Source organism: Synechococcus sp. PCC 6716 (assembly GCF_022570815.1).
Lineage (GTDB): Bacteria > Cyanobacteriota > Cyanobacteriia > Thermosynechococcales > Thermosynechococcaceae > Thermosynechococcus > Thermosynechococcus lividus.
Genome location: NZ_JAKLTU010000001.1, coordinates 57,672 through 519,044 on the forward strand (window position 1 = coordinate 57,672; position 461,373 = coordinate 519,044).

Annotated in this window: 426 protein-coding genes, 8 tRNA genes and 11 pseudogenes (2 of these 445 running past the window's edge); 235 read left to right on the forward strand and 210 right to left on the reverse strand. The window is 54.0% G+C overall.

What is annotated here, in order from left to right; genetic code table 11:
- The 6 genes and pseudogenes from L5220_RS00285 to L5220_RS00310 form a co-directional block, all read right to left on the reverse strand.
- Positions 1-20: the 5' portion of a hypothetical protein gene (locus L5220_RS00285; protein WP_499497612.1), read on the reverse strand. Its footprint begins 457 nt before the window's first position; 20 of the gene's 477 nt are visible here — the first part of the coding sequence; the start codon lies at positions 18-20; its stop codon lies beyond the left edge, outside the window.
- Positions 21-27: 7 nt separating this feature from the next.
- Complete coding sequence (gene proC, locus L5220_RS00290; RefSeq protein ID WP_499570895.1) at positions 28-831, reverse strand: pyrroline-5-carboxylate reductase; 804 nt, start codon at positions 829-831, stop codon at positions 28-30.
- Positions 824-1,180, reverse strand: a pseudogene (locus L5220_RS00295) (cell division protein SepF); the annotation flags it as partial. The pseudogene L5220_RS00295 and the gene proC, both read right to left, overlap by 8 nt.
- A gap of 540 nt (positions 1,181-1,720) precedes the next feature.
- Positions 1,721-3,913 (reverse strand): PAS domain-containing sensor histidine kinase, encoded by a 2,193-nt coding sequence (locus L5220_RS00300; protein ID WP_499570897.1) that lies wholly within the window; start codon positions 3,911-3,913, stop codon positions 1,721-1,723.
- A gap of 30 nt (positions 3,914-3,943) precedes the next feature.
- A complete protein-coding gene (msrB, locus tag L5220_RS00305) occupies positions 3,944-4,354 on the reverse strand; it encodes a peptide-methionine (R)-S-oxide reductase MsrB (protein ID WP_099798371.1) in 411 nt (136 codons plus the stop codon).
- Between the two features lie 106 nt (positions 4,355-4,460).
- Positions 4,461-4,955 (reverse strand): annotated as a pseudogene (locus L5220_RS00310) (RNA-guided endonuclease InsQ/TnpB family protein); the annotation flags it as partial.
- Between L5220_RS00310 and L5220_RS00315 the strand changes: the two are divergent.
- Positions 4,939-5,295, forward strand: a complete 357-nt coding sequence (locus L5220_RS00315; protein ID WP_499570899.1) for a zinc ribbon domain-containing protein — start codon at positions 4,939-4,941, stop codon at positions 5,293-5,295. The pseudogene L5220_RS00310 and the gene L5220_RS00315 sit on opposite strands and share 17 nt — an antisense overlap.
- Here L5220_RS00315 and L5220_RS00320 read toward each other — a convergent pair.
- On the reverse strand, positions 5,272-6,696 hold the full coding sequence (locus L5220_RS00320) for an aminotransferase class I/II-fold pyridoxal phosphate-dependent enzyme (RefSeq protein ID WP_499570901.1): 1,425 nt from the start codon (positions 6,694-6,696) through the stop codon (positions 5,272-5,274). The genes L5220_RS00315 and L5220_RS00320 overlap by 24 nt on opposite strands.
- A gap of 58 nt (positions 6,697-6,754) precedes the next feature.
- Here L5220_RS00320 and L5220_RS00325 point away from each other — a divergent pair.
- The 4 genes from L5220_RS00325 to L5220_RS00340 all read left to right on the forward strand — a co-directional run bounded on the left by L5220_RS00325 (position 6,755) and on the right by L5220_RS00340 (position 11,249).
- Positions 6,755-6,828, forward strand: a tRNA-Pro gene (locus tag L5220_RS00325).
- 56 nt (positions 6,829-6,884) lie between these two features.
- The gene (locus tag L5220_RS00330) at positions 6,885-7,529 is read left to right on the forward strand and encodes a class I SAM-dependent methyltransferase (protein WP_499570903.1); all 645 of its coding nucleotides are present in this window, start codon (positions 6,885-6,887) and stop codon (positions 7,527-7,529) included.
- A gap of 36 nt (positions 7,530-7,565) precedes the next feature.
- Positions 7,566-10,433, forward strand: a complete 2,868-nt coding sequence (gcvP, locus tag L5220_RS00335; RefSeq protein WP_499570905.1) for an aminomethyl-transferring glycine dehydrogenase — start codon at positions 7,566-7,568, stop codon at positions 10,431-10,433.
- A gap of 9 nt (positions 10,434-10,442) precedes the next feature.
- Entirely contained in the window at positions 10,443-11,249 is an 807-nt protein-coding gene (locus tag L5220_RS00340) for a DUF8738 domain-containing protein (RefSeq protein WP_448515020.1), read from the forward strand.
- Here the strand turns inward: L5220_RS00340 and L5220_RS00345 are convergent.
- Positions 11,246-11,764, reverse strand: a complete 519-nt coding sequence (locus tag L5220_RS00345) for an alpha/beta hydrolase (RefSeq protein ID WP_499570907.1) — start codon at positions 11,762-11,764, stop codon at positions 11,246-11,248. The two genes, L5220_RS00340 and L5220_RS00345, sit on opposite strands and share 4 nt — an antisense overlap.
- A 131-nt stretch (positions 11,765-11,895) precedes the next feature.
- Between L5220_RS00345 and L5220_RS00350 the strand changes: the two genes are divergently transcribed.
- From L5220_RS00350 to L5220_RS00390, 9 genes and pseudogenes are all read left to right on the forward strand, one after another.
- Entirely contained in the window at positions 11,896-13,569 is a 1,674-nt protein-coding gene (locus L5220_RS00350) for a DNA polymerase III subunit gamma/tau (RefSeq protein ID WP_499570909.1), read from the forward strand.
- Between the two features lie 151 nt (positions 13,570-13,720).
- A pseudogene (locus L5220_RS00355) lies at positions 13,721-14,919 on the forward strand (ISL3 family transposase).
- Between the two features lie 51 nt (positions 14,920-14,970).
- A pseudogene (locus tag L5220_RS00360) lies at positions 14,971-15,161 on the forward strand (IS1 family transposase); the annotation flags it as partial.
- 18 nt (positions 15,162-15,179) lie between these two features.
- Positions 15,180-16,688, forward strand: coding sequence for a hypothetical protein (locus L5220_RS00365; protein ID WP_499570911.1), 1,509 nt, complete (start codon positions 15,180-15,182; stop codon positions 16,686-16,688).
- Positions 16,689-16,774: 86 nt separating this feature from the next.
- Positions 16,775-17,800, forward strand: coding sequence for a hypothetical protein (locus L5220_RS00370; protein WP_499570912.1), 1,026 nt, complete (start codon positions 16,775-16,777; stop codon positions 17,798-17,800).
- Positions 17,801-17,871: 71 nt separating this feature from the next.
- Entirely contained in the window at positions 17,872-20,019 is a 2,148-nt protein-coding gene (locus L5220_RS00375) for a polyribonucleotide nucleotidyltransferase (RefSeq protein WP_499570914.1), read from the forward strand.
- Positions 20,020-20,045: 26 nt separating this feature from the next.
- Positions 20,046-22,220, forward strand: coding sequence for a glycine--tRNA ligase subunit beta (gene glyS / locus L5220_RS00380; protein WP_499570916.1), 2,175 nt, complete (start codon positions 20,046-20,048; stop codon positions 22,218-22,220).
- A gap of 140 nt (positions 22,221-22,360) precedes the next feature.
- A complete protein-coding gene (gene patR / locus L5220_RS00385) occupies positions 22,361-23,287 on the forward strand; it encodes a heterocyst master regulator PatR (protein ID WP_499570917.1) in 927 nt (308 codons plus the stop codon).
- A gap of 112 nt (positions 23,288-23,399) precedes the next feature.
- Positions 23,400-24,563, forward strand: coding sequence for a GuaB3 family IMP dehydrogenase-related protein (locus L5220_RS00390; protein ID WP_499570918.1), 1,164 nt, complete (start codon positions 23,400-23,402; stop codon positions 24,561-24,563).
- Here the strand turns inward: L5220_RS00390 and L5220_RS00395 are convergent.
- Positions 24,530-25,267: a C40 family peptidase gene (locus L5220_RS00395; protein WP_499570920.1), complete on the reverse strand. Its 738-nt coding sequence runs from the start codon at positions 25,265-25,267 to the stop codon at positions 24,530-24,532. The two genes, L5220_RS00390 and L5220_RS00395, sit on opposite strands and share 34 nt — an antisense overlap.
- A 359-nt stretch (positions 25,268-25,626) precedes the next feature.
- Between L5220_RS00395 and L5220_RS00400 the strand changes: the two genes are divergently transcribed.
- Genes L5220_RS00400 through L5220_RS00410 form a run of 3 tightly spaced genes read left to right on the forward strand, consistent with a single transcriptional unit; the run spans position 25,627 to position 26,790 of the window.
- On the forward strand, positions 25,627-25,806 hold the full coding sequence (locus L5220_RS00400; protein ID WP_099798715.1) for a 50S ribosomal protein L32: 180 nt from the start codon (positions 25,627-25,629) through the stop codon (positions 25,804-25,806).
- 2 nt (positions 25,807-25,808) lie between these two features.
- Complete coding sequence (locus L5220_RS00405; protein WP_099798714.1) at positions 25,809-25,982, forward strand: CAB/ELIP/HLIP family chlorophyll-binding protein; 174 nt, start codon at positions 25,809-25,811, stop codon at positions 25,980-25,982.
- A gap of 25 nt (positions 25,983-26,007) precedes the next feature.
- The gene (locus L5220_RS00410; RefSeq protein WP_099798713.1) at positions 26,008-26,790 is read left to right on the forward strand and encodes a sterol desaturase family protein; all 783 of its coding nucleotides are present in this window, start codon (positions 26,008-26,010) and stop codon (positions 26,788-26,790) included.
- Here L5220_RS00410 and L5220_RS00415 read toward each other — a convergent pair.
- Positions 26,758-27,402, reverse strand: coding sequence for a DUF4033 domain-containing protein (locus tag L5220_RS00415; protein WP_499570922.1), 645 nt, complete (start codon positions 27,400-27,402; stop codon positions 26,758-26,760). The genes L5220_RS00410 and L5220_RS00415 overlap by 33 nt on opposite strands.
- Entirely contained in the window at positions 27,389-28,060 is a 672-nt protein-coding gene (locus L5220_RS00420) for a hypothetical protein (protein ID WP_448515133.1), read from the reverse strand. The genes L5220_RS00415 and L5220_RS00420 overlap by 14 nt, the downstream gene beginning before the upstream one ends.
- A 109-nt stretch (positions 28,061-28,169) precedes the next feature.
- On the opposite strand from L5220_RS00420, the gene L5220_RS00425 reads away from it, so the two are divergent.
- From L5220_RS00425 to L5220_RS00460, 8 genes are all read left to right on the forward strand, one after another.
- Complete coding sequence (locus L5220_RS00425) at positions 28,170-28,346, forward strand: Asl3888 family RNA-binding protein (protein ID WP_448515132.1); 177 nt, start codon at positions 28,170-28,172, stop codon at positions 28,344-28,346.
- A 22-nt stretch (positions 28,347-28,368) separates the two neighbouring features.
- Positions 28,369-28,668, forward strand: coding sequence for a TMEM165/GDT1 family protein (locus tag L5220_RS00430; RefSeq protein WP_499570924.1), 300 nt, complete (start codon positions 28,369-28,371; stop codon positions 28,666-28,668).
- 13 nt (positions 28,669-28,681) lie between these two features.
- Positions 28,682-28,981, forward strand: coding sequence for a TMEM165/GDT1 family protein (locus L5220_RS00435; protein ID WP_499570926.1), 300 nt, complete (start codon positions 28,682-28,684; stop codon positions 28,979-28,981).
- A 137-nt stretch (positions 28,982-29,118) separates the two neighbouring features.
- Positions 29,119-29,568, forward strand: a complete 450-nt coding sequence (locus L5220_RS00440) for a Fur family transcriptional regulator (protein ID WP_099798706.1) — start codon at positions 29,119-29,121, stop codon at positions 29,566-29,568.
- A gap of 12 nt (positions 29,569-29,580) precedes the next feature.
- Positions 29,581-30,231, forward strand: a complete 651-nt coding sequence (locus L5220_RS00445) for a pentapeptide repeat-containing protein (RefSeq protein WP_448515129.1) — start codon at positions 29,581-29,583, stop codon at positions 30,229-30,231.
- A 27-nt stretch (positions 30,232-30,258) separates the two neighbouring features.
- A complete protein-coding gene (locus tag L5220_RS00450; RefSeq protein ID WP_499570928.1) occupies positions 30,259-31,158 on the forward strand; it encodes a DUF975 family protein in 900 nt (299 codons plus the stop codon).
- Positions 31,155-32,495, forward strand: a complete 1,341-nt coding sequence (aptA, locus tag L5220_RS00455) for an omega-aminotransferase AptA (protein ID WP_499570930.1) — start codon at positions 31,155-31,157, stop codon at positions 32,493-32,495. The genes L5220_RS00450 and aptA overlap by 4 nt, the downstream gene beginning before the upstream one ends.
- 56 nt (positions 32,496-32,551) lie before the next feature.
- A complete protein-coding gene (locus tag L5220_RS00460; RefSeq protein ID WP_448515126.1) occupies positions 32,552-32,914 on the forward strand; it encodes a hypothetical protein in 363 nt (120 codons plus the stop codon).
- On the opposite strand, the gene L5220_RS00465 is transcribed toward L5220_RS00460, so the two are convergent.
- Together L5220_RS00465 and L5220_RS00470 are read right to left on the reverse strand one after the other, a co-directional pair.
- Complete coding sequence (locus L5220_RS00465) at positions 32,911-35,463, reverse strand: DUF3536 domain-containing protein (protein ID WP_499570931.1); 2,553 nt, start codon at positions 35,461-35,463, stop codon at positions 32,911-32,913. The two genes, L5220_RS00460 and L5220_RS00465, sit on opposite strands and share 4 nt — an antisense overlap.
- A gap of 107 nt (positions 35,464-35,570) precedes the next feature.
- Positions 35,571-35,960, reverse strand: coding sequence for a universal stress protein (locus L5220_RS00470; protein WP_448515124.1), 390 nt, complete (start codon positions 35,958-35,960; stop codon positions 35,571-35,573).
- Between the two features lie 152 nt (positions 35,961-36,112).
- Between L5220_RS00470 and L5220_RS00475 the strand changes: the two genes are divergently transcribed.
- The 3 genes from L5220_RS00475 (at position 36,113) to cobD (ending at position 39,077) form a co-directional block, all read left to right on the forward strand.
- Positions 36,113-37,315 (forward strand): phosphoglycerate kinase, encoded by a 1,203-nt coding sequence (locus tag L5220_RS00475; RefSeq protein ID WP_448515123.1) that lies wholly within the window; start codon positions 36,113-36,115, stop codon positions 37,313-37,315.
- Positions 37,316-37,650: 335 nt separating this feature from the next.
- On the forward strand, positions 37,651-37,971 hold the full coding sequence (locus L5220_RS00480) for an HU family DNA-binding protein (protein ID WP_099798699.1): 321 nt from the start codon (positions 37,651-37,653) through the stop codon (positions 37,969-37,971).
- 5 nt (positions 37,972-37,976) lie between these two features.
- The gene (gene cobD, locus L5220_RS00485) at positions 37,977-39,077 is read left to right on the forward strand and encodes a threonine-phosphate decarboxylase CobD (RefSeq protein WP_499570933.1); all 1,101 of its coding nucleotides are present in this window, start codon (positions 37,977-37,979) and stop codon (positions 39,075-39,077) included.
- On the opposite strand, the gene ychF is transcribed toward cobD, so the two are convergent.
- Both ychF and L5220_RS00495 read right to left on the reverse strand, forming a co-directional pair.
- Positions 39,057-40,148, reverse strand: a complete 1,092-nt coding sequence (gene ychF / locus L5220_RS00490) for a redox-regulated ATPase YchF (RefSeq protein WP_499570935.1) — start codon at positions 40,146-40,148, stop codon at positions 39,057-39,059. The genes cobD and ychF overlap by 21 nt on opposite strands.
- A gap of 136 nt (positions 40,149-40,284) precedes the next feature.
- Positions 40,285-41,268: an FkbM family methyltransferase gene (locus L5220_RS00495; protein WP_499570937.1), complete on the reverse strand. Its 984-nt coding sequence runs from the start codon at positions 41,266-41,268 to the stop codon at positions 40,285-40,287.
- A 413-nt stretch (positions 41,269-41,681) separates the two neighbouring features.
- On the opposite strand from L5220_RS00495, the gene L5220_RS00500 reads away from it, so the two are divergent.
- On the forward strand, positions 41,682-42,575 hold the full coding sequence (locus L5220_RS00500) for an alpha/beta fold hydrolase (protein WP_499570939.1): 894 nt from the start codon (positions 41,682-41,684) through the stop codon (positions 42,573-42,575).
- On the opposite strand, the gene L5220_RS00505 is transcribed toward L5220_RS00500, so the two are convergent.
- The gene (locus L5220_RS00505) at positions 42,550-43,083 is read right to left on the reverse strand and encodes a P-loop NTPase family protein (protein WP_448515118.1); all 534 of its coding nucleotides are present in this window, start codon (positions 43,081-43,083) and stop codon (positions 42,550-42,552) included. The genes L5220_RS00500 and L5220_RS00505 overlap by 26 nt on opposite strands.
- A 164-nt stretch (positions 43,084-43,247) precedes the next feature.
- Between L5220_RS00505 and L5220_RS00510 the strand changes: the two genes are divergently transcribed.
- The 8 genes and pseudogenes from L5220_RS00510 (at position 43,248) to L5220_RS00545 (ending at position 54,872) form a co-directional block, all read left to right on the forward strand.
- Entirely contained in the window at positions 43,248-43,898 is a 651-nt protein-coding gene (locus L5220_RS00510) for a DUF3386 domain-containing protein (protein WP_448515117.1), read from the forward strand.
- A pseudogene (locus L5220_RS00515) lies at positions 43,898-44,830 on the forward strand (ribonuclease Z); the annotation flags it as partial. The gene L5220_RS00510 and the pseudogene L5220_RS00515, both read left to right, overlap by 1 nt.
- 333 nt (positions 44,831-45,163) lie before the next feature.
- Positions 45,164-46,210 (forward strand): sulfate ABC transporter substrate-binding protein, encoded by a 1,047-nt coding sequence (locus tag L5220_RS00520; RefSeq protein WP_499570942.1) that lies wholly within the window; start codon positions 45,164-45,166, stop codon positions 46,208-46,210.
- Positions 46,211-46,306: 96 nt separating this feature from the next.
- Positions 46,307-47,101 carry a sulfate ABC transporter permease subunit CysT gene (gene cysT, locus L5220_RS00525; RefSeq protein ID WP_499570944.1) on the forward strand — a complete coding sequence of 265 codons (795 nt, stop codon included), beginning with the start codon at positions 46,307-46,309 and terminating at the stop codon, positions 47,099-47,101.
- A complete protein-coding gene (cysW, locus tag L5220_RS00530; protein ID WP_499570946.1) occupies positions 47,088-47,918 on the forward strand; it encodes a sulfate ABC transporter permease subunit CysW in 831 nt (276 codons plus the stop codon). Before cysT ends, cysW begins: the two co-directional genes overlap by 14 nt.
- Before the next feature lie 90 nt (positions 47,919-48,008).
- Entirely contained in the window at positions 48,009-49,214 is a 1,206-nt protein-coding gene (locus tag L5220_RS00535; protein ID WP_499570948.1) for an efflux RND transporter periplasmic adaptor subunit, read from the forward strand.
- A 6-nt stretch (positions 49,215-49,220) separates the two neighbouring features.
- The gene (locus L5220_RS00540) at positions 49,221-52,355 is read left to right on the forward strand and encodes an efflux RND transporter permease subunit (RefSeq protein WP_499570950.1); all 3,135 of its coding nucleotides are present in this window, start codon (positions 49,221-49,223) and stop codon (positions 52,353-52,355) included.
- An 81-nt stretch (positions 52,356-52,436) separates the two neighbouring features.
- Positions 52,437-54,872, forward strand: coding sequence for a DNA gyrase/topoisomerase IV subunit A (locus L5220_RS00545; protein ID WP_499570952.1), 2,436 nt, complete (start codon positions 52,437-52,439; stop codon positions 54,870-54,872).
- Here L5220_RS00545 and tilS read toward each other — a convergent pair.
- Together tilS and ccsB are read right to left on the reverse strand one after the other, a co-directional pair.
- Positions 54,820-55,824 (reverse strand): tRNA lysidine(34) synthetase TilS, encoded by a 1,005-nt coding sequence (gene tilS, locus L5220_RS00550; protein WP_499570954.1) that lies wholly within the window; start codon positions 55,822-55,824, stop codon positions 54,820-54,822. The genes L5220_RS00545 and tilS overlap by 53 nt on opposite strands.
- 9 nt (positions 55,825-55,833) lie before the next feature.
- A complete protein-coding gene (gene ccsB, locus L5220_RS00555; RefSeq protein WP_448514914.1) occupies positions 55,834-56,796 on the reverse strand; it encodes a c-type cytochrome biogenesis protein CcsB in 963 nt (320 codons plus the stop codon).
- Between the two features lie 197 nt (positions 56,797-56,993).
- On the opposite strand from ccsB, the gene L5220_RS00560 reads away from it, so the two are divergent.
- Positions 56,994-58,202 (forward strand): MlaD family protein, encoded by a 1,209-nt coding sequence (locus L5220_RS00560; protein ID WP_499570956.1) that lies wholly within the window; start codon positions 56,994-56,996, stop codon positions 58,200-58,202.
- Positions 58,203-58,299: 97 nt separating this feature from the next.
- Here the strand turns inward: L5220_RS00560 and L5220_RS00565 are convergent, their stop codons facing one another.
- Positions 58,300-59,181 carry a glycosyltransferase family 2 protein gene (locus tag L5220_RS00565; protein ID WP_499570958.1) on the reverse strand — a complete coding sequence of 294 codons (882 nt, stop codon included), beginning with the start codon at positions 59,179-59,181 and terminating at the stop codon, positions 58,300-58,302.
- Positions 59,182-59,302: 121 nt separating this feature from the next.
- On the opposite strand from L5220_RS00565, the gene L5220_RS00570 reads away from it, so the two are divergent.
- Positions 59,303-59,375: transfer RNA gene (locus tag L5220_RS00570), tRNA-Glu, on the forward strand.
- A gap of 275 nt (positions 59,376-59,650) precedes the next feature.
- A complete protein-coding gene (gene ccmP / locus L5220_RS00575) occupies positions 59,651-60,289 on the forward strand; it encodes a beta-carboxysome protein CcmP (protein WP_448514911.1) in 639 nt (212 codons plus the stop codon).
- Here the strand turns inward: ccmP and L5220_RS00580 are convergent.
- Positions 60,270-62,561, reverse strand: a complete 2,292-nt coding sequence (locus L5220_RS00580) for an ATP-dependent helicase (RefSeq protein ID WP_499570960.1) — start codon at positions 62,559-62,561, stop codon at positions 60,270-60,272. The two genes, ccmP and L5220_RS00580, sit on opposite strands and share 20 nt — an antisense overlap.
- Positions 62,562-62,776: 215 nt before the next feature.
- On the opposite strand from L5220_RS00580, the gene pirA reads away from it, so the two are divergent.
- From pirA to tpiA, 4 genes are all read left to right on the forward strand, one after another.
- Positions 62,777-63,148 (forward strand): arginine synthesis PII-interacting regulator PirA, encoded by a 372-nt coding sequence (gene pirA, locus L5220_RS00585; protein WP_099798684.1) that lies wholly within the window; start codon positions 62,777-62,779, stop codon positions 63,146-63,148.
- A 170-nt stretch (positions 63,149-63,318) separates the two neighbouring features.
- A complete protein-coding gene (locus tag L5220_RS00590; RefSeq protein WP_499570962.1) occupies positions 63,319-64,083 on the forward strand; it encodes a MinD/ParA family ATP-binding protein in 765 nt (254 codons plus the stop codon).
- Between the two features lie 77 nt (positions 64,084-64,160).
- Positions 64,161-64,484 carry a helix-turn-helix domain-containing protein gene (locus L5220_RS00595; protein ID WP_499570964.1) on the forward strand — a complete coding sequence of 108 codons (324 nt, stop codon included), beginning with the start codon at positions 64,161-64,163 and terminating at the stop codon, positions 64,482-64,484.
- Between the two features lie 148 nt (positions 64,485-64,632).
- Positions 64,633-65,355: a triose-phosphate isomerase gene (gene tpiA / locus L5220_RS00600; protein ID WP_099798681.1), complete on the forward strand. Its 723-nt coding sequence runs from the start codon at positions 64,633-64,635 to the stop codon at positions 65,353-65,355.
- Here the strand turns inward: tpiA and L5220_RS00605 are convergent.
- The gene (locus L5220_RS00605; protein ID WP_499570966.1) at positions 65,345-65,827 is read right to left on the reverse strand and encodes a hypothetical protein; all 483 of its coding nucleotides are present in this window, start codon (positions 65,825-65,827) and stop codon (positions 65,345-65,347) included. The genes tpiA and L5220_RS00605 overlap by 11 nt on opposite strands.
- A gap of 363 nt (positions 65,828-66,190) precedes the next feature.
- Here L5220_RS00605 and L5220_RS00610 point away from each other — a divergent pair, with 363 nt between their 5' ends.
- Positions 66,191-67,435, forward strand: a complete 1,245-nt coding sequence (locus L5220_RS00610) for a vWA domain-containing protein (RefSeq protein ID WP_499570968.1) — start codon at positions 66,191-66,193, stop codon at positions 67,433-67,435.
- Positions 67,436-67,474: 39 nt separating this feature from the next.
- Here the strand turns inward: L5220_RS00610 and L5220_RS00615 are convergent, their stop codons facing one another.
- Complete coding sequence (locus L5220_RS00615) at positions 67,475-68,254, reverse strand: SAM hydrolase/SAM-dependent halogenase family protein (protein ID WP_499499870.1); 780 nt, start codon at positions 68,252-68,254, stop codon at positions 67,475-67,477.
- Between the two features lie 91 nt (positions 68,255-68,345).
- Here L5220_RS00615 and hisH point away from each other — a divergent pair, with 91 nt between their 5' ends.
- Positions 68,346-69,029 (forward strand): imidazole glycerol phosphate synthase subunit HisH, encoded by a 684-nt coding sequence (gene hisH, locus L5220_RS00620; protein WP_499570970.1) that lies wholly within the window; start codon positions 68,346-68,348, stop codon positions 69,027-69,029.
- A 19-nt stretch (positions 69,030-69,048) separates the two neighbouring features.
- Here the strand turns inward: hisH and L5220_RS00625 are convergent, their stop codons facing one another.
- Entirely contained in the window at positions 69,049-70,713 is a 1,665-nt protein-coding gene (locus L5220_RS00625) for an iron uptake porin (RefSeq protein ID WP_499570972.1), read from the reverse strand.
- Between the two features lie 223 nt (positions 70,714-70,936).
- On the opposite strand from L5220_RS00625, the gene L5220_RS00630 reads away from it, so the two are divergent.
- Entirely contained in the window at positions 70,937-71,467 is a 531-nt protein-coding gene (locus L5220_RS00630) for a DciA family protein (protein WP_448514884.1), read from the forward strand.
- Here L5220_RS00630 and L5220_RS00635 read toward each other — a convergent pair whose 3' ends face one another.
- The 4 genes from L5220_RS00635 to L5220_RS00650 all read right to left on the reverse strand — a co-directional run bounded on the left by L5220_RS00635 (position 71,468) and on the right by L5220_RS00650 (position 72,536).
- A complete protein-coding gene (locus L5220_RS00635) occupies positions 71,468-71,848 on the reverse strand; it encodes a four helix bundle protein (RefSeq protein WP_499570974.1) in 381 nt (126 codons plus the stop codon).
- Positions 71,849-71,953: 105 nt separating this feature from the next.
- Entirely contained in the window at positions 71,954-72,169 is a 216-nt protein-coding gene (locus tag L5220_RS00640) for a type II toxin-antitoxin system HicB family antitoxin (RefSeq protein WP_448514801.1), read from the reverse strand.
- Positions 72,170-72,189: 20 nt separating this feature from the next.
- Complete coding sequence (locus L5220_RS00645) at positions 72,190-72,360, reverse strand: type II toxin-antitoxin system HicA family toxin (protein WP_499570976.1); 171 nt, start codon at positions 72,358-72,360, stop codon at positions 72,190-72,192.
- A complete protein-coding gene (locus L5220_RS00650; protein WP_499570978.1) occupies positions 72,360-72,536 on the reverse strand; it encodes a four helix bundle protein in 177 nt (58 codons plus the stop codon). The genes L5220_RS00645 and L5220_RS00650 overlap by 1 nt, the downstream gene beginning before the upstream one ends.
- Positions 72,537-72,669: 133 nt before the next feature.
- On the opposite strand from L5220_RS00650, the gene L5220_RS00655 reads away from it, so the two are divergent.
- Both L5220_RS00655 and L5220_RS00660 read left to right on the forward strand, forming a co-directional pair.
- Entirely contained in the window at positions 72,670-72,876 is a 207-nt protein-coding gene (locus L5220_RS00655) for a hypothetical protein (RefSeq protein ID WP_499570980.1), read from the forward strand.
- Between the two features lie 145 nt (positions 72,877-73,021).
- Positions 73,022-73,612 carry a chromophore lyase CpcT/CpeT gene (locus L5220_RS00660; RefSeq protein ID WP_448524456.1) on the forward strand — a complete coding sequence of 197 codons (591 nt, stop codon included), beginning with the start codon at positions 73,022-73,024 and terminating at the stop codon, positions 73,610-73,612.
- Here the strand turns inward: L5220_RS00660 and lgt are convergent.
- From lgt to rpmI, 3 genes are read right to left on the reverse strand one after another with little or no spacing between them, the layout of a single operon-like run.
- Positions 73,609-74,415 (reverse strand): prolipoprotein diacylglyceryl transferase, encoded by an 807-nt coding sequence (gene lgt, locus L5220_RS00665; protein WP_448514806.1) that lies wholly within the window; start codon positions 74,413-74,415, stop codon positions 73,609-73,611. The genes L5220_RS00660 and lgt overlap by 4 nt on opposite strands.
- Positions 74,416-74,434: 19 nt before the next feature.
- Positions 74,435-74,794 carry a 50S ribosomal protein L20 gene (rplT, locus tag L5220_RS00670; RefSeq protein ID WP_448514807.1) on the reverse strand — a complete coding sequence of 120 codons (360 nt, stop codon included), beginning with the start codon at positions 74,792-74,794 and terminating at the stop codon, positions 74,435-74,437.
- 35 nt (positions 74,795-74,829) lie between these two features.
- Positions 74,830-75,027 (reverse strand): 50S ribosomal protein L35, encoded by a 198-nt coding sequence (gene rpmI / locus L5220_RS00675; protein WP_099798670.1) that lies wholly within the window; start codon positions 75,025-75,027, stop codon positions 74,830-74,832.
- Between the two features lie 72 nt (positions 75,028-75,099).
- Between rpmI and L5220_RS00680 the strand changes: the two genes are divergently transcribed.
- The 3 genes from L5220_RS00680 to L5220_RS00690 all read left to right on the forward strand — a co-directional run bounded on the left by L5220_RS00680 (position 75,100) and on the right by L5220_RS00690 (position 78,407).
- Positions 75,100-75,498: a hypothetical protein gene (locus tag L5220_RS00680; protein WP_099798669.1), complete on the forward strand. Its 399-nt coding sequence runs from the start codon at positions 75,100-75,102 to the stop codon at positions 75,496-75,498.
- A gap of 11 nt (positions 75,499-75,509) precedes the next feature.
- Positions 75,510-76,241 carry a photosystem II electron transport protein, Sll1252 family gene (locus L5220_RS00685; RefSeq protein ID WP_499570982.1) on the forward strand — a complete coding sequence of 244 codons (732 nt, stop codon included), beginning with the start codon at positions 75,510-75,512 and terminating at the stop codon, positions 76,239-76,241.
- Positions 76,242-76,469: 228 nt separating this feature from the next.
- Complete coding sequence (locus L5220_RS00690) at positions 76,470-78,407, forward strand: protein kinase domain-containing protein (RefSeq protein ID WP_499570984.1); 1,938 nt, start codon at positions 76,470-76,472, stop codon at positions 78,405-78,407.
- 9 nt (positions 78,408-78,416) lie between these two features.
- Here the strand turns inward: L5220_RS00690 and L5220_RS00695 are convergent, their stop codons facing one another.
- A complete protein-coding gene (locus L5220_RS00695; RefSeq protein WP_448527367.1) occupies positions 78,417-79,751 on the reverse strand; it encodes a hemolysin family protein in 1,335 nt (444 codons plus the stop codon).
- A gap of 247 nt (positions 79,752-79,998) precedes the next feature.
- Positions 79,999-81,552 (reverse strand): glycoside hydrolase family 3 N-terminal domain-containing protein, encoded by a 1,554-nt coding sequence (locus L5220_RS00700; RefSeq protein WP_499570986.1) that lies wholly within the window; start codon positions 81,550-81,552, stop codon positions 79,999-80,001.
- A 211-nt stretch (positions 81,553-81,763) separates the two neighbouring features.
- Between L5220_RS00700 and L5220_RS00705 the strand changes: the two genes are divergently transcribed.
- Complete coding sequence (locus L5220_RS00705; protein WP_448514356.1) at positions 81,764-81,907, forward strand: nicotinate phosphoribosyltransferase; 144 nt, start codon at positions 81,764-81,766, stop codon at positions 81,905-81,907.
- A gap of 8 nt (positions 81,908-81,915) precedes the next feature.
- Here L5220_RS00705 and L5220_RS00710 read toward each other — a convergent pair whose 3' ends face one another.
- Positions 81,916-82,449, reverse strand: coding sequence for a TolB family protein (locus L5220_RS00710; protein ID WP_499570988.1), 534 nt, complete (start codon positions 82,447-82,449; stop codon positions 81,916-81,918).
- 616 nt (positions 82,450-83,065) lie between these two features.
- Positions 83,066-84,262: a sulfate adenylyltransferase gene (gene sat, locus L5220_RS00715; RefSeq protein ID WP_499570990.1), complete on the reverse strand. Its 1,197-nt coding sequence runs from the start codon at positions 84,260-84,262 to the stop codon at positions 83,066-83,068.
- A gap of 67 nt (positions 84,263-84,329) precedes the next feature.
- Between sat and L5220_RS00720 the strand changes: the two genes are divergently transcribed.
- Both L5220_RS00720 and L5220_RS00725 read left to right on the forward strand, forming a co-directional pair.
- A complete protein-coding gene (locus L5220_RS00720; RefSeq protein ID WP_499570992.1) occupies positions 84,330-85,268 on the forward strand; it encodes an alpha/beta fold hydrolase in 939 nt (312 codons plus the stop codon).
- Positions 85,246-86,277 carry a WD40 repeat domain-containing protein gene (locus L5220_RS00725; protein ID WP_448514352.1) on the forward strand — a complete coding sequence of 344 codons (1,032 nt, stop codon included), beginning with the start codon at positions 85,246-85,248 and terminating at the stop codon, positions 86,275-86,277. Before L5220_RS00720 ends, L5220_RS00725 begins: the two co-directional genes overlap by 23 nt.
- Here the strand turns inward: L5220_RS00725 and sufB are convergent.
- Positions 86,274-87,710, reverse strand: coding sequence for a Fe-S cluster assembly protein SufB (sufB, locus tag L5220_RS00730; protein WP_099798659.1), 1,437 nt, complete (start codon positions 87,708-87,710; stop codon positions 86,274-86,276). The genes L5220_RS00725 and sufB overlap by 4 nt on opposite strands.
- A 183-nt stretch (positions 87,711-87,893) precedes the next feature.
- Here sufB and sufR point away from each other — a divergent pair, with 183 nt between their 5' ends.
- The 5 genes and pseudogenes from sufR to L5220_RS00755 all read left to right on the forward strand — a co-directional run bounded on the left by sufR (position 87,894) and on the right by L5220_RS00755 (position 93,112).
- Positions 87,894-88,559 carry an iron-sulfur cluster biosynthesis transcriptional regulator SufR gene (sufR, locus tag L5220_RS00735; RefSeq protein WP_448514351.1) on the forward strand — a complete coding sequence of 222 codons (666 nt, stop codon included), beginning with the start codon at positions 87,894-87,896 and terminating at the stop codon, positions 88,557-88,559.
- A gap of 109 nt (positions 88,560-88,668) precedes the next feature.
- Positions 88,669-89,460: a precorrin-4 C(11)-methyltransferase gene (cobM, locus tag L5220_RS00740; protein ID WP_499571439.1), complete on the forward strand. Its 792-nt coding sequence runs from the start codon at positions 88,669-88,671 to the stop codon at positions 89,458-89,460.
- Between the two features lie 83 nt (positions 89,461-89,543).
- Positions 89,544-89,717, forward strand: a pseudogene (locus L5220_RS00745) (RNA-guided endonuclease TnpB family protein); the annotation flags it as partial.
- A 158-nt stretch (positions 89,718-89,875) separates the two neighbouring features.
- Complete coding sequence (gene gnd, locus L5220_RS00750) at positions 89,876-91,318, forward strand: NADP-dependent phosphogluconate dehydrogenase (protein WP_499570994.1); 1,443 nt, start codon at positions 89,876-89,878, stop codon at positions 91,316-91,318.
- 30 nt (positions 91,319-91,348) lie between these two features.
- The gene (locus L5220_RS00755) at positions 91,349-93,112 is read left to right on the forward strand and encodes an ABC transporter ATP-binding protein (protein ID WP_499570996.1); all 1,764 of its coding nucleotides are present in this window, start codon (positions 91,349-91,351) and stop codon (positions 93,110-93,112) included.
- A gap of 8 nt (positions 93,113-93,120) precedes the next feature.
- Here the strand turns inward: L5220_RS00755 and L5220_RS00760 are convergent, their stop codons facing one another.
- A complete protein-coding gene (locus tag L5220_RS00760) occupies positions 93,121-93,252 on the reverse strand; it encodes a hypothetical protein (RefSeq protein ID WP_257790497.1) in 132 nt (43 codons plus the stop codon).
- 136 nt (positions 93,253-93,388) lie between these two features.
- Here L5220_RS00760 and nrdR point away from each other — a divergent pair, with 136 nt between their 5' ends.
- Complete coding sequence (nrdR, locus tag L5220_RS00765; protein ID WP_099798657.1) at positions 93,389-93,871, forward strand: transcriptional regulator NrdR; 483 nt, start codon at positions 93,389-93,391, stop codon at positions 93,869-93,871.
- Positions 93,872-93,963: 92 nt separating this feature from the next.
- Here the strand turns inward: nrdR and L5220_RS00770 are convergent.
- From L5220_RS00770 to L5220_RS00815, 10 genes are all read right to left on the reverse strand, one after another.
- A tRNA-Val gene (locus tag L5220_RS00770) sits at positions 93,964-94,036 on the reverse strand.
- A gap of 78 nt (positions 94,037-94,114) precedes the next feature.
- Positions 94,115-95,380, reverse strand: a complete 1,266-nt coding sequence (locus tag L5220_RS00775) for an ATP phosphoribosyltransferase regulatory subunit (protein WP_499570998.1) — start codon at positions 95,378-95,380, stop codon at positions 94,115-94,117.
- A 6-nt stretch (positions 95,381-95,386) separates the two neighbouring features.
- Entirely contained in the window at positions 95,387-96,331 is a 945-nt protein-coding gene (locus tag L5220_RS00780; protein ID WP_499571000.1) for a J domain-containing protein, read from the reverse strand.
- Positions 96,332-96,441: 110 nt separating this feature from the next.
- Positions 96,442-97,605: a UDP-4-amino-4,6-dideoxy-N-acetyl-beta-L-altrosamine transaminase gene (gene pseC / locus L5220_RS00785; RefSeq protein ID WP_499571002.1), complete on the reverse strand. Its 1,164-nt coding sequence runs from the start codon at positions 97,603-97,605 to the stop codon at positions 96,442-96,444.
- Positions 97,606-97,608: 3 nt separating this feature from the next.
- Positions 97,609-98,667 (reverse strand): UDP-N-acetylglucosamine 4,6-dehydratase (inverting), encoded by a 1,059-nt coding sequence (pseB, locus tag L5220_RS00790; protein ID WP_499571004.1) that lies wholly within the window; start codon positions 98,665-98,667, stop codon positions 97,609-97,611.
- A 227-nt stretch (positions 98,668-98,894) separates the two neighbouring features.
- Complete coding sequence (locus tag L5220_RS00795) at positions 98,895-100,262, reverse strand: DUF58 domain-containing protein (RefSeq protein ID WP_499571006.1); 1,368 nt, start codon at positions 100,260-100,262, stop codon at positions 98,895-98,897.
- A gap of 83 nt (positions 100,263-100,345) precedes the next feature.
- Complete coding sequence (locus L5220_RS00800) at positions 100,346-101,287, reverse strand: AAA family ATPase (protein ID WP_099798653.1); 942 nt, start codon at positions 101,285-101,287, stop codon at positions 100,346-100,348.
- 93 nt (positions 101,288-101,380) lie between these two features.
- Positions 101,381-101,671, reverse strand: coding sequence for a membrane protein insertion efficiency factor YidD (yidD, locus tag L5220_RS00805; protein ID WP_499571008.1), 291 nt, complete (start codon positions 101,669-101,671; stop codon positions 101,381-101,383).
- Positions 101,672-101,750: 79 nt separating this feature from the next.
- Positions 101,751-101,984: a hypothetical protein gene (locus tag L5220_RS00810; RefSeq protein WP_499571010.1), complete on the reverse strand. Its 234-nt coding sequence runs from the start codon at positions 101,982-101,984 to the stop codon at positions 101,751-101,753.
- A 48-nt stretch (positions 101,985-102,032) separates the two neighbouring features.
- A complete protein-coding gene (locus L5220_RS00815) occupies positions 102,033-103,058 on the reverse strand; it encodes an RNA-guided endonuclease InsQ/TnpB family protein (RefSeq protein ID WP_499571012.1) in 1,026 nt (341 codons plus the stop codon).
- 333 nt (positions 103,059-103,391) lie between these two features.
- Between L5220_RS00815 and L5220_RS00820 the strand changes: the two genes are divergently transcribed.
- The 5 genes from L5220_RS00820 (at position 103,392) to hisA (ending at position 107,103) form a co-directional block, all read left to right on the forward strand.
- A complete protein-coding gene (locus L5220_RS00820) occupies positions 103,392-105,005 on the forward strand; it encodes a cation:proton antiporter (protein ID WP_499571014.1) in 1,614 nt (537 codons plus the stop codon).
- Positions 105,002-105,433: a fluoride efflux transporter CrcB gene (crcB, locus tag L5220_RS00825; protein ID WP_448524440.1), complete on the forward strand. Its 432-nt coding sequence runs from the start codon at positions 105,002-105,004 to the stop codon at positions 105,431-105,433. Before L5220_RS00820 ends, crcB begins: the two co-directional genes overlap by 4 nt.
- Positions 105,420-105,806, forward strand: a complete 387-nt coding sequence (locus L5220_RS00830; RefSeq protein WP_448527626.1) for a fluoride efflux transporter FluC — start codon at positions 105,420-105,422, stop codon at positions 105,804-105,806. Before crcB ends, L5220_RS00830 begins: the two co-directional genes overlap by 14 nt.
- Before the next feature lie 123 nt (positions 105,807-105,929).
- Positions 105,930-106,301: a DUF6464 family protein gene (locus L5220_RS00835; protein WP_448527627.1), complete on the forward strand. Its 372-nt coding sequence runs from the start codon at positions 105,930-105,932 to the stop codon at positions 106,299-106,301.
- A 28-nt stretch (positions 106,302-106,329) separates the two neighbouring features.
- Positions 106,330-107,103 carry a 1-(5-phosphoribosyl)-5-[(5-phosphoribosylamino)methylideneamino]imidazole-4-carboxamide isomerase gene (gene hisA, locus L5220_RS00840; protein ID WP_499571017.1) on the forward strand — a complete coding sequence of 258 codons (774 nt, stop codon included), beginning with the start codon at positions 106,330-106,332 and terminating at the stop codon, positions 107,101-107,103.
- An 18-nt stretch (positions 107,104-107,121) separates the two neighbouring features.
- On the opposite strand, the gene L5220_RS00845 is transcribed toward hisA, so the two are convergent.
- The 4 genes from L5220_RS00845 to L5220_RS00860 form a co-directional block, all read right to left on the reverse strand.
- Complete coding sequence (locus L5220_RS00845) at positions 107,122-109,857, reverse strand: MGH1-like glycoside hydrolase domain-containing protein (RefSeq protein ID WP_499571019.1); 2,736 nt, start codon at positions 109,855-109,857, stop codon at positions 107,122-107,124.
- A 153-nt stretch (positions 109,858-110,010) separates the two neighbouring features.
- Positions 110,011-114,717, reverse strand: a complete 4,707-nt coding sequence (locus L5220_RS00850) for a translocation/assembly module TamB domain-containing protein (RefSeq protein ID WP_499571021.1) — start codon at positions 114,715-114,717, stop codon at positions 110,011-110,013.
- Positions 114,718-114,810: 93 nt separating this feature from the next.
- A complete protein-coding gene (mraY, locus tag L5220_RS00855) occupies positions 114,811-115,920 on the reverse strand; it encodes a phospho-N-acetylmuramoyl-pentapeptide-transferase (RefSeq protein ID WP_499571023.1) in 1,110 nt (369 codons plus the stop codon).
- Positions 115,921-115,984: 64 nt separating this feature from the next.
- Positions 115,985-116,230: a DUF3134 family protein gene (locus tag L5220_RS00860; protein WP_099799152.1), complete on the reverse strand. Its 246-nt coding sequence runs from the start codon at positions 116,228-116,230 to the stop codon at positions 115,985-115,987.
- A 207-nt stretch (positions 116,231-116,437) separates the two neighbouring features.
- On the opposite strand from L5220_RS00860, the gene L5220_RS00865 reads away from it, so the two are divergent.
- Positions 116,438-116,758, forward strand: a complete 321-nt coding sequence (locus L5220_RS00865; RefSeq protein ID WP_198405976.1) for a hypothetical protein — start codon at positions 116,438-116,440, stop codon at positions 116,756-116,758.
- Positions 116,759-116,829: 71 nt separating this feature from the next.
- On the opposite strand, the gene L5220_RS00870 is transcribed toward L5220_RS00865, so the two are convergent.
- From L5220_RS00870 to rbp, 4 genes are all read right to left on the reverse strand, one after another.
- Positions 116,830-119,331: a sigma 54-interacting transcriptional regulator gene (locus L5220_RS00870; protein WP_499571024.1), complete on the reverse strand. Its 2,502-nt coding sequence runs from the start codon at positions 119,329-119,331 to the stop codon at positions 116,830-116,832.
- A complete protein-coding gene (gene ruvB / locus L5220_RS00875; protein ID WP_499571026.1) occupies positions 119,328-120,398 on the reverse strand; it encodes a Holliday junction branch migration DNA helicase RuvB in 1,071 nt (356 codons plus the stop codon). Before ruvB ends, L5220_RS00870 begins: the two co-directional genes overlap by 4 nt.
- Before the next feature lie 26 nt (positions 120,399-120,424).
- Positions 120,425-121,441 carry a ketol-acid reductoisomerase gene (ilvC, locus tag L5220_RS00880; protein WP_499571028.1) on the reverse strand — a complete coding sequence of 339 codons (1,017 nt, stop codon included), beginning with the start codon at positions 121,439-121,441 and terminating at the stop codon, positions 120,425-120,427.
- A gap of 77 nt (positions 121,442-121,518) precedes the next feature.
- Positions 121,519-121,806: an RNA-binding regulator gene (gene rbp / locus L5220_RS00885; protein WP_099799148.1), complete on the reverse strand. Its 288-nt coding sequence runs from the start codon at positions 121,804-121,806 to the stop codon at positions 121,519-121,521.
- A 234-nt stretch (positions 121,807-122,040) separates the two neighbouring features.
- On the opposite strand from rbp, the gene mnmA reads away from it, so the two are divergent.
- From mnmA to L5220_RS00905, 4 genes are read left to right on the forward strand one after another with little or no spacing between them, the layout of a single operon-like run.
- The gene (mnmA, locus tag L5220_RS00890) at positions 122,041-123,144 is read left to right on the forward strand and encodes a tRNA 2-thiouridine(34) synthase MnmA (RefSeq protein ID WP_499571030.1); all 1,104 of its coding nucleotides are present in this window, start codon (positions 122,041-122,043) and stop codon (positions 123,142-123,144) included.
- Between the two features lie 25 nt (positions 123,145-123,169).
- On the forward strand, positions 123,170-123,400 hold the full coding sequence (locus L5220_RS00895) for a DNA-directed RNA polymerase subunit omega (RefSeq protein WP_448525124.1): 231 nt from the start codon (positions 123,170-123,172) through the stop codon (positions 123,398-123,400).
- A gap of 34 nt (positions 123,401-123,434) precedes the next feature.
- On the forward strand, positions 123,435-124,100 hold the full coding sequence (locus L5220_RS00900; protein ID WP_448527636.1) for a hypothetical protein: 666 nt from the start codon (positions 123,435-123,437) through the stop codon (positions 124,098-124,100).
- A 24-nt stretch (positions 124,101-124,124) separates the two neighbouring features.
- Positions 124,125-126,716, forward strand: coding sequence for a TIGR03960 family B12-binding radical SAM protein (locus tag L5220_RS00905; protein ID WP_499571032.1), 2,592 nt, complete (start codon positions 124,125-124,127; stop codon positions 126,714-126,716).
- Here the strand turns inward: L5220_RS00905 and L5220_RS00910 are convergent.
- Positions 126,713-127,852: a geranylgeranyl reductase family protein gene (locus tag L5220_RS00910; protein WP_499571034.1), complete on the reverse strand. Its 1,140-nt coding sequence runs from the start codon at positions 127,850-127,852 to the stop codon at positions 126,713-126,715. The genes L5220_RS00905 and L5220_RS00910 overlap by 4 nt on opposite strands.
- A 700-nt stretch (positions 127,853-128,552) precedes the next feature.
- Between L5220_RS00910 and L5220_RS00915 the strand changes: the two genes are divergently transcribed.
- The 3 genes from L5220_RS00915 (at position 128,553) to L5220_RS00925 (ending at position 131,899) form a co-directional block, all read left to right on the forward strand.
- Positions 128,553-129,860 (forward strand): RNA-guided endonuclease InsQ/TnpB family protein, encoded by a 1,308-nt coding sequence (locus L5220_RS00915; protein ID WP_499571036.1) that lies wholly within the window; start codon positions 128,553-128,555, stop codon positions 129,858-129,860.
- Between the two features lie 74 nt (positions 129,861-129,934).
- Positions 129,935-130,387: a Csu type fimbrial protein gene (locus L5220_RS00920; RefSeq protein ID WP_448527638.1), complete on the forward strand. Its 453-nt coding sequence runs from the start codon at positions 129,935-129,937 to the stop codon at positions 130,385-130,387.
- A gap of 138 nt (positions 130,388-130,525) precedes the next feature.
- Positions 130,526-131,899 (forward strand): ParA family protein, encoded by a 1,374-nt coding sequence (locus L5220_RS00925; protein WP_499571038.1) that lies wholly within the window; start codon positions 130,526-130,528, stop codon positions 131,897-131,899.
- Here L5220_RS00925 and recJ read toward each other — a convergent pair.
- A complete protein-coding gene (recJ, locus tag L5220_RS00930) occupies positions 131,884-134,109 on the reverse strand; it encodes a single-stranded-DNA-specific exonuclease RecJ (protein ID WP_499571040.1) in 2,226 nt (741 codons plus the stop codon). The two genes, L5220_RS00925 and recJ, sit on opposite strands and share 16 nt — an antisense overlap.
- A gap of 10 nt (positions 134,110-134,119) precedes the next feature.
- A complete protein-coding gene (locus L5220_RS00935) occupies positions 134,120-137,263 on the reverse strand; it encodes a response regulator (protein WP_499571042.1) in 3,144 nt (1,047 codons plus the stop codon).
- 200 nt (positions 137,264-137,463) lie between these two features.
- Here L5220_RS00935 and petG point away from each other — a divergent pair, with 200 nt between their 5' ends.
- The 3 genes from petG to L5220_RS00950 all read left to right on the forward strand — a co-directional run bounded on the left by petG (position 137,464) and on the right by L5220_RS00950 (position 140,123).
- On the forward strand, positions 137,464-137,577 hold the full coding sequence (gene petG / locus L5220_RS00940) for a cytochrome b6-f complex subunit V (protein WP_099799905.1): 114 nt from the start codon (positions 137,464-137,466) through the stop codon (positions 137,575-137,577).
- Between the two features lie 243 nt (positions 137,578-137,820).
- Entirely contained in the window at positions 137,821-139,158 is a 1,338-nt protein-coding gene (gene der / locus L5220_RS00945; RefSeq protein ID WP_499571044.1) for a ribosome biogenesis GTPase Der, read from the forward strand.
- Between the two features lie 62 nt (positions 139,159-139,220).
- The gene (locus L5220_RS00950) at positions 139,221-140,123 is read left to right on the forward strand and encodes a methylenetetrahydrofolate reductase (protein WP_448514676.1); all 903 of its coding nucleotides are present in this window, start codon (positions 139,221-139,223) and stop codon (positions 140,121-140,123) included.
- On the opposite strand, the gene L5220_RS00955 is transcribed toward L5220_RS00950, so the two are convergent.
- Positions 140,120-140,404: a DUF427 domain-containing protein gene (locus tag L5220_RS00955; RefSeq protein WP_099799140.1), complete on the reverse strand. Its 285-nt coding sequence runs from the start codon at positions 140,402-140,404 to the stop codon at positions 140,120-140,122. The genes L5220_RS00950 and L5220_RS00955 overlap by 4 nt on opposite strands.
- A 42-nt stretch (positions 140,405-140,446) precedes the next feature.
- Complete coding sequence (gene secG, locus L5220_RS00960; RefSeq protein WP_448514677.1) at positions 140,447-140,680, reverse strand: preprotein translocase subunit SecG; 234 nt, start codon at positions 140,678-140,680, stop codon at positions 140,447-140,449.
- Positions 140,681-141,109: 429 nt separating this feature from the next.
- On the opposite strand from secG, the gene fbp reads away from it, so the two are divergent.
- The 4 genes from fbp (at position 141,110) to L5220_RS00980 (ending at position 147,410) form a co-directional block, all read left to right on the forward strand.
- A complete protein-coding gene (gene fbp / locus L5220_RS00965; protein ID WP_448514678.1) occupies positions 141,110-142,162 on the forward strand; it encodes a class 1 fructose-bisphosphatase in 1,053 nt (350 codons plus the stop codon).
- A 3-nt stretch (positions 142,163-142,165) separates the two neighbouring features.
- A complete protein-coding gene (gene zwf, locus L5220_RS00970; protein WP_499571047.1) occupies positions 142,166-143,695 on the forward strand; it encodes a glucose-6-phosphate dehydrogenase in 1,530 nt (509 codons plus the stop codon).
- A gap of 108 nt (positions 143,696-143,803) precedes the next feature.
- The gene (gene opcA, locus L5220_RS00975; RefSeq protein WP_499571049.1) at positions 143,804-145,150 is read left to right on the forward strand and encodes a glucose-6-phosphate dehydrogenase assembly protein OpcA; all 1,347 of its coding nucleotides are present in this window, start codon (positions 143,804-143,806) and stop codon (positions 145,148-145,150) included.
- 10 nt (positions 145,151-145,160) lie between these two features.
- Positions 145,161-147,410 (forward strand): monovalent cation:proton antiporter family protein, encoded by a 2,250-nt coding sequence (locus tag L5220_RS00980; protein WP_448527480.1) that lies wholly within the window; start codon positions 145,161-145,163, stop codon positions 147,408-147,410.
- Between the two features lie 168 nt (positions 147,411-147,578).
- Here L5220_RS00980 and L5220_RS00985 read toward each other — a convergent pair whose 3' ends face one another.
- The 3 genes from L5220_RS00985 to L5220_RS00995 form a co-directional block, all read right to left on the reverse strand.
- Positions 147,579-147,758, reverse strand: a complete 180-nt coding sequence (locus L5220_RS00985; RefSeq protein WP_499571051.1) for a hypothetical protein — start codon at positions 147,756-147,758, stop codon at positions 147,579-147,581.
- A gap of 130 nt (positions 147,759-147,888) precedes the next feature.
- Positions 147,889-148,302 carry a putative iron-sulfur cluster-binding metallochaperone gene (locus tag L5220_RS00990; protein ID WP_499571053.1) on the reverse strand — a complete coding sequence of 138 codons (414 nt, stop codon included), beginning with the start codon at positions 148,300-148,302 and terminating at the stop codon, positions 147,889-147,891.
- Between the two features lie 53 nt (positions 148,303-148,355).
- Entirely contained in the window at positions 148,356-149,663 is a 1,308-nt protein-coding gene (locus L5220_RS00995) for an RNA-guided endonuclease InsQ/TnpB family protein (protein WP_499571055.1), read from the reverse strand.
- Between the two features lie 63 nt (positions 149,664-149,726).
- Between L5220_RS00995 and tnpA (L5220_RS01000) the strand changes: the two genes are divergently transcribed.
- Complete coding sequence (tnpA, locus tag L5220_RS01000) at positions 149,727-149,912, forward strand: IS200/IS605 family transposase (RefSeq protein WP_448514922.1); 186 nt, start codon at positions 149,727-149,729, stop codon at positions 149,910-149,912.
- 322 nt (positions 149,913-150,234) lie between these two features.
- A complete protein-coding gene (locus L5220_RS01005) occupies positions 150,235-151,623 on the forward strand; it encodes a serine/threonine protein kinase (protein ID WP_499571057.1) in 1,389 nt (462 codons plus the stop codon).
- 11 nt (positions 151,624-151,634) lie between these two features.
- Here L5220_RS01005 and L5220_RS01010 read toward each other — a convergent pair whose 3' ends face one another.
- Together L5220_RS01010 and topA are read right to left on the reverse strand one after the other, a co-directional pair.
- Entirely contained in the window at positions 151,635-153,239 is a 1,605-nt protein-coding gene (locus tag L5220_RS01010) for a B12-binding domain-containing radical SAM protein (RefSeq protein ID WP_099798897.1), read from the reverse strand.
- Between the two features lie 5 nt (positions 153,240-153,244).
- Complete coding sequence (topA, locus tag L5220_RS01015) at positions 153,245-155,908, reverse strand: type I DNA topoisomerase (protein ID WP_499571059.1); 2,664 nt, start codon at positions 155,906-155,908, stop codon at positions 153,245-153,247.
- Between the two features lie 143 nt (positions 155,909-156,051).
- On the opposite strand from topA, the gene L5220_RS01020 reads away from it, so the two are divergent.
- The gene (locus tag L5220_RS01020) at positions 156,052-156,252 is read left to right on the forward strand and encodes a hypothetical protein (protein ID WP_448515406.1); all 201 of its coding nucleotides are present in this window, start codon (positions 156,052-156,054) and stop codon (positions 156,250-156,252) included.
- Between the two features lie 171 nt (positions 156,253-156,423).
- Positions 156,424-156,738, forward strand: coding sequence for a thioredoxin (gene trxA / locus L5220_RS01025; protein WP_448515407.1), 315 nt, complete (start codon positions 156,424-156,426; stop codon positions 156,736-156,738).
- Positions 156,739-156,770: 32 nt separating this feature from the next.
- Here the strand turns inward: trxA and L5220_RS01030 are convergent, their stop codons facing one another.
- Positions 156,771-158,465: a DUF655 domain-containing protein gene (locus L5220_RS01030; RefSeq protein ID WP_499571062.1), complete on the reverse strand. Its 1,695-nt coding sequence runs from the start codon at positions 158,463-158,465 to the stop codon at positions 156,771-156,773.
- A gap of 99 nt (positions 158,466-158,564) precedes the next feature.
- Here L5220_RS01030 and L5220_RS01035 point away from each other — a divergent pair, with 99 nt between their 5' ends.
- The 5 genes from L5220_RS01035 (at position 158,565) to L5220_RS01055 (ending at position 163,845) form a co-directional block, all read left to right on the forward strand.
- A complete protein-coding gene (locus L5220_RS01035; RefSeq protein WP_099798900.1) occupies positions 158,565-158,912 on the forward strand; it encodes a YbaB/EbfC family nucleoid-associated protein in 348 nt (115 codons plus the stop codon).
- A gap of 41 nt (positions 158,913-158,953) precedes the next feature.
- Positions 158,954-159,574 carry a response regulator transcription factor gene (locus L5220_RS01040; RefSeq protein WP_227517299.1) on the forward strand — a complete coding sequence of 207 codons (621 nt, stop codon included), beginning with the start codon at positions 158,954-158,956 and terminating at the stop codon, positions 159,572-159,574.
- Between the two features lie 73 nt (positions 159,575-159,647).
- A complete protein-coding gene (locus tag L5220_RS01045; protein WP_499571064.1) occupies positions 159,648-162,260 on the forward strand; it encodes an FHA domain-containing protein in 2,613 nt (870 codons plus the stop codon).
- 12 nt (positions 162,261-162,272) lie between these two features.
- Positions 162,273-163,283 carry a WD40 repeat domain-containing protein gene (locus L5220_RS01050; protein WP_499571066.1) on the forward strand — a complete coding sequence of 337 codons (1,011 nt, stop codon included), beginning with the start codon at positions 162,273-162,275 and terminating at the stop codon, positions 163,281-163,283.
- Between the two features lie 13 nt (positions 163,284-163,296).
- Positions 163,297-163,845: a DUF4330 domain-containing protein gene (locus L5220_RS01055; RefSeq protein ID WP_227517300.1), complete on the forward strand. Its 549-nt coding sequence runs from the start codon at positions 163,297-163,299 to the stop codon at positions 163,843-163,845.
- On the opposite strand, the gene L5220_RS01060 is transcribed toward L5220_RS01055, so the two are convergent.
- Positions 163,832-164,230: a RidA family protein gene (locus L5220_RS01060; protein ID WP_448515505.1), complete on the reverse strand. Its 399-nt coding sequence runs from the start codon at positions 164,228-164,230 to the stop codon at positions 163,832-163,834. The genes L5220_RS01055 and L5220_RS01060 overlap by 14 nt on opposite strands.
- Positions 164,231-164,581: 351 nt before the next feature.
- On the opposite strand from L5220_RS01060, the gene psaA reads away from it, so the two are divergent.
- The 5 genes from psaA (at position 164,582) to L5220_RS01085 (ending at position 172,571) form a co-directional block, all read left to right on the forward strand.
- Entirely contained in the window at positions 164,582-166,849 is a 2,268-nt protein-coding gene (gene psaA / locus L5220_RS01065) for a photosystem I core protein PsaA (RefSeq protein WP_198405929.1), read from the forward strand.
- A 23-nt stretch (positions 166,850-166,872) separates the two neighbouring features.
- Positions 166,873-169,098 (forward strand): photosystem I core protein PsaB, encoded by a 2,226-nt coding sequence (psaB, locus tag L5220_RS01070; protein WP_099798907.1) that lies wholly within the window; start codon positions 166,873-166,875, stop codon positions 169,096-169,098.
- 298 nt (positions 169,099-169,396) lie between these two features.
- Positions 169,397-170,704 carry an RNA-guided endonuclease InsQ/TnpB family protein gene (locus tag L5220_RS01075; RefSeq protein WP_499571068.1) on the forward strand — a complete coding sequence of 436 codons (1,308 nt, stop codon included), beginning with the start codon at positions 169,397-169,399 and terminating at the stop codon, positions 170,702-170,704.
- Positions 170,705-170,920: 216 nt separating this feature from the next.
- On the forward strand, positions 170,921-172,090 hold the full coding sequence (locus L5220_RS01080; protein ID WP_099799003.1) for a cysteine desulfurase family protein: 1,170 nt from the start codon (positions 170,921-170,923) through the stop codon (positions 172,088-172,090).
- Positions 172,091-172,100: 10 nt separating this feature from the next.
- The gene (locus L5220_RS01085) at positions 172,101-172,571 is read left to right on the forward strand and encodes a hypothetical protein (RefSeq protein ID WP_499571070.1); all 471 of its coding nucleotides are present in this window, start codon (positions 172,101-172,103) and stop codon (positions 172,569-172,571) included.
- A 244-nt stretch (positions 172,572-172,815) separates the two neighbouring features.
- Here L5220_RS01085 and groL read toward each other — a convergent pair whose 3' ends face one another.
- From groL to L5220_RS01105, 4 genes are all read right to left on the reverse strand, one after another.
- Complete coding sequence (gene groL, locus L5220_RS01090) at positions 172,816-174,453, reverse strand: chaperonin GroEL (protein WP_099799000.1); 1,638 nt, start codon at positions 174,451-174,453, stop codon at positions 172,816-172,818.
- Positions 174,454-174,507: 54 nt separating this feature from the next.
- Positions 174,508-174,819: a co-chaperone GroES gene (gene groES / locus L5220_RS01095; protein WP_099798999.1), complete on the reverse strand. Its 312-nt coding sequence runs from the start codon at positions 174,817-174,819 to the stop codon at positions 174,508-174,510.
- A 183-nt stretch (positions 174,820-175,002) separates the two neighbouring features.
- Positions 175,003-175,818 carry a carbohydrate ABC transporter permease gene (locus L5220_RS01100; RefSeq protein WP_499571072.1) on the reverse strand — a complete coding sequence of 272 codons (816 nt, stop codon included), beginning with the start codon at positions 175,816-175,818 and terminating at the stop codon, positions 175,003-175,005.
- Positions 175,808-177,319 (reverse strand): ammonium transporter, encoded by a 1,512-nt coding sequence (locus L5220_RS01105; RefSeq protein ID WP_499571074.1) that lies wholly within the window; start codon positions 177,317-177,319, stop codon positions 175,808-175,810. Before L5220_RS01105 ends, L5220_RS01100 begins: the two co-directional genes overlap by 11 nt.
- A gap of 112 nt (positions 177,320-177,431) precedes the next feature.
- Between L5220_RS01105 and L5220_RS01110 the strand changes: the two genes are divergently transcribed.
- The 4 genes from L5220_RS01110 (at position 177,432) to moaA (ending at position 180,702) form a co-directional block, all read left to right on the forward strand.
- Positions 177,432-178,220 (forward strand): MORN repeat-containing protein, encoded by a 789-nt coding sequence (locus tag L5220_RS01110; RefSeq protein WP_499571076.1) that lies wholly within the window; start codon positions 177,432-177,434, stop codon positions 178,218-178,220.
- A gap of 27 nt (positions 178,221-178,247) precedes the next feature.
- Positions 178,248-179,513 carry a bifunctional folylpolyglutamate synthase/dihydrofolate synthase gene (locus L5220_RS01115; protein WP_499571078.1) on the forward strand — a complete coding sequence of 422 codons (1,266 nt, stop codon included), beginning with the start codon at positions 178,248-178,250 and terminating at the stop codon, positions 179,511-179,513.
- Positions 179,514-179,545: 32 nt separating this feature from the next.
- Positions 179,546-179,619, forward strand: a tRNA-Asp gene (locus L5220_RS01120).
- A gap of 123 nt (positions 179,620-179,742) precedes the next feature.
- Entirely contained in the window at positions 179,743-180,702 is a 960-nt protein-coding gene (gene moaA, locus L5220_RS01125; RefSeq protein ID WP_227517314.1) for a GTP 3',8-cyclase MoaA, read from the forward strand.
- Between the two features lie 181 nt (positions 180,703-180,883).
- Here the strand turns inward: moaA and tnpA (L5220_RS01130) are convergent, their stop codons facing one another.
- Positions 180,884-181,282 (reverse strand): IS200/IS605 family transposase, encoded by a 399-nt coding sequence (tnpA, locus tag L5220_RS01130; RefSeq protein ID WP_499571080.1) that lies wholly within the window; start codon positions 181,280-181,282, stop codon positions 180,884-180,886.
- A 22-nt stretch (positions 181,283-181,304) separates the two neighbouring features.
- Between tnpA (L5220_RS01130) and L5220_RS01135 the strand changes: the two genes are divergently transcribed.
- From L5220_RS01135 to L5220_RS01155, 5 genes are all read left to right on the forward strand, one after another.
- Positions 181,305-182,588: an IS200/IS605 family accessory protein TnpB-related protein gene (locus L5220_RS01135; RefSeq protein WP_499571082.1), complete on the forward strand. Its 1,284-nt coding sequence runs from the start codon at positions 181,305-181,307 to the stop codon at positions 182,586-182,588.
- Between the two features lie 53 nt (positions 182,589-182,641).
- A complete protein-coding gene (locus L5220_RS01140; protein WP_099798994.1) occupies positions 182,642-183,292 on the forward strand; it encodes a DUF3318 domain-containing protein in 651 nt (216 codons plus the stop codon).
- Between the two features lie 6 nt (positions 183,293-183,298).
- Complete coding sequence (locus tag L5220_RS01145; RefSeq protein ID WP_448514035.1) at positions 183,299-183,508, forward strand: hypothetical protein; 210 nt, start codon at positions 183,299-183,301, stop codon at positions 183,506-183,508.
- Between the two features lie 131 nt (positions 183,509-183,639).
- Positions 183,640-184,821 (forward strand): aldo/keto reductase, encoded by a 1,182-nt coding sequence (locus tag L5220_RS01150; RefSeq protein WP_448514034.1) that lies wholly within the window; start codon positions 183,640-183,642, stop codon positions 184,819-184,821.
- 112 nt (positions 184,822-184,933) lie between these two features.
- A complete protein-coding gene (locus L5220_RS01155) occupies positions 184,934-185,323 on the forward strand; it encodes a hypothetical protein (protein WP_099798991.1) in 390 nt (129 codons plus the stop codon).
- Here L5220_RS01155 and ispD read toward each other — a convergent pair.
- Positions 185,299-186,021, reverse strand: a complete 723-nt coding sequence (gene ispD, locus L5220_RS01160) for a 2-C-methyl-D-erythritol 4-phosphate cytidylyltransferase (protein ID WP_499571085.1) — start codon at positions 186,019-186,021, stop codon at positions 185,299-185,301. The genes L5220_RS01155 and ispD overlap by 25 nt on opposite strands.
- Positions 186,022-186,165: 144 nt before the next feature.
- On the opposite strand from ispD, the gene L5220_RS01165 reads away from it, so the two are divergent.
- Positions 186,166-187,653 (forward strand): hypothetical protein, encoded by a 1,488-nt coding sequence (locus L5220_RS01165; protein WP_499499298.1) that lies wholly within the window; start codon positions 186,166-186,168, stop codon positions 187,651-187,653.
- A 12-nt stretch (positions 187,654-187,665) separates the two neighbouring features.
- On the opposite strand, the gene L5220_RS01170 is transcribed toward L5220_RS01165, so the two are convergent.
- Together L5220_RS01170 and trxB are read right to left on the reverse strand one after the other, a co-directional pair.
- Positions 187,666-188,421, reverse strand: coding sequence for a sulfite exporter TauE/SafE family protein (locus tag L5220_RS01170; RefSeq protein ID WP_499571087.1), 756 nt, complete (start codon positions 188,419-188,421; stop codon positions 187,666-187,668).
- Positions 188,421-189,785 carry a thioredoxin-disulfide reductase gene (gene trxB / locus L5220_RS01175; RefSeq protein WP_499571089.1) on the reverse strand — a complete coding sequence of 455 codons (1,365 nt, stop codon included), beginning with the start codon at positions 189,783-189,785 and terminating at the stop codon, positions 188,421-188,423. The genes L5220_RS01170 and trxB overlap by 1 nt, the downstream gene beginning before the upstream one ends.
- A gap of 79 nt (positions 189,786-189,864) precedes the next feature.
- Between trxB and L5220_RS01180 the strand changes: the two genes are divergently transcribed.
- From L5220_RS01180 to L5220_RS01190, 3 genes are read left to right on the forward strand one after another with little or no spacing between them, the layout of a single operon-like run.
- A complete protein-coding gene (locus L5220_RS01180; RefSeq protein WP_099798987.1) occupies positions 189,865-190,242 on the forward strand; it encodes a YraN family protein in 378 nt (125 codons plus the stop codon).
- 5 nt (positions 190,243-190,247) lie between these two features.
- Entirely contained in the window at positions 190,248-191,966 is a 1,719-nt protein-coding gene (ureC, locus tag L5220_RS01185) for an urease subunit alpha (RefSeq protein ID WP_448526593.1), read from the forward strand.
- An 11-nt stretch (positions 191,967-191,977) separates the two neighbouring features.
- Complete coding sequence (locus L5220_RS01190) at positions 191,978-192,460, forward strand: hypothetical protein (protein ID WP_499571091.1); 483 nt, start codon at positions 191,978-191,980, stop codon at positions 192,458-192,460.
- A 9-nt stretch (positions 192,461-192,469) separates the two neighbouring features.
- On the opposite strand, the pseudogene L5220_RS01195 reads toward L5220_RS01190, so the two are convergent.
- Together L5220_RS01195 and L5220_RS01200 are read right to left on the reverse strand one after the other, a co-directional pair.
- Positions 192,470-194,326, reverse strand: a pseudogene (locus L5220_RS01195) (SPFH domain-containing protein); the annotation flags it as partial.
- Positions 194,327-194,361: 35 nt separating this feature from the next.
- On the reverse strand, positions 194,362-194,670 hold the full coding sequence (locus tag L5220_RS01200; RefSeq protein ID WP_099798983.1) for a hypothetical protein: 309 nt from the start codon (positions 194,668-194,670) through the stop codon (positions 194,362-194,364).
- Positions 194,671-194,893: 223 nt separating this feature from the next.
- Between L5220_RS01200 and purE the strand changes: the two genes are divergently transcribed.
- On the forward strand, positions 194,894-195,418 hold the full coding sequence (gene purE, locus L5220_RS01205) for a 5-(carboxyamino)imidazole ribonucleotide mutase (RefSeq protein WP_499571093.1): 525 nt from the start codon (positions 194,894-194,896) through the stop codon (positions 195,416-195,418).
- Here the strand turns inward: purE and ureA are convergent.
- On the reverse strand, positions 195,415-195,717 hold the full coding sequence (ureA, locus tag L5220_RS01210; protein ID WP_448514025.1) for an urease subunit gamma: 303 nt from the start codon (positions 195,715-195,717) through the stop codon (positions 195,415-195,417). The genes purE and ureA overlap by 4 nt on opposite strands.
- A gap of 117 nt (positions 195,718-195,834) precedes the next feature.
- Positions 195,835-196,068 (reverse strand): hypothetical protein, encoded by a 234-nt coding sequence (locus tag L5220_RS01215; RefSeq protein ID WP_448514024.1) that lies wholly within the window; start codon positions 196,066-196,068, stop codon positions 195,835-195,837.
- Positions 196,069-196,184: 116 nt separating this feature from the next.
- Here L5220_RS01215 and L5220_RS01220 point away from each other — a divergent pair, with 116 nt between their 5' ends.
- Together L5220_RS01220 and L5220_RS01225 are read left to right on the forward strand one after the other, a co-directional pair.
- Positions 196,185-198,242, forward strand: a complete 2,058-nt coding sequence (locus L5220_RS01220) for an NAD(P)/FAD-dependent oxidoreductase (protein ID WP_499571095.1) — start codon at positions 196,185-196,187, stop codon at positions 198,240-198,242.
- Positions 198,243-198,262: 20 nt separating this feature from the next.
- The gene (locus tag L5220_RS01225; RefSeq protein WP_448514022.1) at positions 198,263-198,697 is read left to right on the forward strand and encodes a Tery_1686 family protein; all 435 of its coding nucleotides are present in this window, start codon (positions 198,263-198,265) and stop codon (positions 198,695-198,697) included.
- Positions 198,698-198,722: 25 nt separating this feature from the next.
- On the opposite strand, the gene L5220_RS01230 is transcribed toward L5220_RS01225, so the two are convergent.
- From L5220_RS01230 to rsfS, 3 genes are all read right to left on the reverse strand, one after another.
- Positions 198,723-201,530 carry a cation-translocating P-type ATPase gene (locus L5220_RS01230; RefSeq protein ID WP_499571097.1) on the reverse strand — a complete coding sequence of 936 codons (2,808 nt, stop codon included), beginning with the start codon at positions 201,528-201,530 and terminating at the stop codon, positions 198,723-198,725.
- 73 nt (positions 201,531-201,603) lie between these two features.
- Positions 201,604-203,463, reverse strand: a complete 1,860-nt coding sequence (locus L5220_RS01235; protein ID WP_499571099.1) for a GTPase family protein — start codon at positions 203,461-203,463, stop codon at positions 201,604-201,606.
- An 11-nt stretch (positions 203,464-203,474) separates the two neighbouring features.
- Positions 203,475-203,849 (reverse strand): ribosome silencing factor, encoded by a 375-nt coding sequence (rsfS, locus tag L5220_RS01240; RefSeq protein ID WP_499571101.1) that lies wholly within the window; start codon positions 203,847-203,849, stop codon positions 203,475-203,477.
- A gap of 95 nt (positions 203,850-203,944) precedes the next feature.
- On the opposite strand from rsfS, the gene L5220_RS01245 reads away from it, so the two are divergent.
- On the forward strand, positions 203,945-205,261 hold the full coding sequence (locus L5220_RS01245) for an AMP-binding protein (RefSeq protein ID WP_198405942.1): 1,317 nt from the start codon (positions 203,945-203,947) through the stop codon (positions 205,259-205,261).
- Between the two features lie 119 nt (positions 205,262-205,380).
- On the opposite strand, the gene L5220_RS01250 is transcribed toward L5220_RS01245, so the two are convergent.
- The gene (locus L5220_RS01250) at positions 205,381-206,364 is read right to left on the reverse strand and encodes an IS110 family RNA-guided transposase (protein ID WP_499571103.1); all 984 of its coding nucleotides are present in this window, start codon (positions 206,362-206,364) and stop codon (positions 205,381-205,383) included.
- Positions 206,365-206,750: 386 nt separating this feature from the next.
- Between L5220_RS01250 and L5220_RS01255 the strand changes: the two genes are divergently transcribed.
- Complete coding sequence (locus L5220_RS01255) at positions 206,751-207,062, forward strand: DUF5132 domain-containing protein (RefSeq protein ID WP_198406024.1); 312 nt, start codon at positions 206,751-206,753, stop codon at positions 207,060-207,062.
- A 77-nt stretch (positions 207,063-207,139) separates the two neighbouring features.
- Here the strand turns inward: L5220_RS01255 and L5220_RS01260 are convergent.
- Positions 207,140-207,221 (reverse strand) — tRNA-Leu (locus L5220_RS01260).
- A gap of 180 nt (positions 207,222-207,401) precedes the next feature.
- Here L5220_RS01260 and L5220_RS01265 point away from each other — a divergent pair.
- The gene (locus tag L5220_RS01265) at positions 207,402-208,205 is read left to right on the forward strand and encodes a response regulator (protein WP_499571105.1); all 804 of its coding nucleotides are present in this window, start codon (positions 207,402-207,404) and stop codon (positions 208,203-208,205) included.
- 232 nt (positions 208,206-208,437) lie between these two features.
- Here L5220_RS01265 and murQ read toward each other — a convergent pair whose 3' ends face one another.
- Both murQ and L5220_RS01275 read right to left on the reverse strand, forming a co-directional pair.
- Positions 208,438-209,376 carry an N-acetylmuramic acid 6-phosphate etherase gene (gene murQ, locus L5220_RS01270; protein WP_499571107.1) on the reverse strand — a complete coding sequence of 313 codons (939 nt, stop codon included), beginning with the start codon at positions 209,374-209,376 and terminating at the stop codon, positions 208,438-208,440.
- Positions 209,373-209,945, reverse strand: a complete 573-nt coding sequence (locus L5220_RS01275; RefSeq protein ID WP_499571109.1) for a glyoxalase-like domain protein — start codon at positions 209,943-209,945, stop codon at positions 209,373-209,375. The genes murQ and L5220_RS01275 overlap by 4 nt, the downstream gene beginning before the upstream one ends.
- 144 nt (positions 209,946-210,089) lie before the next feature.
- Here L5220_RS01275 and L5220_RS01280 point away from each other — a divergent pair, with 144 nt between their 5' ends.
- Positions 210,090-212,666: an AAA-like domain-containing protein gene (locus L5220_RS01280; RefSeq protein ID WP_499571110.1), complete on the forward strand. Its 2,577-nt coding sequence runs from the start codon at positions 210,090-210,092 to the stop codon at positions 212,664-212,666.
- A 33-nt stretch (positions 212,667-212,699) separates the two neighbouring features.
- On the opposite strand, the gene L5220_RS01285 is transcribed toward L5220_RS01280, so the two are convergent.
- From L5220_RS01285 to L5220_RS01315, 7 genes and pseudogenes are all read right to left on the reverse strand, one after another.
- Positions 212,700-214,124, reverse strand: coding sequence for a protein kinase domain-containing protein (locus tag L5220_RS01285; protein WP_448527612.1), 1,425 nt, complete (start codon positions 214,122-214,124; stop codon positions 212,700-212,702).
- 42 nt (positions 214,125-214,166) lie between these two features.
- A complete protein-coding gene (locus tag L5220_RS01290) occupies positions 214,167-214,655 on the reverse strand; it encodes an FHA domain-containing protein (RefSeq protein WP_499500090.1) in 489 nt (162 codons plus the stop codon).
- 18 nt (positions 214,656-214,673) lie between these two features.
- Positions 214,674-214,829, reverse strand: a pseudogene (locus L5220_RS01295) (zinc ribbon domain-containing protein); the annotation flags it as partial.
- A gap of 349 nt (positions 214,830-215,178) precedes the next feature.
- Positions 215,179-215,991 (reverse strand): phosphate ABC transporter ATP-binding protein, encoded by an 813-nt coding sequence (locus L5220_RS01300; RefSeq protein WP_499571112.1) that lies wholly within the window; start codon positions 215,989-215,991, stop codon positions 215,179-215,181.
- A 282-nt stretch (positions 215,992-216,273) separates the two neighbouring features.
- On the reverse strand, positions 216,274-219,120 hold the full coding sequence (locus L5220_RS01305) for a spore coat protein U domain-containing protein (protein ID WP_499571113.1): 2,847 nt from the start codon (positions 219,118-219,120) through the stop codon (positions 216,274-216,276).
- Positions 219,029-219,799 (reverse strand): fimbrial biogenesis chaperone, encoded by a 771-nt coding sequence (locus L5220_RS01310; RefSeq protein WP_499571115.1) that lies wholly within the window; start codon positions 219,797-219,799, stop codon positions 219,029-219,031. Before L5220_RS01310 ends, L5220_RS01305 begins: the two co-directional genes overlap by 92 nt.
- Before the next feature lies 1 nt (position 219,800).
- A complete protein-coding gene (locus tag L5220_RS01315) occupies positions 219,801-220,379 on the reverse strand; it encodes a Csu type fimbrial protein (RefSeq protein ID WP_499571117.1) in 579 nt (192 codons plus the stop codon).
- 293 nt (positions 220,380-220,672) lie between these two features.
- Here L5220_RS01315 and L5220_RS01320 point away from each other — a divergent pair, with 293 nt between their 5' ends.
- Entirely contained in the window at positions 220,673-222,079 is a 1,407-nt protein-coding gene (locus L5220_RS01320) for a CPBP family glutamic-type intramembrane protease (RefSeq protein ID WP_499571119.1), read from the forward strand.
- Here L5220_RS01320 and L5220_RS01325 read toward each other — a convergent pair.
- Entirely contained in the window at positions 222,047-222,829 is a 783-nt protein-coding gene (locus L5220_RS01325; protein ID WP_499571121.1) for an SDR family NAD(P)-dependent oxidoreductase, read from the reverse strand. The genes L5220_RS01320 and L5220_RS01325 overlap by 33 nt on opposite strands.
- 69 nt (positions 222,830-222,898) lie before the next feature.
- Here L5220_RS01325 and L5220_RS01330 point away from each other — a divergent pair, with 69 nt between their 5' ends.
- Entirely contained in the window at positions 222,899-223,879 is a 981-nt protein-coding gene (locus L5220_RS01330; protein WP_499571123.1) for an alpha/beta fold hydrolase, read from the forward strand.
- Here L5220_RS01330 and L5220_RS01335 read toward each other — a convergent pair.
- Both L5220_RS01335 and L5220_RS01340 read right to left on the reverse strand, forming a co-directional pair.
- On the reverse strand, positions 223,788-224,045 hold the full coding sequence (locus L5220_RS01335) for a DUF3146 family protein (protein ID WP_099799421.1): 258 nt from the start codon (positions 224,043-224,045) through the stop codon (positions 223,788-223,790). The two genes, L5220_RS01330 and L5220_RS01335, sit on opposite strands and share 92 nt — an antisense overlap.
- A gap of 3 nt (positions 224,046-224,048) precedes the next feature.
- Positions 224,049-225,638, reverse strand: coding sequence for an Hsp70 family protein (locus tag L5220_RS01340; RefSeq protein ID WP_499571125.1), 1,590 nt, complete (start codon positions 225,636-225,638; stop codon positions 224,049-224,051).
- A 125-nt stretch (positions 225,639-225,763) separates the two neighbouring features.
- On the opposite strand from L5220_RS01340, the gene hemH reads away from it, so the two are divergent.
- Positions 225,764-226,927 carry a ferrochelatase gene (hemH, locus tag L5220_RS01345; protein WP_448525434.1) on the forward strand — a complete coding sequence of 388 codons (1,164 nt, stop codon included), beginning with the start codon at positions 225,764-225,766 and terminating at the stop codon, positions 226,925-226,927.
- A gap of 13 nt (positions 226,928-226,940) precedes the next feature.
- On the opposite strand, the gene L5220_RS01350 is transcribed toward hemH, so the two are convergent.
- Positions 226,941-227,549, reverse strand: coding sequence for a biotin transporter BioY (locus L5220_RS01350; RefSeq protein ID WP_499571127.1), 609 nt, complete (start codon positions 227,547-227,549; stop codon positions 226,941-226,943).
- Positions 227,550-227,556: 7 nt separating this feature from the next.
- On the reverse strand, positions 227,557-227,928 hold the full coding sequence (locus L5220_RS01355) for an FHA domain-containing protein (protein WP_448514778.1): 372 nt from the start codon (positions 227,926-227,928) through the stop codon (positions 227,557-227,559).
- A 238-nt stretch (positions 227,929-228,166) separates the two neighbouring features.
- Here L5220_RS01355 and L5220_RS01360 point away from each other — a divergent pair, with 238 nt between their 5' ends.
- On the forward strand, positions 228,167-229,474 hold the full coding sequence (locus L5220_RS01360) for an HlyD family secretion protein (protein WP_499571129.1): 1,308 nt from the start codon (positions 228,167-228,169) through the stop codon (positions 229,472-229,474).
- A 44-nt stretch (positions 229,475-229,518) separates the two neighbouring features.
- Here L5220_RS01360 and atpC read toward each other — a convergent pair whose 3' ends face one another.
- The 3 genes from atpC to petP form a co-directional block, all read right to left on the reverse strand.
- Positions 229,519-229,935, reverse strand: a complete 417-nt coding sequence (gene atpC, locus L5220_RS01365; RefSeq protein WP_448514776.1) for an ATP synthase F1 subunit epsilon — start codon at positions 229,933-229,935, stop codon at positions 229,519-229,521.
- 82 nt (positions 229,936-230,017) lie between these two features.
- Complete coding sequence (gene atpD, locus L5220_RS01370; protein ID WP_499571131.1) at positions 230,018-231,466, reverse strand: F0F1 ATP synthase subunit beta; 1,449 nt, start codon at positions 231,464-231,466, stop codon at positions 230,018-230,020.
- Positions 231,467-231,642: 176 nt separating this feature from the next.
- Entirely contained in the window at positions 231,643-231,837 is a 195-nt protein-coding gene (gene petP, locus L5220_RS01375) for a cytochrome b6f subunit PetP (RefSeq protein WP_099799415.1), read from the reverse strand.
- Between the two features lie 72 nt (positions 231,838-231,909).
- Here petP and L5220_RS01380 point away from each other — a divergent pair, with 72 nt between their 5' ends.
- Positions 231,910-232,968 carry a D-alanine--D-alanine ligase family protein gene (locus tag L5220_RS01380; RefSeq protein ID WP_448514774.1) on the forward strand — a complete coding sequence of 353 codons (1,059 nt, stop codon included), beginning with the start codon at positions 231,910-231,912 and terminating at the stop codon, positions 232,966-232,968.
- Here L5220_RS01380 and L5220_RS01385 read toward each other — a convergent pair.
- The 3 genes from L5220_RS01385 to L5220_RS01395 are packed head-to-tail and all read right to left on the reverse strand — an operon-like array spanning position 232,952 to position 237,272.
- Complete coding sequence (locus L5220_RS01385) at positions 232,952-235,159, reverse strand: glycosyltransferase (protein WP_499571133.1); 2,208 nt, start codon at positions 235,157-235,159, stop codon at positions 232,952-232,954. The genes L5220_RS01380 and L5220_RS01385 overlap by 17 nt on opposite strands.
- Positions 235,160-235,174: 15 nt before the next feature.
- Positions 235,175-236,254 carry a PIN/TRAM domain-containing protein gene (locus L5220_RS01390; protein WP_448514772.1) on the reverse strand — a complete coding sequence of 360 codons (1,080 nt, stop codon included), beginning with the start codon at positions 236,252-236,254 and terminating at the stop codon, positions 235,175-235,177.
- Positions 236,255-236,303: 49 nt separating this feature from the next.
- On the reverse strand, positions 236,304-237,272 hold the full coding sequence (locus tag L5220_RS01395; RefSeq protein WP_499571135.1) for an HMA2 domain-containing protein: 969 nt from the start codon (positions 237,270-237,272) through the stop codon (positions 236,304-236,306).
- A 104-nt stretch (positions 237,273-237,376) separates the two neighbouring features.
- Between L5220_RS01395 and L5220_RS01400 the strand changes: the two genes are divergently transcribed.
- Positions 237,377-238,399, forward strand: coding sequence for an ABC transporter ATP-binding protein (locus tag L5220_RS01400; RefSeq protein WP_099799410.1), 1,023 nt, complete (start codon positions 237,377-237,379; stop codon positions 238,397-238,399).
- Between the two features lie 7 nt (positions 238,400-238,406).
- On the opposite strand, the gene L5220_RS01405 is transcribed toward L5220_RS01400, so the two are convergent.
- From L5220_RS01405 to L5220_RS01450, 10 genes are all read right to left on the reverse strand, one after another.
- Positions 238,407-238,721, reverse strand: coding sequence for a hypothetical protein (locus L5220_RS01405; protein ID WP_499571137.1), 315 nt, complete (start codon positions 238,719-238,721; stop codon positions 238,407-238,409).
- A gap of 87 nt (positions 238,722-238,808) precedes the next feature.
- A complete protein-coding gene (ruvA, locus tag L5220_RS01410; RefSeq protein ID WP_499571139.1) occupies positions 238,809-239,429 on the reverse strand; it encodes a Holliday junction branch migration protein RuvA in 621 nt (206 codons plus the stop codon).
- Positions 239,430-239,748: 319 nt separating this feature from the next.
- Entirely contained in the window at positions 239,749-240,516 is a 768-nt protein-coding gene (hisF, locus tag L5220_RS01415) for an imidazole glycerol phosphate synthase subunit HisF (RefSeq protein ID WP_448526470.1), read from the reverse strand.
- Between the two features lie 76 nt (positions 240,517-240,592).
- Positions 240,593-241,252 carry a hypothetical protein gene (locus L5220_RS01420; RefSeq protein WP_099799406.1) on the reverse strand — a complete coding sequence of 220 codons (660 nt, stop codon included), beginning with the start codon at positions 241,250-241,252 and terminating at the stop codon, positions 240,593-240,595.
- On the reverse strand, positions 241,249-241,839 hold the full coding sequence (locus L5220_RS01425; protein WP_099799405.1) for a DUF3177 family protein: 591 nt from the start codon (positions 241,837-241,839) through the stop codon (positions 241,249-241,251). The genes L5220_RS01420 and L5220_RS01425 overlap by 4 nt, the downstream gene beginning before the upstream one ends.
- 194 nt (positions 241,840-242,033) lie before the next feature.
- Positions 242,034-243,383, reverse strand: coding sequence for a gluconeogenesis factor YvcK family protein (locus tag L5220_RS01430; RefSeq protein ID WP_499571142.1), 1,350 nt, complete (start codon positions 243,381-243,383; stop codon positions 242,034-242,036).
- Entirely contained in the window at positions 243,367-243,777 is a 411-nt protein-coding gene (locus L5220_RS01435; RefSeq protein ID WP_099799403.1) for a hypothetical protein, read from the reverse strand. The genes L5220_RS01430 and L5220_RS01435 overlap by 17 nt, the downstream gene beginning before the upstream one ends.
- An 84-nt stretch (positions 243,778-243,861) precedes the next feature.
- A complete protein-coding gene (ygfZ, locus tag L5220_RS01440) occupies positions 243,862-244,803 on the reverse strand; it encodes a CAF17-like 4Fe-4S cluster assembly/insertion protein YgfZ (RefSeq protein ID WP_448514444.1) in 942 nt (313 codons plus the stop codon).
- On the reverse strand, positions 244,788-245,996 hold the full coding sequence (locus tag L5220_RS01445; protein ID WP_499571144.1) for a class I SAM-dependent methyltransferase: 1,209 nt from the start codon (positions 245,994-245,996) through the stop codon (positions 244,788-244,790). Before L5220_RS01445 ends, ygfZ begins: the two co-directional genes overlap by 16 nt.
- Entirely contained in the window at positions 245,993-247,048 is a 1,056-nt protein-coding gene (locus L5220_RS01450; RefSeq protein WP_499571146.1) for a thiamine phosphate synthase, read from the reverse strand. Before L5220_RS01450 ends, L5220_RS01445 begins: the two co-directional genes overlap by 4 nt.
- Positions 247,049-247,112: 64 nt before the next feature.
- Here L5220_RS01450 and L5220_RS01455 point away from each other — a divergent pair, with 64 nt between their 5' ends.
- Positions 247,113-247,661 (forward strand): hypothetical protein, encoded by a 549-nt coding sequence (locus L5220_RS01455; RefSeq protein ID WP_499571148.1) that lies wholly within the window; start codon positions 247,113-247,115, stop codon positions 247,659-247,661.
- 397 nt (positions 247,662-248,058) lie between these two features.
- Here L5220_RS01455 and L5220_RS01460 read toward each other — a convergent pair whose 3' ends face one another.
- The gene (locus tag L5220_RS01460) at positions 248,059-248,619 is read right to left on the reverse strand and encodes an Npun_F5560 family protein (protein WP_499571150.1); all 561 of its coding nucleotides are present in this window, start codon (positions 248,617-248,619) and stop codon (positions 248,059-248,061) included.
- Between the two features lie 59 nt (positions 248,620-248,678).
- Between L5220_RS01460 and rsmH the strand changes: the two genes are divergently transcribed.
- From rsmH to L5220_RS01485, 5 genes are all read left to right on the forward strand, one after another.
- Complete coding sequence (rsmH, locus tag L5220_RS01465; RefSeq protein WP_499571152.1) at positions 248,679-249,551, forward strand: 16S rRNA (cytosine(1402)-N(4))-methyltransferase RsmH; 873 nt, start codon at positions 248,679-248,681, stop codon at positions 249,549-249,551.
- Between the two features lie 86 nt (positions 249,552-249,637).
- The gene (locus L5220_RS01470) at positions 249,638-250,093 is read left to right on the forward strand and encodes a hypothetical protein (RefSeq protein WP_198406016.1); all 456 of its coding nucleotides are present in this window, start codon (positions 249,638-249,640) and stop codon (positions 250,091-250,093) included.
- A 25-nt stretch (positions 250,094-250,118) separates the two neighbouring features.
- The gene (locus tag L5220_RS01475) at positions 250,119-251,891 is read left to right on the forward strand and encodes a peptidoglycan D,D-transpeptidase FtsI family protein (RefSeq protein ID WP_448514451.1); all 1,773 of its coding nucleotides are present in this window, start codon (positions 250,119-250,121) and stop codon (positions 251,889-251,891) included.
- 24 nt (positions 251,892-251,915) lie between these two features.
- Positions 251,916-252,467 (forward strand): photosystem II reaction center PsbP, encoded by a 552-nt coding sequence (psbP, locus tag L5220_RS01480; RefSeq protein ID WP_448514452.1) that lies wholly within the window; start codon positions 251,916-251,918, stop codon positions 252,465-252,467.
- Positions 252,468-252,477: 10 nt separating this feature from the next.
- Positions 252,478-252,550 (forward strand) — tRNA-Ala (locus L5220_RS01485).
- Between the two features lie 169 nt (positions 252,551-252,719).
- Here L5220_RS01485 and dmeF read toward each other — a convergent pair.
- Positions 252,720-253,712 (reverse strand): CDF family Co(II)/Ni(II) efflux transporter DmeF, encoded by a 993-nt coding sequence (gene dmeF, locus L5220_RS01490; RefSeq protein WP_499571155.1) that lies wholly within the window; start codon positions 253,710-253,712, stop codon positions 252,720-252,722.
- Between the two features lie 101 nt (positions 253,713-253,813).
- Here dmeF and L5220_RS01495 point away from each other — a divergent pair, with 101 nt between their 5' ends.
- Both L5220_RS01495 and L5220_RS01500 read left to right on the forward strand, forming a co-directional pair.
- Complete coding sequence (locus L5220_RS01495) at positions 253,814-254,668, forward strand: helix-turn-helix domain-containing protein (RefSeq protein ID WP_499571157.1); 855 nt, start codon at positions 253,814-253,816, stop codon at positions 254,666-254,668.
- 21 nt (positions 254,669-254,689) lie between these two features.
- Entirely contained in the window at positions 254,690-258,181 is a 3,492-nt protein-coding gene (locus L5220_RS01500) for an AAA-like domain-containing protein (RefSeq protein ID WP_499571159.1), read from the forward strand.
- Between the two features lie 2 nt (positions 258,182-258,183).
- Here the strand turns inward: L5220_RS01500 and L5220_RS01505 are convergent, their stop codons facing one another.
- The 3 genes and pseudogenes from L5220_RS01505 to L5220_RS01515 form a co-directional block, all read right to left on the reverse strand.
- Positions 258,184-258,504, reverse strand: coding sequence for an MgPME-cyclase complex family protein (locus L5220_RS01505; protein ID WP_448514456.1), 321 nt, complete (start codon positions 258,502-258,504; stop codon positions 258,184-258,186).
- 78 nt (positions 258,505-258,582) lie between these two features.
- Positions 258,583-260,037, reverse strand: coding sequence for an Asp-tRNA(Asn)/Glu-tRNA(Gln) amidotransferase subunit GatA (gene gatA / locus L5220_RS01510; RefSeq protein ID WP_499498507.1), 1,455 nt, complete (start codon positions 260,035-260,037; stop codon positions 258,583-258,585).
- Between the two features lie 86 nt (positions 260,038-260,123).
- A pseudogene (locus L5220_RS01515) lies at positions 260,124-260,401 on the reverse strand (zinc ribbon domain-containing protein); the annotation flags it as partial.
- Positions 260,402-260,612: 211 nt separating this feature from the next.
- Here L5220_RS01515 and L5220_RS01520 point away from each other — a divergent pair.
- On the forward strand, positions 260,613-261,671 hold the full coding sequence (locus L5220_RS01520) for a PstS family phosphate ABC transporter substrate-binding protein (RefSeq protein ID WP_499571161.1): 1,059 nt from the start codon (positions 260,613-260,615) through the stop codon (positions 261,669-261,671).
- Between the two features lie 96 nt (positions 261,672-261,767).
- Here the strand turns inward: L5220_RS01520 and L5220_RS01525 are convergent, their stop codons facing one another.
- Together L5220_RS01525 and L5220_RS01530 are read right to left on the reverse strand one after the other, a co-directional pair.
- Positions 261,768-264,029, reverse strand: coding sequence for a heavy metal translocating P-type ATPase (locus L5220_RS01525; protein ID WP_448526988.1), 2,262 nt, complete (start codon positions 264,027-264,029; stop codon positions 261,768-261,770).
- Positions 264,029-264,229: a heavy-metal-associated domain-containing protein gene (locus tag L5220_RS01530; protein ID WP_448514459.1), complete on the reverse strand. Its 201-nt coding sequence runs from the start codon at positions 264,227-264,229 to the stop codon at positions 264,029-264,031. Before L5220_RS01530 ends, L5220_RS01525 begins: the two co-directional genes overlap by 1 nt.
- 117 nt (positions 264,230-264,346) lie before the next feature.
- On the opposite strand from L5220_RS01530, the gene L5220_RS01535 reads away from it, so the two are divergent.
- The 3 genes from L5220_RS01535 to L5220_RS01545 are packed head-to-tail and all read left to right on the forward strand — an operon-like array spanning position 264,347 to position 267,704.
- Positions 264,347-265,774, forward strand: a complete 1,428-nt coding sequence (locus L5220_RS01535; RefSeq protein WP_499571164.1) for a protein adenylyltransferase SelO — start codon at positions 264,347-264,349, stop codon at positions 265,772-265,774.
- Complete coding sequence (locus L5220_RS01540) at positions 265,771-266,964, forward strand: lipid-A-disaccharide synthase-related protein (RefSeq protein ID WP_499571166.1); 1,194 nt, start codon at positions 265,771-265,773, stop codon at positions 266,962-266,964. Before L5220_RS01535 ends, L5220_RS01540 begins: the two co-directional genes overlap by 4 nt.
- 26 nt (positions 266,965-266,990) lie before the next feature.
- A complete protein-coding gene (locus L5220_RS01545) occupies positions 266,991-267,704 on the forward strand; it encodes a superoxide dismutase (RefSeq protein WP_448526991.1) in 714 nt (237 codons plus the stop codon).
- A gap of 46 nt (positions 267,705-267,750) precedes the next feature.
- On the opposite strand, the gene L5220_RS01550 is transcribed toward L5220_RS01545, so the two are convergent.
- Positions 267,751-268,227 carry a DUF2214 family protein gene (locus L5220_RS01550; protein ID WP_499571167.1) on the reverse strand — a complete coding sequence of 159 codons (477 nt, stop codon included), beginning with the start codon at positions 268,225-268,227 and terminating at the stop codon, positions 267,751-267,753.
- Positions 268,228-268,586: 359 nt separating this feature from the next.
- On the opposite strand from L5220_RS01550, the gene L5220_RS01555 reads away from it, so the two are divergent.
- On the forward strand, positions 268,587-268,967 hold the full coding sequence (locus L5220_RS01555; protein ID WP_448514463.1) for a hypothetical protein: 381 nt from the start codon (positions 268,587-268,589) through the stop codon (positions 268,965-268,967).
- A 36-nt stretch (positions 268,968-269,003) separates the two neighbouring features.
- Entirely contained in the window at positions 269,004-269,906 is a 903-nt protein-coding gene (gene menA, locus L5220_RS01560) for a 2-carboxy-1,4-naphthoquinone phytyltransferase (RefSeq protein ID WP_499571170.1), read from the forward strand.
- 27 nt (positions 269,907-269,933) lie between these two features.
- Here menA and L5220_RS01565 read toward each other — a convergent pair.
- The 5 genes and pseudogenes from L5220_RS01565 to L5220_RS01585 all read right to left on the reverse strand — a co-directional run bounded on the left by L5220_RS01565 (position 269,934) and on the right by L5220_RS01585 (position 276,423).
- A pseudogene (locus L5220_RS01565) lies at positions 269,934-271,089 on the reverse strand (RNA-guided endonuclease InsQ/TnpB family protein).
- A 115-nt stretch (positions 271,090-271,204) separates the two neighbouring features.
- Complete coding sequence (locus L5220_RS01570) at positions 271,205-271,471, reverse strand: DUF5340 domain-containing protein (RefSeq protein WP_499571172.1); 267 nt, start codon at positions 271,469-271,471, stop codon at positions 271,205-271,207.
- Positions 271,472-271,535: 64 nt separating this feature from the next.
- On the reverse strand, positions 271,536-272,153 hold the full coding sequence (locus L5220_RS01575; RefSeq protein WP_099799384.1) for a GNAT family N-acetyltransferase: 618 nt from the start codon (positions 272,151-272,153) through the stop codon (positions 271,536-271,538).
- Between the two features lie 35 nt (positions 272,154-272,188).
- Positions 272,189-273,931: a transglutaminase domain-containing protein gene (locus L5220_RS01580; protein ID WP_499571174.1), complete on the reverse strand. Its 1,743-nt coding sequence runs from the start codon at positions 273,929-273,931 to the stop codon at positions 272,189-272,191.
- 17 nt (positions 273,932-273,948) lie between these two features.
- Positions 273,949-276,423, reverse strand: a complete 2,475-nt coding sequence (locus tag L5220_RS01585) for an ATP-dependent Clp protease ATP-binding subunit (protein ID WP_448527459.1) — start codon at positions 276,421-276,423, stop codon at positions 273,949-273,951.
- Between the two features lie 195 nt (positions 276,424-276,618).
- Here L5220_RS01585 and L5220_RS01590 point away from each other — a divergent pair, with 195 nt between their 5' ends.
- Positions 276,619-277,344 (forward strand): HAD family hydrolase, encoded by a 726-nt coding sequence (locus L5220_RS01590; protein WP_499571176.1) that lies wholly within the window; start codon positions 276,619-276,621, stop codon positions 277,342-277,344.
- Here the strand turns inward: L5220_RS01590 and L5220_RS01595 are convergent.
- From L5220_RS01595 to glgA, 8 genes are all read right to left on the reverse strand, one after another.
- Positions 277,295-278,686, reverse strand: a complete 1,392-nt coding sequence (locus L5220_RS01595) for an NAD-dependent malic enzyme (RefSeq protein ID WP_448527461.1) — start codon at positions 278,684-278,686, stop codon at positions 277,295-277,297. The two genes, L5220_RS01590 and L5220_RS01595, sit on opposite strands and share 50 nt — an antisense overlap.
- Before the next feature lie 67 nt (positions 278,687-278,753).
- Positions 278,754-280,469: an NAD+ synthase gene (locus L5220_RS01600; RefSeq protein ID WP_499571178.1), complete on the reverse strand. Its 1,716-nt coding sequence runs from the start codon at positions 280,467-280,469 to the stop codon at positions 278,754-278,756.
- A 16-nt stretch (positions 280,470-280,485) separates the two neighbouring features.
- Entirely contained in the window at positions 280,486-281,193 is a 708-nt protein-coding gene (locus L5220_RS01605; RefSeq protein ID WP_499571179.1) for an NUDIX hydrolase, read from the reverse strand.
- Positions 281,194-281,196: 3 nt separating this feature from the next.
- Positions 281,197-281,751 (reverse strand): nicotinate-nucleotide adenylyltransferase, encoded by a 555-nt coding sequence (locus L5220_RS01610; RefSeq protein ID WP_499571181.1) that lies wholly within the window; start codon positions 281,749-281,751, stop codon positions 281,197-281,199.
- Positions 281,748-283,061 (reverse strand): nicotinate phosphoribosyltransferase, encoded by a 1,314-nt coding sequence (locus tag L5220_RS01615; RefSeq protein ID WP_448513899.1) that lies wholly within the window; start codon positions 283,059-283,061, stop codon positions 281,748-281,750. The genes L5220_RS01610 and L5220_RS01615 overlap by 4 nt, the downstream gene beginning before the upstream one ends.
- 24 nt (positions 283,062-283,085) lie before the next feature.
- On the reverse strand, positions 283,086-284,075 hold the full coding sequence (locus L5220_RS01620; protein WP_499571183.1) for an o-succinylbenzoate synthase: 990 nt from the start codon (positions 284,073-284,075) through the stop codon (positions 283,086-283,088).
- Between the two features lie 20 nt (positions 284,076-284,095).
- Positions 284,096-285,370 carry a recombinase family protein gene (locus L5220_RS01625; protein WP_499571440.1) on the reverse strand — a complete coding sequence of 425 codons (1,275 nt, stop codon included), beginning with the start codon at positions 285,368-285,370 and terminating at the stop codon, positions 284,096-284,098.
- Between the two features lie 12 nt (positions 285,371-285,382).
- Positions 285,383-286,813, reverse strand: coding sequence for a glycogen synthase GlgA (gene glgA, locus L5220_RS01630; protein WP_499571185.1), 1,431 nt, complete (start codon positions 286,811-286,813; stop codon positions 285,383-285,385).
- A 122-nt stretch (positions 286,814-286,935) separates the two neighbouring features.
- On the opposite strand from glgA, the gene L5220_RS01635 reads away from it, so the two are divergent.
- Positions 286,936-288,231: a glutamate-5-semialdehyde dehydrogenase gene (locus L5220_RS01635; RefSeq protein ID WP_499571187.1), complete on the forward strand. Its 1,296-nt coding sequence runs from the start codon at positions 286,936-286,938 to the stop codon at positions 288,229-288,231.
- Positions 288,232-288,300: 69 nt separating this feature from the next.
- Here L5220_RS01635 and L5220_RS01640 read toward each other — a convergent pair whose 3' ends face one another.
- Complete coding sequence (locus L5220_RS01640; protein ID WP_499571189.1) at positions 288,301-289,971, reverse strand: iron uptake porin; 1,671 nt, start codon at positions 289,969-289,971, stop codon at positions 288,301-288,303.
- A 482-nt stretch (positions 289,972-290,453) separates the two neighbouring features.
- Here L5220_RS01640 and radC point away from each other — a divergent pair, with 482 nt between their 5' ends.
- The 7 genes from radC (at position 290,454) to L5220_RS01675 (ending at position 296,576) form a co-directional block, all read left to right on the forward strand.
- Positions 290,454-291,200 (forward strand): RadC family protein, encoded by a 747-nt coding sequence (gene radC / locus L5220_RS01645; RefSeq protein WP_099799372.1) that lies wholly within the window; start codon positions 290,454-290,456, stop codon positions 291,198-291,200.
- 100 nt (positions 291,201-291,300) lie between these two features.
- A complete protein-coding gene (locus L5220_RS01650; RefSeq protein WP_499498639.1) occupies positions 291,301-292,308 on the forward strand; it encodes a phosphodiester glycosidase family protein in 1,008 nt (335 codons plus the stop codon).
- Positions 292,309-292,380: 72 nt separating this feature from the next.
- Positions 292,381-292,536: a photosystem II reaction center X protein gene (locus L5220_RS01655; RefSeq protein ID WP_227517371.1), complete on the forward strand. Its 156-nt coding sequence runs from the start codon at positions 292,381-292,383 to the stop codon at positions 292,534-292,536.
- 83 nt (positions 292,537-292,619) lie between these two features.
- The gene (locus L5220_RS01660) at positions 292,620-293,513 is read left to right on the forward strand and encodes a Ycf66 family protein (RefSeq protein ID WP_499571191.1); all 894 of its coding nucleotides are present in this window, start codon (positions 292,620-292,622) and stop codon (positions 293,511-293,513) included.
- Between the two features lie 70 nt (positions 293,514-293,583).
- Positions 293,584-294,366, forward strand: a complete 783-nt coding sequence (locus L5220_RS01665) for a nuclear transport factor 2 family protein (RefSeq protein WP_499571193.1) — start codon at positions 293,584-293,586, stop codon at positions 294,364-294,366.
- 42 nt (positions 294,367-294,408) lie between these two features.
- Entirely contained in the window at positions 294,409-295,221 is an 813-nt protein-coding gene (gene minC / locus L5220_RS01670) for a septum site-determining protein MinC (protein WP_099799369.1), read from the forward strand.
- Positions 295,222-295,379: 158 nt separating this feature from the next.
- The gene (locus L5220_RS01675) at positions 295,380-296,576 is read left to right on the forward strand and encodes an RNA-guided endonuclease InsQ/TnpB family protein (RefSeq protein WP_499571196.1); all 1,197 of its coding nucleotides are present in this window, start codon (positions 295,380-295,382) and stop codon (positions 296,574-296,576) included.
- A 17-nt stretch (positions 296,577-296,593) separates the two neighbouring features.
- On the opposite strand, the gene L5220_RS01680 is transcribed toward L5220_RS01675, so the two are convergent.
- Genes L5220_RS01680 through L5220_RS01690 form a run of 3 tightly spaced genes read right to left on the reverse strand, consistent with a single transcriptional unit; the run spans position 296,594 to position 299,504 of the window.
- The gene (locus tag L5220_RS01680) at positions 296,594-297,484 is read right to left on the reverse strand and encodes an alpha/beta fold hydrolase (protein WP_499571198.1); all 891 of its coding nucleotides are present in this window, start codon (positions 297,482-297,484) and stop codon (positions 296,594-296,596) included.
- Positions 297,485-297,494: 10 nt separating this feature from the next.
- Positions 297,495-298,244 carry a creatininase family protein gene (locus L5220_RS01685; RefSeq protein ID WP_499571200.1) on the reverse strand — a complete coding sequence of 250 codons (750 nt, stop codon included), beginning with the start codon at positions 298,242-298,244 and terminating at the stop codon, positions 297,495-297,497.
- Between the two features lie 9 nt (positions 298,245-298,253).
- Positions 298,254-299,504, reverse strand: coding sequence for an MFS transporter (locus tag L5220_RS01690; protein WP_499571202.1), 1,251 nt, complete (start codon positions 299,502-299,504; stop codon positions 298,254-298,256).
- A gap of 392 nt (positions 299,505-299,896) precedes the next feature.
- On the opposite strand from L5220_RS01690, the gene tatC reads away from it, so the two are divergent.
- Complete coding sequence (gene tatC / locus L5220_RS01695; RefSeq protein WP_499571442.1) at positions 299,897-300,607, forward strand: twin-arginine translocase subunit TatC; 711 nt, start codon at positions 299,897-299,899, stop codon at positions 300,605-300,607.
- Positions 300,608-300,634: 27 nt separating this feature from the next.
- Here tatC and L5220_RS01700 read toward each other — a convergent pair whose 3' ends face one another.
- Complete coding sequence (locus tag L5220_RS01700) at positions 300,635-301,786, reverse strand: M23 family metallopeptidase (protein WP_448527912.1); 1,152 nt, start codon at positions 301,784-301,786, stop codon at positions 300,635-300,637.
- A 159-nt stretch (positions 301,787-301,945) separates the two neighbouring features.
- Here L5220_RS01700 and L5220_RS01705 point away from each other — a divergent pair, with 159 nt between their 5' ends.
- A complete protein-coding gene (locus L5220_RS01705; RefSeq protein ID WP_448527436.1) occupies positions 301,946-302,500 on the forward strand; it encodes a YqeG family HAD IIIA-type phosphatase in 555 nt (184 codons plus the stop codon).
- Here L5220_RS01705 and aroQ read toward each other — a convergent pair.
- The 3 genes from aroQ to L5220_RS01720 form a co-directional block, all read right to left on the reverse strand.
- On the reverse strand, positions 302,497-302,955 hold the full coding sequence (aroQ, locus tag L5220_RS01710) for a type II 3-dehydroquinate dehydratase (RefSeq protein ID WP_499571445.1): 459 nt from the start codon (positions 302,953-302,955) through the stop codon (positions 302,497-302,499). The genes L5220_RS01705 and aroQ overlap by 4 nt on opposite strands.
- Before the next feature lie 22 nt (positions 302,956-302,977).
- Positions 302,978-303,106, reverse strand: coding sequence for a hypothetical protein (locus L5220_RS01715; protein ID WP_257790491.1), 129 nt, complete (start codon positions 303,104-303,106; stop codon positions 302,978-302,980).
- A gap of 347 nt (positions 303,107-303,453) precedes the next feature.
- A complete protein-coding gene (locus L5220_RS01720) occupies positions 303,454-303,966 on the reverse strand; it encodes a DUF1269 domain-containing protein (protein ID WP_448525563.1) in 513 nt (170 codons plus the stop codon).
- Between the two features lie 144 nt (positions 303,967-304,110).
- Here L5220_RS01720 and L5220_RS01725 point away from each other — a divergent pair, with 144 nt between their 5' ends.
- Positions 304,111-304,290: a hypothetical protein gene (locus tag L5220_RS01725; protein WP_448525564.1), complete on the forward strand. Its 180-nt coding sequence runs from the start codon at positions 304,111-304,113 to the stop codon at positions 304,288-304,290.
- Between the two features lie 9 nt (positions 304,291-304,299).
- On the opposite strand, the gene L5220_RS01730 is transcribed toward L5220_RS01725, so the two are convergent.
- The 4 genes from L5220_RS01730 to L5220_RS01745 are packed head-to-tail and all read right to left on the reverse strand — an operon-like array spanning position 304,300 to position 307,560.
- A complete protein-coding gene (locus L5220_RS01730) occupies positions 304,300-305,565 on the reverse strand; it encodes a DUF445 domain-containing protein (RefSeq protein ID WP_499571205.1) in 1,266 nt (421 codons plus the stop codon).
- 47 nt (positions 305,566-305,612) lie between these two features.
- Positions 305,613-306,452: a 16S rRNA (cytidine(1402)-2'-O)-methyltransferase gene (gene rsmI, locus L5220_RS01735; protein ID WP_499571447.1), complete on the reverse strand. Its 840-nt coding sequence runs from the start codon at positions 306,450-306,452 to the stop codon at positions 305,613-305,615.
- Between the two features lie 5 nt (positions 306,453-306,457).
- A complete protein-coding gene (gene cbiT / locus L5220_RS01740; RefSeq protein ID WP_499571207.1) occupies positions 306,458-307,060 on the reverse strand; it encodes a precorrin-6Y C5,15-methyltransferase subunit CbiT in 603 nt (200 codons plus the stop codon).
- 29 nt (positions 307,061-307,089) lie between these two features.
- On the reverse strand, positions 307,090-307,560 hold the full coding sequence (locus tag L5220_RS01745) for an RNA recognition motif domain-containing protein (RefSeq protein WP_198406080.1): 471 nt from the start codon (positions 307,558-307,560) through the stop codon (positions 307,090-307,092).
- Positions 307,561-308,014: 454 nt separating this feature from the next.
- On the opposite strand from L5220_RS01745, the gene L5220_RS01750 reads away from it, so the two are divergent.
- The 4 genes from L5220_RS01750 (at position 308,015) to hemL (ending at position 312,810) form a co-directional block, all read left to right on the forward strand.
- Complete coding sequence (locus L5220_RS01750) at positions 308,015-309,016, forward strand: cytochrome c oxidase subunit II (RefSeq protein WP_499571209.1); 1,002 nt, start codon at positions 308,015-308,017, stop codon at positions 309,014-309,016.
- A gap of 50 nt (positions 309,017-309,066) precedes the next feature.
- The gene (gene ctaD, locus L5220_RS01755; protein ID WP_499571211.1) at positions 309,067-310,725 is read left to right on the forward strand and encodes a cytochrome c oxidase subunit I; all 1,659 of its coding nucleotides are present in this window, start codon (positions 309,067-309,069) and stop codon (positions 310,723-310,725) included.
- A gap of 45 nt (positions 310,726-310,770) precedes the next feature.
- Positions 310,771-311,376, forward strand: a complete 606-nt coding sequence (locus L5220_RS01760) for a cytochrome c oxidase subunit 3 (RefSeq protein WP_099797682.1) — start codon at positions 310,771-310,773, stop codon at positions 311,374-311,376.
- 198 nt (positions 311,377-311,574) lie between these two features.
- Positions 311,575-312,810, forward strand: a complete 1,236-nt coding sequence (hemL, locus tag L5220_RS01765; RefSeq protein ID WP_499498872.1) for a glutamate-1-semialdehyde 2,1-aminomutase — start codon at positions 311,575-311,577, stop codon at positions 312,808-312,810.
- On the opposite strand, the gene L5220_RS01770 is transcribed toward hemL, so the two are convergent.
- Positions 312,801-314,951, reverse strand: a complete 2,151-nt coding sequence (locus tag L5220_RS01770; protein ID WP_499571213.1) for an ATP-binding response regulator — start codon at positions 314,949-314,951, stop codon at positions 312,801-312,803. The genes hemL and L5220_RS01770 overlap by 10 nt on opposite strands.
- Positions 314,952-315,448: 497 nt before the next feature.
- Between L5220_RS01770 and L5220_RS01775 the strand changes: the two genes are divergently transcribed.
- The 4 genes from L5220_RS01775 (at position 315,449) to L5220_RS01790 (ending at position 319,175) form a co-directional block, all read left to right on the forward strand.
- A complete protein-coding gene (locus tag L5220_RS01775; RefSeq protein WP_448513873.1) occupies positions 315,449-316,300 on the forward strand; it encodes a circadian clock protein KaiA in 852 nt (283 codons plus the stop codon).
- A gap of 5 nt (positions 316,301-316,305) precedes the next feature.
- A complete protein-coding gene (kaiB, locus tag L5220_RS01780) occupies positions 316,306-316,623 on the forward strand; it encodes a circadian clock protein KaiB (protein WP_448513874.1) in 318 nt (105 codons plus the stop codon).
- A 61-nt stretch (positions 316,624-316,684) separates the two neighbouring features.
- Positions 316,685-318,244 (forward strand): circadian clock protein KaiC, encoded by a 1,560-nt coding sequence (kaiC, locus tag L5220_RS01785; protein WP_099797677.1) that lies wholly within the window; start codon positions 316,685-316,687, stop codon positions 318,242-318,244.
- A 10-nt stretch (positions 318,245-318,254) separates the two neighbouring features.
- Complete coding sequence (locus L5220_RS01790; protein ID WP_099797676.1) at positions 318,255-319,175, forward strand: NAD(+) kinase; 921 nt, start codon at positions 318,255-318,257, stop codon at positions 319,173-319,175.
- 225 nt (positions 319,176-319,400) lie between these two features.
- Here the strand turns inward: L5220_RS01790 and L5220_RS01795 are convergent, their stop codons facing one another.
- A complete protein-coding gene (locus tag L5220_RS01795) occupies positions 319,401-321,380 on the reverse strand; it encodes a transglycosylase domain-containing protein (RefSeq protein WP_499571216.1) in 1,980 nt (659 codons plus the stop codon).
- Between the two features lie 114 nt (positions 321,381-321,494).
- On the opposite strand from L5220_RS01795, the gene tyrS reads away from it, so the two are divergent.
- From tyrS to L5220_RS01815, 4 genes are read left to right on the forward strand one after another with little or no spacing between them, the layout of a single operon-like run.
- Positions 321,495-322,718 carry a tyrosine--tRNA ligase gene (gene tyrS, locus L5220_RS01800; protein WP_099797672.1) on the forward strand — a complete coding sequence of 408 codons (1,224 nt, stop codon included), beginning with the start codon at positions 321,495-321,497 and terminating at the stop codon, positions 322,716-322,718.
- Between the two features lie 45 nt (positions 322,719-322,763).
- Positions 322,764-323,072 (forward strand): ssr2422 family thylakoid membrane protein, encoded by a 309-nt coding sequence (locus L5220_RS01805; RefSeq protein WP_499571218.1) that lies wholly within the window; start codon positions 322,764-322,766, stop codon positions 323,070-323,072.
- Between the two features lie 18 nt (positions 323,073-323,090).
- Entirely contained in the window at positions 323,091-325,835 is a 2,745-nt protein-coding gene (locus L5220_RS01810; protein WP_499571220.1) for a M16 family metallopeptidase, read from the forward strand.
- Between the two features lie 4 nt (positions 325,836-325,839).
- Complete coding sequence (locus L5220_RS01815) at positions 325,840-326,571, forward strand: cytochrome c biogenesis protein CcdA (RefSeq protein WP_499571223.1); 732 nt, start codon at positions 325,840-325,842, stop codon at positions 326,569-326,571.
- Here L5220_RS01815 and L5220_RS01820 read toward each other — a convergent pair.
- Complete coding sequence (locus L5220_RS01820) at positions 326,568-327,038, reverse strand: nucleoside deaminase (protein WP_499571225.1); 471 nt, start codon at positions 327,036-327,038, stop codon at positions 326,568-326,570. The genes L5220_RS01815 and L5220_RS01820 overlap by 4 nt on opposite strands.
- 74 nt (positions 327,039-327,112) lie before the next feature.
- Between L5220_RS01820 and rfbB the strand changes: the two genes are divergently transcribed.
- The 4 genes from rfbB to rfbD are packed head-to-tail and all read left to right on the forward strand — an operon-like array spanning position 327,113 to position 330,552.
- Positions 327,113-328,192 carry a dTDP-glucose 4,6-dehydratase gene (rfbB, locus tag L5220_RS01825; protein WP_499571228.1) on the forward strand — a complete coding sequence of 360 codons (1,080 nt, stop codon included), beginning with the start codon at positions 327,113-327,115 and terminating at the stop codon, positions 328,190-328,192.
- 41 nt (positions 328,193-328,233) lie between these two features.
- A complete protein-coding gene (rfbA, locus tag L5220_RS01830) occupies positions 328,234-329,121 on the forward strand; it encodes a glucose-1-phosphate thymidylyltransferase RfbA (RefSeq protein ID WP_499571230.1) in 888 nt (295 codons plus the stop codon).
- Positions 329,114-329,662, forward strand: coding sequence for a dTDP-4-dehydrorhamnose 3,5-epimerase (gene rfbC / locus L5220_RS01835; RefSeq protein WP_448527424.1), 549 nt, complete (start codon positions 329,114-329,116; stop codon positions 329,660-329,662). Before rfbA ends, rfbC begins: the two co-directional genes overlap by 8 nt.
- 8 nt (positions 329,663-329,670) lie before the next feature.
- On the forward strand, positions 329,671-330,552 hold the full coding sequence (rfbD, locus tag L5220_RS01840) for a dTDP-4-dehydrorhamnose reductase (protein ID WP_499571232.1): 882 nt from the start codon (positions 329,671-329,673) through the stop codon (positions 330,550-330,552).
- Positions 330,553-330,569: 17 nt separating this feature from the next.
- Here rfbD and L5220_RS01845 read toward each other — a convergent pair whose 3' ends face one another.
- The 8 genes from L5220_RS01845 to L5220_RS01880 all read right to left on the reverse strand — a co-directional run bounded on the left by L5220_RS01845 (position 330,570) and on the right by L5220_RS01880 (position 339,902).
- Positions 330,570-331,070 (reverse strand): chemotaxis protein CheW, encoded by a 501-nt coding sequence (locus L5220_RS01845; protein WP_099797664.1) that lies wholly within the window; start codon positions 331,068-331,070, stop codon positions 330,570-330,572.
- Positions 331,060-333,867 (reverse strand): hybrid sensor histidine kinase/response regulator, encoded by a 2,808-nt coding sequence (locus tag L5220_RS01850; RefSeq protein WP_499571234.1) that lies wholly within the window; start codon positions 333,865-333,867, stop codon positions 331,060-331,062. The genes L5220_RS01845 and L5220_RS01850 overlap by 11 nt, the downstream gene beginning before the upstream one ends.
- A gap of 2 nt (positions 333,868-333,869) precedes the next feature.
- Entirely contained in the window at positions 333,870-336,680 is a 2,811-nt protein-coding gene (locus tag L5220_RS01855; protein WP_499571236.1) for a methyl-accepting chemotaxis protein, read from the reverse strand.
- Positions 336,681-336,711: 31 nt separating this feature from the next.
- On the reverse strand, positions 336,712-337,218 hold the full coding sequence (locus tag L5220_RS01860) for a chemotaxis protein CheW (RefSeq protein WP_499571238.1): 507 nt from the start codon (positions 337,216-337,218) through the stop codon (positions 336,712-336,714).
- A gap of 2 nt (positions 337,219-337,220) precedes the next feature.
- Entirely contained in the window at positions 337,221-337,583 is a 363-nt protein-coding gene (locus tag L5220_RS01865; protein WP_448513887.1) for a response regulator, read from the reverse strand.
- Between the two features lie 64 nt (positions 337,584-337,647).
- Positions 337,648-338,883 carry a response regulator gene (locus L5220_RS01870; protein ID WP_499571240.1) on the reverse strand — a complete coding sequence of 412 codons (1,236 nt, stop codon included), beginning with the start codon at positions 338,881-338,883 and terminating at the stop codon, positions 337,648-337,650.
- Positions 338,884-339,187: 304 nt separating this feature from the next.
- A complete protein-coding gene (locus L5220_RS01875; protein WP_099797660.1) occupies positions 339,188-339,514 on the reverse strand; it encodes a 2Fe-2S iron-sulfur cluster-binding protein in 327 nt (108 codons plus the stop codon).
- 314 nt (positions 339,515-339,828) lie between these two features.
- Positions 339,829-339,902, reverse strand: a tRNA-Val gene (locus L5220_RS01880).
- Between the two features lie 139 nt (positions 339,903-340,041).
- Between L5220_RS01880 and L5220_RS01885 the strand changes: the two genes are divergently transcribed.
- Both L5220_RS01885 and L5220_RS01890 read left to right on the forward strand, forming a co-directional pair.
- Positions 340,042-341,334 (forward strand): efflux RND transporter periplasmic adaptor subunit, encoded by a 1,293-nt coding sequence (locus L5220_RS01885; protein WP_499571242.1) that lies wholly within the window; start codon positions 340,042-340,044, stop codon positions 341,332-341,334.
- A 248-nt stretch (positions 341,335-341,582) separates the two neighbouring features.
- Entirely contained in the window at positions 341,583-342,746 is a 1,164-nt protein-coding gene (locus L5220_RS01890; protein WP_499571244.1) for a glycosyltransferase family 4 protein, read from the forward strand.
- 132 nt (positions 342,747-342,878) lie between these two features.
- On the opposite strand, the gene L5220_RS01895 is transcribed toward L5220_RS01890, so the two are convergent.
- From L5220_RS01895 to murD, 6 genes are all read right to left on the reverse strand, one after another.
- Complete coding sequence (locus tag L5220_RS01895; protein WP_499571246.1) at positions 342,879-343,943, reverse strand: adenosine deaminase; 1,065 nt, start codon at positions 343,941-343,943, stop codon at positions 342,879-342,881.
- Between the two features lie 397 nt (positions 343,944-344,340).
- Positions 344,341-345,303: an Npun_F2552 family protein gene (locus L5220_RS01900; protein ID WP_499499028.1), complete on the reverse strand. Its 963-nt coding sequence runs from the start codon at positions 345,301-345,303 to the stop codon at positions 344,341-344,343.
- A 55-nt stretch (positions 345,304-345,358) separates the two neighbouring features.
- On the reverse strand, positions 345,359-346,165 hold the full coding sequence (locus L5220_RS01905; protein WP_499571248.1) for a DUF1838 domain-containing protein: 807 nt from the start codon (positions 346,163-346,165) through the stop codon (positions 345,359-345,361).
- Between the two features lie 2 nt (positions 346,166-346,167).
- Positions 346,168-346,839, reverse strand: coding sequence for a hypothetical protein (locus tag L5220_RS01910; protein ID WP_499571250.1), 672 nt, complete (start codon positions 346,837-346,839; stop codon positions 346,168-346,170).
- Between the two features lie 12 nt (positions 346,840-346,851).
- A complete protein-coding gene (locus L5220_RS01915) occupies positions 346,852-348,012 on the reverse strand; it encodes an AI-2E family transporter (RefSeq protein ID WP_448515490.1) in 1,161 nt (386 codons plus the stop codon).
- 4 nt (positions 348,013-348,016) lie between these two features.
- Complete coding sequence (gene murD, locus L5220_RS01920; protein ID WP_499571252.1) at positions 348,017-349,381, reverse strand: UDP-N-acetylmuramoyl-L-alanine--D-glutamate ligase; 1,365 nt, start codon at positions 349,379-349,381, stop codon at positions 348,017-348,019.
- Between the two features lie 173 nt (positions 349,382-349,554).
- On the opposite strand from murD, the gene L5220_RS01925 reads away from it, so the two are divergent.
- Complete coding sequence (locus L5220_RS01925) at positions 349,555-349,989, forward strand: hypothetical protein (protein WP_198406078.1); 435 nt, start codon at positions 349,555-349,557, stop codon at positions 349,987-349,989.
- Here L5220_RS01925 and L5220_RS01930 read toward each other — a convergent pair.
- From L5220_RS01930 to L5220_RS01940, 3 genes are all read right to left on the reverse strand, one after another.
- Positions 349,986-350,324, reverse strand: a complete 339-nt coding sequence (locus L5220_RS01930) for a hypothetical protein (RefSeq protein WP_448515487.1) — start codon at positions 350,322-350,324, stop codon at positions 349,986-349,988. The genes L5220_RS01925 and L5220_RS01930 overlap by 4 nt on opposite strands.
- Positions 350,325-350,356: 32 nt before the next feature.
- Positions 350,357-350,671, reverse strand: a complete 315-nt coding sequence (locus tag L5220_RS01935; RefSeq protein WP_198406077.1) for a hypothetical protein — start codon at positions 350,669-350,671, stop codon at positions 350,357-350,359.
- 70 nt (positions 350,672-350,741) lie between these two features.
- A complete protein-coding gene (locus L5220_RS01940; protein WP_448515485.1) occupies positions 350,742-350,966 on the reverse strand; it encodes a replication restart DNA helicase PriA in 225 nt (74 codons plus the stop codon).
- A gap of 485 nt (positions 350,967-351,451) precedes the next feature.
- Between L5220_RS01940 and L5220_RS01945 the strand changes: the two genes are divergently transcribed.
- Entirely contained in the window at positions 351,452-353,134 is a 1,683-nt protein-coding gene (locus tag L5220_RS01945; protein ID WP_499571255.1) for an N-acetylmuramoyl-L-alanine amidase, read from the forward strand.
- Between the two features lie 5 nt (positions 353,135-353,139).
- Here the strand turns inward: L5220_RS01945 and rfaE1 are convergent, their stop codons facing one another.
- The gene (gene rfaE1 / locus L5220_RS01950) at positions 353,140-354,165 is read right to left on the reverse strand and encodes a D-glycero-beta-D-manno-heptose-7-phosphate kinase (RefSeq protein WP_499571257.1); all 1,026 of its coding nucleotides are present in this window, start codon (positions 354,163-354,165) and stop codon (positions 353,140-353,142) included.
- A 37-nt stretch (positions 354,166-354,202) separates the two neighbouring features.
- Positions 354,203-354,790 carry a hypothetical protein gene (locus L5220_RS01955; protein WP_499571259.1) on the reverse strand — a complete coding sequence of 196 codons (588 nt, stop codon included), beginning with the start codon at positions 354,788-354,790 and terminating at the stop codon, positions 354,203-354,205.
- 150 nt (positions 354,791-354,940) lie between these two features.
- Between L5220_RS01955 and L5220_RS01960 the strand changes: the two genes are divergently transcribed.
- The 4 genes from L5220_RS01960 (at position 354,941) to aroC (ending at position 357,950) form a co-directional block, all read left to right on the forward strand.
- Complete coding sequence (locus L5220_RS01960) at positions 354,941-356,098, forward strand: RNA-guided endonuclease InsQ/TnpB family protein (protein ID WP_499571261.1); 1,158 nt, start codon at positions 354,941-354,943, stop codon at positions 356,096-356,098.
- 15 nt (positions 356,099-356,113) lie between these two features.
- Positions 356,114-356,362, forward strand: coding sequence for a transposase (locus L5220_RS01965; RefSeq protein ID WP_499571263.1), 249 nt, complete (start codon positions 356,114-356,116; stop codon positions 356,360-356,362).
- Positions 356,363-356,442: 80 nt separating this feature from the next.
- Entirely contained in the window at positions 356,443-356,784 is a 342-nt protein-coding gene (locus L5220_RS01970; protein WP_099797647.1) for a HesB/IscA family protein, read from the forward strand.
- A 38-nt stretch (positions 356,785-356,822) separates the two neighbouring features.
- A complete protein-coding gene (gene aroC / locus L5220_RS01975; RefSeq protein ID WP_448527323.1) occupies positions 356,823-357,950 on the forward strand; it encodes a chorismate synthase in 1,128 nt (375 codons plus the stop codon).
- On the opposite strand, the gene L5220_RS01980 is transcribed toward aroC, so the two are convergent.
- Entirely contained in the window at positions 357,924-358,643 is a 720-nt protein-coding gene (locus L5220_RS01980; RefSeq protein ID WP_448527324.1) for a Bax inhibitor-1/YccA family protein, read from the reverse strand. The genes aroC and L5220_RS01980 overlap by 27 nt on opposite strands.
- A 94-nt stretch (positions 358,644-358,737) precedes the next feature.
- A complete protein-coding gene (murI, locus tag L5220_RS01985) occupies positions 358,738-359,622 on the reverse strand; it encodes a glutamate racemase (RefSeq protein ID WP_499571266.1) in 885 nt (294 codons plus the stop codon).
- A 189-nt stretch (positions 359,623-359,811) separates the two neighbouring features.
- Here murI and sppA point away from each other — a divergent pair, with 189 nt between their 5' ends.
- The 4 genes from sppA to L5220_RS02005 all read left to right on the forward strand — a co-directional run bounded on the left by sppA (position 359,812) and on the right by L5220_RS02005 (position 363,208).
- Positions 359,812-360,636 (forward strand): signal peptide peptidase SppA, encoded by an 825-nt coding sequence (gene sppA, locus L5220_RS01990; RefSeq protein WP_448514630.1) that lies wholly within the window; start codon positions 359,812-359,814, stop codon positions 360,634-360,636.
- An 18-nt stretch (positions 360,637-360,654) separates the two neighbouring features.
- A complete protein-coding gene (aroH, locus tag L5220_RS01995) occupies positions 360,655-361,092 on the forward strand; it encodes a chorismate mutase (protein WP_448534183.1) in 438 nt (145 codons plus the stop codon).
- On the forward strand, positions 361,089-361,547 hold the full coding sequence (locus L5220_RS02000; protein WP_099797642.1) for a CBS domain-containing protein: 459 nt from the start codon (positions 361,089-361,091) through the stop codon (positions 361,545-361,547). The genes aroH and L5220_RS02000 overlap by 4 nt, the downstream gene beginning before the upstream one ends.
- Before the next feature lie 122 nt (positions 361,548-361,669).
- Positions 361,670-363,208, forward strand: a complete 1,539-nt coding sequence (locus L5220_RS02005) for a CapA family protein (RefSeq protein ID WP_499571269.1) — start codon at positions 361,670-361,672, stop codon at positions 363,206-363,208.
- Positions 363,209-363,473: 265 nt separating this feature from the next.
- Here the strand turns inward: L5220_RS02005 and L5220_RS02010 are convergent, their stop codons facing one another.
- On the reverse strand, positions 363,474-367,364 hold the full coding sequence (locus L5220_RS02010; protein ID WP_499571271.1) for a Tlr1612 family c-di-GMP phosphodiesterase: 3,891 nt from the start codon (positions 367,362-367,364) through the stop codon (positions 363,474-363,476).
- Between the two features lie 221 nt (positions 367,365-367,585).
- Between L5220_RS02010 and L5220_RS02015 the strand changes: the two genes are divergently transcribed.
- On the forward strand, positions 367,586-369,097 hold the full coding sequence (locus L5220_RS02015) for a M16 family metallopeptidase (RefSeq protein ID WP_499571273.1): 1,512 nt from the start codon (positions 367,586-367,588) through the stop codon (positions 369,095-369,097).
- The gene (cobS, locus tag L5220_RS02020; RefSeq protein ID WP_499571275.1) at positions 369,094-369,849 is read left to right on the forward strand and encodes an adenosylcobinamide-GDP ribazoletransferase; all 756 of its coding nucleotides are present in this window, start codon (positions 369,094-369,096) and stop codon (positions 369,847-369,849) included. Before L5220_RS02015 ends, cobS begins: the two co-directional genes overlap by 4 nt.
- Here the strand turns inward: cobS and L5220_RS02025 are convergent.
- The 8 genes from L5220_RS02025 to L5220_RS02060 all read right to left on the reverse strand — a co-directional run bounded on the left by L5220_RS02025 (position 369,815) and on the right by L5220_RS02060 (position 376,916).
- Positions 369,815-370,453 (reverse strand): ComF family protein, encoded by a 639-nt coding sequence (locus L5220_RS02025; RefSeq protein ID WP_499571277.1) that lies wholly within the window; start codon positions 370,451-370,453, stop codon positions 369,815-369,817. The genes cobS and L5220_RS02025 overlap by 35 nt on opposite strands.
- Positions 370,454-370,468: 15 nt before the next feature.
- Positions 370,469-370,765: a Mo-dependent nitrogenase C-terminal domain-containing protein gene (locus L5220_RS02030; RefSeq protein ID WP_499571279.1), complete on the reverse strand. Its 297-nt coding sequence runs from the start codon at positions 370,763-370,765 to the stop codon at positions 370,469-370,471.
- 382 nt (positions 370,766-371,147) lie between these two features.
- A complete protein-coding gene (locus L5220_RS02035) occupies positions 371,148-371,867 on the reverse strand; it encodes a DUF3120 domain-containing protein (protein ID WP_448524813.1) in 720 nt (239 codons plus the stop codon).
- A 46-nt stretch (positions 371,868-371,913) separates the two neighbouring features.
- Positions 371,914-372,672, reverse strand: a complete 759-nt coding sequence (locus tag L5220_RS02040; RefSeq protein ID WP_499571281.1) for a DUF8619 family protein — start codon at positions 372,670-372,672, stop codon at positions 371,914-371,916.
- A complete protein-coding gene (gene secF / locus L5220_RS02045; RefSeq protein WP_448514603.1) occupies positions 372,627-373,562 on the reverse strand; it encodes a protein translocase subunit SecF in 936 nt (311 codons plus the stop codon). The genes L5220_RS02040 and secF overlap by 46 nt, the downstream gene beginning before the upstream one ends.
- Positions 373,559-374,989, reverse strand: a complete 1,431-nt coding sequence (secD, locus tag L5220_RS02050; protein ID WP_499571283.1) for a protein translocase subunit SecD — start codon at positions 374,987-374,989, stop codon at positions 373,559-373,561. Before secD ends, secF begins: the two co-directional genes overlap by 4 nt.
- 2 nt (positions 374,990-374,991) lie before the next feature.
- Complete coding sequence (locus L5220_RS02055; RefSeq protein WP_499571285.1) at positions 374,992-375,975, reverse strand: alpha-ketoacid dehydrogenase subunit beta; 984 nt, start codon at positions 375,973-375,975, stop codon at positions 374,992-374,994.
- Between the two features lie 71 nt (positions 375,976-376,046).
- On the reverse strand, positions 376,047-376,916 hold the full coding sequence (locus L5220_RS02060) for a phosphatidate cytidylyltransferase (protein ID WP_448514606.1): 870 nt from the start codon (positions 376,914-376,916) through the stop codon (positions 376,047-376,049).
- Positions 376,917-377,214: 298 nt separating this feature from the next.
- Between L5220_RS02060 and L5220_RS02065 the strand changes: the two genes are divergently transcribed.
- Both L5220_RS02065 and L5220_RS02070 read left to right on the forward strand, forming a co-directional pair.
- Positions 377,215-377,880, forward strand: a complete 666-nt coding sequence (locus L5220_RS02065; RefSeq protein ID WP_099797630.1) for a sigma-70 family RNA polymerase sigma factor — start codon at positions 377,215-377,217, stop codon at positions 377,878-377,880.
- Between the two features lie 53 nt (positions 377,881-377,933).
- Positions 377,934-378,455, forward strand: a complete 522-nt coding sequence (locus L5220_RS02070) for an anti-sigma factor family protein (protein ID WP_448514607.1) — start codon at positions 377,934-377,936, stop codon at positions 378,453-378,455.
- A 45-nt stretch (positions 378,456-378,500) separates the two neighbouring features.
- Here the strand turns inward: L5220_RS02070 and ruvC are convergent, their stop codons facing one another.
- Positions 378,501-378,980 (reverse strand): crossover junction endodeoxyribonuclease RuvC, encoded by a 480-nt coding sequence (ruvC, locus tag L5220_RS02075; protein ID WP_099799769.1) that lies wholly within the window; start codon positions 378,978-378,980, stop codon positions 378,501-378,503.
- 80 nt (positions 378,981-379,060) lie between these two features.
- On the opposite strand from ruvC, the gene L5220_RS02080 reads away from it, so the two are divergent.
- Together L5220_RS02080 and L5220_RS02085 are read left to right on the forward strand one after the other, a co-directional pair.
- Complete coding sequence (locus L5220_RS02080) at positions 379,061-380,395, forward strand: histidine phosphatase family protein (RefSeq protein ID WP_499571450.1); 1,335 nt, start codon at positions 379,061-379,063, stop codon at positions 380,393-380,395.
- Between the two features lie 4 nt (positions 380,396-380,399).
- A complete protein-coding gene (locus L5220_RS02085) occupies positions 380,400-381,665 on the forward strand; it encodes a dihydroorotase (protein WP_099797628.1) in 1,266 nt (421 codons plus the stop codon).
- Here the strand turns inward: L5220_RS02085 and fumC are convergent.
- The 4 genes from fumC to L5220_RS02105 all read right to left on the reverse strand — a co-directional run bounded on the left by fumC (position 381,617) and on the right by L5220_RS02105 (position 388,125).
- Complete coding sequence (gene fumC / locus L5220_RS02090; RefSeq protein ID WP_499571288.1) at positions 381,617-383,020, reverse strand: class II fumarate hydratase; 1,404 nt, start codon at positions 383,018-383,020, stop codon at positions 381,617-381,619. The two genes, L5220_RS02085 and fumC, sit on opposite strands and share 49 nt — an antisense overlap.
- A gap of 27 nt (positions 383,021-383,047) precedes the next feature.
- On the reverse strand, positions 383,048-384,847 hold the full coding sequence (locus tag L5220_RS02095; protein WP_499571290.1) for a proline--tRNA ligase: 1,800 nt from the start codon (positions 384,845-384,847) through the stop codon (positions 383,048-383,050).
- A gap of 139 nt (positions 384,848-384,986) precedes the next feature.
- The gene (locus L5220_RS02100; protein WP_499571292.1) at positions 384,987-386,282 is read right to left on the reverse strand and encodes an FGGY-family carbohydrate kinase; all 1,296 of its coding nucleotides are present in this window, start codon (positions 386,280-386,282) and stop codon (positions 384,987-384,989) included.
- Positions 386,283-386,379: 97 nt separating this feature from the next.
- Complete coding sequence (locus tag L5220_RS02105) at positions 386,380-388,125, reverse strand: FAD-dependent oxidoreductase (RefSeq protein ID WP_499571294.1); 1,746 nt, start codon at positions 388,123-388,125, stop codon at positions 386,380-386,382.
- A gap of 100 nt (positions 388,126-388,225) precedes the next feature.
- Between L5220_RS02105 and L5220_RS02110 the strand changes: the two genes are divergently transcribed.
- Positions 388,226-389,719: a hypothetical protein gene (locus L5220_RS02110; protein WP_499571296.1), complete on the forward strand. Its 1,494-nt coding sequence runs from the start codon at positions 388,226-388,228 to the stop codon at positions 389,717-389,719.
- A 189-nt stretch (positions 389,720-389,908) separates the two neighbouring features.
- On the opposite strand, the gene L5220_RS02115 is transcribed toward L5220_RS02110, so the two are convergent.
- Together L5220_RS02115 and L5220_RS02120 are read right to left on the reverse strand one after the other, a co-directional pair.
- A tRNA-Tyr gene (locus L5220_RS02115) sits at positions 389,909-389,990 on the reverse strand.
- Positions 389,991-390,390: 400 nt separating this feature from the next.
- The gene (locus tag L5220_RS02120) at positions 390,391-391,140 is read right to left on the reverse strand and encodes a phycocyanobilin:ferredoxin oxidoreductase (protein WP_499571452.1); all 750 of its coding nucleotides are present in this window, start codon (positions 391,138-391,140) and stop codon (positions 390,391-390,393) included.
- A gap of 41 nt (positions 391,141-391,181) precedes the next feature.
- Here L5220_RS02120 and shc point away from each other — a divergent pair, with 41 nt between their 5' ends.
- On the forward strand, positions 391,182-393,104 hold the full coding sequence (gene shc, locus L5220_RS02125) for a squalene--hopene cyclase (RefSeq protein ID WP_499571298.1): 1,923 nt from the start codon (positions 391,182-391,184) through the stop codon (positions 393,102-393,104).
- Here the strand turns inward: shc and L5220_RS02130 are convergent.
- The 3 genes and pseudogenes from L5220_RS02130 to L5220_RS02140 all read right to left on the reverse strand — a co-directional run.
- A complete protein-coding gene (locus L5220_RS02130) occupies positions 393,101-393,946 on the reverse strand; it encodes a M48 family metallopeptidase (RefSeq protein WP_227517458.1) in 846 nt (281 codons plus the stop codon). The genes shc and L5220_RS02130 overlap by 4 nt on opposite strands.
- A 108-nt stretch (positions 393,947-394,054) precedes the next feature.
- Entirely contained in the window at positions 394,055-395,044 is a 990-nt protein-coding gene (locus L5220_RS02135; RefSeq protein ID WP_099797620.1) for a cysteine synthase A, read from the reverse strand.
- Between the two features lie 292 nt (positions 395,045-395,336).
- Positions 395,337-395,462, reverse strand: a pseudogene (locus L5220_RS02140) (transposase); the annotation flags it as partial.
- A gap of 38 nt (positions 395,463-395,500) precedes the next feature.
- Here L5220_RS02140 and L5220_RS02145 point away from each other — a divergent pair.
- From L5220_RS02145 to L5220_RS02165, 5 genes are read left to right on the forward strand one after another with little or no spacing between them, the layout of a single operon-like run.
- Positions 395,501-396,721 carry an RNA-guided endonuclease InsQ/TnpB family protein gene (locus L5220_RS02145; RefSeq protein ID WP_499571300.1) on the forward strand — a complete coding sequence of 407 codons (1,221 nt, stop codon included), beginning with the start codon at positions 395,501-395,503 and terminating at the stop codon, positions 396,719-396,721.
- Between the two features lie 45 nt (positions 396,722-396,766).
- Complete coding sequence (gene moeB / locus L5220_RS02150) at positions 396,767-397,939, forward strand: molybdopterin-synthase adenylyltransferase MoeB (protein ID WP_448515168.1); 1,173 nt, start codon at positions 396,767-396,769, stop codon at positions 397,937-397,939.
- 1 nt (position 397,940) lies between these two features.
- Positions 397,941-398,678 (forward strand): lipoate--protein ligase family protein, encoded by a 738-nt coding sequence (locus L5220_RS02155; RefSeq protein ID WP_499571302.1) that lies wholly within the window; start codon positions 397,941-397,943, stop codon positions 398,676-398,678.
- A gap of 33 nt (positions 398,679-398,711) precedes the next feature.
- Positions 398,712-399,218 carry a hypothetical protein gene (locus tag L5220_RS02160; RefSeq protein WP_499571304.1) on the forward strand — a complete coding sequence of 169 codons (507 nt, stop codon included), beginning with the start codon at positions 398,712-398,714 and terminating at the stop codon, positions 399,216-399,218.
- 27 nt (positions 399,219-399,245) lie between these two features.
- A complete protein-coding gene (locus L5220_RS02165) occupies positions 399,246-400,133 on the forward strand; it encodes a hypothetical protein (protein ID WP_448515165.1) in 888 nt (295 codons plus the stop codon).
- Here L5220_RS02165 and L5220_RS02170 read toward each other — a convergent pair.
- The 4 genes from L5220_RS02170 to rne all read right to left on the reverse strand — a co-directional run bounded on the left by L5220_RS02170 (position 400,130) and on the right by rne (position 406,160).
- Complete coding sequence (locus L5220_RS02170; RefSeq protein ID WP_198406074.1) at positions 400,130-400,894, reverse strand: hypothetical protein; 765 nt, start codon at positions 400,892-400,894, stop codon at positions 400,130-400,132. The two genes, L5220_RS02165 and L5220_RS02170, sit on opposite strands and share 4 nt — an antisense overlap.
- A 45-nt stretch (positions 400,895-400,939) precedes the next feature.
- The gene (locus L5220_RS02175; RefSeq protein WP_099797615.1) at positions 400,940-402,421 is read right to left on the reverse strand and encodes a hypothetical protein; all 1,482 of its coding nucleotides are present in this window, start codon (positions 402,419-402,421) and stop codon (positions 400,940-400,942) included.
- 800 nt (positions 402,422-403,221) lie between these two features.
- Complete coding sequence (locus tag L5220_RS02180; RefSeq protein WP_499571306.1) at positions 403,222-404,106, reverse strand: glutaminase; 885 nt, start codon at positions 404,104-404,106, stop codon at positions 403,222-403,224.
- Positions 404,107-404,117: 11 nt separating this feature from the next.
- On the reverse strand, positions 404,118-406,160 hold the full coding sequence (rne, locus tag L5220_RS02185) for a ribonuclease E (protein ID WP_499571308.1): 2,043 nt from the start codon (positions 406,158-406,160) through the stop codon (positions 404,118-404,120).
- A gap of 565 nt (positions 406,161-406,725) precedes the next feature.
- On the opposite strand from rne, the gene hpnH reads away from it, so the two are divergent.
- Positions 406,726-407,736, forward strand: coding sequence for an adenosyl-hopene transferase HpnH (hpnH, locus tag L5220_RS02190; protein WP_448515160.1), 1,011 nt, complete (start codon positions 406,726-406,728; stop codon positions 407,734-407,736).
- Positions 407,737-407,738: 2 nt separating this feature from the next.
- On the opposite strand, the gene L5220_RS02195 is transcribed toward hpnH, so the two are convergent.
- The 5 genes from L5220_RS02195 to rph all read right to left on the reverse strand — a co-directional run bounded on the left by L5220_RS02195 (position 407,739) and on the right by rph (position 412,868).
- Positions 407,739-408,995: an ABC transporter substrate-binding protein gene (locus L5220_RS02195; RefSeq protein ID WP_499571310.1), complete on the reverse strand. Its 1,257-nt coding sequence runs from the start codon at positions 408,993-408,995 to the stop codon at positions 407,739-407,741.
- Positions 408,979-410,502 carry a YifB family Mg chelatase-like AAA ATPase gene (locus L5220_RS02200; protein WP_099797610.1) on the reverse strand — a complete coding sequence of 508 codons (1,524 nt, stop codon included), beginning with the start codon at positions 410,500-410,502 and terminating at the stop codon, positions 408,979-408,981. The genes L5220_RS02195 and L5220_RS02200 overlap by 17 nt, the downstream gene beginning before the upstream one ends.
- Positions 410,503-410,510: 8 nt before the next feature.
- Complete coding sequence (locus L5220_RS02205; RefSeq protein WP_227517456.1) at positions 410,511-411,224, reverse strand: response regulator; 714 nt, start codon at positions 411,222-411,224, stop codon at positions 410,511-410,513.
- Positions 411,225-411,535: 311 nt separating this feature from the next.
- On the reverse strand, positions 411,536-412,147 hold the full coding sequence (locus L5220_RS02210) for a DUF8166 family protein (protein ID WP_448515158.1): 612 nt from the start codon (positions 412,145-412,147) through the stop codon (positions 411,536-411,538).
- Positions 412,140-412,868 carry a ribonuclease PH gene (gene rph / locus L5220_RS02215; protein WP_448515157.1) on the reverse strand — a complete coding sequence of 243 codons (729 nt, stop codon included), beginning with the start codon at positions 412,866-412,868 and terminating at the stop codon, positions 412,140-412,142. Before rph ends, L5220_RS02210 begins: the two co-directional genes overlap by 8 nt.
- 164 nt (positions 412,869-413,032) lie before the next feature.
- Between rph and L5220_RS02220 the strand changes: the two genes are divergently transcribed.
- Genes L5220_RS02220 through lpxB form a run of 4 tightly spaced genes read left to right on the forward strand, consistent with a single transcriptional unit; the run spans position 413,033 to position 416,600 of the window.
- Positions 413,033-413,371: a P-II family nitrogen regulator gene (locus L5220_RS02220; RefSeq protein ID WP_099797607.1), complete on the forward strand. Its 339-nt coding sequence runs from the start codon at positions 413,033-413,035 to the stop codon at positions 413,369-413,371.
- A gap of 6 nt (positions 413,372-413,377) precedes the next feature.
- Positions 413,378-414,253, forward strand: a complete 876-nt coding sequence (locus tag L5220_RS02225; RefSeq protein WP_448527442.1) for a shikimate dehydrogenase — start codon at positions 413,378-413,380, stop codon at positions 414,251-414,253.
- Between the two features lie 32 nt (positions 414,254-414,285).
- Positions 414,286-415,437 carry a glutamate--cysteine ligase gene (gshA, locus tag L5220_RS02230; RefSeq protein ID WP_099797606.1) on the forward strand — a complete coding sequence of 384 codons (1,152 nt, stop codon included), beginning with the start codon at positions 414,286-414,288 and terminating at the stop codon, positions 415,435-415,437.
- A 2-nt stretch (positions 415,438-415,439) separates the two neighbouring features.
- The gene (gene lpxB, locus L5220_RS02235) at positions 415,440-416,600 is read left to right on the forward strand and encodes a lipid-A-disaccharide synthase (protein WP_499571313.1); all 1,161 of its coding nucleotides are present in this window, start codon (positions 415,440-415,442) and stop codon (positions 416,598-416,600) included.
- Here the strand turns inward: lpxB and L5220_RS02240 are convergent.
- Positions 416,586-417,047 carry a DUF2752 domain-containing protein gene (locus L5220_RS02240; RefSeq protein WP_227517453.1) on the reverse strand — a complete coding sequence of 154 codons (462 nt, stop codon included), beginning with the start codon at positions 417,045-417,047 and terminating at the stop codon, positions 416,586-416,588. The genes lpxB and L5220_RS02240 overlap by 15 nt on opposite strands.
- Positions 417,040-418,161, reverse strand: coding sequence for a tRNA guanosine(34) transglycosylase Tgt (gene tgt / locus L5220_RS02245; protein WP_499571315.1), 1,122 nt, complete (start codon positions 418,159-418,161; stop codon positions 417,040-417,042). The genes L5220_RS02240 and tgt overlap by 8 nt, the downstream gene beginning before the upstream one ends.
- Before the next feature lie 385 nt (positions 418,162-418,546).
- On the opposite strand from tgt, the gene rplC reads away from it, so the two are divergent.
- The 32 genes from rplC (at position 418,547) to aguB (ending at position 435,609) form a co-directional block, all read left to right on the forward strand.
- Positions 418,547-419,188, forward strand: coding sequence for a 50S ribosomal protein L3 (rplC, locus tag L5220_RS02250; RefSeq protein ID WP_099797602.1), 642 nt, complete (start codon positions 418,547-418,549; stop codon positions 419,186-419,188).
- A gap of 19 nt (positions 419,189-419,207) precedes the next feature.
- The gene (rplD, locus tag L5220_RS02255; RefSeq protein ID WP_099797601.1) at positions 419,208-419,840 is read left to right on the forward strand and encodes a 50S ribosomal protein L4; all 633 of its coding nucleotides are present in this window, start codon (positions 419,208-419,210) and stop codon (positions 419,838-419,840) included.
- Positions 419,833-420,135, forward strand: a complete 303-nt coding sequence (locus L5220_RS02260; protein WP_099797600.1) for a 50S ribosomal protein L23 — start codon at positions 419,833-419,835, stop codon at positions 420,133-420,135. Before rplD ends, L5220_RS02260 begins: the two co-directional genes overlap by 8 nt.
- Positions 420,136-420,150: 15 nt before the next feature.
- Positions 420,151-421,017: a 50S ribosomal protein L2 gene (rplB, locus tag L5220_RS02265; RefSeq protein WP_499571317.1), complete on the forward strand. Its 867-nt coding sequence runs from the start codon at positions 420,151-420,153 to the stop codon at positions 421,015-421,017.
- A 22-nt stretch (positions 421,018-421,039) separates the two neighbouring features.
- Positions 421,040-421,318: a 30S ribosomal protein S19 gene (gene rpsS, locus L5220_RS02270; RefSeq protein WP_099797598.1), complete on the forward strand. Its 279-nt coding sequence runs from the start codon at positions 421,040-421,042 to the stop codon at positions 421,316-421,318.
- Between the two features lie 36 nt (positions 421,319-421,354).
- Positions 421,355-421,723, forward strand: coding sequence for a 50S ribosomal protein L22 (gene rplV, locus L5220_RS02275; RefSeq protein ID WP_099797597.1), 369 nt, complete (start codon positions 421,355-421,357; stop codon positions 421,721-421,723).
- A gap of 12 nt (positions 421,724-421,735) precedes the next feature.
- Positions 421,736-422,452 carry a 30S ribosomal protein S3 gene (gene rpsC, locus L5220_RS02280; protein WP_448514473.1) on the forward strand — a complete coding sequence of 239 codons (717 nt, stop codon included), beginning with the start codon at positions 421,736-421,738 and terminating at the stop codon, positions 422,450-422,452.
- Between the two features lie 14 nt (positions 422,453-422,466).
- Positions 422,467-422,898 carry a 50S ribosomal protein L16 gene (gene rplP / locus L5220_RS02285; RefSeq protein WP_099797595.1) on the forward strand — a complete coding sequence of 144 codons (432 nt, stop codon included), beginning with the start codon at positions 422,467-422,469 and terminating at the stop codon, positions 422,896-422,898.
- Positions 422,899-422,900: 2 nt separating this feature from the next.
- Positions 422,901-423,113 carry a 50S ribosomal protein L29 gene (gene rpmC / locus L5220_RS02290; RefSeq protein ID WP_099797594.1) on the forward strand — a complete coding sequence of 71 codons (213 nt, stop codon included), beginning with the start codon at positions 422,901-422,903 and terminating at the stop codon, positions 423,111-423,113.
- Entirely contained in the window at positions 423,113-423,361 is a 249-nt protein-coding gene (gene rpsQ / locus L5220_RS02295) for a 30S ribosomal protein S17 (protein ID WP_099797593.1), read from the forward strand. The genes rpmC and rpsQ overlap by 1 nt, the downstream gene beginning before the upstream one ends.
- 12 nt (positions 423,362-423,373) lie before the next feature.
- On the forward strand, positions 423,374-423,742 hold the full coding sequence (rplN, locus tag L5220_RS02300; RefSeq protein WP_099797592.1) for a 50S ribosomal protein L14: 369 nt from the start codon (positions 423,374-423,376) through the stop codon (positions 423,740-423,742).
- A complete protein-coding gene (gene rplX, locus L5220_RS02305) occupies positions 423,742-424,092 on the forward strand; it encodes a 50S ribosomal protein L24 (protein ID WP_448514475.1) in 351 nt (116 codons plus the stop codon). Before rplN ends, rplX begins: the two co-directional genes overlap by 1 nt.
- 50 nt (positions 424,093-424,142) lie before the next feature.
- The gene (gene rplE, locus L5220_RS02310; protein WP_099797590.1) at positions 424,143-424,688 is read left to right on the forward strand and encodes a 50S ribosomal protein L5; all 546 of its coding nucleotides are present in this window, start codon (positions 424,143-424,145) and stop codon (positions 424,686-424,688) included.
- Positions 424,689-424,718: 30 nt separating this feature from the next.
- On the forward strand, positions 424,719-425,120 hold the full coding sequence (gene rpsH, locus L5220_RS02315) for a 30S ribosomal protein S8 (RefSeq protein WP_448514476.1): 402 nt from the start codon (positions 424,719-424,721) through the stop codon (positions 425,118-425,120).
- Between the two features lie 18 nt (positions 425,121-425,138).
- Positions 425,139-425,702 (forward strand): 50S ribosomal protein L6, encoded by a 564-nt coding sequence (gene rplF, locus L5220_RS02320; RefSeq protein ID WP_099797588.1) that lies wholly within the window; start codon positions 425,139-425,141, stop codon positions 425,700-425,702.
- Positions 425,703-426,065, forward strand: a complete 363-nt coding sequence (gene rplR, locus L5220_RS02325) for a 50S ribosomal protein L18 (RefSeq protein ID WP_099797587.1) — start codon at positions 425,703-425,705, stop codon at positions 426,063-426,065.
- A gap of 11 nt (positions 426,066-426,076) precedes the next feature.
- Complete coding sequence (rpsE, locus tag L5220_RS02330) at positions 426,077-426,601, forward strand: 30S ribosomal protein S5 (RefSeq protein WP_099797586.1); 525 nt, start codon at positions 426,077-426,079, stop codon at positions 426,599-426,601.
- Between the two features lie 13 nt (positions 426,602-426,614).
- Positions 426,615-427,076, forward strand: a complete 462-nt coding sequence (gene rplO, locus L5220_RS02335; protein ID WP_499571320.1) for a 50S ribosomal protein L15 — start codon at positions 426,615-426,617, stop codon at positions 427,074-427,076.
- 12 nt (positions 427,077-427,088) lie between these two features.
- Positions 427,089-428,399 carry a preprotein translocase subunit SecY gene (gene secY / locus L5220_RS02340; protein ID WP_099797584.1) on the forward strand — a complete coding sequence of 437 codons (1,311 nt, stop codon included), beginning with the start codon at positions 427,089-427,091 and terminating at the stop codon, positions 428,397-428,399.
- Complete coding sequence (locus L5220_RS02345; protein WP_448524854.1) at positions 428,399-428,986, forward strand: adenylate kinase; 588 nt, start codon at positions 428,399-428,401, stop codon at positions 428,984-428,986. The genes secY and L5220_RS02345 overlap by 1 nt, the downstream gene beginning before the upstream one ends.
- Complete coding sequence (infA, locus tag L5220_RS02350) at positions 428,979-429,203, forward strand: translation initiation factor IF-1 (protein ID WP_011055956.1); 225 nt, start codon at positions 428,979-428,981, stop codon at positions 429,201-429,203. Before L5220_RS02345 ends, infA begins: the two co-directional genes overlap by 8 nt.
- Before the next feature lie 67 nt (positions 429,204-429,270).
- Positions 429,271-429,384, forward strand: coding sequence for a 50S ribosomal protein L36 (rpmJ, locus tag L5220_RS02355; protein WP_099797582.1), 114 nt, complete (start codon positions 429,271-429,273; stop codon positions 429,382-429,384).
- A 34-nt stretch (positions 429,385-429,418) separates the two neighbouring features.
- Positions 429,419-429,799, forward strand: coding sequence for a 30S ribosomal protein S13 (gene rpsM, locus L5220_RS02360; RefSeq protein WP_099797581.1), 381 nt, complete (start codon positions 429,419-429,421; stop codon positions 429,797-429,799).
- A gap of 47 nt (positions 429,800-429,846) precedes the next feature.
- Entirely contained in the window at positions 429,847-430,239 is a 393-nt protein-coding gene (rpsK, locus tag L5220_RS02365; protein WP_099797580.1) for a 30S ribosomal protein S11, read from the forward strand.
- Between the two features lie 38 nt (positions 430,240-430,277).
- Positions 430,278-431,246: a DNA-directed RNA polymerase subunit alpha gene (locus L5220_RS02370; RefSeq protein ID WP_499571323.1), complete on the forward strand. Its 969-nt coding sequence runs from the start codon at positions 430,278-430,280 to the stop codon at positions 431,244-431,246.
- Positions 431,247-431,274: 28 nt separating this feature from the next.
- Complete coding sequence (rplQ, locus tag L5220_RS02375) at positions 431,275-431,625, forward strand: 50S ribosomal protein L17 (protein WP_448514482.1); 351 nt, start codon at positions 431,275-431,277, stop codon at positions 431,623-431,625.
- An 8-nt stretch (positions 431,626-431,633) separates the two neighbouring features.
- Positions 431,634-432,482 (forward strand): tRNA pseudouridine(38-40) synthase TruA, encoded by an 849-nt coding sequence (truA, locus tag L5220_RS02380; protein WP_448524856.1) that lies wholly within the window; start codon positions 431,634-431,636, stop codon positions 432,480-432,482.
- An 18-nt stretch (positions 432,483-432,500) separates the two neighbouring features.
- Positions 432,501-432,959 (forward strand): 50S ribosomal protein L13, encoded by a 459-nt coding sequence (gene rplM / locus L5220_RS02385; protein ID WP_448524857.1) that lies wholly within the window; start codon positions 432,501-432,503, stop codon positions 432,957-432,959.
- A 3-nt stretch (positions 432,960-432,962) separates the two neighbouring features.
- Positions 432,963-433,376: a 30S ribosomal protein S9 gene (rpsI, locus tag L5220_RS02390; protein WP_099797577.1), complete on the forward strand. Its 414-nt coding sequence runs from the start codon at positions 432,963-432,965 to the stop codon at positions 433,374-433,376.
- A gap of 47 nt (positions 433,377-433,423) precedes the next feature.
- The gene (rpmE, locus tag L5220_RS02395) at positions 433,424-433,717 is read left to right on the forward strand and encodes a 50S ribosomal protein L31 (protein WP_499571326.1); all 294 of its coding nucleotides are present in this window, start codon (positions 433,424-433,426) and stop codon (positions 433,715-433,717) included.
- Positions 433,718-434,755 carry an agmatine deiminase family protein gene (locus L5220_RS02400; RefSeq protein ID WP_499571328.1) on the forward strand — a complete coding sequence of 346 codons (1,038 nt, stop codon included), beginning with the start codon at positions 433,718-433,720 and terminating at the stop codon, positions 434,753-434,755. It abuts the gene before it with no gap.
- On the forward strand, positions 434,752-435,609 hold the full coding sequence (aguB, locus tag L5220_RS02405) for an N-carbamoylputrescine amidase (RefSeq protein ID WP_499571330.1): 858 nt from the start codon (positions 434,752-434,754) through the stop codon (positions 435,607-435,609). Before L5220_RS02400 ends, aguB begins: the two co-directional genes overlap by 4 nt.
- On the opposite strand, the gene pyrR is transcribed toward aguB, so the two are convergent.
- Complete coding sequence (gene pyrR / locus L5220_RS02410; protein ID WP_099797573.1) at positions 435,606-436,151, reverse strand: bifunctional pyr operon transcriptional regulator/uracil phosphoribosyltransferase PyrR; 546 nt, start codon at positions 436,149-436,151, stop codon at positions 435,606-435,608. The genes aguB and pyrR overlap by 4 nt on opposite strands.
- 231 nt (positions 436,152-436,382) lie before the next feature.
- On the opposite strand from pyrR, the gene L5220_RS02415 reads away from it, so the two are divergent.
- The 3 genes from L5220_RS02415 (at position 436,383) to L5220_RS02425 (ending at position 440,258) form a co-directional block, all read left to right on the forward strand.
- Positions 436,383-438,806, forward strand: a complete 2,424-nt coding sequence (locus L5220_RS02415) for a sucrose synthase (RefSeq protein ID WP_448527455.1) — start codon at positions 436,383-436,385, stop codon at positions 438,804-438,806.
- A 69-nt stretch (positions 438,807-438,875) separates the two neighbouring features.
- On the forward strand, positions 438,876-439,373 hold the full coding sequence (locus L5220_RS02420; RefSeq protein ID WP_099797572.1) for an HNH endonuclease: 498 nt from the start codon (positions 438,876-438,878) through the stop codon (positions 439,371-439,373).
- A 537-nt stretch (positions 439,374-439,910) separates the two neighbouring features.
- Positions 439,911-440,258 (forward strand): DUF309 domain-containing protein, encoded by a 348-nt coding sequence (locus tag L5220_RS02425; protein WP_499571332.1) that lies wholly within the window; start codon positions 439,911-439,913, stop codon positions 440,256-440,258.
- A 10-nt stretch (positions 440,259-440,268) separates the two neighbouring features.
- On the opposite strand, the gene L5220_RS02430 is transcribed toward L5220_RS02425, so the two are convergent.
- On the reverse strand, positions 440,269-444,765 hold the full coding sequence (locus L5220_RS02430) for a CHAT domain-containing protein (protein ID WP_499571334.1): 4,497 nt from the start codon (positions 444,763-444,765) through the stop codon (positions 440,269-440,271).
- A 547-nt stretch (positions 444,766-445,312) separates the two neighbouring features.
- On the opposite strand from L5220_RS02430, the gene L5220_RS02435 reads away from it, so the two are divergent.
- Both L5220_RS02435 and L5220_RS02440 read left to right on the forward strand, forming a co-directional pair.
- A complete protein-coding gene (locus tag L5220_RS02435) occupies positions 445,313-445,498 on the forward strand; it encodes a hypothetical protein (RefSeq protein ID WP_099799738.1) in 186 nt (61 codons plus the stop codon).
- A 10-nt stretch (positions 445,499-445,508) separates the two neighbouring features.
- Complete coding sequence (locus L5220_RS02440) at positions 445,509-446,267, forward strand: dienelactone hydrolase family protein (protein ID WP_499571336.1); 759 nt, start codon at positions 445,509-445,511, stop codon at positions 446,265-446,267.
- On the opposite strand, the gene L5220_RS02445 is transcribed toward L5220_RS02440, so the two are convergent.
- The 4 genes from L5220_RS02445 to L5220_RS02460 form a co-directional block, all read right to left on the reverse strand.
- Entirely contained in the window at positions 446,264-447,760 is a 1,497-nt protein-coding gene (locus tag L5220_RS02445; RefSeq protein ID WP_499571338.1) for a pyruvate kinase, read from the reverse strand. The genes L5220_RS02440 and L5220_RS02445 overlap by 4 nt on opposite strands.
- A gap of 167 nt (positions 447,761-447,927) precedes the next feature.
- Complete coding sequence (locus tag L5220_RS02450; RefSeq protein ID WP_499571340.1) at positions 447,928-448,530, reverse strand: GIY-YIG nuclease family protein; 603 nt, start codon at positions 448,528-448,530, stop codon at positions 447,928-447,930.
- A gap of 10 nt (positions 448,531-448,540) precedes the next feature.
- Positions 448,541-449,053: an adenine phosphoribosyltransferase gene (locus L5220_RS02455; protein WP_099799965.1), complete on the reverse strand. Its 513-nt coding sequence runs from the start codon at positions 449,051-449,053 to the stop codon at positions 448,541-448,543.
- Between the two features lie 90 nt (positions 449,054-449,143).
- Positions 449,144-450,490: an NCS2 family permease gene (locus L5220_RS02460; protein WP_499571342.1), complete on the reverse strand. Its 1,347-nt coding sequence runs from the start codon at positions 450,488-450,490 to the stop codon at positions 449,144-449,146.
- 307 nt (positions 450,491-450,797) lie between these two features.
- Between L5220_RS02460 and L5220_RS02465 the strand changes: the two genes are divergently transcribed.
- The 4 genes from L5220_RS02465 to L5220_RS02480 are packed head-to-tail and all read left to right on the forward strand — an operon-like array spanning position 450,798 to position 454,268.
- On the forward strand, positions 450,798-452,441 hold the full coding sequence (locus tag L5220_RS02465; protein WP_499571344.1) for a hypothetical protein: 1,644 nt from the start codon (positions 450,798-450,800) through the stop codon (positions 452,439-452,441).
- Between the two features lie 17 nt (positions 452,442-452,458).
- Positions 452,459-453,238 (forward strand): prepilin-type N-terminal cleavage/methylation domain-containing protein, encoded by a 780-nt coding sequence (locus tag L5220_RS02470; protein ID WP_448514042.1) that lies wholly within the window; start codon positions 452,459-452,461, stop codon positions 453,236-453,238.
- Entirely contained in the window at positions 453,216-453,725 is a 510-nt protein-coding gene (locus L5220_RS02475; RefSeq protein WP_448524871.1) for a GspH/FimT family pseudopilin, read from the forward strand. The genes L5220_RS02470 and L5220_RS02475 overlap by 23 nt, the downstream gene beginning before the upstream one ends.
- A 33-nt stretch (positions 453,726-453,758) precedes the next feature.
- The gene (locus L5220_RS02480; protein ID WP_099799749.1) at positions 453,759-454,268 is read left to right on the forward strand and encodes a GspH/FimT family pseudopilin; all 510 of its coding nucleotides are present in this window, start codon (positions 453,759-453,761) and stop codon (positions 454,266-454,268) included.
- Positions 454,269-454,300: 32 nt separating this feature from the next.
- Here the strand turns inward: L5220_RS02480 and L5220_RS02485 are convergent, their stop codons facing one another.
- Entirely contained in the window at positions 454,301-455,467 is a 1,167-nt protein-coding gene (locus tag L5220_RS02485; protein ID WP_499571454.1) for an RNA-guided endonuclease InsQ/TnpB family protein, read from the reverse strand.
- Positions 455,468-455,597: 130 nt separating this feature from the next.
- On the opposite strand from L5220_RS02485, the gene L5220_RS02490 reads away from it, so the two are divergent.
- Positions 455,598-456,257, forward strand: coding sequence for a PulJ/GspJ family protein (locus tag L5220_RS02490; protein ID WP_448514039.1), 660 nt, complete (start codon positions 455,598-455,600; stop codon positions 456,255-456,257).
- Here the strand turns inward: L5220_RS02490 and alr are convergent.
- The 3 genes from alr to L5220_RS02505 form a co-directional block, all read right to left on the reverse strand.
- A complete protein-coding gene (gene alr, locus L5220_RS02495; protein WP_499571347.1) occupies positions 456,254-457,405 on the reverse strand; it encodes an alanine racemase in 1,152 nt (383 codons plus the stop codon). The two genes, L5220_RS02490 and alr, sit on opposite strands and share 4 nt — an antisense overlap.
- 194 nt (positions 457,406-457,599) lie before the next feature.
- On the reverse strand, positions 457,600-460,902 hold the full coding sequence (locus L5220_RS02500; RefSeq protein WP_499571349.1) for a tubulin-like doman-containing protein: 3,303 nt from the start codon (positions 460,900-460,902) through the stop codon (positions 457,600-457,602).
- Between the two features lie 141 nt (positions 460,903-461,043).
- Positions 461,044-461,373, reverse strand: the 3' portion of a protein-coding gene (locus tag L5220_RS02505) for a Jag family protein (RefSeq protein WP_499571351.1). The gene runs 192 nt beyond the window's last position; 330 of the gene's 522 nt are visible here — the last part of the coding sequence; the start codon falls outside the window, past its right edge; the stop codon is at positions 461,044-461,046.

The following is a 461,373-nucleotide window of genomic DNA, read 5'->3' on the forward strand; positions in this document are numbered from 1 at the left end:
CTCGCGTGGGGGTTGGTCATAGGCAAGTCAGTTGAGGGCTTGGGCACGCTGATAGGCTGCTTTTACGGTTTGGATTAGGGTTCCGCGCACGCCAGCCGTTTCTAGCACCTCAATCCCCGCAATGGTGGTACCCGCTGGGCTGGTCACTGCGTCTTTGAGTTGCGCCGGATGGATCTCGCGCTCGTCGAGTAATTTCACTGTGCCTGCTATTGTGCCATAAACTAGCGTTTGTGTCAGCGATCGCGACAGGCCAACCGCCACGCCAGCATCACAGAGTGCTTCAACAATGAGGGCAATGAACGCAGGCCCAGACCCCGAAAGGGCAGTGACCGCATCCATCTGGTTTTCTCTGAGCACCACCACCTCCCCAAGAACACTCAACAGCTCTTTAACAGCTACCACCTCTGCTTCGGTGGCGGCACTGTCGGTAGCAAGGGCAATGACGCCGGCCCCCACTTGGGCGGGGGTGTTTGGCATCGCTCGAAACGCGAGCCGCTGGGGAAACAGGCGACGAAGCCGCGCACTGGGAATCCCCGCCATGATCGAGAGGACTGTACCGGGATGCTGCACAACAGAGCTATCTGCCAGCTCTGATTCAATCTCGCTAAAGACCTGCGGCTTAACAGCTAAGATAACCGTGTGGGCGGCGGCAACGTCAGAATTACTGGCCACCGTCACGCCGTAGGTGCTATGGAGATAGGCTTGCCGCTCAGGCGATCGCGCCGACACAATGACCTGATTTGCCCCATAGCCGTTGGCAAGTAGCCGCGATAGCATGGCTTCTGCCATGCGACCACAACCAAGGATACCGAGGGAGTAGGAACTAGGCACTGCGGGGCTGTGACTGGAGATCCCAAGGGGAAGCGGCCACCGGTGCTGTAGCTGGGCGCACCCCTCCCACCTGCGTACTCACCTGGACACAGTTGGGGGTAAACAGAAAGATACTTTCACCAATGCGTTCTTGGTGACCATCAATCGTAAATGTGGCACCGGCAACAAAATCCACTGACCGCTGGGCTTGATCTGCTTCCATTAAGGTCAAGTTCAACACCACTGATTTGCGTTCTTTGAGGGCTTTGATCACCTCTGGCATTTCGCTAAAGCTGCGGGGCTGCATGACAATGACCTCTGCCACGGCGCCCCACCATCGTCCTGCATTCGGCATACCAATAACATTTGACCCGGTAGAGGCAGTCTCCATCCTAGGAGAAGGCGATGGCTCAGGATGGTGACCCAATGTTGGACGCGACATTGACCCTGACTCTGTGGGTGATTCCATCGTCAGTGTACTTGTGCCTGTAGCGACCGACGGGTCAGGATATTCCTCGTCATAGATTTCACCGTCTGGCGTGAGACCCATCAGGTCACGTAGTTTGCCCAACATAACGACTCACCATTGCTCCCAATAAATTTATGAGTTGATAAAATACAACCGACTTCTTTTGCCAAAAAGGATTAGCAAAAGAATAAACTAATGTCCAGATTCTATCTCGTGTTTCAACATCCTAATTTGCGCAGGAGGTTGCGACATTATGCACAAGTGTCCAAAGCAAATTGGGGACTAAAACAATGAGAGACCCTAGCTGGACATTTTACATCAAAGCCGTAGAAAAACATTGATTTGGCCTAAAGTTTCCCGTTTTTGCATGACTTTGTCAAGGGTGACGTTGCGTATAACCTGAGGCAAAGTCTATATAAGTTAAAGTCTATATAAAAAAATTTATATAAAGTCTGACGCGTCAGCCAGCGGTACGCTAAACCAGAAGCATGCCCCTTGAGGCGGGATACTCTCAACGCCAATATCGCCGCCATGGGCAGTGATAATTTGCCGACACAGGTAAAGCCCTAGGCCAATGCCTGTACGGTGGTGAGCCGCAGCACCCCGGTAGTACAGGTCAAAGAGATGGGGACGCTGTTCTGGCCGGATGCCGACCCCATTATCTGCAACGGTGCAGTAGAGCATCCCGTCCTTGGCGATCGCCCCGAAGCTGAGGGTCAGTCCCGGAGGATTATGCTTGAGGGCATTGGTAATCAGGTTTTCATAGACCCGGCGCAATTGCTCAGGATCCACCTTGGCAGGCGGTAGGGTGTCACTGACCTGCTGCTGAAGCTGGGTATTATTTTTTTCCAATAACGGTTTTAAGTCAATTAACACCTGCTCCAGCAGGGTGGCCACAGAGGTCGGGGTGCATTGCAGCGGCAGTGACTGGTTGTTGTCTAGGTGGATGTGTAAAAGGGTTTCTACAAGGTTGAGTTGCCGTTGTTGGCTCTGGTGAATGCGCTCAATCGTCGCGCGGGGCACAACCACACTATCGCCAGTTTGGGAGTGCAACAGGTGGTTCAGTAGCATCATCGTTCCCATGACGGGGGTGCGCAAATCGTGGGACACCGCGTGCAAAAACACGTCTTTGAGGTGGTTGAGTTCCTCCAGTTCCCGCATCTTTTGCTGTAACTGCTCTGTGCGCTCCGCCACTTGGTATTCCAAATTGGCATTCAGTGCCGCAAGCTGTTGGTACAGTTCTGCCTGTTGCAGGGCGATCGCCACTTGGGTAGCCAATTGCTCTAGAAACTGCTGTTCGTAGGGTTGCCATTGTCGGGGTGCACTGCACTGATGCACCCCCAAAAGCACGCGATCGCCCAAATAATCGTGTTGAATTGGAATTAATAGACAAGACTGAATATGATGCTGACGATGCAGCTCTCTTAGGGCGGGATCATCCTCGGGGAGGAGCTGGCAAGAAATCGATTGACTGGTGTGCAACAGCCACGTGCGGTAGTGACCATTGTGCAGCAGTAATTCTAAATGAGTCTCCCACTCCGGTGCCATGGCCGCAGCGACAATGCGAATTTGGCCGGAGCCAAGGTTGAGGCAGGCAATAAAGACGCGATCGCTTTGGAGGTAATTGCGGACTTCGAGCACCGTTGTCCGCAAAATATCTGGCAGGTCGAGGGTTTTGCGAATACGCAGGGCAATTTCCGCAAGGAGATGTTGGCGTTGTGCCGCCATTTGCACACTCTGCTCCGCCAGTTTCCGTTGGGTAATATCGCGCACCCCCACCACCCGCGCTCGGCGACCTTGGTAGGTAATCCATTTGCCCTGTACTTCCACAATCAGGGTTTCACCGCTTTTTGTGCGAGCCAATGCTTCAAAGGGCTGCTCACGGGGGGCGCGGATTCGATCTAAAATCAATTGCTGCGACGTGGGATGGGTGAGCACCAAGACCGACTGCCCCACCAACTCAGCACTGGTGTAGCCAAACAGTTGTTCCGCCGCCGTGTTGAGATCCACAATTTGCCCCTGCTCGTGGATAATCACCGCCTCAGAGGTGGCCTGAAAGAAACTTGCGAGGCGGGCTTCGCTTTGCTCTAGTGCCGCAAGGGTGCGATGACGCTCGCGGGTTTCAATGGCAAGGGACACCAAATCAGCAAGGGAGGCAGCAAACTGCTCTTCGGCCACTGTCCATTGGCGGGCAGTACCAATATGCTCATGGCAGAGAATACCCACCATTCTGCCTTCAACCCAAATGGGCACATCCAAGAGGGAGGTAATGCCCAAAGGGTCTAAGTACGCCGTGCAAAACTCCTGTGTACGGGGATCACTCCTTGCATCGTCTGCAGTAATGGTGCGCTCCTGCTGCAGTGCTGTGAAATACTGCGGATAGTCCGCTGCCGCCAGCGTCATGCCTGCTGTAAACACGTGGGCAGAGTGTTGAAATAACTGGACACACTCAATCTCTTGGCGATCGCCTGTATAAAACCACAGGCTCACCCGCTCCACATTTAGGCTACGGGCACTGGTACTCAGGACATCTTGGAGCAATTGCTCGAAGCTATCCTCTTGGAACTGCTGTCGCCGCGCCAGTTGCACTAAAATGCGGTTTAGACGTTGCAGTTGCTCCAGCCCCTTGCTCATCAGTGGAGAACTCCAGCAGCCAAGAACGGTCTAGCTAGAAGCACCGGCTGATTCAGCAACAAATTCTAGGGAGGCTGAATTAATGCAGTAACGCAACCCTGTAGGGGGCGGACCATCCTCAAACACATGGCCAAGGTGCGCATCACAGGTATTGCACAACACTTCAGTACGCACCATCCCATGGGACAGATCCTGCTCCAGACGAATTGACTGGGGATCAACAGGCTGCCAAAAGCTCGGCCAACCACTCCCAGAATCATACTTGGTATCAGAGCGAAATAGCGGGGTGCCACAACAGACGCAGCGGTAAAGACCGGGTTGTTTGTTGTTCCAATAGCAGCCCGTAAAGGCGCGCTCAGTCCCTTTTTTGCGGGTTACGTAAAACTGCTCAGGGGTTAACTGAGCCTGCCATTGCGCATCGGTTTTTATCACCTTAGCCATTATTTCCTCATGAGCGATAACGTTCGGCGAATGCTGATCTCAATCTCTAGGATAATCAGCAGACCGTTCTCCGTCTAGGAAAGCGATAGGAGTAAACTTCCCCGCCCTAGAAGGGCGAGGCTTTCTGTAGCCCTCCGGCTATCTCGCAAGCCAGCCAGGAGCCTCCAGGCAGCGTTACGGACTGCCCCAAAAGCGCAATATTGATTGCTCCATTTAGGTCTGCATCACCAATCCATCCGCAATGCCCACACTTGAACTTTTTTTCAGTCCTCAGCCCAATATGCAAGCAACAATGGCAGGTTTGACTGGTATAGGCAGGTGGTACAGCAACCACCTCAACTCCTTCCTTGATACCCTTGTATTCCAAGAATTGTCGCAACTGATAGAACGCCCAACTGTTCGACCGTCTCCGCTCGGTCGTGTTTCTCGGTTGCTGGTTGATTCTATCGCGAATGCCTGTCAAATCCTCGATAGCAACAATGGCATGGAGATGTTTTGCTTCACGAATGATGGATGCACTGATGGAATGATTGAGCCATCGCTGAAAACGTCTCTCCCTCCATGCCATTGTTGCTATCGAGGATTTGACCGGCATTCGCGATAGAATCAACCAGCAACCGAGAAACACGACCGAGCGGAGACGGTCTAACAGTTGGGCGTTCTATCAGTTGCGACAATTCTTGGAATACAAGGGTATCAAGGAAGGAGTTGAGGTGGTTGCTGTACCCCATGCCTATACCAGTCAAACCTGCCATTGTTGCTTGCATATTGGGTTGAGAACTGAAAAAAAGTTCAAGTGTGGGCATTGCGGATGGATTGGTGATGCAGACCTAAATGGCGCAATCAATATTGCGCTTTTGGGGCAGTCCGTAACGCTGCCTGGAGGCTCCTGGCTGGCTTGCGAGATAGCCGGAGGGCTACAGAAAGCCTCGCCCTTCTAGGGCGGGGAAGTTTACAATCGTGATCTGATTCAACTGCGGATCCGTCGCGCCGATAATGGTGCCCCCCATGGCCTGTACCTGTTGTAGTTCAGCGACGGTAGCAGCGGTAATGACTTCCCCGGCGATGATGGTGGGAATGCCGGGCGGGTAGGGGGCAATGGTTTCAGCGCTAATGTGATCAATGGCGGCTGCTAGGGGCACCACTTGGCGCTGGCTAAAGTACGTGGTACGCGGTGAAAGGGCTGGTGAAGAGACCGCAGGCAACGGCGGCACTGCTATAGGCGGTAGTGGCTGTACCGGCTGATGGGTCTGGTGGATGGCTCGCAAGCGCTCCGCCAAGGTTCTTAACATCTGCGCTGTGGTTCCCAAGCCTACGCAAAAGGTGAGCGATCGCCCACTGGGGAGTTCGGCAATGATGTCGGGTTGCAGTTGCGCCTCTAGATCAGCCCCCGTAAGACCCAACGGCCATGTGCCAAGGGTTAAACGCAGTGGGTCTTGGGGGATATCTAGCCGCTCTAGGCGGGGTAAGGGACTCTCAAACGCTGCAACCCATTGCAGCAGGCGATCGTAGATCTCGTAGCCTTGGTGAACCATTTGCCAGGCTGCCGCCTCTAAGGCACTCAAGAGCCAATAACTGGGGCTAGTGGTTTGGACAAGGGTCACGGCATGGCTGACGCGTTCTGGTGCAACTCGCGTGCCTTGCAGGTGGAGCACCGCGGTTTGGGTGAGGGTGCCCAAGGTTTTATGCCACGACTGGATCACCAGATCAGCACCGGCGGCCAAGGCCGTGCTGGGAAAGCGCGGATGAAAGGCAAAATGACTGCCGTGGGCTTCATCGACAATGAGGGTCAGTCCCCGCTCATGAACGTGTTGGGCAATGGCCGCTAACGGAGAACACAGACCCTCGTAGGTTGGGCTGACAAGGACGACGGCTTTTGCGGTGGGATAGGCGGCTACCGCATTAACGACCGTTGCCAACGACACAGGTTCGGGAATGCCCCACAGCGAGTCCACGGCTACTCCCAAATATACGGGCTGAGCACCCGTTAGGATCAACCCAGAAATTACAGAGTGGTGAACATTGCGACCCACCAGCACCACATCCTTAGGCTCTAGGGTTGCCAACAGGGCAGCTAAGACCCCGGCAGTGGCACCATTCACTAAGCACCATGCGCGATCGCTCCCTGCTGCTGCGGCAATGGCAGCTTGAAGGTCGGCAAGCACACCGGTGGGTGCAGCTAAATTGTCGAGACCCGGGATCTCGCTTAAATCCTGCGCTAGGGCAGTGCCCCACAGTGCCCGTAAAGGAGCCGCCATGCCGCGACCCCGCTGATGACCGGGGGTATGAAACGGGCAGGAGTGCTGTTGCTGCACTAGGATATCCAAGAGAGGATGAGTCATAGGGCGATCGCGATGGCTTTCAGAAGCGTCGCCTGCAATGGTATCTTAAGTAAGTTATCGGGATGTAGCGCAGCTTGGTAGCGCACTTCGTTCGGGACGAAGGGGTCGCAGGTTCAAATCCTGTCATCCCGATTGGCTAGGAAGCCACGCATTTCTAAGGGTTTCGAGGATTCTTAAACTGAGTATCTATGGCAACTATTCTCCGCACTTGGAGCTATCAGTTCCCGTGGCTCTACGACACCATTAGTAGCATTGCCGCTGTTGCTGTGGGGGGGCGCGATCGCCTCCATCGTTTGGCTTGGCAAGGCTTAGAGCTACCCCGCAGTGCGGTGGTGCTGGATTTGTGCTGCGCCCATGGCATTGTCACTGAGTCCTTAACGGCTGCCTTTGATCAGGTCACTGGCCTGGATGCCTCCCCGAACGCGATCGCCCGGGCACGACAGCGAGTGCCCCAAGCCACCTACGTTGAAGCCTTTGCGGAGGCCATGCCCTTTGCCGCCGCGACCTTTGATCTGGTGCACACCAGTATGGCCTTGCACGAAATGCAACCCCAACAACTGACCGCCATTGTGGCGGAGGTGTGGCGGGTACTGAAGCCCGGTGGCTGGTTTGCCCTGATTGACTTTCACCGACCCCAGATCCCGCTGTTTTGGCCAGGGCTGGCGCTATTTTTCTGGCTCTTTGAAACGGAAACCGCATGGCAACTCCTGCGCACCGACTTAGCAGAGGTACTGCACGCGCAAGGGTTTGAACTCGCACAGCAGGACTACCGCTTAGGGCGAAGCTTGCAAATTATCCACGCCCGCAAACCTGTTTTGGCCGTCAGCCATTAAGATATATGAACAATTGACAGACGCTGTGATGCTTGTATGGTAAGTTCGCCACCCCACCTGCAAACGCCTTTAGATACCTCTGCTGAGTTTGTGGCTCGGCATATTGGTATTACGCCAGAGGATCTACCCGCCATGCTCAGCACGATCGGGTACACCACCCTTGGGGAACTCATCGATGCCGTGATTCCGGCAGATATTCGTTTGGCGCGCCCCTTAGACCTGCCGGAAGGGTTGAGTGAATCGGCGGCACTGGCCAAACTACGGGCGATCGCCCAAGCTAACCAAGTTTGGCGCAGCTACATCGGCATGGGCTATACCAATTGCATCACACCGCCCGTCATTCAGCGCAATATTCTTGAAAACCCCGGCTGGTACACCCAGTACACCCCGTACCAAGCAGAAATTGCCCAAGGTCGCCTAGAAGCCCTCCTCAACTATCAAACCCTTGTTACGGATCTAACCGGCCTAGAGATTGCCAACGCCTCCCTTTTAGACGAAGCGACTGCGGCGGCTGAGGCCATGACCCTCAGTTTTAACGTCTGCCGCCAGCAGGCGGCACGCCGCTTCTTAGTGGCGCAAGACTGTCACCCCCAAACCCTTGCCGTCTTAGAAACCCGTGCTCAGCCCCTCAATATCGAGATTGTGCCCATTGATCCCGCAGCGAGCGATCTGCCTTGGCAAGGAGCGTTTGGCCTGCTGCTCCAGTATCCAGCCACCGATGGCGCGATTCGGGATCCCCGTGCCCTGATTGCGGCGGCCCATGCCCACGGCCTACTGGTGACGATGGCCACCGATCTAATGGCACTGACCCTGTTAACCCCACCGGGGGAACTGGGAGCTGACATTGCCGTAGGTAGCTCTCAACGCCTAGGGGTGCCCTTGGGCTACGGGGGACCCCACGCCGCCTTTTTTGCCACCCGCGATGCCTTCAAGCGGCAGTTACCTGGCCGGTTGGTAGGGGTCTCCCATGACGCCTTGGGGCAACGCGCCCTGCGGTTGGCATTGCAAACCCGCGAGCAACACATTCGCCGCGAAAAAGCCACCAGTAACATCTGTACGGCGCAGGTGCTGTTGGCAATTGTTGCCAGTATGTACGCCGTCTATCATGGGCCAAGGGGCTTACGCCAGATTGCCGAGGGAATTCATCAGTTGACTCGGCACTTAGCCCAAGGGCTGGAAGATGCAGGGTATCGACTGCGGCACCCTGCCTTTTTTGATACGCTGCGCATTGATCTAGGCAGCCGTTCTGTAGCCGAGTTGCAACAGCACGCCAAAGCCGCAAAGATTAACCTGCGCTATTTTGCGGATGACAGTGTGGGCATTACCCTAGATGAGACAACCACCGCAACCGATGTGGCGGATCTCTTAGCGCTCTTTGCAGCCGTTATGCCCACCACACCTACCCCATCGGCCTTGCCCAAGGATCTAGAGCGCCAAACCCCCTATCTTCAGCACCCTGTTTTTCATCAGTACCACAGTGAGCATGGGCTGCTGCGCTACCTCCACCGCCTCCAAGCCAAGGATCTCTCCCTGACAACCTCCATGATTCCCCTTGGCTCCTGCACCATGAAGCTGAACGCCACAGTGGAAATGGTACCCATTAGCTGGCCAGAGTTTAATCAGCTTCACCCCTTTGCCCCTGCCGAGCAAGCCCAAGGGTATCAGCGGCTGTTTGCGGATCTCTCGGCGATGCTGGCGGAGATTACTGGCTTTGCGGCTATTTCGCTGCAACCGAATGCGGGGTCTCAAGGGGAGTACGCGGGGTTGCTGGTGATTCGCCAGTACCACCATAGCCGAGGTGAGTGCCAACGGGATGTGTGTCTGATTCCCACCTCTGCCCATGGCACCAATCCTGCCAGTGCGGTGATGGCGGGGATGCAGGTGGTGGCGGTCAATTGTGATGCCCAGGGCAATATTGATGTGGCGGACTTAGCTCTCAAAGCGGCGCAATACCAAGAGCGGCTAGCAGCACTGATGATTACCTATCCCTCAACCCACGGGGTCTTTGAACCCGAGATTCGCCACATTTGCGAGATCATCCATCGCCATGGGGGTCAAGTGTATATGGATGGCGCCAATATGAATGCCCAAGTGGGGTTGTGCCGACCGGCAGATTTTGGTGCCGATGTTTGCCATCTGAATCTCCATAAAACCTTTTGCATTCCCCATGGTGGCGGCGGTCCCGGCGTGGGGCCGATCGGGGTTGCCGCTCACCTTGCGCCCTTTTTACCCACGACTCAACTCTATCCGCATGAGACGGAAATAGGACCGGTCACTGCAGCACCGTGGGGCAGTGCCAGCATTCTGCCCATCTCGTGGATGTACATTACCCTGATGGGGGGGGTGGGGCTGACCCGCGCCACGGCGATCGCCATTCTTAATGCCAACTATATTGCCAAGCGGCTCGAGCCGTACTATCCGGTGTTGTACAAAGGGGCGCAGGGGCTAGTGGCGCACGAGTGCATTCTGGATGTGCGGCCTCTAAAAAAATCAGCCGGTATTGAGGTCGAAGATATTGCCAAGCGCTTAATGGACTACGGCTTCCATGCGCCGACGGTTTCGTGGCCAGTGCCCGGAACCTTGATGATTGAACCAACAGAAAGTGAAACCAAAGCAGAGCTAGACCGCTTCTGTGAGGCGATGATTGCCATCCGTGCCGAAATTGCTGAAATTGAAGCGGGTTTAAGCGATCGCCAACATAACCCCCTCAAACAGGCTCCTCMCCCCGCCTTGATGGTCTGTAGCGATGAGTGGCCGTATCCCTACTCGCGACAGGTGGCCGCCTACCCAGCCCCGTGGCTCCGCGAGTATAAATTTTGGCCTGCGGTTGCGCGGATTGATAATGCCTACGGCGATCGCCATCTGGTGTGTAGTTGCTCAACCAATCTGTTCGATCAATCGTGAGGAGGCCACATGGGCAGGAGACGAGCCATGGGCTATTGGCTAGGGGCTTATGCACTGCTGGCAGGGGTGAGCCCCCTACAGGCGCAACCCTCCGTGCCGCCAGCAGAACTCGTCCAGCGGGCGATCGCCGCCGCCGCTACTCAGTTTGGGGAAGAACCCACTCAAATTACCGTAGCGAAAGTGCAGCCCCGAGTCTGGTCCGATGGCTGTTTAGGGCTGGGGGGTCTGCGCCCCAACTGCCCCGAACGCCTCACCCCAGGGTGGGAAATTACCCTCACCAACCCCAATGCGCCCTATCCCCAGCAATGGGTGTACCGCACTAATCAAAGTGGATCTCTGCTGCTGTGGGATGCGGCAGGAAGCCAGATGATAGGTACCCTCATTCAGCGCCCCCAGCGGCTTGCCCCAGACGACCAACCACCAGCCTTACCTGAGTCAGCGATCTTTCGAGTGATTCGCCAAACCACCTTAGATCGTCCCCCCCAAACCACCCTCCTGTTTAGGGATGGCCGCATTGTTCAAGAAACCCCTACCCAACGGGGAGACACCCTAACCCGCACCCTGCGCACCATCTCGCCAGCGCTAGTGACTGAGTTCACAACGTTGTTAGAGGAACGCCGATTTCAACGGTTTGACGGGATTGATTTTGTTGCCCCCAGTACAACGGTGCCCGTGGCCAGCAATATCATTTCCACCCCAACAGCAACCGTCCGGATTGCCGAAGCTAACGAATACCGCCTCGCATCTGACCTAGTCGCAGTGCTACGGGCATGGGAAATGCTCATCGAGCGGGGGCAGTTGCCTAAGAAGCCCTAGTTTGCTGGTTGTTGCTGACGGGACAAGTACTGCTCCATCAGGGGTTTGTTCGCCTCTAAAATGGCCTGCATCTGCATAATATCAATTGTCATGGTTGACTCAGGATAGGCGTCTAAAAACGCTAGCAACGTTAGGCCGCCTTCTGCCTCAAGACCTTTCATCATCGCTGTTTTCAAGGCGGCAATGCCTTCACTGTCCGGTCGCAGGGTTGCTGCTGCTACAGCTTTTAGGAGGTCTTCGCCCTGATCGTTGCTAGCAAGGGTTTGGAGTTGCTCGGCAGTAACCGGAAACGGTAAGCTTAAGAGCTGCCGAAACTCTGCCTGCTGTTCAGGTGTAGCCATCGACAGCATGAGCTTGAGGTTGCCGCTGGCTGTCCCTGTTTCAACGTAGGCACGTAGATCGGCCACCGGAATTTGAATTCCCTGTTGACTTTGGGCACCAAAGACGAGGTTTAGGGTCTCCGCTGCCAACCCCGGGGCGATCGCCCCCATGGTGAAAAGCACACTACTCAGCAAAACTGATGATATCCAATAGCGCATCCCACATTCACTCCAGCAAGCAACATCTAAAACGCCGACAATGGTACTGAGGCCATGTCAACCGTGGTTTACTCTTAAGACGATCTAACGCTGAAATAGTTGCCTGTGTGAGTTACGAGCCGCTACACCACAAGTATCGTCCCCAACGGTTTGCTGATCTCGTGGGGCAAGGGGCGATCGCCACTACCCTCAGCCAAGCCCTGACCCAAGAACGAATTGCCCCGGCCTACCTGTTTTGCGGGCCACGGGGGACGGGTAAAACTTCCAGTGCCCGTATTCTGGCGAAATCCCTTAACTGCCTGCGCCATCCTAAACCAACCCCCACTCCCTGCGGTGAGTGTGACGTGTGCCGCCAAGTAGCCAGCAGCAACAGCCTTGATGTCATTGAAATCGATGCTGCCAGCCATACGGGTGTGGATAATATCCGCGAACTCATTGAAAAAGCCCAATTTGCCCCCGTTCAGTGCCGCTACAAAGTGTATGTCATTGACGAGTGCCATATGCTCAGCAGTTCGGCGTTTAATGCTCTGCTGAAAACCCTTGAGGAACCGCCGCCCCACGTGGTCTTTGTCTTAGCCACCACCGACCCACAGCGGGTTCTGCCCACCATTATTTCCCGCTGTCAACGCTTCGACTTTCGGCGGATTCCCCTTGCTGAGATGGTGCAACACCTCAACTACATCGCTGCTCAAGAACATATTGATATTACGCCGCAAGCGGTCACCCTTGTTGCGCAGTTATCCCAAGGGGGGCTGCGGGATGCGGAAAGTATGCTGGATCAACTGAGCTTGTACCCAGAGCAAATTACGGTACAGCACGTGTGGCAACTTGCTGGAACTGTGCCTGAGCAGGATTTGTTGGCACTCTTGCAGGTCATTGCCCGCCAAGATGCGGTTGCCGTTGTGGAGCACACTCGCCAACTGCTAGAGCGTGGACGAGACCCACTCACGGTTTTGCAGAACTTAGCAGCAATGTATCGTGATTTATTGTTAGCGAAAACCGTGCCGGAACGCCATGATCTAGTGGCATTGACCGAAGAGACATGGCAAGCCTTGACTGTAATTGCCCAGCAGTGGAGCACCGCCAACATTTTGCAGGCACAGCAGCATTTGCGCACCTGCGAAGGGCAAGTGAAACAGAGCAATCAACCCCGCCTCTGGCTGGAAGTGAGTATTTTAGGACTGCTCTCCTTAGCCCCCCTGCCGGATGCGCCAGCGGTGGCGATCGCCCCTACAATGCCACCCTTGCCTGCCCCATCCGCCCCCTCAACGCCTGTGTCTCGGGCAGATGTCCCAACGGTGCCAGAACCATCCCCGCCAGAACCCGCTCAAGCGCCGATGGCTAAGGATGATCACCTGTGGGAAACCGCACTGCAACAGATCCCAGTGAGTACCCGTGCCCTCCTCTCACAGCACGGCCATCTCCGCCGCGTTACAGAAAAAGAGGTGCGGATTGGCATTGTCAGCCAGCCGCTGCTCAATATGACTCAAACGAATCACGCCAAAATTGAAGCGGCTTTTAGGCAAGTCCTCCATCAACCAGTGAAGGTGATTCTGGAAGTTGCTGCTCCGCCAACCACCACTGCCGTATCGGAGGTACCCCCACCTCAATCTCCCCGTTTAGAGAGCAGCCATCCCTCAGCACTTCAGCCTACCGTTAGCCCCCCTGCCACCCCTAACCCAACTGCGAGTGAACTGTTACACGAATCAGCACAAAAACTGGCTCGCTTTTTTAATGGGGTTGTGATCGATGCGCTAGATGAGGCGCCCACAGCAGATTAAATTAACGTCAATTAGATGAATAGATAAATAGGCTCTAATACCATTCTTGGGCGTTGCTGAATAGACGTATGACTCTCGGGTTTGAGTCCTTTGCCGCCCGGGTCTATCGGACTTGGTATGCTAATGTAACATGCTATACGAAATCTGAGATATGCAGCTACTTCTAACTGATCTACTAAACCTACCTGGAATTGAGGTTGAAGATTATACCGATGTTGCGGGAGAATTGATTCTTATAGTGGAAGCAAAGACAACCGAGGCGATTTGCCCACGTTGCCAACAAAAAAGTTGTCATTTACACCAGAATCATTGGTATCTAGTGCGAGATTTAAGCATCAGTGGACGAACCGTATTTCTTAAGATCAATCGTCGCCAGTTTAAGTGTCGAACTTGTGGTAAGCCATTCAGTGAAACGCTCGATTTCATCGGCAATCGTCGCAAGCAAACGGATCGATTTGCTCAGTCAATCGTGCAACAGGTTTTGCACAGCAACATTCATAATGTTGCAATTTCAAATGGTCTCACTGATGAAGAAGTATGGTCAATGGTACAGTATGTCAGTAAAAAAAACTCAACGTCGATGTGAGTTCAGTAAAACGATTAGGTATAGATGAGATTTCCTTAGGTAAAGGACAAGGAGATTACATAGTTGTTTTGGTCGATTTAGAGCGGCGAATTCCCCTTGCCCCTTCTCGCAAGCAGGAAGATGTGAGGCACGTGCTTGAGGCATGGGGAGCAGCAGTACTCAATCAAATTATTGAGGTGAGCATTGACCTATCTGGAAACTATAAAAGTTTGGTTCATAAACTTCTACCTAATGCTACGGTGGTTGCCGACCGATTTCATGTTATGAAGATTGTGAATCAGGAATTGGATAAGGCTCGACAAAGTATTTGTAAAGCGAAGACGGTAAATGAAGTCAAGAAAGCCCAGATTGCAGCCGCGCTCAAACAAAGTAAATATGCGTTACTCAAGCCGGAGGAAAATCTAACTCAGAAGCAAAAAGCAAAACTGGAAGACATTCGAGAAGTAGTGCCAAGTCTGGCTCGAATGCATCAGGAAAAGGAATCGTTTAGAGCCATCTTTGAGCAAGCAAAAGATTGGAAAGATGGAACCTTTCAATTGCTCGATTGGTGAGCTCAAGCTCAGGATTCTTTTCAAGAGAGCGTAAGAACAATTTGTCGGTGGTTTGGTGAAGTCACCGCCTATTTTGATAATCACACAAATAGTGGTGTTGTTGAAGGTATTAACAATAAATTGAAGCTGATCAAGCGGTCAGGTTATGGGTTCAGGAACTTTGACAATTTTCAGTTACGTTGCTTAATTTGCTGGCATTTAGCTATTGATTAAGCATAACTCGGACGATAGAGCCAAAGTACGGGGCTACCAAGCAACCCCAATGTGTTGCCGAGGAAGCGTCATCAAGCGGTTGGTAAGGATAGTGGTCAAGACTAGCTCCATTGAACAACACCCTGAGGCAACGGGTGTCTCGATTAGTCCGCCAAACCTTATCCTTCTCAAAATCCCTAGACAATCATATCGGTGCGATCTGGTATTTCATCCATGCTTACAATGCATCATTACCTGTGTAGGACTATTGAGGATTTGATTTGAAGATTGGGATTATCACGATTGGCAAGCGTCAGGTGGGCTGGCGCAGTCGGGATGGCATTGTCCGCAGTTTTGGTGCGGATGGCGGCAGTGACCCTCCCCACGTTGATGATCTCTACAGAGAGTTTGGTCAAAAGCGTGGTCAAGAGGATGCCGCCGAACCAAAATCCCAGCATGGTGTCCGCCACCTTGGGGAACTGGCCTATCGCCACTGCCTTGCCCAGCAAGACTTTTCTGCCGTAGTGTTATTGCTGGATCAGGTGGTTTTAGAGGAGTGTTTCAGTGACTCTTGTGAACCTGCCGACGTGATCCTTGTGGCCACGGACCAGCCGCAGACAGTTGCTTGGCAGTTTTACCGTGATGATACCTGCTGGCTGGCGGAACTGATGGCCGGTGCGATTCGGCAACGATTTCCTCATATTACCGTTAGGGTGTGGGTGTGTCATCAGCCCCTTAGCGAGACGGAAACTGTGCGTGCCTGGATTGCGCAACAGCTGCAACAGTACCTTAAGATCTGCCCAGAAGGCGGATCCCTTTACCTACAGCTCAAGGGATCTGCGCCGCAACTGGCCAGTGCTGTGGAAATGATAGCAGTGATTGCAATGCGGCAGTTCTCCATTAGTATTAGTCACCTCATTCCCGTAGAACCCACCCCCTTTTTTGCGGCTGACAGCCAATCTGCCCGCTTTGCCACCACCTTGAAAATAATTCACTTAGGGGAAGCATTTTGGCCTTTAGAGCAGCAACGGATTGAAATGGCATGGCAGCGGGGGCACTTTATGACTGCCAGCGTCCTTTTAGAACCTCATCGCGATCGCCACGAAGCCCTGTACCAACTGGCTAATCGCTTAGCCATGGCCACGAATTGGCAAATCAAGGAGATGCTCAAACAATTGCAAGGGCAGCATTGGCTGGATCAACGAGCCACCAAACAAGTAACCACTAAAGCGCAACGTCAGCAGTGGCAGCAGGCTATTAGCCAACGCTGTCCCGCCAAGGCAGAAACCCGAGAGAGTAAGTTCCTGAAAATTTGGGAGTCGGAATTACTGATTGAACTCAGCCTGCGGCAAACAAACTACACTTTTGCCTTCATGCAGTTTGCCCAAATGCTTGAGCGGCTTCTCTTTTTGCGGTACGACACCGAGAATTGGCGGGAACAGGGGKATTTGGAGCCACCGCCAACAATCGCTTGGCAAGGAGAACCAAGTTTGGGGTCTCTATGGCGCGGATGGGTCACCTGCCACGGGCGATCGGCGGAAGATCCGTTGGTTAAACGGCTTGAGATGATTAATCAGTACCGCAATAGCGTTGTCCATCGCAGCGCTCCTATGAGCCGCAGTCAACTCCAAGACATCGCGGCAACGTCGGGGGATACGCCTGAGCACATCCATGGGGGGCTGCTACAATTGCTAGAGGAGATTGCTGACCCTCGACCTAATCTCCTCGTGACGCGATCGCTCTATGGATGGGGGCTAGAGCAATTACGCCTGACTCTTCAGAACCGATGATAGTTATCTCATTCGTCTCATTTTTGACAAAACCTTGACCCAAAATCTAGACAAGTAACATAACCAATCAGCAGTATTCGTGTTCAATGGAACCTCTCCTTGACGGCACTATTCTTGTTCCCAATCCTCTGCCTCCATTCGCTGCCCGCCGCCGCTTACTGCATGTGAATGGCGTGAGTAGCGATCGCGCCAAGCAACAGCGGGATCTCAATCGCCTTGCTGAGTTAACGGCTGCCCATCCCCTTGAGATTCGCGGCATCCATAACCAAACCCACGGTCTCCAAGCCGACCTGTTGGAAAGTTTACTGGGCAAAGCAGAACTCTACCATTTTTGGCCAACAGTAGAAAACAACGACCGTACCGGCGATCGCCGGCGTGCCTATGCCAAACTCCTTGAACAACTCATCACCAAAGAACTGGGTGATGATGCAGATATGTTGGCGATCGCCCAGCCCAAGGAGGTGCAACACCGTCCCCTGACCCCTGAGACCCCCGCCGCCATCAGCAGCCTTTTAGCGTTACCCTTTTTACAGCGCCTTGGCTGGAGTGATTTTGCCCAATACCTCTACGGCGTATTCCCGGCAGGGGCACCCCGTCCCACCCTGCGCCTCGCCTATGAAATTGTCAAAGGGCTACAAGCCGGTGCTGAATTATACCTAGTGGCTCACAGTCAAGGGCTGATCATTACAGCCTTAGCCTGTCACATTGTGCGGGAGTTACTCCTGCCCCAAACCAAATGGATGGAGACCATCCATATCATTGGCTACGGCCCAGTGATTCTCTTTGCCGATTTACCTGTTGAACTGCAAGCGCGCACCATTTTTCTGCAACACCGCCAAGATGTTGTCGCTGAAACCCTGAGCAACCTCCGCAATTTGGATGTGTGGACAAATCTGCAAACCCAGTTCCAAAAAGCATTGCACTATGCCGATGACTTATTGCAAACCGTACATACCGATAGCCATCACACTGCTAGTTTTTACTTGGGTCTCAGCCCAGAAGCCGCCAGCCAGCGATCGGCGCAGTTGCTGCAAATACTGCTGACCCAGAATTGGACTGCCACCCCCAGCCTTGCTGCTCTTTGCGGCAGCCGCTTGATCCTCGAGCATTGAGCCAGCGGATTAGGAGCAGAAGCAGCTATCCTAGTAAAGAAGAAGAAATAGAAGGACAGAATAGAGCACAAATGAATGGTCTGGAAAAGATTATCCCCCTAGATGGCAGGGATATTAAGGTTGTACTGCAAAAGTTTGCACCCCAGGCAGCGGGTTCAATTCTCATCAGCTCCGGTGAAACAGCAGTTCTCGTGACAGCCAATCGGGCCGGTGCCCGCGAAGGTATCGATTTTCTCCCCCTTGTCGTGGACTACGAAGAGCGTCTTTATGCCGCTGGTCGCATTCCTGGCGGTTTTTTACGGCGTGAAGGTCGCCCCCCCGAAAAAGCAATTCTCATTGGTCGCCTCATCGACCGTCCCTTGCGACCCCTCTTTCCCCAGTGGTTACGGGATGATTTGCAAGTGGTTGCGACTACGGTGTCCCTCGATGAAAATGTGCCCCCTGATGTGTTGGCAGTCACCGGTGCCTCCATCGCCGTGTTGCTGGCGCAAATTCCCTTTCATGGCCCGATGGCGGCGGTTCGGGTGGGACTGGTCGGGGATGAATTTATTATTAACCCCACCTACCAAGAAATTGAACGCGGCGGCCTTGATTTAGTTGTGGCAGGKACGCCTGACGGKGTCGTGATGGTCGAAGCCGGCGCCAACCAACTCCCTGAAGCCGATATGGTCGAGGCCATTGATTTTGGCTATGAAGTCATCCAAGACCTCATTCAAGCCCAGCGGGATCTGCTGACGGAGCTAGGGCTAGAGATTATCCAAGCACCGCCGCCAGTGGTTGACCCCACCCTAGAAAACTTTATCTACGAACGCGCCACTGCTCCTGTGACGGCGATTCTCAAGCGCTTTGAGAAAGATAAAAATGTTCGGGATGCTGCCCTAGATGAGGTGCAAGGGGCGATCGCCCAAGAGATTGCCAATCTGCCCCCAGAGGATCCAGTGGCCGTTGCCGCCGCCGCCAACCCCAAAGCCCTAGCCACCCTCTTTAAGGCCGTCACCAAGAAACTGATGCGCCAGCAAATTATTACCGAGGGCGTGCGGGTGGATGGTCGCCGTTTAGACGAAGTACGACCCATTTGGTGCGAAGTTGGTGTGCTGCCAGATCGCGTCCATGGCAGTGCCCTGTTTAACCGTGGCCTAACCCAAGTCTTGTCGGTGACCACCCTTGGCTCCCCGGCAGATGCCCAAGCGCTCGACGATCTCCACCCCGAAGACACGAAGCGCTACCTCCACCACTACAACTTTCCCCCCTATTCTGTGGGGGAAGTCAGGCCGTTGCGCTCTCCCGGACGACGGGAGATTGGCCATGGTGCCCTTGCAGAGCGTGCCCTTGAGCCGGTGCTACCGCCTAAAGATCAGTTTCCCTACGTCATCCGTGTTGTGTCGGAAGTATTGTCCTCCGATGGCTCCACCTCCATGGCATCAGTCTGCGGCTCCACCCTCTCGCTGATGGATACCGGCGTGCCCATTAGCAAACCGGTGAGTGGCGCAGCGATGGGGCTGATTAAAGAAGGCGATGAAATTCGCATCCTCACCGATATTCAGGGTATTGAGGATTTCCTTGGAGATATGGACTTCAAAGTTGCGGGGACAGATAGTGGCATCACCGCCCTGCAAATGGACATGAAAATTACCGGCCTACCCGTGGCGGTGATCAAGCAGGCGATTGAGCAGGCACGACCCGCCCGACTGCATATTCTTGAAAAAATGTTGGCGGTTATTGGCACCCACCGCTTAGAATTGCGCGATAGTGTACCACGGTTGCTGACGTTGCAGATCCCCGCCGATACCATTGGCCTAGTCATTGGTCCTGGGGGGAAAACAGTGCGCGGCATTTCCGAGCAGTTTGGAGTCAAGATTGATATTGCCGAAGACGGAATCGTGACCATTAGTGCGCCCAATGCTGCAAATGCCAAGCAGGCTCGCAGTGCCATTGAAGCCTTAACCCGTAAACTCAATGCGGGGGATGTCTATTTGGGTAAAGTGACGCGGATTATCCCCATTGGCGCATTTGTTGAGTTTCTACCCGGAAAAGAGGGCATGATCCACATTTCCCAATTGGCCGAGTATCGGGTTGGCAAGGTCGAGGATGAAGTGAATGTTGGCGATGAAATCGTCGTCAAAATTCGCGAAGTTGATAACAAAGGACGCATTAACCTCACTCGCTTGGGAATTCATCCCGACGAAGCGCAAGCCGTTCATGCTCGCGCAAATCGCTAAGCTCATCCATCTCGTATTCAAGGTTCATGCCAAAGTCTGCTCAGCATACGTTCCTTTTAGAGGTGGGAACGGAAGATTTACCGGCTCGGTTTGTTGCGAGCGCGATCGCCCAGTGGCAAGCGATCGTTCCGGCAACGTTGCAGGAGCATGGTCTCAGTGGCACGGTTCAGGTGTTAGCCACCCCTCGTCGCCTAGCCGTGCTCATTGAGGATCTACCAGCCCAGCAGCCAGATCAGTCCCTCGAGATCAAAGGGCCAGCTGCCAGTGCTGCCTTTCGCGATGGCGAACCCACGCCTGCGTTGCTCGGCTTCTTGCGCTCTCGCCAAGGAGACCTGAAGGAGATTGAGGTGCGAGCCACCCCCAAGGGAGACGTGGTCTATCTGCGGCAAGTCCGCCCTGGTCAACCCACGCCTGATCTGTTGAGCCACCTGAGTCGGCAGTGGCTAGAGACCCTTGACGGGCCTCGTTTTATGCGCTGGGGAGATGGGGACCTACGATTTGCGCGCCCGATTCGTTGGTTAGTGCTGCTCTGGGATGATCAGGTGCTGCCCTTGACGTTGCACAGCCATTCAGTTTGCATTGTCAGCGATCGCCACACCCAAGGCCATCGCGTCCTAGCCTCAGAGACGATTGCCCTGTCCCATGGGAGGGACTACGCTAGAGCGCTAGAAACCGCAGGGGTGCTCGTGGATCCCCGCGCCCGTGAAGCAACAATCCGCAAGCAAATTCATGAGCTAGCCAAGGAGGTAGGGGGCTGGGTAGATCTGGAGGTTCCCCTGATGGAGGAGGTCACCCACTTGGTAGAGTGGCCAACAGCTGTTCTAGGCGCCTTTGAGCCACGATTTCTAGGGCTACCCCTAGAGGTGATCACCACGGTGTTGATCTCGCACCAGCGGTATTTTCCGGTTTATACCGATAACCAACGCCAAGCCCTGCTACCTGCCTTTATCACCATTAGTAATGGCGCTCCCACCGCCACCCCCCTCATTCGCGCAGGCAATGAGCGGGTGATCCGCGCTCGGCTTGCGGATGCAGAATTTTTCTATAACGCCGATACTGCCCAGCCCCTAGAGAGCTATGTGGCCAAACTGGCAGCGGTCACGTTCCAGGATGAGCTAGGGTCCATGGCCGCCAAAGGAGAGCGAATCACTGCCCTTGCCACCACCATTGCCAAGGCGCTCAATTGTTCAGCCGCCGATCGCGCCGCGATTGAGCGAACCGCCTATCTGTGCAAAGCCGATCTGGTCACCCAGATGGTGGGGGAGTTCCCGGAGCTACAGGGGTATATGGGGCAAGTTTATGCCACCGTATCTGGGGAATCGCCAGCGGTTGCCACCGGCATCCTTGAGCATTACTTACCACGTTTTGCGGGGGATAAACTCCCTCAGACCCTCACTGGTCAGGTGGTTGGTCTGGCCGATCGCCTAGATACCCTGATTGCGTTATTTGGGTTGGGATTATGCCCTACGGGGTCGTCGGATCCCTTTGCCCTGCGGCGAGCCGCCAACGCCATCATTACCATCCTGTGGCACGGACGGTTACGCCTTAATCTGCTGGAACTGTTGCAGGAGGGCAGCCAGCAATTCTGCCAGCAATTTCAGGCTAAACTCTCCCCCAACGATCTCTACGCCCAACTTAGCCAGTTTTTTAGTCAACGGTTGCGCACCCTCCTGCAGGACGAGCAGGGGATTGACTACGATCTGGTGAATGCCATTAGTCCTGACGATGTGCCCGATCTTCAGAACCGCGCCCTTGCCGATGTCCTTGACGCGGGCGATCGCGCGCGGTTTTTACAGCAGTTGCGTGATTCTGGCCAGTTGCAAACCATCTATCCTACGGTGAATCGCGCTGCTCGCTTGGCGCGGCAGGGAGACTTAGACCCACAGCGGTTGGACTTGCGAGCGGTCAAGGCTAAGTTTCTCGAAGCTCCTATTGAAAAAGAGTTTTATGCGGCTTTGAAAGCGGCACTGCCCACCGTGAAGCAAGCACAGCAAACTCGCACCTATAGCGATATTGTCACCACCCTACAAACCCTCACCCCCATCGTCAGTCGCTTTTTTGATGGTGATGAGAGCGTGCTGGTTATGGCAGACGAGAATCACCTGCGCGCCAATCGTTTAGCCTTACTGGGGCTATTGCGCAACTGTGCGGCTGTGATTGGTGACTTTGGGGCGATCGTTCACGCCGAAGCCCCCCATTAAAGACAGCAATCGCAATGATGTTGCTTAGCTCCCAAGTCGCATCGCATAATTGAGGGTACGCTCCTTTGCACTGCCGTGTCCCATTTCCCTGCTGAATATGGCTGAACTGTTCATGACCGGAAACGTTTGCGAGAACCGCTATGACTCCTGAACCCCGGGCCAAGCGCCCCCGTCCGCCCAAAAGCCAAGCCACGCCGCCCACCGCGACAGACCCAGAATTGACACCCCCAGCCAAAGCTCGCCCGGAAATTGTCAGTATCTCTTCAGGGAGTAAAAAACCAGCCCCCCCCAAGCCAGAGATGCCAGAGATGAGTGTGGCTGAACCAGCTGACACATCTGGGGCAGATATTCTCCGTCGCCCGCAACCCATCCCCCCCCCCAGCGATCGCATGCAGTACCGCGCCATCGGCGTTGTACGCGGTCGCTATGTCCCTGCTAGCGAAACCGAATTTAACCGTGGTGTATTAATTACGGAAGACGGCGCTGAAATTGAGACGGTTCTGTTGGGGCAGGTGATGAACCTGATTAAAAAATATCTTGATCTCAACGAATCCCATCTGTGGGTGGTCTATCCCCGTACCCGGGAGGTGGACCATGATGCTAGGTTGCATCTGCAGGTGGTTGGTGTGTGGGAACCTGAACGGTTACAGCAAGAGCAGGCGATCGATAGCGATCCCGGTGTTAGTGATGGCTATTTTTCGGTGCGCGGTGAAGTTATTTTTAATTCCCAAGACAAAAACTTTGTGGTTGTGAAAGTGCAGCAACTACCGCGCCGCCGTGGCGATAAAGTCAGAGCCTTTAAGATCAAACTTAAAGGGACGGTCTCTATGAAATCACCGGGCTATTTTTGGGATTTTCAAGTGCAGCGGGAAGGCACCACCCTAGTGGTCAATCATGCCACAGTGGTCGGTGTGTTGCCCCCCCGCAAGCTGAAGCCGAAGCGCAAACCCCGTCCCGCGACTGGTGGCAGTGCTCGCCCACAACGACCGCAGCGGCTGGGTGCGCCTCCACCGCGCCCCGCATCGTTTCAATCGATCCGGCGATCGCCCAAACCACCAGTGAACTAGTGGGTAGCGGTTACTGGTACATTAGTTGTAAATTTTTGTAAATTGTCACAGGCGCTGTGGCAATAGCTGCACCACTATGTTTTATCCACCTAATGCACCTACGAGGAACACCATGACCATTCAACTTGGGGGACACCGCACCGCCCGTCGCGCTTACGGTATTGATGAAATTGCGTTGGTTCCCGGCAGTCGTACCCTAGACCCCCAACTCGCAGATACTCGCTGGCGACTGGGCACCCTTGAGCGAGAGATTCCGATTATTGCCAGTGCCATGGATGGGGTTGTGGATGTCACAATGGCGGTCAAACTCAGCCAGATGGGGGCGTTGGGAGTGTTGAACCTCGAGGGGGTTCAAACGCGCTATGCCGATCCAGCCCCAATTCTCGAGCAGATTACCAGTGTCAGTGTGGACGAATTTGTCCCCCTGATGCAGCAACTTTATGCTCAACCCATTCAACCAGACCTCATTAGGCAGCGCATTCACGAAATTAAGTCGCAGGGGGGGATTGCTGCTGTGAGTTTAACCCCTGCGGGTGCCAGTCGCTTTGGGGATACAGTGGCAGAGGCAGGKGCCGATCTTKTATTTGTTCAGGCAACGGTAGTGTCACCATTTCATCTGGCATCCGACTCTGTGGCACCCCTAGATTTGGCGGCGTTTTGTCAGCGGATGCCTATGCCTGTGATTCTGGGTAACTGTGTCACCTACGAGGTGGCGCTCAGCCTCATGCGCTGCGGTGCTGCCGCTATTCTGGTGGGTATTGGGCCAGGAGCCGCGTGTACCTCCCGCGGAGTTTTGGGGGTAGGGGTACCGCAAGTGACGGCGATCGCTGAGTGTGCAGCCGCGCGAGATGCCTACTTCCAAGAAAGCCAACGCTATGTGGCAGTGATTGCCGATGGTGGCTTAGTGACGGGGGGCGATGTCTGTAAGTGTATTGCCTGTGGTGCCGATGCCGTGATGATGGGGTCGCCCTTTGCCCGCGCTAAGGAAGCCCCCGGTCGCGGCTATCACTGGGGGATGGCCACCCCAAGTCCGGTGCTACCTCGGGGAACCCGTATTCATGTGGGCACAACGGGCACCCTAGAGCAAATTTTGCGCGGTCCCGCCCAGCTTGATGATGGTACCCATAATTTCTTGGGGGCACTGCAAACGAGTATGGGTACTTTGGGGGCGAAAGACCTGCGGGAAATGCAGCAGGTGGAAATTGTGATTGCGCCGTCCCTCCTCACGGAAGGCAAAGTCTATCAAAAGGCGCAGAAGTTGGGCATGGGCAGGTAGCTCGACTCCACCCGCCCCGCCCCACGGAACTGTTGCCGATAGGCGGTACCCACCGGATCAGCACTGGGGAGCAAGGTATCAACACCAATGCCGTTGCGGCCACACTCTTTACCGGAGCTATGGAGGTAGTACCCCTCGCCTAGGTACAGGGCAACGTGAGTGGCCTTCTCCTTAGCACCAAAGAAGATCAGATCGCCCCGCTCCAATTTGGGTAAGACTTCGTCAATGGTTGCGCCTCTGGGGGCGATGGGGGTGGTAAAGGCCTCCTGCTGGTAGGCATCCCGCGGGAGCCAAATCCCTTGGCTGGCAAAGCTGGCCTGGATTAAGCCCGAACAATCGTAGTGAGGAGCCACTGTCCCGCCCCATAGGTATTCGTGGGGCACCCGGCGGGCTGCTTCGCAAAACTCAATAATGGCTTCAATGGCACTGACAACGGCGGCGCGATCGCAGGGGATGGGCCGATAGGGGGTGGTTGCCGGCTGTAACTTCGGGTAGTCAGATGGGTCAAGCCAGCCCCAGTACTCATCCTCCGCTAGTTGAACGTAGAGCCGAGCGGTGGGTTGTGCAGGTTGCGGAGCCGGTGCCCACAGAAAGCGTGCCGCCGCCCCTTGGGTGGCGAGGCGATCGCCTGTCGGGGCATCATAAAGATTGACGTTAGCCGCTAGGGTAAATAGTTGCAGAGACCTGTTCAGGGAATTCACCATACCAGCGCTCCGTGACATCCTCCTGACGCTGACCCCCTCAATCCCCCCGTATATGGGGGAAGGGGGCAGGTACAGCGCGGGCTTCCCAACCTCACAGTTAGGTATTCCTGCTCCACGCCACTGATCTAGGTCATAGACCCCCAACAGACCGACTTGACAGGCGGTTTCCGTTCCCCAGCGTCCTTGGGTACTACCTACACTGATTATGTCATACGGGGTATCCATGTATCCCGACGCTGACCTTTCAAGTACAGTGCGGGACTTATAGCCCCCCGCACCCCCATTAGTTAAACTTGCTGCGGATCAATATTTGCAGTATAGTTAGAGATTGCGAAAGTTGAACTCGGCGAGACACCATCATGGCCTGCCCCAAGAAAAAAACCTCGAAATCTAAGCGCAGTATGCGCCGCGCTGTTTGGAAACGTCAAGCCGCTCTTCAGGCACAACGCGCCTTGTCGATTGGTAAATCAATTTTGACTGAGCGTGCCAAAGGCTTTTACTTCCCAGAGGGTGAAGAAAATACCGACGACGAGGAGTAGGTATGGCATCGCAAACACAGCCTAGTCGATCGCCAAAGCTAGAAACCCCTAAGTATGGGTTTAATACCTTTGCTGAGCGGATGAACGGTCGAGCCGCAATGATTGGCTTAGTGGCACTGCTGGCGTGGGAATATTGGACGGGCGAAGGTTTTCTGCACTGGCTGGGCTGGCTCTAGGCGCTGAGCTGCATCACCTGCCACCATGATTCCCTATAACTTAAGTGACCCCACCCTCTTTGTGATCATGGTTGGGGTCATGTTTTTAATGATTGTCAGCCGTCTTATCCTCATTGCCGGTCTCTTTTCATTGTTTTATGGCCTAGCAGGTTACACCCCGCTCAGGAGGCGGCGCGTCAATTTGCGTCCCTATCGCCGCTGGCAATTTTGCCAGGAATTTGGTTGGTCGCTCCTCACCTCGGCTATTTTTGCACTGGCGGGGGCAGTGACGGCGGTGATTTGGCAGCAGGGCTGGACCGCTATCTACGTCGATCTCCAGTCTTGGCGGGATTACCTGTACGTGCCCGTTAGCCTCTTAGTGGTCTTACTGTTGCACGAAACCTACTACTATTGGTTGCACCGCTGGATGCACCATCCCCGTATTTATCGCCATGTGCATCGGGTACATCACCACAGCATTGTGGCTTCGCCGTGGACGGCCTTTGCCTTCCATCCGTGGGAATCGCTGCTGCAAGCCCTGTTTTTACCGGCAGTTATTTTGGTGGTGCCTCTGCATCCCTACACGATTGTGGCGCAGTTAACCGTGATGACCCTTTCCAGTGTGATTAATCATTTGAATCTAGAGATCTATCCCCGTTCCTTTGCTACCCACTGGCTGGGGCGGTGGTTCATTGGCGCGACGCACCACAGTTTGCACCACAGCCAATTTCACTGTAACTATGGCCTTTACTTTACGTTTTGGGATCGCTGGCTAGGCACCGAAAGCCAAGATTATTTAGCCCTCTTTGGCGATCGCACCCGACGTTGAACCAAGAACGTGGGGGCAGGGGTCAAGATGGGGCTGCTCAAAACAGCGCGGAATGGCAGGGGGTGGGATGGGGGTCAGCGGGGTGCCAAAGACCATTTCACAACTGTAATCGCTAAAGTTGGGGGTCATGGTGAGGGGAAGACCCAACTGGTTGCGAAAAAACTCCTCGGTGGGGTGCTTGCACAGATTGATGCACAATGCCGCGCACTCTGCTTGTGCGAGGTAGTAACACTTTTGAATCCGCACGCCGCTGAGTTGCCGTTGGGGAGTTTGCTTGGGGGAGAGCACCTCCACCCAGTAGCGATCGCTAGATCCGACTAACCAGCCCGTGAGGCGGGTGGCAAACCAAGCATTGGTTTCACACACCCAGCGCGTTGGCCGAAATAGGGTGCGGACAATGGTACTGATCCATGGGGGAATAACTTGGGCAAAAACAGCGGCAATGACCTGCTGCTGCGCTGCGGGCGATCGCCCCTGCTTCACCTGCTGGCTAATGGCAACAAAGCCCTCGTAATCTAGGCGCTGTGGCACGACGTCAATCACCCGAGCAATGGCGCGAGTGAGGTGGGCAATACACCACCGCTCTAGCCAGTTGGGGTTATGGGGTGTCATCAAGCTGGTCTAAAACGGACAATGCGGCTCGCCGCACGAGAGGCTCTGTTTCTTGGTTGAGGAGCAAGTAGAGGGCTTCCTGAGCACACTGGCGATCGCCGCGATCCACCAAGCGGCTCAACTGTCGAATGGCGATGAGACGGTGTAAGGGATTTGCATGACTCAGCTCTTGGAGCCAGCGCTGCAATTGCTGCTGTTGCTGCTGAGCCGCCACCCAGATCAACACCGTGAGTAACGCTAGTAAGAGGGCGCCTTGTAGGACAAGGGCAATGACCAACCAATGATCCGTTGCACCCTGCCAGAGATGGGTGAGGGTGTAGGTGCCCAAGCAGGCGATCGCCCCAGCAGCCACCGTAGCCCCTAGGGGGTGTTGGGCAGCCTGAGCTACTTGCGTTTTTAGGTGTTGAGCGTACTCGTAGAGCAGCCGCTGCCAGCGCGCTAACAGCCACACGGTTCCCACACCACTGAGGGTAGCCAGCAGGAGCTGACTATCCGTTTGCCACAGCAACAGTGCTCCCCCTAGCCCCACCAACGGATACAGGAATGTACGCCGCTGCCGCGCAGTGCGTGGTTGCCGCCGTGATCGTCGCAACGACGGCGTCACCCACAAGACCCACTGTTGCCAGTGAGGGGTGGAGCGATAGGTACGGGTTACCATAAACTTACTTGTTTCACTCTTGTTTCACTGTACCAATTCCGATAAGATAAAATTTCTGTCTTTATATTGCAAGTGTCTTGCCGACAGTATCCCCATCCTTGAGGTTAGCATGGCCAAACGCCGCAATCCTAAAAAAGAGAAAGCCCTTCGTAACCAAGCCTACGCCCGCAAATTTCGCAAACGCTCCACAGGTCGCTTTGGACGGCGGATGAATACCGATAACCGCACTGAAGCCAAAACAACGACTGATGGCAACACCTCCACTGACGAACTCACGGATGCCTAGCTAGAGACTCTCAAGGGTTCTCATGACCAGTCGTCCCCTACCATGGCGGGAATTTGCTGTTGCCTTTTTAACGGTTTTCTTAGCAGAGTTTGCCGATAAAACTCAGCTTGTCGTACTCGTGATGGCAGCGCGATCGCTCTCGCCATGGTTAGTCTTTCTGGGGGCGGCGCTGGCTCTCGTCAGTACCAGCCTCATTGGGGTCTTATTTGGGCGCTGGATAGCCCGCTACTTGTCACCGCAACGGCTACAAACCTTAACCGGCACTAGCTTACTGGCGATCGCTGTTTGGTTGTTGTGGGATATGCTTCATCCCTCTGGTTGAGGAAGACAGTTCTATGGATTGGCAATCCTTTGCTCTCAGTTTTACGGTGGTCTTTCTTTCAGAATTAGGAGATAAAAGCCAGCTTGTGGTCATTACCCTTGGCACCAACGCCCGCTCAACAACAGCAGTTTTTCTTGGAGTGGCCAGCGGCCTCGTTTGTACGACCTTTTTTGGCGTTCTGCTTGGCAGTAGCTTGGCAAGCGTCGTACCGTTCAAACTTATCAAGGCGATCGCAGCGATGATGTTTGCTTTTCTGGGGTTTTATCTGCTGTGGCAGTCTCCAGCAGCACCTATTGACAATGAATCCATTTGATAATACCAGCGGGATTGTTTATCATAATGACTACAGGTTAGACAGACCCAATGCCAAAAATTGATTATTTGTGTTGAGTTGGGTTCATTATCTGCAACATCTATTGACTCAATTTCCCTTAGGACATCACCGTGTTTATGACTTCCGATGCCAGTGCCCTACCGCCAATCCGCTCTCTTGAAGATGCCATTGATCGCTGTCAGCGGTTGGGGTTGCGCTTAAGTCGGCAGCGGCGAGCCATTCTGGATCTCCTCTGGGAGGTGCAAGACCATCTTTCGGCGCGGCAAATCTACGATCGCCTCAACCAAGCAGGCAAAGACATTGGTCACACCTCCGTGTATCAAAACCTAGAGGCACTCTCAGAGCACGGCATTATTGAGTGTGTTGAGCGCGCCGATGGTCGCCTCTACGGCAATATTAGCGACAGTCACAGCCATGTTAACTGCCTAGATACGCAAAAAATTCTGGATGTTCATGTTGAGCTGCCCACCGAACTGATCAGCGCCATCGAAGCCCAGACTGGCGTCAAAATCGTTGATTACCGCATTGATTTCTACGGTTATCAAAACAGCTCCACTACTGCTTAAGGACACACTGCCGTGGCTAACCCCGAACACTTGGCACTCCTACAGCAGGGTGTGACGACGTGGAATCAATGGCGTGAAAAAAATAGCAATCTCCACCCAGATCTGGGGAACGCAGACTTAACGGGTGCGAATCTAGAGCTTTACAACCTCACCAATGCCAATCTTGAGCAAGTGAATTTGGCCGGTGCAGATTTACGGAACGCCCTTCTCAAAGATGCTTACTTAGTTGGTGCCAACCTCTACATGAGCGATCTGATTGAGGCGGATTTACAAGGGGCTTGTTTACAGCGTGCCACTCTCGCGGGGGCTGACCTGTATAAATCGAATATTGCTATGGCGGATTTGCGGCAAGCCAACCTCGTGGGGGCATTGCTGCGGCGGGTGAATTTAGTCGAAGCAACCCTTGCCTACGCCAACCTCACGCGGGCAAATTTGTTTCAGGCCAATTTGCACCTTACAGATCTCAAGGGCGCTATTTTGCAAGAAGCCATTCTTGAGAGTGCCAGTTTAATTGAGGCGAATTTTGAGCACGCCATTCTCATTGCCGCCAAAATGAACAAGGCGAATGCTCGCCGCGCAAATTTTAAGGGCGCGAACCTCTACAAAGCGGAAATGGATGGTATGGACTTGCGCAACGCCCTCTTAGACGAAACCCATCGCTGAAACCTGCTCCTTTGGCCATCGGTATAAGTGACACCTCGGCCATTGAACGGCTCCACGGCGATCGCTAGGCTGGAGGAAAACCATTGTGGGGAGATGGGGATGTTTAGTGAATCAGAGCATACACCAGAGGCGATCGCCAACCGGCGCTATCGGGTGCGCATTAGTCAGTATATTGGCGATGGCTGGCAAWTTTTTACCGCCAATGCAGGGGGCTACATTGGCTTTCTGCTGCTGTCGGCTCTCATTAGTGGTGCCCTCAGTAATGTACCTGGGGTAGGTCCCATTGTCAACGGAATTATTTCTGGGTTGTTATTGGCTGGGTACTACTTTGTTGGCTTTAAGATTGCCCATGGCCAACGCCCAGAGTTTAGCAACTTCTTTGATGCCTTTAGGAACAACAATTTTCTGCCCATTTTCCTGACCAACGTGGTGATGGGGTTGATTATCAATATTTTTGTCGTGACCGCCTCATTGTTCTTTATTGCTGCCTCCCTGCCCTTTGTTCAACGCATCCTGGAACAGGCCAATGCCCAAGCTCCAGAACCAGATGCGGATATTGAGCAGTTGCTGCGCCTCCTTGAACAACTGCCACCTATCCCCGATGGTTGGCCGCCTGTTATCGCGCTCATGGGTCTAATTATTCTGCTGCCGGGGCTGTATTTAGGGGTGTGCTATACCCTAGCCATTCCCCTTGTGGTCGAGCACAAATTTGATTTTTGGCCTGCCCTTGAAACCAGCCGTCGCCTCATCGCTCGCGATTGGTTTGGCTTTTTTCTGCTCAACCTCACTATTGTTCTCATCAATGTGTTGGGGCTGTGCCTGTGCTGTGTGGGGCTACTGGTGAGCGCCCCCCTAAGTACCTGCGTCATTGTGGCCGCCTATCGCGATATTATTGGCCTGAACCCCACTGACACAACCCCACTATGACCATTCCCCTTGAGAGACTGCCGACGTTGCCGGATCTCTCCCTCGATGCCTTCTGGATGCCCTTTACCGCCAATCGGCAGTTTAAGCAAGCACCACGGCTGCTGATTGCGGCAGCGGGGATGTACTACACCAGTATTGACCAGCGGCAAATTTTGGATGGAACGGCGGGGCTGTGGTGTGTGAATGCGGGGCACTGTCGCCAAGAGATTGCCACGGCGATCGCCCAGCAAGCAGCCACCCTTGATTTTGCACCAACCTTTCAAATGGGTCACCCAGGACCGTTTCAGGTGGCAGAACGCCTCAAGGCCATCACCCCCGAGCCGCTCAACCATGTTTTTTTTGCCAACTCCGGCTCTGAAGCGGTGGACACTGCCCTCAAAATTGCCCTAGCTTACCATCGACTGCGGGGAGAAGGCAGCCGTCAGCGGCTGATTGGTCGGGAGCGGGGCTACCATGGCGTGGGGTTTGGCGGTATTTCGGTGGGGGGGATTGCTCCAAATCGCAAGTTTTTTGGCTCGCTCTTGCCAGGGGTGGATCATCTGCCCCACACCCACAACCTAGCGCACAACGCCTTTAGTCGAGGTCAACCGGCATGGGGGGCGCACCTTGCCGATGAACTCGAGCGGCTGGTAATGCTGCACGATGCTTCGACTATTGCGGCTGTCATCGTAGAGCCGGTGGCGGGTTCAACGGGGGTCTTGATTCCACCTCAGGGGTACTTGGAACGTCTGCGTACCATCTGCGATCGCCACGGGATTTTACTGATTTTTGACGAAGTGATTACCGGATTTGGTCGCCTAGGTACCCCTTTTGCCAGCCAGTATTTTGGAGTCACCCCAGATTTAATCACCGTGGCCAAGGGATTAACCAATGGTGCTGTGCCCATGGGAGCGGTGCTGGTGCGCGATGACATCTACAACACGTTTATGCAGGGAGCACCCGGCCAAATTGAATTTTTCCACGGCTATACCTACTCTGGTCATCCACTGGCCTGCGCGGCGGCGTTGGCTACCCTGACTCTGTACGAGCAGGAGAACCTCTTTGCGCGTGCGGCGGCTTTGGCTCCCTACTGGCAAGAGGCGGTGCATCGCTTACGCGGGCTGCCCCATGTCATTGATATTCGCAACTTAGGCTTAGTGGCGGGAATTGAACTGGCGCCACGAGATGGTCAAGTGGGGGTGCGCGGGTATGATGCCCTATGCCGCTGCTTTGACGCAGGCTTACTGATCCGCGTGACGGGGGATATCATTGCCCTCTCCCCTCCCTTAATCCTAGAGCGCACCCACATTGATCAAATGATCGACATATTGGGTCGAGTACTGCGGGAACTTTCTTAGGGGGGTGGTCGTCGCCCAGCTTAAGCTCTCTCACTCCTCAAGCTTTAGAGGTGTCTATGATTCGCTCCCTTTTCCTTGCCGTGGCTAGCCTTGCTGCTATTGTGGCGATCGCCCCTGCTAGTCGTGCCGCGTGGCCGCTGTTTCCCAATCAACCCGGAGTGGATGTGTTCTTTCCGGGGTTAGGCTCCTTTGGCCAGCCCAACCCAGCCCCAACGGCACCCATTATTTATCACCCGCCCGGTAGCCCACAGCCCTACATTATTGCGCCGTTGCCCGATTCTAACCAATCTGTGATCTATCAGCAGCGCACCTTTTTCCCGCGGGTTTACGTCCCCTCAGGCTTTGCCCAGCCGCTGGTCTATCCTTACCCGTATCCCTATCCCTACCCCTGCTACGGTCTGCCTCGCCCCTGTCGCTAAGCAGGAGGGGCAAGGAGTTGCGGATCAACTTTGAGCCGTGTTGCCAAGGCACGCAGCGATCGCAGATCTGCCTCCGTTAAATGGGGGTTGCTGTGGAGGTGGGGGAGTAATTCATAGAACTGCTCTTGGGCTGGATCAAGGTTTAGGGTAAAACCCAGCACGCCGCCAACGGTCACTAAGTCTTGCAGCAGAGGGCTCAGTTGACTGAGGGTTTCACTCTCGAGGTGATGGGCTAAGTGCCGCAGGCAGGCACAGATCTGCTGCTCTAGTAATCGCTGCTGTTCCCGAAGGCTGAGGGTACAGTTCAACAGCCGTGCTTCGCGGGCGATCGCTCCTAGCTCCGCCAAATGGCTGTGGATCTCTGCCATGGGCAAGGCACTCGGGTCACTGAGATCTTGCTCTAAAGCGTGCAGATGGCTAATGGCACGATGGGTTAAGGCAACGGCAGCAGCCACCTGTAACTCTTGGGGGACGGTCAGTCCATCCCGCTGAAACCCCATTAAAATGCCGTAGTTATCCCGATAAACTTGGGTATAGAGCTGATCTAAACGGGTCAGGGTTTCCCGCGCCAGTACCCCCATCAAGCGATGGCGCTCCTCCGCAAACAGATCGTCAAGGCCATAGGCCACCGCCCCAAACGCTTCGGTAATGGCCATCACCACCCGCGCCGCACTCCCTTGGCTTAAGGCATGCAGTAGTTCTGTCTTCAGTTGAGTGTAGGCTCGTCGCCCTTGAAAGGGTTGAATGGCACAGTGAAAATCCCAGCCGCCGAGGTGCAGCACAGCAAACACTAAGGGCTGGCTTTCGGTGGTAATGGTGGAGGTGAGCTGAATATGACCAATGGCTAAGGTTAAGCTGCCCATGCGCTGGAGGTGATAGTCGGCCTGCTCAATGTGGTAGCAGTAGAGGTGGTGTTGGCGCGCATAGGTACTAAACAGAGAACTCATCGCATAATGCGCCGCCACCTGATGCAGACTAATCTGAGCGGTTTTGACGAGCTGGTGATAGACTGTGGCACCATCCCCAAACTGGGGCACATTACTGGGGGCTGCGGCTAACTGGCGGATAAACTCTGTCTCTAGATGCACCCCCGCCACATCCCCAGCCAACTCCATGGCGCGTGCCGCATACCGCAGAATTTGCACCCCTTCTGGGCGAGAGAGTTCATCAAAAAACCAGCCACAACTAGTAAACATCAGTAGGGCATGGTGTTGCATCTCTAGTAGGCGCAACGCATCAATGCGCTCGCCGTTGCTCAAGGGGCGGCATTGGTGGTGTTGGAAAAAGGCGGCGATGGAGTCTGCAGAGCGATCCTGAATGAGATTAATATAGGCATCACGGGCTGCCCAGACATCTTGCAGAAGTTCGCTACCAAGGGTCTCATAGATCTCTATCAGTTCATCCCGTAACCAGTTCAAACTATCCCGGAGGGGGCGCCGCCAGTGTTGGTGCCAGCCGCCACCGCCGCCACAGCCACAGTTCTCTTGCCAGCGATCGACCCCATGGGCACAACTCCACGCTGTAACTGGCTTGAGTTCCACTTCCCAAGTGGGGGGAAACAGGCTCAGATAATGGGCAAAGTTGGTGACCGTCCACCCTCGCTGCGGAAACTCTACTTTGAAGGCATAGGCAAGCGCTTTTTCGCCACCGTATTTATGGTGGCCAAAGGTTTCGCCATCGGTGGCCACCCCAATAATTTGGCTGGGGCGATGGTCACCCCGTACCGCTTGCCCTAGGCGGCCAGCTAAAAATTGGGAGCTAGTGAGGAGGTCGCTAAACCCCAGATCCCGCGAAATTGGGCCATCATAAAAGAAAATATCTAAGTAGTCGCCAGTGCGCCCGGGTAAATAACAGCGATAGGGTCGGGTGGGATCAATTTGGCTACCGCTCACTTCTTGCCAGTCGGCCTCTCCCTCTGCCATGATGGGGCGGCAACGCTGGGCTTGGGAGGGTGCCAAAATTGTAAAGCGAATGCCTTCCTGAATCAGGGCGGCAACCGTCTCGTAGTCGATGGCGGTTTCCGCTAGCCACATGCCTTCGGGGTCGCGCCCAAACCGCCGCCGAAAGTCGGCCTTGCCCCAGCGAATTTGAGTTAATTTATCGCGATAGTTGGCAAGGGGCAAAATGATATGGTTATACACTTGGGCGATCGCGTTGCCGTGGCCATTCAACCGCTGGCAACTGAGGCGATCCGCTTCGATAATGCGCTGATAGACTTCAAGATCGTAGCGCTCTAGCCAACTAAACAACGTTGGACCAATATTAAAGCTGAGATACTCAAAATTATTCACAATATCAATGACTTCGCCGCGATCGTTCAAAATCCGGGCAAAGGCATTGGGGCGATAGCACTCGTAATAAATCCGCTCGTTCCAATCGTGAAACGGCTGGGCACTGGGCTGCTGCTCGATAGCATTTAGGTAGGGATTTTCGCGCGGGGGCTGGTAAAAATGGCCGTGGATGGTGATATATACGCCCAAGGCGGGCGATCGCTGCGGTGTGGGTACGGTATCGGCTGCCCCGAGGAGGCTATCTGGCACATTCAGCATTCAATCACCACAAAAAGCACTAACTCTGATCATCGGTGGCAACTCCCAGCCCTGACCAGCCTGTGATGAAAATTCAACTTCCGAAATATAGCGAAATACAAAGTTCCCTAGGGCACAATCAAGACAGGGCAAGGTGCGAGGTTAATCACGCGGTTACTGACACTTTCTTGAAACCCATCCGGTGTTAACCCAGTCCCCCGGCACCCCATCACAATCAGGTTAGCGTTAATCTCGTCGGCAACATCGCAGATAACAAAGGCGGGTTTCCCCCGTCGCAACAGCGTTTCTGCTGCAATCGCCTGCTGCGCAAAGGCATCCTTAGCCGATGCAAGGAAACTGCTAATCGCCGCCTCCAGTTCGGCATCTGGCTCAGGGGTTTCCTCCACTGAGAGTAACACTAACTGGCTTTGACAGAGCTTAACGATCTCCACAACCGTGGGGATGGCTTCTTGGGTATCACGGCTGCGGTCAATGGGGAAGAGAATCGTTTTGAACATGGGTATCACCTCTGAGAGTCGTTTCTGGGGCACACCCTTCGGTAGAATGAGGGCTAGGTGAGGGATTTGTAACGTTTCACTCCATCGCTGGCCGGGATTTTCATGCCCCTAGTACTATCATCCATGTTTTAACGCATTTAGGAGGCTTTAGCGTGTCTAAAAAATCGGTTGCTCAGTTATCTGCCGCAGACTTAGCTGGGAAACGAGTCTTGGTACGAGCTGATTTTAACGTTCCCCTCGATGGCAATGGTGCCATTACGGATGATACACGCATCCGTGCCGCCCTCCCCACCATCCAAGACTTAATTAGTAAAGGAGCCAAGGTCATTTTAACCAGCCACCTTGGTCGGCCTAAGGGGGTTGATGATAAACTGCGCCTGACCCCTGTGGCACAGCGGCTCTCACAACTGCTGAACCGACCTGTTACCAAGCTGGATGATTGTATCGGCGAGGCAGTGGTCGCACACACGCAAGCCATGGCCAACGGTGATGTGTGTCTGTTGGAAAATGTGCGCTTCCATCCCGAGGAAGAGAAAAACGATCCCGAATTTGCCAAGCAACTGGCGGCCTGTGCCGATGTGTATGTTAACGATGCCTTTGGAACGGCTCACCGCGCCCACGCTTCCACCGCTGGGGTCACGCAGTACCTTAGCCCGTCGGTGGCCGGATTTTTAATTGAAAAAGAACTGGAATATCTACAAAATGCCATTGAGCATCCCCGTCGTCCTTTAGCTGCCATTGTCGGTGGCTCAAAAGTGTCCTCTAAAATTGGGGTGATTGAATCGCTACTGGAAAAAGTGGATAAGCTGCTGATTGGTGGCGGCATGGTGTTTACGTTCTACAAAGCCCGCGGTCTCAGTGTGGGTAAGTCGCTGGTTGAAGAAGATAAGTTAGATCTCGCGAAGCACTTAGAAGCCAAGGCACGGGAGAAGGGGGTAGAGTTACTGCTGCCCACCGATGTGGTAGTGGCCGACAACTTTGCAGCGGATGCCAATAGCCAAGTGGTCAGCGTGGAGGCCATTCCCGATGGCTGGATGGGGCTAGACATTGGGCCTGCCTCGATTGAACTGTTCCAAGCGGCGCTAAAAGACTGCAAAACGGTAATTTGGAATGGCCCGATGGGGGTCTTTGAATTTGATCAGTTTGCCAAAGGAACTGAGGCGATCGCCCGCTACCTCGCAGAATTGACCGGTGAAGGGGTGTCCACCATTATTGGCGGGGGTGACTCTGTAGCGGCAGTCGAAAAAGTCGGTGTTGCCGATCGCATGAGCCACATTTCCACGGGTGGCGGTGCGAGCCTTGAACTTCTTGAGGGTAAGGAATTACCCGGCATTGCTGCCCTTGACGATGCCTAAGGTGTAGCGGTTTGAGTTCTTGAAGCCCCCTGCCTCTGTGGGGCTTTTTTGGTGCCAAGACACTGGATAGCACCATCAGTAATAATTCTTAACTTGCCATAAAAGGTTAAACCCAAGGCTGCTAATCTGGCCGAAATCCTGACGTTATAAGGGTTTTAGCTATTTCTAATACATAAAAGTGCCCCAAAGCTATATATCTTAAAGGTTTCACGGTTCCAGTTTTAGTCTTGCTGTTCTAGAATGAGGCTTGAAAGCAAGTATAGGCAAGGGTTTCATGCCTTTTACTCAACTGTCGCTGAAATCAGACAATCTTTAATGTTTTTTGGAGTCTTTGCATGAATAAAGCTGAGTTAGTGGATGCGGTGTTTGGTCGCGCCCACAGCACCAACAATGTGACCAAGAAACAAGTAGAAGCCATTATCTCCGCCACCGTGGAGGAAATCATGGAAGCGGTTTCCAAGGGCGATAAAGTGACGCTGGTGGGGTTTGGTGCCTTTGAACCCCGAGAGCGTAAAGCCCGGGAAGGGCGTAATCCCAAGACCAAGGAAAAAATGCAAATTCCGGCCACGACGGTACCGGCCTTCTCGGCAGGCAAACTGTTCAAAGAAAAAGTAGCACCGTCAGCCCCCCAGCCAGCTAAAGGGAAGAAAAAATAGGTGCCTTGCCTCCGCGTCATGGTGGCAATTTAGTTTGGGCGGCAGCGATCGCCCGGTGTGCCCCTGAAGAGCTACTGGACTTTTCTGCCAGTTTGAACCCTTTAGGGCCGCCCGCGTCGGTGGTCGCTGCGCTGCATCATGGCCTTGGCGCTATTCGCGATTATCCTGATCCCACCTGCACTGCCCTTGTTCAGGCACTGGCAGCAACCTACGCCCTAGACCCCGATACGCTGCTGGTGGGGAACGGGGCAGCGGAGCTACTGACGTGGATTGGGCGTGACTGTGCGGCCTGCTCGCGGGTATATCTGGTTACCCCTTACTTCCAAGACTATGGGCGGGCATTGAGGGCATTTGCCGCATCGGTGGATACCGTTCCTCTGGATGAGGTGCGCCACGATGTGCAAACTCTAGCGGCTAAGCTGCACCCAGAGGATGCTGTTATTCTCAATAACCCCCACAATCCGACGGGGCATTTGTGGTCGCGATCAGCGGTGCAGGCTCTAGTGGCGACGGGGGCAACGGTGGTTGTGGATGAAGCCTTTATGGACTTTTTGCCGCCAGCCACCAGTCAAACCGTGTTACCCTACGTTAAAGAGTATCCCAACTTAATTGTGTTGCGATCGCTCACTAAGTTCTATAGCTTAGCGGGTTTGCGCTTGGGCTATGTAGTTAGTCAGCCGGAGCGCTTGCGCCGCTGGCAGCAGTGGCGAGATCCGTGGAGTGTGAATGCCCTTGCCCTAGTGGCTGGAGTGGCTGCTCTAGGCGATCGCCCGTTTCAGGAGCAGACATGGCAATGGCTAGCGCCAGCGCGAGAGGCGCTGCAACGTGCCCTTGGTCAAATTCCCACCCTGAGAATCACCAGCCCCAGCCATGGCAACTTTCTTTTAGTGACTACTGAGGCATCAGTTCTGCCGTTACAACGCTACCTCCTAGAGCACCATCGATTGTTAATTCGAGACTGCCTCAGCTTTCCTGAACTGGGGGAACGATACTTTCGGGTTGCGGTGCGCCACCCCTTAGACCATGAACAGTTGCTGAGGGGATTGGGGCAGTACTTTGGGGTGTCTATATCGCCGTCCCAGCTGCTAAACGTTAAAGCGGAATAGCATCACATCCCCCTCTTGCACCACATAGTCCTTGCCCTCGCTGCGTATTAACCCTTTTTCCTTGGCGACACTCATCGACTGACACGCTACTAGGTCGTCGTAGCTAATCGTTTCGGCGCGAATAAACCCCCGCTCGAAGTCACTGTGAATGACCCCTGCCGCCTGTGGCGCTTTAGCCCCCATAGGCACTGTCCACGCTCGGGTTTCTTTAGGACCAGTGGTGAAAAAGGTTTGTAACCCCAGCAGCTTGTAGGTAGCACGGATGAGCGATCGCAACCCCCCTTCACTCACCCCTAAACTGTCTAGATAGTCTTGGCGATCCTCCTCTGGCAGATCCACCAATTCAGATTCAACCTGTGCCGAAACAATCACCACCTCTGCACCTTCTGCCTGAGCGACGGCTTGAACGGCGGCGCTCCAATCATTGCCTGTGGCTAGATCCTGCTCAGCAACATTGGCCGCATAAATCATCGGCTTGCGGGTCAGTAGCCCCAAAAAGCGAACTGCTGCATCTTCTTCTGGGGTTAGCACACACAAGCGAGCTGGCTTTCCCTCATTCAGAATCATCAATAGTTTCTCTAGGGCGGCTAACTCGATCTGCGCGTCTTTTTGCGATCGCGCCGCCTTGCGAGTGCGCTCAATCCGCTTCTCAATCTGGGCTAAATCCGCCAGCGCTAACTCTAAATTAATAACGGCCATATCCTGCACCGGATCAACCCGTCCAGCCACATGGACAATGTCATCATCCTCAAAGCAGCGCACCACATGGACGATGGCATCCACCTCGCGAATATTGGCCAAAAACTGATTCCCGAGACCTTCCCCCTTGCTCGCCCCTTTGACTAACCCAGCAATATCCACGAATTCAACACGAGTGGGCACCACTTGGGCGGATTGGGAAATCGCTGCCAATACTGCGAGGCGTTCATCCGGTACTGCCACCACCCCGACATTGGGTTCAATGGTACAAAAGGGGAAATTTGCTGCCTCTGCCTTTGCATTTGCCACGAGGGCATTGAACAATGTTGATTTGCCTACATTGGGTAATCCGACAATTCCGGCTCGCAGCATGGTAGTTAGTGCCTTTCTTGAACAGTCTAAACGGCAGTCTTTAGGACGGGTGATTGAATTTTCACAGCCCCTCAGTTTAGCATAGTTCTTCTCTTAGAACCGCCAAGCATCCTAACTTGGCAGCATTGAGGGGTTCCTAGGCGCAGGGCTGGCTGAGCATCTTAACAATCGGCAGGGTTTCGAAATCAGCCTCAATGACAGATTTGACATTTTCCAAGGCTGACAGAATCTCTTGGCGGCAGTTCCAGCGCTGATCCTGCCCATGGTTCAAGGTTAAATAGGTGAGTATTTCTAGGGCATAATCAGGAAATTCAAAGGCATCGGCGATCGCCCCCAGCTTCAGCAGCGACTCCGGCGAGTATAAATGCTGTACCTGAGCATTATCCTGCAGCAGATCTCTGAAGTAAATCGCATCGGCCCACAGCAACTGGCCAGCGCGCCGTTGCGATCGCACTGGCGACAGTTGTCGCGGCAGTCGGCACCATGCATCCTCGGTAACTAAATCAAAAAGCACAAACCCCTGCTGACGCAGATACTGATCAATATCACTAAACAACGGTTGACCCTTATAAACCTCGGAAAACTCTACTTCCACCACCACTGCTAACGTACTCTTGTGAATAATGTCTTTGCCCCCCCGCAGCACATCTAAGTCGGCCCCTTGCACATCCACCTTGAGCACATCAATTGCCTCAATAGCCTCACGTTTAGCAAATTCATCTAGGGTCGTGGTCTCAACTTCAATGCTGGCCTCTAGGCTCAAACCCGTACTAAACCCCTGAAAGCGAGACACATACTCAGCATTAGGGAGATAGAGCGAACTGCAATGCACCGCATGGGTAACGTAAAGTGTGGATTGCCCAACCTCTCCCCCAAAGGCAAGGGGGTAATGCTGCTCAAACCAATCGATCCTCTGTGCGGCTAGGGCTGCATTTGCCTGTTCGCAAGCCTCCGGATCCGCATCGATGCCATAGATTTTTAGATTGGGGGCAAAGATATGCCACGGGGATGCTCCAAAGTCGTCTGCAGTGTAAATTTTACGTGACCCAACTACACAGAGGGTCAAGCACAAGTTATTGAGTTTTCCAGTGGCTTTCAAAATAGGGTTAATAAAGCTCATACAGCAGATTCCTTAATAAGTGGGTACACTCTATTTTCATGGTGTTTCAGCAAGAGAGTGTGTTCATGGCTGCCTTAGCTCTCGATTGACGGACGCGCATTGTGACGTCTGATGAGTCAGGAACAACGTCTATCCGGAAACTAGCCGCCCAGTTTCAAGTGAGTAAAACAACCGTCCACACGCTGATGAAGTTGCAACGGGAAACCGCAGACGTGACTCCCAAACCAGCCCGAGGGGGCAAATCTAGTGCGCTGGTCGGGAAAACTGAGCTTGCTCTTGAGTCAACACAATTCACACATACAGTGTGGGGCTTGCCGCCGATTTAGCTAAAAACAGCATCATTGCTTTATCACTGTACTCCACCCCCTTTAGCAGGCTGTGTATAGTGTAAATGCCGACTGTGGAATTGATGTATGTCTCTCCTTGATGGGCCGTGGATTCACAAGTTCATCGTCTCGAATGGCATCCGCTTACACTATGTGACTCAGGGAGAGGGTGACCTCGTACTGTTGCTGCACGGTTTTCCTGAATTTTGGTACTCGTGGCGACAACAAATTCCGAAGCTTGCAGATCACCATAAGGTTGTGGCTCTCGATTTGCGCGGCTATAACCTCAGTGATAAGCCGCAGGATCCAACTAGCTATGTTCTTGATGAACTCATTCTCGATATTGTGGGTGTCATTGACGGGTTAGGCTATCGCCGCTGCCACTTGGTAGGTCACGATTGGGGCGGCATGGTGGCTTGGGGGGTGGCTTACGCAGTACCAGACCGGATTCAGACGTTGAGTGTGCTGGCGTGTCCGCACCCAAGTGTGCTCAAGCAGGTGCCCAGTGGTTGGGATCAGTGGTTACGCAGCAGTTATCTGCTGCTGTTTCAACTGCCGTGGCTGCCAGAACTCCTTTTGGAATGGGGGAACTACGGGGCGATCGCCCACCTGTTGCAGTGGGCAGCGGTAAACCAGAGTGCTATCCGTCCTGCGGATATTGCCCTTTACCAGGATGCAGCGGCACAGCGGGGCGCTCTGTCTGGCATGCTGAACTATTACCGCGGTACGTTACCCAGTATTTTGGCTCACGAGTGGGGGACCCTCAGCGTTCCTACCCAAATGCTGTGGGGGCGCCAAGACCCGGTTCTAGGGGTGGAACTCACCTATAATACCGAGGCCTACGTCAAAGCGCTTAATATTCACTACCTCGATCACTGTGGCCACTTTGTGCAGCAAGAGCAGCCGGATTTAGTAAACCAATACTTGCTAGAGTGGCTGGATGCCCGACCAACGGCTAAACCAGGCGGCGCAGTTGGGTAATCTGATCGGCGATCGCCAACACCGACTCCGGCATTGCAGATCCCGTTAGGATGACATCCAGCGTGCGGGGGCGGCGTTGCAAAAAGTCTAAGACCTCCGCTTCTTGGAGCAGCCCCATCTGAATTGCTAAACTCAGTTCATCCAGCACTAGCAAGCGATAGCTCCCTTCCTGAACCAGTGTTTGTACATGCTGCCACAGCGATCGCACCGCCGTGATGTCCTCCGCTGCAAGGTCATCCCCCACCCCGAGCGATCGCCCCAAGGCCGGACGGAACCACGTTAAATGCTGCCCCAACTGAACGGGGTGCTCCACCCCTGTTTGAATCCCTCCCTTGAGCAATTGGCAAATGATCACACCACTGCCTTGGCCAGCTACCCGCAACGCCTGTGCCATCACCGTGGTAAAAAAATGTCGCTGCGAACAGGTAAACACCTGCACCACCCCCTCAATTCCATAGCTAGAAGGTGTGGAGACATCAGACACTGGAACCGAGAGTTGTGCCACCATGACTGATTATTGCCCAACAACAACAGAGCATTCGCCACTAGAGGCATAAATCTAGTGTAGTATGCTGTGATTTAACCCCAGTGAACACTAGATATACTCAACCGTCAAGGGGGGAAGAATCAGCTATCCTAGATCAGTAGCGATCGTTATTTGAGGAACTCCCCATGCCAACGACATCGGCGCTGGATGCCCAAGCCCTTTTTCGTGCCGCTTACGAAAATCGTTATACATGGGACGAGCACTTTCCGGGGTTTACGGCCACAGTAAAGTTGATCGATGGTGAGCAGTGTTACGAGGGTCAGGTCAAAGTAACTGCCGACTACACCGTTGAAGTCACAGGCATTGACGATGAGCAGGTGCGGGAGTCGCTGTACAACCAACTGCGGGATGTGGTGGTTCACCGCAAGCGCAACAGCTTTGAGGCCGCCCACGGTAAAAATACCTTTAGCACTGGCGCAACCGATGCCAGCGGTGCGGTGGAAATCCTTGTCAGCGGCGACGCTATGGGGTCTAACTACAAAGTGCGGGACAACCAGATTGTGTATGTCAGCCGGGTGATGGGGCGGGTTGCCTTTGCCATTACTCACCGTCAGGCGCTGGATACTGGCGCTGGCTACATTTCCACCAACTATGTTGCCGTGTTCCGCAATCCTGAAACCAACGAGGTGGTACGGCAAATGGAATTTGAAGATACCTATGTGCCAGTCGGCAACTACTACCTCATGCGTCAGCAGGTCGTGACCACCCACGAAGGGGGCACCACCAGTACCGTAAAGATTTGCTTTGACGATCTGCAACTGCTGCCAGCAGCCTAATGGAGGTTACATTTCTCGGCACCAGCTCAGGCGTGCCAACGCGGTCGCGGAATGTGTCCAGTGTGGCTCTGCGCCTGCCCCAGCGCAAGGAAATTTGGCTGTTTGACTGTGGTGAGGCCACGCAGCATCAACTTCTGCGCAGTAATTTGCGTACTAGCCAGATCCGCCGCATTTTTATTACCCACATGCACGGCGATCACATCTTTGGCTTAATGGGATTGCTCGCCAGTTTGGGCTTGGGGGGCACCGTGACTCAGGTGGATGTCTATGGCCCAGCCACACTGGATCGCTATATCGAAAGCTGTTTGCGCTGGTCCGTGATGCGGCTGCCCTACAAGTTGCAGGTGCATACGGTTGAGCCGGGGGAAGTCTTTAGCGATAGTGAATTTACGGTTACCTGCCGACTACTGCACCACCGGGTACCCGCCTTTGGCTACCGAGTGACGGAGCGCGATCGCCCTGGGCGCTTCCATGTTGAAAAAGCTCAAGCCCTCGGGATTCCCTCAGGACCGTTGTACGGCCAACTGAAGCAGGGCAAAACCATCACCCTAGAGGATGGCCGCCAAGTGACTGGGCAAGACCTTTGTGATCCCCCCCAGCCCGGGCGCAGCTTGGTGTATTGTACCGACACAGTCTTCTGTGACAGCGCCGTAGAGCTAGCCCACAACGCCGATGTCCTCATCCATGAAGCCACATTCTCCCACCAGGAGGCAGCATTGGCCTTTGAACGGCTCCACTCCACCTCAACAATGGCGGCACAGGTGGCTTACCTAGCCCAGGTCAAACTTCTGTTTCTCACTCACTTTAGTGCCCGCTACGCTCCCGGTAACGCCCTACAGGTCGAGAACCTGCTAGCAGAAGCCCAGGCCATTTTTGCGAATAGCCGCCTTGCCCGAGATTTCCTGCACTATTACATTCCCCGCCACGGTGAGGACGCCCCCATCACTGATTCGCAAAACTCTGCTCAGACCGCTCAAGCAGCTGCAGCTCCCTTGGCAACTGTTGCGATCAACCGCGCTACTCGCGCCCAAATGCAGCGGCAGATCGGTGGCATGGATGAAGCCACTGCTGTGGCAATTCTTGAGCGTCGCCGCCGCCAGAAATTTACTAGCCTTGACGAGTTGCAAGGCCTCTATCCCCACGTGCAATGGCACACAGTCAAAATTACATTTTGAGTCAGCCTTGGCAACCCTCCCCCTCCCAAGTATAATTGTTCTACATTATTCCGAGCAATTTATCGTAGATTAGTGATCAATCTTAGCACCATGACTCAGTGGCGGCGCTTAGCGTCCTGGTTCATCCTGTTTTGGGCAGGGCTTGGCCTCAGTGGTCTCCTTGCGGCCTGCCAAGTGCAACAGAGGCTTCCCGACGGTAGGCCACAACGGGTCTATCTCACCCTTTCCTCCTTTGCGGTGACCCAAAAAGCCCATGAAGCCATTATTCCTTTGTTTGCAGAAAAATGGCAGAAAGACCACCAACAAACGGTGCGCTTCCGTACCAGTTATGGGCCTTCAGGGAGTCAATCGCGGGCGGTGATTGATGGCCTTGAGGCGGATATTGTGCATCTTTCCCTGGGGCTAGATATTGATCGCATTGCCAACGCGGGGCTGATCCGCAGCGACTGGGCCACTCAAGCCCCCAACAATAGCATTGTTACCACCTCGGTTTGTGCCTTAATCACCCGGCCAGGCAACCCCAAACACCTGCAAACATGGCAGGATTTAACGCGAGAGGGGGTGACCTTTGTCACCGCCGACCCTAAGACATCGGGTGCAGCCCGCTGGAATTTCTTGGCGCTTTGGGGGTCTGTTACGGCTGTAGGGGGCACCCCTGCCCAGGCACGGCAATTTGTGACTGAGGCATTTCGCCATGTGGTGGTTCTTCCCCGGGATGGCCGCGAAGCCACCGATGCGTTTTTGAAGCAAGGCCAAGGCGATGCACTGATTAACTATGAAAACGAGGTGATCTTGGCTGGACTCAAGGGGCAGGCCTTATCCTATACCATCCCCAAGGTGAATGTGCTCATTCAAAATCCGATCGCCCTTGTGGATCGCTATGTTGATAAGCATGGTACCCGCGAGGTCGCAAAGGCCTATATTGATTTTCTGTTTACGCCAGAAGCGCAGAAGATTTTTGCTCGGTATGGGTTTCGCCCCATCGATTCAGCGGTACTTGCTGCGCATCAGCAACAGTTTCCAGTGGTGCCCACACTCTTTACCGTGGCAGACTTGGGGGGCTGGGCAACGGTACAGAAGCAATTTTTTGCCAATGGTGCGCTCTTCGATCAAATCCAGCAAGAGAATCAGGCATAGTGACGAGGTGATTGATGGGAGGAGAACATTAAGGTGATGACCCCTGCTGCATCAGCCAAGACGGATCGAGCAATGCCTTGTGGTTGGCTGTGGCGTATGCCATGGGTCTGGAAAATTACATGGCTCTATTTGGCCGGGATGTTGTTTATTCCCATCGCAGCACTGTTCATCCGGGCTGGTGCGGGTGGGCCGCTAAAGTTTTGGCAGGTGGCCACACGGGCGATCGCCCTATCGGCTTACGAAGTGACGTTTGTGACCGCTTTAATCACAGCGGCGATCAATGGAATTTTTGGCACCCTCGTTGCTTGGGTACTGGTGCGCTACCGGTTCCCTGGCAAGCGTTTTTTTGATGCGGTAGTGGATTTGCCCTTTGCCTTACCCACGGCGGTTGCGGGGCTAACCCTAGCAACCGTCTATAGCGAGAATGGCTGGATTGGTGGGTTGCTTGCGCCTTTGGGAATTAAGATTGCCTTTACCCGCTGGGGGGTAGCGGTGGCCATGCTCTTTATTTCGCTGCCCTTTGTGATCCGCACCGTTCAACCAGTGCTTACTGAAATGGAAAAGGATGTGGAGGAGGCCGCTTGGTCATTGGGGGCAAGCCACTGGCAAACCTTTTGGCGGGTGATCTTGCCGCCGTTGTTGCCTGCTATTCTCACAGGGGTAGCCCTAGGGTTTTCGCGAGCCGTGGGTGAGTTTGGCTCCATTGTCATCATTTCCTCAAATACCCCATTTCGAGATCTCATTGCGCCGGTACTGGTGTTTCAAAGCCTAGAGCAGTACGACTACGAGGCGGCCACCACCATTGGCACCGTGATGCTGTTGGTATCGCTCTGTATTTTGTTTCTGATTAATTTCCTGCAAGCGTGGGGTCGCCGCTATGCACAGCGTTAAACACCGATCTTGGATTCAAGGGGGGTTGATCGCGATCGCCCTCACCTACCTGAGCCTTGTCCTGTTGATTCCATTTGCCAACGTGATCTTTCAAGCCTTTCGCAAGGGAGTGATGCCCTTCCTCGAGAACTTGACAGAGCCAGATTTCCTCCATGCCCTGTGGGTTACCTTTTCCTTGGCGCTAGTGGTGGTGCCCATCAATACCGTGTTTGGTCTATGTGCCGCGTGGGCGATCGCCCGCCATCGCTTTCGGGGGCGCACCCTGCTATTGAGCATCATTGACTTACCCTTTTCCATTTCACCCGTTGTGGCGGGTTTAATGCTGGTACTGGTCTATGGTCGCAACGGTTGGTTTGGCGGTTGGCTGCAAGCTGTGGATCTGCGGATTATCTTTGCCTTTCCGGGGATGGTTTTAGCGACTGCCTTTGTCAGCCTTCCCTTTGTTGCCCGCGAAGTCATTCCTGTCCTTGAAGAAATTGGCACGGAGCAAGACGAAGCCGCCAAAACCCTAGGAGCCAACGACTGGCAAACCTTTTGGCGCGTTACCCTGCCCAATATTCGCTGGGGGCTGCTCTATGGCGTCCTCCTGACCAATGCTCGGGCTATGGGGGAGTTTGGCGCAGTGGCGGTGGKTTCTGGTAACGTTGCCGGTTTAACCCAAAGCCTCCCCCTTTTTATCGAAGATGCCTACAAAAACTACAACACTGAGTCTGCCTACGCTGCCGCCATTATTTTGGGGCTACTGGCCTTGGTCACCCTCATCCTCAAAGAAATTCTTGAGCGCAAAACCGGCATCAAACCCGTGGGCGATCGCTAAGCGTGTACAAAGAGTGCTGTTGCACACCGCTCTAGGCTAGACTGAGGGTGACTCATTTCCATTTGTGATTGGGGTGTTTGGGGTTGGGGTATGGTGCAGCGGCAAATTCTCTCATCACTGATTCTTGGTAGTGCCTGCCTCATCGCCACCGCCTGTGGCAAACCAGAAGCAACCACCCCGCCAGCGACTCGGGTGCAACTGGCAGCCGTCAGATCCGAAAACCTGCCCCAGACAGCCGTCTATAACGCGTCCTTGCAGTCGCGTCAATCCGTAACAATGCTGCCGCAAGTCTCTGGACGTATTGTTCAGATCAACGTTCAAAACGGCCAGTTCGTGACTCAAGGACAGCCCCTCATTCTCATTGATCCCTCAGAGCAACAGGCAGTTGTTGCCAGCAATATTGCCGCCATCCAATCGGCCCAAGCCAATGTCGAAAATGCCCGCTCGACCTTGCGATCCCTTGAAGCTCAACGCCGTGCCAACCTTGCTACCGTTGAGTTTAACCGCATCCAAGCCGAGCGCTACACCGCCCTCTTTGAAGAAGGAGCCGTGTCTAAGGAGCAAGCACAATCCTTTATTACCAGTTTCCGCACCGCCCAAGCCGATCTCCAACAAACCGAAGCCGATATTCGTGCCCAGCAGGCTACCATTGCCCAGCTAGAAAAAGTCCTTCTCGAAGCCCAAGCTAACACCCAGCAACAGGCAGTTGTCCTCAATTGGTTTCAGGTGCGCGCGCCTTTTAGTGGGGTTGTCGGCAATATCCCCCCCAAAGTTGGCGACTTCGTGACCCCCCAAACCAATCTGCTGACCCTTACCTCCAACCAACCCCTTGAAGTCTATATTCAGGTGCCAATTGAGCAAATTCCCCGAATTCGCTTAGGTACTCCTGTTGAACTCATTGATATGGCTGGAAATGTTGTTGGCACCAGTTCCGTGTTTTTCATTGCCCCCAACACTACCAACAATACCCAGACCATTTTAGTTAAATCCCTTTACGAAAACGTCCAGAACAACCTCCGCGCCGACCAACAAATTCAAGCGCGGATTATTTTTGGCCAGCAGCCCGGAGTTTTGGTTCCCACCACTGCTGTATCTAACCTTGCCGGTCAAACCTTCGTGTTTGTGGCCGAAAAAGATAACGAGGGTAAAATGATTGCCAAGCAAAAACCCATTCAAGTTGGCTCCATTCAAGGCAATAGCTACCAAGTGTTTAAAGGTCTTCAGCCTGGCGAGCAAATCGTTGTTTCCGGCATTCAACGCTTGCGCGATGGTGCCCCCATTACCCCTGAGTCCTAAGGCACCATGATTAGCGATTTTTTTATTAAGCGTCCGGTCTTTGCCACCGTTTGTTCCCTGCTAATTATCCTTGTGGGGACGATCGCCCTACCAACCCTTCCCATCGAGTACTATCCGAACGTTACGCCCCCCACCATTCAGGTGTCGTCCAACTACGCGGGTGCCAATGCCGAAACCGTTGAAACCAACGTCACCACCATTCTGGAAACCCAAATCAACGGCGTGGAGGGGATGGACTACATTGACTCCACCAGCGACAGCTTTGGCAACAGCAACATCACCATCACCTTCACAGAAGGCTACGATGAGGATATTGCCGCCGTTGATGTCAACAACTTGATTTCATCGGTGACCTCCCAACTACCACCGGAGGTGATTAACACTGGCGTTAATGTCAGTAAATCTACGACGCAAATTGTGGTTGCCTTAGCCCTTTACCCCGACGAAGGCTTTGACTACGACTCTACCTTTATTAGTAACTATGCCACCCTCTACGTTGTTCAGCCGCTGCAGCGTCTAGAGGGCGTCGGTCAAGTCCAGATCTTTGGGCAGCGCACCTATGCCATGCGCCTTTGGCTCGATCCCAACCGTTTAGCCAGTCGCGGCTTAACTGCCCAAGATGTCGTGCGGGCACTCTCCGATCAAAACGTCCAGGTCGGCGCCGGGATTATTGGTGCCCCTCCCGCCCCCGAAGGGCAGCAATTCCAAATTTCGATTCAAGCCCAAAGCCGCCTCACTACCCCTGAAGAATTTGCCGATATTATTATTCAACGCGGCGAGGATGGATCAGTGATCCGGGTGCGGGATGTGGGTCGCACAGAATTGGGTGCCCAAAGCTACACCACCAACTTTAAGTTTGATGGTCGCGATGCCGTTGGTATTGGCATTTACCAACTCAGCGGGGCGAATGCCCTTGATATTACCCGTGCCGTAGAAGAGGAAATGACTACCCTAGCCGAGAAATTCCCTCCTGGCTTGAAGTGGGGCGTTGGCTTTAGTACCACCGATGCGGTGCAAGAGTCCATCAAGGAGGTGGTCATCACCCTGATTATTGCGATCATTTTGGTGATTGCCGTGATCTTTCTGTTTTTGCAAGATTGGCGCGCCACCATTATTCCCGCGATTACCATTCCTGTCTCCCTTGTTGGCACCTTTGCCTTTATGAAGGCCTTTGACTTTTCGATCAATAGTTTGACCATGTTTGGTCTGGTGCTGGCCACGGGTCTGGTGGTCGATGATGCCATTGTGGTGGTGGAAAACGTGACGCGACTGATGGAGGAAGAAGGGCTAGACCCCCCCGCCGCCGCGAGCCGTTCCATGCAGGAGGTAACGGGCGCGCTGATTGCCACCTCCCTGGTGATGATGGCAGTGTTTATTCCAGTGGCCTTTTTCCCAGGAGTCACGGGGCGGTTGTATCAACAGTTTGCGCTGACAATTGTTTTTTCGATTGCTCTTTCGACGTTTAACGCCATTACCCTTTCGCCACCGCTGTGTGCCCTTCTGCTGCGGCGAGAGCAATCAGCCATGGCAGATTTTATCCTCTTTCGTTGGATTAACCGCTTTCTGGACACAATGCGGCGAGGCTATGAAAGCAATCTGCATGTGGTTGTCCGCCTCAAGTACTGGGTGCTGGGCGGGTTTATGGTGTTGCTGGCCTTTACCTACTGGCTGTTTCAGATTGTTCCGGGCGGTTTTGTGCCCGAAGAAGATCAAGGCTACTTTGTCACGCTGGTGCAGTCGCCGCAGGGGGTTTCTCTGGAATATACCAGTAACATTGTGTTCAAGACCGCCGATATTATTGCTAAGAACCCAGCGGTTGATCACACCTTTGCCATTGGTGGGTTTAGCTTCTTTGGGAATGGTTCAGACAAGGGAATTATTTTTACCAGTTTGAAGCCATGGTCTAAGCGACCGCCTCTTGACGCACTGCTGCCGCAGTTTCAAAAGGCAGTGGGCGGTGAACTGGGTGCGGCTGTTTTCTCGGCTAATGTACCAACAATCAACCTCGGCGGCAGTGGCCTTGGCGGCTTTGATATGCAGATTATGGATCAGCAGGACCTAGGGCTAGAAACGCTCTATACGTCTGTCAGTGAACTGATTCGCCAAGCGAATGGCACGCCAGGTTTGGTGGCAGTGAACACGCCTTTTTCTATTAATGCGCCTCAGTTGAATGTCACTGTCGATCGCACCCGTGCCCTTGCTCTGGGGGTTGAGCTCAGCGATATTTTTAACGCCATGCAGATTTATTTAGGATCGGCGTACGTCAACCAGTTCACGATCTTTGCCCGCAGTTTCCAGGTAATTGTCCAAGCGGATAAGCAGTTTCGAGCCAATCCTGACGATATTAACCGCATTTATGTGCGCTCTAACCAAAATGCCTTAGTTCCTCTAAGCAATTTGCTGACGATTGAGCAAACCTCAGCGCCACCCATTATCTATCACCATAACTTGTTCCGCTCAGCGGAGGTGACGGGGCGAAATACGCCACCCCTCAGTGAAGGGCAGGCAATGAATACAATGATAGCCTTGGCTCAGCGGATACTCCCCAATGGACTAGGCTATAGCTGGACGGGGCTGTCCTTGGAGTCCACCCGCTCTGGTGGCCAGGCACCGCTGATTTTTGGTTTGGGTTTGGTGTTTGTATTTCTGGTGCTCTCGGCTCAGTACGAAAGCTATATTGACCCGCTGATCATTATTCTTTCGGTGCCCTTGGCGATTATGGGGGCACTGCTAGCTCAATGGTTACGGGGCTTAAACAATGATGTATTCTGCCAAATTGGGTTGGTGATGCTCATTGGCCTCTCGAGTAAAAATGCGATTTTGATTGTGGAGTTTGCTAACCAGATTCGCGACAGTAAGGGCACCTCGATTGTGAAATCAGTGATTAGCGCGGCAGAAGAGCGCCTCCGCCCGATTTTGATGACGGCGGTCTCGTTTATTTTGGGGATTTTCCCCTTGGTAATTGCCACCGGATCAGGGGCTAATTCCCGTCATTCCCTAGGCACAAGTGTGACAGGTGGTATGATCGCGGCCACCTTTTTAAGCTTTTTTGTGGTGCCCGTTATCTACATTTTGATTAAGGAGTTGGTGAGCCGTTTCATGAAGGATAAGGGGGAGGAATCAACCTCAGCAGAGACCTAGAGCCGTCTAAGGGTTAGTTTACAATTCGCAAAACTCCTGTATCGTGGGGAATGACCCTCTCGCGAGTGTTGGCGTGTAGGCATGGCGAAACAACTGGATTTACTGGCTCACGGACAGGTGATTCCCACAGCGCTCCATAGCGAAATGCAGCGCTCCTATTTGGAGTACGCCATGAGTGTGATTGTGGGGCGGGCATTACCGGATGTGCGGGATGGCCTCAAGCCAGTGCACCGCCGCATCCTCTATGCAATGTACGAATTGGGGTTGACGCCGGATCGTCCCTTTCGCAAGTGTGCGCGGGTGGTTGGGGATGTGTTGGGGAAATACCACCCCCACGGGGATCAGGCAGTGTATGACGCCCTTGTGCGCCTCGTGCAGCCCTTTAGTAGCCGCTACCCCCTGTTGGCGGGTCATGGGAATTTTGGCTCGATCGATAATGATCCGCCAGCAGCGATGCGCTATACGGAGACCCGTTTGGCAGCGATCGCCCACGAAACGCTATTAGCGGGTATTAGCGATGCCATTGTGGATTTTGTCCCTAACTTTGATAGCTCGCAACAGGAACCCCTGGTGTTGCCGGCTCAGTTACCCGTTCTGCTGCTGAATGGGGCAACGGGGATTGCTGTGGGGATGGCGACGAATATCCCTCCCCATAATCTCGGTGAAGTGGTGGATGCGCTCATTGCCCTGATCAACCAGCCGGAGATTGAGCTACCAGAGTTGTTGAGGCATCTACCGGGGCCCGATTTTCCCACGGGGGGGATCATTGTGGATGGTGCTGAACTGGAGCGCGCCTATGGCACCGGTCGAGGGACGATTACGCTGCGGGGGGTGGTGAGTCTTGAGGACACTCAACCCGGCCGTGGACGACACCGCCGCCACGTTATTATTGTGCGGGAGTTACCCTATCAGGTGAATAAGGCGGCCTGGATCGAAAAAATGGCGGAACTGGTGAATCAGGGTCGCCTAGAGGGGATTGCGGATTTGCGGGACGAAAGCGATCGCGACGGCATGCGGGTGGTCATTGAACTCAAGCGGGATATAGACCCAGACCAGGTTTTAGAGCAGCTCTATCGCCTGACGGCGTTGCAGGTCACCTATGGCATTAACCTGATGGCCTTGGTGGGCAATCAACCGCGCCAGCTCTCCCTCAAGGCGATGTTACGTGAGTTTCTGTCGTTTCGCGAGGCCACGCTGCTGCGACAATACCGCCATGACCTCGAGAGTGCCCAAGCACGCTTACACATTGTGACCGGTCTGCTGGTGGGGTTAAATGCAGTGGATGAGGTGATTGCGATTTTGCGATCGGCGGTGGATGGCACGACCGCACAGCGAGACCTCATCACGCAACTGGGACTGAGCGATCGCCAAGCCAGTGCGCTGATTGCCATGCCCCTGCGGCGCCTCACCCAGCAGGAACGCAGCCAACTGGAGGCGGAACAGGCGACCCTTAGGGAGCGCATCCAAACCCTAGAAATGCTAATTAGTCAGCGTCCTGAGCGCCTTAAAGCGCTGAAAAAAGACTTGCGACAGCTCAAAAAGCAGTTTGGGGATCCGCGCCGCACCCAAATTCTGCGGGAGGCTCCCCCCTCCTCTAGTGCCTTGAATGCGCTACCCTTGGCAAACGAACCGCTGTGTCTGGAAATTACTGCGCGCAGCTATGGTCGCTGCTTTCCCCAGCGCAGTCGCCCACAGTTAGAGGGCGAGACGTGGCTCCCTTGGTCGGATCCCCTGCCGCTGACGTTGTCGGTACAGCGAAGCGATCGCCTGTGGGTCTTTACGGCGGGGGGCAAAGTCTATCCGTTGGAGGTGGAGCGCTTCCCCCTGACCAGCCGCCGCGATCGCGGCCAACCCATTTTGACACTTTTGCCAGACGCCGCCCAATCGGACACTCTACTAACGGTGCTCCCTAGGGGCGAGGACGTGACTACCCTGATTGTGCTGACTCGTCACGGGCGCATCAAGGCGATGCCAGTAGCGGAACTTGACGATCTCAGTAGCCGCGGGTTGCAACTGACGAAGTTAAAAGCAGGCGATAGCCTTAGCTGGGTCTTGCCCCTTACGCCTGCCACAGGGCATTTAGTGCTGGCCACGTCTCGGGGACGGGTCTTTCATTTTTTGGCAGCCTCCATTCCTGCCCTTGGCCGACTCAACCAAGGCCAGCCTGCCCTGCGCCTGAGTATTCAAGAAACCCTTGTGGGGGCGATCGCCATGGGGGAATTGGATCATCTCTTCCTGGTCAGTGGGGCTGGCTTGGCCAAGCAGGTGCCGCTGCCGTTGATTGAGCCAGTCCCCCTAGGGCATTTAGGGCAGTTGACCATGCCACTGCGGCACAAACAGGATCGTCTCGCAGGCATTGGCTGCTGCGGAACGACGATGGCGGTGGTCACCAGCCAAGAGCGCGCTTGGATCACGACGGGGGAGGGCGTGCCAGTGCTCAACAAAGAAGATGTGGGAGTTCCCCTTACAACGCTGAATCCGCAGGAGCAGATTGTGGCTGTGGTGGCATTGCAGTAAGCTGGAGCCATTGTCCGTGCACCCGCAGGCAGTAGCCCCCCCGCAGGGTGCTGGTTTGTGAGCCGTTCCCCGCATTCAGGAGGTGACGCACTGCCTCTACCACCGTGAACGCGGGGGTGCCCGGTAAGTGCGCTTGTAAAAAGCGATGGATTAAACGGCGTTGCAAGGCTAACGGCAGTTGGCGGAGGCGATCGCGATCCAAGGCCGGTGGTGCCGTACGGATGACCTCTGGAGCAACACGAGCCACTTCAGCGGCAAAATAGGCTCGATCGGCTGCCAGCAGCTCTGCGGTTTGGGCAAGGGCAGTTTCAACCTTGGCATTAAAGTGCTCTCGTAGGTAGGGGATCACGTCCCGCCGCAGGCGATTGCGCCGGTAGCGACAGTCCAAGTTCGTCGTATCCTGCCAGATGGGTAACTGCTGTTGCTGACAAACCGCGGCAGTGTCGGTGCGGCTCAGGTCGAGGAGAGGGCGCACGAGCTGTACCTCCCCTAAGGGGCGAACAGGCTGGAGGGTTCCGATGCCCGTCACACTGGCTCCCCGCAACAGATTTAATAGGACGGTTTCGGCGCGATCGCTTTGGGTGTGACCGGTCACCACATGGCTACAGTCTAGGGTGCAAGCAACCTCCCTAAACACCTGATACCGCCACGTGCGTGCTGCTGCTTCCGTTGCCGGTGGCTCCAGAGCCGTCACAAGTTTATAGGGCAGTTGCCACTGTTGAGCTAACCCTTCAACAAAATGAGCATTGGCCGTACTATCTGGCCGCCACCTGTGATTGCAGTGGACAATCGCGAGGTGCCAGTGCCAATGGGGTTGCAAGTCACGCAGCAGCTTTGCCAAACAGACGGAATCCTGCCCCCCGGATACGGCGATGAGAATCCTTGCGTGCTGCGGTAGCCACTGCTCCTCTTTTAGGCGGCGCTGCAAACGGGCATGGTAGAGGCTCCACACCGTGCTGTCCTAGAAGAACCAACCGTAGGAGTGTAAGCCTTTTCCCAGAAGATTCACCCCCAAATAACAAACCCAGACCACGCCAAAGCCCACCGTAGCTAAAATCGCTGGCTTGCGCCCCTGCCAATCGCGGGTAATGCGCGCATGGAGATAGGCGGCAAACACCAACCAGACAATTAAGGCCCAAGTTTCTTTGGGATCCCAACTCCACGGTGCCCCCCACGCCTCGTTTGCCCAGACCGCACCGGAGATGATGCCAATGGTCAACAGCGGAAACCCCAAACCAATCATGCGGTAGCTCAGGTTATCTAGGGTTTCGGCTAGGGTGAGGCGCTGCAAGCTCAGTTGGGTTGTGGGGGGGGTGAGTACCGTTGTGCCACTGCCCGAACTAGAGCCTAGGGACTGTGTTGGCTCAAGCGGCAGGTGGCGAAAACTACCTGTGCCCACAGAACTCCCCTTGAGGCTGACGGGTTGCCCCCATGTGACGACTAGAAAGGCGATCGCCAGCAGCGACCCCACCATCAGCGTGGCATAGCTGAGCATCATTACACTGACATGCATCATCAGCCAATTCGACTTGAGTGCGGGCACAAGGGGAGCAGACTGTTGCATTTCTGGCGGCAGCGAGAGAGCCGCAAAGGCCGTAATTCCCATGGCCACCGGCGCAGTCACGACCCCCACCAAGCGTTGACCACTCATCGATTCGGCGACTAGGTGCATCGCGGTTAGCCCCCAGCACAGAAAAAAGAGGGACTCGTACAGGTTACTGATGGGGAAATAGCCCCCCTCAATCCAGCGGGCTGCCAGTAGCCCGGCAATACAGAGGTTGGCGATCGCCATGCCTGTCCGGCCAGCCGCCGATAATCCTGACCAGCGGGGAAACGCTGCCCCCAGCCAGTACAGCAACATGGTTATAAACAGCACTGCAAAGGCGGTGTTATCTAGCCAGCTTTCAAGCGTCAATAAATCCATAGATCTCTCAGGGGACGAAGGCAAGCAATCAGCAAAGCGCGATCGCAACCACAGTAACATTTTTGTATTGTACCGTTCCTCCTTTCCCTGCATGGTGCTGGATCAGCAGGAATCGCCATCGACTATAGTTGCATTAGGCTGTAGGATGCAGCACAGTGCTCTAGTTTTAGAACCAGTTCGGGCAGGAGTGACCCCCCATGATGCAGTCACGGCGTGTGCAAGAGAGTTTAGTCGGGCTACTCATTCTAGCGGGATTGGGGATTTTGGGGGTCTCGCTTCTGTGGCTGCGGGGAAATATTGCTGGTGCCAATAGTTATACCCTCGAAGTGGACTTGGAGTCGGCACCTGGGTTGGCAGTAGGCACACAAGTTAGGTTTCGCGGTGTTCAGGTGGGTCGCGTGACACGGATTGGCTTTAGCCCTAACGGCGTCACAGTTGGGTTACGGGTCAACAATGTCTTAATTCCACGGGGAGCGGTACCGGAAATTCGCCAATCCGGCTTCATTGGCCAAGCCTATCTGGACTTTACACCAACGGCAGAGGCAGCAGAGATTCCTGAAGGGATGACCGCATTTGCGCCAACGTGTCAGCCAGAGTTAATTTACTGCAATGGCGATCGCATTGCTGGGGTGCGCGGTACTAGCCTTGACGATCTGGTGCGGGCAGCCACTCACTTTACCGCTGCCCTTGAGCAGTCCGGCATCATTAATAACGCCAATACCCTCATTTTGGGCACCACACGGACAGTGAGTCGTGCCGATCAATCCTTAGCCAAAATTGACTCCGCCGTCGAGAACTTGAATACCCTCAGTAGCGAAGCGCGCTCTGAACTGCGGAACTTTAGCAATGCCTCCCAAGCAGTCACCCGCGCCGCCACCCAAATCAGTGAACTAGTCGAAGTTAACCGCAATACTATCACCTCGGCTCTGCGCAATATTGATGGTGCCGCAAAAGACCTAAGAACAACCCTGAATGCCTTGTCTCCGTTTATCAATCGCTTGGAGCAGGGAGAGCTACTCACCAATCTGGAAACCTTGGTCAAAAACGGCGCTGAAGCGGCTGCTAACCTCAACCGAGTATCGGGAACCTTGAGTAGCCCAATAATTATGCTCTCGATTGCCCAAACCTTGGATGCAGCCCGCGCCACCTTTGTGAATGCCCAAAAACTCACCAACGACTTACTCAAAATCACTGGCGATCAGTCCTTTCAGTCTGACTTACGCCGCCTGATTCAAGTCTTAAATCGGTTACTCTCCTCCAGTCAAGACCTCGAGCAGCAACTCCTTGCGCTCCACGCCACCACGTTGGAGCAAACTCTGCCCAGTCCAGAACCCCCGGCTCCCAGTTCAGCCGTTGTAGCCACGCCGCCAAAAAACGAAGAGGAGGCCATCACAAGCGATCCTTGATCCTTGTATCCTATTTAGCCACTCCTATCTAGCCACGACCCATCGCGCTGGCGGATCCCCGTTACTCCGTTCACAAAGTCGTGGTCAAGCATCCGCCCTATTGCCTATTGTTCTTTGGTTGGCGCTGATTCCGATCCTCATCGTACCTGCTGCTTAGCTGTTCCTGTAGTTGCCGCAGCCGTGTTGTCATAATCTCTGCAATCTGTTGTTGATGCTGCTGCTCAACAACGTCAACAGGGAGGGTTACCGTTCCTGGCGCGGCCTGAAATTTGGCCAATTGGCGATCAAAAAAGCTATTGGCAAAGCGGCGATACTCGACGGTTTTTTGTTCAAGGTGGGCAGTATGGCAAAACTGGCGCAGCCAATGGGCATAGGCGGCATCCTCCGCCCCAAAGCGAAATTGGCGGAATACGTCATCTTCAGGAAAGCCACCAATAAACTCATGAACTTCGCGACGGACAGCTAAGTTGAGGACAAGGGTTTGCTCTAGTGTCTTGTGCCAGTAGGGATGGAGGCGATCGCGACAGTAAATTCCCGTCCGCACTGCGCCAAAGTAGGTGGGGGCTGCTGAGGAACTGTAGGGTTCTGGCAGCGGCTGGTTGAGGATGGACAACGCCAAGAATAGGTGCTCTGGCCGGTAGAGATCATCGGCATCGCAAAAGAAAATGACCTCCCCCTTGGCAAAACAAACCCCAATATTACGCGCAGCAGCAATCCCCCTATTTGTAGGTAGCCCTATCAGTTGTAGCGGCACAACCTGCGGCCATGCAGCAGTAGCCACCGCACAGGTGGCATCGGTAGAACCGTCACTGACAATAACCAGCTCACCAGACAGCGGCTGGGGATAGGTGCGTTGCAGGTGGTAACAACTGGCGGCAATACTCTCAAGGGTTTCCCGAAAGATGACCTCTCCTCGCTGCTCAATAACATTAAAGGCAGGCATAACAATGGAGAAGGAACTGAGGCCAGCAAGAGTCATGGTTATGATGCCACCACAGGACTGCCTTGATTTTCCTAGCACTGTGGCCGTTCATGCAAAATCCGAGGGAAGTGTTGACAAGGCCGCTATGGATTGGTTAACGTAGTTAATGCTGCGCCTTGCCCCCATCGTCTAGAGGCCTAGGACACCTCCCTTTCACGGAGGCGACGGGGATTCGAATTCCCCTGGGGGTATCCCACAATGGCAAGTAAGTCTCCCTTAACCAAATCGGCGGGAAGACCCGCGCCGTATTTGTGACTTGTGTTTACTCAACGAAGATGAGTGTCGGGAGTTGTTCACTTTCAAGTGGGTTACAGCCAGCATTCCAACAACCCCAATGCAGCGGACGGACGAAAGCTACTGGTGCTGAGTTCAAGGTGATCTGCCGCCGTTCAACGAAAGGCTACCCTAGGAGACATTTACGCAGTGTGCAGTTAAGCTGATTTTGTTGTACTCAGGACATACTGCTTTGGGCGTTGATCTACGCAGCTACGTTTACCTTGATTCACTACAACCGCAGCATGCAGCCTATCTGGGCACCGTGGCACAGGGATTTTTGCCGTTGCCTGGGGACTGCTCCCTGTGGGTGGAGATTTCTCCAGGGATTGATGTGAACCGTCTGTTGGATATTGCGCTGAAGGCGGCGGTGGTACGCCCGGGAGTGCTCTTTATTGAGCGGCTCTACGGCTTATTGGAGGTGCACTCCGGTAACCAAGGGGAGGTGCGGGCTGCTGGCGATGCGATTTTGCAGGCGATGGGGGCGCGAATACAGGACTGTTTGCGGCCACGGGTGATTTCCAGTCAGGTGATCCGTAATATTGATGCCCACCACACCCAACTCATTAATCGATCGCGCCGAGGAAATATGATCTTGGCAGGGCAAACCCTCTATGTGTTTGAGGTGGAGCCTGCGGCCTATGCCGCCCTTGCTGCGAACGAAGCGGAAAAGGCGGCGCTGATTAACATTCTGCAAATTTCGGCGGTGGGAAGTTTTGGGCGCTTGTTTTTGGGGGGGGCAGAGCGGGATATTTTGGCGGCACAACGGGCAGTGCTGGCGGCCATGGAACGCTTACCGGGGCGCGATTCCTTTAGCGATCGCCGCGAATAGGAGATAACCATTTAGCCAACTGCTGTTGTAAAGCGGGTAAAAAAGGACAGGGAGCTTGAGGTTGTAGTTCGTAGTGGTGATGCCAGTCAAAGCTAGGCCAAAACGGCGCTTGCTGAGCTGCCGCAAGCCAAAGCAGCCGCTTCGCGCGGGTGATGGCAACATACAGCAGGCGATATTCTTCAGCGGTCTTTGCCGCCGCTGCGTTTCGCCATGCCTCTTGATAATTGGGAATCGGTTGACCATGGGAATGGGCACGAATTTGGGCGCGGGTCACAGCAATAAAGTCCACCTCCCCAAGAAAGCGAGCGTTAGCCGGAACCCATAGGTCTCCGGGCAGATTCTTTGCTTGCAAAAAGGGTACAAACACCGCATCCCAATCTAGGCCTTTGGCTTTGTGCATCGTCAAAATAGTCACTTGAGCGGGGCGAACGTAGCGACTGTGGAGGTCTTCCATATCCACCGGTTCAAAGGTGTTCTCCGCAACAATTCCCTGCCAAATGGGTGCCAACCGCTCCCAAAGCTGTGGTTCCTGCGATTGACTGAGGTAGTAAATGAGGCGATCGGTGGTTGCCAACTCCGCAGCATCATACCCAAGGCGCTGGGCACAGTAGGCAATCAACGGAAAAAGCGATAGCTGTAAGCGAGCCTGTAACAAACCATGGCAAAAATGTTGTGCCTGCACCGCCTCTGCGGTTGCCGGTGGATCCAAAGGCCCCGGGTACAGGAACACTTCCGGCTGGGCTGCTAAGCGATCTAGGTTTTGGGGTGGCACCACCCCCCGCTCCACCAGAACGGTCAGGGCATTTTTAACCCTATCGGGAGAATAGGGACAGTAGAGAAACTGGAGAATGTGAAATAGTTCTTCGGGGATATGGGAGCGCCGCTCAACACCAGCAACATCGAAGATAGTAATGCCAAGAGAGGGCAGATTGTGGTTCAGGCCAAAGTCAGCGGGCGATCGCAACAGGTCTGCTAAAAAGTGCCCTTGCTTGTTTTGGCGGACTAAAATCGCCACCGTGGCCTTGGGGTGTGCCTCAAAGACCCTAGCAATTCGCACCGCCAATTCGTGCGCCGTCTCAAAGATTGTTTTGGGGTAAACAAGTTCTACCCCCTGCCCCCATGCGGGCGGGTTGGCATCAGGCTGTGGATCCCCAGGGGGCACCGGTTGAATATCTTGAGGCCGGAACGGCGGCTCCGTCTGTGCATAGGTGTGGTTAGCCCATTCCACTAGGTAATTGGCTGCTTTGATCACCAAAGGGGTACAGCGCCCCGCCTGAGTCATCGTATAAAATGCGTTCTGCTGCGCACACTCATCGCAGAACGCGTTAAAAAAGAGCGGATCCGCAGCCGTAAAGGTGGAGTTAATGGCTTGGTTGGGGTCGCCCACCCGCACAACATTAACGATACGGTCATCCATAACATCAGTCGCCAATAACCGCAGCAAGCGGGACTGCAACGGTGTCGAGTCTTGGGCTTCGTCCTCAAAGACGGCATAGACTCGCTGCTGCCACTCCTGCCGGTAGCTGGCATTTGCGTCTAGGCATTGAACCGCCGCTAAGATCATTTCATCGTAGTCAATTTGCTCCCGTTCGTAGAGTTGGTGCTGGTATAGCTCTAAAAGGTCTGCGGCAATCTCTAAAAAGGGGTAAGGGTCAGCTGCAATAGCCGGATGGTGGCTCAACTGGCGTAGCTCTGCTGGCGGAAGAAAGGCACTGCGGGCACTAGTGACCACGGTTTTAGTAAAACTTGTCAGGATACTGCTGATCAACGCATGGCGGCGGGTCAGTTGCTCGCTGTGGATAGGCGGCTGTGTATCCATCCCCTGAATGAGGTGCTGCATCTGGTCAGGATGCGATCGCGCCCATTGATCCACGCAACGACGACACAAGCGCTGCTGTTCATACTCAGAAAGCAAGTTCTCGGCACTTCCGCGCCAGTTTGGTGCACCCATAGCAATCTTTAAGGCTAGGCTGTGCAGGGTTTGCACACTAAAGCCAGTGCGGGGTAAGCCCATCTGGTTCAAATAGTGGCGAATTCGCACCTTAATGCTGGCCGCTGCCGAACGGCTGTAGGTCACCACAACCAACTGTTGCTGCTGGTTTAACCGCTGTCGTGCAATGGCGATCGCCGCTCCAACCGCCATCCCATGGGACTTACCTGCCCCCGGCACCGCCGAAACTGCCAGCAACCCGCCTCGCCATTGGGCAATCTCTCGCTGCCCGGGACGCAACTGCCCAGACCAATCATCAACGAGAGACTCTACGGTATTCACAATGGCGCAGCTATCCTTTTATCCATATCAACATTCATATCAACGATCTGAAGATTTATTACAAAAGTCCAGCAACTGGCATGGGTTTTCAGAAAACCGTATAATAAGATACAGAAAGTCTGGACAAGGCTCTTCTCTAAAATTACAATCCTTTTGTAATGTCCGCTGTTGAGGCGACCCACCCTTTCCTTCACCTAGGAGCTTTGTTTTTAATTATGCAACTAACATATCGTGGTGTTAACTATCAAGTGAGTGATCATCGGGCTACTGTCGTTGAATCCGGAGCAACAGGCCGCTATCGTGGAGCGCAATGGGTCGGCTACAAAGCTGCGAGTGTAGTGCCCCAGCCCAATCACACCCTTTGCTGGCGTGGCGTGGTGTACCAAACGAATGGTGAACCAGTGGCCGCTGCCGCAGCGATGGAGGCTCCCATCCTGCCCGCTCGTCAGCGCGCTCGCGATCCCATTGCTGAAACTCACCGCCATGCAATTCTCAAGAGCTTAGAACACCGCCTGAATGTCGCTCGGACTCAGGGAAATCAAGACCTGATCAACCTGCTAGAAGACGAGTGGCAGCAGTTTGCCTAGCTCGCCATACCATCTTACCGAGGGTCTGAGCCGTTGTTTCACTAGGAGCAGCGGCTCAAAATTTTTATCTGAGCTTCCGCCGAGACACTGCCGCAACCACCCTAAAATAGACCAAATAGACCAAGAACAGCGATGGTACGCTGGACAAGAGTGCGTAGCAAGGTTAATCAATGGGTAATATCATTTCAGTGCATTCATTTCGCGGTGGTACCGGCAAATCGAACACCACGGCGAACATCGGCTGTTCCCTAGCCATCTTGGGCTATCGCGTTGGAATTGTAGATACAGATATTCAGTCTCCCGGCATTCACGTTCTCTTTGGCTTGGAATCAGAAGATACTGAGCACGCCCTCAACGATTACCTTTGGGGGCGTTGCGACATCACGGATGTTGCCCGGGATGTCAGTCATCTACTCACCTCCCACAACCAGCCCGATAAAGGCTCCATCTTCTTGATTCCCTCCAGCCTGAAAACAAGCGAAATTACGCGGGTGCTACGGGAAGGCTACGATGTAGGGTTACTCAATGATGGGTTCCAGCAGTTACTGCAAGGACTAGACCTAGACTTTCTCATGATTGACACTCACCCAGGCCTGAATGAAGAAACCCTGCTGTCCATTACGGTATCCGATGCACTGGTGCTCATTTTGCGCCCCGATCGCCAAGATTTTCAGGGCACAGCCGTAACCGTGGATGTTGCGCGGCAATTAGATGTGCCTAAAATGGTATTAGTGGCCAACAAAGTCCCTGCTGTCTTCAACAAAGACTCCCTGAAGCAACAAATTGAGAGCACTTACTCTGTTCCAGTGGCAGGGGKGCTCCCCGTCTGTGAAGAGATGTTTCAATTGGGCAGTAGCGACATCTTTTGTTTGCGTTACCCTGATCATCCCTATAGCTTGGTCATCAGGAGTATTGTGCAGCACTTGTTAGATTAGGATAGCCTAGACATTAGGCTGAGCAGGCAATCACAGAAATCTATTTTGGCGCCCTACGTCCGTTGAGGAACCTCCCCATGACCGACAGTCAAGACCTCAGCAATGGTTCCACCCAGGGAGTGGGGTTAAACCCCGCTGATTTGCTGATGCTGCCCGATGCCCAGCGTACGATTTTAACCATGATGATGCGGCGCCAAAGCGCACTAACCCTAACAGAGATTGCTGAGCAGCTTAACGTGCCCTCTGAAGAGGTTGCCCCCATCATGGCGGAGTTGTTGCAGTTGGGCTATGTCACTACCGAGAATGACACCTACCAAGTAAAGTTAGGTCGGCGGACTCCGCGTATTCAATCCAAGCGGCAGTCACCTCGGGTGGCGGCAGTGTGGGATAAGTTGGGCTAGTCATCCCTTGTTGGCAGTAAATAGAGTAAATAATGCAGCTTTTAGGGCATCTTCAACTCGCCGAGGCAACCTCAAGAAACACTGAGGGGGACAGTGGGTATGGTACGCTTAAATACGCCAACTGTTTCGCAGGGGAGATCAATTACGAGTGCGTCCGAAGGTTCTTGCTGGCAATTGGAAAATGCACAAAACTCAACAGGAAGCAATTGCATTTCTGGGAGAGTTTCTTGGCTATCTGGCGGACACCCCCGGCGATCGCGACGTGGTGTTGTGTGTTCCGTTTACAAGTTTAAGTGTACTTTCCAAAAGCCTGCACGGCACCCGGGTTAAACTAGGTGCCCAGAACGTTCACTGGGCAGAGCAGGGCGCCTTTACGGGTGAAATTTCCGCTCCGATGCTCGTTGAATTAGGAGTGCGCTATGTCATCATTGGCCATAGTGAGCGGCGGCAGTACTTTGGCGAAACCGATGCCACCGTTAACCAACGGCTCAAAGCGGCTCAAAAGCACGGTCTAACCCCTATTCTCTGCGTGGGTGAAACGAAAGCCCAGCGCGATGCTGGCGAAACCGAGGCGCATATTTTCAATCAGTTAGCCTTAGATTTGGTAGGGGTTGATCAAACTAACCTAGTGATTGCCTACGAACCCATTTGGGCGATCGGAACCGGAGAGACCTGTAACGAAAATGAAGCCAACCGCGTGATTGGCCTCATCCGTAGTAAACTAACCAACGCCGATGTTCCCATTCAGTACGGTGGTTCCGTCAATGTCAACAACATTGAGGCCATTATGGCGCAACCTGAAATTGATGGCGTTTTGGTGGGGGGAGCCAGCCTAGAAGCCGAGAGTTTTGGCCGCATTGTCAATGTATGACGGTCTCCTTAACCACGAAGTTAAAGCCTTGTACAACGCCCAACTCCTGCGGTATGGGCAGAGGGTTATTCCAGCCCACTGGCTGAACCGTGACCAGCGGTGAAGGATTTTTCAGGTTACCCCAGAGGTACACTTTTTCCCCCAGAAACCCTTTAGGAACTTGGATCTTGTAGGTACAACTGGTGCGAGTTGCATTGCTGAGAACGGCAGTGCTGCCCTCTTGTTGGGGGAAGTCTCCGGGCGTGTGTGGGTATTTCGTCATCCCAACTATTAAGTCGTTGCAGGATACAGAAGGGGGCTTATCAATTTTACCCATAATCGTAGGGTTAACTTGGATATTATTGGGAACATTGAATTGTGCTGGTGTTGAACCGGTCGGTGCAATGGTAGAGGGGGCAGGAACTGCCTTGCTTAAGGTTGGTACCACAACGGTTGCTAGGCAGGCAAGTAGTAAGCTAGTGTTCTTGAACATGGGTGTAACCTTAGTTGCTGGTGAGAGAGTGCTATCAACACTGCTGGCTCAAGCCTTTTGTGTTGATACTCCTTATCTTAGGAAGAGCCACAATACAGCGGAGTGGCAGTTCTCACTTGTCGGACATGATGTTTATCACATCTGCCCTGGTACGTCGAGGTAGGATTCTCCAAGAACGTACCATAGGATATGTAGCGCAGGTGAACTACCGCTATTGGGTGTTCCTGAATGTGGCTATGAATTGCCCTCATCCCCAACCCTTCTCCCTGGGGAGAAGGGAGCTAAGATTCTTGTTCCCTCTCCTTTGGGAGAGCGCTAGGTTAAAACTATGCTTGATGAAAAAAAATTGCACAAGGAATAGCTATGACGGTTGAACTGGTTGCCAGACTTAGCGATGCTGTTGTTTCGGCTCAGCAGGGCGCGCAACGCCAATTAGAGCTAACCTTGACGGCGCAGCGACAACAGCAGGAACGCGCCCCCCTCAATCTCTGCCTGATTTTGGATCACAGTGGCTCGATGGCGGGCGACCCCCTAGCAATGGTTAAACGCGCTGCTCAATCGTTGGTGGATCGCCTGGTGGCCGGCGATCGCCTTGCGGTGGTTGCCTTTGATCACCACGCTAAGGTGCTGGTGCCCAACCAAGTTGTGCGGGATAAAGAGACCATCAAAGCTAAAATTGCTACCCTCGAAGCCAATGGTGGTACGGCCATTGATCATGGAATGAAGTTGGGTTTAGAGCAACTGGCTCAGGGGAAACAGGGCACGATTTCCCAAGCATTTTTACTCACGGATGGCGAGAATGAGCACGGCGATAATAAGCGCTGTTTAGATTTAGCTAAACTGGCTGCAGAGTACAACATCACCCTGAACACCTTGGGGTTTGGGGTTCATTGGAATCAGGATGTTCTTGAGCAAATTGCCGATGCGGCTAGAGGTCGGCTGGTTTTTATTGAATACGCTGAACAGGCGATCGCCAGTTTCCAATCCCTCTTTCAGCACATTAGTACTGTGGACTTCACCAATGCCCATGTTGTACTAACCCTGAGCACCCTCACCCAACTGGCAGATTTCAAACCCGTGACCCAAGTCGCTCCCGACACGATTGAACTTAGCTACGAAACCCACGGTGCCGATCAGTACACGATTCGTGTGGGAGATTTATCGGCCACCATTAAGCGTACCCTCTTGATTACCCTCTATACCCAACCCCTACCGCTGGGTACCCACGTCATTGGGGCGGTTCAGGTACGCTACGACGATCCCGTGCGTCAGCAGTCTGGCCTACTATCTGAGCGGATTCCCCTTACCCTCGAGGCGGTAGCCGACCATACCCCAACGGTTGATCCCCAGGTGCAGCAAAGTATTTTTACGGTCGAGAAATACCGTAAAACCCAGATTGCAGAAACCAAATTACAGTCTGGTGACACCGCCGGTGCGGCCACCTTCTTGCAAAGTGCAGCTAAAACTGCCCTGCAAATGGGGGATACTGAAGCAGCAAAGGTGCTACAGGAATCGGCCACTGAACTACAGCAACAGTCCGCTCTGAGTGAGTCTGCTCGCAAGCGCACCCGTATGGCCTCGAAGACGGTTTTGAGCAAGTCCCCTTAACTGCGATTCCCCATCTGCGGTGGGGGAGTGCATCCATCGCTAGAGCAAGCAAACGGTGTCACCATTCCGACAACCCAGAACCTTTTCGGCACTGCCACCATTGACCGCCACTTCAATGAAACCGTGACTGCCTACCAATGCAAGGCAGGAACCGGGAGGGCGATCGCCGTAGGTATTAACCAAGGCAACCCGGTGTCCGGCAATTTCAACAACCCCTTGGCAGCCATGGAGTAGCGCTGCAGGTAGGGTGGTAATGACATTGCCAAAGTGGTCAATGGCCTGTACCCAGCCCCGCACTCCCTCTGGGGTCACTTGATAGTCAAGCTGGGGTAAGCGCATGAGACTGTTGGGGTCAAGGGGGGTACCTAGGGTCAGTAAAGGAACACCGGCTGCCAGATGTGCTGCCACGGGAGCAAAAATATCGCGGCCATGGAATGTGGCACTAGGGTTGGGATGACGCCAGAACTGGGGGCGATTCAGCTCCACCGCGATTTCAACAGGGTAGCGGTGCAAAACGTGGGTAAATACTCCATTATCGGGGCCGACGCAGTATCCTATCCCTAGCTTGAGGGCGATCGCCCGCCGCGACGTGCCCACCCCCGGATCAATAACAACCAGATGAACCGTTTGGGGTGGAAAATAGGGCAGTGCCTGCAACAGTTGAAACCCACCAGTGCGGCAGTCCTGAGGCGGCACCTGATGGCTGAGATCGACCCATCGTACCCGAGGATTCACTGCCAGCATTGTTCCCTTCATAACCCCAACATAGACATCCGTATTGCCGAAATCTGTTAGTAGCGTTACTAGTGCGTCATTCATGATCCATTCCTAGGCGCTCCAGTGTTTGGTGTGAGGTAATTTACACTAGAGAGGCGTATCCTAAGCTGACCTATTTTGAGAGAGAACGCTTGTGACTTCTGCCACGATCGCTATTATTGACTATGACATGGGGAATCTCCATTCCGTGGCTAAAGCCCTTGATGTGGTTGGCGCTACGCCCATTGTCAGCGATCGCGCCGCTGACATCTTGAGTGCGGATGCTGTCGTTTTACCGGGAGTGGGTGCCTTTGATCCCGCAATGGCTCGTTTACAGGAACGGGGGCTAGTAACCGTTATCCATGAAGTCATTGCTAAGGGGATGCCTTTTTTAGGTATTTGTTTGGGGCTGCAAGTTTTGTTTGAGTATAGCGAAGAAGGTACAGCCGCAGGATTAGGCGTGTTTGCGGGTGCGGTGAAGCGGTTGCAGTCGGAACCCAACCTGACGATTCCTCACATGGGCTGGAATCAACTCACTCTGAAGCAATCGGATGCCCCCCTGTGGCAGGGGTTACCCCCCCGGCCGTGGGTTTACTTTGTTCACTCCTACGTTGTTGTGCCGGCCGCTCCACAATTGGTGGCCGCGACTGTCCAGCACGGTCAGCAAACGGTGACAGCAGCGATCGCCCACAAGAATGTAGTTGCCTGTCAATTCCACCCCGAAAAATCGGGTGCCATCGGTCTAAAAATACTGGAAAATTTTGTTCGCTTTGTACAGCAGTCTCCCCCTGCGCCGGTGGCGATCGCGACCTCAGCCCCATCCTTAGAGGGAAAGTGAACCTCCCCCAAACAGAGGCTTAGAAACTGAACGTAGTACGAATTAACCCTTGCAAAATTGGGCTATTGGTTGAACTGTTGTTGGCATTCGTGATCGCCATGAACACTGGCGTGACAGCAATGTTATCACTGAGGGGGTAGCGGAAGAAAAGTTCGTAGTTCGTCTGGGTTGAGTCATTGATGCCCGGCACTGAGCCAAGCGAGTTAATAAAGGGTTGACCCACTGCCCCAGCCAATAAGGTACCTTCTGTGAATAGATCCCGATAGGCAAGCCCTGCCATCCAGGTTTGTGCGGTTGTATTTACCTGTCCACCTGCTGGGATGACAAAGACCCCCGGATCGACGGCAAAGGGGCCCAGTCCCAAAATCGTTGCCCCTGCGCCGTAGAGCTTGACCCCTGAGTAGCCATAGCGACCAAACAGGCCAAACCTGCCTAAGGTTAACTCGACGTTTAGCCCCCCTGCATTTTGGGAAATATTGAGGGTAGAAGAGTTCGTGTACTGTAACCGCACCGCAACATTATTTTGCTCATTTGCGCCAAAGGTGCGCGCGTACTCCAACTCAATGCTGCCTTGGTAAGGATCCCCAAACAGCCCACCGTTCACCGGCGCACCAGCAATTCCAGCGGCGATCGCATTCGTGGGTGCCCCAGCGGTTGCTGCAACGTAAACACCGCGCAATGTAAAGGAGCCTCCCCCAGGATTCCAGACAATGCTGCCGCCTGCACCACCCGGTCCATCCACAGGAAAAGGAACAATCAGACGGTTGTTGATAAAGAAACCGGAGCTAAAGTCACTGAACGAATCATTTGCATAACTATTGCCATCAATAATGTCACTGGGATAAAAGAGAGGGCCCGCCCCAATGGTTAAATGTTCCGTGGGCTGAAAACTATAGTAGAGACGGTAAAAATTGAGAGCAGGGCCAGCACCGAAATAGTCAACCGCACCAGCATTAACAAAGCCACCAACCCCCACACCACTGGCAGCAATCGCATCTAGACCGCCGTTACCAGTTTGTAGAGTCGTTGTCAATTGATCAGTGCCACGAAAACTGGTATTCAGGTTAATGTCAACCCGACTAATAACCGTGGGGTTATACCCTCCCCCCGTCAGTACGGTTCCAGTCACAGGATCAAAGACGCTACCGGTGTTCCCCCCTGCTTGGAAGGCCATGACCGCATCCACCGATAGTTTAGTGGTCGTAGAAAATTGGGTGGCTTCTAGGTTGGCAATGCGTCCCTCAACGTTATCTATGCGACCCCGCAGCGTGGCTAGCTCTGTGCTAAATTCTTCGGCGAGTCGCTGTAGCGTGGCTAGCTCTTCTTTGGTGGCAAGGCGATCGCTCACAACATCTAAACAGGCATTTAAGGCGGCAGCCATTTCAAAACGGGTCACGGCGCGGTTGCCGCGAAAGCTGCCATCGGGATAACCGGCAATACAGCCATATTTTTCCACTAATGATGCTAGTGCCTGATACGCCCAATCGGTGGGTCGCACATCGGACAGTTGCGACACTGAAGTAACTTGTCCCATGCGGTGGCTATTAGGGGCAAACTGCTCTAGCTCTGTAAGACCTTGACCACGGTTCAGGAACGATTGGGGTTGCGCAAGACTACCTGCCCCAGTAACCAGCAAACTGGCTGCGACAGTAGGCGCTAAGAAAATTGATGTCTTCCGACTCATAACTTACCTCACTTCCCCACACAGTTCCTTTTTTCAACCACACCCTGACTATACTCATGCTGTGGCTATTTCTTGATTATCATTATCACTGTCTTTTATCACCTGTCAAGCAAGGAATAGCCTCTAGAAACCGGCCTAGTCCTGCCAACGGCCATTGCCCCCTGATGGTGATCCCGCTGCCCACCGCCTAAAATTGTGGTGACCCCTATCTTGCTCCTCAACGATGGCTTACTCTTCTTTAGCCACTCTTCTCGATCGCCTAGGGCAGACAAGCGAATGGCAGCAGCCGCAGCATTTTTTGCGATTACTTGAGCAGTGGCCTCATATTGCTGGTGAAATGATTGCGCAACAGTCATTTCCGGTTAATCTGAACGCACAGGGAATCCTGACGGTGGCAGTAGCCAGCAGTACCTGGGCACACCACCTCACATTTTTGCGATCGCAACTCTTAGCCAAGATTCAGCACACCCTTGGCATTGAGCTTCAGGATATTCGCTTTTCCCATCGCTACTGGTCGGCGCCACGCCCTGCCCCCCCTGCAACCACTACTCCGTTGCAACGAGCCACTACCTTGCCAAAACTGCAGAATCCGGCCAAAACACCTCAAGAGGCGTTTCAGCGTTGGCAACAGCAAGTACAACAGCGATCGCGATCGCTCGGCACCTGCCCAGTGTGTCAGTGTCCCACCCCAGCCACTGAGTTACACTCTTGGGGAGTTTGCGGCCTGTGTTATGTTCGCCAGCGTCCGGTGTAACTAACTACCTTTGTGGGTATTAGGCGCGTCCAAGGGGCATTGCATAATATAGTTGCCGAATGCTAATGACCCTGAAGCAAGTCCTGAGGTAGCAAAACTCGATGAGTTGGAAACCTTTGTCGGCTCAAAAAAAAAGTCTGAGCCAGTAGTGAGTTTCACGGGCTTCTTTGAGGGCGATCGCATTTTTACTAATAAAATACTAATAAAATCGGCTCTACTTTGCCCTGCCTGTGCTTCTTCTAGGTTGGCACCAATCGAAGTACCAGACCGGATCAGTTGTTTACCCAACGTTCTACCCACCCCTAGCTGTTCATCCAAAAACTGACAGACCTTCACAATCCGCACTGCAAACTCAAACGCCCTTTCCCGTATATCCTTCATTTACTTTTACCTTTTGCGATCGCGACCCATGCGGTACTTGATGTCGTCGTTGATGAGGTCACCCTTGTGCTTCGTCGGTGAAACCGTAGGGTTTGGCAAAGGCACTCATGCAGCGACTGCAACTAAGCCAACTTTAGTCGTTGGTTCTGGAATAGTTTCCCCGCGTTCTTGCAAAACCTCAAGGTAAAGTTCAATTGCCTCTTTAATATTTTCCTGAACTTCTTCAAAGGTGTCTCCAATACTCACGCAACCTGGCAAGTCGGGAACCATTGCGCCCCAGTTTGTTTCGCCTTGTTCGTAAATGACTGCATACTCTTTCATGGTCGATCCTCCAATTGAGCTTATTTCCAAATCGATGCTAATGTGCCTTTCGGTATGTCGTCTCTAGGTTTGCCCGGAACAACCACGATCCCTGACTTTGTTTCATGGGCAAGAATTCGATGGCTACCGCGCATTCGGATTTGATACCAACCATCGGCTTCTAATCGTTTGAGTACATCACGGACTTTCATCAATCATCATCCCCGGAGTCTCTGCCCATGCGGTATTTGACTATGTAGTGGGTTTCACGGGCTTCTTTGAGGGCGATCGCATTTTTACTAATGAAATCTGCCCTACTTTGCCCTGCCTGTGCTTCTTCTAGGTTGACACCAATCGAAGTACCAGACCGGATCAGTTGTTTACCCAACGTTCTACCCCCCCTGGCTGTTCATCCAAAAACTGACAGACCTTTACAATCCGCACTGCAAGCTCAAACGCCCTTTCCCGTATATCCTTCATTTACTTTTTCCTTTTACCTTTTTCCTTTTAAGACGGTTTTGGTGGCGGCTGCAAGTCGCGGTATTGGACTTGCGGTTGCAGGCCATTTGGTGGATCAGTGCGATCGCCTATTGGCGGTGTCCCSCACTTCGGCTCCGGTAGGCGAATGGGTACAGGCAGATCTATCTAACTTGGCAGGCATAGAAACGGTGGTCGACGCGATCGTAGATGAAGTCTTAGATATGCTGTTGTATATGGACGGAATCTAGGAAACCCACGCACTGACTCCTCAGTATCGCTTTGAAGTAATTGCCGTCAACTTAGTGGCACCCATTCGGTTAGTACGGGATCGTTGAGCAAGAGTCCCAATTCGGCTACTGTGAATGAAGGACACCGTTACTTGATAGCTGCTGCATGAGCCACGCCACCGATGTGTTGACCCTTGGCCGTTGGATGGCCGCCGATTTTAGCAATCAAGCCCAAGCCTTTGAAAATCCGCCTTTTTATGCCCATATTCGCGTATGTATGCGACCGTTGCCTAGGGGCGTGCTAGAGGGAATTGGGCTGTACGTTGAGCAAGCCTACGACTATCTGCTGGGGGTACCCTACCGCACGCGAGTGTTGGAACTTCTGCCCGCTGAGGATCACATTGTCATTAAAAACTATGTGCTTAAGGACGAGAAGCGCTTTTTCGGCGCCGCCCGCGATCGCCAACGCTTAGCGCAATTAAGCGCCGATGACCTAGAGTTGCTGTGCGGTTGTAATATGCTCACCTACTGGACTGGGCATAGCTTCCGTGGGGAAGTAGAACCCGGTAAGGCCTGTAAAGTGGTGCGCAAAGGCCGCGATACCTATCTGGATAGTACATTTGAAATTGATGGCGATCGCTTTATCAGCCATGATCGCGGTCGGGATCCTAACACCGATGAACACGTTTGGGGGTCTGTAGCAGGTCCATTTCACTTTGTGCGTTGGCAAAGCTTTGCCGAGGAAGTAGTCGCCTAATGCGACTGCCAGTCCGGCAAGGTTTTTCCTTGGCTGTAGAGACGAAATAACCCCCACACACCTAGGGCGATCCATGCCAAACTGACCACTTGAGCAATGCGCAGCGGCCCCAGCATCAGGCTATCTAAGCGTAAGCCTTCAATCCAAAAGCGGCCAAGGCTGTAGGCAATAGCGTAGGTCAGCAGCAGCGTGCCTGGCTTTTGGTAGCGGGGCTGGCCAAACAACCACAGCAGCAGGGCAAATACCGCTAGGTTCCAGAGGGATTCGTAGAGAAACGTCGGATGGTAATAGGCCTCTGCCAGTAACCCCGGCGGGCGGTGGTGGGCAGGAATGTACAGTTTCCACGGTAAATCTGTGGGGGCACCAAAAGCTTCGGAGTTAAAAAAATTGCCCCAGCGGCCAATGGCTTGCCCCAAAATCAAAGAGGGGACAATGACATCCCCTATTTGCCAGAAGGAGAGCCGTCGCCAGTAAGTAAATAAGGCCATTGCTGCCATTCCCCCCAAGATGGCACCGTGAATGGCAATCCCACCGCGCCAAATCTGAACTACTTGATCAAGGTGTTCTTGGTAATAAGCCCAGTTAAACGCAACGTAGTAAAGGCGCGCCGCTGGAATAGCACCGATAACCAACCAAATGGCTAAATCGGCAATCACATCGGGATCCAGTTGCCGCTGCCGAGCGAGGCGCTGACTGAGCCAAATACCAATAAAAACAGCAACGGCAATTAGCAAGCCATACCAACGGAGGGAGATTACCCCCAGATTCAGCATGGCACCGGGGGACTGAAAAGCGGCAATCATGCCCCAACTACCTCGTGAGTCAAGGAGTTGAAGTGGAGCGGGCAGTGCTAATCACTGTTGCAAAGGCATCGGCATCGAGCACGGCAAGCTGTGCCAGCATTTTGCGGTTGAGTTGAATATCGGCCTTTTTGAGGGCGCCAATGAGTTGGCTATAGCTCATGCCGTGTTGCCGCGCCGCTGCATTAATGCGGGCGATCCACAGTCGCCGGAAGTCCCGTTTCCGCCGCCGGCGATCGCGATAGGCGTTGCACAGCGCCTTCATTACCACCTGATTAGCGGTGCGGAATAATTTGGAGTGGCCAGCTCGATAACCTTTGGCTAGCTTGAGAATTTTTTTACGCCGTTTGCGGGCAACGTTACCCCGTTTAACCCTTGCCATACGTTAATCCTTCATGATAGGGAGCCGAGTGTGTTTTAAGCGTAGGGCAACATCAACGAGACCCGCTCAAAGTCCCGTTCGTCCACCAGCGCTTTTTGGGAGAGGCGATTTTTGCGATCGCTCCCCTTGTGCTCAAGTAAATGATTTTTATTGGCCTTGCGGCGGATAAATTTKCCACTGCCGGTGGCTCGAAAACGCTTGGCGGCAGAACGACGAGTTTTCAGCTTTGGCATAGCCTTGCCCTATTTTAGACACAGCTTTCTAGTGTACTATTTTGAGAAGAGTTTTGGCAAGATTGCGCCCCCATGGAACTGCGGTTTATTCCCGTTGAAGAATTTTACTTTGCCTTGACATTAGCCGTGCGCACCCTCGAAGACATCGGTGATGCAGCCTTGGTCGAGCAGATGCGATCGCGCCTTCAGGAGCGGTTTGGCCAAGCTTCAACCGTAGCGGCAGGACGGCAAAACACCTTTAATTATGTGTTTCGAGTTGAGGGGGTCGATAACAGCCCGGCCTCCCAGCTTGTGATCTCCATTGCAGATTGGCAGGGCAAAATTCGCCTGAGCAGTGACTACGGCTGGAGTTTAGACCCCCAGCGCAAAACCATTCGCACCGAGAAGTTTAGCGATCGCCCCCGGTTTTGCCAGCAGCTGAAGCACTATCTAGCGCAGTGGCTGGATGTACCGCAGATCACAACTCTTTAGGTGGAAGAATTATGTCGGCGATCGCGGCACTGGTTGATACAGCGCTTAAAACGTGGTCAGTCCTCCATACCCCCTTTCTGCCGCCGGATGAGCTAGCAGCGGTGCTGACTGACATCGGGCAGCGGGTCGATGTCCATGCTCAGCCCTGGGGTGGGTATCCCCAAGCAGAGCGCTGCCGGTTGGCGATCGCCCCTGCGGAGCTATCCCTAGACAATCAGCGTCCTCCCCTAGCCTTGGTGCGCATTAGCGGTAACTTTCTGTTTGACCCCGCCACCTATATCGATTTTGAGTCAGCCCTAGAGGCAGCGGGTGTAGCTGCTGATGACTACGGTGATATTATTCTTTTAGGAGAGCGAGGTGCGCAAGCAATTGTCAACCCCGACAGCCTTCCCTTAATCACTACCGCACTCAAGCAGGTTCGCACAGTGCCTGTAACCGTTGACCCCTGTCCTTGGGATCAATTGGCCGTTGCGCCGCCGCAAACCAAGCATCTCACCACCGTCGAAGCTTCCCTGCGCCTCGATGCCGTTGCCTCAGCTGGATTTGGCCTCTCCCGCAGCAAAATGAGTGAATGGATTAGCAGTGGTATGGTGCGCGTCAACTGGCACGTTGTGCAGCACCCCCGGTATGCCGTCAAAGTGAACGACCTCATCACTATTCGAGGTAAAGGCAGACTCGTGATCCAAGGGATTCAAACCACAAAGAAAAATCGCTATCGTCTTGAAATGGAGCGCACCCGTTGATCCGGCTTCTGTTCTGAGGATGGGGATGTCCGGTGTCACCTACCCCCGACACTCATCTTCATTGAGTAAATACAATTCACACATACAGTGCGGCACTTCCCGCCGATTTAGCTCAGTCGTTAAAATCGTTTATGGATGCATCAGTGACGTAAAAATGCCGCAAGCATTGCCCTACCAAAACACACCGCAATCGAGTCAAGAGGTGCCCCAGCCTCACTTTTTGAAGGTATGGGTTGCCTATCTCCTGTGGTGCTTGAGTTTATTTGGTCTCTGAATCATGCCAGCATTTTACTGGCAGCGATTGGTCTGCTTTTATGTAATCTGTCGGCAGCGCCTGTGGCCTATTGCTTAAACCCAGAATGTCCGCGCCCCCAAAATCCGGATACAGGGCATTTCTGTCTTGCTTGCGGCACAACCTTAGCCTTAAGCGATCGCTACGTGGCACAGCGACTCCTAGGCCGCGGCGGCTTTGGGCGGACGTTTCTGGGGGTGGATCGTCAGAAGCCCTCTCACCCGCCCTGCGTCATTAAGCAATTGCATCCCGAAGGGGGGAACCTGTCGCCAAAAGCGGTGGAGTTATTTGCCCAAGAGGCACACCGCCTCGAAGAACTGGGTCCCCATCCCCAAATTCCGGATCTTTACGCCTACTGCCAACAGGAGCAGCGACAGTACATTGTGCAAGAGTTTATTGATGGTGAGGATCTGGCGGCTCGGTTAGCGCGGCAAGGGTGTTTTACCCCCCTAGAAATTCTTGAGTGCCTCAAGAGTTTGCTCCCGGTTCTAGCGTTTATCCACCAAGGCCAGGTCATTCACCGCGACATCAAACCAGAAAATATTCTACAACGGCGCTCCGATGGCTTGCTGCTGCTGGTGGACTTTGGTGCTGCGAAGCTGGCCGCCACTGGCACCGAGGGACTGCCGGGAACCCGCATCGGCAGCTTGGGCTTTACAGCACCGGAACAGTTGATGGGGAAGGCAGTGTTTGCCAGTGATCTCTACAGTTTGGGGGCGACGTGTCTGTACTTACTGACGGGAATTGCGCCCCATCTGCTCTACGATCCAACCACAGAGACCGTTGACTGGCGCAGCCACGGGAATGGGTTCCAAGTGCCTGCTGCCCTAGGGGAGGTCTTAGATCGGCTGGTAGCTCCCTCGCTAAAGCTGCGCTTTGACAGTGCTGTTACGGTATTGCAGCGGCTACAAGAGCTTGAACCAATGCTGCGGCCATGGTTCAACAAGCAGCCCCTACCCCTAAGGACGGGGGGATGGTGTTGCCGTTGGCGTGTTCAAGGGGTACCTAGTGCCGTGCGATCCTTAGGCTGGGCGCGAGGATGCCTAGTCGCCGGTAGCGATCGCGCCGATGTGGTGGCCTTTGCCGCCAACACAGGTGACGTGGTGTGGCAGAGTCGGCACGCCCCAGCATGGGTACCGCGTATGGCCATGGCAGAGCCAACGGTTGTCAAGCATCTCGCAACCCACCCTGAGAGCGGCTACCTGGCTAGTGCCGGGAGCGACCCACTGATTCACCTGTGGGAGGTGGCCACTGGCAAGCTGTTGCGAACCTTACGGGGGCACACCGCACCCGTTTTAGGGATACAGTTTACGCCGGATGGGCAAGGGCTACGCAGTTTTGGCAGCGATCGCCAACTCCTAGAGTGGGCTGTGCACAAAAATAGCCCCCAACGCTCGGTAGCGTTAGACGAATTAAGCCACATCCCGCAAGCGATAGGCTGGTCGGAGGATGCCGCACTTCTAGCGATCGCCACCCCCCAAAGCGTCCTCTTCGTTAACGCAGTGGCAGGGTGTTTTCTCGCGGGGTGGGAACTGCCTATTCCCAATGTACAAACCCTATGCTGGGCACCCCAGGGCACAGAAGTGCTCCTTGAATTAGGGGATGGCCGCTGGCAACACTGGCAAGTGAACCCGCCAACACAACTGGCCGAGTTGGAACCACTGGAGGATACCTTTAAGGGGGTGGGGGTGTGGTGCGATCGTGGGATATTGCGCGGCGATCGCCAAGGGGTGGTGTATCGCTATGCCGCTAACACACTACAGGAAGCTTGGGACACAGGCTGCACCGACATCACCTGTATGGCTGTTCAGGGAACTGCGATCGCGATCGCAACGGCGCAGGGAACTGTAGCTGTATGGGAGCAGTTGCGCTAACTTGCCGCCCTAATCCTGATGATCCTGTTCATCCTGTGGGTCGTCCTCCCCCAACAGTTCGCTCACCAACACCTTATCAACGCGGTTGCCGTCCATATCCACCACTTCAAACCGTAGTCCATCGGTTTCGATGTAATCCCCAGATTGGGGGATACGGCCAAAGAGGGTAATAATCAACCCCCCAAGGGTGTGGTAATTAGCACTCTCTTCTTCTGGCAACGTCTCTCGCCGCAGGAGTTCCTTCAGTTCATAGGCCGAGAGCAAGCCATCCAACAACCACGAGCCATCTTCGCGTTGAATAATCTGGGGTTCTTCCCCTTCCTCATGGCGGAGGCTGCCGACAATTGCTTCAATCAAGTCATTCAGGGTCACTAGTCCCTCAATGCCGCCGTACTCATCGGTGATCAGAGCCATGTGCTGACTGGACTGGCGAAATAACTCGAGGACATCAAGCGCGCGACGACTTTCAGGCACAAACAGGGCAGGCTGCAACAGTTCCTTCAGGTTCACCTCCTGCTGGGTGAGCCGTGCCGCTAGGAAATCCTTTGCAGAAATAATACCAAGGCACTGGTCAATCGTTTCCTCGGCCACTGGAAAGCGGGAGTGAAACGTCCCCAGAATCTCTGCTTCAATTTCCTCAATCGGGGACTCAATATCTAGCCAGACAATATCGGTGCGTGGGGTCATCATGGATTGAATAGGGCGATCGCCGAGGTTGAAAATGCGCGCCACCATATCCTGTTCCGCCACTTCAAACAACCCCGCCTGTGCGCCTTGCTCAATCAACACCTTAATTTCATCTTCGGTGACGGTTTGTTCTGCGGTTGTGGAAATTCCCAACACTTGCAGAATACCGTCGGTAGATACACTCAGGAGATGGACAATCGGGGCAGCCAATTTCGTGAGCCACATCATTGGCTTGGCAATGTTACAGGCAATCACTTCGGGATAGGTCATGGCAATGCGCTTGGGGACTAGCTCGCCAATCACCAACGAAAGATAGGTAATGCCCGTTACCACAATGGCAATGCTCAAGGGCTGACTGTACTGCCCCAGCCATGGCACCGGAGCCAGTGCCCCCTCTAACCGCTGGGCAAGGGTTGCCCCTCCCACTGCACCACTGAGAATGCCAATGAGGGTAATGCCAATTTGCACTGCCGAGAGAAAACTATTGGGCGCATTGGCCAGCTTCAGAGCAACTTTAGCTTTGCGTTTCCCGCGCTTTGCCAACTGTTCAAGACGGATTTTACGAGCGGAGACAACGGCAATTTCAGCCCCTGCAAACACGCCATTCGCAATGATGAGCAGCAGCACGAACAACACTTCAAGGCTAGCGGCAGACATCCCAGTTACTCTTCTAGAGATACCACCAGAGTAAACGTTCCTCTACAGCATTGTTGGTGCTCAGGAGGACTTGAGGCACTGCTACATCTGCTGCCGATGTCTATCTCCATGATGCTCTAAGGGGATCTCCTCTGCCAGATTTGCTATAGCAGTCAGGATACTGGAATCTTCGAGTCTCTACAAGGGGTACTTTCAAGCCAGTTCAGTGTGGCTGCGATGTAACATTCCAGTGCAGAAGGCTGCCCCACTAGCCTGCAAGAGCTTGCAGGGCGATGGCTTGGGCAGCGGGTGAGTGACCATAGCTAAACACCCTTGGCAGGTTGGCTGGCAATGCACCAGTGAGTTCTCTATAGACATAGGGGCTGCCATAGACTACTAACGCTGCCACTGCCCCTTGCTGTTGCAAATGCTGGAGAGTGGCGATCGCGCTCGTGCTGAGTCCAGCGTTGCCGCGAAAGGGATTGCCGCGACTAAATACTTGCACAAGGGTAGGTTTAGCCGCTACGGCGGTAATGGCATCCACGGGCGTGAATTGATCGATGACCAGTCGTTCTTGAAAGCCCCACTGGGGGGGAAGGGTGAGGGCAGGGCAGGTGCGGGGTAAAAAACTGCTTCGCAGGGCATCATCCACAATCAGGCAGTTCACCCCAAGGGGCACCGCTAAGAGTTCTTTGCCGGCGCGCTGTAAGCTTTCCTCTTGGATGGCGGTTGCAATGGCCACCGCAGGCGTGGTCTGGCAGTAGTCTAAATCAATCGCTAGGTTATGCAAACGAGCTTTTGCCTTTTGGATGCGCTGCAGCGAGGCCTGAATCCTGTCTGGGGAGATCCGCTCCGACTCCACTGCTGCTACCACCGCCGCAATGGCGGCAGGCGGATCTGGGGGCATCAGTAAAATATCGGCACCCGCTTCCACGGCTTTGACGGCGGCGGCGGCGGTGCCATAGGTATTGGCGATCGCCCCCATCACCAGCGCATCGGTGACAATTAACCCCTCAAACCCCATCTTTTGGCGCAGAATTCCCGTCAAGATGGCAGATGAGAGTGTGGCTGGATACTCTGCATCCAAGGCGGGTAAGAGTACATGGGCACTCATAACACTATCTACCCCGGCGGTAATGGCCGCTTCAAAGGGAGGCCATTCAATGACGTCAAGGCGATCGCGATCGTGGGGGAGGACTGGCAGTTCTAAGTGGGAATCGGTGGCGGTATCGCCATGCCCCGGAAAATGCTTCGCCGCCGTGAGAACTGGGAACTGACGGGCACCACGAATAAAGGCTTGGGCAAGGGCACTCACCAAGGCTGGGGTTTCCGCAAAGGCGCGGACATTAATGACCGGATTAGCCGGATTATTATTGACATCCACCACCGGCGCTAACACCCAGTTCAGCCCCAAGGCAAGGGCTTCCGCTGCGGTAGAGGCTCCCATGGCCGTTGCCAGTTCAATGGCGCGATTTAGATCTCGCTGCGCAATTGCCCCTAATGCCGCTGGGGGCGGGAATTCCGTGGCACCACTAAAGCGTTGACCCACGCCTTCTTCAATATCAGCCGCTAGCAACAGCGGTAGGTTGACCCATCCTTGCAGTTGACGACAGCGCTCGGCCACTTCAACTGCACTGCCCCCCAAAAGGATCACACCCCCTACCCCTAACTCTTGCACCCATGTCTGGAGGGTGGTGGCATCGGGTTCCCAAGCCGGATACTGAATCTGGCGATCGTAGCGATAACCACTGGCTCGCACCACCACCATTTGCGCAACCTGCTGGGCAAGGGAGAGATGATCCCATACGTTCAAATTTGTCATGTAGGATGGCACTCAATCAGTGTTGGACTCCTAGCGTACAACCGCTGTTTTATTCTACCGCCGAGCCGCACGAAACATAACACAATACTCTTTTACATATCAATACCTTCCTTAGGGAAGTTATCAACAATTATCTCAGCCCTTCTCAGCAACGGGGATCGATTTTCTATAGTAAAAGTAGAGCGTGAATTGCTTGCTTAGGAGTTGACCTATGTTGAAATCATTACGACAAAAACTACAGGGGATGATGGAGTTCTTGATGGAAGCCTTTGGGCGGATCTTTACCCCTCGCAATGACCATTATCCCTCCACTGGGGCGCAACCCTTTTCGGGAACTCGTCCCCGCAAAAGCTAGTTAATGTCTCAATTATCCGGTGCCACAGGTAGCGGAGAGCGTACACCGCGATCATAAATTTCAATGTTCCATTGACCATTACGGTCAGATTGGAAGCTCACAAAGCGGCCATCACCGCTAATTGCCGGCAATTGTACCTCTCCTTGCCAAGTGGCGGTAATAATGTCTTGCTGCCGCGTCAGGCGATCGTACACCACAATATCTGACCTGCCGCGGGCTTCTGAGCGAAACGCAATATAGCGACCATCACCACTAATACTTGGTTGATCTTGGACAATGCCCGGGCGGTTTAAGCCGGGCAAGGGGATCAGTTGCCGCTGCGCTACATCAAATAGAAAAATGGCACGATACCCGGGGCGATCGCTCACAAAGACGAGATAACGGCCATCATAGGAAAGCTGTGGTGATTCTTCGCGTGCCAAGGAATTCAAGCCACCACCCAAAGGTTCCGTGGGGAGTAATAGATAGCTACCGCCCCAACAGCCGCCTAATAATACCAGCAATAGCCCGTAAAAGAGCAGGTTAACACCATGTTGCAGCATAGGTTAAGGAATATAACAGATATTTAATTTCAACTTAACGTTTGGCAGATTCAAAACGGCTATGCTAACTTAAAAGTAGGCACAGTAAATAACAAGTTAACGACAAGAGTGAACTTAGAGCTTGTGCCGCCTCGCTCTTGGGTTCAGGATAAAGCAAGGCTACTGCAAGATAATTCAGCTCTATCTTGAGAGTTCTGTCTTGAGAGTAGTGTTCAACCCATGTAGTTCATGTCCACGATCACTGTTTCTTTTCATGCTTTGTCCAGCCTTGTCGTTTAGTGGTTGTTGCCGAAGTCCCCACATTGTTGCAAACAGGGAGGTTAAGGCAAGCTTAGCTAACTTTCAGTTAATAATAGTTGCTAGCACATTAAAGTACCGTCAACGTTGACACAGAGAGTACGCTGAAAGGCAGCCAAGAGTGCACGACTCCAAGCCTAATCGGTTAAGATGCGAAGAGGGGTCTGAGTTGTTACAAAAAGCCACATTTTGTCCACACTAGTTGTTGAGTAAAAACTATCGTTGCTAACAGCTGTAGGGGTCAGGTTGCCGTCAACTTGACCCCCTCGTTTTGCTAATGTCAGAGACGGAGGCAGTGTCCCCCACCCCCTGTGCTAGATCACAGAGCGCTCAGGTGCGGTTGTCGCATTGCCCGAGCCAGTTCAGCAGCCACCTCAGGGCGAGAAAATTCTGGAGGCGGCAGTTCACCCCGGCGTAACATTTCTCGCACTTTAGTGCCAGACAGATGGATCCGCTCCTCTGGTTTACTAGGGCTGGTTTTGCTTGTGGCCATAGACTGGGTGCGGGTGCAGTAGAAGGCGTGCTCAAATTTTAAGGGGACAATGCCAAGAGCTGCCGGATCAAATTCATCAAAGATGTGCTGGGCATCGTAGGTGCCATAGTAGTCCCCTACCCCCGCATGGTCGCGCCCCACAATAAAGTGAGTACAGCCGTAATTTTTACGAACAAGGGCATGGAAAATCGCTTCCCGCGGGCCAGCATAACGCATGGCAGCCGGGTTAATGGCTAAAATGACCCGATCCCGAGGATAGTAGTGCTCTAGCATAATTTCATAACAGCGCATCCGTACGTCCGCTGGGATGTCATCTTCCTTCGTTGCGCCGACAAGGGGATGCAGAAATAGGCCATCGACGATTTCTAGGGCGCATTTTTGGATGTATTCGTGGGCGCGGTGAATGGGGTTACGGGTTTGGAATCCCACAATGGTGCGCCAGCCTTTGCTGCGGAACAGGGCGCGGGACTCCACCGGATCGATACAGTAACTCGGAAATTGCGGGTGAGGGTGCCGCTCCAAGAGCCAAATTGGGCCGGCTAAATTCACCTCTCCCTGTTGATAGACAACGTTGACACCCGGATGTTTGTCGTCTTCTGTACGATAGACACAGCGGGCTTCGTGGCGTTTGTCGTAGGTATATTTTTCGGTCAGCTCGAGAATACCAAGAAACTCACCGGCGGCGTTGTCAAGGCGGATGGTCTGACCCAGCTCTAGGGGCGCGGCGACCTCAGCAGTAACAGAGAGGGTAATGGGAATTGACCACGGTAGGCCGTTCTCTAGGTACATCTCCGTAACCACCCGCTCGTAGTCCGCCTGTCCCATAAMCCCTGTCAAGGGGCTAAAGCCGCCAATGGCAATGAGTTCTAAGTCGGACACTGCCCGCTCGTCAAGGCGCACGCGCGGTAGCTGATCGGCGCGATCGCGCCAGTACTGCTTTTGTTCAGGGGACAGAATTCGATTCACCAAGATACCCCCATGGGGGGCGATCGCATCGTTTATTTCACTGACGTCGCTCAACATTAAACTCCTTGCGGTCGATCGTTGCAAAACTTCATAACATAGAAGTCATTATCGATGGGATAGGGGCATGAGACAACTAGCTGCGATCGCGTCCTACCGCTACGGCATTGAGCGCGACTGGTGCTGGCGGGGGTGGCAGAGCCGTTATAGCTTTTGGCAACCGCCGGTTCCATCTGACTATCCATTGTTGTTGCTGCACGGCTTTGGCGCTTCGCTACGGCATTGGCGACATAATTTACGAACCTTAGGCACGCATCACCCCACCTACGCCTTAGATTTAATGGGGCTAGGAGCCGCCGAAAAACCGATCGCCGCCTATAGTGCTGACTTTTGGGCAGCGCAGGTTCATGCCTTCTGGCAGCACCTCATCGGTAAACCCACCATTCTTATTGGCAATTCCATTGGCGCTCTCATTGCCTTGACCTGTGCCTACCGCTACCCCCAAATGGCGGCTGGGGTCGTGATGCTCAGCTTGCCGGATCCTGCCATCCGGGATGAGCTAATCCCGCGGGCGATCGCCCCTCTTGTGAACAGCATTGAGCGGCTCTTTACGGCTCAGTGGCTGCTGCGGGGGCTGTTTTATGCCGTCCGTCGCCCCGCTATTGTCAAACGGTGGGCACAACTGGCCTATGCCAACCCCACCTGTGTGGATGCCGAATTGCTCGAGATTTTACTCACCCCTGCCTACGATCGCCATGCCGATCGCGCCTTTGGCCAGATTATTCAGGCTATGACCCGCCCAAGCTTCGGCACCAGTGCTAAAATCATGCTGCAAGCCATACCACAGCCTTTACTATTAATTTGGGGGCAGCAGGATCGCTTCATTCCCCCCCAGCTTGCCACCCTATTCCAGCAGGTACATGCCAACCTACAATTAGTGAGACTAGCTGCGGCAGGGCATTGTCCCCACGATGAGCAGCCCACCGAAGTGAACCAGATCATTTTGGAGTGGCTGAGCACCTGCGTTTTGGAGGTTTCCCCCCATGACCAACAAACGAAGTTCTGAGATTGGTCTTCTCTTGGGCACCCTTGTGTTAAGTGCTGCGGTGGCTGGGGTGGCCTACTGGCAGTTAAGTACCCGCTGGACAGGGGATAACCCCGTCAGCCCCTCCACAGCACAGCCCTCACGATGGCAAAAAGTAGCACTGGCGATGACACTGCGGGGGCACGACGATGAAGTCAATGCCGTTGCCCTCAGCGGTGATTTACTCGTCAGTGGCGGCGACGATCGCGTCCTCCACTTTTGGAACCTAGCAACTGGGACAGAACTTGGGCAAGCCAGTGGCCATACTGACTGGATTTATGCCCTTGTCATCACACCCGATGGTCAAACGGTGATCAGTGGCAGTAAAGACAACTCCATTAAGCTTTGGAACACCGGCGATCGCCAACTGCGCCACACCCTCAGCGGTCACCGCGACTTTGTCAATGGCCTAGCCCTCACCCCCGATGGGCGTACCCTAGCCAGTGCCAGCTACGATCATACCGTCAAGCTCTGGAACCTGAGCACTCTCCAAGAAATTGCCACCCTAGGCGGCCACGACGGCATTATGCTCACCGTTGCCATTAGTAACGATGGCCGATTTTTAGCTACCGGTGGGGTCGATACCCAGATTCGCCTTTGGGATTTACAGGCGCAACGGCTGCTGCGCACCCTTGAAGGGCACACCAGTGACGTTAATAGCCTTGCCTTTACCCCCAACAACGCCCAACTTGTAAGCGGCAGCGATAAAGATGGCATTAAGGTATGGAACTTGACCACAGGCGAACTCGAACATCAGTTTTCCGCTGAAAGTGGTCAAGTCTTTAGCGTTGCGGTCAGCCCCGACGGCAGCACCATTGCCAGTGGCCATGGCGATCAAACCGTCAAGCTTTGGTCACTCTCCGGCGACCTGCTACGCACCCTCAAAGGTCACTCTGGATCCGTTTATAGCGTTGTGTTTGGCCAAGACCAACTGATCTCCGCCAGTGAGGATACCACCATTAAAGTGTGGCGAATTTTACCCGAAACCTAGCCCACACTGCCTTCGAGCTTCAAGCTGAGGAGGCGATCGGCTTCCACCGCAAACTCCATCGGCAATTGGTTAAAGACATCGCGGCAAAACCCACTAATCATCATTGAGACAGCATCCTCCGCCGAAATACCCCGCTGGGCAAAGTAGAATAGCTGATCCTCACCGATCTTGGATGTCGAGGCTTCGTGCTCCACTTGGGCGGTAGAGTTTTGTACTTGGATATAGGGAAACGTATTGGCACCAGAGTGATCACCGATCAGCATCGAGTCACACTGGGAATAGTTGCGCGCTCCCGCTGCTTTTGGGCCAATTTTCACCAAGCCACGGTAACTATTTGTAGAACGCCCCGCCGAAATGCCCTTAGACACAATGGTACTGCGGGTATTCTTGCCAATGTGAATCATTTTCGTACCAGTATCCGCCTGCTGACAGTGGTTGGTAAGAGCAACCGAGTAAAACTCACCCACAGAATTGTCCCCTACCAGAACACAACTGGGATACTTCCACGTAATGGCAGACCCTGTTTCCACCTGAGTCCAAGAGATCTTGGCGTTGCGCCCTAGGCATAGGCCGCGCTTCGTCACAAAGTTGTAGATGCCGCCTTTGCCATTTTCATCCCCAGCGTACCAGTTCTGAACCGTTGAGTATTTAATCTCAGCGTTATCGAGAGCGACCAACTCCACCACCGCCGCATGGAGTTGATTTGTGTCAAACATTGGTGCTGTGCAGCCTTCCAAGTAACTGACGTAACTTCCCTCCTCCGCAATAATGAGGGTGCGCTCAAACTGCCCTGACTCACCGTTGTTAATCCGAAAATAGGTGGACAGTTCCATCGGGCAGCGGGTGTGTTTGGGAATATACACAAACGACCCATCGGAAAATACCGCCGAATTAAGGGCGGCATAGAAGTTATCGCCAATGGGTACCACACTCCCCAAGTACTTCTGCACAAGGTCGGGGTACTCCTGTAGCGCTTCGGACATCGAACAGAAAATAACCCCCTGCTTGGCCAACTCTTCGCGAAAGGTGGTGGCCACCGAGACGCTATCAAAAATGGCATCCACGGCCACATTGGTCAGCCGCTTTTGCTCTGAGAGGGGAATACCCAGTTTTTCAAACGTCTCTAGCAGCACCGGGTCAACGTCCTCAAGGCTCTTGAGCTTCTCCTTTTGCTTTGGTGCCGAGTAATAGACAATATCTTGATAGTCAATGGGGGGATAGCTAACCCGCGGCCACGTTGGCTCAGTCATCTTGAGCCACTGCCGATAGGCTCGCAACCGGAACTCAAGCATAAACTCCGGCTCGTTCTTCTTGGCGGAAATGAGACGAATGACATCCTCGTTGAGACCACGAGGGATGCTATCTGTCTCAATCTGAGTCACAAAGCCGTATTTGTAAGGCTGGTTGACGAGGGATTGTACCGTTGCCGACATCGAGTGTTCTCTATGGGTGAAGAAGGGCAGAGTTTCGAGTATATTAAGCAACAAAAGGATTGCTTTATCTCTAGGACTAATTTAGCAATAAAATGGTTGTTTAAGTCAAGGGTTAGTTAGGGTTAGGGGTAATTCTCCTTGCGCAGACTTGGTCAACGGGTCGATCTGAGGATTGAAACAGCAGTGACTCTCACATCGGACACAAAACACGACATCTTACACTGTCTGCTCCGGGATGGGCACCTGAGCGCCCAAGAGTTAGCGGCGCAGTTGGCCATTAGCCCCCAAGCGGTGCGCCGTCATCTCAAGGAGATGGAAGCGGCGCAACTGGTGACCTACGACGTTTTGTCGGGGACAGTGGGTCGTCCTCAGTATCGCTATACCATTAGTGAAGCAGGGCGCGAGGAACTGCGGCAATTGCAGCGGCGGCAGCACACCAGTGGCTCTAAAGGCTTTGCCCTAGAGCTGTTAGAATCGGTGGCAGCCACGCTGGGGCCTGATCAGGTTCATGATGTTTTGCAGGTGGCATGGCGACGCAAGGCCATAGACTACCGCCAACAAATGGGGAATGGCTCCCTTTGCGAACGCCTCGCCCGATTGGTGGCACTGCGCCAACAGGAGGGGTACATGGCAGAATTTTACCCGGTGCATGAGGTCGGTCAGCCCCCCGCCTATCTCTTTACCGAATATAATTGCGCTATTTCAGCAGTGGCACAATCCTTTCCGGCAGTGTGCGATCACGAGTTGCAGATGTTTGCGATCGCCTTGGAAGACTGTGCCGTTGAGCGCACCCACTGGATTGTGGATGGCGAGCATCGCTGTGGTTACTTGATTCGTCCCCGCAGCTAGTTACTGGAGTTGCTCGAACCCAAGGATGAGATAGCCTGCACAAAACACATACCTCAGGCCATAAAATTCCTTAAGTTACAGAACGTCATTCAAGAGAGTATTTACGTTGATTGTTGAAAACGGTACTCAACCCAAGGCTGGTGTCTATTTTGTGGGGGCTGGGCCTGGAGATCCAGAATTATTAACCCTGAAGGGACAGCGCCTGATCCAGCAGGCAGATGTCATTCTCTATGCCGACTCCTTAGTGCCGAGTGGTATTTTGCAATTTGCAGCAGCAACAGCAACCTGTATCCCCACAGCAGCACTGACTCTCGAAGAGATCCTGCCACTGATGATTAGTGCCGTCGAAGCGGGCAAGGTGGTCGTGCGCTTACAATCGGGGGATCCCAGTCTGTACAGTGCGATTCACGAGCAAATTCAACGCTTAGCCGCTGCCGGTATTGAGGTGGAGGTGGTTCCCGGAATTAGTGCTTATCAGTTAGCTGCCGCTCGCCTGAAGGCAGAATTAACGCTGCCAGAGCTGGTGCAAACCATTATTCTTACCCGTGCTAGCGGTCGCACTCGCGTGCCTGCCGCTGAAGAGTTAGCGAGTTTAGCGGCTCATCAAGCTAGCCTGTGCCTTTATCTAAGTGCCAATTATGTCCAACGAGCACAACAACAGTTACTTGCTCACTACTCTCCTAACACCCTAGTGGCTATTGGTTATCGCTTAGGCTGGCCCGATGAGCAATTGTGGCTGGKGCCGTTGTCAGAGATGGCCAGCGTTAGCCAACAGCAACGGCTGACACGCACTACCCTATATTTGATTAGTCCTGCGTTAGCCGCCCAGCATGTCACACCGTTTCAAGGGCGATCCTGCCTTTACAGCCCTGAACATCATCACCTCTTTCGACCTGACTAAATGCTTTAGTACAGCATTAGGCATCAACACCGTCAGTAACATCTTCCCCGTTGCCAGCAAACAGGGCGTCCCAACCTCGTGCCATTGATGCTTCTGAGCGCTGGTTCCAACGTTGGGTGAACCACACTGTTTCCGAGCGCATCGTTGAAAGCGCAACGTCTCTTTCTGCCAGCATTGCACTAGAGGATTTAACAGGGATTCGAGAACGCACACACCAGCAACCTCGCACCAAAACTGAGCGGAGACGCAGTAACAGTGATGCGGACATGTGTCGATGCCTTCACCCTTTAAGGGGCATGGAAGTCCGCATCCTCTCAGTTCTGTGGGTAAAAGTTAACGTCTTCTTCCATTGCGTTCCCAGAGCTTCCGGCTATGGTGGAAATGATATTTGCCACTGCAAGCGCAGGACGAATTTATGTCACAGCAAGATTTTGGACTCATTGGCCTCGCTGTTATGGGGGAAAACCTTGCCCTCAACATCGAACGCAATGGTTTTTCAGTGGCCGTTTACAATCGTACCCCTGCCCGTACGGAGGCGTTTATGGCCGAACGCGCTGTTGGCCGTAAATTTAAGGCGACCTATACTCTCGAAGAATTTGTAGCCTCTCTCTCTCGGCCGCGGCGAATTCTGGCCATGGTGAAAGCAGGACAGCCGGTGGATGATCTCATTGCCCAACTCAAGCCCCTCCTTGAACCTGGAGACATTCTGATTGATGGGGGTAACTCGCTCTATACCGATACTGAGCGGCGAGGTGCTGAACTAGAGGCCGCAGGTCTGTGCTTTGTTGGTATGGGGGTTAGTGGCGGTGAAGCAGGGGCGCTCAATGGCCCTAGCCTCATGCCTGGCGGGAGTATCGATGCCTACAAGGCATTGGAGCCCATTTTGACGAAAATTGCGGCGCAAGTGGATGATGGCCCCTGCGTGACCTACATTGGGCCTGGGGGAGCAGGTCACTATGTGAAGATGGTGCACAATGGGATTGAGTATGGCGATATGCAACTTATTGCCGAAGCCTACGACCTCCTTAAGAATGTGCTGGGGCTGAATCATCAGCAACTCCACGAGGTGTTTAAGGAATGGAACGGCACTCCGGAACTCAATTCGTTTTTAATTGAAATTACTAGCCAGATTTTTACCTATATTGACCCTGAGACTCAACTGCCCTTGGTGGACGTGATTGTGGATGCGGCTGGTCAAAAGGGGACGGGTCGCTGGACGGTGGAAACGGCTCTTGATATGGGGGTGGCTATTCCAACGATCACTGCAGCGGTCAATGCCCGCATTATGTCGTCAATCAAGGCGGAGCGACTGGCCGCAGCACAACAGCTTCCAGGACCAAGTGCTAGCTTTAGTGGCGATGTGAATGCGTTTATTGATAAGATTCGCGATGCTCTCTACTGCTCAAAGATCTGCTCCTATGCCCAAGGGATGGCACTGATTGCCAAAGCCTCGCGGGAGTTGTTTGACAACCGCTTGAATTTGGGTGAAATTGCCCGCATCTGGAAAGGAGGCTGCATTATTCGCGCTGGTTTTCTGAACAAAATTAAGCAGGCCTATGATGAAAACCCTGATCTGCCAAACCTATTGCTGGCACCGGAGTTTAAGCAAACTATTCTGGATAAACAGGCAGCTTGGCGGGAGGTGATGCTGGAGGCTACTCGTTTAGGTATTGCTGCTCCAGCCTTTGGTGCGTCTTTAGAGTATTTTGATAGTTATCGGCGCGATCGCCTGCCGCAAAATTTGACCCAAGCGCAGCGCGACTTTTTTGGTGCCCACACCTATGAGCGCCTTGATAAGCCCGGCACATTCCACACCGAATGGGTGCCGATTCAAGAGTCTGCGCCGGTAACGAGCTAGGCTAAGATCATTGAGGGGAGTTGTTGGCCATTGCATCCGTTTGTTCGGCTACTACATCACACTCAACGCTATCAGCGACAGGTTGGGCTGGCCTCCCTGTATTCTATTCTTAACAAAATTTTTGATTTAGCTCCTCCGGTTCTCATTGGGATTGCGGTGGACTTGGTTGTGCAGCGGCAAGATTCCCTGTTTGCCCGCTGGGGTCTTGTGTCTCTTGAGCACCAACTCCTTGCTCTTGCCCTGATTTCCTTTATTATTTGGAGCCTTGAGTCGCTGTTTGAGTATGCCTATGCGCGGGCATGGCGCAATTTGGCACAGCAGATTCAGCACGATTTGCGCCTAGAAACCTACGCCCATGTCCAGGAGATGGATATGGCGTTTTTTGAGACCCACAGTAGTGGGCTACTCTTGGCGATTCTCAATGATGACATTAATCAGTTGGAACGCTTCCTTGATGGCGGGGCAAATGAAATCTTACAAGTGACGACCACTGTTATTGCCATTGGTGGGATTTTCGTTGTGCTGGCACCGACGGTGGCGTTTTGGGGGATGCTGCCGATGCCGTTTATCCTGTGGGGTTCGCTGGTATTTCAGCGGCGTTTAGCGCCGCGCTATGCGGATGTGCGCGAAAAGGCGGGGCGACTCAACGAACGCTTAGCAAATAATATTACCGGCATTCAAACCATTAAAAGTTTCACGGCTGAGCGCTATGAGCTGGAGCGACTGCGTATTGACAGTGATGCCTACCAGCAGAGTAACCGCCGTGCCATTCGCCTTAGTGCTGCCTATATTCCCCTGATTCGATTTGTGATTTTGTTTGGTTTTACGGGAACGCTAGTGCTGGGGGGCTTTGCGGCGTTTAACGGCCATCTTGATGTAGGGGCTTACAGTACGATGGTGTACCTGATTCAGCGCTTGCTGTGGCCTTTGACGCGTCTAGGGGAAACGCTGGATCAGTATCAGCGGGCGATGGCTTCTACGCAGCGGGTGTTGAATTTACTGGAGACCCCTATTGCCATTCGGACGGGCGATCGCCCCCTAGACCCATCTCGGGTGAAGGGAGAGGTGGCCTTTAGGGATGTGAGCTTTGCCTATGCTGGGCGCTCTGCTGTGCTCAAACATATTAACCTGACGATTCCCGCTGGGCAGACTGTGGCCATTGTTGGCTCCACTGGCTCTGGCAAAAGTACACTGGTGAAGTTGCTCCTGCGCTTTTACGAGGTGCAGCAGGGGTGTGTGTGTATTGATGGTATTGACATTCGCGAGTATCGCTTGCAGGWTTTACGAGCCGCTATTGGTTGGGTAAGTCAGGATGTGTTTTTGTTCCATGGCACTGTTTTTGAAAATATTGCCTACGGCACCTTTGATGCCACACTGACGGAGGTCATCCAAGCCGCCAAGATGGCGGAGGCGCACGAGTTTATTGAGCAATTGCCGCAAGGGTATGACACGGTGGTGGGGGAGCGGGGGCAAAAGCTCTCTGGGGGGCAACGTCAACGGTTGGCGATCGCCCGTGCCATTCTCAAGGATCCGCCTATTCTGGTGTTGGATGAGGCCACCTCAGCCGTGGATAACGAAACCGAAGCGGCGATTCAACGCTCCCTTGCCCACATTACTGAGCACCGCACGACGATCGCGATCGCCCATCGGCTCTCAACGATTCGCCATGCCAACTGTATTTACGTGATGGAACAGGGGAATATTGTCGAGCAGGGCACCCACGAAGCGCTACTTGCTCAGGAAGGACTGTACTACAGCCTTTGGCAATTGCAAACTGGGCAACTGATTTCGTAACTGATTGATTAGCGTGCAAAAAAGCCAACCACAATCAGGGGAATAAAAATTCCCAAGGCAACAATGAATAGAAGGGTTTCCGGTTCAATGTTAATGATGGCAGGTTGGCCGCTTTTTTTCGGAGGCTCAGAATTGGTCATGGTGTGATACCCGTGGTCTAGCTTCAGCGTAGCAAATCATGGTATTGCCCTATACCTTCTTAGGGCACCGAGAGAATCAGCTATGATACAAACAAGCCTTTGATGCGCTGCTCCTCCTCATTGTGGCTAAGTGCTTATGCAGTGTCCTTTTTGCAACCATACCGATAGTCGTGTGCTAGAGTCCCGTTCCGCAGAAAGTGGGCAAAGTATCCGGCGGCGACGGGAGTGTCTAGAATGTGGGCGACGCTTTACCACCTACGAGCGCATTGAATTTGTCCCTATTATTGTCATTAAGCGGGATGGCAATCGTGAATCGTTTGATCGCTCGAAGCTATTGCGGGGGATCATGACCGCCTGTGGTAAAACCAATGTCCCACAACAGCAAATTGAAGCCCTTGTGGACGATATTGAGGCGGAATTGCAATTGCGATCGCGGCGCGAAGTAAGCAGTAGCGAACTCGGAGAAGCAACTCTCCAGCGTCTGCGACAGATTAGTGAAGTCGCTTACGTACGGTTTGCCTCGGTCTATCGTCAATTTCAAGGCATTAGTGATTTTGTCGAAGAGTTAGCCCACTTGCAGCAAAGTTCTCCCGAGTTGCCAGCCCTTGTGCAGCGCTGAGTGCGCCTACCAAAAATCCGTCGCAGTGCTCTGCCTATACTGCGTTGGGCGAGCAGTACCTGATAGGAGCTTAACTTCAGATTGTTTGTGTATGGGCGGTGAGGGACTCGAACCCCCGACAGCCTCGGTGTAAACGAGATACTCTACCAACTGAGTTAACCGCCCACATTGCTGCGGCTTTTTATTCTAACAGAGGCGTTGACTGCAATGCTATAGCCGCCAATAACTTGTACTGGAGCGAAGCTATGAACGTGGTGGCAAAAGGGTCGCTGTTTCACGGCTTTGCGTCAGCGTGAGCGGGTCGATAAGAGATTCAATTTGCGGGGGGGTATCAACATCAATCCAAGCAATATAGGGAATTTGGCGATCGCGAGCGTAGGAACGGATTTGTTCTGGCGCAAGTTCCAAAAGAGCCAGCTCCACTCGGGTTGAGCCATCGAGTCGCAGGGTTTGGGCATGCTGAAGGGCAGCCCCTAAGGCAGCAGGATTCAGAGGGACTACTAGCCACTGACTGCGGGCCGCCAGTAAAGAGGCCGGAGGACTGGCGATCGCCTGTAGCAATTGTTCAACGTTAAAAACAAAGCCAATGCCAGGTAGAGCCGTCCCATCAGGATGATACACGCTGAGAAGTTGATCGTAGCGCCCTCCCTGACCCACCAAGCGCAGTTCTGTTTCGGTGGCAACTAAGACTTCAAAAACAATCCCCGTATAGTAGTTAAAGGATTGAATTAAACTGAGGTCAAGCGTGACCGTGAGGCGATCGCCCACCAGTTCCAAAAGTTGCCGGAGAGCTTGAAAACGCTGATGGATCTCTGCGGACACGCGCCACCTCTCTAATTCATCTTCAACGTCTCTGAGGGAACCCCGCAGATCAAAGAGTTGACAGGCACGCTCTGCCCAGGGTGACGGCAACTGTTGCAAACTAACACGGTCTAAACTAGCCAAACATTGCCGCACCACGTTTTGTAACTCAGTCGGAAATTCTGCCAATAATAGCTGTGTTAACTGAGCATCACCGACCATCAGATAAGCATTGTCAACCCCAAGCGCACTCAGGCACTCCTGCACCAACCAAAGAATTTCAGCATCCGCTGCTAGGCCGGTTGCCCCCAACAGTTCAACCCCAGCCTGAAAAAATTCTTGCTGACTGCCTAAGTCCCCTGCGGTGGACCCCCCCATAGCCGAGCGCCGAAAGACATTGGTTTTGTAGTACAAGCGTTGGGGCAGCTGCATTCCTGCCATCCGAGTCACTGCCGCCCGGGCGATGGAGGCGGTTAGCTCTGGACGCAAACCAAGGAGTTCATCACTCCCTGAGTGCACCTGAATGACGGTTTCCGGCTTGAGTGCGCCCCCGGCAGTTAAGGTCGCCAAGGTTTCAATCGTTGGGGTAATAATTTCTTGGTAACTCCAGCTTTGAAAAATGCGCTCTAGGCGGTGCTCCAACCAGCGCTGACGAGCAACATCCAACGGCAAAATATCACGGGCACCACAGGCCGGTTGATACACCATAGCAGGCTACTTCTTCCCAAAAAGACCACCAAAGAAGCCACCCTTTTTATCTCGCCCCTCCTTACCTTGTGGCGGCTGCGTATTTTTCTGCTGTGCCTTGCGCTCCTTTTTGGCAAGGATTTCCATGCCTTGAATGGCAACAATTTCTTGGGGGTTCAGCTTGAGGGCTTGGTTGAAATGTATCTTTGCCATACTATTTTGACCCTGCTGCAAGTACACCTTCCCCAGTAAAGCATTGCAACGGGCACTGCGGGGGTCAATTTTCAGAGCATCCTTAAGCTCCTTAATAGCCTCTAGATAAACGCCTTTATTGAGTAATTCCTCAGCACGGCGATAGTATTGCTCGGTATATTGGTCAGTCTTGGACGGCTCCGGCGTAGCAGCCACTACAGGCTCTGATGCTGGGCGAACCTGAGTATCAGCCATTGTTTGGCGGGTCGCCGGTGGGGCAGCACTAACTGGGGCGGCTGCTTTCCCCCCCGAGGATCGCCACAGATAAATCAGATTGAGTTCACTAATTTGTTCACTGACGGTCAGGACATTGGCCAGATCGCTGTATTGCTCCTTAGCCAATTTTTCCAGAGCTTGTTGGTAGGCTTCCTCAACATTGGTAGCCTTAAACAGGTCTTCAGCCAAACTGAAAGTTGGCTCGGGCACCATATTGGCAGATACTAGCTGCTTTTCAAGTAACCGCAGGATAACCTGATACTCTTCCCGTTCTTTATCTTGAGAGAGAATTTCGTAAGCTGGGTTGACGAATTTCGAGAGTAAGTCACTGGCTAATTTCTTCCCCGATTCTTCATCACGGCTGTCCGGGTGCAGGGCTTTGGCAATTTTGAGGTACCGCTTACGAATCTCTCCGGGCTGTGCCGATAAAGGAATGCCAAGGGCAGCGCGCAAATCACGTTTGGAGTTGAAGCGACCAAGACCGTGATTAATCTCAAAGGCCATATCCGTTGAAGACCGCGTAAAGGGCAAAATACTCTATGATTATATCCCCTTATATCCCTTGCCGTTGGCTGAGCCAGAAAACCCATTGAGAACGTCGTTTTCCTCTGGGTCTATGGAATCAGGGTGCGCAGTACTTGAATAATATAATCCTGCTGCTCAACCGTTAACCCATAGTACAGCGGTAAACTGATGGCTTCGCGGTAATAGGCTTCAGCGGCGGGGAACTCTCCCCAGCGAAAGCCAAGCTGCTGATAGTAGGGCTGGGTATGGACAGGGATGTAATGCAGGTTCACACCAATTCCGGCAGCGCGAAGTGCCTCAAACACCTCACGGTGAGAGCATCCTATCTGATCCAACTTGAGGCGAATAATGTACAGGTGCCAGCTAGAGGCGGTATCCCCATGCTGGGCAGGGAGCGTCAGGGGCAGATCCCCTAGGAATTGGTTGTAGCGCTGGGCAAGGAATTGGCGCTGGGCAACAAACTCCCCTAGCCGCTGAAGCTGGCTACAGCCAAGGGCAGCGTGGAGGTCGCTCAGGCGATAGTTGTAGCCTAGGTCTAGTTGCTGGTAGTACCATGGCCCATGGGAGTGGCCGATCATCTGTTGTGGCTCCCGAGTGATGCCGTGAGTCCGCAGGCGCAGCAAGCGTTGATATATCTCTGGCTCATTGGTGAGAATTGCCCCCCCTTCACCAGTGGTCATAATTTTAACGGGATGAAAACTAAAGACGGTCATGGTGGAATATTGGCAGTTACCGATGGGGTTGCCCTGGTACTGCCCGCCAATGCCATGGGAGGCGTCTTCAATCACGGTGATGCCATACCGTTGGGCAAGGGCTGCAATAGGTGCCATCTCACAGGATTGGCCTGCAAGGTGTACCGGAATCAGTACCTTGGGTAGGGTGCCCCGCTGGGCGGCGATCGCCAACTTTTGCTCGAGGGCGCTCACACTTAGGTTGTAGGTGTGGGGGTCAATATCCACAAAGTCAACCTTGGCACCACAGTATAAACCGCAATTTGCTGATGCCACAAAGGTAATGGGGGATGTCCACAGGGTATCACCGCAGCCGAGGCCAGCCGCTAAACAGGCCAAGTGCAGGGCTGCGGTGGCACTACTGACAGCAACAGCGTACTTGGCACCGCAATACTGCGCCAAGGCAGTTTCAAAGGCGTTAATCTGGGGGCCTTGGGTCAGCCAGTCGGACTTGAGCACCGCAATCACAGCCTCAATATCTGCGGGGGTGATGTCGTGGCGACCGTAGGGAATATAGTCCATGGGTTAAGGTTCAACCGCAAAGGTAGGGTCAATGTGCTCACGGATCAGCGATCGCAACTCCGCCACCGTCAGGAACCGATCATTTGTGCCTGAGTTGTAACTAAACCCGGGCTTGACCGGCACTGCCCCAGTTTTCGCGCAATAATCCTCTAGGGTATAGCGCCCTTGGGTTGGCAAAATAGCAAAGTACTGGCCAAGGTCAACGGTCGTGTAGGAATCTGAGGTGGTAATCATCTCTTCATGGATTTTTTCACCCGCACGGATGCCAACAATCTCATACCGGCACGTAGGACAGATGGCCTGAGCCACGTCCAGAATCCGGTAGGAGGGAATTTTAGGGACAAAGATTTCCCCGCCCCAAGCATGCGCTAATGCCCAGAGCACCATCTCTACCCCTTCCTGTAGGGAAATGTTAAAGCGCGTCATGGTGGGATCTGTAATCGGTAGGCACCCCTCTTGGGATTTTCTTAGGAAAAAGGGAATCACTGACCCGCGCGACCCCATGACATTGCCATAGCGAACCACACTAAAGGATAAATCCCGCCCAGCAAAGTTATTCGCAGCAATAAACAGCTTGTCGCTACAGAGCTTAGTCGCCCCATAAAGATTCACTGGTGCAGCAGCTTTATCGGTGGAAAGGGCAATGACTTGCTTGACATCAGTATCAAGACACCCTTGGATGACATTTTCAGCACCGATGACATTCGTGCGGACAAATTCAATGGGGTTATACTCCCCAGCAGGAACTTGTTTGAGGGCAGCAGCATGAACCACAACGTCTATCTTATTCAGAGCACGGCGGAGGCGATCGCGATCTCTCACATCGCCAAGGAAGTATCGCAGGCCGGGGTAGGTGTCTGGGGATACTTCCTGAGCCATCTCAAATTGCTTTAGCTCATCCCGGCTAAAAACCACAAGGCGACGAATGTTTGGGTAAAGCCGCAAAACCTCCTTGACAAAAGCACGACCAAACGAACCTGTTCCGCCGGTTACCAGAATGCCGCTCTGCTCATTTAAGCCTTTGCCGTTATCCGTTCTAGAGGTTTGATTAGATTGATTCATCGTTACTTTACTTTTATGTTCTAGTATGTTCTAGTTCACAACTGTTGCAGCCTGATGCCAATACGAAAAAATTATCTTGAAGGATCGACTTTGAATCTATCCGTGCTTGCAAGCTTTGGTATTTTTTACATTATGGAGTTCTAGCGTCTGATCCATAGATTGCAGTCAGCCCATAATGTGCTTGGCTTCAGTCGCCGATATTTGCTCACTCATGGTTATACCACCCCTTAGAGGCGGCCACGTGCCTTCAGGAGTAAATAGCGATCTACGAGCAGGGTACTGATCTGATCGGCGGGGGCATCTAATACCAGTACACCTTGTTGCTCTAGCCGCGCAAACGCTCGTTGGCGTTGATGAAGCAGATCCAGCGCGACCGCCTGTTCGTACAGGGCAGTAACTTGATCGGGCACATCGATTGTTTGGGGGGTCAGGGGCTGGTGGGCAATGGATTCAATGTGGCGATCGCGCAGCGCCACGCAAAAGGGTAAAAAGCGGGGGGTGAGCCGCGCCATTGCTCCGAGCAACTCTTGAGATGCTACCTCGTCAATAATTTCCGTGAGCACAACCACAAGGGCACGGCGGGTGTAGTGACCTAAAATGGCACTAACGGTACCCATGTAGTCAGACTCTTCAAAAACAGGTTCGCACTGATACACATGGCTAAGAATATGCCCCAAATGAGAATCACCACTTTGGGGGGCAAGCCATGTGTGCAGTTGCTTATCAAAGATCCCAAGTCCCACCTTGTCGCCGCGCCGCAGTCCGGTTAAGGCGAGTGCCAACGCAGCATTTAAGCCCCAGTCAAACCGTTTTAAGCCAGCGACGGTGGCGGTCATTAAGCGACCGCGATCCAACAAAATAATCAGCAGTTGATCTCGCTCTGGCTCCATAGCGCGCACGAGGGGTCGCCCGCGCCGCGCGGTGGCCTTCCAGTCTATCATCCGCAGATCATCTCCAAGGTGGTAGTCCCGCAGTTCAGCAAATTCTGTGCCCCCAAGGGCGTGCCGTCGTCGCCGTAGGCTGCCGCTGGACTCAAGACTGAGACGAATGGACAGGGATCGCAACCCAACTAGGTCGGGATACACGTCTACGTTGGTGTTGAGAGCTGCAAACCACTGCCGCCACGCTAAGCCCCACGGACTGCGCAGACGCACATCACAGCCAGACCACGTAAAGGTTCCCCGTCGTGGTGGGAACACATGGTAGAGCAGGGTTAGCTCACCGTTGGGCACTGCATTGAAAAGAAAATACGGAACCTCGCTCTGTATCTCGGCGGGGACGTGATCGTACAGTTCAACGCGAGTCGTGGCCGTCAAGGGAAGGCTGGCTCCTATCTGCACAATTAGGTGAATGGGATTTTGGCGACCAATGGAAAGCCGAGGGTCGCACTGTCGTTGCAGGGTTATTTGCCATTGACCCGATTGGCAATAGTCCCAGAGGGTCAGTGCCCCTACAAGGAGATCGTAGAGCGCCATCAGCACTAACCCTAACCCAACGGGCCAGTAACTGAGCAATTGCCGCAGTTCCCCCCGCGGCAGCGATGACAGGGGCAGTAGCTCTGGGGGCAGGAAACTGGTCAGTACCGGCCATATCATGCCTAGGAGCAACAGGCCATAAAATCGGGTTGTGGGAACAACCCGTGGTCGGTGAGCTCCAAAACGATAGCTAGCGGAGACACTCATCGGGGCACAGGTACTTTGGCAAGAATACCGTGAATCACTTGCTCAACGGTGGTGCCGTCCAGTTGCGCTTCGGGTTTGAGAATGAGGCGGTGCTGCAACAGGGGCACGGCGATCGCTTTTACGTCTTCGGGGGTCACATACTCCCGTCCCTCTAGCCATGCTTGGGCTTGGGTGGCGCGTAACCAACCAATGGCAGACCGCGGGGATGCCCCCAGCAACAGTTCTGGATGTTGCCGACTGGCCTGCACCAAGGCTAACAAGTAGTCCAACACGGGTGGCTCTACGTGGGTTTGCCGCACTTGCTGCCGTGCCGCTAGCACCTGATCCACCGTGACGAGGGGTACCAAATTGAGCTGGTCTAGATTCCGTGCCTCGAACCCCTCAAGGGCATTATCTAGCATTTGCCGCTCAGCGGCGGCGGCGGGGTAGGGCACCACCAACTTAAAAAGAAAGCGATCTAGCTGGGCTTCCGGCAGGGGGTAGGTGCCTTCAAACTCTAGGGGATTTTGGGTGGCGATCGCCCAAAACAGTCCTGACAATGGCAGGGTTGTGCCATCAAGCGTTACTTGCCGCTCTTCCATTGCCTCTAATAGGGCAGCTTGGGTTTTTGGCGGCGTGCGATTAATTTCGTCTGCCAGCAGCACTTGGGTAAAAATCGGGCCTTTACGCAGGCGGAAGGTGCGGCTATTAAAGTCAAAAATACTGGTGCCCAAAATATCGGCGGGCAAGACATCGGGCGTGAGTTGAATGCGGCGAAATTCGGCTTGAATTAACCGCGCGAGTAACTTTACTAAAAGCGTTTTGGCAGTGCCGGGAACGCCTTCAAGAATAACATGTCCCTCAGCTAGGAGTGCCACTAAAAGGCCGTTGGCGATCGCCGCTTGACCAATAACAATCTCACTGAGCCGCTGCTGTAGGGTCGTAAAAAGCTCTTTCACGCAATTAGAGCGAAAACAGACTTCTTCATCATAAACCTCAGCGCAACATCCCTCAGTAAGAGAAAATCTGGATCCGCAATCAGCAGTTCAGGGTCAGTGCGGTTCTGAGTGCTGATCGCAGGGTGTGGGGCGATCGCCTCGCGACTGCTGTGGGGACGATGCCTCAGGGACTGGATCATACCCACCGGCGGCAAAGGGATGGCAGCGCAAAATGCGTCTTACCGCTAAATAGGTGCCTTGCCACGGCCCAAAACGGGCGATCGCCTCAACAGCATAGCTAGAGCAGGTAGGTGTATAGCGACAGGTCGGTAAAAACAGCGGCGAAATCCACCGCTGATAAGCGCGGATCAACCCAATGAGAAGGTTACTAACCCAGTTGGCCATCGGCATTGGCGGCAACATTCAAACGGTATGTCCAAAGCATGTGACACTCCCTGCCGTGGAACGGCGAGGCTTCTCTAAGTTAGGCTAGAGCAAAGCCAATCTGCTCTAACTTGACCTTAGAAGGGGCTGCCACAGCCCCTCTACACACTCCACTCAACTCGATATTGAGCTTTGTGCTTACCTTTCTCATGATATTGCAGGCTCCATTACAGTCTGCATTGGTGAGCCATCCTTGCGCAGTTCGGTACAGCCCTCTAAGAATTCGTTTTCCTGATGCCTTCCACCCTTCAGGTTTTTCACCGAACGTAGGCAAGAAGTCATTATCAAAAAACGAGGCTTGAGACGTATACGATTCTTCGGTTTAGACTAATCGAATCCCGAAAATTAAACAAAGCTGCTTAATTCGTCCAAACAGCTTGTAGTGCGGAATTTGCACGAACTCCTGATTCGTTTTTGCACCCAAATTGATTTCATCTTTCTGCCCTTTGTTTCGACCGTAGATGATCGTATCGATGTCGTTTTCCAAGCAGAAGTTGACGACCCACCGTGCTGCTTTATTGATGTAATCTCGCACGTAGCAATTTCGCTTATGGGTATTAAGTTGGATTCGCTTCGAGGTCGCGCCCTTCATGGATGACTTGCCATGAGTCAGAATCGATTTGAATTTGGCAACCTGCTTATTGAACCATTGGTTTCGAGATTTCAACCCTCTACCATCCAGCACAAAGGCAAGTCCAGTATTTGTCACGCCGGTCAAGAGGTTATTCAGGCCTGGGTCAAGCGCTAAAACGTTCTCAGGATACAATTTGCAGCATTGAGCAGTCTTGTCCATCGTGAAGTGAACATACTCAACAACCCACTGCCCATTCGTCGGAATGAATCGCAGTTCTCGAATCTGCACATCCTTTAATCGTTCTGGTAACGGGATGTAGAACGCATCTCTTCCAAATGCAGTTTTTCCACCGTTGCCCAAAGGAACTCGAATCAAGCCTTTCTCTACTTTCAGGGATTGCCCCGTGAATACGACCTGATACAACCCGCCTTTGGTGCGGTATCGCGGCAATTTTGGTTCATGGTCGAACTGCCCCAGTTTGAACAGTTTTGAGAGTGATTTGAAGCTTTTGAACGCCTCATTCACAGATTTCAACACTTGCTGTGCAGCCTGAGAATGTAACAGCTTCCCGTTTTCACTCTCCTTGAGTTTTGCGTAGAGGTTGACATACTTCAGAACCTTGAACGGTTTCCGTCCTTGCTCAAAGAAGTATTGCCGAGACTCATACACGCCTTGGTTGTAGAGATTGTTGGCAAGACGCGCTAACTCAGTAAGCAACTGAGCAAGCTGCTTGTCAGGTTGAAAAACATCTTTTTGGACGGCTAAAAACATCATTGGGTTAAGACGGTACGCAGTTATTATAGATGCTGATTTAGCTGAATAGCAACCGTATGAGAGAAGATGGCATACAGCTAAAATCGACTCGCCATTGCAAGTATCAGTCAGGACATCACTTTGTCTGGAGAAGAATGTCAAGACTGATTCTGCCTACTGCCGTAGGCGCGGGAACCGTTCTGTATCCCCGTCGGGAACGAGCGAGGTTTTATCCGGTTCCCGAACCCTCCGGTTTCTATAAGGGATTGACGGTGAATGCTAGCGGCTCTTGGATTTGCCACCGTTCTGCTATCCAGTATGGTAGGAATTGCTGCTAAGACTAAGCTTGCTACTATGTCAACTCCCCTCGAAACCCTTGCCTTGATCTTGGTGTTGGGCTTTTTTAGTGGTCAATTGGTACGGCGGCTAGGCGCACCGGCTCTGATTGGCATGATTTTGGTTGGCATTCTCCTAGGCCCCGCGGTGATGAACCTATTGCACCCGGATGTGTTGACGGCAGCACCGGTGTTCCGTGCTGTTGCGGTGATGGTGATTTTGATGAAGGCGGGGTTGGGTCTCGACCGTCAGAAGTTGGCACAGCAGGGAACGGTGGCACTGCGCCTGGGAATTTTACCGGCATTGTGTGAAATGGGGGTAGTGGCTCTTGTGGCGATGGTGCTACTGGGTTTCGATCTGCGGCAGGGATTATTGTTGGGGGCGATCGTGGCACCGGAGTCTCCCGCTGTCATTGTGCCGGGGATGCTGCGGCTCAAAAGCTTGGGTTGGGGGGTAGATAAGGGAATTAGTGATGCCATCCTCTCTGGCAGTGCCTTGTCGGATGTGCTGGTGTTGCTGCTGTTTAGCTTACTTATGGGAACGGAACAGGGGGGGCTGCCTCTGAATGGGGTACCACCGGCGATCGCCCTAGGGGTGCAAGCCCTCTTGGAAATTGGCGGCGGGTTAATTGTGGGCTACGGGTTGGCACGGGCACTGGTGCTCTTGCTGGTGCGGCAACATTGGGCGCAGAACCGCGTGCAAACGACTCTAGTGAGCGCAGGGGTGGCCTTGGGAGCGGTGGGGCTAGCTCCTCGACTTCCCCTATTTTCGGGCTATTTGGCGGTGATGAGTGCAGGCTTTTTCCTCATCCAGATGGATGCTCCCCTAGCGCGGCAGTTGCGGGGGGGCTTTGATGTGCTGTGGCAGGTGGCAGAAATTTTTCTGTTTGTGCTCCTGGGCGCTAGTGTTCAGTTGGGGGTTTTGGAGCAGTCGCTGGGGGTAGGGTTACTGATTTTGCTGGCGGGAACGTTGATTGGCCGGGGTCTGGGCTGGTATCTCTCCACCTTGGGCAGTAATTGGACACCTGCGGAACGATTATTTTTACTTCCTGGTAATTCCGCAAAGGCAACGGTGCAAGCGGCGATTGGTGCGCTTCCCTTGAGTGCCGGTATCGCCGGGGGCGAGACAATGCTGGCGATCGCCGTTCTCTCCATCCTTGTGACTGCGCCTTTGGGGGCGTGGGCGATTCCCACCTTTGCCCCCAAACTACTGCAAAAGGGGGAGGTGGATCCGACAAAAGTGCTGCTGCAGCCGCGAATTGTCCTCCTCGCGCCAGTGGATACCTCCAGCGTTGCAGCGACAGTACTGCAAAAAACGGCGGAATTAGCGCGGCGCGCCGATGCGGAGGTGATTGTTCTGCATGTGCAGGATGTGCCTGACCCCAAGGGGATGGCCACCATTGAAACCTACGCCAACCAGTTCCTTGCGGATATTCGCCACCGGCTGATTGTTACTGCAGGACCAGTCACCGAAGCGATCCTAGCTACAGCCCAACTGTACAATGTGGCAGAAATTATCCTTGGTAAGCATGGCCAAGGTGCACTCAAGCGGGTATTGATGGGGTCAGTGTGTCAGAGTATTCTTGAAGCTTCAACCCGTCCGGTGCTCATTGTGGAGGAAGCGCGATTGTGATCACGATTCATCCCTTGCTGCGCCCAGCCTTGGCGGTGGCCTTGGGCGCAATTCCAGGGGCGTTAAGCCGGTTTCTTGTGGAAGCGTATTTAGAGCCTCTTTTCCCGTCTGGGTTACCGGTGCCCACCCTCATCGTCAATGTCACCGGCTGTTTTCTCATGGGGGCGATCGCCCCGCTGGGGTTTGCCCGTACCTTTACCCTGCACCCAGATCTGCGGCTGCTGTTGACCACCGGTTTTTTAGGGTCTTACACCACCTTCTCCTCCTACGAGCTAGACCAGACCCAGCTAGTGGCAGCACGGAACCTCAGCGGCGAGATGCTCTACTGGCTGGGCAGTACGGGGTTGGGGTTAGGGGCACTGCAGTTGGGCACTGGCCTAACCCTGTGGTGCTTAGATCGCTGGGAGAATCCCAATGCCACCCCTTGAGAGTGTCATTGCCATTAGCATCGGTGCTGTGCCGGGTGCCTTAGGCCGTTACTACATTGCTCTGTGGAGCGATCGCCGCTTTAATACCCCAATTTTTGGTACCCTCACGGTGAATCTCGGCGGCGCATTTTTGATGGGAGTCTTGAGCTATAGTTTGACACACCTTGGCATGGCGCGATGGTTTAGCCAAGGGGTGACCGTTGGTTTTCTCGGTGCCCTGACAACGTTTTCTACCTTTACCCTTGAGTCGGCTATCCTCTGGCGAGAGCGCAAAAAACTACAGGCATGGCTCTATTGGTTGGGCAGTCCGCTGCTGGGGTTGGGCTGCGTGGAATTGGGGCTTGCCCTTGCCCAGTGGTTAGTGCCCTCCTAGGAAACAGCCGCGCAACACTGATACAACAGATCGATGCAGCATTGATATAAAGAAAAGAGCAAGGTTAGCATAGGGGGAGTGTAGTCTAGAACACCCCACTGAGGGGATCCACGCCGTTGTGTCATGGCCTCGCCGACCGATTTACCCGCAGAATTGCATTTAATTCACCCCGAGCGATCGCTGGGGCAGGTGCAGCTAGACTGGGTGCCACAGCCCGGCTGTCGTGTGGATCACGACGGCGAAACCTACACCGTTCTCGAACGCCGTCACCGCTACCAGTTTCGCGGCGGGCGGTACCACCTGCACAAAGTTGCCCTCTACGTACAGCTCTGTAACAATGACGCAGGCGATCGCCACCTTGTGGCGGGGCAGTGGGTGATTGGGGATGTCTCCTGCCATTGGAATGCCCAGTCTCCCCTGCTGCGATGTGCAGTCAACCCCAAAGGGCCTTGTGAGACCTGCCAAGAGTATCACCCCCGCGACTGCTACGATTGATAGGCATTGATTTCAGCAATAGTGACCTATGGATGTCATTCCCGCCATTGATCTGCTGGGAGGGCAGTGCGTTCGCCTCTTTCAGGGAGACTACAACCAAGTAGAGGTTTTTGAGACCGATCCAGTGCGCATGGCACAGCACTGGCAAGCCCTGGGTGCCCCTCGCCTGCACGTCGTGGATCTCGATGGTGCAAAAACTGGCCAGCCTACCAACTACCCAATCATTACCGCCATCGTGGCAGCTCTAGAGATTCCGGTGCAAGTGGGGGGTGGGGTGCGATCGCGGCAAGCTGTTACAGACTTGCTCTCCCTTGGTGTCGATCGCGTCATTTTGGGCACCATTGCCCTTGAAGACCCCCATCTGGTGGCTGAGGTTGCCGCTGAATTTCCAGAGCGCATTTGGGTAGGTCTAGATGCTCGTCAAGGCTACGTAGCCACTCGCGGCTGGCTAGACACCTCCACCATTCTGGCGACAGATTTAGCGCAACAGATGGCTGCTGTGGGGGTGGCCGGCTTTATCTACACCGATATTCAGCGAGATGGCACCCTGCAAGGCCCAAACATCGATGCCCTGCGCCAGTTATTGGCCGCTAGCGATCGCCCAGTGATTGCCTCCGGTGGCGTTAGCTCCCTCACCGATATTTTGAGTTTGCTGGCTCTAGAACCGCAAGGCTTGACGGGAGCGATCGTCGGCAAAGCCCTCTATACAGGAGCCGTTGACCTCAAAGAGGCTCTCCGCGCCGTGGGTCAAGGTCGCTGGCAGGACGTACCACCCAATTTAGGAACGTCCACATGGGCATAATGATGCCTAGGCGCACGTCTATGGGGTGCGGGTTAAGGCTGCCAGCCCCTTAGAGGCAACAGACAAGTACCCCTGCTCCAGCACGGCATTGGCCTCGATAACCTTGGGTGCCATCAGAATCCGTGCAATCAGCCCCGTCCAGCCGGTTTGGTGACTTGCCCCCAACCCCGCACCATTATCGCCGTGGAAGTACTCATAAAAAAGAATTAAATCCCGCCAGTGGGGATTCTGTTGGAAGGTTTCAGTCGCCCCGTAAAGCGGACGACAGCCAGACTCATCCCGCAGGAAAATATTGGCCAGCCGCTGCGAAATTTCTGTAGCAACATCCCACAAGTTCAACCAGCGACCCGACCCCGTCGGGCACTCAATCGTAAAATCATTGCCATAATAGCCGTACATTTTCCGCAATGACTGCACGAGGAGGGCATTCACCGGCATCCAAATGGGGCCGCGCCAGTTGGAATTCCCGCCAAATAAACCAGTAGAGGATTCCCCCGGCTCGTAGGTCACGCGGTAGGCTTCACGCCCGAGTTGAAAGGTGTAGGGATGGTCATAATGATAGCGCGACAGCGCCCGAATGCCATAGTCGCTCAGAAACTCAGCTTCATCCAGTAGGCGCGTCAAAATCCGCCGTAGCTTGACCGCATTGACGGGGCACAAGAGCCGCCGCCCCTTCACTCCCGGTAGATCAATAGCATTGATATTGACCAGTAATTCAGGATGGCGGGCGTTAAAGGCCGCCACTCGTTCCTTAAACGTGGGCAGCGCATTAATCACCTCTTCGGAAAATACTGCCGTAGCACACAGGGGCAACAACCCAACCATGGAGCGCACCTTCAGCCGTTGGGCACGACCATCGGGCAGCCGCAGCAAATCGTAGTAAAAGCCATCCTTTTCGTCCCACAGCTCATCTTTGTGAACCCCCACCCGATCCATTGCACTGGCAATATAGATAAAATGCTCGTAGAACTTACAGGCCATCTCTTCATAGACTGGGTTCTCTTGCGCTAGCTCTAAGGCCATAGAGAGCATGTCTAGGGCAAACATGGCCACCCACGCTGTGCCATCTGCCTGCTCAAGGGTGCCGCCGGTGGGTAATGGGGCGCTGCGATCAAACACACCGATGTTATCTAACCCCAGAAAGCCTCCCTCCATCACATTGTTACCTAGGGAGTCTTTGCGGTTGACCCACCAGGTAAAGTTGAGCATTAATTTATGGAAAATGCTCTCCAGAAAGGCCAAGTCCCCTTTGCCGTGGTTCAGCGCCTTATCCAGTAGGTAGATTTGCCACGTTGCCGTACCGTGGACTGGTGGGTTCACATCCCCAAAGTTCCACTCGTAGGCTGGAATCTGACCGTTCGGATGCAAGTACAGTTCGCTGACTATGAGCTTAAGCTGCTCTTTGGTAAAGTCCATGTCCAAAATAGCCAGCGCAGCACAGTGAAAGGCCAAATCCCATGCCGCAAACCAAGGGTACTCCCACTTGTCTGGCATCGAAATAATATCGGCGCTTTCTAGGTGAAACCATGAGCCATTCCGGGAGATGACTCGCTCCTCAACATCGGGGGGCAGCACCTTATCCTCTAGCCACTGTTTCACGGGATAGTAGTAGTACTGCTTAGTCCACAGCATGCCAGCGCAGGCTTGGCGAATAATGTTGCGCTGATCCGCCGTGCACTCGTCAGGAATGAGGTGATGGTAAAAGGCGTCTGCCTCGGCAATGGCAGTTTGCAGTTGGTCGTTAAAGGCTTGGCCAAAAGCACCACTGGCGGAGCTACCGTCTTGAAATAGCCGTAGTTGAATGGTCTCGACCCCTTGGGCAGGAATGGTGAGTGTGTAGTGGGCGGCAACTTTGGTGCCTACCTTACCCGGGTTCACAGCGCCCTCTTCCCTGTGGATAACGTAGCGGTGAATACCATCTTTGACGTAGGGGGAGGGGTTTGGCTGGTTAAAGAGGCGCTCGACGTTGGTTTCGTTCTCAGTAAATAGGAAGGGGACGGGGCGATCGCTCACGAATGCATACTCGCCAAGCTCCTCATGGCGTGCTCGCACCTTAGTGGCATCCATCTGTTTTAGTTCCGGTTTGCGGGGGGTGTAATCGGGGTGCCAACTCCACGTGTTACGGAACCAGAGGGTGGGTAAGACGTGGAGCTCAGCCGCGTGATCGCCGCGGTTGTGAATACTCACTTGAATTAAAAGATCGTTAGGTGCAGCCTTGGCATATTCAATAAACACATCAAAGTAGCGATCGCCCTCAAAAATCCCCGTATCCAGAAGCTCATACTCTAGATCCATGCGGGTGCGGTGGCGATTAGTGATAACGAGGTCTTCGTAGGGATAAGCCTGCTGGGGGTATTTGTAGAGGTACTTCATATAGGAATGGGTAGGGGTGCTGTCGAGGTAGAAGTAGTACTCCTTGACATCTTCACCCCGGTTCCCCTCGTTATTCGTGAGGCCAAATAGCCGCTCTTTGAGGATGGGGTCTTGGCCATTCCAGAGCGCTAAGGCAAAGCACAATCGCTGTTGCTCATCACAAATCCCCCCAAGGCCATCTTCGCCCCAGCGGTATGCCCGCGATCGCGCCTGATCGTGGGAAAAATACTCCCAAGCATTGCCATCCCACGAGTAATCTTCTCGTACCGTTCCCCACTGCCGCTCACTCAGATAGGGACCCCAAAACTTCCATGGGTTGGCCTGCCCTCGCCCCTGCTGGAGCCGCTCTAACTCTGCTAAAAAAGAAATAGGTGTTACCATTATCGGCTCTCTTTGCGTCTTGAAATGAAGAAATTTAAGATGCTCTTGACACTCTTGCCATCTTGCTTGCAAACAGCAACATGACGATACTGCAAAGCTAACAAAGGTTTCTAGAGCCAACCTAGGGAAAAAATCTTAAGGTTTGCCTGCCGTCTAAAAGCGGCGGCGAAACTCAAGAAAACCTGTCCCCTCGCCATTGGTGCTAATTTGCGATCCCAAGCGGATGTGCTCGTTCACCTGAAAGCCTAGGTTAAATCGTGTGGGGTCTGATGGGGCTGTTAACAATTGCAGCAGCGACACAGAGGTAAAGTTATTGATCTGAAAGCCCACTTCTGCACCAACGGCCAAGGCAGGGGTAGAGGATTGCGCCTTGCGATCCGGTGGCACCACCGCCGGAAAAATCCGAAAGGAGGTACGGTTGCCGGTGGCGCGGTCAATGGCAGCTTGGAGGTTATTAAACAGGGCGGAGCCAGCAATATTGGCCACAAGAGCTTCGCCACTGACTTGATTTTGATCGCTACTTGCCCCTCCCCCCATCAAGGTCAGCAACTCCGCATTACTGCGGGGAGGGCTACTAGACAGTTCGAGCACTGCCGGTAGATTGGTTTGGAATTGGCTGGCACGACCATTGATACGAGCGGTAATGCGCACGGTGTTGAGGGTGCCAATACTCGTGGCGGTTGCGGTGCCAAAGTCTCCTAGCCGGGTGGTGCCGGGGGTAAAAACTTCGGTGGCGGTTGCGGCAAGGGTAAGGTTTAGGTCAGGGTCAAGACCGTTGGCAGGGGTAAAGCGAACATAATTATCCCGGCGTCGTTGCAATAAAAAGAGGGTAGTAAATAGGTTAAGCTGACCGCTGGTGAGGCGGATTTCCCCAGCGGGCTGAAGCGTGTCAAGGGCACCATTGAGGGTCAGGCTCCCCGTGGCGTTGAGATTGAGAAAGGGCGCACGGGTGACCTGTAGGGTATCGACCAGTTGAATTTGTAAGTTCTCAAAGACGGGTTGCTCAAAGAGGGGCGTGCGAGCAGTAGGAGCACCATTGCCATTGCCGAAGCCAGCGATCGCTCCTAGGTCGAGGCGGCCACGGCTGAGTTGAACGGTACCCCCAATATCGGGACTCAGCAGGGTATCAGTAATCACGAGGGTGCCGTTGACGGTGCCCTGATAAATCTCCTTAGCATTCACTTGGAGTTGGTTGAGACTAATGGTTAAGGGGGTTTCAGCATCGACATTATCCGCAGTGAGGGGCTGCTGAATCGGTAATACCCCGGCCATCGTAATTTGACCTTGGCTAAAGACTCCTTGAATGCCATCAACCCGTAGGCGATCGCGATCAAAGCGTACCCGCGCACTGACGTTGGTCAAGGGAGCCGTAAAGGTGGGCGTTTTCAGCACTGCGTCATCGACACTCAGCACGCCATTGATCAGAGGCTGCTGCCAGGTGCCCCGCAACTGAGCTTGCAAGGTGCCTTTCCCCTGCTGCCACTGCACCTGATCCGTAAAGGCGTTAATTAATGAGAGTCCTTCATCTTTGATGGCCACATCAAGGGCAAGTTGCTGGTCTGGGAGGGGATCGGGGTCGAGGGGGTACGGCAGGGGCACAGAGCCAGTAATGGTGAGAGGTTCAGGGGTATCAAAACGGGCGACTGCTTGCAGTGCCAAACGATTCTGGCCATAGCGGAAGGTGGCATTGGCCGCTTCAAGGGGACGCTGATTGAGGCGGGCATCGCCAAGGGAGGCTTCCCCCACAAAAATGGGTCGCTGCCACGTGCCTGTGATCACCGCATGGCCATTGACGGTTCCCTCAAGGTCAATGCCTGGAGGGAGGAGGCTGGCAAAGGTACTGATGGGAAACTGTTGCAGAGTGAGTTGAGCCTTTTGAGTGCTGCCACCGATGGTGCCGTTCAATTGCAGTTGGCCGCCATTGGCTACCACCTCCATGGTGGAGAGGACTAACTGCTGTTGGGCAAAACGCCCGCGACTAAGGATGCGATCAATGGCATAGTTCCCCCACTGCCAGTCTTGACCGCTGAGATCAAAGTTCGCCACTAGACCTGACTGGGGGGTTTGGCTGAGGCTGATCTGGCCGCTGAAGTCCCCCTGCAGCTTAGACAGGGGGGGGATGAGGTGCGGGCGACGCACAAGGGCAGCTTGGGCTTGCAGCATTTCAATTTCTGCTAAGCGACGAATTTGGGTGAGCAGCAGTGCATCTGGCCCTGCCCCAGCAGAGGGGGTTCCCAAGTCGGCGGCGCTGCCATAGGTCTTGGTGTTACCTAGCCCCAAAACGGTGGCCAAGCCTGTGAGGTCTTCCAGATTCCCCTGAGCAATCCTAAGCTGAGCAGCTAAGCGTTGGGGTTGCAGATCGGCACTAAACTGGTATTGACTCTCGCCTTTTTGGAACTCTCCTTGCCCGAGGCTGAGGCGATTGGGGGCAAGGGCAAACTGAAGATCGAGGCGATCGCCCCGCCATGCCCCTAGCCCCGGGCGCTCAATGCTGAGGCTGCCTTGGCCACTGCTCCACCCTTGTAGGCGCAGTTGCCCTGATGCGGTACCAGCAATGATGGCGGTTTCCGGTAATTGCGGTGGCACGATGCGCAGACGCTCAAGGGGAAACTGCTGCAGGCGAATGGCCAACGCCTCCTCTTGACGCTGGCCAACAAGCCGCGCTTGCTGCTGCTGAATCTCGAAGGACTGGGGTTGCCACGCACTGTCAAGGTGTAGCTCAAGGCGATCGCCCCCTCCCTGCAAGCGCAACGATCCCCCCTGCTGTTGACTCAAGGCCACGGTACCGCGCAGAAGTGGTGCAAAGCGCAGGTCGTTTACGGCCAACTGCCGAGTTTGCAGCGTTCCCTGAAACTGAAGAGAGCCTAACGTGCCGCTGAGGTGTCCTTGCAGGCTACTGGTGCCGGCGATCGCGACGGGGATAGGCACAGCCGGCGTAAACAGCCCACTTAAAGCCCCTAGGGAAAGGTTGTCTGCCTGTACCCCTAGGTTCACCTGCCCGAGGGCAAGGGCATCCACATCCACCGCAATCGTCCCTTGGGCACGCACTCCCCCCAAGGTAGCCTCTTGGAGGCGTAGCTGTTGGCCATCCCACCCTAAGCGCGCCAGCAGGGGATCACCGGTGGGGGTTGGGCTGACCCTCAGGTTAGCTTGAGCTGTTATGGCACCAAGGTTTAGCTCATCAATGCGCCCTTGGGCGATCGCCTCTCCGTTTAATTGCCCATGGACTTGGTCGCTAAACTGGCGCAGAGCCACGTTGTGCGCCGTTGCCTCCAGTTGCCATCGCCCGGCCACCGCTTGGGCGCGACCTTGCAGAACGCCGGGGCGCAATTGCACCTGAAAATTCGGCACCAAGAGTTGAGTTTGGTTGATCTGAGCCACGCCCCTGAGGGGATACTGAGCTGTCGGCAATTCAAACGCTGCCTTGGCCAACCAGGTTTCAGGGGCAGCCACATCACCGCCAAAATCTATTTGGGCAAAGCCACGCCCCAAGGGAATTGGGGATGCTACGTCATAGGCAGCGGCGATCGCATCCAGGGCAACGTGACGAACCTGGGCACGCCCTTGGAACGTCCCATTCGGCTGCAACATCAGGTCAGCATTCAGCGTGCCACCGCTTTGCAGCTCAGCCACAGCATTCGTAAGCTGTAGGCCCTCTAGGGAGGCAACAAAGGGAAGAGTGACCGATTGCAGACGGAATTGATCCACGTTTAGGGGGGTTTGGCTGCGGATTTCCCCTTGCACGTTGGGATTATCGAGAGCACCGCGAATTTGCAAGCGGGGAATGTGAACTCGACCGCCTAAGGGCACAGGAGGCTCTAGGTTGAACGCGCTCAAGGTCGGTGCTAAATCCAGCGTGCCAACTTCCGCATCAATCTGCCAGCCCGTCTGTAGTCCCACTGTCCCTTTGGCGTGCCATTTCACATTGGCTACTTCTCCCCGGAGGTAGTGCAGCCGGACGCGATCGCCCTGTAATTGCAGATGGGCATTCACGTTCTTGAGGCTCTGGGGTACGTCTGTGCTGCGCAGGTCTGCCCCCCGCAACCACACTTGGCCAGTAATGTCTGGAGTATCCGTAAGGGGGAATGCCACACTGATCTGGCCGTCAAGTTGTCCCCGCTCGACCACAAGGGTTTCCGGTAAAATGCCAAACTCATTAATAAGGGCAACGGCAATGGCTTTACCCTGGACGTGTAAGGCGCCTGTTGCAGTTGCTTGATCCCAGTCGCCTTCTAGCCGCCACTGCCCCCCCGTGGCCAAATTTCCCTCCAGTTGACCGCGTAGAGCCAAGTTTTTAGTGTCAGGGTTGAGGGTGACAGCACCGTGGATGTGCTCAAGACGGTAGGCTGGCTTGCCAAAGGGCTGAACCACCACAGAGCCGTTGCGTAATCGCAGGGATAGCTCACCAAGGTCAAAGGGGGTCTCCTGATCTTGGGGCAGCATCAATTCGGTACGCCACCACTGCCCACTACGATCTTGAACGACGGTAATTTGCGGCTGTTGTAAGGTAATGCCAATGGTCAACTTTTGACCCGTGAGAATTTGCCACAGGTTAAAGGAGACCTCAATCCCCTCAAGGGTGGCGCTGTCGGGTTCAATTTGTCCTGCCGCCGTGTAGCTGGGAATCTCTGAGGCTCCAAAGCGGATAAAATTTAGCCCAACCTGCTCAACATCGCCAATTTGTACCGGGCGATTTAGGCGTTTTTGCAGTTGCTGACTCAGTTGGGGAGCCAGCTCGTAGTTCACAAACCACCACGCTCGCACGCCGCCAGCGATCGCCGCTGCACCCACGAGGACAACAGCTGTGCCCCACAGGCGCTGCCGACGACCCCAGCGAGATGCTTGCGATTGCTGTGTCATGATTGATGAATCCCTCACACCATGCCAATCCACCTACCGGCTTCATCCTAATACGGGAGATTGGCGGTTGTCTTTCGGATGTGAGTGCGCAGATCAGGTGCGCTGAACCAACCAGCCCAGCAACCCTAAAACAGCGACCACGGCATAGAAGGTGCTCACCACCTGCAATTCCGACCATCCCCCCAACTCAAAATGGTGGTGCAAGGGTGCCATCCGCAACAGACGTTTACCAACCCCATCAGGTCCTTTGGTGGCTTTGTAGTAGAGGACTTGAGCAATCACCGAAAGGGATTCCACAAAAAATAGGCCACTGACAATAAAGAGTTCCCACAACTGCTGACTGGCTAACCCCAACCCCGCTAGCACTGCCCCTAGCGCTAACGAGCCGGTATCCCCCATAAAGACCCGCGCTGGATGGTGATTGTGCCAAACAAAGCCAAGACAAGCCCCACTCATGGTGGCTGCGAGAATTTGCAGATCGGGGTGAGTGCCCATGATTGTTCCAAGGGCAAGCAGGGCGATCGCCGCGGTGCCGCCCGCTAAACCATCGAGACCATCGGTAAGGTTGAGGGCATTCCCCTGCGCCATTGGCACAAAAACTGCTAGGGGAATAAACCCAACCCCCAGCGGCCACACCCAGCCCCAAGGTGCAGTAATGGTTGTTGCCGCCGGTTGAGTGCCCACTAGCCATGCACAAAAAAGCGCAGCCCCCACCGCTTCCAGAAGCAACCGCAGCCGCACAGACATCCCCCTATTGGATTTGCGTCGTAACACTTGCCAGTCATCCCACCAGCCAATGGCAGCGTACCAAACCGCCAGCAGGGCGATCGCCACCACCGACCCTGAGAGTTGCCCCACAGCCAGAGATGCCCAGAGGACAGCTAAGAGTAACCCTGTGGGTACAAAAAAAATCCCCCCCATTGTCGGCGTACCCGACTTTTTCAGGTGAGATTGGGGGCCATCTTCACGAATCACCTGTCCCGTTTTTAGCTGCCGCAGTAACGGCACAACCCCAACACCGATCAGCACCGTCAAGGCAAAACTCACCAGCAGTGGCAAGGTCAGGGTTTGCAGGGGTGCGTCCCAGCGATCGCCACCGACATCGTAGGCAACGGCAGCCATGAGTAAACCCGCACTCAGGAGGCCAAACAGCCACCGCCCAGTCAAGAACTGCGGTGCCACAGCCGTTTTTGTTGGGGGCATTGTTGCTTCACCAGCGCATCACTCTAGTAATTAGTAGTTAGCAATAATTAGGTGCGTTTACCCGTTATTCATCCAACCCCAGATCATCCTCTTCTTCATAGTCAGCGGCACTATCGCTGACAAACTCTTCAATTTCTCCCATATCGTCTAGGCTGCTCTCTAGGATGGGATCGGCTTCGTTACCATCGCGGGCAATGAACCGTCCTGTTTGCTGAAGCCATTCAAGAATCGAGCGATCAGAACGTCCCGCTGAGGTGAGATTCTTTTGCGAGATAGGCTCTTCGTACAAGGAAGGATTGTGTAGGGTCATAGAAGGCTATCGAAGACTACTGTGTTTTTAGGATTATGCACCATTGTTCATCCTAGCCTGTTCGGGGCTGATTTTGGAGCACCGCCCACAGGACGTGCAGTTTTGTGGGTGGCAACGTTGGCAGTGGCACATTCTAAGGAACCGATCTAGAGTGTAAGCGTCATTAAAGAAATCAATTCAATATTTTGTTACATGAGGGACGTTTTTATGCGGATGCAAGCCATTAGTTTTCTAAGTTTGAGTTATTTGTCCCTTGGTGTAGCAAGTACGGCGATCGCCGCACCCTACCCGCCGGAAGTGGTTTCACGGTTTACAACGGAGTGCGCAACCGCCTTAAAGGAACAGGTGCCACAAATGGCAAACTATGGCAATGCCTATTGCAGCTGTGTGATTAACGAGTTACAAACCTCGCTGTCGTTAGACGAATTTAATGCGATTGGCCAGAACGTCCAAGCCAATGCCAGCCCTGAAGTACGGCAAATGCTCACCAATACAGCACAAACCTGCTTGCAGCGGGTCACACAGTAACAGGTACTGGCTCTGCGGCTTGCCGCGCCAAGAGTGAGACGCCTTGGAGAGCAGGTCAACTCATCCTCCACCTACAAACTCACCAGAGTGCTGATCATGACGGCAGTGCCCACAATTCCTAGGCACTGTGGCCAAAGGGCGCTTAGGGGGAGCCGACTAATTTTTTGGGTCAACAGTAGGCTAGCAAGGGTACTCACTACCAATGCCGTGGTTTGCAAAAAAGCAACCACTGCTGGGTGGGCACTCCACTGAAAAGGTGTCCCTGCACTCAGGCCAAAGGTGGCCAAGGTGACCGGCCAAAGGTGACCGGCTTCGCCCAAACCAAGGGGCAAGTAGTAGGCAAGGTTAGCCCCCAGCACCAGCGGCAAGTAACCGTAGGCTAACCGGATAAAGGGTTGAGGGGAGCCCCAGAGTCGCTGCCCTTGGTGCAACACCCACGCAATAGCACCGGGCACCGCCAACGTCAGGGTGGCGATCGCCGCCTTTACCAGAAATGGCGCCTGAGGCTGATGGCACCACACCAGTACCTGTGGCAGGTGGTGCAGCACCACCGCTCCTAACAGGAGAAACAGCAGGCAGACTTCGTAGGCGGTAGGGGTATGACTCGTCCAAAGTTCAATAGCTGGCGGCCGCAGATTTAGCTCCACCGAGCGGTGGGGGCACGCCTTCAGGCAGGTCATACACAGGACACAGTTGCGGTTGTCCGTCAGTTGTGCCGGATGGGAATAGATGGGGCAGCCGCCAGTCTCTTGGCCTTCTCCAAGGGCTGGCCCGCCTTTATAGCACTGGTAGGTGGTGCAACTGGCGGCGCAGATCCCCCGCTGGGCACGCAGTTCAATGATAGAGAGCTTGGCAAACAAACCATTCATCCCACCAATGGGGCAAAGGTAGCGGCACCAAAAGCGGCGTTCGTAAAGCTGCGAGAAAATGACTGCCCCAGCAGTAATCAGGATCAAAAGCCAACTAGATAGATAGGCAGTATTGGGGAGATCCCATAGTTCCTCCCACAGCAGAATGGCCGTAAATAGGGCAAACAACATCCAGCCACCCCATTTTTCCGCCAGAGGGCGCGGCCAAGACCCTAAGCGACGCGGCCAAAGTTTCAGGGAGAGTGTTTGCAGCAGTTCACCATAGATCATGAAGGGGCAAACGGCACACCAGATACGACCTAAAAAGGGAAAGATCAACAGGGAGAGCGGCCACCACCATGCCCAAAATAGGTTCAAGGCAAGATTGTGCTCACGGTCTTGGGGCCCCCACAGGCCAATGGCCACAATGAGGGGAAACGCCCACAGCGTCAGGCCATAGTTGAGGCGATCGGGCCACCACGGACTGCGAAGGAGGTAACGCAACTGCGGGTAGGCATTGAGGAGATTCCAGCGGAAACGGCGCTGCTTGACCTGTTCTGGCCAAAAAACTTCCTCTGTCAGGAGGCTGGCACCATTGGCTTGGAGAATGGCGCGCTCCACGAGGCTGGCTAATTCCCGTAGGTTGCCCGGAAAGTCATAGCTTTGTAGTCGCCGCAGTGCTTCAGGGGTGATGCGGGGTTTGGGAATGCGTTTACTGCGGCAGCAGAGGGTGACGTAGTAGTTGACGAGGGCTTCAATATCCGCTTTGGTGACCCGGAGGGGCGGTACTCGGATGATGTGGTGAACGAGATCTTGGCAGTTGCAGTCTTTTTTCTCGGCAATGAGGATAATACGTCCCTGAAACAGTCGCGCTGTAGTGGTTGTGTCGCTAACGGGCAGGTACTCACGGCTCTGTAGCAACCGCCGTAGTTGGGGGTAGAGGGCGTTTGGCCACTCGTGAACGTTATTGAGAATGAGCGTCCCTTCGTTCAACCAATCTAATAGTCCTTGCTTGCCGCCTGCTTTGCCAAAGAGTTCGGCACCATTGGCTGAGAGGGTGCCGCAGTTCAATTGAATGAGGGGTTGGCGGCGATCGCGCGAGCCATAGTGAATCAGCGCAGCAATGTTGTCTTTCTCAAGCCCTGGCTCGCCAAAAATCAGTACGGAGTGGCGATCGCCTGCGGCCTCTTTAATCGCGTGGCGCAGCCGGATAGCATAGCGACTGCTGCCGACGATGCCCTGTTTGACCCGCGGTACCAGATAGGGGCGCAGAGCCATTTGACGCTGCTGTTCGTAGGCCAGTTGAGCCGTTACATCCGCTAGGGCACCGCTGAGGTGCTGGGAAATGCTTTGCCGCAGTTCGGGAAATTGATCAGCAAGGCGGTTAAACACGTCCCGCGAGAGGGTCCACACTTCACAATCGCTGAGGGTAATCACCGTGTGGGGTGTTGGCTGATCAAGCACTAACTCTGGCCAGTGCAACACTGTGCCGGGTGGCAGCGTCATCACTTGGGCAGGACTATCCGTAGTGGTGTGGTAGGCTTCGAGCTGCCCTGATTTCAAGATGTAAAGAGTGGTAACGGCTTGATCTTCGAGCACCAGCCGCCGATTCGCAGCAATCTGCTCTTGGCGACAGGCAGCGGCGATCGCCTCTAGAGCGGCCAACGATAGAGACCCAAAGGGGGTATGGCGCTGCAGCCACTCTAACCGATCTGAGAGGTTCACGGTTCAGGCTCCAATAATGGGAATTGGCGAGGGCGATACCCCAAGTGCTGCCATGCTTGAGGGGTGGCCATCCGCCCGCGGGGGGTGCGTTGCAGGTAGCCCATCTGCATCAGGTAGGGTTCGTACACTTCCTCAATCGTTTGTACATCCTCTCCCGTTGCAGCAGCTAAGGCATCAATCCCCACCGGTCCCCCTTGATAAGATTCAATTATCACACTCAGCAGGCGGCGATCGGTCCAGTCCAGCCCTGCTGGATCAACGTTAAACAATTCCAACGCCGCGATCGCCACGGCCAAGGTAATTTCACCACTATGTTTGACGGCCGCATAATCGCGCACCCGCTTCAGAAGCCGAATGGCAATGCGGGGGGTTCCCCGACTGCGGCGGCCAATTTCCAGCGCTGCCTCAGGGGTAATGGGGGTTTGCAAGATCACTGCTGTGCGCTCAACAATCTGCTGCAGCTCCGCGGGTTGGTAAAAGCGGAGTCGCTGGACTAACCCAAACCGATCCCGCAACGGCGAGGTCAGGGCACCGGCACGGGTGGTGGCCCCCACTAGGGTAAAGCGGTTAAGGGAAAGCCGCCGCGAGCGGGCACTTTGATGCTTGCCCACCGTTAGATCAAGGCAAAAGTCTTCCATCGCCGGATAGAGCAGCTCTTCAGTCATCCGCGAGAGGCGATGGATTTCATCAATAAATAAAATATCGCCGGGCTTGAGGTTAATTAACAGGCCAACAATGTCGCGGGGGCGCTCCAGCGCAGGGGCACTGGTAATCTTGCAATTCACTCCCATTTCCGCAGCCAAAATCAAGGCGATCGTGGTTTTCCCTAGCCCCGGCGGGCCATAGAGCAGCAGGTGATCTAGGCTTTCTTGGCGAGACTTAGCCGCTTGAATGGCAATTTCTAGAACATCTTTAAGTTCTTGCTGGCCGATGTAGTCAGCAAAGGATTGGGGGCGCAGCGAGTCTTCGCTGGTGGACTGCTGTTCCTCAGAATTCAGAGCCGCAGACAGCAAGGATGGGGAGGGCGATCGCTCCGGCGAGGGATTTTGGGAAGAAATTATCGCCATCCCGACCTCCTAGGCAGCTACCCTCCCTAGGTGCGTTTTAGCCAGCTAAACATTGACCGCAGTTCCTGACCCACCTGCTCAATGGGGTGCTCTGCTTCCCGGCGGCGCATGGCCGTAAAGCCCGGCTTMCCTGCCATATTTTCTAGGACAAATTCGCGGGCAAATTGCCCGGTTTGAATTTCATGAAGAATTTTGCGCATTTCGGCGCGGGTGTCATCGGTAATAATGCGCGGTCCACGGGTGAGGTCGCCATACTCAGCGGTGTTGGAGATGCTATCGCGCATCTTGGCCAAGCCCCCTTCCACAATAAGATCCACAATCAGCTTCACTTCGTGGAGGCACTCAAAATAGGCCAGTTCCGGTTGGTAGCCAGCACTGACAAGGGTTTCAAACCCTGCCTTGATTAGGGCGCTCAGGCCGCCGCACAGAACCACTTGTTCCCCAAAGAGATCGGTTTCTGTTTCTTCGCGGAAGGTGGTTTCCAAAATACCGGCGCGCGTGCCGCCAATGCCTTTGGCGTAGGCCATAGCCAAATCCCGTGCTTGACCACTGGCATTTTGATAGACCGCAAATAGACAGGGCACCCCTTCCCCTTGATCGTAGGTGCGCCGTACCAAATGGCCGGGGCCTTTGGGGGCAATCATGACCACATCGACATTGTCGGGGGGGACAATTTGGCCAAAGTGAATGTTGAAGCCATGGGCAAAGGAGAGGACATTGCCGGTTTGGAGATTGGGGGCAATCTCCTGTTCATAGACGACCCGCTGCACCTCATCAGGCAGGAGGATCATAATCCAGTCGGCTATTTTGGCAGCCTCGGCTACAGGGTGAACTGTCAGACCATCGGCGCGGGCACGCTCTGCAGAACGACTGCCAGCATAGAGCCCAACGACAACCTTCAGACCGCTATCCCGTAAGTTGAGGGCATGGGCATGACCTTGAGAGCCATAGCCAATGACTGCGATTGTTTTGTCCTTGAGAAGCTCAAGCTGGGCATCTGCGTCGTAATACATACGTGCCATAGTGACTGTTTTCCTTTCCAATTGCTTGCAGCAGGTCGTTACTGTGTCTCTACTACCTTAGTTCTGAGTAGAGTCGGTAAGGTGCAACGTTAGCGAGCTTAGCGGTTCCGCGAAAAACGATTGCCCCCACTGCCTGCCATGGCCTCGCGCGGGCGTGCCTTATTGACCTTCAGTTGCCGCCCCATCCACTCAGCACCATCGAGATCGGCGATCGCTGCATCTTCTTCAGCATCTGTGGACATTTCCACAAAGCCAAAGCCACGCTTGCGACCGGTTTCCCGATCCACTGGTAAATAGACTTGTTTGACGGCTCCGTATTCGGCAAATACGGCCTCTAAATCTTCCTGAGTGGCCGTGTAGGAAAGGTTGCCGACATAAATAGACATAATCTGATCTGCTCCAAAGCAAAAGTTGAACCATACGTTGACGCTGACTTCGGAGAGATGACTGTCACGTAACCAACCTTCCCTAAGACCGAACTCATGAATCGCTCTACCTAAATACTCAAGCGGCGATTACTCGCCAACCTTGCCTATTGATTATAGCTGATGGTGCGCCTCTGCCGCCGCTGAAAAGAGAATGCTAGGCTAAAAGAGGGGTATTTTTTGTGAATCTTAACAATGTCAGGATTAGCAGCGGTTGTGGTTGGTTTGTCGGGAGGGGTCGATAGCTCTGTGGCGATCGCCTCCTTGAAGCAACAGGGCTATCCGGTGGTGGGGTTAACCCTATGGCTGATGAAGGGTAAAGGACAGTGCTGCTCTGAGGGGCTGGTGGATGCGGCACGGCTGTGCGAGGAGTTGGGGGTAGCGCACCACATTGTTGACAGCCGCGAAATCTTTGAAAAATACATTGTGGACTATTTGGTTAGCGGCTATGCCAGTGGCATTACCCCTTTGCCCTGCTCCCAGTGCAACCGCATGGTCAAGTTTGGGCCGATGCTAGCTTACAGCCGTGCTGAATTAGGGATTGACACTATCGCCACCGGTCACTACGCCCAGGTGCGCTATAACCCCAATAGCGATCGCTACGAACTCTGGCGGGCGGTGGATCGCCACAAGGATCAGAGCTACTTTCTCTATGATCTGCCCCAAGAGATTCTTGCCCATGTCCTGTTTCCCTTGGGGAGCCAAACCAAAGATCAAACCCGTGCCCTTGCGGCGCAGTACGGCCTGCACACCGCCACCAAACCGGACAGCCAAGATCTATGTCTTATTGAGGCACACGGTTCGATGCGCCAATTTTTAGAGCAGTATCTGCCACCCACCCCTGGGGAGGTTGTGGACCTGAGCGGACGTGTCCTCGGGCATCATCAGGGTATCCATCATTACACCATTGGTCAGCGGAAGGGGTTGGGGATTGCGGCGGCGGAACCCCTGTACGTTGTGGCGCTGGATCGGGTGCATAACCGGGTGATTGTTGGCGATCGCGCCAGTGCTGTGCGCGGGGAATGTACCGTGGCGCGAGTGAACTGGGTATCCATTGCCCCCCCGTCTCATCCCCTCAAGGTAGAGGTGCAAATTCGCTATCGCACCCCAGCGGTGCCGGTGACGGTTCTGCCCACCGCTGACCCTGAACAAGTAAAATTAGTGTTTGCAGATCCCCAGTTTGGGGTGACCCCCGGCCAAGCGGCGGTCTGGTATGAGGGCGATCGCCTTTTGGGGGGTGGGATTATCCAACCCGTTGCCGAGGATGAAACCACGAGCAATGGCCTAGGATCCCTGTGAACCAAAACCATTAAGGAGTTACCCCATGCAAAAACGCTTGAACTATTCTGCCTCGGATATTATGCGCCGTGCCGAGCAATTGATTCAGCACTCGTCCAATCGCTACCGCATTACGGTGCAGATTGCCAACCGTGCCAAACAGCGGCGAGGGTTAGACGCCTCCGAGGACTTTGACGATCTGCCGCTGAAGCCAGTGACCCGTGCCATCATTGAAATGTCGGATGAAATTGCCCAGCCCGAGTTACTGGCAGATTAAGACCACCCTTGCGCAGGGATGTTGGAGGTATGGCATGAGCAGGCGGCGGTGGGGGCATTTTTTTGCGGGCCTGGGGCTGGGCTGGCTCTTGGTGGGTCTGTGGTTTGGCGCTATCTCGGTGCGATCGCAGCCTGCTCCACCGGCTACAGGTGCACAACTTCTGATCAATCCGCGCCAAGTGGCTGAAGCCCTCTACCCAGAACTGCCCGATTTTCCGAAAGCAAATCACTATATCCGCCAAGATAACCGCCGCCCGGCGCCGGAAAGTACCCTTTTAGAGCGGTTTATTGTCTATCACACTACCGTAAAAGGGCGATCGCCCCTGTCTCGCTTTGATTGGTTGATTTCCCTAGCGGACTACCTCGGGGTCAATGATTTCCTACGCCCGGAAACCTACCCGGGGCGAACCTACTTAACCACAAACCCGATGGAGCAGGATGTGGCGGCCATTCGCCAATTGAACCGCCAGCAGCGCCAAGCCTTGGTTAACACCCTAACGGCCTTCTATGCCCGACAGGCGGGGTTACCCACGACCACACCCCAACTCCCCCAAACGGAGGTGCTACCACAGCCGGTGCCTAGGAATCCCTCTGGTTCTGTGTTGCCCCCTATCCCCCAGCCGGGCGGAGCCACCCTGCTCACTCCAGCGGAGCCACCGCGCCCCCAGCCCACTGGCGATGCTCGTTTTTTACTGCCCTAGCCCCTTCTGAGTTGGTCTTAAACTATGGCTATTCCCGTTGCTGAACTGCTGAGTACTGATATTCTCAAGCCCGCCCGCTATCTGGGCAATGAATTGGGGGCAGTGCGTAAACCTTGGGACGCGGCCACGGTTCGCTGGGTACTCAGCTACCCAGAAATCTATGAAGTCGGTGCCTCCAACCTTGGGCACATTATTCTTTACAACATCCTCAATACAGTGCCCGATCAGCTTTGCGATCGCGCCTACTTACCCGCTGCGGATCTGGCGCAAAAACTGCGTACCACCCAAACACCGCTGTTTGCTGTTGAGTCCCGCCGCCCGCTGGCGGACTTTGATCTGATTGGCTTTAGCCTTAGCTACGAATTGGGGGCAACCAATATCCTAGAAATGTTGGATTTAGCTGGGCTACCCCTCACGTGGGCTGAGCGGCAACACACCACCGAGATACCCCTGATCTTTGCCGGCGGGCAAACCGCCACCTCCAACCCAGAACCCTACGCTGATTTTTTTGATTTCTTTGCCCTTGGGGACGGCGAGGAACTGCTACCGGAGATTGGCCTAGTGGTGGCAGACGCGAAGCGCGCCGGTCTCAGCCGCCAAGAGACTCTATTAGACCTAGCGCAAGTGCCGGGGGTTTATGTCCCCCAGTTCTACGATCGCCAACCGGATGGTGCCGTTGTCCCCAATCGTGCCGATGTTCCAGAACGGATTTTGCGCCGCGTGGCTACCCCTCTACCCGCCTATGCCGTTGGCTTGGTGCCCTACGTCGAGACGGTGCACGATCGCCTGACGGTGGAAATTCGCCGCGGCTGTACCCGGGGCTGTCGGTTTTGCCAACCGGGGATGCTCACCCGTCCTGCCCGGGATGTGGCTCCAGATGAGGTGATTGCCGCCATTGAGACCGGGATGCGAGCAACCGGTTATAACGAGTTTTCGCTGCTTTCGTTAAGTTGTTCCGATTATTTAGCCCTGCCCGCAGTGGGGGTCGAAATTAAAAATCGCCTCCGGCATGAGCAGATCTCCTTGTCATTACCCAGCCAGCGGGTGGATCGCTTTGACGAAAACATTGCCCACATTGTCGGCGGCACCCGCCAGAGTAGCTTAACCTTTGCCCCGGAGGCAGGAACGCAACGACTGCGGGACATCATCAATAAGGGGCTAACTAATGAAGAGTTGCTGCGGGGGGTCAAAACCGCTTACGAGCAGGGGTGGGACAAAGTCAAGCTCTATTTTATGATTGGCCTGCCCGGGGAAACCGATGCCGATGTGCTTGGCATTGCTGAAACCATCCGCTGGCTCAAACGAGAATGCTGGATGAAAGGCCGCAAACCCCTGAATTTTCATCTGACGATCTCTAACTTTACCCCCAAGCCCCACACACCTTTTCAGTGGCATGCGGTCTCCACGGCTGAGTTTGAGCGTAAGCAGGCGCTCCTGAAGGCGGAGTTCCGCACCATTCGCGGCCTCAAGGTCAACTTTACCGATGTGCGCATCTCTGCGATGGAGGACTTTGTCGGTCGCGGCGATCGCCAACTTGGGGCAGTGATCCGCCGCGCATGGGAGTTAGGGGCGCGCGAAGATTCATGGTGGGAAAGCCTAGATCGTGCCTATGCCGCTTGGACGCAAGCGATCGCCGAGGCAGGGCTAGATTGGAAATACCGCCAACTCGAAGCCGGGGAGTGGAATGTCTTTAGTGGCGAAGCTGCCGCCTTGGATGCGCCCCTCCCTTGGGATCACATTGACACTGGCATTAGCAAAGCGTGGCTCAAAGAGGATCTCCAGCGTGCCCTCGCCGCAGTTGTGGTTCCTGATTGTTCCTTTGCTGGCTGCTCCCACTGTGGCGTGTGTGGCCTTGACTTTGGCCATAATGTTGTGGTGCCACCGCCCCCCATTCCTGCGATTCAGGAGCAGTGCCGTCCTCCTCAGGAGCGGGTTCAACGGCTACGACTGACCTTTGGCAAAGTGGGCAGCATGACCCTCATCAGCCATCTTGATCTGCTGCGGCTGCTGGAGCGAGCCGTGCGCCGTGCCCATCTACCGATTGCCTTTAGCGGTGGGTTTCATCCTTCACCGCGCATTGCCACCGCCAGTGCCTTGCCCCTGGGAATGGCCAGTGAAGGTGAACTTGTGGATCTTGAATTTCACCAACCAGTTGATCCAGAGGTTGTCCTCAGCCAGTTGCGGCAGCAGTTACCACCAGAGTTACCCCTTTATTGCTGTGAGGTGGTGCCTTTGAGCGCGCCTGCTGCCAGCCAAGCCCTTGTGGCCGCCACTTACGAACTGCTGATTTGCGCCCCAGACGAGTGTTCCCTGCCGGAGTGGGAGGAGGTTCTACAGACCCTGCGAGCAACCGCTGAGGTGCCCTACGAATTAACCACTAAATCCGGCAAATCGAAGATCATTAACCTGCGCGATCGCCTCCTCGAGATTGCCCTTACCCCAGAGCAACCCCATTGGCCAACCCTACGTTTAATCTATAAAGGCGTGTGCCGCAATGATGGCACCTTCTTGCGGCCTGAACACTGCCTGCACTTACTGGAAGTCGCCAGTGGGCGATCGCTAGTGTTACAGCGGGTGACCCGTCGGCAGTTGCACCTTGAGAGCTGTTCCCCCTAACGTCCGGGGATAAAGGCGGTGCTCAGACGCTTCATGGCATTAGCCGCAATATCGCGGTAGCGCAGCTCACCGCAGAGCACTTGCCCCAGTCGCCGAGTGGCGGAGGGGCGTTTCATGGCTAAACGGTAGCCCACACCGGGCATCCGATGAAAGAGTCCGGCGAGGCGTTGTGCCCACGCCAGATCGGTGCCCCACTCATTCTGGAGGCGTTGGCTATAGTTGGGCAGCGCGTTCGGGTTTCCTGCTAAGGCCGCATCAATGGCCTCTGCTGCACACATGCCACTGTAGAGCGCCGGACGAATGCCTTCTGCGGAAAAGGGATCCACTAAACCCGCTGCTTCCCCCACTAAAAGGGCGTGCTGAGTGTGCAAGGGCTGCGCCCCTTCCCACACACAGAGGGGATGGTACTGAACGTGGCTGTTTGCCATTGCTAGGTTATGGGCGGCGCAGTACTGCTGCAACACGGGTTCCCAATCAGTGCGATCGCCCCCCCGTAAGACCCCTACCCCTACGGTGCGCAACTCGCCGCTGGGAAAGCTCCAAAGAAAACCATTGTTGACCAGACCAAATTCAAAATGCACGGCGCGATCGCCCCCCTCATTGGGCACGGTCATCACCGCTGCGGTACGAACCACCTTTGGCTTAAAACCTAGCCATTGCGCCATTTGACTGTTCGCACCATCGGCAGCAATCACATAGGCCGCCCGATAGGCCGCAGTTGGCGTATGCACCGACCACTGATCGCCTATAAATTCAATCCCCGTCACCGTGGTGTTATCGCAGACCGTTACCCCTAACCGTTGCCCTTGCTGCAACAGAAAGTGATCAAACACAGACCGCTGCACAATCCAAATGGGGTCTGGAATATTCAGTTCCCGCTCTACGGCATCCTCTAGCTTCCATGTGTAGCGAACTGTACGGGTGGTCTCCACGATGGCAGGGCGAAAGTCAAAGTCAAACCACTGCGCCACTGCGGGTGAGACCCCACCAGTGCAGGGCTTAGAGCGCGGCAGTGGGCATTTTTCCAACACCAAGACCGATCGCCCCCGCTGCGCAAGGTGATAGGCTGCCGCACCGCCCGCTGGCCCACCGCCAACAATAATACAGTCGTACATCGCTGTTGTGCTTACTCCCACAAGCTCCTATCCTTTTGTAAACTACCCCGCCCTATAAAGGACGGGGCTTTCAGCAGCCCTCAAGACAACATCCTGCAATGAGCAAGATAGTATCTTGGAGCCTCTAGGGTTGTTAACATACTTCCACAGCTAAAGTGCGTGGGCTTTACGGCAGCAGTTGTAACAAATGCCACCATTCTCCCTCGACCCTCTGCGCAAGCATTATGAACGACCCCACCGCAAACAGTAAGAATCATACCCCCTTATCAGCCATGTTTCTGCTCGCGGAGTTTAGCGATGAGTTCCCTGTAAGGCTTGTCCTATACTATGAGGGTCAGACTGCTGATGCATTGCCGCAGCAGGCGTTGTGTGAGTTGACCATCACTCTCTAGATGCCTTGTTTCAGTGTCCCACAATTGAAGTATTTGTCGCGTTTATAGAAACCGGAGGGTTCGGGAACCGGATAAAACCTCGCTCGTTCACGACGGGGATACAGAACGGTTCCCGCGCCTACGGCAGTAGGCAGAGTCAGCCTTGACATTCTTCGATATACCGTTAGTTGGGATTTTTCATGCAGGTTTTTGAGATGTGGAAATTCCATTCTGAGCCGTCTTGAACTGTACCCTTTCATGACGTTCACCACCTGAGAAGCTAGCACTTCTCATAAGGTTGCTATTCCCGTAAATAGGCCTCTATAATAACTGCATACCATCTTAACCCAATGATGTTTTTAGCCGTCCAAAAAGATGTTTTTCAACCTGACAAGCAGCTTGCTCAGTTGCTTACTGAGTTAGCGCGTCTTGCCAACAATCTCTACAACCAAGGCGTGTATGAGTCTCGGCAATACTTCTTTGAGCAAGGACGGAACCCGTTCAAGGTTCTGAAGTATGCCAACCTCTACGCAAAACTGAAGGAGAGTGAAAACGGGAAGCTGTTACATTCTCAGGCTGCGCAGCAAGTGTTGAAATCTGTGAATGAGGCGTTCAAAAGCTTCAAATCACTCTCAAAACTGTTCAAACTGGGGCAGTTCGACCATGAACCAAAATTGCCGCGATACCGCACCAAAGGCGGGTTGTATCAAGTCGTATTCACGGGGCAATCCCTGAAAGTAGAGAAAGGCTTGATTCGAGTTCCTTTGGGCAACGGTGGAAAAGCTGCAGTTGGAAGAGATGCGTTCTACATCCCGTTACCAGAACGATTAAAGGATGTGCAGATCCGAGAACTGCGATTCATTCCGACGAATGGGCAGTGGGTTGTTGAGTATGTTCACTTCACGATGGACAAGACTGCTCAATGCTGCAAATTGTGTCCTGAGAACGTTTTAGCGCTTGACGCAGGACTGAATAACCTCTTGACCGGCGTGACAAATACTGGACTTGCCTTTGTGCTGGATGGTAGAGGGTTGAAATCTCGCAACCAATGGTTTAATAAGCAGGTTGCCAAATTCAAATCGATTCTGACTCATGGCAAGCCATCTATGAAGGGCGCGACCTCGAAGCGAATCCAACTTAATACCCATAAGCGAAATTGCTACGTGCGAGACTACATCAACAAAGCAGCACGGCGGGTCATCAACTTCTGCTTGGAAAACGACATCGATACGATCATCTACGGTCGAAACAACGGGCAGAAAGATGAAATCAATTTGGGTGCAAAAACGAATCAGGAGTTCGTGCAAATTCCGCACTACAAGCTGTTTGGACGAATTGAGCAGCTTTGTTTAATTTTCGGGATTCGATTAGTCGAAACCGAAGAATCGTATACGTCTCAAGCCTCGTTTTTTGATAATGACTTCTTGCCTACGTTCGGCGAAAAACCTGAAGGGTGGAAGGCATCAGGAAAACGAATTCTTAGAGGGCTGTACCGAACTGCTCAAGGATGGCTCATCAATGCAGACTGTAATGGAGCCTGCAACATCATGAGAAAGGTAAGCACAAAGCTCAATATCGATTTGAGTGGAGTGTGTAGAGGGGCTGTGGCAGCCCCTTCTAAGGTCAAGTTAGGGCAGATTGGTTTTGCTCTAGCCTAACTCAGAGAAGCCTCGCCGTTCCATGGCGGGGAGTGTCACCCCTCTGTGAAATGTATTGCCGCAGCATGTTTCACGTGAGTTTATCGACGGTGATTGTTGGTGCAGCGATAGGTAGTACGCTCATCCCCAGCAGGGCGCTGGCAAACTGCACGATCAGTAGCGTTACCGGCCTTAACTTTGGTGCCTACAGTTCCTTTGACGCCGCCCCCAATGATGCCACCGGACGGTTTGTGTTTGTGTGTACCGATGTTCAAGCCCCTGTCACCATTCGCCTCAGCAGCGGTGCCGCCAACAGCTTTACACCACGACAAATGGTTTTGGGCACGGCTCGTCTAAGCTATAACCTTTACATTGATACGGCACGCACTCAAATTTGGGGCGATGGCACTGGCGGCAGTAGCCTCCGTACCCTCACCCCAGTCAATAATGCTCCTACGTCTCTAGATATTTTTGGTCGCATTCCCCCACGGCAGTTTATCCCTGCGGGCAGCTACACTGACACAATTGTAATTACCATTCAGTTTTAACTAACAGTTTTGCGGTCATGCCCATTTTAGGTTCAAACTAGCAGTTATTACAATTAGTAAAAGGCGGGTGCGACGGCACTGCCTCTATGTCGTCCCGGCGCGTAGTTGACCGGGGTATCTCGGAGGTTTAGATGACCCTTGGATATTTCCCGTTTGCGATCGCAGTGGCAGCAAATTAGCAGCGATGAAACCTGTGAAGCGGTTATTGACCACAATTTTATTCATCCCTTACTAACGCTCCTTGGTTTTGGACCGGGCGATCGCATCACCTCCTTTGATACCGGCACAGGGATTGCCGATATTGCAGCTCGCTTCCCCAGCAAAGATCGCCCAGCCTTTGGCCAGGAACGGCGACACCCTGATCTCATTGTGGAAATTAAGGCCCCTGCCCGCCGCTCTCGCAATACCCCGAGCCAAACGGTAACCCTGAGCCTAGAGGAAGGGTCAGCACACCAAACCCGTGCCCTTAGTCAACTGCGGCACCTTTTAGCAGGAGAGCACTGCCGCCAAACGACATGGGGGCTGGTCACCAATGCCCGGCATTTGCAGTTGTTTCAACGTCATGGCCACCTTGTGTATCCCGCCACTCCCAATTTTGAACTGAGGGGCGATCGCATCGACGGCATTGTCGCAGACCTCCGTGCCTGTCTCCAGCATCCCCAGCGAGCAACCACTGTGTGTATCTATAACCATAAGGGGGGAGTGGGCAAAACAACGACCACCATTAATTTAGGCGCAACCCTAGCGGTGGCGGATGAAGCCGTGTTACTGGTGGATTGTGACCCTCAAGGGGATCTCAGCCGCTCCTTGGAACTCAGTCCAACAGCGACCACACTGGCCAGTTGTATTCAAGACCCCAGCCTACCCATTACTGCCGCGGTGCGTTCCTTTGATCTGCGCCTGCGCAGCGGTAGCCGTATTAAATCTGCCCATATTTTTGATGTGATTCCGGCGGCTCCCCAACTCCAGAGTGTTCTCATTCAGGCGATGCAAGTGGGCACCCCGCCTATTACCCGCCTGCGAGAGGTGTTGCAGCCCCTGCGCGATCGCTACGACTATATTTTGCTGGACTGCCCTAGTTCTTGGTTGTTTCTCAGCAAGAGTGCCCTCTATGCCAGTGATGTGGTGTTGATCCCCACGCGACACACCGATTTATCCTCCCTAAACAATGCCGCCCACGTTATTCACAGCTTTATCTTTGGCGAAATTCAAACATTCCGCTACGACGGTGGCCCCTTGCCCTTACCGATTTTTTTTAATGGTGCTCCCACCACAGATAAGGCCATGGAGGTTGCCACCGCTGAAATCGCCCAAATTTTACAAAAATTTGCCCATCTCACGCCGTACTTTTGGCCGAACTATCACCTCAATGACACGGCTGTTTTGGCCATCCCCGAATACGCAATTATTTCCCGAGCGGCCTTTGCACGGGTGCCGGCGGTCTTCAAGGATAAGCGGGTGCTGGGCTTTTATCAGAACCTTGTACGGGCCTATTTTCAACCCCTTCCATAGCGCTGCAAACACTGAAGCGGTGCCTGGGTAAAATAGCGGCGACGAAACTGTTGCTCGGCGATCGCCGCCAAAAATGCCGCTAGGGCTGGGGCAGTGTCTGGGGAAGGGTGGGGGTGCTGTGGCCAACGACAGACTAACACCTCTCCCTGCTCGTGCACCTCAACCCCCAAGGTGTTGAACACCGCGAGGGCGCTCCTGAAACAGGCCTCGTCTAACTCCAACTCGGCGAAGAGGTGGCTGCGCTCTAGGGGGCGTTGCTGCTGACTTGCGACTTTGAAGCGTGTCACGAGAGTCTGCCACAGGGAGAGGGGGTCTAGCTCTGCTGGCGCAGTGTAGGCCAAAATCAAGGGCTGTTGCTGTGCCTGTGCGCGATCAACCCAGTGTTGCCATGCCGCCGCAGAGGTGGGGCACGTTTCTACCCGCAGGCCAGTCTGCGGTGCTGCCTCAGGGCGATCGCGAAAGTCATAGATTAACTCAACGGGTGCAGGAGTAATGGTATTGGCTGCACTGGGTCGGAGCGCCACAAGGTTAGCTGTTATCCTGCCGTTCCATTCGTCAAGCTCTAGGACAACATCACAGGTCGTTGCTGGACAATCGCTGACCCGATGGCGCCACCATACTGCTGGAAATCGAACTGCTGTCTGTGGCTCGACTAAATCGAACCGCGTATAGACGAGAGACTGATGTTTAACCCGATCCTCTTTGGGGTTCTGGATCGCTACCCCACGGACGAACAAACGGGGTTGAGGATTGCCTAAGCCAAACGGCTCTAGTAGCTGCAGCTCCTTGAACAGAGGCATCCCCAATGCCGACAGGGGAACCTCTAGGTCAATGGTGAGGGGCTGGGCGATCGCCGTGGCCGTGCCTTGCTGGTGGAGGAGGTAATCATTCAGCGCTGCTGTGAGGGCAGGAATATCAGCCGTTTTCAGGCTAAACCCCACCGCGTAGGGGTGGCCGCCAAAATGGACAAACAGGTGTTGCTGAGTCCGCAGTGCCTCGTAGAGATCCACGGTGCCCCCTGACCGAGCTGAACCAGTGGCCATGCCAGTCTGGGGATCCGTACGCAGCAAAATGGCCGGACGACCATAGGTGGTCACTAACTCATTGGCCACAATGCCAAGAATGCCAGCAGACCAATTTTCATCGGTTAAGACAATCACCCGCGCTGTTGACAGATCCAGTTGAGCCACCTTCTTATGTGCCTCGGTGGCGATCGCCCCTTGGAGCTGCCGCCGACTATTATTGGCCTGTTCAACGGTATTGGCAATATTCTGGGCGTGCTGCGGATCGAGGGTCGTCAGCAGTTCAATCAGCGGCTTCACATTCCCGGCCACCCGACTGACAGCATTAATGCGCGGACCAATGCCAAAACTAATATCCGTAACCCGATTTCCCTGTCGCCGACACGTTGCCAATAGTGCGTTGAGGCCAGGCCGTGGTGTCTTGGCAAGCACCTCTAGCCCTCGCTGCGCCAAATACCGCGCCTCGGCACGCAACTCCACCAAATCGGTAATCAGACCAATTGCCACTAAATCCAGTAAGGACTCCAGAGGCACTGCTGAGTGTTGCGGCCATGTCTCATAGACCGCCTCAACAAACTTGTAGGCCACTGCCACCCCCGATAACGGGCGCAGGGGATGCTCTGGGGGCAACTGCCGCGGGTTAATTAAGGCAACCGCACCCAGAGGTTCCAGCGCAAGGGTATGGTGATCGGTGACAATAACCTCAATCCCTAGGGTGCGGGCAAAGGCAATTTCTGCATGGTTGGTGCAACCAGTGTCGCAGGTAATGACTAGGGAAACCCCCTGCTGCTTGAGCTGTTGCAATCCTTTTGCCGAAAGACCATGGGACTCCTGCAGGCGATTGGGGATGTAGTAGCCCGCTAGTTGTTGACCAAAAAACCGATAGAGACCCYCCCAAAGAACCGCCGTTGCGGTCACGCCGTCGGCATCAAAATCCCCCCAGATGGCAATTTTCTCCTGCTGCTGGCGTGCCTGCTGTAACCGCGCCATAGCCACAGACATCTCTGGAAACTCAAAAGGGGAGGTCGGGCAATACGCTTGCCAATCTAAAAAGGCAGCGACCTCCTCCCGTCGGATGCCCCGCTGCCACAACAGTTGGGCGGTAGATGCGCCGGCTTGGGGGTGGAGCGCTCGAACCTGAGCCACAAAGTCCGCCGGAGCCACTTCCGTGGTGAGTTGCTGCCACATCGGAATCACCCTAACCAGCGGTGGTAGCGTTGACGAGGGGAGTACACTGCCGCAGGGCGCGGACGAGTTCTTCCAGACTGATGGGTTTACTGACATAATCGTCCATCCCAGCCTCTAAACAGAGTTGGCGATCGCTCTCCATAGCATTGGCGGTCATGGCAATAATCCGTGGTCGCGGCTGAGCTAGGGTTTCGTAGAGCCGGATCACCTCTCGCGTGGCGGTCAACCCATCCATTTCCGGCATTTGCATATCCATTAAAATGACATCATAGGGCTGTCGCTTCACCGCATCCAACACCTCTAGGCCGTTGGCCGCAATGTCGCCACGGTAGCCGATTTTTTCGAGGATACGCAATGCCACCATCTGGTTGACCTTATTGTCTTCAGCAACCAAGATACGCAAGGGGGGTAAATCTGCCTTGAGGGCTTGAGTTGAAAACTGTTTGGGTGTTGCTATGGAGAGAATGGGAGAGTCACTAAACAAGTCGTTGAGGACGTTGTAAAGGGTGGACTGTTTCACTGGTTTACTAATCAGCCTTGTAAATAGTTGAGTTTCTTCAAGACTGAGGGAACATCCTAGCGACGTCAGCAGAATAATTGGTAATTGCTGATGGACTTGGCGAATCTGTCGTGCCAGCGTTACGCCATCCATCTCCGGCATTTGTAAATCTAAAATTGCCACATCCATGGCAGCATTCGTTTGCAGTAAGGATAGGGCAGCGGCACCGCTTTCCGCCACAAGGGGCTGCATTTGCCAGTTACGGGTTTGCAAGGCTAAAATCTGTCGATTAGTGGCATTATCATCCACAATTAGCACACGACGGTTTTGCAGGAGAGAGCCATCCACCGGGGTAATTTTGGCCCCATTTGGGTTGAGCAGAAGCTGCACCGTAAAGTAAAACACTGAACCCGTTTCTGGTATGGGAATGGACTCATAGTGAGGCGGTGGATTCCCACCTATGGCTAAGGCTGACCCTTGACTTTTACTTTCCAACCAAATACGCCCTTGCATGTGCTCCACCAGCCGCTGACAGATCACCAGCCCCAACCCTGTGCCACCATAGTGGCGGGTAATCGAGGCATCCACTTGGCTAAAGGGCTTAAACAGTCGCTGTACCCCTTGGGGTGTAATGCCCACCCCCGTATCTTGAATAGCAAATAAAAACTCGTAGCGATCGCCCAGCTTGCCTTGCCCGAAAGGCTTTACAGACAAAATAAGGCTGCCATGCTCGGTAAACTTCACACCATTGCTGAGTAAATTAACCAAAATTTGCCGCAGTCGCCCCATGTCGCCAATGACATGAACCGGAACCTCTGGGTCAATGTGGGCAATGAGTTCCACTTTCCGCTCTAAGGCACGGTTGGCCATTAAGTCCAGCACATCTTCAACACAGGTGCGCAGGTTAAAGGGATAGGCTTCTAGCTCCAGCGTGCCGGATTCAATTTTGGAAAAATCGAGAATATCATTAATGATGGTGAGTAGGGCATCACCACTCAGGCGGATGGTATTCAAAAATTCCTGTTGCTGAGGGGTGAGGGGGGTATCCAGCAGTAACCCAGTCAGGCCAATAATGGCGTTCATGGGGGTGCGAATTTCGTGACTCATGGTGGCCAAAAACTCACTCTTGGTACGGCTTGCATCTTCAGCAGCATTGCGAGCCGCCTCTAGCAGTTGTTGCTGCTCCATCATTTGCGAAATATCTTCCCAGGTGCCAACAAAGCCGGTGAACACCCCCTCTTCAAAGGTGGGAATGGCTCGAGCATTCAGCCAGGAGATTTGACCATCCCTATCGAGCAGCCGAAACTGCTTCTTGAAGGGTCGCTGCTGGGCGATCGCATACTGCCAAGCGGCGATAACAGATAGCCGATCTTCCCGATGAAGAAACTGTTGCCAATCGATCGCCGCAGTCTCATTTGGCTCAACAGCCAGCATCTTCAGGAATGTTTTGTTAGCATAGGTCAGTTTGCCCTCAGCATCGGCGGTGAAAATACCTACAGGTGCCATGTCACTGACCGTACGAAACCGAACCTCACTAGCTGCAAGTCGCTGATTGAGCAAGAATTGGCGATGACGATTACTGGTAATCATAAAAATGCCGATCCCTGCTGACAGCCACAGAACAATAAATAGGAATAGGAACTGTAGATGAATTGGTGTTAGTTGCTGAGCCAGAATGTGAGGGGAAAGGCGGGAAATCACCCATAGACGATAGTCGCGCTCGGCGATCGCACCGTTATTTGTCAGGTTGACCGAGTAATGGTTGACTTTCAGAGGTAAAACCTGGTGAAAGGCAAAGAGGCCATCATCACTGATGAACCGGCCAAGCGTCTGAGTACGCATCCGCTGCCATAATTCTGGAAACATAGCCCCCACGGTGGAACCCTGCCGCTCTGGGTAGCGGAAGCCCCATTCATCGCTCGTGCGCTCTGCCAGTAACCAATACCCTTGATCGTTTGCTAATAGGCAACTGCCGTACACCCCCTGACAGCTGTTCATGAGGATATGCAGTAAATGGTTGGCATCATATCGCAGCACCAAAAACCCAACGCGTTGTTGATCGCGGGTATAGACCGGTGCAGCCAAATACAAAATGGGCGTGGGGGCAATGTGGGTTTGATTTTTGTCAATGTCAATGTCAAACGGGGAAATAAAGGCCTCATCCTGTTGTAATTGACGAATGACTGGCCAGTAGATTTTCTGTAACTCCGACGAGGGAGTGTCATTGCTTAAGCGGCGATTAAAGTCATGAGTCAGGGCAATATTCAGTCTAAGATGTCCCGTTAGATCAAACAGGTACAGGCGATCGTAGATTCGCTTTTGCCGCAAAAAATTGTACAGGTCATCTTCAATGGCTTGTAGGGAGCGGGCGTGATCTAAGGCATCTATTGCCGAGGGGTTTCTGTGACCCTGCTTGAGGGCTAAAAAATACTCTACGTCATGGGTTGCCGCCAAAATTTGTACTTCAGTGATCAGTAAATTTATATAATTCTTTAAAGTAAAGGCACCCCGCTCAACCTTGGCCTCTTCTCGACTTTGAAGCTCCTCAATGGCATCCCTGCGCTGTGCCAGATAAATCGGCCCAAGAATGGCTACCAGAGCGATCGTTGCAGGCAAAAAAAACTTGAGAAATTGGGACAGTGGACGCTGAGCCATGGGGAACGCTACACACCTCTAGGGAGAACCGTAGGAGCGACGATCAAGTGCATCGGGTGAGACGGTAGGAGAACATCGGGGAGAGTTCCCAGATGAGAGAGTTGATACGTTAACTCCCTAACGTAGGCCGTAAGACCCCGTAAATTTAGTGTATCGTGAGGGATGGAGTTCATGTATTGTGCAAAGGTCAAACAACCATCATGATTGAGCCGTTACTGTGTGGGATTGTTTTGGGGTTAATTCCGGTCACCTTAGCAGGCTTATTTTTTGCTGCCTACCAGCAGTATAAGCGTGGTAATCAGCTGGGACTCTAGGGGCTGACTGGCTCTCAAGCGTCGTTCAAGACTTAATCAACCATCCTATTCTGTGCATGGCGGTGCAGGGGAGCACAGCAATACCTCGCTCCCCTATCGCCTTTTTTCATTAGTGCGAATTTGCTGCCTTGGCAGACACCTATCTTGACCGTGAATGCCCTCCCTAAACCACCCTCAGCAGTACGGGCTAGACATGAACGTAACGGTCTTGAAAATCCCATTCTTGGCTGTGGAGTCATTGCTATGTCATTACCTATTGTTGCTGTTGTTGGTCGCCCCAATGTCGGCAAATCTACATTCGTCAATCGCTTGGCGGGGGAGCGAGATGCCATTGTTCATGATGCGCCGGGGGTGACGCGCGATCGCACCTATCGCCCTGTTTTTTGGCAAGATCGGGAATTTCTGGTGGTGGATACGGGGGGGTTGGTATTTGACGATGACAGTGAGTTTCTGCCTCTAATTCGTCAGCAAGCGGAACTGGCACTACAGGAAGCCACCGCAGCAATTTTTGTGGTGGATGGACAGACCGGACCCACCGCCTTAGACCATGATATTGCTAGATGGTTGCGGCAACTATCGCTGCCGATCTTGGTGGCGGTCAATAAGTGTGAATCGCGCCAGATGGGACAGGTGCAGGCGGCAGAGTTTTGGTCGCTAGGGCTGGGGGAACCCTATCCGGTCTCGAGTATCCACGGCAGTGGTACCGGCGATCTTCTCGATCAGTTAATTACCTATCTGCCCGTAGAAACGGCTCCCCAACCCCACACGGAGATTCAAGTGGCTATTGCCGGTCGCCCGAATGTCGGTAAGTCGAGTCTCCTCAATGCTCTCATTGGTAGCGATCGCGCCATTGTGAGTCCTATTTCCGGCACCACTCGCGACACCATTGATACGGTGATTGAACGCAACGGTGTGTACTACCGCTTCATTGATACAGCGGGAATTCGCAAGCGGAGCAGTGTGGCATATGGGCCGGAAATGTTTAGTGTGCACCGCGCCTTTAAGGCCATTCATCGCTCGGATGTGGTGCTGCTGGTGTTGGATGCCCTAGAGGAGATTACCGAGCAGGATCAACGCTTGGCAGGGCACATTGCGGATCAGGGGCGGGCCTGTGTTCTAATTATGAACAAGTGGGATGCAGTGGCTGAGAAGGATACCTACACCATCAATACCTATCGCGATCGCCTCTACCGACGGCTCAACTTTTTGGACTGGGCGGAGGCACTCTTTATTAGCGCCAAGACAGGGCAGCGCCTCGATAAAATTTTTACAGCGGTGGATGCAGCGGTTGAGCAACACCGCCGCCGCGTCAGTACGGCAGTGGTGAATGAGGTGATTCAAGATGCCCTGCGCTGGCACAGCCCCCCCGCCACCCGCCAAGGTCGTCAAGGCAAAATTTATTATGCAACCCAGGTAGCCACCCAACCCCCAGCGATCGCCATTTTTGTCAACGATGCCAAACTGTTTAAGGAGAACTACCGCCGCTATATTGAAGGGCAGGTACGCAAGCAACTCGGCTTTCAAGGCACACCGATTCGGCTGCTGTGGCGCAGTAAAAAGCCACGGGAGGTCGAAACTTAAAGGAATCCTAGCGACCCATTGCGGGTATGATAGTGGCCTAGTCGCATTGTGTCTAACCTCCCTTGACTGTTTCGTCTTTCCAAGCTGCCTGCCAGCGGGGTGATTTTTTAATTACAGCAGAGGTGTGTCCTCCCAAGGGCACCAACCCAGCAGCAATGCTGCGCCAAGCGGCACACCTGCGAGGGCGAGTCCACGCCGTGAATGTGACCGATGGCAGCCGAGCGGTACTGCGGATGAGTTCGTGGGCTGCAGCCTATTTATTGCAACAGCATGGCTTAGAACCCATTTGCCAACTGGCCTGTCGCGATCGCAACCGCATTGCCCTACAGGCAGATTTAATGGGCATTGCCACCCTCGGTATTCGCAATCTGCTGGCATTGACAGGGGATCCCGTAAAAGCTGGGGATCATCCCCACGCCCGCCCCGTGTTTGATCTGGAGTCGGTGCGGTTACTCCACCTCATCCAGCAACTGAATCAGGGGATGGATAGCGAGCACCGTCCGCTGCCCGACGGTGCCAGCCAGTTTTTTACAGGTGCGGCGTTGGATCCCCAGTCCCCAAGCTGGTCAGGGTTGCAGCAACGCTTTGAAAAGAAGCTAAAGGCGGGGGCGCAGTTTTTCCAAACCCAGTTAATTACGGATTTCGATCGCCTCGAAAAGTTTATGACCCAAGTGGCTGCCGGCTGTGAACGACCCATTTTAGCGGGGATTTTTCTGCTGAAGTCTGCCAAGAATGCAGCGTTTATTAACCGGGCGGTGCCGGGTGCCTCTATCCCTCAGCATCTTATCGATCGCCTCGCAGCGGCGACTGACCCCCTTGATGAAGGCATCACCATTGCGGCAGAGCACATCCAACAGGCGCGATCGCTGTGCCAAGGCATTCACCTGATGGCCGTGCGCCGCGAGGATCTGATTCCTAAAATTTTGGACCGTGCTGGCATTCCTCCCCTCAGCGAAGCGTCTTAGCGGGTGACTTGCACTCCCCGCCAAAACGCCACATACCCCTTAATATTGGCCGCCGCTGGCTTGGGATCGGGGTAGTACCACGCCGCATCCCGATTGGTCTTGCCATTTACCACAACATGGTAGTAGCTAGCGGTTCCTTTCCAGCCGCACACCGTATGGGTATCACTGGGCTGGAAATACTCCTGATGCAAAGCGTCCGGCGGAAAATAGATGTTGCCTTCCACCACTTCGTAGCGATCGCTCTGGGCAAGAATGACGTTATTCCACGTGGCTGTGGCCATGGTTATCCCTCGATGAACCCTCAAATACCTAGACTCTAGTGGCTATAGTGACCGCAGCCACCCTGCACTCAGGGCAACCGTCAGCGCCATAAACAGCACCGTTAAGGTCCAAGTGGCACGATTAAGGGTTGTCTCAGCGCTTTTGGTACTGGTAAATAACTGCGCCTGACCGCCAATCCCCCCCAAGCCATCCCCCTTAGGACTATGGAGTAGCACTAGTACAATTAAGCCAAGCGCCGAAAATGCCCAAATTCCCGTGGCGATCGTTTCAATCATGGTTTACCTCACTACTTGGGCGATCGCCCCCACAACAGAAGGCCAAGCCCACATTGCCTGACGAACTCATCACTTACAGTGTAGTGGGTGCAGGCACCCTTAAGGAACCTCACGTCTCCGATGGCAACCAATCATCAAATAACGGTTGGGGCGTTGCTGAATAGACGTATGATTTTCGGGTTTGAGTCTTCTGCCGCCCTCACCCTAGCCCTCTCGCAAAGGAGAGGGCACAAGACTCTTAGCTCCCTTCTCCCCAAGGAGAAGGGTTGGGGATGAGGGTAATTCATAGCCACACTCAGCAACACCACGGTTGGCACGCCATCGCCGTCGTAAGCCCACAGAATCTTTAGTTGTTCTAAAGAGTTACATTCTCCTGAAAAATAACTTTTACGATGGGGGCTAGATGCATCTCCACGTAGGGAGGGTCTCATGGCCGAATCCCCAACCGACACCCACGAACAAACTCTTGATCGCGATTGTCGTACCCTATCTCGTCACGTCTTGCAGCAACTGCAAAGTTTTGATGCTGCTGCCCAAGACCTCAGCGCCCTCATGAATCGGATTGCCCTAGCAGGGAAGCTCATTGCCCGCCGCCTTAGCCGTGCTGGCTTAATGGAGGGAGTGCTCGGATTTACAGGGGCAGTGAATGTTCAGGGCGAAGATGTCAAGAAAATGGATCTCTACGCCAACGAAGTATTTATTTCCGTCTTCAAGCAAAGTGGCTTAGTCTGCCGCCTTGCCTCAGAAGAAATGGCAACGCCCTACTACATTCCTGAAAACTGCCCCATCGGTCGCTATACCCTCCTGTACGATCCCTTAGATGGCTCTTCCAACGTGGATATCAACCTCAACGTTGGCTCCATCTTTGCGATTCGCCAGCAAGAGGGGAATGATCTGGATGGCAATGCTGCAGATTTACTCCAAAACGGCCACAAGCAAATTGCAGCGGGCTACATTCTCTATGGCCCAAGTACCATGCTGGTCTATTCCATTGGCAAGGGCACCCATGTGTTTGTCTTAGATCCCAGCCTAGGGGAATTTATCCTCGCCATTGAAAACCTACAAATGCCTGCCAGCGGTTCCATCTATAGCGTTAACGAAGGCAACTTCTGGGCATGGGATGAATCCATTCGCAATTATGTCCGCCATGTCCATCGCCAGCCGGGGTACAGTGCCCGCTATAGCGGTGCCTTAGTGGGAGACATCCACCGCATTCTTATGCAGGGAGGGGTTTTTCTTTATCCCGGCACCCAGAAAAATCCCGAGGGTAAACTGCGGCTGCTCTACGAATCTGCCCCCATTGCCTTTTTAGTAGAGCAAGCGGGAGGCAAAGCCAGCAATGGCACTCAGCCCCTTTTGGATATTGTGCCCAACCATCTGCACATGCGCACCCCCCTCATTATCGGCAGTCAGCAGAATGTAGAACTCGTGGAATCCTTTATTCAGAAAGCCGATGCCAACACAACTGTCCTACAGGTTTAACTCATGGTCACGCTGTTTGAAAATCCGCTGCGGGTAGGCTTACGTCAAGAACGCACCCCAGAGCCACTTATTTTGGTGATTTTTGGCGCGACTGGCGACCTCACCCAACGCAAACTGATTCCCTCGATTTATCAACTCAAGTTAGAACACCGCCTGCCTGCCGAGATCACTGTTGTTGGCGTTGCCCGTCGGGACTGGAGTGACGACTATTTCCGGGAGCACCTGCGCAAGGGAGTGGAGGAATTTGGCGGCGGCATCCAAGCGGAACCCCTCTGGCAGGAGTTTGCCCAAGGGCTTTACTACTGTGCCGGGAATATGGACGATCCGAACACCTATAGCAAACTTAAGGGCTTGCTTGCGGATCTCGACGAAAAGCGGCAGACCCGCGGAAACTATGTTTTTTACCTTGCGGTGTCTCCTAACTTTTTTGTGGAAGGCATTCAGCAACTTGGGGCGGCAGGGCTGTTAACCAACCCCCAAAAGCGGCGACTAGTCATTGAAAAGCCCTTTGGTCGCGATCTCACCTCTGCCCAGTCCCTCAACCAAGTGGTGCAGTCCGTTTGTAAAGAAGAGCAGGTCTATCGTATTGACCACTACCTAGGGAAAGAAACCGTCCAAAACCTGATGGTGTTTCGCTTTGCCAATGCGATTTTTGAGCCACTTTGGAATCGGCAGTACGTCGATCATGTCCAGATTACCGTGGCTGAAACCGTTGGTGTAGAAGACCGGGCAGGCTACTACGAAACCTCTGGTGCCCTGCGGGATATGGTGCAAAACCACATGCTCCAACTACTCGCACTGACGGCGATGGAACCCCCCAATGCCCTTGATGCCGACAGCCTTCGCAACGAAAAGGTGAAGGTGCTACAGGCCACTCGACTGGCGGATCTCGATAACCTTGATGCCTGTGCGGTGCGGGGGCAATACCGTGCTGGTTGGATGAAGGGTAAGCCCGTGGTGGGCTACCGCGAAGAGCCGGGAGTCAGTGCCACCTCCACCACCCCAACCTACGTCGCCTTGAAGCTGCTCATTGATAACTGGCGCTGGCAGGGGGTGCCCTTTTATTTGCGCACCGGCAAACGCCTTGCAAAAAAAGTAACGGAAATTTCGATTCAATTTCGCCAAGTCCCCCTCTTGATTTTTCAGTCAGCGGCGCGCCAGACGAACCCGAACATCCTGACCATGCGCATCCAGCCCAACGAGGGCATTGCCCTACGCTTTGAGGCCAAAATGCCCGGTGCTGACTTGCGATCGCGCACGGTGGAAATGGACTTTAGCTATGGGGCGTCCTTTGGTATGGCCACTGCTGATGCCTACGCCCGCCTGTTACTAGACTGTATGCTTGGGGATCAAACCCTCTTTACCCGCGCAGATGAAGTGGAAGCGGCGTGGCAGGTGGTGATGCCTGTCCTGAGCGCTTGGGAAGCGCCTAGCGATCCGGCGTTAATTCCCACCTACGAAGCGGGGACATGGGATCCGGATGCCGCCGAAGCGATGATTAACGCTGACGGTCGTCGCTGGCGACGCCTGTAGGATAGATGGCGGCCAAATTACGCATCATAGAAATCATAGACATGTAAAAGGCTCACCCCCTAGGCACTCCTTAATCAATCGAATCGACGTAATACAGGTACTTCAGTTATGTCCAGCGAATCTACGCCCCTTGTCGCCCTTCAAGATCCAGTTGATGTCTCCCTTGATGATATTGAACACAGCCTCAGCCAAATCTGGGTCAGCCATGGGGGAGATGGCAATGCCCCTGCAGCAGTGCGAGCTACAACGTTTACCCTCGTTGTTTACGAAGCGGACGATACGCAACAACTTCTTGCCGCTTTGGGCTACTACAGCGGTCCAATTGATGGCATTCTGGGGCCGCGGATGCAAGCAGCCCTGCGATCGGCGCAAAAAGATTACGGGTTGCCCATTACCGGCCGACCGTCCCCCGAGCTACGCCAGATCCTACAGCAAGAATACGCCGCCCAAGCGGCTAAAGGGATGACTCGTCCGGATCGCTATGCCATGGATGTGCGCGGTGGCAGTGTTGCCGACGCGATCGCCAGTCAAAATCCCTGTCGCGTCATTGCCCTGTGCCCAACCCTTGGCGACGATACGGGTATTACCGCCCAAGTGGCCGCCTACTGTCCCATTAATAAAAAAGTCCGCAGTTCCCTGATCTGCTGCGAGTACATTACCCTTAAGGGAACCCATACCGCCTTTGCGCGGGTTGAGCCACTCTTGCAGTCCTTGGTCATTCGCGACTTACCCCGCTTCCTCTGGTGGAAAGGGGATTTGCAACATAACCTTGATCTGTTTCAAACCCTTGCCCCCAAATTTAGCCGGATTATTGTTGACTCTAGTGAGTTTCTGGTGCCCACTAGCACATTTCGTACCCTTGCTGACCTATTGCAGCAAGGATTGCCAATTACCGATCTAAACTGGCGGCGACTGGGGGCATGGCAAGAATTAGCGGCTGAAGCCTTTGACCCACCGGAACGACGGCTAGCGGTCAAGGAGATTGATCAGGTCGTGATTGACTACGAAAAAGGCAATCCTGCCCAAGCATTAATGTATCTGGGGTGGCTGGCGTCCCGCTTACAGTGGCAACCCCGTCGCGTCACCCTCGAAAGTGGCGACTATGACCTTTACCACATTGAACTGGTGGGTTCAGATGAGCGGCTGATTAAAGCAGAGTTAGCAGGCATTCCCACCGGCGACAGCGGTTTAGTTCTGGGGGACTTAATTGATCTCAAACTCACCTCTAGCAATCCAGAGGCAGATTGTTGTACGATTATTTGCTCGGAGACACGTGGCTGCATGCGCATGGAATCGGGCGGCAGTGCTCAGATGTGCCGTACCTACCATGTGACTCCCTTAACGGATCAGACTGCTGAGCTGCTCCTGAGCCAAGAACTGCAACGCTGGGGGCAGGATGTGCTATATACTGAGAGCTTTGCCGCGGTCTTACAACTGTTAGACTTGATCCCTTAGGAACCCTTGGATGAATGAAGACTTTCGCCTCGTCATTGACCTCGGTGTTGTGCTGGGGGCAGCGGCGGTGGGTGGGGTGCTGGCGGCCTTGCTACGACAGCCTATTCTCCTTGGCTACCTGCTCGCTGGAATGCTGGTGGGGCCAACGGGGCTTGGGCTGCTGCGGGAAGTCCCCCAAGTTGAAGCCTTGGCGCAGTTAGGGGTCGCATTCTTGCTCTTTGCCTTGGGGGTTAGCTTTTCCCTGGGTGAAATTAAAAAGGTACAGGGCATTAGCTTAGGCGGTGGCACGTTGCAAATTCTGCTGACGATCGCCGTTACAACGTTGATTTCGGTGGGGGTGGGTTGGGTGACCTCTGCCAGTCAGGGAATCTTTTTGGGGGCAGTGCTGTCGTTGTCCTCAACCGCAGTGGTACTGCGCAGCTTGATGGATCGCAACGAGTTAGAATCCCTGCAAGGCCAGATTATGCTGGGGATGTTAGTGGTGCAGGATCTGGCGGTAGGGCTAATGGTGGCTGTGTTACCTGCCTTGGATAAGCCCCTTGAGGAGTTGGGCTGGGCGGTGGGAGAAGCTGTGCTAACCATTGGCCTGATTGCCGTGGGAGCGGTGGTGGCGGGGATTTGGCTATTGCCTCCCCTGCTGCGCCTGCTGGCGAAAACCGAAAGTCGGGAATTGTTTTTGTTGGGGGTGGTGGCGCTGTGTCTGGGGATTGCGCTGCTTACGGAGTATCTGGGTCTATCGATTGAAATTGGCGCGTTTATTGCCGGTTTGATGATTTCTGAGGTGGAGTACGCTGACCAAACCCTTGACTACGTGGAATCGATTCGGGATATTTTTACAACCCTCTTTTTTGCCTCAATTGGGATGCTCATCGATCCTATCTTTCTCTGGCAGCATCTGGATCTGATCATTGAATTGGTGAGCTTGGTGATTGTCGGTAAGTTTTTAATTACAACCCCGATTGTGAAGCTCTTTGGCTATACGTGGAAAACCTCACTGCTGGCGGGGATTGGCTTGGCGCAAATTGGGGAGTTTTCTTTTGTGCTGCTGACGGCGGGGCGGGGGCTAGGGTTAGTGTCTCAGCAAGTTTACCTTCTGACGTTGGGCACAACGGCGGTGACCTTGGTCGTTACACCCTTTTTGCTGAAATTGGTGCCGCTGCTGTTAGACTTACCATGGTTGCGGCAAGTCCTCAAGGAGGACGAGATTTTGGGGATGGATTTAAGGGAGTTGCCCCAACGCAATCACGTGATTGTCTGTGGCTATGGTCGAGTGGGTAAAAGCTTGGTCACGCTGCTGCAAAACCAACAGTACCCGGTTCTGGTGATTGAGCAAAGTGAGAGTGTCATCAATGAGGTGAAAGCTGCGGAGTTGCCTTATATCTATGGGAATGCAGCCAGTGCCACGATTCTGGCAAAGGCTGGGGTGGAAGCAGCCCTAGGGATGGCGATCGCCCTGCCGGATAGTATGACTACCCGCCTGTGTTTGAAGCGTGCCCTTGAGTTTGCGCCGGAGCTGGATGTGATTGTCCGTGCCAATAGCGATCGCGATATTGAACTGCTCTACCAGTTGGGGGCACGGGAAGTTGTTCAGCCGGAGTTTGAAGCCAGTTTGGAACTAGCCGCCCACCTGTTCTTTACCTTTGGCATGGGTGAGCGTGCTATCCAGCAACAGGTGCAACAGGTGCGTGAAAGCCACTATGAAAACTTGCGGGGCGATACCTCGCCAGATAAGACAGCACGGTTATTGCGCCAAGCAGCACAGGACATGAACAGTCGCTGGTACCTGCTCCCTGATGATTCGCCGGTGAGGGGAATGAGCTTGGCGGAAATCCAACTGCGTCAGCTCACTGGCGTAACGCTGCTGGCCATTGTGCGTCAAGATGGCACAGAGGTAGATTATCCTAGTGGTGAAACCTGCCTAGAAGCGGGCGATCGCCTGTTGATCATCGGCCAGCCCTCAGAGCTAAAAGCCTTTGAATCGCTGATTAGCGGCACTGTGAGTGTGCCTCAGGGCGAAACATCGTTTCTGTGGCTGATGTTGCCCAGTCAAATTAATGAGCGGCATCTGACCATTGCCGATCTGCATTTACCAGACACTGTGACCATTCGTGCGTTACGCCGGGAGGGAACCCTCCTCTCTCAGCCTGCGCCGGACTGTAAGTTAATGGCTGGGGACCGTCTCCTGTTGGCGGGTGCAGGGACAGAGTTAACCCGTTTGGGGGATCAACTAACGGCGCGATCGGTGCCCCTGCCGCCGTAGGTACGCAACAACCACCGTAGTTGATAGACGTAGCGAGCTGTTGTCGCGACTTACATGACAAATTGGTCATTGGCAGCGATCCCCAACACCACCCCCACCAGCGGTACCAGTTCACCGCTCATATCAATTCTCTAGATACCTGCTCCATATAGATAGAGCATCGACAATCTAATTCCATTGAGTCAGCGATCGCAGAACCCACGTAGAGAGACGACAGACCCATTGGGTCATCGCGTGCTGGAGCTGACTGATATCATCAAAGCGAACCCAAGCTAAATCCCATGTGAGGTCTCGCCAGACCCGCTCAATGGGGTTGACCCCAGGACAATACGGCAGCTGAAAAATCAAATTGGTATAATCCTTTAGCCGCCTCAGGGTGATTGCCAGCCCCACAAAGCTCCCAGCCCCAGAGCCATGAAGTAAAACTAGATTTGGTGGCGTTGCAGCGTGAGTTTGGTCATGGGGTCAGATTATAGTGCTACTCCTGTCGCCCACTCAGATAATCGCGAACGTTTTTCAGACAGCAACTCCCCTGGGGGTTATTGACCTCGCACCCACAGCGTCCGGCTTGGATGTGAGCGGTAAGGGCAGCGATCGCTAAAGTTTGCCCCTGCTGTTCCAGATCTTGTTGAAGCCGCTGGCGCGTCCAGCCAAAACAGTAGCAAACCGGCACCTCCTTAGCGGGATCTTTTTGAAACACAGGTACTTTCAGATCGCTGGTGGTGAACGTGTCTCCCTCTGCTGAAAAGTAGACAATGGGACAATTGGCGCTGCTACAAAATTGATAGTCTGCCTGAGAATTGAGTCGTTCGAGCGCCTGGGGTACTAGGAGGCTTTTCAATGTCAGCACTTTGACAGGTTTTCCCTGGCTGCGATCGTGGGGACAATTCATCAACATGCCTCCTGGTGACACTCCCCGCCGTGGAACGGCGAGGCTTCTCTAAGTTAGGCTAGAGCAAAACCAATCTGCCCTAACTTGACCTTAGAAGGGGCTGCCACAGCCCCTCTACACACTCCACTCAAATCGATATTGAGCTTTGTGCTTACCTTTCTCATGATATTGCAGGCTCCATTACAGTCTGCATTGATGAGCCATCCTTGCGCAGTTCGGTACAGACCTCTAAGAACTCGTTTTCCTGATGCCTTCCACCCTTCAGGTTTTTCACCGAACGTAGGCAAGAAGTCATTATCAAAAAACGAGGCTTGAGACGTATACGATTCTTCGGTTTCGACTAATCGAATCCCGAAAATTAAACAAAGCTGCTTAATTCGTCCAAACAGCTTGTAGTGCGGAATTTGCACGAACTCCTGATTCGTTTTTGCACCCAAATTGATTTCATCTTTCTGCCCGTTGTTTCGACCGTAGATGATCGTATCGATGTCATTTTCCAAGCAGAAGTTGACGACCCACCGTGCTGCTTTGTTGATGTAGTCTCGCACGTAGCAATTTCGCTTATGGGTATTAAGTTGGATTCGCTTCGAGGTCGCGCCCTTCATGGATGACTTGCCATGAGTCAGAATCGATTTGAATTTGGCAACCTGCTTATTGAACCATTGGTTTCGAGATTTCAACCCTCTACCATCCAGCACAAAGGCAAGTCCAGTATTTGTCACGCCGGTCAAGAGGTTATTCAGTCCTGGGTCAAGCGCTAAAACGTTCTCAGGACACAATTTGCAGCATTGAGCAGTCTTGTCCATCGTAAAGTGAACATACTCAACAACCCACTGCCCATTCGTCGGAATGAATCGCAGTTCTCGGTTCTGCACATCCTTTAATCGTTCTGGTAACGGGATGTAGAACGCATCTCTTCCAACTGTAGTTTTTCCACCGTTGCCCAAAGGAACTCGAATCAAGCCTTTCTCTACTTTCAGGGATTGCCCCGTGAATACGACTTGATACAACCCGCCTTTGGTGCGGTATCGCGGCAATTTTGGTTCATGGTCGAACTGCCCCAGTTTGAACAGTTTTGAGAGTGATTTGAAGCTTTTGAACGCCTCATTCACAGATTTCAACACTTGCTGTGCAGCCTGAGAATGTAACAGCTTCCCGTTTTCACTCTCCTTCAGTTTTGCGTAGAGGTCGTCATACTTCAGAACCTTGAACGGTTTCCGTCCTTGCTCAAAGAAGTATTGCCGAGACTCATACACGCCTTGGTTGTAGAGATTGTTGGCAAGACGCGCTAACTCAGTAAGCAACTGAGCAAGCTGCTTGTCAGGTTGAAAAACATCTTTTTGGACGGCTAAAAACATCATTGGGTTAAGATGGTATGCAGTTATTATAGATGCCGATTTACGCGAATAGCAACCGTATGAGAAGTGCTAGCTTCTCAGGCGGCGAACATCATGAAAGGGTACAGTTCAAGACGGCTCAGAATGGAATTTCCACATCTCAAAAACCTGCATGAAAAATCCCAACTCTGGGCACACAGTTATTATTGGGGTACTACCGGGAACGTTTCAGCCCAGACAGTGAAACGGTATATCGAAGAATGTCAAGGCTGACTCTCCCTACTGCCGTAGGCGCGGGAACCGTTCTGTATCCCCGTCGTGAACGAGCGAAGTTTTATCCGGTTCCCGAACCCTCCGGTTTCTATAACCCACCAACAGCCTGGGCACACACGCCTCATACTAGACGGATCTGCTGTCACGCTCAGTGCAGTTGTTTTCCGTCCCCAGTCATATCCAAGCTCAACCCCTATCGACACAGGTGAATACTGCCTTGGTGCGGATGCTACAGAGCTTGTCTGTGGGCTTTCGAGTTTGCCCACTGCCGCAAACTTCACCGCTAAGATAAGGGTGGGATCGCCCCTCTAGGAGTGTGGCAGTGGAGCAATTGATTGGGCTAGTTCTGAAAGATCGCTACGAGTTGGTTCGAGAGCTAGGGCGCAATCCAGGACGACGCACCTACTTAGCCTTAGATCGGCACCGGTACGAGCAAGTCATTCTCAAATTATTACTGTTTGGCCTAGATATGACGTGGGATGACTTCAAGCTGTTTGAGCGGGAGGCAGCGGTTTTACAAACCCTTGACCATCCGGGCATTCCACGGTACCTAGATTTTTTCGACGTGGAGACCCCAGTCCTACGGGGCTTTGCACTGGTGCAAACCTATATCGAAGCCCAGTCCCTTGCTGCATGGCTGGCAGCGGGGCGGGTTTTTAGTGAAGCGGATCTCGAAACCTTGGCCGATCGCCTGCTGGATATTTTGGTGTATCTGCACMCCCGTCAACCGCCGGTGATTCACCGGGATATTAAGCCAACCAATATTCTCTTGGGCGATCGCTCGGGCCACGAGCTGGGAAACGTTTACCTCATTGATTTTGGTGCTGTTCAGACAGCGATCTCTGGGGCGACCCGCACCGTTGTTGGGACCTACGGCTACATGCCACCGGAACAATTTGGCAGTAAAACTGTTCCAGCAACGGATCTTTACGCGTTGGGGATGACCCTCATTTATCTGGCCAGTGGTATCCCCCCCGATCAACTCCCCCAACACAATCTGCACCTTGAGTTTCAACGGGTTGTTGCCCTGAGTCCTCCCTTGATTCGGTGGCTAGAGCAACTGGTAGAACCCTCCCTTGAGCATCGATTCAGCTCGGCTACGGCAGCACGTTCTGCCCTACAGCGACTGAGCGAGGTGAGCATCCCCGCCACCCTACGAGAGCCGCCCTACGGCAGCCGCTTACGGGTGCAGGAGACCGCCCAAGGTGTGGTTGTTCAGGTGCCACCCATAGGGTTTAACATCAGTCTGTTATTTCTCATCCCCTTTGCCGTGGCATGGAATGGGTTTTTAGTGGTGTGGTACACCTTGGCGCTCTCTGCTGGTAACTGGTTCATGGCCATTTTTGCCACGGGGCACTTGGCGGTAGGGCTGGGACTCATTGGCACTATTTTCTATATCCTGTTTGGCTCCCAAGTGCTCGCCATTACCCCAACAGAGGTGCGATTTCACCAGCATATTTTAGGGCTGCGCTGGCAGCGGTCTAAAGTCCTTCCCGTAGCTGCCATCGAACAGGTGGAAGTGCAGCCCAAGGGGTTCTATCGCAACCGCGATGGCGAGCGGGAACAAGTGACTGCCAAGATGATCATTCGAGCCGGAACGCAAACCATCGAACTAGAGGAAGCCCAGTCTCACTTAACACCGCAAGACCTAGAGTGGCTGGGCTATGGCATTGGCCGTTATTTAGCCTGCCGTGTCATTAAAACTCCTTAGCCTCTGAGCTCCTAAGACACCTGCAAAGCAACCGCCGCATGTTTAGCAAGGGTGTTCGCCGGCAACCCACTTTGGAGATGTTGCCACGGTAAAACCTTATCCTGCGGCCAATCAGCCCAGATATAGTCATCCAGCTCAGGAAGCTGCCCCTGCAACTCCTTAAAGCTGCGTCGATAGCTGCCCAAAGACGTGCCATAATGGCGAACGCGCTCTAGCAACGGTGCCAAGCGGCGATCGCCCCGGGAAAGCAAGGCTTGAATGAGGGAATCATTATAGGACTCTGGACGAAACTCCACCCCCAGCTTCCCCAGTTCTTTTTTGAGAAACTTAAGACGTTTCTCCGCCAAGGGTTGTACCCCGTACCACTGGAACGGTGTTTGCGCTTTGGGAACAAAGGTACTACAGCCAAGGGTGAAGCGTAAGCGCGGCGCTGTTTTCTTGAGGGTTTGAAATAAAGCCACCGTGGCCTCAACATCGGCAGTGGTTTCTGTGGGTAACCCCACCATGCCGTAGAATTTGAGCGCCCTGAGTCCTCCCGCTTGAGCGTGGGTGGCAGCTGCGAGGATTTCCTCAGTCTCGAGTTTCTTGTTAATCACATGCCGCAGACGGGCAGACCCCGTTTCAATCGCAATGGTCAGGGAATGGGTACCCCGCTGGCTCAGCAGTTGCGCCAATGCTTCTGTCACCGTATTTGTGCGTACCGATGCAATACTCAGACGCACCTGTGCAAATTGGGGCTGGCTTAGGTAGTCCATCAAGGCAACAAATTCTGGATGTTGGGTCACAGAGGCACCCAGCAGGCCAATGCGATCGGTCACTGCCAAGCCGCGCTCAATCGCCGGAATCAGCGTCTCGATACTGGGGGTGCGAAAGGGTAAGGTGAGATAGCTTGCCAAGCAAAAGCGACACAGTTCTGGGCAACTGCGCACCACCTCCACCATGTAAATGCTCTCCCACGCTGCAAGAGGGGTCACCACAGTCGAAGCGGCTAAGGTGTGTCCCCGATGGACTTGTTTTTGCACCACTCTCGGCACAGAGGGCTGGGTGGGTTCAATCCCGTTGATGTCACCACTGGGGCTGGTATAGGTAACGGTGTAAAGGCTGGGAACATAGAGGCCGGGAACCTGAGCAAGACGGTGTAACTGCGTCTGGCGAGGTGCGCTTCGTTCGTGGGCAACGGTGGTCAAAAATGGCTCTAACAGGGGTTCGGCATCCCCTAGGAGAATCACATCAAAAAAGTCGGCAAAGGGTTCAGGATTTGCCGTTAGCACTGGCCCGCCGCCAAAGATAAGGGGATGCCCCTCGTGGCGATCGCGCTGCCAAATAGGAATGTTTAACTGCTCTAGAAGCGCCAACAGATTTGCATAATCCAGTTCCCACGAGAGAGAAAACCCCACCAACTCTGGATGCCGGGGGAGGGGTTCGTGCACATCGGTAAATAGGCGGCTGACGGCAACATCTCGGCGGCGGGCTAAGGTGGCCCACACCAGCTGATAGCCCAAGCTAGTAATGCCAACACTGTAGGTGTTGGGAAAGCCATAAATCACCTGTAATGCATCACTGTTGGGGTGTGCTGGCTCAAAAAGGTACGTTTCCGCAGTGAAGGGATGGTTCACAGGCGCTAGGCAGACCCCCGCTTACGCGAGGCCGTTTTTGTTGTTTTTGTTGTTTTAGGTGCACTTTTAGTTTTTCGGGTTTTCCCGGCTGTGCCAGTTGCACCCCCCCTTTGCCGCGAGGTCTTTTGCGGTGCCTTAGCGGCAAGCAGTGGCAGGGCTTGCTCAAGGGTTATGGTCTCAACACTCACACCATCGGGCAACGCGGCATTCACTTTACCGTGGTTGACGTAAGGGCCGTAGGGACCATCAAAAATTTGCACGGGCTCATTGGTTTCAGGGTGGTTGCCTAACACCGCAAGAACTTGCTTTTTGGCGCGGCCACGGGTTGACTTTGGCATCGCCAGTAGTTCCAGCGCCCGCTCAAGGGTAATGGTATAGACGCTATCTTCGGCTTTGAGGGAGCGGTACTCTTTCTCGCCATCGGGATCTAGCACAATGTAAGGGCCAAATCGCCCCTGATTCGCTTGAATGAGCTTGCCGGAGTCTGGATGTACCCCAAGGGTGCGCGGTAATGATAAAAGGGTCACTGCCAAATCGAGGGTCACTTCATCGGGGCTAACCCCTTTAGGCAATGAGGCGCGCTTGGGCTTGGGGTTCTCGGCGGTAGCTTCCCCCAGTTGTACGTAGGGGCCAAATCGCCCTGTGAGCAAAAAGATGGGTTCGCCTGTCTCTGGGTGTACCCCCAGCTTATCGGGGCCTTCGAGCTTTTGGCGGATCAGTTGCTCGATTTGTTCACGATTCAGACTTCCGGGGGTTGCATCTTGGGGAAGGGAGGCTTTGATGGGTTCGCTACCATTGCCATTTGGGTAAACAATAAACGGTCCAAACCGACCCACCACCACCTCAGCGTTCAGTTCCGGCAGGGCGATCGCTCGGGCTTCTGTCGCTTCAATGGTGCGCTCGCGCTCTTTGACCTGCTGCTCTAGACCCTGCTCCCCCAAATAGAACGATTCTAGGTAGGGCAGCCACTCTACCTCGCCGGTAGAAATATCGTCAAGGGTTTGCTCCATCCGGGCAGTAAAGTTTATATCCACTAAGTCGGGGAAGTATTTTTCAAGGAGGCTGGTAACCGCAAAGGCCGTAAAGGTTGGCTCAAGTGCATTGCCCCGACGCAGGGCATACTCTCGGTCTTGGATGGTGCTAATGATGGTGGCATAGGTGCTGGGGCGGCCAATTCCTGCTTGTTCTAGAGCTTTGACTAAGCTGGCCTCGGTGTAGCGTGGCGGAGGCTGCGTTTCGTGCCCCACACTTTCGAGGGTTTGACAGCGCAGAATCTCTCCCACCTGCATCAGCGGCAGAACCACTTCTTGGCTTTCGAGGGCAGCATCGGGGTCATCGGAGCCTTCGACGTAGGCACGGAAAAAGCCCGCAAAATCAATCCGTTTGCCGTGGGCCCGGAAGAGGGCATCGCCAGCAGTAATGGACACCGTTAAGAGAGTGAGGCGGGCATCGGCCATTTGGGTGGCAACGGTGCGCTTCCAAATCAGTTCGTAGAGGTCTAGTTCGCGATCCCGCAGGTTTGTTTCTTGGGGGGTGCGGAACTGGCTGCCAGCAGGGCGAATGGCTTCGTGGGCTTCTTGGGCACCCTTGGTTTTGGTGGTGTACTGCCTGGGCTGGGGGGAAAGAAAGGCTTTACCGTACATGGTTTCAACACAACTGCGGGCAGCGGCGATCGCCTGCTCCGACAGATGCACCGAGTCGGTACGCATATAGGTGATATAGCCCTCCTCGTAAAGCTTTTGGGCAATCCGCATTGTCTCGCGCGCTGAAAGGTGCAGCTTGCGGTTGGCCTCCTGTTGCAGCGTAGAGGTGGTAAAAGGGGGAGCAGGTTTGCGGGTTTGCTGGCGCTCTTCCTGTTCGCTAACCGTCCAGGTTTCCGTCAAGAGGCGATCGCGCAGGGCATTAGCCGCAGCCTCATCCAGCAGCAGGACAGCGTTGGGATGACGCAGTTGCCCAGTGGCCGGATCAAAATCATTGCCCGTAGCCACCCGCTGCCCACCCACACTCACAAGCCGCGCTGGAAATAGGGTTCCCCGCTGATCAAGAACCGCCTTGAGATCCCAAAACTGACCTTTACGAAAGGCTAGGCGCTCCCGCTCCCGCTGCACGAGTAGGCGCACCGCCACAGACTGTACCCGCCCCGCCGACAGATGGGGGGCAATTTTGCGCCACAGCAGGGGGGATAGGGTGTACCCCACTAGGCGATCTAGAATTCGCCGCGTTTCTTGGGCGCGCACGAGTTGCTGGTTCACCTCGCGGCAATTGCGGAGGGCAGCTTGAATCGCCTCATCGGTAATCTCGTGAAAGACCATGCGCCGTACGGGCACCTTAGGGTTGAGAAGTTGCAGCAGGTGCCAACTAATACTTTCCCCTTCGCGGTCTTCATCAGTTGCTAGGAGTAACTCATCGGCGTTCTCAAGGGCTGTTTTTAGTTCCTTAACAACTTTTTGCTTATCCTTAGGGACGATGTACAGTGGCTCAAAGCCTGCGGCCACATTCACGCCCAAGGTCGCCCACTCTTCCCCCTTAAGTTCTGCGGGTACATCGGCAGCACTGCGGGGAAGATCCCGAACGTGTCCCATGGAGGCTTCAACGCGATAGTCCGCGGGCAAGAACTTGCGAATAGTACGGGCTTTGGTGGGCGATTCAACAATAACAAGGGTGGACATGGCAAACGCTGCGGAATAGGCTCTCAAGCACACTCAAGTATAGGACAGGGCATTATATTTTGAGTGATGTTATCTCACCCTATCATGGGGAGCAAAGGGGCAAGACCTTGATCCATAACTTAGCGTACCCTAGCTGTCGATTGTTGTCTTTTGTTGTCTGTACGGCTGAAATTAAAGCGCTAGATGACAAGGTGGAGGCATTACGTTCTAAACTGCGGGACGATATTACCGAGCTACGCAGTCAACAGAAAACCACTGATGCAAGGTTGTGGGCGTTCATTGTTGGGTTAGTGACTCTGGTTGGCGGTAGCGTGATTAAGATTCTCTGGTTTGATCGTGCCTAAAGTAGCAACGGCGCAGCAACCTCTTGCTGGTGGTGACAATCTCAACGCTAACGGCAAGCGACCTAGCAGGAGTACCTAACCACGGGGTTGGAGTTGCCGATGGGGAGTTAGCCCCAGGTCAGTTGGCTGGCATCTAACATGGAACATAAAGGTTGTCCTAAGGATAATGCCATGGCCACAACACGACAATTTAGCAGCTTCAATGATCTGATCTCCCATACCTCCCAGCCACTCCTCATTGATTTTTATGCAGACTGGTGTGGCCCCTGCCGGATGATGGTGCCAATTCTTGATCAGGTGAAGCAGCATCTTAAAACAGCGGTTGAGATCGTTAAGATAGATTCTGAACGTTACCCACAACTAGCAAGCCAGTACCGGATTCAGTCCTTACCTACGCTCCTACTCTTTTACCGTGGTCAGGAAGTGCAGCGGTGGGAAGGGGTTCAGCCACCTGAAGTATTGATTGATGCCATTCGGCGACTGTAGGCTGCTTGAGAGCATCAGCCTGCGTGAGGGGGCTACCATGTGGCGTGCTCTCGCAGCCGCTCTATGAGTTTAGGTCCAATCCCCGGAACGGCGTCCACCTCTGCCCAAGATGTAAAGGGTTTTTTCTGCCGTGCCTTCAGGATCTCTGCCGCTAGTTTGGGGCCAATCCCGGGTAGGGTTTGTAGCTCAGCCGCGGTGGCGGTATTCAAATTTATCTTGGGGGTACTGCTGCCAGTGGTTCTCGATGGGGAGCGCGTTTCAATGACCCCGCCGCACTTGGCCAGTTGTTGGGCGATGCGATCGCGCACTTGGGGGGGCAATCCTAAACGGCTGTTGGCGTAGAGCCGCTCAAACTCTCGCTCGTAGTGAGCCGCAACGGTCGGGTGCTCAATCACCAGCAGGAATTCATCATTGCCGCGATTGGCCGCCTCAGACCAGTTATGGGAGCCAACAATGACGGTCTGACGATCAATCAGTCCATACTTGTGGTGCAGCTTATCCCCTTGGGGAAGGGTTGGGGTTCCCACGGTCGTCAGGGGAGTCTGCCAAGGTCGATTCCCCGCTTCGTAGTAGCACTGGCTGCGCCCCGCTTGAGCCGTGTTCGCCATGGCCACCCCCAGCATATCTAGCGCCTCACTAAAATCGCGGTAGATAAAATCCTCATCGATCAGGGCACGGATGGTGACTCCCCGCTGGTGTTGTGCCTCAAGCACGTTAGACAACTCTTGATCTGAAAAGACAAATAAAGCCAGATCAATGGCGTGCCGTGCTCTGGCCAGCCATCGGCCAACCAGACCATTGGTGGACTCTGCCCACGGGCGCGATCGCGAGGTCGGAGAAAAGCGCACCGCCACAATCGCATCCCCCACCTGTACCTGTCGCGTTGGCCGGAGGGGCTTTTGCACGCCGAAGTGGCTATCCAGCTTGCCCCCTGGCCCATCCCCCCACATGATGTTAAATTCTTCGGTAAATAGTTGCGCCACCGCCGGACTGTCAATGACCAGTAGCGAGTTGGCATTGCCACGGGTTTCCGGTCGGCCTAGATCGCCGTGAATATCGCTGAGGGTAAAGTTTGCCGTTGTGGCCACCACCCGCTGATGATCAATCACCATAAACTTGTGGTGCATGAGCATACTGCCCTTTGAGCCATCGGCAGTATCATCGAGCCACGGCACGTGAGCCTGATCAAAAATCGTCAAAACATCGCGTTCCGCTAGCTCTTGGGGGCTAAGATGGCGATCGCCATTGGTATCCACTAAGGCGTGCCAGTCATCATAGCGCTGCCGCATTCGCGGATCCAGCCGATTCACCATCGCTGGGGTATAGGCTGCCCACGGCTCGGTATAGGTGTTTTCCATAATCACTCGCACCGGCACTCCCGCTTGCTGTTTAGCGGCCAGTGCCTTGGCTAAATGGGGCAGCCGAAACTCTTGGATAGCTACATCAATACGGGTACGCGCTGCCTTAACCGCTTCGATAAGAATGGCTTCGAGATCTTCGCCGTCGCGGGTGTAGGGGCGATAGGGTTCCCGATAGCGATGGGCTTGGGAGTGATTCATATGCACCGCAATCTGGGGGTGTTGCGGCAGCGGCTCTAGGGGCGTGGTCACCAACGGACTGGAGCGCAACTGGCTCAGCACCACGAGGGCAAGGAGCACCCCTATACAAAACAGCGCCAGATAACGCCAGTAGCGGCGCAGAGCATTCCCCAAGAGCATCAACCCCATTACCCATTATTCCTGCCGTGGCTAAACCCGCATTTTACCTAGCTTCTCACTTGCTGATAAGATAGCAGGCAATAGTTCGCTATCGATAAAGGCAACCATATGGCACAGGGACAAGGATTTGGCTTTGGTCTGGGCAAAATGAAAGAGTTGGCCGCGGCCATCCAAAAAGCACAGCAGGTTCAAGAAGGCGCCAAAAAACTCCAAGAAGACCTTGAACAAATGGATATTGAGGGTCAAGCTGCGGGGGGAGCAGTCAAGGTGATTATGAGCGGCACCCAAGAGCCGCGTCGGGTGGAAATCAACCCCGAACTGCTCAGCGAAGGGGCAGAGGTTCTCTCTGATCTGGTGACTGCGGCGATGAAAGATGCCTACCAGAAGTCCACCGCCACCATGCGAGAACGGATGGAAGAATTGACTGGTGGCTTGAATGTGTCTGGTTTAGGTTGAGTTAGCCCGTTCCTGCCCGCCATCTCACTGTGGAGGCTATCGTGCTGCGTATTCTGATTGTGGAAGACGACCCCATGATGCAGTTGGGGCTAGAGCAGTCTCTAGCAGGGCAGTTTACGGTGGTGGGCTTTGCTGAGGATGGCTATCGCGGTGTGGGCTTGGCACGAGAGCTGCGACCGGATGTTGTGGTCATGGATATTGGCCTACCTGGCTTAGATGGGATTGCGGCAACGCAGCGCATTAAGCAAGAGTTACCAGAGATTCATGTGGTGATGCTCACGTCCCATCAGTCCGCCCTTGAAGCAGTTGCTGCCCTTTCTAGTGGCGCTGATGCCTATTGTATTAAGGGGGTTACAGTGGAGCGATTAGTGACGGCGATCGCCGCTGCCTGCGAGGGAGCCACCTACCTAGATCCACAAATTGCCCGCCACGTGATTCAGCACTTGCGTCCAGTTCATCCCCAACTTGAGCATTCCCTCTCTCCGCGGGAGTTGGATGTATTGCGGTTAATGGTGGAGGGCTATAGCAACCCAGAAATTGCGGGCAAGCTGTTCCTCAGCCCCAATACGATTAAAACCCATGTCCGGGGTATCTTAAATAAACTGGCCGTGGACGATCGCGTTCAAGCGGCGGTTGTTGCACTTCGTAACGGCTTGGTATAACTACCCACACGCTTATCGGAGCAGTTGCTACCGTAAAGGAGACCTGTTTATCCGTGCGTTGAGCGTGTGTCCCATGACATCTCAGAGCGATGCAGCAACAATTTTAGCCCCCGATGAAGAGTGGCCAGTTTTACAAATTACAACGCCAGCGTCAGTCCAAGAGATTCGCCTAAGTCAACCGCGAATGCGAGCGGGGCGATCGCCCCACAATGAAATTGTCATTTCCTATCCCACCATTTCGCGGCACCATTTTGAAATCAGTAAAACTGATACAGGCTACACCATTCAGGATTTAGGAAGTAAATTAGGGTTGCTTTTTGGCGATCGCCCCGTCAACCATAAACATCTCGAGGATGGCGACACATTTTTTATTGGCGCTAACGTCAAATTAGTGTTTCGCCAATCCCCCGTTAAGATTCTGCAAAAAACGATTCACTTCCAAGGGAAAACGGTTCTGCGCATTGGCCGGAGTGAGGATAACGATATTCAAATCGACCACCCCCAAATTTCGCGGCACCATGCCAAAATTGAGCGCCAAGGCACCGCCATTGTCCTTAGCGATCTGGGGTCCTCTAATGGAGTCTTTTGTAACGGTAAGCGGCTCACCAAACCCCAATCCCTACGGGTTGGCGATAAAGTGCGCATTGGTCCCTACCTATTGCAAATCAACATTGACGAAACCATTACCGTTGACAACGAAGCGGGTAGCATTCGCCTCGATGCCTTTGGCCTTGAAAAAGTTGTTAAAGGTAACAAGAAACTGCTGCACGATATTTCCCTATCGATTTTGCCCCGCGAGTTTGTGGTCATTGCTGGGGTCAGTGGTTGTGGTAAGTCCACCCTTCTCAAAGCCCTGACAGGCTTTACCCCCGCCTCCAGTGGTACGGTTCTCATTAACGGCAACGACCTTTACCGCCATTTTGATGCCTACCGGTCTGAGTTTGCCTACGTCCCCCAAGAAGATATTGTCCACAAAGAATTAACCGTGGCAGAAGCCTTGAACTTTGCTGCTCAGTTGCGGATGCCTGCCGATGTAACTCCCCGTGAGCGTGAGCAGCGGGTTGTAGAGGTCATGGCCATTTTGGGCTTGAGCGATCGCCGCGATGTCCCTATCAAAAACTTGAGTGGCGGTCAGCTCAAGCGGGTCTCTATTGGTGTGGAATTGCTGACCAAACCCAGCTTATTCTTTCTAGATGAGGCCACCTCCGGTTTGGATCCGGGCACCGAAGCAGAGGTCATGTGCTTGCTGCGGGGTCTAGCCAATGATGGCTGCACCGTTGTTCTCATTACCCACGTCACCGAAAACATCAAACTGTGTAACCTCGTGATCTTCTTAGCGGCGGGGGGGCGCGTGGCGTATTTTGGACCGCCGGATCAAGCGGCAGCCTACTTTGGGGTGCAGTCCTTTAATGATATTTATCCCCTCATCGAGCGGGAGCGAACCCCCGAGGAATGGCAGCAACTCTACTTGAAATCTCCCCAGTATAAAACCTATGTGCTGGATCGCCACAAAGATGTTATCTGCCACCTGAACGACGCGCCACACGCTGTACTCCGTCGGGGGCATAGCCACACCCATGCCGTGTCTGGCCTACGGCAGTACTGGATCTTGTTGCAGCGGGAGGCCGCTATCCTCCTGCGAGATCGGGTGAGCCTAATCCTGAACTTTTCAATCCCGTTCATTATCGGCATTTTGGATTTAATTGTCTGGGATCGGTATCTGTTTGATATTCGCAACGGCGATGCGGCCTCTGCCATTACCATGTTATTTGCAACGGCACTGGTGGCGGTCATGGTGGGGAACCTGACCACGATGCGCGAAATTGCCAAGGAGCGCGATATTTACCGGCGGGAGCGCCTTGTTGGCTTAAAAATTGGTGCCTACGTTTTCTCTAAAATTACCCTTGCGTTGTTGCTGGCGCTGTACCAAGCCTCGGCCTTTCTGCTATTCAAAAACATTGCTATTGATTTTCCGGGAGATAGCCTCACTCAATTGCAACTGTGGCTAACGATGTTCCTAGCCTCCTTTGGCGGGATGGTGATGGGGTTGCTGGTCTCGGCGCTGTCCCCCAACACGGCGATCGCCCCGCTGCTCCTCATCCTATTTATTATTCCTCAAGTCACTTTTGGCGGCGGCATCATTGCCCCCTCGCAGATGAACCCCATCGGCCAAGTCATGAATGTCTTCACGCTCACCAAATGGCCGTTTGAAGCGTTTGTCACCATTACGGGAATGGGTAAAGACGTTGCCCTAGATCCGTGCTGGACAGATCCCAACGAGAGCCATGACCCTGCCACCTGCCGCTGTACTGGGGTGCAACTCTTTAAGTCCTGCTACTTTCCGGGAATTCGTCAGTACTATACCCCCGCCCTAGAGGCCGCCAAACCGCAGCAACCCACTGAACCAGCCATTCCCCAAACCCCAGCGCAGTTGGCCACCTTTCGTGAGGACATGGCCAACTATAAGGATGAACTGGATATTTGGCAGGAGCAATACTCTGACTGGCTCATGCAGCGGGAAAAAGCCGTTGGCCAAGCCGAGGGGATTATTGACCGCCTTTATCGTATTTATGGGGAGTTCTTTGCGGTAACGGTACAGCGGCATTGGCTATTCATCAGCCTCTTTATTGTTGCCATGCTCGGTATGATTATTGGGCTGCAACTCTACTACGACACCCTGCACTAAGGGAGGTACCCCATGGCCACCTTAACCCTGTTGGGGCAGACCCAACTTCAGGACTACGTTACCGCCGTGGCGTGGGGCGATCGCTATCTTTTAGCTACTTCTGCCGCAGGGGATGTGTATCAGATTGATCCGCTGTTAGGGGAACAGGTGATCCTACAACCAGCAACCGAGCAAAGCCTTGATGTGCTTGCGGTCGCAGGCGATCGCTGGGCGGCGGCTGGCCAGCAAGGACGGCTGATCATCGGCGCTTGGCACGAAGGAGACGATCGCCGTCACCTCCTGAATTATGGTTCAGTGTGGATCGATCAGCTCGCATGGCACCCGCACCACCCATGGGTGGCCTTTAGCTTGGGGCACTACGTCCAAGTATGGGACGCGGCTGCCGCAGAGGTGATCACAACCCTCGACTTTGGCGAGTCCTCCGTTTTGGCACTTGCTTGGCAACCCACGGGAGAGACTTTAGCTGTGGCAGGCTACCGCGGGATTCAGGTGTGGGCGGTGGCAGATTGGGATGCCGATCCCCTCTCCCTTGGGTTTATGTCCGCCGCTGTGGATCTCGCATGGTCGCCCCAAGGCGACTACCTAGCCGCCAGCAACATGGATCACACCCTCTTTGTCTGGCGATGGGGCGATCAGTATCCATGGCAGATGCAGGGGTTCCCCGGCAAAGTGCGAAACTTGAACTGGCTGAGTCCTACCCTAGGGGCGATCGCGCCGCGCCTTCTCACGAGCTCCCAAGAGGGGATCATCCTCTGGCAGTTCAGCCCAGAACAGGACAGTTGGCAACCCAATGTCTTGGAATTACATCGTGGCACCGTGCGAGCGCTGAGCCTACATCCCAATGGCCAAGGCTTTGCCTCCAGCGGGGATGAAGGGTGGCTCTGTCTTTGGCAGCAGTTGCAACCCCGCCAACTCCTAGATGCTGGGGATGTGAGTGCGCTGGCATGGCATCCCTTAGGGCACTATCTTGCCGCTGGTGGCTGCCAAGGGGAGGTCTGGGTTTGGAGCGCTCAAGCGGGGTAATGCCTGTGGTAGGATGTTGCTGCTCAGGTATGGGGCAACGTGGATGCAGTTGATCGATCGCTATGGCCGCCTTTTTGGCAAACTCAGTCTGCTAGACATTGGTGCCGGGGTTGTGCTGCTGTGCGTACTTGTGGGCTTGTTTGTGTTGCCGGGGCGATCGGGCACCTCCCTTGCCCAAATCACCACCGCCAAGCCCATAGAAGTCGATATCCTCGTGTTGGGCTTAAGTACACCAACGCCCCAAGACTTAATTCCCAACGGCAGTACGGCAAACTTTATTATCCGCAACCAGCCCTACGGCCAAATTACAGTCAAAAATGTCCAAGTGCTACCCCGCACCGTCACCGTCTCGCAGCCCGACGGCTCGGTAAAAGCCCTACCTGACCCGCGCCCCGAAATGGCCTTTAGCAGCAATCTTTTAGTCACCCTCGAAGGCAAAGGTCAAGTGACTAACAGTGGCCCTGTCCTTGGGAACAGTGCCATCAAAGTAGGTACCCCTGTCGAACTAGAGGGCAAAGAGTATAACTTTCGCGCATCCGTCATTGCCGTTAGGACATTTTAGGAACCATTGCCACACAGTCAATTTCCACCTTCACCCCCTTGGGCAGACGTGAAACCTCAACACACGCCCGTGCGGGAGCTGTGTCGGGGTCAACATATTCACCATAGACGCTATTCATGGCAGCAAAATCATTTAAGTCCGCTAAATATACTGTTGTTTTCACCACCTGCGACCAGTCACTCCCCGCTGCCCTGAGCACCGCACTCAGGTTCTGCATCACCTGACGGGTTTGGGCAACAACATCTTCGCCACCAACAACCTCCCCCGTCTGCGGATCAAGGGCAATTTGCCCCGCCAAAAAGACCCACTCCCCCACCTGTACCGCTTGACTGTAAGGCCCAACGGGGGCTGGGGCATCCGGTGTATAAATAATTACTTTCGTCATAAAACTTAAAATAGTTTACAAAGCGGGGCGATCGCCCCAAAAGCTGATGATACAGGGCATTGTCAAACCCATACCAGCAACAAATCAATGGGTATCATAGCGCAAAGATATGCATTTATACCCCCATAAACATGTCAAGAATTCAAGCATCTTAAATAATGTTAATTATCGGCAAAGCCTGTACTACCCTTCTATAATGCTGAATTGAGCATTCGCCTCCAGAACGGGCTTTATCGTTCCATTCGGTGTCATTAGAGTAAAGATTCTTCACAATCTTTATCCTAACGGCCAGTCTATTAAATGAAGCGAATGCCCTCGTTCCTTCCTTGCCTAAGAGAGAGGAGAGACTCGATGACCATCAGTCCACCGGAGCGAGAGCCAAAAGTCAGAGTCGTGGTTGACAATGACCCAGTACCTACGTCCTTTGAGAAATGGGCAAAACCTGGGCATTTTGATCGCACTTTGGCCAGAGGTCCCCAAACCACCACATGGATTTGGAACCTTCACGCTCTTGCCCACGATTTCGATACACACACTAGCGACCTCGAAGATATTTCCCGCAAAATCTTCAGTGCACACTTCGGCCATCTGGCAGTGGTGTTCATCTGGCTGAGTGGGATGTACTTCCACGGTGCAAAATTCTCTAACTATGAGGCTTGGCTGGCCGATCCTACCGGCATCAAGCCCAGTGCTCAAGTTGTCTGGCCCATTGTCGGTCAAGGCATCCTCAACGGTGATGTCGGCGGTGGTTTCCACGGCATCCAAATCACCTCGGGGCTATTCCAACTCTGGCGAGCCTCTGGGATCACCAATGAGTTCCAGCTTTACTGCACCGCGATCGGTGGCTTGGTCATGGCTGGCTTAATGCTCTTTGCAGGCTGGTTCCACTATCACAAGCGCGCTCCCAAGCTGGAATGGTTCCAAAACGTGGAGTCCATGCTCAACCATCACTTGGCCGGTTTACTCGGCCTCGGTTCCTTGGGATGGGCGGGTCACCAAATTCACGTTTCGCTCCCCATCAATCAGCTCTTGGATGCGGGTGTGGCGGCGAAGGATATTCCGCTGCCCCATGAGTTCATTCTCAACCCCAGCTTGATGGCAGAGCTTTACCCCAACATCAATTGGGGGGTGTTCAGCGGTGTGATTCCGTTCTTCACGTTTAACTGGGCCGCTTACTCAGATTTCTTGACCTTCAAAGGTGGTTTAAACCCCGTTACCGGTGGCCTTTGGCTGTCGGATACGGCACACCACCACGTGGCGATCGCCGTCCTCTTTATCATTGCCGGTCACATGTACCGCACCAACTGGGGAATTGGCCATAGCCTCAAAGAAATTCTTGAAGCTCACAAAGGCCCCTTCACTGGGACTGGGCACAAAGGTCTCTACGAAGTGCTGACTACGTCTTGGCATGCCCAACTGGCGATCAACTTGGCCATGATGGGGTCGCTCAGCATCATCGTGGCGCAGCACATGTACGCGATGCCGCCCTATCCCTACCTTGCCACCGACTATCCAACCCAGCTATCGCTATTCACCCACCATATGTGGATTGGCGGCTTCCTGATTGTTGGCGGTGCCGCTCATGGGGCAATTTTCTTTGTGCGGGACTACGACCCAGCCGTCAACCAAAACAACGTGTTAGATCGCGTTCTGCGGCATCGGGATGCCATTATTTCTCACCTGAACTGGGTCTGTATTTTCTTGGGCTTCCACAGCTTCGGACTGTACGTCCACAACGACACCATGCGAGCCTTTGGTCGTCCCCAAGATATGTTCTCTGACACTGGCATTCAATTGCAGCCGGTCTTTGCCCAGTGGGTGCAGCACCTGCATACCCTTGCACCGGGCGGTACTGCTCCCAACGCCGCAGCCACTGCTAGCGTGGCGTTTGGGGGTGATGTTGTGGCAGTGGGTGGCAAAGTCGCCATGATGCCGATCGCCCTTGGCACCGCTGACTTCTTGGTGCACCACATCCATGCCTTCACCATTCACGTGACGGTATTGATTCTGCTCAAGGGTGTGCTGTTTGCCCGTAGCTCTCGCTTAATTCCCGATAAAGCCAATTTGGGCTTCCGGTTCCCCTGCGACGGCCCCGGTCGGGGTGGCACGTGCCAAGTCTCCGGTTGGGATCACGTCTTTCTTGGCTTGTTCTGGATGTACAACTGCATTTCCGTGGTTATTTTCCACTTTAGTTGGAAGATGCAATCGGATGTGTGGGGGACGGTTGCCCCCGATGGCACCGTGTCTCATATTACGGGCGGTAACTTTGCCCAAAGTGCCATCACCATTAACGGCTGGCTACGGGACTTTCTGTGGGCACAAGCCTCCCAGGTGATTGGCTCCTATGGTTCAGCCCTATCCGCTTACGGCTTGCTCTTCTTGGGTGCTCACTTTGTTTGGGCCTTCAGTCTGATGTTCCTGTTCAGTGGCCGTGGCTACTGGCAAGAGCTGATTGAGTCCATTGTTTGGGCACACAACAAGCTAAAAGTTGCGCCAGCAATTCAACCCCGTGCCCTGAGTATTATTCAAGGTCGGGCGGTCGGTGTGGCGCATTACCTCCTAGGGGGGATTGCCACCACATGGGCATTCTTCCTAGCTCGAATTATTTCTGTAGGATAGGGGCGAGGAGGATACTACCGACTATGGCAACTAAATTTCCTAAGTTTAGCCAAGACCTCGCACAGGATCCGACCACACGCCGGATTTGGTATGCCATCGCTACGGCACATGACTTTGAAAGCCATGATGGTATGACCGAGGAAAATCTTTACCAAAAGATCTTTGCCTCCCACTTTGGGCATCTGGCCATTATCTTCCTGTGGGTGTCTGGTAGCCTATTCCACGTTGCGTGGCAAGGCAACTTTGAGCAGTGGATTCAAGATCCCCTGAACACCCGTCCCATCGCCCATGCGATCTGGGATCCCCAATTTGGCAAAGCAGCGGTTGATGCGTTTACCCAAGCGGGTGCGTCCAGCCCTGTGGATATTGCCTACTCCGGTGTGTATCACTGGTGGTACACCATCGGTATGCGCACCAACGGCGACCTCTACCAAGGCGCTATCTTCCTACTGGTGTTGGCCTCCTTGGCACTGTTTGCTGGTTGGCTGCACCTGCAACCCAAGTTCCGTCCTAGCCTCTCTTGGTTCAAAAATGCTGAATCGCGCTTGAACCACCACTTGGCGGGGCTGTTTGGGGTAAGCTCCTTGGCGTGGGCTGGCCACCTGATTCACGTTGCTATTCCCGAATCCCGGGGGCAGCATGTCGGCTGGGATAACTTCCTGAGCACCATGCCTCACCCAGCGGGGTTGGCACCCTTCTTTACCGGTAACTGGGGGGTATATGCCCAAAATCCCGATACCGCGAGCCATGTCTTTGGCACCTCGCAAGGAGCAGGTAGCGCAATTCTGACCTTCTTGGGTGGCTTCCATCCCCAAACCGAGTCTTTGTGGCTCACCGATATGGCGCATCACCATTTGGCGATCGCCGTCCTCTTCATTGTTGCCGGTCACATGTATCGAACCCAGTTCGGTATTGGCCACAGCATCAAAGAAATGATGGATGCCAAAGACTTCTTTGGAACGAAGGTAGAGGGGCCGTTTAACATGCCCCACCAAGGCATCTACGAAACCTACAACAACTCATTGCACTTCCAACTGGGGTGGCACTTGGCTTGTTTAGGGGTTATCACCTCCTTGGTGGCACAGCACATGTATTCTTTGCCGCCCTATGCCTTTATTGCCCAAGATCACACCACCATGGCGGCTCTTTATACCCATCACCAGTACATTGCTGGCTTCTTGATGGTGGGTGCCTTTGCCCATGGTGCCATCTTCCTCGTACGGGATTATGATCCGGTACAAAATAAAGGCAACGTGTTGGATCGGGTGTTGCAGCACAAAGAGGCGATTATTTCCCACCTTAGCTGGGTCTCCCTCTTCTTGGGCTTCCACACCTTAGGTCTGTACGTTCACAATGATGTCGTGGTGGCCTTTGGCACCCCTGAAAAGCAAATTCTTATTGAGCCAGTCTTTGCGCAGTTTATCCAAGCGGCGCACGGTAAATTGCTCTACGGTTTTGACACGCTGCTGTCGAATCCCGATAGTATTGCTGCAACTGCTTGGCCCAACTACGGTAACGTCTGGCTGCCCGGCTGGTTAGATGCCATCAACAGTGGCAACAACTCGCTCTTCTTAACCATTGGCCCCGGTGACTTCTTGGTTCACCACGCCATTGCCTTGGGGCTGCACACCACCACCCTGATTTTGGTGAAAGGTGCGCTGGATGCCCGTGGTTCCAAACTGATGCCCGATAAAAAAGACTTCGGCTATGCCTTCCCCTGCGATGGCCCTGGCCGGGGCGGTACCTGCGATATTTCTGCGTGGGATGCCTTCTATCTGGCGATGTTCTGGATGCTGAACACCATTGGCTGGGTCACCTTCTACTGGCACTGGAAACACCTTGGTGTCTGGGAAGGCAACGTGGCACAGTTCAATGAAAACTCGACCTACCTTATGGGTTGGCTGCGGGATTACCTCTGGTTGAACTCGTCTCAACTCATCAACGGTTACAATCCCTTTGGCACCAATAACCTCTCCGTGTGGGCATGGATGTTCCTGTTTGGTCACCTCGTGTGGGCCACTGGCTTCATGTTCCTGATTAGCTGGCGCGGTTACTGGCAAGAGTTGATTGAAACCTTGGTGTGGGCGCACGAGCGGACACCATTAGCGAACTTAGTGCGTTGGAAAGATAAGCCAGTGGCGCTTTCTATCGTGCAAGCTCGTTTGGTTGGCTTAGCTCACTTTAGCGTCGGGTATGTCTTGACCTACGCCGCCTTCCTGATTGCTTCAACCGCCTCGAAGTACGGTTGATCTAGCTAGGTTAGGTTAACGTCTAGAAAATCCCCTGCTGCTCTGGTGGGGGATTTTTTATAGAAACCGGAGGGTTCGGGAACCGGATAAACCCTCGCTCGTTCCCGACGGGGATACAGAACGGTTCCCGCGCCTACGGCAGTAGGCAGAATCAGTCTTGACATTCTTCTCCAGACAAAGTGATGTCCTGACTGATACGTGCAATGACGAGTCGATTTTAGCTGTATGCCATCTTCTCTCATACGGTTGCTATTCACGTAAATCGGCCTCTATAATAACTGCATACCATCTTAACCTAATGATGTTTTTAGCCGTCCAAAAAGATAGTTTCCAACCTGACAAGCAGCTTGCTCAGTTGCTTACTGAGTTAGCGCGTCTTGCCAACAATCTCTACAACCAAGGCGTGTATGAGTCTCGGCAATACTTCTTTGAGCAAGGACGGAAACCGTTCAAGGTTCTGAAGTATGTCAACCTCTACGCAAAACTGAAGGAGAGTGAAAACGGGAAGCTGTTACATTCTCAGGCTGCACAGCAAGTGTTGAAATCTGTGAATGAGGCGTTCAAAAGCTTCAAATCACTCTCAAAACTGTTCAAACTGGGGCAGTTCGAACATGAACCAAAATTGCCGCGATACCGCACCAAAGGCGGGTTGTATCAAGTCGTATTCACGGGGCAATCCCTGAAAGTAGAGAAAGGCTTGATTCGAGTTCCTTTGGGCAACGGTGGGAAAGCTGCATTTGGAAGAGATGCGTTCTACATCCCGTTACCAGAACGATTAAAGGATGTGCAGATTCGAGAACTGCGATTCATTCCGACGAATGGGCAGTGGGTTGTTGAGTATGTTCACTTCACGATGGACAAGACTGCTCAATGCTGCAAATTGTGTCCTGAGAACGTTTTAGCGCTTGACCCAGGCCTGAATAACCTCTTGGCCGGCGTGACAAATACTGGACTTGCCTTTGTGTTGGATGGTAGAGGGTTGACATCTCGAAACCAATGGTTCAATAAGCAGGTTGCCAAATTCAAATCGATTCTGACTCATGGCAAGCCATCCATGAAGGGCGCGACCTCGAAGCGAATCCAACTTAATACCCATAAGCGAAATTGCTACGTGCGAGACTACATCAACAAAGCAGCACGGTGGGTCGTCAACTTCTGCTTGGAAAACGACATCGATACTATCATCTACGGTCGAAACAACGGGCAGAAAGATGAAATCAATTTGGGTGCAAAAACGAATCAGGAATTCGTGCAAATTCCGCACTACAAAGTGTTTGGACGAATTGAGCAGCTTTGTTTAATTGTCGGGATTCGATTAGTCGAAACCGAAGAATCGTATACGTCTCAAGCCTCGTTTTTTGATAATGACTTCTTGCCTACGTTCGGTGAAAAACCTGAAGGGTGGAAGGCATCAGGAAAACGAATTCTTAGAGGTCTGTACCGAACTGCGCAAGGATGGCTTATCAATGCAGACTGTAATGGAGCCTGCAACATCATGAGAAAGGTAAGCACAAAGCTCAATATCGAGTTGAGTGGAGTGTGTAGAGGGGCTGTGGCAGCCCCTTCTAAGGTCAAGTTAGGGCAGATTGGTTTTGCTCTAGCCTAACTTAGAGAAGCCTCGCCGTTCCACGGCGGGGAGTGTCACTACCGGTCAGATTCGGGTGCTCTCGCAAATCGAACGCTTTGGCAGCCCCCGTGACTCCGAAACTGATCCGGTAGAATTAGCGTAGGGGACTTGCCAGCCACTGCCTCAGCATACCGAGGATGTCATTGTGGGAACTCCAAACGAGCAGCCCCGATCTGCCGTGATTCGTGCCCACCGATGCAACTTTATTTTGACTATGGTGCCACCACGCCCTGTCGTGCCGAGGTCTTAGCGGCAATGCTGGCGGCCTATGAGCAGCAGTGGGGAAACCCCGCTAGTATTCACGCGTGGGGTCAACGGGCGGCGATCGCCCTAGAGCAGGCACGGATGCAAGTGGCAGCCTTAATCAACGCCCATGCTGACGAAATTATTTTTACCTCGGGGGGCACGGAAGCCGATAATTTGGCCTTGGCGGGGATCACCCAGCAGTACTCCACGCCACAACATCTAATTATTTCTGCCGTTGAGCATTCGGCTATCGCTAAGCCAGCCGCTGCCCTCGCTGCCCAAGGGTGGCAGGTGACCTATCTTGGGGTCAATCGCTGGGGGCAGGTGGAACCGGCTCAACTGCGCCAAGCTCTACGGGATAATACCGTACTTGTTTCAGTGATCTATGGCCAAAGTGAAGTGGGGACGCTGCAACCCATTGCTGAGTTGGCGGCTATTTGTCAGGAGGCGGGGGTACGCTTTCACACCGATGCGGTGCAAGTGGCTGGGCGATGTCCCCTCGATGTGCGGCGCTTAGGGGTCGATTTACTATCGTTGTCTAGCCATAAGATCTATGGCCCCCAAGGAGCCGGTGCCCTCTATGTGCGCTCGGGGCTAGCGCTAGAGCCTCTGTTGCGCGGTGGCGGCCAAGAACTGGGACTGCGCTCTGGCACACCGGCGGTGCCGACACTGGTGGGATTTGGGGTTGCGGCGGAACGTGCTGCTGCGGAATTAGAGACAGAGCACCCACGGCTGATTCAACTGCGCGATCGCCTCTGGCAACAATTGCAGATGCATCCCCAAGTAGAACTCACTGGTCATCCTTGGCAGCGTTTGCCCCATCATGTAAGTGTGATCCTGCGCGATCGCCACGGTCAGCCCCTCAATGGCAAAACCTTTGTCCGCCAACTGAATCTGGCGGGGATAGCCGTTAGTGCTGGCTCGGCGTGTCACAGCGGTCAGACCCAGCCCAGCAGCACCCTATTGGCCATGGGGTACGATCCGGACACAGCCAAAGCGGGGATCCGCATTACGTTGGGGCACCAGACCACTGCCGAGGACATCGATTGGTTGGTTATGGTACTGCGGCAGTATCTGGCCGACGCGATCGCGCCTGCGGTTCCCATGTCTCTCAGCTAAAGGCACACCTATGCTACTGGCGACGCTCTCTGATCAAGGTTCCTTCGCCCTGACCCTTTACGGCATAGGGATAACCGCAATACTGCTATTCACCCTCCTGCGGTGGGCGCAACACCCCTCCCCCATTGAGAAAGAGCGCGATCGCTATCAAAGGGAACTTAGTCAATGCCAAGCTGAGTGCGCTCAACTGCGGCAACAACTGGAACAAATAAGCGCCGACAACCATAACCTATTGCGCGATCGCGACCACTGGCAACAGCAATACCAAGCCCTTAGCCAACAGTTGACAACCTTAGAAGCTACCTATCAACAACTAGAGCAAAACCTGCATCGCCTTGAACAGGAACGCGATCGCCTTCAACACGCCCTGAACCAACCCCCAGATTGGTGGCACGAAATGACCAAAAATTATCAAACATGGTGGGAGAGCCTACCTTTTTTACCCCACGAAGAAACTGGATCGAACTCGTCTCAGCAATGAAATCCGACGGAGCTAGTGGCCTAGGCTTCAGCGGTAGCAGAATTTTGAGTGGAGTATGCACAAAGGGAATCGACACGCACGGTGAGTCCGCCTACCCGACACTGCTCCCTTTTAGCCCAATAAAAAAGCGGAGAGTCACTCCCCGCTTTACCTAATTCCTGATCCCGTTGTGAGTTGTCTAACTCTGGAACAGGTTACGTTGCCACTGGTAATGAATCGTGGGTGATACTAGTTCGTTAAGAAACTAGTAGTCGAAGTCACCCCCCATGCCAGCGCCTGCCCCTGCGGGAGCATTATCTTTTGGCTCGGGTTTATCGACGATAATGCACTCGGTGGTCAGCACCATGCCAGCAATAGAGGCTGCGTTTTGCAGCGCCGAACGGGTGACTTTAGCAGGGTCAACAATGCCAGCTGCAAACATATCGACGTACTCGTCTTTGGCTGCATCGTAACCTACATTAAAGTCTTTTTCTTTGACCCGCTCAAAAATGATGGCTCCATTTTGACCAGCATTTTCAGCGATGCGGCGCAGCGGAGCACTGAGGGCGCGCTCAACGATGTTAGCTCCAATGAGCTCCTCACCGGTTAAGTGTTCCGCAGCCCAGTTGCTCAGTTCGGGTGCTAGGTGGGCAAGGGTTGTGCCACCGCCGGGGACAATGCCTTCTTCAACGGCTGCTTTGGTCGCGTTGATGGCATCTTCGAGACGCAGCTTGCGATCTTTCATTTCAGTTTCGGTGGCGGCACCCACTTTAATCACGGCTACGCCACCCGCCAGCTTGGCTAACCGCTCTTGCAGCTTCTCTTTGTCGTAGCTGGAATCGGTTTCCTCAATTTGCCGACGGATTTGCTCACAACGGGCTTTCACGGCTTTTTCGTTACCTTCGGCCACAATCGTGGTGGTGTCCTTAGTAATGGTGATGCGGCGAGCTTTACCCAACATATCCAGTTTGGTGTTGTCGAGTTTCAGACCCGCATCTTCGGTAATCACCTGACCGGCAGTGAGCACCGCAATGTCTTCCAGCATGGCTTTACGGCGATCGCCAAAGCCAGGAGCTTTAACGGCAGCCACATTGAGTACCCCACGCAGGCGGTTCACCACTAGGGTGGCCAGCGCTTCTTTCTCGATGTCCTCAGCAATAATCACTAAGGGTTTACCCGCACGTGCCACTTGCTCTAGGATGGGCACGAGGTCTTGAACCAGAGTGATTTTTTTATCGGTGATGAGAACAAACGGCTCATCGAGAACGGCTTCCATCCGCTCGGTATCAGTGGCAAAGTAGGGAGAGATGTAGCCTTTGTCAAAGCGCATCCCTTCGGTGACCTCCAATTCGGTGGTCATGGATTTGCCTTCTTCAAGGGAAATTACCCCTTCCTTACCTACTTTGTCCATGGCATCGGCAATCATCCGACCCACTTCTTCATCGTTACCGGCAGAGATGGCTGCCACTTGGGCAATGGCTTTTGAGTCTTCGACGGAGCGAGCGTGGGCAGCAATTTTATCCACTAAGAATTGAGTGGCTTTGTCAATGCCGCGTTTTAGGGAGATGGGGTTCGCTCCGGCTGCAACGTTGCGTAGCCCTTCTTTGACCATGGCGTGAGCTAGCACGGTAGCGGTGGTGGTACCATCGCCAGCGGCATCGTTGGTTTTAGAGGCAGCTTGGCGAATCAGAGCCACACCCGTATTTTCAATGTGGTCTTCTAGTTCAATTTCTTTGGCAATGGTGACGCCGTCGTTAATGATTTGCGGGGCACCAAATTTCTTTTCCAAGACGACGTTACGACCTTTGGGGCCAAGGGTGACAGCCACGGACTCAGCCAAGATGTCCATGCCTTTTTCAAGGGCGCGACGAGCATTTTCGTTGTAGATGATACGTTTTGCCATAGGTGTTTCCTACCTCAGTTGTTCAACAGTAATGAGATGTTGCAAGGCAAGTGATTAGGCAACCACTGCCAGAATGTCTTTTTCCGAAAGCAGAACGTAGTCTTCACCGGCTAGCTTGACTTCGGTACCGGCATACTTGGAGTACAGCACTTTGTCGCCCACTTTCACATCCATTGGCTGGCGTTTGCCGTCGTCGTTTAGTTTGCCAGGGCCAACGGCGGTGACTTCACCCACTTGGGGTTTTTCGCGGGCGTTGTCGGGCAGCAAGATGCCCCCAGCCGTGCGTTCTTCACTTTCGCTGACTTTGACAAAAATGCGATCGCCCAAAGGCTTTACAGTTGAAACACTTAGAGATACGGCTGCCATAGCGTACTGATCTCCCAATCGTAAGAATAAGGGTAAACGTCATGCTGCACGGCTCTGTCCGATCGCGCAGCAGTCAAGGAGTCGAGACGTTGGTGTTAGCACTCTCTACCTCCGAGTGCTAATGTAGCGAGAGGGGATTGGCGATCGCAACTCGGGTTGCAGTACGGTTTTCCGAACGGCACCCTAGGACTTCAGGCCAGTCGTGGCAATACCGCGAATCAACTGTCGCTGGCCAAGGGCAAACAACACAATCACGGGCACCGTAGCAATCACGGCAGCGGCCATCATCAGCGGCCAGTCATTTGTAAACTGTTCCTGAAAGTTCGCCAAGGCAAGCTGCACCGTCACCAGTTCCGGTTTTGTCGTAAACACCAAGGGCTTAAACAGGTCATTCCACTCGCCAATGAAAGTAAAGATAAATAGCGTAACAAGGGCAGGCCGGCTCAGGGGCAGCAAAATATACCACAGCACCTGCCAGCGGCTAGCGCCATCCAAGAACGCTGCTTCCTCAAGTGCCATGGGCAAGGTCAAGAAGAATTGCCGCATCAGAAAGACCCCGAAGCCATTGGCAGCCGTTGGTAGAATTAACGCGCCGTAGGTATTAATCAGATGGCCTGCCTTCAAGATCAAAAAGATTGGGATCACCAGCAGTTGAAAGGGAATAACCAGCGTTGCCAGCATCAGCACCAGAATCAACTGCTGGCCGCGAAACTGTAAGCGCGCTAAGGCGTAGCCCGCCAACGCCGACGTAAATAGCTGGCAGGCCGTTACCGCCAATGCCACTAGGGTAGAGTTAGCAAAGGCACGGATAAAATGTCCCTGCTCCCAAGCGCTTTGGTAGCTCTGCCATGTCCACCCCTGAGGCGGCAGCAGTTGGCTAGGAAGTGCACCCGCAGGCCAGCCGGAGGTACACACCACAACGATTAAGGGACTCAGCAGCAGCACGGCGCCTAGCCCCAGCAGCAGCGACAACCCAACAGTGCGGAGCCTAGCGGCCACTGCCAGACATCCGTTTCAGCAGATCCACAAAGCCCTTGACCTCTTCGCGGAATAGGAACCCAGCGTAGGCTTCCATCCCGTGCTCGCCAATATCCAACCCTTCGATTTCTTCCTCTGGGGAGACGCGAATCCCCATCGTTACCTTTAGTAAGAGCCAGACTGCCGTACTAAAGAGTACTGTAAAGCCCCCCACTGCCAGCACCCCTACTAACTGATGCCACAGTTGAGTCACATCCCCGCTCCACAGTAACCCCTTAAGGGGACCGTCTTTGTAGAGGCTCCCCGGGCCATCGGCAAATAGACCCACCGCCAAGGTCCCCCAAATACCATTGACCAAATGGACGGAAATGGCACCGACCGGATCATCGATTTTGAGACGATCCACAATGACCACTGAAAACACAATGATGATACCAGCTACGATCCCGATGAGAATGGCACTCTCAAGGGTAACAAAGGCACAGGGGGCAGTAATGGCGACTAAGCCTGCCAGAATGCCGTTAATGATCATTGAGAGATCCGGCTTACCAAAGTACAAGGTGGAGACTACCGTTGCCGTAACCCCACCAAAGGCGGCGGCCATATTGGTTGCGACCGTAATGTGGGCGATCGCTAGTGGATCTGCGGTCATGGTCGAACCCGGGTTAAAGCCAAACCACCCTAACCACAAAATTAAGCAACCAAGGGTAGCAATGGCAAAATTATGGCCAGGGATCGCCGCCACTGAGCCGTCTTCCATATAGCGGCCTAAGCGCGGCCCAAGCAGTGCTGCCCCCATCAAGGCCGCCCAACCACCGACGGAGTGAACCACCGTTGAACCCGCAAAGTCCCACATTCCCATCTTCTGCAACCAACCCCCACCCCAAATCCAGTGACCGGTAATTGGGTAGGAGATCCCCACCAACAACAAGCTAAAGACAAAAAAAGCATAGAACTTAATGCGCTCAGCAACTGCCCCTGACACGATGGTGGCGGCTGTACCGGCAAACACAAGTTGGAAAAAGAACTTGGCGTACAAGGGGACTGCTGCCCAACTCAGAGCGTCGTAAACTCCGCTGTAGTTTTCGGTAGCGGGGCTGTTATCGGAGCCTAGCAAAAAGAAACCACTCAAACCCATGAAGGCGTTGCCATCCCCAAACATGAGGGCAAACCCAATGGACCAAAAGGAAATGCTGGAGAGGGCAAAGACGATGAGATTTTTTGAGAGGAGGTTGACTGCGTTCTTAGCTCGACAAAAGCCGGTCTCCAGCATACCGAAGCCCGCGTTCATGAAGAATACCAACACCCCTGCAAAAAGAACCCAGAGCGTATTGAGCACCACCGCCACGGCTTCGGGAATATCGCTCGAGGCGGCAGTATCTTGGCCAAGGGCAGCCGTTGCCGAGAGCACCCCAATCATCCCAGCAAACACCAGCAGGGTGCGGCGCAGGGGTAGGTACAGCAAACAACTCAAGGGATGGTTGAAACGCAACCAACGACGGGACACAGAGCGCAGCTTCATAGGTTTAGTTTTCCAGTCACGCGAAGACAATTTACAGATACCCCCGCCAGCCTCAACTCTTAAGGGATACCAAGGGTTGAGCCGCAAACTAGCAATATACGCAATTCCTTGCTTGATCATCCCTGAAGGGGAGCGCGGCCAAATGTATCAGCAATTACAAAATACCGGAATCACTGCCCAAATTCTGCATAGGTTGCTGCATGTGCCAGTTAAGAAAGTTGCAATTGCCCGCAAGTGTTCGGAGTATCCAGTGCTGACTAATTTGCGTTGCCCTAGCCTTGCCCTCGTCCGCCCTCGGGCGATCGCCCCCAACAGCCTTTTTCTTGCCCTGATGGGGTTAGGGGTGTTGACTCTGCCGTTGCCCCCAGCGATGGCGCAAATTGCTGTTTATGAAGGTCAGCGGGTTACGGGGGATGTGACAATGACCCTCCCCGATGGCAGCACTTACCAAGGAGAACTCCTGAATGGTCGTTTTAACGGTCAAGGGATTCTCTCGATGGCTAACGGCAACCGCTACGAGGGGGAGTTTCGCAATGGTCGTTACCATGGCCAAGGACTGCTGACCTATGCGGATGGGGGTCGCTACGAAGGCGGGTTTGTGGATGGGGTCTTCAATGGCAAAGGGATTTTAGAGCTGGCCAATGGTCAACGGTACGAAGGCAACTTCCAAAATGGCCAGTTCCATGGCGATGGTGTTTTAACCTTTGCCGACGGTACCCGCTACGAAGGCAAATTTGAAGCGGGTCAGTACCATGGAATGGGGACGCTATCCTTTGGGGATGGCACCAGCTATACGGGGAATTTTCGCAATGGCCTGTTCGATGGGCAAGGGGTGTTTACACTGCCCGACGGCTCCCGCTTGGTGGCAACATGGCGGAACGGTCGCCGCGAACCCCGCTAACATTCGTTTGGGGGATGCTCTCATTCTGTGCCTTTAACGTCAACAGATGCCATTACATCAGCCCTCGCACCCTACAGTCGTTTTGGGGTGCGTTTGGGGCTAGAGCCTATCCAAGAACTCTTAAGTGCCCTCGGAGCACCGCAGGAGCGGGTTCCTTTGATCCATGTGGCAGGCACCAATGGTAAAGGCTCAGTCTGCGCCTACCTTGACAGTGTCCTGCGGGCAGCGGGCTATCGCACTGGTCGCTACACCTCGCCCCACCTGTTGAGTTGGTGTGAGCGCATTTGCGTTGATGGTGCGGCAATTGCCGTGGACGATTTCTTAGCGCTGATTCACCGGATTGAGGGGGTGCTCCCCCAACTGACCTACCAGCCCAGTCAGTTTGAATTGGTCACTGCTGCAGCATGGCTGTATTTTGCTGAGCAGCGGGTGGACATTGCAGTTATCGAAGTGGGGCTGGGGGGGCGGCTCGATGCCACCAACGTCTGCCCACCTCCCTTGGTGAGTGTGATTACCTCCATTGGCTGGGATCATTGGCAGCGCCTCGGCAATACCCTCGGGGCGATCGCCAGTGAAAAGGCGGGGATTCTCAAATCCCACCGACCCGCAATCATTGGGCCGGTGCCACCAGAAGCGCAAGCGGTCATCCAAACTCGCCTAGAGCAACTACAGTGCCCTGCGGTGTGGCCTGAACCGGCTCAGTGGTCGGCGCGCCCCGGGTGGGCAACTTGGCGGGGGATTGACTATCCATTGCCCCTTGCTGGGGAGATGCAACTGGTGAATTCAGCGTTGGCGATCGCCACGGTGCAAGAACTCCAACAGCAGGGTTGGTCCATTGCGCCTGAGGCTATTGAAATTGGGATGGCGCAAACCCGCTGGCCAGGGCGACTGCAATGGTTATCTTGGCAGGGGCAAGACCTTTTGATTGACGGTGCCCACAACGCGCCAGCAGCCGCCTACCTGCGGCAGTACGTGGATCAACTGGGGTGGCCGACAGTGACTTGGGTGGTGGGGATGCTGGCCAACAAAGATCACGCTGGGATTCTCCAGCAACTTCTGCGACGGGGCGATCGCCTCTGGCTGGTGCCTGTGCCTGCGCACCAGAGCGCCGACCTCGATACCTTAGCTGCGCTGGCACGCCAATGCTGTCCTGAGGTGGCAGAGTGTCGGTGTTTTGGCAGCATACTAGAGGCGTTAGCGGCATCCCCTCCCCATGCGGTTGTGTGTGGTTCCCTCTATCTCATTGCGGTCGTGCTAGGGGTTCACCGCAATGGTGTATTGACAGCGCTGTAGGGTTTTGCTAGGTTAAAGATCGCTCAAAAATTGGGACTGTAGTTCAATCGGTTAGAGCACCGCCCTGTCACGGCGGAAGTTGCGGGTTCGAGCCCCGTCAGTCCCGTTGCTCTCAAGAGTAGGTGAATGGAACCTGCCCTTGGGTTTAACTAATGAGGGGTTCGGGAAGCAATACGTCCCGCCCTGTACCCGTAGGGGTAGTGTCGGGAGGATGTCACGTAGGATGGTTATGGTTGCCAGTCCCCCAAGCCAACACCTTGTAGATACTCACCAGCGGCGCATTCGCAAGCTCCGTCTCTCGATTACCGATCGCTGCAATTTGCGCTGTACGTACTGTATGCCAACAGACGCAACCTTTATGCCGCCACAGCATTACCTGACGGTGGCGGAATACGCGACCATTGTGGCAGAACTGGTTGCCCTAGGGGTGGAGGCGGTGCGGCTGACGGGGGGAGAGCCACTGCTGCGTTCAGAATTTCCTGAAATTCTCGCGGCGTTAGCAGCGGTGGGGGTGCCAGACTTGAGCTTGACCACCAATGGCCTGCGTTTATCTAGTTATTTAGGTGTGTTGGCAGAGTATGGAGTACGGCGGCTGAACATCAGTTTAGATAGCCTTGATTCGCACACCTTTGCAACCATTACCCATGGACAACAGTTGGAGGTGGTGAAAGGGGCGATCGCCCGTGCGGTGAACGAAGGGTTTCAGGTCAAGCTCAACATGGTGGTGATGCAGGGGGTCAACGATCACGAGCTAGTTTCGATGGTGGAATACGCAAAATCCCTAGGGATTGAGGTACGGTTTTTGGAGCTAATGCGCATTGGTTATGCCTGTCATCTACCCCATAGTCAATTTATCAGTGCGGCAGCGATGATTCGCCAACTCCAAGGTCACTACGATCTGCAACCTGTGCCCCGTCCCCAAGATGCCACGTCCTTTAACTTTGTCACCGCCTGTGGTGCCCAGATTGGGTTCATTGCCTCAGAGTCGCAGCCTTTTTGTCATCACTGTTCACGCTGGCGACTCTCGGCGGATGGGGTTCTGCGGGCATGTTTATTCAAAGAAGCGGGGGTCGCTCTGCGGGGGCTGGATGCTCAGGCACGACAAGAGGCCTATCAACAAGTTCTTGGCATGAAACCGGCGATTCGGGCTGCTGAAGTTCACCATGCCATGTATCAGATCGGAGGTTAGCGCCATATTCTTAGAACATACCAATTCCAAATGGCAATAAGATGCCAGAGATTAGATAACTCGGTTTTTTGAGTGGTTGAACAAAGTTAGACCGCACTCCCCATCCTCGCTTTAGCAGGGTGGGGTTAGGTTGCGGCAATGGAGCAAAGCGGAATTGCCAATAGATCTAGTCCTTGTAGCCCTAGTTCTCAATATCCTCTTTCAGGATTTCCAGAGATGCCCCACCAGCGGAAACAAATCCATACCCCCTTTTCCAGAAGAAAGGCTTCCAGTAGTAGGGGTTTAGGAAAGCACGAAATTCCTTCCTGATTTCTCGGCTAGTGATGGTTTTGAGGATATTCACAAGGTCTGACGATGCTAGTTTGGGCGGCATTTCTACCAGCAAGTAAATATGGTCTTTTGTTCCCAAATCAGCTTTGCACTCCATAAGGAGGCAACCCTGCGTTTCACAGAGCTTTGCCATCATGCTTTTCAGCCTCGCTTCAATCTCTTCTGTAATCACAGGGTGTCTGTATTTAGTTACAAACACTATATGAATATTGATGGCTCCGAAACAGTGTCCGTAGGGGTTGAGTCTCACACTATGCTGGTACAATTGCTTTATGATAATCCGTCAACCTATTATTCGCACTGACAAATGGAGCCTAAACTCAACGGCTGAACAGCGATTGCTGTTTGCCGAAACGGTGAAGGCTTATCGTCGTTTGTGCAGGCATTTGGTAGGGGTTATCTTTACCCATTGGTCGGAATTGGGAACCCTGAGCAGTCAGAAAGTTATTCCTGCCGTAGAAAGATTGGTGCATCAAACGAGTCAGAACCCTGACGTGAAATATCCTGGCATTGATCAGGCGTTTCACAAGTTCCCCAGTTACTATCGCAGGGCTGCAATTGCCTTTGCGGTAGGGCAGGTTAGCAGTTTTGTGACTCGATACCAGAAATGGCAATCAGGCATCCGCAATCGACGGGATGCAAAACCACCGACTCTCAATGCGAATGCTGGGTGTTATCCATCTCTATACAAAGGGCAGTGCTACAAACTGCACGGCTATGAGCAGATAGAGATTAAGGTTTTCACAGGTTCAGATTGGGTTTGGACAACGGTTCAGGTCTCAGGACTGCGAGAACGACATACGGTTGATAGCAATAAATTGTTATCTCCATCGCTGGTCTTCAATCAGCAAGCCTGCCATCTTTCCGTTCCTTTTGAGTGTCATCCAGAAAAGCGGCAAGCCAATACTAATGTGGTTGCTGTCGATTTGGGTATCAACACCACGGCAACGGTGTCAGTCAGAGCAAGTAAGACGATGGGTAAGGGTGGGAACCTGCACAAGGGATTCTGCTCTAATACCTATCGCAAATGCCGTCATATCAACCAGCAAATCGCCCATATCGTTTCCAAGCGAATTGTGAATATTGCTAAGCAGTTCAACGATCAAGCCATCGTGTTTGAGAATCTGAGGGGGTGGAAAGCAACAGGTGGGCGGAAACGCTCCAACCTGCGCCAGCGCTTTCATGGGTGGCTCAAAGCCATGATTCGGGACTATACGGAGATGAAGTGGCAAGAGGTGGGGGGTCAGACAGTTGATGTCATCGCTGCCTATACCTCTAAGTTGGCTTATGACGGCTCTGGAGTTGTGCGGCGCGACTCTACAAACTATGCTCTGGCAAAATTTACCTCTGGCAAACGTTATAACGCTGACCTGAATGGAAGTCAGAATATCGCTGCCAGAGGGATTCTTAAGCTCACTTGCCGAAAGGACAGTGAGGAACGTTCCAGCAAAAGACCTGGACGTTCGCCTAGAAGCTGGGCTTATTTGTGTGACCTGTGGACTCTCAATTCTCAGGTTAGCACCGACACCACTACCTCGCGTCAGCGGGTGGTGTGAGCTTCATAGATACTCTCAAGCTGTAAAATAACGTTATATCTTAGGACTGTGCTATGACCTCTGCTGCTTCCTCAGTGGCTCGCTCTGACTTAGCAGAATTGCGCCGCCTCAAGGCACTGCTACCGCCTGAACTGCAAAGCTGGGTAATGATTGAGCCGGCCAGTGGCGTGAACCCGCCTCTGATTACCTGCGAAGAAATTGGCAAGGATGAGGTGGAAATTCAGATCGACCTAGCGCGGTGGGATCAACTGGCAAAGGATCAACGTAATTTACTCTTTTGGCATGAGGTGGCGCGGATTCAAAATGACACTATTCCTCGCGACGGTTGGGAAATGGCGGCCTTAGCCATTGGCTTGGGTGGCGCCGTGGGTGAACTCTGGGTACAGGATGGTTTACTCCTGTTGCTGGCACTGGGACTATGTGGCTTTTCTGGCTGGCGACTGTATCAACGCAATAACGGTGAAAAAGTTCTTAAGGAGGCGATCGCAGCAGATGAACGGGCGATCGCCCTCGCCACGCGGTTCGGCTACGAGCTGCCCAATGCCTACAAAAGTTTGGGCAGTGCCCTCAAACTACTCATTGAGCAAAGCCCCAACCGTCGCCAACGCAAACGCTATGAGCTACGCCTACAGGCGCTGAAAAAAAGTGCCGCCAAAGCCAAAGCCCGGATGCAAAACCTGCAAACTGACACCTTACCGCAGTAACCCCGGATGGCTACCTCTCGCAATCGTCGCCTGCTGGTGCCGGCGCTTATTCTGTTTTGGACAATGGCCAGTCTGGGGGTGATGGGGCAGCTTGATCTCCATCCTGTAGTGCGGTACTACGGCTGGACCTTTACCGCTCAGGTTGCGTTTCTCATTTTCTTTGTGCCAACCCTATGGCGACAGGTCACCAAGAAAAAGCGAGACAGTTCCCTTTGAACCAGCGGACATTCAATGGCCACGGCTCTCCGTTTGTACCACCGCGACCGATGCCACTCGGCGCTCGCACAGGAGGCCACACTCGTCTTTGCTGAACTTGTTGCCGCCTGAATTTCTGAAGGGGGAGTCCAATGCTCTATCGTCGTTTTGGTCGCACTAATTTAGCCATGCCAGTGTTCTCCTGTGGGGGGATGCGCTACCAATTTTCATGGCAGGACGTGCCCCCTAGCACCATTCCGGCAGAGAATCAGCGGAATTTAGAAGCGACTATCCAGCGAGCTTTAGACCTCGGCATTAACCATATCGAAACGGCTCGTGGCTATGGTACCTCGGAAGTGCAGTTGGGCAAAATTTTGCCGCGCTTGCCCCGAGAAAAACTGATTGTGCAAACCAAGGTTGGGCCGCGAGCCAATGCCAGAGACTTTCGTGAGAATTTAGAAACCTCATTGCAGAATCTGGGGCTGGACTACATTGATTTGCTGGGCATCCACGGCATTAACTTACCGGAACACCTTGAACAGGTACTGCGACCGGGGGGATGCTTGGAGGTGGTGCGCCAGTTCCAAGCCCAAGGCCGTATCCGCTTTGTGGGGTTTTCTACCCACGGCAGTCTTGAGGTGATTCGCCAAGCGATCGCCAGTGATGTGTTTGACTACGTGAACTTGCACTGGTACTACATCAACCAACAGAATTGGCCTGCCATTCTAGACGCTCACGCCCGGGATATGGGGGTCTTTATCATTAGCCCTGCGGACAAAGGGGGAATGCTGTACAACCCACCCCCTCGCCTTTCCCAGCTATGCGCTCCGTTGAGCCCAATGGTCTTTAACGATCTCTTTTGTCTTTCTCATCCTCAGGTGCATACCCTCAGTGTGGGGGCAGCTCGCCCCAGTGACTTTGAGGCCCATCTCGAGGTCTTAAGCCTACTGAACCAAGCCGAGACGCTGCTGCCGCCGATTGTAGCGCGGCTAGAGCAGGCTGCCATTGAACGCCTTGGCGCTGATTGGTACCATACATGGCACCACGGGCTGCCGCCCTATCACCACACGCCCGGCGAGGTGAATATTCCTACGATTCTTTGGCTGTGGAACTTAGCCCAAGCCTACGACTTGGTGGACTATGCCCGTATGCGCTATAACCTACTCGGGAACGGCGGCCACTGGTTTCCGGGAGCTAATGCAGCTCACGTTGATCAGTTAGACCTCAGCGCCTGTTTAGCCAAGAGTCCCCATCGCCAAGCCATTCCTGCCATTCTCAAGAGCGCCCACCAACTGTTTGCGGGGGCGGCGCAAAAACGACTGTCACAAGCGTGAACAGCCCTCATGGGAGATTGGGGAGTTTCCCCCACGCGATCGCGGAGAATTCCCCTAGGCGGCAGTAGGTGGGTCACCGACAATGAAAGTGTAAGGGTAAGAGGGTCACACTATGGATTTCATCTACCACCTGAGCAACGCCAGCCTTACCCTGCGGGTTGTGCAATTCTTACACGAATATGCTAAGTTGCCGGTTCAGTTTGTCACAGTAATTCATCAGGTGGATGGCTGGGTGGTGCGGGTTAAAATGCACACACCCTTATCTGATGAGCAAGCAGGAAACTTTCGCGCCTTCTTAAACGAGTTGGGGTTTCCCTACACGCCGGGGATTTCGTTGAAAATGGCACTATGGGCACTCGAGACGGGACAACCCATGGTAGATGTGATGCGCCGCTACCAAGTGGCTGTGGTCTCCCACGGGACTCCCAACTACGATGACATTGAAGCGTTTCGCAAACAGTTTATTCAGGGCTTGGGCTACTGCCCTGAAACCTTGGCATAAGGGGGACCCAAGCCATGCTCCCAGCGATGCTGTAGGATGCGCTCTGCAAGGGGGAGATCGCTGGGAGTTGTAATTTTAAGGTTGGTGTCTTCACCCATGACAATGTGGACGGGGTGCCCGAGTCGCTCAAATAAGGCGGCATCATCGGTCACCTCCCAGCCCTGCTCTACCGCCGTGGCATGACCGTTGAGGAGGTAATCGACCCGAAACCCTTGCGGCGTTTGTGCTGCCCACAGCGTACTGCGATCCGGTGTTTGGCTCACGACACCAGCCGCATCCACGATTTTAATCGTGTCTTTTACAGGTATCGCTGCCACAAATCCGTCATAGGTCTCCAGCGCCTGAACGCACCGCTCAATTAAGGCGGGTGTAGCCAAGCAGCGGGCACCATCATGGATCAGGACGTGGCTGGCATGGGTAGGCAGGGCGCGCAAGCCGTTATATACAGATGCTTGGCGTGTATCACCCCCTTCGATCAGCATGATAGGTTGGGGAATGGCTAAATCGGTAATGAGGGTCTGCCAAACCGGGAAATCCTCGGGCTGGCCAATGATGCCAATCCATTCAATGGCCGGTACAGCAGCAACCGCCTGTAGGGTCCATGCCAGCAGCGGTTGCCCTAGCACGCTCAAGCGTAATTTGTTCTGGGCAGCCCCCATCCGCTTGCCCATTCCAGCCGCAGGAATGAGGATGTGCATTGGTGATCAAACTCTACATCGCCCCCATCTTGCCACAGATGGTCGTACTTCCATGCGCTCCTCATTTTTTTGGGCAGTAACGCCAGCCCAAGATCAGCGCGATAGGAGAGACTGGAATAGCTGCGGTGTGATGGAGTTGTGCTGATGTTTGATAAGCCTCTCAACCGGACGTACGAACGCATCATGGTGGCGATCGCCAGCGTGAACTTGCTCTTAGTGCTCTTTGACCTCACCTATATTCCGCTACGGGACTTTTGGCTATTGGGGAAAGTTCGCATTCCGCTGATTCAGCGCATCATTTACGTTCCTCAGCCCTTTGCGATCGCCCCACTGTACGATCCCATCAAAGGCATTGAACCCCACCGCGAAACCGAGCAGTATATCGCCATGGTTGCCCAACTGCGGCAAACCATTGAAACGCAGGGGGTAGATGCCCCAGCCACCGCAGCCTTACTGGCACAGTTGCGGCGGCACAGCGAAGTTATAGTGGACACCGATCCCTTTGCCCTTGCCAACAAAACGGGCACCCTTGAGCGCATTAAGAACCTGATGCGGCTTAAGGTATTTGGGAATCGTGAGGCCTCGTCTCGACAGGCGTTTTCACGCTTTTGGAGTCCGGCCTACATCAACGCCAACGACTGGCAGCAGAATCTAGGATGGTTTGAGCAGCACATTGTGCCCCTGATGGCCAGCAATTATTGGCGCGCCTACGGTGAGGATGGCAATTTTATCAACCACTTTGATGCCATTGATATTCCCTTTAACCTGCTGTTTTTTGTGGAGTTTTTGGCGCGTACCTTTTGGTTGAGTCGCCAGTATCGGGCGTACCATTGGCGGGATGCCATGCTGTGGCGCTGGTACGATGCCCTGCTCTTTTTCCCCTTTTGGTGGTTAGCGCCGACATGGGGATGGCTGCGGATTATCCCAGTTGTTATTCGCCTTGACCAAGCGGACGTGATCTGTCTAGATAGCCTCGAAGAGCAAGCGTCTCAGGGGGTGGTGGCGGCGATCGCCACGGACGTTTCTGAAGTGGTGGTTCTGCAGGTGCTCACTCAGCTTCAAAAAGCCATCCAGCGGGGACAATTTGGCCGTTGGCTCCCCCATGCCCGGGATCTGGCGGCCAGCAATGATGTGGATGAACTGGGGGAGGTGGCTGCCCTGATGGTTCAGGTAGTGCTGTACCGAGTGATCCCGGAACTGCGGCCAGACATCGAGGCACTGGTGGCTTACAGCGTCGATCAAGTGTTTCGCCAAGCTCCGCCCTATCGCCGCCTGACGGAAATTCCTGCCCTCCAGCAACTACCGGCTCAGTGGCGGCACGACATTGCCAAACAGCTTACCGATCGCCTGCTAGGGTTAATAGAGCGCAGTGCCCACAGCCAAGCCAGCCTTCCGCGCGAAGGCACCCTGCTAGTCAGTCAACTGGCGCAGAAATTTGGTCAAACCCTCATCCAAGAAATGCAGCGCGAACAGGTGGGTAAAGCCATTCAGGAGTTACTGGTAACATGGCTAGAGGAACTGAAAATTACCTTTGTCCGCCAAACCCACAGTGAGGGGATTGAAACCGTCCTCGATCAAACCCGTAGTTTACAGCAGGCTCTTGAGCGGGATCTCCAACGGCGTCAGTCCTAGCTGCGGATCTCCCTAGGAGGCGAGGTAGAGAATAGCCACGATGACGCTCACAGTAATCACAATCACGCGCAACACCCGGGGCTTAACAAAGCGAGCTACCTTACCGCCCAGTAGCCCCCCAGTGACAGCGGCGATCGCCATCCCTAGCACCACTGGCCACAGCACCTGTCCCGAGAAGAGGAAAAATGCAGCGGCTGCCCCATTGACCGCAAAGGCGAGGAGTTGTTTCAGGCCATTGAGCCGGGTCAAGGTATCCTCCAGTACCATCCCCAGCGTGGCTAGGAGAATCACACTCAGCCCTGCGCCAAAGTAGCCGCCGTAGAGCGCTGCCAGAAATACCGGGGCGATCGCCCACGCCAGCCTGCCGCCGCCCCCGTGCGGTCTCCGTTGCAAGAGCCAGCGCCGCACTGGGTCTTGCAGTGCCAACAGGAGTGCCGCCAACAGAATGAGGTAGGGAACCAAAAAACCAAACAGCCGCTCACTGGTGCTCAGGAGTAAAACACCCCCACTGATCCCCCCCAGCACACTAGCGGGAACCAGGAACCCCAGCCGTGCCCCTTGACCTTGCAGATCCTGCCGCTGGGCAAGCGTTGCCCCCAAGTAGCCCGGCACCAATGCCACCGTGCTGGTGATGTTGGCTGCCATCGGCGGCACCCCCGCCGCCACCAGGATCGGAAAGCTAATGAGGGTGCCCCCACCGGCAATGGCATTGATGAACCCTGCCCCTATCCCCGCTAGGGCAATCAGCAGTATCTCAAGGCTGCTCATCAGGCACTCAGATACCGTTGCAGCGTCTCGCGGTACTGGCTTTTGGGCTTCATGCCAACGATCACCTCCAGCAGTTCCTTATTTTTGAACAGCTGAATGGTGGGGGTGCTGGTGACCCCCGCTTGCTCGGCAATGGCGCTGTCCTCAGTGATGTCAATTTCAACTAGTTGGACATTTCCCTCAAATTCATCCACCAAACGATCCAGAATGGGTTTGAGGGTATGGCACGGGCCACAGGTGGGGGAGACGTACTTCACCAGCAGCAGGCGATCGCTCTCGTGGAAGAGCTTGCGCAGGGCATAGCTGCCGCGGTGCTTTGTGGCCGTCGGATCAAACTCTACGGTGCCTGAGGCGGATGGCGTGGGGGGTGCGGTTACCGTGGCCTCCTCAACCGTCTGGTGAAACTCCTGAATCAACCCCTGTGCCGAAAGCCACCGCTCGGCCTCCAGCGCCGCCATACACCCCGTTCCCGCCGCCGTAATCGCCTGACGATACTCATGATCCTGAACATCCCCAGCGGCAAATACCCCAGCAACATTGGTCTGGGTGCCATGGTGGGTCAGGATATAGCCAACACTATCCAGTTCCAGAAACTCCTTAAATAATTGGGTATTGGGGGTGTGGCCAATGGCATAGAATAGCCCCCGCACCGCCAGTTGAGACTCTTCTCCCGTGGCCTTGTTGAGAATCCGTAGCCCCGTCATCAGGTGGCCATCCCCCAGAATTTCTTGGGCTTCGGTATGCCAGTGAACGGTAATTTTGGGATTGGCCAGCACCCGGTCTTGCATCGCCTTACTGGCGCGCATTTTGTCACTGCGAACCAGCAAATGGACATGGGAGCCATACTTGGTCAGGTAAACCGCTTCCTCCGCAGCACTGTCGCCACCGCCAATCACTGCCAACTCAGCCTCCTTGAAAATGGGCGTGGCACCGTCGCAAATGGCACAGGCAGACACCCCCTTCGTCCAGTACTGCTCTTCGCCGGGCAGGTGCAGCCGCTTGGCCGTTGCCCCTGTACAAATGATGACCGCATGGGCATAGACCTGCCGCTCGGCGGAGCTAATGAGGAAGGGACGTTGGTTAAAATCAACTTGGATCACATCTTCAGTGACAAGTTCTGTGCCCCAGCGCTGGGCTTGCGCTTTCATCCGCGCCATTAACTCTGGTCCTTGAATCCCCTCGGGAAAGCCGGGGAAGTTCTCCACCTCGGTGGTGGTCATCAGTTGGCCGCCAGGTAGCCCTCCCACCTGATAGCCTTCAAACATAAAAGGCTTGAGGTTGGCACGGGCAGCATAGATGGCCGCAGTATAGCCCGCCGGCCCAGAACCAATAATTACAACGTTTTCAATCCGTGGCGATGTCATGACTAAAGTAAACTCGAAACGACTATGAGTTATCTGATTGTAGCCTGATTCCTAGGAGCAAGCAAGGGGAGAGAGGTTTATGCGTCGGATTGGCAATGGGGGCGAGGAAGCGGTGGTGAGGTGGTTGCGGGCGCAACAGTGGCAGATCGTAGCCCGCAATTGGGGCTGTCGTCGGGGCGAGCTAGATATTGTGGCTTACAGTCCCGGTGGGGTGCTGGCCTTTGTGGAGGTAAAAACCCGCCGCCCCCAGAATTGGGATGCTGACGGTCTCGAGGCGATCGCCCACCGCAAGCAACAAAAACTCATTGGCACCGCTCAGGAGTTTCTGCAGGCCCATCCCCAATGGCACGACAGTCCTTGTCGCTTTGATGTAGCATTGGTGCTGTACCAGCCCTCTCCGGTGGGGGGATGCTATCGAGTACACCAGTATTTAGAAGATGCCTTTACTGTGGAGTAACACCCGTGAGCTATCGGATGGATCGCCAAGCCTATGCGGAAACCTATGGTCCTACCGTGGGCGATCGCCTGCGCTTAGCGGATACCGAACTCTTCATTGAAGTCGAGCAGGATTATACCTGTTATGGCGATGAGGTGAAGTTTGGCGGTGGCAAGGTGATCCGCGATGGCATGGGGCAGTCCCCTATCCCTAATGCCGAGGGTGCTGTGGATGTGGTCATTACCAATGCGGTGATTCTCGATTGGTGGGGGGTGGTCAAGGCTGATGTCGGCATTAAGGACGGCAAAATTGCCAAGATTGGCAAAGCGGGCAATCCCTATACCCAAGAAGGGGTGGATATTATCATTGGACCTGGCACCGAGGCGATCGCTGGCGAAGGCATGATCCTCACCGCTGGCGGTATTGATGCCCACATTCACTTTATTTGTCCCCAGCAAATTGTTACGGCGATCGCATCTGGTATCACCACCATGATTGGCGGCGGTACAGGCCCTGCCACCGGCACCAACGCCACCACCTGCACGCCTGGGCCGTGGAACCTCTATCGGATGCTACAGGCTGCCGATGCCTTCCCGGTCAATCTCGGCTTTTTGGGCAAAGGCAATAGCAGCCAGCCCCAAGGACTGAACGAGCAAGTGGAAGCAGGAGCCATTGGCCTCAAACTCCATGAAGACTGGGGCACCACCCCAGCAGCCATTGATACGTGCCTGAGTGTGGCTGAAGCCTACGACATCCAAGTTGCCATCCACACCGACACCCTCAACGAGTCAGGGTTTGTGGAAGATACCATCGCCGCCTTCAAAAACCGCACCATCCATGCCTACCACACCGAAGGTGCTGGGGGAGGGCATGCGCCCGACATTATCAAGGTTTGCGGTCAGGCTAATGTGCTGCCCTCCTCCACGAACCCCACCCGACCCTACACCATCAACACCTTGGATGAACACCTCGATATGTTAATGGTGTGCCACCACCTTGACCCGAGCATTCCCGAAGATGTAGCCTTTGCAGAGTCTCGGATTCGCCGCGAAACCATTGCCGCCGAAGATATTTTGCACGATATGGGTGCCTTTAGTATTATCTCCTCCGACTCCCAAGCCATGGGACGGGTCGGGGAAAGCATTATCCGCACGTGGCAAACTGCCCACAAAATGAAGGTACAGCGAGGGCACCTCAGCGACCCCAGCCATGCTGCTGCCAGCCACGATAACTTTCGTGCTCGCCGCTACGTTGCCAAATATACGATTAACCCCGCCATCACCCACGGCATTGCGGAGTACGTGGGGTCGGTGGAGGTGGGTAAGATTGCCGATCTGTGCCTGTGGCGACCGGCCTTTTTCGGAGTCAAACCAGAACTGGTGCTTAAGGGAGGGCTGATTGCCTACGCCCAAATGGGGGATGCCAACGCCAGTATTCCTACCCCCCAGCCCGTGCATATGCAGCCCATGTTTGCTGCCTACGGCGGCTGTTGTACGGCCACTTCAGTGACCTTTATGTCTCAGGCGGGTATTGCCAACAATATCCCCACACAACTCTCTATGCAAAAGCCAGTACTGCCGGTGCGCCATATTCGCCAGCTCCGGAAAGCTGACCTGAAACTAAACGATTATCTGCCCCACATTGAGGTAGATCCAGAAACCTACGAGGTGCGCGCCGATGGTGAACTGCTCACCTGTGAACCCGCCACTGTGTTACCCCTTGCCCAGCGCTACTTTTTGTTTTGATGGAGCATCAAGTGTCAGCCCTATTGCAGCGGGGGCAGCAAGCATTGGAAAAAGGGGAGTATTCTAAAGCGGTGACCCTCTTGGAGCAGGCGGCAGCCCTTGCGGAGGGCAATGTTGTTTGCACTGGCGAAATCCATCTTTGGCTCGTGATGGCCTACAGTGCCCTAGGAGATCAGGCTGCGGCCTTAGCCCTATGTCGGCAGCTACAGCGCCATCCCGATCGCTACACTCGGCAGGAAGGTCGGCGATTGCTCGCTATTTTGCAGGCACCCCAACTCAAGCGCCGCCCTGAGTGGTACAGTCAAATTCCCGATCTTTCCCATGTGGGCGATCGCCCCTATGAGTCCCCCTACGCTGGCATCCCTAAACCGACCGCCGCGGCATCCCCAAAGCCCCAAGAGCCACCACCCGCGGCAACCCCCTTACCCAATGCCTTTATTTGGCTTGCTTTGCTGGGGTTAGGGGTGCTGACTGCTCTGGCCGCATGGCTCTAACTATGCTTCATCCTGCAATAGACGTTTAATTTGCGCCAGTAAACCCCCCAGCTTACCCTCTTCAAAGAGAGCATTGATCAAGGCCAGCCCACTGGTGGAGAGTAACAGTTTATTAATCTCTTTATTAATCTCTGGCGCACCCGCACCGCTTGCCCCTGGGAAGGCGTAGATCTTAGCATCCCCAATGACCCCAGGCTGAGGGGCAAGGGCTTTGAGCACCTCTGGTAACTGGCTTGCTAACTCCGGCCACAGGCTAGTAATGACCTGCGCCGTTAGGTTGGCAGTGCTAATGACATTTTTGGCGGCAAGCAATGCTTCGAGCCCCGCAGCTTCGGCCATGGCTTTATCGCGGTTAGCTGCGGCAAGGGTGCGAATCGCTTCAGCTTCCAGTTCTGCTGCCTGCTGAGCAATTTCGGCTTGGCGACGACGGCGGAACACATCAATTTCTACCACGTTCTGATCAAGGACGCGCTTTTCAGCCGCTTCGCGCTCTGCGGCAATAATGGCCAAATGCTTCTCGCGATCAGCTTTTTCCACTTCGATGGCCGTTGTGACCGCAGATTCTGCCCGCGCCCGCTCCGCTTCGGCTATAAGGCTTTCTTTTTTCTTGGTGGCCACGGCGATCGCCACATCTTCCTGCGCCAGCCGTGCCAAGCGTTCAGACTCGGCCACCATCACTTGGGCTTGGAGACGATTAGCCTCCACCTGTTGCTGCCGATTGATCTCGGCAATTTCTGCTTCTTGCAATTGCTGCGCTTGCGTTACCTTAAGGAGCTTATTTTTTTCCTCAAGCTCGATACTGGCTTCAATTTCCTTCTGCCGAATCGCTAGCTTTTTGCGAATTTCTTCTTCCTCAACCGATTGTGCTTGTAGCAACTTTGCTCGCTGGGTTGCGGCGGCCTCTGCGGCTTTCGCTTCTTCAATTTCCCGCTCTCGCTGGGCTTTGAGGGCTTCTATTTTCAACCGCTGACTCAACAGTGCCGCTTCTTGCTCTTCCTGAATTTGTAGGGAGCGTTTTTGCGCATCCAGTTCTTTTTGCTCAATGGCCACCCGCGTCGAAAGCTCGACCTCCCGCTTTTGTTGAATCGAGCGTTGAATGGTTTCCGTGCGCAGGCGAACACCTTGGGCATCAAAGAAATTATTTTCGTCGTAGGTGTCGCTCTCTTGCACTTCCGAGATGGCAATGTTGTTCAGGGTTAGGCCAACTTTTTGTAGATCCTGTTGCACCAAATTTAGGACTTCCTGGGCAAAACCTAATTTATCCGAATCAATTTCCGCCAGAGACTTATGCTTTGCTGCTGCCCGAATCGCATCATCGGCCCGTTTTTCTAGGGCGTTCTTAATATCTTCGGGGGTAATCCGATTATTTTGGGAGAGGCGCGCCGCTGCCGTTAGCACATCCTCTTCGGTGGCGTTAATGCAGACGTAAAAGGTCACTCGCATATCCGCCCGCAGGTAGTCTTGGGTGCGTACGGCTAACTTGCCAGTGCGCTCGACATCGATAGAAATTTCCCGCAGCGGCACCCGGGTTAGCTCGTGAAACCCCGGCAAGGCAATACAACCGCCATTGAGAATGACGGTTTTCTTTTTAACAAAAATACCGCCTGTGCGCACAAAGGCTTCGTTGTTAGGGGTAATAACGTAAACGCGGGTATAGGCCCAAATGCTCATCAACAGAAGGATGACAATACCCGCAATCAACCCCGGAAAAACCAGCAGGCTACCTACCCCACCCAGATTGCCAACGATGAGGGGGGGTGCCTCGGCCACCAGTGCAGTAGCGGTAGGGGTCTCAACCCTAGGACGGGGGGGATCTGGCAGGGTTGGCCTAGGTAAGGTCTCTAAAAACGTTAACCAATACAGCATAGGGATGGCTCAGGGGGTGGCATGGGGGCGATCGCCTAGTTGGCAGGGGCCACTCCTGCAGAGGAGGCAACCGCAGCATCCTTACGCTTTTTCTTTTCGCCAACCGCCACTGGGCGCATTTCAATATGGTTAAGTAAGGTGGTGACAAACGCAAACAGTAAAAAGGGGAGGGTTAGCACTAGGATTAAGCCACCAACTAAAAAGGCTTGAACTGGATTATTGTAGAGGGTGACGGAGGCCGCTAGACCAATAAAAATCACAATGAGCCAAACAATCACCTGACCGTAAATATCCCCAAAGGTGAGGGTGCAGACGAAACGGTACTTTTGCAACTCGTTAGGCATGGGGGCTATCCTCGCGGCTTGGGTAGGCAGTAAGCGAATCTTTGTGGTTGGGGGTGCCGTTCCAGAGTAAGCTGGGACAGCAAGGTACTCGAATTTTAGGAAAACTGCCCTGAAGATTAAAGCCTTTGCAATAAATATACAAATTTCCGGGAACCAATCCTAACTTTAGCGGTGTAGTATGACAAACTGTGTCGAATTTGCAGCTTAACTTCACGGTATCTTCATGTCCCACGCTGTTGTTGCCATTGTGATGGGCAGTGATTCTGACCTGCCGACGATGCACGGTGCGATCGCCATTTGTGAGCAGTTTGCCATTCCCTACGATGTGGCCATTCTTTCAGCCCACCGTACCCCATTGGCGATGGTGGAGTTTGCCCAAGGTGCCCACCAACGGGGAATTAAGGTCATTATTGCGGGGGCGGGTGGGGCGGCTCACTTGCCGGGGATGATTGCGGCGTTGACCCCCTTGCCGGTCATTGGCGTGCCGGTGCCCAGTCGTCATTTACAGGGTCTTGATTCGCTCTACTCGATTGTGCAAATGCCCGCTGGCATCCCAGTGGCCACCGTGGCGATCGGGAATGCCCAGAATGCCGGGCTACTCGCGGTGCAACTGCTGGCAAGTCATAATGCCGAGCTATTAGCCCAAGTGCTCGCCTATCGCGAGCAGCTGCGGAATACCGTGACAGCTAAAAATMCCCGCCTGCAGGCCATCGGGGCTGCGGCCTATCTGGAGTCTCAAGGGAGCTAGCGAATGGGGGTGTGAACCGTCACCAGTTTCGTCCCATCGGGGAATGTTGCTTCTACTTGCACTTCTGAGAGCATTTCTGGCACCCCTGCCATGACCTCATCGCGCCCCAGCAGGGTGGTACCGTAGTTCATGAGGTCGGCGACTGTGCGCCCTTCCCGCGCTCCTTCTAGGATTGCGGCTGAAATGTAGGCTACCGCTTCGGGATAGTTGAGTTTGAGGCCGCGTTCTTTGCGCCGCTCTGCCACAAGAGCCGCTGTAAAAATCAGGAGCTTATCTTTTTCTTGGGGGGAGAGTTGCATAGGCTAGGGTAGAGATCAACACTAGGCTCACGCCTTATTGTACGTATTGTATGTTTTGTATGTTTGTATGGCTTAGCATCCCTACCCATTTGGCGGCGCCCTAGAGTCTGCCACCCCTTAAGCCACACTCGACCATGCCGCCTCTACCACGTCGCTCAACCATTGGCGAGTTTTGGCATCCAGTAGGTCATCGTCATCTAGAACCCATGCCTGCACATCGGCAAGGGTGTGGCCTTGGGCACGGCAGATGGTAATCATACCGGCGATCGCTGCAGCGACCAGCTCTTCACTAACGGGGTAGTGGCTGAGGGCGGCCATTTCTTCGAGACTCCGTGGGATGGGATAATACATAGGGCAACAGGGCAATTCTGAGAAACTGTAAACTCTCTTAAACTATTAAGTGAGTACAGTGCAGTTTACGTTAAATTTCGGCTCTGTCAAGCCCCTTACCGCACATTTGAAACAAAATGCAAGAACTGTTCTACGCTGAGATTCCAACACCAGATACCAAGGCAGTCATTACATGGTTACAGCAGACGTTTCAGCCTACGGTGGGGGCGATCGCCCCGAAGCCGAGCGGTGGATGTTGGCAACTGCCCCCCCATGGGACGCAACTGGCGGTGTTTTTCTGGAATTTGCAGCGGACAACCTACCTCAAGGTCGTGCGATGGGGCACGCAGCCATGGCCGCAAGAGGCCGCCTGTGTCAAACAGTTAAGCATCGCAATCCGATCTGCATTTCCGTTGCAGCCGGTCGTACCGCCCCCATGGCCGCAGGGCACCTCAATTTTTGCCGCCTTGGGCGATCGCTATCCGCTGACGGTTAAGTACTTTCAACAGATGCCCCACGGGGAAGCCGACTTGGAGCGGGTTTACTGGTGGGAGCAACGTTGGCGCGACGGGGTGCAGTGTCCCMCCCCGCCGGTGCCAGTGCTGCAACGAGTGACTAGTCCCTCTGAAGCGCCCACCTACGACTTGGTGTACGTGGGGGGTGCCCTTGGGGTTGTTCATGCAGCGGTGATGGCGCGTCTGGGCTATCGGGTGTTGCTGATTGAGCGGCTCCCCTTTGGCCGGATGAATCGGGAGTGGAATATTTCGCGAGCGGAGTTTCAGAACCTGATTGATTTGGGCTTGTTTACCACCGCTGAATTTGAAAGCGTGATTGCCCGCGAATATTTAGATGGATTCAACAAATTTTTTGATGCCACCAGCCCTGCCCATTGCCGCGCCCCTGTTCTCCATACGCCTACGGTGTTGAATATTGCCCTTGACTCGGCGAAATTTTTGCAGTTGTGCGGCCAAAAACTCTGCCAAGCAGGGGGCGAAATTTGGGACTACACCGACTTTGTGGGGGCAACGGTGCACCCCAATAGCGTGGTGGTACAGGCACAGCAGCGCCACACGGGGACGCCGCAGCAGGCGATCGCCCGCGTCCTGATTGACGCGATGGGCACGGCCTCCCCCATTGCCCGGCAGTTGAATGGTGGCCGTGCCTTTGACAGTGTGTGCCCCACCGTTGGCGCGATTGTGAAGGGGATCTCCCCAGAGGTGTGGGATGGCCGCTACGGGGATGTGCTCCACAGCCATGGCGATAGTTCGCGGGGGCGGCAGTTAATCTGGGAGTTGTTTCCCGGGGCAGGGGAGGAGCGCACCATTTACCTGTTTCACTACCACCGTATTGAGCCGCAGTTTCCGGGGTCGCTGCTAGAGCTTTACGAAGACTTTTTTAGCATTTTGCCAGAGTATCGTCGCTGTAACCTTGAGGAACTCACCTGGGTCAAGCCCACCTTTGGCTACATTCCGGGCCATTTTAGTCACCATCGCGGCGATCGCGCCGTTGCCGTTGATCGGGTGCTGGCCATTGGTGATGCCGCCTCTTTGCAGTCTCCCCTAGTCTTTACGGGCTTTGGCTCCCTAGTGCGCAACTTGCCGCGCCTAACGGACTTACTGGATACCGCCCTGCGCCATGATCTAGTGCAACAGCCATTCCTCAACCAAATTCGCGCCTATCAAAGTAATACCGCGGTTACATGGCTATTTTCGCGGGGGATGATGGTGCCTAGCGATCGTCCCCTGCCGCCGGAGCGGGTGAATGCTATGCTCAACACCTTTTTTGGCATTCTCGGCCAAGAATCTCCTGAACTGGTGGATCGCTTTATTAAAGATCGCGCCGGCTGGCTGCCCTTTAACCGGATGGCACTGCGCGCTGCTTGGCAGAATCCGGGGCTACTGTGGTGGATTTGGCAAATGGCGGGCACTGCGGACTTGCTGCGCTGGCTGTTCATTTACCTGAATTTCACCCTCGATGCGGTGTACCATGCACTGTTTGCCCCTTGGTTGCCGCCCCTTGTCCGGCACGCTCAGCCATGGTTAGAACCCCTTGCCCCCTCCCTTTGGTTCTGGTTGTTAGTGCAAAGCTATGCCCTTACCTACTCGGTGGGGCAACCGCGCCTAGACCGTCCCCTAACACCCGCAACCGCTCCTGCCACCCCCCCAGCAGTTGATCAAGCCGTATCTCCTCGCTAACCTTGGGAAGCAAAGGTGTTGTGGAGAACACAAAGGTGAATGCAGCGGAGCAAGCCGTTACCCTGCAAATGGCCAGTAAACTGGGGGCGATCGTCCACCTGTTTAAGCAGTGCAATGGCGATTTGCGTGCAGACTTACAGCCATGGGCAGATGATCCCCACACCCGCGATCTCATGGATCCGGACTCCATTGACATTGGCTTCCATCTGCCTGGGTGGAGCCGCCGCTGGCAAGCCCGTAGTCTGCTGCTGCAGATTCGCCTCTATAGCGATTCCGAGATACCCCAGCGCCGCGCCATTGGGCTAGACATCGTTGGCTTTAGTTATATGAGTGAGCAGTGGCGCTTTAGCAGCATTGGCGGCGGCATCTTCAGTGGCAACAACTTGCCCTTGCTAGAGCTACAACAGCAATTACGCCACCTCAGCCACCAGATTCTAGAGGTGCTCAATACCTAGTGTGGGTTCACAGGCGATTAAAGCATTACAACTCAAGGGGGGCGCGCTTCCTCAGGAAGCGTAGCAGTAATTTTTCTAGCTCGACCCACACAAATACAAGGGAGCTAAAGCCAATACAAACCGCTAACTCGGTGGCGGACAGTAGGTGAGTGCCAAAAAACCGTCGCAGGGCTGGCACATAGATCAGTAAAAGTTGTAAACAGGTGGTCAAGATGACTGAGACCCAAATGTAGGGGTTAGACCTTGGGCTCATTTCTAGGGTGAGGCGGCTTGTGGAGCGCACGGCAAGGGCATGACCCATCTGGGCAAGGCAGAGGGTCGTAAAGACCATGGTGGCCCAGCGGTCGGGTTCCAGCCCCTCTACTGGATGGGTGGCGGTATAGCCGTAGGCCCAGACCATGAGGGTAATACTGACGATGGCTAAAATCAGCCCAACCCGCACCATGTAGGATCCCAAGCCGCGGCCAAAAATACTTTCATTGGGGGGGATRGGGGGGCGTTTCATCACATCGGGATCTCCGGGTTCAACCGCCAAGGCAAGGGCGGGCAAGCCATCGGTTACAAGGTTCATCCAGAGAATTTGCAAAGGAGTTAAGGGCACTCCCCCTAAGCCCAACAGGGGTGAGGAGGCAATGGTAATAACCTCGCCAATATTCGAGCCAAGGATGTACTTAATGAAGCGGCGAATGTTGCTGTAAATAATTCGACCTTCTTCTGTGGCCGCAACGATGGTGGCAAAGTTATCGTCCAAGAGCACCATATCGCTGGCTTCCTTGGTCACATCGGTGCCTGTGATGCCCATGGCAACCCCAATATCCGCTTGCTTGAGGGCAGGGGCATCGTTGACCCCGTCGCCGGTCATGGCCACAATATCACCGTGGTGCTGTAGGGATTTAACAATCCGCAGCTTGTGTTCGGGTGAGACCCGCGCATAGACGTTGACCTCTAGGGTGGCAGCATCCAGCTCTGCGGGGGTGAATTTTTCAATGTCCCGACCGGTGAGGGCGCGATCGCCCCAGTCACAGATACCAATTTGGCTGGCAATGGCTTTGGCAGTGAGTTGATGATCCCCAGTAATCATGATCGGGCGAATGCCTGCGGTGCGGCAGGTGGCCACGGCCTCTAGGACTTCGGGGCGCGGTGGATCCAAGATGCCCACTAAACCCAACCAGACCAGATCTTGTTCGCTGGACTCAACGGCATCAGCCGCCGGTGGCTCTGCCCAGTAGCGGTAGGCAAGCCCTAACACCCGTAACCCTTGCGCCGCTAAGTCGTTGTTTGCTGCAAGAACGTGTTGGCGGTTCTCGGGGGTCAGCGGTGTCACCGCCGTTCCAACCTGTTGCCATTGGCATCGCTCTAGGGTTAGCTCGGGAGAACCTTTTGTGGCCATCCAGTAGGGGGCATCGGTTGGCAAGTCAGGGATAGAACTGGTGCGATACACGACGCTCATGCGCTTGCGATCGGCATCAAAGGGAAATTCAACCACGCGCTCAGCATTGTGCCGCAGAGCACTGGGGTCTAGCCCTCCTTTGAGGGCAAGGGGCAACAGCGCCCCTTCAGTGGGGTCTCCTAAAATAACCCACTCGGCAGCGTGCTGCTTCAGCAGCGCATCGTTACACAAGGCACCGGCCAGCAGCAGCAGTTGGCGTTCGTACAGCGCATCGGCACTCGTGGCGCTTATATCGTAAAATTCGCCTGTGGGATCATAGCCATGGCCGCTGACCTTAGCGCGGTAGGATGGGGTGGCGATCGCCTGCACCACCATTTTATTTTGGGTCAGGGTGCCGGTTTTATCGGAGCAGATCGTGGTGACGCTCCCAAGGGTTTCCACGGTTGGCAAGCGGCGGATGAGGGCATGGCGTTTCACCATTCGCTGGGTGCCTAGGGCAAGGGTGACGGTAATCACCGCAGGCAAGCCTTCGGGAATCACTGCGACGGCCATACTCAGGGAGACTTCAACAAGGTGCCCGAACAAGGCTCTATCGTAAAGAGTGCCCCCCACAACCACGATAGCCACAAGGACAAGGGCGATCCACACCAGCCGATTCCCCAGTTCTGTCATTCGTTTTTGCAGGGGGGTGGGTTCCTGCTCAACGGCGTCTAAGGCAGCGGCAATTTTACCCAGTTCAGTGTTCATGCCAATGGCGGTAACCACAGCGACCCCGCGCCCTTGGTTGACTTCAGTACCCGCAAACACCAAGTTGTCGCGATCGCCCAGTTCCGTATCCTCTGGTAAGAGTTTGTCAGCATTTTTACTGGCGGCTTCTGCCTCACCGGTGAGAGCCGCTTCGCGAATTTGTAGGTTAACAGCCTCGATCAGGCGGCCATCGGCAGCCACCTTCACCCCTGCTTCCAGAAAGAAAATATCCCCCACCACCAGTTCTGGCGAGTCAATTTCAGTAATTTTTCCTTCGCGGAGCACCCGCACTTTGGGGGCGGCCATACTTTTGAGGGCGGCTAAGGCGTCCTCGGCGCGGGCTTCCTGAACATACCCAAGAATGCCGTTGAGGATAACGACCACTAAAATGGCGATCGCATCTTTAGGAAACGGGATTGTCTGCTCTTCGAGGGCCTCAACAATATCTAACACCCCAGAAATGACCGCCACCACAAGGAGCATGATCAGCATAATATTGCGAAACTGATCCAGCAAAATCTGCCACTTAGGTCGCCGGCCACTTTCAATGAGTTCATTACGACCGTACTGCGCCTGTCGCTGTTGAATGGCCTCATGGCTTAGTCCTTGGTGGCGATCGCTCCCTAACTGAGCGATCACAGCATCGGCACTGAGGTGGTGCCAAGGGGGAGCAGGACTCACAGAGGATGATTCCATGGCAAAGAACGAGACTGACTTCTCCCATCTTTACCTATTTTCTGGGATTAATGTTGCAGGGGCTTCCTAGGCGTTAGGCACGAAATCGCTGCCAGTAATTATTGTAACGAGCCATTAGAGACTGCGAGGGTTGGGCTTGGCTCCAGTATTCAACGAGGGTGTGCCCTGTTGCCCACGTATCCTGCTCAAGGGGCGCACGGGTATGCAGCACAAGGGGGGCAATCTCTCTCAGGTCAAAGGAGCGGGGAGTCACTTCGAGGCGATCGCCCGGCGTTTGCAGCAGGGTATAAAGCTCGTAGGCCAGTTGCAACTTGCACAGAATCACCGGCAACTGCTCAAGGGGCAGCTTTTCCGCCAACAGCCACGCCGCAGCGGGCGACCCCGTCAGCATTGTCGATAGAAACTGCAGGACAGGGCGTTTGAGTAAGTCTGCCACCCCTTGGCTGGTGGTGATACGGCTACAGTAGGTGTCGATCAATCGCGACGCTGCATGGAGGCGGGTCTGGCGATCCTTGAGCCACCGTGCCATACGGATCTGTTTTGCTGGGTTGACCAGACGGAGTACGGTATCGCTCAACTCGGGTAGCCCCCATGCCCTGCGCTCATCCGTGACATTAACGATAGGGAAGAGATGGGGGGTATAGGGGGCAAATTGCTGCTGACGATAGGCCACAGCCTCACGGATACTCACTTCTTTTGCACGGCTACCCCGCTGCCAATCGTAGGGCGGATCCCACTCCCGCAAAGGGCGCAACCGATCAACTTGAGTAACCACCACCACAATCGGCAGATCCGCAACCTGCTGACGAATAATGTCTAAGGCCACCAAATCTGGGGCAAGGGCAGGATCCAGTGCCGGCGTGAGTAGGAGCACCACATCCATCCGTGGCAGTAGTTGCCGCAGACGAGCTTGAATATCCGCACCCTGAATGTCTTCGTAGCCGGGGGTGTCCCACAACATCAAATCCGCTTGCCAACGATACTGGCGAATCTCTGCGGTATTGGGCAGGGGGGAAACATCCGCAGTGGGAGCCGCAAACAAGCTATTAATGAGGCTACTTTTGCCGGCTCCTGTGCGCCCCACCAAAAACACATTCACCGGATCGGTCTCAGCCCGGGTGAGGGGCAGGGTTTCTTCGAGGATATCTTGGAGAGTGCCAGTCTGAAGACTAGGAGATGGTAGGTCAAGGGAGGGAACCGCGCCACTGTACAGGGCGATCGCCCGTAAGCCGAGGGCTTTGAGGGTTTGTTCGCGCAGGGTTAAGCCTAAATTGGCAATTAGGGCTTGGTTGGCTTTTTGCTGTTGCCCCTGAGTGAGGGTGTTGGTCAGGGCAACGCTGGGGTTCAGCAGCCACTGGGAAAGTTGCCATGCGGTGACCCCCCAGCGGGCAGCGGGTGCCCATTGGCGAGAGAGTTCGTAGGCGCGTACCGCTTGCCCCACCGTCACCCGTGACAAAATGGGGTCGAGGGTTTGCAGCCAGCGATCCACATCCTCCACCGTATCCCGCAGGAGGCGATAGGCTTGGGGCACATAGATGTGCAGCAATGGGCGTTGACTATTGGGGTAATACACATGAGCAATACCATTGACAAGGGTGTGTGCCCGCTGCCAAAACAGGAGCCAATTTTCCCACGGGGGAACATCGTCACGACTCTTGGCCAAAATATCCTGTAGAATTTGCAGTGCCTGCTGATCTTGGGCGGTGCGATCGCCACCGTTGAGCAATTCTGGTAGCGCTGGCGTTGCTTGGGTTTCCACCAGCCAATGGGCTACCCCCCACCGCCAGAGAATGAGAACCACCACCACCACCACCCACAGCCAACTTAGTCCCCACGCATGAATTTGGATCGAGGCGGCAATGAGAACCAGCAAGGCGATCGCCACCAGTGGTAGTGCCAAAAGAAACCACTTCCACCATGGCAGTTGCGTCATGGCATGTGTCCCTAGGTGGTGACCAGCGGCTCAAAGGGGATGCGCCGGGCATGTCCCCAAAACGCTTCTAAGTTATAGTATTGGCGTTCCTTCGGGAGTTGGATATGGACAATCACATCCCCGTAGTCCATCAGCACCCATGAACAGTTGTCTTGGCCTTCCGTATGCTGCGGTTGTCGTTGGCAGTGGGTTTGAGCAGCCTCCTCCACCGCTTGGTAAATGGCTCGCACCTGCGTTTTAGACAGTCCCGTAACAATGACAAAATAGTCAGTGAGGTACGACACCCCAGTTACATCAAGAAGACAAATGTCCACCGCCTTGCGATCGTCTGCGGCGTAGGCAGCAGTCCATGCTAGCCTGAGGCTAGGGTCAGCGATCGCGGCCACCTGTTGTATCTGTGGAATAGTCAGTCTGCACTCTCCTAATAGTCACTCCCTATCCTTTGATTTTAACGATTTAGTTCTGTTAAATTAGGCAAAGTGTGTTACAAACCCTTACGCTTGACCCCATCCCCCTCGCGTCGCCGCCGTCGGATTGGCTGTGGTACGGGCACTCAGGCGCATGGCACGCCGTAGCACTTCCCCTCGAGCATCGCCAAGCGCTGTTACTGGCCTCGCGTCCATCGCTTTTGGTGTTGGCGGAAACAGAGCCACTGGACTTTATCAGCGGCATTTTGGCAGCGCTGAGTACAGACACCCCCCTCCTCTTGGCCAATCCGCTGTGGCAAGCACACGAGTGGCAGCAGGTGGCCACCGTTGTTCCTAGGGGCTATCAGGCATGGGGAGCGGTTCCTCCTTTAGAGGCGCAGGGAACACCACAAGACTTCAGGGCACCGATGATTTTAATTCCCACCGGCGGCAGCCAAGGCCGATTACGCTGGGCAATGCATACCCTTGGGACGCTCTACAGTGCTGTGCAGGGGGTGCAGCAGCATTTACAGGTGTCAACCCTCCACTGCCTGAGTATTTTGCCGCTGTACCATGTCAGTGGCCTCATGCCCGTGTTGCGATCGCTGTGGACCGGAGGGCAGCTATACGTTGCCCGCCATCTACGAGACCTTCAACACGCTCCAATGCCGCCGAACTCAGACCTTTGGCTATCCCTTGTGCCCCGACAGTTGCACCAAGTGTGTGACGCCCCAATCCCCTGGCTTCAGAGCTTAGCCGGTATTTTTATTGGCGGCGGAGCAACGTGGAACTCTCTGTTAGACACTGCTGAGCGCCATCGGTTACCGCTGTGTTTAAGCTATGGGATGACGGAAACGGCGGGGATGGTCTGCGCGCAAAAGGCGGGTGACTTCCTGCGGGGCGATCGCTCCTGTGGCTCCAGCTTACCCCACGCCCACCTAACCATTAGCACCGATGGCACCATAGACGTGCAAGCCACCTCTTTGGCTCGCGGTTACTACCCCAATCCCTTTGGGTCGCCTGTGTTCCGCACCGACGATCGCGGCGAGTGGCACGGCGATCGCCTCTACATTTGGGGACGCGCCAGCCGCAAAATTATTAGTGGCGGCGAAAACATTTACCCTGAAGAATTAGAGTCCCTACTTCTGAGCAGTGGCTGGGTCAAGGATATTTACATCTACGGTGAGCCGCATCCAACGTGGGGCGAGCAGGTTGTGGCAGCCTATGTCCCTGTTGGGGAGGTAACCCCTGAGCAATTAGAGGAATGGTTACGCCAGCGGTGTAGTGCCTACAAATGCCCCAAGCGATGGCTATCGTGCACGACCTTGCCTCGCACTCCCCAAGGCAAGATCCGCCTGTCTGCCTTCAATACCATAATGCGGCGTTGCTGAATAGACGTATGATGTTCGGGTTTGAGTCTTTTGCCGCCCTCACCCTCGTCCTCTGCCAAAGGAGAGGGAACACGACTCTTAGCTCCCTTCTCCCTAGGGAGAAGCGATTATCTTAAAAGTCAAGCAAATGATGATGCTGGAACAGCCGATTGACTCCCATCTGAGTTGGACGGCTGCCAGTCCGTACCATGGTTGAGCATAGCATTGAGAATTGTTAATAGCTTATGCATACAAGCCACTAACGCTACTTTGGTAGCCTTGCCCTTCGCTAATAAGCGGTGATAGAAGACGCGAATCACTGAATTATGGCGCACCGCCACCAAAGCTGCCATGTACAACAGTTGACGCACAGCAGCACGACCACCAAAGATAGCGCGTTTGCCTTGCTTCTGCCCACTATCTCGGTTGAATGGGGCAACGCCCACCAGCGCACTGATTTTTCGAGTGGACAACTGTCCCAGGTCTGGCAACAGGGCTAACAAGGTAGCGGCGACGACCTTGCCCACCCCTGGAACCGTCATCAGCCGCGTCTGTTTTGCCTGCCAGGGCTGACATGGATGGATTTGGGTGGCGATCTGCTCGTCTAGTTGCTGAATGCGGTCTTTGAGCCATGCAATGTGAGCTGCTATATCTGCTTGGGCTGTTCCGCGTAAGCCTGACAAGCGGTTTTGTTCAGCAGTCAGGATGTCTACCAGTTGCCGCCTGCGGGTCACCAAGTCCTGAAGTTCTGCGTCCGCTTCGCTGGCCAATGAGCGAATCGGTGGTTTCATCGCTTCGCCAAACCAGGCTAAAATCGCGGCATCGACCGGATCGGTTTTAGCCAGTTGATTGGCAGCTTTGGCAACGTTTCGCGCTTGCCGAGCATTAATCACGACCACGGGATAGGCTAGCGTGGACAGCACCAACGCCACTGACCGCTCATAGCCGCCAGTGGATTCTAGAATCACCCGAGCGACCGCCTCAGGCGGACACAGGTGAGTCAGAAGTTCGCGAATCCCACTCGCGGTGTTGCTCACGCGAAAACTCTGCTTCTGGGGGCGTAGATGTACATCTAGCCACCGCTTACACACATCAATGCCAATCCATTGTTCTTGATCCTGCATATCACTTTTGCGCCTGTCTGGGGGTAAATCAGGTGTTTACTCAGCCTTGCGTCATGCGGGTTCTACTGTCCCAACTGATGATTCGAGTTTGACCTGTTGCATCAGAGAGATGACCCTAGCTTCTCCACGATGTCTCGCATCTAAGGGGTGACGGTCTATCTCTCTAGTTTTAAGATACAAGGGTTGGGAATGAGGGCAATTCATAGCCACATCCAGCAACACCCTATATGCTTGCGTTGGGAGCGTCTGTCGCTGTTCTTGGCTCAGGACTGCATAACGAGGGCAGTCCGACGATTGATCCATACTAGGCCGTTGCACTTCACTAGGGTTTGCTATGATGGGTGCGATGTTCTTGCCTTTACATTGCTTTTGGAGGATGCCGCAGCATGGAGTTTGAAGCCCTATTGCTTGGTTTAGAGCCACTGACTGTCCTTGCATTGGGTGTGGGGGCAGTTGCCGTTGCTCCTGTAGTGGGGGCTGTGGATTCAATGACAGGTCATAACCTCACCGAACAGGCTCGCAATGCTGCCAAGTCCGGCTTGATGTGGGCGTTTGAGACCTATGAGAAAGCCCAAACTGCAGTTGCCGAAGCCAGTGAGTCTTTTCAAGACCTTGTGGCTGAGGCTCGCTCAGAAATGATGGAACAAAAAGCGAATGCGGGTAGCCCTGAAGAACCACGGGAAGTCACGATTAGCTAGCTCATACCATACCAATAGTTCGAATAGTTGAATATGCATGTTTAGAGTGGGGGCGTTGCCCCCATTTTTTTTAAGAATGCGGACGGAGGGACTTGAACCCACACACCTTGCGGTACTAGAACCTAAATCTAGCGCGTCTGCCAATTCCGCCACGTCCGCAGCTTTACTAGTTTAACCTAATTTTGATCTGCTTGAGCACTACGACAGCCTGTTTTAAGGCCTCTACGGAGGTGACAAGGATCACATCAGCGAGCGAACAACATCACGCTTTTGACCAAGATAGTTAGATACGATACAAAGCATTCAACTGTTGTGTTTGTTCCAAAGTGAGGTGGCAGTATGGTTCGGAGGCAGCAACGTCCTTTGATTGCCTGTATTGACGATAGCCGTACGGTACAGCGCCAAGTCTCTTTGATTTTAGAACGGTCTGGTTACCAAGTCCTGACGCTGACCGATCCTGCGGCTGCGGTTCCTCGCCTCATTGCTGAGCCACCACACTTAATTCTGCTGGATATTAATTTACCTGGGGTGGATGGCTACGAAATTTGCCGTCAGTTACGGCGATCGCCCAGTCTTGAACACGTGCCAATTGTGATGTTAACGGCCAAAGATGATCCGGTGCACCGTATTCGCGCTCGGGGGGTAGGTGCTGTGGACTACATTACTAAGCCAGTGACACCACAGGAGTTGGTGAAACGTATTCAAAAATTGTTAAATGCCGGTATCTCTCCTGTGGCAACGGCATCTGCTCAGGCCACGCCTGTGAGTTTGAATGAAAATATGCTGCTGTGGTCAATCGCCCATCTGCGGCTGGCGCTTTCGACCGAACAGCAGCAAACCCTAGGCAAAGCTATTCAAAAACTAAAAAACGCTATTGCTGCGGCACCAGAGGCGCCTAAGCCCTACGCCAAATTAGTCTTGGCACTGTACCTAACCAACCAGTTAGCCGCTGCTCGTGAGACACTCATCAAGCTCATTGCCCTTGTGCCAACAGAACTCAATTATTACCGCAATTTGGCATGGATCGAAGAGCAACTGGGAGATGTAAACGCGGCGATCGCCCACTATGAATACGTTCTGCGTCTTGAGCCAACGGATCAACGGTGTCAAGGGCGGCTTGATTTTTTGCGCCAACAGCGCTAATAGCACTCAAGCCACCGCTACACAGTTCCTCAAGGCTAAACCCTAGGGTTCTGCTTACTTTTTACGGATACCGTTTACTAATACCGCCGGTTGGGTTTTTCACCAAGTTTTTAGCGATTAGTATCGGAATAACATCAATTGGCGACTAACACCGCTTTACGGGTTTTCCACCCCCTACTTTAGTGCGGGACTACCAAAGATTTCCTATTCTAGGACAAGTTTTAGAGCCATTTCAACTAGTCACCTCAGCTTTGGTAGCTGCTGCTTTGGCGGCATGAAGGTGCCCTTGGTGCTGATCCAGTAGTTCTTGAGCGGCGATCGCATCTAGTCCGCTCCAGTACATCAGTAGTGCCCGTTTCACGTTATGCCCACTGCGCTCTAACAGTGCCGCTGCCTCTGGACGCTCAATGCCAGTTACATCACTGAGAATTCGCAGGGCGCGATCCAATAACTTGCGATTGGTGACAGCCACATCCACCATGCGGTTACCATAAACCTTGCCCAGTTGGACCATCACCCCCGTAGAGATGATATTCAGTGCCATTTTGGTGACGGTGCCTGCCTTAAGGCGGGTTGAACCCGCCAAAACTTCTGGTCCCACAACCAGACGAAGATCAATGTCGGCTTGGCGTTGCACTTGGGACGGGGGGACGCAGGCCATAAATACGGTTAAGGCTCCGACCGCTTGAGCAGCATCTAGGGCACCATGAACGTAGGGGGTGGTGCCCCCAGCCGTAATCCCGATCACCACGTCTTTGCCATTGATGTGGCGATCGCCCACCACGGCAACCCCATCCGCATAGCAATCCTCTAGCCCTTCAGAACTTCGTACTAAGGCAGACTCTCCCCCAGCTAAGATCCCCTGTACCAGATCCGGTGGACTGCAAAAGGTCGGTGGGCACTCAGCCGCATCCAGCACCCCTAGCCGCCCACTGGTGCCTGCCCCCACATAAAAGAGCCGCCCCCCTTGCCGCAGTCTGGCAGCCGTCTCGGCAATGGTTTGTGCTAAGGCATCGCGGGCGTTGGCGATTGCCGTTAAGGTTGCTTGATCTTCGCGGTTAAATAGATCCACCAGTGCCAGCGGCGACAGCTGATCAAGATTGATACTGGCAGGATTGATCTGCTCTGTCAGCAAATGCCCCCGACTGGGCAATGATTCAAGCTCTGTCATGGTCGTGCGGTAATTTCAGCCATTTCAATCACCCGATCATCATAGTCCTTAACCAAAAAGTTCAACGGGCGATCGCTGCGCATTTTGTAGCGCAGTTGGCGACGTTGCACCCGCAACAAAATCATTTCTAAGCATTCGCGGTCAAAACACACATGGCGCTGGCGGTTGCGCTCCCCCTTGCTAGCACCGCCAATCACGTGCAGTTGAGTGTTTTTTTTCAGTTGATACCACAACCCATCACTGGGGCTGGGGCGTTTGGGGCTGCTGTAGCTCAGGGCTGACGGCACATAGAGCGGATCCATCGAGGCGATGCCCAAGGTTTGCTCATAGTTGTAGTAGTAATGGAGTGGCACATCAGCAACGGGTAACCGTAACTCCTGCTCGTAAAACTGGCGGGCATGCTCTAAATCTGACACCATAACCGTAAACACCTTGGGCGCACTTGAGAGAAACAGCCACATAGCGCCGGCGTAGCCCATCAGGAGCATAATCATGATGCCTTGGGTGGAAAATACGCCATCCCACACACCATCGAGCCATGCAAAGTGTAAAGGAGAAATTAAGACCATGCCAATGCTTGTCAACCGCTGAAGTCTAACTCGTTAATACTCCTCAGTGTAGCCATATCAACAGCCATTAGGCAATTTGAGCGGCTGCCACTAACCCTCTGTAACTGGGTTACAGTACAAACAAGCAACGTAGCAGAAGTGGTCATGATTGGTAAAACCCTTGGCAGTCGTTACAAACTGATTCGCGTCTTGGGAGCGGGGAACTTTGGCCAAACTTTCTTAGCGGAGGACACTCACCGTCCTGTGCGGGCAAAATGCGTCGTCAAGTATCTGCGACCCGCACGCACCGATCCTAGTTTTTTACCCTTGGCACGCTCTCTTTTTCAGCGGGAGGCGCAAACCCTTGAACGGCTCGGCAGTCATGATCAAATTCCCCGCCTGTTAGCCTACTTTGAGGAAGACAGTGAATTTTACCTTGTCCAAGACTTTATTGAAGGACAGGTCTTGCGCCAGCAACTCGTACCCGGTGCCACGTGGTCGGAGGCGGAAGTCCTCTACTTTCTTCAAGATGCTTTGGGAATTCTGGCCTTTGTGCACCAGTGCGGCGTGATTCACCGCGACATTAAGCCCGATAACCTGATCCGGCGGCAGTCGGATCATCGCCTTGTCCTGATTGATTTTGGCGCGGTCAAGGAAATGGGGGTTTCTATTGGGGGTGGCACCTTGGTGGGGGACGCCACCGCCCAAACGATCGCCATTGGCACACCGGGCTACATGGCACCTGAGCAAGCCCAAGGGCGACCTCGCCCCGCCAGTGACCTCTACGCCTTGGGCATGATTGCTGTACAGGCGTTGACGGGGTTAAATCCCTTGCAACTCACCCAAGACCCCTACGGTTGCTGGCATTGGGAGCCAGTCCATCCGATCAACGATCGCCTCGTCCAGTTTGTCAATAACCTGATTCATCCGTCGCCTTACGAACGCTTTGCCACAGCGGCAGAGGCACTGGCAAGCTTGCAGCAGGTGGAACTTCCCAAATCCCTCTGGCAGCGCCTTGGCTCCTTTCTGAAAACCCCGATTCAAGACCTCTGGCGATCGCCGGTTAGCAACGCGGCTCCTTCAACGAGTAGTACTGCGATCGCCTCAACCACCCCACCCCCCCAACCCTTACCCAGCACCCCCGCTCCTACCGCTGCAATTCCGCCTCGGGGACGACACGTATTTATCAGCCATTCCAGCGATGGCACCGATCTGCAACTGGCCACGGCGCTGCAAGAAGCGCTCCAAAACGCAGGGCATCATCCCTTTATGGCCAGCCAAAGTATCCGCATGGGAGAAGGATGGGCAGAGCGCATTGATCACGCTCTGAAGCAGTGCGATTTCTTTTTACTGCTTCTCTCCCAAGCCGCCGCCCAGAGTGAGATGGTACTTGAAGAAGTCCGTAGTGTTAAGCAACTGCAATCTCAGCGCAGCGATCGCCGTCCGTTCATCCTGCCGGTGCGGGTCAACTTCCCCTTAGACCAACCCCTAAACTACGAACTACGCGGTTACTTGCATCGGTTGCAGCAACGCTTTTGGCGATCGCCGGCAGACACCGCAAGCCTAGTTCAAGAAGTCCTTGACCTCGTGAATGCCACTGCTGATCCAGTGCTGCCCACCAGTGATGGGATTCACGAAACCGCTGTAGAGCAAGGGCAAACTGGCACCCTAGTGGGAGATGGTGCCCCTGTGCCGGTAGCTGAACCTGAACTACCAGAAGGGCAAGTAGAAGTAGCCTCTGCCTTTTATATCGAGCGACCTCCCATCGAGCAGCGCTGCCGCGAAACCCTCCTACAACCCGGTTCCCTCATTCGTATTAAAGCCCCCCGGCAAATGGGCAAAACCTCCTTGATGGCACGGCTGATGTATCGAGCCACCCAAGAGGGCTATGGCACCGTCCCGTTGAGCTTTCAATTGGCTGATGCCCACGTCTTCAGCGACCTTGACAAGCTGCTGCGCTGGCTGTGTGCCGGAGTTGGGCGGCGGCTGGGGCTAGAAAACCGCCTTAAGGACTACTGGGACGATATTTTTGGCAGTAAGTATAACTGCACAGCTTATTTTGAAGAATATCTACTGCCCAACTGTCAGAAACCCGGCACCCAGATGGCGGGTCGCCCCCTAGTATTGGGCTTAGATGAAGTTGACCGCGTGTTTGAATACCCTGACGTGGCCAGTGATTTCTTCGGGCTACTACGGGCATGGCATGAAGAGGGGAAAAACCGCGACATTTGGCGCAATCTGCGCTTAATTGTTGTCCATGGTACGGAAGTGTATATCCCCCTCGATATTAACCAGTCCCCCTTTAACGTCGGCCTCGCCATTGATTTACCAGAGTTTAACCACGACCAAATTTGTGAGTTAAGCCGTCTGCACGGCCTTAACCTAGACCCAGACCATCTCAAGGAACTCCAGCAGTTGGTAGGGGGACATCCCTACTTAATTCGACTCACGCTATACCACTTAGCCCGTAACGATGTAACGTGGCCGGAACTCATGGCCAATGCTGCCTCTGAAACGGGTCTGTACCGCGATCATTTACGGGGACAATGGTGGCACCTCCATCAACGCCAAGAACTGGTACCGGCCTTTGCCGACATTGTCAGTAGCGAGAGTGGCGTTACCGTCGAAGCAACCACTGGCTTTAAGCTCCACAGTTTGGGGCTAATTAGCTTGAATGGCAGCCTTGCTAAGGTTCGCTGTGAACTGTATCGCCGTTATTTTGGCGATCGCCTTTGCGCGTAAAACCTCACGCCGTTGCCCCTCCATGAAGCGGCATCATAGGGCACTGGAAACTGGCGGAGCAGGCATAGCTATAGTCGCAATTTGCTCTAGCCGCTGCTTCACAGCTGCGGCATTGGGATAACGTTCCCGCGGGTCTGGGTGAGTCAAACAGTTAATTAAATCCACCATCAGGGGATCAAGATGGGGAATATCTTCAGCATACAGGCGGTATTCCCGCGCACCCCAGCGGAAATAGGTGTCTGGCTCATTCCCTGTGAGCAAGTACACAATAGTGGCACCAAGGCCGTACAAATCTGACGCCGGTTCCGGTTTCCCTTCTTGCTGCTCAGGGGCAGAATAGCCCACCGTGCCAATAAAGGTACCAGACTCTGAGGTGAGCACCGATGCCTTGCCCCACCCAACCAGCACAACATTAGTAGCCTCACGGCTGACATAGGGATGGATGAGGTTGGATGGGCGAATATGCAAATGCAAAATGGGGGGATCTTGCTGGTGAAGTAGCGTCAAGAGATCGCAAATCGGTATCAGCCAGCGGCTCGCTTCAACAACATTCATCACGCCATGATCATTAATCCATTGCTTAAGGGAATGACCATAGACCATTTCCGAGACAAGGTAGGAGTCTGTGCCGTACTGAAACCCCTCCCAAAACTTAGGCAGAACCGGATGGCTCATCTGGCATAACTGCCGCACTTGCCGCTGAAAGGCACGAATTTCGCGCTTAGAGGCTGCCAAGCTGTGCCCTTTGACAACTGCTGTCTGGCCATTGCGCCAGCCCAAATAGGTATTACTTTGGCCTAAGGCTTTAATAATTTGATAGTTGCCAAGGGTCTTCCATACCTTGAGGGGCACGCCACACTCAATGCAGAATATATCATCAGCTTCGGCACGGCTGTGGCTACAGTCGGGAGGGGCGCGCCACTCAGCTAATAGTTGCGCCGGTAACTCCCCCTGTACCGCAAAATTTTCCTCCTCATCGTCGTCCTCTTCGGTAATGATGCCCTGATAACTCATCCCGGTTGCTGCGGTGCCTAGGGGTTCGGCATTGTCGGTGCCCACGGCTTCCTCCTCCCCTGAGTAGGTACCTTTCTCCACATCAGTACGAGCTGTTTCAGGAATCGTTGCCATCCTAGCGTTGGGGGGCATAGGTTGATGGTCAGCGCTAAGGCGGACTTGAATGTTGGGACCGGATCGAGCCAACCGCAGGATACCGCCATCTAAAAGCGGGGCTTGCTGTACCCGTTTGCCATCTAAATACGTGCCATTGGTACCTAGGTTGACAACCTCCCACTGCAGCCCATTCCGCCGCAGTTCAACGTGGTGACGCGAGACCACCGCACTGTAGAGGACAACATGATTATCCACAGCACGACCAATGCGGATCACAGCTTCACTATCAAACGTCCAGCTTTGGACGGGGGTTGCTTGGACTGGATGTAGAAGTGTCAATGTAATCACGTTTTATTACCGCCTCTTGTCTATTGATACGCTAAAGGGTTCCTAGGAGGTGAGTTCATAGATAAACGTCACTAAATCTCCTTTGCCAAGGGCAATGCGATCGCCAGGTGCCAAACGGTGCCGATTGCCCGGATACAGCGCAGTATTGTTGATATACGTACCATTAGCACTGCCCACATCCTCAATGTAGTGGGCATTTCCCTCCACTCGAATATCGGCATGGATGCGGGAGACCACCTCAGAATTAGGAAACCCAGCAACATCAATGTCCGGGGGAATGCGATCGTTGGGCTTGCCAATGTGAACCACCACCCGGCCGGGGGGAATGTTTAGCTCAGTGCGGGTCTGTACATGGATTAATTTGGCATAGATTGGCGTTGCTGGAACCGCTGTGGCTGGAAACAGATGCGGCGGGGGGGGSGGGGGGGGAGAGAGGGTCGTCCCCCGTCCCGGTACAGTAGCGGTAAGTTCCACCGCTGGAGCAGCAGTAGCAGCTAAATCCGGCACTTCTGCTACGGAGGATGAATTCATAGCAAACTGGCGCACGTTAAAACCACACTGACCGCAGAAATTCGCATCTGACTGAACCGGTGCACCACAATTTGGACAAGTATTCATATCAGGCATTGGGGAAAAGCAGGCTTCACACTGAACAGCACCAACTGGATTGGGGTGGCAGCACTCAGAACAGATAATCATAGTCATGACGCCCTATTCCACAGCCGTTCCAACCATCTTGAGACTAATGTACCCACGTTTTCTCAGAAAGAGTGAACAAGAGGGGCAAGAGTCACTTCTTTGCTTATCTCCACTATAGTTAGGTTAGCTTTGACTCTCCCAATAATATACACGTTATATAAAAATACTTTCTTAAAACTAAAGCCTGAAAGGTTGCTCTGGCGCCTGATCTAAGGAATGGGAGGTCAAAGACCAAAGGGAGCCACTACAATTTTTAACAAAACTTGACCTTAATTATAGGAAATTATGGACAATTAGGTGTTTTAGGTGTTTATTGAGCCTAGGATCGCCCTGATGAGCCAAAGGATAAGGACGCTCAGAGCACCCGTCCTGTGACATAGCGCTGGGTCAGTGCTTGCTGTGGCCGCTGAAACAGGAGACTGGTAGGTGCATACTCTACCAAGTAGCCTATCGAATGACCGCTGGCGTTCATTTTGGCACCAAAAAAAGCTGTATAGTCAGAGATCCGCGCGGCCTGTCGGAGATTATGGGTCGTCATAATCAGGGTGTAGCGTTTTTTTAGTTGGCTCAATAGTTCTTCGAGGTGGCTGCTAGAGCAGGTGTCAAGATTGACGGTGGGGTTATCTAACAGGAGCACTGCTGGGTCAAGGGCGATCGCCCGAGCAATACACAGATGTTGCTGTTGACCGATGGTCAATGCCATTGCATTAACTGAGAGCCGATCCTTAACACTGTCCCACAGATGCACTTGTTGCAGCGACCACTCTACTAGCTCATCGATGTTGCCAGCGTAGCCATTGACCCGGGCACCAAAGGCAATATTGTCATAAATTGACTTTGGAAATGGGTTGGGTTGCTGAAAAATCATGCCAATCTGGCGACGGATACTCGTAACGTCCCACTGGGGATCGTAAAGATCCTTGCCTCTATAGAAGATACGCCCTGTCACCTGAAGTTGCGGAATTAAATCCGTCAGGCGATTAAAGCAGCGCAGAACCGTACTCTTGCCAGAACCCGACGGCCCAATAAAAGCCACCAGTTGTTTTTCGGGAATTGTGAGATTAACTGTATCGACCACTTGCTGATTATGGTAGTAAATGCTCAGTTCCTGAACATCTAGAACTGTTGGCAGACTGAGGGTTGCAGAGCCAGCAGTAGAATAAGTCATCGCCGCAATAGCTAGCCTCACTATTGGGATACTCTACTGCCACTGTAGCAAATCACCGATCTCACTCAAAACTTAATGGTTCTGCTCGACTAACTTGTTCAATGCTGAATCGCTGTACGTGCTGATAGATATATTCTTGATATCGTCGTGTATCCTGCCGTCCAGCTTCCATAAATGTTAATGATTCAGTAAAGTATCTCTGACAATCCCTACAATATAGGGGATTACATAACTGGCTGGCACAGTAGCAGCAGTGAGTAAAATAATTCTTGCAGTTATATGCTAAAAGTGGATGACGACCTGCAGCGAGTCACTGTAGGTGCCAGGGGCAACCCATTGCTGGGCTGGAATGCGGCCATAAATAGGGATAGTATTCACTACATTGTTACCCGGAATAAACGGCCCACGCTGATAACTGCCGCCGGTGCCATTCCCCCAAATGAGGCTGCGATCGCTATCGAGGTAGAGATTATAGTTCAATCGGCTGCTGCCACTGCTCATCTGCCGCGGTGTAAAGCTGTTACTATTGCCTTGGCTAATCTGAATGGTAATGGATCGGTTATTAAAGCTGCCTGTACCACCGCCGCTACAGACAAAGCGCAGTTGGCCGGTGCCATCCAAGGCCGCTGGGGCAAAGGGATCGTAAACCCCAAAGTTCACCGCCGTAACACTCTGAAACTGACAGCCAGTGCCTTGGCCATAGGCGGAGAGTCCTGCTAAGAGCCACAGGAGGGGCACTCCTAGATAGATCAATCGGGTAGTTGACATATCAATTCCCCCACATCGGTAAAGAGTATCGTCAGCCTCGGGTAGGGTCACCGTAAAATTACACCGTACCTGCTCATAGGCCAATTCTGCTGCATAGGTACCTGCTTCCAAGGTATCAAAGTAAAACTCGCCATTGGTACTCAGGGGCGAAACCGCCGCTTGGTCATCTTTTTTGAGCGTCAGTTGCCCCAAGCTGGGAACAATGCGAGTACTGCCGCGCACTAAAATAGCTCGCCCTACATAGCTCCGATTGAGGCGCACATCAAAACGGGCGATCGCCCCACCTCGAAATGGCGGTGCAATGAACTGTTGACTTCGGCCAATGGCAAAATCAAGGGGCACGTCTTGATCCTCGATACGTAAGTCATTGGCATAGTAGGGCAGCAGATCGGGAATCAGGATTTGCCCACGGCGATTAGTGCGACCAATTTCCTGATTACTCAAGTAGGTGCGCACACCGGCCACATTGGGTACTTGCACGAGGGCAAAACTGCCCTGAACTGGGCGGGTGAAAAATAGCTGACCACCAATGGCCACGATCCCGCCTTCTACCCCTAATGAGGTTTGGCCGCTGTTGCCTGTCTGGGAATAGCCAACTTGATAGCGACTCCACGGGGTATTGTACTGAAACAACCCACTAGCTAACCCTTGGTCACTGACGGGGGACACCTGACCTTGATACCCGTAGCCCACCCCCAAGGGGAGCGATCGCGACACATTGACAAAAGGCACCCCCTGATTACCCCGCTGTACCCAACCGGTATTGAGGTTCACCTGATTATTGAGAAAATAGTTAAGCGTCACGCTAAATTGGTTCACGGGTGCTTGATCGCCAAAAAAAGACCGCGATCCCTGCAATAGCAGGCTGAGATTCCGGTGCAAGCGCACCTGTGCTAGCACACTAGCCTGCTGACCAATCACTTGATCGCGAGGATTATTAAAAAAATATTGACCACTAATATTAATCCGTGAACCAAGGTTAAAGGTTGTACTCACAAATCCATCCAACAGCGAGCGATCGTCCTCTAGGGGTAAGCTAGTTGTGACATAATCTGGGCTGCGCAGCCGTACCCCACCACTGAAGGCGATCGCCCCTGGATAGTTATAGGCCGCCGCCACCGCGGTACCCAGCTTCCCTTGAGTGGTACTTAAGGCCGCCGCCACATCGAGAGTACCAATGGGTAACGCTGTACTCAAGTTCAGCCCGCCATTGAGCAGGTGGGCGTTCCCCTCAATGCGTCCCCCCAGCGTCAGGTTATTGAGCACGCCTTGCCGGTAGGCGGCTACCATCTGCACTGAGCCATCATAGTTAAAGTTATCCACCCCCAAGCCTTGGCGCTCGACCCCCGCCGCCACAATAAACTCAGACAGGCCGGGTTGCAGTAAGCTCGCCGACTGCACATACCCTTGAGTAAACACCTGCTGCTTACCCTCTGCGTCGGTAACCACCACCCGCACCCGATTAAAGCCACCGCTAAAGGGCAAATTCTTAAGCGTAAACGGCCCCGGCAGCAAGCTCACACGGCGCGTCAGGAAGCCATTGATATAAATTTCGGCAGTGCCGGGGGTTGCCAGTTCCCCTTGCATATCAAAGGCGGGTTGGCGAATGAGGTAGGGACTCAGGCCAAAGTTGCGCTCCCAGCGAATGCCGCCCCACAAACCGCCCCCCCCCAGCAGATCCGCAGTAACAAAACTATCCCCCAGAGTCAGCGTGGTCAACTGACGGCGGTTATCCAAGATCAGGGCAGTTAAACCCCGCTGCAACTCTCCATTCGCAGTCAACCCGACCGTCGAAGTGAGGGCATTCCCGCCAAAGCTGACTGCCATTTCTGCAGCGGCAGTGAGGGTCTCAACATTATTCCAAAAGACACCATAGTTAAGGTAGGCACTCAGGGGTTGGCTGTAACGGATCCCCGGTGGCGCATTGTCTGGGTTAAAGTCAATCACATTGGCAGGCAGCAGATCGGCAGCCACCTGAATCCGTAAGGTCAGCGCCGCATCATCCCGCTCAAAGGTAATGGCAGGCGCCAGAGACTGCAAAGAAACGTGCTCAATGCCCTGAATCATTTCACGGCTGCCACCCACTTCCGTGAGGCCAGCCTGCAACAGGTCTTGCCACGGGATGAGTACATCGTCACCCCTCAGAAACACAATGACATCGCCACGGGCAACGCGATTAACTTCAAGGCTATAAATTGCAGACGTTTCACTGGGAGCTTGAGCGTAGAGCGGCGGCACAGTCGCCAAGAACAGGGGAAGAGCACTGCCCCTAAGAACAAATGCCGTTAGGGGTGGGAATGGTTGTCGTAATTGTAGGGGAGGTTGCCACTGTTTGTAGGGTAACTTGGCGGACTTGGGCACAGTTTGTCTGGGGTAAGAGAAGGTTGCGAAAATCCCGTTGACGATTGGCCAGCACATAAACGGAGTCTAGCGTTTGCTCGAAAATCACAGCTCCTTGATCACTCTTTCCCCGTACTATGATGCCAAGGGTTTGAATATGCACATTGCCTGTGTTGCGCAGCGTCACACTCAGCCGCCCTTGCTGAATGCTGGCATTGACAAACTCTCCTTGGCGTTGGGGGGTGACTGGCTCAATAAAAACTGGTAAGCTCAAGGTTTTAATAATGCGCAACTGTGCCCCTTGGGTGTTGGGGATATTAGGGGACGGCAACTCTGCCACCAACAGCCGATAGGTGTTCTCCTGCTCAAGGGGCGGCTGCCGCACCCCCACCCGTAAGCTACGCTGCTCCCCTGGCGGCACCGACAGCAGCAGGGGAAAAGCCACAACACCGCCATCCGCCTCGCTGAGTTCATCTTGGCCATCAGGGGTTTGCTGCCACTTGCGCAGACTAATTTCAAAGTTAAGGGGTGTTTCGCCGGTATTGGTAAGGGTAAGCAGTACTGTTCGTTGTCGCGGCGACAGAAACACCTGCACCGCATTCAGGTAAAACTCTGTGGACTGCGCCGCTAAGCGCAACGGCATCCCTACAACTGCCGCTACTGCCCAAAGGCTGGCCAAGACCCAATAACGCAACCGCACCTTAGAAGGAGACTACAATTTGCACCGTATCACTGTAGGCACCTGGCTCAAGGGTATCCAGAATGCCTAGCATACTGTTCGCCGCTGGAATACGGCCATAGATATCAAAGGAGGTTGCCGCAGCCGAGGTAGCGGCATAATCTACCCCCGTGGCGGCAGTGCATCCCCAGGTTTGGGTGCGACTCGAATTTTTAAATAGGCCGTAGGGTAGCAAGGCTGTGGCGCTTGGTCCTTTCATTTGGCGAGCGGGAGCTGTACAGGTCGAACCCGTTGCCGGATAGAGACCCTCCTTAAGCTGGATGCTGGCTTGAACCTTTGGCAGGCAACTGACGCTGACCGACCCTTTACTATCTAGAGGGGTTGTGTAATGGGTACCCAAGGCATCGTAGGTACCAAAGTCAATGTTGGTGACGCTATTAATTTTGCAGGAAGCCTTAACGGTGGCCTGAATCTGCAAGTTATCGGTTACGCTTTGGGCTTTAGCGGCTTGGGCTAGCAGAATGGGTAAAACGCCACTGGCAGCCGTTAGAAATAACCCTAGAATAATTTGTCTGAGTGTTAGCTGAAACGCAAAGGACATAGTTGTTTCTCCTTGAAAACACACAACAGCAGCGGTGAGGAACTAGAATAGCTATCTTTAGTATCGATCAGCAGTATGGCCACAGGTGGAACACTAAATCATTGCAAAGCACATAGCTGCTGGCACTGAATAAGTGTTATTTTTTAGGCTATCACCGGGTCTGCACAGCGCCAACTGTAAATATACGCAAATGGGGGTTGATTCTGGTGCCTCTGCCCCCTAGCGAAGGGGTTGAGTTCTTCATGAGACTGATTTTCCGCTAAGGTTTTGAAAGCCCCCTTCTTAGCAATTCTATGTCTGTGAAGCAGTTTGTGCTGGCCGCTCTGACGATTCTTGTGGCTGCTCTGGTGAGCCTGTCTTTATTAAGTAGCTATCTGGACCCCCAACCCCAAAGCCAAATTAATCTTCTGCAGACCCATTTGACACTGCAAGCGAGGGAATGGCAAGGCATTGGTGATGCTTGGACGCGCGATCGCCTCTTGGGCGATACACAAGGGGCGATCCGTGCCTACACCGCAGCGCTGGAGCCACCCACCCCGCAAAACCAGCGCTTGCGCCTCGAATTGGGGTTGCTGTACGCGGATCAGGGCGATCGCGATCGCGCCCTTGAGACATGGCAGCCATTAACAACTATGGCTCAGGGCACCCCTCGCCGCACGGCAGAGGTGTTAATCGGGCTATGGGATACGCCGCCGCAGCTTTTACCGGAGGCTGAATCGCTGCTTAAAACGACGCTACGGGGGTGGTTTCGCAACCGTGCCCTTGAGCGGCTCTACGAACTGCAACAGCGCCCCGAGGCTCTGATGGCCTTAGCAACCGCAGAGCAGGTGCAGGCGCAGGCAGCGTTTCAACGCTTAATATTGGTGGGCAGTACGCCCCTGATCGGTAGTGGGTTGGGGGTGGTGCTGTGGCTGGTGTGGATTTACCAGCATGTGCGACGGCGACAACAGGGCAGCCCCTTACCAGCCTTTGCGCCGCTGCCGTGGGGCTGGGCGACCGTTTGGGAGGTGATGGTGAGTTGGTTTGCCACCTTTTTTGCCCTTAGCCTTGTGGTGATGCCTCTCCTGCGTGCGCTGGTGACTGGGGGACAGCTCCTGACCTCGGCGTTTGGCCAAACCCTTTATGCGTTGGCTACCTATGGGGTGATGATGGTGGCTGGGTATGGCTTGCTGTGGTGGCTGTTAAACCGCTTTGGTAAGCCCCCATGGCAGTGGTTGCGGTGGCAGGGGGGGTGGCGCAGTGCCGTCCTGTGGGGCAGTGGCGGTTACCTAGCAGCTTTACCGTTGGTACTGTTGACCTCGTTGCTGTCCCAGGGACTGCTGAAAAACCAAGGGGGAGGGAATCCGCTGTTGGAGGTCATTTTACAAAGCCAAGACTATCGCACCTTTGCACTGCTCTACCTCATGGTGGCAGTTTTGGCACCGCTGTTTGAGGAGGTACTCTTTCGCGGTTTCTTTTTCCGATCGCTGCAAAGCTATCTGCCCCTTGGTAGCGCGATGGTGTTGACGGGGCTGTTGTTTGCGGTGGCACACCTGAACCTTGCAGATCTCTTGCCCTTAACGGTCTTGGGCACGGTGCTGAGCTACACCTACTGGCGATCGCAAAACCTAGGGGCGGCCATGATTCTGCATGGCATTTGGAATAGTGGCTCGTTTTTKGGGCTGCTGCTACTCAGCGGGGGGACGGAAGCGGGGKTCTAGCTGCTGCACCAGCCATTGCCGAGGCACCCATCGACCAGCAAATGCCAAGAGGCGATTACTGGCTTGACCGGGAATGAGGGTAGCCACATCGTGATCCAAGGCGGCGAGGGTTTCGGCCACAATCTGGGCGGGGGAGTCTTGGGAACCTATCAATGCCGGGTTGCCCATCATATCGGCGCGCTCAAAAAATTGAGTGGCCGTTGGACCTGGGCACACCCCCAGCACCCGAATGCCAAGGGGCTTGAGTTCTGCCCACAGGGCTTCGCTAAAGTGGCGCACAAAGGCTTTAGTGGCCGCATATACCGCGAGATAGGGTAGGGGCTGAAAGGCAGCAATGGAACTGACGTTAATGATCGTGCCACTGTGGCGCTGACGCATCTGGGGCAAAACCAAATGGGTGAGTTCCATGAGGGCGGTGATGTTGACCTGTACCATGGCCACCAAACGGGAGCGATCGCGATCGCCAAACGCCCCGTAGTCCCCAAATCCAGCATTGTTAACGAGCAGATCGACCCTTACCCCCCGTGCCTCCACCTGCTCATAAAGCTGTGCGGCTGCCCCTGAAATGCTCAAATCTTGCGGCAGGGTAATCACTTGCACCGTCCGTGAGGTCGTTAGTTCCTTGGCCAAGGTGTCTAGGGCAGCGGCAGAACGAGCGGTCAAAATTAAATCGTAGTGGCGATCGGCAAGGGCTGCGGCAAAGGCTTGTCCTAAGCCTCCCGTCGCACCGGTAATCAATGCAGTTGGCATAATTGTTGCGAAACGTAAAGATTGTTATCTTAGAGAGTAACCTACTTTGAAAATTGGCACGGCGTTCCTATGACCTCAACCCTTTCGGCCATAGCTGCCTTCCCCACCGCTGATTGGGAATGGCGCGGCCATCGCATTCGCTACAGCATGAGTGGTACAGGGGCACCCGTTGTGCTGGTGCATGGGTTTGGTGCCTCCATTGGCCATTGGCGCAAAACCATTCCTGCTTTGCGAGAGGCGGGCTACCGCGTCTATGCCCTCGATTTACTGGGGTTTGGGGCTTCAGCGAAACCTAACCTAGCCTACAGTATGGATCTGTGGGCAGAATTACTGGCCGATTTTTGGCAGGCACACATTGGTGAGCCCGTGGTGTGGGTGGGGAACTCCATTGGCGGCTTGCTCTGTTTACGGATGGCGGCGGACTATGGGCATACCTGCCGAGGGGTGAGTGTTCTCAACTGTGCAGGGGGTCTCAATCATCGCCCTAACGAACTTAACTGGATGCAGACGCTGTTTACGAACCTGTTTCGCACCTTGGTCGCTGCGCCTGTGATTGGGCATTTGATTTTCGATCAAATTCGCCAGCCAGAGCGGATCCGCAAAACCCTCGGCCAAGTGTACGCCAATCCAGATGCCATTACCGATGAACTGGTGGAGCTATTGCATCGCCCAGCTCTGGATACGGGGGCAAAGGAGGTGTTTGCGCGGGTGATTTCTGCACCGCCGGGACCCAAAATTGTCGATCTGTTGCCAGCGATTCAGGTTCCCATCCTAGTGCTGTGGGGGGAAGTGGATCCGTGGACCCCCGTATCTGGGGTGAAGCATTTTGAAGCCCACCAAGAGCGCATTCCCATCCGTATTGAGCGCCTTGCCGATACGGGGCACTGCCCCCACGACGATCGCCCTGAGTTGGTGAACCCGATTTTGGTGGAGTGGTTGCAGCAGCTAGAAGCAAAATTTAAAATTTTGAGCGAAGCACAAATTGATAATCGCCTCCCGGTTCCAGTTGATAGTCCTGTTGCTCAAGAAAGCGGCTCAGGGGTTCTTTGATCAGTGCTCGGCCCAAAGCGGGCGAGATAATCAGCGTTTTGGCTTTGAACAGCCAGCAAAAGTCCCACTCGTAGTGACTGGCGCATACTTGACCGCGCAGGTGCCCTTCCTGCCAATTTTGGGCAGTAATCCGAACATGGGCGATTGTTTGGGGTAAGGCAGCCATGGTTCAGCGTAGTTCAGCAACAACTCGGTTGGTGACCAGTTGCTCTTGGGTGAGCAAATCTTCCACGGTTATCCGCAGTTGGCGATCGCCATCCACGTAGAAGAGAACTTTTAGACGATCGCTACCGGGGTAGCCGGGGGGGTCAAGGGTGGCAAGGGTTTTGCCTTGGGGGGTGTCATTCAGAGGCTGAACGGTCAGTTGCCCGCAGGTACGGGTAATGAGGCGATCGCCATCAAAGAAAATTTCTACCCCCCCTTGCTCATCCCCTAGCTCGCCAATCACTAGTTCGATTTTGGGCTGCCCCTCCGTGGATGCGCCTAGAATCAGTTCCACCGGTTCGCGCATCGGGTAGGGCTGTCCCCGCTGAATGATGGGATGCCAACCATGGCGATTCAGCTTGCGATCCCAGAAACGGATGCCGTAGCTATGGTACAGAAAATCCTTGAGGTCTAGGCCTTGGGTCAGAGCCAATGCACCCATGGCAACGGCGGTAAACGGCTGATGGCTGCTGATTTTGCTGCGCTCAAAATACTCGCCAACCCAAGCCTGCACGGCGGGGATTTGGGTGGTGCCCCCCACCAATAGCACCGCCTCAATGTCCTCTGGGGCAATCCCTTGGCGGCGACCCTGCTGAAGTACCTGCAAAAGCGCCTTCTCCAACCGTTCAAAGAACTGCTGTTGGTGCAGAATTGTCTCTAGCTCAGCGCGCTCTAGGCTTAGCTCCAGAGTAGAAAAGGTGTCTGGGTCAAAATATACCTCTTGGGCGCGCGGATGCTGGGAGAGTTGAATTTTTAAGCGCTCCGCTAAGCGCAGCAGCAAACGGTTGGCGGCAATCCCCTGCTGCCCCCAATAATCCACAATCCAGTGATCAATATCGGTACCGCCAAGGTTTACCCCAGCTTTGCCGAGAACTCGCGCTGTACGCGGGCGTTGATGATCACTATCGGCCCACTGGCGATCGCCCCACTTGAGGATAAAGCCCAAGGGTGAGCGCTGCGGGTCGTTTGTTTTCAGTTCCACTAAGGACAGATCAAGGGTGCCACCACCAAAATCAATCACAAGGATCACGGGACGCTCGGCCACACCATAGCCCAGCGCCGCCGCTGTAGGTTCATCCACAAGGCGAATCTGGTCAATGGCAAAGCCATCGCACACCTGCAATAACCACCGGCGATAGGTTTCAAAACTATCCACGGGCACGGTAAACATCAGGGAGTCGCCAAAATCCCCGGCACTGTGCTTTAACGCCGTCAGCAGCGTGCGCAAAAACCACGTGCCTATCGCTTCAAAAGTGATCGGGCACCCATCTAATTCCGGCAGGTAGCCCTGCACCGTTGCGCCAATCCCCCGCTTAAACCGCGAGAAAAAGCGGCGATCGCCGGCTACATCAAACCCCCGATCTCGCACCTGCTGCCCCACCACCACCAAGGGCAACTTGGCATCCTCAACGTAGGCCAAACTGGGAATCAGCGCTGGCACCTCCCCAAAGCCCACCGACAGCCCTGCCACTGTCACACATTCTGCCGCCTGAGCCGCATAGTTCCAGCGGGTTACTAGAGTGTTACTGGTGCCAAAATCAATCGCGTAGGTCACAGCGCCCTCAACCTATTCTCGCTAAACCCCTTATCCTAAGATAGTGAGTTCTGCTCCTCTGAACCCCTAGGAGTATGTCAAAATAAGGGAGCGATCGCAAAGACATGTAGGTGATTTCTAGGATTATGGGGCAAACTGGTGTATTACTACTGAACCTTGGCGGGCCAGATCGGCCAGAAGATGTCCGCCCCTTCCTGTATAACCTATTCTCAGATCCGGAAATTATTCGCCTGCCCTTTCGCTGGTTGCAAAAGCCGCTAGCGTGGTTCATTTCCACCAGCCGCGCCCGCAAGTCTCAGGCAAACTATGCCCAAATTGGTGGCGGCTCACCCTTACGGCGCATTACCGAGCAGCAAGCCAAAGCCCTCAAAGCGGCTCTCGCTGACCTTGGCATCGAAGCAAATCTCTACATTGGTATGCGCTACTGGCACCCCTTTACCGAAGAGGCGATCGCCCAAATTAAACTTGATAACATTCGCAAACTCGTCATTCTGCCCCTCTATCCCCAGTATTCCATCAGCACCAGCGGCTCCAGTTTCCGATTGCTCGAAGCCCTCTGGGAAAATGATCCCGCCCTCCGTCAAATTCACTACACCCTCATTCCAGCGTGGTATAACCATCCCGGCTACGTGGCTGCCATGGCGGAACTGATCCGTCGGGAACTCGATCAATGCCCCAACCCCGACACTGCCATGGTGTTCTTCAGCGCCCACGGTGTCCCCAAAAGCTACGTTACTGAGGCGGGGGATCCCTACCAAGAGCAAATTGAAGCCTGTGTCAGATTGATCATGAACGCGCTGGGGCGACCCAACCCCCACGTTTTAGCCTATCAAAGTCGGGTCGGGCCGGTGGAATGGCTGCAACCCTACACCGAAGACATTATTCCGGAGCTAGCGGCTCAAGGTGTCAAAACCCTTGTTGTGGTGCCCATCAGCTTTATTTCGGAGCACATCGAGACATTGCAAGAAATTGATATCGAATACCGAGAACTGGCAGAAGAAGCTGGCATTGAAATCTTTCGGCGGGTTCCAGCGCTCAATGATCACCCTGGGTTTATTGTTGCCTTAGCCCAGTTGGTCAAAGAGTCCCTTGCTGCGCCGCCCCGTACCTTTGCCGATGTCAATACCTTGCGCAAGCGGGTGAAACTGTACCCCCAAGAACGTTGGGAGTGGGGGATGACCTCCGCGGCGGAGCGCTGGAATGGGCGCTTAGCCATGCTGGGGTTTCTTGCCCTCATTATTGAACTGATTAGTGGTCAAGGCCCGCTGCATATGTTGGGTTTACTGTAAACTTCCCCATGGCCTAGTACAGTAACACCAGTCGCAGAATCCGCGCCACCAGCGCCACTAAACAGACAATCACCAATTGTCCGGGCAGCGCCCACAGGGAGTATTGCTGTATGAGTTCTACTAAAGGCTGACTTAACTGGCCAACGAGTGCCAAGGCGCAAAGGTACAGCAACCCACAGCTATGAATGATCGTTAACCCCGCTAACCCACTGAGGGCGAGCCATTCAATGCGAGCAGCCGCTCCTGAGCGAAACGCTAGCCAGCCACAGAACCACGCCCCGGGGACAAACCCCAACAGATAGCCAAAGGTTGGTTCCCGCCAATAGTCTAGCCCTCCGCCTTGGGAAAATACCTGAAAACCACTGAGGCCAAGGATCAGGTAGGCCACCTGCGAGAGTGCTGCCGCTTGCCGTCCTCCCATGCACCCCACCAGTAGCACCGCCGCCACTTGGTAGGAGACCGGTAAGGAATATACGGGGATTGCACTCCACGAACTGGGTAGCACCAATTGCCCGTCATCATTGAGTAAGTTAGGGAGGGCGATCGCTGCCTCCATAAAGGTGCCAGCAACCGTGAGCAGTAACCCCAAAACCGCCCAGAGAAATTCATCTAGCGGTGACACACGCCCCTCACGACCCTTTGAGTCCAGAGTTGAGTGATGGTGTTGTGCCGCTGTAGCGGAAGGTTAAATCCGTATCGCCCATCATGATAATGTCTCCGTGGTGCAACACCCGCTCCTCTGTAATGGGACTACCATTGATCAGGGTACCATTGCGACTCCCTGTATCGCGGATCAAATAAATCAAGTCACTGCCCCGGGGGCGTAGTTGAATCGTAGCTTGGTGGCGGGAAATAAAGGGGTCGTTAATAATAACATCGCACTCCTTAGAGCGGCCAATGGTCCAGAATGCTTTGCCGGCCAAGTGATACTTACCAACAATGATTCCTTGGGAGCGCACCACTAGCCATGCTTGCTTTGCGAGATCGAAAGAACCGGTCATAGATGCGTGCCGTTAATACTTCCATGATATGCATCCCTGAGAGCAAGGGCGGAGGAAATTAGTACATTTACGGATGCCACACCCGTGAATTATCAACTTCAATAGAGGTAGTAAAGCCTGCAGTAAACTCCCTCTAGACCAAGGCTAGCCATCTGCTAAGACATCGAGGCGTAGGTTTCTGGAGTGCTTAAGGAAGTAAGGGAAGTACACCATGCGTCAACGATCTTTGTTTAGGCCTATGCCACAAGACTTGCAATCTCAAGACATCCCTGCTGCCTCAAGTCCTCAACTTGTTTCTACTCAGCGGCTGAAGGTGCGGCGATCGCTCCTTGCCAATGGGGTGGTGATCGCAACAGGAGTGGGTGTTCTAGCATTTACAGGGGTCTTTCTATTTCGCCACCTAACAAGCGTTACCAGCCGCGATGCCGTAATCAACGGGGTTATTGTCAATGTCCGTGCCCCAGAAGAGGGAACGCTAGTGGATCTTCGCGCCCAAGTGGGAGAGATGATTAATCCGTCAGAGGGGGCGGTGGCTATCTTAAAGAATGACCGTACCACTGCCATGACCCCTAAGGATGTAAAAACATGGCTGCAACGGCGCCGGGGGGAGTTAGGAGCCGCTAAGGCTAAATTAGCTGAACTCCAGGGCTTATTGGCCTCTGCCCAAGCCGATAACACCCATCAGCACCGCTTGGAAGTGACTGAGAGCGATCGCCGACTTGCGGCTGCGCAAGCGGAACTGGCTGCCGCACGGGCACAGCTTGCCGATGCCAAAGCGCGGCAGGAACTCGCGCAAATTAACTATGAGCGCTTCGTCTCCCTTGCCCAACAGGGAGCAGTACCTCAGTCTCAAGCAGATGCCGCGCGCACAGAACTCAAACAAAGCCAAGCTCAGGTGGTCAACCATCAACGCACTGTTGATGCAGCGGCGCGCACCGTAGAAGCATTAGCTGCGGAAGCACAGGCGGCACAGTTGGGTTTAACCCTGCGCAACACCCGCAGTAATTACGATCCTCGCTTGCGCCTACAGGAACTTAAGTTGCAAATTGCTGAGCAAAAGGCCGCCATCCGCGGTATTGAAGCGGAAATTGCTGCCCAACAGGAGCAGTTAGCCCAAGCAGAGCGGGAAGTTGCCCAGCGTCAAGTTGTTCCCATTAACACACCGGTGGCAGGCTACGTCTGGCGAGTGGAGGCGCGGCAGGGGGCATTCCTCGGCAAAGGCGATCTCATTTTGCAAGTCCTAGACTGCCAACGCCGCTGGGTCGATGTCTTCTTGGATGAGAAAATGCTACGTCTTGTGCATCCAGGTACACGAGCTAGGATTGAATTGTACGGTGATAAATGGGTGACCTTGCGCGGCAGAGTCTCCAGCATCCGCTCAGGGCTGGGGCGCCTCAACCCCGGGGATGACATGGTCATCCCTATCCCTGAAAACTACCCACGGCAAAGCCAAGTGCGGGTGGAATTGGACCCTAGTGATGCTCAAGAGGAAGGTAACTTCTGCTACGTGGGTTATACCGGCAAGGTTACCTTTGAGATTCAGTGACATCCTCCCCGCTGCAAGCAGAGAGGGAATTCAACCCAAGGAGATTAAATTTCAACAACCCCACCGGCAGCTTGAACCCGTGCCCGAGCGCGGCGGAAGGCTTGAGCTGCTTGAATTTGGGCTTGCTTAGAGCCACTTTGCTGGGCTTTCGCCACAGCGGCTTGGGCATCGCTAAACTCCCGTTTGGCTGTCTCTAGGTCAATGGTGTCGCCCCGCTCAGCCGCATTCACCAAAACCGTGACTTCATTATTTTCCACCTCGGCAAAGCCCCCCATCAGGGCGATCGCCACCCACTCTCGCTCTTGGCGAACCCGCATCACCCCAGTTTCCAGCGCCGTCAGCAGGGGCGCATGATTTGAGAGAATGCCCAGTTGTCCCGTTGTACTGGGTAGAATCACTTCTTCTGCTGGGGCATCCCAAACGGTTTTATCGGGTGCAATCACCCGCACGGTCATCACCATAGCCTTTCCCTTCTTAAGTCATAATTCTTAATTCTTAGGGTGGGAAGCCCCACCCCACTGTTGCCGACCAATCGTTACTTGCCTAAGCTTTGAGTTTTTCGGCTTTGGCTTTGGCTTCTTCGATGTTGCCCACCATATAGAAGGCTTGCTCTGGCAGATCATCTAGCTCCCCGCTGAGGATCATCTGGAAGCCTTTGATGGTCTCTTCGAGGGTGACATACTTGCCGGGGGCACCGGTGAAAACTTCTGCCACAAAGAACGGCTGCGATAGGAACCGCTCTACTTTCCGTGCCCGTGCCACCGTCAGGCGGTCTTCTTCGGAGAGTTCATCTAACCCCAAAATGGCAATGATGTCTTGGAGTTCCTTGTAGCGTTGCAGCGTGGCTTGCACCGCTCGGGCAGTTTGGTAGTGCTCCGTCCCGACAATATCGGGCTGCAACATGTTCGAGGTGGAGCCGAGTGGGTCCACGGCGGGGTAAATCCCTTTAGCGGCTAACCCCCGCGAGAGCACGGTGGTACCGTCGAGGTGGGCAAAGGTTGTAGCTGGAGCGGGGTCAGTCAAGTCGTCCGCGGGCACATACACCGCTTGGATGGAGGTAATAGAGCCTTCCATGGTCGAGGTAATCCGCTCCTGGAGCGCCCCCACATCGGTGCCTAGGGTAGGCTGATACCCCACTGCCGAGGGCATCCGACCCAAGAGGGCTGACACTTCCGAGCCAGCTTGGACAAAGCGGAAAATATTATCAACAAAGAGCAGCACATCCTGCTTGTTCACATCGCGGAAGTATTCCGCCATGGTCAACCCAGATAAGCCCACCCGCATCCGTGCCCCGGGCGGCTCGTTCATCTGGCCATAGACCAAGGCAATTTTCGATTTGCTGGGATCGTCTTTATCAATGACTCCTGATTCAATCATTTCGTTGTAGAGGTCGTTGCCTTCGCGGGTGCGCTCGCCCACCCCCGCAAACACTGAAACGCCGCCGTGTTGGGTGGCAATGTTGTTGATCAGTTCCATCATGATGACGGTTTTGCCCACACCCGCACCGCCAAACAGGCCAATTTTACCGCCACGGCGATAGGGAGTCAGCAGATCGATCACCTTGATGCCGGTTTCAAAGACCGAGGGCTTCGTTTCCAGTTCTGTAAAGCTAGGGGCAGGACGGTGAATCGGCAAGGTTTCACTGATGTTGACCTCCCCTTTTTCATCGACGGGTTCCCCCAACACATTAAAGATGCGGCCAAGGGTGGCGGTGCCAACGGGAACGCTAATGGGGGCACCGGTATCGACTGCTTCCATGCCTCGTACAAGGCCATCGGTGCTGCTCATGGCAACGGCACGGACACGGTTATCGCCAAGGAGTTGCTGCACTTCGCAGGTGACGGCAACGTCCAATCCCGCTGCGTTTTTCCCTTGAATGCGGAGGGCATTATAAATGGCGGGCATTTTGCCACTGGGAAATTCAATGTCAATGACTGGCCCGATAACTTGGGTAATAAAGCCTACATTGGTTCGTTCTGCTGTTGTGACCATGGACTCTGCCTACTGTCTTGGTAAGTTCATTTTTTGTAACTGGCGATCGCTTCAGGCCATCATCTGTGAGCGAAAGGGTTCACACATGAGAGCGGACGATCAAACCTAAATGGAGAATGACGCTGTGCCCGCAAAAGCACCACAATACAACGTACCACTAATGGGGCAACAGGGGGCTAGCCAACGGCTTCGATTTCGTCTTCAAAAAACCATGTACTGGAGCGATCATCAAAGGTGACCACCACCCCGACTCCACTGCCGTCAGTCATCTTAAAGCCCGTGACTTGACCGACTTGACCCAGTTTTTTGAGCACTTCTTGGGCGACGCGATCGCGAATCCGGCAGACGCGCACTTTTTGCCCCACGTCCATAGCAACTCCCAAAGTTTGTATAATCCTTGAAAATCGTACCAAGAAACGGTCGCGTTAACACAGGTTTACATTATGGGTCGTCTGCGGGTTGGGTTACTATTTGGCGGTCGCTCGCGGGAGCACGAGGTCTCGGTTGTATCGGCGGCGGCAATTGCCCAAGCCTTTGCCGATCCTCTCAATGGCGATCGCTATGAGGTGGTGCCCATTTATATTCAAAAAGATGGTCGTTGGCGGTGTACCGAAACCGTCAGTGCGCCAGCGCCTTCTCTAGAGAATCAATCCCTGTGGTCATTTCCGGCAGTGGCAGAAACCATTGATGTTTGGTTTCCCATCCTCCACGGCCCCAACGGTGAAGATGGCACAATTCAAGGACTGTTGGAAATGATGCAACGTCCCTACGTGGGGTCTGGGGTGGCGGCCTCCGCCATTGGCATGGATAAAATTTTAATGAAAACGTTTTTTGGAGCGGTGGGGCTACCGCAAGTGCGGTATGTAGCGATCAGCCGCTCAGAACTTTGGTCGGATCCGTGCCGTTATCGTCAGGTGTGCGATCGCATCGAAACCGAATTGGGCTACCCCTGCTTTGTCAAGCCGGCCAACCTTGGCTCATCAGTCGGCATTTCTAAAGCCAAGAATCGCCAACAGTTGACCACTGCCCTAGAAACCGCCGCCGAACTAGATCGGCGCATCATTGTGGAAGCAGGGGTAGTAGCGCGAGAACTCGAGTGTGCCGTCCTCGGCAATGATGCTCCCCAAGCCTCAGTCGTGGGTGAAATTACCTACAGTAGTGAATTCTACGACTACGACACCAAATATACGGATGGCCGAGCTGATCTGAAGATTCCGGCAGATATTCCAGCAGCGGTGAGTGACACCATTCAAGCCATAGCGCTGAAAGCCTTTACAGCCTTGGATGGGGCAGGTCTAGCACGGTTTGACTTTTTTTACCTGCCGGACAGTGGCGAAATTTTAATTAACGAAGTCAATACGTTACCAGGGTTTACGGCACTGAGTATGTACCCGCAGTTGTGGGCTGCCAGTGGCCTGTCGTTTCCAGAACTGGTGCATCGGCTCGTGCAATTAGCGCTTGAGCGACACAGCCAAACCTACGTGGTTAACTGTACAGCGTAAAGAGGGAGCGAAAGTCAAACAGTCGCCGCAGCATGGCCCCAAAGGCATCAATTGCATGGGGCGCCTTGGGTTTGTGCCACCACGTCAAGCCGCCGTACAGAAGTTGGACAAGGCCACGGCTAGCGGCCTCATCAACCTCTAAAAACCGCAGATAAAGACAACTGCGCTCATCCTCCTGCCGCATCCGCACAACTGCTGCCTGAACCTTAAAGTCTTGCTCTAAAAAGGTCAGGGTTCCAGTGAGGATCGGCTGCGGGGGAACCTGCCGCCCGGCGGTTAGCAGTAGCGCTGCCCCGCTTTCCGAAAGATCGCGGGTATAGCCCCAGAACGTTTGTGACCCCAGCTCAAACCGACACACGGTACAGATAGGAAAGCGATCGCTTTGACGGCGCGTGGGCTGATCAATTGCTGCTAGCACCGCAATCAAAGCAATTACGGCATTATAAACCGTCCAGGCCAGCATGACCTCTAAGCCAGCGCGCTCGTACTCCAGCGGCGGCCACACCCCAAACCAATAGCCCCCATAACGGACAAAAATCCCAAAAACCGAAGCTAGCACCAACAGGAGCAGCGGCCAGGTAAACGCCAAATTCAGATGTTTGCGATTTGAGAGGGTTCCTTTGTTCGTCACAACGCTGCCAATTTTGCCAAAGGGATTGCGTAGAATTTTTATTAACTGCACCATCCCAGGAAAGGCAAACATCACCTCATACACTTCACCCCACAGCGAAAAGTAACGCCCCTCCGTCGCCCAGCTAAAGGTTGCCAGCGTTAACAGTGTATAGGGGATAGCAAAGTAAAGATATTCCCAAAAGGTAGCTACCGTGAGAGACACCCCTGTCATCAGGCTCACAAAGGGACCCACCAGAAAACAAGCGCGAGTAAAGGGGTTAAAGTTGTACAACAGGAGCGATAGGTGACAACTGCGCTGAAACCACGACAGCGTTGACCAAATAGGTAAATCATCACCACAGAAATAGATCTGCATATTGCCTTGCAGCCAGCGCAACCGCTGCTCTAGGTGATCGCGGAAGTTACGGGGAGACTCCCCTAAGCTCAGAATTTCGTTGAGATAGATCAAGCGGTAACCGGCAATCTGCATCTTGGTGCCGGTTTGGAAGTCTTCGACAACACAGCGGGTGTAGTAGCCCCCCACCGCCTCAAGATCGCGACGGCGCACGACGTAGGAGGTACCGCAGCAGATAATAGCGTTGCCAAAATCGCGCCCGGGCTGAATAAAGCCAAAAAAGTACTCCATATCCCCCGGCATCATGAATTCAATCCCTAAGTTTTGGGCGTGGTAATCGGGGTTAAAAAAGTGTTGGGGGGTTTGCACCATGGAAATTTGGTCATTTTGAAAAAAGCCAACGGTACGGCTTAGAAAGTTTTGGAAAGGGATAAAGTCAGCATCAAAGACAGCAATAAGTTCACCGTTGGTTTGCTGGAGGGCATGGTTGAGGTTGCCTGCCTTGCGGTGTTCGTTGGTAGGGCGGGTAATGTAGTGCACCCCCAGTTGAGCGCATAGATCTGCGACTTCCGAACGTCGGCCATCATCCAAGATGTAAATGGTTTTATTGCGGTAGTTCATCCCCTGACAGGCAACAATAGTGCGGCGCAAAATGTAGGGAGGTTCGTTATAAGTGGGAACAAGAATATCAACACTGGGGCAATATTCCCCTGCAAGGACAGCCGCTTGATAGTAATTTGCCTCGCGGGAGCGCTGGCGATCCGTGAGCCATGCTGTTTGGTAAACGTAGAGCACATAGGTAATGAAATACAGAACCTCTAGCCCATAGAAGCTAATACTAGCAATGGCGCTAAACCAATGGGCAGTGTTGAGAGTCGCCAAACCGCGCCATAGCAGATAGCGAAAGCCAAACAGGATCACAATCAAGCGAATGACAAGGCGGGTAACATTATTACTGGGAATGATGTTGAGAGAGAGCGCCACCAGCGCTGCAACGACTAAAGGCCACCACTGACTGAGATCACCCCGTGGCAGTTGCAGCAGTTCGGGCAGGGGTCGTAACTCATTAGGGTTAACCAGCCCAATGGGAAATAGGGTCGGCTGCCAGACTGTGGCCAACAGCACCGCCACAAAGGTCAGCACGCTGAAAACAAAAAAGCCCCACACCCACGGCGACACCAGTTGCGGCGGGCTAGCTGGTTTTGAGTGTGGTTCTTGAGTCATGGGTTGTCTATGACGCTAGGCAATGGTCGGCATTTGCAGGCGGGCAAAAATCATCCGACCGGCAGAGGTTTGCAGGGCACTGGTGACCACCACTGACAACTGATCGCCGATGTGATCAACGCCCTCCTCGACCACCACCATGGTGCCGTCTTCTAGGTAGCCAATCCCTTGAGCCGGTTCCTTGCCCTCTTTGAGAATTTTGAGTTCCAGCGTATCTCCGGGTAAGTAGATGGGGCGTAGGGCTTGAGCCAGTTCGTTGACGTTAAAGACATCAACTTTTTGGAAGCGAGCGACTTTGTTAAGGTTAAAGTCGTTGGTGACAAGGGTGCCGTTAATTTCTTGGCATAGGCGCACCAGTTTGGCATCCACCGTGGTCAAGTCTGGGTAGTCTGCGGAGTGAATGACAATGCGATCGCCTAGGTTAGCTTGGATGCGGTTCAGTACATCTAGGCCGCGGCGACCCCGACTGCGCTTTTGATCATTGGCGGCATCCGCAATCAGTTGCAGTTCTTGCAGCACAAACTGAGGCACAATAATTTGCCCTTCCAATACGCCTAAGTTCAACAGGGCTTCAATGCGACCATCAATAATGCAACTGGTATCCAAGACCTTAGCACGGGCAGGTTTGATCATTCCTTCTGCCAAGAGGCTGCTTTCAACGGAGTTAGGGTTGACCAGCCGCAGTAGGGCGCGACCATGACTATCGGCCAAGGTTGTCCCAGAATAGGCAAAGACAATACTGGTGAGAACAGCCACCAAGGGTTTAATAAAGGAAAAATCCCTAGGAATCGGCAACAGAAAAATGGGAGCCAGCATCAGGTTGGCCAATAGCAACCCCACCACTAGCCCTACGGCTCGCGATAGTAAGGTATCAGCAGGGAGCTGACGAATATTGCGCTCAAGGCGATGGTAGAGGGTTTGCAATAACAGGCCAAGGGCAATGCCCACTAGCCCACCAAACCCTGCGGTGACCCACTGTAAGCCCCTAACGTTCGCAACTTGATCAAGCACCGCCGTTGGCAATAGGTCAATGCTATTGAAGCCAACGGCAATCCCCATTACCACAATAATGAGGAGTAAAAGTGTATCGAGCATCGGTTTGCTCCTGCCGTGCTGGACGATCCATAAGCCGTTACTTTATGGATTATACTTCCTTCTTCTGGGGGGCGGTTGTCAGGGCTGGCTCGCTCATGTCTAACTGCCGACTGATGCGGGTGCCAGCGCGGATGCCAACGGCCTCTGCGTGGGGACCTAGGGTGAGCCGCGCCAGTACCCCCCCCAAGGTTGCCCACAGGGTTTCTCCCACAAAGGAGCGGCTGGCCTTCAACCACCACTCCAGTACCACGTTAACGGAGGGGGGAGTGGGGTCAACAGGGGTGGGTTCGGCTATCTGGCGGCCAAGGTCTTCGCCCACCTGAGAGCCAATCATGCTGCCGAGAACTCGCCCTACGGTTTCTCCCACAGGCCCCATCACCACTTGCCCAGCGAGACCTCCGGCAATTTCCCCAGCGGTTTCGCCAATTTTATCGCCAGTGCGAACCTCTAGGGCTTTAGCAACTTGCTGGGGGGTCTGCTCAAAGGAGGTAAACTGCAATTGGCTAATTTGTTCGGTGGTGCTCATCCCCAGACGGGCACCAATCACTCCACCCACAAAGGTGCCCACTTGTACCCCCATGACGGCTCCGGCAGGCCCCATAAACACCCCCCCCGCTGTGGCACCCACCATCCCTCCCACCATATCCCCAAGGTACCCCCCCACCACAAAGCCCCCCATGGCTGTGGCTTTGTGCCCTACCTCTTCGGGTTCTAGGGCAAAGGCGCGGGTCAGGTTTCGCAGTCCTTTGTTGCCTTGGCCAACAATTTGCACATCCCCCCACAATTGAATGGCTGCCAGCAGTTGCAGGGGGGTAATCTGCTCTAGTTGATACTCAAGGGTAACGGAAGCGGCAAGGGGATTACAGTGAACGGCTCTGATGCCTTCTAGGGTGTGGAGGTAAGCAACTAGGGAGTCTCGAAAGGCCGGATCACGTTTTAGCTCTTGAATCCGCAGGCGGAGGCGATCGCCCGTGAGGTGCATCACTTCAGCAATCGGGGCAGTGTCAGCAGCAGCCATGGCGATTCCTCTCAGAAGGCTCTACCGTTGTTCTAGCATGTACCCAAAAGCCGTGGGGAATTCTGTCAGAATGTGAAGATGACGGCGTTGAGGTTACAAGTGCCATGTCAGTCACGGTCAAGGTTGAACATCTCAAAAAGTCCTACGGCGCGGTGACGGCGGTTGAGGATGTATCTTTYACCGTTGAGGCAGCCGAAATTTTTGGCCTGCTTGGCCCCAATGGTTCCGGTAAAACGACGACTCTACGCTGTTTATGTACGCTCTCGCAGGCAGATGCGGGACACTTGGAAGTCTGTGGCCTCTCGGTGACCACTCAGCCTCACTTGGTGCGCCAAAAGCTGGGCTATGTGGCTCAGGAGGTGGCACTCGATAAGATTCTCACGGGTCAGGAGTTTTTAGAACTGCAAGCGGCGCTCTACCATATTCCCCGCGCCCTGATTCCCCAACGCATTGAAGCAGTGCTGGAGCGTCTGGATCTGCGGCAATGGCGCGATCGCAAGTGTGGCACCTATTCCGGGGGGATTCGCAAGCGCTTTGATCTGGCGGCGGGGTTGCTGCACCAACCCCAAGTTCTGATTTTAGATGAACCGACGGTCGGACTAGACATTGAAAGTCGGCAGGTGATCTGGGACATCTTGCGGGAACTTAAAGCCGAAGGGTTAACGATTATCCTCACCAGTCATTACCTTGAAGAGGTGGATCTCCTCAGCGATCGCCTTGCCATTCTTGATAGGGGGCGGGTGATTGCCAGTGGCTCCCCTGCTGACCTCAAGGCTAACCTTGGGGGCGATCGCATCACGGTGCGGATACGGGAGTTTACCCCCTACAGCGAAGCCCAGACAACCCAAGCGTTACTGATGCAATTGCCCTGCGTAAAATCCGTCGTCATTAACCGTAACCAAGGCAATTCCCTAAACTTGGTTGTGACGGAGGCTGCGGTTGCCCTAGCGGAGATTCAAGCCGCCCTAGAAACAGCAATGCTCCCCATCTTTAGCTTGGCGCAATCCCGCCCGAGTTTGGATGATGTTTATCTAGCTGCCACTGGCCAAACCCTACTGGATGCCGATTTGGCGGCCAGTGCTCAGCGAGATAGCAAACAGCTTAAAAAGGAGGCCATGCAACGCTGAGGATTCCTTAGTGATGGCTATCGCACCCCCCGTTGGTGAGTTCGTCGCCGTAGTTGTCGTAGTCGTCGCCCCCCTCAACCAACTCTGGTTCCTCAAGGACTGGGCTGAGCAGGACGGCCATTTCTGCCTCGTGGTGGGTCAACCACTGCCCCTGGGTACGCAGCCAGCGGGGAGCATTGAGGTAGCGGGCAAAATACCATGGCGGGGCAGTCGGCTGGGTGATCTCGGCTTGAACCCGCACCGTCTCTCCGGGGTAGTAGGCATCCTCGGAGTCAACGTCTAGCCATACTTTTTGGCCAATAATATCTTGGGGAAGCATCATAATTTGTGATTCCTCGAGGAACCTCACTCTACCTTAATTGTATAAGTTGTAGCGGATTTCAGAAATTTTTGCAGCGCCTTTTGATGTTTATGCATAGCGACTCAGCCAAGCGATCGCCTCCCGTAACCATGCTTCAGGATCACTCGTTTGGGCAAGGCTCGTGGTTTGGCCTACAGCAATGAGTGCCTCTTGAATCTCGCGATCGCTATAGCCCAAGGCCAGTAAGGTTAGTTCTAGCTCCTCCTGTAGAGAGGCTGTGGGCACCCCAGCGGCGGCAGTGTGCTGTCGCCATGCTGCCAAGGAGGCTTTTAGCTCAAGGGCAATCCGCTCAGCGGTTTTTTGGCCAACCCCCGGAGTGCGGCTCAGCCGCTGGGTATTGCCACTCACAATGGCCTGCACTAAATCCGGCAGGGGAAGCGTATCCAACAGGGCAAGCGCAAGTTGGGGCCCCACCCCATTCACCCGAATTAACCGTGAAAACATCTCCCGCTCTGCGGCACTGCCAAAGCCGTACAAACTTAGCTGATCGTCACGGACAATCAGATGGGTAAAAATTTGCACCACTTTACTGCTGGGAGGGTAGGCTCTGAGGAGATGGGAGGTCACACTCAGGCGGTAGCCAATTCCCTGAACCTCCAGCACCAAAAAAGAGCGGTTTGAGCCATCTTGCTGCTGGTCAACGACACAACCTTTGAGGTAAGCAAACACGGTTACTATGCCCAGTCCAGTGCTAGTTTAGTAATAGTTTTTAACCGTTTCAGCGAGCAACGTCGTTGCCATCGTCAGCTCGTTCAGCTATAGTATAGACAGTTCGGGCTATCAATCCCCCGCATAGCCCTACTGAAATCCCCGAAAAGGTAAGTTACACCGAAAGGGTAATGCTCAAATCAAAGATCCTGCAGCCGTCGCTTCAGAAAATGGTATGGATGTCTTTGATGCCGAAGGGATTTTTTCCAAATTTTCGCAACCGTCTGCGTCAAGCTCTCTGCTTGGCTGCGAGCTATAGGCTGAATAGGTCACAGCCGAGTCATTGCCGCACGGGCACTTGATGGCGAGCCAAATGGGCTTTGATTTCGGCGATGGTTAGTTGGCCATAGTGAAGGAGGGAAGCCAGGAGCGCTGCTTCAGCTTTGCCCTCGGTCAGGGCTGCCCGAATGTGATCACAGGTGCCCGCTCCACCGGACGCAATGACGGGGATTTCCACTTGCTCGGCAATGGCACGGGTGAGCGCCAGATCATAGCCCGCTTGAGTGCCATCGGCATCCATACTTGTGATCAGCAGTTCGCCTGCTCCTCGCTGTGCCATTTCCACTGCCCATGCCACTGCATCTAACCCTGTGGCTTCCCGTCCACCCCGTACATAGACTTGCCAGCGGGGCTGATCTGCACTGGGATCGCGGCGAGCATCAATGGCGACCACAATACATTGGGCACCAAAGCGATCGCTGGCCTGATTCACTAAATCCGGCTGCCGCACCGCTGCGGAGTTAAGGCTAACTTTATCGGCTCCAGCACGCAGAAGATCCTTAATCATGCTGAGGGACTGAATACCACCGCCCACAGTGAGGGGAATAAACACTTGATCCGCTGTACGGTACACCACATCAATGAGAATATTTCGTTCTTCGTGGGTTGCCGTAATATCCAGAAACACCAGTTCATCAGCTCCCGCTGCATTATAGGCTTGGGCTAGCTCCACTGGATCGCCTGCATCCCGCAGATTGACAAAATTCACTCCCTTGACGACCCGTCCAGCCTTGACATCAAGACAGGGGAGTATTCGTTTGGCAAGCATGAGTCCTCCTTAGGGTATATGCTACACGACTGGCGCCTGCTCGGGTGAGTGTTGAGACTCAGCAATTGACTAGACTTTACTGTACAGTGACGCGGCGACCGCCACCGCTGACAAAAATAATGGCGCGATCCTCAGTCATTGGCTCCCAACCCACGTCAAAGCCATTGCGCCAAGCGATCGCCCGTGCGGCGCGAAAACAATCAAAACTATCGGGGCGGACAAAAAAGATCAGGGAATGGCGACTAGGGGAAAGACGACGGAGGGTTTGGCGGAAGGTGGAGGTTGAGGTATCAAGGCTGGCAACGGACTCGCCACCAAAGCGATCGCGGGGCTGAAATAGAGTTTGAATAATGGGTTGCCCCCCAAAATTGACTAAACTAAGCCGCACAGTATAGTAGCGAGTGTTATGGGAAAAGTCCCTAAACTGCCGCTGGAGGTGCTGCGGATCTACAAATGGATTGTCATTCACCCGCCGAAAGAACTGCTGAATGGCCGCGCTGGCATTGTCTTCATCGAGGGGGATGGCTCGATTCCCGCGGCACTCAAAGAAGTAGCCCTGTTTACGGGTTTCGCGGGCAATGGGGGTGCGCACAAGGGCAGGAGACACGGCCGCCGTTAAACTGGCGAACAGACAGACGAAGATCATGACCCCCACCGTATTGGTGAGCACATCCAGAAACGAGTCAAGGTTTTGGCTGGGCTGCTGTGGCTGAGGCCGCCGTCGCGATCGTTTCATAGGCCAGTGGCTGATCGCCCCTGCTTAGGTAACCGCACAAAGACAAAATAGCTCAGGTACAGCACATAAATCACTAAGGCCACTGCGGCAAAGAAACCAAGGGTGCCCGGCCGCGCTTGGGCATGGAACATATCCTTGAACAGGAGGGGTGCTTCTAGCCACACGTGACAACTGGGGGTTGCCACCGCTCCGGGTACGAAGGCGCAGGGCAGATAAAAGGCTTGACCGACTGCTGCTAAGACACAGTAGAGCGTGACTGCCCACCGCCAACTACTAAAGACTTGACCGATTAAGTCTTGGCGATCGTTAATTTCTTCGTTGAGATCGACCCAAAACCAAAGGCTAATGGGAATGAGCACCAAGGCCATGAAACCAGTAACGTAGGCCACCGGCCACTGCGGCATCATTAGATACACCGTAATTGCTAGCAAACTCGCCACACGCCAATAAATCACTAGCAGATGGCTAATCGCCGGCACATTCTGGATGGTGGCCCACAACAGCAACAGCAGGGGCAGCACCACGGTAAAGAGCACGGCAAGGCGATAATCCATCCATACTAGCGATCGCAGAAGTTCAAGGGGCATGGCAGCCAATTTACACCACTAGGACGGTATCTATTATCTGTGATGTCCTTTGGCTGACACAAGTCGTGACCTCTTCTCGACGCTGACCTTACCCTTCGGGAAGCAAGCGGCAGCTACAACGCGGGACTTGTCACTTCCCGAGCCCTGCACAAGTTAACTGAGTTGTCCGTAACTCCTCTTTGCAGTAGGGGAGTTCACAGGGATTGCACCCGACCATACCAACGCATCAAGATCGTCGCTAGCTTTTGCGAGTCATGGCGCACTGTGGGGGTGGTTTCATCCATCACATCCGCCAAAATTAAGCGGCAGTTGAGGCGTGCCAGTTCGTCGCGATCGATGGCTACAACGTCACTGCCTTGTTGCCTATAGTGGCTAAGGTGGGCGGCACTGGGGGGATATTTTTGGACGAGGATGGCATCAAAGAGGCGATCGCCCGTTACCTTATCTAAGGCTCGCACGTGATCGCTCACCCGATACCCATCGGTTTCCCCCGGCTGTGTCATGATATTACACACGTAAACACAGGGACAGCGACGCTCGGCAAGAGCTTGGGCAATATCCGGCACCAGCAAGTTGGGGATAACACTGGTATAGAGGCTGCCCGGACCAAGGATGATGTAGTCGGCATCGCGAATCGCTTGGATCGCACGCGGCAGTGCAGTCGGCGCAGGCGGCGAGCAGCCAATTTCAACAATTTGTCCTTTGGCTGCGGTGATGTTCGATTCGCCATGGATTAAACGACCATCCGCAAGGCGTGCCCAAAGGGTCATGTCCGTCAGAGTGGCCGGTAGAACCTGACCGCGAATGGCGAGCACAGCAGAACTGGTGGCGATCGCCCGCTCGAGATCCCCCGTAATGTTGGTCATGGCCGTTAAAAATAAATTGCCAAAGCTATGGCCTGCCAACCCATCCCCCGCATCAAAACGATACTGGAATAGCTCTGTCACTAACTTTTCTTCATCCGCCAAGGCGGCTAAACAGTTGCGAATATCCCCTGGCGGCAAGACCCCAATTTCCCGCCGCAGTCGCCCTGAAGAGCCACCATCGTCCGCCATCGTCACAATGGCCGTAATGTTGGCACTAAACACTTTTAAGCCCCGCAATAGGGTCGATAGCCCCGTGCCACCGCCAATGGCCACAATTTTAGGTCCGCGCTCTAGGCGCCGATGGGTCAGCAATCGTTCCACAAGCGCTTTGTCATCGTCCGGCAGCAGCACTTGGGTAATGGAGCCAAGGGTACGGGCATAGCCCCACCAAATTAGGGCAATGCCACCCAAAAAGAGGAGGGGACCACTCACATAGCTGGGCACAAAGCGTGCCAAGGTTTGCAGCAGTTGCTCGATAAACTGTAGCGTGTAAAAAACAGGGGTTAGGTTAACGCTAATGGCTAGGCCAAGGCTCGCTAGGAGTACCCCAACCGTACTAATTAACAGCCAACGCTTTACCAGTAGCCCTGGCAGCAACCATTGAGACCAGAGGCGCAATTTACGGCGAGCAGGTCGCAGAGTTGCCGAAAGTTGACGAGCCTTATTCGCTCTCCTCATCCGCACCGATGCCAAGATAGGTCTTGCTGAGATAGCGGGTCAGCCGTTGCAATGGGTTTGCTATATTGGCCTTGTGATCCGCTTTATTGCTGTTGATCGGCACTCCCAAAATACCCGAAAATTCATCGTCACTGAGCTCTCCTGCTTGGTGCTGGGCGAAGGAGTCCACAACGTCAATCAGTTCGGTTGTCGAAAATTCAAAGCCATGCTGATTGGCAAAGTCAACGACCTTGGGCGCCAGTTCTCCTTTGAGGGCGGCTAATTCCTCGGTATCGAGTTCAGCAGCACCACTGATGTTGCCGTCGCCAACCCCTAAAAGGGCTTCTAACTCATCCCGCAATGAAGCATCCTCGGCAGTTTTTTGCATAAACGCTAATACCTGTGCCGTTGCCATAGGCTCCCTTCCTTACGATCACTAAGGTGAGTAGAATATCTGGACGAACCGATTGGATTATAACATTCTCTGTTCAGAGTATTTTTAAGCAACAGTTCTTAAGAAGGGCACCTCGACCACCTGCGCCTGACGGTTACTGCTCACCTGTAGGGTCAACCCAGCCCCTCCCACTTTGGTGCGGACATAGCCCAAGCCAAAAGCACCGCTCCCTAGGGGGGTGCAACTGGTTAGTAGGCCAACCTTTTCCCCCGCAAGAAATAGAGGGGTGGGTACCGTCACGCAACCGTTGAGGTCGAGTCCCCACAGGTGTTGCTTCACCCCTTGGTAGGTGTTAAGGCGAGCAATGGTTTCTTGGCCAATGTAGCAGCCCTTGTCAAAAGACAGGGTATGGCCGAGGCGAGCTTCAAGGGGGTTGTAGTCTTCGGTGAGTTCGGCATCTGCCGCAGGTCGGCCTTGGCGAATGCGGATGTGCTCCCATTCAGGGTCTTGCAGTTGGGGATAGGTGCCAAGCCAATCTGTGAGGGGGCGATCGCTCCAGAGGGTGAACCCCGGCAGGGCAAGGCCACTCGTGGCGGCCACCGTTAGGGAACGGCCCCCCTGCGCCACCGTAACGTGTTGGTAAGGGGTGGTGAACTCAGGCAGGCCAAGGGTGTGCCGAATGGTGTGGGCAACCTCCCCAAACAGCCGATAGCAATAGCTACTGGCGGTCAGATCGCTCACTTGGACGTCATCGCCAAAGAAGATGTATTTATCCAACCATTGCAGTAAAAACGCCCGCCGTTGGGGGGAGACGAGTAGATCGACCCACTCCTGATGCACCAAGACGGTTGCCAAGTCTAGAGTGCGCGCAGTGGACGTGAGAAAGACCGTATCTGCCCCTTGACCCGGTTTGAGGATTAGGCAGTTATTGGAGGTTTGGTTGTGCAGAAATTTGAGGCGATCGCCCCCCGTTAAGCGCAGCCGACCCCAGTGGGAGCAGTCATAAACAGCACCTTGGGTAGTGAGTGTCGTTAATAGGTCGGCCATGATGCCCCTCCGGGTGCCAAGAGAATCAACTGCCGCTCAAGGAGCGATCGCACCTGTTCAAGGGAAACCTCAGGCTGCTGTGCCAACAGAGCGGCAACGGTAGCTTGGCCATTAGCCGCTGCCAGAAACTGCTGCTCCGCTGCATTCAGGTAAATGACATCGTAGTGGCAATTAAACACACAGCCCCCCGGCCAGCCATCTAAGCAGGGGTGACGGTAAGGAATTGCTGCCAAGACCTGAGCATCGGCTGACCAGTCCTGACGCACGAGGGGTGGCTTCGCCAAGAAGAATTCGTAGTGGGTCATGGCTTCCGGATCAAGGGCTTCAATTAGTTGGTACTGCTCTAGGGGGGATAGGTGTTGTGCTCGCGCTAGTAAGTCCGGCTGAGTGCCCAACAGTCGCTCCAACTGCCACAGACGCGGGTTAGAAAACCCCACAAATTCTAGCCCCGACGCGGCAATCAGCTCAAAGAGACTGGCAATGGTGTAGTCAATTTCCTGCGGATGAACGTACATATCCGCAAAGCATTCATCCCGCTGATTGTCTAGGCTCCAGCGTTCCTGTTCGCGTTTTTTGAGGCGGTTCCCCTCCGGCAGGGCAGCAAAGATCTGCCGACCAATGGCAACCCCTTGGGGATAGTTGCTGCGATCGCTCCCTTGGAGCAAGGCAATGGCACGCTGCATCAGCTTAATTTCCCAGCGTCCCAGTTCGCCATAGACAAAAACATGGAGAATCCCACCGGGTGCCAGCACGTTCGCTAGGGCTTGAATTCCTCTTGCGGGGTCTGGCAGGTGGTGCAGCACCCCCACACAGTTAATCATGTCAAAGGTTTGCCCCAAGTGAGCCACATCGTAAAGACTGCGGTGCTGAAACTGCACGTTGTGGGCGCGCGATCGCCGACAACGCTCCTGAGCAATCTCCAGTGCTCCTTCACTCAGATCAATTGCCATAACTTGGGCGTGGGGGTTCAAATGCGCCAAGTACTCCGTTCCCACTCCTGTGCCACATCCCGCATCCAAAATCGCTACATCTAAGCGGGAGGGATAGCGTCCTGTACAAAAGCTATAGGCAGCTGGCCATGACCACCGCCAGTTGTAGCCCGGAGGTGGCTCATCGAGAATGGGTTCCGGCGGAAACGGATAGGTGTTATACAATTGCCGTACCGCAGCGGTAATCTCAGCGGCAGATGTCATGGTTGGTTCCCCTCGTGCAAGTGTTGAAGTAGGTCTTGGGTGGCCTGTTGTGGATCAGCAGCGTCCATAATGGCGCGTACCACTGCGACATGGGTGGCACCCGCCGCAATAACCTCGCTAATAGTACTGGCATCGATACCGCCAATGGCAAACTGGGGGATCGAGCAGTGGTGGCGAGCGTACTGAAGATAGTCAAACCCCACCGCAGCTTTTCCAGGTTTAGTAGGGGTGGCAAAAACGGGGCCAACACCGACGTAGTCTGCACCCTCCTGCAAGGCGCGCTCGAGTTCTTGGGGGTTGGTGGTGGAGCGTCCCACTAGGCGATCGCCCCCTAGAATCTGTCGAGCAAGGGCAATAGGAAGATCCGTTTGTCCCAAATGCACCCCATCGGCATTGGCACCCACGGCAATATCGACGCGATCGTTCACCAGAAACAGGGCACCATAACGCTGGCACAGAGCCTGTAGCTGCTGTGCGATCTTCAAGCGGGTTTGGTCATCATTCGTTTTATCGCGGTACTGCACCAGTCGCAACCCACCTTTGAGGGCAGCTTCAACCCGCTCAAGCAGGCGATCGCTTGGGGAGGTCACTAGGTATAGCCGTGCGTGGTGCAAGCGTCGCAAACGTCCCTGCCGAGACTGGGGGGATAACGCTTGTTCAAGGATATACACCCGATAGCGCAATGTTTTTGCTGCCGCACTTAGGTCAGCGTGAGTGAGTTTGGCATACTCTTCGATGACGCGCAGCGCCTCTTGAACCCGGGCAAAGTTAGCAGTGAGGACGTCCTGTAGCGTCTGGCGATCGCGCTCCTGGGGATGCGTCAACGCTGTACCCGGATCGTGATCGGTTTGCCGTGCTGAGCGCAATTCCGGCGTATGGTAACCGGCCAGCGTTTGCCGTAACTCTTTACAGGTGGCGGTGAGTTCGGCATCTTCACACCCCAAGCGACACCATTCCTCAATCACCCGTAGGCCTTCGCGGGCGCGATCGAGGTTGGCATCCAAAATCCGGCACACCCTAGCGTGGCAAAGAATGGGAGCTAAATCTTGCATACCCCGTCACATCCCCACAGAAAGGGATAAGCAACACCCATCGTTACGCGTTGTCTGAATCACAATGAAACCGTCGGCTAACACAATCCACCATTCCTCCTGTCGCCAGCAATGGCCATGGGCTGGCTCCCTATGTTTGATCCTACTGGGTTGGGGCACTAGCGTGCAGGCAGCAGAGCCGATTCCGATTCCCGTGCCCCCGCCAGAAGTGACAACACTGGCTCCAATTTCGCCGCCAGAGCCACAAAGCGTTGATACTCGCCTAGAGCGCTTGCCCGTCCCCAGTACCCCAATTCCCATAGGGTATGTGGGGGCAGATGTCACCATGAACCAGTTACCGCCACCACCGGATACAACTGGCATAGATACAGCCCCGTCAGGGCGATCTTTAGCCACCGGCGGACGCTTCCGAGTAATTGTTTTTGACGTGCGGGAGGGGGATATCGCCAATCAAGAACGGTTGCGATCGCTCGTGCCAGAAGTCTTACCTATTAACACAGGTCAGCAGCGGGCACTCCAAGTTGGCAGCTTCCAAAATGAAATTCAAGCCAGCGAACTGCGAGCCTACATGGAAGTCAATGGCTTTCGGGCAGAAATTCAACGTCTGCCCTAAGGCTCATCCAGCAGACCCCTCACCCCAACCCCTCTGGCAGAGGGGGAGAGGGGCTTCGCACCCAGCGTTACCTCTGTTGCCTTCCTACTGTCACAAGGGGAGAGGGGATGAGAGGGCAACATTTTGTCAGTCAACCAGCCCTCAACCCTTAGGAGTGGGGATTGGTCGTGGGGCGGGCAAAACTAAGCGACAAATTTCTGCCACATGACGATAAATATATTCTTCATATCGTCGTGTATCCTGTGTCCAGCTGCCATAAATGTTAATGATTCAGTAAACTATCTCTGAAATCCCTACAATAAGACTAACAACGAGGTACGTTCAGATACGTGGCTTGACCAAAAATTGATAAATCTCGAGTTAAATCGGTAGCCTCACTCATAGCGGCGCTTGAGGATCAGGCATTGCCAAAGCTGGGAATCAGGCTCACGCGAGCTGGTTGTAAGGAGGGAAGACCGTGCTGCTGCTGGCGCGATTGGGCTGCAAGTAGTGCTTGCATATGCCGCAGTTCACTGCGCAGTTGATCATTTTCTTTTTGTAGATGCTCGACTTTCAGTTGGACTTGCTTCAGGCGTTCACTGAATTTTTGACGATAGACTTCGGGCATATCCTGAATCACTCGCTCTAGCATTTGGTTGCGATCGCCCAGTTCAATGACTTGCTGTTTCAGAGCAGTAACTTCCGACTCCCGCTCCTGGGCTTGCTGCTGATAGGCAAGGATTTGCTCTTGGTAGGTGGCAATACGCGCTTCAACGTCTTGAATTTGCTGCTGTAGGCGCTGTAGTGCTTCAGCATTGGCTGCTTCTGCTTTGCGAGCTTGATAAAAGCGCACAAACAACTCAGGGTGCTGCACCATTAACTGATACAGTTCCTCTGAAAGCTGCTGCACTAGCTGATCCCGTACCAGCAGTTCATCGGCTACGTTGAGGGAGGGGGCGCTCAGGGGATGATCGTTCACGGATGCTGCTCTCCAAGGGGATACGCTGTGGTAAATCCTACGCAGACTGATAGACAACCATGCAAAATCTAGAGTTTTCAGGCTATCATCAGCCAGTACTGGCCGCTGCGGTGCTCGATGCCCTTCAACCTAAGGCGGGCGGGTTATATCTAGATGCGACGGTGGGGGGAGGTGGGCATACTGCGCTACTACTGAGCGCTGCACCAACCTGTCGGGTAGTGGCGATCGATCAAGACCCCATGGCCTTGGCGGCAGCCCAAGAGTTCCTCAGGCCGTTTGGCGATCGCGTCCAGTTTTGGCAGGGGAATTTTGCCGATTTTAGGGTGACTGAACCCATGTTTGATGGCATTTTAGCGGATTTGGGGGTGAGTTCAGCCCAGCTAGATCGTGGCGATCGCGGCTTTAGTTTCCGTTTTGACGCTCCGTTGGATATGCGCATGAACCCGAATCAGTCCCTTACTGCAGCCACTGTGATTAACCACTACAGTGAGCAGGATCTAGCCGATATTTTCTACGAGTATGGCGAAGAGCGCTTTTCCCGCCGTATTGCCCGCCACATTGTGGCACGTCGTCCCCTCCACACCACCCAAGAACTGGCACAATTGGTGGCACGAACCCTGAAATCGTCGCCCCGCCAACGCATTCATCCGGCCACGCGGGTGTTTCAGGCGCTGCGCATTTACGTAAATCGGGAATTGGAGGTGCTGGATCAGTTCTTGGCGCTGTCTCCCCACTGGTTGGTTCCCCAAGGTCGCCTTGCAATCATTAGCTTCCACAGTCTGGAAGATCGGCGGGTAAAGCAAGCATGGCGGCAGACCCCCCTATTGACGGCGCTGAATCGTAAACCTATTGTTGCCGACGATACAGAAGTTGCGAGCAACCCCCGCTCACGATCGGCAAAGTTGCGAATTGCAGCGCGCACTTTTGCATGAACCGCCGCATTAGTGCTTTATTTGTGGGTATCTTTACAATGCATCTATCATTCATGGCGTTAACATGCTGAGGAGTGCTTGAGTGTATGGTTGCTGCCCCTAAACTAAAATCTTCGATTGGCTCGCTGCGATCGCGCAGTGGCTCATCCCCGATCCTCACCGAAATTCGCCCTCTTCCCAAGACTCACATGCCTCTATGGCAAAAAACCTTGGTGGGTCTGCAATGGGTCTCTGGGGTGGCGGCAGCCAGCTCAATGGTGGCGCTACTACCTTTGTACGGTTGGCTAGCGCTTTGCGAGCAGCAGTGGAGCCGTGCCTACCATCAACTGGAGCAGCTAAAGCGTCAGGAACGCGAGTTATTGGTCAGTCATGAAACGCTACGCTACCGCGTTACTCAGCAGGTGCAGCAAGCCCCACAGGGTCTAGTTCCCCAGAATCCGCAGCGCGTCTTGTTTGTTCCCAATCAAGCCTCAACAGGGGCAACGCTCCCCGTCCAGATTCCCTCTGTCGCAGTTGCTCCCCACCGTCGGGTTAGTTACTAGTGGTTGTGTTGCTGGGAGGGTGCCGATGACGACGGCCAAAGCAGTTGCCACGCCAAAGCCCATCGCCGCTGGTCGTATTTGGCTGATTCTGATCTTTTTACTGGGTGCCATGGCCGGTGTCGCAGCACGGCTAGTCTATCTACAGGTTCTCGAACGAGACACCCTAGCAGAAAAAGCCCGCCAGCAGCAGCAACACTACACCCCCCCAACTTTGGCACGCTACCCGATCACCGATCGCCGGGATACGGTTGTTGCCCTAGACCGACCTGTTTTTACCCTTTTTGCCCATCCATCTCACTTTAAGGTGGAGCCAACGGCGATCGCCCATGCCCTAGCCCCACTCCTAGGACAGTCCCCCACTCAACTGCTGGCAAAGTTTGGCACCTATCCCACCGGCGTGCCTATTGCCTACGAGGTGAGCGAGGAGGTTGCAGCTAAAATTCGCGCCCTCAATTACGACGGCTTAGAACTGAATCAGGCATGGCAGCGCATTTACCCCCAGCAAGAGTTAATGGCAGGCATCGTTGGCTATGTGGATCGGGAGCACAAGGGACAAGCGGGGATTGAGTTTAGCCAAAATGACTTTTTACAAGTGCGCAACCCCCAACCGTTGCTCTCCATGAATGCCTTGGGGCAGTGGTTACCAGCCCTTGCCCCCACGGATCCTCAGGTGCTCACTCAGGGCTATCATGTGCGCCTGACGGTGGATAGCCGCTTACAGCAGACGGCTCGCCAAGCCCTGCGGCAACAGTTGCGGAAATTTAATGCCAAGCGGGGCACTGTTTTGGTTCTAGAGGTAGCCTCGGGGGCACTGCGGGCACTGGTGTCTGAACCCTCCTACAACCCCAATCAGTACTACCGTGCGGATCCAGCGTTATTCCGCAATTGGGCGGTTTCAGATTTGTATGAGCCGGGATCGACCTTTAAGCCCATCAATACGGCGATCGCCCTTGAACTCAATGCCATTACCCCCAATACTGTGCTTCCGGATGAGGGGCGAATTATGGTGGGTGGGTGGCCGATCCAAAATAGTGACTTTAGCCAGCGGGGGGGGCGTGGTGCGCTGACGATTAGCCAAGTCTTGGGCTATTCGAGCAATGTGGCAATGGTTCACATGATGAACCGCATTCCCAGGCGCCATTACTATCGCTATCTGCATCGGTTGGGGTTAACCCAAAAAGTGGGCAGCGATCTCCCCTTTGAAACTGCCGCCCAACTCAAGCCAGCGGAGCAGTTTATTCACTATCCCATTGAGTCGGCCACGGCTGCCTTTGGCCAAGGATTATCCCTGACCCCTCTGCATTTAGTGCAATTACTGGGGGCGATCGCCAACGGCGGCGAACTGGTGGTTCCCCACGTCATTGAGGGGCTTTACGATGAAAATGGTCATCTGCAACGGCAGCCAAGGCGCGCCGAACCCCGACGAGTCTTTTCTGAGCGTACTAGCACTGAGGTAATCAACATGCTGGGGGAGGTGGTGCGCTCAGGTACCGGCAAGCCTGCCCATATTCCTGGTTATCGCTTAGGCGGGAAAACGGGGACAGCGCAAAAAGCCGTTGGCGGCACCTACGGAAATCAGCGTATTACCAGTTTTGCAGCGGTGTTTCCCCTTGAGCAGCCGCAGTACGTGATTTTAGCGGTTGTGGATGAACCCCAAGGGGATGATGCCTACGGCTCTACTGTGGCAATTCCCATTGTGAAAGCGGTCACTGAGTCTCTGATTACGATTGAGGGGATTCCCCCCTCCCATCCCGAAGAATTACGGCGACCCGCTGCTGCAACATCGGTGCCACAATAGGAAAGAACACAGCAGAAGGATGTTATGGTACAGCGTTTTCTTGCCACGGTGGTGGCGATCGTTGTGGTGCTTTTGACCGGGTGTACCGCCACCAGTGGTCTGCAAGCCTTTGTCGATAGCTATGACGGCTATGAATTCCTCTATCCGCGGGGATGGGTACAGGTACAGGTGGATGGTCCGGCAGACGTGGTTTTCCACGATATTATTCAAACGACAGAAAATGTGAGTGTTGTGGTCAACAGTGTCTCTAGCACTCAATCCCTTGAAGACTTGGGTTCCCCGGAAGAGGTAGGCGATCGTCTCTTGCGCAACATCATTGCCCCCAGCGAAAGCGGGCGCAGTTCTGCCCTCATTGGCGCCAGTTCTCAGAAAGCTGATGGCAAAACCTACTACATCCTTGAGTATGCCGTCACCTTGCCGGGAGACGCTCAAACCGCACGGCAGCGCCATAACCTCTCGAGTATTACCCTGAGCCGAGGTAACGTTTATACCCTCAGCGTCTCTGCGCCAGAGGAGCGCTGGCCGAAGGTTGAAGACCAATTTAAGGCAATTGTTGCCTCATTTACCGTATATTAGGAATACTGAAGGGGAGTTAGCTCAGTTGGTAGAGCGTCGCGATCGCACCGCGAAGGTCAGGGATTCGAGTTCCCTACTCTCCATCCACTTGGTCTATCCTAGAGGAACTTCATCATGGGCGTTTGACGGTTCTGGGCAGGTAACACGAAGCAAGCACAACTACACTTGGCAACGTTCCAGACGGGCAAGCAGAGCATGCCTGTTGCCCTGTTTCTGCTATGGGATAGGGAAGCTGCTCTTGTACGCATAGCGTCATGAGCCGGTGCATTCATAACACTCCAAGTAGAGGCTCAAGCAGGGATTGACTTCTACAGTCACATGAGTGAGGGCAGGAAGGTGCCGCAGAAGATTTTTGTAATGTTCCGGCGGCTGGGGAGTGTGAGTTACTAAGGAAAGAGCCGCAGCCAGATGCATAGGACTTACATGCCAAACATGCAAATCGACAACGCGGTTATCCGCATCGGCTTCGATGGCATGGATAATGCGTAGTCGCAGGCTGTTATCGGTTGCACTATCTAACAAAATAGGTGCTGTTTCGCGAACTAAACCATAGGCCCATCGGGTAATGACCAGTGCGCCAAGGATTCCCATCAGTGGATCGAGCCAAGTCCACCCAGCAACCTTAGCAGCCAATAGGGCAGCGATCGCTAGCACTGAGGTTAACGCATCTGCCAGAACATGGATATACGCCGCTCGCAGGTTGTAGTCAGCGTGGGACGAGTGCATTTTGCCGAAGTGGGTGTGCACCTGTTGGTGATGAGAATCCGCTTCAGGGTGATGGATATGAGCGTGATCCTCTCTTAAGAGCACTGCACTTACCAAATTGACCCCCAACCCCAGCAATGCCACCCAGAGTGCCTCGTTAAACTGAATGGTTTGCGGCTCAAAGACTCGGTACGCTGCTTCTACTATCATCAGAAACGCCACCACTGCCAAGGCGATCGCGCTGGTAAACCCACCTAGCACACTCACTTTACCTGTGCCAAAGGTGTATCGAGGATTATGAGCCTGTTTGCGGGCATAGTGGTAAGCAAACGCTGCAATGCCAAAGGCACCAACATGGGTTGCCATATGCCAACCGTCTGCTAGCAGCGCCATCGAGCCAAACAGGTTGCCTGCTATAATCTCGGCCACCATCGTGAGGGCAGTCAGAATGAGTACAAGGTTAGTGCTGCGTTCTGCGTGCTCCTGCCGAATCAGGAAGTCGTGGGAGTGTTGCCAGGGTTCGAGGGAGTGGATATGCATAGCGCCATGCTCAATTTGCCCTAGGTTACTATAGGATGAAGGCAATAGCTAGAGTGTACCACTGCAAGGACGGCAAAGACTGACAGTAGGAGCCAAGGATAATGCCCGATTTGACCGCTCAACAGGCAGAAAAACTTACAGAAATTGGCACCTTTCTGCATGAAAAACGGTTAGAGCTTGGCCTCAGCCTTGAGGACTTAGCCGCTAAAACCCTTGTGCGCCAGTCCATTCTGGCCGCCATTGAGAAAGGTGCCTTAGATGAATTGCCTGAAGCTATCTACACCCAAGGATTTATTCGCCGCTTTGCTGATGCGATGGGTCTAGATGGCAAAAGTTTAGCAGCGCATTTTCCGACGATGGCCGAATCTGCAAGACCGATTGATAAGCCCACAAGGGGTGGCACTGGCATTGGTTTTCAACTGCGTCCCATTCATCTGTATCTCACCTACTTTGCTGTGGTGGTGGCAGCAGTGGCGGGGTTAGCCTATCTGTTTCGCCCCCAGCCTCAAAGTATTACGGATATTCGCCCAGTGCCTACCCCTGAAGTAACGAATCCAAGTCCTAGCCCGGCCAATCAGGCGACATCCTCGCCTGACCCCACGGCCAGCCCCAATGCCGTCATGGCCACTGACCCCAGTCCAGCCCCAACCCCCAGTAGTGACGTCGTTGATGTGAAGCTTTCACTGTCGGGCTCATCGTGGCTAGAAGTTGAAGCGGATGGGGAGGTGGTGTATGTGGGGATTCTTGAGGCGGGTACCGAGCGCAGTTGGCAGGCCAAGGAACGATTAATTATCCGCACGGGCAACGCGGGGGATGTGAAGGTGAGTGTCAATAACGGCCCAGCGACCCCTATGGGAGCGGTGGGGGAAGTCACTGAAAAAGAATATGTGGTAGGGCAAGCGACTCCTAGCAGTACGGCAACCTCGACGATTCCTGATGCGTCAGTGCCTAATTAGAATCACACTAGGGCAGAGTCAATGAGGATTCCCCTAGAGTCAACCTCAAGTTATCAGGTGGGGGGGAGTTTGCCCACGGCCTCTCCGGTATATGTACAGCGGCAGGCGGATGCGGATCTCTTGGAGGGGCTAGTGGCTGGCGAGTTTTGCTATATCCTGAACTCGCGCCAGATGGGGAAGTCGAGTTTACGGGTACAGGTAACGCAGCGGCTGCTGACGATGGGGTACCGTTGTGCGGCTTTGGATATTACGAAAATTGGCAGTCAAAATATTCAACCGGAGCAGTGGTATGCCAGTTTTGTGGGTGCTTTAATTCAAGGGTTCCATTTAGGTGATGTGGTCTCACTGCGCTCATGGTGGCGCGATCGCCAACTGGTGTCCCCTATTCAACGCCTGAGTGAGTTTGTCGAGGAGGTGCTGCTGCCCCACACCAGCGAGCCGTTGGTAATTTTCATTGATGAAATTGATAGCCTCCTCAGCTTACCCTTTTCGACGGATGATTTTTTTGCGTGGATCCGTGCCTGCTACAACCAACGCGCCGATCGCCCCGAGTATCGACGGTTGACCTTTGCTCTTTTTGGCGTTGCCACCCCCGATCAGCTCATTCAAGATAAGCAGCGCACACCCTTTAACATTGGCCGAGCGATTGCTCTGAGTGGGTTTGACCTCAGCGAAGCCACACCCCTACTGGCGGGAATTGCCCACCTCAGCGATGCACCGGAGCAACTGCTTGCTGAAATTTTGGCTTGGACGGGCGGTCAGCCCTTTTTGACCCAAAAGCTTTGCCGCCTGCTGCAAGTCCATGCGCCATTTATGAGTGCAAGTGCCCTACCCACACTGCTGGCAGACTTTATCCATCAGCATCTACTGCAAGATTGGGAGCGCCACGATGAACCCGAGCACCTTAAAACCATTCGCAATCGTCTGCTGGCAGATGAGCAACGTATTGGCCGGTTACTGGGGCTATATCAACGGATTCTCGAGGAGGGAGGGCTACCCCTTGATGGCAGTCCTGAGCAGCGTGCCTTGTGCTTAACAGGATTAGTGTGTCAGCGCCACAGCCAATTGGTGGTGTTTAACCCGATCTATGCCCACGTCTTTGATCGCTGCTGGATTGAGCAGCAATTCGAGCAATTGCGCCCCTATACCGAAGACTTTCAGGCATGGGTGCGATCGGGGGGCAGCGATAGCTCGCGACTCCTACGGGGGCAAGCCCTCCAAGATGCTCTCCTGTGGGCAAGTGGCAAAAGCCTCAGCGATCTAGATTATCAATACCTGTCCGCTAGTCAGGAGGCCAACCAAAAGGCGATTCAAGATACACTCCTGTTAGAGCGACAGGAAAAGGAAGCCATCAGTGCCGCTAACCGCATTCTAGACGCTGCTCGCCGCAAAGCCAGTCGCCTTACCCAACGTGCCCTTTTGGCCTTGGGGGTGGTCTCGGTGATGTCCCTTGGAGTTGCAACCATTCTGGTTAAAACCCATGGGGAGCTACGAACTACAGAGCAGAGTTTAGCCCTTGAACAAACCAGCGATGATATTTTGGAGCAGTTCCAAACCCAAGAATTGGCGGCATTATTAGCGGCGATAGAGGCGGGACGGCGGTTGCAAACACTGGTGGGCGATCGCCCGTTGAGCGAGTACCCCACCACGCGCCCTCTGTTTGTCCTGAATACCCTGTTGGATCGCATTCAAGCCCGCAATCAGTGGCGGAGTGAGCGCTCCCCCCTTGTGGCCGCCCTGATCAGCCATGATGGCCAACAGCTGAGTATTAGTGAAGACGGCACCGTACAGTTTTGGACGGTGCAGGGGGAGGCAACCGCCAGTCACTCCTTGGATATTGGCGCTGTGGCTCTAGTGCGCATTAACCCCGCGGGCGATCGCCTCGCGGTGCTTAGCCGTCAGGGGCAACTTTCTGTCTGGCGAATTGAGAAACGGCAGGTTGTGCTGGAGAACCGCTTAACGCCAGTGGATGCTGAAATTGGTAACTTGCGCTTCAGCCCCGACAGTCGCGAAATTGCCGCCACCACAACAACGGGCAAAATTTTTCGCTGGCGCACCACTGGTGAATTGCTGAATGTCATTGCGACCCCCAGCCAAGCGATCAACAGCCTTAGCTATGGTCGCGATCGCCTAGCCATCGCCGATGAAGCTGGGTGGATTCGCATCTGGTCGCTGGCGGGAGAGCCATTGCAGGCATGGCGAGTGCAAACGGATGTTCCCGTTCCGCAGACGAGTTTAGCCTATCTAGGGAATGGCAAGCTGGCCAGTGCCGGAAAAGACGGGATTCTGCGCCTTTGGAACCGCAATGGGCAGCAGATCAACCAATGGCAGGTGAGTTCAGCCCCCGTTTATTTTGTGGGAACTACTCCCCGCCCCGAAGAACTCCTCACCCTCAGCACCGACAATAGCATACGCCTATGGTCAGCCGCAGGGGAACTCCTCGGTGATTTGCAAGGCCATGAGCGGCTGGTGAACACTGTCAGCTTTGATGCCAGTGGCCGCACCCTCTTGAGTAGCGATCGCGGAGGTCAGATGACCCTGTGGTACCTTAACCATAACCGCCTCGTACAATGGCTGGCGCAACAGGACAGTGTGTGGAGCTTAGCCCTAGATCCTCAGGCACAGACCCTAGTCACCGGCGGCAAAGATGGCCGGGTTAAGTATTGGCAGCGCGATGGCCACCTCCTTGCCCAAACCCCTGTCCTCGATGCAGAGGGAATTAATCAGGTGCAATTTACTGCCGATCAGCAGCGGGTGGCGATCGCCACTAAGGGCGGTAAACTGGCGCTCTGGAACCTTCAAGAGGACTCACTGCAAACATGGACACTGCCCATCAAAGCCCCGCTGTACGCCATTGCCCTTGACCCCCAGCAGCGGTATTTCGCAGCGGGGGACGCTAAGGGCGTCATTTATCTTTTAGACCTGCAACAGCCAGAGCACATCCGCCAATGGCAAGCCAAAGGGGAAATCTGGAGCTTAAGTTTTCATCCAGAGCGGCCACTACTCGCGAGTGCTGGAGAAGCTGGCGTCATCGAAGTCTGGAATATTCGTCGCGATCGCTTAGCCTATCGCCTTGATCCCCAACAGGGGTGGCTGGCAAGCGTTCTATTTAGCGCCGATGGTCAGTCTCTTGTGGCAGCGGGTGAAAGTGGCTCGGTGTATATCTGGACGTCTCAGGGGGGCGATCGCCGCTCGTTTCGTGCTCACCAGCGCAGCATTGTCAGCCTCAGCCTTAGCCCCGATGGTCAAACCATTGCCACCGCCTCCCCCGATCGCAGCGTTCGCGTCTGGAACCGCTCAGGGCAACTCATTACCCTACTCGACGATATTCGAGCCATTCCCTACAGCGTTGACATCCAAGGACAAAGAAATCTCTACATTGCCGTCGGCACTGAAGATGACGAAGTCATTGTTACACCGCTTGCGTCGCTGCCACAGTTGCTGACTGCTGCCTGTGACTGGCTACAGGATTACCGGACTCAAAATCCCGCCGTGGCCCACTCCTGCCCCTGAACCTAAACTTCGGCTAAAGACGCTAGAGGATGAGGCACCTCTTCAGTGGTGAACTGCCCCATCAAAACGTACTCCAACCGCAGCTTCAACCACTGGATAAATTGCTGGTTGGTGGAAATAATGGCAGCGGCGGGCTGCGGACAGCGGCTCTTGTGCTCAGCAAACTGGGGCTGTTCTAAGAAGGCGGGCTGGGGCACCAGCCAAAAGTCAATTTCCTTGCCCTGCTCGCGGTAGTTGCGCTGCCGCTCGCGAAAGACTTCCTCAAGGGGTTCTTCTTCAGTGAGAAATTTCTTACTCGCAAGAATGTAGTAATAGGTGGTCATTGCAGATGTTTACCGTTAACGTTAACACTAGTATTGCCGATCAACCTGACCCATTTTAGCCAAGCTCTTGCCAAACGTCTAAATCGCTAAGCTGGGCTGCTGCTGGTGCCACGGTGTGGCTTGCTCGTAAGCATACGCAACGCGGAAAAGGGTTTCTTCCTGCAGGACATTGCCAATGAGTTGCAGGCCAATGGGTAAACCGGTGGCATCAAACCCGCAGGGTAAGCTGAGGCCGGGTAGTCCCGCGAGATTAATGGGAATGGTCATCAAATCCGACAGGTACATACTCAGGGGGTCAGCAGTTTTCTCACCTGCTTTGAAGGCGGTGGTAGGTGAGGTCGGACAAATCAACACATCCACCTGCTCAAAAGCGTTGGCAAAATCCTCTTTGATCAGGGTGCGGACTTTTTGCGCGCGCAGGTAGTACGCATCGTAGTAGCCTGCCGAGAGGGCGTAGGTGCCAATCATGATCCGCCGCTTCACCTCTGCCCCAAAGCCTTGGGCACGGGTTTGGGTGTACATCTCCAGCAAATCCGCTGCCCCCTCAACCCGGAAGCCAAAGTTAACGCCATCGTAGCGCGCTAGGTTAGCAGAGGCTTCCGAGGGCGCAATGATGTAATAGGTGGGTAAGCCGTAGGCAAAACGGGGACAGGAGAGTTCCTGAAGGCTGGCTCCTAATTCTTTGAGGGTTTGCAGCGCCGCTTCAATGGCGGTTTTYACCTCTGGCTGTAGCCCCTCGCTAACGGTTTCTTGAATCACCCCAACCCGCAGTCCTTTGAGATCTGGCCGCAGCGCTTGGGTATAGTCTGGAACCGGTACCTTTAAGCTGGTGGCATCGCGAGGATCGTGGCCAGCGATCGCCCCCAATAAAATCGCGGCATCGGTGACAGTGGGTGCCAACGGCCCAATTTGATCCAAGGAGGAGGCGTAGGCTACCAAGCCGTAGCGCGACACCAACCCATAGGTGGGCTTGAGACCGACGACCCCACAAAAGGATGCCGGCTGGCGAATGGACCCCCCGGTATCCGACCCCAAGGCTGCGGCACATTCTCCGGCAGCCACGGCAGCAGCGGAGCCTCCCGAGGAGCCACCGGGGACGCATTCAACGTTCCACGGATTGGCGGTCAAGCCAAAGGCGGAGTTTTCCGTGGAGCTCCCCATGGCAAACTCATCCAGATTGGTTTTGCCCAGCATAACCGCTCCCGCTTGGTGCAGCTTTGCTGTCACCGTCGATTCGTAAGGCGGCACAAAGTCAGCCAGCATTTTTGACGCACAGGTGGTACGAACTCCGTAGGTGCAGAGGTTGTCCTTAATGGCCAAAGGAATACCACTCAAAAGGCCAATCGTCTCACCGGCAGCAATCTGCCGATCCACGGCTGCTGCTTGCTCAAGGGCGCGATCGCCAGTCACCGTCAAAAAACTGTGCAGAGTTGGCTCCAATGCCTGAATCCGCTCCAGATAGGCTTGGGTAATTTCAGTGGCGGAGCGTTCTTTTTTAACCAATTGCCGATGAAGCTCCTGAATCACTGACATAACATAGCTTTCCTAACAACGCGATAAATACTAGGCTGTACAAGCACTATTCTTCAGTGTACTTGGTAAACTACCCGACGCTCCTCCTACGAACAGAGCGTGGGCTTTCGGTAGCCCTGCAGTTGGCACGCCAACCACGCTCCGTAGGTGGCGTCAGCCATACCTCTAGGCTGGTTTACAGGCAGCTCCAAAAGCGCAATTACATTCGCATAAAATCTGCATCCCCTTGCCAGCCACAATGACCGCATGTGAACATCTTGCCCGACCGATAGGATTTGCTCCGGTCAGGATGAATATGCAGGCACTTGTGGCAAGTCTGCGATGTGTAGGCCGGCGGCACAACCACAAGGTTAACCCCTGCCAGTACAACGTGGCATCCAGCTTAGCGGCTTGCGACTGCGATACCTTGAGTTTGCAAGAGATACTCAGGACTTGAGCCGTAGCGCTATGATACATCATCAAAGTCAAGAGCCACATTCCTCCTGACCCTTGTCCTACAGACAAAGGGCAGGGCTCCTGCGGTTTTTAGCTGAAGTTGGGATAGTCTAAGGGCAGAGTGTTTGCCGATCCTACCTATGTCCCAAGGTAATAACAATAATGTGCTGCCGCTGCTAATCTCCCTCATCTTTACGATCGCCATTGTGGGGGTGGGGGGGGTATTGGTGATGCGGTTACTGAATTCTCAGACGGGAAATCCTCTTGGGGAGCTACTCACTCAAGACGGCTCAACCCCCAGCACGCCGGACGTCACGGTTGAGACCTTTGCTGAAGTTCGGGAGGTGCCCAGTGGTGTTTTTAACTATGGGGGCAGTACCACGTGGGCACCCATTCGCCGCGATGTGGATCCGTTAATTCAAACGGTATGGCCTAACTTTCGGCTGCGGTACGTGGATCCGCCCACGGGTACGCCAGGGTCTGGCAGCGGTATTCGGATGCTCTTGAATAATCAACTGGCCTTTTCTCAGTCGTCGCGCCCCCTCAATGATCAGGAACGGCAGCAGTCCCAGAGCCAAGGCACTCCCCTTGATGCTATTCCAGTGGCGATCGATGGCTTGGCGATCGCCGTCAACCACAACCTTCCCCTTGCCGGTCTCACCGTTAATCAAGTGATAGACATCTACACCGGTAAAGTGAACAACTGGAGCCAAGTGGGGGGACCTAACTTAGCCATTACTGCCTTTTCGCGACGACCAGAGGATGGCGGCACGGTCGAGTTTTTTATCAAGGAGGTGCTGGGGGAACGGCCCCTAGGCTCCAATGTGGTTATGGTGCGGGACACTACCGATGGCCTTCGCCGCGTTGCAAGCACTCTTGGGGGGATTTACTACGGCTCTGCACCGGAAATTGTTGGTCAGTGTAGTATTCGCCCCTTACCCTTGGGTCGTCAAGCTAATACCTTTGTGCCTCCCTATCAACTGCCTTACGTTGAACCGGCGCGCTGCCCAGCTCAGCGGAATCGTCTGAATGCTCGTGCTTTTCAAGATGGCAGCTACCCAATCACGCGGCGACTGTTCGTTATTGTGAAGGCGGATGGCAGTGCCGATGCCCAAGCGGGGCGTGCCTATGCTGCCCTACTGTTGACCAATCAAGGGCAATCTGCCATCGAACAAGCAGGTTATGTACGGTTGCGCTAGGGGCTAGCCCTCCTCAACTGCCCAGCAAGAGGCCAGTGGTCACTCCAAGGAGAAAGCCAAGCCCAACTAGCGTGACCCAAAATGTGATTGTCTGGGTCATAAGGGATGCCTGAGGGAAACGACTTGGGGACGAAAGTGGCGTAAGCGCAGGGCATTCAGGACAACGGACACCGAACTAAAGGCCATCGCTGCCCCCGCCACCATTGGATTCAGGAGCCAGCCCCAAAGGGGATAGAGAATGCCTGCGGCAATGGGAATACCGGCCACGTTATAGACAAAGGCAAAAAAGAGATTTTGGCGGATATTGCGCATTGTGGCACGGCTCAGTTGAATCGCAGTGACAATGCCGTGGAGGTCTCCGGAGATGAGGGTGATGTCACTGGTGGCGATCGCCACATCCGTGCCGGTGCCAATGGCAATACCGACATCTGCTTGGGCTAAGGCGGGGGCATCATTAATGCCATCTCCGACCATGGCGACTCGCTTGCCCTCTGCTTGCAGTTGCGCAATGGTCGCTGCTTTTTGATCAGGGCGAACACCGGCATAGACCTGATCAATTCCCACTTGCCGGGCAATGGCCGCAGCTGTGGTGGGATGATCGCCGGTGAGCATGACAACCCTTAGCCCTAGGGCGTGTAAGGTACGCACAACCTCTGCCGCCTCCGGTTTGACCGTATCTGCAATGGCCATCACCCCCACCACCCCTTGGGCGATCGCCAGCCAAATCACCGTTTTGCCCTGTGCCTCTAGGGTGTGCACTGCGGCAGCGAACTCGTGGGTTGCCATCCCCAGTTCCTCTAGCCAACGCTGGGTGCCGATATGGACAGTTTGTGTGGCCACGGTGGCAACCACGCCACTGCCGGGGATCGCCTGAAAGTCAGTCACCTCCTTCAGCGTTACCCCTTGGGATTGGGCGTAGGTCACCACTGCCACTGCCAAGGGATGTTCGGAGTGCCATTCCACAGAGGCCACAAGGGTGAGCACTTCTAGTGGTTCTGCCCCATGGGTGATAACGTCCGTAACGGTGGGATGGCCTTGGGTCAGGGTGCCGGTTTTATCTAGGACAAGGACTTGGATGGCTTGGGCTTGCTCTAGGCTGGCAGCAGTCTTAAACAAAACACCATACTCTGCCCCCTTGCCAGTGGCCACGATAATCGAGGTGGGGGTGGCTAACCCCAAAGCACAGGGACAGGCAATAATGAGCACTCCAATGGTCGTGAGGAGTGCCAAGGTGGCATTGCCCGCAACGCTGTACCAGAGGATAAAGGTCACGATGGCGATCGCAATCACCACAGGCACAAACCACGCCGTGATTTGATCTGCCAGCCGTTGAATCGGCGCTTTTGAACCTTGGGCTTGCCGTACTAAGCGGACAATTTGAGCCAAAAACGTCTCTTGCCCCACCCGGGTGGCACGGATCTGCAAGCTGCCTGTTTGATTGAGGGTCGCCCCAATCACCTCGTCCCCCACTCCCTTAGCCACCGGCAAACTTTCCCCCGTCACCATCGCCTCATCCACGGTCGAAGCACCGGCAATCACCTCACCATCCACCGGAATTTTCTCCCCAGGACGCACCACCACAATCTCCCCCACTCCAACAGCGCTGACTGGCACCTCTTGCTCCATACCATCGCGCAGAACACGGGCGGTGCTCGGTTGCAGCCCCATTAACTTGCGAAGGGCAGTGGTGGTTTCCCCCTTAGCGCGGTGCTCTAGCCATCGCCCCAGTAAAATCAGCGTGATCACAACGGCAGACACCTCGTAATACACATCGGGAGCATGGCCGTGCTGCTCAACCCTTGAGGGAAAGAGTGTGGCAAACAGGGAATAAAAATAGGCAGCACTGGTTCCCAAGGCCACGAGGGTATCCATGGTGGCGCTGCGGTAGCGCAGTGCTTTCCACGCCCCCCCATAGAATGACTCCCCACTCCAAAACTGAATTGGTGTTGTCAGTGCCAGTTGCAGCCACGGGTGATGCAGCCACATCGGGAGCCATGGGATAGACACCCCCAGCATCATGGGAAGGCTGCCCACCACCAGCACTAAGGTTGCCCCCCCTGCCAAGAACAAGCGGTGTTGCAGTTGCTGCATCGTTACCGCTTGGGCGTTGTCTTCAGCCGTGGCCTCAGCTAACAGGTCGGTATCCACTAGCGGTTCTGCCCCATAGCCCGCTTGGGCGATCGCCTGCTGGATCGCCTGCCAACTGACCCGCTGTGGATCGTAGGTCACCATTGCTTGAGCTGCACCAAAGCTAACATCGCACTGACTCACGCCGGGCACTTGCCGCACCGCTGTAGCAACGATATTCCCACAGGCAGCACAACGCATCCCCCGCAGGGTAAAGGCAATCTGAGCCATCACACCTCCTTGATGGTATAGCCTGCCCGCTGGATGACCTGCCGAACCCTTGGCTCGGGCGCAGTGGTCTCAATCTGGAGCCATTTTGTTTCCAAATCGGCATGCACGGTGGCTGCCGGATCAATGGCCTGAATAGCAGCGGTAATGGTGTCACGACAGGCGCTACAGGCCATATCAGGGACGTAGAGTTTGAGTTCCATGGCATGTTATACCTACTGTTAGTTCTATCCTTCAGTCTCCAGTCCACTGGAGAGTCAAGGGGAACCCTACCGCCAAAGACGGTATAGTGGGGAGCGGTTCCCTCCACACAACACGCTATGCCCCTCCACGCCTTTCAAACCCTTGCCTACGAGCCTGCCTTTCTCTCCCTTGGGACTGAGTATTGGGACGAAGTCCAAGCAGCGAGTTTTCCGGAGCACTGGCTGCGGTTTCGCAATGATGATCTGCTGCCTTTGATGGGGTTAAATCCTGCCAGCGTTACGGATAGTGACTTCATTGCAGCCTTTGGCCAGTTTCAGGGACGAAAGCCATTGTTGGCCATGCGCTACCACGGCTACCAATTTGGGGAGTACAACCCCCGCTTGGGCGATGGGCGAGGGTTTCTCTACGGCCAATTTCGCGGTGTCGATGGTTGGCTGTACGATCTAGGAACCAAAGGATCGGGCACAACCCCCTATTCTCGAGGAGGGGATGGGCGGCTGACCCTCAAAGGGGGCGTGCGCGAGGTACTGGCCAGTGAACTACTCCATCGGCTGGGGGTGCCCACATTTCGCAGTCTCAGCCTCATTGAAACGGGGGAGTCCCTGTGGCGGGGAGATGAGCCATCGCCAACCCGCTCTAGTGTTTTGGTACGCTTGGGTCGCTCCCATATTCGCTTTGGCACCTTTGAACGCCTGCACTACTTGAAGCGACCAGACTTAATTCGCCAGCTACTGGATCATGTTATTGACTACTACTATCCCCATCTGGGGGAGATCTCTGATCCTAAAGAGCGGTATGGCCAATTCTATCGGGAACTCGTGACAGCCACGGCGGACTTGGCGGCAACATGGCTGGTAGCGGGGTTCTGCCATGGTGTGCTCAACACCGACAACATGGCCATTACCGGCGAGAGTTTTGACTATGGCCCCTACAGGTTTTTAGAGCGCTACGATCTGGGCTTTACGGCGGCCTATTTTGATTACTACGGTCGCTATGCCTACGGCAATCAGCCAGCTATTTGTGTTTGGAATCTAGAAAAGCTGCAAGCCCCCTTGTCGTTTGTGATGCCCCTTGAGGCCATGCAAGCAGCTCTGCAATCCTTTGGCGATCGCTGCCGCCACACCTACCTCAAACAAATGCTGCGCCGTCTCGGCTGGCAGACGCTACCCGTGGAGCGCGGCTCCCTGCTAGTGGAGCAGACGCAAGAGTTTCTCAGCCGTAGCACCATCAGCTATCCACAGTTTTTTGTCAGCCTGCGGCAGGAGTTTTCAGCGCAGTGGGTTGTGGATGCTGGGCATATTTTCCGGGAGAGTCCGACCCTGTCTAGCGCTGATCAGACCCTACTGGGGCCATGGAAGGCGACGTACGTGCAACTGTTACAGGAGGCTACGCCAGAAGAGCGCAACGCCATCCCCGCCACCCTAGCGGCAGCCAATCCTCTCGTGATCCTGACGCAACCTCGCATTGAGACCATTTGGCAGGCTATTGACACCGAGAACGATTGGGCGTTGTTCAACGCTACCTTGGCAGCAATGAAGGCATGAGTGCGTCCCGCCGACGACTGTTGTGTGTGAGTAATGGCCACGGCGAAGATGCGATCGCCACCGCTATTTTGCAACCGTTGCAACAAGGTTGCCCCGAGATGGAGATGACGGCACTCCCCTTAGTGGGCGAAGGTCTGGCGTACCAACGCTGTGGCATTCCACTCCTGCAAACGGGCAAAACTCTTCCCTCCGGTGGGTTTATCTACATGGATTGGCGGCAACTGTGGCAGGATCTGCGGGCGGGTTTGGTCTCTCTTTTAGGCCAGCAATTCAGTGCCCTGCAACAATGGGCTAAAAACGGGGGGCACGTCCTAGCCGTAGGTGATCTGGTGCCGCTGCTTTTTGCCTACCTCAGTGGTTGTCCCTACAGCTTTGTGGGCACAGCGAAATCAGACTATTACCTTGACGGTGCCGCTTGGTGGGGCGCAGGCTGGGCGGGCAGTGACTACTTGCCTTGGGAGCAGTGGCTGTTGCGATCGCGGCGCTGCTGGGGAGTCTTTCCGCGAGATTCGCGTACTGCTCAGGGGTTGCAGCGCTTAGGTATTGCCGCCAATGATTGTGGTAACCCCATGCTGGACTTGGTGATGCCACCTCCGGAGCCGTCCCCCTTTCACCCCAAGACCATTGTGCTATTGCCCGGCTCCCGCGCCCCTGAAGCCTACCGCAACTGGCAACTAATTCTCAATAGTCTCATCCCCTATGCCGATGAGGCGATCGTGCTTCTAGCGGCCATCAGTCCCGGTTTAGAGATTGGCGTTTTTGAGGAGAGCCTTGGCCAGTGGCAGGGGATGCCCAGTCCATTAGCAGCTGCCCAAGCACGGCAGTATGGCCACCTACAACTGATACTGAGCCAGCACCACTTTCGGGAGTTTTTGCACTGGGCCGATGGTGGCATTGCCCTGGCCGGAACAGCCACAGAGCAAGCCGTGGGCTTAGGAAAGCCCGTGATCACCTTTGCGGGGCAGGGGCCTCAATTTMCCCGCGCCTTTGCCCGCCGTCAGCAGCAATTACTTGGCTCCTCCCTTTATTACCTTGAGGACCCGCGTGATGCGATGCCTACCCTCTACCGAATCTGGCAAGATGCGACCCAACGTCAACAGGCTTACAACAATGGCGTAGAGCGCATGGGCAGGGCGGGTGCTGGTGCGCGAATTGCCCATGCCCTTCTCCAGCGACTCAGCGCAGTTTAATCTGAAAAAAAGAGTTGTATTCTGTTATGCTTCTCAGTCGTCGTCAAACCCTACGGTTATTCTTCAGCGCCACGACCCTCACCCTGCTGCCGACCTCGCCTGCCTGGGCGCAAGACAGTCCTGAACCTTACACCCTGCCGCCCTTGCCCTACCCCTACGATGCCCTAGAGCCGTACATTGATGCTGAAACCATGGAATTGCACCATGACAAGCATCATGCCGCCTACGTGAAAACCCTGAATCGTGCCCTTGCCCCCTACCGCCAATGGCAGCAACTACCGATTGAAGACCTGCTGAGGCACATTGGGCAACTCCCCACTGCAATTCAAACCACCGTGCGTAACCATGGGGGTGGCCATGCCAACCATTCCCTCTTCTGGCAGAGCATGAGTCCCGCAGGGGGCGGCGAACCCACAGGTGCCTTAGCTGACGACATTGCGGCCACCTTTGGCTCCTTTAGCGAATTTCAAGACCAGTTTCAGACGGCTGGCCTGCGCCAGTTTGGCAGTGGTTGGGTCTGGCTGGTGTTGACCCCCGAAAACCGCCTGAAAATTTATACCACTCCTAACCAAGACTCGCCCCTGATGCGGGGGGATATACCCCTGTTGGGGAATGATTTGTGGGAGCACGCCTACTACCTCACCTACCGCAATCGCCGCGATCAGTACTTAGAAGCGTGGTGGCAGGTGGTCAATTGGCCTTGGCTTGGCGATCGCTACGCCCAATATCGCTCCCGTTAAGACTCTGCGCTAATTTAGCACTAAGATTGGGCTATCAATTACCCCTTTAGCTCTGAATCCAATCGAGACCAATCCCCCGTGCCATCATCGCTGCCAAAAGGGGAATACCACTGAGAAGTGCCAGTTCAGCGCGGATAACCCAAGTTAGGCGTTGCACCGCCGCTAACTCAAGGGTGGGCACTTGCCCTTGCCGAAGTGGTTTGAGCCATAACAAAAAGGAAATGGTTGGGTAAAGCGAGAGAAGCCCTACAAGGATAAAAAAGCCAACCTTCAGATGAAACACAGGATTGCTGAGGTAGTAGGCTGTGCCTTTGCCAAAGTACAACACTCGTAAAATTCCGGTCACCAGTACGGTAATGGCAGCAATGCCGTAAAGACCATCCGTAATGACGAGGCGCCATGCTTGCTTGAGTTCCAACTCTTTGCGCAACGTCAGGTGCTCAACCACTAATGCCGCAAAGGCAACCATAAAGCTGAGGTAGTGTAGGTAGGCGATCGCAGCACTACTCCAAAGCGAATCCATCTCATGTTCCCCAGTAAATTATCCAACGCTCATGCTAGCGCATAGAGTGTGGCTCTTGAATGGTGTCCCACTCTGACAGGATGTATCGAGGTTGGGGTAGATGGGTAAGCATTAATTATTCAGGATTATTGAAAAGATTATATTTATATTTTTTATTAAGGGGTACGGTGGCAACCCTTAGTAAACTAGTTTTGAGAGCACAAAGGATTCATCTTAAGTTGTGATCACCGTCACTGGCATTTTGCTGCGACATCAGTAATACTAGAACATGACTCAGTACTATCCGAGTCATCAACAGGGAACACACAACGAGCCGACAGACTGCAAGTAAGTTTGTCGGTTTTTTTTAGGTTTTGTCTATGTCTCGTAAGAAAGTTGCCCTTAGTCTTGATCCGGAGCTTTACGCGGCTCTACAGTGTTGGCAAGCACAGCAGGGGTACGGCTCGTTGAGTGAAGCTATCCGCGTTATTCTGCAGCAGCATTTTCAGCCACCACAACTCACTTGCCCAACAGTTCTACAACGCTTAACGACGTTGGAAAAGCAGGTGGTGGCTCTGCAAGCTCAACTGCAACCTCCGCAACCAGAGATCGCGTGTTTGACGTTGGCGGATTTGGAGGCGCTCAACCGATCGCAATTGGTGGCGATCGCCCGAGATTTGGGGGTTTATAGTTACAAACTCAGTAACCCAGCGCTGCGGCAAGCCATTCTTGCGGCCAAGCGGGAAATCTATGGGCATTAGGTTGGGTGGTATGCTGTTTTGGTGCAGTCTGACACTGTGAAGCGTGTGATTGAGGCAAACAGCAAGGATCGTTTCCGTTTGTGGTGGGCGGCGATTAAGCTGCCGATGTATAGTGTGGCGGTGATGCCTATTTGGTTAGGCAGTGCCATTGCGTGGCGGCAAACGGGACACTTACAATTACTCCCCTTTGGCCTATTTTTGAGTGCCGCAGTTCTTATTCTTGTCTGGCTGAATCTCAGTAATGATGTGTTTGACGCTGAGACAGGAATTGACCGCCACAAGTACCACTCAGTGGTCAATTTAACGGGTAAAAAGGAGGTCATTTTTGGCTTGAGCAACCTCTGCCTCGGGCTAGGGCTAGTGGCGATTATGGCGATTGGCTGGTGGCAACAGGATGCAACGGTATTCGTCATGGTTCTGCTATGCTGCGCTTTGGGCTACAGCTATCAAGGGCCACCCTTTCGCTTAGGATACCTTGGCCTTGGTGAACCGATTTGTTTTGTGTGCTTTGGTCCGCTGGCGATCGCCGCAGCATACTATAGCCAGACCCAAACATGGTCCAGCAGCATTCTGCCGGTAGCCGTGTTGAATGGCATAACAACAACCCTCATCCTCTTTTGCTCTCACTTTCACCAAGTGGCCGATGATATTGCCGCAGGGAAGCGATCGCCCGTGGTACGGCTGGGAACGGCTCGCAGTGCTCAGTTCGTCTATGGAGGCTGCATTGTCTTCTATGCTTGGTTGGTAGCGAGTGTCGTGTGGCTGGGGCTGCCATGGCCAACCCTTCTTGCCCTTAGCTCCCTGCCGTGGGCGATTTACTTATGCCAGCGGTTACACCACTTTCACGCTGTACCAGAGCAGATCAAAGAGTCGAAATTTATTGCTGTACAACTTCATTTTTGGAGTAGTTTACTGTTGGGGTTGGGCTACGTGCTGTAAACTTCCCCTGACTGAAGTCAGGAGCTTTCAGTAGCCCTGCAGTTGGCACGCCAACCACGTTCCGTAGGTGGCGTCAGCCATACCTCTAGGCTGGTTTACAAACAGCCCCAAAAGCGCAATTACATTTGCATACATTTGCACCGTTAAAGTCTGCATCCCCCTGCCAGCCACAATGTACACACTTGAACTGCTTGCCTGATCGATAAGACTGCTTAGGGTCAGGATGGATATGCAGGCACTTGTGGCAGGTCTGCGATGTATAGGCCGGCGGAACAACCACAAGGCTAACCCCTGCCAGTATCGCCTTGTATTGCAGAAACTGCCTAAGTTGGTAGAATGCCCAACTGTTTGACCGTCGCCGTTCCATCTTACTACGAGGCTTCTGGTTGGTACGCTCCCGAATACCTGTTAGCTCTTCCAAAGCAATACCATTGTTGTCTGCCTTTGCTTTGCTAACAATAGCCTGCGAAATGTTATGGTTCACCCACGCCTGAAAGCGTCTCTCCTTGCTAGATAGCCGTTGCAGCAGTTGCCGACATCTGCGTCTACAACTGCGTGTGCCTTGACTGGCTTTGTGTTGGAGTACGGCTCTCAGCTTGGAGTAATGGTCTCGTATCGTGGTTAACTGCTGTCCATTCCAGCGTTCTCCTCCTGAGGTATGTGCAATGTCTGTCCTGCCGAAGTCAACACCCAAAACCTCACGTACAGTCTGTGGTTCTGGGACTTCTTCCTTTACTTGAATGTGGATGAAGAAGGTGCCGTCTTTGTGCTTGCACAGAGTCGCTGAAGTAGGTTTCTTGCTCTTGAGCTTCTCTATCTGGTAGTTACCCACAACCAAGGGAATGCGTTCCCGTCCGTCTAGAGTAGTTAGACTAACAGATTGCTCTTTTTCTCTGTAGTCAAAGATGCGAGCATCGTAGTCAACGGAAGTGGGTTGGAAGCACTTTACTGGATTGCCCACCTTGCGGTTAGCAGCAACTCTGGCACAAGCCCTGACAGCCAAGTTAGCTGTTAAGCTGTATTGCTGTCGCACTGCTCTATAAACTTCTTTCTGAATACGGTTTTTGTTGGTAATGTTGGGGCTGAGAGTACTGTTGATGTAGTTGCACGCCTCAGCAAACCCCTGCAGAACGTTGCCTAGCTTGTCAATTTGTTCTGCGGTGGGGGTTAGTTTGCACTTAATGGTTAGTACCTGCTATGGCATAACGTCTGTTTTAGCTCCTAGATGAGACATGGGGAGGCAACTAAAATTGCTAAAGGAGCATTCCTCTCCGCCCTAAAGTACGCGGCTTCCAACTTTACCCAATGTGATCCTCAGGGAGAGGGCGGTTTACAGACCATTGATAATCTACGGTGCCGCCGGTCAGTTGCCACTCCTCTTCAAACTGTTTTTGCAGGCGCAGCGCTTTGCGCAAATGAATTACAGCCGCATGTAGTTGCTGGTAGGCAGGGGATGAGGGAGGCAGCGATGTGAGTGACGTCTGCTCTAAAATCTGCAGCAGCGATTCATAGTGAATATGGGAGGGCACTGGCACTGTGGAACGAGTGAAGGGAAAACGAGTCACGCTACAACGAACCTCCAAGGGAACTAGAACAATAAAATCTTGAATGCGCCAAGCACAAGTTCGCTCAACGCCGTCGTGGCCGCCGATAGGTGAGCCGCTCTGAGCGATCGCGCTCGTAGGCAATCAAGCGACCGTAGATCTCATGCTTGGTTAAATTCAGGGAAAAGAAGACATGCCGACGGGGATTGCCAAACCCTTTGCGCGTAAAAAACTTAACTGCTGGAGTATTGGCCGGGTCAGTATCCACCAGCATAAACCGTGCCCCCTCTTCAATCATCCGCTCAATGAGCTTATCCACCAGTTTATCGGCCACCCCTCGCCGCTGGTAGTCAGGGTGTACCCCTAGCCAGTTGATATACCCATAGACCCACGGCGCTTTACTAATGATGGTTCCTAGGACAAATCCCGCAACGTGGGTGTCTGCTTCTGCCACTAAGCAGTATTCAGGGTCCGTATTGTAAAAGCCAATCACCTCCCACTCATCCCAAATACGGTACAGGGAGGGGTAAAGATCACTGGTGAATAGGGCTTCACCCAGATGAAACACAGGGGCAATGTCGTCAATATCCATCTCGCGAATTAGGATATTAACCGGCTCAGTCCGCTCTTCTTCTGGCCTGAGAACAACGGCATCTAAATCTGCGAGGTCATGATCAAGGGGATCATCAGGATGGAGGGACATACAAAATTAGCTAGCAGGCTATCTTCTAGGTTAGCCTAAGCCTCGCTGCCGTGCCTTTGGGGTGTAGATGGTGCCCCTAACTCCCCATGAATGGTAAAGCGAACATGATTCAGGGCTAAGTCGCCCAGACGCACACCGCGATCGCGATAGTTTGTGGTTTCAAAACGCATCCCTTTACTGGCTTCGACGTGGTACCAGGGCAGACCCATAAAAAATCGGGTAGGGTAAGGGCCTCGTTCCACCACATCATCAGGGTTTGACTCCATAGGTAGCCAACCGATCCCAGGGACATAAAACTCCAGCCAAACATGGTTGTAGGTAGGTTCCAAGGGAATACCGCGCTGTTCGGGATGCGGCGGGCACTTATAACGTCCTACGGTACGGCAGGCAATGCCGTTTAGGCGAGCCAGAGCCAAGAGCACCCCTACGTATTCGCCACAGGAGCCAACTCCGCGCTCTAGCACTAAATCTGGGGTTTCAATTTTTGGGCGCAGGGCATAGCTGAGGCGATCGTAAACATAGTTGCGAATTTTCAGCATCTTGCGCAGAATGTTGGTTTCAGTCCCTACCGCCACTCGCGCCGCCTCCTGCACAATGGGCTTATCCATTGCCAGCTCATCATTGTCCACAAGGTATTGCTCGGCAAACCCCTCTGGCAGCGGCAAAGACTCATCAATATCCGCTGGGGTGAGGTGATACTTGATCCCCCGTACTTCTAACCATGCTCGCCAGCCAAAAAAGCGGGCTTCGTAGGGACGTAACTCCGGAAAATCAAAGATGGCGACCTGCTGATCAGCGACCGTCTCTAGCCGAAATGGCGTGCCCAGTGGCTCTACTCGCAACAGTTTTTGGCGTAGAGAGTTAGCAGGCAAGGCAATGCGCCACTCCAAGTTATCCAGTTGGCACGCATCTAGGGGAGAAATCTCTTCCAAATAAGCCATCTCTAGTAGATAGCCATTGGAGAGGGTGTAGTGTTGCCCAGAGCTAAAAACAAGGGGATGAATCACACAAATATCGCGGTGGGCAATCTCAAGGGGGGTATCACGGTTGTTGGGGTTATCGCGCAAATAGGGTTCGTCGCCCCCATAGGCCMCCCATGGCTGACCCGCCTTATCAAAGGTCAAGGCGGTGGGCTGGGCAAAGGGAGTCAGGGCGACCCCTTTAATGTCACCGGTTTGGCGATTCAGGCAATACACCGACTGCTCGAGGCGATCGCTGACCCACAGATCGCCCCCGTGCAAGGCCAAATTTTCTTCGCCAATTCCAGGAGCCGGTAAGCGAAATGCCTCTTTACCCGTCGTGTGCTCAAAGCAATGGATGTAGCCAGACTTTTGGCAGGCAACGTAAATACCCCCTTCATCCACGGCAACACCGTAAATCGGGTAACTACAGCGCAGCACCTGCTCCACCTGCCAATCCGGTAAATAGCAGCGGTAAAGGGTCTCTTCACGACAGAACCAGAGCGAGTCTTGGAACAGGCATAACCCCGCAGCATCTAAAAATGGCTCAAGGGTATAGGGGTTGAGAATCTCACTGTGGTCATTTTCAGCGTTGATGAGCAAAATAAATCCCCGCACCCGATCCAATGCCAAGAAGCTGGCACCCAAGGTTGCTTGGCAAAAGGGTAAGCGGGGAAGTTGGCGTAACCACAACGCTTGGGGATCAACCCATGCCAGCCCCTGAAGCTGGTAGGCACCCAACGGGCGAATCGTTCGCCAACCACTGTCGATTAAGGGCGATGTTGACTCGACCTCAAGGGTATCCGTAGCATCAGGCATGGCAGATCTCGCCGCAATTATTCAACTGATTGGGGTAAAAGCTCACGGCGTTGTTGCGGCTGAATGCTCACTTGTCCTGACTCGTTGATATCAATCAGGGCTGTATCCCCTTCGCGGATGCGACCGGAGAGCATTTCCTCGGCAAGGGTATCTTCCAGTAACCGCATGATTGCCCGCCGTAGGGGTCGTGCTCCGTAACTGGGGTTGTAGCCCTCGTCGATGAGCCGCTCCTTGAAGCGATCGGTGACTTCGAGGGTAATTCCCTTCTCGGTCAGTCGCGAAAACACTTCCTTGAGCAGAATATCGGCAATCTGCTTGACTTCGTCTTTCGTGAGTTGACGGAAGACAATAATTTCATCTAGCCGGTTGAGGAACTCAGGGCGGAAATACTGCTTGAGTTCTTCGTTGACGAGGGAGCGGATGCGGTTGTACTGAGATTCGGCAGCATCTTCAGTGCCCAACTCAAAGCCAAGACCCCCTGCTCCTTTTTCAATGACCTTGGAACCAATGTTTGAGGTCATGATCAACAGGGTGTTTTTGAAATCTACGGTGCGCCCTTTAGAGTCAGTGAGCCGCCCATCTTCGAGAATTTGCAGCAGCAAGTTAAAGACATCGGGGTGGGCTTTTTCAATTTCATCAAAAAGCACCACGGTGTAGGGCCGCCGCCGCACGGCTTCGGTGAGTTGACCCCCTTCGTTGTAGCCTACATACCCCGGAGGCGAACCAATGAGCTTAGAAACTGTATGCCGCTCCATGTACTCAGACATATCGAGGCGAATCATGGCCTCTTCCGAGCCAAAGAAGTAGGCAGCCAAGGCTTTGGTCAACTCGGTCTTACCCACGCCCGTGGGCCCGGAAAAGATAAAGCTGGCAATGGGACGGTTTGGGTTTTTCAGCCCCACGCGCGCCCGGCGAATGGCGCGAGAGATGGCCTTCACCGCTTCGTCTTGGCCAATCACCCGCTGGTGCAGGGTATCCTCCATGTGCAGCAGTTTTTCCGACTCGGTTTCGGTGAGTTTGCTCACGGGCACACCGGTCCAAGAGGCCACAATGTGGGCAATGTCCTCTTCGGTGACCACTGGGGTCTCTTCTTCACCGGTGGTTGCTTCGGTTTTTTTCTGCTGGGCAATGGCGCGAATTTGGGCTTTCAGCTCCATCTCGCGATCGCGCAGCTCCCCGGCTTTGTCAAAGTTTTGTGCCCGTACGGCATCGTCTTTTTCTTTGAGCACTTGCCGCAGTTCTTTGTCCAGATCTTTTGCCGCAGGCGGCAGTTGGGAGTTAATTAACCGTACCCGCGAGCCGGCTTCGTCAATGAGATCAATGGCTTTGTCCGGCAAGTAGCGATCGCTAATGTAGCGGTCAGAGAGTTTTGCTGCCGCTTCAAGCGCTTCATCGGAGATTTTTAACTTGTGGTGCTTCTCGTAGCGCTCGCGCAAACCATAGAGAATCTCGATGGTTTCCTCCACTGAGGGTTCACCCACCATCACCGGCTGAAAGCGTCGCTCTAGAGCTGCATCCCGCTCAATATGCTTGCGGTACTCATCTAGGGTTGTGGCACCAATACACTGTAATTCACCGCGGGCAAGCGCAGGTTTGAGGATGTTGGCAGCATCAATGGCACCTTCGGCAGCGCCAGCACCAATGAGGGTGTGCACCTCATCAATCACGAGGATGACGTTACCCGCTTGGCGAATTTCGTCCATAATTTTCTTGAGCCGCTCTTCAAACTCGCCACGATACTTGGTGCCCGCCACCAAGAGGCCAATATCGAGGGTGACGACGCGCTTTTCATTGAGAATATCCGGCACGTCGTTGTTGGCAATTCGTTGGGCTAAGCCTTCGGCAATGGCAGTTTTGCCGACACCGGGTTCCCCGATGAGAACAGGGTTATTTTTAGTGCGGCGACCCAGAATCTGAATCACCCGCTCAATTTCCTTCTGACGACCCACCACGGGATCAAGCTTGCCATCGATGGCCATCTGGGTGAGATTGGCACCAAACTCGTCGAGGGTTGGGGTTTTTGTCCGGCCTTGACTGGCACCAGCGGCAACTTCGGCAGTTTCTCCAAGCATTCGAATGACTTGGGTGCGCACCTTAGACAGATCAACCCCCAAGTTTTCCAGCACCCGCGCTGCAACGCCTTCGCCTTCGCGGATTAAGCCTAGTAGCAGGTGCTCAGTGCCAATGTAGTTGTGCCCTAGTTGGCGAGCTTCTTCAAGGGATAGTTCTAAAACACGTTTGGCACGGGGGGTAAAGGGAATTTCCACGGCTACGAAGCCCGACCCCCGGCCAATGATTTTTTCCACTTCAATGCGGGCATCTTTGAGGTTAACCCCCATAGATCGCAAGACTTTAGCCGCAACACCGGTACCTTCGCCAATCAGACCGAGGAGGATTTGTTCAGTGCCGACAAAGTTATGACCAAGGCGGCGTGCCTCTTCCTGTGCCAGCATGATGACTTTAATGGCTTTTTCTGTGAACCGCTCAAACATGACCCTTCCCCTAATGGCTCCTGCGTGCTGGTAACACTAATATTAACACGTTCATTTTGACCCGTTTTTGTGTGCAAACTTACCACTACTGTAGACGTTGACTCCATTTCTTTGCAGGTTCGGTTGCCCGTATCGGCATTCAACGGGGTCACTCAGGATAGACTACAGGTGTTGCCTTAACCACGCTGAGTATAAATGCGCAGTCATGATGTCTTGTTGTCGAGTCCCCGTGCCCTCATTTTTGACATGGACGGGGTGATTTGTCACACCATGCCTTACCACATGAAGGCATGGGAGGTTTATGTGGAACGTACCCCAGAACTGCGGGGGCACGTTGATTTAGGACAATTGCGCCAGATGGGAGGAAAGCGCAATGCCGAACTATTGCCGGAACTCCTGGGGCGATCCCCAAGTACCGAGGAAGTACAGCGCTGGGGCGCGGGAAAGGAAGCGGTGTTTCGGGAGCTGCTGGCGCCGCATCTGCAGTTGTTGCCTGGCTTGCTCTCCTTTCTCAACGCAGCTAAGGCTCGGGGCTACCGCTTGGGGGTGGGCACCTCCGCCTGTGCAGCCAATGTGGAATTGGTGCTCTCGTGCGAGGGGGTCGGGGCGTTTTTCGATACGGTGGTGATGGAGCAGGATGTGCAGCGGGGCAAACCGGATCCGGAATGCTATCTGTTAGTGGCACAACGGTTGGGGGTGCCACCGCAGCAGTGTGTGGTGTTTGAGGATGCGGTCTCGGGAGTGATGGCGGCTGTACGGGCAGGGATGACCTGTTGGGGCGTGCTCACCACCGAAGCGGAATCGGCGCTACGGCAGGCGGGTGCCGAGGTCTGTATTCAGGATTTTACAGAGGCAGCCTTGGAGGAGCTGCTTAACAGCGCGCCAACCCCTGCGATCGCGCACACTGTTCAACCGCGGTAGCAACGACATTGGCAACGCGACGATCAAAAACGGAGGGAATGATGTAGTCTGGCTGCAGCTCGTTAGGACTAATCAACGCGGCGATCGCCTGAGCAGCTTCAAGGTACATTGTTGTTGTCATAGCAGCGGCACGACAGGCAAGGGCGCCCTTAAACACCCCCGGAAAGGCCAGTACGTTGTTGATCTGATTGGGATAATCACTCCGACCTGTGGCCACAACGGCCACATGGTTATAGATCAATTCTGGTTGAATTTCTGGAATGGGGTTGGCCATCGCAAAAACAATGGCATCCTCGGCCATCGATTGAATCATGTCTAGGGTGACTACGCCCGGGACACTCACCCCCAAGAACACGTCTGCTCCTTGGAGGGCATCGGCCAAGGTTCCTGTTGTTGCAACTGCAAATTCCTGCTTTGCCCCGCTGAGGTGGGGGCGATCGTGGGAAACAATTCCTTGGGAGTCGCACAACAAAATGGTTGTCGCGCCTGCTTTTTTGAGAAGACGCGCAATGGCAATGCCAGCAGCCCCGGCGCCATTGATGACAATGCGCACGTCTGCCAAGGATTTTTTGACCACCTTAAGGGCATTGTTGAGAGCTGCAAGGGTGACAATGGCGGTACCGTGCTGGTCATCGTGGAAGACGGGAATGTCCAGCTCTGCTTGCAGCCGTTGCTCAATTTCAAAGCAGCGCGGCGCACTAATATCCTCAAGATTCACACCGCCAAAGACGGGGGCAATGCGCTTGACTGTTGCCACAATTTCATCAACATCTTGGGTTGCCAAACAAATGGGAAAGGCATCCAGATTGGCAAACTCTTGGAAGAGCATCGCTTTGCCCTCCATCACCGGCAGTGCTGCCTCTGGACCGATGTTGCCCAAGCCTAAGACGGCACTGCCATCGGTGACAATGGCAACGGTATGGTTCTTGATGGTGAGGCGATGGACAAGGGCTGGCTCTTCGGCGATCGCCCGCGAAATCCGTCCTACCCCGGGGGTGTAGGCCATGGCCAAATCATCTTGATCGTGAAGGGGAAGTTTGCTGGTGACGGTAATTTTACCCCCCTCATGGAGCCGGAAAGTGCGGTCAAACACGTCCAACACCTTCGCCGCAGTCTCTTGCTTGACGGCATTCACAATGGCGGCGGCATGTTCAGTACTGGCGGCGGCTACTGTAATATCGCGGACAAGCGCACTGCGAGTATGCTGAATCAGGCTAATTTGCCCTACATGTCCCTTTTCTTGACCAATGACTTGCAAGACACTCGCCAACATACCGGGTTGTTGGGGAATTTCAAGGCGTAAGGTGAGGCTAAAACTAGGATTCGGGGTCAGGTCAGCCATGGGTAATGCGGCTCAGTCAAATCGTTTAATGTTGCGAGGCACCCGCTTATGATAGCACTCCTCACTCTTACCAACGCGCAGCAATGGGCATCCGCCAGCCTGAACCAAAGGCGCGATCGGTAATTTTTAGACCCGGAGCTGCCTGTTGCCGCTTAAATTCAGCCCGCTGCACCATCTGCCGCACCCGCTGCACAAGAGCAAGGTCATAGCCTTGGTCAGCAATGTCGCCGTCTGAGTAGTGGCGATCGATCATCAGCGCGAGGATGCCATCTAGCACATCGTAGGGGGGCAGCGTATCTTGATCGGTTTGATTGGGCTTGAGTTCGGCGCTAGGGGCCTTCGTCAGAATGGCGACGGGAATGACCCCATTGCCCCGAGGGGTGAGTTCGGGAATCGGTGTCCCTTGGCTCGCCTGCTGGTTGAGCCAGTGGCAAAGTTCATAAACACGGGTTTTGGGGACATCGGCAATGGCCGCCAAGCCGCCACTCATGTCCCCATAAAGGGTGCAGTAGCCCACCGCCAATTCGGACTTATTCCCTGTAGAAATGAGGAGGTGGCCAAATTTGTTGGCGATCGCCATCAGCAGGGTACCGCGGATGCGGGCTTGGATATTTTCCTCGGCCACCCCCGGAGTGGTCTGGGCAAACAGCGGTGCCAGTACGTGGTGATAGGTTTCCATCAGGGGGGCAATGGGTAACTGTGCGGTCTGGATCCCCAAGTTGAGCGCCAGATCCTTGGCATCGGTAATGGAGTGTACAGAACTGTAAGGAGAGGGCATCAACACCCCTAAAACGTTCTCGTGACCCACTGCTGCCGTGGCGATCGCCGCCACCAAGGCAGAGTCAATACCGCCACTGAGGCCAATCACCACCCGCTCAAAGCTACACTTGCGGGCATAGTCCCTGACACCCAGGACTAAGGCTTGCCAAATTTCTGCGGCTTCTGTGGCTGGCCGCGGGGCAACCGTGGTGGGTTGCAAATCTCCGTTGTCCCACACCGCCGGCAACCAATCCTCTTGAAAACTATGGGCTTGGCTCACCACTGCCCCCGTACGGCTCACCGCAAGGCTGGTGCCATCAAAAATCAAATCATCATTTCCCCCTACTTGGTTTACATATATCAGTGGACAGCCGTACTGCTGAACCGTATGCTCAATTAAGGCCTGCCGCAACTTGGGTTTAGCCACACAGTAGGGAGAGGCAGACAGGTTGACAATCAACTCTGCTCCTTGGGCCGCCAACTCTGCGACCGGATTTTTCTGGTAGTGCCGCTCTCCCCAAAAGGCTTCGTTATTCCAAAGGTCTTCACAGATGGTGACACCAATGGTGAGGCAGTCGCTACTGGTTTGCAACCGCCATAGATTATTGGTATCGCCGGGGGCAAAATAGCGGCTTTCATCAAATACATCGTAGGTGGGCAGCAGTTGCTTGGCAAAGACCCGCTGTACCGTTCCCCCCTGCAACAGCGCCGCACCATTGTATAGCGGCTTTTCGCCGTTACGGCTGGCTGCCGGATTGGGCAGTACGGTTCCCACGAGCACCGCTACGTTGGGGGGCAAGGCTTGGGCCAGTGCGTCTAGCTCTTTTTGGATATTGTCAATGAAATAGCGGTTTAGTAAGAGATCCTTGGGCGGGTAACCACACAGTGCTAGCTCTGAGGTAATGACCACGTCCACCGGCTGGCGATGATGCAGTGCTTTTACCCCTTGGGCGATCGCCCGAGCATTCCCGCTGAGGTCGCCAACGATGGGGTTAAGCTGGGCCATCCACAGATGCACTGCCATACAACCTCCTAAACAGCTATACAAACACTAAGGGCTTATCTTTGAGGGGGGCAAAGGCCTCGCGATCGAAGCGGTAGAGGGTAGCCGGACGACCCGCACCCCGAATGACTTTTTGCTGTGTATCCTGCAAAATGCCCAATTTAAGTAGCCGCGAGCGGAAGTTAGAATAATCGGAAAAATTGGGGCCAAGGACTGTGCTATACAGCTGGTACAGATCATTGAGGGTAAAGTACTCTGGCAGTACGTCAAAAGCGACGGGGCTGTACTCTAGTTTGTTGCACAGGCGGCGGTGACCATAGGCCAGAATCATGCTGTGGTCAAAGGCTAAGGGAGGACAGCCGTGCACCGTAAACCACTGCACACGGGACTCGCCGGTGGCAATGAGTTGGGCATCGGCAAAGCGCACCAAGGCAAAGTAACTCACCGAGAGATAGCGTGTTCCGTAGGCGGTGTCTGCTTCGCGGGGATCCCGTCCAGGGCCGCCAAAGGTATAAAGCTGCTCAAGGTAGAGGTTATTGACACAAATTTTTTCCGCTAGGGTGCGGTAGGCGGCGGCTTCTAAGGACTCTCCGTGCCGGACAAGGGTGCCCGGTAGGCTCCACTCGCCAGCAAACGGCCAGTGTTGTCGCTGCACCAACAGCACCAACAGGCGATTTGCATCGGTATCCACCGAGAAAATTACGTTGTCAACACCAACAACAAATTCGGCTAAGGCGGAGGTCATATGCTAAGAGTAGAGTCCTTGCTGTTGGATATACTGCGCGATCGCGGGTAGGAGTTGCTGGGGGTCGCCCTCTTGGCGATAGGTTGTTGAGGAGACCTGTGGGCCACGATAGTTGGCCAGCTCCAAGTGGTGGCAAAGCGTCTGCAAGGCTTGCCAGTCCTCACGATCAATCACCMCCCCGGGGCGTTGCAAAACCAGCAGGCTGACCTGCCGTAACAGGTCTTCCACCCGATACCAGTGGCGGAGTTTAGGCAAGACATCACTGCCCACGACCAAGGTGAAGGAGTCTTGGGGCCACTGGGCGCGCGCTGCCTCTACAGAGTGCAAAGTGTAACGATGGCTGAGTTCAGCACGGTGCTCAACGTTGGGGCAATTCAGATGCTGCACGAGCAGACCCAGCATGGTTTGGCGTAGGGGTAAGGGGGTTTGCTGAACCTTAAAGGGGTTGTCCGCTGCCCAAACAAGGACGCGGTCGTAGCGATCGCTCAGCCACTGCAAAATATCACCATGGGCAGTGGTTGGCGGATCGGCACTGGTGCCAAACAGCGCAATCCTCATGGCTGGCTCCGTAACTGCTGGACTAGGGCGTCTAGTGCCGGTGAATAGACCACTGGCTGGGGGGTTTCCTGCACGGTGGGGGGGAGGGCACTCAGGCTACTTCGATGGCGATCGCCAATCGTACGGACAGACTCTACGGGGATTAAGGGCTGACCATCTTGCATCACTTGCTCAAGCAGGGGTGTACCCCAGACATCGGCTTCATCTGCAAGAGCGAGGTAATCACCGCTGGGGCGGCGATAAATTTGCTTGCGACCGGGCAGTGTCCCTTTGCCACTGGAGCGTTTCATCACACCATGGCCATTGATCTCCACGAGTTTATAGACCCCATTCACCGGATCACCCGTAACGAGCTTCGTGCCAATGCCGTAGGCATCAATGGTGGCACCCGCCGTCAGCAGTCGCCGAATTTCTGCTTCGTCTAAATCACCACTGGCCACAATTTTGGCGTGGGGCAACAACTGGCGAATTTTTTGAGAGAGGCTCACCAGATCGCCGGAGTCAATGCGCACGGCTTGCACTTGCAGTTCTCCAGCCGCTTCACGGTTGGCCAAGGTGGCCACAGCACTTAAGGTATCGTAGGTATCCACTAGGAGAGCAGCATCGGGGTAGTAGCGCAAAAATACAGTAAACGCATCTTGCTCGGTTCCTATCGTGGTGGCGATCGCCATCACCAGCGAGTGCGCCATGGTACCGGTGGGGGCAACGCCCAATTGCTGCGCGGCCAACACATTGGAGGTGGCATTAAATCCTGCGGCTAAGGCCGCCCGCGCTGCCCAAAGGGAGGCTTGGGGGCTAAAGGCACGCCGCGTCCCAAACTCTAGCAGTGCCACGGTGTCTCCCACCAGTTGCCGCAACCGCGAGGCACGGGTGGCAATCAAGGTTTGGTAGTTGAGGGTATTGAGGATAACGGTTTCCACCCACTGCGCCTGCCATAGTGGGGCTTCGATGCGCAGGAGCGGCTCTTGGGCAAACACAACGGTTCCTTCCGGCACAGCCCACACGGTGCCTTGAAAGCGACTGTCGTGCAGCAGTTCCCAAAACGCTGCTGGTGCCCGCTCAAAGACGGCTAAACCTTGCAAATACTCGATCTGCTCGGGGGTAAGGCAAAACTGGCTGAGGTAGTCCAGCACTTGGGCTAACCCCATCGCCACCAAGTAGGTATGCCCCCGCGGCAGGCGGCGCACCGTTACCTCAAAGCTAGCGGGCAGCATGGCCAAGCCCTCCCCCGCGTAAGCTGCTGCCATCGTCACTTGGTACAAATCCGTTAGGAGGCTGTAGTCACTGGCAGCAACGGTGAAACTGGTCATGGTGCTGGGGAGAAAGAGGGTAGTTCATTTATAGTAATTTTTACCATAATTGTCAAGGCGTTGCCACTCACTGGTGTAGTCTGCCAAGGAGGTCAGGAGAGTAACGGGTCGCCAGCGATCCACGCCAAAGCCAAGGGCGTGCTGGGGTTGCCATATTTGCAAGAGGTTAAAAATAGCCGTGCGGGCGATCGCCCCTTCCAGAGCGGAGGAAAACACCAATTGCGTCAAGGGCAGCCCTTGGGCCAGCAAGTGGTTTAACCGCGCTGGCGCACCGAATAGAGCGGGTTTGATGACGTACAGTCCCGGCCATTGCCGCGCGTGCCACTGCTGGAGTTGCCGCCAGCTCACCACACTTTCATCGAGGGCAACAGGAATTGCAAACCCTTGGGCTAACCTCTCTAGGCTCTCCCAGTCAGCGGCTGGCAAGGGTTGTTCCACCCATTCAATCCGCTCTGCTGGCCATCGGTCTAGCCACCGTAACCACTGCACAGCGGTGTGCCAGTCCCAACTGCCATTGGCATCCAGCCGCAGCGTTACCCCAGCCGGCAGTTGTGCTAACAGCTCTGCAAGGATGGCCTGTTCGTGGGCTGGGGAATCCACCCCCACTTTCCACTTAAAGGTGCGGTAGCCCTGTTGCCACCCTAGGTGCCACTCCTGTAGTGCCCGCGGCCCACTGCTGAGCAACCTACAGAGCGGCCAGTTCCCCAACGTATAGGGTAAGCGGCCAACACTCTGCCAAGCGGTCGCAAACCCAAACTGGGCGGCGGGCAAGTCATCGGGAATAGCGGCAATGATCTCAGGGGTTAACTGGGGTGGCAGTTCCTGACAAAGGGCAATAGCTGCCCCTAGGGATTCTGTGCCCCACCCCGGCAGGGGGGCAATTTCGCCGTAGCCTATCTGACCCTGCTCATTTTGCAGCCGTAGGTAAATGCCTTGGCGCGATCGCCACACGCCTTGTGCGGTTGCTAGGGGTTCCCGTAACGGCTCAGTATAAACAAACCACTGCCACTGCACAGCGCTAGAAACTCTAGAATCTAGAAAATGAACTGAAGGTGTATTTGCCATTGTTCCTGCGGCGGACTCCGTACTTCAATCCCTCGCAAAAATTCACGAAAGTAAAACCGCTGCTCTGCCGCGGAAAGCTGGTACCAAAACTGGGGTTGGCTGAGAGTGACCACTAACTGCATCAGATTTCTGGGGGGGAGTTGAGCTTGCTGATCCTGTAGCTGCGAGAGCTGTGCCTGCAATTTATAGCGGCGGAGTTGCGCCGTCTCCGCATCTAAAAGACCTATTGTTTCTAGGTCTTGCAATTGGTCAAGGTGCTGCTGGATTTGGCCGATGGCCTCTGGTAGGTGAGAGGGGGGCTGCGCCAGTTGGGCGATCGCCGGTGGCAAGCACTGACAAATTTGCGCAATGACCGTTTCCAGTGCCCTCTGGTAGGGAATACTGCGGCATTTTGGCCGCTGGGGGCAGTGCAGGGGCCGCAGATAGCAGTACTGGGGTGCTTGGCGATAGCCACTCACTTGGATACGGCCAAAGCGGTGGTGGCATTGCCCACACACCACTAAGCCAGCAAGGGGGTGGGGGGCGCTAGCACTGCGGCGGGGCAACCCACGGTTACGCCGCAAGAGGCGATCCACTTGCGCTGCTTCATCCGCAGAGATCAGGGGAGTGTGGGTATTGCGGATAACCGTCTGGCCTTGGTAGCGCAGATGACCGCGATACACAGGATGCGTCAGCCAGCGCCGAGCCGTGGTAACGCTAATGGTTTTTTGATGGGCAGCCGCAATAAAGCGAACTGCCGCACTTAAGGAGCCGTACAGCAAAAAGTGCTCGACAAAATCTTTGACCACCACCGCCGCGGCGCGATCCACCACGTAATGGTCTTTACCACGCCGGTAGCCGTAGGGGGCACGCCCGGGGGGCGGCTGATGTTTGAGGCGATTGCGGGCATGGCCATGGCGTAGAGTTTGGCGATGGAGCTGCTCTTTGACGTGCTGCCAGAGGTTTAACAAGCGATCGGCAGGGACAGGGCGATCGCTCACGTAGCCCTCGGCCAAGGCAATGACCGTCACCCCTGCTGCTTCGAGGTGCTTGAGGCGATCGTTCACCTCAGGAATAGACGTGCCCAACACACTCAAGCTGGGCAGTAACCAATAGCCCGGTTGCAGGTGGGCAAGCAACTGCCGCAATTGGGGGCGATGGGGTTCCACATCCAAAACCCAGCGATCAATCTCGCTTCCCCACGGATATGCCTCTGGTAGGGGTTGCCAGAGGGGGTCAATGTACTCGTAGGCAATAATGACCACTGTTGGCAAGTACTACGACGTAAGCGCTCCTGTCGGTAGATGCAATGGCGGGGKGGGCATGGCCTCCGGCGGCAAACCATAAATTGAGTTGTAGAGGGCGTTGTAGGCCAACGCTGATTTTGTCCAGCTAAAGTCCTCGCGCATCCCTCGCTGTTGCAGTGCCTGCCACTCCGGCTTATAGCGGAACCCTTCCCACGCCCGCACTAAGCAGGTGTAAAAGTCGAGGGGTTCGTAGCGGTCAAAGCAGTAGCCGGTGCCGGTTTTTGCCTCGGGATCGTGGTGGGATACGGTATCCACCAACCCGCCGGTGCGCCGGACAATTGGCACACAGCCGTAGCGCAGGGCAATCATCTGGGCAATACCGCACGGCTCAAAGCGGCTGGGCATGGCAAACGCATCGGAGCCAGCATAAATCCGCCGCGACAGCACATCGCTGTAGAGCAACTGAACGCTACAGCGACCAGGAAAGCGCGACGCGATCTGCCACATCTGGGTTTCGTAGTAGCGATCGCCGGTGCCGAGGAGCACAAACTGGCTATCGGTGTAGGCCAAGAAGCGATCCAGTACTTGCAGAAGTAAGTCCAGCCCCTTTTGCTCCACTAGGCGGGTGACCATCCCCACCAGAAATCGCCCCGCATTGACCTCTAACCCTAGCTCTTCTTGGAGGGCAATTTTGTTGGCTTTGCGCTTGTCTAGGGTATCCACCGAGAAGTTTTGTACCAAGGCGCGATCGCTACTGGGGTCAAACACCTCCGGATCAATCCCGTTCAGAATGCCCGACAGCTTACCACTAATAAACGAGAGCAGTCCTTCTAGCTTTTCACCGTACTCTGGGGTCTTAATTTGCTCAGCGTAGGTCGGCGAAACTGTATTGACGCGATCGGCGTACTGCACCGCTGCCGCCATTGTATTGTGCCCTTGCATGTACCATGGACACCACGTCATTTGCTCGAGCCGCCACCGCCACGGCCCTTGGTAGGCGAGGTTATGGATGGTGAACACCGTCGTAATATCTGGGTCTTGGTGCATCCAAACCGGAATCATGCCCGTGTGCCAGTCATGGCAGTGAATAATCTGGGGTTTCCAGTAATTCCACGCAAACTCTGCCGCCCCATTGGCAAACAAGGTAAACCGCCAGTCCTCGTCTTCACCGTAATACACACGGCGGGGATTAAAGCTGGGATGGCCAAAGAGATACAGCGGCACGTCTGAACCGGGTAACACCGTTTCATAGACATGGAATGTTTGAAACATGGCAAAGCCAGTCCAAATAGGGTCTTTAGGAATCTCGATCTTATCGGGCAAAAAACCGTAGTAGGGCATAAAGATTCGCACATCATGACCCATCCGCCGTAATACTTTCGGCAGGGAACCAACAACATCCCCCATTCCCCCCACTTTCGCTAAGGGGGCAGCTTCGGCAGCAACAAATAAAATCCGCATGATCCTCCTAAACTTATCCCTTGGAGGTCACCCTAGGGCAACCTAATTGCCGTTACCCTACCATACCTATGGGGCAATTTAGCGTAGGATCCCTCTAGACTCTTCTGATGCTTTCTTAACCTATGCCAGTTACAGAATCTTCCCTTGTCCAGCGGGTGAAAGCGGTTCACGAATGCGCTCGCCTATTGGCAAGCCTTGATGCTGCGGCTCGGAATCAGGCGCTAGAAGCTGTCGCGGTGGCGCTGGAGGCAGCAACCCCTGAAATTTTAGCGGCAAACCACACTGACTGCGAACAGGCGCGAGCAAATGGTCTAACTCCCTCCCTTTACGCGCGCTTAGAACTTAGTCCTAGTAAATTGGCAGCCGCGATCGCCGGGGTGCGCCAAGTGGCGGCACTGCCAGATCCCCTAGGGCAACGGCAACTGCATCGCCAGTTAGATGATGGCCTCATTCTCAGTCGGGTTACCTGCCCCCTCGGTGTGCTGGGGGTAATCTTTGAAGCCCGCCCAGATGCGGTGATGCAAATTGCCGCACTGGCTATTAAATCGGGCAATGGTGCTATTCTCAAGGGGGGTCAGGAGGCGAGCCGCTCCTGCCAAGCCATTATGCAGGCGATTCAGCAGGGATTGGCAACCTCTGCGGTACCTGCCGGGGCGATCGCCCTGTTAATGCGCCGCGCCGAGATTACAGAGCTATTGCAGTTGGAGGAGTGGGTCGATCTGATCATTCCGCGGGGGTCGAACGAGTTTGTCCGCTACATTCAAAACAATACCCGTATTCCCGTCCTGGGTCATGCCGATGGCCTCTGCCATCTTTACGTGGATGTGGCCGCTGATCTCGACAAGGCGATCGCCATCACCGTAGATGCCAAAACCCAGTACCCCGCCGCCTGCAATGCCATTGAAACCCTACTGGTGCATCGTGGTATTGCCGATGAATTTTTACCCAAGGTTGCCGCCGCCCTGAGCCAAGCGGGGGTTGAATTGCGCGGCGATGCCCTTGCCTGCCACCTTGTGCCCATGACCTTGGTCAGCGAAGCCGATTGGACAACGGAATACTGCGACCTCATCCTTGCCATTAAAGTAGTGGCTAACCTAGAGGCCGCCCTCGAGCACATTGCCACCTATGGCTCTGGCCACACCGAAGCCATTGTCACCGAGAACCCTGCCACTGCCGAGCGTTTTTTACAGGATGTGGATGCCGCTAATGTGTTTCATAACTGCTCCACCCGCTTTGCGGATGGATTTCGCTATGGCTTTGGTGCCGAAGTGGGGATTAGCACCCACAAACTGCCGCCCCGTGGGCCTGTGGGTCTAGAGGGTCTGGTGACCTATAAATATCAACTGGTGGGGGATGGCCATATCGTTGCCAGTTATAGCGGTGACGGCGCAAAACCCTTTCAGCACCGCGACCTTTAACTATAAAAATAACTATGAAAAAAGGAGCCGCCTTGCGGACAGGCTCCTGATACTCTCGCTAGAGAACCCTTAGAAGGTAAAGGTGGTGCGCACCACCCCTAAGATGATGGGGGAATTGTTGCTGTTGCTGTTGGGGTTCACCAACGCAATGATCCCTGGGGTAATAGCAATGTTTGGCGAGACCCGATAGCGGTATAACCCTTCGATGTGGTAGGAATTAAATGCCGTCGAGGGGGCAAACCCACCAAACGTATTTCTGACATTGATCGTTTGCGGCGGCTGACCAAAGATAATCCCCAAGACATCCCCTTTGCTCAGCAGATCAGGCACAGCAGCACTAACCGCCCAGTTCAGCACCTCCGCATTTCTGGCACCTGCAACAAAATCAGCCTGATTTTGCACAATACGCACATCTGAGTACCCGACCCAACCAGCCACATTAAGTTTCTGGATGGGGCGATAGGTGAACTGAAAGCCAAAGCTATCGGCGGCAGTATTGCGGTCATTGACCCCAGTGGGGTTGGCCGCAGACCCAGCAAAGCCACTGCTCCCCGTGCCTCCAGCAACGTTTGTGCCAAAGGATCGGACATAGGTGAAACCAAAGGCCATATTTTTTGCTGGCCGCAGGTCTAACTGAGCTAGGGCACCGTAGGCACCATTGAAGAAGCCATTGTCATTACCTAGGGCATTATTGGGGCCTGCAGGATTAACCGACCGATCAAACGGCAGATTAGCCCGTGGGGCTTGGTAGCTAAGGTTAAAGTCTATCCCCGTTCCTCGCTCTTTATTTTCAAGAATTTTGTAGCGCAGGGACAGACCCGCACCACCACCCGCAATACGATAAATGGGATTAAAACGACCAAAGCGCGTCAGAGAACCAGTTTCATCGGATTGCAGTAGCGGGTTAAAGACAAACACGTTCTTATCAAAGTTACCCGCATTGGCATCAAAGGCCAGAAAGAGGCGATCGCCAAGGGGGGTGCGGTAATAGAGATCATCAACGCCAAAGGCACCTGCGGTATTGGTGTCGTAGGCTAGACGCGCCATGTTTGTGCCAGTCACTAACTGATAGAGGGGCATATTGGCCGCCTGAAGGCGCACCCGCAACACATCTTTCCCGGAAAAACTCGTATCAAAGTTAAACCGAGCGCGGTAGGTGACAACGGGATTGTCTTGAATGGTAGAGCCGCTACCAGGGGCGGGTACTGCCGTGGTTCCTGACAAAACATCGGACACGTTAACCAGCACAGAACTACGCAGCACCGTCATGGTGGCAAACTGGGTGGCCTCTAGGTTGGCAACCCGGCCTTCTAGGTTGGTGACCCGACCTTTCACAAGTGCCAGTTCGTTGGCAAATTCCTGCATCAATTTTTGCAGGGTGGCGAGGTCTTCCTTCGTCGCAAAGCGATCGCTGATCACATCGAGGCACGCATTTACAGCAGCAGCCAGCTCATAGCGAGTCGCCGCGCGGTTCCCGCGGAAGGTGCCATCCGGATAGCCCGCAATGCAACCGTATTTTTCGACCAAGGAGGCTAAGGCTTGATAGGCCCAGTCGGTCGGGCGCACATCCGACAACTGGTTGACCGAGGTCACCTGGGGTAAGTTGCGGCGAATGCCAAGGCTCTGCTCTTGAGGCTGCGATGAAGTGGGAAGGACTGCACCAGAGTCTAGCTCTGCCACCGAGGGCACGGGAGCCGCCGGGCGCCGATTTTGGGCAATCACCGTCACAGGCTCAGGCACTTGTTGATTATTAGTCTCAAAATATCCTGCTGAATTTGGTAACACACTTTCTAAAGCATGTTGCAATTTATTAGCAGTTAGTGCAGGCAATGTCCAACTGACTGGAACCACTGCCAGCCCTAGACAAGCCCATAACGGTCGTGCCATAACTCACTCCTCAACTGATGATTTTGTTGGATCTAGCAACCTCAAAGACACTTTTTAAGGGGATTTTGGCCAAACAGGCAGTACCTGCCTCCCTAGGTTGGCAGCAGCAAGAGACTGCCCCTTGACCAATGAAAGCAAGGAGATGATTCGCAGCAAGTTCATTGAGGATAAACAGAGTAATTCTGTTCTTTGCTGTCTCTAGTGTTAATCAAATGCAAATGAAAGTCAACTAATTGTTGATCTGTTTGTGCCAGTCAATTAGGCGACACACCCATGGCATCCCTTGGTATGCTGTGGGAAGTAATTCTTACTGCCGTTGCTGACCCCGCTTGGCGATGTCCTACTCATTGCGTGTTACCGATCTACCCACGGGCGATCGCCCCCGCGAGAAACTCTTGAGTCATGGCTCTCGCCACCTGAGTTCCGCTGAATTGCTGGCCATTCTATTGGGCACCGGTCAAGGTCCGGGTAAACTCTCTGCTATTGGCTTGGGGCAGTTTATTCTCAAGCACCTAGCGCAGAATAGTAGTGAAGGAACCGATGCCGTCAGTGGGCTGCGGGACATCACCCCCGAAGAGCTCATGGCAATCCCTGGAGTGGGCCCGGCCAAAGCAACGACCATTTTGGCCGCCGTTGAGCTAGGAAAACGCGTCTTTCAATCGCGGCCTAGCGAGCAAACCCTGATTAACGATCCGGCGCTGGCTGCTGCCGTCCTTAGTGCTGACTTAATGTGGCAGGCCACGGAGCGCTTTGCTGTGCTCTTGCTAGACGTGCGGCATCGTCTGCTCGGCAGTCATGTGATCAGTGTCGGGACGGCAACCGAGACCCTTGCCCATCCCCGCGAAATTTTTCGGGAGGCCGTTCGCCGTAATGCGAGTCGGCTGATTATGGCGCACAACCATCCCTCTGGGAATCTAGAGGCAAGTCAGGCAGATCTTGAGCTAACGAAGCAGATGTTGCAAGCAGGCCAACTCATGGGGATTCCGGTGCTGGATCACCTGATTCTGGGGAACGGTGATTACCACAGCTTGCGAGAAAGCACCCAATTGTGGCAGCAATATCCCCAAGGGGATACCCCCTAGGCGGATCCGCCTTTTGCTGTTGTATTTGCGAAGAGCGTAGAGTAGAACCAAGAGCGTCTAACCTACGTCAGCTAGGGTAGCCCTGTCACTGGAGACCACCATGCTCAGCCTCCCGTTTGTGTCTGTGTTGGCAACAGTGCACTACTCCACCCACATGGTGGATCAAACACAGGTGTATATGGTGGCTGCCCCCATGGCTGAGTACGCGGTGGTCATGACCGAAGCCACCCCAGGTCGCCAAGATACCTCCCTCGAAACCACTGCTGCCTTTGCCCGGCGCACTGGCGCAGTAGTGGCGATGAACACGAACTTTTTTCGGTGGCTGGAGACTCGTTCCCTCAGCTCATGGCGGGACTATCAAGCGTGGGTAATGGGGCAGGTAACCCCTAACGGTATTGGCTATAGCGCTCTGCGCGAAACCTGCTTGACAGGACGGGGGAGTATTCCAGCAGGGGTCTTGGGGGCCTATGTGGTCAATGGCAAGGTGGTACGTCCCTACGAGGGCGGCTATCCAGCCCTTGTTCACTTTCCTGCCGCAGGGGGAATGGAATTCTATCGGGGGAAGTTGCCCCGCAATCCCTTTAATGTTGTCAGTGGTTCCCAGCAGCTCTTAGAGCAGGGCAATAAACTGCCGGTAAATGCTAGCGATCGCACCTCTCCCAAGGCCATTTTGGGACGACGCAGCAATGAATATGTCTTTGTTGTCAGTGATGGTCGAGGAAATGGCGGCTCAGTGGGGCTTTCGTTCCTCCAACTACAGGAGTTTTTACTCCAGCAGGGGGTCACCGATGCCACGGCGGTGGATGGCGGTGAGTCAGCCACGCTAGTGGTGGAAGGCGCCGTCAAAAACTATCCCAACGATCGGTTCTGTGCCTTGGCTCGGGTTCTACCGGCACCGACTCTTTCCTTTGTGAACCCCCAGGAGCAGGCACGGGAAGCGGCAATGGCCATGGGGCGATCGCTACGACCCACTGGCGCAAACATTGGCCTGGTGCCACGCAACCACGCCCAAGGGATGCCGGTGATCTCCTTGTGGGAGCGGCTGCGCAGTCGGGGATGGTGGAGCAAGATCATGGTGCGGCTGCGGGCGTGGCGCAATTGGGTATAGCCCCTTAGGAATCCCAACCACATTTTGTTAAAATCCTAATGTTGCTTTGACGTAGGGATTGGATCGGACGCCATGATGCACTCGCTGTCTGCTTACTCATTGTTGTTGACCATTACCCCTTCGCTGAAAGGATTCTTCATTGGCCTGTTGGCGGGGGCAATTGTGCTGGGGGCTGCCTTTGGTGCACTATTGATTTTTAGCCAAGTGGATAAAGTCCAGCGCTCCTAGGCGAGACATTGCGCCGTCTGCGCCGCGCACAAGATACCTAGCGCTATTCGTTAAAATAAGGGTCATAGTCTAATCATTAGGCTATGGCTCTGTGCCCTACCTTGCCCCTTCGCCCTCCGGCTGGAATGACACACGTTTTCTTTTCCCCGCTCCTTGGCCAAATTGTTAATGTTGGACTCGGCCCTGCTGGCATTCTGGGCATCGGTTTGGCAGTCGCAGGGGCACTCCTATACTTCCTGCGCTCAATTCAGCCAGAGTTAGCCCGGGATCACGATATCTTCTTTGCTGCGGTGGCGTTGCTGTGTGGCGGCATTCTCTTTTTTCAGGGGTGGCGGCTCGATCCCATTCTGTTGTTTGGTCAATTTTTACTCACGGGAACCGCTGCGTTCTTTGCCTACGAAAGTATTCGCCTGCGGCGCGCTGCCACGGAACAGGCACGGCGCAACACCCCCATCGTGGATGAAGAACGGCCAGTGAGTCGTAGCTACAGCTATCGGGCAGAATTAGAAGAGCTTGAACCCTACGATGACGAGGAGGAAGACGACTATCCCCCTGTTCGGCGTATTCGTGGTAGCCGGGACGCTGCTCGCTCTCGCTACGACGAGGACGACGAGTTTGACGATAGCCCACCCGTGGGTCGGTTGCCCTCGCGCCGCAGTAGTTCTAGCTCCCGTCCTGCCTCACCGCCAGAGCGATCGGTGCGCCGTCCCCCCTCCCGTCGCCCCCGCCCTGCGCCCCCTACCTCCCCTGTGGATGATATTGTGGATGAACCCTACCGTCCACCATCTCGTCCGCCAAGTCAGCGCCCCCCCACGACCCCTTCCCCAGAAACGACCGATCGCCCACGGCGGCGGCGTCCTCCCCGTCCGCGTCCCGACGTAACCAATGACGGTAGCGAGTACGTGCCTTACCAGCCCATCGATCGCCCCCCGGTGGATGAGCAGGATAACTCAGCTAATTTTGATGACGATAAATAGCGCCACGCTAGAGCCAAACAACGATAGTTCTGTGTAGGGTAGAGCAAATGACTGATAAAGGCGGTAAAGGATGCGCAGGGGTTTACTCGTTCCACTCATTGGGTTGACCGTATTACTCGGTGCCGGGCACAGCCAGAGTTGGGCAGCACCCACTGCTCAGGCAACTACTGCTGTTCCCGAGAGTGTGCAAGCGGTGGTGACAGGTCTAGATAGTGCCGCCAGTCAAAAAAATATTGACGCGGTGATGGCCTTTTATGACCCGAGCTTCAGTACGCCAGACGGTCTAACAGCTCAAATTTTGCGGCAGCAGTTGCCTTTGTTTTGGCAGCCCTACGCTGAAATCCGCTACAGTACCCGTGTGGATCGCTGGCAGCAGCAAGGAGAGGATTGGGTTGTGGAGGTGACCACCACGATTGACGGCAAGGGCGGCTCTGGCGATCGCCCCCAAACGATTCGTGGCACCCTCCAAGCCACCCAGACCATCCGAAATGGCAAAATCCTGCGTCAAGACATTACCAGCGAAAAGACCACCATTAGCATTGGCAGTACGCCGCCCACAGTGCAGTTTTCACTACCGCAGCAGGTACGTCCCGGAGAAGACTTTAGCCTCGATGCCATTGTGCAGGAACCTATCGGCAATACCATTTTGCTGGGGGCTGCCAGCGATCAGCCCATTAATGCCCAAACCTACACAAATCCTGGGTCAGTCAAGCTTGAGTTACTGGCGGCGGGGGGAATTTTCAAAGTTGGCCGCGCCCCTCAGCAGCCGGGCAATCGCTGGATTTCCGTGGCTCTAATCCGTGACACTGGCATGGTGCTCATTACGCAACGGTTGCGGGTGGGCAATCCTTGATATCGACGCCTCTTGCTAAGATGGAACCGGACGGCGAATCTCATGAGTGAGATTGCAAGCACACCAACGCCTGAGCACCAAGAGCCTGTGGTGCCGGATCTGACCGAGACTCCAGACACGTTCGCGGGACTCGAGCCAGCCCAACTGCCTGAGATTGGCCTTGAGTACGCTCAAGAATGCTTGAAAATGACGTTACCCGCTCACTTGGAATGGGTGGATCTATGGCCGCAGATCCAGATTCGCCTAGATTCCCAAGAACCACTCTGGGCTGGGATGCTAGCGGTGGAGTGTCACTGTGGCCAGCGGCTGATGGATCAAAGCCAGATTCAACAATTGGCGGAGGCTCTTGGGGAGAAGCGCTTGCAACTGGTGCAAGTGATAACAGAGCGGCGGCAAACGGCGATCGCTGCGGCGACCCTCGGTTACAGCGTTCAGCAAGGCGCTCCGCCGGTTCCCCCTCTAATTGCAGCAACGACTGACGAGGAGGCTGCTGTCAGTCCCCTCTACCTGAAAACGACTCTGCGCTCAGGTATGGAAATTTGCCACGGTGCCAGTGTCATCGTGCTTGGCGATGTCAATGCGGGGGCGAGTGTAATTGCTGCGGGTGATATTATTATCTGGGGTCGTCTGCGAGGGGTTGCCCATGCGGGGGCAAAGGGAAATAGCAGGGCGTGGATTATGACCCTAGAGATGGCGGCAACGCAGCTGCGGATTGCTGACTTTGTCGCGCGCACCCCTGAGCCGCCCAGTCCACCCTATCCTGAAGTGGCCTATGCAACAGACCAAGGGATTCAAATTGCCCCTGCCCTTCATATGTTGCGCTCTAGTGCATTCCATGCCACAGACCTAGGCTAAAATAGGAGCCACTACTTCTATTTAACGACATATCGCAAGAAGTCCCCGATGCTACCGCAGGTGAATTGTGGGATGAATTGCGACTAATAAAAAAAAGTGCGTCGCACATCCGCTTTGCTATCTGCTAAGATATTATCAGTAATATCCAAAAGCGCTAAGTGTTGCAAGCCTACAAGTTCAGAGCCTACCCAACCAACGAACAGAGATTAGCCCTAGCCAAAAGCTTTGGCTGCTGTCGCTGGTACTGGAATTATTCGCTCAACTTGTGCCAAGAAACCTACCAATCAACTGGGAAAGGGTTATCACGCTCAGCTATTCAGGGATTACTCCCTAACCTAAAGAAGGAGCACCCTTGGCTGAAGGAAGCTTACTCGCAGTGCTTGCAAGTTGTGGCTCTAAATTTATCCACGGCTTACAAGAACTTTTTTGAGGGAAGAGCGAAGCTACCAAGATTCAAATCCAAAAAAGGTCGTCAATCGATGACCTACCCTCAAAACGTCAAAGTAGAAGGGGATGACGTTAAACTCCCTGGAAACGTTGGGAAATTGTACTGCTGTCAACATCGAGAGTTTGAGGGAAAAATCAAATCGGCTACGGTTTCCCTCAATCCAGATGGGAGGTACTATGTGTCCCTCCTCGTTGAGGATGGCCGAGAGCAACCTCCTCCTAGTCCTGAGGGGAAAGCAATAGGCATAGATTTAGGGCTGACTCACTTCGCAATTACGAGTGACGGCTCAAAGTTTGATCATCCTCGGCACTTAGCCAAACATGCTCGTAACCTAAAGCGCAAACAGAAGAAGCTTTCTCGCAAAAAGCAGGGAAGCAACAATCGCGATAAAGCTCGACAGCGAGTCGCTCGCGTTCACAGTAAAATAGCTCGCTGTCGTGAGGATTTTCTACACAAGCTATCCCGCAAGATAGTCAACGACAACCAAGTGATTGCTGTAGAAAATCTTTATGTGAAGGGGATGGTGCGAAATCCCAACCTCGCTAAAGCGATTAGTGACGGTGGTTGGGGGATGTTTTGCACCATGCTCAAGTACAAAGCTGAAAGAGCAGGAAAGATATATATCGAAGTCAATCGTTTCTTTCCTTCTTCAACAACCTGCCATGTTTGCCTCAATCAAGTGGGTAGCCTACCGCTTGAGGTTCGCAATTGGAGGTGTGAGGTTTGCACTACAGAGCATGACCGAGACGTGAACGCTGCGATCAACATCAGAAATGAAGCCTTGCGGATATTGGAGTTAGGAACTCGCTCTACTGCCTTTGGGAGGGAACGTAAGTCATCTGGTAAAACGTCGGTTTTGTTAGATGCTGTCCCCGTTGAACAAGGAAGCCGCTTATCTAGCCCGTAGCGATGATGAGCGGTAGTTCACCTGGGCGTTGCCAGCCACTGCTGAAGATAGGCATTTACCAGCGCCGGTGCCTCATCCTGCGGGCAATGCCCTACCCCTGCTAGGGGCACAAACTCACGTACACAGCGAAAGGCTGCCAACTGCTGCCCTTCGACGATCGCTTCCCACGGATCCGCCGCCCCCCACAGAAAGTAAGTAGGACAGGTCACCAAAGGAAGGAGGTCTTCGGGCACTGGGCCTTGGGAATAGCGCACAAACGCCAAAAAAACATCTGCCGCTCCCTGATCTTGAGCAGGGCCGAGCAATATATCCACCAGTTCCTCGGTCACCGCTGTTGTATCCCCGTAGGCTTGGTGAAGGATGCGGCGCACGGCGCGGGGCTGGGCAATTTGGCGGAAAAAGTAGGTTCCGATCGCCCGATTGCCAAGAATCCGTTGTAGCAAAGTGGTACCCCACTGGCGATACCACGGGAGCTGCTGCCGCTTGCGCTCATGCAGTTGCCGCAGGGAGCAGTTGAGTAAGATCAGTTGCCTGACCCACTCCGGCGCGAAAACCGCTGCCTGGAGAGCAACAACACAGCCAATGGAGTTACCAATCAGCACCGTTGGGGCGCCAATCACCTCATGGCAAAAGTCCAGCACAAGGGTTGCCCACGTCTCAAAGGTATAGCTAACCATGTGTGGCGCAGGCTTAGCCGATCCCCCAAACCCCAACAGATCAATGGCGTAAACCCGATGCGCAGCGGCAAGGACAGGTATATTTTTGCGCCAGTGCAAGCTCGAGGCACCAAACCCATGAATCAGCAGTAGGGGCGTGCCCGTGGTTCCTTGGTGGCGATAGACAATTGGATAGCCCTGCCAGTGCCAAATCTGGGGTGCGAGGGGTTCATTGGCAATATCAGCCGTCATGGCAGCCTCCTCACTCGGCACTAAGAAATTGACGATAGCGCTGGCTCAAATCGTTGACGGCGCGCTGATAAAACTGTTGGCCGTGCTCTGGGGTCGCCAAGCTGGGGTCTGAACCCATCCGACCATCGGGATAGCGACGGCGAAAATCCACAGCACCGTAGATGGCATGATCCCTGTTGACCTCGGCACTCAGTACGCCTTGCTTAATGGCCTCTGGATAGACAAATTGGGTGACGGCCACTTCGCTGGGGGTTGCATGGGAGCCTTCGCGATCGCCATAGAGTTCACGCGCCAGTTGGGTTACCGAAGGGCACATAAACCAGTTTGCTAGTTCACAGCGCACCTGATCTGCCCCCGGAATCTGTAGTTCGGTAAGAGCGGCATAGGTTTCGGCAAAGGCGGCTTTAACGGTGGCAATATTGCCGCCATGGCCATTGATAAAGAAAAAGCGTTGAAACCCTGAGCGTGCCAAACTCACCAGATAGTCACGCAGGACAAGGAGCAGGGTACTGGGGCGCAGGCTAATAGTTCCGGGAAACGCCGTGTGGTGCAACGCCATCCCCACATTGATAGTAGGTGCGACCAACGCGCCGGTGGCATCCCCCACCCCTTTAGCAATGACCTCGGCACAGATGGCATCGGTGCCAATTAAGCCGATGGGGCCATGCTGCTCGGTTGAACCAATGGGCACAATCAAACCGCGAGATTCAGTGAGGTAGTCGGCCACCTCAGGCCACGTACTCAAGTGTAATAGCGCCATTGCGGTTTCCTAAATTGCATCTTCCAGAACAGATCGGGTGTTATGCCATGCCCACAGACCGGCGATCGCCACCACTCCTCCCATCCCCATCATCACAATCGTCAACCCCAGCAGATCTGAGAGAATCCCCGCCACTGCCAAAGGGACACTGAGGGCAATATTGACAATATTATTCTGGAAGCCAAACACCTTACCCCGCATTTCTGGGGGGGTGCGAACCTGAATGAGGGTTTGCATCGGAATACCAATTAAGGAGGCTCCCATCCCCAAGAGAATACTCAAGGCCAGCCCCATCCAAAGGTTATGGACAAAGGCAAACACCAGCAAGACGGCTGCCATGATCAAAAAACCAATTAAGGGGAGGGGACGGTGATGCAGGTGCTCTCCCCATTGCCCTAGAATACCCGCGCCTAAAATCAGCCCCACCCCTGCGGCAGCCAACAGAAACCCAAATTGATTAGGCCGCAACCCAATCTCTTGGGCTAAGCTGACCGCCAACACCGTCAGTGCCGCAAACACACAGTACAAAATAGTCAACTGGAGCATGGCATTGCCCAAGAGTTTATTCTTACGCAGGTAGTGGAACCCATCTTGTAAATCGCGCCAGATATTCATCCCGTGGGGAGGCTCCTGCACCACTTCGCGGTGGGCAATCAGGGCTAAAACCAGCCCCGCCAAAATGTAGAGGCCACCCACTACCATTTCGCGAGCGTAGATCCCCCCGATGGCTGCTGCGGCACTGAGGAGAGGCTCTCCCACCGCAAAGCCAACCACCAACGACCCCATCATCGTGGTGATAAAGAGAGCATTGGCCGAGAGCAGATTTTCTTCTTTCACCAAGAGCGGAATCGCTGCCTGCTCAGCAGGGGCAAAGAACTGCGTGAGAATGGACTCAGAAAAGGCCACCAGCAGCAAAAGGGTAAATTTTTTGGGAATGAGAATTAAGGCAAGCACTAATAGGCCCCGGAGGACATTGGTAATACTCATCACCTCTCGCTTGGGATAGCGATCGACAACGGTACCTGCTGTTGATCCAAAGAAGACGGCGGGTAGGGKATTGGCAATCATCACCGCCGAGGCTTTAGAGCCCGGTAACTCGTAGCTGGCATCGTAGGACACCGCTAAGGTAATCAGGAGCACCAGAAAGATTTTGTCCGCCAGTTGGGAAATAATTTGCCCCCCCCACAGCTTCAAAAAATTCGTGTTTCGCATCAGGGCGGCAAAGCCACCCGGACGGGGTTTAGGCCCAGAACTTACCATTGCTGTTGCTCATACACCATGAAGGGGTCTCCTGTGGCCATGTTTCAATCCTTGATCGCTCAGTTGGCAACGCCTGCCGCAAGCATAGGACAATTGCAATGCTGTTAATTATCGTGAGCCATTATACGATCATAGGTTTGTTTAGTTCTTGAGCACCCCGCTGAGCATAGCCTCTCCCTAGGTATAGCAAACGCATGAGCGAGGGATTCACTAGTAGGATGATAGAGTCATAGATTCTACAGTAGAGAGTTGTTTTTTGAACGATGCCATCGCCCAACACCGATAGCCCTTCCGCTAAATTTTCAGAGCTGACGCCTGCTGAAGGTAACCTTGATGATAGGGATCTAGATACCGAGCAGGATCCTGATCTGGAGCTTCCTAACGAGGTGGAAATGTCCCTTTGGGATCACCTTGAGGAGCTACGGCAACGGCTGTTTGTGGTCTTGGGCACCGTCGCCGTGACGACTATATTCTGCTTTACCCAAGTACGCTGGATCATTCAGTTCCTCGAAAAACCCGCCAAAGGGGCACAGTTTTTGCAACTTAGCCCAGGGGAGTACTTTTTTGTCTCCTGTAAGGCTGCTGCCTACAGTGGGGTGCTATTGGCTACGCCGATGATTCTGTACCAAGGGATTCGCTTTKTTTTACCGGGGTTGACCCGCCGCGAGCAGCGGTTACTCGCCCCCGTTGTCTTTGGCTCCTCGATTCTTTTTGTGGCGGGCTTAGCCTTTGCCTATACGCTGCTTGCTCCTGCGGCCTTAGGATTTTTCATCAGCTATGGTGCGGATGTGGTCGAGCAAATCTGGTCGATTGATCGCTATGTAGATTTTATTTTGCTGCTTCTGTTTGCCACCGGTTTAGCGTTTCAGGTGCCTATCTTACAGTTAGTGCTTATTTCTTTGGGGATTGTCTCCACTGCCCAGATGCTGAGCCAGTGGCGCTATGTGGTGATTATTGCGGTTGCCGTGGCTGCGGTCTTAACTCCCTCGATTGATCCAGTGACCCAAGGGTTATTAGCGGGGGCACTGATGGCGCTTTACTTTACAGGGATAGGCTTGGCTAAGCTAGTGGGTGTGGGCGATCGCCCCGCTGAAGACGGATGAATACGTTGAGCGATCCCCCTATGAGCATCAAAGATAGGCCAAGGGGTCGGTAGGCTCGCCGTTGACACGAACCTCAAAGTGCAAGTGAGGGCCCGTAGAAAGTCCGGTAGAGCCAACTTCAGCAATGGGTTGCCCCTCCTGTACCGTTTGTCCCTCGCGCACGAGTAGGCGTTGAGCATGGGCGTAAAGGGTTGTTAGGCCACTGCCATGATCGAGGATGACGGTTTGGCCATAGCCACCGGACCAGCCCGCTAAAACCACTGTGCCGCTCTGGGCAGCATAGATGAGGGTACCAAAGTCGGCGCCAAAGTCAGTGCCGGCGTGAAACCGACGGGTGCCTAAAATGGGGTGGATGCGCCAACCAAAGTGACTGGTAATGGGGGCACGGATGGGATAGGCGAGGCGACCACTGCGGGGTAAGGGGGGTGAGCCTTGGGGCACATAGCCGAGACGCTGAGCTAAAAACTGTTGAATTGCCATGCTATCGCGAGCCAGTTGGGCTTCGATGGATTCAAGGGCACGGCGATCGCTGCGCAGGCGTTGCACCAATTGACGTTGACTGGCGGCTTCGCGAGTGTAAATATCCTGTTGTTTTGTGAGTTGCTGGCGCAGGGCTTGAATATACCGCTGTTGGGTTTTGATGTGTCGCTCCTGCTGCTCAAGGCGGTGGCGATCGCGCTGGAGGGTAACCAGTTGTTGGCGATCGCGCTCATAAACTTGGCGGAGGCGATATTGCTGAGCCAACCAATCGTTTAGAGTCTCGGCCTCAAAAAGCATTGCCCAGTGGGGAATTTGGCGGTAGCGTTGCAATCGGCGCAGGCGATCGCTAATCACCTCCATATTGGCGTGGTAGCGTTTCGCCATCGCTTGTTGTTGGGTTTGGAGATCCTTGAGAATGGTTTCCGCTGCTGTCAGGCGATCGCTGACAGCAGCCAACTGGTTCGTCGTCGTTTCTACATTGGCTTCGAGGCGATCGAGGCGATCGCTGGCCGCATCTTCAAGGCGTTCTAACTGTTGACGTTGTTGCCCCACTGTCTGCTGGTGCTGTTGGTGCTCCTGCATCACTCGCTGCCAATACTCCAACGGTGGTGCGTTCGTTGCCGCAGTCGGAACCGCACCCCCTAGAACGAGGGCAAAGATAGCTAGCAGGAGGTACAGCCAGCAACCGTGTTTTTGCATAGGAGGGTGCAAATGAGTGCCGCTAGTTATACACCGGCAGGGGGTCAATTATCCAGCTTTCGCTTGAAACTCATCGTATCAGGGCTAACCTCAGAGCATTTCCTCGGTAAAAGGAGTGTGATAGTGTGACAAAAGCCCTTTTTTTCATGTTGACCCCCAATGGCAAAAGGCGCGCTGGCAAGATTGCTCCAACCCAACCTAGTGTTACAGGGGACGATTGAACATCTACACCCGGCAGTTTTACACGAACAGCAACTGCGGGGGATGATCTTAGATGTGGACGATACGCTACTACCCACATGGAACACAGACCTGTCACCAGCGGTACGCGCATGGCTGCTGGACATCAAAGTACAGATGCAGGTTTGGCTGGTAAGCAACAATCTGAACCATCGCCGCATTGAACGGATTGCTCAAGAGGTCGATCTGCCGTTTTTAATGGGCGCGGGTAAACCCTCTCGCCGGAAAATCTGCCAAGCCGTTCATGCCATGAACTTACCATTTGCTGAAGTAGCCATGGTGGGCGATCGCCTCTTCACGGATATTTTGGCGGGTAACCGCCTAGGGATGTTTACAATTTTGGTCAACCCTATCCTTGTAAACCGCCTAGATGGCAAGTCGTGGGTTCGTAACTTAGAATTTTGGCTGGCACACCAACTGGGGGTCCCCATTCTCACCGATGACCCACGCCAACCCCACAGCGAAGTTCCCTAAGCGCTAGCCACCTTCTGCAAGTGCGCCACCAGTGCTCGCAACCCCAGCAAATAACTCTCAGCACCAAAACCAGCAATTTGCCCTAAAGCCACCGGGGCAATATAGGAATGATGGCGAAAGGATTCCCGCTGGTGAATATTGCTGAGGTGCACCTCGACCGTTGGTAAGGCCACCGCGGCGATCGCATCCCGAATCGCCACACTGGTATGGGTATAGGCCGCAGGATTGATCAGAATACCTTGCGCATGGGACGGTGCATCTTGGATCGCATCCACCAGCACCCCTTCATGATTAGATTGCAGGCACTCTAACGTAACTCCTAGACTCCCAGCAAGGTTATGCAGAGACTGGTTAATCGTCTCTAGGGTCACTTGGCCATAAACCCTAGGTTCGCGCTGACCCAGGAGGTTTAAGTTGGGGCCGTGGAGCACTAGCACCTTAAACGCCAAAGCAATCCCCGCAAAATCACGAATTAATCTAGCGGCGATCGCGTACAGGAATTGGAATTGGTTCTAGTTCAGGGGTTGGCTCCGCCCCCCCCAACAATTCGAGAAGCTTCTTCAACCACGATTTGAGGCTATCGAGCAGGTTCTCTAGATAATCCATTGATATTCCTACTGTATCGCTATAGAGAATGGCCTTGGTTTTTTAACCATAGCTGACCAGAGCTACTTTTAACCTAGCATAATCTTTTTCGATCAGTACCCTCACCCTAGAAACCGCTTGGTCGTGCTTTCTCTACTCTGTACTATAGATCGACACTATAGATCAACGAGATCACGGGCCTTTTCAGGACTAGACTATGCGCCTGCGGTGGACGGAACGTGACTAGGGCAGAGATTGACATACTCCCACGGCTAAAGCGCGTGGGCTGTACGGCACCAGTTGTAAAAAAAGCTCAGCCATTCTCAGAATGGTCGAGCCTTTTAACAGTTGCTGGGTCTTAAGGATTCTTAGCCCTCGCTAGATTCACCAGCAGAGGTACCACGATTGAGGGCTTCTTGCAATTTTGCTTCATCTTCCTTCGACAGCGATGTGCGCAGCACCTTACCGCCAAACGGTGCAATTTCCTCGATAACTTTGTCTGGAGTGGCTTGCCGCACGAGGGTAAAAATCGCGGACGTGCCCGGGGAGATGGTTTGCCCTAATTCCTTAATGAAATTATCGTCGATGCCAATGTCGGTAAATTTGCCGGAAATGGCTCCGGCGACGATCCCGGCTGCCCAACCCAACAATGGGTTAAAGAACAACAACCCAATCAGCAGCCCCCAGAAGCCACCGCCCAGCGCACCTGCCAAGGTCAAATCTTGGGTTTGGTTAATTTTTACTTTCCCATCTTTCGTGCGGACAACAACTGCCGCATCCTCAAGGTCTAGGAGATGCTCCCGCTGTAACTTTAGGAGCTGGATGAGAACTTCGTTTGCTTTGTACTCATCATCGAAGGCAATTACAACCAGTGTACTCATGCACTGTCTCCATCAATGGTTGGTTATGGAACCGTACTCACCCTAGCATTATCTTCCCCAGAATCACCTGATTGGCGGAGGAGGCATCCTTAAATTTTCGGAACACTGGGAAGAGGCTGATGCCCTAAGACTAACGACCCAACGATGGCAGTAATGTTTCGCAAAGGCGATCGCCTCTATTTACGGGATGAGCCGTTTGAAATTACCTCGGTCTATCGCCGCCTTGTAGTTGTCCGCTCTTTGATTCGTACAGAGTTATCTTGGATTGTTGACCTTGAGGAAGTTAACAAATACTTTGCCCCCATTGCTGACTCCAAGACCTGAAGAGAATTCCTAGAGACTTGGCCTAGCTTGCCAGTACAAAAATCCAGCTTGCACTAGACCAATCAAGAACCCCAAAATTCCCCCCAAGCGGACGATCGCCTGCAATTCACTACGGACAATGCCCTGAATCGCCAGTTCAAGGTTTTCTGGAGAAGTGGCCTTGACCCGATCCACAATCACTCGATCTAAATCAAGGATGGGAATGGCTCGCTCAATCATCAATTCGAGATCCCGCTCTAGGTAGCGATCTAGCACGAGCGCTAATTCATCACTCACCACCTCAAGGGACGCCGCTAAACTGGCGGATTCTCGCAGTCGCCGCAAAATGCTCAGGGAAATTCCCTCCCAATCTACGGTTTGACTGACCGCTTCAATCACCCCAAATCCCTGTTCTTGAATATAAGTCCGCACGGTTTGGCGAAAGAGCTGCCGCAGTTCGCGCACGGTGCCAAGGGGTAAACTTTGTAAACTGATATTTTGCAAGGCTTCTACTAAGCGTTGGCGCAGGGCAAGGGCTTGAATCAGGTCGTTAAGGCGGCGGTTGCAAGCCTCCCGTTCATTGAGGCAGTACTCCCGCAGCCGGATCAGCGTATTGCGCACTCCGACTAAATTGGCCATCACCCAGTAGGTGCCACTGGTATGTTGCCGCAGTTCTTGATCCAAAATGTTGATGGTGCGATCGGTTAAAAAATCAATAATGGCTAAGCGCAGACGATCTGGAGGCAGCATCACCGCCAGTAGCCAATTCGCTAGTTTTTCTGCCTGTTCATCGCTGAGTTGTAGCTCAACCAGCACTTGATCAAATAACTGGTTGAGCTGTGGCTCTAAAAAGTCTTCCCGCCGCGACCACACTTTGATCAGGCGGGGGAGGGCACCGCCAAAAAAGTCGCGCAGAATGTTGGCCAGCACTTGCGCCGATCGCTGTTCACTTTGCTCTTTAATTTGGGTAATGCTGGTTTCAAGGAGCCAGTAGATCACTGCTTTCACCCGCTGCACCTGCAAGAGGCGACGAGCAAGGTTTTGCAGTTCTTCAGGGGTGAGCAGAGACCCCAGAATGGCATCGGCAATACGGCGCGCCAACCGCTCTTGATTGCGGGGAATTAACCCCGGCGTAAAGGGAAGCTGCTTGCCGCCAATGTAGCGGGGGGTATAGGGGCGAAAGAGCATTGTAATGGCAAGATCGTTTGTAAAATAGCCGATAATCCCTCCGGCGACGGGGGGAATCAGCAGGGTCCAAAAGTTAATACTTGCCAATGCTGGTGTACTCCTAGCCATTGTGGGGCGATCGCAACCGCGCCCAAGAATGTTGCTATCCCTTTATTCTATCGATTGCTATGGGTTCCCCTTAAGCCCATTTGGTAAAGCTGACGGCGAGACACACCCGTCAGAGCCGCTAGTTGGCGACTGGCTTCGGCAAGAGACAGCCCTTGAGACTGCAAGAGTTGTAGTTCGGTTTGGAGTTGCTCCCAGGAAATAGGGGAGGCTGTGGGCGCACTGCCGGCCACCACAAGGGTATATTCGCCTCGGGGAGGGGTTTGGGTAACCCACTCACTGGCTGCTGCAAGGCACCCCCGCCAAAAATCTTCGTAGCGTTTGGTTAGCTCACGAGCCAAGACAATGGGGCGATCGCCCCCAAAGGTGTCCACAAAATCCTGCAAGGTTGCGCGAAGGCGATGGGGCGCTTCGTAGAAAATCATTGTGCGCAATTCCTGGCGTAGCTGGTCAAGACGCTGCTGGCGATCGCGCCCCTTCGGAGGTAAAAACCCTTCAAAACAAAACCGCGCCATCGGTAACCCCGCCGCCATCAACGCCGTCAAGGCCGCATTGGCACCCGGAATAGGGATGACTGGCACAGCGGCGGCAATACAAGCGGCAATCAGCTCGTACCCCGGATCCGCCACCCCCGGCAGCCCCGCATCACTCACCAAGGCAACCTGTTGGCCAGCGTGTAGTTTGGCAAGGAGGTGGGGCAGGCGTTGTTGGGTATTATGGGCATGAAGGCTAATCTGGGGCGTGGTGATGCCAAAGTACTGTAGCAGCCGGCCAGTATGGCGGGTATCTTCTGCCGCAATGAGATCCACCTCCCGCAGCACCCGTAAAGCACGAGCCGTGATGTCTTCTAGGTTGCCAATGGGGGTGCCCACCACCCACAACTGCCCGATCCCCATCAGGAAATTTTTTCGCCACTGAGGATAAAAATAGGTTCAACCGCCGTAAAGAGTCGGTGTCCGCCACGGGTTTCCAAGCGATTGATCACCGACTGCACCACCTCTAAGCTGCGCGCCTGCACCGTAGCAAAGCCTTCCGAAAGGGCATAAAGATTTTCAAGACTGCCGGCGATCGCCACCAAACGCCCACCAGGGGCTAAATACTCCCACGCCTGCAACAGCACCTCTTTAATGGGGCGACCCCCTTCAAGACAAATTCGCTGCGGCGGGGGKGCTAACTGCGGAAAACACTCTGGTGCCGAMCCTGCCACAATCTGAACATTGTTCACCCCAAAGCGATCGCAATTCCGCTGGATCAGATCCACCACCTCCTCATCCCGCTCAACAGCAATCACCTGACCGCGATGAGCCAAACGTGCTGCCTCCACCGCAATGGTGCCCGTGCCTGCACCCACATCCCAAAGACACGACTCCGGCTCAAGCCGCAGGTACGATAGCATCAGCAAACGTGTTTCCCGCTGCGTTAAGGGAATACCGGGAAGGCGTTCAAAGAGACTATCGGGAATACCGGGGGTAACAAACGGCCACGGATCTGTTGGCATAGAAGCCCCCAACAATATAGGGCAAGGCGCTAGGGATTTGTGCTCTGCGCCAGCAGTCGCTCTTTTAACTGCGCCAACGCATCAGCCCAGCGAGGATCCGGTTGAGCCGCTTCTGTATCTATAGAGCTAGACCCAATTGTCGCTGGCGTTTGCGGGCGACGATTTCCCCCCTTGCTAGCTTTACGAGGATTGCTGCGACTGCTAACGCTAGGTTTTTCCACGACTTGCTCGTCCTTTGTCTCAGCTTTGGGCTTGTCGTTGGCTTTCTCAATTTTGAGAGGGTTGTCTTTGAAGGTATAGCCATTGAGTTTTTCGATCACTTGATCCGCCAACTCCTCTGACTCCACGGTTAGAAAACCAAACCCTCGGCACTTGCCAGTTTTGCGATCGGTAATTAGCTTAGTAGTGCCAACTTCCCCCACTTCTCTATTAAAGAGAGCTTCTAGCTCCTCACGGTTGAGTTCACGCGGCAAGTTGCCCACATACAGGCGGATAGACATAAAAAAACCTCCCTTAAGCAGATTAAAAAGAGCAACAATAAACACCGGCCAATCACGCATGACAAACCGCATCACGGTAAAAAGGGCGCAGATGAGTTCTACGCACTAACCCCGCTAACATTGACATAGTAAAATGCTCGCTTGTTTGATTCACAGCTACTGTTGCTAAATGGAACCGCCGTGGATCGAATATAGCTAAAACTGCCAACTCACTAATAGTAACCTACTAGGGTTGGGGCACTGAATGCTCTATTCGCCCTCACCTAGGGTATCACGCTTTATGCAAGGAACGCTAGAATTCCAGCAATTTTTTTGCGTTGAGGCCGCGCTGACTAACGACTAAAATGACAACGCAAAAGCAGCTTAACGAATCTTTAGATTATTTTAACCCCCATTGCTGAGGAATCTGCCTAGGATCGGGATGGGATTGTCTCTGATGGCCTAGGCAAGCACTATGGAACAAATACCAGCTTCAATTTGGACGCTGACCGCTGGGGTTGTCATCACCCTTGTCAGTTTTTGGGTGGGGCATAACCACAACCTTTTGCCAGAGCAAGCCTCAGAACAAGCTCCCCTAGTCGATGACTTCTTTGACATCATGCTCACCATTGGCACTGCCCTATTTCTGGTCGTGCAAGGCGCCATTATTTTATTTGTGATTCGCTACCGCCGCCGCGCTGGGGATGATGGTGATGGGGTTCCCGTGGAGGGTAACTTACCTCTTGAAGCCTTTTGGACAGCTATTCCGGCCTTGATAGTCATCTTCCTTGGCATCTATAGCGTGGATATTTTCCAACGCATGGGGGGGCTGAACCCCGGAGATCATGCCATGCACACCATGGGAGATCACAATCCTGCTGTGGCCGTTGTTGCCGCAGCCCCCCAAACGACCGCTACCGATGCCCCACCCCTCCTAGCCACCAAGACTAATAGCGTTCCGGAAGTTGGCATTGGTGCCAGTCCGGATGTTCAAGGTAAAATGCCTGATCTGGTTGTGGATGTGGCGGGGATGCAGTACGCTTGGATTTTCACCTATCCTAGCCAAGGTATTGTCAGCGGAGAGTTACACATTCCCGTCGGCAAGGACGTGCAGTTAAACCTGTCTGCCCGGGATGTCATTCATTCCTTTTGGGTGCCCCAGTTCCGGCTCAAGCAGGATGCCATTCCGGGGGTTCCCACTGAGCTGCGTTTTAAGGCCACGAAGCCGGGCACGTACCCCGTCGTCTGTGCGGAACTTTGCGGTGGCTACCATGGTGCTATGCGCACCCAGGTCATTGTCCATACCCCAGAGGAGTTTGAGACATGGCTGAGCCAAAACCAAACGATGGCAGCCATTCCCTCCCCCTCATTAGTGGCCAGTCATACAGCAGCGCTAGGGGTCACGCCCCAACTCCTCGCCCAGGTTGCAGCGGCGGCACAATCGCCCCAGCCAGTGCCTTCCAGCGACCACATTTGATTTTTTGATTTGACTAGACCTGACTAGACTGTTGCATTCTTGAGAGAGCTATGGCGCAAGCACAACTCCCGCTAGATACTCCCCTGTCCTTACCCGACCATCCCAAGGCTTGGAAGTGGTACGACTACTTCACGTTCAATGTAGATCACAAAGTTATTGGCATTCAGTACCTTGTCACTGCGTTTATTTTCTACCTTATCGGGGGCTTAATGGCGGTGGCCATGCGCACAGAACTAGCGACGGCCAATTCTGACTTCATCGACCCCAATCTCTACAATGCCTTCTTGACAAACCACGGCACAATCATGATCTTTCTCTGGATTGTGCCAGCGGCCATTGGTGGCTTCGGCAACTACCTTGTGCCGTTAATGGTGGGGGCACGGGATATGGCGTTTCCCCGACTCAATGCCTTGGCCTTTTGGCTAAATCCACCCGCGGGGGCGCTGCTGCTCGCAAGCTTCCTGTTTGGGGGTGCCCAAGCGGGTTGGACATCGTATCCGCCCTTGAGTACGATTACGGCCACTACGGCGCAGAGCATGTGGATTTTGGCCATTGTTTTGGTGGGTACTTCGTCAATCATGGGGTCGGTGAACTTTATCGTCACCATCTGGAAGATGAAGGTGCCCAGTATGCGCTGGGATCAATTGCCGTTATTTTGCTGGGCAACCTTAGCAACCTCGCTGTTAGCCTTAGTTTCAACACCTGTACTGGCAGCTGGTCTGATTTTGCTGCTGTTTGACATTAATTTTGGCACCTCCTTCTTCAAACCAGATGCTGGCGGGAATGTGGKGATTTACCAGCATCTATTTTGGTTCTATTCCCACCCGGCAGTGTATCTAATGATCTTGCCCATTTTTGGGATTATGTCGGAGGTGATTCCCATCCACGCCCGCAAGCCGATTTTTGGCTATTGGGCGATCGCCTACTCCAGCTTAGCTATCTGCTGTGTAGGTCTGTTTGTTTGGGTTCACCACATGTTTACCAGTGGTACCCCACCGTGGATGCGGATGTTCTTTACCATTTCCACCCTCATTGTGGCGGTACCCACAGGGGTGAAAATTTTTAGCTGGGTAGCAACACTGTGGGGCGGCAAAATTCGCCTCAATAGTGCCATGCTCTTTGCCATTGGCCTGCTGTCAATGTTTGTGTTGGGAGGCTTAAGTGGGGTAACCCTAGGAACGGCTCCCGTGGATATTCATGTCCACGATACCTACTATGTGGTGGCTCACTTCCACTATGTTCTGTTTGGTGGGTCGGTCTTTGGCCTGTACGCCGGGATTTATCACTGGTTTCCGAAAATGACGGGGCGATTATTGAATGAACCCCTTGGTATTGCCCATTTTGTGCTCACCTTAGTTGGCACCAACCTCACCTTTTTGCCGATGCATGAGTTGGGGCTGAAGGGAATGCCGCGGCGGGTGGCGATGTACGACCCTCAGTTTGAACCCATCAACGTTATTTGCACCATTGGTGCGTTTGTTTTAGCCTTTTCGGTTATCCCGTTCCTAATTAACGTCATTTGGAGTTGGAATAAGGGGAAAGTTGCAGGGGATAACCCTTGGGGCGGCCTCAGCCTTGAGTGGACCACCAGTTCACCACCGTTAATTGAGAACTGGGAGGTGTTGCCGGTGGTAACCAAGGGGCCCTACGATTTTGGCGGCATTGTGCATCGTCCAGTCATGGATGAGGATGACGATGAGGACGAGTAAGTCGAGTTCCACCATCGGATGGTTTAGACCCTAGGAGCGATCGCCATGCAAGGTACTGTTGAGTCCCAAGAGACACGGGGTGTTATTGACCATCACCACGAGCATCCCGATTTTCGGGTATTGGGCTTGTTGGTATTTCTAATTTCTGAGTCTTTGATGTTTGGCGGCTTGTTTGCTGCCTACTTACTGCTGCGGGGCTTAAATGAGCAGTGGCCGCCAGAAGGCACAGAGGTAGAACTACTGGTGCCAACAATTAACACCATCATTCTCATCTCTAGTAGTTTTGTCATCCACTACGGCGACGTTGCCATTAAAAAGGATGATGTTCAGGGGATGCGCAAGTGGTACTGGATCACAGCCGCTATGGGACTGGTCTTTTTAGCTGGCCAAGTCTATGAGTACCTCAACCTTGGCTATGGCCTCCGCACCAACATATTTTCTAATTGCTTCTACGTCATGACTGGGTTTCACGGTCTCCATGTCCTGATTGGCGTATTGCTCATTTTAGGGGTACTGTGGCGATCGCGCCGCCCCGGCCATTACAGTGCCCATCAACACACTGGGGTGGCCATGGCAGAAATCTACTGGCACTTCGTAGATGTTATTTGGATTATTCTGTTTACCCTGCTGTATATTTTGACCCGCTTCTGAGGTCTTTGCCCCGCCCAAGAGCACCCAAAATAGAGCAGCAAATTGTAAACAAATGCAACAGGATTCCGCCTAGAGCGGGGGACAGGTGATTGCTTATAATAATTCGAGCAACCCAATGCGTGAAGGGAGTTAACGTTGACCACCACTGCTTTGCAAACCACTAAATCACAAGAGATTTTTGCCGCTGCCCAGAAATTAATGCCCGGCGGTGTCAGCTCTCCGGTTCGCGCCTTCAAATCGGTTGGCGGTCAGCCCATTGTCTTTGACCACGTTAAAGGTGCCCACATTTGGGATGTGGATGGCAACCAGTACATCGATTACGTTGGCACATGGGGACCTGCCATTGTGGGTCATGCTCACCCTGAGGTGATTAATGCACTTCATGCCGCCCTTGAAAAAGGCACCAGTTTTGGTGCCCCCTGCATTTTAGAAAATATTTTGGCCGAAATGGTCATCTCGGCAGTTCCCAGCGTTGAAATGGTACGCTTTGTCAATTCTGGAACCGAAGCCTGTATGGCCGTACTGCGCTTGATGCGTGCCTATACTCAGCGCGAAAAAGTGATTAAGTTTGAAGGCTGCTACCACGGTCATGCGGACATGTTCCTTGTCAAGGCAGGATCTGGAGTTGCCACCCTTGGTCTTCCTGACTCTCCGGGCGTGCCGAAAGCGGTAACCGCCGCAACGCTGACTGCCCCCTACAATGACTTAGAGGCCGTCAGCCGTCTCTTCCAAGAGTATCCTGAGGATATTGCCGGTGTGATTTTAGAACCCGTTGTAGGCAATGCGGGGTTTATCCCTCCGGATGCGGGCTTTTTAGAAGGGCTGCGGGAACTCACAACGCAGTACGGTGCCCTCTTAGTGTTTGATGAAGTGATGACCGGGTTCCGGATTGCCTACGGTGGTGCCCAAGAGAAATTCGGCATCATCCCAGATCTCACCACCCTTGGTAAAGTCATTGGCGGGGGGCTACCCGTGGGTGCCTATGGGGGCCGTGCCGACATTATGAAAATGGTTGCCCCAGCGGGGCCGGTTTATCAAGCGGGAACCCTCTCAGGCAACCCCTTAGCCATGACCGCCGGTATCAAAACCCTTGAACTGCTGAGTCGTCCAGGTACCTATGCGCAGTTGGATCACCTCACGGGTAAATTGATCAGCGGGCTACTGGAGGCGGCTCAAGAATTTGGCCACGCCGTTTGTGGCGGCCACATTAGCGGTATGTTTGGTCTGTTTTTCACGGCGGGGCCGGTTACAAACTACGAGCAAGCCAAAACAGCAGACCTCAAGAAATTCGCCGCCTTTCACCGCGGTATGTTGGAACAGGGCATTTATCTTGCGCCATCCCAGTTTGAGGCAGGCTTTACCTCCCTTGCCCACACAGAAGCTGATATTGAGCGCACTATTGCTGCAGCGCGGACAGTGCTCAGTCAACTGTAAGGTTTTACCGTTGCCGCGAGGCTAACGACCGCCACAAGGTCAGCGAGGTCTAAACACGGAAAGACCAATGTATTGCCAAGGCTATGTAAGGCACGGCTGATCTCCTCATCTAGGGTGATAATCGGCAAGCGCATGAGCTTGGGGTGATCGCCTAGGCGGGGGACTTGGATAAGGGGTAAGTCCCAGATCAGAACGTCGGGTTGCCAAATGTCGGCGACTAGGTCTGCCTGTTCCAGATCATCGGCTTCGAGGAGCCGTACATAGGGGAGGGGTAATTCTCGCGATAGCCCCAGCCCTAGTACTGTTTGAGTGCTTGCTGGCTCGTGACTTGGGGGATTTGCCGCCACTGGATTTAGCCGTGGATAGCACCACCGCTCCAAAACCTCCATTAGTAGAGCCGTTGAACTCTGAGTTGGTAGTTGCTGCACCAGCCCCGGGAGAGCACAGGGAGGCGACTCATCAGCAATGATCATCATGGGAATCGTTTCGCTATGGTCGGTGCTCGTGAGCACTTCGGTCACCTCTGCTAAGACCAGACCGGTGGCGGCGCGGATAACAATAGCGCTGGGATGCAGTTGCTCTAGTTTATCGAGGGCTTCTAGAGGCTGGCGAGCCACAACATAGCCATAATCTTGCTGCTTAAGAGCCTTGACAACGGTCATCAGCCACTCGGCATCGTTACTCACAAGCAGGATGATATGTCGGGCGTTGGGTACAGGAATACTGAGATCACTGGCCAAGGGCAGCAGCACACTCCATTCGCTGTACTGATCGGGTTGAGCAATAAAGGAGAGTTCGCCATTATGTAGGCGAGTCAGTTGATGGGCGAGCATTAGCCCCATGGTGACTTCTGCGTAGTCTTCAAGGCATTGGTGCAATAGGCGTTCATGGTAAGTGAGGGGAATGCCACCGCCTTCTTCCCACAATTGCACAACGAGCCACTCTTGCCATTGGCATAGACGTACCCCACGGCGATCGCCCCGGCTGAGTGCCACCCAACCAATGAGATGGGCAAAGATATAGCGCAGCCGTAGTGCATCCCCATACAGGTAAGTGTCAGCCAAGGAGATGTCTATCTGCCACTGTAAGGAGAGGTCGGGGAACTGTGCCTCATAAAGATGTCCTGCTAACTCATGGGCGCGAAACCATAGGTTCGCCAGCTCCACCGCCTCCCATTGCAATTCCATCTCCCGCCAAAGAGCGCGGGTATAGTCCTGCCATGCCTGAATGAGCCGATTCATTTGCCAGCTACTGCGCTGAATGAGAGCAACGTAATCCTGTTGCTGGGGCTGAGACGTTTGCCAGAGTAACTGGGTTAAACTCAGCACGGCGGTGAGGGGGTTTTTAAGTTCATGGCCAAGGCTGAGTAAAAAGCGTTTCTGCTGCAAAAGACGCAGTTCATTAATACGGTTTGGCGGTGTAGTCGTGAGGTGACTGGCAGCTTGGGCAAAAAAGAGCCAGTACGGCTCTACAGCAGATGCAACGGTTGCGATGGCGGGAGCTGTCTCACCGTTGAGGGTGGCAACCTCTGGCTGGCTCAAGTAAAGGGGGACAGAGCACAGTTGCCAAGGCGATCGCTCCCCCACCTGTTGGCAACTCATCCCTGTCAATTGTTGCTGAGCCGCAGGAGTAGTTCCCAAGTGCGTGAGCCACGCCGTATTTTGCCAAAGAACTGAGCCATTTGAGGCTTGAATTTGCAAGGGCAGGGGTAATTGTGCCAGTACCTCAACCCAAGGTAAGTGTGGTTGTCCCGCCCAGTAGTGGAGGAGTCGTTGCTGATCAAGGAGGCTAACAAACCGCTGCTGCTCATCCACGAGGGCAATATAGGCAGGTATCTGGGCTTGCTGAGAGACCCAATGCTGAAACTGCCGCAGTGACCAAGTTGCAGGCAATGTGGTTAACGGCGATCGCCAAGATCCACTCACCCGACCGACCGGTAGGGTAGCGACCGTGCCGTCGTAGCTCAAACTCAACGCTAAGCGCCAGCCGTGGACGACACCGATAGGCACTGAAGCGTTGTCAACAATGACCATGATTTCTGGCAATGTTTCTTGCCACAGATGATGCACCTCTGCCAGCGGTAGCCCCATCGCTACGGTTACAGCGACCTCACCAAACGTCTGAAGATACAGGTGATCCATAGGTTATTCTGACCGCTGCAAGAAAATCTTGACTAGGCTTTAGCATATAACTGCAAAAAGCCTCCGCTTCAATCAAAGATTTGAAGCGTGAGATGAATTGCGGTAATAAACGGTGCTATAGTCCTCATCGTGTGGCAACGCCGCACACTAAAATAGTACACTGCCGGAAGACTGTCCTGCACAAGCTATTGCGTAGGATAGCTGACGAACGCCAAGTCATTGGTGTAGAGTCTTCCAAGCTGGCAACGTTTAACACAGGCATTTCCCTCGCAGACGAGGCACTACGCCTTTTGACCTGCGGGATGCGGGGCAACGCCTATCGTCCAGATGTAAGACCTAGCTGTAGAGGCCGTAAGAAATCTACGGTGGGGCAATCTGTTGGGTAGGAAGCTACTATTGTGATCGTTGATTCAATAGGGGTAGTTCACGGCAGCCTGCTATCGTCAACGGGAAAATGATAGGATGCTATTAAGTGTACACTCAACTCTTAAATCGTCGTGGCGCAGTCAACCGCACTCACAATTTGTGGCTTAGTTTACTCGCCCGCCATTGCTCAAGAATTAGTCCGCTTCCATAACTCTGGAATTGATGAGCTGGTTTATTTTGCCAACGATGCGGAGTTCTGTACGTATTTAGAGCAGCACCGCCACAGTGTTGCCTGTTTAATTCTAGAATGGGCAGAGACCACAGCGCAAATTATTAACTATCTGCACCACAGCGCAACCTTATTGCCAGCAGTTATTGTCTTTCCAGAGCAGGGTGCATCGCTACCCGTTGGCCCCCACTATCATGTTGCAGAAATTCTCTTGTCGGCACTAGAGCTACATCGACTCAATCAGGTGATCGAGGAGGCCATTACTGCCTTTGTCAAGCTCTGTCCGGGCTGTGCGGTGCCCCCCCACGTCATGTTTCGTATGCCTGCTTTGCAAGACAGCAGCGGTCAAGATCCGCAGCACCGCCTGTCGCAGAAGCTCAAGGAGCGGCTGGGATACTTGGGCGTGTATTACAAGCGAGACACGCAGTTCTTTTTTCGGCGGATGTCCAGCACCGAGAAACGCAGGCTCCTAGATGAACTGCGTGCGATTTATCGTACGATTATTCTGGAGTACTTTAGCGCTGAAGCCAAGACGAATGAACATATCGACGAGTTTGTTAGTAAAGCATTCTTTGCTGATATTTCAGTCTCCCAAGTGATAGAACTCCACGTTGAACTCATGGACAGTTTTGCCAAGCAACTCAAGCTTGAAGGCCGTAGTGAGGATATTCTGCTGGATTATCGTCTAACGTTAATTGATGTCATTGCCCATCTATGTGAAATGTACCGTCGCTCAATTCCGCGTGAGGTATAACCCTGATGACACCACTGCGGAAAACCTATGTGCTAAAACTTTACGTTGCCGGTAATACCCCTAATTCGGTACGTGCACTGAAAACCTTGAATAATATTCTTGAAAAAGAATTTAAGGGAGTCTATGCCCTGAAAGTTATTGACGTGCTGAAAAACCCCCAGCTTGCGGAGGAAGATAAAATTCTGGCAACCCCCACCTTGGCAAAGGTGTTGCCGCCACCCGTGCGGCGCATTATTGGCGATCTCTCGGATCGAGAAAAAGTTCTCATTGGCCTTGATTTACTATACGAAGAGATCAGTGATCAAGCTGATGATCTCACCTGATCCCGATCGCCCTCTGTTCTGTTTGTTGGAATTTATTTAGCGAGTGCGTACCTAAACCTCTATGAGCACAGATACCCCTGAAAATCAGATCAGTTCAAAACCAGCGATCGCCACCGAAGTCAAGAAGATTCGCACAATGGTGGAGGGATTTGATGACATTAGCCATGGTGGCTTACCTCAAGGGCGCACAACCTTAGTCAGCGGTACCTCTGGCACAGGCAAAACGCTTTTTGCAGTGCAGTTTCTCTACAATGGCATTACGATCTTTAATGAGCCGGGTGTTTTCGTCACCTTTGAAGAGTCTCCTAACGACATCATCAAGAATGCCCTGAGCTTTGGCTGGGATCTACAGGGATTAATTGATCAGGGCAAGCTCTTCATTCTCGATGCTTCCCCTGATCCCGATGGCCAAGATGTCGCCGGCGATTTTGACCTATCGGCGCTGATTGAACGCATTCAGTATGCCATCCGTAAGTACAAAGCCACGCGGGTTTCAATTGACTCCGTGACCGCAGTCTTTCAACAGTACGATGCCGCCTCGGTTGTACGTCGGGAAATTTTTCGTTTAGCCTTTCGCTTAAAGCAGTTGGGCGTAACGACCATCATGACCACGGAGCGGATTGATGAGTATGGTCCGGTTGCCCGCTTTGGGGTCGAAGAATTTGTCTCTGATAATGTGGTGATTTTGCGCAATGTCCTAGAGGGAGAGCGACGGCGGCGAACCGCAGAAATCCTGAAGTTGCGGGGTACCACCCACATGAAGGGGGAATATCCCTTCACCATTAACAATGGCATTAATATCTTTCCCTTAGGAGCCATGCGCTTGACACAGCGATCCTCTAATGCCCGGGTGTCCTCTGGGGTCAAGACCCTCGATGAAATGTGTGGGGGCGGCTTCTTCAAAGATTCGATTATTCTGGCAACAGGAGCCACGGGTACAGGCAAAACCCTCTTGGTCAGTAAGTTTTTAGAGACAGGGTGCCAACAGGGCGAGCGTGCGCTCCTATTTGCCTACGAAGAATCGCGGGCGCAGCTGTCGCGCAATGCCTCTTCGTGGGGGATTGACTTTGAGGAACTCGAGGAGCGAGGGTTACTGCGTATTGTCTGTGCCTATCCTGAATCCGCCGGCTTAGAGGATCACTTGCAAATTATCAAGTCGGAAATCGCTGACTTTAAGCCGTCGCGGGTGGCGATTGACTCCCTTTCGGCCTTAGATCGCGGTGTCAGTAATAATGCCTTCCGCCAGTTTGTGATTGGGGTCACAGGGTTTGCCAAGCAGGAAGAGATCACGGGGTTCTTTACAAACACCACTGACCAGTTCATGGGGTCTAACTCCATTACTGAGTCCCATATTTCTACGATTACGGATACGATTTTGCTATTGCAGTACGTAGAAATTCGCGGTGAAATGTCGCGAGCTATTAATGTCTTTAAGATGCGTGGTTCTTGGCATGACAAGGGGATTCGTGAGTATGTGATTACAGAGAAAGGTGCAGAAATTCGCGACTCCTTCCGCAATTTTGAAGGGATTATCAGCGGTACCCCCACCCGTATTTCTGTGGATGAAAAGACTGAGCTAGCGCGTATTGTCAAAGAGGTGAAAAACCTAGGCGAGGAGTAGGCCAAGCTGGATGCAGTTAAACCAAGTGATCGTAGTACACAAGGCGGGCGATCGCCAAAGTAAAGACTGGGCCGATCGGGTGGTGCGACAACTGCAACAGCGAGGGGCACGGGTACTCGTGGGACCAAGCGGTCCGCGAGATAATCCCTATCCCGTTTTTATGGCCTCCGTCACAGACCCTATTGATCTGGCCATTGTCTTAGGCGGAGATGGCACCTCCCTAGCCGCAGCACGGCACTTGGCCGCTCCAGGAGTTCCGATTCTTGCGGTCAATGTTGGTGGGCATTTGGGATTCTTAACCGAACCTTTTGATCTGTTTGCGGAGTTGGAAACCGTTTGGGATCGCCTAGAGCGGGATGAGTACGCGATGCAGCAACGGATGATGCTGCAAGCGCAAGTGTTTGAAGGCCCAAAACCCAACGCCGAACCCGTGGGCGATCGCTACTATGCCCTCAATGAAATGTGCATCAAACCCGCCTCAGCGGATCGCATGATTACCGCCATTCTGGAAATGGAAATTGATGGCGATGTGGTCGATCAGTACCAAGGAGATGGCCTTCTGGTGGCCACTCCCACCGGATCCACCTGCTACACTGTAGCGGCCAACGGTCCCATCGTGCACCCCGGCATGGAAGCCTTGGTGGTCACCCCCATTTGCCCCCTGAGTCTCTCTAGTCGTCCCATTGTCTTACCGTCGCGTTCTCTCGTGAGTATTTGGCCGCTGGAGGATCATAGCCTTAATACCAAGCTATGGATGGATGGGGTCATGGCTACCTCCATTTGGCCGGGGCAGCGAGTGCAGGTGTCGATGGCTGATTGCCAAGCCCGCTTTATTCTGCTGCGCGATCATTATTCGTTTTATCAAACCCTGCGGGAAAAATTAGCGTGGGCAGGCGCACGGATTCCATACCACAATAATCATCGTAACTAGTCGTAACTAGAAGGTAGCGGATCTGCTCTCAGTGACATACTCCGGACACTCATGCTGACGTATAGCGTGCGGGCTTCTCAGTGACTGCTGCTAGTGCATCAGGCGTTATATCAATCGATTCAGCGATATCGATTTTGCAGACTCCAGACATGGGCGGTTAGGCAATAACATCTTCCTTTGTGTGTAGCAAATTTAAGGCACAACAGGGGAGCCTCAGACAGCTCCCTAGTTGCTATCACGCCGTTGAGGCTTCGGTCGCTGAAACTTCGACATTGGCGTAAAGTCTTGGACAGGAACATCTTTGAGGGCTTGGGTCATAAAATCTCGCCAGATGGGTGCCATGAAGCCTCCACCGGTGGCACCCTGGCCCAAGGGTGCATAGTTATCATTTCCTGCCCAAACCGCTGCTGACAATTGGGGCACATAGCCCACAAACCAAATATCCCGCTCCGAGGAGGTGGTGCCGGTTTTACCCGCTGCGGGACGGCCAATACTGGCTCCGGTGCCGGTACCGCTAGTGATGACACTTTGCATCGTATTATTGATTGCTGCGGCTGCCCAAGGGTCTAGAACCAGCTTTGGTCGCGGTGTATGATCCAGTAACAAATGACCGCTGTTATCGGTGACCTGAATAATGGTTGTTGTGGGAGACTGCCAGCCATTGTTGGCAAAAGTAGCGTAGGCAGCCGCCATTTCTAGGGGGGTTAAGTCCACTGCACCCAAGGGCAAAGAGACCACCGGTAGCATGGGGCTGGTAATGCCAAGGGTACGGCAAATTTCAATCACGCGGTCAATCCCCACCTCCTGCCCCAAAACAATGGCCGGAATGTTACGGGAGGTGGCTAAGGCCATCCGCATTGACATCGGTCCCATAAAGGAGCGATCGTAGTTTTGGGGAACATACCGCCCCATGCCATCGCGATAGCTTACGGGTGAATCGTTAATCCCAGAGTCCGGAGTGTAGTTGCCACTGGCGTAAGCGGCATAGAACACAAAGGGCTTAAACGCGGATCCGGGCTGGCGCATCGCTTGGGTGGCACGGTTAAATTGACTGCGATTGTAGTCCACCCCCCCCACTAAGGCTTTGACATAGTGGGTGCGAGGATCAACAGCGGCCAAAGCGAGCTGATCAGCGCGGATGCCGCTTGCTTGCAGGGTAGCAAACCCCCGCTGCACTGCTGCCTCTGCCATTTTTTGCAGATCTGCATCCAAGCTACTTTGCACGCGCATCCCGCCGCGAATGACAGCTTCACGCCCAAATTGCTGCGTTAGCTCTTGGAGTACAGCATCGGTAATCCACGGACTGCGACTGCGCTGAAAGGAGGTGATTTCGCCGAGTGTCAGGGATTGTTGGGCAGCGGCAGCAGCCTCTTGAGGGGTGATCCACTCCAGTTCAACCATGCGATCTAACACAAGCTGTTGTCGCTGTTTGGCGGTCTCCATATCTACAAAGGGGCTAAAGGCCTCAGGTGCCTGAATAATACCGGCCATCATGGCGGCTTCTGCAAGGGTGAGATCCGCCGCTGATTTTTTGAAGTAGCTTTGGGCTGCGGTCTGTACCCCATAGGTGTTGTGCCCCCAATAAACTTGGTTGAGGTACATTTCCAGAATCTGATCTTTGGTAAAAATTTGCTCTAGGCGCATGGCTAAAACGGCTTCGGCCACTTTGCGACTCAAGGAGCGATCTGGCGAGAGAAACAGGTTTTTCACCAGTTGCATAGTCAAGGTGGATCCGCCTTGGGCTGTGCGGCCAGAGGTTAGGTTGACCACCAAGGCACGGGAAATACCAATGGGATTAATGCCGCGATGTTGGTAGAAATTGCTATCTTCAATCGCCATCACGGCTAACTTGAGGTTTGGGGAAATTTTATCAAGGGGAACAACCTCACGATTCTCTTCATCGTGCAGGCTCACCAGTAAGGTGCCCTTAGCATCATAGATATGTGTGGTTTCACTGGGAATATAGCCCCGCAGCGATCGCACATCGGGGAGATTACGAAAGCTGACGGCCAAGCCAAGGAGGCTGCCTCCCAACGCTGCTGAACCGAGGGTCATCCCCACTAAAAATGTGCGATTGGCAATTCGCAGAACGCCACGCCAAAAGTTGTCATCCTGTGGGCGCGTTTGGGGGCGCTGCTTGCCAAGAGTAGTGGTTGACACGGCAGTAACGTCCTCACTCCTAACTGAGGGGCTGGCAGAGGGCATCGAAGAATACGGCAGTACTATGCCCAGCGATCGCCATTGATTGTTATCATAGCCATCCTAGGCCAGAAATGTTCCAGCCAATGTGATCTACCGTGATCGATGTGATCTATGAAGATGTGTGCAGCAGACTTTGAAGCAACCATTGCCCGATTACAACGGGGGGTTGTGGAAACGTTTCCCCATGTCCCCGATTCCAATAACCCCCAGGAAAATCTCTGGGTTGCCTTGGGCGATCGCCCCTTGCGCATCAAGCTAGGGATTGATCCCACCGGCAGCGACATTCACCTCGGCCACAGTATTGTCCTGCGTAAATTACGCCAGTTTCAGGATGCGGGGCATTGTGCTGTGCTCATTATTGGGGACTTTACGGCTCAAATTGGCGATCCCACCGGTAAATCGGAGGTGCGCCAGCAATTAACCCCTGCAGCGATCGCCCAGAATGTGCAAACCTATCTTGATCAGGTGCGACCCATTCTAGATTTTGAGACACCCGGACGGCTGGAAATCCGCTATAACTCAGAGTGGCTGGCTACCCTAGACCTGCGGCAGATTCTCGAACTATTGGGCACAATGACCGTTGGTCAAATGCTGGCCAAGGAAGGCTTTGCCGAACGCTATGCCAAGGAAAGCCCCATTTTTCTGCACGAATTTCTCTATCCGCTGATGCAGGGCTACGACTCCGTGGCGGTCGATGCCGATGTGGAGCTAGGAGGCACTGACCAGAAATTTAATATTGCCGTGGGGCGGGATCTGCAGCGTCACTTTCAGCGACCAACATTGCAGTTCGGCCTGTTGATGCCAATTTTAATCGGCACTGATGGCGTGCAGAAAATGTCAAAATCCTTAGGGAATTACGTAGCGCTCACAGAGTCCGCTGCCAGTATGTACTCCAAACTCGAGAAAGTCCCTGATGCCTTGGTCAATCAGTACATCGAACTGTTGACGGATCTACCCCTTGAGGCCTTGCCCACGAATCCGCGCGAGCGCCAAAAAGCCCTTGCTCTCGAGGTTGTCAGCCAGTACCATGGCCGCGAGCTAGCCCAGCAAACCCAAGCAGAACTGGCCGCCATTGTCACCCAAGGGCAAACCGCGCAGGCGAGTTCCATTCCTGAGTATTCCCTGAGTCAATTTAGCTTTCCTGTGAAACTCACCTACGTTCTGAGTCAGACGGGACTGTGCCCCAGCAGTAGTGAAGCACGACGGCAAATTCAAGGAGGTGGGGTGCGCCTCAACAGTGAAAAAATTAGTGATGTGGAGTTTACCCTGAACAGCCCAGAGACCTACGTTAACCAAGTGTTACAGGTGGGCAAGAAAAAGTTCCTGCGCTTTGTGGCCTAAGTCCTGTGTCAGGATAGAAGGGACACAGCAGTAGGCATGTATCCTATGGGTGAGCAGGAGTTTCAAACCAAGGTACTCAGTCAGCTACAGGGACTACGCACAGACGTAGAGAAGCTACAGACGAATGTCCACAAGCTGCAAACCGATGTCGAAAAGCTGCAACTTGATGTCAGCGGCCTCAGTGACCACGTTAAAGCCCAAGACTACAAGTTTGAAGTGGATCAGCGAGGGTCTAAAGCGATGGTGCGCATGGCAACGACAATCATTATTCCTGCGGCTGCGGTGGTGGTGCTTTCAAGTCTTTCACCGGCGATTACAGCGTTGGTGAGCGCGATCGCCCACCAAGGCAGCTAAGGCGTTCTAGAGATGGCTGTGATCTGCGTTCTAGCCCGAAATCCGCAATGGCTTAAGAGTGTCTCGCGAGTCTTTTTGCTGGTGGTGAGTATTGGCTTGGCCGTCATCATGTCCCTTAATGCAGTACAAGGACTGGGTAGTGGTGTGACAAAAACAGTTCTCGACAATGGCCTAACGGTTTTGATTAAGGAGATCCCGACCGCGCCGGTGGTTAGCCTTCAGGTGTGGTACCGCGTTGGCTCTCGCCATGAACCCCAAGGACAAAACGGCATTGCCCACCAACTTGAACACCTGATGTTTAAGGGAACCGACACCCGTCCTGTGCAGTTTGGCCAGTTGTTTAATGCCTTGGGCAGTGTCTCAAATGCCTTTACCAGTTACGATATGACTGCCTACCATCACACGGTGCGCGCTGATCAGTTAGAGGCATTGCTGATCCTTGAAGCCGATCGCCTACGGAATACGGCCATTACCCCTACCGCCCTTGAGAGTGAAAAGCGGGTGGTGATTTCTGAGCTACAGGGTTACGAAAACAGTCCCGAATATCGCCTCAGTCGTGCGGTGATGGGTGCGCTCTATGCCAACCATCCCTACGGCTTGCCGGTTGGCGGCACCGCCACCGATGTTGAGCAATTTAGCCTTGGTGAGGTTAAGGCKTTTTACCGCCAGTACTATCGTCCTGATAATGCGGTGTTGGTCATTGCTGGCGATGTGCGCCCCTCTGAGGCACTTGCCCTAGTGAAAAGAACCTTCGGCCAAGTTCCCACTCCCCCAGAGCCGCTGCCTGTCAATGCCAGAGCGGCGGCCGCTGCATTTACCTCACGGCGGGTTACGCTGCGCGAGCCGGGTAGTGCTCCTTTACTGCAGATGGTGGCACCGATTCCTGCCCTCACCCATGCCGATATTCCTGCCCTTGAAGTGTTGGATATGCTCTTGAGTGGGGGGCGCAGTTCCCTGCTCTATCAGTCTCTTATGGAGACGGGACAGGCCAGTTCCGCCTACTCCTATAGTGCGGCGCTGCAAGTGGGGGGGTGGTTTGAGATCGGGGCGATCGCTGCTCCCGATCAGTCTTTAGCAACCATCGAGACCACTATCACCAAGATTTTAGACCAATTGGCACAGCAGCCCCTCAGCGCCCCAGCCCTAGCCCGTGCCAAACAACAACTAAAGGCCAATTTTGTGCTGCGCAACCGCGATATCGATGCCCAAGCGGCACAATTGGCCAATGATGAAACTGTTGCGGGGGATTATCGGTTTAGCGATCGCCTGCTCGCTGCCATTGACCGGGTAACGGCGGCGGATGTGCAGCGGGTGGTGCAAACCTACCTAGGGGGCGATCGCTGGGTTATGGGGGAATTTATCCCCAGTGAATTTGCCGACGTCGAGTTGTCTGGGCGGGGGGGTACCCAAACCACAGAGCATCATTTAGTCGGGGATCCGGTCGATCCTGCACTTGTTGCCACCTACCTGCCTAAAACAACACGTTCCCAAGGGGCGATCGCCCCCGCAACTGCCGTAGAAACCTTTACCCTCAAAAATGGCTTGCGAGTGCTGCTACTGGTCGATCGCAGTACCCCCACAGTGACTCTTGCTGGGCGCATCAATGCGGGTACTGCTTACGATGTGCTCACCCAACCCGGGGTGGCAAACTTGACAGCAGCAAATCTGCTGAACGGCACCCGCGATAAGGATGCCTTAGCCCTTGCCCAAACCCTAGAAGATCGCGGCATTAGCCTTGAATTTAGTGCCTTTCGCGATGGCGTGGATGTTGAAGGCTATGCCCTCGCCAGCGAACTACCTACCCTCCTGCGCACCCTTGCGGACGTGTTGCAAAACGCCACCTTTCCTGAAGCAGATTTTAACCTCAGCCAACAACGCTATCTGACAGCGCTGAGTCTAGAAGCCGATGACCCAGTACGATTGGGTCGCCGCGTCTTCCAAGAAACTCTCTACCCCAGTGATCATCCGCTACATCCCTTTGCCACGCCAGCCTCGGTGCAGGGAATTCAACGGCAGCAGTTAGTGGATTTTTACCGTGCCGCCTATGCCCCTGATCAGACGATTCTCACCCTCGTGGGAGACTTTGACCCCACAAGAGTGCGATCGCTCCTCAATGAACTCTTTGGCCAGTGGCAGCCTGAGTCGGCTCCCCTAGACTTGACCTTTCCCCCCGTGAGTCCGCCGCCGCAAACCCTTTTTAAGAACGCCGTCATCCCCGGTAAAGCCCAAGCCATTACTTACATCGGGGCACCGGGGCTGGATCGCCGCGATCCGCGGTTCTATGCTGCCATGGTGATGAACCATATCCTTGGGGGCGATACCCTAGCCAGTCGCCTCGGTACCGAAATTCGCGATCGCCAAGGGTTAACCTACGGCATCTACAGCTTTTTTACCGCCAGTAGCCAAGCGGGGCCGTTCCTCATTCAACTGCAAACCGCACCGGAAGACACTGCCCAAGCCATTCAAGCCACCCTGAAACTGTTGCGCGATGCCCGCACCCATGGGTTTACTGCCGCCGAGCTTGCCACTGCCAAGCGTAGTTTAGTGAATAGCTATGTGGTGGAGCTGGCGAATGTCGATGTTCTAGCGCGAACCGTACTGGGAAATGCCAGCGTCGATTTACCGCCAGAGGAATTGCAGCAGTTTGGCGATCGCCTCGCTGCTGTCAGCCTTGAGGACGTGAACCACGTGCTACGGGAGATCATCGATCCCGATCGGCTCGTAATCGTCACTGCTGGCCCACCTGTTGCCTTTCAGCCATAACCGCATGAGTAATTTCAGTGTGTACATCTACCAGCTTGAGCAATGGGTGAATCAGTGGGTGATCGGCCAACTTGGTGAGTTAACCCTGCTCAGCCTTGGCGTTGTCTTTCTGGCGGGACTGTTGACCAGCCTCACCCCCTGCACCCTCTCAATGTTGCCCATTACTGTGGGCTATATTGCAGGCTACGCTGCCAGACAAACCAAACAAAAGGGATCAGCCGCACGGCAATCTATCTGGTTTGCCTTGGGCTTGGCCACCACCTTAGCAGGGCTAGGGATGGTCGCGGCGATCGCTGGGCGTATCTACGGACAAGTGGGTTTAGGACTGACGATTGTGGTCAGTTTAATTGCTATTCTCATGGGCTTAAACCTCTTAAATGCACTCCCCCTCAGCTTTCCCCGCAGCCGGTTTCTCGAAGAGCTTCCCGATCGCGTTCCTGCCAGCCTGCAAGCTTACACCCTAGGGGCAACCTTTGGCTTAGTGGCTGCCCCCTGTAGCACCCCCGTATTGGCAACCCTCCTAGCATGGGTGGCCAGCACCCAAAAACTAGTGGTCGGGGCAGGGCTGCTGTTGGCCTATACTAGCGGCTATGTCGTGCCCCTCATCCTAGTGGGCACTTTTAGTAATACCCTGCAAACGCTTCTGTCACTGCGGCAGTGGTCGAGTTGGATTACGACCCTCAGTGGCGTGCTATTGATTGCCTTTGGGGTTATTTCCTTGGCAATTCGACTTTAGAGTTCCCCAATATCTTCAAACCAGAGGCGGGGATGCTGCGTAATAAAGTCTGCCATCATCTGCTGACACACCTCTAGATTGAGATCAATGACCTCAACCCCATGGCTCTCCATGAAGGCTCGGGCACCCGCAAAGGTTTGGGATTCCCCCGCAATCACTTTTTTGATGCCAAACTGAACCACTGCGCCAGCACATAAATAGCAGGGCATGAGGGTTGAGTAGAGTACGGTGTCAGCGTAGCTGCCAATACGCCCTGCATTAGAGAGGCAGTCAATTTCGGCGTGGAGGATGGGGTTGCCCTGCTGCACCCGCTGGTTATGACCCCGGCCAATAATTTTTCCCTGCTGCACCAGCACCGAGCCAATGGGAATGCCGCCCTCTTGCAGCCCTTGTTTGGCCTCGGCGATCGCCGCCTGCATAAAGTCATCCATAGGACTCTGCTCCACCACCTCTTCTGAGTCTAGCAAAGCCCTTTTACCAGAACAGTGGTGAGTTGTTGGTATGATGCAAGCCAGAACCTAATGCATTTCTCAACAGGCAGATGATCAAATTCCTCGTGACGGGTGGTGGTGGGTTTATCGGGGCAAACTTTGTGCGGCTAGCCCTCACGGAAGGCTGGGGAGCGGTGCTGAACCTCGACAAGATGACCTATGCCTGCCATCCTGGCACGCTGGCCATGCTGCGGCGGTACCCCAACTACCAGTTTGTGCATGGGGATGTGGGCGATCGCGCCCTTGTGGCCGACCTGTTACAGACCATTCAACCCGATGCCGTAATCCATTTTGCCGCAGAAAGCCATGTGGATCGCTCCATCAACAGTCCTCAAGATTTTATTCAAACCAATGTCGTAGGCACCGCCAACCTCCTAGAAGAAGTTAAGGCTTACTGGCAGCAGCGACCGAGCAGGGAGCAAGACACCTTCCGCTTTATTCATATTTCTACCGATGAGGTCTATGGCAGCCTTGGCCCCACAGATCCGCCGTTTCGGGAAGACACCCCCTATGCCCCTAACAGCCCCTACGCCGCCTCGAAAGCTGCCTCAGATCACCTTGTACGCGCCTACCACCACACCTATGGTCTCCCCACGTTGACCACCAACTGCTCCAATAACTACGGCCCCTACCAATTTCCCGAAAAACTCATCCCCCTAATGATCTGCCAAGCCTTGGCGCAGCAGCCTCTGCCTATCTACGGCGATGGCCAAAATGTGCGGGACTGGCTCTACGTTGAAGATCACTGCCGTGCGGTTTACAGGGTGTGGCAAAAGGGGCAACCGGGGCAAACCTACAATATTGGCGGCACCTGCGAAAAAACCAACCTTGAAGTGGTGCAGACCCTCTGTGACCTGCTACAAACTCGGTACCCCCAGCCCAATGTCAACTATCACAGTTTAATTACCTTTGTTGGCGATCGCCCCGGCCATGATCGTCGCTACGCCATTGATGCCAGTAAGATTCAGCAAGAACTCGGCTGGCAACCACAGGAAACCTTTACCAGTGGCCTCACCAAAACGGTGGAATGGTACCTCAGCCACCAAGACTGGGTACAGGCAGTGCGCACCGCCGACTATAGCGCTTGGCTGGCCAGCCACTACGGCAGCACCTTGAGTGCGCCCCATTAACATCTGCTGCTGCCCAGTGGAAAGCGTCTCTCGGAGGGTTTATGAAAGGTATTATTCTTGCGGGCGGTTCTGGGACACGGCTGTATCCCCTCACGCAGGTGGTCAGCAAGCAATTGATGCCCATCTACGACAAACCCATGATTTACTATCCCCTCTCTATCTTGATGCTGGCGGGGATCCGTGACATTCTCATTATTTCCACCCCGGAACACCTGTACCTCTTTGAGAAATTACTGGGAACAGGGTCTCAGTGGGGGCTGTCCCTGAGCTATTGTGTGCAGCCAAGCCCCAATGGCTTAGCCGAAGCCTTTTTGCTGGGGCGTGACTTTCTGCAGGGATCACCTGTCTGTCTCACCTTGGGTGATAACCTCCTCTACGGCCATGATCTGCCGCAAAAATTACAGCGGGCTGCGCAACTGAACCAGGGTGCCTTGATTTTTGGGTATCGGGTTGCCAACCCACAACAGTACGGCGTCATTGAGTTTGATAGGATGGGGCGCGTGCTAGATATCGAAGAAAAGCCAGCAGTGCCCAAGTCCAACTACGCGGTACCCGGAATTTATTTTTACGATGCTCGCGTCTGTGATTTAGCGGCACAACTTCAACCCTCTGCCCGTGGCGAATTGGAAATTACAGATTTGAACCGTCTGTACCTTAAACAAGGCGATCTCAGGGTAGAGATGTTGGGGCGGGGCTATGCATGGCTAGATACGGGTACCCATGACCTGTTACAGCAGGCCAGTAGTTTTATCCGCACCCTCGAAGAACGCCAAGGGGTAAAAATTGCCTGCTTAGAGGAAATTGCCCTCTTGCAGGGCTATATTAGCCCTGAGCAGCTTTACGAATTGGCGCAACCGCTGCGCAACAGTAGCTATGGCCAATACCTGCTACAGGTGTGGGCCGAGGTCACAGGAGACACCTATGCTTAAGGTACAGCCCCTTGCCATTCCAGAGGTGCTATTGCTAGAACCGCAGATCTTTCGCGATCAGCGCGGCTTCTTCTTTGAGAGTTTTAATCAGCGGGCGTTTATGGCGGCCACAGGATTAGAGGTCAATTTTGTCCAAGATAATCATTCTGCATCTCAGCAGGGGGTATTGCGCGGGCTGCACTATCAACACCAACAACCTCAAGGCAAGCTCATCCGGGTGATTGAGGGAGAAATTTTTGATGTGGCGGTGGATCTGCGGCAATCCTCCCCAACCTATGGCCAGTGGGTGGGGGTTTGGCTAAACGCCGAAACCCATCATCAACTGTGGATTCCTGCCGGGTTTGCCCATGGTTTTTGGGTGAAGTCGGCGACGGCTCAGGTGCTCTACAAAGCAACAGATTACTACAGCCCAGGGGATGAACATACCCTGCTGTGGAACGATCCGACCGTGGCAGTTGACTGGCCCCTGAGCGGTGAGCCGCTCCTCTCGGCTAAGGATCAGCAGGGGAAACCCTTTGGGTGCGTGCCACACTTTGCCTAGGAGGCACTATGCGGATCATGATTTTGGGGGCGATGGGGCAGGTGGGCTGGCAGTTGGTGCAGCAGGCTCCGCCTCAGATAACTGTTATCCCCGTCGCTCGCCAAGGAACTGCGGTGACGTTCGATCTGGCGGATCTAGAGGCAATTCCGAGCTTCCTGCGCGCTCATTGCCCCGATGTGCTGATCAATGCAGCGGCCTACACCGCAGTGGATCAAGCGGAGCAGGAACCTGAGCAGGCTCAGCGAATTAATGGCACGGCAGTGAAGATATTGGCACAGACCATGGCTGAACTGGGGGGAGTACTCGTTCACTACTCCACAGACTATGTGTTCGATGGCCAGCAAGCGGTACCCTATCGGGAAACGGATGCTACGGCTCCTATTAATGCCTACGGCTACAGCAAGTGGTTGGGGGAGCAGGCGATCGCCACCGTCAATGCTAACTATCTAATTTTGCGCACCAGTTGGGTCTATGATGTCCGCGGCAAAAATTTCCTGCGTACCATGGTACGGCTTGCGCAAACTCGTCCGCTAGTGCGGGTTGTGGCGGATCAAGTTGGAACGCCCACCGCCGCCAGCTTCATTGCCCGCCTCACCTATCAACTGCTGCTGCTACAGGCAAGGGGACTGTATCACCTCACCCCCCAAGGCAGTACCAGTTGGTACGGCTTTGCCCGCAAAATTTTTGATTACCTCAAGGCTCAGGGCTATGCCACTGCCACACTGGAAGCCATTCCCAGTCGTGACTATCCGACCGCGGCACAGCGCCCAGCGTTCTCCACCCTTAACTGCGAGAAAGTCACAGCGGTGTTAGGGGCACCCTTACCACACTGGGAGCAAGTTTTAGAGTCGATTCTGGTACAGTTGAACCCCGCAGACTGTCTTGATTGAGCCTTAGTTTTGAGAGGTTACAGGGTCTTGAGGGAGGCTAGCACCTGGGGCACATCCACAATAAAGATGGGGGGCAGATTGGGGTCATTAGTGCTGCTGACCATTAGGGAGCTGACGTGGTGAATATTGCCCCAATGCAGATAGTTTTTGGGAATGGGATGGATGTGGTCTTGGGGAACCCGCTCAATAATTGGCGGATCCACGAGCGGAAAGCCTAGCCACTCGCCTGCAAGGTCTGGCTGCAAAATCAGCAAGAACTTGAGTTTCTCGGTTTCAGCCGCAGACAACGGCTCGGCAAAGAGGCAGCGGCCAATCTCAATCACTAAAATTTCGCGATCGCCATGATTGACCAGACCCACCCCCCGGCGAGAGCGATCGCCGTAGATGGGAGGCAGGGGAATGACGCGATTGGCTTGTGCCATGGGCACGGCAAACTGTTCCTGACGGATCAAAAACGTCAAGAACTGCTCCATGACAACGGGCTGAGGTTGGCGACGGCGACGGGTTTTAAGTACCATGGCGAATCAACTGGGCAAGGGTTTCTAGGAGTTCTGCCTCGCGGAAGGGTTTACTGAAGTAGGCCGCTGCCCCCAGATGCTGCGCTAACTGGCGGTGTTTTTGTCCGGTGCGGGAGGTGAGGATCACCACCGGCACGTTGTGGCAATGGGGAATGCGTTTAATGTGCGCCAGCACGCCAAAGCCATCCAGCCGCGGCATTTCAATGTCGCTGACCAAGGCATTCACCTGTAAGCCCGCCTCTAGTTTATCAATGGCATCTTGGCCATCCTTGGCTTGCTCAACGTGGTAGCCTGCTTTTTCTAAGGTAGTGGCCAAGAAACGCCGCACATTTACCGAGTCATCAACAACTAGAATTGTGTCTTGGGTCGAGAGGGGCAACGCGTCGGTGGTGCGTAAGGGGCGATCGCGCCCCTTCTCAAACCCATCGAGGAGAGCCAGCGGGTCGATCAAGGGCACAATGCGACCATTTCCTAAAATCGTGCAGCCACTAAAGCCGTGGGGTAACGCCAAGTCACTATCGACGTGCCGGATTGTCACCTCCTGCTCGCCCCAATAGCGATCCACCTTGACCGCAAGAGCCATGTCACCTTGGGCAAGAATCATCAGGGTGGGGTCGTTAATGATTGGGGTGCCTTCTGCCTCAACAGGACGATAGGGACGGGAAAACTGAAAGTACTCATCAAGCGCCACCACCGGGGTCATATAGCCTTCCCAGTCAATGAGGGGGTGGCCAAGGGTTTCAACTGGTAAATACTGATCCGCTAAGACCATCTCGGCCACGGCTTCTGTTGGTACAGCCAGCAACATATGGGCAGCCTCCACCAGCAGCACCCGCACAACGGAAAGGGTGTAGGGAATTGTAATCGTAAAGGTCGTCCCTTGATTGGGTGTACTGTTGATGTGAATGTCGCCCCGAATCTGCTTGAGGTTGGTACGCACCACATCCATCCCAACCCCCCSCCCCGATAAATTCGACACCTGAGTTGCGGTGGAAAAGCCCGGCTCAAAAATCAGCTCGAATAGATCGCGATCGCTGGCGGTAGCCAGCCATCCTGCGGGCACTCCCAAACGACTGGCAGTTTGGCGAATTTTCTCAGGGTTAAGGCCGCGGCCATCATCGGCCACCGTAATCACGGTTTGGTTGCCGCGATAGGCGGCCTTGAGCAAAATTGTACCTGTCGGCGGCTTGCCAAGCGCCTCGCGCTCCGGTGCGGGTTCAATGCCATGGTCAAAGGCATTGCGCACAAGGTGCATCAGCGGATCCGCAAGCACGCTCAGCACCGTGCGATCAATTAGGATGTGACTGCCTTCAATGACAAGATCAACTGTTTTGCCATGCTCTTGACTCAACTCGCGAATAACGCGGGGATAGCGATTGGCCAGATCCGCAAAGGGGCGCATCCGTACTTGGGTAAAGCGCACTTGCAGTTGCTTGGCGGTGCGATTGAGATCACGGCTCGTGCGCTCGGTATCCTCAAGGCCAAGATCAAGATCGCTGGTAATCTCCTGAATTTGAACAATGGTTTCCATCACCTCTTGGGAGAGAAGATGGACATCGGTATAGCGATCAAATTCAAGGCTGTCAAACCCATGCTGAGCCTGAGCACTAATCGGATGGGTGGCACCAACCGTCCCACTAACGCGATCGTACTCAGTGCGCAAACGAAAATTTGCCTGCTCAAGGAGGCGCACCTTTTGCTTTAAGGTATCGAGTAATCGGTGCAGACGGGTACGCTGGAGGTCTAGGCCATTGCACTCAATCAACAATTCCCCCAGCAGGTCGCTGATCACATCAAGGTGATGCCCCGCCACGCGCACCGTCATTTCCCTCGGCTCTTGGGTGTCCGGCTTAGGTGGGGCACTCACGACAGTGGGAGCTGGGGCAGTGGAGGGAACAGGTGGCTCTGGTGAGGGTAGCACATCGTCCAAGGAGAAGCCGTTGACCTCGGCACTGGCAAAGTCCTCGACCCCAAGTTCTTGGTTGAGGTCGTCTAGACCCAGATCAAACACCGTTTGCTCCTCAGCCTCCTCGGGCAGGTCTAGGGTCAAGGCGGTTGGTAATGCCTCTAGTTGCCCGGTGAGCACAAGGGCTTGGCACCGTCGCCACTGTTGGATAATGCTGGCAGCCGTGGCAGAAATATCGCACTCAGGCTGAGCCAAATAGTCGCTAACGGTGGCACAGAACTGGGCAAACTGAGGGATCTCTAGCATCTGCCCTAGGCCTTCTAGCTCTTGGCTGGCGATCGCCATCTCTTCCTTGAGACAGGGCTGCTGTGGGTCTTGAATCACCGCCTCTAAGCGTTGCAGGCACGCCTCGACTTCAGTTTCAAAGAGAACCACCCGCATGGCATGGCCATCATCACCACTCAGCAGTGACAGTTCATCCTCTGCCTTCGGATCGCCCAGTCGCTCATGAAGCTGGTTAAAAATTGGCTCAGCTTGGGTATGCAGCCATGCGGCATTTGGCTCCAGTCCTTGCCGATTGAGGGCAATCACCGATTGCAGTTGATCCACTGCCCGCAGCAGCAGGTGCTGGGTCTCAGCATCGTCACAGGGGCGCGATCGCAGCACCTTAAAAAAATCCTCAAGGCGATGCGCCAAGTCACTGAGGAGCGTAAAGCCCATCATGGCTGCGCCACCCTTAATCGAGTGGGCTGCGCGCAACACCCCATCAATGACTTGAGTGCTAGGTGTGGCGCCCAGTTCTAGAACTCCTGCCTCAATGGTTTGTAGGTAGTCTTGTGCCTCCTCTAAAAACTGCAAGCGAACGGCTTCGTCAGGGCCGAGTTCCAGCATTGCTACACCTCAGAGCTGACCTTAAAGATGTTGACTGAGGTTTGTAACTCCTGCGCAGCAGCCACCGTATCTTGCAAGGATTCGGAAATATGTTTCGATGTGGCGGACATCCCCTCCGACACCTTGGCAATATCGTGCATCAGGGTATTCACCGTATTCGAGGTGCGCGACTGGGAGATAGTAGCTTGGGAAATCGACTGCACCAACTCATCAATGTGCTGCGACACCTGCACAATCTGCTCAAGGTTTTCCTTGGTCACTTCCACTAAACGGGTGCCTTCCACCACCTGAGCGGTGCCGGTTTCCATGGCGCGTACCACCTCGTTTGTTTCCTGCTGAATCGTTTCCACAATTTGCTCAATTTCGCGGGTTGCCGCTGCCGATCGCGCCGCCAGTTCCCCCACCTCTTCCGCAACCACCGCAAACCCACGGCCTTCTTCGCCCGCCCGCGCCGCCTCAATACTGGCGTTGATGGCCAAAAGGTTCGTTTGCAGCGCAATTTGGTTAATCAGGGAGATCACCTTGGAAATCTGTTGCGAGGATTCCCCGAGCCGTTTGACTTTTTTGGCGGTCTCGGCGACAGTTTCGCGCAGATGCAGAATACTCTGCACCGTTTCATCCATGGTTTCCCCACTGCTGAGGGCGCGCTCTGAGGCTTGCCGCGCCACTTCCGCTGCTTGGTTGGCACTGTCGGCCACCAATTGAATCGAGGTGGACATTTGCTCCACCGCCTCTAGCATCCGTTTCACTTTCTTGGCTTGGCGCAACGACTCCTCGGCCAACTGCTTCATGGCAGCCTCATCATCCATGAGCTGAGCGTTCACCTTTGCGGTGGTGGCCTTCACTTGCACCACCACGTCCCGCAGGCTCTCAATCAGGGAGTTAAAAATATCGGCAACGGTGCCAATTTCATCGGCGGTGATGTCTGCCCGTACCGTCAAATCCCCTTGGGAGGCGGCCTCCACCTCGCTCAGCAAGTTGATGAGCTGCGATTGAATCCGTTCGGTGAGTGCACGCTGCTCTTGGGCAAGGCGTTCAGCATTTTGCTGGGCAGCAATGGTTTGAGCCAGAAAGTTAGCCCGCTCCAACACCAGACCGGCTTGGGTGGCAAGCTGCTGGAAAAAGTCAATTTCTACTTGCTGCCAAGAGCGCGGTTCGCTGCACTGATGGGCAATCAGGAGGGCAACTAACTTCTGCTCTACCCGTAGGGGCACCACTAAACTGGCGCGAACTTTGAGGGGAGCAAGCTGCTTGAGGTGGCACTCTGTTAAATTGGCATTGAGAATATCCGTGGTGGCTTGAATGCGGCCATTGGCATAGGCTTTAGCCCAATTTTGCCGAAAGCAGGGATCATCAATCACCTGATCAAGAGCTTTGGGCCACTCGCGACCAACCGACTCTGCAACGACTGTGCCGATGTAATTGTCATCAAACTCATAGACAATCACCCGATCACACTGCAAGCTTTCGCGGGCATCGTCCACAAGGGTCTGGAGAATGGCGGGACGATCCTGCTGCTGGGCAAGGCGGAAGGAAATATCCCGCAGTTGCTGCGCTCGCCGAGCGTTAGCCGTGGTTTGTTCAAGGGAGTCCTGTAGCTGCTCAGCCATTTGGTTAATGGTGCGCCCCAAGGTTGCGAGTTCGTCATCGCCCTGCACTGGAATGCGGGTGTCCAGTGCCCCTTGGCCAATTTGGGTCACTGCTTTGGTTGCCTGCAGTAGGGGCTTGAGGGCGCGGTTGCTCAGGTAAATGGCGATCGCCCCTGCTACTAGGGCAGTGCCCCCCATCCCCAAAAGTAGCGACCACGTCAGGTTTTGCAGTGGCCTGAGGGCGTAGGCTTCATCAGTACTCAGAACAATGCTGGCAAAGGGCTGTGAGATGCTTGTAGAGCTAACCATTTGCGATCGCCCGTCAGACTGCCGTTTTTCAGTGAGAGCACTGGCGGCTTCCGAAGCCTGTCGCTCAGCGAGTTTGGGAAATACGCTCTGCAGCGACTGACCCTGCAATTGCGGCAGCGAGGACGCAAAGATTGTCCCCCTTGGCTCCACGAGGTAAAATCCGTGATGATCGCCTTGGCCATAGATTTTCAAAAACTGATCAATACTGCTTTTGGGTACCCGTAAGCGCAAAACCGCAGTGATTTGATTGGTCTGAGGGTTGATCAGCGGTGCCGCTACAAACATCCCTAAGGGACGATCCGGCAACGAAAGGGTTGGCTCAACGGTGATCACCGGCCCACGGGTTTGAATGGCGAGCTTAAAGTACTCGTGATTCTGTAGGATGTTATTGGCTAATCTATTCCCCGCTGCGGATTGTGCTATCACTGTGCCACGGCCATCATTGGCAATAATTGCGGCACTGTCGTAGGCGGGGTAGGCATCTAAAAACTGGTTGAGCACCTGCTGTAGGGGTTGCCGCTGCCCGGCTTGTAGTTCGCTGCCGTAGCGAGTGCTGAATAGAGACGACAGCACCCGAATATCGCCACGGCGATCGCGCAAAAACGCCTCAAACTGGATTGCGGCACTTCTAGTGCCCTGCTGCTGTAGCTGTAACACTTGCTGGCTGAGTTGCTGGCGCGTCACTTCATTGGCCGTGAAGCCCACCACCGCCATGGGTAGGGTTGCCAGAGCCACGGCAGTTGTAATCAACTTTGGCCGCAGTCCCCACTGCTTGGGCTTGGGGGGCGGTACTGGTTCTTTGCTGAAGTGCTCCTGCGGTGTTGACGCTGGCTGCTCTGGCAGCGGTGGTAACTGGTAGTTCATCACCGAGGGGGGCAGTTCAGGCACCTCTACGGGCGGTTTAGCAGTGGTCATGGTTCACACATCCTAACGGCAAAATAGTCAACTATCCAGCATCAACAGGAGTCATCGCCCTGAGGGGCGCACTGGCGATCGCCTGAGCATCGAGCACGAAACACATCTGGCCGTCCACCAGACAGCACCCTTTCAGATAGGGCACCAAAGCAGCACTCACGGTACCCACCGGCGACTGAATCGTTCCGGGAGCTAGACGTAAAATGCCACGGACATCACTAACGGCAACACCTAGCCGTTTTTCCGATAACCGTATGAGGGCAACGGTATAGTAGGGGCAATCGCTGCTGAGGGGGTCTAGCCCCAATAACTGACCCAGATCAATAACCCAAACCACGCGGTTGCGGTAGTTCAGCAAGCCCATCACTAGCCCCGGCATATTGGGCATCACGGTCAATTGGTCAGGGGCAACGACCATCACCTGTTGGGCATCCACCATGGGAACTAATGCGGTGAGGCGATCGTTCACGATGAGCCGTAGATAGGCATCGCTCCCGCTCAGACCCTTAACATGAACATCAGCAACTGCTTGGGTCATAGCTAAACCACCACGGACTTCAACGCCCGCAACAAATCCTCCCGATTAAAGGGCTTCGTGATGTAGGCATCTGCTCCCTGCTTCATCGCCCAGAGACGATCCAATTCTTGATTTTTGGACGTACACACAATAATCGGTAACTTTTCAGTTTCCGGATTTTTCTTGAGACTACGGCAGAGTTCAAAGCCACTCATCCCCGGCATAACCACATCGGTAACCACCACATCCGGTTTGTACTGCGTCACTTTTTGCAGTGCCTCCTTGGCATCTGTTGCTGAAATGACCGTATAGCCACTGTCCTTCAGAAACGAGGTAATCAAGGCCATTTCTGAAGGGGTATCTTCCACAACCAAGACCGTACTCATGCCGCCTCCCAAACAATAAAAACCATCAGTAAATGTCAATATACAGTGGTCAGGCAATCCACCACTACGTTAGGTACTGAAAAACCATTTTCAGTAGCTCTGCTTGGGTAAAGGGCTTGGTCATGTAGTCTGTTGCCCCCACAAGGCGTGCCTTTGCCCGGTCAATCAACCCTGTGTTCCCCGTAACCATGATGATGGGTAGAGACTTAAAGTGTTGATGATTGCGAATGACCTTGCAAAACTTATAGCCATCAATGTTAGGCATTCCCACATCGAGCAGAATCAAGTCAGGCTTGAGCCGCATCACCTCCATTAATGCTTTGACCGAGTCGTTGAGAGCAATCACCTGAAACGCATCGTCTGCCAAAAACCGCTTGATTTCATTGAGCATGGTGGGACTGTCGTCAATGCAGACAATCGTAAAGGTACGGTTGGGAACGTGGGAGGTGAAAAAGCCACTGGTCAGTTCTTGGGTGTCAGCATCCTCTGTGGGCACCAGTTCCTGCAATAGACTGGCATCAAAGTTGGGCAGAAGATCAAAGGGACGCTGGGGTTCACGCACCACAACAGCACCCTTCTCAATCAAGGGCAGGAGACTGCGCACCAGAGAAATTTCATTCTGATTCATTAGTACCGCCAAATGACGGAAGCTAAATCCCCGCAGCATTGACCCTAACCGTTGCTGTTGTTCTGGGGTCAGATTGACCTGAGCACTGCTAAAAAAGTAGGGTCGCTGAAACGGGGATGTAATTTTGTGCCCTAAGCTCAACCACTGTTGAATCTGAGCTTTACAAGCAGCGACTAAACGCGCTGTATCAAAATGAGTAACGATGGGAACATCAAAGTAGGGGACAAGCTGGTGCTGACCTCTCGTAAGGTGTAAAAACGATTCGAGGACTTCTACAATGAGTCCCTCTACCACTTGGCGAAACTGCTCAGGGGTGATGATACCTTCCGTGAGGAGCCAGCGCAGACTTTCGTACTCGTAAATGGGTGTGGGGGTGTTCGCCAACTCCCACTGCTGCCGTACCTGTGCTCGTAAATCGCGATCTAATGCTGACACCTGTTGACTCAAACGCCGCAGGTGCCGCTCGAAGCGATCGCCCGGATCAATACTATGGGTGGCATAAATAAGACTGCCTTGATGCAGATACAAAAACCACTGCTGCTGCTGTACCGTTAGCTTGAAGCACCCTGTCCCCCCCGACGTTGCCAGTTGTTGCAAAAGACGCTCTGGCTGTACCGCATCTGCAAACTGCGGCTCTGTGCTACTGCTCAACCCCCGATCTGATGTCATCATACCGACCTCCAAACTGCCGCCTTTGCCCCAAGATCCGCAGAATCTCAAGGATTGCCAGCACGTAAGTTAAGACATCACCTTGCCAGCCTGCTGTGGACACCAAGACTCCACACAGCTGCAAATATCCTGCGCCACTACAAGAATGATGTAATGTGATGATTATATTAAGGGTTGGCGACCCAATTATGAAAGAAAACTTCAGAAAAGTTAATGACTTGAAAAAAATGAACAAATAGCCAACGATTTTCTAATTCAAACCATCAACAAAACTCAACAAATCAACTCGAGATTAATTTAATTAAACTTAAGTTAAGTTAAGTAAATTATCTTCTTCGTGAGTAGAAATCACGCAATCAGACGTAGGGTAAGCGGCGCACAACAGTACAAAACCAGCTTTTAGTTCCTTTTCTTTTAGGAACGAGTGATCAGACTGGTCAACGGTGCCCTTGAGGATGCGACCTGCACAGTTGACGCAGGCTCCAGCGCGACAGGAGTAGGGCAGTGGAATACCTTGAGCCTCGGCAGCATCGAGGATGTATTCATCGGCATGAACGCGAATGGTTTTGTTGAGACCCTTTTGTTCATTGACCAAGGTGACGTTATATACTTTGCTATGATCACGCTTTGTCATTCGTGTTCTCCTGAAAATTATTCTTGAGAGCAAGGAGCCTAATAGCTTGTGTTGGCTGGCAGTTTAGAGTAGTTTCTATCTCGCCATTTTCACTTTAGGCAAGTCTTTTCCCCGGCTCTTATTCTAGCAAAGAACTCCCTACCAAGATCCGTCGCAGTGCTCCGCCCATAACCGTTGAGGCTTGGGGGGTGGTGGTTGCGTAGCGTGCCGAGGGCGTAGCGGCGGGCGTCCCTAAAGATAGCTAATAGCGGCTAGAAACATCTAACCATCCCATACGTGCTGATGAGAACTGGGCTATAGCGTTTAAACCTTGATGGACACAACTGGACTCGAACCAGTGACCCCCACGATGTCAACGTGGTGCTCTAACCAACTGAGCTATGCGTCCTTGGATTAATTACTATACCATGACTACCCAGCACTTACTAGTAATTGACTGCTCCTGCTCTCTCAACCGGGAAGGGTGGGGGAACTGCGGCAAACCCGTAACATAACGTTAGAATAGGTAAAACATTGCAAAAATACCCATGGCGGCCTTTATCCCCTTTGTTGGTAAACCCTCGCAGCGATGGCGATCGCTGCTGATTGGGGGCATTGTGGCTGGCCTCATTGCCAGCGGTAGTCTAATTGTGTGGCGATCGCGCCACAGCCCCCTTGACGTAGATCGCTACACAGTACCGGTGATGGATAGCCGTGATTTGGTTGCCCGGGTTGCTGCTACTGGGACGGTGGTACCGGTGCAAACGGTCAACATCAGCCCTAAGCGCTCAGGGTTACTCACAGACCTCTACGTGGAGCAGGGAGATGTCGTGAAGGCCGGTCAGGTGATTGCCCGCATGGACAACCGCGATGAGCGGGCGCAGCTTGCCCAAGCCCAAGCCAACTTAGCTGATGCCATTGCCCGGCGCGATCGCACCGTTGCTGGCAACCGAGCCGAGGAAATTGCTCAAGCCCAAGCTCAAGTTCGTGCTGCTGCCTCCCGTGCCAAACTAGCCCAAGAACGGCTGAACCGGAATGAAGCCTTAGCTGCCGAAGGGGTGATTCCGCGGGATACCCTTGATGAACTTATTGCCAACCGCGACAATGCGATCGCGACCTCAAACGAAGCCCAAAAGCGTCTGCAACTGTTGCAGCGAGGCTCGCGTAGTGAAGACATTCGCCAAGCAGAGGCAGCAGTAACCGCAGCGCAAGCCCAAGTCCAAGCTGCACGGGTGGCCTTGGAAGATACCGTGATCCGCGCCCCCTTTGACGGAATTATTACCCAGAAATATGCTGTTCCGGGGGCTTTTGTTACCCCAACTACCTCTGCCTCAACAACCACATCGGCCACCTCTACCTCAATTGTGGCGATCGCTGAGGGGTTAGAAATTTTAGCAGAAGTGCCAGAGGTTGATATTAGCCAAGTACAACTGGGACAGCCCGTGGAAATTCGCGCCGATGCCTACCCAGGGCGAACGTTTCAGGGGAAGGTGCGCTTGATCGCCCCCGAAGCTGTCGTGGAGCAAAATGTCACTTTCTTTCAGGTGCGGGTGTCGCTCCTGTCAGGGCTAGCGGAACTGCGCTCCGGGATGAATGTCGATTTGGATTTCCTTGGCCAAAAAGTGGCCAATGCCCTCTTAGTGCCAACAGTGGCGATCGCTGTCGAAAAGGGAAAGACCGGCGTTTACGTCATGGGTGCCGATAACAAACCGGAGTTTCGCCCCGTCACCATCGGCAGTAGCTGGCAAGATCAAACCCAAATCATCACGGGTGTCACCGCTGGCGAGCGCGTGTTCACAGATTTCCCAGATCAGCTGCGTCCCAAGCAGGAGACCAACTAACCAAGGGAAAACGCGATGACCCTGCACCATGTATCCATTCGCACCACCGATATTCACCGGTTATCCTTGAGCACCACTGTAGTTATCATTCTCCGTCTGGCCTGAGAAGGTTGGTGTTCCCTGCCATTATCATAATCATACGGTGCCTTGAGAATATGCCATCTCCGCTGTGGCCTATTGTCCAGCACTCCTATAGGGTAAAGGAAAGGTGTGGGGTTACCCGCCGAATAAGCTAAAAGGAATAATGTGTGACTCTTCATATTGCATGGTTAGGCAAAAAGTCTCCCCCCTGCGGTAACGTTACCTACAGTCGGGAAATTACCAACGGCCTGCTAGACCGGGGATATCAGGTCAGCTTTTTGCACTTTGCCCAAGAGGATGAAAATGGAGTGGAGCAAGACGGCGAGTGCCCCGATGTTCCACTGCCATGCCTCTACAAGTCACAGGTTTATACGCTCCCGTCTCTGCGGGCGAATAAGGTATTGGTAGAATCCCTAAAAAAGCTCAAACCGGATGTTGTCCATGCCTCGTTAACGCTCTCGCCCCTTGACTTTTTTCTGCCGGATATTTGTGCTGAGTTAAAAATCCCTTTGGTGGCAACGTTTCACCCTGCCTATAGCGAAAAGTATCGCACCCTCTCGGCAGGCACCGCCTTAATGACCTATCAACTCTATGCCCCGTTTCTTGCTAATTACGACCGTGTAATCGTTTTTTCGCAGGCACAGAAAGAGTTGTTAATGCGTCTTGGGGTTGGTGCGCAGACGCTGCTGATCATTCCCAATGGCGTGGATACTCGCAAGTACACCCCTGGACATTCAGGTGCCAAGGACGAGTTTAAGGCGCGCTATTTATACGTCTATCAGGGCAGAATCGCCATTGAAAAAAATGTTGAGGCGCTCCTGCGATCGTGGTGCGCCGCAGATATGCCGGAGGATTGCAAACTCCTGATGGTAGGTGGCGGTTCCCTCATGCCATCCTTAATGGCACATTATGGTCCTGAACACAATATTCTCTGGTTAGGCTCGGTAGTGGACGATCAGCGACGGTTGGAGATCCTGCGCGGCTGTGATGTCTTTATTTTGCCTTCGCAAATTGAAGGGCTATCTCTGTCGCTGTTGGAGGCAATGGCCTGTGGTTTAGCTTGCTTGGCCACGGATGTAGGCGCTGATGGCGAAGTCCTGACGGGAGCAGGGATTGTGCTGAATCCACAGTATGTTAAGACCCAACTCCAAACCTTACTACCCATGTTTTACCACCATCCAGAGATGATCCGGCTACTGGGGGAAAAAGCACGGAAACGAGTGCTCGAAAGCTATAGCCTGAGTCGCAATCTGGATCGCCTTGAGGTGTGCTATCAAGAGGTTGTGCATTCCTATGCGCATCCCGTAGGAACATCGCGATCGCCAGCTTAGAGTAAGCCCCTCTAGACTAGACTTGACACTCCCACCGACTCAAGTCAGAGGATTCTTGCTGATACCGCTGGTTGGGTTGTTCACCAAGTTTTTAGCGATTAGTATCGGAATAAATTGGCGACCAACGCCGCTTTATGGTTTTTCCGCCCCGCACTCAAGTACGGAGCTACCAAGCACCCCCAATGTGTTCTGGAGCAAGTGACTCAACAGTAGGGTGGGAGGGTGATCGTGGGGCCAGGCAAAGGCATGGCGAAAGGCCGCTTCTTGGCAGGCTTGCAGTTCCTTAAAGTTAAGGATGTCGTGGGTGAGTAAGTTTTCGTATTCGAAGGGCAGGCGCACGTTGTGCAAGCCAGCATTATCGGTACAGATAGCGACATCAACCCCCGCTTCAAAACAGCGGCTAAACACTAAACGCAACTGGTCGTAGCTTTCGAGGGTGCCGGTTTGAAAATAGGTGGTGGGACACACCTCAAGGCATTGCCCTGCCGCTGCTACCTCTGGCAGCAACTCAGGATAGCGCAACGGAATTTGAATACCATGACCAATACGTTGTAGGTACGGCAGGAGTTGGGGGTAGCACCCGTTGGCGGTTTCGTAAAGGTGACCCGTGGTCTTTAAGCCGCGATCGCGGGCATAGGCATAGAGTTGGATGAATTCTCCAAGGCGATCGCCATAAACTGAGTCTCCCCCAGCTAAATCAATGCCGCAGACAAACTGAGGGAAATGAGCCGCCAAATCGACAATGACTCGATTCACAGCGTAGGGCAGCCGCGTGTGCATACAGAGAATTTGGCTGGTGACTATCGGATACTCAGGCACTTGGCAGGCTAAGCCGACGGTTTTCACGACATCCGCCATTTGCTCAATGCGACTGGCCTCGCTGAGGTGGGGATCGGTGCGCAGGTAAGGCGTATAGCGTAGCTCTAGATACGCCAAGTTTTCAAAAATGTAGGCACCGCGAATCAACCGGAAAATAAAGTAGGGTAGTGTTTGGAGGGTTTGCACACTCTCTACTAAGGTGTGTAACTCTAAATACTCGTCAAGGGATTGGCGGGGCTTGGTGTAAAACGTTTCAAATTCGCTATAGTCCGGGAAGCGAGCCGCACGCGACGGATCGTTGCGCTGGAAGTAACGCCAGAGGATACGCGGCACAACCGAGCCACCTAAATGCCGATGCAGTTCTGCGTAAAGTGCCATACCAACTCCTGCTGTTGCTGAATCTGGCCATGAATTGCCCTCATCTCCAACCCTTCTCCCTAGGGAGAGGGGAGCTAAGAGTCTTGTTCCCGCTCCCAAAGGAGAGGGCTAGGGTGAGGGCGGTAAAAGACTCAAACCCGAAAATCATACTTCTGTTCAGGAACACCCCAACTCCTTAATGGTGGCCAAAACGGAACTTAAGGATAGGCTGCCCGATGCTCCAGACATCTAGGCCATCAACAGCACACGAAGAGTGAACTTACCGCGTATCCTCGTCAGTAGCTGCCCAGCCCATCAGATCAGGTGAGTCGCTCAGGTGTGATCGTTAGCTACTGGTACAAACGCCCATGCTCTTAATGTTAACAAATTTTACAAGGTTCTGAAAACCGTACTTCTCCTAAGACTGGTGGGTATAGGTGGCTAAGGGTTCTTTAATCCAGCGGATATACAGATGCTTGAAGGTAGATTTCAGGACGCGGGGGGCACCAAAATCGATGGGCATCATCTGGCTGGGCAGTTTCCAGTCTGGAACCTGTAGTTCTTCTGGTTGCGCCAAGGGAAAGTGTAGCTCTTCGAGGGTGTAGTTTAAGCCGAGAGCCGTCGCTGCGCGCTGGGTGGGGATGCGCTCTGGATCAACATTGAGAATGGCCACCATGGCGCGGTCAAGGGCAAAGACATTCTGGCTGGCCGCTAATATATTCAAGGGGCGGGGGGTGCCACCGCTGGGGCCATTGCCTTCATGGCCGATAATGCCGTCCATAATCGTCAGATCGGGGCTGATGGCGCGAGCCGTTTCCACCAGCATCCGCCCGAAGCGATCGCTATCTTTACCGGCTTCCATGTGCCACCATGCTTTCATTTTGCCCGGCACGCAGCCAAAGAGATTTTTCACACCAAGGGTAAGCGTGAGTTGGACGTGGGATTTGACTTTCGGCAAATTAATGACCACGTCGGCGGCCATGGCCTCCTTACTGAGGCGCAGATGCTGAAACTCAGGATTGCTGGTACTGTAGCGATCGCCATGGAATTCAATCACGGGCAAGTTCAGCGCCTCAATAAAGGGGAGATAGCCATTGTTGCGCGCTACCCCCAAGGCAGAGCCAAAGGCAGGGCCATCCCCCAAAAAAGGCTSCCCCCCAACCGCCTGTACCATTTTGGCCACACAGTACACTAGCTCAGGACGGGTGACGCATTCGTGCTTTGGGCGTGCCCCTGTGAGCAAGTTGGGCTTCAGGAGGACGCGATCGCCGGGTTGAACAATGGCGGCCATGCCGCCAAGGGGCGCCAACAGTGCCTCCAAAGACTGGCTCAACACCGCCACATCGTAGGTAGCAGCCCGCAATAAACTAACCGTCGGCATCCGCAACTCCTTTCAAGGTCACTGTTGGCAGTGTGCCACAGGATTCTCTATTGGATCACAGCGGAAAGGTTTCTCCGGCTAAATAGGCCTCAAAATGCTCTTGAAAATAGAGCCATGAGGTCATATCCGCCCCGTCGCGGTAGGTAGTGGGGGCTTCGCAATAGTGGGGCAATCGTTGCAGTTGCTCTTGCAGTAACCGCGGCAGCGCAGCAACCTCAAAGGCTTTTTGGCCACTGGCACTGTAGATCAGGTAACCGGGGCGATCGCCCATTTTCATCCACGGCAACCACGGGCCAATGCGGCTCCAGTAGAGCTGGACATCGCGAATTGTTGAACTCCCCTGATCGTTGAGATCCGCCGTTGCCACCGTCAGCTTAAATAGCTCGACGGCTTGGTACAGCGGCTGCGGGCTATACTCACCAAATCGGGGGTCGCTCGCAAGGGGATTGGCATAGTAGGGAAACAGATCAAACTGAAACGTAGTTGTAGTTGCTCGCACTTGGGCGGGCACCTCACGGCGAAACAGCCCCTGTACCGGATCATTAGCCACAGGAATGACGGTTAACACCTCCTGTGTCCAAGGGTTGCGCCAGCGATCGCCCACGGTATTTGTCTCTGGGTCAAGGTAAAACGTTAGCTCGCGGGATAAAAAATACCAACCCGATTCTGGATGAGGCACACAGCGGGCAGCACTCATGCCGACAATGTTAAAGAGGTGGCGGCGCGGTTCCTGCGGCACAAAACTATACACGGCCCCTTGCCACACCATAAACGTAGTGTCCCCGGCCAAATCTGCCCGTACCCGCACCCAATCCCGGGCAGTAACCCACTCTTGACGGGATTCTGCTGTGGCTGTCTCCATTGTTACTCACCCCGCACTGGAATATTGGCCGCCTGTAGCTGCACATCTTGGTTGGGGTAACTGGCTAAGCGCAAGGTAATGGTTGTTGTGTCCGCAAGCAAACTTTTAGGAATAGTAATGACACCGGTTGCCAGATCACTGCCCGCGGGAAGCTCGGTGGGTAGCCCCTCCGTCAAGGCACTGAGAAGGTTCCCGTGATCATCTTTCACTTCCAGAAACGTATAAATAAACTGAATCCTTTGGCTACTGTCATTTTTGAGGGTAACGTTCAAAACCAGGTCTTGGCCAATAGACTGGACTGAGCGAACTTCTAAGCGCACCCCCTTATCCTCTGCCACAATCGGCAGGCTACTCTGCTCACTGGCCTGTGGCTCAGGCACTGCGGACTGAGCAGGGGCGGGCACAATGTCTCGCTCCGTTGAGGTGTGACTCATTTCAGCAATGGTGGCTTGGGTGCGGGCAATAATTTCGGCCTCATCAAGAATGGTGGGGCGCTCTTGACCACTGTGGCTGAGGGCATTGCCAAGAATTGGATTGACCACGGGTTGCGAAACCCCCCGCAACGAGTCCCGCCCCACGTAATAGCCGATAAAGGCCGTTACTGTGGTAATGACTCCCGTCAAGGCAATCAGTACCAATGAGGTGAGAAGACCGGGATGAATTGCACGCAGCATCGCCACTATCTCCTAGGATGGATTCATTTTGGAGGAAAACGTGGTTGTTGGGGTAGGGGGTGCGGATAATTCTAGCTGTGAAGAGTCTTCGAGGTTCAGGCGCGATCGCACACTCACGAGAAAGGTTTTAATCACTACGGCAATGGGGACCGCAATCACCACCCCTACTAGGCCAGACACCCGCGCCCCAGTCAAAATGGCTAAAAAGACCCAAACCGGGTTGAGACCAGTGAAGCTGCCAATGATGCGCGGTGCCACAATATTTTCGAGAAGTTGTTGAAACAGAAAGGAAAACCCACACACCTTCAGAGCAAGCCAGCCATCTTGCAAGGTCACTAACAAACTGACGGAAATAATGCCCACCGTGCCGCCAAAGGGAACCAGCGCCATCACGCCGATAATCACCCCAAACAATAAACCGTAGGGCACTTTCAGGAACACAAAAATTGTGGTGAGGCCAACCCCCATACACAACGCAAGAATTAACTGGCCAATAAAATAACTCTCAAAGCTCTTGCGAATGGTCTCTGAGGCGATGGGGCGTAAGGTGTCTGGTAGCCAGCTAATTAAACCGTCCCAAATCTCATCGCCGTGCTGTAGCAAGTAAAAGGTCAAGACGACCGTCAAGATCACATTGATAATGACATCCACCACACTGCTGACAGTCCCTAAAATCAAGTTCAGGGCTTCACGGGCAACGGCCTGTAGTTGATCTTTGAGCTTTTCCAGCAATTGGTTGGCAAGGGCATCAATATCAATGGTGACGGGTAAGTTCAAGGTATCAATCCACTGGCCAAACTCTAAGAGCCGTCGTTGGCTTGAGCTAAACCAGTCGGGTAAGCGGGCGATGAGTTGCTGCGCCTGATTTAAGACATTGGGTACTAAAACAATGCCAACAATGGCAATGAGCACTAGCGCCAGCAAGAAGACTACGACTGCTGCCGGTCCGCGGGGATTGCCTTGCTCTTCGATCCAACGCACGGGGTAATTCAAGAGAAAGGCAAACAGGGAGGCTAAAATTAACACCGCCACCAAGGGGCCAAAAAAGCTGAGAATTGAAGCAAACGCCCAAAAGTTTAGGGTCAAGAGGGGGGCGGCTAATGCAATGATCAGCAGGCGACTCCCAACGGATAGGCGGCTCCACCAGTGGATAGGCGCTGGAGACTGGCTCATAGGGCTACAATTCTAGACATAGTTGACGAAAGTGCTCACCGCGCTCTTCAAAATTCTGATACTGGTCAAAACTGGCACAGGCGGGGGAGAACAGAACTGTTTTGATGGGATATTCAGTAACGAGATCTGCAGCAACTGCCACGGCGCGATCGAGGGTTTCCATAATCTCATAGTTGGTAAAACCAATGGCTTCAAGGCGGTTAGCAAACTGAGGAGCCGCTTCGCCAATGAGTAGCACCCATGCGGCTTTTTGTTGAATGAGGCTGAGCCATGCTTGATCATCGCCCGTTTTGGGTTGGCCCCCGGCAATCAAGACCACTGGGGCGGTGACTGATGTTAGGCCAATCGCTGCTGCGTCGTAGTTGGTGGCCTTGCTGTCGTTAATCCATTGCACGTGTCGCCAGGTACAAATGGGTTCAAGGCGGTGGGGCACGCCTGAGAAGTTGGCAACAGCGTTGGCAATGGTGAGGGCAGGAATGCCAGCAAGATAGGCTGCGGCAACCGCTAAAAGAAAGTTTTGCTGGTTATGCTGACCGGGCATTTTTAAGAGGCTCACAGGTACTAGGGGCTGCTCTTTGACCCATACTTGTCCGGCTTCGATGTAAATCCCTTGCTCAATTCCTTTAGGGAGTGCTGCTGCCCCGTGGATACTGGTCCACCATGCCTGCGGCCAGCGATCGCGGAGGTGGGTGCGCAGGTAGGGGTCATCCCCGTTAAGAATGGGTTGGTGAGCACTATTGATTAAGTGGGCTTTTGCTTCAACGTAGGCATCAAGGGTACCATGGCGCTCGAGGTGATCTGGGGTCAGGGTCGTCCAAAGGGCAAATTTAGGGGCTAGCGGCGGCAATGACTCTAACTGATAGCTACTAATTTCGGCAATGACCCAGTCGAGGTCACTGCCTGTGAGGGCAACTTCACAGATACTGTTGCCGATGTTGCCACAGGCGGGTGCGTTGTAGCCTGCGGCTTGAAAAATCGCGGCGGTGAGGGCTGTTGTGGTGGTTTTGCCGTTGGTGCCCGTAATACACACCCACGGTAGATGAGCAAGGGTATTCCAAGCAATTTCCACTTCTCCCCGCACGGGAATACCGGCTTGGCGAGCGGCAACTAAACTAGGACTGTGCCATGGCACGCCGGGGCTAATCACAATTTCGCTAGGGCGCTGCAGACCTACAGTGGTCAGGGTGTCTAAGTCGAAGCGGTAATTCAGACAGACCCGAATTCCTTCGGCTTCGAGTAGCTGTTGCTGTGACTGGAGGGCGGGGGTTTGACGGGCATCACTCACCTCCACTTGCCAGCCTTGACGCTTGAGTAAGCGAGCCGCAGCGATACCGGAGCGCCCCAAACCAATAACATGAACGGTTGGCATAGTGACTACAGTTGACAAAAACCGAAGTATGGAGACCTGACGTTGAGGATGCTTTGCCGAGGTTGTAGCAACTGTCAGTATGACCGCGAACACCGAAATGCTAGGCTAAAGAGCGATCGCCAACACAAGGTTTTACGTTTTACACTTTACCATTCTCGTGGCTGAAAGATTTTATGATGCAGTTCTTGAGAACCGTTTGGCTGTGCAGTGTGCTGCTGGGAAGCATTGGTGTGGCGTTACCGGTAGTCACTCCAGCGGCGCTGGCACGGCGGCGGGAAGCCCCTAAAGTGGTGAAGGTGACTGCGGTTACCCTCGAAAGTGAAAACATTGCCGGGGTGTGGTATCACCGCCTGACCGGGCGATTGATCAATGAGACCGATCAGCCCGCTCGTAACATTCAAATCTATTACGAAATCTATGCGCCCAATAGCAATCGAATTGTTGACGCTGGTTCTACAACCCTTAAGTCTCGTGTGGTGAACAGCCAAGCAGAGGCAGAGTTTTTAATTATTCCCAATGCAGCGGGTCGGGTCAAAATTACCTTGGTAGAATGGCTCAGTGGCGATCGCGACTATCGCTCCCATCCCCAAATGCAAGAGTTTCCCTAGGACTCATTTGCGGTTGTTTCCATAAATAGCCATTCATCCAGACCGGCGCTGTTCGCACCCAGCAGGGCGATCGCTTCTTCTAGGCGGCTGCGCTGCACATTGGCCTGACTCATCCGTTTGGCATCGGTGGTCAATAGCAGGTAGGGGCAACTTTCGCTGGACTGGATAAAGGTTTCAACGCCGCACACAAGGGGATGCATCTCAAAAAAATGGTGCAGGGCGATCGCCTGCTCTAGGGTTTCACTTTCTACGAACCCCAAAGCGCGCGTGAGGGCATCCCAGACATCGTTATCGTCATCCCGGAAACTCACCTCAGTAAAATAGCGGATCCCCATGGTGATTGATCCCTAGGGAGAGATTTGGTGGCTTAAGGAGTAGTGATGGGAGCCGCGTTATCCTGGCGGACGGGGCTGGCATCCCAGAACTTGCGATCGGAGCCACTGTTGAAGTAGGCAACATCCGACATCGTCAGCGGTGACTCTGCCTCAATCATCGGCGACCCTTGGCTCAGGTACCCCACGCAATCATTCATGAGGCTGTACACAAAGATGACGCCGCCTGCTGAGACTGCCACTAACCCACTGGCCAGCAGCAGAGAAAAATCCTGTAGGCGATAGGCACCGTGCAGCAGCCGCACAGACCAGAGCACTAATGCTAAAACCAGTAGAAGTAAGATAGCCATATGTAAACTATCTTAACAACTCTCAGGATTTTCCTCATTAATCTTTAGATTCTTCTAAGAAATTTCTTGGCTAGCACAGAGCAGTGGTGCGTTCAAGGGTGCAGGTCAGGTTTGCGCCATAGCAGCCAACATGGGTTATTTCGGGGGTGTAGGTCTCCAACACTCGGCCGGTGCGATCGCACATGGTCATCAAATAGTCACAGTGAGGACACTGGGTATGAGTAACAGAGCCATAGCGCTGTCGCAGTGCTAATTTACCACAGTGAGGGCAGTGAATCGTTTGCATCGTCACCATAATTAAATGATCCTTAAATTCTTTTACTAGGGGTTGAAAGTGTGATAAGCAATGCTGCGTATGGAAATGAATTAGAGCGGACATACGAAGCAAATAACCATTACGCAACATTAAGGAAATTTATGATTAGGAACATATTTAATTATGCGGTGAATTCAAGGCGCTGACAATGATCCCAATGTTAAAAAATATATTTACGTGCTGGGGATCAACGAATTCACCAAATGATTTGGGGCAGCATTAAAAATCTTCTGAGAAAATCGAATGTGTCTTTCGTTCAAAATTCAACTTAGATCTAACGGGGATCACAAACTATGCAACAATTGTCAACACTATGCCTCTGCCCCTAGAACGCTCCCCTAGGTGAGTAGAGAGGCTTAATAGAGGCTCAATAGTGTTAAAAGAGGTTACAAGGCTGAGTGAATTCCCTCTCGTTATTGAGCTGCGGCGTTAGTACACTCCTACTTATGCCGGTTGCTGGGGTTATGGCTGCACCACAGTTGCGGGTGGTTTATCCGCCACCACAGCATACAACCACCGCGCCGCAGATTTTTTTTATTGGTACCGCCCCGCCCGAGATGCCGGTGACGATTAATGGGGTTCCGGTGGGCGATCGCTCCCCCGCCGGACACTTTGCCCCCAGCGTGCCCCTTCAGCCCGGGGTGAACCGGATCACCGTGACGGCAGGCAAGCAAGTTTTGGCATTTACAATTACACGCGCGGTGGCAGCCCCCCCCACGACCCTCAAGCCGCTGGAGCCAACGCTGGATCTGGTGCGCCTCCCCAACGATATTGTTTGCTTCACGGCAACCGCCCCGCCCAATCGTTCCGTAGCGATTCAACTGGGTGGCGATCGCCTCGCCCTAGCGCCCTTGCCAGCAATGATCCAGTTACCCTCGAACTTAGCGGCACTCATTGACCAAGCTGCGGTCACTAGCACCACTGCGCCCCTCTACCGCAACTGCCGCCAACTCAGAGCACTGGGTGACTATGGCACTGTGCAATGGCAGATGGGGGGGAATCCTCCTATCACCTTGGCAGGTGCGCGGATTCAAGTGGCGGATCCGGCTCAGCGACCGGTGGTTGAAGTCACTCGCGAGCTTGGGGGTGTGGCTCGTACCGGAGCTGGCACCGACTATTCCCGCTTAACTCCTCTACCCGTGGGAACCCGTGCCCGGGTGCAGCGGCAAACTGGGGATTGGCTGCAACTCGACTACGGTGGCTGGATTCGCGCCAACGACGTCCGCTTTCTCGCCAGTGCCGTGCCCACAACTGCAACCATTCGCAGTATTACTAGTCGCCAACGATTGGGCTGGACAGAGGTGATCTTCCCGCTCGATGTGCCAGTGCCCATCGCCATTGACCAAGGCGATCGCCACCTGACCCTCACCCTGTACAACACCATTCCCCAAACCGACATTATTCGCCTTGATGCAGACCCCGTCATTCAACGCCTTGACTGGCAGGCCATAGGCTCAGATAAAGTGCAATACCGCTTTAACCTGCACCACCGCCAACAGTGGGGGTACCGTGTTGCCTACGAGGAAACTCGCCTTGTCCTGCAACTGCGTCATCCGCCCCGCATTCAACGGGGGTCTCGACCCTTGGCAGGTCTCACGATCTTGCTCGATCCCGGCCATGGGGGGCCCGATGATCTGGGAGCGCGGGGGCCGGATGGCACCCCAGAAAAAGTGGTAACGCTGGCCGTCGCCCAGAAACTGGCACCGGAACTTGAAGCCCTAGGCGCTACTGTGGTGCTCACCCGTACTGAGGATATGGACCTAGATTTGCCAGATCGGATTCTCGCCATTGAGGCAGCCCAGCCAACCCTTGCCCTGAGCTTGCACTACAATGCTCTGCCGGATGCTGGCGATGCCCGCAACACCCAAGGGATGGGTGCCTTTTGGTACCATCCCCAAAGCCATGACTTAGCCGTATTCCTCGCAGAGTACCTCAGCCGTAATTTAGGACGGCAGCAGTACGGGGTCTTTTGGAACAACTTAGCCCTCACCCGCCCAACCGTTGCCCCCGCTGTTCTGTTGGAGTTGGGTTTTATGATCCATCCTGAAGAATTTGAGTGGATTGTCAACCCCCAAGCGCAGCAGCAGCTTGCCCGTACCTTGGCGCAGGGAGTTCGCCAATGGCTGGTGCAGGCGATCGCCGATTAAGCCAGTTAGTCTGTTTCTAGCAAATGATGAAGTGCCGCCGCCATTTCCGCTGTGGTGGTGGTAGCCGTTCCAAACCGACGCACAACAATACTAGCAGCCAAGTTACCCAGAACTGCCGCTTCCCAGAGGCTTGCCCCCGCAACCAGCGCTAAGGTCAAGGCCGCCACGACGGTATCTCCTGCCCCCGTGACATCAAACACATCGGTGCGGTTAAATGCCGGTAAATGACTGGGCGGTTCGCCATGGCTAAATAGGCTCATCCCAGCATCCCCTCGGGTAATGAGGATGTGCTTGGCCGCAGTCAGCTCCAGTAAGTCTTGGCCAGCCCTCAGCACATCATCGGGACTGCGAATGGCATMCCCCACCGCCGCTTCGGCTTCCGGGAGGTTGGGCGTAAACAAAAAGGCGCCGTGGTATCGGGGTAGATCCCGCTGCGTATCCACAATTGTGCAGTGGTGCTGTAGGGCAGCTTGGATCACCGGTGGTGTGAAGACACCATCACCATAGTCGGAGCAGACGATCGCATCAGCACTGGCAGCATGGTGGCGAATAAAGGCTGCTAATTCCTCTTGCAGGCGTGGATGGGGTAGCTCATCAGACTTGCGATCGACCCGCACAATCTGCTGAGTGACCGACTGGCGCGCATGACCTGAGATGCGAGTTTTGGTCACTGTGGGTCGAGCCGCATCCCTGAGAATACCCTCGGTGGCAATTCCCGCTGCCTGAAAAATATTGCAAAGGGCTTGTCCTTGGCTATCGTCGCCAACGACTCCCACCGCCTGTACCGTTGCCCCCAACTTAGCCAAGTTATAGATGGCATTGGCACCCCCCCCCGGAACTTGGCGGGTGGTTTCATGACGCAAAATTAAGACCGGTGCTTCCCGCGAGAGCCGCTCCACTTGGCCGGTGAGGAATTCATCGAGGGTGAGATCCCCCACCACCAGTAGTTGTGCCCGTGTAAAGTGATCCAGCAAGTGCAAGAAACGCGGTTGTGCCGCTAGTAATTGCTCCCGGAGTGCTGTTTCTAACATGATGATTTGTCTTCTAAGCGCTGGGGTCTTTGTTAAACTACTTGCCCGTCTGGAACGTTGCCAAAGCATAGTTGTGCTGGCTTCGTGTTACCTGCCCAGAACCGTCAAACGCCCATGATGAAGTTCCTCTGGGATAGACCAAAGCAACACCTCCACCAACTTCGACAACCTTGTTCTCAGTAAGTTGCACCAAATTGTGAATCTTGATGCACTGCTCTCGATACAAGACTGGATAGCAACCCGAATCGGGAGTGAACTGGGGTGGTCTTGCATCCTTGCGGTTGCGACTGCCACACTGCCACTGCTCATAACGAGTTAGGAATGACGAGACTTGACCGCACACAAACTCGATAGCCGCCCGTCGCAAATAGCTGGGGAATTTGTAGAACCTCGTTCCAAAGTAGCTGTACGTTGGATGGGGATTCTTATTGGTCTTGTGGATGAGCGTTTCAACAGCAGCACAGCAACTATTGGCCGATGCGATTTTGCGCCAGTGCCCCATAACGACATAGGACAGCGCCTTGCAAAATGACCGATACTCAGCAACCGTCATCTCCAGATACGTCTTTGTCTCTAGAGTAGGGTTGAGAGGCCACCTATCTGTGCGTACAATTGAATTGCCCATGTATTAAGTATGTCACAGAAAACCTCCGAGAAGCCCCGCACCTTCAGGTCGGGGAGGGACAGGCGCGGCAATTGAGAGGGGTTCAATACCCCCGAAATTGCCAAGTTTAGTACGCTTGTTTTTCATAGTCACGGGTGAGAATATAAAAGGATGAAACAAACTCTGACACTAGTTTGCAAACTTGCAACCACACCCGAACAAAATGCCAAGATTGAGGCAGTGCTTCAGGCGTTTGCTGCTGCTTGCAACTATGCCAATGAGCGAGTCAAACCCAAAACAACCAGCAAAACAACGATTCAGTCGTTGGTCTATAACGACCTGCGAGAACAATTTGGGTTGAGTGCTAATCAGGCAGTCAGGGTTTGTGCTAGGGTTGGGGCGAATCGAAAAACAGCCAAAGTGAAGGGCAAACCTGTCAAAGCGTTTTGTCCAACTTCGGCAGACTACGATGCCCGAATCTTCTCTTTTCGGGAGACGGATTGGACAGTCAGCCTGACCCTGCTGGGATGTAGAGAACACATCAAACTGGACATAGGACACTACCAGCGCGGCCAGCTGAAGGGGTGTCAACCCACGTCGGCTCAACTGTGCAAGCACAGAGATGGACGATACTACATCCACATTCAACTGAGCGACGACGCTCCTGAACCCATTCGGTCGGACAAGGGGATTGGCGTTGATTTCGGTCGGCGTGAAATCGCTAAAACTAGTACCGATAACGGTTGGGATGCTCAGCAGTTGAATCAAGTCCGAGATCAGTTCGCCAAAGTGAGAGCATCGCTCCAGCAAAAAGCCTCGAAGGGCACACGGTCGAGTCGGCGTCGATGCCGACACGTCCTGCAACGGCTGTCGGGGAGGGAGAGACGTTTTCAGCGATGGCTCAATCATTCCATCAGTGCATCCATCATTCGTGAAGCAAAACACCTCCATGCCATTGTTGCTATCGAGGATTTGACCGGCATTCGCGATAGAATCAACCAGCAACCGAGAAACACGACCGAGCGGAGACGGTCTAACAGTTGGGCGTTCTATCAGTTGCGACAATTCTTGGAATACAAGGGTATCAAGGAAGGAGTTGAGGTGGTTGCTGTACCACCTGCCTATACCAGTCAAACCTGCCATTGTTGCTTGCATATTGGGTTGAGGACTGAAAAAAAGTTCAAGTGTGGGCATTGCGGATGGATTGGTGATGCAGACCTAAATGGAGCAATCAATATTGCGCTTTTGGGGCAGTCCGTAACGCTGCCTGGAGGCTCCTGGCTAGCTTGCGAGATAGCCGGAGGGCTACAGAAAGCCTCGCCCTTCTAGGACGGGGAAGTTTACTTGCTGATTGATGCCCATCCCATGATTCAGCCTGCCAATCTAGTAAAAAACCTAAAATCTGTGTCCTCTAGACGAATGCGGCAAGAGTATTCTGACTACTTGAAGCAATTCTTTTGGAAACCCTATTTCTGGAGCAGGGCTTATAGCTGTATCAGTGTGGGAGGACGCGCCAGCATTCAAACACTGTTGGCGTACATTGAAGATCAAGCGTCCCCAGACGATCCACGCCCTTCGCGAACTGACGATTGAATCTGAAGCATCAATCGCAGGATGCGCTCAGGGATTGCTCAAAGCACGATATACTGGTTTGCGCTGATTTTATCGTCACTATGGTGGAACTAACCACAGCAGCGGTTCAAGAACTGGAGCGATTACAGGCACACCAAGGCAAGCAGCAGGCTGGCAGTGTCTTTCGCATTTGTGTGGAGCCGAGTACCTGTGGCGACTGGAGCTATCATCTAGCGTTAGTGAGGGAACCCGAAGCTACCGATGTGGTGACTCAATCCCAAGGGTGGACGATCGCCCTCGCAGCACAACACGTGCCGTTGCTCAAGGGACTACGGGTGGACTATGTCGAAGATTTGATGGGGGGTGCGTTTCGCTTTCACAACCCCAATGCTGCTCAAACCTGTGGCTGTGGCATGGCCTTTAGTCTGCCGAAAGAGGGCTAAAACAAGCGTAATGAAATCCATTGTTGGTTGAGTCGAGCATGGGGAATACCTTTGGGCATTTGTTTCGGGTCACAACCTTTGGGGAGTCCCACGGGGGAGGGGTGGGGGTCGTGGTGGATGGCTGCCCGCCGCAACTTGACCTTTGTGAAGCAGATATTCAAAAAGAGTTGGATCGCCGTCGCCCCGGTCAAAGCCGCCTGACAACACCACGCCAAGAGGGCGATCGCTGCGAAATTATCTCCGGAGTCTTTCAGGGCAAAACCCTCGGCACTCCTATTGCCATTTTGGTGCGCAATCAGGATCCCCGTCCCGCTGACTACGCCGAGATGGCACAGGTCTATCGTCCCTCCCACGCCGATGCCACCTATGACGGTAAGTACGGCATTCGCAACTGGCAGGGGGGAGGTCGTTCCTCCGCTCGTGAAACCATTGGGCGGGTGGCCGCAGGGGCGATCGCCCGCAAAATTTTAACCCAGGTGGCCGGGATTGAAATCATTGCCTACGTTAAGCGAGTTAAAGACATTGAAGCCACGGTCGATCCCGACACCGTCACCGCCACCGCAGTGGAGGCCAACATCATGCGCTGCCCCGACCCCACCACCGCCGAGCAGATGATTGCCCTTGTGGATGCGATCCGGCGGCAGGCCAACTCCATTGGCGGTGTCATTGAATGTGTGGCTCGCAATGTGCCCGTAGGGCTAGGCTCCCCAGTATTCGACAAGCTAGAGGCGGACCTCGCTAAGGCACTCATGTCCTTGCCCGCCAGCAAAGGGTTTGAAATTGGCTCTGGGTTTGCGGGCACCCTCCTCACAGGTCTGGAGCACAACGATGAATTCTATGCCGACCAAGCAGGCCGTATTCGCACCCGCACCAACCGTTCTGGCGGCATTCAAGGGGGGATTTCCAACGGTGAAAATATTATTTTGCGAGTGGCCTTTAAGCCCACCGCAACCATTGGCCAACGCCAAAAAACCGTGAATCAAGCGGGAGAAGAAACTATCCTAGCGGCAAAAGGGCGGCATGATCCCTGTGTCTTACCTCGAGCGGTGCCCATGGTAGAGGCCATGGTGGCCTTAGTCCTGTGCGATCATCTGCTCAGAGATCATGCCCAATGTCACTTACTTCGGAGCGAGTCACCCCTAGCGGCGGTCAAACGCGATCAATAAGCGGAGAATAAAAATAAACAGGTTGATGTAGGTCAAGTACATCGAAAGCGCCGCCGCGAGGTACTGGTCATCGCGGTAGGTGCGAGGCAAGATAAAAAAGTCCACCACCGCAGCGCCGACAAAGAGCACTACCCCTACGCCAGAGATGGCAATTTCCAAAAAGGTGGGGGTAAAGACGCCAAAGAAGCTAAACAGTAGTTGGGCAACCAGCACCACCAATAGGGCAATGATTCCCAGTTGCACCGTTTTGGCAAGGGCAAAGCCATCGCGCTCTGACAAATTCGAGCCAATGGGGCTAGCTGCCATAAATGTGATACCACACCCCCCTGCTGCAATCACAATCCCCATAATGCCGACGGTGCTGAGGGCAACATAGATCAGACCCGCAAGGGTATAACCCGACAGCAAGCTATAGGTGGCAAGTAGGGGGACGGCTGCTCCATTGTTACCTTTGGCTGCCACACCTTGGGCAATGAAAAAGAGAGCAATTTCAGCAATAATTGCCACAATAAAGGTGGGCATAAACAGTTGTGGTGCGGTACTGATAACCCCCAAGCCACCCCAGCTACCCACGGCAGTGAGAAGAAGGCCACCCCCCACAAAGGGAAGTGCATTGCGGATGACGTTAGGCCCCACTAGGGCGCTACTTTGGGCTTGGCGAATGGCATCCTGAAAGTTACTGGTACTACTCACGAGGTTCCTCCGAGGGTAGTCAATAGAATTCACTGGCTATCCCCACAGGGATAACTAACTTCTATTGTGCCAAAATTTCCCTAGCAAGGCAGGTTCAACTGGCAACAACGGCAGGCACCGTGGGCAGGGTGATCTCAACACTATAGGACTGGCTGAGGACACTCAGGGGTAGGTGTTGAGTGCGGGGGTAGTACCCTAACCACTGGGAGGCAAGTCGGGCAAACTGCTCTGGAGCACCACTGACGTAGAAGTGAACGTGCCCTTGGTGCGCAACCGTCTGGAGAGAGAGCGCTTTCAGGGCATGGGCAGTGCTATGGGCAACAGTTGTCGCCGGATCAAGGTGATGAACTGAACTGGGAAGGTAGTCCGCAATGATGTGGCGCAGGTGTGGGTAGTGGGTACACCCGTACACTAAGGTGTCGAGTCCAAATTCAATCAGAGGGGCTAAGGCTTGGCGAACACTACGGCGCACTCGCTCGCCGCTGAGGCAGTTACTTTCAATTAAGGGCACAAATTCCGGGCAGGCCACTTGGGCGATCGCCACGTGGGGGGAGCACTCCTGCAGTACCCGTACATAGGTACCACTTTTAACGGTGGCAGGGGTCGCAATAATGCCAATGCGTTTACCAATGGTGACAGCGGCCTGAGCAGCAGGTTCAATGAGTCCCAAAATGGGAAAGGGAAATTCATGGCGCACCTGTTCTAGGGCAAGGGCAGAACTAGTATTGCAGGCCATGACGGCCATTTTGATCCCCCGATGCTGCATCCACGTGAGGATTTCCCGCACGTACTGGAGAATCTCACTGCGGCTGCGGGTGCCGTAGGGAAGTCGCGCTGTATCCGCAAGGTAAAGAAACGACTCCCTTGGCAACTGAGATTGTAGGGCACGTAAAACCGTTAGGCCACCTACCCCGCTGTCAAACACACCAATGGACCCTGTAGGATCGAGTCCTTGGGTTCCCTCGTACCAGTTGTCCACTCCGACCTCACACCAAAACATTTAAGCACGTTAGGGTTGCTAAGCACCACAGTCGTGGCTAGGCAACCACACTGAAAATCTAGTGCCACTCTAGCAGCTTTTAGCGGCCATGGAATCCTTTTACAACTCGCTGCTACAGTAGAAGTCTGAAGAAAATGCTGATCACGCAGGACTGAAGATTATCTGCCTATGCCTTGGCCACTGTTCCGTAGCTATCGCCACCAGATTGCTCGCCTTGAAATTACCGGGGCGATCGCCGGTGGGACGCGCAAACGAGTTCTCAAAGCCTTAAAGACGATTGAGGAGCGGGGGTACCCAGCGCTACTGCTGCGCATCGACAGCCCTGGTGGCACCGTGGGAGATTCCCAAGAAATCTATGGGGCGCTAAAGCGACTCCGCTCAAAGATCAAGATTGTTGCTAGCTTTGGCAATATTTCCGCTTCCGGTGGGGTTTATATTGGCATGGGAGCCGAACATATCATGGCCAATCCGGGCACCATTACCGGCAGCATTGGCGTTATTTTGCGCGGTAACAACCTGCAACGACTCCTCGATAAGGTGGGGGTGTCCTTCAAGGTGATTAAGTCTGGCCCCTATAAGGATATTTTGGCCTTTGACCGCGAGCTAACTGAGGAGGAAACTCGGATTCTGCAAGAGTTGATTGATACCAGCTACCTACAGTTTGTGCAAACCGTTGCCGAAGGCCGCAACCTGGAGGTTGAAACGGTACGGCAGTTTGCCGATGGCCGGGTGTTTACAGGGGAGCAAGCTCTTGCCCTTGGCTTGGTGGATCGCTTGGGCACCGAAGAGGACGCGCGGCGATGGCTAGCAGAGTTAGCGGGCTTAGATCCAGAGAAAGCCAAAGTACACACCATCGAGGAACCCAAGTCTCCCTTGGCGCGGCTCCTTCCCCGTCAGCAGGAAGGGCGACACTACCCGTGGCGCGCAGGACTGGAGTGGCTAGAATTTGAAATGGCCACCCATGGGCTTCCCCTGTGGCTCTATCGCCCCTAAGCTGGATACAGTAGCTGCATGGAGGAGCATAACGTGGGCTGGCGTGTCCGAGCAATTCGTGGAGCAACCACCGCCACTGAAAACTCTATTCCAGCTATCCGTGAGGCAGTGCTGGAACTCCTCAGCGAAATCGAACGGCGCAACGCCCTTGATTTCTCGGAAGTGATTAGTGTCACGTTTTCGGTCACTCGGGATCTAGATCAAATTTTTCCGGCGGCGATCGCCCGCGAGTGCCCCCACTGGCGCAACATTCCGCTGTTGGATGTCCAGCAAATGCACGTTGAGGGGGGCTTGCCCTACTGTATTCGCTGCCTCATTTATGTCAATACCCCTAGCGCCGATCACCCCATTTACCATGCCTACTTGCGCCATGCCCAAAGTCTCCGGCCTGATCTGGCAGTGAATGGTGGTTACCCTTCCCTTGAACTGTCCTCTCATCCCTTGGGTTCGCTATGACTGCTGTTGTTCGTGATTACATGACCCCCAACCCTTACACCATTCGCGCCGATGCCCCGATTACTGAGGCCATTAAACTCATGGAGGAAAAACAGGTGCGGGGGTTACCGGTGCTCAACAGCAATGGCACCCTTGTGGGCTTAGTGTCAGAGGCAGATTTGATAGTCCGGGAGGCTCCCCTAGAGCCACCGCTGTACATTACGTTTTTAGGGAGTGTCATTTATTTTGAATCCCCAGAATCCTTTCATCAGCACCTGAAGAAAACCCTAGGCCAGCAGGTACAAGATGTAATGACCCCTAACCCCCATACGGTGTCTGTGGATGCGCCTATTTCCGAAGCTGCCCGCCTGATGGTGACCCACCACATTAGTCGCTTACCGGTTCTGGATCACGATGGCCAACTGGTGGGGATTATTAGTCGCCATGACTTATTACGGGCATTGCATAACAATTAGCTTGGCGTGACGTTTGCTAAATTGGTCTGTTTCTTAGAATGATCCTTGGCAGTATCCCCTAGAATAGCGGCAGGGKGGCTCACCCCCAACATTCTCTGACTCAAACCTGAAAAACAGGCTGTATGGCAGCATCTTTGGAGCTACTGCAGGACGCGCAGCGGGGTCAAGCGGAGGCGATCGCCCAATTGATGAACCGCACCCTAAATCTTAAGGGAGTTCATGCCCTCGTGCGACGGCGGGGTGACTGTTTACAAATTATGTTTGAAGCGGGGCGATCGCTGCCTCCCGACGCCTGTGTCCAATTTGTCCTCAAAGGTCTGAAGCGTCTGAGTCCTCAAGGAATTCTCAGTGTGCGACTCCACGGTCGCCTCAAGGGGGAAGAGTGGCCGGAATGGACACAGACTGTACAGCTTAAGGAGAGCTTAGCGGCTGCTGGGACTGAAGCAATGACTCTGCCTGCCGCCGTTCCCCCTACAACACCTAGTAAAACGAGGCAATCGGGCGTTACTGCGGTTACCCTTAGCGTGTTGGCGATCGCTAGCACGGGGGTTGTGGCGTGGGCCGTACAGAATCAACTGACTGCCGAAGTCGCACCGACGGACACTCCGGAGCCAACCCCCGCAGTCACCACACCACAGCCAAGCCCTCCCGCCATTCTCCCTCCCTCTACTGCGGTAGAGCGTCGCCTGCGCATTAAAGCGGTGGGGGATATGGTCTTGGGAACGAATTTTCCCAATAATCGCCTTCCTGCTGATCCACAAGTACTATTTGCCCACGTTAAGCCCCACCTACAGGGGGCTGATATTCTCTTTGGCAACTACGAAAGCACCCTCACCGATTATCCCCATCCCTTCAAAAACACCAGCAGTGGTCGCAGCTTTGCCTTTCGTTCACCTCCCAGCTATGCCCAGCTCCTGCGAGACACTGGCTTCGATGTGCTGAGCGTGGCGAATAACCATAGCTATGACTTCAATGAACAGGGCTTTCGGGATACGATGCGCCACATCAACGCCGCAGGCATGACCGCCGTTGGTGACCTGAATCAAATTGCTTATCTTGAAACCAATGGCATCAAAACCGCCTTCATTGGCTTTGCCACCTACCATGGCCAAAACCGCATCCAAGACCTGAATGCAGGGGCAGCACTGGTGCAACAGGCCAAGAAGACGGCTGATATTGTGGTTGTCACCTTCCACGGTGGCGCTGAAGGCAGCGATCAAATCCATACTCGCGATCGCACCGAATATTTCTACGGCGAAGATCGGGGTAACGTGGTGCAATTTGCGCGGGCAATGATTGACCAAGGGGCCGATTTAGTCCTTGGTCATGGCCCGCACGTCCCTCGCGCCCTCGAACTCTACAAAGGCCGCCTCATTGCCTACTCCTTGGGCAACTTTGTGGGCTACCAAACCTTGGGTAGCTACGGTAACCTCGGTAAGTCCTTGATCCTCGATGTAGAATTAGATGGCTCAGGTCAGTTTCTTCAAGGCAAGATCATTCCTGTACGCATCGACAATCAGGGCATTCCCCACATTGACCAAAACTTTGCCAGTGTGCAACTCATTCGCCGTTTAATTCAGGCGGATTTCCCAGCCACCCCCCTACAGATTGAACGCCTAGGCAAGATTGTAAGTACCGAAGAGCCGGCTGAACCGCGATAGCTCACTCAACCAGTTGGCTGAGCCGGAATCGATATGAACCAGACAAAGCCACTAGCCAGCAGTAAACAGAGGACGCCGACACAAAGGGAAGCATTCCATTCAGGGCGAGGCTAAGGGCTATTCCCAGCAGGATAACCCTTAGAATTAGAACAAAACCGTATTCCTCCCGACCCATGGCGACGCTACGCAAGCGAACGTCCTACGGACAGAGGGCAGGTCTGCTGCGAATTTTAGCTGATACTCACCTTTCAGCTCAGTGGCCAACCTATAGCGCTTGCAGTAAGGGTTCGATCGCGCTCGCAGGGGCTGGGCGGGCAAATAGATACCCTTGGCCATAGTCACACCCGAGTTCCCGCAGCAGTTGAAGCTGATCAGCCGTTTCAATGCCTTCGGCGATCGCCCGGTATCCCAATTGATGGGTAAGGACTAAAATCATTTGGGTGATTTGATAGTTACGTTGGTTGTTTTCCAGTTGACTGACGAAGGAGCGATCCACTTTGAGGTGCTGAATCGGTAAACTATGGAGGTAGCTAAGGCAAGAATAGCCAGTGCCAAAATCATCAATACTAATTTCAATGTGGCGATCGCTAAGGGCACTCAGTAGCCCCCTCATCTCTTCGTTGAGTTCTAGTGCAATTCGCTCTGTTAGCTCAAGGATTAACCTGCCCTCCGCCAAACGAAATTCCTGTTGGATGTGATCTAAGTGTGCCAAAAAATTTGGGTGCTTCAGGGTTTTGGCAGAGACATTGACACTGAGAATCAGGCGCTTGGTGCTGGGGTACTGCTGGTACCACTGCGTCAGTTGCTGGCAGGCATGACGCAAGACCCACTGATCTAAGGCCACAATCAAGCCGGTATCTTCCGCAATGGGAATAAACTCGGCAGGCGAAATGAGACCCCGTTCAGGGTGATACCAGCGCACTAAGGCTTCAAACCCCACTAAACGCTGCTCCTGTAAGTCAAAAAAGGGCTGATAAAACACCCGCAGCTCATCCTGCTCTAGGGCACGGCGGAGGTCGTGTTCAATGTGGAGGCGTTGGAGCACCTGCTCGTACATCCCTTGATTGAAAATGGCGTAGCGTCCCCGCTGATGGCCTTTGGCTTCATACATTGCAATGTCAGCATTGCGCAACACCTCAAGGCTGTTTGGATACTCATTTTGGGCAAAGACAATACCCAAGCTACTACTGACAAAAATTTGCCGCTCATCAACATTTATAGAGTCTTGCAAGCGCGTGATAATGCCTTCACAGGGGGCAATCACTTCCTGTATATGGCTGAGGTTACTCATCAAAATGACAAACTCATCGCCGCCAAACCGTGCCACTGTATGGCTGCGGTGAATCAAACTGCGCAGCAACCGGGCAAACTCAACGAGTACGCGATCGCCAATCGCATGACCCAAACTATCGTTGATCACCTTAAAGGCATCTAAGTCTAAAAAGACGACGGCATAATGGTAGCGGGGGTTACGGCGAGCCTCAGAGATCGCTGCTTCCAGCTGTTCCATCAGGTAAAGGCGATTGGGCAGGCCGGTCAGCATGTCGTGGTAGGCTTCGTAATGCAGTTGGTTTTGCACCTTAAGGCGTGCCGTCACATCCCGCGAGGTGGTTTGCAGCCTTTGTAACTGACCTTGGTCGTCGTAGCGGGGCTTGATGAGGGTCTCTAGCCACAGTGTTTCCCCAGAGGCAGTGCACACACGATGGGTAATGGGCCAAAATTTATGTTGTTGAATCATTTGTGCCAATTCTTGCCGCACCTGAGCGCAATCTTCAGGATGAGACAGTTCACTAAAGTGTTGGCTAATTAGATCTGTACTCTTGCGCCCTAAGAGTGCTTCGTAGGACGGGCTGATATAGAGGCAGTGGCCAGTGGGATCGTGCACACACACGATGTCATTCATGTTTTCCGCCAGCAGCCGATAGCGTTCTTCGCTCTCTCGCAAGGCAATTTCCGCAGTTTTGCGATCGGTAATGTCGATGTGGGTACCCACCACCTTACAGGGCTGCCCTAGGGAATCGCGAATGAGGACAGCCTTACTGTGAATCCAGCGGTAGCTGCCATCGCGGTGACGCAAGCGAAAATCAATGCTGTAGGCTGCCTCGCCCCGCAGAAACCGCTCAAAGGCACTCACTGCCCGCTCTCGATCCTCGGGATGCAGCCGACTGGCCCAATCTTTAGGACTGGCTTCCGCCGCATTGGCCGGATACCCCAACTGCGCTTTATAGGTGGGAGAGACATAGGCGGTTTGGGTGCGTAAGTCGCAAAAATAAAAGCCAATATTTGAGGCTTGCACCGCTAAATCTAACTGTGCCTGTTGCTCTTGTAGGCGCTCTTGAGCCGCATGGCGATCGCTCACATCCAGAACAAGGGTGTACCACATCACCGCACCATCGTCGCGGCGCTCCGGTTGACCTGCCCCTTCCAGCCAGCGAATGTCGCCATTGGGGTGAATGATTCGCCACTGCCAAAACCATGGCTGCAACGTTCGGGCTGATTTCTCTACAGATTCAAGCATGGCAGGGCGATCGTCGGGATGCACAAGCTGCCAGAGCGCAGAACCATCCGCCGCTGCCACCTCCGCTGGCACACCCCATAACTTTTCACACATGGGGTTGAGGTAAAAAACTTGACTGTGCCCATCAGGAAAGTGCAGATAACGAAAGATGGCTCCCGGCACATTCATCGCAGTTGAGCGAAATCGTTCTTCACTGTCGCGCAATGCTGCTTCAATGCGGCGGCGCTGCGCCAATTCCTCCTGTGCCCGTTGGTATAGCTTGGCTTGATAAATGGCCACTTCCAGTTGGGTTGCAATCGTCGTCATCAGCGAAATTTCAGCCGCAGACCACTGGTGGGCGCCATTGGTAGTAAACACCCCCAGGGCACCCCAGGTCTGTTCTTCTACCCGTAAGGGCACTATCAGCCATGCCCCCGGAAACATCTCGGTTAAAGGTTTTAGGACGGGATCCGTAATTTCACTGGCATCGCTGATTTGGATAATGTGACCCGCCTTAAGCTGCGCGGCCATGGGGTTATCGGCATCGGGAACTTCGTAGCCAATATGGTGCGGCCAGTTGGGATCTTGGCGATACTCTGATCGCCGCACCCATGCGTGCCGATGGGGAAGGTACTGCACCACCACGCAATCGAGCTTCAGCCACAGCTTGCCAACTTCTTCAACCACTGTGGCAAAAATGGTCTCGAGATCTAATGAGTTACGAATGGCCTGAATCACCCGATTCAGTGCCTGCTCCCGTAATAACTGCTCTTTGAGCGTGCTAATATCGCGCCCCACAGACTGAATTTCGACAAGTTGGCCAGCGTCGTCAAAAATACCTAAATTAATCCATTGGGTGTACTTAATCCCTTGAGGGCTACAGACGCGGTTCTCGTTGGTAAAGGTGGGGGCATCGGGTGTCAATGCCTGGACTTTGGCTAACAGAGCAGGTAAATCTTCCGGCAGGACAAAGGTCGCCCACGGCTGGCCAATCACGTCGGTCACCGCCCGTTCAAACGCCCGGCAGAAGGCCGTGTTGGCAAAGGTAATGACCGTATCGGCTCGAGAGCAAATCAAAAAATCCGTTTGGCGTTGTACTAGGCTGTAGTAGCGGTCTGCCTGCTGGCGCAAGTGATTAATCAGATGTTGGTGTTCCGTATCATCTTGATGGCGATCCCTAATATCCTGAAAGGTGATCAGGCCAAGTTGCATCTCCCCGCTACGATTGAAAATCGGGCTAGCTTGTAGCTCAATGGTCATGCGGCGATCGCCATACTGGAGAGTCACAGTTCTGCGCTCATCAACCGCAGGATATTGCCCTTGGGGTTTCAGCAAGTTCTCTTTGGGGTAGGGACGAGGATGATTCGGCGCGGCGGCGCTGTCCTCCTCAAAAAGATGGATGTTTTGCCAAATTTCCGTTGCCGGTTGCGAGGCATCAGTGATCCCCAATAGGTTGCGAGCGTAGGGGTTGATGTAGATAACTTGCTTGGCAGCATTGTAGAGGCAAACTCCCATAGGCAACGCCGCCAAAATCTCTACTAGGGCGCAACAAAGATCCTGACCGACCGCATGTTCAAGGAAATCCAGCAGAGCACCACTACAGGGCAGAGGAACCCCGCGCACTTGCAAGGGGTCAGAAGGCGGCAGTTGACAATCCATCAAAACAAGAAAATGAACTGGGGAGTGAGCGGCTTAGAACTGGATCACGTCTTTGGGGCAATAAATTAAAGAGTAATGGTAATAGTTATAAGCTAATCTTGTCAGTGCTGCCAAGCGTGTTGCTGCGCAAGAGGTAAAAACCACGCAGAAGATCAAGACAGCAGCATAGCGTCTGAACGACTGAAATAGGGTGTAATAGAAGCAGTACCTGAGACATCCCTGTGCCATTGTTGCAGCTTATTTGGAGTCAATGCCAGTGCTTCTGTGTTGGGGCGATCGCCCTGTGGGTATGGCTCACGCCCATTGCGTCTGCCCAGACGATCCGGCCTTACATTGACCGCGCCATGAATCAAATTAGCGAGTTTTACCTTGACAATGGGATGCACTTTATTGTCATGGAGCAGCACCAAGCCCCCATTATTTCTTTCCTGACCTATGTCGATGTGGGGGGGGTAGATGAACCGGAGGGGCAAACTGGGGTGGCGCACTATCTGGAACACCTTGCCTTTAAGGGAACCCGCCGCATTGGCACTCGCAACTATGCAGCAGAAAAGGAAACATTTGCCCAACTCGATCAGCTCTTTGATCAGCTACAGGCTACCCATGATGATGCCCAACGTCAGCAGCTATTGGTGGAGTTTGCGGCAGTGCAACGGGTCGCAGATCGTTACGTGCTGCAAAACCAGTATGGTCAAATTGTCCAACAGGCAGGGGGGGTCGGTCTCAATGCCACCACCTCTGCTGATGCCACCCGCTATTTCTACAGTTTTCCGGCCAACAAACTGGAACTGTGGATGTCCTTAGAGTCAGAGCGATTTCTAGAGCCAGTGTTCCGTGAGTTTTACCAAGAAAAAGAAGTCATCCTTGAGGAGCGTCGCCTGCGAACAGAGAACTCACCCTCAGGACAACTCTTTGAAGCCTTTTTAGCTACCACGTTTCAGGAACACCCCTACCGCCGTCCGGTGATTGGCTACCGCGACGATATTCAAAATCTGCGCCGCATTGATGTCGAGCGTTTTTTTGCCGAGTATTACACCCCTGAAAAAATGACCATGGTGCTGGTGGGGGATGTTGACCCCAAACAGGTGCAACGGTTGGCGCAGGTATATTTTGGACGCTATCCCAAGGGTCAGGGCAAGGCCACGGCGATCGCCCCTGAACCTCCGCCGACTGAACCGCGTAGCATTACCCTAGAGCTAGCTAGCCAACCCCTTTATATCGAGGCGTATCCCTGTCCTGCCCTGCGCGACCCCACTTACCTCCAGTACGAAATGTTGGCGCAGATTCTCAGTGGTGGCCGCACCTCCCGCCTTTATCGCGCCCTTGTCCTAGAACAGAAAACTGCCCTGAATGTGCAAGCGTACGTCGGCTTTCCGGGCAATAAATATCCTAACCGTTTTCTCATTTATGGCGCACCGGCTCCAGGGCATACTACCGCAGCATTGGCGGCGGGCATTGCCAAGGAGTTACAAGCACTACAGGCAGATCCCATCAGAGCCGACGAGTTGGCTCGGGTAAAAACACAACTGCGTATGGAACTGCTGCAAAACCTGACCTCCAACGAGGGGATGGCCAAGCTCTTGGCCGATTACGCCGTCAAGGGGGAGGGGTGGCAGCAATTATTTAACCGCCTTGAGGCCATTGAACAGATCACCCCTGCTGATATTCAACGGGTAGCACAGTCCCTCCGGCCACAGCAACGCACCGTAGCCCAAATTCAAACGCGCTCATGAAGTCCCTGTGGCAGGAATGGCTAGGGGCAGTGATCTTCTACACCTGTTTGCCCCTTCCCCCTGGATGCCCTATCAAACTTGCTGGCGCAGCAAAGTGGTGCCCAGGGGTGGGGGTACTGATTGGCGGGCTACTGTTCGGGGCAGACTGGCTGCTAGACCTGCTTTACCTGTCACGGCTGGTGCAAAGCGTGTTGCTGGTGGCGCTCTGGTTAGGGATCACCGGTGGGCTGCATCTGGATGGGGCAATGGATACAGCAGATGGCTTAGGGGTGAGGGATCCGCAACGGCGGCTCGCAGTCATGGCAGACAGTCGCAGCGGTGCGTTTGGGGTGATGGCTGCCATCGTGATCCTGTTGCTGAAAGTCAGTGCTCTGGCGAGTTCAACCATGCCCTTTAGTGTGCTGTGGGCGGCGGTGTGGGCGCGGGTGGCACAAGTGTGGGCGATCGCCCGCTACCCCTACCTCAAGCCCACAGGAACTGGTCAGATTCATAAAGTCTCCTGCCGCGTCCCTTGGGATTTTTGGCCAAGTGGCCTCGTATTGAGTCTCATGAGTGTGATACTGCCCCTCTCCCTTGGCCAGTTGCTATACCTCCACAGTCTTGGCCTCCTCCTGATGCTCTTGGTACCGGCATGGTTTTATCGCCAAGTGGGAGGGCACACCGGCGATACCTACGGTGCCGTGGTGGAGTGGAACGAGGCTCTGATGCTGGTTGGCCTTAGTGTGGCTCAGGGAGCGCTACCGCCACTGTAACGATTCCCAGTACCCGATGCCCTGCGGCTCTCAGGGTTTCTGCCGCCGCACGGGCGGTTGTGCCCGTGGTGTAAATGTCATCACACAGCAGCACCCAGCATTGCCGCCGTAACCCCCGCCCTAGGGCAAACGCCTGCTCTAAATTAGCGACCCGCTCAGCCACCGTCAGTTGAAACATTGACTGCGTTGCGCGCTGCCGCACCAAGGCATGGGGAACCAAGGGCAATTCTAGGGCACGACAAAAGCTGGCGGCAATGATTTCTGCTTGGTTAAAGCCCCGCGCTTTTAATTTATCGGCATGGAGGGGAATGGGAACCACCTGGAGCGGCAGGTTGTGGCTGACCTGACTCTCTAGCCAAGCAACAGCGAGCCATTCACCAAAGAGGGTGCCCAATTCGGGATGGGCATGGTACTTGAGGGTGGCGATCGCCCGCTTTAAGTCCTGACGGTAGCTGCCCCACGGCAATAGGGGCACTGATCCGCGCCAGTAAGAGCGGCGATCGCGCAGCTCCCACGTTCGCAGCTTGGGCACAGAGGTTGCCGACTCAGACGACCACAGCAGGGGCAGGGCTGTTGGAACAGCACGGCGGCTAGGGATCGCCACACTCCGACGTACCCCCTAGCAGTAGGCGCTAATATCTTCCTGACACTCGTCCGCTAAATAACAGAGAGCACGATAGCGTAACAGCATCAACTCTTCGTAGAGGGGATTGAGATGGCACAGGGGAGGAATATGGATGTGCCACTTTGCAACCACAATATCCCGCTCAAAGGGGCACTGGGCAGGGATCAAACGGCACAGACGGTGAGCAAGCTGGCGATCGCGCACGTCAAAGCACTCTAGCCAACGACGCACCGGCAGCAATACCGCTTTGATAAACCGTTGCCCCAGCGTTAAAGCAGACTGACGAAGCATAGTGAATTCAACACCTCATCGTAATAAAGATAGCCACAGCACAGATTGCCTATTCCCGTAGCCTTCTAGAGCGTGAATCAGCATCTAAAAATACAAGACTGAGAATAGAACATCAAAGCTGGGATTTGGATAGGAAAAAACTAAATTTGTGCACTCTGGCGAATGGGCTTTAGACGTACCTTGCGTGGCGTTGCGATGAACTGTAAACACCAGAGAAAAGTCAATGCATTATTCAGCAATATAGACTGTCTCCTTGAATCATCAGAGATTTGTAGTAATGGATACACTTTATTTCGGCCTCTTCCAGAGTTCCTTTTGGTATCCATTCCTATTTTAGTTTCTGGTTTTTAAATTGACGATTCGGTGTGCCAAAATGTTGCCCCTAAAGGGGTAAAAGCCCAATCGTTAAACCAAATAACCCATCCACCACAAGGGTACTTAGTACCGCCCCCATAAACGCCCAACTCGGCAGCATGGCAGGTATTCCTTGGCGAATCTGGGATTGAAACAGGGGCAACAGGCCAATGAGCAGTAGGCTTAGGCTAAGCAGTACACCCCACACTTCCCCGCTAAAGGTCTGGGCTTGGGCGATCGCCTGCACGAGCATTTCCTGCACTGACACTAGATCCTGCTCGAGGTACATAATGGCTCGCCAATGGGGAATCACATCAATCAGGTAAAAATAGGCATCCGTAATGGCCGTGCCTAAAAATGACCCCAAAAAGAAAAAGACCCCCACCAATTGTTGCCGTTGTCGCAGATGCCAAACCATCAGGGGTAACGGCAGCGCCTCCACCGGCAAGTGCCACAGCGGTTCCCAGCGCAACCAGCCCCAGTACAGCGACCCTGCCCCCCAACACCAACTAAAGCCATAGAGGAGTGCACCGAAGCGCCGGTAGCGAGTTTGGGTTTGTAGGTAACGACTGATCCCCCACAGTAGGGGAGTGATCCCTAAGCTCAACCAAGGATAGGTACGTACCAGTGGTGCCTCAATAAAGACAGGGACAGAGACTAAAAAAGCCGCAAGAGAAAAAATACACCACGCTGGCCGGGAGCCAAAGCGCAGGGCGGGGAAAACAGCGGTCGAGGTCAGCGCGGTCAAGGGACTCTTGGGAAATGTTAACTTTTATGTCTTTCCCTTTAAGGTATCACAGGGTTGACCGCCGTGGAGAACGGGATCTTCGGGGCGATCGCCGCTGCCGCCGTAGGGTTTCCGATAATTCCACGAAGATATCCCGCTGCAACATCGGATAGTTGCCAATCCAGAGGCGATGGCGTGGCAAATAAACTTCCGAAATCATCTCAATCTCTGCTAAGTCCGGTCGCCGCGATAGCACCAGCATCTGTGCGACATCTCCTGGCCGAATCACGCGGTGCTGCCGCAGCAGCTTAGTGCGCACCGTTGTTTCAAAGCCGCTTTTGTCGCCTATCTCAAGGTTAAGGCAGCGTTCGCGGTTCTCGATGATGACTAACTGGCCTTGATCGTCAACGGTCTCTTCTTTGCCCACCAGTTCTTCAGTGACATAGACCTCTAGCACCTGCCCTTGCCAAAAGCCGGCGTAGGGAAATCGGCGGTAGCGACGGTTGCGCCAACTGGCCAACACAGCCGGTGCCCACAGCCAATACAGCCCCGCCACCAAACCAAGCACAAGCTGGGTGCCATCTCCCAAAAACTCGAGGCCAAACGTCACAATTGCCACGGCCACCACAGCAAAGATTACCCGCCGTAAAACGTCCTGTAGCTTCCCCCACACGTAGAGATACTGAGCACCTGTGGCAACCGCAGGAACAAGCTGGCGCAGTTTTTCTTGGGTAATGGGAATTAGCACAACACAGGGGGAGAGACGGGAGTGGGTCTGGCCTAGGTGACTGGCGAAGGGGTTGGTGTGGGTTGGCGATCGCGCCACCAAGCAAGCAGGGTACTCGCCACAAAAATACTAGAATACGCACCCGTCACAAAGCCAATAATTAAGGCTAAGGCAAAAAAGCGCAGAGTATCCCCCCCAAAAATAAAAATCGTGACCAAGGGCAACAGAGTCGTCAGGGTCGTGTTAATGGAGCGGCCAAGGGTTTGTACCACGGCCTGATCGACGACCTCCTTAATGTTCAGGTCGGGGTTGAGCTTAAGGGTTTCGCGGACGCGATCGTAGATGACCACCGTATCATTCACGGAAAAACCAATAATGGTGAGCAACGCCACAATAAACAGGCTGTCAATTTCAACCCCAAGGGTCAGCCCTAAAATGGCAAAGATACCTGCGGTGAGCAAGACATCGTGAAACAGCGCCACAAGGGCAAAAAAGGCATAGTCAAACTGAAAGCGTAGGGTCAGATAAATCGTAATGCCAATGAAGGCCACCAGCAGCGCAAGCAGACCGGAGCGCAAAATTTGCCCCCCAAGGGTGGGGCCGACGGTTTCAATTTGCGTCTGCGCCGGATCAAAGGCACCCAATTCTTGAGTCAAGGCACTACTGAGCCGTGTGCGCTGCTCTACCCCTAAGGGAATGGTGCGGATACCAATCCCATACTGATCAATCACCTGTAGGCTGCTGTTGCCCAACCCCTCTTGATTCAGAATGCGGCGAACCACATCAATGTCAATGGGCTGCTTGCAGGTGTTTGTGGTACTACAGGCAAGTTCAAATTGCAGTCGCGTTCCGCCAATAAAGTCTAAGCCTAGGCGGAGCGGGCTGCCTAAGGAGACCCAAGAGATGGCCATGGCCATCAGACCACTGAGAATGACAACTAGGGATATACCCCACCACAGCGATCGCTGGCGATTGACGCTAAAACTCATTTCAGGGTCTCCAGTTTGGGACAAAACCACGTGGGTTTACGCAAGCTGGGGATGCTAATGGCGTAGAACAAGAAGCTACGGCTACAGGTCAGGGCGGTGAACATACTCACCCCAATGCCAATGGCTAGGGTCACGGCAAACCCTCGCACAAAGCCCGTGCCAAGAGCAAACAACGCCCCACAGGCAATCAGGGTGGTGACATTGCTGTCTAAAATACTGGCAAAGGCACGATCAAAGCCCGACTCCACCGAGCGGTAGAGGGTTTTACCCAGCCGTAGTTCTTCGCGGGTACGCTCAAAAATCAGCACATTCGCATCCACCGCCATGCCAATACTGAGGATGAAGCCCGCAATGCCCGGCAGGGTTAAGGTCACCCCAAACAGCAAAAAGGCGGCATAGGTAAAAATGGCGTAGAGCACAAGGGCAATATCGGCAATCAGACCCGGCAAACGGTAATAGGCAACCATAAACACCAGCACCAGCACTAGGCCCGCCACCCCCGCGTAGAGGCTATCACGGATACTGTCTTGGCCAAGGGACGCGCCCACCGTCCGGTTTTCAACTACCTCCAGCGGTACCGGTAGAGCACCCCCCTGGAGCTGAATGGCAAGATCGTTCGCAGTTTGGGCGGTAAAGCCACCGGAAATTTCCGCATTGCCGCCAATAATGCCGGTTTCAGCATACTGCGCAGACACCGTGGGGGCACTAATGAGGCGGTCATCAAGAAAAATGCCAATGCTGCGGCCCGTACCGGCAATCTCTTTGGTGAGGCGGGCAAAMAACTCTGCCCCTTGGGGGTCAAAGCGGACAATGACATTCCAGTTGGGGGAGCCGGGCGCCACCGGACTAGCGAAGGCTTCTTGCAGCATGGCTCCAGTAAGCTCTGAAGGCGCAAAGAGGTTGGCGATCGCCTGCTGACTGGCCGCAAGAGACTCGCGGTTTTTAGCAAGCTTGGCCTCAATATCGGCTAACGCTTCAGGATTGTTGGCATTTTGGGATTGCTCTAGCAGGAGTTGCGTTTGCTCTAGGAGAAGCTGCGCTTGGATTTGTCGCTCCACTTGCAGTTGCGCTTCAGTGCCGGGCTTTTGGGGTGCAAACAATAACTGGGCGGTTCCCTTGAGAATGCGCTCTGCCTGCTCGGGATCGGTGACCCCCGGCAGCTGCACCAGTAGCTTATCGTCGCCTGCGGTTTGCACCACCGCCTCGGCAACCCCCAAGCCATCGATGCGCTTTTGCACCACACTTTGTACCGCTGAGAGCACTTGGGGCGTAATTTGCGGCACTTTATCCGTCGTTTGCACCTGGAGGGTCAGTTGGGCACCGCCGCGCAGATCCAGACCCAAGCGAGCCGGGGTGCGCACGATCACCCATGTGGCGGCCATCAGTAAAACTAAAATTGCAATTAGCCAGCCGCGATATTTCCCCATGATTAAATCTGACCCCGCACCAGTTTCTGCACAGCGGCCACAATTTGCGGCGGTTGCACGATGGTTAGGTTCTCGAGGGTGCCATTGTAGGGGGTGGGAACGTCCTGAGAGGAGAGCCGCACCACTGGGGCATCTAACTCGTCAAAGTAACGCTCCATAATGGAGGCCGAGAGTTCTGCGCCAATGCCACCGGTTTTCATGCATTCTTCAACAATAACAACACGATGGGTTTTACAAACTGATGCGCCAATGGTCTCAAAGTCAAGGGGCTTCAGGGAAATTAAATCAATCACCTCCGGATCGTAGCCCTCGTTTTCAAGGGTTTTCACCGCTTGCAGGACATGGTGCCGCATCCGCGAGTAGGTGAGAATAGTGACCTCCGTTCCCGGACGAACCACCTCTGCTTTGTCAAGGGGCAAGTAATACTCCTCTTCCGGTAGGTTTTCCTTGAGGTTGTACAGCAGCACGTGCTCAAAAAAGAGAACGGGGTTGGGGTCACGAATGGCCGATTTCAATAGCCCTTTGGCATTGTAGGGGGTTGAGCAGGCAACAATTTTCAACCCTGGAACCGCTTGGAAATAGGCTTCTAGGCGCTGGGAGTGCTCTGCCCCCAGTTGCCGCCCTACCCCCCCAGGCCCGCGGATCACAATCGGAATTTTGAAGTTGCCGCCGGACGTATAGCGCAGCATCCCGGCATTATTGGCAATTTGGTTAAAGGCCAGCAGCAAAAAGCCCATGTTCATGCCTTCAACAATGGGACGCAGACCGGTCATGGCTGCCCCAATGGCCATTCCCGTAAAGCTATTTTCGGCAATGGGGGTATCCAGCAGGCGGAGTTCGCCGTACTTTTTGTAGAGGTYTTTGGTGACTTTGTAGGAGCCGCCATAATGTCCTACGTCTTCCCCCAGTACAAATACGGTAGGGTCACGCTCCATTTCTTCATCAATGGCAGCACGGAGGGCATTAAACATCAAGGTTTCGGCCATGGTTGCGCGGCAAACGTTAAGGACTATTTCCTAGGGTAGTTGAAACTGCACCGCTTGCGATCGCCAACACCTCAGGGGTGCCATTGCCCCAAGGCTGGCAGCAGCAAGGTAACAAAGTAAAACACAAGCGGGGCGGTGAAGACGTAGCTATCGGCACGATCCAGAATCCCCCCATGGCCAGGAATCAACTGCCCAGAGTCTTTGACCCCGGCATCCCGCTTCATCATTGATTCGGTGAGGTCGCCCAGGAGACTAGCAATGCCAATGAGCAAGCCTAGGGTGGCTCCGGCGAACCACGGCCATGGCCACTGGAGGGAATAGGCACCCCAAAAGGCGACGGCTAAGCTCCCTAAAACACCAAATACCGCCCCTTCAACAGTTTTCTTGGGGCTAATGTGCGATAGGCGGGTGCGACCAAACAGTTTKCCGACGGTATAAGCCCCAATATCCGCCGCCCAAATACAGATAAACGCTAACAGGGTTGCCTGCAATCCTAGGGGGAGAGCCTCTAAGTGCCACTGCTGTGGCCAAAACCCGCCTAAGGGAAGGGTGGCAGTATGATCTAGCCCCCGTAGGCGCACCCAATAGCTGGGGAGATACCCGCCGTAGAATAGCCCCATGATGGAGGTAGAAATGTCGGCAATGGAGGCCAGTTTAGGCTGAAACAGCAGGTAAAAGCAAATTAGGGTACCGGCGACAGGAAAGACGGCATCGGCCAAATCGGGACGCAACAGCGCAGTAATAAGTAGCACCTGACTGACAACTAAGGTGGTTTTAGCCGCTGGGGCACTGCCTTTGGCACGCGCTAGTTCAAAATATTCCAGTTGCCCTAGGTAAATTAAGGCACCAATACCCAAGCAAAAGTACCAACCCCCCAAGAGGGTTATCATCAATGCCACCGCGATCGCAACAAGTCCACTGGAAATGCGTATCCACGGCATGGTGACTATAGCAGTTGACTAAATAAGGTGTTCACAGGTTAGCCTAACGAAAATTAAGGGGCGATCGCCGCTACAATTAAAGTTTAGTCTGAATTGAGCCAACATTAAGAAAACATTAAGCATTCAGAAAACATTAAGCAATCGGCGATAAAAATCCCTCACCATCTCTCAAACAGTGACACCCGCCCAGAGGAACTGTTGCGCATAGTGTGGCAGCTAGCACGGTATAACGGAGGAGGGAACCTGATCACCGACCTTGCGTCATGGGAGATAGTTTGGTCTGAGGTCTGTTGTTTCCATGACATCCAGTATCCCCCTTGCTTGGCCCAGTGTTGAGGAGACCTGTTACCGGGTGACGCTGCCGCTAACAAAACTTTCACCGCAGGAATTGGTGATTCGCTGTCAGGCGGGGAGATCACCAGATCGGGCCGCGTTTACAGAGTTGTTACGCCGCCATCAGGCTCACGTGGAGCGACTTATCTATCACTTGGCACCGGACTGGGAGGATCGAGCCGATTTAGTCCAAGAAGTGTGGATACGGGTGTACCGGAATATTCATAAGTTGCAGGATGCCAGTAAGTTTCGCGGTTGGCTCAGCCGTATTGCCACAAACTTATTCTATGATGAGCTGCGCAAACGGAAGCGCCACCAAGCTCCCCTGTCCCTCGATGCCCCCCTCAAGACCCATGATGGGGAAATACTATGGGAACTCGCCTCCAGTGATGCCAGTCCGGATGAGTTATTGCATACCGATGAATTTTATGACCAATTGCGACAGGCGATCGCCAACTTGCCGGAAACCTTCCGAACCACGATTGTCCTGCGGGAAATTGAGGGATTGTCCTACGAAGAAATTGCCCAGATCACGGGTGTCTCCTTAGGAACAGTAAAATCAAGAATTGCCCGCGCTCGGCAGCGACTGCAAACGGAATTGCAACCCCACCTTGACAGCCCCCGCTCCTAAACTATTGCCCCACACCTTGGCTTTGGCTAGATTTTGATGAAGGATGTTGAACAATGATGGACGAACTGGATCACTGCAAACGAGATCACTTCGAATTGCTGAGTGCCTATCTCGATGGTGAAGTCACGGCTGGGGAGCGACAGCAGGTGGAGGCATGGCTCGCCAGCGATCCTAAGGCTCAACGACTGTACCAGCGGCTGTTAACCCTAAAAGCGCAAATGCAGCAACTTCCCGTGCCTGTGTCCCCTTGCCCTACGGATTATTTGGCGGCTCGGGTCATTGCCAAGGCGCAGCGTCGCCCCCGCGCAGTGTGGGTATGGGGAGGGGTGGGTGCCACCCTAGCTGCATCGGTGGTGGGTGTTCTCAATGGGCTTCTCCCTAACCCACTCCCCGGATCACAGATTGCAGTGACTAGTCCTGCCAGCATTGCTCCAGAGGTGTCTCCTGTACCCGTTGAACCTACGGCTGTTGGCCTGATGCTCAGCCTCGATCGCCCTCCCGTTGCAATTCCGGTGAGTGAGACTGCCCCTTCTGCTCTCACAGAAGCATCTACCAATACTGCCAAACAGGACTAAGTATTCGCCACTTTGACAACTACCTCTAGGGAGGATCGCCCCTGTCTAGGAACAGGGAGTCTCATGGTGACGGCTGGCAGTAAGGGCGATCGCCAAGGCATCAGCCGCATCATCCGGCCTAGGGAGGGTAGCCAAGTCAAGTTCCCGCTGTACCGCCAGTTGCACCTCAGTTTTGGTGGCGTTGCCATACCCTGTCAGTGTTTGCTTGACCTGGGCAGGCGTAAATTCCAAAAGCGGACACCCCAGTTGACTCAGCACCAAGAGAATCACCCCCCGCGCCTGAGCAACCACAATGGTGTGGCTCATTTTATAGAAAAATAATTTTTCGATCGCCACCACATCAGGGCGCAGGGCTGGAATTAACTGGTGTAGGTCAGTGTAAAGACTGTGCAGGCGATCGCCAACAGGTTCCTTGGCAGTGGTTGTGATCACCCCAAAATCGCAGACGTGGCAGCTTGTGGGTGTCATTTCAATGCAGCCATAGCCAAGGGTGGCCAAGCCCGGATCAACCCCTAAGATACGCACGGCTGGCCTCGAGAGGTAACAGACAAGATACAATTGCCTATGGTGCATCCAAGGAGAGACATCTGAGTACCCGAGTTATTATTGTCCGCCACGGTGAAAGCACATTTAACGTTGAACAGCGCGTCCAAGGTCATAGTGATTCCTCCTCGCTGACGGAGCGTGGTCATTGGATGGCGCAGCAGGTGGGTGCAGCATTACAGGGCATCCCCATCCGCAAAATTTACACCAGCCCCCTTAAGCGTGCTCAGGAAACGGCTGAGGACATTTACCAGCAACTAGGCAGTCTAGGGATCCCTGCCCCTATCCCCATGGATTTGCTCAAGGAAATTGCCTTACCTGCGTGGGAAGACTTACCCTTTGCAGCGGTGAAAGAGCGGTTTCCAGAGGACTATCGCCGCTGGCAAGAGGCACCGGACACCTTAGTCATGCGGACCCTAGATGAGACTGGGGAGCCAAAGGACTTCTTCCCAGTCCTAGATTTGTTTGATCGGGCCGGTCTAGTCTTGGATACGCTGCTGCCCCAGCACGACAATGATACTATCCTGATTGTGGGCCACAGTGGTATGAACCGCGCCTTAATCTGCACAGCCTTGGGCTTGGGGGTCAAGGGCTATTTGCGGCTGCAACAGGCCAATGGCGGCATCAGTGTTCTCAACTTTGCCCACGGTCGGCACCAACCGGCGCAGATAGAAGCCCTGAACCTTACCAGTCATCTCAACGATCCCTTTCCGGAACCCCGGTTTAAGGCGCACACCCTGCGTATCTTTTTGGTGCGCCATGGTGAAACCAATTGGAACCGCGAAGGACGGTTTCAAGGCCAGATTGATGTGCCCCTCAATGAGAATGGTCGTGCCCAAGCGGCAACTGTGGCAGATTTTCTCAAGGATGTAACCTTCCACCATGCCCTGAGTAGCCCCCTATTGCGCCCCAAAGACACAGCCTTAGCCATTTTGCAGCACCATCCCGATGTTTCCTTAGAGCTAGAGCCAGCCTTGGCAGAAATTAGCCATGGTGACTGGGAAGGCAAGTTTGAGCCAGAGGTGGAAGCGCAGTACCCAGGGGAGCTAGAGCGGTGGCGCACCACCCCAGCGGCGGTGCAAATGCCCCACGGGGAAAACCTGCAACAGGTGCACGATCGCGTCGTCACGGCGTGGGAGCAGTGGCTCGAGGCATGGAAAGCCAGTGCCCTTACCCCCCACAATGTTTTGGTTGTGGCTCACGATGCCACCAATAAAGTGCTGCTGTGCCATATTGTCGGCCTAGGGATCGAGAACTTCTGGCTCTTTAAGCAAGGCAATGGCAGTGTGACGGTGATTGACTACCCGCTAAAAGGAGGGCTGCCGCGGCTACAGGCGGTCAACATTACCACCCATTTAGGGGGCGTGCTGGATCGGACGGCAGCCGGAGCCTTGTAAAGCCATGGCATGGCGACTGCTGCAACAGGTGCGGGTGGTGGATCCGCTCAACCGCGCAGATTACCGTGCGGATGTGCTCTTTAGGGGCGATGAACTGGTGGCGATCGCCCCAGCGGACATTCCCCCTGAGAGCGAGCGGGTCCCTGCTGAGCAGTTAATTTTGGCACCCCCTTTAGTAGATCTCTACAGCCACAGCGGCCAACCAGGGTACGAAGCGCGCGAAAGCCTAACCTCTCTGCTTGCTGCTGCGGCGGCGGGGGGGGTGCAGCACCTGACTCTTCTGCCTACTACCCAACCCGTCATTGATGATCCAGCGGTGTGGAACTCAATCCAGCACGATTTGCCCGCAGAGAGTTGGACGCAGGTGCGGGTGTGGGCGGCTCTCAGCCAAGGGGGTGCAGGCAAGGCTCTTAGCAATCTAGCGGAACTGGCCGCAGCCGGCGTAGTGGGGTTTTGCGATGACTCCGGCCTCGTCAATTGGCCATTATTGCAGCGCGCTCTCACCTATTTGCAACCTATCCAGAAATGTGTGGCGCTTTGGCCGTTTGACGCAACCTTGGCGGCCCATGGCGTTGCCCGCGAGAGTTTAGACGCCCTGCGCTTGGGTCTGGCAGAGCAACTAATCTGCTGTGAAACCATTCCCCTACTGGCGATTTTGGAGCTAGGGCGCACCGTCACGACCCCTATTCATCTGATGCGCCTCTCCACCGCTCGCAGTGTTGAAATCTTAACGCAGGCTAAGCCGGAGACTGTTACCGCCAGCGTTTGTTGGTTGCATCTACTGTTTGACACTGGGGACTTGGCCACCTACGATCCAAACCTGCGCCTTGAGCCACCCCTCGGAACCCCTACAGATCGCCAGTCCTTAATTGAGGGGGTCAAAACAGGCGTGATTGAGGCGATCGCCATTGACCACACCCCCCTCCTTTACGAGGAAAAAATGATCTCCTTTGCCGAAGCCCTCCCAGGGGCAATTGGTCTGGAGTTGGCCTTGCCCGCCCTCTGGCAGGGATTAGTCGCCCCTGGGCACCTCACGGCGGTTGACCTCTGGCACGCTATCAGTACTGCGCCTGCCCGCATTCTTGGCCTTGCCCCCCCGCAGTTGCAGCCCCCTAGCCGCAACGTTATCCTGTTTGATCCGACGGCGGCATGGACGGTAAATGCCCAAAGCCTGCGATCGCGCTGCCACAATACCCCCTACTGGCAGCGCACCCTACGGGGTCAACTGTCGGCGCTTTCGCCGAGCATGTCCTCTGGACGCACCCACTGATCAAACTCCTCTGGGGTGAGGTAGCCCAACTCTACGGCAGCCTCCTTGAGGGTTTTCTGCTCGCTATAGGCTTTTTTAGCCACGGCTGCCGCCTTGTCGTAACCAATACGGGGGTTCAAGGCGGTCACGAGCATCAAGGATCGCTCTAAATGCGTCTGAATTTGGGGGTGATTCGGCTGTAGCCCCCGCAAACAAAAGTCCGTAAAGGCAGACCCCGCATCGCTGAGGAGTTCAATGGAGCACAGCACATTGTGGATGATGAGGGGCTTAAACACATTCAGTTCAAAGTTGCCCTGACTACCAGCAATACCAATGGCCGCATCATTGCCCATCACCTGCACACACACCATGGTCAAGGCTTCGCACTGGGTCGGGTTCACCTTGCCAGGCATAATCGATGAGCCGGGTTCATTGGCGGGCAAGATTAATTCCCCCAACCCACAGCGAGGACCCGACCCTAACCAGCGAATATCATTGGCCATTTTCATCAAGGCCGCCGCCAGCGTTTTGAGGGCACCACTCAACAGCACTAGGGGATCGTGAGCCGCCAAAGCCGCAAAGCGATTTTCGGCAACACAGAAGGGATAGCCGGTCATCCGGGCTAACTCTTGAGCAACGCGATCGCCAAAGCCGGGGGGGGCATTTAAGCCGGTTCCGACGGCGGTACCGCCAATGGCTAGGGGATAAAGGTGCTGGAGGCAGTACTGCAAGTGGTGTTGACAGGCCGCCAACTGGCTAGCATACCCCGAAAACTCTTGACCAAGGGTGAGGGGCACCGCATCCATCAGGTGAGTGCGCCCAATTTTAATAATGTTGGCAAACGCAGCGGTTTTTTCCTCCAGAGCCGCCAGCATGTTTTGCAGCATGGGCAGCAGCCGCTCCTGTACCTCTAAGACGGTGGCAATGTGCATTGCGGTGGGAAACGTATCATTCGAGGACTGACTACAGTTAACGTGATCATTGGGGTGAATGGGGGTTTTGGTTCCCTTTGTGCCTCCCGCTAACTCAATGGCACGGTTGGCAATGACCTCATTGACATTCATATTGGTTTGCGTGCCACTGCCGGTCTGCCAAATCGATAGCGGAAACTGATTATCCCAACGACCTTCAATGATTTCCGCTGCTGCTTGACAGATCCACGCCGCTTTCTCCGGCGCCAGAACGCCTAGATCCCGGTTGGCGATCGCCGCTGCTTGCTTCAGCCGTGCCATGGCATAAATGACCGCAAGGGGCATTTTTAGGCCGCCAATGGGAAAGTATTTTAGGGATCGTGCCGTCTGGGCGCCCCAATAACAGTCAGCGGGAACCTCAATCGTACCTAGGGAATCGGATTCGGTGCGGGTTGCAGGAGCCATGATCCATCTTTTAAGAGAATATCACCTTCAAAGCTGCTCTACTTGCTGTTGCAGATAGGCGATCGCCTCGCTCACAGAAAGAGTCACGGTTTTGCCCGTAGCGCGCTCTACTAATTCCACCTCCCCTTTGGCACTCGTGCGCCCCGTTACCACCCGATAGGGGATTCCAATGAGATCCGCATCTTTGAATTTGACCCCAGCACGCTCATCGCGATCATCTAGCAGCACCTCAATTCCGACTGTTTGCAGCTTGGTGTAGAGTTCAGTGGCCAAGTGCATCTGAGTGGGATCGGTGATGTTGGGGACAACAATAATGACCTGATAAGGGGCGATCGCCAACGGCCAGATAATCCCGTTGGCATCGTGGTGCTGCTCCACAGCAGCTTGGGCTAAGCGGGAGACACCAATGCCATAGCACCCCATCACTAAGGGCACCTCCTCCCCCTGCTCATTGGTATAGGTGGCGTGCATAGCTTGGGAGTACTTAGTGCCCAGTTGAAAGATATGGCCAATTTCAATCCCACGGGCAGTTTCTAAGTACTGCGTTGGATCATGACAGGCGCGATCGCCCGCTTGCGCCTTGCGCACATCCACCACTAACGCTGGCAGGGCACAGGTGTTGCCCCAGTTCACCCCAACCCGATGGTGCTCTGCCTTATTCGCCCCCGTGACAAACCGCTTCAGCTCGGCCACCGTTGTATCGGCAATTCGAATAAATTGGGGAATGAGGTTGGCCGTGGTTTTTAGATACGTATCCGGCAGATCAGGCCCGATATAACCAAAGGGTAAGGGTTGTGCTGCCCACTCCTGCGCGGTTTCAGCGTCGGCCACCCTCAGATCCAACAGTTTACTGGCTCCATAGTTGACAGCTAAACCCGTCAGCACATTCTGAAGCTTCACCGCATTCACCTCTTGATCGCCACGAATGCTCACCAATACTAAGCCGCAGCAACCATTATCAAACCCAGCACGATAGAGAACCGTTTTGACGATCTGGGTCGGATCACAGCCCAGTTGCGCCACTAATGCCTCAATGGTGGTTGCATTGGGGGTGCTGAGGGTTTCCATTTTCCTATAGGGGCTAGGTACAGCCGCTGGCGGCACAGACACCGCCTTTTCTACATTGGCAGCATACTCACCATCGGCGGTATAGAGCACTTCATCTTCACCCGCATCGGCTAGCACCATAAATTCATGGGAGCCAGAGCCGCCAATTGCCCCCGAATCTGCCTCAACTGCCCGAAAAGTAAGACCGCAACGGCTGAGGATGCGACTGTAGGTGTCGTACATCACCTGATAGGTGTCCTGAAGGCTGGCCACATCAGCATGGAAGGAGTAGCCATCCTTCATGATGAATTCCCGTCCCCGCAACAGGCCAAACCGGGGGCGAATTTCATCGCGGAACTTGGTTTGAATTTGATACAGGTGCACCGGTAACTGCCGGTAGGAACGGATCAGATCCTTAGCAAGGGTGGTAATGACCTCTTCATGGGTTGGGCCTAGCCCCAACTGCCGCTCTGCCCGATCCGTGAGGGCAAACATAATGCCTTCTGCTTGGGTGTAGGTATCCCAACGGCCAGATTCCTGCCATAGCTCAGCGGGCTGCAATTGCGGCAGCAGGCACTCAAGGGCACCACTGCGATCCATTTCGGAGCGTACAATGGCACTCACCTTCTGGAGCACCCGCCACATCAGGGGTAAGTAGCTATACACCCCACTGGCAATGCGGCGAATATAGCCAGCCCGCAGCAATAGCTTGTGGCTGGGAATTTCCGCTTCCGCAGGGTTATCCCGCAAGGTGACAAAGAGCATTTGCGACAGGCGCATGGATCGCTACTGATACAGCACAGAAACTCTATTCTACCGAAAAAGCGCCGTAAAGCCCCTAGCTTTAGCTATGGGGATATAATCTCAATTCTCCAAATACCTGCTACATAATTGGAGCATTGAAAACCAGAATGTGTGCTCAGCAGCCGCTTGCAAAAGAGTGGCTTTGTTGGGGATTTTGTAAGGAGTTGGTTGAGCCATAGGCAAGGAGTGCAGCACCGTAGGCCGCCTCTGTTTGCGGCGAAATGGCCACGGGCACCCCCAAAAATTGTTGACGAATGGCTAGCCATGCTGGATTATGGGCACCTCCCCCTGCTGTCCAAACCCGTTGCAGTGGTGACGCACCAAGGGTTTGTAATCGCTGATAGCCCTGTTGTTCAATGCGGCTGAGGCTTTCTAGAAGTCCTTGCAAAAACAAATGGGGTTCAGCAGGTCGTGGTTCTAAACGCGGCTCAAGGTGCGGATCATTAACGGGAAAACGCTCTCCTCGCCTGAGGAGGGGATAATAGTCTAACCCCGTAGGCTGCTGAGGATTGATGTGGCGACTGAGATGCTCTAGTTCTGTAGGGGTAAAAAATTGTCCCAGAATTGCTGCACCGCAGTTAGAGGCACCCCCCACCAACCAGAGATCGCCAAGGCGATGACTGTAGATTCCTGCTGCCCGATCCTGCACAGGACGGTTACTCAGAAGTTTCAGCACTAGGGTTGAGCCTAAGGACGTTACCGCATCCCCCACGTGATGGGCACCACTGGCCAAAAAGGCAGCAATACTATCAGTGGTGCCTGCACAAATTTGGCACTCTGACGACAGTCCCAACGATTGCGCTATCCTTGTTGGAGTGCCGATGACTGTTCCAGGGGCAACAACCTTAGGGAGCAACGGTTGCAAAGGGGCAAGGATGGGATGATAAAACCAGTCAGGATAGGTCTCGGCAGCGGGGTCATACCCCAATTTGAGGGCATTGTGCCAATCCGATATACCCAGTTGGCCGTGGAGCAAAAAGGCTAGCCAGTCTGCTTGGTGCAAGAAATAACCGCCTGCTGTGGGGTAGTGCTCCCATAACCACAGCAGTTTCACAAGACTACTAGTGGCACTGAGGACGAGATGATTGGCTGGCGCGATGCCTGCTAATACCTTGAGGGACTCTTGAGCACGATCATCGTTGTAGAGAAGAGCGGGGGAAATGGGGTCACCGTCAGGATTGCACAATAAGACCGTGGCAGAAGTGCCATCAATGGCAATGCGCTGGATCTGTTGCCGTACTTTAAGGGGAATCTCCTGAATTAACTCCCACAGGGTTGCCGCCCATTCTTGAGGATTATCTGGCTGGGCTAAGGTGCGGCGAGTGCTGGCAAGTATCTCACCCTTGGCGTTGAGGGCGATCGCCCGGGCACCGGAGGTACCAAAATCAATTCCAAGGGCGGTGATGGTCATGCCAAGGTTTCAAGAGACTGGCGATGTCATTGTACCAAAGGGTGCCATAACACTATTTGCTTAAGGCATGGAGCAGCTGCCAACCGCCACGGCTATTTTAGATGTCAAGAATCTCAACGCGAATCCATGGTGCATAGGGATTGACAACCCCCATAATGTGTACCTGCTGACCGCTTACACACTCGTGCAGACGGTCATTGATCGTTGAGCGCAGGGTGACCAACGGCCACTGGCGATCGCCCTCAAGAAGTTGGTATTGCTGGTCCCCTAGTTTTTGGAACTCACCACAAACAGAGACCAAGCCCTCAGGGGAGGGGTCTGGTGCGGGGGTTTGCAAGGGGGCGTAGCCGCTCAAGGGACGTGTGGCCTCAAAGGTGCGGAGGGTGTGGCATTGCCAGTCTTCCCATTCTGGGTGATCGGGGTGGAGGTTGAAAAACGGAAAAATCGCCTGCCGATGCTCAGTAATGAGGGGTATAAGATCTAAGCTATCAACCAGATCCCGAGGCTGTCGGTGTTGCTGAACGGCAGTAGCGGCCAGCCAACCTGCCGCCTGACCAATCGCCATTACAACGGGTTGCAGTCGGGTTGCCCCATTGGCAATGTGGGTCACCGAGATATTCTTTTCAGCTACTAAGAAGCCGTCGATGTCCTTGGGAATCAGACAGGTGTAGGGAATCATAAAAGGTGTACCGGTCCAGCGCCCGCCCCAGCGAATGGATTTGGTCGCAAGGGCAAAGTTGTGTCCCGGATAATGATGATCGTTGGCATAATTCCCGATCGCCACCCCTGTATATCGCCCTGCTGCGGTGCTAGGAGCGGCGGCCACAATTCCCCCCGCTACTGGCAAAATGTCTTGCTCTTGCACAGTGGTTAGGCCAATCAGGCGGCGACTTTCACGGTAGTAGGGATGCAAGGCATAGGCTCCCCCACCAAGCTGGTTTGGTAAGATAGGAAAGGTATCCTCGGCAAGACCATAACGGCGACCCAAGTAGCGTTGTACGTAGCAGGCAAAATCTTGACTGTGCCAGCGGGCTTCTTGTAGAAATTCTTGCTTAGCAGTGGCGGACTGCACTAATCGCCCTAGGTTCACCCCATAGTCATTCCCCTGCTGCGGCCAATTGAGCATGAAGCGATCGCCCGGCAGACGGCCATAGTTCAAAAAGTGCTCTGGATTGTAGCCCTGCCATGCCCCCTCAAACTTATGATCATCCCACAGGGGAGACGGCGGAATCTCTGGCGCTGTTTCACCACTGCCGTAATCTCGCAACATCACTACCCATGTGGGGGCTTGCACAGGATAGGTTGTGGTCAGCGCATTCGGGGCAGACGGTGCCGAGGGTTCACCGGTCTCTGGTTGCCACTCCCACCCCCACCGGTGGGGAATCTCGCCAAGGGGCAGCAGATCCCCTAGTTCCGTGGCATCAATCGTAAGCTCTGCATAGACGGTAAAGGTACTAAATTCTACCCCGGTGATGCGATCGCCCCGACGCAAAACCGCGTGGGGAGTGTGACCGGCCATCCACGTTAAGTTGGGGCTGGCCGTCACCCAATCATGGAATATGGCAGCAGCCACTTTAGGCTCAAACGTAAAAAAGCTCACCCACGCATGATCTAAGCCATGGGGTTGTCGTTGGGCGATCGCCCGCAGGAACCGTCCCCACACCCCCGTTTGCCATGCCAATAGCTCATTGCCGTCAGGCGCAGGCACCCCAGCACTGGTGAGCATCCCCCCTAACCATGGCTCTTCGCTTACCAACAGGGTTTTAGCACCACAACGAGCAGCGGTTAAAGCAGCAGCAACTCCCCCTGTGCCCCCTCCCACCACCAGAACCTCAGTTTGCATATCGTGATCTACCTGTGATGTTGCAAAAAGTGAAACCACCATCCTATGCTGCGATACCTTGTCTAGGCTAGACAGTAGCCTACCCCCCAGGATTTACCTTATGTCTGCGCCACTCAAGCTTAGCCTTGCCCTTGCGGCTGTTTTTGGTTTGGGACTCAGTTTATCGGGGCGATCGCTCCCTCAAGGAGATGCCATTATGATCCAACCTGCCCAGAGTCAACCCAGTTGGGGCATTGACACAACGCCATCCGTGGCCTCTACCCCCCCGTCACCAACGACGACCCCCATTGAGTACGATCGCTACCGCCACGTCATTGAGCAAACCCGCAGCATGATCCACAATCCTGAGGCTCAACGCCTAGCACAGCAGTACGGCCTCAACATCCTAGATGTGACATGGGAAGATACAGGCCGCTATCACAACTCTGCGGTAGGCCCCAACATTAGCGACATGACCATTCAAATTCAACAATACAACCCCCGTACTAAAACCTACGAACTCAGCCTCATGCCCGTGATTCGCTTTCCCAATTTTAGCGATCGCACTGCGGATATTCCCCTCGAGCGCTTCTTTATCCTTGTAGGGAATGAAAAAGGCAACCCCCTAGAGCGGGTCAGCTTAAGGGAACTTTTAGGGAACTTCCGAAAATACCTGCACAACCCCCGTTCTTGGGCTGGGAACCGGCGTTCGTTACTTGCTGCGCGCGACAGCCACGTCCTCGTAAGTGCCCAAGCCTGCTTCTTACCAATTCCCGCTCAAGGAGAAGCCACCTTTAACCCCGTCCTCTTTAATTACCAAAGCTATGAGAAAAATCCGGCGGTCTTAACCCTTCTCGTCACCCGCCAAGGCACCAGTGCCACTATCATTGACAACAAACGGGATGCCTTTGAAGCAGGCATGACGTGGGGGCAACGGCTCTTCTTTAACAAAAATGGCGAGCGGGCAAGTCTTGTAGGTCAGCGAGCCAGTGACTTTGGTGTTATCAGCGGTGGTAGCGAGATCACCTCCACTCAAGCAGAAGCCGCTGGCATGAATATGGTCATGCTCATTCAAGTCCCCCTCAAACAAACCCCACGCCCCCGTCAGCCAATGTCCGTGTTCCCTGCTCCATCTGTTGTCCTTGAGTCGGCTGCCCCTGCCGGTCGAAGTCGCTCTAACGTAGAGGCTGCCGTCATTAGCCACGGCAAGGTGGAAGGTCCCTTTACAGAAATTGATAATTTACCCATTGAACGAGATCCGCGATTCCCCGTGCGCGTCACGGTGCAATTCTATAAAGCTACCGATAATGGCGTTGTCTCGGCAGCGGATATGCGCCACATTCACGATCAGATCGCCAAGGTCTATAGTAATGCCGATTATGTGGGCAGCCTTGTTATTGATGGGGATACAGGGCGACCCACAGAATATACCGGCAGTAAGCAGGAACCTCCCGGCTGGTGGGATGACTTTTGGCAACGCCATCAGCAAAATACCGGCCAAAGCCGTGAAGAGGCGCTTGAAATGCTACGGCGACTACGGGGACAACACTGGATGCCCCGCTCCCAAAAGGAACTGGAGCAAGCCCTCAAATCCTTAGCTAACGACCAGAAGTGAACGATTGCCTCTCTAGAACTGCGCCGACAGTGGAGATGCGATGGTGCCCTGTAACCATCAATGCTTCGAGACTCCATGCTATTGGTATACATGCTTGATGTCATCACTCTATTCTTGAGCAATTCTTGAGCACTACATGTAGGGGTCTCAAACCTATAGTTATAGGGCCTATGAAGTTTTTTGTCTTGATGGGCCGGGCTGGATTCGAACCAGCGTAGGCGTAGCCAACGGATTTACAGTCCGCCCCCATTAACCACTCGGGCACCGACCCATTCATCGCGATCTTTGAGTATAGCAGAGGGTGTTCGCCAATGGAACCCTAGATTCTAGGTGCCTTGACCACATCAACTGATTGATTACCCTAAAAAACAGTCTTCAATTGGTCAAGGACACGATGCAAAATTTGCCAATTCAGTTCAGACGATGATCGCTGAAAATGGCATTGGCATCACGGATAGAAGCTTTGCACGCTGGCAGTGTCTTGCCCAGATGCGTCTAACTGGAACTGAGTCATCACGAAACAAGGCCGTATCAAATACTAAACGCACCATTCGCTGACAAAGGGTGCAGGTAAACCGCTCACGATAACTGGTTCTGCCATTGTCTTGACCCACAGGTTGATCTTGCCTGCAAGGAAGCGTCAGAGAACCCTTTGACTAGAGCATGGGTGGCTATGGTGCATCAAACAGTACAGTGGTCATATACCGCTCCGCCCAGTCATGACCAAAGGCTTTTTCAAGGACTCGCCGTGTTTTATCGTTTTGCTGTTGTTGCTGGCAATATTGCTGCTGACCGGCAATGACTGGCTGGGGATCGGGAAGGGGGGTGCTCTGTTGGCTTAGCTGGCAGTGAAGCGCTAGATAGTCGCCAATGCGATCTAAAAATTGCTGCTCTTCGCTAGCACCTTGGGGGCGAATAAAAAGGCAAAATGGCGAAAAAATATAGCCCCATAGCGGCAGTTCCCGCGTCTGGCTAAAAGCTATTTTGGGCAGTGCATTCAAGGCAGTAGTGTAGGCAGGGGGTAGCTCCCCAGTCACAGGAGACAGATCAACAATGGCAGCACTAATTTGCCCACGCCCTCCCACTAAGTCACAGCCAAACATGGGCAGATCATAGGTTGGCTGCGGAAACATCACGCAGTGCAAAATATCGAGGGTGTTCCCGACCCGTGCCAATTCTAAATGCAGTTTGCGAAAGGGAGGAGCTTGGTAGCAGTGGTTTTCAATGACGAGGCGCTCTCCCTCCAGTTTGCCTTCAACATAGCCAAGGTCTGCGGGTAACTCGTAAGGAGCAAGCTGCAGGTGAGTCTGCCAAATCTGCTCGATGCGATCGGCCAAGCGTTGAATGAGGGGATGTTGTTGCTGACGGAGAGACATAAGTACTGATCCTAGCTCAACGTCGCACAACTTGCGACAGGGCATCGCCACGGCTAAACTAACCTTCAGTGAACAACCGGAACCCCATGCACACTGAACTTGCTCCTGCCATTGATCAACAGAAGCTCCAACAGGCCATTCGCGCTAGCCAAGACTATTTACTCTCCCAGCAATATCCAGAAGGCTACTGGTGGGCGGAATTGGAGTCAAATGTCACAATGACGGCAGAGGTAATTCTGCTGCACAAAATTTGGGGCACTGAGCAGCGACTTCCTTTAGCTAAAGCCGAGCATTACCTGCGCATTCACCAGCGAGAGCATGGTGGTTGGGAATTGTTCTACAGTGATGGCGGCGACCTCAGCACCAGTGTCGAAGCCTACATGGGGTTACGGCTGCTGGGGGTTCCCGTGGATGATCCTGCCCTAGTCAAAGCCCGACAGTTTATTCTGGCACGGGGCGGCATTACCAAAACCCGTATTTTTACCAAGCTGCATCTTGCCCTCTTGGGGTGCTATGACTGGCGGGGGATCCCYTCACTGCCGCCGTGGATTATGCTCCTGCCTGAGGGCAGCCCGTTCACCATCTATGACATGTCTAGTTGGGCACGAGGGAGTACGGTGCCCTTGCTGATTGTGATGGATCGCAAACCTGTCTATCCGATGCAGCCTGCCCTTAGCCTCGATGAACTGTACGTGGAAGGCCGCGCCAATGCATCCTATGAACTGCCGCGCCAAGGTAACTGGGGGGATGTGTTTATTGGCTTGGATCAGGTGTTCAAGGTCTGCGAAGCATGGAATCTCACCCCTCTGCGGCAGGAAGGGATCAAGGCAGCAGAAAAATGGGTGCTCGAGCGACAAGAGGCCAGCGGTGACTGGGGGGGCATTATTCCGGCGATGCTGAACTCCCTACTGGCGCTGCGGGTTCTGAACTATGCAGTGGATGACCCGATTGTGCAGCGGGGAATGGCGGCGGTTGATCGCTTTGCCATTGAAACAGAGACGGAGTACCGTGTGCAGCCCTGTGTCTCGCCGGTGTGGGATACGGCGCTGGTGATGCGGGCAATGGTGGACTCAGGGATGGCTGCGGATCATCCTGCGTTGGTCAAGGCAGGGGAGTGGTTGCTCTCAAAGCAAATTCTCGACTATGGTGACTGGTGCGTTAAAAATAAAACGGGTCAGCCCGGTGGCTGGGCGTTTGAGTTTGAAAATCGCTTTTACCCAGATGTTGACGATACCGCCGTGGTGGTGATGGCGTTAGAGGCGGTCACACTTCCTGACGAAAAGGTGAAACGACAGGCCATGGAGCGTGCTGCCGCATGGGTGGCTTCAATGCAGTGCCGTCCGGGAGGGTGGGCAGCCTTTGATGTGGACAACGACCAAGATTGGTTGAATGCTATTCCCTACGGTGATCTCAAGGCGATGATTGATCCGAATACGGCGGATGTAACGGCACGTGTGCTGGAAATGGTGGGGCGATGCGCTCTTTCGTTTGACAGTACGGCAGTAGATCGCGCCTTGGCTTACCTGCGCAATGAGCAGGAACCGGAAGGCTGCTGGTTTGGCCGTTGGGGGGTGAATTATATCTATGGCACCAGTGGGGTGCTCTCCGCGTTAGCTCTGGTTGCTCCCCGCTACGATCGCTGGCGAATTCGCCGCGCGGCGGAATGGTTAGTGCAGTGCCAAAATAGGGATGGTGGCTGGGGGGAAACCTGCTGGAGCTACAATGATCCCTCGTTGAAAGGCAAAGGGGATAGTACGCCTTCGCAAACGGCGTGGGCGCTCATTGGCCTGCTAGCGGCGGCTCAGGCGACGGGGGAAGCTGCAACAGCGGCAATTGAGCGTGGGGTAACCTACCTCCTAGAAACCCAGCGTAGTGATGGCACATGGAATGAGGATTATTTTACGGGGACGGGGTTTCCTTGCCATTTTTACCTGAAGTACCACTACTACCAACAGCATTTTCCCTTGACTGCTTTAGGTCGCTATGCGCGGTGGCGAGAGCAAGCCTAGTTGCTAAACGAACGCAGGGTTTGCTGATAGGCAATGGTATCGGTACCACACATCGGCTGCGGGGTATGCAAGCACGCATTCCCTAAACCAGACCGAATTAAGTTCTCGGCAATGGCTAGGCGATCGCCCGGGGCAGGGTGAGTGCTCAAAATGGTTGGTGGGGTTCCCCCCTGCTGTCGTAACTTTTGCAGGAAGGTGACCATTCCCCGCGGATCATAATTACTGCGGGTCAACAGGTTGAGACCATAGCGATCGGCGTCTAATTCCTGCTCACGGCTACGGGGACGGCGGAAGGCCAGTTCCATCGCCAGTTGAATGCCGCGATCGCGATCCAAACCAGCGGCGGTCATCAGTCCTTGGGCAATAGCGGTCTGCTGTAGCTGCCGGATCACATGGCGCTGGTCAATGTGGCCAATTTCGTGGGCAATCACACTGGCTAGCTCGGCCTCGTTTTCAGCCCGCAGCATCAGCCCGGTGGTGACATACACAAACCCGCCCATGGTTGCGTAGGCATTCACTTGTCGGTCTTGAATGATCTGAAACTGATAAGGCAAACCGCGGCGATCGCCTACACTCACCAATCGTTGGCCAATGCTGTTAATGTAATCCTGAGCTGCCCGATTGCGAACGATACGCATTCCTTGCCGCAGCATTTGGTCATTAATCTGTTGCCCAAGCGCCACCTCCTGTCGCGGTGAAATATTGGACAGTTGGAGAACTTGGACTCCCTGTAGCAGGAGGCGCTGCCAAAGGTTTTGAGCCTGTACCATGCCGGGGTGCAGGACAATGGCTAGCCCACACACCACACTCATTAACAGCAGGAACCAGCGTCTTTGTTTCACGGCAAATTTGATCCTTGACAGCACACAAGCAGTGCAAAAATCCACACCCACGCCTAGGGGCTACTTGCCCTCCTGTGACCGGTAGCCCTAGCGTCTTGTTCCCAGTCCTTAAGGTTTCTTAATCTCAGGAACCGTGAGTCCCTTACTGGCTAGCCACTCCGGGTTAAAGAGGCGAGACTGATAGCGGGAGCCACCGTCGCATAGTACTGTGACAATAGTGTGATTGGGGCCAAGTTCTTTGGCCAAGCGTAGGGCTGCACCGACATTGATGCCCACTGACCCACCCATAAACAGGCCATCGTAATGCAGCAATTGATAGATCACCTCCAGGCACTCTTGATCAGTAATTTGGATGGCATCATCAATGGGTGCGCCCGCTAAATTGGCGGTAATGCGGCTATTGCCAATCCCTTCCGTGATTGAGTTGCCGCTGCTGCTAAGGATTCCCGTTTTGGCATAGCTATAGATGGCACTGCCCATCGGATCTGCCACCACCGTACGAATAGCCGGATTTTTTTCCTTCAGGTATAGTGCCACGCCAGCATAGGTGCCACCCGTTCCCGTTGCTGCAACCCATGCATCCACTTGGCCATCCGTTTGCTGCCAAATTTCCGCACCAGTCGTCTCATAGTGGGCTTGGCGGTTCGCAAGGTTATCAAACTGGTTTGCCCAGATGGCATTCTCCATTTCCGCCGCAATCCGCCCCGAGAGCTTGACGTAATTATTGGGATCTTTGTAGGGAACGGCGGGCACGGTTCGCACCTCGGCACCTAGGGTGCGCAGCAGGTCGATTTTCTCTTGGGATTGGGTGTTGGGGATAACAATTAGGCACTTGTAGCCCTTGGCATTGCAGATGTGGGCTAAGCCAATTCCCGTGTTCCCAGCCGTCCCTTCAACAACCGTGCCACCGGGTTTGAGTAGTCCTTTTTTTTCGGCATCTTCGATAATGTAGAGCGCAGCCCGGTCTTTAACGGAGCCACCGGGGTTGAGAAACTCAGCTTTGCCTAAAATGTTACAACCTGTCAGGTCACTAAAGTAGTTGAGGCGAATGAGGGGCGTTTGACCAATAGTACCCACAAATCCCTGTTTAATATCCATGCCGAGAGCGTATAGTGTTGACTCAATAGTCCTATGTTGGCATATTCCTCTGCCCTAACAGATGGGGATTCTGCACCAGTCCTCTAAACCCTTCAACCACCCCCATCGGCGAAGCAGTACACTGCATATTGGTAAGGGCGAGGGATTTGGATGAACGGCTCGCGACACTCATCTTCGTTGAGACCACTTGCAAGTTAGAGCGTTGCGAGGGGACTCTCTGAGTACAATGGAGAGACTAACCCCTCACCTTTGCTGATCAGGTTAGCTACAACCCGCCGAGAAGCCCCGCTCTCTATGCGCCAGCATGAGAGTCGGGATGAAAGGCGGGAGTATTTTGGTTTTCAATATACTGGCGCAAAATCGAGACAGTAACCCCACCACATGAAGTAATGAAATAAGATTCATTCCATTTTACATGTACTATAGTCAGTGTAGCGTTTCTTTGATACACTTACGATGAGAATCGCCTATCAGTATCGCTTGCGTCCAACTGCTAGCCAAATCACCTTGATGAATGAATGGCTAGAGTTGTTGCGTAAGCAGTACAACTACCGTTTGGCAGAACGGATTGACTGGTGGGAGCGAAACCGTTGCCCCATCAATGCTTGCCCCTTAATCTGTCATTTGCCTGAGTTAAAAGAGAGGCCTAGCTTCTACTCACAAAAACGGGATTTGGTGAATACCAAAGCACTATTTCCTGTGTACAAAGCGATTCATTCGCAAGTGCTCCAAAACTGCGTGGAGCGTGTGCAAAAAGCATTTAACCGATGGCTTGACGGCGATTGTAACGGCAAAAGAGCAGGCAGACCGAGATTTAAGGGAGTTGGGCGGTATCGCTCCTTTACCTTCCCCCAGATGACGCAGGATTGTCTTCAAGGGATGTTCATCCACCTGCCTAAAATCGGTATGGTAAAACTGATTCTGCACCGTCCACTACCAGATGGCTTCAAAATCAAGACTGCTACTATCACCCGTAAAGTAGATGGATGGTATGTAGCATTAAGTCTTGAGGATGCGTCTGTTCCAGTGTTAACACCTGATATACCGACGCTAGACAACACGATTGGTATTGATATGGGATTAAAGGCGTTTTTGGTAGATGATTTGGGTGGAGAGGTTGCCATTCCTAAACATTATCGGAGGACAGAAAAGCGACTAAAGCGGTTACAGCGTTCACTGTCTCGTAAACAGAAAGGATCAAACCGCCGTCAGCAAGCAGTTAAACGAGTAGCAAAAGCGCATCTAAAAGTAGCTAATCAGCGCAAAGATTTCCATTACAAAACAGCTAACAGTCTTTTATCTAGGGGAAAACACATTGCCTATGAGCGATTAAACATTAAAGGGATCGCCAGAACAAGGCTTGCAAAATCTACGTATGATGCCGGATGGGGTCAATTCCTGCACATACTGTCGGTCAAGGCTGAAAGGGCTGGGCTGATGACGATTGCAGTGAATCCAAACGGCACACGTCAAAATTGCTCTCGGTGCGATCATAAAGTACCAAAAGCGATCCATGACAGATGGCACGCTTGCCCACACTGTGGGCTGGAGCTAAGTCGGGATCAAAATGCGGCTATAAACATCAAAAACAGAGCGGTGGGGCATCCCGTTCTTAAAGCTCAGGAAATGTCCTTAACAGGAGTCACTGAGAAGCCCGCACTCTATGCGCTAGCATGAGTGCGGGAGTATGTCACATCAGCTTGACCTTACTGCATTCTCACCATGCTAAATCCTGATCTTGCAACGATTGAACTAACTAAAGATGACTATGAGCGCTATTCGCGCCATTTGATCTTGCCGGAAGTGGGCGTTGAGGGACAAAAACGCCTCAAGGCCGCTAGCGTACTCTGCATTGGTACCGGTGGGCTGGGGTCCCCCTTGCTGCTATACCTTGCAGCCGCAGGCATTGGCCGCTTGGGCATTGTGGACTTTGATGTTGTCGATAGCTCTAACCTACAACGGCAAATCATCCATGGCACGTCTTGGGTGGGCAAGCCGAAAATTCAGTCGGCCAAGCAGCGCATCCTTGAGATTAATCCCTACTGCCAAGTGGATCTCTACGAAACCCGTCTGAGTGCCGCTAACGCCCTCGATATTGCCGCAAGCTACGACATTGTGGTGGATGGCACAGATAATTTCCCAACTCGCTACTTGGTGAATGATGCCTGTGTACTGCTCAACAAGCCCAATGTCTATGGTTCTATTTTCCGCTTTGAAGGCCAAGCCACCGTGTTTAACTACGAAGGTGGTCCTAACTATCGCGATCTCTATCCTGAACCGCCACCCCCGGGATTGGTTCCCTCCTGTGCAGAGGGGGGCGTTCTGGGTATTTTGCCGGGCATTATTGGCGTGATTCAGGCCACAGAAACCATCAAAATTATTCTTGGTAAGGGCACTACCCTCAGTGGTCGGCTGCTGTTGTTTAACGCTCTTGAGATGACGTTTCGCGAGCTAAAACTGCGCCCCAATCCAGAGCGCCCTGTCATCGACAAGCTCATTGACTATGAAGAATTTTGCGGTATTCGACAAGCCCAAGCCCAGGAGGCAGCGCAAATGGCAGACATTCCAGAAATGACGGTTCAGGAACTCAAACACCTCCTAGATAGCGGTGCGACGGACTATGTTCTGGTGGATGTCCGCAATCCGAACGAGTACGAGATTGCCAAAATCCCGGGTTCAGTTTTGGTTCCCCTCTCAGAGATTGAAAACGGCACTGGGATCGAAACAGTCCGTCAACTGGTGAATGGGCATCGTCTTCTTGTGCACTGCAAGATGGGGGGACGCTCGGCCAAGGCACTGGCAATCTTGAAGCAAGCGGGCATTGAGGGGATTAACATCAAGGGGGGGATTAACGCTTGGAGCCAAGAGGTCGATCCCACCGTTCCTACTTACTAGGATGCCCTTGCAAGGGGTTCTGAACTGGCGCTACATTCCAGCGATCGCCACCACGGGTGCCTTACAAATGGCCATCGATACGTGGTTGTGGCACCACAGCGATCGCCCCTGCCTGCGCTTTTATACATGGGAACCCGCTGCCATTTCCTTGGGGTATCATCAGCGGCAGTTCCCAGCATCTTGGCGCTCTTTGGGGTGGCAAGGGCAACCCCTCTCGCTAGTGCGGCGACCCACCGGTGGGCGGGCGGTGCTTCACCAAGGGGATCTGACCTACAGTATTGTGGTGTGGGGGCTAGGGCGATCGCGCCATCACCTCTATAGGCAACTCTGCCAGTTTCTCCTCAAGGGCTGGGAAGCGTTAGGGTATTCCCTAGCGTTTGGCCATGCAGCCCTCAGTGCCTACGGAGAACAACCCGTCAACTGTTTTGCCACCGCCACCGCCGCAGATATTACCCTGCTCAGTGGTGAGAAGATCATCGGCAGTGCTCAGGGCTGGCGAGGCGATCGCGTCCTCCAGCACGGCTCTATTCTCCTGCAACCCAACCGTGATCTTTGGCAGCAGGTCTTTGGCTGCGCACCCCATTCATTGGCCTTACCGCCACCGGAGCGGGTACAAGACGCTCTCCTGAGCGCCTTTGCCGAGCAGTGGCACGTCACCTTAACCCCCGAACCGCTCACCCACGCAGAATGGCAAGACGTTAAGAGAATTGCAACATTGGTCGCAGGCCAAACCCTCTAAGCTAGAATCAGCGTGTTGGAATAGGGAACAATAATGCCGTTCACCCGCTGGTTCACCGCCCTACTGCTAGCCCTCACCTTAGTGGTGACTGGTTGTGCCGCTACACCCCCGTCACCCTACGAACAGGTTCAGCAGGAGAGCACCCAGCGCAATGCTCCGGCAGCAGTGGCTCGCGAGGCCACCCAAGGTAGTGAATTTAACCGCTTCTTTCCCCCAGAGGGTGATGGCTACGAGCGAATTTACGTGCAAGAGAAAAAAGGGTTTGCGGAAGCAAAACTCAAAAAAGATGGCAAAGACCTTGCCATGCTAGCGATTTCAGACACCATTAGTCTGCCGGACGCCGCCGCCAAATTCCAAAACAGCACCACTACCATTGCGGGTTACCCTGCCCTCGAAATTGGTACCACTCAAACCGCCATTCTGGTGGCCAATCGGTATCAGGTGAAAGTGCTCTCCCGCGATCCAAGCTTTAGCGCCAGCGATCGCCGCGCTTGGATTGAAAAGTTTGACCTAGCTGGTTTGGCGCAACTAGCGCAGTAACCTATCCCCCAGTCATAAGGAGATTCCGTGAGCGAGGCCATCTTCAAAGTTGTTGACCAACTTCCCAGCGGCGGCATTACGGTGATGTCGCTAAAAGCCCTAGATTTCGTCATCCCCGGGCAGTGGCAGAATATTGTTGGCTTTGATAACACCATCCGCCATGTGACGGGAGAAACCGATCCAGCCTTGGTGCGACAAATTGGCGAGCGCGCTGTACGGCTGTTTAACGATCGGTCACAGGGGTATCAGCGGGCACTGTGGCTGTACCAAACCGTGGATAATACCGACGCACTCCTAGGTGCCGCCGCCTTAGCGAACAAGGTCGGTGAAAAAATCTCCTTCCTTGGCTTTCTCGACAAAATCACCCCAAAACCCGAGCGGGCACAAGCCATTGATCTGAGCATTAAACTGATTGTTGAGATCCTTGCCTTCTGCCAAATCAACGGGATTCCGGGGGACAGCCTCAGTGACTTCCTCCGCGCCCTCGGGGACTATGGTGGCGAATCCTTAATGCGTATGGCGGCACTGATCTGCTTCGATGGCTTAATTCCCTTAGGCCCCGACTTTTTGTTGAAATGTCTCAACACGCTCCACAGTCTGCAACCCAACGACCTGCAAGAAAATCCAACCTTCAAGGCCATTAGTAGCGTTGTCCCCGGCGGCAGCCCTGCGGGTCAGTTGGGCTTTATTCTCCAAAGCGTTGGCGCGGTGCAAGGTTGGATGAGTCAGTTTGTGGCCTCGCGGGATCTAACGCCCGAAAAGGTGGTGAACAGTTTACAGAACTTTATTGAACTCTCGAAGGAGAACCTTGATTACTTAGGGGCATTCCTCGACATGACCACGAATTATTACTACCACACAGGGGTTCAGACCTTAGCACGCCGCTTAATTGAGCGAGCAGTCGCTGAGATCTAGTCCCGCGATAAGGGAGTTTCCGAGGCCGGAGTGCCATAGCCCTGCTGAAGCGCTTGCAAAAGACGCTGTACCGCTGCTTGATCGATGCTGGAGCGCTCCAGAGGAGGCTCGCTCTCAAGGGTTTGTAGTAAGGCGGCCAACTCTGGAATGTTGTGCAACGGCTCGCCATAGGTATTGCCCTTGGTGGGGGCAGCTTTGGGGGGGGCTTCCGGCAGCGGAGTCAGGAAGCTAATTTGCTCCGCAAGATAGTAAATGGGTTGCAGTTGCTCTAGGGGAAAGGTACCGAAGCCTTGGGCATTTGCAGGGAACTGTTGCCAATGATTGACGAGGGTTTGGCGATCGCTAAAGCCGAGAATTCGTGCCCAGCGGCGATCGCGATCCAAGGCAACAGCAACCGCAATATCAGCATTCACCACCCCTAAGAAGGTGGGGCAGTGGATTTCTAGCGCCTTACCTTGCTCTACAGGATAAAGAGCCAGTTGCACCCCTTCCAAATTCAGATCCGCAATATCGAGTAAATCTAAAACATCTGGACGCTCACACCATGTTGTACTAAGGGTAAGTTGTGGAGGCACATCCTCCCAGTCGTCTGCCTTACTCAGCACCCCTTCATGTTCCCACCAGTCAATAAACGTATAGAGAGCTACAAGATAGGGCAGTACCTGTTGCTGGCGGCTTGGGCGGCACTCCTTGAGGACGGCGTGGGCGGCATCTAATGTCAGGGAACGAATGGGAACAACCGGTGCCAAGAAAGAAGTCATAGCAGTTATTATCCAAACCAAGTACGAGAAACTGAGCCAAACCGCCTAGGGAAGATAGTAAATGCCGTTACGATCGCACCACTGGGCGAGTTTGGTTTCTATTTGGTCATCAATTTGCTTCGCAGTGCAGGTACCACGGGCATATTCGGGGTGAATCTCCCGTCGAGTTTGCCGCCGTTGATGGGGACTGGGAATTGATTGGGTGTCATACCAGCGTTTCATCCACTCAGGAATCTGCGGATCTTGAAAGAATTTACGGTAGAGCCAGAGGCGATATTCACGACCCAGACAACGGGAAATTGTTGGTTGGCTCACAAAGAGTTCGCGGGCAATTTCCGCTTGGGTGCGGCGCCGCTCACACCAGTCCCGTACCCATGTGGGGGTTTGGGGATCATTGAGAAAGTCCACCATACATTCAATACCTTGGCCACTGTTACTGGGTAGGGAGCGGGCATCAGGATAGTTATCAATCCATTCTTGGTTGCTATCGGTGGAGCAAATATTCAAGGAGCGGGTGGACTGGACGTAACGCCCCAAAATGCGCCGCACCTGCTGATGGACATCGCGGGTATATTCAATGCTCCAACCGAGTAGTTGGGCAATGTGCTGCCGCAGGCGAGCGGTGGAGGCGCGGATGCGCGGATCGGTAATTTCCGTTTGCACAATCGTGATCAGGCTGATGCAGGCCTTGGGGTCAATCTCCCGCTGAATCTCTGGCGGCGATGCGCTGTAGCGATCCTGAAAGACTTGCAGGGCGCGGCTTTCGTAAAATAGCAGTTCATCCGCTTCCCGTTTCAGCAGTTTTCGTTTTTCGTCCGCCAGCTTATTGCTGACAACGGTGCGAACCCATGCTTCAAAGGTGGGTCGGCCATGGCCGCTGGCACTAAAGGGCTTCAGCGGGTCAAAGGATTTCATAGCTTCCCATAGCCATCCTATAAGATTACTTTGACAGTGATCGGGGTCAGCACTGCCAAGGCAAACGGTGCGCAGCAGATCCCGATACTCTTGGCGAAATTGGGGGGTCAGCAGAACGCTGGCTCCCAGCTCTTGGCGCAAGCATTGAATAAAAAAGGCGAGAAAACACTCTGCTTCTGTGAGGGTTGGGGGTGGGGTGCGCTGCATCAGCGCTGGCCGACTAAACGCTAGCACCAGTTGTTTGAGTGGGCCGTTATAGTGTCCCCGATTGAGACGATTGTACTCATCCTGAATCACTGTAGCGGGAATTTGCAGCAGCCGCAGGACGGTTTTGTGGAGCGATTGCTGTTGCAGTTGAGTGCGGCTCACACCGTCCAAACAGCGGGGAAATAAGCGAAAATAGGCTTCAACGAGGCGTTGGAGGTAGCCCCCCCGTTGCTGGCTGTCGCCATTGGGATCGATACTGCGCTCTAAAATGGCTCGCAGGGCTTGACACAGAGGCTTGACAACCGTTGGCGATCGCTCCCCGGCCAGATAGCGGGCACGAGCGGCCTGTAATAACTGGGGGAGTTGTTCCACCTCAAGGTCAGGACTGCGGGTCGAGGGACTCATCCGAATAGGCAACGCTAAAATTGTTACTCAACATAGTAGCGGTTTTTGCCAAACTCCTTCGGTGCTGCCCGTGCCCAGAGGTACTGTGAGGTCGGTAAACTGGTCGGGGTTAGGGGGTTGCATGTCCTAGCCTCGTTAGTGTGATGAGAGTGATGTCCGACAATACATTTGCAAAAGGGAACAACGTTTGTAGGTCGATTATCTATCGATCTCACAGCATTTTGCAACGGCAGTCAGCACCGCATCAAGTGTTTCAGCCTGCTGCGGCAACACCTCCAGTTTGCAAGATACGGTAAAAATTTGAGACATTTTTCAAGCTGTGAGGTTCACTGCGACGACTATACGCTATTGGCGGCTTTTCGGGGTGTCGTAGATAAAGCCCACCGAAGGTGTACCCCTCAGCCACCGCTCCTATCCCTCCGCGGCTTGTCGAAGCGCGGGGATTCTCGGAGGTTTTGTTGAAAGTGTACGTCGCGATCTGAATAACAGGTTGGGTATCCCTGCTACATGGGAGATAGATGAGTATAGTCCTGCCAATAATCCATTCACAAACCGAGATCAAACGGTGGTAGTGCTAAACAAGTAAGGATGGGTTGTAGTGGTGAACCAAGTACCAAATTGCCCCGACATGGTTCTCTACCTTTTTAGCAAAACCCACAAGAATCCTCCGCTTCAAATCGTTGATGGAAGCGTGAGATAATTGCGGCAACAGCTTTTAGTCCAATCCAAACAGCCTTGCATGGAAGGCGACTGAGCGAATTGTAATTGTTGATTCAATAGCGGTAGTTCACTGGGTTTACCTAGCTCAAGGGACTGAGGCTGAGGTGGCGACTGATACACTGGAGGAGGTGCAGCCCCAAGACAGAGTTACCACTGGCATCAAGGGGAGGGCTATAGCAGGCGATCGCCCCCTGTTGAGGTACCACTGCTAGGACAAGGCCACTCACTCCAGATTTCATGGGCAAGCCAATGTCAAGGGCATAGCGGGGCGAATCCTCGTAGAGGCCACACATGAGCATCAGGGTATTCACTATGTGGCGATGGCGATCGCGAATTGCAGGATGGGGGCACGCCAGAAGCAGTCCCAAGCGGGCAACATCGTGAATGGTCCCTTGAAGGCAGCAGATCTGGTTATAGCTGTCTAAGGCGGCTATTGCATCTGTGATGCTACCCGCCTCTGCCAAGTAGTAGCTCAAACTGCGATTGTGCCAGTTAGGATGGCGATAGACCGCTGCAAGCACAACCGGATCAACCGTCAAGGCTGTCCCCGCACACTGATTCAGCCACTCTTGAAATGCAGCCACGCCACCGGCTTGACTCAAACGGCTGGCCAAGGCGATCGCTCCACTGTTGATCATCGGATTTCGGGGCCACCCCTGATCCAAGCTTAATTGCAAGACAGAGTTGTACGGGTACTCGGAGGGACGCTGCCCAACCCACTCCCACACCTGCTGATCCCAATGCGTGAGGGCATAGAGCAACAAAAACGGCTTCACCACACTCATTAAGGGAAACGATAATGCCCCATCGCCCACAGTTAATGCATAGTCATGGGTCAACACCTCAAAGGCAAAGGCATCGGCTGCAACCTTGGGGAGTCGTTGCAGCGGGGTGCCGTCTAAGGGAACCCGACCCACCCACTCATAAATCTGCTCAGATTGTAGCTGCCGCAGGCGTTCCACCATGCTGGCTGTCTCTAGGTTTCCGGATTAGGGGAGTCACTACTGCTGGTGACGCGCCGCCGTCGCCGTCGTCCTGCCGATACGGTTGGCTCCGCGGGGAGTGAACTCTCCGTAGGGGCTGCTTGCGGAACCTCTACGACCTGCTCTATTTCAGTTGGTGGCACGGTCGCAACGATCGGCTCAAGGGGGATGGGCGGCAACTCCCCACTGCTATCACTGCTATCTAAGGGGGTCTCACCTTCAAGGGGATCCTCTGGCAATGGATCCCCAAGGGGGCGCGTCACTTTCTCTGGTAAGGGCAGCGGCTCTTGACCCGGGCTAGCCACCATCACAATGGCTGAGCGCGGATTTTTAACCTCCTCGCTGTGCAAAACTAAGGGTGAAATACCGATTTCTGCATAGATAGCTTGCTCTTGATCCGTCATCGTGACTGTGACCACCTCTGGCGGCTCCGAACGACTGGGGCGCGGTGGACGAGCCGACCGGGTTTCGGGACTGAGCTTGACCACAGGGCTGGCAACCTCAACCACTGTGGGGGTTGTAATCACCTTGCGACCATTGCTACTCTCACTACTGCGGCTGTCGCTGTTGCGGCGCAGCGGACGACTATTACTGCCACTAGAACCGCGGGGGGAGCGCGAGGTGGATCGCCGTGCTCCGCCTACCTCTTGGTAGTCGGGATGATTGAGAAACTGCGTCTCTGTGGTGGTACCACTTGAGGTGAAGCCGTTGGGTTCGCTGCGGTTATCGATGCTACGGCGGGGGTCTGCCGGTCGTGGCAGGGGCGATCGCTCCACACTTTCTCCGGGGCTATCGTCCGGCTCCCCGGGTAAATGCACTAAATGCCCTAAGCCTCCACAGGCTGCACAGGGACGGCCAAACAGTTCATAGATATTTTGCCCTTGCCGTTTCCGCGTCAGCTCGACCAGTCCCAGTTCTGAAAGCTGGGCAATTTGGGGACGGGCTTTATCGGCTCGCAGTGCTTTACTAAAGTGCTCAAGCAACTGAAGTTGATCACGGCGGGAGTCCATGTCAATAAAGTCAACAATAATCACCCCTGCAATATTGCGCAGTCGCAGTTGCCGGGCAATTTCCGTTGCTGCTTCGCAGTTGGTCCACAGCACTGTTTCGCGTGAGGTCGCCGAACTGGTAAAGGAGCCAGAGTTAACATCAATGACCGTTAGGGCTTCTGTGGGTTCAATGATAATGTAGCCCCCTGAGGGTAAATCGACCCGTGGCTTCAGGGCTTCACGAATTGCAGCATTGACCCGGAAATAATCGAGAATGGGAATGGCCTCTTGGTGATGGTCAATGAGCACACCCACGGGCGGTTTATTACTGTTCCAGTTCATTAGGTGCTGCTTCACGCGCTTCACCCCACCGGCGGTATCCACCACAATACGGTTCACATCACTGCTATAGACATCCCGCAGCACCCGCTGAATAAAATCGTCATCTCGCCCTAGCAGCAGGGGAGGACGACTAGATGCGGCTTGCTGTTGAATGGTTTCCCACTGCCGTTGCAATAGCTCTAGGTCTTCGAGAATGGCCTCTTCGCTCATGCCCTCTGCTTCAGTGCGCACAAGTAGCCCCATCCCCGCTGGCTTCACCAAAATACCGAGGGCGCGCAGCCGGTGCCGTTCCGCTTCGTTGGCAATGCGCCGCGACAGGTTCACCCCTCGCCCGTAGGGCATGAGCACCAGATAGCGACCGGGCAGGGAAATGTTCCCCGTCAGCCGTGGCCCCTTGTTGCCAGTGGGTTCTTTCATCACTTGCACCAGCACCTTTTGTTGGGGGCTGAGCAGTTCGGTAATTGCCCCAGCGGTACGCTTTAACCGCAGCGGTCCAAGGTCAGTGACATGGATAAAGCCATTGCGGGCGGTGTCACCCAAATTGACGAAGGCAGCATCAATACCGGGAAGCACATTTTCAACCACACCGAGGTAAATATCTCCCACCTGATGGCTGCCGGTGGCTACAATGAGCTCTTGAATTTGATCTTCGGCAAAAACTGCCGCCAGCCGATGCTGCTCGGCAATAATAATTTGCTTAGGCATTCATTATCCTTGGATAGTTTAACGCAACAAACGTAAGCATGAATTGGCTAAAAAGCTAACGGCTAGATCTAAGCCATCGCTGCCCCCCCGCAAACAGTGGAGACGACAGCACGTATGGCTAGAGGTAAGGTTGGTGTCAGAGTTGCTGTAGAGGTCAGTTGGCAACGAACGCTAGAATGCAAAGTTGGTGATACCTGAAGACTCTGCACAGGTTGCAGGTAGTAAAGATGCCACCGAAGGCCAACTGGGATGAGATGGGAGTACTTAACTTTTTGTCTCTTGGGCTATTAAAGTTAAGTATTAGAGTCATTTTTCTACAGTTACTCTAATGGTCTCTGATTATACGCACCTCTGTCAATATTGACTAGGGGTCTTTAGAAAAAACTTTCTTGCCCCTTGGAGCTGGTGGCGATCGCTACCCACCCCTACCTCTCGTGTGTGACACTTTGGAAACTTGATAGGACACTTTAGCGATCGCCTGTAAAGCTGCTACAACTATAAGCATCTATAAACATCTGTTAAGAGTTTTAGATGGAGTCATTAGCCCCATTGAGGAGATTAACGCATGGGAGTCCACATCAAGCAAGCAGTGGAAGTCGCCACCTACATTATCTCACAACGCCTCCAAGGGAAAAAACGCTTTCCGCTCACCTTGATGCTTGAGCCTCTCTTCCGTTGTAACCTTGCCTGTTCCGGTTGCGGCAAAATTCAGCATCCTCTAGACATTTTGCGGAAATACCTCACCCCGGAAGAGTGCTTTCGGGCGGTTGAAGAGTGTGGCGCGCCCATTGTGGCCATTCCCGGCGGCGAACCCCTACTGCACCCGCAAATTGATGAAATTGTCAGTGGCCTAGTGGCACGGCGCAAGTTTGTTTATCTGTGTACCAATGGTATTTTACTGGAGGAGAACCTCCACAAATTTAAGCCCTCCCCCTACTTTAGCTTCAGCGTTCACTTAGATGGCTTACGGGAGTGGCACGACAAGTGTGTGGATCGCAAGGGAGTTTTCGATATTGCGGTCAAGGCCATTAAGGCAGCCAAGGCAAAAGGCTTTCGCGTCACCACGAACACGACAATTTTTGAGGGCGCGAATGTGGCAGACATGCAAGCCTTCTTTGACTTTATTAGCTCCCTTGGTGTGGATGGGATGATGATTTCTCCGGGGTATGCCTACGAGTGGGCACCGGATCAAGAGCATTTCCTGAAGCGAGAGCAAACCCGTGCCCTTTTCCGCGAGATTCTGGCACCCTACCGTGCGGGCAAGAAGAACTGGAACTTCAACCATAATCCCCTGTTCCTCGACTTTCTTGTTGGCGAGAAAGATTATGAGTGTACTCCATGGGGGATGCCGAGCTACAGTGTGCTAGGCTGGCAGAAGCCTTGCTACTTACTGAACGAAGGTCATTATCAAACGTGGCAAGAACTCCTAGACAATACGAACTGGGAGAACTATGGCCACAAGAGTGGTAATCCCAAGTGCCGCGATTGTATGGTGCACTGTGGTTATGAACCCACTGCGGCTATGGATGCCTTTAACCCCGGCAATATGGTGAAGGCGGCGGCCAGTCTATTTTAAGCCTAGCGGGGGCGCATCAGTTGCCAGCGGCTCTCAGCAGTCTTGACAGCGGCTGTGGGAGTCGCTTTTTGTAGTAAGACACTTTCAATGGCGCGACCCACATTTTGGGAAAAGCGGGCATAACCGCGAAAATTTGGCCGTGCTTGAGCTGTTGGTAGTTGTTCCAAAAATACCTTCAGGGTGGGCTGTGTGGCTAAAAATGCTTGATAGCGATCGCTAGTCAAGACGGCTTCATTTACGGGTAAATAGCCGGTTCCCACGGCCCACTCGGTTTGAAACTCCTCGCTGAGGACATAACTCAGAAAGTCGAGGGCGGCCTGTTCGCGCTCAGGGCTAGAGCGAAAGACAAACAAGTTTTCACCTCCGAGAGCTGTGGCGGTGGTTGTCAGGGCAGGGATGGCCAAAACATCAAAGTCCACCCCTGACTGTTGCAGTTGCCCTAGGGTCCATGGTCCGCTAATTTGCATCGCCACCTCCCCACGGATAAATTGATCCAGTTCGTAGCCGCGCTCGGGGGCAGACAGGGTGGCTAGCCCTTTTTGGCGGAGGCGTTGCCAAAATTCAAGGGCAGTGATGGCGGCAGGGGTGTCAATGTGGGCGGTGGCGGCAGTGTCTCCGAGGTGCCCCCCGGCACTCCAAAAAAAGGGCAACCATGTAAAGACTGTGAATTCCCCTTGTCCTAGAGCCAGCAGCAGGGGCATGGTTCCCGTGGTTTTCAGGGTTTGGGCAACGGCCTCTAGCTCCTGCCAAGTGGTGGGGAGAGTGGTAATGCCTGCGGCAGCAAACAGGCTGGGGCGGTAAAAAATACCGACATTGTTGGTGGCAAAGGGAATGGACCAGTAGTGGTCACCGTAGCGCATCGTGGGCAGGAGGGCAGGGCTGATGTGCTTCCGATAGGGCGTGGTAGCCCACCAGTCATCAAGGGGACGCAATGCCCCCAGATCGACAAATTGGCCGGTGATGGTGGGGTTGTACCAGAGCAGTTCTGGCGCGGCATCCCCCACAACGGCAGCTAAGATTTTCGGCAGTTGCTGGTCGGGTTGCCCGACGTAGAGGGCTTGGACGTGGATCTGAGGATGCTGGGCATTAAAGCGATCGACCAAGCGTTGCAGGACAACCCGGTTAGCAGGGGGGTTGACCCCATGCCAGAAGGTGATCTCGAGGCGATCGCTGGCACGGGGTGCACTACACCCCACCAGCAGGATGCTGAGGAGTGCCAGTAGGCCAAGCAGTAACCAGCGCCTATTGGAGTCGATCAATCGTGCGGTACTGGATGGCTTCGGCCACATGGGGTGCTTGTAGGGGTTCACTGGCAGCCAGATCGGCAATGGTACGGGCTACTTTTAGGATACGGTCTGTTGCCCGCGCCGATAAGCCTAACTTGGCGATCGCCCCTTCGAGTAAGGTGGTCGAGGAGTCATCAAGGCGGCACCACTGGCGCAAATGGCGACTCTGCATTTGGGCATTACAGTGCAGACCGGGGTCGTGGGCAAAGCGCTGTTGCGATCGCTGCCGCGCTGCCAAAACCCGCTGCCGTACTGTTTGCGAGTCTTCCCCTGAGGTCTGGCGGGTAATTTCCTCAGGGGTAAGACGACTCACACTCACCTGCAGATCAATGCGATCTAGGAGTGGGCCAGAAAGCTTTGCCCAGTAGTGTTCCCGCTGGCGGGGTGAGCAGGTACAGGGTTGCACCGGATCGCCATAGTAGCCACAGGCGCAGGGATTGGTACTGGCGACCAGAGTAAATTGTGCGGGAAAAACCACCGATTGGCGGGTGCGGGAAATGGTGACCTGCCCATCCTCAAGGGGCTGGCGCAAAAATTCTAAAACATCCCGCTTGAACTCCGTTAATTCATCTAGGAACAAGACACCACGGTGAGCAAGGGAGATTTCTCCCGGACGAGGATAGCTGCCACCCCCCACTAGGGCGGGACCTGAGGCTGAGTGATGGGGACTGCGGAAGGGTGGCTCTTGGATCAGTCGCCCCCGCTCCTTGAGTAACCCCGCAACAGAGTGGATTTTCGTGACTTCTAGGGCTTCGCTAAAACTCAGGGGTGGCAAAATCGTGGGTAGTCGCCGTGCCAGCATGGTTTTACCACTCCCCGGTGGCCCGACAAAGATCAGATTATGGCCACCGGCAGCAGCAATTTCTAGGGCGCGGCGGGCTTGGTACTGGCCTTTGACATCTTTTAGATCAAGGGTAAAGGAAGGGCGCTGCACTGGTTCCGACAGTGCTGTTGTAGGCGATCGCGATGCCGGGTCATTGAGGAATGCGGCCACCTCCGTAAGGGTCTGGCAACCGTAGATCCTTAAGCCCTGCACCACCGCCGCCTCAGCCACATTGGCCATGGGCACCACCAACCCGCTCATGCCTTGGGCTTGGGCAGCAACGGCGATCGCGAGCACCCCAGCAACCGGACGTAGTGTGCCATCTAAAGACAACTCCCCCAGAAAGAGATAATCCCCCAGCACCTCCGTGGCGACCTGACCAGAGGCCGCCAAGATACCAAGACTAATGGGCAGGTCAAAACTGGGGCCTTCCTTCCGCAAATCCGCTGGCGTTAAATTGACTACAATCCGCCGCATCGGCACGTTAAACCCAGCATTGCGAATGGCCGCCTTCACCCGCTCCCGAGCCTCTTGTACCCCTGCATCCGGCAACCCCACCACCACAATGGCGGGCAGCCCCCCAGCCACATCCACCTCAACCCCTACTGGAATGGCATCAATGCCCAAAACCGCTGCACTCCAAACCCGCGCCAGCATACCTCTACTCAAGCATGGTCTTGAAACTTATACCCCACCCCAATGACAGTTTTAATAAACCTTGGTTCACTGGGATCTGGTTCCACCTTTTTTCGCAGTCGCGCGATGTGGGTATCGACAACGCGATCATCCCCAAAGTAGTCGCTCCCCCACACCCGCTCAATTAATTGTTCTCGCTGCCACACTCGCCCGGGTTGGCTCATCAGGTGCATCAGTAAGTTAAACTCAAGGGTTGTTAAATCAAGGGTTTCTGGGGGCTGGTGACCTAAATGGCGCACTGCCTTTCGCTGGTCGGGGTCAAGGGTAAAGCTGGACGTACGGTAGATGGGGGTTTGCCCCCCTTGGCGTAAACTCCGTCGCAACAATGCCCGCACCCGGGCAATGAGTTCCCGAGGGCTAAAGGGCTTCACTAAGTAATCATCAGCGCCCGTGGAAAGACCCACAATACGGTCAATTTCATCACTTTTAGCTGTCAGCATCAAAATATAAGGATCTTTGGCAAGGGGCTTTTGACGCAGACGAGCACACAGTTCAAGGCCATCAAGGCGCGGTAGCAGCAGGTCAAGAATAATTAAATCGGGTTGGAGGTCTTTGGCTAACTCTAGCCCTTGCAGGCCATCATGACACAAACGACAACTAAAGCCATCACTGGTGAGCGTGCTTTCGACAAGCGTGGCAATGTCACGGTCATCTTCAATGATTAAAATTTGCAGCGGCAGCACTCGTCACCGTCCTGTCAGTGGCAGCAGCTCTGCTGATCTGGAAAACGCTTACACCTAGAGTCCCCAAGGCTGCTACTCTGCGTACAGTGGGGGCATTCCTCTTCACTGGCGATCGCCTCCATATCTCTGTAGTTGCAAAAATCAGAAAGAGCACCGACGACTGGCCGTGTTTCGTCTCGGTGCCCTTAACTGGTTCGCTCCTCACACACTTAAAGACCTTAGCAGAAACTCCGCAGTTTTGTCACTATTGCACACGATTTTTCATGAATTTTGATTGCGAAGCTGGGCTATATGTATAGCAATGGCGCTGCCTAGCGCAAACTACCAAGGGTGTGCCGCCATGCCAACTCCTTGCTTAGAATTTCTAGCGATCGCCGCTCTTTGCCCTCAAATAAGGGGGTAATGGTTTCCAGAATATGGGCAAGCAGGGGAGCAGCATAGTTCCCCGTTGAGCGCAATAGATGGGCATAGTAGCGAAACTGGGCGTGTCCGTTGTGGCTGCGATGAAAGGCCGCGATCTCTTTTGGGGTTAGCTGCCACACTGGCGTATTCACAGGCACCACCAAGGTTGGGATTCCCTGTTGACCGTAGGCGTGTCCCTGAGCTTGCTCAAGGTGGCCAATGAGGGCAATCCACAGCAGGGTGCGGGTTTCACTCACCAAATCCGGGCTGAGGAAGGTGTCTGCCGTGGTTGTTAAGCGCGGGCTAAGTTGATTAAACTGCGGGTTGAGCAATTGGGAGTTATAAATGACACCAACGGCCCAGTGCCGCTGCTCATCCGCGAGTTGCACAAAGCGGCCAAAACCATAGTCTTCCGGTTGCGGTGGGGTGGGCACATCAAACTGATCCACCAGTTGGGCAATGTAATCACAGTGGGAGTTGGATTTAACAATGTGTCCGAGGTAAATGGCAGTATTAGTCATAATGCTCTGCTAGGGCTTGTTGTTGGGCTAAAACAAGCTGGTGAATCCCATGGGCGGCGGCATCGAGCATGGTATTGAGGTCACTGCGGCTAAAGACTCCGGCCTCGGCAGTGCCTTGTACCTCAAGAAATTGGCCGTCACTGGTCATCACTACATTAAAGTCAACGCTAGCCGCGACATCTTCGGCATAGGTGAGATCCAAGTAAGCCGTCCCGTCAATGAGTCCCACGGAAACGGCGGCCACCTGCTGAATCAGGGGCGATTCTGCTAGGACACCCGTCTTCACGAGTTGATTCACCGCATCGACTAAGGCAATATAGCCACCAGTAATGGCCACAGAACGGGTGCCGGCATCCGCTTGTAACACATCGGCATCCACAATGAGCGTGCGCTCCCCCAAACGGCTAAAGTCTAGGGCGGCGCGTAAGCTGCGACCAATCAAGCGTTGAATTTCTTGGGTGCGGCCAGAGAGTGTTAACACTTCCCGCTCCTGCCGTTGGCGCGTGGCACCGGGAAGCATGCGGTATTCGGCGGTTAACCAGCCACGGCCACTGCCCTCCAAAAACTTGGGTACCCCTTCGCGCACACTCACGGTACACAAAACGTGGGTTTGTTCGGCTTGGGCTAGCACCGATCCGAGGGGAAATTGTGTGAAGTGCCGTTGAAAGCGGTGCGATCGCAACTCCTGTGGGTCTCGGCCATCGGGTCGCTGCCACCCCATGGGTGTTCCTCCTGCTAGTTGATTTTTTATTATCAATCCTAGAGTTAAAGTGTCCCTGTGTCTGGGATGGAAGATAATGTAGCTATTGCTACACGTTATCGTCTCTAGCCAGTGCTAAATAGAGAGAGAACCTTAGTTTGACGGCCATAGGTAAGGAGTTTACTTTGAAAAAGGTAGAAGCAATTATTCGTCCCTTTAAGCTTGATGAAGTAAAGATTGCCCTAGTGAATGCTGGAATTGTGGGAATGACGGTCTCGGAGGTACGGGGCTTTGGACGCCAAAAGGGGCAGACGGAACGCTACCGTGGCTCAGAATATACGGTGGAGTTTTTACAAAAGTTAAAAGTAGAAATTGTTGTCGAAGATACCCAAGTGGATATGGTGGTTGCCAAAATCATTGAAGCCGCACGGACGGGGGAAATTGGCGACGGCAAAATCTTTGTCACCCCAGTGGAGCAGGTGATCCGTATCCGCACCAGCGAAAAAGACCACGAAGCGGTCTAAGTCTTGATGGTTGCCATTTCCGGCAATACCCAGCTCTTGGGGGTGATTGGCGACCCCATTTCCCATACCCTCTCGCCAGCTATGCACAATGCCGCACTGGAATACTTAGGGCTGGATTATGTCTATGTGCCCTTTGCGGTCAAGGCCAGCGATTTGGAGGCGGCCATAGCGGGGTTGGCGGCACTGAGGGTAGTGGGCTTTAATGTTACCATTCCCCACAAAGAGGCCATTGTGCCTCACTTGGCTGCCATTAGTGACTTGGCGCAGCAGGTAGGGGCGGTGAACACGGTCTATCGCAGTGACCAAGGGTGGGTAGGCACCAACACAGATGTGCATGGTTTTTTAGCGCCGCTGCGATCGCTCCTTTGGAACTGGTCAGACACAGCGGTACTGGTTTTAGGCTATGGCGGTGCTGCCCGAGCAGTGGTGGCGGCCTGCCATGATTTAGGGTGCTCACAGCTTTATGTGAGTGGCCGTCAGCCGGAGCGGTTGGCAGCCTTTGTAGCCAGTTGGCCGAATCTCACTTTGGAGGCGCTGCCGTGGGAGGCACGCACTTCGTGTCTCGGAGACATTCGCTTAGTGGTGAATACGACCCCCATTGGCATGAGTCCTCACCCTGAGGCAACCCCCCTTGCGGTTGAGGATTTAGCGCAATTGCCTGCCACAGCAGTGGTCTATGACTTAATCTATAAACCTCGCCCTACCCTGCTGCTGCAATTGGCTATGGCGCGGCAACTGCACACCATTGATGGATTAACGATGCTGCTGCACCAGGGGGCGGCAGCCCTTGAGCACTGGCTTGGCCAACCGGCTCCCACTGCGGTGATGGCCGCTGCCCTTGAGGCAGCGTTGGCTGAGCGATCGCTGCCGGTGCGCCCCTAGCGGGTTAGGATAGTGCTAATTGAGGGGAAACAATGCTATCCAAGGGCTTTGAGGTTGAACTCTATACTGGTACCCCAACAGGAGAGGTTATTGGCCTGTCGGATCAAATTGTCCAAGCGTTGCCCGGTTTTGTGCGGGAGCCGGACAGTCGCAATGTCGAATTCACAACTCCGCCTGTGTATCTTTACGATCAAGCATTGTGTGATCTATTGCGACCACGGTTTCGCTTGCGAGCCTACCTACACTCATTAGGGGAGTTGACGCTGGTGCCTGGCAGTACCCTGAGTTTAGGGGATAGTCAGCAGTTTTATCGCTCAGACCCGCACAATCCTTACCACACCTACATTGAGCAAACCTACGGCAGCCGCGTTGTGACGGCCAGTGTTCATATCAATATTGGCCTGCGGGACCCAGACGCGCTGATCCGCGCCTGTCGGTTAGTGCGCTTAGAGGCAGCGCTGTTTCTGGCCTTAAGTGCATCTTCCCCCTTTTTGGATGGGGACGTGACCGGTTACCACTCGACTCGCTGGGCAACGTTTCCCAAGACCCCTGCCTACGTACCCCTGTTTAGCAGCCATGCCCATTTTATTGCGTGGACCGAAGCCCAACTGCGGCAGGGCACAATGCAAAATGTGCGCCATCTTTGGAGTGCGGTGCGCCCCAATGGCGATCGCCGCCCCTACGATCTCAACCGTCTGGAGTTGCGGATTTGTGACCTCGTCACGGATCCCATTGAGTTACTGGCCATTACTGCCCTTTTAGAAGCGCGTTTGTTGCAGTTGCTGGAGCAGCCGGAGCTGGATCCACTGCAGGGGAGTTACCTCCACCGCCAAGGGGTGGATCTGGCACAATTGGCCGATGCCAACGAAATGCAAGCGGCTCGCCACAGCCTCGAGGCGGTGTTGACCCACTGGCAAGACGGTCGTCAACTTACAGCCGCAGCCTGGATTGCCGAACTCGTTGAGGAGGTATGGCCGATCGCCAAGGGGCAGGGGTTTAGCTGCTTTTTGGCTCCTATCAAGAAAATTTTGCGTCAAGGCAACACTGCCCAACAATGGCTAGGGCAGTACCATGCCGGAGTACCGATCTCAGAGATTATGGCGGCGGCGGTGCAGGCAATGGCCACGGCAGAACAAGAGTTTGCCGCGCAACTCTGTCAACCGGTTCCCATTCTTCAAGGATAGGCATGGCACATTTGTTTATTAGCACGGGTGAGGTGTCCGGGGATTTACAGGGGGCATTATTAGTCAAGGCTCTCTATCGCTTAGCTGCCGACCGCAACATTCCCCTGCGCATTTCTGCCTTGGGGGGCGATCGCATGGCAGCGGCAGGGGCAACGGTGCTCTTTAATACCGGCGGTATTGGCTCGGTTGGCCTTCTGGAAGCCCTGCCCTTAGTGAAAACGACCATTGCGCTGCAACTCAAGGCTCGCCGCTATCTGCAGCGCCATCCCCCCGATCTGGTTGTCCTGATTGACTATATTGGCGGCAATATGGCTATGGGAGGGTTTATTCGTAAACACTTTGCGGTGCCAATGGTCTATTACATTGCGCCGCAGGAATGGGTGTGGTCCCATAGCCTGAAAACCACCCGCCAAATTGTTGCCCTCAGCGATCGCCTGATTGCTATTTTCCCAGAGGAAGCCAAATACTATCGCCAACACGGTGCCAATGTGGTGTGGGTGGGGCATCCGCTGTTAGATCGCATTGCTGCTGCCCCCAGTCGCGAGGCGGCGCGTCAAGCCTTAGGGATTGGCCCAGAGGAGTTGGCAATCGCCCTGTTGCCCCTCTCCCGCAAGCAGGAAATCAGGTCGCTGTTGCCCTTGATTTTGGGAGCAGCAACAAATATTGCCAAGGTCTATCCCCACGCCCGCTTTTGGCTGCCGCTTTCTCTGCAGCAGTACCGCCCATCTATTGAGGCCGCTTTGCAGCGCTATCCCATTAGAGTCACGCTTGCCGATGACTCGTTACTGGTGTTGGCCGCCGCAGATCTGGCGATCGCCAAGTCGGGCACGGTCAACCTAGAAACCGCGTTGTTGAATGTGCCGCAGGTGGTGATTTATCGGGTCAACCCCATTAGTCTTTGGCTGTACCGCATCTTTTTGAACTTTAACCTTGACTTTGTCTCTCCCCCCAATTTACTGGCCGGAAAAGCCATTGTGCCGGAGCTACTCCAGGAGAACGCTACGGTTCAAACCATTACTGCCACTGCCCTAGGGCTACTCGCCAATCCTGACAAGCAAGCAGTCATGAAGGCCGAGTATCGTGCTATGCGACGGGCCATGGGAACCCCCGGTGTGGTGGAGCGTGCCGCGACGGAAATTTTAGATCTGCTAACGCACCATTGAAAACGGGTTGATGTAAAACTCGCCAGTTTGGATCAAGCTCGTGAGGCGCACTCCATAGTACCCAAAGTACAGCAAGGCTAGCCACCACCAGTTTTGTACCCGTTGCAGGTAACGGAAGGGGGTACGCTGTAGTCGCCGTCCAGTTTTTAATTCTGCCGCCATTAGCACAACTACCAACATAAACGCCGCAAATAGGGGAGGGCCAAACAGGTGCATAGAAAGGGCATCCTCAAAATTGCCGCGGGCGATCGCCATAAAGGAGCGGGTCAAGCCACAGCCAGGGCAGGGAATGCCCGTCAAGCTACGAACGGGGCAAATGACAAAGGGCGGAGCCATACCATGGTTAAAGAGAACCGAGCCAACTAAAGGGGCCGTGGCCAACCCCAAAAACCCCCAGCGGCTCAAGCGTTCTTCCCTCGATAACACCGCATCAGAAAAGCTAATCATCGTGGCTGGATGTGCATAGGCGTTGTTCCCATTCTGCCGCAAACTTTGGAAAGTGATCCTCGAGGATGGCCTGCCGTGCCGCTTGGGTGAAACCGATGAGTTCAGTGACATTATGAATAGACAGCAGTGTATAGGCCAATAATTCCTTGGCGCGAACTAAGTGACTGAGGTAGGCACGACTAAAGGTGCCACAGGTGTAGCAGGGACAGGTTGGATCGAGGGGGGCATAGTCTCGGCGAAACCGCGCATTTTTCAGATTCCAGCGGTTCCCCTGAACAATGGCACAGCCATGGCGTGCTAGGCGGGTGGGAATGACACAGTCAAATAAATCCACCCCTGCGGCGATCGCCCGCAGCATTTCTAGGTGGGTGCCCACCCCCATCAAATAGCGGGGCTTATGGGTGGGCAGCAGTGGCGCCGTCACCGCCACAATCTCGTGCATGGCAGTCGTCGGTTCCCCCACACTTACCCCCCCAATCGCATAGCCGGGTAAATCGTAGGCCAGCATGGCGGTGGCACACTCACGGCGGATATCGCCATATACCCCCCCTTGAACAATGCCAAACAGGGCTTGGTCTGGCCGTTGCTTTGCTGCAATACAGCGCTCGAGCCAGTGCAGGGTTCGTTGGGTTGCCTGGGTCACGACCGCGCGACTGGCGGGATAGGGGGGGSACTCATCAAAGGCCATGATCACATCTGCCCCCAATTGCTCTTGGATGCGGATGGCCCGCTCCGGTGACAATTCAATCATCTGGCCATCGTGGGGCGATCGGAACACAACCCCCGCATCGGAGATCTGGCGCATCTCACTGAGGCTAAAAACCTGAAACCCACCGGAATCCGTTAGGATTGGGCCTGACCACCCCATAAACCGATGCAGGCCACCGGCAGCGGCAACAATCTCTTCGCCGGGTTGCAGGTGCAAATGATAGGTATTGGCCAGCACCATTTGCGCCCCTGCCCCTTCAAGGTGCTGAGGGGTTAAGGTTTTGACGTTAGCCAAGGTGCCCACAGGCATAAAGCGAGGCGTGGCCACACTGCCGTGGGGAGTATGAAATAAACCCGCTCGGGCATGGCTGTGGCGACACTGCTGCTGACAGACAAACTCAAACACAACCCATTCCCAATGCCATGCGGTTCAAAGGAGCGTCAAAAATGTTAGCAAATGCCTAGACAAACTTACAATGGCTGATCTATGATTAAAACTTGTGACCAAAAACGGATACTGAGTTGGGGGCGATCGCCTCAATCCCCTTAAGTCCTTGGTTCCACTGATCCATTCAGATGTAGCTGGCTGTTAGCCCGTAAACAAACGCCATAACGCCATTATCATCTGAAACTGTCCTTGCTCGACGATAGATACGCCCAAGGCGTTGTCTTGCTGACCGTGTAACTGCTGGGTCAATCCACCATTCCTAACTGCGGGAATCTGCCGAGGTGTAGTGTGCACGCTACCTCTCGCTGTTTTGTTGTGATTCGTACTTTTAAGGAAAGCGATCGTGACAGTTGGTATTTTAGGGACAAAATTGGGCATGACCCAAATCTTTGATGAGGTGGGCAAAGCTGTCCCCATTACAGTGGTGCAGGCCGGACCGTGTCCGATCACCCAAATCAAGACCCCTGCAACAGACGGCTACACGGCCATTCAAGTGGCATTTGGCGAGGTGCGCGAAAAAACCCTTAGTCGTCCTGAGCGCGGCCATCTCAGCAAACATTCGCAAACGCCGCCCATGCGTCATCTGCGGGAATATCGCCTTGATGACACGTCCCCCTACCAACTGGGTCAGACCATCACCGTGGATATTTTTAGCCCTGGTCAATTGGTCGATGTGCGTGGCACCAGCATTGGTCGCGGCTTTGCAGGCTATCAAAAACGACACAACTTTAAGCGCGGCCCGATGGCTCACGGCTCTAAGAATCACCGCTTACCGGGGTCAACCGGTGCCGGTACAACGCCGGGGCGCGTCTTTCCAGGGAAACGCATGGCCGGTCGCATGGGGAATGCAACGGTCACAATTCGCAAGTTGCAAGTTGTGCGTGTCGATAGCGAGCGGAACTTGATCTTAATCAAGGGGGCACTGCCCGGTAAGCCGGGGGCACTGGTGAGTATTACCCCCGCAAAGGTCGTTGGTCACAAGTAAGGGCTTAGAGAGTGCAGTTATGGTTGCATGTGTTGTAAAGGACTGGCAAGGGGCTGATAGCGGCGAGGCAACCCTTGATCTTGCTACGGCCAAGCCAGAAACCGCGAGTCATATTGTCCATCGCGCCCTTGTGCGGCAGTTAGCTAACGCGCGTCAGGGAACGGTTTCCACGAAAACCCGTGCTGAAGTTCGCGGCGGTGGTCGCAAACCATGGCGGCAAAAAGGTACGGGTCGTGCCCGTGCTGGCTCGATTCGCTCACCTCTGTGGCGCGGTGGTGGTGTCATCTTTGGCCCTAAGCCCCGGGACTACTCCCAAAAAATGAACCGTAAAGAGCGGCGGCTGGCTCTGCGCACAGCGCTGATGGATCGTGCCGCAGATTTAATTGTGGTTCAGGAGTTTGCGGATCAGTTGCCGCGCCCCAAAACCAAGGAATTGGTGACAGCACTCCAACGCTGGGGGGTGCAGCCAGACCAAAAAGTACTGCTGTTGGTGAATGATCTGGCGGAAATGATTATTCTCTCGGCACGTAATGTACCAACGCTTAAAGTGTTGCGCGCCGATCAGTTAAATGTGTTTGATTTGCTCCACGCCGATCGCATTGTCGCCACAACGGGGGCGATCGCCAAAATTCAGGAGGTGTACGGTGACTAAAGTGCAGCCCCGCGTCCTTGCGGATCTAATTAAGCGTCCGATCGTAACCGAAAAGGCCACGGTGCTATTGGAAAACAACCAATATACCTTTGATGTCGATCGCCGTGCCACCAAGCCGCAAATCAAGGCCGCCATTGAAGATCTGTTTAATGTCAAGGTCACTGGCGTTAACACCTACAACTTACCCAAAAAAGCAAAGCGGGTAGGGCGCTTCATCGGTCATCGCACCCAATACAAGCGGGCGATCGTCACCCTTGCCCCCGAGAGCAAAATTAACCTCTTCCCCGACGTTTAACGGAGCACCAAGATCATGGGCATTCGTGCATACCGACCCTACACCCCCGGTACCCGCCAAAAATCCGTTTCCGACTTTGCCGAAATTACAACAGATACCCCCGAAAAATCCCTGACCCGTGGCTATAAGCGGGATAAAGGTCGGAATAATCGCGGTGTGATTACCAGTCGGCGGCGAGGTGGCGGCCATAAGCGCCGTTACCGTGAGGTGGACTTTCGCCGCAGCAGCAAAGTGAATGTACCCGCCAAAGTGGCCACGGTAGAATACGACCCCAACCGCAACGCCCGGATTGCCCTTATTCACTACCAAGATGGTGAAAAGCGCTATATCCTTCATGCTCGCGATCTCGCTCCCGGCAGCAACATTATTGCCAGCCCCGATGCCCCCATTGAAGTCGGCAATGCGCTGCCCCTTGGCAAAATCCCGCTGGGAACCGGTGTGCATAACGTAGAAATTACCCCCGGTCGTGGTGCTCAAATGGTGCGCGCCGCAGGGGCAATGGCACAGGTCGTGGCCAAGGAAGGGGATATGGTTACCTTAAAACTCCCTTCCGGTGAGGTGCGCCTCTTCCGTAAAGAGTGCTATGCCACCATCGGCCAAGTGGGCAATGTGGAGGCCAACAACCTCAGCATGGGTAAGGCTGGGCGCAATCGTTGGAAAGGTCGGCGGCCAAAGGTACGCGGTTCCGTCATGAACCCAGTGGATCACCCCCACGGTGGTGGTGAAGGCCGTGCCCCCATTGGTCGCAGTGGACCGGTTACCCCTTGGGGCAAACCCACCCTTGGTTACAAAACCCGCAAGAAGAAGAAACTCAGCAATGCCCTCATTGTGCGGCGACGCAAGAAGTCGTCCAAGCGTGGTCGTGGCGGTCGTCAGTCTTAAGGTACTCCGGAGAAGTTAGGTTATGGGACGTTCACTGAAAAAAGGCCCCTTTGTGGCAGATCATCTCTTACGGAAAATTGAGGCACTCAACGAGCGCAACAGCAAGGAGGTGATCAAAACATGGTCGCGGGCATCCACCATTGTGCCAGAGATGATTGGCCACACCATTGCGGTACACAACGGCAAACAGCACGTGCCTGTGTATATCACCGAGCAAATGGTCGGCCATAAGCTGGGGGAATTTGCTCCCACCCGTAACTTCCGCAGCCACGTCAAGGGGGATAAAAAAGCCCGCCATTGATCATTACTGTTTAGCCACCGTATTGGATAGCTGTCTATGGTTTCTACCGCTTCTCCTGCCGCCCGTGCTTCAGCCAAATACGTCCGCATGTCCCCCCATAAGGTACGGCGGGTGCTAGATCAACTCCGGGGACAAACTTATCGTGATGCCCTGATTATGCTGCGGTTTATGCCCTATCGTGCCTGTGAACCCATTACAAAGGTGCTGCGCTCGGCAGCGGCTAACGCAGAGCACAATCTGGGGTTAGACCCAGCAACCCTAGTGATCAGCCAAGCCTACGCGGATCAAGGCCCTTCCTTAAAGCGGTTTCGCCCCCGCGCTCAAGGCCGTGCCTATCAAATTCGCAAACCAACCTGCCACATCACCATTGCTGTGGCTGCCCAAAACACCGCTGACGAATCGTAGAAGGATACCACTGTGGGACAGAAGATTCACCCAATTGGCTTTCGCCTCGGCATTACTCAGGAGCACCGCTCCCGCTGGTATGCAGATGCCGATCGCTACCCCGATTTACTCAAAGAAGATCATCAAATCCGCACCTACATCAACAAGGTGATGGGGAATGCCGGTATTGCCGAGATTCGCATTGAACGCAAGGCCGATCAAGTGGAGTTGCAAATTCGCACTGCTCGTCCTGGGGTGGTTGTTGGCAAAGGCGGGCAAGGGATAGAAAAGCTGCGGGAAGACCTGCGGCAAATGCTACCCCCTAGCCGCACGGTCAAAGTCAATGTCCTTGAAGTCAATCGTGTGGATGCGGAAGCCAGTTTGCTGGCGGAGTATATCACCCAGCAGCTAGAGCGGCGGGTGGCCTTCCGGCGGGCTGTGCGGCAGGCGATTCAGCGGGCACAGCGAGCCGGGGTTGAAGGGATCAAAATTCAAGTGGCGGGTCGGCTGAACGGCGCTGAAATTGCCCGTACCGAATGGACGCGCGAAGGTCGAGTGCCCCTGCATACCCTACGTGCCGATATTGACTACGCCTATCGGACAGCGCGCACCATTTACGGTATTTTGGGGGTCAAGGTGTGGATCTTCAAGGGTGAAGTGCTCCCAGGTCAACCAGAAGCTGCGAGTCGTGAACCACATCGGCGCGCTGGCCAACGCCGCTTGCCTCAATTTGAAAATCGCTCTAACTAACAAGGAAGTCAGCGATGTTAAGTCCTAAGCGTACTAAATTTCGGAAACAACAGCGGGGACGAATGACTGGGGTTGCCAGTCGCGGTAGCTCGATTCATTTTGGTGACTTTGCCCTGCAAGCCCTTGAGCCAGCGTGGATTACCTCGCGGCAGATCGAGGCGGGGCGGCGAGCCATGACCCGCTATATTCGCCGTGGGGGCAAAATTTGGATTCGCATTTTCCCGGATAAACCCGTCACCATGCGCCCCGCAGAAACACGGATGGGGTCTGGGAAAGGCTCACCGGAATACTGGGTGGCGGTGGTCAAACCCGGACGCATTATGTATGAAATTGCAGGGGTGCCGGAGGCAACGGCTCGGGAAGCGATGCGCCTCGCCGCCTATAAGATGCCGATCAAAACTCGCTTTATTGTCCGTAATCAAGATGACGTGCAACAGGAGGGTTAGGGATGGCATTAACAAAAATGAGTGACCTGCGGCAACTCAGTGATCAAGAGGTGGGCGATCGCATCGTTGCCATCAAAAAGGAATTGTTTGATCTGCGGTTCAAAAAAGCAACGCGGCAGGAGGTCAAGCCTCACCAATTTAAGCATTTGCGCCATGAGTTGGCTCAGCTTTTAACCCTTGAGAATGAACGTCGCCGCAGTGGAGGACACAACTAATGGCAGTGAAAGAACGTGTGGGTGTGGTGGTTAGCGACAAGATGGATAAAACCGTTGTCGTTGCCGTTGAAAACCGCTCTGCCCATCCCAAGTACGGCAAAATTGTTGTCAAAACCCGCCGCTATAAAGCCCACGATGAAAACAATGAAGCTAAAGTCGGCGATCGCGTGCGGATTCGTGAAACTCGCCCCCTCAGCCGTACCAAACGCTGGGCGATCGCCGAAATTCTCAACACTGGGACTGCTTAAGGAGAGCCAGCCATGATTCAACAGGAAACCTACCTGAACGTTGCCGACAACAGCGGCGCCAAGAAACTGCTCTGCATTCGCGTCCTCGGTGGCGGTAATCGTCGTTATGGCAGCGTGGGTGATGTCATTATTGCCACGGTTAAGGATGCCACCCCCAACATGGCCGTGAAAAAATCCGATGTCGTCCGAGCCGTCATTGTGCGTACCCGCAAAGCCATCCGCCGCGAAAGTGGCATGAGCATTCGCTTTGACGATAACGCCGCTGTACTGATCAACCAAGAGGGGAATCCCCGCGGCACCCGGGTGTTTGGACCGGTTGCTCGCGAACTGCGGGATAAAAATTTCACCAAAATTGTCTCCTTGGCACCGGAGGTTCTCTAATGGCTGCAAAAAAAGCAAAAGCACCTGTGCGCCATCGAATGCATGTCAAAAAAGGTGACACCGTACAAGTCATTGCCGGTCGCGATAAAGCCAAAGTGGGCGAAGTCCTAGCGGTGTTCCCCAAAACCAGTCAAGTGATTGTCAAAGGGGTCAACCTCAAAACAAAACACGTTAAGCCTCGCCAAGAGGGGGAATCTGGCCAAATTGTTACGAAGGAAGCCCCCATTCATAGCTGCAAAGTTATGCTCTACTCCAGCAAGCAGAACGTTGCCAGCCGCATTTGCTACACCTACACCGAAGACGGTCGTAAAGTCCGAATGCTCAAAAAAACCGGGGAAATTATTGATTAGTTTCCCCCTCTCTGACCACGCCCAGAGACCTTGCCTAGGAGAAGTCCCCCATGTCCAAACGTCTGAAAGACCATTACAGCAAAACGGTTGTGCCGCAACTTATGCAGCAATTCCAGTACACAAATATTCACCAAGTCCCCAAAATCACCAAAATAACGGTGAATCGCGGGCTTGGGGAGGCGGCACAAAACGCCAAAGCCCTTGAAGCAACACTCGCAGAAATTGCGACCATTACAGGTCAAAAACCTGTGGTCACCCGTGCCAAGAAGGCGATCGCTGGCTTCAAAATTCGCCAAGGCATGCCAGTGGGGGTAGCCGTTACCCTGCGTGCCGATCGCATGTATTCCTTTCTAGATCGGCTCATCAACCTTGCCCTCCCCCGGATTCGTGACTTTCGTGGCGTTAACCCCAAAAGTTTTGATGGCCGGGGCAACTATACCTTAGGACTACGGGAGCAACTTATTTTTCCCGAAGTCAACTACGACGATATTGATCAAATTCGCGGCATGGATGTCTCAATCATCACCACTGCCACCACTGATGAAGAAGGACGTGCCCTGCTAAAAGCAATGGGTATGCCGTTCCGTGATAACTAACGCCGGAGGCAGGATTTTTAAGGAGCAACTATGGCAGTAAACGACACGATTGGCGATATGCTGACTCGCATCCGCAACGCAAACCTTGCGCGGCATCAAAGCACCACCATCCCCGCCACGCGAATGACTCGCAGTATTGCCCAAGTGTTAAAGGCAGAAGGGTTTATTCGCGACTACGAAGAGCGGGGAGACGGCATTCAGCGACAATTGGTGGTTGCCCTCAAGTATCGCGGCAAGCAACGCCAGCCAATTATTACTGCTCTCAAGCGGGTTAGCAAACCCGGATTGCGCGTCTATGCCAACTCCCGCGAACTCCCCCGGGTGCTTGGGGGGATTGGGATTGCCATTATTTCCACCTCCAGCGGCATCATGACCGATCGCGAGGCGCGGCAGCAGGGCATCGGCGGCGAAGTACTCTGTTACGTTTGGTAAGCTCGGAGGACGTCCTACATGTCTCGTATTGGCAAACGCCCCATTCCCCTGCCGAAAAATGTCACCCTGACCCTTGAGGGGCAACAGGTCACCGTCAAAGGTCCCAAAGGACAATTGAGCCGGGTACTACCCCCAGAAGTCACGGTGTCCCAAGAAGGTGAAACCATTCTCGTGCAGCGGCGCGACGAATCCCGAACAGCAAAAGAACGCCACGGGCTGTGCCGTACCCTTGTAGCCAACATGGTCGAAGGAGTGGCTCAGGGCTTTACAAAAAAGCTAGAGATCCAAGGGGTGGGGTACCGTGCTCAACAGCAAGGTAAAAATCTGGTTCTGAGCATGGGATACAGCCATCCGGTGGAAATTACGCCCCCCGACGGCATTACTTTAGAAATAGAAGATAACCAAGGCAAAAAAGTGCAGCAGGGCACCATCGTCCTTGTGAGTGGCATTGATAAAGAACTAGTGGGTAATTTGGCTGCCCAAATCCGTGGGGTTCGCCCCCCTGAGCCTTACAAAGGCAAAGGGATTCGGTACTCTGGTGAATTTGTCCGTCGCAAAGTTGGTAAGACAGGGAAAAAATAGATGAAGAAAACTCGTACTGCCGCTCGTCAAAGTCGGCATCAGCGCATTCGTCGCAAAGTCAAAGGCACCGGCGATCGCCCCCGTCTCGCTGTTTTCCGTTCACACCAGCACATCTATGCCCAAGTCATTGATGACAGCCGGCATCATACCCTTGTCGCTGCCTCCAGTGTTGAACCATCACTGCGACAAAAGCTGGGAAATGGCAGCAACTGTGCCGCCTCTGCTGAAGTTGGGCGGCTGATTGCTGAGCGTGCCAAGGCCGCTGGCATCCAGCAAGTCGTCTTTGATCGCGGCGGAAATATCTATCACGGTCGCGTCAAAGCCCTTGCGGATGCTGCCCGTGAAGCCGGACTGGACTTTTAGAGGATGACCCGATGGCAAATCGTCGTAAAAACCCCCGTAAAGTTGAAAAAGAAACCGACTGGCAAGAACGGGTCGTTCAGATCCGCCGTGTCTCTAAAGTCGTTAAAGGCGGCAAAAAACTAAGCTTCCGCGCCATTGTTATTGTCGGTAACGAACGCGGGCAAGTGGGTGTTGGGGTCGGCAAAGCTGCCGACGTCATTGGGGCTGTCCGTAAAGGCGTTGCTGATGGCAAAAAGCACCTTGTCGAAGTTCCCATTACTAAATCTAACTCCATTCCTCACCCTACGTTTGGTGAAGGCGGAGCCGCCCGCGTTATGATTCGTCCCGCCGCCCCCGGCACTGGAGTTATTGCCGGTGGATCGGTGCGCACCGTCTTGGAACTGGCTGGAGTGCGCAACGTGTTGGCCAAACAACTGGGCTCCAGTAACCCCCTTAACAATGCCCGGGCAGCCCTAGAAGCCCTCGCAGCGTTGCGCACCTTCCCGGAAGTGGCCGAAGAGCGGGAAATCCCTGTGGAAAATCTTTACAGCAAGTAGTTAGGAGTAGCCCATGCGTTTTCAGGATGCTCAACCCCAACCGGGATCGCGGCGACGGAAGCGGCGCATTGGCCGTGGCATCTCAGCCGGTCAAGGAGCCAGTGGTGGATTTGGAATGCGAGGGCAAAAATCCCGCTCCGGTCGTCCCACCCGCCCCGGGTTTGAAGGGGGGCAAAATCCCCTCTATCGGCGGCTACCCAAGCTCAAGCACTTTCCCATCGTCAACCGGAGGCTTTACACTACAATTAACGTTGCTCGTCTTAATACCCTACCTGCCAATAGTGTGGTTACCGTTGCGTCTCTGCTAGAGGCCGGGATTTTAACCACCGCAAAGTATCCCTTGAAAGTGCTGGGGAATGGTGAGCTGAGCGTCAAACTGGAGGTGCACGCCGCTGCCTTTAGCGGGAGTGCTCGTGCCAAAATCGAAGCAGCGGGTGGGGTATGTGTCGATGCCGTCGTTACTGACAGCGAATAGAGGAAGCGGATCATGATTGTGAATCGCGGCAAAGCCCCCACCGCCCAAGAAACCTTTATGCAGATGGCTCAAGCCTCTGGGTTGCGAGGGCGACTACTAATCACGCTTGGGCTACTAATTTTAGTGCGTCTAGGCATTTATTTGCCAATTCCGGGCATTGATCGCGCCGTCTTTGCTCAGAGTGTTGAAGACAATGCCGTTATTCGCTTTCTAGATATTTTCTCTGGTGGTGGGATATCTGCCCTCGGCATTTTTGCCCTTGGCATTTTGCCCTACATCAACGCTTCCATCATTATGCAATTGCTGACGGCAGCCTTACCCTCCCTCGAACGGCTACAAAAAGATGAAGGCGAAGCGGGGCGGCGCAAAATCTCGCAGATTACCCGCTACGTCTCCGTTGCGTGGGCTATCCTCCAAAGCCTTGGTATTGCTGTTTTTGTTAGTTCAATTCCCGGAGCAGCACTGCATCCGGGGCCGTTTTTTATTGCAGAAATTGTCATTGCCCTCACTGCTGGCTCCATGGTGGTGATGTGGATTTCGGAACTAATTACCGAGCGAGGGGTTGGCAATGGTGCCTCCCTCCTCATCTTTCTGAGTATTGTGGCGTACCTGCCGGGGTCAGTGGGTCAAACGATTGCCTTTGCTGAAAGTGGCGGCAATGTTGGCGGCATTGTGATTCTCGTTACGGTCTTTTTGGCCATGATTGTCGGCATTGTCTTTGTCCAAGAAGGCACCCGCCGCATTCCCATTGTTTCAGCGCGGCGACAGGTGGGGCGCAAACTTTACCGCGAGCAGACGAGCTACCTGCCGCTGCGGCTTAACCAAGGGGGAGTCATGCCCATTATTTTTGCCTCCGCCGTCCTCATTTTGCCCTCCACCCTAGCCCAGTTTACCCGCAACGAACTTATAGCTCAGATTGGTGCCTACATCTCCCCGGCAGGGCCAACACCGTGGGTTTACGTCATTGTCTATCTCCTGTTGATCCTGTTCTTTAGCTACTTCTACTCCTCCTTGGTGGTGAACCCCGTGGATATGTCCCAAAACCTGAAGAAGATGGGAGCAAGTATTCCTGGAATTCGTCCGGGGAAGGCCACCTCAGATTACCTAGAGCGCGTGCTGAATCGCTTGACCTTTCTGGGTGCCATTTTCCTAGGGTTAGTGGCAATTATTCCCACAGCAGTGGAAAGTGCCACTCGGGTCACCACCTTCCAAGGGCTAGGTGCCACCTCACTGCTGATTTTAGTGGGGGTAGCCATTGATACCTCGAAGCAAATTCAGACCTACGTCATTTCACAACGTTATGAGGGGATGGTGAAGCAGTAATGCGGTTAATTTTATTCGGTGGCCCCGGCTCTGGCAAAGGGACTCAAGCAGCGATTTTACTAGAGCACTTTGGTATTCCCCACATTTCTACGGGGGATATTCTGCGCTCCGAGCGAGCAGCAGGCACGCCCCTTGGGCAACAGGCTCAGGGCTACATGGATCGCGGCGAACTGGTTCCAGATCAAGTCATTGTGGACATGGTGGCCAATCGCCTCCAGCAAGCGGATACAGCAACCGGCTGGCTGCTGGATGGTTTCCCGCGCAACCCGTCCCAAGCAAAGATCTTTGAGTCCATGCTGACGGATATTGGCCAAACCTACGACTATTTGCTGTTTTTAGATGTGCCTGCCCACATCCTCCAAGAGCGCGCCCTGAACCGAGCGAAGCAAGCAGCTTCTGGTCAGCAGCGCTCCGATGATACACCGGAAACCATTCTCAAGCGGGTACAGGTCTATGAGCAAGAAACGCTACCTATGATTCAGCAGTACGTCAGCCATCCCAAGTTTGTTCATGTGGATGGTACTGGCACCATCGCGGAGGTCACTGCTGCGATTAAAGCTCGCCTTGGGGAGGTCAATTGTGTCTAAGCAAGATGCCATTGAAATTGAAGGTACGGTCACAGAGTCTTTGCCCAATGCCATGTTTCGTGTGGATTTGGACAATGGCTTTAATGTTCTTGCCCATATTTCCGGGAAAATTCGCCGCAATTACATCAAAATTCTGCCGGGCGATCGCGTCAAGGTCGAGCTCACTCCCTACGACCTGACCAAGGGACGGATCACCTATCGGCTGCGGAAGAAGTAGGCATTTGTTTGATTTACGACCTTTACCCTGCTAGAATATCAAATTTGCGACTAGATGAGCGACTAATATGAAAGTAAGAGCATCGGTACGGCGTATTTGCGAAAAATGCCGCATTATTCGGCGGCGCGGTCGGGTGATGGTGATTTGCACCAACCCCAAGCACAAGCAGCGCCAAGGGTAACCCGTTAGTTGTTTAACAGATAGGAACTAGATTCATGGCTCGTATTGCTGGTGTTGACTTGCCCCGGGACAAGCGTATTGAAATTGCCCTGACCTATATTTATGGGATTGGCTTGACCCGCTCAAAGGAAATTTTAGCGAAAACGGGGGTCAATCCTGATACCCGCACCCGCGATTTATCGGATGCTGATGTAGCGGCCTTGCGCTCCGCCATTGACGACTACCAAGTGGAGGGGGATTTACGCCGCCTTGAAGCCATGAACATCAAGCGGTTAATGGATATTGGCAGTTACCGTGGTCGGCGGCATCGCTTGGGGCTACCCGTACGGGGACAGCGGACGCGCACGAATGCCCGTACTCGCCGCGGTGGTCGTCGCACTGTCGCTGGCAAGAAGAAACCTGCTGCCAAAAAATAGTTGTTTCCGTCTCTGTAACCTGTTCGACCCTCATATTTGGATAGATTATGGCACCCTCTGCAAAACGGTCTGGCCCTCGTAAGCAAAAGCGCAATGTCCCCAGTGGCGTTGCCCACATTCAATCAACCTTCAACAATACAATCGTTTCTATTACCGATCCCGGCGGTGAAGTGATCGCTTGGGCCTCTGCTGGCTCCAGTGGCTTTAAGGGCGCAAAAAAAGGAACCCCCTTTGCGGCTCAAACCGCTGCCGATAGTGCGGCACGACGTGCCATTGATCAGGGTATGCGCCAAATTGAGGTCATGGTGAGTGGGCCCGGGTCGGGTCGGGAAACGGCTATTCGGGCACTGCAAGCGGCTGGGCTCGAAATTACCCTCATTCGAGATGTCACACCAATTCCCCACAATGGTTGTCGCCCTCCCAAACGGCGGCGAGTCTAAGGATGAGGTTTGGGTTTGGGTTATTTGGGAGCATGGCTATGGCATATCAAATTGAATGTTTAGAGACACGGATTGAAGAGGATCAAAGTCAGTATGGCCAGTTTGCGCTCCATCCTTTAGCGCCCGGTCAAGGGGTAACGGTGGGGAATGCACTGCGGCGGGTGCTGCTGTCTGATTTACCGGGAAGTGCTGTGACGGCGGTGCGTATTGCTGGTGTTAATCACGAATTCTCTACGATTCCCGGTGTGCGTGAGGATGTGATGGATATTTTGCTGCAAATGAAGCAGCTAGTGGTTCGCAGCCATACAACTGAGCCTCAGGTGGGTCGCATCTACGCCCAAGCCCCTGAGTCCGAGGCGTTAACGGTAACAGCGGCTTTGATTGAGTTGTCCTCCGATGTGGAGGTAGTCAACCCCAATCACTACATTGCGACGCTGATGCCAGGAGCAACTTTAGAGCTAGAGTTCAAAGTGGAGCGTGATAAGGGGTACCGTTCGGTGGAGCGGGTGCGCGACGATCGCATGGCGCTGGACTACTTGCAGCTAGATGCAGTATTTATGCCGGTGCGGCGCGTGAATTACAGTGTTGATTCGATGCGTACCAGTGGCACTGAGGGAGAGCGCCCCTTACAGGACTATCTGAAGCTTGAGATTTGGACCAATGGCAGCTTAACCCCTCAGGATGCCCTCAACCAAGCAGCGGGCATTTTGGTGGATCTCTTTAGTCCGTTGAAGGAAGTGCCCCTGCATGCCTCAGAGACAACGGCAACCGATGAATACGATGAAACGGGTCAAATTCAAATTGAGCAATTGAATCTTTCGGTGCGGGCGTACAATTGCTTGAAGCGTGCCCAAGTGAATACGGTTGCGGACTTATTGGAGTATTCCCAAGAAGATTTATTGGAAATCAAGAACTTTGGCCAAAAGTCTGCCGAAGAAGTGATTGAGGCGCTACAAAAGCACTTGGGTATTACGCTGCCCCCCCAAAAAGCGGTTCGCTCTAACTAACTAAAGTTATCAGGTTGAGGTTTTTGATATGCGTCATCAACGTCGTGTCCCCCAACTGGGGTTGCCTGCGGATCAGCGACGGGCACTCTTGCGCTCCCTCACGACAGAACTCATTCGCCATGGTCGCATCACGACCACGAAGGCACGGGCACAGGCTGTGCGCTCAGAGGCAGAACGAATGATTACCTTGGCAAAGGATGGGTCGCTGGCGGCGCGGCGGCGGGCATTGGGGTATCTCTACGATAAGCAACTGGTTCATGCGCTCTTTGCCCAGGCCACTGAGCGCTATGGCGATCGCAACGGTGGCTATACCCGCATTATTCGCAGCGTGCGGCGGCGGGGGGACAATGCTGAACTAGCGGTTATTGAACTCGTTTGAGCCTGAGGATGGCAGCGATGGCAACGACAGGGCAACAGCGCCTTGCACTGCTGATTCAGTACCAAGGGATGGCGTTCCACGGCTGGCAACGCCAAGTGGGGCAACGGACTGTACAAGAGGTTCTGGAGCAGGCGATCGCCCGTGTCGTGAATCATCCAGTGAGTGTAGTGGCGGCCGGGCGCACAGATGCTGGGGTACATGCGGCGGGTCAGGTTGCCCACGTCACGGTTAACTCGCCGATTCCTGCCCATCGCTGGCCAGCGGTCTTAAATGCGCGTTTGCCAATGGATGTTCTGATTCGAGCAGCGGCAGCCGTGCCTGAGCATTGGCATGCGCGTTTTTCGGCGCTTTGGCGGCGCTATCGTTATACCCTTTACACGGATCCTTGCCCCAACTTGTTTTTGCGGGGGTTAACGTGGCACTGCTACCAGTACCCCCTTGATACAGAGAGCATGCAGGCGGTGTTGATGCCGTTAGTCGGGCGGCATCACCTCAGTGCATTTCATCGTGCAGGGTCGAAGCGCCGCCATTCGTGGGTAGAGGTGCAGGAGGTGAGCTGTCAGCGCCGCGGTGCCTTAGTGGAAATTGAGGTGCAGGCCTCTGGGTTCCTCTACGGGATGATGCGGTTGCTGGTGGGTCTCTTGGTGCAGGTCGGCCAAGGGCGGCGATCGCCCGCCAGTTTTACGGAGATCTGGCAGCAAGAGCAACGCCATTTAGTGAAGTATGCAGCCCCAGCGGCGGGTCTGTGTCTGCTAGGCGTCGGCTACCCTGAGCCGCCCTTTCCCCGTGGGCTGTGCACCCATGCAATGCCACAGTTTCAGTTGGCCACCGCCTTGCCGCACTTGTCGATTGCTTAAGAATCTATGGAGTTTGTGATGACCAATACCCTGAAAACGCCGCTACCCACCGTGGAGTCCCTTGACCCCCAGTGGTACGTTATTGATGCAGCGGATCAGCGCCTGGGTCGCCTTGCGACGGCGATCGCCCGGATTCTCAGAGGCAAAAACAAAGCCATCTATACACCCCATATGGACACCGGTGATTTTGTCATTGTGATCAACGCCGAGAAAGTGGCGGTTACGGGCAAAAAACGCTCCCAAAAGCTCTACCGTCGCCATTCCGGTCGTCCGGGAGGCATGAAAATAGAGACCTTTGATCAGTTGCAAGCCCGCATCCCTGAGCGGATCATTGAGCACGCTGTCAAAGGAATGCTGCCGAAAAACTCCCTTGGGCGTAAATTGTTCACCAAGCTGAAAGTCTATGCTGGGGCGGAGCACCCTCACCAAGCCCAAAAACCTCAGTTCTTAACCATTACCACCATTCCGGGAGCTTAAGCCATGCAGATTGCTGATCAGTCGAAACGAGTTGTTTATCTGGGAACGGGTCGTCGTAAATCCGCCATTGCCCGAGTCCGATTGATACCCGGCAATGGCCAATTTATCGTTAATGGTCGGGACGGCGCTGATTACTTGCAGCATAACCCTACCTATTTAGGGCTGGTCAAAGCACCCCTCGAAACCCTTGGTCTTGAGAGTAGCTACGATATCTATGTGAATGCGAGTGGCGGTGGCTTAACCGGCCAAGCCGATGCTATCCGCTTGGGGGTGGCGCGGGCACTGTGTCAATTGGATCTCGAAAATCGTAAGCCCCTGAAAATTGAGGGGTATCTCACCCGTGATCCCCGCGCGAAGGAGCGGCGCAAGTACGGGTTACGCAAGGCACGGAAAGCGCCACAATACTCGAAGCGCTAGCATTATTTGGCTGTCATTGGTTGTTCTATCGTTTTTGCGAGGTTCCTATGCCCAAACCTAACATTCATCCGCAATGGTACCCTGAGGCCAAAGTTTATTGTGATGGTGAAGTGGTGATGACCGTTGGGTCAACGAAGCCAGAACTCCATGTGGACATTTGGTCGGGGAACCACCCCTTCTTTACCGGCACTCAGAAAATTCTGGATGCGGAGGGGCGGGTCGAGCGCTTCCGCCGTAAGTACAGTGGTAGCACCAAAGCTCAGCAAACTCCTAAGGGCAAGAAAGGACCTAACAAGGCTGCTGCTAAGGCCAATCCCTCTAAAGCAAGCAAAAAGAGGTAAATGGGCATCTCGCCGACCTCGTTTTTTCAGCCTGCGGAATGGCAGCCCCATCGTGCCTGTTGGTTAGCGTTTCCTAGCCACGAAGCATTGTGGGGAGATTTACTGCCGCAGGTGCGCGCTGAGTTTACAGCGTTGTGCCGGGCGATCGCCAACCCTGATCCTAGGACGGGTTACTGTTACGGTGAGCCACTGAACATCCTAGTTCTCGATGAAGCCGGAGAGCGTGAGGCACAGTCTTTCCTTGGTGCATTGCAGCCGCAGTTTCACCGCGTGCCCTTTGGCGATATTTGGTTACGGGATACAGCTCCTATTACCCTAGTGAATGAGCAGGGCGATCGCCAACTCCTGTGCTTACCCTTTAATGGCTGGGGCAAGAAGTACGAGCTAGCGGGCGATGCCGAGCTAGCCCCCCGCTTAGCTAGATTGATGGGGTTGCCCTACCGCACCCTATCCCTGACCTTAGAAGGGGGTGCCCTTGAGGTGGATGGCGAGGGAACCTGCCTGAGTACCCAGCAATGTTTACTCAACCCCAACCGCAATCCGGGTGTGACGGTTGCTGAGGTTGAGGCACACCTGCGGGATGCCCTCGGCGTGGAAAAAGTTCTCTGGATTGAATCGGGGCTTGCCAACGATCACACCGACGGCCATATCGATACCTTGGTACGCTTTGTGGCACCGGCAACAGTGGTGTGTATGCTGCCTTGGAGCCGCGAGGATCCGAACTACGACGTTCTCAGTGCGATTTATCAACAGTTACAGCAGCTTACGGATGCCCGGGGGCGATCGCTCACAATTATTCCCCTGCCCTCTCCGGGGATCGTAACCAGCACCCAAGGGGAGATTTTACCTGCCAGCTATGTGAATTTTTATATTGCCAATACCACCGTTGTGGTGCCTACCTACGGCACTGAGGCAGATGCCAAAGCCGTTGCCGCGATCGCAGATCTTTTTCCTAGCCGCACCACAATTGGCTTGAGTGCTCGTACCCTTTTAGAAGGGGGCGGTGCCTTCCATTGCATCACCCAGCAGGAGCTATGAAAACACTAACTGTTGCTGCCGTTCAAGCAAAACTAAGTGACGACCTAGATGCCAATATTGAGCACCTGAGTGAGCTAGTTCGGCAAGCCCACCGTCAGGGTGCACAGGTCATCGTCTTACCCGAACTCTTCGAAGGCCATTATTTTTGTAAGGAAGAGCGGGATATCTACTTTGAACGGGCGCATCCCCTCAGGAATCACCCCACCATCGCCCACTTTGAAGCCTTGGCACGAGAACTGGCGGTTGTAATTCCGGTGTCTTTCTTTGAGAAAGCCGGCACCGTCTATTACAACAGTGTGGCCATGATTGACGCCAATGGCACTACCTTGGGAGTGTATCGCAAAAGTCACATTCCCGACGGCCCTGGCTACGAAGAAAAATTTTATTTCCGCCCTGGGAACACCGGCTTTCGGGTGTGGCGCACCCGCTACGGCAAGGTAGGGGTTGGGATCTGCTGGGATCAGTGGTTTCCTGAGGCGGCCCGAGCGATGACCTTGATGGGGGCAGAGGTTCTGCTGTMCCCCACCGCCATTGGGAGTGAGCCCCACGATCCCACCTTGGATACAAAAGACCCATGGCAGCGGGTGATGGTGGGTCATGCGGTGGCCAATGTGATTCCCATTGTGGCCGCCAATCGTGTTGGGGACGAAGACGGTCACGTCTTCTACGGCAGTTCGTTTATTGCCGATCCGCGTGGTGATCTAGTAGAAGTCGCCGATCGCTCCAATGAGGCGGTTCTAGTACACGCATTTGATCTGGCTGCTATTGAGCGGCTCCGCGCCGCCTACGGCTTCTTTCGCGATCGCCGACCGGGGCTGTACAAGGTCTTACTAACGGCTGATGGCCTCGCCTAGACGGCAGGCTTCCACAACTCGACCCCGTCTCGCCCATCCGTCTGCTGCAACAGCACCTTGACCACTTCATCGCGGGCAGTGGGTAAAACTTTACCGGTGAAATCTGGATGAATTGGCAATTCGCGGTGCCCCCGATCAATGAGGACTAATAGCCAAATGGCCTTGGGTCGCCCATAGTCATGGACAGCATTAAGGGCAGAGCGCACGGTACGGCCACTAAAAATCACATCATCCACCAGTAGCACAATGCGCCCACTCAAATCTACCGGAATGGTGGTTTGCTGAGGCGTACGCGGGCCAATACGGTCAAGATCATCGCGGTAAAAGGTAATATCGAGCGCCCCCACCGGCACAGACAGCCCCTCGAGGGACTCAATTTGTTGAGCCAATAATTGTGCGAGGGGAATCCCGCGGGTGTGGATCCCCAGCAGGACGATCGCCCCTAGGTTCTCCCGTGCCTTCTCAACCACTTGGGAGGCCAACCGGGTCACTGTGCGCCGCAGGTCTTCGGCACTGAGAATGTCCACTACTTCAGCAGGCATGGCGCTATTGCAGGCATAGCGCTATTGTAGTGCTTAATCCGCTGAGCCATGACTCAGCGTCATCCGCTGCTGAGGTTGAAGAACAAGCTTGAGGGCGGCTTCTCTTGGCGTATTTTTGAGCCTGTGATGAGTCGAATGATGCAACCTAAGGCAGTTTTAGCATCAGGAGAAACGTGCTTTACTCCAGCCCCGTCTAGAGTTTAAGGTGTTGTTGTGATCTAGGTTTTTTCGATGACATCCCTACTCCTCAAATCAGTGGTCGAAAGCGACGAACGCAGTGACCTGCGTCAGTTTGTCCGTATTTTGCAGCTTGGCGAGAAACGCTATTTGCTGCGCAACGAAATTTTAGCGGCCTTTGATGAGTACTGCCGTGAACAGGGCAAACCTAACACTCCTATGACTCAGTCGCGCTTAGGTAAGCTCATCTTCTTTACCCAAGAAATTATTGTTGATAATGAAAGCCTATGCTGGATTATTCGTCCTCGGATTGCCCAACAGGAGGTGTATCGACTCCTTGAAGACTTAACCATTGTGCCAATGTCGGTACCAGAGCTACTGGACTTGCGCGATCGCTTTGTGAATCGCTACCATCCTAACGAAGGGGATGTGTTTGAAATTGATGTTCAGCCCTTCTACGACTATTCCCCCACGATTCGCGACTCCAAAAATATTGGCAAAGGCGTGGCCTTCCTCAATCGCTATCTGTCTAGTAAGCTATTCCAAGATCCACGCCAATGGCAGCAAAACCTCTTTAACTTCCTACAAGTTCACCGCTACAACGGCTGTCAACTGTTGATCAACGAGCGGATACGCTCACCACAGCATCTTTCAGAACAGGTGAAGCAAGCCATTATTCACCTCGGCGATCGCCCAGCGGCTGAACCCTACAACGAATTCCGCTTTGACCTGCAAACCCTCGGCTTTGAACCGGGGTGGGGGAACACCGCCGCGCGAGTACGCGACACCCTTGAAATTTTGGATCAACTGCTGGACTCTCCCGATCACCAAGTTCTCGAAGCCTTTGTATCGCGGATTCCGATGATCTTTCGGATTGCCTTGATTTCGCCCCACGGTTGGTTTGGCCAAGAGGGGGTGCTGGGGCGACCCGACACTGGCGGCCAAGTTGTCTATATCCTTGATCAGGTGAAAAGCCTTGAAAAACAAATCCGTGAAGATCTGGAGCTGGCGGGGCTAGATGTTCTTGATGTCCACCCGAAAATTATTGTCCTCACTCGCCTGATTCCCAATGCTGAGGGAACCCTTTGCAACCAGCGCCTCGAAAAAATTTACGGTACCACTGATGCATGGATTTTGCGGGTGCCCTTCCGAGAGTTTAACCCCGCGGTGACCCAAAACTGGATATCCCGTTTTGAAATTTGGCCGTACCTTGAAACCTTCGCCATTGATGCCGAACGCGAACTACGGGCTGAGTTTGGCCATGTGCCAGATCTCATTATTGGCAACTATTCCGATGGCAATTTGGTGGCATTTTTACTGGCGCGCCGCCTCAAGGTCACCCAGTGCAATATTGCCCATGCCCTTGAAAAATCCAAGTATCTTTTTAGTAACCTCTACTGGCAAGATCTGGAGGATAAATACCACTTTTCCCTGCAGTTTACGGCGGATTTAATTGCCATGAATGCTGCCAATTTTATTATCAGCAGCACCTACCAAGAAATTGTTGGCACTCCCGACAGCATTGGCCAGTACGAGTCCTACCAATCCTTCACGATGCCGGACTTGTACCATGTCGTCAATGGCATTGAACTGTTTAGCCCCAAGTTTAATGTGGTGCCCCCCGGCGTCAATGAGCAAGTGTACTTCCCCTACTATCAACAGGGAGACCGCCTCGAGGGCGATCGCCAACGGTTAGAGGAATTACTCTTTACCCTAGATGACCCCCAGCAGGTCTATGGCCACCTCAGTCACCCGGAAAAACGCCCTCTGTTTTCAATGGCTCGCTTAGACCGCATTAAAAACCTCACCGGCCTAGCAGAAGCCTTTGGCCGCAGTAAAGCTCTGCAAGAGCACTGTAATCTCATTCTGGTGGCTGGCAAACTCCGCACCGAAGAGTCTAGCGATCGCGAAGAAATCAGTGAAATTGAAAAGCTCTATCAAATCATTCACCAGTACGATCTCCACGATAAAATTCGCTGGTTAGGGGTGCGCTTGCCCAAAGCCGACTCCGGCGAAGTTTATCGCATTATTGCCGACCATCAAGGGGTATTTGTGCAGCCCGCGCTCTTTGAAGCCTTTGGTCTGACGATCTTAGAAGCCATGATCACTGGCCTGCCTACCTTTGGTACGCGGTTTGGTGGCCCGTTGGAAATTATTCAAGACGGTATCAACGGCTTTTACATTAACCCCACCCACCTTGAAGAAATGGCGGACACAATAGTTGCCTTTTTAGAGCGGTGCGATCGCGATCCCAACTACTGGCACAGCATTTCTAAAGCAGGGATAGAGAGGGTCTATAGCACTTACACGTGGAAAATTCACTGTACCCGCTTACTGTCCCTCGCAAAAATCTACGGATTCTGGAACTTCTCCTCTCAAGAAAATCGTGAAGATATGATGCGCTACATGGAATCGCTGTTTTATCTGCTCTATAAACCCCGTGCCCAAGCACTTCTTGCTGAGCATATGAATCGCTAAAGCTGATTGGGTTAAAATCGCAGCAGCAAAATATGCTATCATCGGTAGGGATGCCGTGTGTCAACGAGTATGGCAAAGGTTCTGGTACTCAATGCCTCCTACGAACCACTCAATATTACGAGTTGGCAGCGGGCCGTTGTTCTTTTAATTAAGGGCAAAGCAGAGCAAATTGAGCACAACGGGAAGCTGGTCTATAACAACTTTCCATTGCCCACAGTCATTCGCCTGCGGCACTACGTGGTCACCCCCTATAAAGAAATTCCGCTGACTCGCCGCAATATCCTGCACCGTGATAATCATTCGTGTCAATACTGTGGTTATACAGGTGACGAACTCACTCTGGATCATGTGGTGCCAAAGTCCCGTGGAGGTGGTGAGAGTTGGGAAAATATTGTGACTGCCTGCGTGCGCTGCAATGTCAAAAAGGGTAACCGAACCCCCAAAGAAGCCAGTATGCCCCTGCGGCAAACGCCCCGCCGCCCCATTAGCAGTTTGTACTTTGAAGTCACCAAGCACGTACGTACAGGGACGCACCAAGAGTGGCGTAAATACGTTATCGGTATATAAATTTAAAGCGCAAGAGCCGGGCTTCTCCATCGGCAATCAGGTAATCAAATTCTTCAGTGCCACTGGCTTCGGCAAATTCCACATTGTAGGCCAATTTGACGAGGGAGCCTTCGGGGAGAGCTTCTACCGTCCATGAGGTTTGGTTGATCTCTTCAACAGACCCTAAGCCCTCTTGGACAGTCGCTAAAATGTTCGTTAGTTCCTCAGGGCTCGTAGTTTCCTAGAAGCGTGGATCCGCTGCCTCAAAAATCTCTGTAAACTCACCGGTATTATACTGCTCGTTGAACGCTGTGACCGCAGCTTCGGCAATCGTTTTATCCTTTGTAAAGGAGCAAGCACTCGTGAAACAAACGATCGCCAGTCATGTTTTTGTAAAAAATCATTGAGAGTTCTCCAAGGACTCCGCTTGCAAGCGCGGGGAAGGTGTTAATGTTCAGCTCCAAAGTGATTGTATGTCCTAGGTGTAGCGAATACGCATGGGGTGTTATCTGCTATTTACTTAGCTGTGAGCGTGTTCATCGATCTTCAGGATAACCGATGCATTTATCTGACCCCCTACAGCAAGCGATCGCCCAATTCAACAGCGGCCAATACTATGCGTGCCACGACACCCTCGAAGTGCTGTGGTTAGAGGCTACCGAACCCGATCGCACCTTTTATCAAGGTCTGTTGCAGATTGCTGTTGCCTGTTACCATGCTAGCCGCAGTAACTCCCGGGGGGCAATTTTACTTCTAGGGGAAGGAACCCGCCGCCTGCAACAGTGCGACCCCACCCATTATGGCCTTGACTTAGACGCATTGATAGCTGCCGCCATGACCTTACAGGCCCAGCTTCACGCCCAAGCACCGCCCTCCATAGTGCTGCACATTGACCGATTGAATTAGCTAGGACAAGCTACCACGGGCTGCCAATCATCGTAAACGCAGACCAATAGTAGGGATGTCTGAGGAGGCGATCGCCCCCGCCACGAGCCACGTCTGGCGGCAGCGGAATTGATCCCCGTGGGGTTTGCAGTTGATTGCCCTTGACTTGAACGTCCCCCCGCAGCATCGCTAACTGCGCCTGCCGCAACGCTTCAGCCTTAATTGGTGCCGTATTTAACTGATGATAAAACTCAGTCATCAAGGCCAAGGTTCCCTCATCACTGACGTACCACAAACTGGCCAGCACCGACTTAATCCCTGACTGCACCGCCAAACCAGCAAAGCCTAACTCTGCCCCCAAATCCCCAGCGGCAGTTCGACACGCACTCAAGGTCAACAGTTCAGTATCCGGGCGGTAGAGCTGCAAATTGCGCAGCTGCAACAGATTCAAGCGGCTATCCCTAAACGCAATATAGGAATTTTCTGGAGACCCCGGCTGGAACTCGCCGTGGGTGGCCAAATGGATCACCTGATAAGCTCCACTCCGCCGTTGGGCCTGAAGATTAGAAATGGTGAACGCCTCATTCAAAAACTCTTTCCCACCCCCCAAATCGTCTGTGATCTGAGCCAATTCAATCGGTACCGCCGGTAATGGCGACTGATCCACAAACTCCGAGGCTCCCATAGCCAAAATGCGCCCCTGCTGAACATTGCGGTAGCGGGTATCCATTAAGCTCATACTGGGTACTAGCCCAACGCTAAAGCGCTCTACCAAAAAGCCTTGACCATCGTGCAGTGCCACCATTGGAATCCCTCGCATCCCACCAGCCGGCACAAAGACCAGCGTTTCTATCCCTTGAGCCTCCAGTTGCGGACGCAGCGGCGCGATCAACCATTGATAAAGCTGTTGCGATGCTGGCAAGTAGGTACGGGTATTGACGAGCCGCGGATCCCGCACATTGTTCATGAACTCCTCAACAGCTTTGAGAACTTGGAGTTGCCCCACCCCCTTCACGGCTTGATAAATTGGCTCACCCTCAGGAGTCACCATCAAGAGATCCGTTTGTTCAGGACGGTTGAGCATGTAAATGACCGCAGGTTTCTTGCCCGTTTGCTTGGCAATTTCGTTGAGGATGGCCTGAATTTGCGCCAGCGATAGCTCATCCGCATCACAGCTGCGCCCAAAATAGCTGCTGACCTCTTGGCACCCCATCTGATCGAGCAAAATTAGGGCATTTTCTAAGTCATTATTCTCTAGAGCAAGGGCAATCTCTTGTGGAAACAGGACTGGTGGAAGCTCAGAAGGGGGCTGCAACGGCGGAATTATTGCCGGTGGTGGAGGTTGCAATACATTGTTAGCCGCCTGAGTACACTCACTGTTACTGTACTGCAACTGCGAGCAAGGATTAGAGACCAGATTAGGGCCTAAATTCTGGAAGCGAATATTGCCACGCTCAACCGTTCCCGAAAGAATCGTTGGATTGCCATTCGCTAGGGGGGCAATCACTGAATTGGGGGTCACCAGCGCACCAAGCGTACCATTGACCGCTGGATTACCAACCAAGAAAAAGGTATCACTATTAATAAAAATATTAATGGCATTGCCATAGATGCTGGTGAGAATGCCGTCAACAGTAAAGGCTCCCGTTAGTCGCAACGAATTACCTGCAAAAATATCGACGTTTCCAGTGCCAGCATTAATAAAACTCAATAATAGATTGATCCCAGAAAGATTGACATTACCGCCACTGCCAGCACTGATAAGGGAGCCTGACGTAATGTTGCCGTTGCTAGCAGCAATCGAGATATTACCGCCCCGCGTAAAAATGTCACCAGTGTCAATACTGCCGTTGGCCGAGGCAAGATTAACGACCCCTGCGTTTGTGGTGAGGTTGGCTGTGTTAATGGTGCCCGCAGCATTCAGAAAGATCCCAGTCCCCAGAGCGCTTGTCAGCAAACTGCCAGCCGTGATGGCTTGGCCAGTGATGACGATATTGCCACCAGTTGTAGAAATATTCCCCACATTGATACTGCCTTGCCCAACAGGTAATTGACCAAGGTTAGCAAGGTTCAAATTACCGCTCTGAAAACTCTGAAACGTCTGTGGCGTAGTGGAGAGGAGTGTGATTCCAGCATTGTCAATGCCTGTAATGGAGTTACCGTTAGTGTTGATAGAACCAAAGCTCGCAATAATCAAGGGATCTTGGGCAGTCAGATGACTAGTGATGGAAACACCAGAGGGGCCACTCAGAATAATTGCGCTGAAGCCGTTCGCAAAAGGCGCTAGGTCTGACTGACTAAAGGTACCCGTATTTTTACCAAGCACGAAAATCCCTGATCCGGACACACTGCCTGCGCCACCGTTAAAGTTAATTTGATTGCTGGTTAGTGAGAACGTACTACTTGCAGTATTCAGAGTTGCATTAAAGATCAATTGATTGCCATTAATTGTTAATGGGTTGCTGGGTGTGGCATCATTAATGGTGACTGGGTTGTTAAATACTTGATTACCAGTAGTATCAATATTTCCACGAATTTGAGTTGTCCCTGTTAAACTAGTTGTAATGCTACCAACATTAATATTGCCCCCCAAAACAGTAGCTCCTGTGGAGTTAAAACTCAAGTCCTGATTGCCATTAATCGTTCCGTTAATATTGATGCTAGAGCCAGAAAAAGATGTTCCCCCCAGTAGATTAGTATTGCCATTGATAGTAATATTGCCTAAACCGGCTGCCAGCAACCCACCGAGGGACACTGTCCCACTTGTGCTAGCAATAGTGATGTTGCCAATTCCTGTGTTTGCGACAGTTGTAATATTACCGTTGGCGGGCAAGGTAATGTTGCCTGTTGCACTGAGGTTGATGTTCGTTCCATTGGTTTGTATGGATGCGTTTGCTTGAATACTTGCAGCACTAATATTAATCGGATTATTTTGGGAAAACTGATTTTGAATCACCCCTTGTGCTTGTAAATTAAGATCACCTTGAAGTGAAATTGGCTCGCGAATAATAATATTATTGTTTGCGTTTAGGGTTAAAGAGTTTGGTGAATTACTAATGATTGGAGCAAGTACGAAAATATTGCCAGCAGCATTTGCACTACTGGCAGTTGTCACAATAACATTTGATAAATTTAAGGCTGCCAGTAATGTATTGATATTGAGATCAGAAGATGGTAGCGGACTTACAGCACTAAATGGCGATGAAGATGTGATGTTATTATCTAGTGAATTAGAGATATAAATATCTGTCGGATCGAGTAAAAGGGTTCCTGTTGCGCCGTTAACCGCAGTGGTATTCACGATCCCCTGAAAGTCAAGGTATTGCTTGCCAGATACTTCGACAAAGCCACCATCGCCACCAAAGGTACCGCCGCGCGCTGTAATCTGCCCCTTGAAGCGGGTGCTATTGTCTGCCCAGTTAATGACAGTGCCGCCATTGCCATTGCTAAGGGCATCGGCATTTAGGGTGCTGGTGGCATTTACAAACAGGTTCTGGGCATTAAAGCTACTATCAAGGCGATTGGTTTCAGTTGTGCCCCCAAGGTAGTCGCCGCCCACTAAAATTGTCCCGCCGCCAGTTGCGCCAGCCGCAGTCAGTTGGGCGCTGATCAAGCCAATGTTGCTACCCAAACCTGCAATGGTAATCTGTCCTCCTTGGGCGGCTGGGCTAGCAACATCAAGGGTGCCACCCACGACAGCGGTATTGGTTGTCATGGGTAACTTCGTGGCATCGTGAACTAAGCTGATGCTGCCATCGGCATTTTGAATCACACTGTTCACGGCTGGATAGCCATTGCCCCCAGCAAGGAGGGTCGGTAGATCTATCGCTTGGATAACCCCATCGGCGGGCAGCCTCTCTTKGGGAATTTCTAAGCTCAGGAGCATCCCCTCTTGCGAAACCCGCACAAGTCCTGATTCGGGCACGGCAATGATGTTAATGGTACCGCCCGGAGCGGAAAGGGTGCCGGTGTTGATGACCTGATGCGCCATCAGGCTCAGGGTGTGTCCCGCGTTGACGCTAAGATGCCCTTCGTTGATGATGATCCCCTTGTTGGCAAATTCAAAGCCGGTTGGGTTACCAACTAGGTTTGTGTAGGTGTTGGTGCCGTTAAGGTCAAAGAAACCCCCAGCAAAGTGTACCCGCGATGCGGTGGAGGCATGGAAGGCAGCAGGGAGGTTAAGGCGTGCCTGTGGCCCAAAGACAATGCCAGCGGGGTTTAATAAGTAAAGGTTGCTATTGCCCCCACTCACTTGAATGAGGCCGTTGATGTAACTAGCATGACCACCATTCACCCCAGCCAAAATGTTGCGAATTTGGGGACTGGAGAGGAAATTTGCCGTTTGTCCACTGTGGAGGCCAAACTCCCGAAACAGGTGAAAGAGGTTTTTGCCATCCCCTGAGAGGGTTCCCCCACCAATGTTGAACTGATGATTGATGACATCGACGGTTGTCCCAGTTGCATTCGTTGCTGGAGTAATTTGAGCATTGGCCCAAGGCGATAGTAAGACCAAGCTTATGAGCCCCATGCAACTTTGAGTGCACAGGGCTTTGACGAAGTTCTTATTCATCGGCTTACAAAAAGTTATATTATAGTTTTTTGCCAAGGCAAGTGAAGCCTTACTTTAGCAGGGGGCCGAGGTGCACCCTACTGAGAAATATATAATATAATCTCTAGCGAGAACGCACTGGCGTTGATACCACAAATACAATATCTGGTGTTGCTGAGTGTGGCTATGAATTGCCCTCATCTCCAACCCTTCTCCTTGGGGAGAAGGGAGCTAAGAGTCCTGTTGCCTCTCCTTTGGGAGAGGGCTAGGGTGAGGGCACCAAAAGACTCAAACCCAAAAATCGTACTTCTATTTAGCTATTATTTAGCTATTCAGCAACGCCCAATATCTAATTAAATCGTTAAACATTTTTTGGTGATGAGCCATATGTGTGTGCCTCTTCGTTAATTGGCCTGTTGAAATCAATGGGGAATGAGTCATTCTGCCTCGCTTCTCAGCCAAAGGGGCTGAATTGCCCCAAGGGGGGGTTAAAGTAGGAGTGGTCTTTGAGATAGGTTATACATCTATGGATTTGCCCACTCTGCGCGATCGCCTACAGATCATTCTCAGTAAACGAGAGAGTCTGAAAATGCTGATGGAGCTTCCCGGTACTGGCACCATTAGTATTGACATCCAATCTGCTTTGGCGGAACTGGATGAACTGGTGAACGATATTAAACGTACCTTCCCAGACTTAGACATCTCTGCATAGGACGGCAGTCATGGCAGACATTACCAGTCGTTGGGTAAAAGTGGTCAATGGTGATTTGCTCATTGATGCCTACTTGGCGGCACCCACCGCCCCCGGATGCTACCCTGGTGTCATTGTGTTTCAGGAGATTTTTGGGGTTAATGCCCATATCCGAGATGTGACGGAACGAATTGCCCGTGAGGGCTATGTGGCGATCGCCCCAGCGTTGTACCAACGCTTTGCGCCGCAGTTTGAAACCGGTTACACCGCTGCTGACATTGACTTGGGGCGGCAGTACAAAAACCAAACGAAGGCCGATGAACTCCTCAGCGACACTCAGGCCACCATTGCTTACCTGAAAGGGTTAGAGGCAGTGAAAGGGGATGCCATTGGCACCATCGGCTTTTGCTTTGGCGGTCATGTGGCCTACCTAGTGGCTCAGTTACCCGACATCAAGGCCACTGCTGCGTTTTATGGCGCGGGCATTACCACCATGACTCCCGGTGGCGGCCTGCCCACCTTGGCCATAACCCCGAAAATTCGCGGGACGCTCTACGCCTTTTTTGGCGATCGCGATCAAAGTATTCCTATGGAGCAGGTTAAAGAGATTGAAAGGGCGCTGCACCACCATGGCATCCGCCATCACATTTTCATTTATCCGGCAGATCACGGCTTCTTTTGCGATCAGCGCGACAGTTACGATGCAGCGGCGGCTCACGATGCTTGGACGCAGGTGATGCACCTGTTTGAAACCGTGCTGAAAGCATCTACGGCTCCTGCCAAATCCTAGTAGCCAGGCGCACTGGGTTGCCAAGAGTGTAGGGCACGCAGTTGAGGCGTTTTCTTCTGTTGATGGGCTTCCATGCGAACCAGCACATCATCCAGCGTATCGACGGCTAAACCAACGTAGGGACCTTTGTTGAGCATGACGCACTCCGCCCGCTCTGCCATTGCCGCATCAGTCATTTCTGCGCGGGAGGGCACCCCTTTTTTAACCAAATTTTCTAAGACCTGAGTGGCCCAGATGACAGGGACGTGGGCAGCTTCGCACAACCAGAGGATTTCTTCTTGCATTTCCGCAAGCCGTTGATAGCCAATTTCAACGGCTAGATCGCCGCGGGCAATCATAATGCCAAAGGGTTGCTGCCCTGCGGCCTGCACTATGAGATCCGGCAGGGCACGGATGGCTTGGGGGGTTTCTATTTTGGCGATCATACCGAGCCGCTGAGCGCGATCGCCACAGCGTTGGGTAAGCTCTGACTGTAGGAGCGCAATGTCAGCCGCAGACTGCACGTAGGAGTAACCGATGAGGTCAGCCTCCTGAACAATTAGATCAAGGTGTTGGCGATCGCGATCAGTGAGGGGACACAACGACAGTTGGCTATCCGGGAAGTTAAAGCCTTTATCCGGTTTCAGGCGTTGGCCTTTTTTGCAATGGCTGAGGACTAGCTCAATCTCTTGCTCGTTTTTTGCCACAATCTGCCCGCCAATGTGGCCATCGTCCAGCCATACCCGATCGCCCACCTTAAGCTGGGGCAAAATTTCCGGTAGGGAGCACGTGATCTGAACAACACCCGCACGGGAGCGATCGATGTTGTAGCGCACGTAGAGGCGATCGCCCGGCTTGATCCGTGCCCCCTCAGGAAACACCTCTGCTACCCGGGGTTTTGGCCCGCCCAAATCCATCAGGATTTTACAGGGCTGGTTGGTGAGGCGCACCGCCGCCCGTAAATTTGCAATCATCGCCTGCCATGTGGCGGGGTCGTCGTGGGCACAGTTAATACGGGCGCAGTTCATCCCCTTGCGCAATAGGGTAATGCTCCACTGTGGATCTGTGGCAGCAATAGTTGGCAGCGTTACCATAATGCGTACATGGCGCTTGCCGCGGATCTCCCCGAAGAGTTCTTGGGTATGCTGGCGCAGTTGACGATCGCCCTCAAAAAAAGCTGCCAAGGGAGGTCGCGGAGGCAACCCCTGCTGAGAGTGGCACAGTGCCCCCAAGGTGTTAATGACCGCATCAAGGTTAGGCAGTACCCGCGCTTCAATGCGCCCCAAGGAGGATAACCCCCAAGGCATCAATGCCATTTGAATGGCACGCAGATCCCGCCAGCGCAAGGCCAAATAGTAAGCCAAATTCCGGGCACTTGGCAGAAACTGGGAACGGCGAATGTGGGGTTGCCAGCGCTGAAAGCGAGCCTCCCCTTCCTTAAACACCTCATGGCGTAAGTCTAAAAGACTCTGGAGTAAGGCGGTGGGTGCAATCGTTTGTGGCTCAGTCAGCATGAGTGCCTCCTGTGATGAATGCAATGGCAACCAACAACCACCGGCACGGAACGCATCTTATAAGCTTTTTGGTTGTGCAGGAAGAACAGCGTCTAGTCTTTCGATCGTTCCTCTATTTCTAAGTATATCTACTCCCTGCCAAGCTCCTTTTACAGTTCAGCAATATTTTACGATCCCCCCACAAAGGGGGTCTGCCAATACTGCCAGTTTTCCTTATTGAAGGGAGACTTCCAGTAGGTAATTAACTGCTGCTCTTGCTGTTGACGGTGTTTGCGGTTTGTCGGCGCAGAATAATCAAAGGCAACCCCCACTTCCACTGCTAATTGTTTTTGGCGATGGACAAACAAATAGTGTTGCACATAGCGCTTGCAGTCATGCTCCTGCTGCCAGCGATGCTGTCCACGTCCAGTTTCCCCCACGTACAGTAGTAGGGGGTAGGCATAGTCAATAACAAAGTAAAATGCCGGGCGATCGCCCCCTATCCTTTTTTGGCGCCAAAAGAGGGGGTTGTGCTGGGGCAGTGCCCACGGATCTACAATGAGGGCTGGATGCGCCTCGGCTACCGGAAATAAACTCGGTTGCTGTACTGCGTATCGCTGCTGCTGCTGGTAGGTGCGGATCGGCAGTTTCCACTGCTCAAGGGTGGCTAGGCTCAGCTCAAGGTTGCCGGTGCTGCTGTAGGTTCCCGCCGGCGATCGCAACCGCCATTGCTCCTGCGCCGAAAACAGCTCCCCCTGCTGCCCCTCTGCGGCAGGCAAGTTAGAGTGCATGACTCAGCACTTAATAGGTCACCAACGTCGTAATGGGAACATCAGGGAGCTTAGCACGCCCTCCCAAGTCCGCTAGCTCGACAATAAACGCAAAGCCGTGAAGCTCCGCTGAGGCCTGTGCCATTAACCCCGCTGCGGCGGCAGCTGTGCCCCCCGTAGCGATCAAATCATCCACAATCAGCACCCGTTGCCCCGGCTGAATCGCATCTTGGTGCATTTCTAGGCGATCGCTACCGTACTCTAGGGTATATTCCACGGAATACACAGGACGGCACAGCTTACCCGGTTTGCGCAGGGGAATAAACCCCGCTCCTAAGTGATAGGCCAAGGGTGCGCCAAAAATAAACCCTCGCGATTCAATGCCAGCCACATAGTCAAGGCCATCATGACGATGCTTTTCCACCAGTTGGTCAACCACATACCGCAGTCCCGCTTGATTTTGCAGCAGTGTTGTTAAATCCCGGAACAAAATACCGGGCTTTGGAAAATCCGGGACATCACGAATAAGGGATTTTAAGTCCATAGCACCTTTGGCCATCAATGCAGTCCAGAAGCATCCTACCCTAAATTTGACGGCCTGTGGTTGACACACCAGCGGCGTAACGCAAGAGCATCACCGCCAAAAATAGTGCCCCACAAAAACAACAGCCAACACCCAGAGGGCTGGGTGCACCTCGTTGGTTTTGCCGCTGGCCCACTTCACGAGAGGGTAGCTAATAAAGCCCACCGCTAACCCTTCGCTAATGGAATAACTCAGGGGCATCACAAGCATTACCAAAAAGGCTGGAATGGCCTCGGTTAAGTCTTGCCATGGAATCGCGCTGATCGATCGCACCATAAACACCCCCACCAACACTAAGGCTGGCGTAGTAGCAAAGGCTGGAATAGCGGTGGCGATCGGCAAAAACAGCAAAGACAGCACAAATAACCCACCAACCACAAGGGCCGTTAAGCCCGTCCGCCCGCCAATGGCAATCCCCGCTGCCGACTCAATGTAGGTGGTTACCGTGGAGGTGCCAAAGAGCGCCCCCACCACCGTGGCCACCGCATCCGCCATAAACGCGCCCAGCGATCGCGGCAGATGCCCTTGACGAGTCAGAAACCCCGCCTGCACACTCACCGCAGATAAGGTGCCCACCGTATCGAACAAATCGGTGAACAACAGCACCAAGGTCACCAACAAAAACGAACTCACCTGATGGGGGCGTAGCGACCCCAACCCCACCACGGCCTGACCAAACAAATGGGACGGCCAGCGCGGCCAGTCCACCAGCCCTGTCGGCCATGGCGCTGCGCCTACCATCCAGCCAACAACGGCGGTTGCCAATACCCCAAAAAAAATCGCTCCCTTGACCTCCCTAGCACAGAGCATCGCTGTCACCAACGTGCCTACTGCCCCCAAAATTGGCGGCCAAGCGCGAAATTGGGTCAGAGTGGTTTTAGTGACCGCATCCGGCACGATAATTTCGGCATTAGCCAAGCCAATATAGGCAATAAACAGCCCCACCCCCGCCGCGATCGCCACCTTCAGCGACACCGGAATCATATTCACCACTAGCGATCGCACCCCACTCAAGGTGAGCACAATAAAGATTACCCCCTCAAGCAAAACCGAACTCAACGCCAGCGGCCAAGGAATCTGCAATTGTTGCACCACCGCAAAGGCAAAAAAGGCATTGATCCCCATTCCCGGCGCCAGCGCCACTGGATAGTTTGCCCACAGCCCCATTAGAATACTGCCCACTGCCGCTGACACGGCCGTGGCAATAATCAACTCCCCCCGTAAGTCTTGGGGTTGCTGCAAAAAAATTGCACTCGAGAGAATTTGGGCATTCACCGGCAGAATGTAGGCCATCGTCAAAAACGTTGTCAGCCCCGCCAGCAACTCCGTCGAGAGGGTTGTTTTGGCGCGCTCAAGTTGAAACCACGTATCTAGCCGCAACTGCCACAGTCCCCGCACAATTGCCCCCTTACGCTTCCTGACGAATAGTTAACAGTTCTAAAGCAATGTTATGCAAACTTTAGGGTAGGCAAACGGCTTTGTTATAATTAGCGTAGCCTTTTGGTAAGGCTCAGAGAACCTGTGCTAAATCACACTTGTACTGTTAGCTTTTTTAATCGGCTTGGTTAAGTTCACCCTGCCTGTGGGGCATTATAAAAGCATCGTGTTAGGTCGTTAACTTGTGTTCAAGGCACATCACAGGATTCAACTCGCAGCTGGTATGGATACGACTGAACAGTAGTGTTGGCGTAAGAGGGTAACAATAATGACCATTAAAAAACTCCTTCGCACACTCTCACGGCGGTTGATGCATCCCCCCACAGGGCATCGGCGACGCTACCGCCAGCGCGGCTTTACCTTACCCTTAGTGCTGGGGATGGGGCTAATTATGATGGTGGTTGCCCTCACCCTCATTTCGCGATCGCAACTCGATGTCAGCACCGCTAGTTTACAAAAGCAAACCCAACAGGCCTTTGCTGTTGCCGAAGGTGGAATGGCACGCACCCTTGGCCTTCTCAATGGCAATTATCAAATTCTTTTACGACGTACCTACAACCCCGTCAACCCCAACACCAATCAACCCTATCTCATTAACCGTGCTGCCGATGCCAGCAAAGTGGGGCAACCCAACACCGCCGGCATTGCCGTAACCGCCGTCAACGAATGGACTGCCGCCAGCCTTGGGGATGCCGTACCTCCCTGCTTCACCCTCAATAACGTCACAGACATTCTCCTGAACGGTCAAATTGGCACCCCCGCTCAAGGCAACTACCGCATTTTGGCCTACCTTTACGACCAACCTACAGAAACTGGCCACTTGCTGATTGAAGGTCGCCTAGCCAACAACTCCCCCGCCAATGCCTACGTCCTCCAAAAAATGGTGATTACCGATCGCAATGTGCCCGCTAACTTTCCGGGGTTGCTTGCCCAAAGTATTAACTTGGGGAATAACGATGTCTTTGGCACCGTCAACGGTAACGTCATTTGTACCAACGCCAACAACTGTCAGGTGCCAGCCAGTCAATGCGTCAACGGCCAGCCCACTAACGCTGGCTTAAGGCAAGCTGTGGGTGCCCTTAATAACTCAATCATTGAAGGCACCATCGCCGTCAATAAAATTGAGTTGCCGCCCTTTCCTACGCCACCGCCTACGGTGAATCCATCAGGCAACCCACCTGTCAATGGGAATGTGCAGGCTCCCAACCCCTCAGACTTAAGAAACTTCCTCACGAGTCGAACCCAAAATGATGGTACCAACAGCAACGATCGCTATAGCCAAGGTGCTTACAACCTAGGGAATATTGGTGAGATGACCCTGCCGCGCCCCGACGATCGCCCCTACGTCGATACCAGCTTACCTGTGGGACATCCCGATAGGATTTACTACGCCTACAGGGTTCACAACATCAACCTCAGTGGCAACAACAACCTCACCATTAACACCAGCCGCTGGCCAGTGCGCCTGTTTGTCAGTGGGAACATCTCCCTGAGTGGTCAAGCCGGTATCCGCAATACCTGTAGCCCCAATAGCGACACCTGCGGCAGCGGTGCCAATATGGGGCTGCCCAGTGGGGTCGGCACCCCCGATCGCCTGCGCATCTACGGCAACCCACCGGATCCTAACAATGCGGTAACCGATCAGCAGTTTACCCTCAGTGGTGGCTCCACGGCGGGCAGCCTGTTTGTCTATGCTCCCGATGCACGGGTGGGCATCAACGGTGGCAGCAGCCAACCTGATATTTTCGGTGCGGTGTGGGCTAAAGAGTGGAACGGCTCCAACTCCAATAATGCCGAAATTTCCGTGCCCGATCGCCTGCCCGAAGCCCTTGGTGCAGCCTATCAAAACTCCTCGATTGTGGTGGCACGCACCACCGAAGCCAGTAACTGGAACCGCCTTGCGCAGTACTAAGTTGGAGATGTATGTTGATGACTCGCCCCTCTCCTTGGCAGCGAACCCTCTTGAGCAAAGGGTTTACCTTGGCCGAAGTCCTCGCCTCAATTCTTGTCATTAGCCTCTTTACCGTGGCGGCAATGCAGGCAGTGGTGGTAGCCGCCCTGTTCCAGTCCAACGCCCGCCGCTTTGCCGAAGCCAGCAACTGGATTCAAGACGACCTCGAAAACATTAAAATTGTTGCCTACGACCTCTGCCAGACTCGCTTTGCCCAGCGCAAGCTTGCCGCTCCTGCCCAAAATACCAACACCATCACCCTTGCCTTTATCCAACCCGGTGAGAACGACTACGATCAAGCCATGCCCCCTGAGTATCGCACCGGTGGCGCCTGCCCCTTTAGCTCGGTGACCGATGGCTTTCGGGTGGGGGATGAGCTTTTAATTGGCTCTGATGCAGGCACCAACCGCATTACCGCTATTTCTGGGAACACAATTACACTGGCAAACACCATTACCTCTTATCGGAGTGCAGGAACCCGCGTCTATGCCCGCTGCCGCGCAGGAGCGATCGAAGGCGGCTTTGCCGCCTATCTCCAGAGCTTACTGCCTCCTCTTGGCAGCAGCAGCGGTAATACCTCCACCGGAACACGCACGTTTATTAATGACACCTTTAGCATGTCCCGAACTGCCACTCGTCTTGCACCTGCCCCGTTTCAAACCCTAGAACTGGCCTACGTTGTCCGCGACAGCAATAACAATACCGTGGCGCAAGTCACAACCGAGGTGGTGCCCAATGCCTTTTTCCGTTGTCCGTAGAGTTCAGCAGGGGCTTACCCTGATTGAAATTTTAATTGTGATGGCGGTGGCTGCCGTTTTAGCGACCGCAGCAGCCCCCAGTTTTCAGTACTGGCTCGATACCCAGCGCATTAACCAAGAGCTAGAAAAACTAGAAGGTGCCCTCCGCGAAGCCCAACGGGAAGCCATGCGCCGCAACCAAGCCTGCCAAGTGGTCATTCCGGCAGGCAACAACCCCACGATTACCGGTAACCCCGCAGCATGCTTACCAACAGGACCACGGCAGCTTGAAAATGTGACCCTGCGACGCAGCAACACGATGGGTACGGTGCGCTTTGGGTTTCAGGGGCGCTCCGGTGCCGATGGCGTGGCGGTCATTTCCTTGAACCAAGTCCCCGGCCTCCAACGCTGCCTGCAAATTTCGCCCGGATTGGGGCTAATGCGAACGGGTGTCTATGCCGAGTCCGATACCAGCGGCACCAACCCTGCGAACTGTCGTGAACGGTGATTCTCAAGAATAGGGCTGCAAGAGGGGAGTGCAATGCTGCTGTTTGCTGGCCGTCCGCTAAATCGAGGCCTGACCCTAGTGGAAATGTTAGCGGTCTTTGCGGTTGTTGCAATTTTGATTGCCGTGGCGCTGCCCAGCTTTCAGTACTGGCTCGATACCCAGCGCGTTAACCAAGACTTAGAAAAACTGGCAGGTGCCCTCCGCGAAGCCCAACGGGAAGCCATGCGCCGTAACCAAACCTGCCATGTCACCATTCCCACAGGGTCTCAGCCCACCATTAGCGGTAACCCTGCCCATTGTTTGCCCATGGGCGCACGGCAGCTTGAGCATACTACCTTGCGCCGTGGTTCAGGGATGGCCACCGTCCGCTTTGGCTTCCAAGGGCGCGCCAGCACCAGTGGAACCACGGTCATTGCCCTCAACCGCAATCCTACGCTGCAACGTTGTTTGGTCATTGCCCCGGGCTTGGGGATCATGCGCACAGGGATTTATGCGCCTACCGATACCACAGGATATACATCTAGCAACTGTCGGACCTCATAACTAGCCATAGGAGCACAGAGAAGGCACGTAAACTACCCAACGCTTAGCTTAGCTAAAGCGTGGGCTTTATCCCAATCCCTAGCTGCCAGAGGGCAACTAAGTTTCGGAATTTCGGGCGTGTTTACAGTCGCCCCACGTAAGGAAATCACCACAGAAGCGTTATGGTCGGCATCCCCTTCCCACCCGCAATGCCCGCACTTGAACAACTTACCATTTCGGTAGGACTTACCCTGCTCAGGGTGGCTATGTAGACACCTGTGGCAGGTTTGCGATGTGTAGGCAGGCGGGACAAACACTACAGGCACTCCAGCAATTGCGGCTTTATAAGTTATGAAAGCACGCAACTGGTAGAACGCCCAGCTATTCGTTCTACGGCGCTCAGCTTTAGTGCGAGGTTTGTGGTTCAAGGACTCTCGAATACCCGTCAAGTCCTCAAGAGCCAATGCCGCACCGATAGCTTTAGCATCGCTAACCAAGGTTTTACTGATGTTGTGGTTCAGCCATACCTGATAGCGCCGTTCTCTCCCAGCGAGCCTACGAAGCAGTCGTCTGGACGACCTCGTGCGTTTGGATTGGACTTTAGCGCGTACACGGCTATACCGATCACGGACAGATTGGATAGGTTTCCCACTCCAAGAGTGTCCATTGCTGGCGGTGGCAATATCCCTTCTACCCAAATCCACCCCAATCACTTTTGGTGTTTTGCCAGTCGGAGGGGTATCTATATCAACAGCGATGTTGATGTAATAGTCCCCTTGTCTGGTCTTGATCAGGGTAGCACTGGTAGGTTTTTGCCCCCGCAACAGGGCGATCTGATAACCGCCAATCTTGAGCTTGAGTTGAACCCGTCCACACATCAGCGTCACGCCAACAGTTTGATCGGATTCTCGGTACCTGAAAGTACGCACATCCAAGCTCAAGCTGGTGGGGCGGAACTTGTGGACTTGTTTCACTGCCTTGGCATTGCCGATAACACGGCGGATTGCCTGACAGACATGGTTAGCCTTCAAGCCAGTTGCTGCTCTCACTGTCTTATAAACCAAGTGATGCAGCTTAGTAGTGTTCCAGCACTTTTCCCGTTTGGCGGTATCAAAAATCTGGTTGCAAGCATCAGCAAACCCCTGCAAAGTGCGGTCAATTTCTGCCCGCATCTCTTCGGGGACTATCAGCTTGCAACGCACCGATATAGTCTGGCTCATAGACTTATTATGGCTCATCTGCAGCAAATATACTACACTATACTTAAGCTATATGGAGGCGGGCTTTCCTCCCGACACTCACGCTCTTGCGTAGAGCGCGGGTCTCCAGCCCGAAAATTTGATGAAATTGATGATCAAGGGGTGGCACCACACTCACACTGGCTTTACGCTCACCGAACTGTTAGTGGCGGCACTCATCGGTGGGATTGCGGTTACTATGGCCGGCTGGGGGATGGTGGCACTGCTGCAAAATAACCAGCGAGTTGAGGAGCAGGCCACCACCCGCATGAACCTCAGTCGCGCCCTCGACTTTATTTCTGACGATATCCGCTCTGCTATTAAGGTCTCCACCACTGCGCCATCGGGTTGGACAACGCCTAGCGGCTACAACTTGGTCATGTTTATTGAGAAGCCAGCGGACAACCTCGAAGAGCAAGAGGATGGTACCCTTGCCAGTACACCCCAAGTGGCCTACTACACCCGTGCTAAAACTTCTGGCATCAATTGGCGCGGCCCGATGATCCTCTACCGCCAAAAGGGGTCAGGGAATGTTGCCCAAGGGAACCCCCAAGCCCTCATTGATGGCATTGCCGACACCAGCCCCAATTGCAGCAGCAACCTCACGGGAGCCGTTGATAGTGGCACGAGTAAGGGGGGCTTCCGGGTGTTTGTGCAGCACCAGCGCAACGTCAAGCTGTGCATTGCCGGTCTCGTCATGCCAACAAACACCATTTACCAAACAGAAACCCTCGCTGCTGTGCGCTCTGGCTCAGCTACTCCTACTCCCTAGTCCACGGGAATGCGGGGCAAGCGATTCTTAAAGCCACAGAGAATTTCCCACGGGATGGTGCCAAGGGTTTGCGCCCATGTATCTACCGTCAGGCAATCGTTCCCATCGTCCCCCAAGAGGGTGACAATGTCTCCTTCCTGCAACCCCTCAAGATCGCTGACATCGATCATCAGCTGATCCATCGTGATGGCACCCACTTGGCGAACTCGCCTACCTTGTACGAGTACCTCCAGTCGGTTGGAGAGCAACCGAGGCACACCGTCGGCATAGCCAATGCCAACAACGGCAATTTTCATAGGCTTGGGGGCAATGAACTGATGCCCGTAGCTGATGCCTGCCCCAGCAGGAATCTCTTTAATGAGGGTGATGCGGGCACGAACCTGCATCACGGGCCGCAACGATACGGTTTGGCGCAGATGCGCTGCGGGATAGACCCCGTATAGGCTTAACCCCACCCGCACAAGATCGTAATGGCTAGCGGGGTTCCCTAAGGTGGCTGCCGAGTTGGCTATGTGGCAGCGCACGTTCCCTAAGCCTAGGGTTTTCAGTTCCCCAACCACCTGCTCAAAGGCCGCTTGCTGTTGCAGCATTAGGGTGGGGTCAGGATCATCGGCACTGGCAAAGTGGGAGTACAGCCCCTGAATCCGCAGGTGGGGCAGCCGTTGCACAAATTGGACAAATCCCACGGCATCTTGCCATGAACAGCCCAGCCGTCCCATGCCGGTATCAATCATCAATTGCACATCCAGCGGTTCCTGCAAATGATCCGCATAGTCTGAGAAAATTAAGGCTTGCTTAGGGGTAGAAAGGGTGGGCTGCAACTGCCACTGCGCCATCATTTGCACCTGTACCGGCAGGTTCACCGATCCCAGCACTAAAATGGGGGCGCTAATGCCTGCTTGCCGCAGTGCGATTCCTTCGGGGATGGTGGCCACCCCTAACTCTGTTGCACCGTTGGCTAACACCGTTTGCGCCACAATAACGGCACCGTGACCGTAGGCATCTGCCTTCACCACCGCTAAAAGACCGGTGTTGGGGTCTAACCATTGCCGCAATTGCTGGGTGTTGGCCGCTAATGCGGCCACGTCGATCTCAATCCATGCCCGCTCACACTCGTGGGAACTGGTGAGCCGCTCTTGACTTAGCATTCTGTTTCTGTCCTCACACCCTAAACCATGGGTTGGTGTCAATAACCTAGGGTTATCTCAATCCTATGCATTTTAGTTCAATCTCCTTCGGTTGAGTTCCCCGTTTGCTTACAGCGCAGAGGATGCAATGCCCGTGCTCTATCCGACGGCGTGAGGGTTGGGCTGTCGGCCAAAGGCCAGCAAGCCGCGTCACACTAAAGTCCTAAAAGTTTACGTTTAGCGGCCTGAAACTCTGCCTCCGAGAGCAGCCCCTTCTCGTACATCGCCATTAACTGCTGAAGCTGATCTAAGCCTGTGGAACTGGTGTTTGTAGCAGTCGAATCTGGTTTCGATTCGGCTGTAACAGTTACTGGGGTGCTCACAGAAAGGGTTCCGAGGCGGTGTCTCTGAATGATCTCCTGTAGGGTTGCCGCTTCTCGCTTATACTCGAGGCTATCGCGCCCGCCCACTTTTTGTAGATCCTGCTCGCGCTGTTTTAGGTAGGCCATGAGGTGCTCGTACAGTCCCTGCTTTTGAGCAGGGGTTTCGGCGGCATTGAGGATGACGGTCACTTGGCGTTGAATTTCTTCGAGGTCTGGGCGACAGGCTTGCACTTCCAGCACTTGGGTGACTTCTTCCCAGTTGGCGGCAATATCCACATCCTCTAGGCCAACGGCAGTATGGCGGCTGTAGCGGATGGTGGCTTCGCGGGTGGCACGGTTCTCTGCGGGTTTGAGCACTGCCAAGGCGCGGGCAATGATGACGAGTTTGAGAATTTGTGGGTTTTCGGGAAATACATCCCAAAAGGGCGGGTCTTTTTGGAGGTGGACAGGAATGGGTAAATCGCGGTTTTCACCCCGTAGGCGTGCCCGCTTGGCGCTAATCATTTGTCCGCGCCAATCTTGGTAGGACTGCCGCAGTTCTGACATTCCTTCAATACAGCGCAGGGAAAAGCCACCCATTTCTTGGACAAAGACGATGCGGTGACGTTCGCGATCGCCCAAGGGCTTGATGTCATCACTGGTAATACTTTGACCACTGGGCTTGACCAAGTTTTTCAGGAGGGGGATGAGTTTTTGGGCAGCTACATCTGTGGTATTTTCACCGCCAACAATAGCAATGTTGGTGTTGACCGAAGGGGTAAACCCCGCATCCCGGCCACTCATCACCGCCTGGGACAGGATCAGCAGCGGCTTTGATTTTTGGTACGCCAAACGCAGGGCGCTAAGAATCTCTGCTTCATCGTTGCGGTAGAACTGAAAGAGGCGATCGCCCGCGGTAAGCTCACGGACAAGACGGCTCTCTGCTGGGGCATTTTGGAGGGTGCGCCGCAGGGTTTCATGGATAATCTCGCGCAGATCGCTCTGTTGCACCTCCGCAAGTTGCGCCAGATCCAGCAGGCGCATCACTTCGTTGGTTGCACGGTTATCTTTCCACAGGGGACTGGCCTCCTGCAAAATCGTTGCCGCCGCCGTGGTACACACATGGTTCAGGCCAAGGGTAAACGACGATTGCACGCCGGTGTTAGCACCCGCAAAGCGCTCCATCAGATCCTGATAGAGGCCGTTAAGGTCTTGGCGATCGTAGAGCTTAATGCCATTAATGCGCAGGGCATCGGCACTATCGGCTTGACTATCGGCAAGGGTTTTGAAGACATCGCGGGTGCTCATCAAGCGTTGAGTGAGCGTCGCTAGTTGCGCATCCATGCGTTGCAGCCATTCCTCCAGTTTGGCCATGACCTCCAAGGCAAGGGTGCGCGCTTTGCGCTGAATGGTCGCACTCAAGGCTCCTTCAATGCCTTCGAGTGCCTGCTGGCAAAATTCCTCCATTTTTGCCTGTTTCGAGAGACCAAAGAGGTTGGCGTAGTGGCGTATATCCTGAAGAGCGTTTTCGTACTGGCGTTGGCGGTTGATTTCGTTGGGCTGCCACGTTTGTTCAAGTTCACGACGATACTTTTCGGCTTGATTGGTAAAAATTTGCCGGATTTGCGTCAGAACTGCATTTGCAAACTTGAGGCCACGATTGCGATCCTCAACGATGCGGTAGAACTCCTCCTCAAGGCTTTGGCGCACCTGCTGAATGAGTTTATTGCGGTTATCGTACATGCGCTGCAAAAAGTCTCCGTGCAGCCGCTCGTCAGGCCCTAAATCCCGCAGGTGGGCTGCTCGATAGTTATCGACTTCTTCGGTGAGCCATGGCACAAACTGTAAAATCTTGCCTTTTTCGCTCCCCATCATGCCGCCTACCCCCTGTTGGGTACATTCAAGGCGATTGTCGCGGCTAATTTGATTGCGCAGATCGTTCACCCAGCGGGAAATTTCCTGCATATAGGGGCGATCGCCCGCCGCCGCCAGCGCTAAGACCAAATCCATATCCAACAGATTCATGGGCTTGAGCAGTGTTTGGGTGAGTTCGAGTAACTGCGGTGGCAACTGCACAGACTCATTCAGCCACCAGTTCATGAAATCTTGGCACAGACGATAGGTCAACGAGGCGCGAATTTGGGCAATGGGAATCTCGATGCTGGAGAGGCCAAAGGCCATAAAGCTTTTGGGGTAGCCCCGTCCCCCAGCATCTTGGGCGGCCCAGGCGGCTTTAATATTGTCGCGAATCGAGCGTTTGTGGGGGGCAAAGTCGGAGGTGAGATCCAAAAAGATGTTTTGGGCAATCATTTCGCGAATCTCGTCCAGCTTGAATTCGCTCTCGCCGTTTTTGGTGCCCACCAGATAGGTAAAGTCAAAGGGGGGCGAGGTATAGCGGACTTCATCCCCAAGACTGCTACTAAACTGAGCGACGTACTCGGTTCGGTAGTCGGCAAAATAGCTCAATTCCATGAGTGCTGCATAGCCGTTCGCCAAGACGCGATCGCCGACGCTAATGCCAGCAAAGGCATTGGGCATCGGCATAATCCCAGTCACGAGGGGGCTAGCCTGACCTTTGAGCCAGTGGCGGGTACAGTAGCCCAGATCAATGAGCATGCCACTGCCGGTGCCGCCGGAGAGCGATCCGGTAATAAACACATTTAAGCTGCTGTTGTTGACCTTGAGGCCATAGCGCTGTTGCATCAGGGCTTCATGACCTTTGACGCGATCGCTGGCAGCCTGAAACTTTTGCTGAATGGCATGGTAGTTGCAAAAGAAGGCAAAGCGACCACAGGCGCGAATTTGACCGGCTCCCGCTTCGAGGGCAGTAATGTTGCGCTCTAGCTCCTTGGGAAACCACGAGCCAATCCACGGATAATTCTCGAGGTTTTGAAGAATTTGCTGGACGTTTTTGCCGCTGACGCTTGCCCAGTGTTTCTCGTTATCTTTGAGGGGTGAACCAGCCGCCAGTGGATTACTGACTTTATAGTCGCGATCGGTATCAATCGCCAAAAAACTAATGACCGGAAACTGCTTGAGACTGCCGTAGGTCTCCTCCACTAAGCGCCGCACCCGCGATAGGACTTCAATACCCGTGCCCCCAACCCCAACGATGACGGTTGGCACAATCGACTTCTCGTCTACTTGAGCAGGCATAGTTGTTAGCCCCTGTGTCCGTTGCTCCTATCCTAGCAACTCGCACCTGATGTGCTCCCCACGCTTAAAGGCAGGGGATTCTTCTAGCCTCACAGCTTAGAATGACTGGTTCACCGACAACACTTCAAGCAAAGCAGTTTCCTACGCCAACGGAAGAGCGCGGGGCTCCTGCTGCTTTAGCTGAACCACGAGACGGCGATCGGGCTCTTCGCCATGGCTAAAGGTTTCGAGGCGATCGCTCAGGGTTTTCACTAGCGTATGCACCACCCGCCGCTCCGCCGCAGTCAAAGACTGGATTTCAACTGTTTGCCCTGTTTCGAGCACTTGCCGTGCCACCTGCTGCGCAATCTCCTGAAGTTGCGCATAGCGAGCCTTGCGATACCCAGCTAGCTCCAGCGTAAAGGCCGTTTGCGCCTCCCGTGGCTGCCCTAAGTTTGAGGTTGCATTGAGGAGATACTGCAGTGCATCAAG

What these genes read in the sequence shown, in the direction of transcription:
- L5220_RS00300 (WP_499570897.1), bottom strand. Translation starts at nt 3,913, where the DNA reads ATGAGCAAGGGGCTGGAGCAACTGCAACGTCTAAACCGCATTTTAGTG.
- msrB (WP_099798371.1), bottom strand. Translation starts at nt 4,354, where the DNA reads ATGGCTAAGGTGATAAAAACCGATGCGCAATGGCAGGCTCAGTTAACC.
- L5220_RS00320 (WP_499570901.1), bottom strand. Translation starts at nt 6,696, where the DNA reads ATGACTCATCCTCTCTTGGATATCCTAGTGCAGCAACAGCACTCCTGC.
- L5220_RS00330 (WP_499570903.1), top strand. Translation starts at nt 6,885, where the DNA reads ATGGCAACTATTCTCCGCACTTGGAGCTATCAGTTCCCGTGGCTCTAC.
- L5220_RS00340 (WP_448515020.1), top strand. Translation starts at nt 10,443, where the DNA reads ATGGGCAGGAGACGAGCCATGGGCTATTGGCTAGGGGCTTATGCACTG.
- L5220_RS00370 (WP_499570912.1), top strand. Translation starts at nt 16,775, where the DNA reads ATGGAACCTCTCCTTGACGGCACTATTCTTGTTCCCAATCCTCTGCCT.
- glyS (WP_499570916.1), top strand. Translation starts at nt 20,046, where the DNA reads ATGCCAAAGTCTGCTCAGCATACGTTCCTTTTAGAGGTGGGAACGGAA.
- patR (WP_499570917.1), top strand. Translation starts at nt 22,361, where the DNA reads ATGACTCCTGAACCCCGGGCCAAGCGCCCCCGTCCGCCCAAAAGCCAA.
- L5220_RS00395 (WP_499570920.1), bottom strand. Translation starts at nt 25,267, where the DNA reads ATGGTGAATTCCCTGAACAGGTCTCTGCAACTATTTACCCTAGCGGCT.
- L5220_RS00400 (WP_099798715.1), top strand. Translation starts at nt 25,627, where the DNA reads ATGGCCTGCCCCAAGAAAAAAACCTCGAAATCTAAGCGCAGTATGCGC.
- L5220_RS00405 (WP_099798714.1), top strand. Translation starts at nt 25,809, where the DNA reads ATGGCATCGCAAACACAGCCTAGTCGATCGCCAAAGCTAGAAACCCCT.
- L5220_RS00410 (WP_099798713.1), top strand. Translation starts at nt 26,008, where the DNA reads ATGATTCCCTATAACTTAAGTGACCCCACCCTCTTTGTGATCATGGTT.
- L5220_RS00415 (WP_499570922.1), bottom strand. Translation starts at nt 27,402, where the DNA reads ATGACACCCCATAACCCCAACTGGCTAGAGCGGTGGTGTATTGCCCAC.
- L5220_RS00420 (WP_448515133.1), bottom strand. Translation starts at nt 28,060, where the DNA reads ATGGTAACCCGTACCTATCGCTCCACCCCTCACTGGCAACAGTGGGTC.
- L5220_RS00425 (WP_448515132.1), top strand. Translation starts at nt 28,170, where the DNA reads ATGGCCAAACGCCGCAATCCTAAAAAAGAGAAAGCCCTTCGTAACCAA.
- L5220_RS00430 (WP_499570924.1), top strand. Translation starts at nt 28,369, where the DNA reads ATGACCAGTCGTCCCCTACCATGGCGGGAATTTGCTGTTGCCTTTTTA.
- L5220_RS00435 (WP_499570926.1), top strand. Translation starts at nt 28,682, where the DNA reads ATGGATTGGCAATCCTTTGCTCTCAGTTTTACGGTGGTCTTTCTTTCA.
- L5220_RS00440 (WP_099798706.1), top strand. Translation starts at nt 29,119, where the DNA reads ATGACTTCCGATGCCAGTGCCCTACCGCCAATCCGCTCTCTTGAAGAT.
- aptA (WP_499570930.1), top strand. Translation starts at nt 31,155, where the DNA reads ATGACCATTCCCCTTGAGAGACTGCCGACGTTGCCGGATCTCTCCCTC.
- L5220_RS00460 (WP_448515126.1), top strand. Translation starts at nt 32,552, where the DNA reads ATGATTCGCTCCCTTTTCCTTGCCGTGGCTAGCCTTGCTGCTATTGTG.
- L5220_RS00465 (WP_499570931.1), bottom strand. Translation starts at nt 35,463, where the DNA reads ATGCTGAATGTGCCAGATAGCCTCCTCGGGGCAGCCGATACCGTACCC.
- L5220_RS00470 (WP_448515124.1), bottom strand. Translation starts at nt 35,960, where the DNA reads ATGTTCAAAACGATTCTCTTCCCCATTGACCGCAGCCGTGATACCCAA.
- L5220_RS00480 (WP_099798699.1), top strand. Translation starts at nt 37,651, where the DNA reads ATGAATAAAGCTGAGTTAGTGGATGCGGTGTTTGGTCGCGCCCACAGC.
- ychF (WP_499570935.1), bottom strand. Translation starts at nt 40,148, where the DNA reads ATGCTGCGAGCCGGAATTGTCGGATTACCCAATGTAGGCAAATCAACA.
- L5220_RS00495 (WP_499570937.1), bottom strand. Translation starts at nt 41,268, where the DNA reads ATGAGCTTTATTAACCCTATTTTGAAAGCCACTGGAAAACTCAATAAC.
- L5220_RS00500 (WP_499570939.1), top strand. Translation starts at nt 41,682, where the DNA reads ATGTCTCTCCTTGATGGGCCGTGGATTCACAAGTTCATCGTCTCGAAT.
- L5220_RS00505 (WP_448515118.1), bottom strand. Translation starts at nt 43,083, where the DNA reads ATGGTGGCACAACTCTCGGTTCCAGTGTCTGATGTCTCCACACCTTCT.
- L5220_RS00510 (WP_448515117.1), top strand. Translation starts at nt 43,248, where the DNA reads ATGCCAACGACATCGGCGCTGGATGCCCAAGCCCTTTTTCGTGCCGCT.
- L5220_RS00520 (WP_499570942.1), top strand. Translation starts at nt 45,164, where the DNA reads ATGACTCAGTGGCGGCGCTTAGCGTCCTGGTTCATCCTGTTTTGGGCA.
- cysT (WP_499570944.1), top strand. Translation starts at nt 46,307, where the DNA reads ATGCCATGGGTCTGGAAAATTACATGGCTCTATTTGGCCGGGATGTTG.
- L5220_RS00535 (WP_499570948.1), top strand. Translation starts at nt 48,009, where the DNA reads ATGGTGCAGCGGCAAATTCTCTCATCACTGATTCTTGGTAGTGCCTGC.
- L5220_RS00540 (WP_499570950.1), top strand. Translation starts at nt 49,221, where the DNA reads ATGATTAGCGATTTTTTTATTAAGCGTCCGGTCTTTGCCACCGTTTGT.
- L5220_RS00545 (WP_499570952.1), top strand. Translation starts at nt 52,437, where the DNA reads ATGGCGAAACAACTGGATTTACTGGCTCACGGACAGGTGATTCCCACA.
- ccsB (WP_448514914.1), bottom strand. Translation starts at nt 56,796, where the DNA reads ATGGATTTATTGACGCTTGAAAGCTGGCTAGATAACACCGCCTTTGCA.
- L5220_RS00560 (WP_499570956.1), top strand. Translation starts at nt 56,994, where the DNA reads ATGATGCAGTCACGGCGTGTGCAAGAGAGTTTAGTCGGGCTACTCATT.
- L5220_RS00565 (WP_499570958.1), bottom strand. Translation starts at nt 59,181, where the DNA reads ATGACTCTTGCTGGCCTCAGTTCCTTCTCCATTGTTATGCCTGCCTTT.
- pirA (WP_099798684.1), top strand. Translation starts at nt 62,777, where the DNA reads ATGCAACTAACATATCGTGGTGTTAACTATCAAGTGAGTGATCATCGG.
- L5220_RS00595 (WP_499570964.1), top strand. Translation starts at nt 64,161, where the DNA reads ATGACCGACAGTCAAGACCTCAGCAATGGTTCCACCCAGGGAGTGGGG.
- L5220_RS00605 (WP_499570966.1), bottom strand. Translation starts at nt 65,827, where the DNA reads ATGTTCAAGAACACTAGCTTACTACTTGCCTGCCTAGCAACCGTTGTG.
- L5220_RS00610 (WP_499570968.1), top strand. Translation starts at nt 66,191, where the DNA reads ATGACGGTTGAACTGGTTGCCAGACTTAGCGATGCTGTTGTTTCGGCT.
- L5220_RS00615 (WP_499499870.1), bottom strand. Translation starts at nt 68,254, where the DNA reads ATGAATGACGCACTAGTAACGCTACTAACAGATTTCGGCAATACGGAT.
- L5220_RS00625 (WP_499570972.1), bottom strand. Translation starts at nt 70,713, where the DNA reads ATGAGTCGGAAGACATCAATTTTCTTAGCGCCTACTGTCGCAGCCAGT.
- L5220_RS00630 (WP_448514884.1), top strand. Translation starts at nt 70,937, where the DNA reads ATGGCTTACTCTTCTTTAGCCACTCTTCTCGATCGCCTAGGGCAGACA.
- L5220_RS00635 (WP_499570974.1), bottom strand. Translation starts at nt 71,848, where the DNA reads ATGAAGGATATACGGGAAAGGGCGTTTGAGTTTGCAGTGCGGATTGTG.
- L5220_RS00640 (WP_448514801.1), bottom strand. Translation starts at nt 72,169, where the DNA reads ATGAAAGAGTATGCAGTCATTTACGAACAAGGCGAAACAAACTGGGGC.
- L5220_RS00645 (WP_499570976.1), bottom strand. Translation starts at nt 72,360, where the DNA reads ATGAAAGTCCGTGATGTACTCAAACGATTAGAAGCCGATGGTTGGTAT.
- L5220_RS00660 (WP_448524456.1), top strand. Translation starts at nt 73,022, where the DNA reads ATGAGCCACGCCACCGATGTGTTGACCCTTGGCCGTTGGATGGCCGCC.
- lgt (WP_448514806.1), bottom strand. Translation starts at nt 74,415, where the DNA reads ATGATTGCCGCTTTTCAGTCCCCCGGTGCCATGCTGAATCTGGGGGTA.
- rplT (WP_448514807.1), bottom strand. Translation starts at nt 74,794, where the DNA reads ATGGCAAGGGTTAAACGGGGTAACGTTGCCCGCAAACGGCGTAAAAAA.
- L5220_RS00680 (WP_099798669.1), top strand. Translation starts at nt 75,100, where the DNA reads ATGGAACTGCGGTTTATTCCCGTTGAAGAATTTTACTTTGCCTTGACA.
- L5220_RS00685 (WP_499570982.1), top strand. Translation starts at nt 75,510, where the DNA reads ATGTCGGCGATCGCGGCACTGGTTGATACAGCGCTTAAAACGTGGTCA.
- L5220_RS00690 (WP_499570984.1), top strand. Translation starts at nt 76,470, where the DNA reads ATGGGTTGCCTATCTCCTGTGGTGCTTGAGTTTATTTGGTCTCTGAAT.
- L5220_RS00695 (WP_448527367.1), bottom strand. Translation starts at nt 79,751, where the DNA reads ATGTCTGCCGCTAGCCTTGAAGTGTTGTTCGTGCTGCTGCTCATCATT.
- L5220_RS00700 (WP_499570986.1), bottom strand. Translation starts at nt 81,552, where the DNA reads ATGACAAATTTGAACGTATGGGATCATCTCTCCCTTGCCCAGCAGGTT.
- L5220_RS00705 (WP_448514356.1), top strand. Translation starts at nt 81,764, where the DNA reads ATGTTGAAATCATTACGACAAAAACTACAGGGGATGATGGAGTTCTTG.
- L5220_RS00710 (WP_499570988.1), bottom strand. Translation starts at nt 82,449, where the DNA reads ATGCTGCAACATGGTGTTAACCTGCTCTTTTACGGGCTATTGCTGGTA.
- L5220_RS00720 (WP_499570992.1), top strand. Translation starts at nt 84,330, where the DNA reads ATGAGACAACTAGCTGCGATCGCGTCCTACCGCTACGGCATTGAGCGC.
- L5220_RS00725 (WP_448514352.1), top strand. Translation starts at nt 85,246, where the DNA reads ATGACCAACAAACGAAGTTCTGAGATTGGTCTTCTCTTGGGCACCCTT.
- sufB (WP_099798659.1), bottom strand. Translation starts at nt 87,710, where the DNA reads ATGTCGGCAACGGTACAATCCCTCGTCAACCAGCCTTACAAATACGGC.
- gnd (WP_499570994.1), top strand. Translation starts at nt 89,876, where the DNA reads ATGTCACAGCAAGATTTTGGACTCATTGGCCTCGCTGTTATGGGGGAA.
- L5220_RS00760 (WP_257790497.1), bottom strand. Translation starts at nt 93,252, where the DNA reads ATGACCAATTCTGAGCCTCCGAAAAAAAGCGGCCAACCTGCCATCATT.
- nrdR (WP_099798657.1), top strand. Translation starts at nt 93,389, where the DNA reads ATGCAGTGTCCTTTTTGCAACCATACCGATAGTCGTGTGCTAGAGTCC.
- L5220_RS00775 (WP_499570998.1), bottom strand. Translation starts at nt 95,380, where the DNA reads ATGGTGTATCAACCGGCCTGTGGTGCCCGTGATATTTTGCCGTTGGAT.
- L5220_RS00780 (WP_499571000.1), bottom strand. Translation starts at nt 96,331, where the DNA reads ATGGCCTTTGAGATTAATCACGGTCTTGGTCGCTTCAACTCCAAACGT.
- pseC (WP_499571002.1), bottom strand. Translation starts at nt 97,605, where the DNA reads ATGGACTATATTCCCTACGGTCGCCACGACATCACCCCCGCAGATATT.
- pseB (WP_499571004.1), bottom strand. Translation starts at nt 98,667, where the DNA reads ATGAATCAATCTAATCAAACCTCTAGAACGGATAACGGCAAAGGCTTA.
- L5220_RS00795 (WP_499571006.1), bottom strand. Translation starts at nt 100,262, where the DNA reads ATGATATGGCCGGTACTGACCAGTTTCCTGCCCCCAGAGCTACTGCCC.
- yidD (WP_499571008.1), bottom strand. Translation starts at nt 101,671, where the DNA reads ATGGCCAACTGGGTTAGTAACCTTCTCATTGGGTTGATCCGCGCTTAT.
- L5220_RS00815 (WP_499571012.1), bottom strand. Translation starts at nt 103,058, where the DNA reads ATGATGTTTTTAGCCGTCCAAAAAGATGTTTTTCAACCTGACAAGCAG.
- L5220_RS00820 (WP_499571014.1), top strand. Translation starts at nt 103,392, where the DNA reads ATGTCAACTCCCCTCGAAACCCTTGCCTTGATCTTGGTGTTGGGCTTT.
- L5220_RS00830 (WP_448527626.1), top strand. Translation starts at nt 105,420, where the DNA reads ATGCCACCCCTTGAGAGTGTCATTGCCATTAGCATCGGTGCTGTGCCG.
- L5220_RS00835 (WP_448527627.1), top strand. Translation starts at nt 105,930, where the DNA reads ATGGCCTCGCCGACCGATTTACCCGCAGAATTGCATTTAATTCACCCC.
- hisA (WP_499571017.1), top strand. Translation starts at nt 106,330, where the DNA reads ATGGATGTCATTCCCGCCATTGATCTGCTGGGAGGGCAGTGCGTTCGC.
- L5220_RS00845 (WP_499571019.1), bottom strand. Translation starts at nt 109,857, where the DNA reads ATGGTAACACCTATTTCTTTTTTAGCAGAGTTAGAGCGGCTCCAGCAG.
- L5220_RS00850 (WP_499571021.1), bottom strand. Translation starts at nt 114,717, where the DNA reads ATGACACAGCAATCGCAAGCATCTCGCTGGGGTCGTCGGCAGCGCCTG.
- mraY (WP_499571023.1), bottom strand. Translation starts at nt 115,920, where the DNA reads ATGCCCCCAACAAAAACGGCTGTGGCACCGCAGTTCTTGACTGGGCGG.
- L5220_RS00860 (WP_099799152.1), bottom strand. Translation starts at nt 116,230, where the DNA reads ATGACCCTACACAATCCTTCCTTGTACGAAGAGCCTATCTCGCAAAAG.
- L5220_RS00865 (WP_198405976.1), top strand. Translation starts at nt 116,438, where the DNA reads ATGCGGATGCAAGCCATTAGTTTTCTAAGTTTGAGTTATTTGTCCCTT.
- ruvB (WP_499571026.1), bottom strand. Translation starts at nt 120,398, where the DNA reads ATGGCGATAATTTCTTCCCAAAATCCCTCGCCGGAGCGATCGCCCTCC.
- rbp (WP_099799148.1), bottom strand. Translation starts at nt 121,806, where the DNA reads ATGTCTATTTATGTCGGCAACCTTTCCTACACGGCCACTCAGGAAGAT.
- mnmA (WP_499571030.1), top strand. Translation starts at nt 122,041, where the DNA reads ATGTCAGGATTAGCAGCGGTTGTGGTTGGTTTGTCGGGAGGGGTCGAT.
- L5220_RS00895 (WP_448525124.1), top strand. Translation starts at nt 123,170, where the DNA reads ATGCAAAAACGCTTGAACTATTCTGCCTCGGATATTATGCGCCGTGCC.
- L5220_RS00900 (WP_448527636.1), top strand. Translation starts at nt 123,435, where the DNA reads ATGAGCAGGCGGCGGTGGGGGCATTTTTTTGCGGGCCTGGGGCTGGGC.
- L5220_RS00905 (WP_499571032.1), top strand. Translation starts at nt 124,125, where the DNA reads ATGGCTATTCCCGTTGCTGAACTGCTGAGTACTGATATTCTCAAGCCC.
- L5220_RS00915 (WP_499571036.1), top strand. Translation starts at nt 128,553, where the DNA reads ATGATGTTTTTAGCCGTCCAAAAAGATGTTTTTCAACCTGACAAGCAG.
- L5220_RS00935 (WP_499571042.1), bottom strand. Translation starts at nt 137,263, where the DNA reads ATGGCTCAGCGTCCACTGTCCCAATTTCTCAAGTTTTTTTTGCCTGCA.
- petG (WP_099799905.1), top strand. Translation starts at nt 137,464, where the DNA reads ATGATTGAGCCGTTACTGTGTGGGATTGTTTTGGGGTTAATTCCGGTC.
- der (WP_499571044.1), top strand. Translation starts at nt 137,821, where the DNA reads ATGTCATTACCTATTGTTGCTGTTGTTGGTCGCCCCAATGTCGGCAAA.
- L5220_RS00955 (WP_099799140.1), bottom strand. Translation starts at nt 140,404, where the DNA reads ATGGCCACAGCCACGTGGAATAACGTCATTCTTGCCCAGAGCGATCGC.
- secG (WP_448514677.1), bottom strand. Translation starts at nt 140,680, where the DNA reads ATGATTGAAACGATCGCCACGGGAATTTGGGCATTTTCGGCGCTTGGC.
- fbp (WP_448514678.1), top strand. Translation starts at nt 141,110, where the DNA reads ATGGCCGAATCCCCAACCGACACCCACGAACAAACTCTTGATCGCGAT.
- zwf (WP_499571047.1), top strand. Translation starts at nt 142,166, where the DNA reads ATGGTCACGCTGTTTGAAAATCCGCTGCGGGTAGGCTTACGTCAAGAA.
- opcA (WP_499571049.1), top strand. Translation starts at nt 143,804, where the DNA reads ATGTCCAGCGAATCTACGCCCCTTGTCGCCCTTCAAGATCCAGTTGAT.
- L5220_RS00980 (WP_448527480.1), top strand. Translation starts at nt 145,161, where the DNA reads ATGAATGAAGACTTTCGCCTCGTCATTGACCTCGGTGTTGTGCTGGGG.
- L5220_RS00990 (WP_499571053.1), bottom strand. Translation starts at nt 148,302, where the DNA reads ATGAATTGTCCCCACGATCGCAGCCAGGGAAAACCTGTCAAAGTGCTG.
- L5220_RS00995 (WP_499571055.1), bottom strand. Translation starts at nt 149,663, where the DNA reads ATGATGTTTTTAGCCGTCCAAAAAGATGTTTTTCAACCTGACAAGCAG.
- topA (WP_499571059.1), bottom strand. Translation starts at nt 155,908, where the DNA reads ATGTCCACCCTTGTTATTGTTGAATCGCCCACCAAAGCCCGTACTATT.
- trxA (WP_448515407.1), top strand. Translation starts at nt 156,424, where the DNA reads ATGGCCACAACACGACAATTTAGCAGCTTCAATGATCTGATCTCCCAT.
- L5220_RS01030 (WP_499571062.1), bottom strand. Translation starts at nt 158,465, where the DNA reads ATGGGGTTGATGCTCTTGGGGAATGCTCTGCGCCGCTACTGGCGTTAT.
- L5220_RS01035 (WP_099798900.1), top strand. Translation starts at nt 158,565, where the DNA reads ATGGCACAGGGACAAGGATTTGGCTTTGGTCTGGGCAAAATGAAAGAG.
- L5220_RS01045 (WP_499571064.1), top strand. Translation starts at nt 159,648, where the DNA reads ATGACATCTCAGAGCGATGCAGCAACAATTTTAGCCCCCGATGAAGAG.
- L5220_RS01050 (WP_499571066.1), top strand. Translation starts at nt 162,273, where the DNA reads ATGGCCACCTTAACCCTGTTGGGGCAGACCCAACTTCAGGACTACGTT.
- L5220_RS01055 (WP_227517300.1), top strand. Translation starts at nt 163,297, where the DNA reads ATGTTGCTGCTCAGGTATGGGGCAACGTGGATGCAGTTGATCGATCGC.
- L5220_RS01060 (WP_448515505.1), bottom strand. Translation starts at nt 164,230, where the DNA reads ATGACGAAAGTAATTATTTATACACCGGATGCCCCAGCCCCCGTTGGG.
- psaA (WP_198405929.1), top strand. Translation starts at nt 164,582, where the DNA reads ATGACCATCAGTCCACCGGAGCGAGAGCCAAAAGTCAGAGTCGTGGTT.
- psaB (WP_099798907.1), top strand. Translation starts at nt 166,873, where the DNA reads ATGGCAACTAAATTTCCTAAGTTTAGCCAAGACCTCGCACAGGATCCG.
- L5220_RS01075 (WP_499571068.1), top strand. Translation starts at nt 169,397, where the DNA reads ATGATGTTTTTAGCCGTCCAAAAAGATAGTTTCCAACCTGACAAGCAG.
- L5220_RS01080 (WP_099799003.1), top strand. Translation starts at nt 170,921, where the DNA reads ATGCAACTTTATTTTGACTATGGTGCCACCACGCCCTGTCGTGCCGAG.
- L5220_RS01085 (WP_499571070.1), top strand. Translation starts at nt 172,101, where the DNA reads ATGCTACTGGCGACGCTCTCTGATCAAGGTTCCTTCGCCCTGACCCTT.
- groL (WP_099799000.1), bottom strand. Translation starts at nt 174,453, where the DNA reads ATGGCAAAACGTATCATCTACAACGAAAATGCTCGTCGCGCCCTTGAA.
- groES (WP_099798999.1), bottom strand. Translation starts at nt 174,819, where the DNA reads ATGGCAGCCGTATCTCTAAGTGTTTCAACTGTAAAGCCTTTGGGCGAT.
- L5220_RS01105 (WP_499571074.1), bottom strand. Translation starts at nt 177,319, where the DNA reads ATGAAGCTGCGCTCTGTGTCCCGTCGTTGGTTGCGTTTCAACCATCCC.
- moaA (WP_227517314.1), top strand. Translation starts at nt 179,743, where the DNA reads ATGGTTGCCAGTCCCCCAAGCCAACACCTTGTAGATACTCACCAGCGG.
- L5220_RS01135 (WP_499571082.1), top strand. Translation starts at nt 181,305, where the DNA reads ATGATAATCCGTCAACCTATTATTCGCACTGACAAATGGAGCCTAAAC.
- L5220_RS01140 (WP_099798994.1), top strand. Translation starts at nt 182,642, where the DNA reads ATGACCTCTGCTGCTTCCTCAGTGGCTCGCTCTGACTTAGCAGAATTG.
- L5220_RS01145 (WP_448514035.1), top strand. Translation starts at nt 183,299, where the DNA reads ATGGCTACCTCTCGCAATCGTCGCCTGCTGGTGCCGGCGCTTATTCTG.
- L5220_RS01150 (WP_448514034.1), top strand. Translation starts at nt 183,640, where the DNA reads ATGCTCTATCGTCGTTTTGGTCGCACTAATTTAGCCATGCCAGTGTTC.
- L5220_RS01155 (WP_099798991.1), top strand. Translation starts at nt 184,934, where the DNA reads ATGGATTTCATCTACCACCTGAGCAACGCCAGCCTTACCCTGCGGGTT.
- ispD (WP_499571085.1), bottom strand. Translation starts at nt 186,021, where the DNA reads ATGCACATCCTCATTCCTGCGGCTGGAATGGGCAAGCGGATGGGGGCT.
- L5220_RS01165 (WP_499499298.1), top strand. Translation starts at nt 186,166, where the DNA reads ATGTTTGATAAGCCTCTCAACCGGACGTACGAACGCATCATGGTGGCG.
- L5220_RS01170 (WP_499571087.1), bottom strand. Translation starts at nt 188,421, where the DNA reads ATGAGCAGCCTTGAGATACTGCTGATTGCCCTAGCGGGGATAGGGGCA.
- trxB (WP_499571089.1), bottom strand. Translation starts at nt 189,785, where the DNA reads ATGACATCGCCACGGATTGAAAACGTTGTAATTATTGGTTCTGGGCCG.
- L5220_RS01180 (WP_099798987.1), top strand. Translation starts at nt 189,865, where the DNA reads ATGCGTCGGATTGGCAATGGGGGCGAGGAAGCGGTGGTGAGGTGGTTG.
- L5220_RS01200 (WP_099798983.1), bottom strand. Translation starts at nt 194,670, where the DNA reads ATGCCTAACGAGTTGCAAAAGTACCGTTTCGTCTGCACCCTCACCTTT.
- ureA (WP_448514025.1), bottom strand. Translation starts at nt 195,717, where the DNA reads ATGCAACTCTCCCCCCAAGAAAAAGATAAGCTCCTGATTTTTACAGCG.
- L5220_RS01215 (WP_448514024.1), bottom strand. Translation starts at nt 196,068, where the DNA reads ATGTATTATCCCATCCCACGGAGTCTCGAAGAAATGGCCGCCCTCAGC.
- L5220_RS01235 (WP_499571099.1), bottom strand. Translation starts at nt 203,463, where the DNA reads ATGACGCAACTGCCATGGTGGAAGTGGTTTCTTTTGGCACTACCACTG.
- L5220_RS01250 (WP_499571103.1), bottom strand. Translation starts at nt 206,364, where the DNA reads ATGCAGGATCAAGAACAATGGATTGGCATTGATGTGTGTAAGCGGTGG.
- L5220_RS01255 (WP_198406024.1), top strand. Translation starts at nt 206,751, where the DNA reads ATGGAGTTTGAAGCCCTATTGCTTGGTTTAGAGCCACTGACTGTCCTT.
- L5220_RS01265 (WP_499571105.1), top strand. Translation starts at nt 207,402, where the DNA reads ATGGTTCGGAGGCAGCAACGTCCTTTGATTGCCTGTATTGACGATAGC.
- murQ (WP_499571107.1), bottom strand. Translation starts at nt 209,376, where the DNA reads ATGACAGAGCTTGAATCATTGCCCAGTCGGGGGCATTTGCTGACAGAG.
- L5220_RS01275 (WP_499571109.1), bottom strand. Translation starts at nt 209,945, where the DNA reads ATGGTCTTAATTTCTCCTTTACACTTTGCATGGCTCGATGGTGTGTGG.
- L5220_RS01280 (WP_499571110.1), top strand. Translation starts at nt 210,090, where the DNA reads ATGATTGGTAAAACCCTTGGCAGTCGTTACAAACTGATTCGCGTCTTG.
- L5220_RS01300 (WP_499571112.1), bottom strand. Translation starts at nt 215,991, where the DNA reads ATGACTTATTCTACTGCTGGCTCTGCAACCCTCAGTCTGCCAACAGTT.
- L5220_RS01315 (WP_499571117.1), bottom strand. Translation starts at nt 220,379, where the DNA reads ATGTCCTTTGCGTTTCAGCTAACACTCAGACAAATTATTCTAGGGTTA.
- L5220_RS01330 (WP_499571123.1), top strand. Translation starts at nt 222,899, where the DNA reads ATGACCTCAACCCTTTCGGCCATAGCTGCCTTCCCCACCGCTGATTGG.
- L5220_RS01335 (WP_099799421.1), bottom strand. Translation starts at nt 224,045, where the DNA reads ATGGCTGCCTTACCCCAAACAATCGCCCATGTTCGGATTACTGCCCAA.
- hemH (WP_448525434.1), top strand. Translation starts at nt 225,764, where the DNA reads ATGGGGCAAACTGGTGTATTACTACTGAACCTTGGCGGGCCAGATCGG.
- L5220_RS01355 (WP_448514778.1), bottom strand. Translation starts at nt 227,928, where the DNA reads ATGACCGGTTCTTTCGATCTCGCAAAGCAAGCATGGCTAGTGGTGCGC.
- L5220_RS01360 (WP_499571129.1), top strand. Translation starts at nt 228,167, where the DNA reads ATGCCACAAGACTTGCAATCTCAAGACATCCCTGCTGCCTCAAGTCCT.
- atpC (WP_448514776.1), bottom strand. Translation starts at nt 229,935, where the DNA reads ATGGTGATGACCGTGCGGGTGATTGCACCCGATAAAACCGTTTGGGAT.
- atpD (WP_499571131.1), bottom strand. Translation starts at nt 231,466, where the DNA reads ATGGTCACAACAGCAGAACGAACCAATGTAGGCTTTATTACCCAAGTT.
- petP (WP_099799415.1), bottom strand. Translation starts at nt 231,837, where the DNA reads ATGGACGTGGGGCAAAAAGTGCGCGTCTGCCGGATTCGCGATCGCGTC.
- L5220_RS01380 (WP_448514774.1), top strand. Translation starts at nt 231,910, where the DNA reads ATGGGTCGTCTGCGGGTTGGGTTACTATTTGGCGGTCGCTCGCGGGAG.
- L5220_RS01385 (WP_499571133.1), bottom strand. Translation starts at nt 235,159, where the DNA reads ATGACTCAAGAACCACACTCAAAACCAGCTAGCCCGCCGCAACTGGTG.
- L5220_RS01390 (WP_448514772.1), bottom strand. Translation starts at nt 236,254, where the DNA reads ATGCTCGATACACTTTTACTCCTCATTATTGTGGTAATGGGGATTGCC.
- L5220_RS01395 (WP_499571135.1), bottom strand. Translation starts at nt 237,272, where the DNA reads ATGGCTGCTGCTGACACTGCCCCGATTGCTGAAGTGATGCACCTCACG.
- L5220_RS01405 (WP_499571137.1), bottom strand. Translation starts at nt 238,721, where the DNA reads ATGATGCTTCCCCAAGATATTATTGGCCAAAAAGTATGGCTAGACGTT.
- hisF (WP_448526470.1), bottom strand. Translation starts at nt 240,516, where the DNA reads ATGCTTGCCAAACGAATACTCCCCTGTCTTGATGTCAAGGCTGGACGG.
- L5220_RS01420 (WP_099799406.1), bottom strand. Translation starts at nt 241,252, where the DNA reads ATGAAACGATCGCGACGGCGGCCTCAGCCACAGCAGCCCAGCCAAAAC.
- L5220_RS01425 (WP_099799405.1), bottom strand. Translation starts at nt 241,839, where the DNA reads ATGCCCCTTGAACTTCTGCGATCGCTAGTATGGATGGATTATCGCCTT.
- L5220_RS01430 (WP_499571142.1), bottom strand. Translation starts at nt 243,383, where the DNA reads ATGAGGAGAGCGAATAAGGCTCGTCAACTTTCGGCAACTCTGCGACCT.
- L5220_RS01435 (WP_099799403.1), bottom strand. Translation starts at nt 243,777, where the DNA reads ATGGCAACGGCACAGGTATTAGCGTTTATGCAAAAAACTGCCGAGGAT.
- ygfZ (WP_448514444.1), bottom strand. Translation starts at nt 244,803, where the DNA reads ATGGCCGACCTATTAACGACACTCACTACCCAAGGTGCTGTTTATGAC.
- L5220_RS01445 (WP_499571144.1), bottom strand. Translation starts at nt 245,996, where the DNA reads ATGACATCTGCCGCTGAGATTACCGCTGCGGTACGGCAATTGTATAAC.
- L5220_RS01450 (WP_499571146.1), bottom strand. Translation starts at nt 247,048, where the DNA reads ATGCAAGATTTAGCTCCCATTCTTTGCCACGCTAGGGTGTGCCGGATT.
- L5220_RS01455 (WP_499571148.1), top strand. Translation starts at nt 247,113, where the DNA reads ATGAAACCGTCGGCTAACACAATCCACCATTCCTCCTGTCGCCAGCAA.
- rsmH (WP_499571152.1), top strand. Translation starts at nt 248,679, where the DNA reads ATGCAAAATCTAGAGTTTTCAGGCTATCATCAGCCAGTACTGGCCGCT.
- L5220_RS01470 (WP_198406016.1), top strand. Translation starts at nt 249,638, where the DNA reads ATGGTTGCTGCCCCTAAACTAAAATCTTCGATTGGCTCGCTGCGATCG.
- L5220_RS01475 (WP_448514451.1), top strand. Translation starts at nt 250,119, where the DNA reads ATGACGACGGCCAAAGCAGTTGCCACGCCAAAGCCCATCGCCGCTGGT.
- psbP (WP_448514452.1), top strand. Translation starts at nt 251,916, where the DNA reads ATGGTACAGCGTTTTCTTGCCACGGTGGTGGCGATCGTTGTGGTGCTT.
- dmeF (WP_499571155.1), bottom strand. Translation starts at nt 253,712, where the DNA reads ATGCATATCCACTCCCTCGAACCCTGGCAACACTCCCACGACTTCCTG.
- L5220_RS01495 (WP_499571157.1), top strand. Translation starts at nt 253,814, where the DNA reads ATGCCCGATTTGACCGCTCAACAGGCAGAAAAACTTACAGAAATTGGC.
- L5220_RS01500 (WP_499571159.1), top strand. Translation starts at nt 254,690, where the DNA reads ATGAGGATTCCCCTAGAGTCAACCTCAAGTTATCAGGTGGGGGGGAGT.
- L5220_RS01505 (WP_448514456.1), bottom strand. Translation starts at nt 258,504, where the DNA reads ATGACCACCTATTACTACATTCTTGCGAGTAAGAAATTTCTCACTGAA.
- L5220_RS01520 (WP_499571161.1), top strand. Translation starts at nt 260,613, where the DNA reads ATGTCCCAAGGTAATAACAATAATGTGCTGCCGCTGCTAATCTCCCTC.
- L5220_RS01525 (WP_448526988.1), bottom strand. Translation starts at nt 264,029, where the DNA reads ATGGCTCAGATTGCCTTTACCCTGCGGGGGATGCGTTGTGCTGCCTGT.
- L5220_RS01530 (WP_448514459.1), bottom strand. Translation starts at nt 264,229, where the DNA reads ATGGAACTCAAACTCTACGTCCCTGATATGGCCTGTAGCGCCTGTCGT.
- L5220_RS01535 (WP_499571164.1), top strand. Translation starts at nt 264,347, where the DNA reads ATGCCCCTCCACGCCTTTCAAACCCTTGCCTACGAGCCTGCCTTTCTC.
- L5220_RS01545 (WP_448526991.1), top strand. Translation starts at nt 266,991, where the DNA reads ATGCTTCTCAGTCGTCGTCAAACCCTACGGTTATTCTTCAGCGCCACG.
- L5220_RS01550 (WP_499571167.1), bottom strand. Translation starts at nt 268,227, where the DNA reads ATGGATTCGCTTTGGAGTAGTGCTGCGATCGCCTACCTACACTACCTC.
- L5220_RS01555 (WP_448514463.1), top strand. Translation starts at nt 268,587, where the DNA reads ATGTCTCGTAAGAAAGTTGCCCTTAGTCTTGATCCGGAGCTTTACGCG.
- L5220_RS01575 (WP_099799384.1), bottom strand. Translation starts at nt 272,153, where the DNA reads ATGTCCCTCCATCCTGATGATCCCCTTGATCATGACCTCGCAGATTTA.
- L5220_RS01585 (WP_448527459.1), bottom strand. Translation starts at nt 276,423, where the DNA reads ATGTTTGAGCGGTTCACAGAAAAAGCCATTAAAGTCATCATGCTGGCA.
- L5220_RS01590 (WP_499571176.1), top strand. Translation starts at nt 276,619, where the DNA reads ATGCGCAGTCATGATGTCTTGTTGTCGAGTCCCCGTGCCCTCATTTTT.
- L5220_RS01595 (WP_448527461.1), bottom strand. Translation starts at nt 278,686, where the DNA reads ATGGCTGACCTGACCCCGAATCCTAGTTTTAGCCTCACCTTACGCCTT.
- L5220_RS01600 (WP_499571178.1), bottom strand. Translation starts at nt 280,469, where the DNA reads ATGGCAGTGCATCTGTGGATGGCCCAGCTTAACCCCATCGTTGGCGAC.
- L5220_RS01605 (WP_499571179.1), bottom strand. Translation starts at nt 281,193, where the DNA reads ATGACCTCCGCCTTAGCCGAATTTGTTGTTGGTGTTGACAACGTAATT.
- L5220_RS01615 (WP_448513899.1), bottom strand. Translation starts at nt 283,061, where the DNA reads ATGACCAGTTTCACCGTTGCTGCCAGTGACTACAGCCTCCTAACGGAT.
- L5220_RS01635 (WP_499571187.1), top strand. Translation starts at nt 286,936, where the DNA reads ATGCCAGTTACAGAATCTTCCCTTGTCCAGCGGGTGAAAGCGGTTCAC.
- radC (WP_099799372.1), top strand. Translation starts at nt 290,454, where the DNA reads ATGTCCTACTCATTGCGTGTTACCGATCTACCCACGGGCGATCGCCCC.
- L5220_RS01650 (WP_499498639.1), top strand. Translation starts at nt 291,301, where the DNA reads ATGCTCAGCCTCCCGTTTGTGTCTGTGTTGGCAACAGTGCACTACTCC.
- L5220_RS01655 (WP_227517371.1), top strand. Translation starts at nt 292,381, where the DNA reads ATGATGCACTCGCTGTCTGCTTACTCATTGTTGTTGACCATTACCCCT.
- L5220_RS01660 (WP_499571191.1), top strand. Translation starts at nt 292,620, where the DNA reads ATGGCTCTGTGCCCTACCTTGCCCCTTCGCCCTCCGGCTGGAATGACA.
- L5220_RS01665 (WP_499571193.1), top strand. Translation starts at nt 293,584, where the DNA reads ATGCGCAGGGGTTTACTCGTTCCACTCATTGGGTTGACCGTATTACTC.
- minC (WP_099799369.1), top strand. Translation starts at nt 294,409, where the DNA reads ATGAGTGAGATTGCAAGCACACCAACGCCTGAGCACCAAGAGCCTGTG.
- L5220_RS01680 (WP_499571198.1), bottom strand. Translation starts at nt 297,484, where the DNA reads ATGACGGCTGATATTGCCAATGAACCCCTCGCACCCCAGATTTGGCAC.
- L5220_RS01685 (WP_499571200.1), bottom strand. Translation starts at nt 298,244, where the DNA reads ATGGCGCTATTACACTTGAGTACGTGGCCTGAGGTGGCCGACTACCTC.
- L5220_RS01700 (WP_448527912.1), bottom strand. Translation starts at nt 301,786, where the DNA reads ATGCAAAAACACGGTTGCTGGCTGTACCTCCTGCTAGCTATCTTTGCC.
- L5220_RS01705 (WP_448527436.1), top strand. Translation starts at nt 301,946, where the DNA reads ATGGCAAAAGGCGCGCTGGCAAGATTGCTCCAACCCAACCTAGTGTTA.
- L5220_RS01715 (WP_257790491.1), bottom strand. Translation starts at nt 303,106, where the DNA reads ATGGATTATCTAGAGAACCTGCTCGATAGCCTCAAATCGTGGTTGAAG.
- L5220_RS01720 (WP_448525563.1), bottom strand. Translation starts at nt 303,966, where the DNA reads ATGAGTACACTGGTTGTAATTGCCTTCGATGATGAGTACAAAGCAAAC.
- L5220_RS01725 (WP_448525564.1), top strand. Translation starts at nt 304,111, where the DNA reads ATGGCAGTAATGTTTCGCAAAGGCGATCGCCTCTATTTACGGGATGAG.
- L5220_RS01730 (WP_499571205.1), bottom strand. Translation starts at nt 305,565, where the DNA reads ATGGCTAGGAGTACACCAGCATTGGCAAGTATTAACTTTTGGACCCTG.
- L5220_RS01745 (WP_198406080.1), bottom strand. Translation starts at nt 307,560, where the DNA reads ATGTCTATCCGCCTGTATGTGGGCAACTTGCCGCGTGAACTCAACCGT.
- L5220_RS01750 (WP_499571209.1), top strand. Translation starts at nt 308,015, where the DNA reads ATGGAACAAATACCAGCTTCAATTTGGACGCTGACCGCTGGGGTTGTC.
- L5220_RS01760 (WP_099797682.1), top strand. Translation starts at nt 310,771, where the DNA reads ATGCAAGGTACTGTTGAGTCCCAAGAGACACGGGGTGTTATTGACCAT.
- hemL (WP_499498872.1), top strand. Translation starts at nt 311,575, where the DNA reads ATGCCCGGCGGTGTCAGCTCTCCGGTTCGCGCCTTCAAATCGGTTGGC.
- L5220_RS01770 (WP_499571213.1), bottom strand. Translation starts at nt 314,951, where the DNA reads ATGGATCACCTGTATCTTCAGACGTTTGGTGAGGTCGCTGTAACCGTA.
- kaiB (WP_448513874.1), top strand. Translation starts at nt 316,306, where the DNA reads ATGACACCACTGCGGAAAACCTATGTGCTAAAACTTTACGTTGCCGGT.
- kaiC (WP_099797677.1), top strand. Translation starts at nt 316,685, where the DNA reads ATGAGCACAGATACCCCTGAAAATCAGATCAGTTCAAAACCAGCGATC.
- L5220_RS01790 (WP_099797676.1), top strand. Translation starts at nt 318,255, where the DNA reads ATGCAGTTAAACCAAGTGATCGTAGTACACAAGGCGGGCGATCGCCAA.
- L5220_RS01795 (WP_499571216.1), bottom strand. Translation starts at nt 321,380, where the DNA reads ATGCCCTCTGCCAGCCCCTCAGTTAGGAGTGAGGACGTTACTGCCGTG.
- tyrS (WP_099797672.1), top strand. Translation starts at nt 321,495, where the DNA reads ATGTGTGCAGCAGACTTTGAAGCAACCATTGCCCGATTACAACGGGGG.
- L5220_RS01805 (WP_499571218.1), top strand. Translation starts at nt 322,764, where the DNA reads ATGGGTGAGCAGGAGTTTCAAACCAAGGTACTCAGTCAGCTACAGGGA.
- L5220_RS01815 (WP_499571223.1), top strand. Translation starts at nt 325,840, where the DNA reads ATGAGTAATTTCAGTGTGTACATCTACCAGCTTGAGCAATGGGTGAAT.
- rfbB (WP_499571228.1), top strand. Translation starts at nt 327,113, where the DNA reads ATGATCAAATTCCTCGTGACGGGTGGTGGTGGGTTTATCGGGGCAAAC.
- rfbA (WP_499571230.1), top strand. Translation starts at nt 328,234, where the DNA reads ATGAAAGGTATTATTCTTGCGGGCGGTTCTGGGACACGGCTGTATCCC.
- rfbC (WP_448527424.1), top strand. Translation starts at nt 329,114, where the DNA reads ATGCTTAAGGTACAGCCCCTTGCCATTCCAGAGGTGCTATTGCTAGAA.
- rfbD (WP_499571232.1), top strand. Translation starts at nt 329,671, where the DNA reads ATGCGGATCATGATTTTGGGGGCGATGGGGCAGGTGGGCTGGCAGTTG.
- L5220_RS01845 (WP_099797664.1), bottom strand. Translation starts at nt 331,070, where the DNA reads ATGGTACTTAAAACCCGTCGCCGTCGCCAACCTCAGCCCGTTGTCATG.
- L5220_RS01855 (WP_499571236.1), bottom strand. Translation starts at nt 336,680, where the DNA reads ATGACCACTGCTAAACCGCCCGTAGAGGTGCCTGAACTGCCCCCCTCG.
- L5220_RS01860 (WP_499571238.1), bottom strand. Translation starts at nt 337,218, where the DNA reads ATGACCCAAGCAGTTGCTGATGTTCATGTTAAGGGTCTGAGCGGGAGC.
- L5220_RS01865 (WP_448513887.1), bottom strand. Translation starts at nt 337,583, where the DNA reads ATGAGTACGGTCTTGGTTGTGGAAGATACCCCTTCAGAAATGGCCTTG.
- L5220_RS01870 (WP_499571240.1), bottom strand. Translation starts at nt 338,883, where the DNA reads ATGATGACATCAGATCGGGGGTTGAGCAGTAGCACAGAGCCGCAGTTT.
- L5220_RS01875 (WP_099797660.1), bottom strand. Translation starts at nt 339,514, where the DNA reads ATGACAAAGCGTGATCATAGCAAAGTATATAACGTCACCTTGGTCAAT.
- L5220_RS01885 (WP_499571242.1), top strand. Translation starts at nt 340,042, where the DNA reads ATGGCGGCCTTTATCCCCTTTGTTGGTAAACCCTCGCAGCGATGGCGA.
- L5220_RS01895 (WP_499571246.1), bottom strand. Translation starts at nt 343,943, where the DNA reads ATGGCACTTTACGCAGAACTGCATCGGCATTTAGGTGGCTCGGTTGTG.
- L5220_RS01905 (WP_499571248.1), bottom strand. Translation starts at nt 346,165, where the DNA reads ATGGAGACAGCCACAGCAGAATCCCGTCAAGAGTGGGTTACTGCCCGG.
- L5220_RS01910 (WP_499571250.1), bottom strand. Translation starts at nt 346,839, where the DNA reads ATGCTGCGTGCAATTCATCCCGGTCTTCTCACCTCATTGGTACTGATT.
- L5220_RS01915 (WP_448515490.1), bottom strand. Translation starts at nt 348,012, where the DNA reads ATGAGCCAGTCTCCAGCGCCTATCCACTGGTGGAGCCGCCTATCCGTT.
- murD (WP_499571252.1), bottom strand. Translation starts at nt 349,381, where the DNA reads ATGCCAACCGTTCATGTTATTGGTTTGGGGCGCTCCGGTATCGCTGCG.
- L5220_RS01925 (WP_198406078.1), top strand. Translation starts at nt 349,555, where the DNA reads ATGATGCAGTTCTTGAGAACCGTTTGGCTGTGCAGTGTGCTGCTGGGA.
- L5220_RS01930 (WP_448515487.1), bottom strand. Translation starts at nt 350,324, where the DNA reads ATGGGGATCCGCTATTTTACTGAGGTGAGTTTCCGGGATGACGATAAC.
- L5220_RS01935 (WP_198406077.1), bottom strand. Translation starts at nt 350,671, where the DNA reads ATGGCTATCTTACTTCTACTGGTTTTAGCATTAGTGCTCTGGTCTGTG.
- L5220_RS01940 (WP_448515485.1), bottom strand. Translation starts at nt 350,966, where the DNA reads ATGGTGACGATGCAAACGATTCACTGCCCTCACTGTGGTAAATTAGCA.
- L5220_RS01945 (WP_499571255.1), top strand. Translation starts at nt 351,452, where the DNA reads ATGGCTGCACCACAGTTGCGGGTGGTTTATCCGCCACCACAGCATACA.
- L5220_RS01955 (WP_499571259.1), bottom strand. Translation starts at nt 354,790, where the DNA reads ATGGGCAATTCAATTGTACGCACAGATAGGTGGCCTCTCAACCCTACT.
- L5220_RS01960 (WP_499571261.1), top strand. Translation starts at nt 354,941, where the DNA reads ATGAAACAAACTCTGACACTAGTTTGCAAACTTGCAACCACACCCGAA.
- L5220_RS01970 (WP_099797647.1), top strand. Translation starts at nt 356,443, where the DNA reads ATGGTGGAACTAACCACAGCAGCGGTTCAAGAACTGGAGCGATTACAG.
- aroC (WP_448527323.1), top strand. Translation starts at nt 356,823, where the DNA reads ATGGGGAATACCTTTGGGCATTTGTTTCGGGTCACAACCTTTGGGGAG.
- sppA (WP_448514630.1), top strand. Translation starts at nt 359,812, where the DNA reads ATGCCTTGGCCACTGTTCCGTAGCTATCGCCACCAGATTGCTCGCCTT.
- aroH (WP_448534183.1), top strand. Translation starts at nt 360,655, where the DNA reads ATGGAGGAGCATAACGTGGGCTGGCGTGTCCGAGCAATTCGTGGAGCA.
- L5220_RS02000 (WP_099797642.1), top strand. Translation starts at nt 361,089, where the DNA reads ATGACTGCTGTTGTTCGTGATTACATGACCCCCAACCCTTACACCATT.
- L5220_RS02005 (WP_499571269.1), top strand. Translation starts at nt 361,670, where the DNA reads ATGGCAGCATCTTTGGAGCTACTGCAGGACGCGCAGCGGGGTCAAGCG.
- L5220_RS02010 (WP_499571271.1), bottom strand. Translation starts at nt 367,364, where the DNA reads ATGGATTGTCAACTGCCGCCTTCTGACCCCTTGCAAGTGCGCGGGGTT.
- cobS (WP_499571275.1), top strand. Translation starts at nt 369,094, where the DNA reads ATGAAGTCCCTGTGGCAGGAATGGCTAGGGGCAGTGATCTTCTACACC.
- L5220_RS02030 (WP_499571279.1), bottom strand. Translation starts at nt 370,765, where the DNA reads ATGCTTCGTCAGTCTGCTTTAACGCTGGGGCAACGGTTTATCAAAGCG.
- secF (WP_448514603.1), bottom strand. Translation starts at nt 373,562, where the DNA reads ATGAGTTTTAGCGTCAATCGCCAGCGATCGCTGTGGTGGGGTATATCC.
- L5220_RS02065 (WP_099797630.1), top strand. Translation starts at nt 377,215, where the DNA reads ATGACATCCAGTATCCCCCTTGCTTGGCCCAGTGTTGAGGAGACCTGT.
- L5220_RS02070 (WP_448514607.1), top strand. Translation starts at nt 377,934, where the DNA reads ATGATGGACGAACTGGATCACTGCAAACGAGATCACTTCGAATTGCTG.
- L5220_RS02085 (WP_099797628.1), top strand. Translation starts at nt 380,400, where the DNA reads ATGGCATGGCGACTGCTGCAACAGGTGCGGGTGGTGGATCCGCTCAAC.
- fumC (WP_499571288.1), bottom strand. Translation starts at nt 383,020, where the DNA reads ATGGCTCCTGCAACCCGCACCGAATCCGATTCCCTAGGTACGATTGAG.
- L5220_RS02095 (WP_499571290.1), bottom strand. Translation starts at nt 384,847, where the DNA reads ATGCGCCTGTCGCAAATGCTCTTTGTCACCTTGCGGGATAACCCTGCG.
- L5220_RS02100 (WP_499571292.1), bottom strand. Translation starts at nt 386,282, where the DNA reads ATGACCATCACCGCCCTTGGAATTGATTTTGGTACCTCCGGTGCCCGG.
- L5220_RS02105 (WP_499571294.1), bottom strand. Translation starts at nt 388,125, where the DNA reads ATGCAAACTGAGGTTCTGGTGGTGGGAGGGGGCACAGGGGGAGTTGCT.
- L5220_RS02110 (WP_499571296.1), top strand. Translation starts at nt 388,226, where the DNA reads ATGTCTGCGCCACTCAAGCTTAGCCTTGCCCTTGCGGCTGTTTTTGGT.
- L5220_RS02120 (WP_499571452.1), bottom strand. Translation starts at nt 391,140, where the DNA reads ATGCCCTGTCGCAAGTTGTGCGACGTTGAGCTAGGATCAGTACTTATG.
- L5220_RS02135 (WP_099797620.1), bottom strand. Translation starts at nt 395,044, where the DNA reads ATGGATATTAAACAGGGATTTGTGGGTACTATTGGTCAAACGCCCCTC.
- L5220_RS02145 (WP_499571300.1), top strand. Translation starts at nt 395,501, where the DNA reads ATGAGAATCGCCTATCAGTATCGCTTGCGTCCAACTGCTAGCCAAATC.
- moeB (WP_448515168.1), top strand. Translation starts at nt 396,767, where the DNA reads ATGCTAAATCCTGATCTTGCAACGATTGAACTAACTAAAGATGACTAT.
- L5220_RS02155 (WP_499571302.1), top strand. Translation starts at nt 397,941, where the DNA reads ATGCCCTTGCAAGGGGTTCTGAACTGGCGCTACATTCCAGCGATCGCC.
- L5220_RS02160 (WP_499571304.1), top strand. Translation starts at nt 398,712, where the DNA reads ATGCCGTTCACCCGCTGGTTCACCGCCCTACTGCTAGCCCTCACCTTA.
- L5220_RS02170 (WP_198406074.1), bottom strand. Translation starts at nt 400,894, where the DNA reads ATGACTTCTTTCTTGGCACCGGTTGTTCCCATTCGTTCCCTGACATTA.
- L5220_RS02175 (WP_099797615.1), bottom strand. Translation starts at nt 402,421, where the DNA reads ATGAGTCCCTCGACCCGCAGTCCTGACCTTGAGGTGGAACAACTCCCC.
- L5220_RS02180 (WP_499571306.1), bottom strand. Translation starts at nt 404,106, where the DNA reads ATGGTGGAACGCCTGCGGCAGCTACAATCTGAGCAGATTTATGAGTGG.
- rne (WP_499571308.1), bottom strand. Translation starts at nt 406,160, where the DNA reads ATGCCTAAGCAAATTATTATTGCCGAGCAGCATCGGCTGGCGGCAGTT.
- hpnH (WP_448515160.1), top strand. Translation starts at nt 406,726, where the DNA reads ATGGGAGTCCACATCAAGCAAGCAGTGGAAGTCGCCACCTACATTATC.
- L5220_RS02200 (WP_099797610.1), bottom strand. Translation starts at nt 410,502, where the DNA reads ATGCTGGCGCGGGTTTGGAGTGCAGCGGTTTTGGGCATTGATGCCATT.
- L5220_RS02210 (WP_448515158.1), bottom strand. Translation starts at nt 412,147, where the DNA reads ATGACTAATACTGCCATTTACCTCGGACACATTGTTAAATCCAACTCC.
- rph (WP_448515157.1), bottom strand. Translation starts at nt 412,868, where the DNA reads ATGGGGTGGCAGCGACCCGATGGCCGAGACCCACAGGAGTTGCGATCG.
- L5220_RS02225 (WP_448527442.1), top strand. Translation starts at nt 413,378, where the DNA reads ATGGTTGCCATTTCCGGCAATACCCAGCTCTTGGGGGTGATTGGCGAC.
- gshA (WP_099797606.1), top strand. Translation starts at nt 414,286, where the DNA reads ATGCTATCCAAGGGCTTTGAGGTTGAACTCTATACTGGTACCCCAACA.
- lpxB (WP_499571313.1), top strand. Translation starts at nt 415,440, where the DNA reads ATGGCACATTTGTTTATTAGCACGGGTGAGGTGTCCGGGGATTTACAG.
- L5220_RS02240 (WP_227517453.1), bottom strand. Translation starts at nt 417,047, where the DNA reads ATGATTAGCTTTTCTGATGCGGTGTTATCGAGGGAAGAACGCTTGAGC.
- rplD (WP_099797601.1), top strand. Translation starts at nt 419,208, where the DNA reads ATGGTTGCATGTGTTGTAAAGGACTGGCAAGGGGCTGATAGCGGCGAG.
- rplB (WP_499571317.1), top strand. Translation starts at nt 420,151, where the DNA reads ATGGGCATTCGTGCATACCGACCCTACACCCCCGGTACCCGCCAAAAA.
- rpsS (WP_099797598.1), top strand. Translation starts at nt 421,040, where the DNA reads ATGGGACGTTCACTGAAAAAAGGCCCCTTTGTGGCAGATCATCTCTTA.
- rplV (WP_099797597.1), top strand. Translation starts at nt 421,355, where the DNA reads ATGGTTTCTACCGCTTCTCCTGCCGCCCGTGCTTCAGCCAAATACGTC.
- rplP (WP_099797595.1), top strand. Translation starts at nt 422,467, where the DNA reads ATGTTAAGTCCTAAGCGTACTAAATTTCGGAAACAACAGCGGGGACGA.
- rpmC (WP_099797594.1), top strand. Translation starts at nt 422,901, where the DNA reads ATGGCATTAACAAAAATGAGTGACCTGCGGCAACTCAGTGATCAAGAG.
- rpsQ (WP_099797593.1), top strand. Translation starts at nt 423,113, where the DNA reads ATGGCAGTGAAAGAACGTGTGGGTGTGGTGGTTAGCGACAAGATGGAT.
- rplN (WP_099797592.1), top strand. Translation starts at nt 423,374, where the DNA reads ATGATTCAACAGGAAACCTACCTGAACGTTGCCGACAACAGCGGCGCC.
- rplX (WP_448514475.1), top strand. Translation starts at nt 423,742, where the DNA reads ATGGCTGCAAAAAAAGCAAAAGCACCTGTGCGCCATCGAATGCATGTC.
- rplE (WP_099797590.1), top strand. Translation starts at nt 424,143, where the DNA reads ATGTCCAAACGTCTGAAAGACCATTACAGCAAAACGGTTGTGCCGCAA.
- rpsH (WP_448514476.1), top strand. Translation starts at nt 424,719, where the DNA reads ATGGCAGTAAACGACACGATTGGCGATATGCTGACTCGCATCCGCAAC.
- rplF (WP_099797588.1), top strand. Translation starts at nt 425,139, where the DNA reads ATGTCTCGTATTGGCAAACGCCCCATTCCCCTGCCGAAAAATGTCACC.
- rplR (WP_099797587.1), top strand. Translation starts at nt 425,703, where the DNA reads ATGAAGAAAACTCGTACTGCCGCTCGTCAAAGTCGGCATCAGCGCATT.
- rpsE (WP_099797586.1), top strand. Translation starts at nt 426,077, where the DNA reads ATGGCAAATCGTCGTAAAAACCCCCGTAAAGTTGAAAAAGAAACCGAC.
- rplO (WP_499571320.1), top strand. Translation starts at nt 426,615, where the DNA reads ATGCGTTTTCAGGATGCTCAACCCCAACCGGGATCGCGGCGACGGAAG.
- secY (WP_099797584.1), top strand. Translation starts at nt 427,089, where the DNA reads ATGATTGTGAATCGCGGCAAAGCCCCCACCGCCCAAGAAACCTTTATG.
- L5220_RS02345 (WP_448524854.1), top strand. Translation starts at nt 428,399, where the DNA reads ATGCGGTTAATTTTATTCGGTGGCCCCGGCTCTGGCAAAGGGACTCAA.
- rpmJ (WP_099797582.1), top strand. Translation starts at nt 429,271, where the DNA reads ATGAAAGTAAGAGCATCGGTACGGCGTATTTGCGAAAAATGCCGCATT.
- rpsM (WP_099797581.1), top strand. Translation starts at nt 429,419, where the DNA reads ATGGCTCGTATTGCTGGTGTTGACTTGCCCCGGGACAAGCGTATTGAA.
- rpsK (WP_099797580.1), top strand. Translation starts at nt 429,847, where the DNA reads ATGGCACCCTCTGCAAAACGGTCTGGCCCTCGTAAGCAAAAGCGCAAT.
- L5220_RS02370 (WP_499571323.1), top strand. Translation starts at nt 430,278, where the DNA reads ATGGCATATCAAATTGAATGTTTAGAGACACGGATTGAAGAGGATCAA.
- rplQ (WP_448514482.1), top strand. Translation starts at nt 431,275, where the DNA reads ATGCGTCATCAACGTCGTGTCCCCCAACTGGGGTTGCCTGCGGATCAG.
- truA (WP_448524856.1), top strand. Translation starts at nt 431,634, where the DNA reads ATGGCAGCGATGGCAACGACAGGGCAACAGCGCCTTGCACTGCTGATT.
- rplM (WP_448524857.1), top strand. Translation starts at nt 432,501, where the DNA reads ATGACCAATACCCTGAAAACGCCGCTACCCACCGTGGAGTCCCTTGAC.
- rpsI (WP_099797577.1), top strand. Translation starts at nt 432,963, where the DNA reads ATGCAGATTGCTGATCAGTCGAAACGAGTTGTTTATCTGGGAACGGGT.
- rpmE (WP_499571326.1), top strand. Translation starts at nt 433,424, where the DNA reads ATGCCCAAACCTAACATTCATCCGCAATGGTACCCTGAGGCCAAAGTT.
- L5220_RS02400 (WP_499571328.1), top strand. Translation starts at nt 433,718, where the DNA reads ATGGGCATCTCGCCGACCTCGTTTTTTCAGCCTGCGGAATGGCAGCCC.
- pyrR (WP_099797573.1), bottom strand. Translation starts at nt 436,151, where the DNA reads ATGCCTGCTGAAGTAGTGGACATTCTCAGTGCCGAAGACCTGCGGCGC.
- L5220_RS02415 (WP_448527455.1), top strand. Translation starts at nt 436,383, where the DNA reads ATGACATCCCTACTCCTCAAATCAGTGGTCGAAAGCGACGAACGCAGT.
- L5220_RS02420 (WP_099797572.1), top strand. Translation starts at nt 438,876, where the DNA reads ATGGCAAAGGTTCTGGTACTCAATGCCTCCTACGAACCACTCAATATT.
- L5220_RS02425 (WP_499571332.1), top strand. Translation starts at nt 439,911, where the DNA reads ATGCATTTATCTGACCCCCTACAGCAAGCGATCGCCCAATTCAACAGC.
- L5220_RS02435 (WP_099799738.1), top strand. Translation starts at nt 445,313, where the DNA reads ATGGATTTGCCCACTCTGCGCGATCGCCTACAGATCATTCTCAGTAAA.
- L5220_RS02440 (WP_499571336.1), top strand. Translation starts at nt 445,509, where the DNA reads ATGGCAGACATTACCAGTCGTTGGGTAAAAGTGGTCAATGGTGATTTG.
- L5220_RS02445 (WP_499571338.1), bottom strand. Translation starts at nt 447,760, where the DNA reads ATGCTGACTGAGCCACAAACGATTGCACCCACCGCCTTACTCCAGAGT.
- L5220_RS02450 (WP_499571340.1), bottom strand. Translation starts at nt 448,530, where the DNA reads ATGCACTCTAACTTGCCTGCCGCAGAGGGGCAGCAGGGGGAGCTGTTT.
- L5220_RS02455 (WP_099799965.1), bottom strand. Translation starts at nt 449,053, where the DNA reads ATGGACTTAAAATCCCTTATTCGTGATGTCCCGGATTTTCCAAAGCCC.
- L5220_RS02465 (WP_499571344.1), top strand. Translation starts at nt 450,798, where the DNA reads ATGACCATTAAAAAACTCCTTCGCACACTCTCACGGCGGTTGATGCAT.
- L5220_RS02470 (WP_448514042.1), top strand. Translation starts at nt 452,459, where the DNA reads ATGACTCGCCCCTCTCCTTGGCAGCGAACCCTCTTGAGCAAAGGGTTT.
- L5220_RS02475 (WP_448524871.1), top strand. Translation starts at nt 453,216, where the DNA reads ATGCCTTTTTCCGTTGTCCGTAGAGTTCAGCAGGGGCTTACCCTGATT.
- L5220_RS02480 (WP_099799749.1), top strand. Translation starts at nt 453,759, where the DNA reads ATGCTGCTGTTTGCTGGCCGTCCGCTAAATCGAGGCCTGACCCTAGTG.
- L5220_RS02485 (WP_499571454.1), bottom strand. Translation starts at nt 455,467, where the DNA reads ATGAGCCAGACTATATCGGTGCGTTGCAAGCTGATAGTCCCCGAAGAG.
- L5220_RS02490 (WP_448514039.1), top strand. Translation starts at nt 455,598, where the DNA reads ATGATCAAGGGGTGGCACCACACTCACACTGGCTTTACGCTCACCGAA.
- alr (WP_499571347.1), bottom strand. Translation starts at nt 457,405, where the DNA reads ATGCTAAGTCAAGAGCGGCTCACCAGTTCCCACGAGTGTGAGCGGGCA.
- L5220_RS02500 (WP_499571349.1), bottom strand. Translation starts at nt 460,902, where the DNA reads ATGCCTGCTCAAGTAGACGAGAAGTCGATTGTGCCAACCGTCATCGTT.